The sequence below is a fragment of the Paenibacillus sp. FSL R10-2736 genome, assembly GCF_038000245.1.
Lineage (GTDB): Bacteria > Bacillota > Bacilli > Paenibacillales > Paenibacillaceae > Paenibacillus_AQ > Paenibacillus_AQ phytohabitans.
The window spans coordinates 1557130-2018502 of record NZ_JBBOBN010000001.1 but is presented as its reverse complement, the minus strand read 5'-3'; the positions used below and the strand labels follow the sequence as shown (position 1 = coordinate 2018502).

320 protein-coding genes, 1 tRNA gene and 6 pseudogenes (2 of these 327 cut by a window edge) are annotated in these 461373 nt (G+C 49.5%); 100 read left to right on the top strand and 227 right to left on the bottom strand.

The features are described from left to right. The 14 genes and pseudogenes from NSQ73_RS08365 to NSQ73_RS08300 form a co-directional block, all read right to left on the bottom strand. Positions 1-23: the 5' end (the start) of an S-layer homology domain-containing protein gene (locus tag NSQ73_RS08365; RefSeq protein WP_340986108.1), read on the bottom strand. 1282 nt of this gene lie to the left of the window's left edge; only the first 23 of its 1305 coding nucleotides appear in the window; its start codon is at positions 21-23; the stop codon falls past the left edge of the window. Between the two features lie 325 nt (positions 24-348). Then, complete coding sequence (locus tag NSQ73_RS08360; RefSeq protein ID WP_340986107.1) at positions 349-747, bottom strand: hypothetical protein; 399 nt, start codon at positions 745-747, stop codon at positions 349-351. Between the two features lie 88 nt (positions 748-835). Then, positions 836-904, bottom strand: a pseudogene (locus NSQ73_RS34935) (hypothetical protein); the annotation flags it as partial. Between the two features lie 34 nt (positions 905-938). Further along, positions 939-1304 (bottom strand): ribonuclease toxin immunity protein CdiI, encoded by a 366-nt coding sequence (gene cdiI, locus NSQ73_RS08355; protein WP_340986106.1) that lies wholly within the window; start codon positions 1302-1304, stop codon positions 939-941. Positions 1305-1542: 238 nt separating this feature from the next. Further along, a complete protein-coding gene (locus tag NSQ73_RS08345; protein ID WP_340986104.1) occupies positions 1543-1698 on the bottom strand; it encodes a hypothetical protein in 156 nt (51 codons plus the stop codon). Positions 1699-2624: 926 nt separating this feature from the next. Beyond that, complete coding sequence (locus NSQ73_RS08340) at positions 2625-3032, bottom strand: hypothetical protein (protein WP_340986103.1); 408 nt, start codon at positions 3030-3032, stop codon at positions 2625-2627. Positions 3033-3043: 11 nt separating this feature from the next. Then, positions 3044-4879, bottom strand: a complete 1836-nt coding sequence (locus NSQ73_RS08335; RefSeq protein ID WP_340986102.1) for a deaminase domain-containing protein — start codon at positions 4877-4879, stop codon at positions 3044-3046. A 130-nt stretch (positions 4880-5009) separates the two neighbouring features. Then, positions 5010-6587 carry a response regulator transcription factor gene (locus NSQ73_RS08330; protein ID WP_340986101.1) on the bottom strand — a complete coding sequence of 526 codons (1578 nt, stop codon included), beginning with the start codon at positions 6585-6587 and terminating at the stop codon, positions 5010-5012. Further along, positions 6584-8494 (bottom strand): cache domain-containing sensor histidine kinase, encoded by a 1911-nt coding sequence (locus NSQ73_RS08325; protein ID WP_340986100.1) that lies wholly within the window; start codon positions 8492-8494, stop codon positions 6584-6586. The genes NSQ73_RS08330 and NSQ73_RS08325 overlap by 4 nt, the downstream gene beginning before the upstream one ends. A 211-nt stretch (positions 8495-8705) precedes the next feature. Then, positions 8706-9284: a TetR family transcriptional regulator gene (locus tag NSQ73_RS08320; protein WP_171721135.1), complete on the bottom strand. Its 579-nt coding sequence runs from the start codon at positions 9282-9284 to the stop codon at positions 8706-8708. Continuing rightward, positions 9253-10680 (bottom strand): MFS transporter, encoded by a 1428-nt coding sequence (locus NSQ73_RS08315; RefSeq protein WP_340986099.1) that lies wholly within the window; start codon positions 10678-10680, stop codon positions 9253-9255. The genes NSQ73_RS08320 and NSQ73_RS08315 overlap by 32 nt, the downstream gene beginning before the upstream one ends. A gap of 171 nt (positions 10681-10851) precedes the next feature. After that, positions 10852-12084 carry an MFS transporter gene (locus NSQ73_RS08310; protein ID WP_340986098.1) on the bottom strand — a complete coding sequence of 411 codons (1233 nt, stop codon included), beginning with the start codon at positions 12082-12084 and terminating at the stop codon, positions 10852-10854. Positions 12085-12115: 31 nt separating this feature from the next. Then, positions 12116-12703 (bottom strand): TetR/AcrR family transcriptional regulator, encoded by a 588-nt coding sequence (locus tag NSQ73_RS08305; protein ID WP_340986097.1) that lies wholly within the window; start codon positions 12701-12703, stop codon positions 12116-12118. A gap of 528 nt (positions 12704-13231) precedes the next feature. Continuing rightward, the gene (locus NSQ73_RS08300) at positions 13232-15196 is read right to left on the bottom strand and encodes a glycoside hydrolase family 127 protein (RefSeq protein ID WP_340986096.1); all 1965 of its coding nucleotides are present in this window, start codon (positions 15194-15196) and stop codon (positions 13232-13234) included. Positions 15197-15366: 170 nt separating this feature from the next. Between NSQ73_RS08300 and NSQ73_RS08295 the strand changes: the two genes are divergently transcribed. Beyond that, positions 15367-16257 (top strand): AraC family transcriptional regulator, encoded by an 891-nt coding sequence (locus tag NSQ73_RS08295; protein ID WP_076244642.1) that lies wholly within the window; start codon positions 15367-15369, stop codon positions 16255-16257. Positions 16258-16384: 127 nt separating this feature from the next. Here the strand turns inward: NSQ73_RS08295 and NSQ73_RS08290 are convergent, their stop codons facing one another. Further along, positions 16385-19945, bottom strand: a complete 3561-nt coding sequence (locus NSQ73_RS08290; protein ID WP_340986094.1) for a DUF5695 domain-containing protein — start codon at positions 19943-19945, stop codon at positions 16385-16387. A 424-nt stretch (positions 19946-20369) separates the two neighbouring features. Here NSQ73_RS08290 and NSQ73_RS08285 point away from each other — a divergent pair, with 424 nt between their 5' ends. From NSQ73_RS08285 to NSQ73_RS08265, 5 genes are all read left to right on the top strand, one after another. After that, on the top strand, positions 20370-22160 hold the full coding sequence (locus NSQ73_RS08285) for a cache domain-containing sensor histidine kinase (protein ID WP_340986093.1): 1791 nt from the start codon (positions 20370-20372) through the stop codon (positions 22158-22160). After that, positions 22153-23754, top strand: coding sequence for a response regulator transcription factor (locus tag NSQ73_RS08280; protein ID WP_340986092.1), 1602 nt, complete (start codon positions 22153-22155; stop codon positions 23752-23754). The genes NSQ73_RS08285 and NSQ73_RS08280 overlap by 8 nt, the downstream gene beginning before the upstream one ends. An 87-nt stretch (positions 23755-23841) precedes the next feature. Continuing rightward, positions 23842-24798, top strand: a complete 957-nt coding sequence (locus NSQ73_RS08275) for an ABC transporter permease (RefSeq protein ID WP_039306445.1) — start codon at positions 23842-23844, stop codon at positions 24796-24798. A gap of 9 nt (positions 24799-24807) precedes the next feature. Next, positions 24808-25710 (top strand): carbohydrate ABC transporter permease, encoded by a 903-nt coding sequence (locus NSQ73_RS08270; protein ID WP_039306448.1) that lies wholly within the window; start codon positions 24808-24810, stop codon positions 25708-25710. A 76-nt stretch (positions 25711-25786) separates the two neighbouring features. Next, on the top strand, positions 25787-27538 hold the full coding sequence (locus tag NSQ73_RS08265; RefSeq protein WP_340986091.1) for an ABC transporter substrate-binding protein: 1752 nt from the start codon (positions 25787-25789) through the stop codon (positions 27536-27538). Between the two features lie 264 nt (positions 27539-27802). Here the strand turns inward: NSQ73_RS08265 and NSQ73_RS08260 are convergent, their stop codons facing one another. Then, positions 27803-29014: a helix-turn-helix domain-containing protein gene (locus NSQ73_RS08260; RefSeq protein ID WP_340986090.1), complete on the bottom strand. Its 1212-nt coding sequence runs from the start codon at positions 29012-29014 to the stop codon at positions 27803-27805. 175 nt (positions 29015-29189) lie between these two features. Between NSQ73_RS08260 and NSQ73_RS08255 the strand changes: the two genes are divergently transcribed. Both NSQ73_RS08255 and NSQ73_RS08250 read left to right on the top strand, forming a co-directional pair. Beyond that, positions 29190-30536, top strand: a complete 1347-nt coding sequence (locus NSQ73_RS08255) for an MFS transporter (RefSeq protein WP_340986089.1) — start codon at positions 29190-29192, stop codon at positions 30534-30536. Positions 30537-30807: 271 nt separating this feature from the next. Continuing rightward, entirely contained in the window at positions 30808-31230 is a 423-nt protein-coding gene (locus NSQ73_RS08250; protein ID WP_340986088.1) for a DUF4362 domain-containing protein, read from the top strand. An 83-nt stretch (positions 31231-31313) separates the two neighbouring features. Here NSQ73_RS08250 and NSQ73_RS08245 read toward each other — a convergent pair whose 3' ends face one another. Both NSQ73_RS08245 and NSQ73_RS08240 read right to left on the bottom strand, forming a co-directional pair. Then, complete coding sequence (locus tag NSQ73_RS08245) at positions 31314-31961, bottom strand: FusB/FusC family EF-G-binding protein (RefSeq protein ID WP_340986087.1); 648 nt, start codon at positions 31959-31961, stop codon at positions 31314-31316. Between the two features lie 254 nt (positions 31962-32215). Further along, on the bottom strand, positions 32216-33142 hold the full coding sequence (locus NSQ73_RS08240) for a helix-turn-helix transcriptional regulator (RefSeq protein ID WP_340986086.1): 927 nt from the start codon (positions 33140-33142) through the stop codon (positions 32216-32218). Positions 33143-33263: 121 nt separating this feature from the next. On the opposite strand from NSQ73_RS08240, the gene NSQ73_RS08235 reads away from it, so the two are divergent. Both NSQ73_RS08235 and NSQ73_RS08230 read left to right on the top strand, forming a co-directional pair. Beyond that, positions 33264-33683, top strand: coding sequence for a pyridoxamine 5'-phosphate oxidase family protein (locus tag NSQ73_RS08235; protein WP_340986084.1), 420 nt, complete (start codon positions 33264-33266; stop codon positions 33681-33683). A gap of 110 nt (positions 33684-33793) precedes the next feature. Continuing rightward, positions 33794-34573 (top strand): helix-turn-helix domain-containing protein, encoded by a 780-nt coding sequence (locus NSQ73_RS08230; protein ID WP_340986083.1) that lies wholly within the window; start codon positions 33794-33796, stop codon positions 34571-34573. A 27-nt stretch (positions 34574-34600) separates the two neighbouring features. Here NSQ73_RS08230 and NSQ73_RS08225 read toward each other — a convergent pair whose 3' ends face one another. From NSQ73_RS08225 to NSQ73_RS08205, 5 genes are all read right to left on the bottom strand, one after another. After that, the gene (locus NSQ73_RS08225; RefSeq protein ID WP_340986082.1) at positions 34601-35938 is read right to left on the bottom strand and encodes a glycoside hydrolase family 30 protein; all 1338 of its coding nucleotides are present in this window, start codon (positions 35936-35938) and stop codon (positions 34601-34603) included. Positions 35939-36008: 70 nt separating this feature from the next. Next, positions 36009-38018 carry a beta-galactosidase gene (locus tag NSQ73_RS08220; protein ID WP_340986081.1) on the bottom strand — a complete coding sequence of 670 codons (2010 nt, stop codon included), beginning with the start codon at positions 38016-38018 and terminating at the stop codon, positions 36009-36011. A 151-nt stretch (positions 38019-38169) separates the two neighbouring features. Beyond that, positions 38170-38994: a carbohydrate ABC transporter permease gene (locus tag NSQ73_RS08215; protein WP_171718102.1), complete on the bottom strand. Its 825-nt coding sequence runs from the start codon at positions 38992-38994 to the stop codon at positions 38170-38172. A gap of 12 nt (positions 38995-39006) precedes the next feature. Further along, on the bottom strand, positions 39007-39897 hold the full coding sequence (locus NSQ73_RS08210) for a carbohydrate ABC transporter permease (protein WP_340986080.1): 891 nt from the start codon (positions 39895-39897) through the stop codon (positions 39007-39009). Positions 39898-39975: 78 nt separating this feature from the next. Continuing rightward, positions 39976-41322, bottom strand: a complete 1347-nt coding sequence (locus NSQ73_RS08205) for an ABC transporter substrate-binding protein (protein ID WP_340986079.1) — start codon at positions 41320-41322, stop codon at positions 39976-39978. Positions 41323-41609: 287 nt separating this feature from the next. On the opposite strand from NSQ73_RS08205, the gene NSQ73_RS08200 reads away from it, so the two are divergent. Both NSQ73_RS08200 and NSQ73_RS08195 read left to right on the top strand, forming a co-directional pair. Next, on the top strand, positions 41610-43412 hold the full coding sequence (locus tag NSQ73_RS08200; protein ID WP_340986078.1) for a sensor histidine kinase: 1803 nt from the start codon (positions 41610-41612) through the stop codon (positions 43410-43412). 151 nt (positions 43413-43563) lie between these two features. Then, the gene (locus NSQ73_RS08195) at positions 43564-45153 is read left to right on the top strand and encodes a response regulator transcription factor (protein ID WP_340989234.1); all 1590 of its coding nucleotides are present in this window, start codon (positions 43564-43566) and stop codon (positions 45151-45153) included. Positions 45154-45429: 276 nt separating this feature from the next. On the opposite strand, the gene NSQ73_RS08190 is transcribed toward NSQ73_RS08195, so the two are convergent. Both NSQ73_RS08190 and NSQ73_RS08185 read right to left on the bottom strand, forming a co-directional pair. Next, a complete protein-coding gene (locus NSQ73_RS08190; protein ID WP_340986077.1) occupies positions 45430-48273 on the bottom strand; it encodes a glycosyl hydrolase 115 family protein in 2844 nt (947 codons plus the stop codon). 130 nt (positions 48274-48403) lie between these two features. Then, positions 48404-48919, bottom strand: coding sequence for a MarR family winged helix-turn-helix transcriptional regulator (locus NSQ73_RS08185; RefSeq protein ID WP_445669485.1), 516 nt, complete (start codon positions 48917-48919; stop codon positions 48404-48406). Between the two features lie 115 nt (positions 48920-49034). On the opposite strand from NSQ73_RS08185, the gene NSQ73_RS08180 reads away from it, so the two are divergent. Both NSQ73_RS08180 and NSQ73_RS08175 read left to right on the top strand, forming a co-directional pair. Beyond that, the gene (locus tag NSQ73_RS08180; RefSeq protein ID WP_340986076.1) at positions 49035-49916 is read left to right on the top strand and encodes an SDR family NAD(P)-dependent oxidoreductase; all 882 of its coding nucleotides are present in this window, start codon (positions 49035-49037) and stop codon (positions 49914-49916) included. 392 nt (positions 49917-50308) lie between these two features. Next, on the top strand, positions 50309-50731 hold the full coding sequence (locus tag NSQ73_RS08175) for a VOC family protein (protein WP_340986075.1): 423 nt from the start codon (positions 50309-50311) through the stop codon (positions 50729-50731). A 68-nt stretch (positions 50732-50799) separates the two neighbouring features. Here the strand turns inward: NSQ73_RS08175 and NSQ73_RS08170 are convergent, their stop codons facing one another. Together NSQ73_RS08170 and NSQ73_RS08165 are read right to left on the bottom strand one after the other, a co-directional pair. Further along, on the bottom strand, positions 50800-52698 hold the full coding sequence (locus NSQ73_RS08170) for a DUF2264 domain-containing protein (RefSeq protein WP_340986074.1): 1899 nt from the start codon (positions 52696-52698) through the stop codon (positions 50800-50802). 6 nt (positions 52699-52704) lie between these two features. Next, positions 52705-53841 carry a glycosyl hydrolase gene (locus tag NSQ73_RS08165; protein WP_340986073.1) on the bottom strand — a complete coding sequence of 379 codons (1137 nt, stop codon included), beginning with the start codon at positions 53839-53841 and terminating at the stop codon, positions 52705-52707. A gap of 469 nt (positions 53842-54310) precedes the next feature. Between NSQ73_RS08165 and NSQ73_RS08160 the strand changes: the two genes are divergently transcribed. After that, entirely contained in the window at positions 54311-55765 is a 1455-nt protein-coding gene (locus NSQ73_RS08160) for a transposase (protein ID WP_340986072.1), read from the top strand. 357 nt (positions 55766-56122) lie between these two features. On the opposite strand, the gene NSQ73_RS08155 is transcribed toward NSQ73_RS08160, so the two are convergent. Further along, positions 56123-57937, bottom strand: coding sequence for a heparinase II/III family protein (locus NSQ73_RS08155; protein ID WP_340986071.1), 1815 nt, complete (start codon positions 57935-57937; stop codon positions 56123-56125). An 86-nt stretch (positions 57938-58023) separates the two neighbouring features. Continuing rightward, the gene (locus NSQ73_RS08150) at positions 58024-59166 is read right to left on the bottom strand and encodes a DUF2264 domain-containing protein (protein WP_340986070.1); all 1143 of its coding nucleotides are present in this window, start codon (positions 59164-59166) and stop codon (positions 58024-58026) included. Positions 59167-59287: 121 nt separating this feature from the next. Here NSQ73_RS08150 and NSQ73_RS08145 point away from each other — a divergent pair, with 121 nt between their 5' ends. Beyond that, positions 59288-60124, top strand: a complete 837-nt coding sequence (locus NSQ73_RS08145; RefSeq protein WP_340986069.1) for a helix-turn-helix domain-containing protein — start codon at positions 59288-59290, stop codon at positions 60122-60124. Positions 60125-60652: 528 nt separating this feature from the next. Here NSQ73_RS08145 and NSQ73_RS08140 read toward each other — a convergent pair. The 4 genes from NSQ73_RS08140 to NSQ73_RS08125 all read right to left on the bottom strand — a co-directional run bounded on the left by NSQ73_RS08140 (position 60653) and on the right by NSQ73_RS08125 (position 70795). Next, the gene (locus tag NSQ73_RS08140) at positions 60653-67384 is read right to left on the bottom strand and encodes an immunoglobulin-like domain-containing protein (RefSeq protein WP_340986068.1); all 6732 of its coding nucleotides are present in this window, start codon (positions 67382-67384) and stop codon (positions 60653-60655) included. 152 nt (positions 67385-67536) lie between these two features. Next, the gene (locus NSQ73_RS08135; protein WP_081970085.1) at positions 67537-68376 is read right to left on the bottom strand and encodes a carbohydrate ABC transporter permease; all 840 of its coding nucleotides are present in this window, start codon (positions 68374-68376) and stop codon (positions 67537-67539) included. A 15-nt stretch (positions 68377-68391) separates the two neighbouring features. After that, positions 68392-69330 carry a carbohydrate ABC transporter permease gene (locus NSQ73_RS08130; RefSeq protein ID WP_340986067.1) on the bottom strand — a complete coding sequence of 313 codons (939 nt, stop codon included), beginning with the start codon at positions 69328-69330 and terminating at the stop codon, positions 68392-68394. Between the two features lie 121 nt (positions 69331-69451). After that, positions 69452-70795: an ABC transporter substrate-binding protein gene (locus NSQ73_RS08125; RefSeq protein ID WP_171717218.1), complete on the bottom strand. Its 1344-nt coding sequence runs from the start codon at positions 70793-70795 to the stop codon at positions 69452-69454. 274 nt (positions 70796-71069) lie between these two features. Here NSQ73_RS08125 and NSQ73_RS08120 point away from each other — a divergent pair, with 274 nt between their 5' ends. Together NSQ73_RS08120 and NSQ73_RS08115 are read left to right on the top strand one after the other, a co-directional pair. Further along, positions 71070-72848, top strand: coding sequence for a sensor histidine kinase (locus NSQ73_RS08120; RefSeq protein ID WP_340986066.1), 1779 nt, complete (start codon positions 71070-71072; stop codon positions 72846-72848). Positions 72849-73414: 566 nt separating this feature from the next. Continuing rightward, positions 73415-75046 carry a helix-turn-helix domain-containing protein gene (locus tag NSQ73_RS08115; protein WP_039310367.1) on the top strand — a complete coding sequence of 544 codons (1632 nt, stop codon included), beginning with the start codon at positions 73415-73417 and terminating at the stop codon, positions 75044-75046. A 106-nt stretch (positions 75047-75152) separates the two neighbouring features. Here NSQ73_RS08115 and NSQ73_RS08110 read toward each other — a convergent pair whose 3' ends face one another. The 5 genes from NSQ73_RS08110 to NSQ73_RS08090 form a co-directional block, all read right to left on the bottom strand. Further along, positions 75153-75998, bottom strand: coding sequence for a carbohydrate ABC transporter permease (locus NSQ73_RS08110; RefSeq protein WP_042138912.1), 846 nt, complete (start codon positions 75996-75998; stop codon positions 75153-75155). Positions 75999-76013: 15 nt separating this feature from the next. Next, on the bottom strand, positions 76014-76892 hold the full coding sequence (locus tag NSQ73_RS08105; protein WP_042138913.1) for a carbohydrate ABC transporter permease: 879 nt from the start codon (positions 76890-76892) through the stop codon (positions 76014-76016). Positions 76893-76964: 72 nt separating this feature from the next. Continuing rightward, positions 76965-78284, bottom strand: a complete 1320-nt coding sequence (locus NSQ73_RS08100) for an ABC transporter substrate-binding protein (RefSeq protein WP_340986065.1) — start codon at positions 78282-78284, stop codon at positions 76965-76967. Between the two features lie 673 nt (positions 78285-78957). Then, a complete protein-coding gene (locus NSQ73_RS08095; RefSeq protein ID WP_340986064.1) occupies positions 78958-80070 on the bottom strand; it encodes a response regulator in 1113 nt (370 codons plus the stop codon). Next, positions 80048-81880 carry a sensor histidine kinase gene (locus NSQ73_RS08090; RefSeq protein ID WP_340986063.1) on the bottom strand — a complete coding sequence of 611 codons (1833 nt, stop codon included), beginning with the start codon at positions 81878-81880 and terminating at the stop codon, positions 80048-80050. The genes NSQ73_RS08095 and NSQ73_RS08090 overlap by 23 nt, the downstream gene beginning before the upstream one ends. A gap of 192 nt (positions 81881-82072) precedes the next feature. Here NSQ73_RS08090 and NSQ73_RS08085 point away from each other — a divergent pair, with 192 nt between their 5' ends. After that, positions 82073-83059 (top strand): LacI family DNA-binding transcriptional regulator, encoded by a 987-nt coding sequence (locus NSQ73_RS08085; protein ID WP_171717220.1) that lies wholly within the window; start codon positions 82073-82075, stop codon positions 83057-83059. Positions 83060-83164: 105 nt separating this feature from the next. Then, complete coding sequence (locus NSQ73_RS08080; RefSeq protein WP_340986061.1) at positions 83165-85459, top strand: alpha-galactosidase; 2295 nt, start codon at positions 83165-83167, stop codon at positions 85457-85459. A 477-nt stretch (positions 85460-85936) separates the two neighbouring features. Here NSQ73_RS08080 and NSQ73_RS08075 read toward each other — a convergent pair whose 3' ends face one another. Then, positions 85937-87067 (bottom strand): IS4 family transposase, encoded by a 1131-nt coding sequence (locus NSQ73_RS08075; RefSeq protein WP_340986060.1) that lies wholly within the window; start codon positions 87065-87067, stop codon positions 85937-85939. A 361-nt stretch (positions 87068-87428) separates the two neighbouring features. Between NSQ73_RS08075 and NSQ73_RS08070 the strand changes: the two genes are divergently transcribed. Together NSQ73_RS08070 and NSQ73_RS08065 are read left to right on the top strand one after the other, a co-directional pair. Continuing rightward, entirely contained in the window at positions 87429-87992 is a 564-nt protein-coding gene (locus NSQ73_RS08070) for a TetR/AcrR family transcriptional regulator (protein ID WP_340986059.1), read from the top strand. Between the two features lie 35 nt (positions 87993-88027). Then, entirely contained in the window at positions 88028-90466 is a 2439-nt protein-coding gene (locus tag NSQ73_RS08065; protein ID WP_340986057.1) for an MMPL family transporter, read from the top strand. A gap of 242 nt (positions 90467-90708) precedes the next feature. On the opposite strand, the gene NSQ73_RS08060 is transcribed toward NSQ73_RS08065, so the two are convergent. From NSQ73_RS08060 to NSQ73_RS08050, 3 genes are all read right to left on the bottom strand, one after another. After that, positions 90709-90852, bottom strand: a complete 144-nt coding sequence (locus tag NSQ73_RS08060; protein ID WP_340986056.1) for a hypothetical protein — start codon at positions 90850-90852, stop codon at positions 90709-90711. Between the two features lie 373 nt (positions 90853-91225). Beyond that, the gene (gene cls, locus NSQ73_RS08055; RefSeq protein WP_340986055.1) at positions 91226-92680 is read right to left on the bottom strand and encodes a cardiolipin synthase; all 1455 of its coding nucleotides are present in this window, start codon (positions 92678-92680) and stop codon (positions 91226-91228) included. Further along, complete coding sequence (locus NSQ73_RS08050) at positions 92662-93261, bottom strand: TetR family transcriptional regulator (RefSeq protein ID WP_340986054.1); 600 nt, start codon at positions 93259-93261, stop codon at positions 92662-92664. The genes cls and NSQ73_RS08050 overlap by 19 nt, the downstream gene beginning before the upstream one ends. A gap of 151 nt (positions 93262-93412) precedes the next feature. Between NSQ73_RS08050 and NSQ73_RS08045 the strand changes: the two genes are divergently transcribed. Further along, positions 93413-93538, top strand: coding sequence for a hypothetical protein (locus tag NSQ73_RS08045; protein ID WP_340986053.1), 126 nt, complete (start codon positions 93413-93415; stop codon positions 93536-93538). A 4-nt stretch (positions 93539-93542) separates the two neighbouring features. On the opposite strand, the gene NSQ73_RS08040 is transcribed toward NSQ73_RS08045, so the two are convergent. From NSQ73_RS08040 to NSQ73_RS08020, 5 genes are all read right to left on the bottom strand, one after another. Then, on the bottom strand, positions 93543-93917 hold the full coding sequence (locus NSQ73_RS08040) for a hypothetical protein (protein WP_340986051.1): 375 nt from the start codon (positions 93915-93917) through the stop codon (positions 93543-93545). 73 nt (positions 93918-93990) lie between these two features. Continuing rightward, positions 93991-94917, bottom strand: coding sequence for a phosphotransferase family protein (locus NSQ73_RS08035; RefSeq protein WP_340986050.1), 927 nt, complete (start codon positions 94915-94917; stop codon positions 93991-93993). A gap of 39 nt (positions 94918-94956) precedes the next feature. Beyond that, positions 94957-95664, bottom strand: a complete 708-nt coding sequence (locus NSQ73_RS08030) for a CD3324 family protein (RefSeq protein WP_340986049.1) — start codon at positions 95662-95664, stop codon at positions 94957-94959. Between the two features lie 23 nt (positions 95665-95687). Next, positions 95688-96392: a hypothetical protein gene (locus NSQ73_RS08025; RefSeq protein WP_340986048.1), complete on the bottom strand. Its 705-nt coding sequence runs from the start codon at positions 96390-96392 to the stop codon at positions 95688-95690. Between the two features lie 193 nt (positions 96393-96585). Further along, the gene (locus NSQ73_RS08020; protein ID WP_042138929.1) at positions 96586-96957 is read right to left on the bottom strand and encodes a winged helix-turn-helix transcriptional regulator; all 372 of its coding nucleotides are present in this window, start codon (positions 96955-96957) and stop codon (positions 96586-96588) included. 201 nt (positions 96958-97158) lie between these two features. On the opposite strand from NSQ73_RS08020, the gene NSQ73_RS08015 reads away from it, so the two are divergent. Beyond that, entirely contained in the window at positions 97159-97740 is a 582-nt protein-coding gene (locus NSQ73_RS08015) for an NAD(P)H oxidoreductase (protein WP_340986047.1), read from the top strand. A gap of 430 nt (positions 97741-98170) precedes the next feature. On the opposite strand, the gene NSQ73_RS08010 is transcribed toward NSQ73_RS08015, so the two are convergent. The 14 genes from NSQ73_RS08010 to NSQ73_RS07945 form a co-directional block, all read right to left on the bottom strand. Then, positions 98171-99760, bottom strand: coding sequence for a beta-N-acetylhexosaminidase (locus tag NSQ73_RS08010; protein WP_340986046.1), 1590 nt, complete (start codon positions 99758-99760; stop codon positions 98171-98173). Between the two features lie 12 nt (positions 99761-99772). Next, positions 99773-102613 (bottom strand): alpha-mannosidase, encoded by a 2841-nt coding sequence (locus tag NSQ73_RS08005; RefSeq protein WP_340986045.1) that lies wholly within the window; start codon positions 102611-102613, stop codon positions 99773-99775. Between the two features lie 5 nt (positions 102614-102618). Further along, on the bottom strand, positions 102619-103617 hold the full coding sequence (locus tag NSQ73_RS08000) for a glycoside hydrolase family 130 protein (protein WP_340986044.1): 999 nt from the start codon (positions 103615-103617) through the stop codon (positions 102619-102621). Between the two features lie 82 nt (positions 103618-103699). After that, positions 103700-105019, bottom strand: coding sequence for a glycoside hydrolase family 125 protein (locus NSQ73_RS07995; protein ID WP_340986043.1), 1320 nt, complete (start codon positions 105017-105019; stop codon positions 103700-103702). A gap of 19 nt (positions 105020-105038) precedes the next feature. Further along, complete coding sequence (locus tag NSQ73_RS07990; protein ID WP_340989230.1) at positions 105039-108239, bottom strand: alpha-mannosidase; 3201 nt, start codon at positions 108237-108239, stop codon at positions 105039-105041. A 17-nt stretch (positions 108240-108256) separates the two neighbouring features. Then, the gene (locus tag NSQ73_RS07985) at positions 108257-110551 is read right to left on the bottom strand and encodes a glycoside hydrolase family 3 N-terminal domain-containing protein (protein ID WP_340989228.1); all 2295 of its coding nucleotides are present in this window, start codon (positions 110549-110551) and stop codon (positions 108257-108259) included. 33 nt (positions 110552-110584) lie between these two features. Further along, a complete protein-coding gene (locus NSQ73_RS07980; protein WP_171717238.1) occupies positions 110585-111508 on the bottom strand; it encodes a carbohydrate ABC transporter permease in 924 nt (307 codons plus the stop codon). A gap of 29 nt (positions 111509-111537) precedes the next feature. Then, positions 111538-112464: an ABC transporter permease gene (locus NSQ73_RS07975; RefSeq protein ID WP_042138936.1), complete on the bottom strand. Its 927-nt coding sequence runs from the start codon at positions 112462-112464 to the stop codon at positions 111538-111540. 90 nt (positions 112465-112554) lie between these two features. After that, positions 112555-114060 (bottom strand): ABC transporter substrate-binding protein, encoded by a 1506-nt coding sequence (locus NSQ73_RS07970; RefSeq protein ID WP_340986042.1) that lies wholly within the window; start codon positions 114058-114060, stop codon positions 112555-112557. A gap of 195 nt (positions 114061-114255) precedes the next feature. Continuing rightward, positions 114256-115773 (bottom strand): response regulator transcription factor, encoded by a 1518-nt coding sequence (locus NSQ73_RS07965; protein ID WP_340986041.1) that lies wholly within the window; start codon positions 115771-115773, stop codon positions 114256-114258. Next, positions 115766-117592: a cache domain-containing sensor histidine kinase gene (locus tag NSQ73_RS07960; protein WP_340986039.1), complete on the bottom strand. Its 1827-nt coding sequence runs from the start codon at positions 117590-117592 to the stop codon at positions 115766-115768. The genes NSQ73_RS07965 and NSQ73_RS07960 overlap by 8 nt, the downstream gene beginning before the upstream one ends. 202 nt (positions 117593-117794) lie before the next feature. After that, positions 117795-122831, bottom strand: a complete 5037-nt coding sequence (locus tag NSQ73_RS07955; RefSeq protein WP_340986038.1) for an endo-beta-N-acetylglucosaminidase — start codon at positions 122829-122831, stop codon at positions 117795-117797. Positions 122832-123586: 755 nt separating this feature from the next. Beyond that, positions 123587-124588 (bottom strand): glycoside hydrolase family 43 protein, encoded by a 1002-nt coding sequence (locus NSQ73_RS07950; protein WP_340986037.1) that lies wholly within the window; start codon positions 124586-124588, stop codon positions 123587-123589. Continuing rightward, positions 124585-126105: a glycoside hydrolase family 43 protein gene (locus NSQ73_RS07945; protein ID WP_340986036.1), complete on the bottom strand. Its 1521-nt coding sequence runs from the start codon at positions 126103-126105 to the stop codon at positions 124585-124587. Before NSQ73_RS07945 ends, NSQ73_RS07950 begins: the two co-directional genes overlap by 4 nt. A gap of 331 nt (positions 126106-126436) precedes the next feature. On the opposite strand from NSQ73_RS07945, the gene NSQ73_RS07940 reads away from it, so the two are divergent. The 4 genes from NSQ73_RS07940 to NSQ73_RS07925 all read left to right on the top strand — a co-directional run bounded on the left by NSQ73_RS07940 (position 126437) and on the right by NSQ73_RS07925 (position 130316). Further along, positions 126437-127375, top strand: a complete 939-nt coding sequence (locus NSQ73_RS07940) for an ATP-binding cassette domain-containing protein (RefSeq protein WP_340986035.1) — start codon at positions 126437-126439, stop codon at positions 127373-127375. Next, positions 127353-128108 (top strand): ABC transporter permease, encoded by a 756-nt coding sequence (locus NSQ73_RS07935; protein WP_340986034.1) that lies wholly within the window; start codon positions 127353-127355, stop codon positions 128106-128108. Before NSQ73_RS07940 ends, NSQ73_RS07935 begins: the two co-directional genes overlap by 23 nt. Before the next feature lie 441 nt (positions 128109-128549). Beyond that, positions 128550-129248, top strand: a complete 699-nt coding sequence (locus tag NSQ73_RS07930) for a response regulator transcription factor (protein ID WP_039302528.1) — start codon at positions 128550-128552, stop codon at positions 129246-129248. Continuing rightward, entirely contained in the window at positions 129249-130316 is a 1068-nt protein-coding gene (locus NSQ73_RS07925) for a sensor histidine kinase (protein ID WP_340986032.1), read from the top strand. A 2-nt stretch (positions 130317-130318) separates the two neighbouring features. Here the strand turns inward: NSQ73_RS07925 and treR are convergent, their stop codons facing one another. The 5 genes from treR to NSQ73_RS07900 form a co-directional block, all read right to left on the bottom strand. Continuing rightward, positions 130319-131038, bottom strand: coding sequence for a trehalose operon repressor (treR, locus tag NSQ73_RS07920; protein ID WP_340986031.1), 720 nt, complete (start codon positions 131036-131038; stop codon positions 130319-130321). Between the two features lie 72 nt (positions 131039-131110). After that, on the bottom strand, positions 131111-133105 hold the full coding sequence (gene treP, locus NSQ73_RS07915; protein ID WP_340986030.1) for a PTS system trehalose-specific EIIBC component: 1995 nt from the start codon (positions 133103-133105) through the stop codon (positions 131111-131113). A gap of 11 nt (positions 133106-133116) precedes the next feature. Continuing rightward, positions 133117-134829: an alpha,alpha-phosphotrehalase gene (treC, locus tag NSQ73_RS07910; RefSeq protein ID WP_445669484.1), complete on the bottom strand. Its 1713-nt coding sequence runs from the start codon at positions 134827-134829 to the stop codon at positions 133117-133119. A gap of 804 nt (positions 134830-135633) precedes the next feature. After that, positions 135634-136737 (bottom strand): Gfo/Idh/MocA family protein, encoded by a 1104-nt coding sequence (locus NSQ73_RS07905; RefSeq protein WP_340986028.1) that lies wholly within the window; start codon positions 136735-136737, stop codon positions 135634-135636. A 23-nt stretch (positions 136738-136760) separates the two neighbouring features. Further along, complete coding sequence (locus NSQ73_RS07900; protein WP_340986027.1) at positions 136761-137420, bottom strand: ThuA domain-containing protein; 660 nt, start codon at positions 137418-137420, stop codon at positions 136761-136763. Between the two features lie 174 nt (positions 137421-137594). On the opposite strand from NSQ73_RS07900, the gene NSQ73_RS07895 reads away from it, so the two are divergent. The 3 genes from NSQ73_RS07895 to NSQ73_RS07885 all read left to right on the top strand — a co-directional run bounded on the left by NSQ73_RS07895 (position 137595) and on the right by NSQ73_RS07885 (position 140877). After that, a complete protein-coding gene (locus NSQ73_RS07895) occupies positions 137595-138428 on the top strand; it encodes a helix-turn-helix transcriptional regulator (RefSeq protein ID WP_340986025.1) in 834 nt (277 codons plus the stop codon). A 128-nt stretch (positions 138429-138556) separates the two neighbouring features. Continuing rightward, positions 138557-139588: an ROK family protein gene (locus tag NSQ73_RS07890; protein WP_340986024.1), complete on the top strand. Its 1032-nt coding sequence runs from the start codon at positions 138557-138559 to the stop codon at positions 139586-139588. 89 nt (positions 139589-139677) lie between these two features. Further along, positions 139678-140877, top strand: coding sequence for an MFS transporter (locus tag NSQ73_RS07885; protein ID WP_340989227.1), 1200 nt, complete (start codon positions 139678-139680; stop codon positions 140875-140877). A 69-nt stretch (positions 140878-140946) separates the two neighbouring features. On the opposite strand, the gene NSQ73_RS07880 is transcribed toward NSQ73_RS07885, so the two are convergent. After that, entirely contained in the window at positions 140947-141630 is a 684-nt protein-coding gene (locus NSQ73_RS07880; RefSeq protein ID WP_340986023.1) for a GDSL-type esterase/lipase family protein, read from the bottom strand. Positions 141631-141895: 265 nt separating this feature from the next. Between NSQ73_RS07880 and NSQ73_RS07875 the strand changes: the two genes are divergently transcribed. Together NSQ73_RS07875 and NSQ73_RS07870 are read left to right on the top strand one after the other, a co-directional pair. After that, complete coding sequence (locus NSQ73_RS07875; RefSeq protein WP_197074405.1) at positions 141896-142537, top strand: pectate lyase; 642 nt, start codon at positions 141896-141898, stop codon at positions 142535-142537. A gap of 102 nt (positions 142538-142639) precedes the next feature. Beyond that, a complete protein-coding gene (locus NSQ73_RS07870) occupies positions 142640-143311 on the top strand; it encodes an SOS response-associated peptidase (protein WP_340986022.1) in 672 nt (223 codons plus the stop codon). 51 nt (positions 143312-143362) lie between these two features. Here NSQ73_RS07870 and NSQ73_RS07865 read toward each other — a convergent pair whose 3' ends face one another. Then, positions 143363-144403: a fibronectin type III domain-containing protein gene (locus tag NSQ73_RS07865; protein ID WP_340986021.1), complete on the bottom strand. Its 1041-nt coding sequence runs from the start codon at positions 144401-144403 to the stop codon at positions 143363-143365. Positions 144404-144754: 351 nt separating this feature from the next. Further along, on the bottom strand, positions 144755-145297 hold the full coding sequence (locus tag NSQ73_RS07860) for a hypothetical protein (RefSeq protein WP_340986019.1): 543 nt from the start codon (positions 145295-145297) through the stop codon (positions 144755-144757). Positions 145298-145495: 198 nt separating this feature from the next. Here NSQ73_RS07860 and NSQ73_RS07855 point away from each other — a divergent pair, with 198 nt between their 5' ends. Next, positions 145496-146155, top strand: a complete 660-nt coding sequence (locus tag NSQ73_RS07855) for a hypothetical protein (RefSeq protein WP_340986018.1) — start codon at positions 145496-145498, stop codon at positions 146153-146155. Positions 146156-146210: 55 nt separating this feature from the next. Here NSQ73_RS07855 and NSQ73_RS07850 read toward each other — a convergent pair whose 3' ends face one another. The 3 genes from NSQ73_RS07850 to NSQ73_RS07840 all read right to left on the bottom strand — a co-directional run bounded on the left by NSQ73_RS07850 (position 146211) and on the right by NSQ73_RS07840 (position 147604). Then, positions 146211-146987, bottom strand: a complete 777-nt coding sequence (locus NSQ73_RS07850) for an NAD-dependent epimerase/dehydratase family protein (RefSeq protein WP_340986017.1) — start codon at positions 146985-146987, stop codon at positions 146211-146213. 81 nt (positions 146988-147068) lie between these two features. Then, complete coding sequence (locus NSQ73_RS07845; protein WP_042138960.1) at positions 147069-147281, bottom strand: helix-turn-helix transcriptional regulator; 213 nt, start codon at positions 147279-147281, stop codon at positions 147069-147071. 8 nt (positions 147282-147289) lie between these two features. Further along, positions 147290-147604 (bottom strand): DUF6442 family protein, encoded by a 315-nt coding sequence (locus NSQ73_RS07840; RefSeq protein WP_340986016.1) that lies wholly within the window; start codon positions 147602-147604, stop codon positions 147290-147292. Between the two features lie 365 nt (positions 147605-147969). Here NSQ73_RS07840 and NSQ73_RS07835 point away from each other — a divergent pair, with 365 nt between their 5' ends. Continuing rightward, the gene (locus NSQ73_RS07835) at positions 147970-153540 is read left to right on the top strand and encodes a CBM35 domain-containing protein (RefSeq protein ID WP_340986015.1); all 5571 of its coding nucleotides are present in this window, start codon (positions 147970-147972) and stop codon (positions 153538-153540) included. 664 nt (positions 153541-154204) lie between these two features. On the opposite strand, the gene NSQ73_RS07830 is transcribed toward NSQ73_RS07835, so the two are convergent. Genes NSQ73_RS07830 through NSQ73_RS07805 form a run of 6 tightly spaced genes read right to left on the bottom strand, consistent with a single transcriptional unit; the run spans position 154205 to position 161588 of the window. Further along, positions 154205-155491: a DUF4432 family protein gene (locus NSQ73_RS07830; RefSeq protein ID WP_340986014.1), complete on the bottom strand. Its 1287-nt coding sequence runs from the start codon at positions 155489-155491 to the stop codon at positions 154205-154207. Then, positions 155484-156191, bottom strand: a complete 708-nt coding sequence (gene pgmB, locus NSQ73_RS07825; protein WP_340986012.1) for a beta-phosphoglucomutase — start codon at positions 156189-156191, stop codon at positions 155484-155486. The genes NSQ73_RS07830 and pgmB overlap by 8 nt, the downstream gene beginning before the upstream one ends. Further along, on the bottom strand, positions 156169-158427 hold the full coding sequence (locus tag NSQ73_RS07820) for a glycoside hydrolase family 65 protein (protein WP_340986011.1): 2259 nt from the start codon (positions 158425-158427) through the stop codon (positions 156169-156171). Before NSQ73_RS07820 ends, pgmB begins: the two co-directional genes overlap by 23 nt. Positions 158428-158479: 52 nt before the next feature. Then, positions 158480-159301: a carbohydrate ABC transporter permease gene (locus NSQ73_RS07815; RefSeq protein ID WP_218639451.1), complete on the bottom strand. Its 822-nt coding sequence runs from the start codon at positions 159299-159301 to the stop codon at positions 158480-158482. A gap of 23 nt (positions 159302-159324) precedes the next feature. Further along, positions 159325-160200, bottom strand: coding sequence for a carbohydrate ABC transporter permease (locus NSQ73_RS07810; protein WP_042138964.1), 876 nt, complete (start codon positions 160198-160200; stop codon positions 159325-159327). A 38-nt stretch (positions 160201-160238) separates the two neighbouring features. Beyond that, positions 160239-161588 (bottom strand): ABC transporter substrate-binding protein, encoded by a 1350-nt coding sequence (locus NSQ73_RS07805; protein ID WP_340986010.1) that lies wholly within the window; start codon positions 161586-161588, stop codon positions 160239-160241. A 315-nt stretch (positions 161589-161903) separates the two neighbouring features. Between NSQ73_RS07805 and NSQ73_RS07800 the strand changes: the two genes are divergently transcribed. Further along, positions 161904-163736, top strand: a complete 1833-nt coding sequence (locus tag NSQ73_RS07800) for a cache domain-containing sensor histidine kinase (RefSeq protein WP_340986009.1) — start codon at positions 161904-161906, stop codon at positions 163734-163736. After that, complete coding sequence (locus NSQ73_RS07795) at positions 163729-165351, top strand: response regulator (RefSeq protein WP_340986008.1); 1623 nt, start codon at positions 163729-163731, stop codon at positions 165349-165351. Before NSQ73_RS07800 ends, NSQ73_RS07795 begins: the two co-directional genes overlap by 8 nt. A gap of 26 nt (positions 165352-165377) precedes the next feature. Here the strand turns inward: NSQ73_RS07795 and NSQ73_RS07790 are convergent, their stop codons facing one another. Beyond that, entirely contained in the window at positions 165378-165866 is a 489-nt protein-coding gene (locus tag NSQ73_RS07790) for a hypothetical protein (protein ID WP_340986007.1), read from the bottom strand. A gap of 394 nt (positions 165867-166260) precedes the next feature. Here NSQ73_RS07790 and NSQ73_RS07785 point away from each other — a divergent pair, with 394 nt between their 5' ends. From NSQ73_RS07785 to NSQ73_RS07775, 3 genes are read left to right on the top strand one after another with little or no spacing between them, the layout of a single operon-like run. Then, positions 166261-166995, top strand: coding sequence for an amino acid ABC transporter substrate-binding protein (locus tag NSQ73_RS07785; protein WP_373604797.1), 735 nt, complete (start codon positions 166261-166263; stop codon positions 166993-166995). A 29-nt stretch (positions 166996-167024) separates the two neighbouring features. Beyond that, a complete protein-coding gene (locus NSQ73_RS07780; RefSeq protein ID WP_340986006.1) occupies positions 167025-167684 on the top strand; it encodes an amino acid ABC transporter permease in 660 nt (219 codons plus the stop codon). Between the two features lie 15 nt (positions 167685-167699). Further along, entirely contained in the window at positions 167700-168443 is a 744-nt protein-coding gene (locus NSQ73_RS07775; protein ID WP_340986005.1) for an amino acid ABC transporter ATP-binding protein, read from the top strand. A gap of 517 nt (positions 168444-168960) precedes the next feature. Here NSQ73_RS07775 and NSQ73_RS07770 read toward each other — a convergent pair. Then, a complete protein-coding gene (locus NSQ73_RS07770; protein WP_340986004.1) occupies positions 168961-172584 on the bottom strand; it encodes a glycosyl hydrolase 115 family protein in 3624 nt (1207 codons plus the stop codon). Positions 172585-172715: 131 nt separating this feature from the next. On the opposite strand from NSQ73_RS07770, the gene NSQ73_RS07765 reads away from it, so the two are divergent. Continuing rightward, positions 172716-173531 (top strand): helix-turn-helix transcriptional regulator, encoded by an 816-nt coding sequence (locus NSQ73_RS07765; protein WP_340986003.1) that lies wholly within the window; start codon positions 172716-172718, stop codon positions 173529-173531. A gap of 402 nt (positions 173532-173933) precedes the next feature. Here NSQ73_RS07765 and NSQ73_RS07760 read toward each other — a convergent pair whose 3' ends face one another. Next, entirely contained in the window at positions 173934-175040 is a 1107-nt protein-coding gene (locus tag NSQ73_RS07760; protein WP_171717283.1) for an AI-2E family transporter, read from the bottom strand. Positions 175041-175217: 177 nt separating this feature from the next. Here NSQ73_RS07760 and NSQ73_RS07755 point away from each other — a divergent pair, with 177 nt between their 5' ends. Together NSQ73_RS07755 and NSQ73_RS07750 are read left to right on the top strand one after the other, a co-directional pair. Beyond that, positions 175218-175889 (top strand): response regulator transcription factor, encoded by a 672-nt coding sequence (locus NSQ73_RS07755; RefSeq protein ID WP_042238251.1) that lies wholly within the window; start codon positions 175218-175220, stop codon positions 175887-175889. Beyond that, positions 175886-176956, top strand: a complete 1071-nt coding sequence (locus NSQ73_RS07750; protein ID WP_340986002.1) for a sensor histidine kinase — start codon at positions 175886-175888, stop codon at positions 176954-176956. Before NSQ73_RS07755 ends, NSQ73_RS07750 begins: the two co-directional genes overlap by 4 nt. A 75-nt stretch (positions 176957-177031) precedes the next feature. Here NSQ73_RS07750 and NSQ73_RS07745 read toward each other — a convergent pair whose 3' ends face one another. Next, complete coding sequence (locus NSQ73_RS07745; RefSeq protein WP_340989226.1) at positions 177032-178045, bottom strand: suppressor of fused domain protein; 1014 nt, start codon at positions 178043-178045, stop codon at positions 177032-177034. A 251-nt stretch (positions 178046-178296) separates the two neighbouring features. On the opposite strand from NSQ73_RS07745, the gene NSQ73_RS07740 reads away from it, so the two are divergent. From NSQ73_RS07740 to NSQ73_RS07725, 4 genes are all read left to right on the top strand, one after another. Continuing rightward, positions 178297-178854 carry an SMI1/KNR4 family protein gene (locus NSQ73_RS07740; protein WP_340986001.1) on the top strand — a complete coding sequence of 186 codons (558 nt, stop codon included), beginning with the start codon at positions 178297-178299 and terminating at the stop codon, positions 178852-178854. Positions 178855-179064: 210 nt separating this feature from the next. Beyond that, positions 179065-179586: a hypothetical protein gene (locus tag NSQ73_RS07735; RefSeq protein WP_340985999.1), complete on the top strand. Its 522-nt coding sequence runs from the start codon at positions 179065-179067 to the stop codon at positions 179584-179586. Positions 179587-179812: 226 nt separating this feature from the next. Next, a complete protein-coding gene (locus tag NSQ73_RS07730) occupies positions 179813-181570 on the top strand; it encodes an ABC transporter ATP-binding protein (protein WP_340985998.1) in 1758 nt (585 codons plus the stop codon). After that, positions 181570-183336, top strand: coding sequence for an ABC transporter ATP-binding protein (locus NSQ73_RS07725; protein WP_340985997.1), 1767 nt, complete (start codon positions 181570-181572; stop codon positions 183334-183336). The genes NSQ73_RS07730 and NSQ73_RS07725 overlap by 1 nt, the downstream gene beginning before the upstream one ends. A gap of 91 nt (positions 183337-183427) precedes the next feature. On the opposite strand, the gene NSQ73_RS07720 is transcribed toward NSQ73_RS07725, so the two are convergent. The 19 genes from NSQ73_RS07720 to NSQ73_RS07630 all read right to left on the bottom strand — a co-directional run bounded on the left by NSQ73_RS07720 (position 183428) and on the right by NSQ73_RS07630 (position 207684). After that, positions 183428-185017, bottom strand: coding sequence for a sensor domain-containing diguanylate cyclase (locus tag NSQ73_RS07720; RefSeq protein ID WP_340985996.1), 1590 nt, complete (start codon positions 185015-185017; stop codon positions 183428-183430). Positions 185018-185180: 163 nt separating this feature from the next. Continuing rightward, positions 185181-186143: an acetylxylan esterase gene (locus tag NSQ73_RS07715; protein WP_340985995.1), complete on the bottom strand. Its 963-nt coding sequence runs from the start codon at positions 186141-186143 to the stop codon at positions 185181-185183. A gap of 28 nt (positions 186144-186171) precedes the next feature. Next, positions 186172-187155 (bottom strand): glycoside hydrolase family 130 protein, encoded by a 984-nt coding sequence (locus NSQ73_RS07710; RefSeq protein WP_197074406.1) that lies wholly within the window; start codon positions 187153-187155, stop codon positions 186172-186174. Between the two features lie 64 nt (positions 187156-187219). Beyond that, positions 187220-188053 carry a carbohydrate ABC transporter permease gene (locus NSQ73_RS07705; protein WP_042138985.1) on the bottom strand — a complete coding sequence of 278 codons (834 nt, stop codon included), beginning with the start codon at positions 188051-188053 and terminating at the stop codon, positions 187220-187222. 3 nt (positions 188054-188056) lie between these two features. Beyond that, positions 188057-188938, bottom strand: coding sequence for a carbohydrate ABC transporter permease (locus NSQ73_RS07700; protein WP_042138986.1), 882 nt, complete (start codon positions 188936-188938; stop codon positions 188057-188059). A 130-nt stretch (positions 188939-189068) separates the two neighbouring features. After that, on the bottom strand, positions 189069-190439 hold the full coding sequence (locus NSQ73_RS07695; RefSeq protein ID WP_340985993.1) for an ABC transporter substrate-binding protein: 1371 nt from the start codon (positions 190437-190439) through the stop codon (positions 189069-189071). A gap of 318 nt (positions 190440-190757) precedes the next feature. Further along, entirely contained in the window at positions 190758-191525 is a 768-nt protein-coding gene (locus NSQ73_RS07690; RefSeq protein ID WP_340985992.1) for a response regulator transcription factor, read from the bottom strand. A gap of 117 nt (positions 191526-191642) precedes the next feature. After that, positions 191643-192938, bottom strand: a complete 1296-nt coding sequence (locus tag NSQ73_RS07685; RefSeq protein ID WP_340985991.1) for an ABC transporter substrate-binding protein — start codon at positions 192936-192938, stop codon at positions 191643-191645. Then, complete coding sequence (locus NSQ73_RS07680; RefSeq protein WP_340985990.1) at positions 192935-194836, bottom strand: cache domain-containing sensor histidine kinase; 1902 nt, start codon at positions 194834-194836, stop codon at positions 192935-192937. The genes NSQ73_RS07685 and NSQ73_RS07680 overlap by 4 nt, the downstream gene beginning before the upstream one ends. A 438-nt stretch (positions 194837-195274) precedes the next feature. Next, on the bottom strand, positions 195275-197383 hold the full coding sequence (locus tag NSQ73_RS07675; protein WP_445669662.1) for a cellulase family glycosylhydrolase: 2109 nt from the start codon (positions 197381-197383) through the stop codon (positions 195275-195277). 1131 nt (positions 197384-198514) lie between these two features. Continuing rightward, the gene (locus tag NSQ73_RS07670) at positions 198515-199078 is read right to left on the bottom strand and encodes a 5' nucleotidase, NT5C type (protein WP_340985988.1); all 564 of its coding nucleotides are present in this window, start codon (positions 199076-199078) and stop codon (positions 198515-198517) included. Positions 199079-199288: 210 nt separating this feature from the next. Continuing rightward, positions 199289-199435, bottom strand: coding sequence for a lmo0937 family membrane protein (locus NSQ73_RS07665; RefSeq protein WP_144026097.1), 147 nt, complete (start codon positions 199433-199435; stop codon positions 199289-199291). A gap of 240 nt (positions 199436-199675) precedes the next feature. Next, on the bottom strand, positions 199676-201259 hold the full coding sequence (locus NSQ73_RS07660) for a glycoside hydrolase family 43 protein (protein WP_340985986.1): 1584 nt from the start codon (positions 201257-201259) through the stop codon (positions 199676-199678). Positions 201260-201301: 42 nt separating this feature from the next. Then, complete coding sequence (locus tag NSQ73_RS07655) at positions 201302-202654, bottom strand: ABC transporter substrate-binding protein (protein ID WP_340985985.1); 1353 nt, start codon at positions 202652-202654, stop codon at positions 201302-201304. 96 nt (positions 202655-202750) lie between these two features. Further along, complete coding sequence (locus NSQ73_RS07650) at positions 202751-203590, bottom strand: carbohydrate ABC transporter permease (protein WP_042138993.1); 840 nt, start codon at positions 203588-203590, stop codon at positions 202751-202753. After that, complete coding sequence (locus NSQ73_RS07645; RefSeq protein WP_340985983.1) at positions 203583-204530, bottom strand: carbohydrate ABC transporter permease; 948 nt, start codon at positions 204528-204530, stop codon at positions 203583-203585. The genes NSQ73_RS07650 and NSQ73_RS07645 overlap by 8 nt, the downstream gene beginning before the upstream one ends. Positions 204531-204629: 99 nt before the next feature. After that, the gene (locus NSQ73_RS07640; protein ID WP_340985982.1) at positions 204630-205742 is read right to left on the bottom strand and encodes a helix-turn-helix domain-containing protein; all 1113 of its coding nucleotides are present in this window, start codon (positions 205740-205742) and stop codon (positions 204630-204632) included. Between the two features lie 15 nt (positions 205743-205757). Then, positions 205758-205895 carry a hypothetical protein gene (locus NSQ73_RS07635; protein ID WP_340985981.1) on the bottom strand — a complete coding sequence of 46 codons (138 nt, stop codon included), beginning with the start codon at positions 205893-205895 and terminating at the stop codon, positions 205758-205760. Next, a complete protein-coding gene (locus NSQ73_RS07630) occupies positions 205888-207684 on the bottom strand; it encodes a sensor histidine kinase (RefSeq protein WP_340985980.1) in 1797 nt (598 codons plus the stop codon). The genes NSQ73_RS07635 and NSQ73_RS07630 overlap by 8 nt, the downstream gene beginning before the upstream one ends. 321 nt (positions 207685-208005) lie before the next feature. Between NSQ73_RS07630 and NSQ73_RS07625 the strand changes: the two genes are divergently transcribed. The 4 genes from NSQ73_RS07625 (at position 208006) to NSQ73_RS07610 (ending at position 214178) form a co-directional block, all read left to right on the top strand. Next, a complete protein-coding gene (locus NSQ73_RS07625; protein ID WP_340985978.1) occupies positions 208006-210381 on the top strand; it encodes a helix-turn-helix domain-containing protein in 2376 nt (791 codons plus the stop codon). A gap of 246 nt (positions 210382-210627) precedes the next feature. Beyond that, complete coding sequence (locus tag NSQ73_RS07620) at positions 210628-212256, top strand: extracellular solute-binding protein (protein WP_340985977.1); 1629 nt, start codon at positions 210628-210630, stop codon at positions 212254-212256. 71 nt (positions 212257-212327) lie between these two features. Next, complete coding sequence (locus NSQ73_RS07615; RefSeq protein ID WP_445669483.1) at positions 212328-213284, top strand: ABC transporter permease; 957 nt, start codon at positions 212328-212330, stop codon at positions 213282-213284. Between the two features lie 12 nt (positions 213285-213296). Continuing rightward, complete coding sequence (locus NSQ73_RS07610) at positions 213297-214178, top strand: carbohydrate ABC transporter permease (protein WP_340985976.1); 882 nt, start codon at positions 213297-213299, stop codon at positions 214176-214178. 96 nt (positions 214179-214274) lie between these two features. On the opposite strand, the gene uidA is transcribed toward NSQ73_RS07610, so the two are convergent. The 4 genes from uidA to NSQ73_RS07590 are packed head-to-tail and all read right to left on the bottom strand — an operon-like array spanning position 214275 to position 219265. Then, a complete protein-coding gene (gene uidA, locus NSQ73_RS07605) occupies positions 214275-216074 on the bottom strand; it encodes a beta-glucuronidase (protein WP_340985974.1) in 1800 nt (599 codons plus the stop codon). A gap of 32 nt (positions 216075-216106) precedes the next feature. Beyond that, the gene (locus NSQ73_RS07600) at positions 216107-217450 is read right to left on the bottom strand and encodes an ABC transporter substrate-binding protein (RefSeq protein WP_340985973.1); all 1344 of its coding nucleotides are present in this window, start codon (positions 217448-217450) and stop codon (positions 216107-216109) included. Positions 217451-217478: 28 nt separating this feature from the next. Further along, positions 217479-218309 (bottom strand): carbohydrate ABC transporter permease, encoded by an 831-nt coding sequence (locus tag NSQ73_RS07595; protein WP_340985972.1) that lies wholly within the window; start codon positions 218307-218309, stop codon positions 217479-217481. 11 nt (positions 218310-218320) lie between these two features. Then, positions 218321-219265 carry a carbohydrate ABC transporter permease gene (locus tag NSQ73_RS07590; protein WP_340985971.1) on the bottom strand — a complete coding sequence of 315 codons (945 nt, stop codon included), beginning with the start codon at positions 219263-219265 and terminating at the stop codon, positions 218321-218323. Between the two features lie 192 nt (positions 219266-219457). Here NSQ73_RS07590 and NSQ73_RS07585 point away from each other — a divergent pair, with 192 nt between their 5' ends. The 4 genes from NSQ73_RS07585 (at position 219458) to NSQ73_RS07570 (ending at position 226760) form a co-directional block, all read left to right on the top strand. Next, on the top strand, positions 219458-221245 hold the full coding sequence (locus NSQ73_RS07585) for a sensor histidine kinase (RefSeq protein ID WP_340985970.1): 1788 nt from the start codon (positions 219458-219460) through the stop codon (positions 221243-221245). A gap of 1 nt (position 221246) precedes the next feature. After that, positions 221247-222854: a response regulator transcription factor gene (locus tag NSQ73_RS07580; protein ID WP_340985968.1), complete on the top strand. Its 1608-nt coding sequence runs from the start codon at positions 221247-221249 to the stop codon at positions 222852-222854. Positions 222855-223013: 159 nt separating this feature from the next. Next, positions 223014-224900, top strand: a complete 1887-nt coding sequence (locus NSQ73_RS07575; RefSeq protein ID WP_340985967.1) for a PAS domain S-box protein — start codon at positions 223014-223016, stop codon at positions 224898-224900. Positions 224901-225098: 198 nt separating this feature from the next. Further along, positions 225099-226760 (top strand): ribonuclease J, encoded by a 1662-nt coding sequence (locus NSQ73_RS07570; protein WP_340985966.1) that lies wholly within the window; start codon positions 225099-225101, stop codon positions 226758-226760. Positions 226761-226883: 123 nt separating this feature from the next. On the opposite strand, the gene NSQ73_RS07565 is transcribed toward NSQ73_RS07570, so the two are convergent. The 3 genes from NSQ73_RS07565 to NSQ73_RS07555 all read right to left on the bottom strand — a co-directional run bounded on the left by NSQ73_RS07565 (position 226884) and on the right by NSQ73_RS07555 (position 230130). After that, positions 226884-227786 carry a carbohydrate ABC transporter permease gene (locus tag NSQ73_RS07565; protein ID WP_336103371.1) on the bottom strand — a complete coding sequence of 301 codons (903 nt, stop codon included), beginning with the start codon at positions 227784-227786 and terminating at the stop codon, positions 226884-226886. Then, positions 227783-228664: a carbohydrate ABC transporter permease gene (locus tag NSQ73_RS07560; RefSeq protein ID WP_171717330.1), complete on the bottom strand. Its 882-nt coding sequence runs from the start codon at positions 228662-228664 to the stop codon at positions 227783-227785. Before NSQ73_RS07560 ends, NSQ73_RS07565 begins: the two co-directional genes overlap by 4 nt. Positions 228665-228747: 83 nt before the next feature. Further along, entirely contained in the window at positions 228748-230130 is a 1383-nt protein-coding gene (locus NSQ73_RS07555) for an ABC transporter substrate-binding protein (protein ID WP_340985965.1), read from the bottom strand. A 149-nt stretch (positions 230131-230279) separates the two neighbouring features. On the opposite strand from NSQ73_RS07555, the gene NSQ73_RS07550 reads away from it, so the two are divergent. From NSQ73_RS07550 to NSQ73_RS07540, 3 genes are read left to right on the top strand one after another with little or no spacing between them, the layout of a single operon-like run. Then, positions 230280-232073 carry a cache domain-containing sensor histidine kinase gene (locus NSQ73_RS07550; protein WP_340985964.1) on the top strand — a complete coding sequence of 598 codons (1794 nt, stop codon included), beginning with the start codon at positions 230280-230282 and terminating at the stop codon, positions 232071-232073. 20 nt (positions 232074-232093) lie between these two features. Next, positions 232094-233674, top strand: coding sequence for a response regulator (locus NSQ73_RS07545; protein WP_340985963.1), 1581 nt, complete (start codon positions 232094-232096; stop codon positions 233672-233674). Continuing rightward, complete coding sequence (locus tag NSQ73_RS07540) at positions 233655-234647, top strand: AraC family transcriptional regulator (RefSeq protein WP_340985961.1); 993 nt, start codon at positions 233655-233657, stop codon at positions 234645-234647. Before NSQ73_RS07545 ends, NSQ73_RS07540 begins: the two co-directional genes overlap by 20 nt. A 57-nt stretch (positions 234648-234704) precedes the next feature. Here the strand turns inward: NSQ73_RS07540 and NSQ73_RS07535 are convergent, their stop codons facing one another. The 3 genes and pseudogenes from NSQ73_RS07535 to NSQ73_RS07525 form a co-directional block, all read right to left on the bottom strand. Then, positions 234705-236282, bottom strand: coding sequence for an alpha-L-rhamnosidase-related protein (locus NSQ73_RS07535; protein ID WP_340985960.1), 1578 nt, complete (start codon positions 236280-236282; stop codon positions 234705-234707). Between the two features lie 197 nt (positions 236283-236479). After that, on the bottom strand, positions 236480-237436 hold the full coding sequence (locus NSQ73_RS07530; RefSeq protein WP_340989223.1) for a glycoside hydrolase family 43 protein: 957 nt from the start codon (positions 237434-237436) through the stop codon (positions 236480-236482). Between the two features lie 273 nt (positions 237437-237709). Next, positions 237710-238378, bottom strand: a pseudogene (locus tag NSQ73_RS07525) (glycoside hydrolase family 43 protein); the annotation flags it as partial. Between the two features lie 1045 nt (positions 238379-239423). Here NSQ73_RS07525 and NSQ73_RS07520 point away from each other — a divergent pair. Next, positions 239424-240467 carry a histidine kinase gene (locus tag NSQ73_RS07520; RefSeq protein WP_340985958.1) on the top strand — a complete coding sequence of 348 codons (1044 nt, stop codon included), beginning with the start codon at positions 239424-239426 and terminating at the stop codon, positions 240465-240467. Between the two features lie 161 nt (positions 240468-240628). On the opposite strand, the gene NSQ73_RS07515 is transcribed toward NSQ73_RS07520, so the two are convergent. From NSQ73_RS07515 to rfbH, 4 genes and pseudogenes are all read right to left on the bottom strand, one after another. Then, entirely contained in the window at positions 240629-241030 is a 402-nt protein-coding gene (locus NSQ73_RS07515; RefSeq protein WP_042139022.1) for a MerR family transcriptional regulator, read from the bottom strand. Between the two features lie 354 nt (positions 241031-241384). Beyond that, positions 241385-241501: pseudogene (locus tag NSQ73_RS34930) on the bottom strand (glycosyltransferase); the annotation flags it as partial. Further along, on the bottom strand, positions 241482-242294 hold the full coding sequence (locus NSQ73_RS07505; RefSeq protein ID WP_340985957.1) for a GDP-mannose 4,6-dehydratase: 813 nt from the start codon (positions 242292-242294) through the stop codon (positions 241482-241484). The gene NSQ73_RS07505 and the pseudogene NSQ73_RS34930, both read right to left, overlap by 20 nt. After that, positions 242291-243393, bottom strand: a pseudogene (gene rfbH, locus NSQ73_RS07500) (lipopolysaccharide biosynthesis protein RfbH). Before rfbH ends, NSQ73_RS07505 begins: the two are co-directional and overlap by 4 nt. A gap of 647 nt (positions 243394-244040) precedes the next feature. Here rfbH and NSQ73_RS07495 point away from each other — a divergent pair. Together NSQ73_RS07495 and NSQ73_RS07490 are read left to right on the top strand one after the other, a co-directional pair. Continuing rightward, entirely contained in the window at positions 244041-244208 is a 168-nt protein-coding gene (locus tag NSQ73_RS07495; protein WP_340985956.1) for a hypothetical protein, read from the top strand. A 415-nt stretch (positions 244209-244623) separates the two neighbouring features. Further along, on the top strand, positions 244624-244935 hold the full coding sequence (locus NSQ73_RS07490) for a hypothetical protein (RefSeq protein ID WP_340985955.1): 312 nt from the start codon (positions 244624-244626) through the stop codon (positions 244933-244935). Here NSQ73_RS07490 and NSQ73_RS07485 read toward each other — a convergent pair. Further along, positions 244917-245321 (bottom strand): ATP-binding protein, encoded by a 405-nt coding sequence (locus NSQ73_RS07485; protein ID WP_340985954.1) that lies wholly within the window; start codon positions 245319-245321, stop codon positions 244917-244919. The genes NSQ73_RS07490 and NSQ73_RS07485 overlap by 19 nt on opposite strands. A 31-nt stretch (positions 245322-245352) precedes the next feature. Continuing rightward, positions 245353-248052 carry a response regulator gene (locus NSQ73_RS07480; RefSeq protein WP_340985953.1) on the bottom strand — a complete coding sequence of 900 codons (2700 nt, stop codon included), beginning with the start codon at positions 248050-248052 and terminating at the stop codon, positions 245353-245355. Between the two features lie 191 nt (positions 248053-248243). Between NSQ73_RS07480 and NSQ73_RS07475 the strand changes: the two genes are divergently transcribed. Both NSQ73_RS07475 and NSQ73_RS07470 read left to right on the top strand, forming a co-directional pair. Beyond that, the gene (locus tag NSQ73_RS07475; protein ID WP_340985952.1) at positions 248244-249194 is read left to right on the top strand and encodes a hypothetical protein; all 951 of its coding nucleotides are present in this window, start codon (positions 248244-248246) and stop codon (positions 249192-249194) included. A gap of 273 nt (positions 249195-249467) precedes the next feature. Then, complete coding sequence (locus NSQ73_RS07470) at positions 249468-250250, top strand: class I SAM-dependent methyltransferase (protein ID WP_340985949.1); 783 nt, start codon at positions 249468-249470, stop codon at positions 250248-250250. 126 nt (positions 250251-250376) lie between these two features. On the opposite strand, the gene NSQ73_RS07465 is transcribed toward NSQ73_RS07470, so the two are convergent. After that, positions 250377-252440, bottom strand: a complete 2064-nt coding sequence (locus tag NSQ73_RS07465) for an S-layer homology domain-containing protein (RefSeq protein ID WP_340985948.1) — start codon at positions 252438-252440, stop codon at positions 250377-250379. Positions 252441-252612: 172 nt separating this feature from the next. After that, positions 252613-258621: an S-layer homology domain-containing protein gene (locus tag NSQ73_RS07460; protein ID WP_340985947.1), complete on the bottom strand. Its 6009-nt coding sequence runs from the start codon at positions 258619-258621 to the stop codon at positions 252613-252615. 290 nt (positions 258622-258911) lie between these two features. Here NSQ73_RS07460 and NSQ73_RS07455 point away from each other — a divergent pair, with 290 nt between their 5' ends. Further along, on the top strand, positions 258912-260993 hold the full coding sequence (locus NSQ73_RS07455) for an RICIN domain-containing protein (RefSeq protein WP_340985946.1): 2082 nt from the start codon (positions 258912-258914) through the stop codon (positions 260991-260993). A 417-nt stretch (positions 260994-261410) separates the two neighbouring features. Here the strand turns inward: NSQ73_RS07455 and NSQ73_RS07450 are convergent, their stop codons facing one another. From NSQ73_RS07450 to NSQ73_RS07420, 7 genes are all read right to left on the bottom strand, one after another. Beyond that, positions 261411-262847 (bottom strand): glycosyl hydrolase family 28 protein, encoded by a 1437-nt coding sequence (locus NSQ73_RS07450; protein ID WP_340985945.1) that lies wholly within the window; start codon positions 262845-262847, stop codon positions 261411-261413. Positions 262848-262943: 96 nt separating this feature from the next. Continuing rightward, the gene (locus NSQ73_RS07445) at positions 262944-264515 is read right to left on the bottom strand and encodes an extracellular solute-binding protein (RefSeq protein WP_340985944.1); all 1572 of its coding nucleotides are present in this window, start codon (positions 264513-264515) and stop codon (positions 262944-262946) included. A gap of 80 nt (positions 264516-264595) precedes the next feature. Continuing rightward, positions 264596-265468: a carbohydrate ABC transporter permease gene (locus NSQ73_RS07440; RefSeq protein ID WP_231575194.1), complete on the bottom strand. Its 873-nt coding sequence runs from the start codon at positions 265466-265468 to the stop codon at positions 264596-264598. A 21-nt stretch (positions 265469-265489) separates the two neighbouring features. After that, a complete protein-coding gene (locus NSQ73_RS07435; protein ID WP_340985943.1) occupies positions 265490-266455 on the bottom strand; it encodes an ABC transporter permease in 966 nt (321 codons plus the stop codon). Positions 266456-267078: 623 nt separating this feature from the next. Next, a complete protein-coding gene (locus NSQ73_RS07430; protein WP_340985942.1) occupies positions 267079-269295 on the bottom strand; it encodes a helix-turn-helix domain-containing protein in 2217 nt (738 codons plus the stop codon). Between the two features lie 188 nt (positions 269296-269483). Then, on the bottom strand, positions 269484-270848 hold the full coding sequence (locus NSQ73_RS07425) for a response regulator transcription factor (RefSeq protein WP_340985941.1): 1365 nt from the start codon (positions 270846-270848) through the stop codon (positions 269484-269486). 1 nt (position 270849) lies between these two features. Next, positions 270850-272550, bottom strand: coding sequence for a sensor histidine kinase (locus NSQ73_RS07420; RefSeq protein ID WP_340985940.1), 1701 nt, complete (start codon positions 272548-272550; stop codon positions 270850-270852). Positions 272551-272884: 334 nt separating this feature from the next. Here NSQ73_RS07420 and NSQ73_RS07415 point away from each other — a divergent pair, with 334 nt between their 5' ends. From NSQ73_RS07415 to NSQ73_RS07405, 3 genes are read left to right on the top strand one after another with little or no spacing between them, the layout of a single operon-like run. Continuing rightward, on the top strand, positions 272885-273736 hold the full coding sequence (locus NSQ73_RS07415; RefSeq protein ID WP_340985939.1) for an ABC transporter permease: 852 nt from the start codon (positions 272885-272887) through the stop codon (positions 273734-273736). Positions 273737-273750: 14 nt separating this feature from the next. Beyond that, positions 273751-274620 (top strand): carbohydrate ABC transporter permease, encoded by an 870-nt coding sequence (locus NSQ73_RS07410; RefSeq protein WP_340985938.1) that lies wholly within the window; start codon positions 273751-273753, stop codon positions 274618-274620. A 42-nt stretch (positions 274621-274662) separates the two neighbouring features. Then, entirely contained in the window at positions 274663-276348 is a 1686-nt protein-coding gene (locus tag NSQ73_RS07405; RefSeq protein ID WP_340985937.1) for a hypothetical protein, read from the top strand. Between the two features lie 83 nt (positions 276349-276431). On the opposite strand, the gene NSQ73_RS07400 is transcribed toward NSQ73_RS07405, so the two are convergent. The 14 genes from NSQ73_RS07400 to NSQ73_RS07335 form a co-directional block, all read right to left on the bottom strand. Continuing rightward, the gene (locus tag NSQ73_RS07400; RefSeq protein WP_340985936.1) at positions 276432-278417 is read right to left on the bottom strand and encodes a beta-galactosidase; all 1986 of its coding nucleotides are present in this window, start codon (positions 278415-278417) and stop codon (positions 276432-276434) included. 224 nt (positions 278418-278641) lie between these two features. Continuing rightward, on the bottom strand, positions 278642-280111 hold the full coding sequence (gtfA, locus tag NSQ73_RS07395; RefSeq protein ID WP_340985935.1) for a sucrose phosphorylase: 1470 nt from the start codon (positions 280109-280111) through the stop codon (positions 278642-278644). Positions 280112-280124: 13 nt separating this feature from the next. Beyond that, the gene (locus NSQ73_RS07390) at positions 280125-281081 is read right to left on the bottom strand and encodes a carbohydrate kinase family protein (RefSeq protein ID WP_340985933.1); all 957 of its coding nucleotides are present in this window, start codon (positions 281079-281081) and stop codon (positions 280125-280127) included. A gap of 32 nt (positions 281082-281113) precedes the next feature. Further along, positions 281114-281968: an AraC family transcriptional regulator gene (locus tag NSQ73_RS07385; RefSeq protein WP_340985932.1), complete on the bottom strand. Its 855-nt coding sequence runs from the start codon at positions 281966-281968 to the stop codon at positions 281114-281116. 152 nt (positions 281969-282120) lie between these two features. Next, entirely contained in the window at positions 282121-283248 is a 1128-nt protein-coding gene (locus tag NSQ73_RS07380) for a sialidase family protein (RefSeq protein ID WP_336103278.1), read from the bottom strand. Between the two features lie 72 nt (positions 283249-283320). Further along, on the bottom strand, positions 283321-284196 hold the full coding sequence (locus NSQ73_RS07375) for a carbohydrate ABC transporter permease (RefSeq protein WP_052421997.1): 876 nt from the start codon (positions 284194-284196) through the stop codon (positions 283321-283323). Positions 284197-284208: 12 nt separating this feature from the next. Beyond that, complete coding sequence (locus NSQ73_RS07370) at positions 284209-285168, bottom strand: ABC transporter permease (protein WP_197074269.1); 960 nt, start codon at positions 285166-285168, stop codon at positions 284209-284211. 86 nt (positions 285169-285254) lie between these two features. Next, a complete protein-coding gene (locus NSQ73_RS07365) occupies positions 285255-286826 on the bottom strand; it encodes an extracellular solute-binding protein (protein ID WP_340985931.1) in 1572 nt (523 codons plus the stop codon). 183 nt (positions 286827-287009) lie between these two features. Then, positions 287010-287930 (bottom strand): 4-hydroxy-tetrahydrodipicolinate synthase, encoded by a 921-nt coding sequence (gene dapA / locus NSQ73_RS07360; RefSeq protein WP_340985930.1) that lies wholly within the window; start codon positions 287928-287930, stop codon positions 287010-287012. Between the two features lie 52 nt (positions 287931-287982). Then, positions 287983-288987 carry a 4-hydroxythreonine-4-phosphate dehydrogenase PdxA gene (gene pdxA / locus NSQ73_RS07355; RefSeq protein WP_340989221.1) on the bottom strand — a complete coding sequence of 335 codons (1005 nt, stop codon included), beginning with the start codon at positions 288985-288987 and terminating at the stop codon, positions 287983-287985. Positions 288988-288991: 4 nt separating this feature from the next. Continuing rightward, positions 288992-290356 (bottom strand): four-carbon acid sugar kinase family protein, encoded by a 1365-nt coding sequence (locus tag NSQ73_RS07350; protein WP_340985929.1) that lies wholly within the window; start codon positions 290354-290356, stop codon positions 288992-288994. A 72-nt stretch (positions 290357-290428) separates the two neighbouring features. Continuing rightward, entirely contained in the window at positions 290429-292180 is a 1752-nt protein-coding gene (locus tag NSQ73_RS07345; protein ID WP_340985928.1) for a PrpR N-terminal domain-containing protein, read from the bottom strand. Between the two features lie 74 nt (positions 292181-292254). Continuing rightward, a complete protein-coding gene (locus tag NSQ73_RS07340) occupies positions 292255-293415 on the bottom strand; it encodes an iron-containing alcohol dehydrogenase (RefSeq protein ID WP_340985926.1) in 1161 nt (386 codons plus the stop codon). Between the two features lie 723 nt (positions 293416-294138). Continuing rightward, positions 294139-294804, bottom strand: coding sequence for a TetR/AcrR family transcriptional regulator (locus NSQ73_RS07335; RefSeq protein WP_042139044.1), 666 nt, complete (start codon positions 294802-294804; stop codon positions 294139-294141). Between the two features lie 158 nt (positions 294805-294962). Here NSQ73_RS07335 and NSQ73_RS07330 point away from each other — a divergent pair, with 158 nt between their 5' ends. Then, positions 294963-295916: an aldo/keto reductase gene (locus NSQ73_RS07330; RefSeq protein ID WP_340943584.1), complete on the top strand. Its 954-nt coding sequence runs from the start codon at positions 294963-294965 to the stop codon at positions 295914-295916. A 194-nt stretch (positions 295917-296110) separates the two neighbouring features. Here the strand turns inward: NSQ73_RS07330 and NSQ73_RS07325 are convergent, their stop codons facing one another. Next, a complete protein-coding gene (locus NSQ73_RS07325) occupies positions 296111-296797 on the bottom strand; it encodes a hypothetical protein (RefSeq protein WP_340985925.1) in 687 nt (228 codons plus the stop codon). A 195-nt stretch (positions 296798-296992) separates the two neighbouring features. Between NSQ73_RS07325 and NSQ73_RS07320 the strand changes: the two genes are divergently transcribed. The 5 genes from NSQ73_RS07320 to NSQ73_RS07300 all read left to right on the top strand — a co-directional run bounded on the left by NSQ73_RS07320 (position 296993) and on the right by NSQ73_RS07300 (position 305349). After that, positions 296993-297748: a LytR/AlgR family response regulator transcription factor gene (locus NSQ73_RS07320; RefSeq protein WP_340985924.1), complete on the top strand. Its 756-nt coding sequence runs from the start codon at positions 296993-296995 to the stop codon at positions 297746-297748. Next, positions 297735-299033, top strand: coding sequence for an ATP-binding protein (locus NSQ73_RS07315; protein WP_340985923.1), 1299 nt, complete (start codon positions 297735-297737; stop codon positions 299031-299033). Before NSQ73_RS07320 ends, NSQ73_RS07315 begins: the two co-directional genes overlap by 14 nt. A 123-nt stretch (positions 299034-299156) precedes the next feature. Continuing rightward, on the top strand, positions 299157-301196 hold the full coding sequence (locus NSQ73_RS07310) for a serine hydrolase domain-containing protein (RefSeq protein ID WP_340985922.1): 2040 nt from the start codon (positions 299157-299159) through the stop codon (positions 301194-301196). Between the two features lie 743 nt (positions 301197-301939). Then, positions 301940-303712: an exosporium protein gene (locus NSQ73_RS07305; protein WP_340985921.1), complete on the top strand. Its 1773-nt coding sequence runs from the start codon at positions 301940-301942 to the stop codon at positions 303710-303712. 68 nt (positions 303713-303780) lie between these two features. Further along, a complete protein-coding gene (locus NSQ73_RS07300; RefSeq protein WP_340985920.1) occupies positions 303781-305349 on the top strand; it encodes a hypothetical protein in 1569 nt (522 codons plus the stop codon). Between the two features lie 195 nt (positions 305350-305544). On the opposite strand, the gene NSQ73_RS07295 is transcribed toward NSQ73_RS07300, so the two are convergent. After that, positions 305545-306711 (bottom strand): hypothetical protein, encoded by a 1167-nt coding sequence (locus tag NSQ73_RS07295; protein ID WP_340985919.1) that lies wholly within the window; start codon positions 306709-306711, stop codon positions 305545-305547. A gap of 188 nt (positions 306712-306899) precedes the next feature. On the opposite strand from NSQ73_RS07295, the gene NSQ73_RS07290 reads away from it, so the two are divergent. Further along, positions 306900-307433, top strand: a complete 534-nt coding sequence (locus NSQ73_RS07290; protein ID WP_340985918.1) for a cupin domain-containing protein — start codon at positions 306900-306902, stop codon at positions 307431-307433. Between the two features lie 38 nt (positions 307434-307471). Here NSQ73_RS07290 and NSQ73_RS07285 read toward each other — a convergent pair whose 3' ends face one another. From NSQ73_RS07285 to NSQ73_RS07265, 5 genes are all read right to left on the bottom strand, one after another. Then, positions 307472-309085: a response regulator gene (locus tag NSQ73_RS07285; protein ID WP_340985917.1), complete on the bottom strand. Its 1614-nt coding sequence runs from the start codon at positions 309083-309085 to the stop codon at positions 307472-307474. Next, positions 309060-310823, bottom strand: coding sequence for a cache domain-containing sensor histidine kinase (locus tag NSQ73_RS07280; RefSeq protein WP_340985916.1), 1764 nt, complete (start codon positions 310821-310823; stop codon positions 309060-309062). Before NSQ73_RS07280 ends, NSQ73_RS07285 begins: the two co-directional genes overlap by 26 nt. A 132-nt stretch (positions 310824-310955) precedes the next feature. Further along, entirely contained in the window at positions 310956-312659 is a 1704-nt protein-coding gene (locus NSQ73_RS07275) for a hypothetical protein (protein WP_340985915.1), read from the bottom strand. A 40-nt stretch (positions 312660-312699) separates the two neighbouring features. Beyond that, complete coding sequence (locus NSQ73_RS07270; RefSeq protein WP_076243783.1) at positions 312700-313596, bottom strand: carbohydrate ABC transporter permease; 897 nt, start codon at positions 313594-313596, stop codon at positions 312700-312702. 2 nt (positions 313597-313598) lie between these two features. Beyond that, positions 313599-314492, bottom strand: a complete 894-nt coding sequence (locus NSQ73_RS07265; protein WP_340985913.1) for an ABC transporter permease — start codon at positions 314490-314492, stop codon at positions 313599-313601. Between the two features lie 383 nt (positions 314493-314875). Between NSQ73_RS07265 and NSQ73_RS07260 the strand changes: the two genes are divergently transcribed. Further along, positions 314876-316984, top strand: a complete 2109-nt coding sequence (locus tag NSQ73_RS07260) for an RICIN domain-containing protein (RefSeq protein ID WP_340985912.1) — start codon at positions 314876-314878, stop codon at positions 316982-316984. 171 nt (positions 316985-317155) lie between these two features. On the opposite strand, the gene NSQ73_RS07255 is transcribed toward NSQ73_RS07260, so the two are convergent. Next, positions 317156-317998: a helix-turn-helix transcriptional regulator gene (locus NSQ73_RS07255; RefSeq protein WP_340985910.1), complete on the bottom strand. Its 843-nt coding sequence runs from the start codon at positions 317996-317998 to the stop codon at positions 317156-317158. A 116-nt stretch (positions 317999-318114) separates the two neighbouring features. Between NSQ73_RS07255 and NSQ73_RS07250 the strand changes: the two genes are divergently transcribed. Continuing rightward, positions 318115-320100: a beta-galactosidase gene (locus tag NSQ73_RS07250; RefSeq protein WP_340985908.1), complete on the top strand. Its 1986-nt coding sequence runs from the start codon at positions 318115-318117 to the stop codon at positions 320098-320100. A 193-nt stretch (positions 320101-320293) separates the two neighbouring features. Here the strand turns inward: NSQ73_RS07250 and NSQ73_RS07245 are convergent, their stop codons facing one another. From NSQ73_RS07245 to NSQ73_RS07210, 8 genes are all read right to left on the bottom strand, one after another. Then, positions 320294-322402, bottom strand: coding sequence for a serine hydrolase (locus NSQ73_RS07245; protein WP_340985906.1), 2109 nt, complete (start codon positions 322400-322402; stop codon positions 320294-320296). A gap of 76 nt (positions 322403-322478) precedes the next feature. Further along, a complete protein-coding gene (gene aroA, locus NSQ73_RS07240; RefSeq protein WP_340985905.1) occupies positions 322479-323849 on the bottom strand; it encodes a 3-phosphoshikimate 1-carboxyvinyltransferase in 1371 nt (456 codons plus the stop codon). Then, a complete protein-coding gene (locus tag NSQ73_RS07235; RefSeq protein WP_340985904.1) occupies positions 323806-325044 on the bottom strand; it encodes a Coenzyme F420 hydrogenase/dehydrogenase, beta subunit C-terminal domain in 1239 nt (412 codons plus the stop codon). Before NSQ73_RS07235 ends, aroA begins: the two co-directional genes overlap by 44 nt. Positions 325045-325062: 18 nt before the next feature. Beyond that, a complete protein-coding gene (locus tag NSQ73_RS07230; protein ID WP_340985903.1) occupies positions 325063-326241 on the bottom strand; it encodes a glycosyltransferase family 4 protein in 1179 nt (392 codons plus the stop codon). 21 nt (positions 326242-326262) lie between these two features. Beyond that, positions 326263-326697: a hypothetical protein gene (locus NSQ73_RS07225; protein ID WP_340985902.1), complete on the bottom strand. Its 435-nt coding sequence runs from the start codon at positions 326695-326697 to the stop codon at positions 326263-326265. Next, positions 326690-328750 carry an alpha-amylase family glycosyl hydrolase gene (locus tag NSQ73_RS07220; protein WP_340985901.1) on the bottom strand — a complete coding sequence of 687 codons (2061 nt, stop codon included), beginning with the start codon at positions 328748-328750 and terminating at the stop codon, positions 326690-326692. The genes NSQ73_RS07225 and NSQ73_RS07220 overlap by 8 nt, the downstream gene beginning before the upstream one ends. A gap of 2 nt (positions 328751-328752) precedes the next feature. Continuing rightward, a complete protein-coding gene (locus NSQ73_RS07215) occupies positions 328753-329892 on the bottom strand; it encodes a DUF1611 domain-containing protein (RefSeq protein ID WP_340985900.1) in 1140 nt (379 codons plus the stop codon). A 20-nt stretch (positions 329893-329912) separates the two neighbouring features. Further along, positions 329913-331055, bottom strand: a complete 1143-nt coding sequence (locus NSQ73_RS07210) for a DUF1611 domain-containing protein (protein ID WP_340985899.1) — start codon at positions 331053-331055, stop codon at positions 329913-329915. Between the two features lie 198 nt (positions 331056-331253). Between NSQ73_RS07210 and NSQ73_RS07205 the strand changes: the two genes are divergently transcribed. Next, on the top strand, positions 331254-332165 hold the full coding sequence (locus NSQ73_RS07205) for a LacI family DNA-binding transcriptional regulator (RefSeq protein ID WP_340985898.1): 912 nt from the start codon (positions 331254-331256) through the stop codon (positions 332163-332165). 48 nt (positions 332166-332213) lie between these two features. Then, positions 332214-333479, top strand: a complete 1266-nt coding sequence (locus NSQ73_RS07200; protein ID WP_340985897.1) for an MFS transporter — start codon at positions 332214-332216, stop codon at positions 333477-333479. Here the strand turns inward: NSQ73_RS07200 and NSQ73_RS07195 are convergent. From NSQ73_RS07195 to NSQ73_RS07140, 12 genes are all read right to left on the bottom strand, one after another. After that, positions 333460-334812 (bottom strand): sigma-54 interaction domain-containing protein, encoded by a 1353-nt coding sequence (locus NSQ73_RS07195; RefSeq protein WP_340989220.1) that lies wholly within the window; start codon positions 334810-334812, stop codon positions 333460-333462. The two genes, NSQ73_RS07200 and NSQ73_RS07195, sit on opposite strands and share 20 nt — an antisense overlap. Before the next feature lie 157 nt (positions 334813-334969). After that, on the bottom strand, positions 334970-335929 hold the full coding sequence (locus NSQ73_RS07190) for a DUF561 domain-containing protein (protein ID WP_042139058.1): 960 nt from the start codon (positions 335927-335929) through the stop codon (positions 334970-334972). Positions 335930-335995: 66 nt separating this feature from the next. Continuing rightward, on the bottom strand, positions 335996-337234 hold the full coding sequence (locus NSQ73_RS07185) for an L-lactate MFS transporter (protein ID WP_340985895.1): 1239 nt from the start codon (positions 337232-337234) through the stop codon (positions 335996-335998). 40 nt (positions 337235-337274) lie between these two features. Further along, positions 337275-338861 carry an acyl CoA:acetate/3-ketoacid CoA transferase gene (locus NSQ73_RS07180; RefSeq protein WP_340985894.1) on the bottom strand — a complete coding sequence of 529 codons (1587 nt, stop codon included), beginning with the start codon at positions 338859-338861 and terminating at the stop codon, positions 337275-337277. A gap of 695 nt (positions 338862-339556) precedes the next feature. Next, positions 339557-341950 carry a beta-glucosidase gene (locus tag NSQ73_RS07175; protein ID WP_340985892.1) on the bottom strand — a complete coding sequence of 798 codons (2394 nt, stop codon included), beginning with the start codon at positions 341948-341950 and terminating at the stop codon, positions 339557-339559. Next, a complete protein-coding gene (gene glf / locus NSQ73_RS07170; RefSeq protein WP_340985891.1) occupies positions 341947-343053 on the bottom strand; it encodes a UDP-galactopyranose mutase in 1107 nt (368 codons plus the stop codon). The genes NSQ73_RS07175 and glf overlap by 4 nt, the downstream gene beginning before the upstream one ends. Positions 343054-343138: 85 nt before the next feature. Further along, on the bottom strand, positions 343139-344155 hold the full coding sequence (locus NSQ73_RS07165; protein WP_340985890.1) for a glycosyltransferase family 2 protein: 1017 nt from the start codon (positions 344153-344155) through the stop codon (positions 343139-343141). Positions 344156-344181: 26 nt separating this feature from the next. Next, complete coding sequence (locus NSQ73_RS07160) at positions 344182-344778, bottom strand: hypothetical protein (protein WP_042139063.1); 597 nt, start codon at positions 344776-344778, stop codon at positions 344182-344184. Then, positions 344765-347164, bottom strand: coding sequence for a glycoside hydrolase family 2 protein (locus tag NSQ73_RS07155; RefSeq protein ID WP_340985889.1), 2400 nt, complete (start codon positions 347162-347164; stop codon positions 344765-344767). The genes NSQ73_RS07160 and NSQ73_RS07155 overlap by 14 nt, the downstream gene beginning before the upstream one ends. Before the next feature lie 19 nt (positions 347165-347183). Next, positions 347184-347606: a hypothetical protein gene (locus NSQ73_RS07150; protein WP_076243821.1), complete on the bottom strand. Its 423-nt coding sequence runs from the start codon at positions 347604-347606 to the stop codon at positions 347184-347186. A 1-nt stretch (position 347607) separates the two neighbouring features. Then, on the bottom strand, positions 347608-350556 hold the full coding sequence (locus NSQ73_RS07145) for a glycoside hydrolase family 3 protein (RefSeq protein ID WP_340985888.1): 2949 nt from the start codon (positions 350554-350556) through the stop codon (positions 347608-347610). Positions 350557-350589: 33 nt separating this feature from the next. After that, on the bottom strand, positions 350590-351207 hold the full coding sequence (locus NSQ73_RS07140) for a hypothetical protein (protein WP_042139067.1): 618 nt from the start codon (positions 351205-351207) through the stop codon (positions 350590-350592). Positions 351208-351452: 245 nt separating this feature from the next. On the opposite strand from NSQ73_RS07140, the gene NSQ73_RS07135 reads away from it, so the two are divergent. Beyond that, positions 351453-352166, top strand: a complete 714-nt coding sequence (locus NSQ73_RS07135; RefSeq protein WP_076243823.1) for a LytR/AlgR family response regulator transcription factor — start codon at positions 351453-351455, stop codon at positions 352164-352166. Then, the gene (locus NSQ73_RS07130; protein ID WP_076243824.1) at positions 352163-353494 is read left to right on the top strand and encodes an ATP-binding protein; all 1332 of its coding nucleotides are present in this window, start codon (positions 352163-352165) and stop codon (positions 353492-353494) included. The genes NSQ73_RS07135 and NSQ73_RS07130 overlap by 4 nt, the downstream gene beginning before the upstream one ends. 297 nt (positions 353495-353791) lie before the next feature. Here NSQ73_RS07130 and NSQ73_RS07125 read toward each other — a convergent pair whose 3' ends face one another. From NSQ73_RS07125 to licT, 13 genes are all read right to left on the bottom strand, one after another. Further along, positions 353792-355135 carry a GH1 family beta-glucosidase gene (locus NSQ73_RS07125; protein ID WP_042141469.1) on the bottom strand — a complete coding sequence of 448 codons (1344 nt, stop codon included), beginning with the start codon at positions 355133-355135 and terminating at the stop codon, positions 353792-353794. Between the two features lie 5 nt (positions 355136-355140). Further along, on the bottom strand, positions 355141-356718 hold the full coding sequence (locus tag NSQ73_RS07120; RefSeq protein WP_042139071.1) for a glycoside hydrolase family 43 protein: 1578 nt from the start codon (positions 356716-356718) through the stop codon (positions 355141-355143). Between the two features lie 33 nt (positions 356719-356751). Beyond that, positions 356752-359415 (bottom strand): glycosylhydrolase-like jelly roll fold domain-containing protein, encoded by a 2664-nt coding sequence (locus tag NSQ73_RS07115; RefSeq protein WP_340985887.1) that lies wholly within the window; start codon positions 359413-359415, stop codon positions 356752-356754. Positions 359416-359527: 112 nt separating this feature from the next. Continuing rightward, positions 359528-361108, bottom strand: coding sequence for an ABC transporter substrate-binding protein (locus NSQ73_RS07110; RefSeq protein WP_042139074.1), 1581 nt, complete (start codon positions 361106-361108; stop codon positions 359528-359530). A gap of 61 nt (positions 361109-361169) precedes the next feature. Continuing rightward, positions 361170-362039 (bottom strand): carbohydrate ABC transporter permease, encoded by an 870-nt coding sequence (locus tag NSQ73_RS07105; RefSeq protein ID WP_042139075.1) that lies wholly within the window; start codon positions 362037-362039, stop codon positions 361170-361172. A 2-nt stretch (positions 362040-362041) separates the two neighbouring features. Then, the gene (locus tag NSQ73_RS07100) at positions 362042-362947 is read right to left on the bottom strand and encodes an ABC transporter permease (RefSeq protein ID WP_042139076.1); all 906 of its coding nucleotides are present in this window, start codon (positions 362945-362947) and stop codon (positions 362042-362044) included. A gap of 155 nt (positions 362948-363102) precedes the next feature. Then, positions 363103-364872, bottom strand: coding sequence for a family 43 glycosylhydrolase (locus NSQ73_RS07095; RefSeq protein ID WP_340985886.1), 1770 nt, complete (start codon positions 364870-364872; stop codon positions 363103-363105). 105 nt (positions 364873-364977) lie between these two features. Next, positions 364978-366570 carry an ABC transporter substrate-binding protein gene (locus NSQ73_RS07090; protein ID WP_042139078.1) on the bottom strand — a complete coding sequence of 531 codons (1593 nt, stop codon included), beginning with the start codon at positions 366568-366570 and terminating at the stop codon, positions 364978-364980. Between the two features lie 301 nt (positions 366571-366871). Further along, entirely contained in the window at positions 366872-368455 is a 1584-nt protein-coding gene (locus NSQ73_RS07085; protein ID WP_042139079.1) for a helix-turn-helix domain-containing protein, read from the bottom strand. Then, on the bottom strand, positions 368452-370302 hold the full coding sequence (locus tag NSQ73_RS07080) for a sensor histidine kinase (protein ID WP_340985885.1): 1851 nt from the start codon (positions 370300-370302) through the stop codon (positions 368452-368454). Before NSQ73_RS07080 ends, NSQ73_RS07085 begins: the two co-directional genes overlap by 4 nt. 215 nt (positions 370303-370517) lie before the next feature. Further along, positions 370518-371930, bottom strand: a complete 1413-nt coding sequence (gene ascB / locus NSQ73_RS07075) for a 6-phospho-beta-glucosidase (RefSeq protein WP_039298797.1) — start codon at positions 371928-371930, stop codon at positions 370518-370520. A gap of 28 nt (positions 371931-371958) precedes the next feature. Beyond that, positions 371959-373845 (bottom strand): beta-glucoside-specific PTS transporter subunit IIABC, encoded by a 1887-nt coding sequence (locus NSQ73_RS07070; RefSeq protein ID WP_039298794.1) that lies wholly within the window; start codon positions 373843-373845, stop codon positions 371959-371961. A gap of 151 nt (positions 373846-373996) precedes the next feature. Next, the gene (licT, locus tag NSQ73_RS07065; RefSeq protein ID WP_039298791.1) at positions 373997-374833 is read right to left on the bottom strand and encodes a BglG family transcription antiterminator LicT; all 837 of its coding nucleotides are present in this window, start codon (positions 374831-374833) and stop codon (positions 373997-373999) included. Between the two features lie 415 nt (positions 374834-375248). Here licT and NSQ73_RS07060 point away from each other — a divergent pair, with 415 nt between their 5' ends. Further along, the gene (locus NSQ73_RS07060; protein WP_340985884.1) at positions 375249-376898 is read left to right on the top strand and encodes an S-layer homology domain-containing protein; all 1650 of its coding nucleotides are present in this window, start codon (positions 375249-375251) and stop codon (positions 376896-376898) included. Positions 376899-377021: 123 nt separating this feature from the next. On the opposite strand, the gene NSQ73_RS07055 is transcribed toward NSQ73_RS07060, so the two are convergent. Both NSQ73_RS07055 and NSQ73_RS07050 read right to left on the bottom strand, forming a co-directional pair. Continuing rightward, positions 377022-377969, bottom strand: coding sequence for an oxidoreductase (locus NSQ73_RS07055; protein WP_042139085.1), 948 nt, complete (start codon positions 377967-377969; stop codon positions 377022-377024). A 60-nt stretch (positions 377970-378029) separates the two neighbouring features. Further along, entirely contained in the window at positions 378030-378491 is a 462-nt protein-coding gene (locus tag NSQ73_RS07050) for a MarR family winged helix-turn-helix transcriptional regulator (RefSeq protein ID WP_340985883.1), read from the bottom strand. A gap of 254 nt (positions 378492-378745) precedes the next feature. On the opposite strand from NSQ73_RS07050, the gene NSQ73_RS07045 reads away from it, so the two are divergent. Next, entirely contained in the window at positions 378746-379897 is a 1152-nt protein-coding gene (locus NSQ73_RS07045; RefSeq protein WP_340985882.1) for a YhgE/Pip domain-containing protein, read from the top strand. Positions 379898-379963: 66 nt separating this feature from the next. Then, positions 379964-380491 carry a PadR family transcriptional regulator gene (locus tag NSQ73_RS07040; protein WP_042139285.1) on the top strand — a complete coding sequence of 176 codons (528 nt, stop codon included), beginning with the start codon at positions 379964-379966 and terminating at the stop codon, positions 380489-380491. Between the two features lie 156 nt (positions 380492-380647). Here the strand turns inward: NSQ73_RS07040 and NSQ73_RS34925 are convergent, their stop codons facing one another. Further along, entirely contained in the window at positions 380648-380755 is a 108-nt protein-coding gene (locus NSQ73_RS34925) for a hypothetical protein (protein ID WP_445669661.1), read from the bottom strand. A 126-nt stretch (positions 380756-380881) separates the two neighbouring features. Next, positions 380882-381448, bottom strand: a complete 567-nt coding sequence (locus NSQ73_RS07035; RefSeq protein WP_052422001.1) for a TetR/AcrR family transcriptional regulator — start codon at positions 381446-381448, stop codon at positions 380882-380884. 114 nt (positions 381449-381562) lie between these two features. Here NSQ73_RS07035 and NSQ73_RS07030 point away from each other — a divergent pair, with 114 nt between their 5' ends. Then, positions 381563-382633: a sugar phosphate isomerase/epimerase family protein gene (locus NSQ73_RS07030; RefSeq protein ID WP_340985879.1), complete on the top strand. Its 1071-nt coding sequence runs from the start codon at positions 381563-381565 to the stop codon at positions 382631-382633. Here NSQ73_RS07030 and NSQ73_RS07025 read toward each other — a convergent pair. Further along, the gene (locus NSQ73_RS07025; RefSeq protein ID WP_445669660.1) at positions 382617-382721 is read right to left on the bottom strand and encodes a hypothetical protein; all 105 of its coding nucleotides are present in this window, start codon (positions 382719-382721) and stop codon (positions 382617-382619) included. The two genes, NSQ73_RS07030 and NSQ73_RS07025, sit on opposite strands and share 17 nt — an antisense overlap. A gap of 404 nt (positions 382722-383125) precedes the next feature. On the opposite strand from NSQ73_RS07025, the gene NSQ73_RS07020 reads away from it, so the two are divergent. Continuing rightward, positions 383126-384295: an MFS transporter gene (locus NSQ73_RS07020; protein ID WP_340985878.1), complete on the top strand. Its 1170-nt coding sequence runs from the start codon at positions 383126-383128 to the stop codon at positions 384293-384295. Positions 384296-384358: 63 nt separating this feature from the next. Here NSQ73_RS07020 and NSQ73_RS07015 read toward each other — a convergent pair whose 3' ends face one another. From NSQ73_RS07015 to NSQ73_RS06995, 5 genes are all read right to left on the bottom strand, one after another. Next, entirely contained in the window at positions 384359-384571 is a 213-nt protein-coding gene (locus NSQ73_RS07015) for a hypothetical protein (RefSeq protein ID WP_340985877.1), read from the bottom strand. Then, positions 384555-384959, bottom strand: coding sequence for an SDR family NAD(P)-dependent oxidoreductase (locus NSQ73_RS07010; RefSeq protein ID WP_340989218.1), 405 nt, complete (start codon positions 384957-384959; stop codon positions 384555-384557). The genes NSQ73_RS07015 and NSQ73_RS07010 overlap by 17 nt, the downstream gene beginning before the upstream one ends. Before the next feature lie 299 nt (positions 384960-385258). Beyond that, positions 385259-385639, bottom strand: coding sequence for a carbohydrate kinase family protein (locus NSQ73_RS07005; protein WP_340985876.1), 381 nt, complete (start codon positions 385637-385639; stop codon positions 385259-385261). 294 nt (positions 385640-385933) lie between these two features. Then, positions 385934-387307, bottom strand: coding sequence for an LLM class flavin-dependent oxidoreductase (locus NSQ73_RS07000; protein WP_340985875.1), 1374 nt, complete (start codon positions 387305-387307; stop codon positions 385934-385936). Positions 387308-387496: 189 nt separating this feature from the next. Then, the gene (locus NSQ73_RS06995) at positions 387497-388378 is read right to left on the bottom strand and encodes a LysR family transcriptional regulator (protein WP_039293497.1); all 882 of its coding nucleotides are present in this window, start codon (positions 388376-388378) and stop codon (positions 387497-387499) included. Positions 388379-388545: 167 nt separating this feature from the next. On the opposite strand from NSQ73_RS06995, the gene NSQ73_RS06990 reads away from it, so the two are divergent. From NSQ73_RS06990 to NSQ73_RS06955, 8 genes and pseudogenes are all read left to right on the top strand, one after another. Beyond that, positions 388546-389232, top strand: coding sequence for a carboxymuconolactone decarboxylase family protein (locus NSQ73_RS06990; RefSeq protein ID WP_340985873.1), 687 nt, complete (start codon positions 388546-388548; stop codon positions 389230-389232). A 35-nt stretch (positions 389233-389267) separates the two neighbouring features. Continuing rightward, entirely contained in the window at positions 389268-390458 is a 1191-nt protein-coding gene (locus NSQ73_RS06985; protein ID WP_340985871.1) for an amidohydrolase, read from the top strand. Positions 390459-390617: 159 nt separating this feature from the next. Then, entirely contained in the window at positions 390618-392222 is a 1605-nt protein-coding gene (locus tag NSQ73_RS06980; RefSeq protein WP_340985870.1) for an ABC transporter substrate-binding protein, read from the top strand. Between the two features lie 82 nt (positions 392223-392304). Then, complete coding sequence (locus tag NSQ73_RS06975) at positions 392305-393249, top strand: ABC transporter permease (protein WP_340985869.1); 945 nt, start codon at positions 392305-392307, stop codon at positions 393247-393249. Between the two features lie 25 nt (positions 393250-393274). Continuing rightward, positions 393275-394150 (top strand): annotated as a pseudogene (locus NSQ73_RS06970) (ABC transporter permease); the annotation flags it as partial. 42 nt (positions 394151-394192) lie between these two features. Continuing rightward, positions 394193-395230 (top strand): ABC transporter ATP-binding protein, encoded by a 1038-nt coding sequence (locus tag NSQ73_RS06965; protein ID WP_340989217.1) that lies wholly within the window; start codon positions 394193-394195, stop codon positions 395228-395230. Between the two features lie 3 nt (positions 395231-395233). Beyond that, positions 395234-396229, top strand: a complete 996-nt coding sequence (locus NSQ73_RS06960; RefSeq protein ID WP_340985868.1) for an ABC transporter ATP-binding protein — start codon at positions 395234-395236, stop codon at positions 396227-396229. 42 nt (positions 396230-396271) lie between these two features. Next, positions 396272-397648: an LLM class flavin-dependent oxidoreductase gene (locus NSQ73_RS06955; RefSeq protein ID WP_340985867.1), complete on the top strand. Its 1377-nt coding sequence runs from the start codon at positions 396272-396274 to the stop codon at positions 397646-397648. Between the two features lie 772 nt (positions 397649-398420). On the opposite strand, the gene NSQ73_RS06950 is transcribed toward NSQ73_RS06955, so the two are convergent. Continuing rightward, positions 398421-399206: a hypothetical protein gene (locus NSQ73_RS06950; protein WP_340985866.1), complete on the bottom strand. Its 786-nt coding sequence runs from the start codon at positions 399204-399206 to the stop codon at positions 398421-398423. A 408-nt stretch (positions 399207-399614) separates the two neighbouring features. Continuing rightward, a complete protein-coding gene (locus NSQ73_RS06945) occupies positions 399615-400226 on the bottom strand; it encodes a TetR/AcrR family transcriptional regulator (RefSeq protein ID WP_336101995.1) in 612 nt (203 codons plus the stop codon). Positions 400227-400367: 141 nt separating this feature from the next. On the opposite strand from NSQ73_RS06945, the gene NSQ73_RS06940 reads away from it, so the two are divergent. After that, positions 400368-401351, top strand: a complete 984-nt coding sequence (locus NSQ73_RS06940; protein WP_340985865.1) for an NADP-dependent oxidoreductase — start codon at positions 400368-400370, stop codon at positions 401349-401351. A 126-nt stretch (positions 401352-401477) separates the two neighbouring features. On the opposite strand, the gene NSQ73_RS06935 is transcribed toward NSQ73_RS06940, so the two are convergent. The 3 genes from NSQ73_RS06935 to NSQ73_RS06925 form a co-directional block, all read right to left on the bottom strand. Next, positions 401478-402206, bottom strand: a complete 729-nt coding sequence (locus tag NSQ73_RS06935; RefSeq protein WP_340985864.1) for an NADPH-dependent F420 reductase — start codon at positions 402204-402206, stop codon at positions 401478-401480. A gap of 225 nt (positions 402207-402431) precedes the next feature. Further along, positions 402432-403172, bottom strand: a complete 741-nt coding sequence (gene nfsA / locus NSQ73_RS06930; protein ID WP_340985862.1) for an oxygen-insensitive NADPH nitroreductase — start codon at positions 403170-403172, stop codon at positions 402432-402434. A gap of 646 nt (positions 403173-403818) precedes the next feature. After that, positions 403819-406029, bottom strand: a complete 2211-nt coding sequence (locus NSQ73_RS06925) for a GH32 C-terminal domain-containing protein (RefSeq protein WP_340985861.1) — start codon at positions 406027-406029, stop codon at positions 403819-403821. A gap of 182 nt (positions 406030-406211) precedes the next feature. Here NSQ73_RS06925 and NSQ73_RS06920 point away from each other — a divergent pair, with 182 nt between their 5' ends. Continuing rightward, entirely contained in the window at positions 406212-407030 is an 819-nt protein-coding gene (locus NSQ73_RS06920; protein ID WP_340989215.1) for a MerR family transcriptional regulator, read from the top strand. A gap of 89 nt (positions 407031-407119) precedes the next feature. Here NSQ73_RS06920 and NSQ73_RS06915 read toward each other — a convergent pair whose 3' ends face one another. The 16 genes and pseudogenes from NSQ73_RS06915 to NSQ73_RS06840 all read right to left on the bottom strand — a co-directional run bounded on the left by NSQ73_RS06915 (position 407120) and on the right by NSQ73_RS06840 (position 437512). Next, positions 407120-408541: a glycoside hydrolase family 32 protein gene (locus NSQ73_RS06915; RefSeq protein WP_340985860.1), complete on the bottom strand. Its 1422-nt coding sequence runs from the start codon at positions 408539-408541 to the stop codon at positions 407120-407122. Positions 408542-408561: 20 nt separating this feature from the next. Further along, entirely contained in the window at positions 408562-410214 is a 1653-nt protein-coding gene (locus tag NSQ73_RS06910; RefSeq protein ID WP_340985859.1) for a glycoside hydrolase family 172 protein, read from the bottom strand. A gap of 108 nt (positions 410215-410322) precedes the next feature. Then, the gene (locus NSQ73_RS06905) at positions 410323-416628 is read right to left on the bottom strand and encodes an S-layer homology domain-containing protein (protein ID WP_340985858.1); all 6306 of its coding nucleotides are present in this window, start codon (positions 416626-416628) and stop codon (positions 410323-410325) included. A gap of 197 nt (positions 416629-416825) precedes the next feature. Then, positions 416826-419102, bottom strand: a complete 2277-nt coding sequence (locus NSQ73_RS06900) for a GH32 C-terminal domain-containing protein (RefSeq protein WP_340985856.1) — start codon at positions 419100-419102, stop codon at positions 416826-416828. After that, a complete protein-coding gene (locus NSQ73_RS06895) occupies positions 419099-421576 on the bottom strand; it encodes a PfkB family carbohydrate kinase (RefSeq protein WP_340985854.1) in 2478 nt (825 codons plus the stop codon). Before NSQ73_RS06895 ends, NSQ73_RS06900 begins: the two co-directional genes overlap by 4 nt. A gap of 115 nt (positions 421577-421691) precedes the next feature. Beyond that, complete coding sequence (locus NSQ73_RS06890; RefSeq protein ID WP_340985853.1) at positions 421692-423350, bottom strand: ABC transporter substrate-binding protein; 1659 nt, start codon at positions 423348-423350, stop codon at positions 421692-421694. A 118-nt stretch (positions 423351-423468) separates the two neighbouring features. Beyond that, positions 423469-424353 (bottom strand): carbohydrate ABC transporter permease, encoded by an 885-nt coding sequence (locus NSQ73_RS06885; protein ID WP_340985852.1) that lies wholly within the window; start codon positions 424351-424353, stop codon positions 423469-423471. 36 nt (positions 424354-424389) lie between these two features. Beyond that, positions 424390-425286 carry an ABC transporter permease gene (locus NSQ73_RS06880; RefSeq protein WP_340985850.1) on the bottom strand — a complete coding sequence of 299 codons (897 nt, stop codon included), beginning with the start codon at positions 425284-425286 and terminating at the stop codon, positions 424390-424392. 339 nt (positions 425287-425625) lie between these two features. Then, positions 425626-426027 (bottom strand): hypothetical protein, encoded by a 402-nt coding sequence (locus NSQ73_RS06875; protein WP_340985849.1) that lies wholly within the window; start codon positions 426025-426027, stop codon positions 425626-425628. Positions 426028-426059: 32 nt separating this feature from the next. After that, complete coding sequence (locus NSQ73_RS06870) at positions 426060-430586, bottom strand: GH32 C-terminal domain-containing protein (protein ID WP_340989214.1); 4527 nt, start codon at positions 430584-430586, stop codon at positions 426060-426062. Between the two features lie 318 nt (positions 430587-430904). Continuing rightward, a complete protein-coding gene (locus NSQ73_RS06865) occupies positions 430905-431909 on the bottom strand; it encodes a LacI family DNA-binding transcriptional regulator (protein ID WP_340985848.1) in 1005 nt (334 codons plus the stop codon). A gap of 833 nt (positions 431910-432742) precedes the next feature. Beyond that, complete coding sequence (locus NSQ73_RS06860; RefSeq protein WP_340985847.1) at positions 432743-433390, bottom strand: zinc dependent phospholipase C family protein; 648 nt, start codon at positions 433388-433390, stop codon at positions 432743-432745. Positions 433391-433583: 193 nt separating this feature from the next. Continuing rightward, positions 433584-433760, bottom strand: coding sequence for a helix-turn-helix domain-containing protein (locus NSQ73_RS06855; protein ID WP_340985846.1), 177 nt, complete (start codon positions 433758-433760; stop codon positions 433584-433586). 162 nt (positions 433761-433922) lie between these two features. Beyond that, positions 433923-433994, bottom strand: a pseudogene (locus tag NSQ73_RS06850) (family 1 glycosylhydrolase); the annotation flags it as partial. 27 nt (positions 433995-434021) lie between these two features. After that, complete coding sequence (locus NSQ73_RS06845) at positions 434022-435860, bottom strand: beta-glucoside-specific PTS transporter subunit IIABC (protein ID WP_340985845.1); 1839 nt, start codon at positions 435858-435860, stop codon at positions 434022-434024. A 59-nt stretch (positions 435861-435919) separates the two neighbouring features. Further along, positions 435920-437512, bottom strand: coding sequence for a GH35 family beta-galactosidase (locus NSQ73_RS06840; RefSeq protein ID WP_340985843.1), 1593 nt, complete (start codon positions 437510-437512; stop codon positions 435920-435922). A 137-nt stretch (positions 437513-437649) separates the two neighbouring features. On the opposite strand from NSQ73_RS06840, the gene NSQ73_RS06835 reads away from it, so the two are divergent. Continuing rightward, positions 437650-438480 carry a helix-turn-helix transcriptional regulator gene (locus NSQ73_RS06835; protein WP_340985841.1) on the top strand — a complete coding sequence of 277 codons (831 nt, stop codon included), beginning with the start codon at positions 437650-437652 and terminating at the stop codon, positions 438478-438480. A 265-nt stretch (positions 438481-438745) separates the two neighbouring features. Here the strand turns inward: NSQ73_RS06835 and NSQ73_RS06830 are convergent, their stop codons facing one another. The 6 genes from NSQ73_RS06830 to NSQ73_RS06805 form a co-directional block, all read right to left on the bottom strand. Continuing rightward, positions 438746-439342 carry a class I SAM-dependent methyltransferase gene (locus NSQ73_RS06830; protein ID WP_340985839.1) on the bottom strand — a complete coding sequence of 199 codons (597 nt, stop codon included), beginning with the start codon at positions 439340-439342 and terminating at the stop codon, positions 438746-438748. Positions 439343-439963: 621 nt separating this feature from the next. Next, entirely contained in the window at positions 439964-440857 is an 894-nt protein-coding gene (locus NSQ73_RS06825) for an ROK family protein (RefSeq protein WP_340985837.1), read from the bottom strand. After that, entirely contained in the window at positions 440838-442388 is a 1551-nt protein-coding gene (locus tag NSQ73_RS06820; protein ID WP_340985835.1) for a glycoside hydrolase family 32 protein, read from the bottom strand. The genes NSQ73_RS06825 and NSQ73_RS06820 overlap by 20 nt, the downstream gene beginning before the upstream one ends. Before the next feature lie 111 nt (positions 442389-442499). Beyond that, complete coding sequence (locus NSQ73_RS06815; RefSeq protein WP_340985833.1) at positions 442500-444089, bottom strand: ABC transporter substrate-binding protein; 1590 nt, start codon at positions 444087-444089, stop codon at positions 442500-442502. A gap of 47 nt (positions 444090-444136) precedes the next feature. Further along, positions 444137-445021, bottom strand: a complete 885-nt coding sequence (locus NSQ73_RS06810; RefSeq protein WP_340985831.1) for a carbohydrate ABC transporter permease — start codon at positions 445019-445021, stop codon at positions 444137-444139. 14 nt (positions 445022-445035) lie between these two features. Then, a complete protein-coding gene (locus NSQ73_RS06805; protein WP_445669659.1) occupies positions 445036-446025 on the bottom strand; it encodes an ABC transporter permease in 990 nt (329 codons plus the stop codon). 436 nt (positions 446026-446461) lie between these two features. Here NSQ73_RS06805 and NSQ73_RS06800 point away from each other — a divergent pair, with 436 nt between their 5' ends. After that, on the top strand, positions 446462-447499 hold the full coding sequence (locus NSQ73_RS06800; protein ID WP_340985829.1) for a LacI family DNA-binding transcriptional regulator: 1038 nt from the start codon (positions 446462-446464) through the stop codon (positions 447497-447499). 575 nt (positions 447500-448074) lie between these two features. Here the strand turns inward: NSQ73_RS06800 and NSQ73_RS06795 are convergent. Both NSQ73_RS06795 and NSQ73_RS06790 read right to left on the bottom strand, forming a co-directional pair. Continuing rightward, positions 448075-451191 carry an ATP-binding protein gene (locus NSQ73_RS06795; protein ID WP_340985827.1) on the bottom strand — a complete coding sequence of 1039 codons (3117 nt, stop codon included), beginning with the start codon at positions 451189-451191 and terminating at the stop codon, positions 448075-448077. 196 nt (positions 451192-451387) lie between these two features. Further along, positions 451388-453730, bottom strand: a complete 2343-nt coding sequence (locus tag NSQ73_RS06790) for an S-layer homology domain-containing protein (RefSeq protein WP_340985826.1) — start codon at positions 453728-453730, stop codon at positions 451388-451390. Positions 453731-454938: 1208 nt separating this feature from the next. Between NSQ73_RS06790 and NSQ73_RS06785 the strand changes: the two genes are divergently transcribed. Next, positions 454939-456087 carry a response regulator gene (locus NSQ73_RS06785; RefSeq protein ID WP_076243849.1) on the top strand — a complete coding sequence of 383 codons (1149 nt, stop codon included), beginning with the start codon at positions 454939-454941 and terminating at the stop codon, positions 456085-456087. Between the two features lie 209 nt (positions 456088-456296). Here the strand turns inward: NSQ73_RS06785 and NSQ73_RS06780 are convergent, their stop codons facing one another. The 4 genes from NSQ73_RS06780 to NSQ73_RS06765 form a co-directional block, all read right to left on the bottom strand. After that, positions 456297-456449 carry a helix-turn-helix domain-containing protein gene (locus NSQ73_RS06780; protein ID WP_235441378.1) on the bottom strand — a complete coding sequence of 51 codons (153 nt, stop codon included), beginning with the start codon at positions 456447-456449 and terminating at the stop codon, positions 456297-456299. Between the two features lie 122 nt (positions 456450-456571). Next, a tRNA-Leu gene (locus NSQ73_RS06775) sits at positions 456572-456657 on the bottom strand. 150 nt (positions 456658-456807) lie between these two features. Then, on the bottom strand, positions 456808-457263 hold the full coding sequence (locus NSQ73_RS06770) for a WGxxGxxG family protein (protein WP_340985825.1): 456 nt from the start codon (positions 457261-457263) through the stop codon (positions 456808-456810). Positions 457264-457339: 76 nt separating this feature from the next. Beyond that, positions 457340-458026, bottom strand: coding sequence for a M15 family metallopeptidase (locus NSQ73_RS06765; protein ID WP_340985824.1), 687 nt, complete (start codon positions 458024-458026; stop codon positions 457340-457342). A 262-nt stretch (positions 458027-458288) separates the two neighbouring features. Between NSQ73_RS06765 and NSQ73_RS06760 the strand changes: the two genes are divergently transcribed. After that, on the top strand, positions 458289-458450 hold the full coding sequence (locus tag NSQ73_RS06760) for a hypothetical protein (protein ID WP_340985822.1): 162 nt from the start codon (positions 458289-458291) through the stop codon (positions 458448-458450). 36 nt (positions 458451-458486) lie between these two features. On the opposite strand, the gene NSQ73_RS06755 is transcribed toward NSQ73_RS06760, so the two are convergent. Continuing rightward, positions 458487-458822, bottom strand: a complete 336-nt coding sequence (locus NSQ73_RS06755) for a YolD-like family protein (protein ID WP_340943347.1) — start codon at positions 458820-458822, stop codon at positions 458487-458489. Between the two features lie 244 nt (positions 458823-459066). Further along, entirely contained in the window at positions 459067-459687 is a 621-nt protein-coding gene (locus NSQ73_RS06750) for a hypothetical protein (protein WP_144026073.1), read from the bottom strand. Between the two features lie 198 nt (positions 459688-459885). Here NSQ73_RS06750 and NSQ73_RS06745 point away from each other — a divergent pair, with 198 nt between their 5' ends. Then, a complete protein-coding gene (locus NSQ73_RS06745) occupies positions 459886-460383 on the top strand; it encodes a zinc ribbon domain-containing protein (RefSeq protein ID WP_336101021.1) in 498 nt (165 codons plus the stop codon). Positions 460384-460398: 15 nt separating this feature from the next. Here the strand turns inward: NSQ73_RS06745 and NSQ73_RS06740 are convergent, their stop codons facing one another. Continuing rightward, on the bottom strand, positions 460399-461373 hold the 3' portion of the coding sequence (locus tag NSQ73_RS06740; protein WP_340985821.1) for a glycosyl hydrolase. The gene runs 501 nt beyond the window's last position; 975 of the gene's 1476 nt are visible here — the last part of the coding sequence; the start codon falls outside the window, past its right edge; the stop codon is at positions 460399-460401.

Sequence of the window (461373 nt, the reverse complement as noted above, 5' to 3'; positions counted from 1 at the left end):
TAAAATAAAGGTCTTTTTTTCATAATATCCGCTCCTCATTTCTATCTTATTGATCATTCACGCTTCGTCCGCAAAGCAATATTTCATATGTAATTTATTACTTGATATATAAGTTGCCTTTTTATTATCGGCTTTATTTTCCATATCATTTAGAGTTATCCAAAGATGTAGGATTCCTCTTCTGTTCCCACACAAAAAACAGGTCGACCATGGTGTTATCTGACCATAGTGGACCTGTTCATTGTAATGGAATAGCGTTTTTAGGATTTGAAGTTAAACCATTTGATGTGTCTTTATACGGGTATTGTATGGACCAGTTGAGCCATTAAACAAAAATCATTAAAAACCTTACACAATGACGTTAAAGGGTGCATGACCTGTTTCAGCATTCCTTAATAATGTTGGTTTTCTAAAACGTAAACTAGTTTCCAATTTGAATATGGCGGCATCCCCTTCCATCTCCATAAAAGATATATTAATCCATATGGGGGCTTTCGGAAAAAGCCCTCCTAAAACCCCAACAACATCTTCTAATAATAGTTTTTTACCACCAATATTGTCTTTAGACAACACAAGACGTTTCATCATTTCGTCGCCACCATCTAACATTTTCCCATGCTCCTCCATAGGCTCTATAACAAATTTAACTATATTGCTTGAAATTTCTCTTAGTTCTTTTATCTTATCAACTGCTTTAGATAAATTTGTTAAAAAAATTTCTTCATTCATTTGAGTAACTTTTATCAAAATACCTACTCCTTTATTTCAATTTAGTTGATTGTATTTACTTTGATTTCCTAAATCTACCTGACCATTGTTCGTTAGTTCTTATTGATGTATAGTGTCCTGATTCATTTGTTATTTTACTAACATTTCCGTTAGCATCAACTTTTAGTTTTCCAGCAGTCATTTTATAGGTTAGAAATGTTCTCGCCAACTCATGCAATATTAAACTTTTGTTTGATTTCCATTAATCGAGCTTCAACCTCATCCTTAACAATTGGATTCCGTATTAAATAGTCCATACTTGCTTCATTTAGATACTGATAGAAAGTCGGGTAATCCAATACAATTGTCTGATCTACCTCTACCGCAAGGTAGTCAAAAAAATAACAAACTCCCTCATCTCCGAAATAACCTTCTTCCCACTCATCTAACTCACCAGCAAAAACACACCAAACACTCTCACTGCCACCAAACCCATTTCCATTGCAATAGTTTTTAAGTGCATCTAAAAAATATTTCCCCTCAAGGTGTCGATAATACATATCCAATAATTCTTTCTCTGTTAATTTGACACTCATCAAATCATCCTCCTAGAAATCATTCTGATATGGTCGGAAAGAAATTTGTCACTTTCCCATTTTCATCAAGGTATCCCGTGAATTTCAAACCATTCGATGCTGTTCCTCGAATATCCCTACTCACAATTTCTCCATTCGCCATCGCTTCTTTCCCCCATTGTATTATTTGATCATTTGAGATTGCAACTTGGATCATATACAGTTTTAGGATGTGAAATATTCTTATACTGATCAGGTATTACACCTTAGACGCAGATATTTCACCCGCACCGGGATAGGCTCCAGCGGCGCTCTTCTCCATCGCCATCCGCAGCAGCAGCAGATATTCTTCGTTATGTATTAGCGGTACACTCTCCGCCGTGATCGAGTAGCGATTACCTTGCCAAGTGTGCATATTCCGTCCTGTAAGCGATAAAGTGAACAATTCTGATATAGGTAACGGAATGTCAAACGCTACATCACATCGTATAAATAGGATTTCTCTGGCGTAATCCTATATTGGCTTTAGCCATGAATAGAAATGAACTAAATTATCGGGATGGCACTCGATTCTTAGCGTATTCTTTCTTGACTTTGGAACGAAGGTCAGTTGATAGGAAATGTGTAGGTAATGCCCATTATCTCTTACGTGTAAATGATACTTAAACCCCTTTTCTTTCAAACGTAGGTTAGCATTTAATTACTCACGAAGACGTAATTGAAAAGGATTAAAGAAATCCCAATATACCTCCGTGAACTCTACTACAATACGCTCAATTGAAACTTGTACCCCTTCCATGTTCAGCCCCCAACCGAAATTTTCCAACGAATTTCGGACTATATTAGAGGGCAAGGTGGCTAGCCTAAAACGTAACCTTACCTGTATATGTTGACTTGCACGTTACCAAATTGTTCTCGACAAAGTAATCATCGTTGCAATGGTTGGTTATGTTGCAGATAAATAATCTTCTTTTTACCGGCCTTACTATAGTTGTCGTGCTATGCATCTTGAAAGTTGTGATTCTGTCTACCTCTTCCTCATTATCGCTACAGGGTAATCTACAGTTACGAGTAAATTTGAATGAAACGCAAGAAAGCGAACATAACAAAAAACAGGTCAATCATGGTGGTATCTGACCATAATCGACCTGTTATATGTAACGCTTTAGCATTAATTAGATTATACTAATCAAGCATTACGTGCGCACAAAGGAAATCAAGAAATTCTTGTAGCGGCATTACATAAGTTAAGTGTGCTATTGGTTGAATAATGAGTTCATTCGGCACTGGGTAGCCCCCTCATTATTATGTTCGTAGCAACCTCCTATACAACAACTAAAATTAATCAACTTTCAAACCTAAGATGTATTCAACTCTTGATTTAGTAGAATCGCTTGTTTCCCTGATTGTGTATTCACTTTTATTATTAATTAATTGTTTACAGATTTGAATATCTTGTAACAGCTTATCAATGTCATTTTTATCTATATGCTCTTCAAATTTAGTGTTTTTCAAATAACTATCCAGTTTAGAATATATAAAATCAGCAATTTCTTTATATTTCAAACTCTCTATTGTAATAGAAACAAAATATAATGTTTTAGTAAACAAACTATCGTTTACTATTCTCCAATCCTCTTCCAAAGTTTTTGCTGAAACCTGCGCCACATTTAAACCTTCTTCTTCAATATATTCTTCAAAGTCTAAAACTATAGATGATTTTATTGATTCATAACTTGTCATGTTCATATCATCAGTCCTTATTTCATATTTTTAGAATAGACATTCAACTCAATATTTGGGAACTTACGTCTAAATTCCATAATTAAATTGGAACAACTTTGACATGCATCTAGTTCTGTAAACAAATCTATTCGCCCTTTAACATTTGGGTCTTTTATTTGAGAAGCAATATCCTCAAGAATCTTTGCCTCCGTGTCATTAAATCTTGGAAATTCATCATCAACATAGGTTTCCAATGACTTATCAACTTTGGATGAACTAAAATCTCCAACATTACTACCAACGCTATCAGAGGAATGAATCTGACTGTGTGCTTGAAATCCTTTTTGAATACCAGGAATGTTTACATCTGCCACTGCGACATTCCCACTACTTAACTTTCTTAGTTTTCTATCAAGTTTATCTCTCTGTGTTTTTGAGAGATTTTTGTATTCGTCGGAATTTCTTATTTTTTCTATTTCTCTGTTAATATCGCCTCTAACATTTTGAGTCTTCTCATATAAGCTATCAATTGTCCGATTAGGTAATTTATTTTCACCCGTTCCCTCAGATACCGGAACATTTAGCTTCTTCACCCTAGACGCAGATATTTCACCCGCACCGGGGTTCAGCGGAAGGCTTCTCTTTATCGTTACATTGCCGCGCATTCCTTCAATCCCTTGAAAACTGGCGACTACACTGCTAATGATTATACCATAGGCCTGCAGCTTCGATAATTTCGCACCGGTCCAGTAGTTGGTCCCGTCTTTCGCTGCCAGAATCTGCTCCTGCATGATATCAACGGGCACATTATCCAGATTAGATTTGATTTCTCCATTCCTGACGGCTTCCTGATACGCTATGGATGCTTGCGCCGCCTCCTGGTCTGTTATGCCATTTTTACTGAGTACCCATGTGTTTCCTATAAGTGTTTTGCTGTACTCCTCAAAGTTATATTTCTTCGCTTCCGTATTGCTATCCAGCGCCAACTTACGTTCAGCCGCCTCAATCTGCAGCCGCTTCACTTCCAACTGGCTTCGCGCATAGTTCCCAGCGGCACTCTTCTCCATCGCCATCCGCAGCAGCAGGAGATATTCTTCGTTATGTATGAGCGGTACACTCTCCGCCGTGATCGACGGATCATAATCGCAGGCTTTGACAGCCGGCTGCTTGAAATAGCTGCTTAGATCCTTCCCTGCTTCATATTGGACCTTGGCTACACCCAGCGAAGCCAGCTTCTGGCGTGCTTCCTCAGCCTGCGCGTGGACGGCCTCCATCTGCGTCTTGTTCCCGAACGCTTCATAGACCTTGAAGGCCATCTGCGCCTTCGCGATCCCATCCCGCGCCGCGAAGATATCCTTCAGCTTGCTTAGGGCCGCAATACCCTCTACGGTCAAAAGCCCGGACGTTTGGATGATATTTCGCAGCTTCTGCACTGCCGGATCGTTATTCAGCTCATCCTTTCCCAGCAGGACGGTAACAGACGTGATCAGATGCGATACACTCTTCTGCACAATGGCAGGAATGGAAACCCCACCAGCGGTATTTGACGTCCCAATGCTTCCGAATGCACCCGCGAGAAGACTAAACTGCTGCGTAAGCTTGTCGGCCTGCCGTTTATTCTCCTCTTGCAGTCCTGTGATCCCCTTCAGGGCTACCCGGATAATATCCTCCAATTTCTCTGCTTCTACGGTTAATTCATTGATCATGACCTGGGCCTTCACCAGGCGGTCTCCTAGGGGAATCCCGTCCCAGCCGCTGGACTGGCCCTTCAGCTGCAAATACAGCCGGTTGGTGTCCTGGCTTACCTGGCCTACTCTGGTCTGCAGGCGCTGGACTTCATCTCCGTTAAAGATAAGCTTCCTGGAAGACAATATCATCCCTGCTTCCTTATCAATATATATCCATTATTGTTATGCAGATCCCTTATTTATCGGATTAATCTTCCATAAATTTAAGAGATAACCATTGAGATGAAAGAGTAAGGGATGGTAAACACTTCGGCTATTGATCTATTGACGCAGACAGTACTTTTTGCTGATTACGGTATTCTACCGGACTTACACCTTCACTTTCTTTAAATACCCGGTTGAAGTTCTTCGTGTTCTCAAACCCCGAATTCTTGGCGATCTCGTAAATCATATCATCTGTTGTCTGGAGCAGCTGCTTCGCCTTACCGATCCGGTACTTCTTCAAGTAGGTCACAAAGTTCTCTCCCGTGTAATCCCGGAAGGCCTGGCTGAAATAAGAATAGTTATAGGACACTAGATTAGAAATAATGGTCATATTAATATTCTGCGCATAGTTCTCATGAATGTACTGGATCGCCTTCTTCATTTCTTTATTATCGATCTGCACGGATTTCAAGGTTTGGAGGTTGCCATCCAGCAGCAGGAATAAGCTCTCTACTTCACGGTAATAGTCTTGGAAACAGCTGAACTGATATAAATCGCTAACCTTGCTGTACTGTTGGAGTATTTCTGATGATTCTTCTTTACCATAAGATTGCTTGGTTTGATCAAATACAATTTCGTTCAAGGCTCTGCTGATTTCCTCAAGATACCCGATATTCTTCGGGCTAATATCCGCAGCGTCTAATATCTCATGCAGCAGGCCCAGCATCTCCTTCTCCCGCCCTGAACCCAGCATATTCGCAACCCTTTTGATTGTATCTGCCGGCACCTGATAGCCGTTATCCTTAAGGCAAACCTCTTCGAATGTTACGATACCGGGTGCGGGCAGCATGAAAGTATGCTTCAAAGAAACAGCCGCCTCCTCATAAGCAGAGTACAGCTTCTCCATCCCGTAATTCAGCCCGCTTACGGCGATGTTCAGGTGAGAATCTGCCTGCATCAGCAGTCCGGTTACTATCCGGGCAGCATGCATCCCTTCCGTCAGGATAACAGCCTGCGTATTCCGGCCAAAAAAACGTACAAAGCGAAAATGAAATGCAGGCTGAAGCTGTTCTATTAACGCATGGATCTGCGCCTTAAAGGTAACCGTCCCTAGTGCCTGCAAATCTCCCGCATATTTAATCATCACTGCATGAAAACCTTGATCCATCCAGTTCAGCTCCAGCTGGGTCAGCCGCTCTCTAACCTCTTCCGCCTCCGCTGATGGATAGCCCGCGTAGTAATTCAGCTGGCTCTCCATGTACTCCTCCCGCTGCTCAGAGGACGCGGACAGTGCATCTATCACTTCTTCTCTTCGTCCAAGCTCCTCTTCAGCGCGCTTAATTGCAGCAGCCAATTCCTCGCGGATCACCGGTTTGAGCAGATATTCCTTCACTTCATAGCGGATAGCCGCTTTGGCATAAGAGAAATCATCATAGCCGCTGACTATTACAATTACAGGCTTCAGATGGAAGTCTTGAATCGATTTTATTAATCCGATCCCATCCATCTCCGGCATACGAATATCTGTAATCAGAAGGTCTATATGCACAGCTTTCAGTATATCCAGCGCCTCAAAAGCATCGCAAGCCAAGTGAATGTCATATACATCTGCATATTCCCGCTCAATCATGGCCTGAAGCCCGCGGCGGATATTCTTTTCATCATCCACAATCAGGAGCTTTCTCATATAATCTGCGTTCCTCCTCTACCTGATGTTAATAAAGGCAGTTTAACTGTCACTTGGGTATAGCTCCCCCGCTTGCTCTCTATCTGGAGTCCATGTTCATTACCGTACACCATCTGAATCCGCTGATTCACATTTCTCAGCCCGATGCCGCTGCCCTTATTCAGCTCCGTTGTTTCCGCCGTCTCCCGGGGCAATGCATTAAATTCCTCTTCACTCATAATCAGCTTACGATTCAGCTCCTGCAGCTTATCCTCTGCAATTCCGATACCATTGTCAGTCACCTCAATATAGAAGAAACCCCCGTCTTCAAAAGCATGGATAGCCACAATCAGGCCGTCACTTTTCATCAGAGCGGAATAAACCCCGTGCTTCAAGGCATTCTCCACAATAGGCTGCAGCGACATCTTCAATATCTCGTGATCCCAAAATCTGTCCTCCACCTCAATCTCCAGTTTCAGCTTCTCATCATAACGGATGCTCATAATTGCTATGTAATGCTGAATATGCCCCATTTCATCTCTCAGCTGCACCCGGTCACCTGTCCATCGGAGATTGTAACGCATCATACTGCCCAGGGAAGTGAGCGCATCCGATACTACATACTGTCCCTCAACCTCTGCAAGCATCTTCAAATTCTCCAGGGTGTTGTATAAAAAATGGGCATCAATCTGATTGTGCAACGCCTGGAGCTCGGCTTCTTTCGTAGCTGCGCTGCGCTTCACCGCATCGGCGATCATTCCATTGATCGTATTCAGCATCTGCCGGAAATGGTGGGCCAGCTCTCCGATCTCATCGCCGCCTGTGACATCAATGTCTACGCCAAAGTCACCGCCGCGCACTTGTTTCATGGAGTCCCGCAGAATATTCAGTTTGTTCAGTATGATGGACTGCATGAAGAAGGTTGTAATTGCCAGAAGCATCAGCAGGAATAGAATAACCACAATAACGGTGTTTCGGGTGTGATCTATCTTGGAATATGTAGTGTGTAATGAAATCACATTGATAAGCTCTGCATTTATTTTATCGATAGGTTCAACAAGGTATAGGAAATCCTCCCCCTTGTGGGAGAGCAGCAATGATGACTTGCCTGCCTGCTTGTACTTAGCGACGGCCTGCTGAATATCTGCTTCATCCAATCCCGGTAGCGGGTCTGTGCTGTTGGCATGCAGGTTGCCCTGCTGATCAAGTATGTAGAACCGGGAGTCCCGGTCACTGCTGTTGTTATAAGCTTTTTTGAAGAAATTCCCGATGGGCATATCGACTTTGACGATTCCAAGATGCTGGAAGAGATTCTGGCTGTTCATTTGATTAACTCCCGCCATCAAGGAGACTATAGAGCTTGAGCTTGGGTTCACAGCATCGTTGCTGTCCTGTAATATTGCATCTTCAGGTTGAATCTCCCATAGAATTTTTCCATTTTGATTCAGCATTTTAGTATAAAATGGCTTGTCCTTAATCCTTTCTTCATGATAAATGATCGGCCAGAGCTCACTAATCCATGGATTGTTCACGAAAAAGTGAATATTGGCGATATCCGAATTATTGAACAACACGGTTTGTAAATAGGTGAAGGAGTATTCCTGAAACCGCTTGATATCGTTCAACCCGGGCTCCGATTCAACAGTTACATACTCCCTCAGCTGCCGATCCGAAACCAGTAATCCGATTGACTGCTCCATCACTCCAATCCTGCTCATAATTTCTTGTTTCTCATTATCGGTCTGGTAACGGTTCTCCTTGATGATGTCTTTGATCGTATTCTGATAGAACCCGGTAAACAAATAGTTCGAGATTACAATAACCGGAACCAAAATAATCACGATATAAGCCCCAATCAGCTTAATTTGAATGGATAGATCAGCAAGCCACCTCTTAAGCTGCTCTGCTGTGCTCCTAACCCTGGCCATCTCCCGCCCCTTTTCTTCCAACCGCTTCTGTTCTCTCAATTATATTTGATCATGTTTGAATTCATAAGGCAGCAAATTTCAGTCAGGGTTGCAGAATTTTAGTTATTTGTCTCAATCGCTGCTGATTGATTTGGATTCGAACTATATTCCATAGCAAAAAAGCCGGCTCCCGTTATAGGCAGCCAGCCTCTTTTATTGAATAGCCTTCTCTTTATGGGGTTAACCCCCTGGTGAAGGTCTGTACACTCTCCTTAATGAATGTCTCAATTGAGATTGTACCAATATCCAGGTTGTTGGCGAAAACCCCGTAATTCATCGAGATGAAGGAATAGGCCTGAATCTCCGGATTGACATCGGTCAGCTTCCCCTTGCCGGCCATCACCGTGAAATAATTCGTCAAAATACTTATAAATTGTCTGGGATGCTTCAATGTTCTTTCACTGAACCCCGGCAAATTATCCGCTTCCTTCACGCTGATCATGATCATCTTCCGGTTGCGGTTCATGATTTCATGGTAGGTCCGGCTGATCAGCAGCAAGTCTGCCTGCAAATCCCAGATTAGCTTTTCATCAAACAGCCTGGTCATTTCTTCAGCATAATGAAAGCGGTCAAAGGCAGCCTCGAGCAGATTCTGTTTACTTCCAAAGTGGCGGAACAATGTTTTCTCACTGAATCCGGCTGCGGCAGCTATTTCCTGGGTAGTTACCCCTTTATACCCCTTGCTTGCAATTAAATCGATTGCTGCGAGCAGCAATTTGTCACTGTTGCTTATACTGCTGTCTTCGCTCACTTAATCCACCTCCGCTTTGTATTTTAGCACTGCGCCCGAATTGAAGGAAGAAGAGCAAGACCATTACAGCAACCAATAACGCGAGCGCCAGGAAAATATTGCTGTATACGAAGGCAGTGCTATTGTGCGGGAACGGGTTCAGATGAATAGCAGTTGTGCCCATATCAAGGATCTTCCCGAAGACAGCGGCAGAGACCGCCCCGGCAATGAAATTAAACATGGACAAGAGGCCCATCCCAATTCCGATCTGCTCCTTCGGCAGCGTCCGTGAAACGGTGTTCGTCAAAGCAATCTGCATCAAAGATTGACCGAGCACACTGAAGATAAGAAAGACCGAGATAAAGACCGGTGACATCCCCACAACAGAAGACAAGCATAAGAAACCAAAGATAAGAATGCTGGCCGCTGTATATAGAAGAAAAGGATTGCCTTTCTCATCCGCCAGCTTGCCCCCTTTGCGTCCCATAAATGCAGTGACAAGAGCCGACGGCAGCATAATGATCCCCGTAACGGCTGGTGAGACCTGGTTTACCTGGGATAACATTTGAGGTGTAGTGAACGGAGTCCCGAAGCCTATAGCCGCCGTTACAAAGTATATTGCTAAACCGAAGGTAAACGGTCTGTTGCGGAACACAGCAGGTTTGACGAACGGATCAGCAGCATAGCGGATACGCACCATGAACAGGATCAGCATAACAACCCCTGTCACAGCATACCCCTTCCCTCCGTTAGTCAACGCAAGCAATAAGGCAGCAATCGTTCCTGCCAACAGAACTCCGCCGATGAAGTCGATTGTGCTGTCTTTCCCTTTCTCATCATCCAGATATTTGCGGTACAACGGCAGTGTAAACAGCGACAGTAGAGGAATCACAAACAGCACCTGCCAGTTCCAGGCAGTGGACACGAAGCCGGCAATAATCGGGCCTAGTGCAGCGCCAAGAGATGTCCCGATTACGTTGGTGCCTAACATCCGCCCGCGCTTTTCCGGTGCAAAATAACGGATGGGAATGATCATGGCCAGCGCAGGAATGACCGATGCTCCAACAGCCTGCAGAATACGGGCGGCGATCATCATCCAATACTCGGTAGCAAGTAGCCCCACTATGGAGCCGGCAGAAAGGAACAACAGCCCGAACGTCAGCAGATTCTTCAAGCTGTATTTGTCCGTCAGTTTGCCGAAGGTCACTGTGCCAATAGCGTATACGATTAAATAACCGGTCACGATCCAGCTCACTTGCGATGGGGATAGCTGAAACTGTCTGCTGATCACCGGAAGAACCACATTAAACATCGTTCCATTCATCACGGAGATGATCAGTGTAAAAACAAGAATACGCATTAATGGCATACCATGATTGGTCCGCATACTATCCTTTGATTGAACGTTATCGTCCATTACATTCATTCGCCTCGTTTCTATTCTTACTAATGACTGTCAGTACTTACTGACATTCAAATAGATCATAGCTTACTTTTTTATAAATTGTCAACGGATAGCGGCTAATTCAAGAATATCAACTTAAAAAGGCATACGATGGAATCATCGCATGCCTTCGCACAGTAACTGTTATTCTGCCGGGACAGCAGACACCTGTTCACTTGTGACAGGCCTTCTGGATGGCAGTTTTAATAGAAGAGAAACCAGGAATCCCAGGAAAATAATTGACCCCAACATCCCGAAGGAAAGCGGGTAGTTCTCCGTCTTTAATAATTTCAGGGCTAACAGGGGTCCTGTGCTGGCGCCTAAGAACAGAATAAAGGCGTTGAATGAAATTGCCGATCCGCGCGCACTCCCGCCCAGCTGGCTGACGATGGAAATGACCACGGGAGTTACCAGGGCAATCCCCGCCACAAAAATAACACTCATCAGGATAATAACCGGCAGGCCCGGGTTTAAGCCTAAGGCAAGCAGCCCTGCTGAAGCTAGAGCTAATCCGCCCCGCAGAACAGCAGCCATCCCCAGCCGCCCGGCAATTCTTCCCGAGAAGGGTGACAACAGCATTCCGGCGATGCCCGCTGCACGAATCGAAAGGATTGCCTGTGCGGAGAGTCCAAACTTGGCTGAGCTTAGGTAACTTCCTAATACGGTATACATCCCGACCAAGGATAACAACAGCACAAAAGTTATGGCAAAAGCCAGCAGCAGCTGTGTTTGTTTGAGCAGCCCGGCCATCTGCTTGAACTTTAGCAGCACATTTTCTTTCGGGCGGTGCAATTCATCCTTCGGGAGAAAACGAATGACAATGACTGCCGTAATCCCGTACACCCCTCCGAGAATGAAGAAAATTTCGTGCCAGCCCCAATATTCGTTAACCAGCCCGCTGAACACCTGGCCTACGATCCCTGCCATCAGCAGCCCGGAGCTTATGAAACCGAGAGCTGTAAGTCTTTTATGGGGAGGAAACATTTCCCCGGCATACACGAGTGAAATCGGCGCGAATGCAGCAGCAATAAGCCCCTGAACCCCTCTGAGGACAATAAGCCCGTAGAAGCTATCCACAAATCCGATCGCAACGGTGACTAAAGTTAACCCGATAATACTTGCCGCCAGGAATATTTTACGTCCGTATCTGTCAGAGAACGGCCCGTAGAGCAGACAGCCCAGCGCATAACAGAGTGAGAACGAGCTTCCGATCCAGGCGGCCTCACCCGGGCTGATCTGAAAGGCCTGCGTAAATACATCGGCCAAAGGAATTGTGATGTACATGCTGGTTAAGATGACTAATCCGCACCAGAATAAAATGACCGTCATTAAAGAGTAGCTTGAATTGCCGCTCTGCTTGCTTATCGTCTGATTCATGAAGTAGAGTTCCCCCGGTTTAATAATATTTTTAATTTGCCGCAGCAGCAGCGATTCCATTCATCACATGGATCAACAGATCGTTGATGTAATCCTCATCCGGGATTTTTTTATAGATCAGAATCTGAAAGTAAATAGGACCATAGAGCAGATCCAGGACGACATCCAGGTTAAGCGCCGACTTCACTTCACCTTTATCGATGGCTGCCTGAAGCGCTTGTTTGGCTGTATTTCGCTTGGTGATTAAGAATAGGGTGTAAAAATCTTTGGCAATCCCATCATTCTCCGTAACGATGGTTAAGGTGGACTTCCCGATCGGGCTGTTCAGAATACGCGCCAAAGCTTCAAGCTGCTGCCTGAAGTTATCCTGAACCGGTTTATCGGCGTCAAAATCAAACTCGGATTCCGCGGTCATAAGAAACGCATCCAGTACAAGACGCGCTTTATTGTTCCACCATCTGTAAATGGTTGATTTGCCTACTCCGGCCTGTGACGCCACTGCCTCAATAGTTAAAGAGGAATAATTGTTTGCAGCGAGCATCTCAATTGTCGCCTCCAGAATCCCCTGTTTGCTGCGGGCTTCTTTGTGCTTCACATTTATGTGTATGTCCTTGTTCAATGGTTCACCCCCCTGAATCGCTGTTATTGCCTATGAATAAACGATACGATACGTTTCGTTATATTATCTAATAAAAATTCATATTTGTAAATTTAAAATAATATTCATGAGGAGTAGATTAGCCTGCTGAGCGCAAACGAACGCGTCCTCCCGCAGAGCTATCCGGACTCAGATTACCTTATTTCGCGGAAAAACCTGTTTCACTGCCTGTCGCGGACTCAGGAGCCGTTATATTGCTCTCTCGGGCTTAAAATGAGGGAAGCCGGGTCCGATAAGTGCATCTGAGTCCGCATAGCCCGCTGAGAGGCTTGATCTGTTAAAATAACGGCTATCCAGTCCGCATAGATACTACCGCTGATGGACCGCCGGAGTGTGACGGGCGCCATACACAAAAAGAGATGCCCCGGCCAGCCATGCAACGGCTCGGAGGACACCTCTGATTACTCTGATTACTCTGGTTACTCTGGTTACTCTATTAAGCTACACCGGTTAAATTCTGTTCTACAGCAGCAGGAATATTATATCCACTTATCTGCCAGCTTCCTCCTCAATCCAGACGGACATTTCACCAGCTCCGCGGTTGGCCCAGGCAAAGTAAGGGATGAATTTCAGCTGCACTTCCCGGCCAGTCCAGGATGCTCCGCACCTGTACAATCCCTCCGCTGGCCACTCTCCTTCCGGCTGTGCCCTGATCCCCGGGAAGCTCAGCGTCTGAATGCCCTCCGGAAATCCCGGTTCTTCGGCAAGAGTATAGGCTTGCCCGGCAGGCAGGCGCAGCTGGTACAGCCGCTTTCCGTTATCTGCCTCCTCCAGACAATAGACGAACGGACCGCGCTGGAGTGCGACTTTGGAGAAAATCTGGCGGATATGCGGATGCCCCTTCATCCGGCGCACAGGCATCGCGAAGCACACCTCAAGGTCATCGCCAGGCGCCCAGCTGCGGGTGAGATGAATATACCCGTCAGCACTTCCGCCGCTGTATGTACGGGCCTGGCCTTGTATGGATACTATCGCCTCATTACTCCAATCCGGCATGCGCAGGGCGATGGTGAATTCACGCTCCTGCTCCGGATCGACCACAAAGCGGACCTTGCCATCCGTGACGTAACTGGAATGCTGTTCGAGCCTTAACGGCAGCCCGTTCACCACCGTTTCCAGCTGCCCGCCGATATAGAGCTCCACGTATAAGGTATCCCCTTGCGCAGAATACATGTAATCTCCCAGCGAAGCCAGCAGACGCGCGACATTGGGCGGGCAGCAGGCGCAGGTGAACCAGCCCTGGCGCTCTGCTTGTATATGCTTATAATTCTTGTTCTTGCCCAGGACCTCCGGGTACACCTCCAGCGGATTCACATAGAAGAACTTGGTCCCATCCAGCGACATGCCGCTGATTACGGTATTGTAGAGGGCTCTCTCCAGCACATCCGCATATTTGCGGTGATGATCCAGGGCCAGCATACGCCGGGCAAAAAAGATCAGCCCTACAGATGCACAGGTCTCGGCATAAGCCAGATCAGGCGGTAAATCATAATCGGCCGTAAAGGATTCCCCTTGTTCCATGGACCCGATGCCGCCCGTAATATACATCCTTCTATTCACAATGTTATCCCACAGCTTCCGGCAGGCGGCAAGCAGTCCCGCGTCCTTCGTCTCTAGGGCGATATCAGCCATCGCCGTACACATATAGACCAGGCGGACCGCATGTCCCTCTGCAGTGGCCTGCTCCCTGACCGGAACATGGGATTGGTTGTAGAGGGGATCATGCACCATGTCGAGTTCCGGGAAATGCAAGGTACGGCCGCGCCGCTCCCATTCCTCTTCGAAATAAGATGGCTGCTGCCCCCGCTGCTCCAGGAAATAACGCCCCAGCTCCAGATACTTCTTATCCCCTGTAGCATGGAATAATTTCACGAGTGCCAGCTCGATCTCCTGATGCCCGTCATACCCGTGCAGCTTGCCGGGTCCGGTTCCGAATACGGAAGCTATGTAATCGGCATAGCGGCTGACCGCATCCAGCAGCTTTCTTTTCCCCGTAGCCCGGTAGTAAGCTGTTGCCGCTTCAATCAGATGTCCGGCGCAATATAATTCATGGCATTCCGCCAGATTGCTCCATTCCTGCCCCGGTTCCTTCAGCAGAAAGTAGGTGTTCAGATAGCCATCAGCCCGCTGGGCGGCAATCAGGAGTTCAATCACCTCATCGGCAATGTCCTCAAGCGCGGAATCCCGCCGGGTCTCCAGCAGATAAGCAACCGCTTCGAGCCATTTGCCGACATCGCTGTCCTGAAAGACCATTCCGTTGAACCCGCCCTCCTCCCGTCCGGCAGCAATCTTGAAATTGCGGATCGCATGGCTGGGAACAGCCCCCTCAATACGGTCATTCAGCGCTTCCCACTGATAAGGAACCATAACTTCGCGGACCAGACGGATATATTCGGACCAGAACACATCTTGGATCTGAACCTTGCCGGATGCGGCTGTAGTGATTTCATTCATTATATGGAACGCCCCTCTCAGGATTCATCAATTATTGCCGAGCCCTTTCCTTTCATCTTTCCAACTTTAAAGAAAGCGCTTTATTAATAATAATACATGTTGTATCATGAGAAAAAACGAGGATTTCCAACCTTATTTTTCATCATTTCAACCTACTGGAGGCTTATCAAATGCTCTCACCGATACTCCATTTCATTTCCCCGCCGATTCCTTACTTCATAGATTGCGGACACGCCACTTATACGGCTGGTGATTATCACATCGACCGCAACTGCATCGGGGTATTCGATTTGATTGTTGTGCTGAAGGGAACCCTGCCGGTCGTTGAGGACGGGAAGGAGTGGCAGCTGAAGGAAGGCGAGATCCTCATTCTCCGTCCGGACGGGCATCATTACGGCAGCGCTCCCTGCACCGGGGATACGAAGATTATCTGGATACATTTCCAGACCTTTGGCAGCTGGAAGGAATGTGAGAGCATGGATGAATGTCTCGACAACCAGAGTGCCTTAATTGAGAGCCATAAGCAGAAGGCCTACCTCAATCATGCCGATGTCTGTTCCATTTACATCCCCAAGCATATGAAGATTACAGCCAAGGCAATGGAGGTGCTGAACCTGTTCTTCGAGCAGGAGCATGAGCCGCAGTCCCTGCGGAACTGGAAGCGCCAGGCTTCCTTTCAGTCCTTCCTCCAGCATCTGGACCGTGACCTCGCCTCCCCCTCTGATGCTACCGCCATCCAGCTTGCCGAACGCATTGAGCTCTATATCCGCCGCAACTATACCCAGGATATCAACAATCCGCTGCTGCAGAAGGAATTGAATTACCACTCCAACTATCTGGCCAAAAGCATGCTGAAAGCCTACGGCATGACGCCTATGGCTTATCTCCAGAACTACCGGGTCGAGCAATCGAAACGTCTGCTGCTGCAGACCTCCTGGTCTGTGACCCGGATTGCCGAGGAGGTCGGCTTCCATCATGTCTCCCATTTCTCTTCCTGCTTCTCCAAGAAGGAAGGCCTGTCACCGTCAGACTTCCGCAGCAGGTTTATCCGGAAACGCTGAGCGTGCACAGACGGCCCCATTCCAGGACAGCCGTTCAGTCCGCCTCATAAACACCAAAGAGGGAGTCCCCTATCTCAAGGGTTCTCCCTCTTTGCGATGTGCGTTTCTCCTGGAAGACTTCCGTAGATCAGCTTACAGGCACTTCAGGTGTTACCGGTGCTTCAGGTGTCACAGGAACCTCAGGTGCACCTGGATCAGGAGCACTGCTATCCGGCAGCGGAGTGACTTCGCCGTCCTGCTGCTGTCCATCCGCTTCGTCAAGCGGCGGCAGGGCAAGCCCGGAATCCGGCTGCAGCGCATCCAGTTCCTCCAGGGAAGCGGAAGCCGACAGCGCAGGCATCGTCCCTCCGAAGAGTGCGGTAATCTCGGAAGCACTGAGGGCACGGTTGAAGATGATGAAATCATCGACAGCGCCGTTCAGATTAGGATCACCGTATTGTGATCTGCCGATATAATTCTGCGTGGTATTGCCCAGGCTGGAAGGCTTCAGTGTCATGCTTGTATTGACGGCAACCTGTACGCCGTCCAGGTAGAGACGGCCTGTCGTGCCGGACAGGCTCACAACGACATGCTTCCATGCTCCGGTGGCCAGCGGTGCAGTTGCTGTAAGCTGCTGCTCGGTGCTGTTGCCGCCGGTGGTGATGGCAAAGCGCATCCCCCCGCCGCCAATCTGGGGCGCCAGGAACATATTAGCGGTTGTTCCTGTGCCGAAATCAAAGATTCGCGCCCAGTCACTATTAGCCGTAATCTTGACCCAGGCGGAGATCGTAAAGTCGTTCAGCTGGCTGACCACGCCTGCCGGCAGTGAGGCATAAGCGCTGGTTCCGCTTAGGTTCAGCGCATTGCCTGCACCTGTGCGGCCGGTAACCCAGGTGGAGGTTCCGGTCAGTGCCGCATGGTTCAAGCCGTAAGAGGAATCCGTAACCGTTGTTCCAGAGGACTGGTTCATGTTGTAGTTGACAACGATGGAGGAGACCGGGGTGGCAGTTCCCTGCTGGATCTTCACCTCATAGGAAGACCCCGTGCCGATATTCAGGCTGGCGGTTGCAGTCTGCCCGTTCACTGCCGTGAAGCTGCCGGATGCCACATTGTTCACCGTTACGTTATAAGTTCCGGGGGCAAATCCGTTAAAGGCCACCTTCGTAACATGTGCGGTCCCCGGTGTTGCATTGCTGAGCGTGAAGCTGGCACTGGTCTTCGCCTTAGCGACGGTTGCCAGAGTGTATTTGTCCCGCTCCAGGCTCATGCCCCATTTCTCAGTGATCAGATTCAGGCGCTGGTATACGCCGTCCTTAGGGGTGACGATGTAGTTCCCGCCGCTCTCCGTAACCTCGCAGCCGTAGCCGTACAGCCCGAAGATCGGGTCCACTGCCACATCGGAGCTAAGCAGCTTGATCGCGCCGAACAGGCCGAGATCCGCTTCGCCGGACATGCCGCGCCAGCCATTGAACAGCGGTCCGCCGTCAAGGCCCAGTGCGCCGTTGTTGCCCTTCATCGCCTGATACGTCCACGATACGGCCCCGATATCTGCCGGATCAGAGCTGATCTGTCCGGAGTTAATCGCGGTCAGATTCGCGAGCTTGGCGGCATAGGTTAAACGCTGCTCAACTTCCGGAGTGGCGGAATTATTGCGCACCCAGTCATCCATAGCCGTTCCGGCAAGCGCTGCGGTGTATTGGAACTGCCACCAGGGCTCCCCGTTGATCGTTACCGGATCGGAGTAGAAATACCATACCGGCATTTTTCCGCGGACGGCACGGGTTTTGGTGTTGATTTTACTCTTAATCGTATTGTTGTTGTTCATCTTCGCCAGCATATACACGGCTTCTTCGCCGGTATTGTCATAGTTGTATTCCGAGCCGTAAGGATAGGTTGTACTGGCAAAGTTGTTGTATTTGGTATTCATTTTCGCAATGATATCGTTGGCCTGTGCGGTATAGCCCTCAGTCTGCAGGGCTTTGATGATTTCCGGAGTAGTCACCTCTCCCATCAGGCCCGTATTCCAGTTGTAGGCTACAGGACCATCATAGAGCGCTTTCATAATGTTGTATGCCCGCAGCAGATAGGTACTGCTGGGCTGTGCATAGGTGATCAGGCCGGGGTACAGCTTGGAAATCTTGTACATGCTGAAATACGTATTGTAGATATGCGGGTAAGCGTACCCCCGGTAGGTCGGTGTGGTGTTCGGCGCGGCCATGAGGAAGTCAGGCACCAGGTAATCGGTATGATGGCCGGCCATCAGGTTCGTCCAGATTGTGGTCTCCAGATACTGGTCGAGTGCGGTGATCTCTGAGGTTACCGGCTTCTGGACATTCTTCTCGGCGAGGAATTGGGCATGTGTATAACCCCAGTCATCCCCCCAGCCCCAGTACCCGGCAAAATTATTGCGTTTCGTATTAGTCTGCATCATCCAGTCGTCGAACGCCTTGTCCCGGATATCTCCCGGCACGTTCCACTGCTGATTGTTCACCATGAAGGTGGCATGGCGCTGGAGCGCCGTATCTACCGGTTCAATGGCGTAGAACTGCAGGGTCGTCTTTTCTCCGCTGCCATAATTGACTGTGATATTGTTAGGGCCCAGATGATTCATCTGCAGGGAGTACAGCTTGTGATCCCCTGCCGTTGTTCCAAGGGAAGTCACCGTCGTTTCGGACGGATACTGCGCAGTTACGGAAGTGATAGTCTTGGACGTGCGGAGGTCGAATTTGGCCGTCTGGTTAGTTGGCACGACTAAGCTCGGTACTACCGTGGTATCAATCAGCCCTTCCGAGTACAGCCGGTCCTTGGTGGCCTGCTCACTGGCTGATTTGAAGAATTTGAAGGCATAGGTTTTGCTTGCTCCCGGGGCAAGTGTCAGGCTGCTGTTCGGCAGGTAGCCGCGCCCCGTACTCTTGATTACATTGGAGTGGATGTAGTAGACCGAGAGGCCTTCCACCCAGCCGCCCTGATCGCCCGCCCATTTGCTGCCCGCATGATCCTGGATGCGCCAGTTATCCATGTACTCGAAGCCTGCGCCGGTGGTGGCATCCGGCACCAGCAGTAGGGAAGGGCCGATGCCGCTTGGGCGCTGTGCAGTCACATAGGAGCTGTTATTACCGATGAAGGATTGGGTGACTACTCTGGATTCATAAATCTGCTCATTTCCTCCGCCGGTCCAGAATTCGTTGAAGGGCAGCGGCAGGCCGAAATCACCGATCTCCAGAGTCTGTGTGCTGGTGTTGGTCACTTGAATCTGCCAGAGCAAGTAATCGCTTACAAGAGAATAGCTTTCATTCACCCGGAAATTACGGATACCTTCGGCATTTGCGGAATTCTGGTAGATGATATTGACCGTACTGCCGGTCTGGCTCTGCGTGCGGCCGTCGGCTGATTTATTGGTTAAAGCTTTGGTCCAGGCGCCGTTGTTCAGCCGGTAAGTGAACATCAGCTCTCCGAGCCACTGGTGGTCTGCCGTATTCTGGTTGGGGGCATTGGTGGCATTCATGACATAGTTGGTGGGGAAGTTATCTCCGGTCAGCTTCAGGCTGGTGATATCGCCGTTGGTACCGGTACTGACCTGAAAATTGCTGTTCGACAGATCATAAGCAAAGGCGGGCTGGGCAAACCACAGTAAACTTAAGGCTGCTGTAGTGAATACGGCGCTTAGCAGCGTCCTTTTCACGAATGGGGATTTCATTCTTCCCGGCATTGCGGTTCCTCCTTGAAAAGCGGAATGTACAGTATGTCTCTTCCTCCACTTTACTGGAATTCCTATATGAATCTTCGAATCTGTGCGCTGCTCCCCCCTCCCGGCCAGGCCTTGCACCCGTTGTGGTATTTCAAAATTATAGTAATTCACCTACAATAATACATGCTATCCGGCGAAAAAAAATCGCGGATTACAACCTCATTTTTAACCATTACAACCTGCTTCACAGGGAATGAAGACCGTTAACGTGGTTACCGCTCCCACCCTCCGACTGAATCTGCAGTCAGGGAGAACCGCTGAATTCTCCAAATTCCATAAATGAAGACAATAAAAACCAAACAGATTACATATATTGGTTTACAGTTTGCAGATATACTCTAATGTAAGCGTTAACAATTATGGACTGACGGAGGGGATTGTATTCGTGTATACCCGTATCATCACCCTGATGAACAATCTGAAGCTCAGGACCAAGCTCTTTCTATCCTTTGGCTGTGTTGTCCTGATTCCGGTGCTGATTGTGGGGGTGTTCCTGACAAGTGAACTGCGGAATATGGCTCTGGATAACGCACTGGAGCAGATTACAGCCAATGTAGACCGGGTGAAAAAAAGAACCGGCGAGATGCTGAATGTCCCGCTTGATATCGCTTACCGGCTGTCCAATGACAGCCGGCTGGAGGAGGCCGCCAACCACCGTTATGAATCGGTCTACGACGTAGTACAGGCCTATTGGGACTATCCGGACTTCCGGGAATTCGTCCGGCTATACAAAGAAATCTCGAGCATCCGGCTGTACATTGACAACCCGACGGTGCTGGACAACTGGGAGTTCCTCCAGGCAGATGCTGCAGTAACGCAGGAATCCTGGTATCAGACCGCCCTTGCCCAGAAAGGGCTGGTCTGCTGGAATTATATCCGCGACAACCGTAACGGCAAGTATTATCTCAGCCTGATCCGCAAGATCGATTTCCTGAAGCAGCGGACGACCGGCGTGCTGATTGTGAATGTGAATACGGAGAGGCTCAACTCCATTCTGGATCAGGAGACCTTCGAGACAATTATCGTTGATGAGAACGACAACATTGTTGCCTCGAACCGTGCAGATACGCTGGGCAAGACGCTGGAGGACATCGACTTCAAACCGCTGTCTCCCCTTCCCGGACAAGGGCCGGCCGATGTAAGGATTGACGGCAAGCCCTCCAAAATGCTGATCGATGACTGGCATCCCGGGGGCAGCCTGAACAGCCTGCGGATTATCTCCATCTTCTCGGTAGAGAGCATCGTGGGTGAGCCCAACCGGATTATCTCACTGGCGTCTATGGTTATTATCTCGGCCCTGATTCTGGCAATTATCCTGATCTACTACTTCTCACGGCTGCTCACTGGACGCATGCTGCACTTAAGCAAGCATATCTCCAAGGTCGCGTCCGGGAATCTGGAGGCGAGGCTGGTGATAGACGGCAAGGATGAGATCGGCCAGCTGGCAAGGCAGTTCAATCATATGGTAAGGAATATTAACGATCTGATGAGCGAGGTGCAGGAATCGAACCGCCAGAAGAACGCCACCCTGCTGAAGCAGAATGAGATTAAATTCAAGATGATGGCCAGCCAGATCAACCCTCATTTCCTGTTCAACGCCCTGGAATCGATCCGGATGAAAGCCCATTCCCGGGGCCAGACCGACATCTCCCAAGTGGTAAGGCTGCTGGGTAAGATGATGCGCAAGAATCTGGAGGTCGGCAATGGGAGAATAGCGCTGCATAGTGAGCTGGAGACCGTAAGCTGCTATCTGATCATCCAGAAATTCCGCTATAATGACCGGCTCGCCTATGAGCTGTATGTAGATCCGGCAGCGAATGCCGTACAAATACCGCCGCTGATTATTCAACCGCTGGTAGAGAACTGTGTCATTCACGGACTGGAAAACCGGATGGACGGCGGAATGGTCAGAGTAGACATCAGGGTCGAGAATGCACTGCTCAAGGTTGAGGTATCTGATAACGGAATAGGGATCTCAGCTGCCCGGATCGCTGAAATCCGGCAAATGCTGGACAACAAGGATGATTATGAAACCAATAATATCGGAATGCGCAATATCCACCTGCGTCTTCAGCTGACCTATGGCCCGGAATGCGGCTTGAAGTTGGCCAGTCAGAGCGGATACGGCACGCAGATCAGCTTCGCCATCCCCCTAAGGAGTGATTCCTATGTATAGTGTATTAATTGTTGATGATGAATTGTCTATCCGTGAAGGACTTGTCACGCTGCTGGACTGGGAGAGCCTTGGCTACCGGGTGGTAGATACGGCGGCCAACGCGATTGAAGCGCGGCATAAGGTTGAGCTGTATTCCCCGGATCTGATGATTATCGATATCCGCATGCCCGGGAAGGACGGACTGGAGCTGATCCGGGAGCTGCGGGAGGATGAGGCGGATATGCATATGATCATCCTGAGCGGCTATGCCGACTTCAGCTATGCCAAGCGTGCGCTGTCTTACGGCATCGATAACTATCTGCTTAAGCCTGTCGATGAAGATGAACTGCAGCAGTATCTGTCCAGCCTGTCTGACGTGCTGAATGCACGGACTATAGACCGCAGGAATCATGCCGCCGTCAAGGTATGGAGCCGGGAGATGCTCGTCCAGTCCCTGCTGATGGAGAGCCGCCTGCACCCAGCAGCGCCTGCACTGATGGACCCGGCACTGGAATCCGGCCTGCTCTGGGATTCCTATCAGGTAGTCCTGATCCGGCTGCTGCTCCAGGATCATGCGGATAACGGCCCTTCCACCGCCGTCAAGGCCAGGCTGACGGCAAGCTTCGAGAACAACAGCTGGGGCATCGTCTTCTCGCTGGATTCTTATCTGGGCGTGCTGCTGCAGCCCTCTTACCAGAAGGAGCTGGTCCGCAAATTAATCGTGCAGAATATCCGCGAAGCATCCGCCGCCGAGGGACTGGAATGTATTATTACCGCCGGAGACATGGTGGACAGCCTGGAAGAGCTCTCCGTCTCCCATCAATCGGCGCTGGCCCGGATGAAGGATCATTTCTTCTATGATGAGCCGGGGATGATCGGTCCGGACTCGCTGAAGATGAAGACGGGACTTCCGGCTAAGCTCCCGGATGCGGAGAGCAGCCTCGCACCGGTGATGGACCGGCTGTATTTTGCCATGGATACCGGGAACCTCACCGTGATCCCTTCCCTGATCCAGGAAGCCGGGGATATCATGAGTGCCGCAGGCTTATCGGAGATGGCTGTGAAATCCTATTACGTCCGGACGGTTTCGGCACTTTTCAATAAGCTCTCTCTGGAATTCAAGGAGCTGGGCCAGGCGCAGAGCCGGGTGGACGGGCAAATCCAGCAAATCTACAGGCATACCTCACTTCCCCAATTACAGCGCTATATCACGGATCTGCTGGAGCAATATGCAGGCGGAATTATCCGCGATGAGATGGATGTATTAATGAAGCGGATGCTGGACCTCATTCACCGCCATTATGACGAGAATCTGAAGCTGGAAACCCTGGCTGATGTGTTCTCTTACAGCAGTGCGTACCTCGGCAAGCTGTTCAAGAGCAGTACGGGTAGCTCCTTCAACAGCTATCTGGACAATGTACGCATCGGGAGAGCCAAGGAACTGCTGGACCAGGGCTGCAAAATCCATCAGGCCGCAAGCGAAGTCGGGTTCAGCGATGTGGATTATTTCCGTGAGAAGTTCAAAAAAATCACAGGCCTCTCCCCCTCCGTCTACCGCCGGAAGGATTCACTGCAGGAGGATGATTTTTCAGAAAGCGCTTACGAAAAGAACTGATTTCCCCCTGTTTTCCCGCTTAAATCTTCGGGTGTTTCCCCGTTTCCCGGAAGATTATGATAAAGCCATATCGAAGGAGGGACATAAATGAAAGCGATTACCCCCGCAATGAAGCCGGAGCTCAAGAAACCCGCTTCACGCTTCTGGGCCAAATTCCGGCAGCAGAAATATCTCTATATGATGGCGGTTCCTTTTGTCCTGTGGGCCTTTGTCTTCAGCTATCTGCCGTTATGGGGATGGATGATGGCCTTCCAGAAGTACAAGCCGGGCAAATCTTTTTTCGAGCAGAAATGGGTCGGCCTGCAGTATTTCAGGGAGCTCTTCCAGGATGAGCAATTCTTCAATGCCCTGCGCAACACTCTGGCGATGAGCCTCATGGGGCTGCTGGCCGGATTCATCATTCCTATCCTGTTCGCCATTCTCCTGAATGAGGTCAGACTGCAGGTGCTGAAACGGTTCGTCCAGACGGTATCTTATCTGCCCCACTTTGTGTCCTGGGTGGTAGCCGCCGGGATCATTACCAAGATGCTCTCCACCGACAACGGCGCAGTCAATGACCTGCTGCTGAGTCTCCATATTATTAGTGAACCGGTCCAGTTCATGGCCAAAGGCAATCTGTTCTGGGGAATCGTGACCGCCTCTGATGTCTGGAAGGAAACGGGCTGGAACACAATCATCTATCTCGCCGCAATCTCGGGGATCGGCCCTGAGCTGTATGAAGCCGCCAGAGTGGACGGGGCAAGCCGGCTGCAGCAGGTACGGAACATTACCCTGCCGGGCATCCGGGCGACGATCGTCATCCTGCTGATCATTTCCATCGGCCATCTCATCAGCATCGGGTTCGAGAAGCAATTCCTGCTCGGCAACAATCTGGTACGCGACTATTCGCAGACACTGGATTTATATGCGCTGAACTACGGGCTCGGGATGGGACGGTTCTCCTTCGGGACGGCCATTAATATTTTCAACTCGGTGGTCAGTGTGATTCTGCTGTTTACGGCCAATGGTATCTTCAAAAAAATAACCAAGGAAAGCATCATTTAGGAGGCCCTTATGCTGATCAAAAAACTGGCCGCCGCGTCCTGGTCGGACCGCATCTTCGATTTGGTAGTCTATATTGCGATTACTGTGGTGACTGTGGCCACACTGTACCCTTTTCTCAATGTGCTGGCGATTTCTTTCAATGATTCCACGGATAGCATCAAGGGCGGGATTACGGTCTACCCCCGGATGTTCACCTTCAAGAACTATGAGACGATCTTCGCCTTCTCCGGTCTCATTACCGGATTCAAGATCTCTGTCCTGCGTACCCTTATCGGAACCCTGCTCGGATTGATCAGCGCCTCGATGCTGGCCTTCACCTTAAGCCGGGCGGACTTTCAGGGCCGCAGGTTCGTCTCCACCTTTCTGGCGCTGACGATGTATGTATCCGGTGGACTGATTCCCTTCTATATTCTGATCAAGAATCTGCATATGATGGGCACCTTCGGCGTGTATGTCCTGCCTGGCCTGGTCAGCGCATTTAACGTGTTCGTCATCCGCTCCTTCATCGACGGCCTGCCTTACGCCCTGCAGGAATCTGCCAAGCTGGACGGGGCCAATGACTTCACCATCTACTGGCGGGTGATTCTGCCGCTGACCAAACCTGCGCTGGCGACCATCGCCCTGTTCCTGGCTGTCGGCCAGTGGAATGCATGGATTGACACCTACCTGTATAACGGCTCGAATGACGCACTGACGACGCTGCAGTTTGAGCTGATGAAGGTCATTCAGAGCACCACCACCAATGCGGATAACTTCCGTGGCCGGAATATGACCGAAGTGATGGCGCAGATCTCCCCGGAATCGGTCAAAATGGCAATCACGATTGTTGTCACCGTACCTATTCTGATTGTTTATCCGTTCCTGCAGCGCTACTTCGTCAAAGGCATGACGCTGGGTTCGGTCAAAAGCTAGTCCGCTCACCGGTATCATCAGGCTGACGCCTGTGTATACAATATGTTCTCACCAGACAAAGGGAGGGTTTCTATTCATGACAAGAAAGACAGCGAAACCGTATGTGGCGCTAATGGTCTTGACCTTGCTGCTCAGTGTACTGGCCGGCTGCGGCGGGGGCAATAATAACAGCAAGAATACGGCTGCGAATACCGGTACTGAAGCTACCAATAGCACTAATGCGGCGGCCACAGCAGAAGCTACGGCAGCAGCCGAAGATTTAAGTCCATTGACACTTTCCTTCTTCGCGGAAGATCCCAATCCGAACTGGAATAATATGAAGGATGAAGTCAGTACCGTCCTTACGGAGAAAACAGGCGTCACTCTCGATGCCGAATTCGCCGTAGGCGATCCGCAGCAGAAGATCGCGCTGATTGCTGCCGGCGGGGAATATCCCGACATCATCTCCGCCAAAGCCGATATCGGCAAGCTGGTGGATGCCGGTGCTGTCATTGACCTGACCGAACTGATCGACAAATACGCGCCTAACATCAAGCGGGTGCTCGGAGACAATCTGGCCCGGGCCAAATACACGAACGAAGACCAGTCCATCTATGCCATCCCTACCTGGGCTGCTGTGAATGAGAAGAAATTCGTCGCCGGCGGGGGCTTCGAGCTGCAGCACAGGGTGCTGAAGGAAGCCGGATATCCGGAGATCAAGACGGTCCAGGATTATGAGAATGTAATCAAGGCCTACCTGGAGAAACACCCGACCGATGAGAACGGCAACAAGAATATCGGCGTATCGCTGAACGCAGATGACTGGCATATGTACATTTCCGTAACCAATCCTGCAGTGGCGACTACCGGCGGTTCCGATGACGGGGAATATTTCATCGATCAGGAGACGCATGAAGCAATCTACCACTTCCGCCGTCCCGAAGAGAAAGAATATTTCCGCTGGCTGAACCATATGAATGACATTGGCCTGCTGGATAAAGAAAGCTTCGTGCAGAAATACGACCAGTACAAAGCGAAGGTGGCCACTGGACGTGTGCTTGGCCTGATTGACCAGGATTGGGACTACAATGACGCGCAGCAGGCTCTGAAGACTGCCGGTAAATTCGATCAAACCTACGGCCATTATCCTGTGACCTTGACCAGTGAATACAAAGAAACCAGCTTCTGGCCTACCGGCTTCATGGGCGGCTACGGAATCTCCATCTCGACCACCAACCCTGATCCGGTCCGGACGATTAAGTTCCTGGATTACCTGGCTTCCGATGAAGGACAGATCCTGAACAACTGGGGCATTGAGGGCAAACATTATGTAGTAGAGAACGGCAAACGCGTCGTCCCTGCCGAAGTGCAGGACCGCATTAACAACGACAACACGGCCTTCACGAAAGAGACCGGCATCGGCTTTTACTGGAATATGATGGTTCACTATGGCGACGGGGCCAAAGATTCTACCGGCAACTATTACACCAAGAACTTCCCTGAGCAGCTGGTGCTCGGTTACAGTGATGTCGAGAAAGAAACGCTGGCGGCTTACAATGCCACTACCTGGAAGGATCTGTTCCCTAAAGAGGAGGAGTTCGCTGAGAAAGCGTACGGGGCAGCCTGGAACATTGCCCTCCCCGGTGAAGATGAAGTCTCCATTCTGGGCAATAAAATGAGAGATATTACGTGGAAGCGCATCCCGCAGGCTATTCTGGCCAAACCGGCTGAATTCGATAAAATCTGGGATGACTACATGGCCGACCTCGAGAAAGCCGGCGTTAAGAAAATGGAAGCAGGCTACACCAAATACGTGCAGGACCGCGTGGAGCTGTGGAGTGCCAAATAGGGTGTTCATTATTGCTTGACCTTAAGTTTGTTAGAAAAAGAAAGTGTCGCTGCTGCGGGGATTTTGGACTTCCGGCCGCTGTTGTTCCCAGATTTCTTGATTTAGACCGCTACTTGCGGTGGAAATCCGGTAACAAAGGCGGACGCTGACGCTCCTACAGTTCCAAAATCCCCTCCGCTACTCCTTCTTTTTGCTAAAGAATTAAAGTCCAACCAATAGTTCACAAGCAAAACCAACCGTGCGGGAAGCTGCACGGTTGGTTTTTTACTGGGCATTATACAGCTCGTGGTAGGTCTGTCTAATTAAGTCTGCATATTCGGAAGGCGGATAATCCTTCACCTGATCATAGGCAAGCTCCACCTCATGGCGGGCTTCCTCCATCAGGCCTTGCTTCGCGAATATCTTCGCTTTGTATGCATAGGCAGTGAGCAGGTCGACCCGGTCAAGCGGATGATAGACCTGGTCGTTCAAGACTACTTTGGACAAGTCCGCCAGTGCCTCTTCATCCCTCTCCAGATGGTAGAGCGCGGTCCCCGTCATCATATGGACAAAAGGCATGAACTGGCTGTCTTTCGCCGGATAATGGTCCGCGAGTATCAGTACCTCCCCGTAATTCCGCTTGGCAAGAGCCAGTCTGATTTCGCTCAGGTGTACCAGCTCCAGTGATTCCGCAGCTTCTGTGAACTGTGCGAACAGCTTTGCCTTGCTTAAATATGCCTCTGCCTGCTCAAGATCATTGTGAAGCAGGGCCAGATGGGAGAGTAGACGGTACAGATGATCAGACAATGAGTAGACTCCTTCTTCGTGCGACAGCTTAAGTGCCGCCAAGGCAGCTTCCCGGCTGCCGGAGTAATCTGCCAGTGCAGACAACGTAACACTTTCCGCATAATAAAGATCGATCTCAAATAAAAAATCGTTGCCCACCTTATTGCTCACATATTCCTTACGGACACGGCGAATCAGCTCCAGGCCATCCTGGTATCTGCTCTTGGCAAACATTAAAGCATATGCCAAATACTGAATCTTGGCACGCTCTACAAATAAACCGAAACGCTCATAGATTTCAACGGCCCGTTCAATACCTTCTTCTCCGCCCTCTGTTCCGGTGTGGTAACAGGAGCCCACATAAAACTCCATCAGCCGTGCGGCATCCACTGCCATCGGAAGCGTGTCCTTCATCAGCGGCTGGATTTCCGCGACAATCTCCTTATACTGCTTCGCCTTGTACTGCTGCTCGATCTTACGGACCAGCGGGCCCAGCTCCGCTTCGTGCTCGCCCTCCAGGAAATAACCCGCATCTGTGCCCAGCCGCCCGGCAAGGAATTGCAGCGTATTCATCGAAGGCAACGCCCGTCCGTTCTCGATTTGGCTGAGCATGCTTTTGGTCATATGTTCTCCGGCCAGGTCAGTCTGCGTAAGGCCCTTGGCTTTACGCATTTGTTTGACTTTGTCGCCGATGGTCAGTTTAGTCGTCATCTGCTGTGCCAACTTTCTTTGGTTGCTTTTCTTCCAGTATAGCCTAATATTCAAGCGAGAAAAAGCATCATCATGGCAAAAGTTAAATATAATTAAACTTTTTGTTGCAATAATCAGATCCAGCCTCTACAATAAGTTTAATATAATTTAACTTTTGGAAAAGGGAGTGCTTGTAATGTCTGAACCAACGCCGGTGTCAGCAGCATCCAACCGCAATATCATTCTTTTCTTCAGCGGAAAATTCGCTTCTGTTCTCGGCTCGAGTATGTACACCTTTGTTGTCGGCCTGTATATTCTGCAGCTCACCGGTTCAGGAAGCAGCTTTGCGGTTACATTGCTGTGCGGTATGCTGCCCAGTATTATTCTGTCGCCCTTCGCCGGCGTGGTGGCCGATATGGTGAACCGCCGCAAGCTGCTGATCGGCTCAGATGCTGCAAGTGTCTTGATTATGCTGCTTTCCTTTGCCGCCGTCTCCATGGAGGGTATATCCCTCCTACCGATTTATATCTCACTGATCCTTCTCTCAATCTGCGCTACCTTCTACAGTATCTCCGCCTCCTCTTCCATGATGATGCTGGTTGACCGTGATTCCATCCAGCGTACCGGGTCCCTGAATCAAATTGCCAGTTCTGTCGGCCACCTGCTGGCTCCCATTCTCGCTGGTATGCTCTACGCCTTCCTCCCGCTTGAAGAATTCATGCTGCTGAACGCGGCAGGGCTTACCATCTCTACCGTGATGGGCTGCATGCTGAAGTTTAAACCTGCTCCGGAAGCCTTATCTGAAGCTGGGCTTGCAGACGGGGCTGCCGAAACCGGAAATCCGCCCTTCCGCGAACGCCTGGGCAACGTTGCTGCCGAGGTCCGCACGAATCTTAAAGAAGGCTTCTCCTATGTAATCCGCCGTCCCGTTATCCGCTCCCTCCTAATTATCGTGTTCTGGATTAATTTCTTTGTAGTCGCGCTGAATGTCGTGCTGCCCTTTGTGGCCGTACAGACCCTGGGGCTGTCTTCGAAGCAATACGGTATACTTGAAGCCATGCTGGCAGCGGGCATGCTGCTGATGTCCCTGCTCCTCACCGTTCTCCGCCAGAGCAACAATCCGGTAAATACAATTATCGGAGGTCTAAGCGCACTGGGGCTGCTGTTCCTAGCGATGGCGATTCCGCTGCTGCTTCATTTCACCGTTGCCGTTACCTTCTTTTTCTTCCTGCCGCTATTGATTCTGGTCGGTGTCGTCATTATGATCATCAATATTCCGATTCAAGTGTACTTACAGCAGAGTATAGAAGAAGAGTATCGCGGGCGGGTATTCGGGCTGGTTGAAGGCATCGCCGGTTCCATCGCTCCGCTGGGCATGCTGCTCTACGGGGTGCTGCTTGACTGGATTCCGGGCTCCATTATTCTGCTGGCCTCCGGAGCGGCTATTCTGGCGGTAACTCTGATCGGGCGGAGAGGCTTAATCAGCAGTAATGCTGATGAGCAGCAAGGAATTCATGCAGAGGTGGAGCAGGCCGGGGCGTAACTCCTTGAGGAGACATAGCTATAAAAGATTGAAAATTTTAGAAATTAACAGGAAAAGTTACAGGTGCCTATCAAGGGAAATTTGAAATTGATGAAGCTAATGATTCATTGATTCCTGCTGCCGTAGATCAAGAGGAACTAAAAGAAGTCAGAGCACTAACAGATTTGAATTTGGAATAGGATAAATTAGTACAATTTTACGGTAGAACGTCAGAAACATTCTTTGACGTTCTATCGTCTTTTTGTTAAACGGTTTAATGGAGGGCTACAGAATGAAGATGTTAAGAGTATGTATATATATGTTGCTGATGTCGTTAATTATAGTAGCTTGCTCAAATTCAATGCATTATGAAGCGGCTGCAAAGAAAGGTTATGTTGTATATGTTCAAGGTGAGATTATTAACTATACGTATTTCGAACAATTCGTGGAAAATTACAACAATGCTCAGGATGCCACTGTTAAAATCGCAAAATATACAGATGAAGGAGATCCTATCTTCCACACGCTTGAATATAAACGGGATCAGAAAAAAATCAGTTATACCTATGACAACAGCGAGGATGAAAATGGAGATAAATTGCAGGCAAATACTCTGTGCAGCAGTATCACAAATGTCGATGGTGTCTATCACTTAGCCGATTGCGCTGACGATGAAACGGGTAAGTGGTTTAGTGCAAAGCAGCCATCTAAGTAAGCCATGCAAGTGCTGGAGGCATGGACTAAGACAAAGGGACTGACCCGTATTCCTATGGGCAGTCCCTTTGCAGCTATATCATGCTATTTCTGCACCGAGAGCACGAACCTCTCCAGCGAGCTTATATTGGTGATACTCTGATTACATCCATGATTATCTATGCAGACGTATTGCCCCACAGAAGCAATGTTATCGGCTGAAGCAAGCTCAGGCTTGGTCTTGACTGTAAGGAAGGCAAGCTCCTGCTGTCGGTTGCAGAACAGGCAATAGCCTTTCTTGTGGGTCGGTATTATTCTGCCCTCTACACCGATGCATTGTCCTTCGTACGGATAGACAATGAACAGTTTATTCGTGGCAATGTCTGCCCAGGCCAGATACGTTACATAACGGAAATCAAACGATGCAAGATCAGGTAGCTTCATCTTCTTATTCTTGGGAAACAGCTTCTGAATCTGCTTCAGTGTAATCGGCGGAAATGGCTCCAGATAAGGCTCGAAGCCGCTGATATACTGCTGGAAATCCTCGGCTTTCTCCAGGGTGGAGATAGGCTTCAGCATCTGCTCCTGCTCTGTGGTCAGCGAAGAAAATGCCTCCGTCACATTCACCTCAGCACTGTACCTTACGGTCTCCAGGACACGCCGGTCTGCTACAGACCGTAGTGTTTTGAGCACGAAATCCGATTGTTTCTTAATATAATTATATTGATGGTTTCTAATAAATGTTGTAGTCACAGCTCTTCAGCCCCTTATTATTATTGGTCAATCCAATAAGGTGCAGAGCCTGCTAATTAGAAACGATAAAATCAGTTTGGGCGATCAAGATCTTCCTGCCGCACCCCACGCAAAGTATCGCCCCAGATCAGGCTCTGCATGAGGACTTCCTAGCTAATGAGCAATTCGTTGCCATCAGTGTAACCCCCTATCAACTTACATGCGAAAAGTATATCAGGAAATTCCGGAGGGTACAATTGATAATCTCTTATCCATCATTCCCCTTCATACACCGCCAGCAGCCCCTTGATCCTCCGCACCAGCTCCGCCCGTACATGGGACGGCCCCAGACACTCGCACTTATCCCCCATCCGCAGCAGCATATTATACCCGAAATCATTCTCGGTAAATGGAAAGTACACGGTAAATTTATGGTTCCCGCAGGGCACTACATTCTCTTCACCGCATAGCTCAAGCATCAAATCACGTAATGAGGAGTCTATCTGCAGCGTAATGGTTATCACTTGCTGGCCCGGCGGATGCAGCGGCTTGGGATCAAACTCCCTTGGTGTAAAGGTCTCCTCCAGTACCTCCAGCGCAGTGATGCGGGATAACCTGAAGATACGAAAGTCCCGCCGGGAGATGCAATACCCCTGCAGATACCAGTTGGAGTCCTTCAGCACCAGCCTGTAGGGTTCAACTTGCCGTTTGCTCTGCGTCCCCTCCTGGTTACTGTAGCTGAACGATACCAGTCTGCACCTGTCCATAGCTGTCTTGATGTCGTTCAGATTCAGCTTCAGAATCTTATTGCCCAGCCAGGGCGCATGATCGATAACGATCTGACCCGATTTCAGCTCAATCTCCCGCACCTGTTCCTCCGGAATCAGCCCTTTCACCTTGGCCATCGCATTCAGGATTTCCTCACTCGACATCGTAGAATGGATACTCCCGAGACCCGTTAACAGGGCGGTAATATCCGAAACGGTAAATAATCTTTTCTCCACCTTATATTGCTCCATAATGCCTATGCCGCCGCGTACCCCGGGGTAGGTAACGATCGGAATTCCCGCCTGATTGATCGAATCAATATCCCTGAAGATGGTACGGGGCGTAACCTCGAACATCTCTGCTAACTTGGAGGCACTCACTTTATCGCGTTCCAGCAGAATCATGATTATGGAGATTAACCGGTCTATTTTCATTATGATCACCTTTTTTTAGTTTACCACAACAACCATGACAGACTGCTGTCATAATTCCGTATGCTACTATCAGCTTAGGCCGCTAACCCGCGGTTCAATACATTAACAGAGGAGAATGAACATGGAATATGTACAAGGCTTCAAAGAAATTATGGAGGTCAGCGCACACCTGGCCCTAGCCACCTCAATGGATAATAAACCGAACGTGAGAGTGATGAGCCACTTCTACGATCAGGAGAAGGGCATTGTGTATGTTTCCACTATTAAGCAGTCCCCCAAAACCGCAGAGTTTGCTTCCAACGATAAAGTCGCCTTCACAACCTTCCCCGAACCCGCAGGCAGGCTGGTGCGCGTGACGGATGCTATCGTTAAGAAAAGCGGGCATACCGTATACGATTTGAAAACCGGCTTCACGAAAAACAATCCGGCCTTTGAAAGCACGCTGGAAAAAATGGGTCCGATGTTTGACGTATACGAGTTTCATTTTAATGAAGCAATTGTCACACTCGGGCCGATGAGAATGGAGAAGATCACGCTCTAAATAGAGTGATCTTAAGCATCCGGCTTACATCACTCTTAAGTTCAGCTTATAAAGATGGTAAGATAGGTTGGTGTTTATCAGCGCTTCAGCTGCAAGGAGGGAGGATCGTCATGGACATCCACAAATACGAGCACCTTGTGCCGGATGTCTTTCTGTTTGTGGACCGCAGATCATTTGCCGACTGGGAGATTATCAGCAGCACCATAGATTTCCATGATCTGTCGTTCATTGTGGAAGGCAAAGCGGATTACTTCATTAACGGGGAGAAATTCACTGTAGAAGCCGGGGATATGCTCTATGTCCCTTCCGGCAGTGTCCGGGAGGCCCATACCTTTGCCGAGGCACCCATGCATTCCTTTGCGTTCAATTTCTTCTGGACGGGGGCGGATAATCATGTGCACCTGCCGTTTGAGGCCGTAACCAAGCACCGGATGACCAAGGAAATCCTCGATGATATCAGGGAGTTCTCGCATAACTGGATGGGCGGCCAGCCTTTTTATAGAATGAAGGCACGGGCCATCTTCCAGCTGATTGTCTACCGCCTGCTTAATATTGCCCATCATCAGGAGACGCCGCTGCTTGATCCAAGAATCCACAAAGTCATGGCTTATATCATGGATCACTATGCGGAGGAGGTTACGATTACAGCTCTGGCGGAGTGGATCGGACTGAATCCCGTCTACCTGGGTAAGCTGTTCAAACAGAATACCGGCTCCACCTGCAAAGAATTCCTGAACAGGGTCAGGGTCAATAATGCCGAGATGATTCTGTCTGCGGGCGGGTTCAATGTGTCTGAGGTGGCGGAGCACTGCGGGTATCATGATGTGGCGTACTTCAGCAATGTGTTCAAAAGCATGAAGGGGTATCCGCCGTCAGCTGCTTTGAAATGACGGCGGATGGAGTCATGTTAGTCTATTTTACAGAATAATGGTATTAAAAGATTCCGCATCCAGCATCAGCTTATAATGCGTCTCATCGTTAGCCAAAAGAATCGTTCTTGCTTCCTTGAACGGATTCGCGATCACCAGCACCCGTCTGCCTTCCGGCGTGCCGAATGCCAGTGCATTGCCTGTCCATCTGCCCTTCAGTCCGATTCTGCGGGAGCCGGGGCCAATGAAATGAGCGAAATGCTTCATGACGTAGAACTCGGGATTATGCACGGCCTTCGGTTCATCCGGATCTACAGTAATCATGGAGTTCTGCTCCCATCCCCAGGTACTGCGCCCTTTCGGCTGAAGCACCATGTTCCAGTAGATATAGGCGTTCACGCCATTGGTGAAGTAATGCTGATACAGGTTAAACACATATTTGGCATAAAACCAGGTGTTCTCCCCGTCCCCGCACTCATTCTCCGTCTGCATGTAGCGCAGTTCAGGATAAGCCTGCACGGTGCGCTGAATACCATATTTGCCCGCCCACTGGTAGCCAACGCCTTGCACATATTTGTGTGCTTCAGGATCGCTTAACACCGTGTGCGCATAGGCATCGAATCCGCTATCCTTCTGCTTCATCCACTCATCCCATGGCTCCGGCGCATTAATCGTACCCAGCCAAATCTCTGTATCCAGGCCATGCTGTTCAAAAGCCGGTCCCAGATAGTCACGGATGAATTCACGCAATTGCTCACCGGTCCATACGCACGAAGGGAATTTCTGATCCGCTACGACTTCATTCTGCACATGAACCTGATGGATGGTGATGCCTTCCCCGGCATACGCCTGTACAAACTTCACAAAGTATAAAGCATACGCCTCCAGAATCTCCTTCTCCCAGCGCAGCGTGCCGTAATTATAAGCCCGGGGGAACTTCATCCAGGTTGGCGGACTCCAGGGCGAGGCGAATAATTTCAGCTCCGGATTCAGCTTCAGCGCCTCCCGGATGTACGGAATCAGATACTTGCGGTCCCGTTCGATGGAGAAATGCTCCATGGCGTAATCGCCGTCGGTTTCATTCAGGCTGTACCATTCAAGCGCATAGTCACTCGCCCCGATCGGCAGCCGGCAAATGCTGAACTTATGATCCCCTTCCGGATGGAAAAGCGAGTGCAGTACCGCGCTTCTGTCTTCTGCAGCCAGCAGGTTCAGCGCCTCGAACCCAAGCTCGTTGAAGCATCCTCCGAACCCTTCAATGTTCTGATGGATTTCTCCGGTGAACGCCAGATCCGCCGCGCCTTCTGCTGCTGCACTTTCCACGCTTCGGGACACCCAAGGCTCACTCTCTGTACTCGATACCCAGACTATATCTTTAACATCCATATTGCTGCCTCCTCATCCTATCTCCCTATGGGGAGGATCGTTACTTACTCCTCATAGTTAAAGCAATTTATTAACCTTCACTAATAATAAATACGCCCCAAGCCTCCAGCTTCAGCTCCTCAGCATGCGCTACGGGATTCCCGGATAGAAGCTCTTCTCCTGCTCCATACGGATACTGGAATGAAACAGACTCCGCCGAATAATTGTAGTAGTAGCGGATGGTACTGCCATGCCGGTTCACACCGGATTTCACGATTAACGGGAAGGACAGCTGCTGATCTTCGCCCCACAATCCGGCAACCTGGAGCGTATCCCGCAGGATTACCGCCAGGGCGGCAGGCTCTGTCATACATCCTATATAGGTAGCGGTACCATCACCGAAAGAGTTTCTGGTGACCGCCGCATATTCGCCCCACTGGGGATGATCATAGCTGGCGAGTACTTCTGCCGAGTCTGGAACAAGCATTTCCATCCAGGTTCTGACGGTATGAACGCCTGCTTCCGTTCCCTCCGGGAACAGCTTGCCGGTAAGTCCGGCAGAGGCATTAGGCGTGGCAAAATGGCTGTAAGCCACTCCGCAGGCCTCATGAATTACGCCCGGCTGCGCCGTATGCCGCACCTTCACCTGCTCATCGGTGAATCCGCTTTTGAAGGAATAAACGGCATGACCGCCGCTGCGCACATACTCATTCAGCCGTTGCAGCGCCTCGTCAGATACGGCATACAGGGCCGGCACGACTATCAGCTCATAATCGTTCAAGCGGGTGCTGGATGGCTGGATGAAATCGCAGGCGATATTCATTCTATACAATTCGTCATACATCCAGCGGACCACATCGTTATAAATTATTCCGCCGGGCAGCTTGAACCACTCGATCGCCGACAGCGCTTCATTGCTGACTATAACAGCCACTTTGCTGGTCTTCTTGAGCCCAATCAGCTGATCACTCAGCCGTTTGAAGTCAGCACCGATCGTCCGGGCTTCCTTATACACAGGATTAGGCAGGAAGTCATGACTAAGCAGCCCTTTCCAGTAGGTCTCGAACGAATTATGAATCGAATGCCAATGCCAGTAGGCAACCATGGAGGCACCCGAGCCTATATGACTGAAGGCTTGCAAACGCAGCTGCCCTGGATAAGGCGTCCACTCAGGAAAAGCCTGCGCCTGTGTCTCCAGGACAAAGTAGTTGTCCTGCTTCAGCGAACGGGTCATATCTCCCCCGAACGAAATCTCCGTACCGGTAAGGTTGTCCTGCGACGGATGATAGATATCTACACCGGCAATGTCGAACGGAGCGGCTGCGGCAAAGTGATCCACTGATGGCTGCACTCCAAACGAATGCCCTCTCCATTCAAAATCAAAATTATGTGTCGTGAACTGCCCCGGCTGCTTATACTCCCCGACAATTCCAATCTGCCACGCCAGAAATTCATTCACCAGCCCGCGCTGGAACCTGGCAAATTCCGCACCCAGACTGCCGTTAATCGTGCCAACCATCGACGGGAAGTCCTCCCAGCTGTCGATCCGGTTGCTCCAGTAATCCAGGCCGAACTGATGGTTGATCGCTTCAAGCGTTCCATAGGTTTCTCTCATGTATTTGACGAATCTGAGCTGGACATTCGGTCCGGCGGTCTCATAATGCTTGGTTTCATTATCAATCTGATAACCGATAACTGCCGGATGCTTATGGACCACGGCCATCAGTTTACGGATGATCCGTTCTGCGTAGAACAGATACACGGGATGGGTAATGTCCATAATCTGCCGCGCACCGTACTTCCCTTCACCTTGTGCCGTGACGGCCAGCACATCCGGATGCTCTTTGACCATCCATGCAGGAATAGCGTAAGTCGGCGTGCCCACAATGACATGAATTCCGGCAGCATGCATCGCATCCAGCACTCTTGTCACCGGACTGAAATTAAATACGCCGTTCTGGGGTTCATGGGTACTCCAGGTGGACTCGGCAATACGCACAGTATTGATTCCCGCTTCCTGCATCATCCGAATGTCTTCATCCAGACGGTCATAAGGCATGTATTCGTCATAATAAGCAACACCGTATAGCAAGTGATCCATTGTTGTCCTCCTAAAAGTTTTGTGAGCATCTACTTCCCTGTGATTGCTTCGTACAAAACTCGCTTCGAAAGCATACGCTTAAGTTTTGATAGCATAACCTTCCTAATTTGCTTCGTACAAAACTCGCTTCGGAAGCATACGCAGGGTGATATTAACCTTTTACAGCACCGGCAGTAACGCCCTTCGTAATCTGCTCATTAAAGATCGCATAGATGACAATCGCAGGGATGGAGGTCAGCACCATGACGGCAAACTGTGAGCCATAATCAGAGGAATACTGGCCGGCGAAATTCATGACCGAGAAAGGCAGCGTTTTCAGTGCATCCTTGCTGAGGAAGGTCGAAGCCATAATGAACTCATTCCAGCAGTTCAGGAAAGTCGTTACGACTACTGTTACCAGAGCAGGTGCGGTAAGCGGTGCGATGATCTGGAACACAATCCGGTAAATATTCGCCCCGTCCACAATCGCCGACTCTTCCAGCGCTTTGGGGATACTCCGCAGGAAACCGGTCAGGATGAACGTCCCCATAGGCACGGACACCGCAGTGTAGGGTAGAATCAGCCCCAGATAGGAATCGGTCAAGCCCAGCGCTTTGAAGATCGCGAAGTTGGGCAGCAGGGTGGCATGGATCGGAATCATAATCCCGAGCAGGATGATGGTGAAGAATACCGAACGGAACTTCCAGTCCATCCGTGTAAACGCATACCCTAACGTCAAGGATAGCACAACCGTTAATAGGATTGTAACCGTAGTAATGAACGCACTATTAATGAAATAGCGCAGGAATTTGCCGTCTACCCAGGCATTGATATAATTCTGCCACTGTGGTGCGCTTGGCCATTTCAGGATACTTGAAGAGTAGAATTCATTGCTGCTGAGGAATGAGAAATCCACCAGCCAGATTAACGGGAACAGTTGAACCAGGGCGACAACAAGGAAGAACACCCATAGTATGGTTTTAGTGCTTTTGGTCATGGTGTTTCCTCCTTAGAATTCCGTAGCATCACTGCGGGTAAGTTTGTTGCTGAGGTAGGTGGCCAGCAGACAGACGACGATGAAAAGAATCGAAATGGCATTGGCATAGCCGTATTGGCTGGCCGAGAATGCCTTGTTATAGAGATACACAGCCAGGAATTGGGTGGAATCGCCGGGGCCGCCGTTGGTGGTCAGGAACACGGTTTCCATCTGCTTCAAGGCGGTAATCATAGCCAGTGTGATCTGCACCGTAATGACCGGTGACAGCAGCGGAACGGTGATCCGCAGGTGCAGCTTGAAGCCCGAAGCTCCATCAAGGGAGGCGGCTTCATACATTTCATCCGGAATTCCTTTGAGGCCGGCATAATAGAACAGCAGTCCCCAGCCGAATCCGGCCCAGATTAGAATGAACAGCATCGTAACAAGTGCCGTACTGCTGTCCCCCAGCCAGGCATGCTTCAGGAACCCAAGGCCCAGTGTATCCAGCAGTTTGTTGAACGCACCGAAGGTAGGGTCGAGCAGCGACAGCCACATTTTGGAGATAACCACTACAGAGATTACGCAGGGAATGAAAAAGATCGTTCTGAACCACTTCTCCGCTTTCCCGCCCAGGCGGTCCAGCATAATGGCAAAGAAGATGGCAATCGGATGTTGAATGAAGATGAAGCCCAGGCCCAGCAGGACGGCATTTCTCAGCGCCAGCCAGAAACGTGTATCGTGAAACAGCAGCTCCGTATAGTTAGCGAACCCTATGAATGCAGACGGTGTGCCTGGTGCCAGGGTATCCCGGAACGAATAGTATGTGCTGAGCACAATCGGGACCAGAAAGGTTAGGGAGAATAAGAGAATTCCCGGGAAGACGAACAGGAAGATGGCCATTTTATTGTTGAATACTTTTTGCATGGAAGTCTCACTCCATCCTTAAGATTGGAGAAGGGCAAGAATGGTTCCTGCCCTGTCCCCTTTCACTCTCTATATTTGTTATTGGGATTCCGCTGCTTTCTGCAGGTCTGCGAGCAGCTCTTCAGGTGTCGATCCGCCGGCGAAGAACTTGCCAAACGCATTCTGCCCATCATCCTTAAACTTCGGAGTTCCGTAATCAAGTCCCAGTGAACCTGCAGTTGTGGTTGCTCCGGTAAGAACATCTGTCAGCTGTTTCTGCAGCCCGCTCTCCGTGCCGGTCAGCTCATACTTCTGGGCAGGAACAGCCGCGCCGGTATCCCAGACGGTTTTGGCCCATTGATCTGCTCTCATCAGATAATCAAAGAATTTCTTGGCTTCTTCCGGATGCTTCGAGCTGCTGACCAGTGAATAGCCGCCGCCGTTCCAGGCCAGAAGGTCTGTATCCTTGCCTTTGCCGCCATCCACTACCGGGAATTTCAGCACAGCCACATTATTGCGGAAGTCTTCGGACAGACTTTCATTCGTAGCCATTCCCGCTTCCCAGGAGCCCATGTACCACATTGCCGCTTTTCCCTGAGTGAATAAATTCTGGGATGCGCCGTAGTCTGCGGTCATGAATGATTCCTGGAACAGCTTGGCATCTCTTGCCTCACCCAGCAGCTTGGCCGCAGTGATGAAGCTCTCATCGGTTGTGAAGTTCTTCTTCTGCTCCACCGCGTCCAGCATCAGGCTCTGATCTCCGCTCACTCTAATGACCAGGTCCTGGAAGAAGGCTGCAAAGCTCCACAGGTCTTTACCGTTCACCGACATCGGCTCAATGCCTTTGTCACGGAATTGTTTGGCTGCATCCAGCAGCTCCGCATAGGTTGTTGGTACATTTACGCCATTGTCTGCAAATATTTTTTGGTTGTAGTAGATGACCTCATAGTCGCTGTTCCGGGGCAATCCGTACAATTTGTCATTGAAGGTGAAAGACTTATATACGCCCGGGAGGAAATTGTAGGTCTCCCCTTCGTACCCGGCGGGGTCCAGCTCTTTCACATAACCAGCCTGAACCAGTGTATTAAGCTCCGCTCCCCCGTGCACCATAGTGATGTCCAGCGCTTCATTTGAGGCCATATAGGCCTTTAATTTGTTCTTAAAAGGCTCTTCGGCCAGCGTTTCGAGTTCGATTTTCACATTAGGATTCTCTTTGGTATAGTTGTCAATCACCATTTGCTCGGCCAGACCCTGGCCCGATTTACGGTCCGGAAGGTTGGAGAATACGCGCAGTGTGACTTGTTCAGCAGCGGGATCTGCGGAGTTGCCGTTTGTACTGCCTGCACTCTCCTTCTGATCGTTGCCTCCGCATGCACTGAGTACCGAGACAGCTGCCAGCGCTGTAATCAGCAGCAGATTCCGTGTAGCTTTTGTATTCATAACCATTTAATCTCCCCCTAGTTGTTGTTGATTGTGCTCGCCTTCTTTGTTGTGACCACATCGTAACAGAGAACCTAATCCGGGGTCAGTAGAGAAAAAGAGAGTAAAGTTTAAAATTGTCGACTCCTCTTCCGGCACCCTTGTTTAAATGCAGCAATACGCATAAGATAAGTGGAAACGGCTTCGCCGTCCTTTTTAAGGGCGGTACCGTTTCAGCGAGAAAGATAAGGAATATTTAATGCGCGAAGCATATAAATTCTTATCTTTTAAAAAACAAAAAGGTTAGTGATCATGTGCTGCGTTTCTATCTAAATATGAATCTGCGATATAAGATAACGATTCTTATCTTCCTTCTGATCACCGCAGTAACTTTTGCTATAGGCGGATATTCGTATACCATCTCAAAAAAACAGATCATTAACAAAGTAAGCAACTCTAATCAGAGCGTGCTTAAGCAGATTGACAGCAATCTCTCCCGGATGCAGAAGACGATTGCCGACTGGGTTACGGTATTCAGCCTGGCTTCCGTTGTACAGGAGACGTTAAGAAGCAACACCCCCGACTCTGTCGAGATCGAGGATCAGTTCTATAACGGACCAACCGCGTCCATGATGAACCAGATGCTGGTAACCGGTAATTTCGATTATCTGGCGCTGTACGGCAGCCTGTCCGCACCCATGTTTCAGGTCGCAACCGATGACAGCAGCGGGGCCTACAGCCTGGACAAGATCACTCCGCACAATATTTATAAGGAATCCGTTGCCCTGAACGGCGCCTCCTACTGGTTCCCGCTGACGGAAGAGAATAATGTCTTCATTCAGAGCAACCGCAATGACAAGCTCGGCATGACCCGGATTATCCGCGATATTGTAAACGGAAACAGAATCGGCTTTGTATTTGTCGGCATTAATCTGGAGACGATCCGCAGAACCTATCTGACGGATCTCTATGATCAGGACCACGGCATTCTTATTCTGAATGAGAGCGGTAAGCAGCTCCTGGCCGCAGGTAAAGAAACGTATGACAAGAAGGCAGTAGACTTCGTGATGAAGCAGGCCGAAGCCGGCATTCTGTCCGGTTATACCATCGTGAACCTGCAAGGCGGAGATACGCTGCTGAACTATAATATCAATGCCAATGGCTGGATTACACTGTACAGTGTGCCGCTGAGTTCGTTGACCGAGGAGCTTAACTCGATTAAGTCGGCTGTGCTGATCATGATTCTGGCCAGTTTGCTCCTTAGTATACCCCTGCTGATGTTTTTCTCCTCATTCCTGACTGCACCGATCAAGACCCTTCTGCTGTCGATGCGCCGCTTCCAGAACGGTCAGTTCGAAGAGAAGGTTAACATTAAATATTGGGATGAGATCGGCCAGTTAAGCCGGGGTTACAACAACATGGTCGCCAATATTAAGGCGCTGGTAGACGATGCTTATCTGCTCAAGCTTAAAGAGCAGGAAGCGGAGCTCAAGGCGCTGCAGTCCCAGATTAACCCCCATTTTCTGTACAACATGCTGGATACAATTTTCTGGGAAGCCGAAGCTGCGGGGCAGGACAAGATCAGTGAGATGGTGATCAACCTCTCCAGATTATTCAGATTAAGTCTTAACCAGGGCAAGAGCTTCACAAGCGTAGCCAAGGAAAAGGAGCTTATCGAGCTCTATCTGTCGCTGCAGAAAATGAGATTTAAAGACTCTCTGGATTTCGTAATTGATATCCCTGAAGAGCTGCACCCCTATGTCATTCTGAAGCTCAGCCTGCAGCCTTTCATTGAGAACGCGCTGATTCATGGGATTGAACGTAAACGCGGCGGCGGCTGTGTGAGTATCAGCGGACAACGGACCGGAGATCAACTGATGTTCGTGATTGAAGATAACGGGGGCGGCATGAGCAGCGAGACCCTGCAGAAGATTCTCACCCTGCCGGATGAATCGGATATTTATACGGCGCGGGATACCGGAGGCTATGCAGTGCAGAATGTACAAGCCAGACTTAAGCATTTCTATAAAGGGGATTTCACACTGCATTACACTAGCGTCCCGGGAGAGGGTACACGCGTGGAGATCATAATTCCGGCTATCTTGAATGATATTTAGGCTGAATATAAGTGGAAACAGCTACGCCGTCCCTTAAAGGCGTTTCAGCGAGAAATAGAAGGATAAGTTATCATGCGAAGCATATAAATTCTTATATTTTAAGAACATAACAAGAAGCGCAGAGGACCGGAGGGATTATCACTTGTTTAATATGATTATCGTGGACGATGAAGAACGGGCCCGTGTCGGGATCAGGACCTTAATCGACTGGCAGGCGCACGGAATTACTATTGTTGCCGAAGCCAGAGACGGCCAGGAAGCGCTGGATATTCTGAGTATCCACCCTGTCGACATCATGCTGACGGATATCCGGATGCCGCAAATGGACGGTCTGGAGTTAATCTCCATTGTCTCCGGGAAGTATCCCCATATCAAATCGGTGATTATGAGCGGGTATGATGATTTCGCCTATGCCCAGCAGGCCATTAGAGTCGGAGCCAGCAACTATCTGCTGAAACCAAGCCGGAGACAGGAGATTCTTAATACAATACTGGACATCACCGAGCAGATTCAATCGGAGAAGCTGGAGATCAAATCGCTGGAGCATCTGCGGCAGGGCTTCCGGGAGAGTCTCCCCCTGTTGAAGGAGAAGACCTTAAGCCAGCTGGTTCTCACCGAGAGTCCTGCATATCCGCAGCTGCTGGCCAACCTGAAGATGAACAATCTAATATTTCCTTATCTGCTGTATGGCGTGATTCTGCTGCGGATTGATAATTTCCGGCAGCTGCAGCAGAAATATCTGCATGAGGATACGGAGCTATTGAAATACGGACTGAAGAATATTTGCGAGGAATCCCTTCCGGAGACGATAATATGTATCGCCTTTGAACATCAGGATGATATTGTCCTGATCCTTAATACGGATGAGCTGCTGGATCATGAGGAATTAAGCGGATATATCCGGATCATTCAGGATAATATACTGAGTTATCTCCGGTTCACGGTATCTGCCGGAATCGGAAGTATAGATAAGAATCTTCAGCATTTACGGCGTTCTTTTCTGGAGGCATCCCAGGCGCTGAATACGAGAAACTACACAGGCACCGGCAAAATCGTGGAGTTCAGCGGGGAATTTGATGATGAAGCCTCCCAATCCTCCTACCCTTTGCATGAGGAGCAGGAGGTCCTTAAGGCTGTCCGGAACGGCTCCCCCGAAGAAATTACCGGGAAGCTTACCCTGTTCAACGTGGCCCTGCAGCCCGAAACGGTATCCAGGGACCAGGTGATCAAGTCGAGCTTCGCCCTGTTCTTCGCGCTGTATAAATTATGCATTGAGAATAACGTCAACGTGAACAAGGTGTTCGGACAAAATCTGACCGAGCTGATCCAGGTTCTGTCCCGCTCCAGTCTGGATCATATCTTTCAGTCTCTGCTTGAGACTGCCCTTCTGGTCAGTGAGCATTTGACCTCCAAGAAGAACAGCAACAAACTGCTGGAAGCAGCCAAGCTCTATATCGGGCAAAATTACATGAAGGATATCAACCGCGAGATTGTCGCCCGGGAAATCTATATTACACCCGGTTATTTAAGCCTGCTGTTCAAGCAGCAGCTCAAAATCAGCTTCACCGATTACCTGCATAAGGTCCGCATCGAGCATGCATGTCTGCTATTCAAAGATCCCGGAATGCGGATCGAGGACATCGCTCTGCAGTCCGGGTATAATGATACGAAATATTTCTATCAGGTGTTCAAAAAGTATAAGGGGATTACTCCGAATCAGTTCCGCAGTAATGCGGAGTAACGTGGAGGATGCGGAGGAACGGAGAGTGATGAAGAGTGATGAAGAGTGATGAAGAGTTATGGGGAGTTTCGGTGAGTGACGCGGAGTTATGGAGAGTTATGGGGAGTTACGGGGAGTTACGGGGAGTTACGGTGAGTAACGTGGAGTGACGGTGAGTAACGCGGAGTAATGGAGAGTAACGTGGAGTGACGGGGAGTAAGGGTAGTGCGCATAGTGTTACGGGTTTCCGCCGCCATCTGCTTGACGATGGCGGCGGTCCCGGCAACCCGCCGGAAGTCAGCTATGATAGCTCTCCACCGGCCCCAGATAGGAATACGGCAGCGGTCCGGCAGACAATACCAGCTTCTGCAGGACAAGTCCGGCATCCAGTCCGTAAAAGCGCAGCGTATGCTGTCCCTTGGCCAGTACATGACGAGTAACCTGCGTATGAATATTGTCCATCACCGCACGGCACCACGGCTCATTGTCATGGTTGCCGCCTTCATAACCCGGAGGCAGCGCATCTGCGGTGACCGGCGGTTCTCCGTCGAATCCGGCGGCATACTTCAGGCCGCGGACTGGAGACAACTGGTTAGTCGGCGCAATATAGGCGGTCAGGCTGTATTCCCCGTCCTGATGGACGAGCAGCCGGTACTCCAGATAAGGCGTTTCCTCCGGCTGATCAAAGGAGCTGCCGGCGGGGAACATTTTGACCGAAGACAAGGTCCGTCCGTAGTTGTTAATAGTCTTCCACTCGGCTCCGGATTTCGCCACGCGGTTTAGAGTATGCTCCGCTTCGATAGAAACGGTATTTTGCGTCTCGATGAAGGTCATCGGCGGCACATTAGTAATGTCAGTCCACTCCACTGCTACTTGAACGGTTACGATTGTACCGGCACCTGAAAGGGTAATATGGCCCGAAGCCGCCCCCTGCACCTTCTCCCAATCTACTGAAACCCGGATCGCCGCTCCAGTATCCACCCAGCCTTGGGTCCGGTCCAGCCTGATCCATTCCGCACTTCTGACTGCCTTATATTCGAACCCGGCTCCGCCGCTGCTGACCGTAATCTCATAAGTCTCCTGCTGAAGATTCGTAAACGGAGTGAGACCCGCTGTCCCTGCTGTGTAACCCTGCTCCGTTCCCTCTACACCAACAATCATGATGGCTTCCTTGGCAGGGGTCACTCTGCTGACCTCCGGATAACTCCAGCCGTCCGCGTTCCAGTTCACATAGCCGACATGCGGGGAGCTCATCATGCCCTGCCATTTGCCGTCCGAGATGCCGGTATTGTAGTGCTGCTCCAGCTGCTTATCCCGCTCAATAGACTCCAGTACCAGATCGGCATAGGTATTGGCAAGTACACTGCCGCGTCCGGCATGCAGCCTGTTCAGTCCGGCGTAGATCTGCATCTTGACCACGTTCGCCGAGGCCACTGCCGGATAATAGACCAGCTGGTAATAGGCATCCTTGAGCGCCGCTGGGAGCTCAGACTCATACCTGGCTGCCGCCTGCTCCAGGCTGAGCGCTTGTTCCAGCACTCTTTGCGCCTCTTGATGATGCAGCAGGCTGAAGGTGCCCGCTCTGATAATTTCCGGCTTGCGCCGCCCGTTCATCCGGGTGTAATCCGCTAACACCTGCGCAATTCCGTCAACCGTCCCAGGTGTAAGGTCTGATCCAAACTGTTGCTCCCCCCAACGCCGGGTGTACTCTTCTGTCTGGTTAATCGCTCCGGTTCCCCAGGCTTCAAAGTCATAGGCTAAATCCATGAAGTAGGATAGCGGCAGCTCCATCGGCTTCAGGTCGCCGGCATTTACCACCCAAATATCGCGGATGCCGTAATCGAACGCCATGGTCATCTGCTCCCAGACCTTCTCCAGCGGAGTCACATTCACCCACTCGTAGGAATGCGGGCCTCCGTGGTAGTCAAAATGGTAGTAAATTCCCCAGCCGGCCTCCCGCTGCTGCTCATGTTTTTCCGGGATTTTGCGGAGATTGCCGAAGTTGTCATCTGAGAGCAGAATCGTCACATCCTGCAGCACCTCCCAGTCCTTCAGTCCTTCTGCTTCCGCCGTACCGTACCAGTACTTCTCGACCTCCTTGTATACAGCCAGAACCTGAGGCATATGCTCCAGATTGTATTTCTTCAGCAGGGCCTTCTGGGTAAGGATAATCTGCTTCAGCAGCTCAATATTCTCCTGGTCTGAGCCTTCGAGGGCAGAGTCACTCTCTCCGCGCATGCCGAGTGTAACCAGATTATCATAGTGTCTGTTGCGCTTAATTCCGTCTTCCCAGAAGGCGGTAATCGCCTGCGGGTTGCGGGCGAAATCCCACAGATTGCTTGTCCCGTACTGCGCGTACACCTTCTGCCATTCGCTGCCGGCCCTGAACAACGGCTCATGATGCGACGTTCCCATAACAATGCCGTATTCATCGGCATGAACCGCATTGGCAATCGGACTGCTTGTACCATTCAGACTGAATTCTGCACTCCACATCGCCGGCCACAGAAAGTTCCCCTTCAGTCTCAGGATCAGCTCGAACACATTGTCGTAGAAATCCTCATTGAAATCGCCAAAAGCATGCGTGACCCAGGAGCCGAGCGACGGCCAGTCATCATTCAGGAAGAACCCCCTGTATTTAACGGAAGGCTCTCTGGAGCTGCGATTCAGTCTGCTTGCAGGAATGGACAGTGTGGTGTTCTGCTCCGGAACCACATCGGCAAAATACACCCACGGGCTGACCCCGATCAGCTCAGAAATGGAGTAGATGCCATAGATTGTCCCGCGTTTATCGCTGCCCGCAATGACAAGCGCCCGGTCCACGCCAGGCAGTGGAGCCTCAACCAGCTGCAGCCGGTAGCATTCCCGCTTGCCTTGAATCGACGTGACGTCGAGGATACCTTCTGCAATCAGCCTGTCGATCAGCTCATTTCCGCCTATGGGACCGGCGATGACGACGGTTCCTGAGAGCTGTTCTTTTCGTGTCAGAATCACAGGTGTTATCCCGCTCACCAGCTCGATATCCGCGCCGAAAGACTCCGCCACCCGGCGCAGTCCGTTATAATCAGTCCCCTTCGGGTCCAAGTAAATTTGAACCGCCCGGTCTGGCGCGGCAAGTATAAAGTCCTCATTCGATTTCATGAATAGCTTCCTCCCGGATTGTCCGATTTCGTATGCCTACGCACATTATATCGGGAAAACGGTTACAGGCTCCATGGTCTAACTAGCTAGTTTTTGTAATTAGTAAAGGAGGCGTCTAGCCGGCACCTGCCTATAGCCCGTTGAACTGCTTGAGCATATGAACGAACTGATGAAGCTCGTCATCATTCCATGCCGCAGTCCGCCCGAAGAACACGGAACCCTTCTCGTTCAGGGCAGCTATTGTCTGCTGCTGTCCACGCTCCGTAAGTGAGAGAAGGATAGCCCGGCCGTCATCAGGTGAGGATTCTCTGCTCACATAACCCAGAGACTCCAGCTGTTTGATCAGACGGCTGACCGCGCTGCGGTCCATAGCCGTTGCTTCCGCAATGGCGGCAGCACTTGCCGGCCCATAGGAATAGAGCCAGCGGACAATATGGAAGGCGGCCGGCTGCAACGAGGAATCGAACCGCGCGGCGGCTTTGACATTCAGCGCATGGGCTGCGCTGATCAGTGCGTTAAGCTGCTCTCCCAGCTCCAGCTCCAGCTGTTCTCTCGAGTCAAGCCTTGATTGATCAATGTTTATTGGGTCATTGTTTACTTGGTGATTATTGTTTACTTCGTTATCGTATATTGGGTTCTGCTTCATATTCATTCACCTGTCCTTAATTCAGAGATAACTGCCACCAATATGGTTGACATATATCCATCATATAATTATAGTGGACATATATCAATTATACATTACTTAAAGGAGAATAACCATGCCTAAACAACCAACCGTTGTCATCACCGGAGCCACTAGCGGACTGGGACAGCTTGTAGCCATCCATTTGGCGGAAAGAGGCTATGCGCTTGTCCTGACTGCCCGCAGTGAAGAACGTGCTGCGGCTACCAGAACCATCATCGAGGCCCGTCAGCCTGCTGCAAATATCCGTTTTGTCTATGGAGACCTGTCGCTGATGCAGGATGTGAACCGGGTTGGCGCTGAAATTGCTGCCGCCTGCCCTTCCATCGATGTGCTTTTGAACAATGCAGGAATCCACGCCTTCGAGCCCCGCACCACTGCCGAAGGTTTGCCGGAGATGATGGCTGTGAACTATCTGGCACCATGGCTGCTGACGCATAGACTGGAGACTTCACTGCGCAATGCAGGCCAGGCCAGAGTAGTCAACGTAGCCTCTGAGGCATCGCGCCGTCATGGTGTACTCCGCCTGCCCGGGGACCTAACGGATACTGCTGCTTTTACTGCCCGGGGCTCCTCTCCTGTCTACGGCAAAACCAAACTGCTAAACATCATGTTCACGGCAGAACTGGCCCGGCAATGGGCAGGCAGCGGAATAACCGTCAATGCCCTGAATCCGGGCTTCAATGTAACCGGACTGGGACGCGAGCTGCGGTTCGCTTCTGTGATCGAGCGGATCCTGAAGATTATCCGGCTCGGTGATCCGCGAAGAGGGGCAGAAATTATCACCCGGTTAATCGTGGACCCGTTTTATGGGACAGTAACCGGAGGTTATTTTAACGTGGGCACAGGAAAGTCCATTGTACCGGTATCTCCCGGAGGAGATGAAGCGATGCAGCGCAGGTTGTGGGCGGATACACGGGAGCTGCTGGGGGAGATACTGGGACAGTATCAGATCTAAAGAAGTGAGTTCATTCAACAATGCAGCATCGAATGTATTCAGTTCCAAATGGAAACTCAGCGATAGTTGTATAATGTACAATTAAAGACAGCGAAAAGGAACGCTTTCATCCTTTAACTGTAATCAGTACAACTAAATCTGCCCGAATCGGAGAAACCATCTACAAATAGCAATTTAATTGCACGAAATACAACTAAACGGATAATCGGTTGTAAATCATATGATTTAGTTGTACAAAGTGCACTTAAGCCTAACTCATATTCTTTAATCGGGTCACTGCAACCCCTCAGCACACGATTGGCCAAAGTGGTTTTCACCAGTTATTATCGGTACTATTGAATAATATAAGTTCACACAAGATGATCTATTACTTGAATTGGAGGGTCTAAGAAATGATTCAGTCTATTATACACATCGCTTTGGTTGTAAAAGATTACGATGAAGCGATAGAATTTTATACAAAAAAGCTGCACTTCACATTAGTTGAGGATACATTTCAGCCAGAGCAAGATAAACGGTGGGTAGTGGTTGCACCTCCCGGCTCTGCCGGTACGACAATTTTACTTGCCAGAGCTTCGAAATCTGAACAAGAGCAGTTTATTGGCAATCAGACAGGCGGGCGGGTATTTCTATTTCTGAACACTGACGACTTTTGGAGAGATTATAAGGAAATGGTCACTGAAGGCATCGAATTTGTTAGAGAACCTAAAGAACAACCCTACGGAATGGTTGCTGTGTTCAAGGACTTGTATGGAAACTTATGGGACTTGCTGCAGATGAACGAAGATCACCCGATTTCCAGAAGAGTTAGATGAGGTCATATGAGATGCATATAATCAAAAACGGCCGCACCCTCACAATCAAGTGAAGATGCAGCCTTTTTCTATTGTATCGGGATAAAAATTTCCGTTCCGCCCGTAGTTTGAACCGTGATGCCATCCTCAGCAAAAGAAACCTGCAGCAAGGCCTCGGGAGATTGCTCCAGAATATTACCGGCCCCGTTCACCTGCTGTGCTGAAGAATCAGCCGAAGGATCACCGTAGACGGCCGAAGCCAGCCAGTGAATTCCGGGCACAAGCGTAGCCGTCAATGTTGGCAGTACCGTCCGGGGACGCAGCAGGTTCGTGTTTGCATTGGGCCAGATGAGCTCCGCCTTCCCGTAACCCATCAGTCCCTTGATTCCGCTGGTTCCCCAAGCTGTAGATACTGCTGTGCATGAGTTGTCGGTCTGCTGCGCAAGCTCCGTTTCCTGGCCCAGGGCGAACCCGCCTTCAGCGGCGTCTAGTGCCCGGCCTGTCTCGATCCGGTGAACCCGGATATGCCACGGCAGTCCCGCTACAACCCATGTTCTGACCTCCACATTGGCCCAAGGCTTCCAGACAGACCGCAGAACATTGTCCGTAATCTCGGATTCCACATTCCGGCGCCGTACGCGGTACAGATTGTCCCCGCCTTCGCTGAGCGCAAGCATAGAATCGAACGCTCCCTGCGACAGTCCCCACTCGGAACGGGGCACGCTGAACCCGAAGCCTGTGGAATAGACGAATTTCTCGTATTTGGCCGAGGTATGGGTATGCTCATTCGTGTACAGGTGGCCGCTGTTGAACGCCGCCACATGACCGGAGGCCGGCTCGCGGACCAGGACAAGATGTGCAGGCTTCTGAACCATCACTGCCGGAATTTCCGGCAGCGGCAGCTCCTCTTCACTCCAGAACGGGTGCTCCGCACCAAGAGCGAGCGGCAAGAAAGTCTTCAGCGCCCAGTAGGGTGAGCCGGGTGCATTATAATTCTCCGCCATGACCAGATTCGGATACAAATATCCAATGGTCAATACGCCAGCCGCATCAAAGATCGGCTGGCTGAACCACCAGCGCAGATTGCGCAGAACGATGCCTTTCATCACACCGGCAGGGAGGCCTTCAACATCCGCATAAGCCAAGGCACTCCAGAATGCCGATTGGGCGAAGCGGTAAGCCAGGCTGCGCCCGTAAGGAAGCGCGGAGCCGTCCGGGGCGAACCAGCCCAGGAATTCAGCGGCGAACAGCCGGGCGCGTTCTTTGAACAACCGGGAACGCTCTGGGTCCTCCTGCTCCATCAGCTTGGCATACAGCAGCGAATAATAGTGAAGCGCAAAAGGCCCATAATAATCGCTGTGCCCGTCAACACCGTCACTGTACCAGCCCTCACCCAGGTAGAAAGCATCCATCCGCTGCAGATTGTTCTCCAGTTGCACTGCATCATACGGACGGCCGATGGTGCGGAACCCGGCATTCACCAGCACATTGAAGAATAGCCAGTTGCAGTCATAACAAGGATGGGAGTTGATCTGATTCAGCCAGTTGTACAGGCGATCCTGCTCCTGTGGAGCAAGCGGTGCCCAGATCTGCTCCGGAACCGCAGCAAGCGCGAAGCCGAAGGCCGCCATCTCGACCAGACGCTGGTCGTAATCCCGTACATCTCCCCAATATTCTTCGTGAGCAGGGTCGGTGCCATGCCGGATGCCCTCCAGCACGATGTCCCGGATTTCGCTGCTCCCGCCTCCGGCGAGCAAGGGGACCAGTCCCCATAATACCCGGGAAAAGCCCTCCATCCCGGCAGTTGCTGCCGGATAGCTCGCTCCGGTTCTGCCGATTTCAAGTCTTGCTCCGCCTTTGCTGTAGAGCGGACGCAACGGACCCGTAAGCTGTTCAAGAGCGGTCACCAAGTCCGCCCGCGTCTTCAGCGGATTATCTGCAATCCGCGAGGATAATATTTCTGATGCTGCTCTCCCGTTAGTCATCATATCCCCCTACTCCCAGTAGAACGGGCCGGCTTCTTTGATCCGCGCCAGCGCTTCAACATAGAAGAAATCACCGTAGATCAGAGGAACATCGATATTCCGGTTCTCCGGGTAGTTGCTTGTACCGTGAAGCAGCAGCCCTTCTTCCTCCGCATTATCCCAGGTCCCATAATTCCGGTAGAGGGATTCCGTAATTCTAAGCGCTCCGTTCCGGTAGACATGCGCCTCCGATTCATCCACCTGGCTCGCCAGCAGCAGCAAGCCGCTCGCCGCGCAGGAACCGGCGGAGCTGTCACGAATCTCTCCGATCTCACCGGGAGCACGGAAATCCCAATGCGGAACCTGATCCTCCGGCAGACGCGTCAGGAAGAAATGTGCAACCTGCTTGGATGCATCAAGGTAGCTCTGCTTGCCGGTATGATGATAGGCCAGCGACAACCCGTAAAGTGCCCAAGCCGCGCCGCGCGACCAGGCCGACTCCGTTGCGTAACCCTGTCCGCCGCGCTTCTCTACCACTTCGCCCGTTTCCGGGTTGAAATTGACAATGTGATAGACAGAGCCGTCCGGCCGGATGAAATGCTCCAGTACCGTATCCATATGGGCCTCGGCGATATGCCGGTAACGCGGGTCTCCGGTTACTTCAGAAGCCCAGAAGAGCAGGCTGGTATTCATGCTGCAGTCGATAATAGCGACCCCGCTGTTGTCCTCGCCTTCTCTCCATGGATTCCAGGCGCGGATATAGCGGCCTTTGAGGTTGAAGCGGGCGGCCAGATAGTTGGCAGCCTTAAGCGCCCGGACCCGTGATTCCTCTGCGCCCGTGAGCTTGAAATTGGCTACGCTGGTCAGCAGCCACATGAACCCTAAGTCATGGTCCAGCTTCACATACCCATCCAGCACCTCGTCCAGCCGCTGCTCGCAGCGTTCGGCAATCGCCTTCAGGCTCTCGTCCCCGCTCCCGGCATAGAGCTGCCAGAGCATGCCCGGCCAGAAGCCGGCTGTCCACCAGCTCGGTGTCTCCAGTACGTACTTGCCGCCTTGGCTGGCATGGGGGAATTCCGCGCCGATTCTCAAGCTGTTTGCTCGCGTTTTTTCCAGTGCCTTGCTCCAAGCCTCATCTACCCATGCCTGCTGTATTGTTCCACTCATCTGAATCCCGCCTTTGTTTGAATGATAAGTTCTGATCTATATAAGCTGAACGAAAGATTTCTACGTAAAATTAGCTTTAAATGCGGTAAGTGTGGGGATTCCGGGCGGCGTGCGCGGCAGCTTCCCGGCAGCGTGCGCAGCAGCTTTCCCGGCGGCGTGCGCGGCAGCTTTCCCGGCGGCGTGCCCGGCAGCTTTCCCGGCGGCGTGCGCGGCAGCTTTCCCGGGGATGCTATCGCCGCAGAAGTTCCGGGTTTCTCCGCTCTGTTGTTAAATCCTGCATAAAATACAACATTCCCCTCCATAAACCGGCTCAAATCCAAAATTGTTGTACAAAAGAGACAATTTCATAATTCCAAACCCTTGCTGGGAGCGGTTTTTTTGAGCATAGAAAAAGGAGTACCTCCCCAAATTCTCGAAGATATAGGTGACGAAACCAACACCCGAGAATGAAAAGAGGTAATCCCTATCTATGTCTATTCGACAAGAAGAGCTGTTTTCCTTTGAGGAATTGCTCCTGATGCACCCAGAAGATAAATATAGTCAAATCTTTGAACACTTAAATCTGGCACCGGTCTTGTTGGCACTGGGGAAAAAGAACCATCGCGGACGGCCGGAAAAACTAAACGTACCTGCCATGATCTACTCGCTGCTTATCGCAAAAATGGAGAACATTGAGTTTGTCTCTGCATTGACCCGCCGACTGACCCATAGCAACGAATTTCGAGTACAGTGCCGGTTTAGTGGCTCCGACAATATTCCAAGCCAAGCCTCGTATTCCCGTTTGATTCATGCGCTGGAGCAAACGGGGATGCTTGAAAAACTTCAGGATACCTTGGTGACGTCTGCCCTAGAAGAAGGCTTTGTGACCGGCACACATATTGCCGTGGATTCCTCCATGGTCGAGGCTTGGGATTGCCAATTTAGCGAATCGGCCTCCAAGCGCCGTGCGGCTCGCCGGGGGCAAAAGCCAAGCGAGGCTCCAGGAGCCGAGCAACTTCAGTTCGAACTTCCCGAGCCTGAGCCTAAGGCTGAGAACGAGCCGCCAAAGAAACCCGTGTACACGAAGCGTGGACGGCCGTCTAATGCTGAAAAGGAACGCCGACGTCAAGAACTGGAAGCCTATGAACAAAGTCTTGGACCGTTTCAGAAAACCATTGAAGCGATGTTGCCCTACACGTATGACGAACTGTTGGCTGCGTTGCCCCGGCATGCCGCGCGTTGTGACAAGAAAAATACGAAGGGCCGAATGACCAGTTACTACGGGTTCAAGGCGAATTTGCTCGTCGATACGGACTGCCAGTATATCCTGAGTGGCCTCTGGAGCTCAGCGAATCCGAATGACCAGCGCATGGCCGTCATCCTTCTCAAAGGCCTGCTCCTGAAGTTTCCTATGCTGAAGGTAAAGCATATTTTGGGCGACAAAGGATACGACTGCGCGGCCATCTACCAGCTGATTCATTCGTTAGGCGCCTATCCGGCGATTCCCATGATTCACCACAAAGATCCGCCCGAGGGAATGAACCTGGATTACACTCCGGTATGCTCACAAGGGCACGCCTACCGTTACGACAGTTTTGATGCCAAGTACGAAACGCTGAAGTATACCCGGCCGAGCGAGTGCAAAGGCTGTCCGCTTTCCGGTTCCGGCTGTCAAAAGGTATTTAAAATCCGCATACAAACGGATTTACGTAAGCATACCTATCCCGCAAGAGGGAGCGAAAGCTTTACAGAGCTTTACAAAAAGCGTACGGCAGTGGAGCGTGTTTTTGCCTATCTCAAAGAGTATTTTGGAATGAAACGCACACGTCACCGCGGCGTCCGGGCAAGTGTCGATTTCCAGCTCAGTACGCTAGCTTACAATCTGAGTAAATTTGCGTTAGACAAGTTGAACCAGCAGTTGAGAAACTCCCAGCAAGTGGCCTAATTTTTAAAAAACGACCTTGGATTTTGGCCAAGTCTTGCTATTCAGCCAACTGAATTATGAAATTGACTCCAAAAGGCAACATTTCTTCTCATCCAGGCCGTTTAATGAAGAAATTGTTGTATTTCATACAACAATCCTCCTACACATCCCGATATAGCAGCACCTAAGTTGTATTTCATACAACATTTCGCCGGATTCCGTCTGAACATCCGCGCTGGACCGGCCGTTTTGTTGGAATCGTCTACTATGCGGGTTATATGCCCTCTATATTTAGTTTAGATTAGAGCTTCCCCAAGCAGAGAAGCAGTAACTCCGGCGGATGAGATTACCTGGAATTCGGACCGCCTGATTCAATCTTCACAAAAATTGAAAAGTGAATGCTAATGTTCCCTCCGCCCCGGGCTGAAGAACATGGAAGTCCAGACTATGCCACAGTGTCTCCTGGCCATAATGATCCCGGTACACCTGCGCGGTAATCTCCGGCCGGACTGCTTCCGGATCATAAGTGACCTCTACACCGTGACCTGCCGCAGTGCCCGGCAGCAGTACGCTGCCTGGGTGAAGAAGCTTAGGCCTGCGCCAGGTTACGAACCGTTCCGTCCAGCTCGCCGGAGCTCCCTCATACCGGTAGGTGTCTGTCAATTCCAGACGTGGCAGCTCCTCTTTATGCCAGACCAGCGAACGCACCAAGGACTGCAAGCCTGACACCGGATAAGCCTGCGCCATCTCCAGCGTCAGCTCATCCTTCTCCGCCGCCGCAGATGCATATAACACTGCAGTGCTGAACTCCCGCCCTGCGCCCTGGTACTGGCCGTTGATGATCGGCACTGAATGTCCCTGTGATCCATTGCAGTCATAGCTGTAACGTCCGGCACCGAAATAATCAGCGGTATATTCTCCGCTGCCCAGATCGGAAGCGTAGATCTCTCCCCGGCCGCTTAGAATGAAGTGGCCCAGATCATTATGATTGTGCGGCTCATCATTGTGGCCGGCTTTGGCGGCGAACCCGAAGGAGCCTGCTGCCGGCACATGACGCGAGACAATCCAGGCGGCATCCGGAAGATAATAGCTGGCAGCCTCCCAGGCCCCGTTCTCCCGGCCCGCTCTGGTCCAGATCAGATTGCGCAGAGCCGGTGCGAAACGGCTGCAGTGATCTTCAGTGAACGGCGCGCGCAGAGCGGACGGCGGCCGCAGGACATCCGCATAGGCATCCGCCAGATAATGGGACAAGCCCATATGCACACGTACCTGAGGCACCGAATCCGAGAAATTGGCGACATGACTTTCGTCGATGAAGCATTGTTGCTGGAAACGGGCAATCTGCGATACCTTCTCTTGCTTGAACCAGTCCAATCGGCCTCCGGTTCTTGCCCGGAGCAGATCGCTATAATAAGTGAAATAGCCAAAGCCATAATTCCAGTAGCCCAGCCCCTCCAGACAAGCGCCGTCGTCCCCGAAGCCTTCCAGATAATAGCTCATGCTGCTCTCTGTCTTCAGCAGAATATCCGTAAGTATGGCCGGTTCCTTCACCAGCAGCAGCGCAGCTGCCCCGATCGAGCCCGCACAGACTGCCGCCCAGTTATGGCGTGATGTCTCCCAGAAATATGGCCCCTGCTCAAGAAAAGGCCGGAAGATTCTGCGCTCTACCTCATGCCGTATCCGGGACTGGAGCAGCAGCGGAAGCCGGTCCCCCAGCAGCAGTAACACTTCACTTAAGGTGAATCCCGTCTCGGAGGAGAACAGGTCAATATGCCGGCTGATCTCAGCAGCGTCATGGTCTGCGGGAAGATGGGCCGGAAGACACCAGGTGTACTCATCGCAGATGACCCAGAGGATATCCTCCAGCTTCTCCAGAGCCCCCGTATTATCCGGCTCCAGCAGGCTTAGGAATGCATAGGTATTCAGTCTTCTTCTCCGTTCGAAATAGACCCGTTCATATTCCAGTCTCGAGCCTGTACGCGCAAAAATAGAAAATAGCGTATACGTCAGCGCGGATATAGGCTGACCGTCCAGCCTCTGCGTTTCTGCGCGAATCTCGCTAATGTCTGCCTGTAATCCTCCGGATGATAACGCCCGGGTCCAAAACCCAGCCGAATCGCCCTGCGGATAATACAAGCTCCAATCAGCCGGCTTCATGTCCTGCACAATTCCGGCAAGCTCCTGCCTGTTCATGCCCTCTTCTTCCTCCTTATCGGTGCTCCACCCTGATTAGTGCCGCACCTCTTTCTCACTAAGCGGCTAAAGCGACTGAACACCCGCTATTCCAGCGCATGATCCCGCATGACATTCTCACCGTCTGCTATCCTCAGCGCAGTCCATTTCAGCTCTTCTCCCGACCAGAAAGGATCGGACGGAAGCAGCCCCAGCGGAAGGAATACGGCAGCGCATAAATAGAGGCTGCCCGTATTGATGTAGCTCTCCGCAAGCTCCGGCTGATAGCCGTAGATCCCCGGCCGCAGCCAGCCGCTCTCATCCAGCGTACCCGGAGCATTCATGATCCGCTCTATCACGGCAGTCAAAGCGCAGCGTACCTGTGCTGGAGGCAATGCCTCCTCCAGGAAATGCTGCAACGCCGCCTGCGACAGCAGCTGAAACGCACCGAAACGGTACACAATCGAGCGCCCGAGGAACGGATAGGTGCCGTCCGGTGCAATGCTGCGTTCAAGCACTGAGGCATATCTCTGTGCCCGTTCCATAATCACCGGCTTAAGTGCAGCATATTGCTCCGATTCCTGTTCAAAGATGGCCACGACATCAACCAGCATCGGCTGGATCACGAAGCTGTTGTAATAATCCCAGTGAAAATCCTTGCCATCCCCGTAGACACCATCGCCCTTATACCAGTCCATGAACATATGAACCGCATAACCGACACGCATCCGGTCATAGTCGGCATCGCCCAGTATATATAAAGCTGCTTCCACCATTGCACTGAACAGCAGCCAGTTGCTGCCGCTTGGAGCCGTCCGGCGCGTCTGCTTCAGCGCTGTAATTAAATGGCCTTTGACCCGCTCATCCAGCCGCCCTGTAATCGCTTTCGGTGCGCGCACCAGCGCGTGGGCCAGGAAGGCGGCATCGACCAGCGGCTGCCCTTCCGTCTTGAACTCCATATAGTCAGGCGACTGCGGATCGACAGCTGCACCGATAGCCTCCAGCATCAGCGCGGCATAACGGGCTCTAAGCTGTTCTTCTTCTCCTTCAAGTCCTTCAAGCTCCAGCCAGGGGGCCATCCCGCAGGCCAGTCTCGCAAAAGCTTCCAGATGTGCAAACCGGCTCCGGTCACTATGGAACTCCGTAGGCAGCTGCTCTTTCAGCTGCCGCTTCGCTAAAGCCTCCAGCACCGGTCCCCCGATCAGCAGCATCGTATCCAGCCAGTATTTTCGCTGTTCCTTACCCTTCATTAACAATTCCACCCTTTCAGGTATTCTTCTTCTCTAGTGTAGTGTGGTATTATTGCAATGTCTTTGCGAATAATGATGTTTTATTGCGTTTGTTGCGATCAATCTGAAAGGGGCAATGACTATGAAACATGCCCGTTATCATCAAACATTCAACGGCGATATTCTGGCCGGTATCGGCAATTCCCCAATCTCACCGACAAGGGATTTCCATATTCATGACCACTACGAAATCTTCCTGTTTCTCGGCGGGAGTGTGAACGGATTCGTCGACCAATACAGCTATCCGCTGGAGCGGGGCAATGTGCTCCTGTTCAACAATCACGAGATTCACAAAATCATCAATTTGTCCCCGGAGCCTTACGAACGGTTGACGATTCATTTCAAGGCGCCGCTTATCTTTCCTTTCTGCACAGCCACTACCAATCTGCTCGCCTGTTTCCAGAACCGTCAGCCCGGTGAGCATAATCTGGCCCGCATGGATGAACCGCTGCTTACCGAGTATATGACTCTAGCTTCACTTCTGATTGCAGCACTGGAGAGTGAGCAATACGGGAGCGAGGTGCTGGCTCTAACTTACCTGATTCAGATCCTGGTAATCGTCAATGAGCTGTACAGCCGGACCCGCTCCGCCGTGCCCAGCATTATTTCCTCGCATATTCAATCGGCCATGAGTTACATCGACAACCACCTGCATCTGAACCTCTCGCTCGAGCACATAGCCGGGGAGCTGAACGTCGATAAATATTATCTCAGCCACCTTTTCAAGCAGCAGACCGGAGGAACCATATACCGTTATGTCCTGCTCAAAAAAATCGCCTTATCCAAGCAGCTCTTGGCCGCCGGAAACTCCGTATCCGATACCTGCTACCTGTCCGGCTTCAATGACTACGCCAACTTCATCCGCACCTTTAAGAACATCACAGGCATCCCGCCCGGTAAATATGGTAAAAAAAGCTGAGGGCCCCCTTATGACGAGCACTCTATTGAACTAAGGGGACGTTGACTGGCGGAATTAGTGGGATTTATCCCTCTGGTTTCCCCGTTCTGCCCACTTCTGGTGGATTTAGTGGGACTTATCCCTCTGATTTCCTCGTTCTGCCCACTTCCGGTGGATTTAGAGGGATTTATCCCTCTAATATCCTCGTCCTGCCTACTTCCGGTGGATTTAGAGGGATTTATCCCTCTAATATCCTCGTCCTGCCTACTTCCGGTAGATTTAGTGGGATTTATCCCTCTAATATCCTCGTCCTGCCTACTTCCGGTGGATTTAGTGGGATTTATCCCTCTAATATCCTCGTTCTTCCCACTTCCGGTGGATTTAGAGGGATTTATCCCTTTCATTTCCTCATTTCCGGCCAACCAGGCCGAATCTGATGGATTTATCCCTCTAATCCTACGGGTGTCTAGAAATTGAGGGCAAATTTCACATTCTTATAAAAAACCTGACAGCCCGCTTCCCGCAGCTGCCAGGTTCTTTGAGTACCTCTTACAACTGTCCCAGCAGATTAGCGATGACTTGCGCACTCTCGGCGCGGGTCATGCTCTCCTGCGGAGCGAATTGCTGATTGCCGCGGCCCTTGATCAACCCCGCCTGTCCGGCGATGCCGGCTGCGTTCTTCGCCCAGTCATGAATCAGGAAGTAGTCACTGAACGCTCCTGCAGCTATATCCTGGCTTGCATTGCTTGCATTGCTTGCATTGCTTGCATTGCTTGCATTGCTTGCATTGCTTGCCTGGCTTCCCTGCAAATACTCATAAGCGCGGACGATCATGACCGCCATTTCCTCACGGGTAATGCGCTCATCCGGAGCGAAGGCATCCTTGCTGCGTCCAAGCACAATCCCCGCTTCATTTACAGCGGCAACAGCTCCGGCATACCAGGATTTGGAATTCACATCAGCAAATGCCGGTGTACTTCCCGCCTTAAGGCCAAGCGCCCGTGTAATCATAGCGGCGAATTGCGCCCTGGTTACTTCCCCTTGCGGATTGAATTCTGTAGCCGAAATGCCTTCGATTATATGCTTCGCAGCCATGGACTTAATGACACCGGCCGCCCAGCTGCTGCTGCTGACATCCGAGAAGCTCTTGTCATACTCCAGCACTGCATACTGGCTGAAATGCTGTACATCGGCAGTAAACTTACCGTCAGCCAGTGTTCCGCCCATGTATTCAAGGGCACCGCTGGCAGCAATATAGTAGACGCCGAGCAAGCTGCGGTTCGCATTAGGATCTACAGTGAATGTAAGGGTCAGCGGCTTGTCAAAAGCGGTTACCGGCACGGCCGTGCCGTCCGCAGCAACTACCTCCAGGCTGAAGCTGATTACATCACTTGCCGCCGATAGCTGAACGGAACCGTTGACAGCCGGATTGTTCATCAGCTGCTCCGCAGCAGCCTTCGCAGTCTTCACGGCTGAAAGCTTAATTCTCGCCCCCTCCGGTTCTCCTCCTACACCCGTAACCTTCTCCTGAATGCTCTTCAGCAGTTCCGGAGTCAGATCGACCGCAACCGTACTCCAGGCGAGACGCAGGGTATTCTCTCCTGTAATTCCTGATATTCCTGCCGGAAGCAGCACGGATTCTGTAGCATCCGTGAGCTGAACCGTTATTGTCCCGCCTGCCGGAGCCGCGAAATCACCAGGGGCAAGAACCTTCTCGGTCTGCGGCTGCGGCGCCGGTGACGGTGTAGCCGCTGGTGTTGGTGCTATAGACGACACTGGCGAATCCGTAGGGGCCGGTGTTGGAGTTGGAGCTGTTGTCGGCTCCGGTTCCGGCGTCGGTGTCAGTGTTGGTGTTGGTGTCACCGGCGGCTGTTCTGCTTCGCCTACAGTCACCGTTCGGGTCACCTCAGCAGCGGCGTTGCCTGCTGTATCTGTCACATTATAATGATACAAATAGGTGCCAGCAGCCGATGTATCGAGCGTCAATACTGACTCCCCATCCTTCGTAATCGCCGCCACGATGCGCTCCGTAATGTCGCCGTCGCGGTCATCTGCCGCAGTAGCTCCGGCATCGGTATAGCTTGCACCATTCTCCAGTTGAACGGATGCTTCCCCAAGCAGGGTTATCACCGGCTTCGTTACATCCGGATCAATGGCAACCACTACGGTTCTTGTTACTTCCTCCGCTGCATTCCCTGCGGTATCGCTGACATTATAATGGAAGGTATAAATATCCTCTACCGCCGTATCCAGCTCTGTCAGGCCATATACTTCACTGGTCACTGTTGTAACGATACGGCCAGTTATATCGCCGTCCTGATCATCAATAGCCGTTGCACCGGCATCCGTATATTCCGAGCCAACCGGCAGATTAACTGTCGCCTCGCCATTCAGGGTAATCACCGGCAGAACGGTATCCGGTACCGGCAGCGTAATTGCTCCGCTGGCTGAGCTATCCGCCTTCGCCTCTCCCTTGCTCAGCGTAACCGAGAAGGTGAAGCTGCCATCCGTATCCTCCGTTGCTTCCTGGAATGAAGACAGGATGATGTCACCCACGGTAACCCCGGTAGCACTGAAGCCGGGCAGTGCGTTTATGGATTGCTGCAGCCAGGTCCGGACAGCCTCCTCACTATTCGCTGTCTCCTTCTTCACATTGTAGGCCGCACCTTCAATTATGCTCTTCGCCTCAAGGACAGCCTGCTCATTGGCAACGCTGACCTTATCTCTGGCTACAGCTACATAGCTGATTACTGCAGCCTGACTGAACGTATTGTACACTGAATAGGTCACGGTACCGCTCACCGGCAGCGTGAAGTCATGATTGACCGCTGTACCCGCAGAACCTGCAACCAGGCCGGTACGAACCTTCTCAGATACGGCTTTCCCCTCAGCATCAGAATAGCTAAGTGTAACATCCATCGTACGGCTGCTGTTACTCCACCAGTCCAGATGATAGGACGTAATCGTATATTTCCCTGCATTCAGAGGCAGCTTGTAGACCAGAGGTGTATTCTTCGTATTGGAGCTGTATACTCCAGTCTGGGCTTTATCTGTAGCAACTACTGCTCCGCCAAGTCCCTTTGGACTGTAGTTAGACGTGATGTTGGTATGTCCCCAGACCGTATCCCCTGTCGACAACTGATCCGCCTTGTCATTCAGCAGGCTGTCGCCGACGAAATTCCTGATGGTTGTAAATGGCGGTGTTACCCCGTCAGCGGAGACACCAGGGTCGAGGAAATATACGAGGCCAGCAGGTACCACTTCCACATACGCTGTTGTCTTCAAATTTCCGAAGGTACCGGTTACAGCTACCCGCTCATATGGAGTGTCGAAGCTGACTGCGTCTACATTCCATTTCACAGCCACCTGCACCTTGGAGCCGTCAGCGCGTGATGCTTCCAGCATGGCCGGCAGATTCGGCTTCTTCCCGGCATAAGCAGCCGTATCCTGAGGAGCGGCAAGCTCCCTCACATCGCCTACAACCAGCCCGATATAGGCAGAGGTCAAGCGCGCTTCAAGCTGCACTGCTCCTTCCTGATCCAATCTGTACAGCACAGGATTATTCAGTGCTGCCTCAGCTGCACCTAGCGCACCTGAGAACAAATTCCAGTCACTCTCCGGGAATTCATCCTGCCGGGTGATTTCCTGCGCGTCCTTCACGGCCTGCTGAAGCGCAGCAGTGTTCACGTTACCTGCAGCTCCGCCGGCGATAACCCCCACAGAATCCACAGCTAATGTCCCGCTCAGCACCTTGATCTGGACCGTGTGCTCCCCGTATTCCAGCCCGCGGAGCATGAAGGTCTGGTACAGCTCCTTCGATGCTGCTGCAGCGCCCGAGAGCACTACAGTCCGGCCGTCCACGCTCGCTTCCAGCTTGGCTGAGCCGTCGTTCTGGCCCAGAATATCGAGACCGGTGCCGGTAAATGTGTATTTCAGTACCGCACCCGCAGCCTGACTGGTCGAAAGGGAACGCTGGTACACATACATCCCTTTGCCATTCTCATGGGCCCATGCACCCTCGTAAACCAGCTTGGATTGCGGAACCGCAGCCAGATCGTGCATCTCCAGATTATCCAGCAGCTCTGAATAATAAGGAGTATAGCCGTCTACCGTCTCCACCTTCAGATTGTCGAAGCGGACATGATAGAAGCCGCTGGCCAGCTGTACGCGTCCCGACAGCTTCGGATTCGGGTCGGTATAGGTTCTAAGCTCAACATTATCCAGATAGGCAGTGATTCTATCACCTGCAACCTGAAGAGCAATGTTATGCCATGCGTCATGTGCGGTATCGTAACCCTCAAGCTTCACACCGCCGGTGCCTGTAGCGGCATTGCCGCTGGCGACAACAGTACCGCTGGACAGCAGCTGCCAGCCGCCGTCGAACCAGAACTTCAGCGCATATGGCGTTCCGCTTAGCATCTGTGACCCGCCCTGATAGCGGGCTCCGACTGCCGCATAATTGTTGCCGCTGTAAGTGCTGTTCTGCTCAAAAGACACATCGGCACTGACCTTATAGTTGGTCCAGCGGTTATCCCCGATCGCTGTTACCGGATCTCCGCCGTTCCAGGCACCGCCAACTCCTGTTGTAATCTGATCCAGCTGCTGGCGCAGGACATAATTATCCGTATCGCCGATACGATACCCCTCGAAGGCACCGTTAAGGTCCTGGGTATAACGCGGAATGACGCTCTGCTCACCGCCGCGAGAGCTGACATAGCTCTGCTCGCCGGCAATCACTCCGTCTTTGCCGATGACGGGAACGGTTTTGCTGCCGTAATTGAAGTCATCCGCATACAGAATTCCGTCTTCCGTATTCTGTACGGAACCTGTTGCATCGGTATCAAGCACCGTACGTTCTCCCTCAACCGGAAGCGGTGCCGGTGACTCTGCTGTAGCGTGATTATCCAATGTGCTTACAGTTACAATCGAGAACGGCTTCACTCTCACCGTGTATACACCGCTGCCGTCTGCAGCCGCATCGCCTAGATATTTCATATAATTGCTGTTAAAAGCCTGACCCTCATCAGCTGCACGGGTCTCCCATACTTCCAGGGAGGGGTTTCCTGTATAGCCCATGTTCACCGCCTGAAGCTTGTAGATCTTCTCATACTCGCTGTCATTGATGATGACTGTCGAGAAATCCAGCTTGCCCGGAGCAGCAAGTGTCATGTAGCTCGGAGTCCCGTTCCGTCCGCTGACCGGGTTCGTGCCGGATGCTCCGGTGTAGCTGGCCTTGGGCACCGCTCTCCAGACTCCTGCTGTATTATCCCCATTCTCCCAGCCCGTCTTGGCAAAACCGTTGAAATGCTGGAGAATAACCAGCCCTGCGTCATAGTGTATGAAGCCCGACCACGGGTCCCGCGCGCTGACCAGCTCCTTGAAGGAATACTGTCCGCCTTCATAGAAAGAGCCGATCGCCGGCTGATAGATGAAGTGTGTCCGGCGGGAATTCACGAAGCCTTTAATGATGGTATTCCCCATCTCCAGCGGACCGCCGGTGCCTCCGATCCCCGTGCCGGCCGCTGACGGGTCCTTCATATTGTTGTTCGGGCGGAAGGCCGAGTTGCTGAAGGTCGCCTGCGCCTCACTGTTCCAGATTTCCTTGTCGAATTCTTCGGCCAGCCGTTTGAAGTTGCCTTTGCTGTCATCATCGGTGTTGTAATGATATCCGGCGGCCGTTACCGCCTCCCGCAGCGAAAGATCGCTGACCATAGCATCGCCGAAGGTGCCGATTCCGACCTCGTCGGAGATAATGAGCTTGATGTTGTGATACAGAGCCTCTTCCTCAGTGCTCTCGAAGCCTAGAGTATCCGCTTTAACCTTGGCGCTGTATTGCTTGATCCAGTTCAAATCTGATGCATGCTCATTGACATCGGGATTGACGTAATCGACCATATAACCGTATTCACGGTAAGCGGCCAGAATCGTGTTTTTGTACCAGGTATATATTTTGTCGTTGTTATTATTGGCCCAGGCCGGAGCATTCCAGCGCAGGAAGCTTACCTTAACCGCAGGATTGATGGCCTTGGCATCAGCCGCAAGCTGGAAGCCGGGATGCCGGGTTACATTGGCCTCTTCATTCTCCGTACGCATCGTCGAAGGGTCGGGACCTGTCGAGTTGTTGCGGTCATTCCCCATCTCAATCTTGACATGGTCGATCAGCGGACGGTCGCCGCCGAACAGGACCTGCAGCAGCTGCGCATAAGCCTCTGGCTGCTCAGACTTATAGTCCATCAGCAAGGCGCTGGTACTGTTGCCGCTCAGCACGCCGAAGCCTTTGAACGTCAGGCCGTTAACATTGTCTTCCTTAATATCGTTGCCGTCGAGCAGAACTTTGACCGTAGAGGCTGCGGTCTGCCGGGCATCATCAAGCTCTTGCTTGATCGCACCTTCGGCAACAGCGAACCAGCTCAGGATCGGCTTTTCACCGGATACAGAAGCATAGGTCAAGGTCATAGGACTGCTGACATCAATATCTCCGGGAATGGTGAATTCACCGGAAATAAACTTGGTCGTAGAGGTGTCAAATTGCTTGAACGTGATCGCCTTGCTGTCCCCGGCGGTATTCTTATACTCCAGGCGTGGCTCTATCCCGCGGTTGCGCGTGCCGGAGTACCATTCATAGAAACCGCTGCTGAGTGTATATACGCCTGCATTAAGCGCTTTCAATTTATAAACGATATTAGCGCCGGACGGATCTGCACGCAGCCCTACCTTCCATATGGACGGTTCCGTCGCCGGATCGGCAAGTCCCCCGTCTTTGGAGTTCTTTACCTTATTGCCGGTATCATCGAAGCCCCAATCCGTTGTTCCGCTGACATATTTCTGATCCGGTAACCCGTTAAGCAGGCTGCCGCCGGATAATATTTTGACCGCCTCGTACAGGGGAGAGGCTCCAGGAGGATTCCCCAAGGAATCGCCGCCTCTGCCGCTGTCCACGAAGTAGACGAGCGGACTGGCGGCCGGCGGAATCACTTCCACATTCGCCACCACCGGCCCGCCGTTCGCGGTTCCGTTCACGGTTACGGTGTCATACGGCACAGCAAAGGTATCTTCGCCAATGCTCCAGTTCACAGCCGCACTCTGGCCGCCAACATCGACGCTTGCCGGCAGAGTCGTACCTGCCGTTGTCTTTGCCCCCATATAGGCCGCTGCATAGACCGTATTTACAGTAGCAGCAGATGCGGCCGGCATACCTAGTGCCGGAAACATTCCGGCTACAAGTGCTCCTGACATCAATACTGAGAATAGCCTTTTCTTGACACGGGTTGTGCTGTTCATTCATTCATCCTCCTCTTGTTCAAATAAGTAAGCGTATCCATTGCGTTGTTAGAAGAATAATGTCTTGGACAGACCTTTGCCTTACCTCCATGATTGGTTATAAAAAACCCGGCAGCCACGAAAAGATGCAACTGCCAGGCGCGTTACTTGTTCTAGCCTTTAATCCCCGACGCTGCAACACCTTGCACGAAGTACTTCTGCAGGGCCAGGAATACAATCACTACCGGAATGATAGAAACTACACTTGCTGCCATGATCAGCCCGTACTCCGCAGAATATTGCGAGATGAACATCCGCAGACCGATCTGAATGGTCTTAAGCTTCGTATCTGTCAGATAAATCATTGGCCCCAGGAAGTCATTCCAGGTGGCAACGAAGGTGAAGATGGTGAGTGTGGACAACGCCGGCTTGGACAGCGGCAGCATGATTCTTGCCCAGATGCCGTATTCACTGAGTCCGTCGATCCGGGCGGCTTCACATAATTCATCAGGTACTCCCTGATAGAACTGGCGCATCATGAACACACCGAATGCCGAGAACGCCTGCAGCAGAATGATCGCCAGGTGGGTATTGTTCAGTCCCATGTAACGCATCAGGATGAACTGCGGTACCATGTAGGCCTGCCAAGGGATTGCAATCGTTGCGATATATCCCAGGAAGATAAAGTTCTTGCCCCGGAAATGCAGCTTCGAGAACGCATAGGCCGCGAAGCTTGAAGTCAGCAATTGCAGAATCGTTACGATAATCGATAATTTCGCAGTGTTAAAAATAAAGCGTCCGAGCGGAATCCGCGTCCAGATATCCGTGAAATTCTCCCAGCGCGGATTCGCCGGAATCCACTGCATCGGGAAGGAGAAGACATCCTTGTTAAGCTTGAGCGAGGAGGACAGCATCCATATATACGGAACCAGCATCGCCAGCACGGTCGCAAACAACAAAATATACACAAGAACCATAAGGCTGATTCTAAGTCCTTTACTTTTTCCAACCATATCTTTTGAATCCTCCTATTGTCCGTATTTCTTCTCGCCGCGGAACTGGACGATGGTGATGCCAAGTACCAGCAGAAAGAGTACAATCGCCATTGCGCTGGCATATCCGTAATCAAGTGAACGGAATGCCGTATTGTAGATTTGATAGACCATAACCCTCGTAGAGTCGTTGAGCTGGTTATCGGCGCCGGCAAATAGGTTGATAAAGATATCGTAGACCTTGAACGAGTTAATGACCAGAATCATCAGAACAAAGAAGGTTGTAGGTGCCAGCTGTGGCACGGTGACATTGCGGAATCTTCTCCACGGGCCTGCGCCGTCCAGCTCAGCAGCCTCGTACAGCTCAGGGTTAATTCCCTGGAGTCCTGCCAGATAGATGACCATGTAGTAACCCATATTTTTCCACACTGTGAAAAGAACTACGGTAAACATGGCCCACTGCTTATCTGCCGCCCAGCGGGGAAGATCCTCCAGCGGGATACCGGTAATGGTATGCAGAATGTTGTTGATCGGACCCATGGTAGGACTGAAAATGAAGTTCCATACCGCCGCAACGGCTACCAGGGAGGCCACATATGGGAAGAAGAACACGGTTCTCATGAAATTACGGCCCATAATCTTCTGGTTCAGCAGAATAGCCAGCGCCAGCGCCACAATCATGGTCAGCGGTACAACTCCGATGGTGTAGACAATGGTGTTCCACAAGGCTTTGTGGAAGGTTGAATCTTTGAGCAGCCGGGTGAAATTGTCCAGCCCGATGAACTTCATCGGATTGGCCCCGTCCCATTTCACAAACGCAAGGACAAAGGCAAATATCATGGGTACCAGTGTAAACAGGGCAAATCCGATAAAGTTCGGCGCAATAAAGCTGTAAGCGACCAGGTTATCCCGGAGGCCGCGTGACATACGTCTTTTTGGGCTCTTATTTGTATGCAATATGGTTTCGTTCTGCATTATTTCTCCTCCAAACCTTCTAAAGCTTTCCCAAATCTATTATGCGAAGCAGATAGATTCTTATATTTTATAAAAGGCGGGCCTTCGCCCGCCCTTATATCCACCGCCCTACTCAGAACGGTTAATTGTTCAAGAGCTCTCCTACACGTTTGTTCATATCCTTCAGGCCTTCATCAATCGTAGCGTTCTTCGTCATGATGTTATCGTGTGCTTCATTCAGGATAACCTCGATGTCTGCACTCTTTTCATGTATAGGCATTTCCAGATAAGTCTGAACAGTATTTAGTGCAGCCTTACTGTTCTCGTCTGCAGGGAAACCGTCGATGGAAGTAATGGAATTGATTACTTCATCGTTCTTGATGGCCGGGATGGTTCCGGTAGAAGCAATAACCTTCGCGCCTTCTTCACCGGTTACGAAGTTCATGAACTCCAGTGCGGCTTCTTTATGCTTGGATTTCTGGTTTACAGCCAGGGAAGTAATCGTACCGAGAGTTGTACCGGCTTCTACACCGTCAGGATGAGGGTATTTCACAATGCCCCATTCAGTCGATTGGGATTCGCCGCTCTTCACTTTCTCGATCTGGGTGGCAATGAACCAGCTGCCCATGTTCATCATGGCAACGGAGTTGTTGTAGAATACACCGGAATAATGCGTGCTGGAAGTCTTCAGTGTTGCGTAATCCATCACGATGCCGTCTTCCTGCTCTTTCAGAATCCGCTCATAGGTAGGCTTCAGGAAGTCATAGTTGCCGCCGACCACTGTGTTCTTGCCGTCAAGAATACCGAACAGTTGAACCGCGCTCCGCCAAGTGTGGTAGTGGGCACCGTATACTTTTTCGGAACCGCTGCCGGAGGTCATCTTGCGGGCCAGCTCATCATATTGGTCGAAGGTCATATCGTTGCTCGGGTATTCCACGCCTGCTTTGTCGAACAAAGCTTTGTTGTAATAGACCACCCAGAAGTCACTGCGGAAAGGAAGCGCATACACCTCGCCGCCCACTTCAATCTGCTCTACAGTACCGCCGTATACGGAAGGATCAATGGAATTTGTGCTCATATAGCTCTTAAGCGGCTCCAGATGATTCTGCTTCACCAGGTTCGAATAGCCGGGAATATCTTTAATGGTAAGAACGTCCAGGTCTGCACCGCCGGAGAGCTGTGTGCTGAGCATGGTCATATAGTCCGTGGAGCCAAGGTCTACATATTCAATCGTTACATTCGGATGTGCTGCTTTATAGGCATCAATCAGCGGTTTGTAGTAAGCGGTTGCTTCCCAGTCCCACAGTGCCCATTTCAGAGTCACAGGCTCCTGGCTCGGTTCAGCGGAAGCGTTTGCAGCGTTACCCGCCGCAGGTGCGGTTGTTGCAGCAGCTTCATTATTGGCGTTGTTCCCGGAACATCCGGCCAGCATGCTCACGGAGAGCGCTGTGGCAAGGGTCATGCCATAGAATCTTTTTAAGTTCATTTAAATATCCCCTTTTCCTTCTATTGTTCTAGCGGCGACCGGATCACCCGGCCTTAGTTCAAAGTGTAAGCCTTTTCAGGCGGGATTGGGATGCAATATCAAACACAGATCATTCACTTTTCTGTGCTCTTCTCCCCCTCGTCCGGGTTAAACCTGTAATATCCTATCCGAAACATGTAAAATTCTCAGCTTATACTCCTTGCCCTGTATTGAAACGCAGGAATATGATAAGGTAGATGAAAACGCTTAATATGCTTTCACAGTTTACAAGGGAGTGTTCACTACGGTAAGAAAATCTACTATTAAAAGCCGCATCATTCTGCTCATGGCCGTATTCGCCCTGCTGATTGCTACGCTGCTGTCTTTTTTCAGCTATGAATTGATTACTTATTATCAGCGCAAAACAACCATACAGGCGACCGAGTTCAACCTGCAGCTGGTATCCCATATTATTGAACAGGATCTGATTGACCTGACGGCCCTGGCCATGACCTGCAGTACGAACTCTTCTACTAATACCCTGCTTACGGAATATTTCGGATCACCGCAGGCAAGCCCTAAGCAAGCTGTTAATGTCTTCAACTCGATGCAGCAGGAATTCCTGAACAACCGCTCCAACAGCTACGCCCGCCGCCTGATTGTTACGGATAGCAACGGAAAGTTTCTGCAGGTGGATAAAACCGGCACCTCCGTTCCGCTTACGATACACAATATCGGGCAGATTACCGGCCTTAGCGAGGATGCCGAGGAGAAATGGGACCGGGTGATCAAGGACCCGCTTTCCACCTCGAATGGAATCCCCTTTGTGTTTCCGATTTACGGCAAAGGGGCAACCCGGGTTGGGACGGTATACCTGTTAGCGAATACCTCTGTCATTACCGACAAGCTGAGAGGGTACACCCTGCCGAAGAATTCCCGGCTGCTGCTGACACTCGGCAATCATCATTATCAGCTCATCGGTGACCAGGTCACCGCCATTACGGAACCGTATGAACCGGTGGCCTATACCAATGAAAAACCTGTCGGCCCGCATACCGAGCTGTCCATGGTCAAGCTGACAAACGATGAAGAAAGCCATATCGTGGTATCTTATCCAGTACGCAGCGGGGTCATACTATCGCAGACTCTTTCGAACGACCTGTTCGCACCTAAGGCAAATATCTGGATTCTGGTCATGCTTGGCGTCGTCCTGCTCGTTATTGTCTTAAGCGCTATCATTACACTGTATTTGACCCGTACGATCAGTCTTCCGGTGGAGAAGCTCAAGAAGCGCATCGATAAGATTGCCCAGGGCAATTTCCTGATAGACCGCAATATTGAGTGGAAAAGCGAGCTTGGCGACGTCGGACGCGGCATTAACCGCCTGTCTCAGGATATCGTGGCCCTCATGGACAGCCGGCTCGCAGACGAGAAGCAGAAGCAGGAGCTGGAATACCGGATGCTGCAGAGCCAGATCAATCCGCATTTCCTCTACAATACGCTGAATTCGATCAAATGGATGGCCACGATCCAGAATGCTACAGGCATTGCGGAGATGACGACTTCACTGTCCAGACTGCTCCGCAGTATCGCCAAGGACAACCGGCGGCTGATGCCGCTGAAGGATGAGCTAAGCCTGCTGGATGACTATTTCCTGATACAGAAATACCGCTATGGCAGCACGGTCACCATGGTCAAAGAAATTGAGAATGAAGAGCTGCTCACCGGCCTGATTCCGCGCTTCACGCTTCAGCCGCTGGTGGAGAACGCGATCTTCCATGGCATTGAGCCCAAGGGCCGGGGCGATATTGTCATCACGGTCTCCAAAAGCGGATTCGCCGATATCCTGGTCACGATCGAAGACAATGGTGTCGGCATGAAGGAAGAGCAAATCTCCACTATATTGTCCACTCCCGAGGACGAATCCAAGGGAATGCTGGAGAATGTCGGACTGCGCAGCGTAAATGAACGCCTGCAGCTGGCTTTTGGCGGGAATTACGGCTTGTCTATTGAGAGTGAACTTGGACAATATACCATCATGAAGCTGCTCCTGCCCTTCCTGCAGAGAGAGTAGCCAATTACAAACTGCGTTACCGTCCCTTTTAGGACTATACCTTATCCGCTCGACGTTGCCCAGTAACAGTAACTGTATATAAAAGTGCCGCTATGCTTAAGCAGAACCGCCCTGGCTGTGAAGCTGGGGAGCTGCTGTAGATTAGGGAGCTGGCGGCTGGAGCTGACTGCTGACTGCTGACTGAAGAGCTGGCTGCTGACTGAAGAGCTGACTGCTGACTGAAGAGCTGGCTGCTGACTGAAGAGCTGAAAACCAGCGCTTCCCTCAAGCAAGTGGAAAAATGCATCTTAATTGTTCGATTTCGCAGGATTAGGGGCAATTAAGTGGAAAAATGACATCTACTACTTGAGGTTTCAGCTACTTTGAATGAAATGAGATCATTTAAGTGCTTTTTATCCAACTGCTGTTATTGCAAGGCTCCCTCGCTCATCAGCAAGTGGAGAAAATCCAACTGTTATCATTCCATTCTGGTGTTTACATCAAGGAGTAACAGCTTTGACGTCCCAGTTATCATATGACATATATAAACTCTTATATTTAGCAAACTTAGCAAGGATGTGATGAACTTGATCAAATTATTAATCGCAGATGACGAAGCCCTGGTCTGTATCGGCCTGCAGTCCATGCTGAAATGGGACCAGTTCAATATTGAAATTGTCGGCATTGCCCACAACGGCGCACAGGAAGAAGAGATGATTGACACGCTCCGTCCGGACATCGTAATCAGCGATATCAAAATGCCGATTAAAAGCGGCCTCGAGGTAGCCGGCTCGGTACGCAAAAAGTACGGCCGGCTGCCGCTCTTCATTATGCTGACCAGCTATGAAGAATTCCAATACGCCCGCGGCGCGATTGAAGTGCAGGCCACGGATTATCTGGTCAAGCTGGAGCTGACCCCGGAGGCGCTGTCCGAATCCATCCGCAGAGCGATTGGCATACTTGAGACTTACCAGGCGATGGAGAGCTACCCGAAGCTGGTCCACCGCGGGAATATCCAGGCCCAGCGCGATAAATTCTTCATCCGCCTGTTCAACAACCTGTTCGAGAACAAGAACCAGTATCTTTTGCAGAAAGAGGATCTGGACCTGGATTTGCCAGGGGCTGCCTATCTCGTCTGCACCTGCCGCATTCTGGGTCCGGATACGGTTCCGCCGCGCGGGGATAAGCTGGTTGCCTTATGCTCCAGCACTGTACAGATGGCTAAGGATACGCTCTCTTCCGTCAGCCCGTGTTATGTAACCAGTCTGGATCTGCGCAATTTCGCCGTGGCGCTGCCGGTCCCGGGCACCGATCCGCGGCTCTGGATGCCTGACATCCAGAAGCTGCTTGGGGACATGGCCTCCGTGCTGCACAACTACTTCAATGTGACGATCATTGGAGCCATCGGGTTCGCCGTCGAAGATCCGTATCTGCTGCGGGAGAGCTACCTTGCCGCCCGGAAGGCGCTGCCGGCCGCGGTTAAAGAGCGCTCCTTCGTCTTCTTCACAGAGGGCGAGGCACTGGCGCAGGAGCATCTGCTGTTCGATTTCTCCGAATCACGTTCGGAGATCCGCCGGGCTTTTGAAGAGATGGATACCCGGGCCTTGTACACCATTATCTCCAGAATGATCGAAATCTTCGACGGCCGGTCCGACCTGCTGGTCCCCGCCACCGATGCCGCCTGCAATATCCTGTATATGGCCACTTCCCTGCTTGCGGACGGGGAGAACATTGTGGAGCAGATATTTGAGAATGAGCCGGAGGGCTACCGGGCCATTTATCAGATGCATACTATAGAAGAAATTGCCGGCTGGCTGATCCAGTTCCGGGACGGATGCTCGAACATTCTTTCCACCCGCAGACAGAGCTATAAGGAGCAGGTCGTGAAGAATGTCCAGGAATATATCAAAAGAAATCTCGGCAGCAAGCTGTCGCTCAATCAGGTGGCGGATGTGTTCAATTTCAGTCCCAACTATCTGAGCCATCTGTTCTCCAAGGTCGCCAAGGTGAACTATGTAGAGTATATCACAGAGATCAAAATCACCGCCGCCAAGGAAATGATGGTCCGCGGGGAAGGCCGGATCTACGAGATCTCGCAGAAGCTCGGCTACGAGAGCGCCTTTTACTTCAGCAAGGTATTCAAGAAGGTCACCGGGCTCTCCCCCCGGGATTACATGCAGCAGATCGAATCAGGTACGGAGGATGTGCGGAGTCATTGAGCTGAACGTGGTTGGGCGGATGACGGATGCCTATATATGCGAAGAGCCCCAAGCAGCCGTTACACGGCAGCCTGAGGCTCTTTTTCACATAATACAATTATCAATATCAACCCTTCACCGCAGACCCAACGGTCATGGCACGCTCCACCTGCTCACTCAGCAGCAGATAGACCAGCACCATCGGAATCGAGGCAATGGTCATTACCGCTCCCATCGCTCCCCAGTCGGTGCTGTATGAGCCCTGGAAGAAGAGCAGGCCGAGCGGCAGTGTCTTCATGTTCTCGTCCGAGATCAGAATGTACGCCAAAGTGAATTCATTCCAGTTGTTCAGGAACTGGAAGATGGCTATCGTAGCGATGGCTGGCAGAGCCAGCGGCAGGATAACCCCGCCGAACAGGCGGTAGATGCTCGCCCCATCAATACAGGCTGCCTCTTCAATTTCCCGGGGAATGCTGACCAGGAAACCATAGAATACCATCGTGGAGAATGGAAGGCCAATAGCAATGTACGGGATAATGAGCGCGCCGAAGGTGTTGGTCAGATGGAAGTCGCGGACCAGGATAGCCAGCGGAATCATAATGACCTGCAGCGGCATGAACATCCCGACAATCATATACGTCCGGACAGCCGAGCGGAATTTCCACTGCATCCGTGCCACGGCGAAGGCGAACATTAGCGCCAGTAAAAGAATGCACAGCGTAGAGATGGTAGAAACGACGAAGCTGTTCATGAAATACCGCGGAATATTGAACTGTGTCCAGGCATTCACGTAGTTCTCGAAACGGAAGTGTGTCGGGAAGCCGAACGGATTGGTCACGAAGATTTCGTCATTATTTTTCAGGGAATAGGAGATCATCCAGAACAGTGGATAAATGGATACGATAAAATACAGCCATAGCGGTATTTGCAGCAGGATTTGGCCGATGGACCGGAATGTAGTTTTTGAATTCATGTCGTTCTCCTTTCCTTACGCGTTCTGTCCACGGTCGAATACCTTGTTAATGACAAGCGTAGCCACAAGTGAGATCATCACAAGCAGAACGGATACTGCGCAGGCATATCCATAATTGCTCTCCATAAAAGCATAACGGTAAATCATGAAGGTCAGCGTATAATTGGTGGTCCCCGGACCCCCATTGGTCATAATTAGCATCTGCACGAATGCCCCGATCCCGGAGGTAATGGCGATGGTGAAGCAGAATTTGAAGGTCTCGCGCATCAGCGGCAGTGTTACATGCAGGTGGGCCCGCCATTTACCGCAGCCGTCAATCGTAGCAGCCTCGAAGTAATCCTCAGGCACAGCCTTAACTCCGGCATACAGCAGGGAGAACTGATAGCCCATGAACTGCCAGGCATTGACAAAAGCAATAGCAATAATAGACTGGGTCGGTGAGCTAAGCCAGTTCTGGCGGTAAGGGATATTCAGCAGCTCGAACAGCTTGTTCACCAGGCCGTTCGTCGGATCGTACATCGCAATCCACAGCTGGCACACTACAGTAACAGACAGCACTACTGGGATGAAATACGCCGTCTTCAGCAGCTTGCGGCCGCGGATCTGCGGATTGGCACAGACGAGCGCCAGGATTGTCCCCAGACCAATCTGGAATACGGCCAGCACAATGGCGAACAGCAGCCCGTTCTTCAGTGAAGTGGATAACAGCGGATCGCTGAACAGCTCGCGGTAATTAGCCAGACCCGTGAAGGCAGCCGTACTCAGCCCATCCCAGTCGTAGAAGCTCCGCAGGACCGTCTGCAGGACCGGATAGATAAGGATGACACTGTATAACAACAGGGCAGGGAGCAGAAACAGCGCCAGCGCCGGTTTGTTTCCCAAGTATTTATTCATGCGGTTCTTCTCCTCCTTGCATCATTACAGCCGGGCCCCGGGGCGAAGGCCACAGAGTCCGGCTGCTACCCTCTATTTATTTTCCTTATCCAGCGTACGGTTCAAATTCTCTACGAACTGATCTGTAGTGAATCCGTCTACCAGCATGTTCTGTGCGTTGTCATTAATCGCATTCTGAATTTGTGTATTGCTCAGCAGCTTCGCGTATTCCTTGGCATTAGGCAGCAGTTCATTGGCAACCCGTTGCATCATGACAGGCACGTCTGAAGCGATTGGCTTGTCGGTTTTTGGTGAAATAATCGGGCTGCCCAGCTGTGTGTATTTATATTCGGCTGATTTCGCTGCCAGGAATGCTGCTACCTTGACAGCCGTTTCTTTGTTGGCACTAGCCGGAGATACGGCATAGCCCTGCGGTGAGCCTGCACCATCAATATAATATTTGGACGCTTCATAGGTCGCTTCGTCCTTGGCCGGCCAGTACATCCAGTCCACCTGGTCGCCCAGCTTCTCCGCTGCGCTGTAGATTTCCCATTGGCCGTTCACGAACATCGCGGACTTGGCTTGATAGAACTGCGAGGAAGCCTGATCATAGTTCGTGTTCGTGGCGTTGGCGTCGAAGAGCTTGGCCTGCTGAAGCTGTTCAAGCTGCTCCGCTGCGGTGACGAACGGCTGCGACAGCTCTGTCATTCCCTGTTCACCCAGTGCACCGAAGCCCTGAGACTCTTCACGGGTCACGAGTCCGTTATAGAAGGCGGCGCTGATCCACTTTTCCTTGGCGAAAATCGACATGGGCACATACCCTGCTGCGTTCAATTTCGCGGCGGCAGCTGCCAGCTCATCAATCGTCTTGATCGGTGTGGCGATACCAACCTCATCGAAGATGGTTTTGTTATAATAGATCAGCTGGAACTCGATGCCGGTATCGGGATAGGCATAAACATGGCCGTCCGGTGCGACAAGGCGCGATTCTACACCCGGATTAAGATTTTTCTTGTACTCCGCAGTAGTCTCATAGTCATCCAGAAGCTCTACATTTTTCGATTTGGCAAAGGTCTGCAGGGTGGCCCAGTCTGTGAAGTAAATATCCGGCATGTTCCCTGTAGCAGCGTAAGTTTTAAGCTTCTGATAGCCATCCTGCACCGCAGGATCAAGCTCAATCTCAACCTCAGGCATTTCCTTCTTCAGCTCTTCCACCGCATAGTCGAAAGGGCCTTTGGTATCATCGTCAAAATGCTGGGCGTATACCTTAATTTTGACTGTACCTCCCTCTGCGGCTGTGTCCGCAGCAGGCGTGTTGTCCGAAGCTGTATTTCCGCCGCCGCAGGCAGACAGCAGTAAAGCCATGGAAAGCGTTATCATTAGTGTGCTTAAACGTTTGTGCTGGACTTTCATAATGTGAATCCCCCTCATGCGAGTATGTTGTCCTAAGACTCTGATCTGCTTGCTACTTTCACATTATAGCTTCCCGGCAACGCTTATCTTAAGGCATAAAACGGGCCTTACCCGTAAAAAACGGGACAAAAGCAGCAGAGGCTTGGCCCTCTTCTATAAGGACGGCGCTGTTTCTGCGAGCGGGTGCTTGGTCTGCGGGACTGGCGGGACTGGCGGGACTGGCGGGACTGGCGGGAACCTTGGCAGGACTTTGGCGGAGCCCTGGTGAAATTTTGTATAAGCTGGCTGCCAATGGAGCGGACTCAGATTCCGTTAATGGGCCAATCACACCCCATTTCGGGCTCATATGAACAAGATAACGGAATCTCAGTCCGCTTCACTCGGCTTACGACCTATCCCGAACGGCATGCGCATCTTATCCACATTAGAGTAAGATCACAACTCCCCTTCATGCGGAAACGGCTACACCATCCTCCAAGGGGCGGTATCCATTCAGCGTGAAACATATGAATACTGACACGCCAATTACAAAATAACCCCACAACAAATTAATTCTTATATTTGAGAAAAAGCGGTCCCCTGCCGGGAACCGCCTCTGCCGTCCAGCCGGGGCATCCGGCTTAAACGGATATGAAATTTCGGCTGCCATGGTTTCACAGCTTCCGGTGCACGATTACTTTTTGACCAGCTGCTCGTATTCCGTGGGTGTCACGCCGAAGCGCTTTTTGAAGCTTTTGCTGAAATAATTCGGATCTGCGTATCCGACACTCTCCGAAATATCCGCCAGCTTGCGGTTGCCTTCCAGCAGCAGTATCCGGGCTTTTTTCATCCGGATATGGGTAATATGGTCAACAATCGAATAGCCGGATTCCTTGCGGAAGACACGGCGCAGATAGCTGGAATCCACGTATACACCGCGCGCCACCTGTTCGGCTGACAGATTCTCATCCGCGTAATGCAGTTCAATATAGCTGATCGCTGCGGCAAACAGACTCGACGCCTTGGTCGGCTTCACATCCTCCGTCAGTTGAATCACTCGGCGGTACAGGCCAATCAGCCATACCTCGGCCTTATCCCAGGAGCCGCATTCCTTCAGCCTGTCATAAGGTGCCTTCTCCTCATCGTTGTTCCATACCCGGTGAAAAGGAAACCCCCGTTCACCCGCGAAGGTTAACACCAGGGACAGAAGCCCCATCATCATCGCATCGGGATATTCGTCTCCCCACTTGCTGCCGCGGAGCTGGCGGATGGCCTTGCGCACCTCCTCCAGGATATCCGCGTCTTTCATCCGCAGTCCCAGCACAATGGTATCACGGATGGAGCTGAGATCTGCCGCCTCTTGTCCCGTCTGGCCTGCCGCCATTCCGCCTCTTTCAGCCGCCTGCTGCTCAGCCTCCCGCTCACGGGACAGCCCGGGCAGCTTCGTCCGGACACGGGTCAGCATCTCCAGCATTTCCACTTCGTTGAACGGCTTCAGCAGATAATCCTGCACGCCCGTACGCACCGCCTTCTGCAAATATTCAAATTCGTTATGTCCTGAAACAAATACAATGACAATCCGCTCGAAGCGGTCCTTCAGCTTGCCCGCCAGCTCAATGCCGTCCATAAACGGCATATTAATATCGACCAGCGCCAGATGGGGCTGATGCTTCTCCGCTTCAAGCAGCGCTTCCTGGCCGTCCCTGGCTTCACAGCATACGCGGAACCCGTGCCGCTGCCAGTCCATCTTAAGCCGCAGATAATCGCGGAACAGCGGCTCATCATCAACAATCATCACCTTGTACATCCTGCTCATCCCTCTTTTCATTTGCAAGCATTGGCAGTGACAGCTCTACTACAGTACCTTCACCGGCAGTGCTTCGGACCGTTAAGCCATATTCCTCGCCGAAATACAGGCTTAGCCGCTGGCGGACACTATACGTGCCGATCGACCGGGCCTCGTCCTCCTGCGAACTTCCGGACATGATGGCTGCGGTTCGTTCCCCGTCCATGCCTACCCCGTTATCCGTTACTTGAACAATGACCTTGCCTGCTATAATGCCGGCCTGGATGCGGATGAAGCCCTTGCTCCCTTTTTTCTTCAAGCCATGATATATCGCATTCTCCACAAGCGGCTGCAGCGACAGCTTCGGAATTGGTGTACCGGACAGCTCAGGCGGAATATCGATCTCGTAGCGGAACACATCAGGGTAACGGATCTGCATAATCGCCAGATAATCATCCGTAATCCGCGCCTCCTTTTCCAGAATGATAAGCTCCCTGCCCTTGTTAAGCACCATCCGGTAGAAATCTGCCAGCGCCTTGGTCGTATCCCGTGCTTCCTCATTGCGGTCAAGCTCGTTCAGGACATAAATGGTATCCAGTGTGTTATACAGAAAATGCGGTTTGATCTGCGCGCTGATCAGGGCGAGCTCATACTCCCGCTTGCGGTTCTGTTCCTCAGTCACCTCGTCCAGAAGCTCTCCTACCCGGCCGACCATGAAATTGAACGCCTCGGCAATCGTACCGATCTCATCCTCCGTTCTCGCTGCCGCAACAGGCCGGAGATCACCGCTCACCACCTGGCGCATCGCCCGTGTCAGCCTCTCCAGGGGACTTGCCACCATCCGTGACAGAATGTTGGCCCCGAACAGGGAGAAGACCAGGCACAAGGCTCCGACCAGCGTTGTCAGTCTGACATTCTGCCGTACATCAGCTGTCAGCAGCTTCAGCGAGACGACATTGATCAGCTCCCAGTCCATCCGGCCGTAATGGCTGACCGTGACCAGATTGCCGTTGTCCTTGTACGAGAAGCTTGCCGCGTCCGGCAGACGGCCGTCCTCCCCGATTTCGGCTGCTATCCCCGGCTCCACCGGCTGCAGCAGACTGCTCTTGTCCGCCGCTGCCACAACCCGCTTTTGTCCATCTATGAAATAATAGGCCTTCGGTGCAGCCGGATCGCTGGACTGCAGGAATGCCGACAGCTGTTCCTCTTTTATCATCAGAAACAGGGTGCCCAAGGGCTCGCCGCTGTCAATATTGATGACCATCTTCCCCAGGGTGAGCACTGCTGCAGCCGGATCAGGCGTCAGATAGCTCCGCTTGTCCATATCGAACCAATGCGAGATACCGTAGCTGTCCGCTCCCTTAACCCGCTCCAGCATGCCGCTTGACGCGATGCCTCCCTCATCCCCTCCGGAAGTATAAGAAGGATATACCGTCCCGTCCGTGCCGACGAATACGGCTGCATCCACCTCCCGGAAGATTGACAGGTCTGTGGATAGACGGCTCTGCATCAGATTGGCAAAACGCACCCTCTCCAGCGGCAGGGCCTGATCGCCCGGATAAGACTCGTAGAGGCGGTTGATGTTGGTAACCATAATATTGGCCGCAGTCTCTGCGCTGCGGAGGATATAGTCCGTCCGGGAGAGAATCAGCTGGGATTCATCGGCCACATTGCGTGTAGTCCGGTCAATCAGGGAGCGGCTGAATAAATGGCTGGACAGTACGCCCAGAATAAGCAGAGACAGGATAAGCAGCGGCAGAAATATGGCAATTACCTTGCTTTTGAAGCGCAGCCGGCCAAACCATTTCCTGATGAATGCGGTATATTTCAAGCTTGTTCTCCTCCGCCCTCGAATGAATATTCAACATGGTAACATAATCACCACAGGTTTAGAAGCTGTAAGATTCAGCTAAATATCCGGGTTGTAAGCGCCTCTAAAAAGCCACTTGAAAGAAAAGGACGCAGGTGGTAGGATAAAAGCGAAGTTTTAGTAAATATATTAACTAAAAAGGCGTGAAGCAGCTTGGCAACGATTAAAGACATCGCCCGTGAGGCCGGCGTATCCGCCGCCACCGTATCGAGAGTGCTAAATAATGACCTGTCCCTGGCTGTCAGTGACGATACGCGGAGCCGGGTATTCGCGGTTGCAGAGCAGCTTGGCTACAAGCCCTCCCGGTTAAGGCAGCTGAAGCGGGAGACAGAGCTGAGCAGCAAGGCCATTACGCTTCTGCTCTGGTGCTCCGCGGAAGAAGAACGGGAAGATCCGTATTACGGCTCAATCCGCCGCGGGGTTGAGCTGCGCTGCGAGGAGCTCGGAATTGTGCTCGGCCAGACGCTGCGCGGACGTAACCCGCTGCCCCCGCTCCGGGCCGATGATGGACTTATCGTCGTAGGCGGCTTCGACCCCAAGGAATTCGAGAGGCTGCATGCCGACAAAAGCACGACCGTGCTGGTTGACCAGTACGAGGAACGCCTGGAGTACGACTCCGTACGTACGCATTTCCGTCAGGCTGTCGGTCAGGCGCTTACTCATCTGCTGGACCTTGGCCACCGGGATATTGCCTTCATCGGCGGCGGCGGTGAAGGCGAGCGCCGGGCGCATCACTTCAGCCGTATGATGCAGAGCCGGGGCTGTTACGATCCGGGACTGGTCCGCAAGGGCAGCTGGAGCAGTGCTGACGGTTACCGGATGATGGACGAGCTGCTGGCCGGTGGCAAGCGGCCGACAGCCTGCTTCGCAGCCAGTGATCCGCTGGCGGTCGGCGCCCTCCGCGCCCTGCACGACCACGGCGTGCAGGTGCCTGCAGAGATGGCCATTGTCGGCTTCGATGATATCGAGATGGCCGCCTACGTCCAGCCTCCACTGACAACAGTGCGCGCCTATCCCGAGCAGATGGGCAAAGCGGCTGTCCAGCTGCTCGCCGAGCGGTTCGAAGGACGCGAAGTGCCGTCGCATACGATTATCGGCACGAAGCTGATCGTCAGGGAGACCAGCGGTGGAAGCGCCTGACTAAATTGGCAGGCTGAATCTATGTAAACAGAAACTATATATTGCAGCTGCAATAACGGACCGGATCACCGGACCGCATTACATCCGACAAGGAGAGTTATGAATATGAACATTATCGCAGATGAAACGTTAGGCCTGTTCCACCTTCAGTCCAAAGATACCAGCTATATTATCCAATTGGTGGACGGCTATCCTGCCCATGTATACTGGGGTGCACGGCTCCGCCATGACAACAGCCTGACCGGGGCGCTTGAGCTGCGCGAGCGCGCATCCTTCTCCCCAACCCCGCTGCTGCAGAAGCCTACCCTCTCTCTGGATGCTCTGCCCCAGGAGTATCCGCAGTATGGAACAAGCGATTTCCGCCGGCCTGCCTATCAGGTTCAGCTGGCTGACGGCACGCGAATCTCTGAACTCCAATATGCCGGCTACACAATCACAGCGGGCAAGCCGGCCCTTGAAGGGCTGCCTTCGGTCTATGTAGAGGATGAAGCGGAAGCCCAGACACTGGAGCTTACACTGAAGGATGATTACGCGGGTCTGACCGTTAAGCTTATGTATACCGTCTTCGCGGGCCATAGTGCAGTTACCCGTTCTGTCCGCTTTGAGCATAACGGGGAGGCACCACTGCGGCTGGAACAGGCGCTTAGCGCATCCGTTGATTTCGCAGATTCCTCCTACGATACCCTGCACCTGAGCGGTGCATGGGCGAGAGAACGCCATGTTCAGCGCCGTCCGCTTACCCCGGGCGCAGCCTTGTCCCTGGAAAGCCGCCGCGGCTCAAGCAGCCACCAGACCAACCCGTTTCTTGCCCTGCTCCGACCCGGTGCAGATGAAGACCAGGGGGATGTATTCGGCTTCAATCTGGTCTACAGCGGCAGCTTCGCCGCAACTGCAGAGGTTGAACAGTTCGGACAGACCCGGGTAAGCATCGGGATTAACCCGTTCGACTTCTCCTGGCTGCTGGAACCGGGCCAATCGTTCCAGACCCCGGAGGCTGTGCTCGTCTATTCCAGCGAAGGACTCGGCGGTATGTCACGCACCTATCACCGGCTGTACCGGACCCGGCTGTGCCGCGGCGTTCACCGCGACCAGGCCCGTCCAATTCTCGTAAATAACTGGGAAGCGACCTATTTCGATTTCGACGCCGACAAAATCGCTGCGATCGCCAAGGAAGCAGGCCCGCTCGGGATTGAACTGTTCGTCCTTGACGACGGCTGGTTCGGCAAGCGCGACAAAGACAACAGCTCGCTGGGCGACTGGTTCGAAGACCGCCGCAAGCTGCCGGAAGGTCTGGCCGATCTCGCTGGCAGAGTCAACAAGGAAGGTCTGCAGTTTGGTCTCTGGGTTGAGCCGGAGATGGTATCCCCGGACAGCGATTTATACCGTAAGCATCCGGACTGGTGCCTGCACGCCGAAGGACGGCGCCGCACTGAAGCCCGCAACCAGCTCATTCTGGATCTCTCCCGCCCGGAAGTATGCGATTATCTGTACGAGACACTCAGCGCTGTCTTCTCCAGCGCACCCATAACCTATGTCAAATGGGATATGAACCGTAACATGACGGAGATTGCCTCTGCCAACGCCAGCCCTGAGCGGCAAAAAGAAACCGCCCACCGCTATATGCTCGGCCTGTATAACCTGCTGGAGCGCCTGACCTCGCGTTTCCCTGATATCCTGTTCGAGAGCTGCTCCGGCGGCGGCGGCCGGTTCGATCCGGGAATGCTGTTCTACATGCCGCAGACCTGGACCAGTGACGACACCGATGCGATTGAACGCCTGGCAATTCAATATGGTACTAGTATTGTCTATCCGGCCAGTAGCATGGGGGCTCACGTGTCGGCGGTACCGAACCATCAGGTTGACCGCATCACCTCCCTTGCCACCCGCGGGGATGTAGCGATGAGCGGCAACTTCGGCTACGAGATGGATCTTACCAAGTTCACGGAAGCCGAGAAGGATCTGGCTGCCCGGCAGATTGCCCAGTACAAGGAGATCCGCACGCTGGTGCAGCAAGGCGATATGTACCGTCTGCAGAGTCCGTTTGAAGGTAACGGCGACACAGCCTGGATGTTCGTCAGCGAAGATAAGACGGAAGCCTTTGTTGCCTACTTCCGGGTTCTGGCTAAGCCCAATGCACCGATCTCGCGTCTTACGCTCAAGGGGCTCGATCCTGAGCTGGATTATGTGATTGAGACTGGCGCAGCCAATGTTACCGCAAAAGGCCACGGCGGCGGGGAAGCCACTGTATCTGCTGATGGGCAGAGCTCCACTCCATTCCAGACGGCCTTTGACGGCACCCCTCTCGGCGGCGACCGCCTGATGCGTATCGGTCTGGTCGTTTCCGATCTGCGCGGCGATTACGCGAGTTGCACCTATCGCCTGAGAGCAGTACAGCGTTAATCCTTAACTATTGAGAAGGCTTCAGTCTCCCCGGGGACTGGAGCCTTTTGGTGTTATATGGATCGGCGAGGCTATATAGATAAAGAATGGCTATTACTTTAGTGAAAAGTTGGCTTCAGCTGAGTTTGCGATTGCGGTTGTGGTTGCTGCTTGCTGCTTGCTGCTGAGACTGTTGTTACTGCTGCGTTTGATGTTGCGGTTGTTGCTATTGCTGCTTGCTGTTGATGCTGCTGTTGATGTTGCTGCTGTTACGGTAAATTCCCGGTTTAAGCGGCTGCTTTTAAAAATCCTGCACCAAATACAACATTTCCCTCGATATCTCGGCCATAATCTGAAATTGTTGTACAAATTACAATATTTCTGATCTTCCAGGCGGCTAAGCCGGATAATTCCTGCATTTAGTACAACAATCTGCCTGAACAGCCGGATATATACGGATCAATGTTGTAATATGTACAGGCGTGTTGATTCCCCATATTATGGAATGAATATAATTCCCAAAATGCTCTTGTTCCTGAGTAGACTCAGTTGAACCTGCCACTCCAGCGGAAGACTAAATATACGCCAATGCTGCATAAATTCCCAAAGGGTCAGTTGAGCAAAGGCAGGCACGTTGGAGTGGATTTCATCATAAACGCGTCTCAGAAGCACATAGACAGCAAGGGCCACAAACAATTGGCTGTATACTGCATTTTCGGTGGTTCCAAATAGACATGGCACGTTCAGATGCTGTTTAATCCAGCGGAAAAAGACTTCAATTTCCCAGCGTGCCTTGTAGATTTCGGCGATTACATGAGCGGACTCTTTTCTCAAATCGGTCACGACCCGTACGACTTCCCCCCGGTCATTTTCAAATTCTACGACCCGGTGGCGCTGAGCGGATTGGCACTTCCCTTGACCGATATAACAAGTCATATCACGAACAATTTTCGTTTCTCCCTCTGCGGGTCGCTGGAGGTTTCTCGGCTTCACCAAATGGAGATTGTCTTTGAGTCGAATCACAAACGACTGGCCCTGGAGCACATATTGATCCAATCTGCTAATTTTTCCATACGCCCGATCCTGTACCAAAATGTAGTCCGTATCTGCCAAAACTTCTCCAAACGGAGCGTCATTGCGCTTCGCAATCGATTCCTCCACGTTCACGGGTAAACGCTGACCTTGCGAAAGAGCGACATGCAGCTTAATGCCCCCTCTAAATTTTTTGTACGAGGCCCAAGGCATTCGGGAATTCGCCGCCGTGACCGTCGTCGAGTCAATCAGCAGAAGATCTTTAGGAAGATTCAGATGCCGCCGGGTTTGTCGGTTACATTTCTTGACGAGCAGTTGAAAGATACGTTTGAAGATTTCGTAAGGGACTTCACCGGCCTTGCCGGAAAGGGTGGAGTAATGAATCTCAGGCAAGTCAAAGTTTGGGCCTAAGCGGGCACTTTGCCGGAAGCCGTCCCATTTGTGGTAGCAGGCTTGGACAAAGTAATCGAGTAGCAACCCGACGGTCATTTTGGTTCCACTATCTACGTAGTCCTTGGTTTGTCCAGTCACCATTTGGACTTCTTCCGGTGTTAATACTTGTTTGAAAACGGCTAAAAATGGGGTATATTTATTCATGAGGTCGCCTCATTTCGGTTTGGTTTGGTCGTACTTACCATTACCCGAAATGGCGGCCTTTTTCGTCCCTTTTTTTGGGAAATCAACACGCCTATAATATGTACAACATTTCTCATTCTCCACGCCAGCAAGGTTCCTCCGGCAACCAACCACCAGCTACGGAAACTGAATTATTCAGTTAAATTTTAAATATTCACGATTCAGACACTAATTGCACATTGTGCAATCTTGCTCTTTGAGCAATAATATAGACTGTAGATTACAATTCAGCATTCATCCTATACATAAGAAAGGAGGAAGCATACAACTTGAATCCCAAACTGACACTGCGGGACCAAAAAAAGAAGCCACCGCCTACGCTTTGGCCGTAGCTGCCTTCGAGCTTGCGCTGGAGCAAGGCATGGACGGCTTCATCGTCGATGACATTGTCCAGAAGGCCGGTTATTCGCGGCGGACCTTTGCCAACTATTTCTCATGCAAGGAGGAAGCGGTGGCGGCGTATTTCATCAGCAGCGCTGCAAATGAAGATAAGAATATGCTGCTTGCTGTTCTGCCTCAGGATGCTACACCGCTGGAAGCTTTGTATAACCTGCTCAAGCTGCAGTTCACATCAGAGTTTCTGCATAAATTGCGGCAGTTCGTATCGCTCGCGAATCAGTATCCGTCGCTGGAGCCATATATCCTCAGCGTATTCCGCCGCCTTCAGATTGCCGCCCAGGAAGTACTCGAACAGTTCTCCCATGGACGCTATGACGATGGATATACCCACCTTCTCGCCGGTGCCGTCTACGGGGCATTTATCCCTATACTGGACGGACGCCTCAACGTCATGCTGCCGGGCGAAACACAGGATGAACCCTCCAGTGCCATGCCGTTTGATCAATATTTGAATTCCATGTTTGCTTACTTACGCAACGGCTTCTAATAATAAATTCAGAGATAAAGAGGAGAAACCAATACATGTCAACATTTCTGTACCGCTTAGGGAAGTCGGCTTATTCCAAGCCCTGGTATTTCATCGCAGCGTGGATCATCGTGCTCGGTGTGATTGGGGCCCTGCTTGGTGTTAATGGCATCCAGTCCAGCTCCGAAATGAAAATTGAAGGCACCGAATCACAAAAAGTGCTGGATAAGCTGACCCAGGAGCTTCCTGCTGCTGCCGGCGGCCAGGCGAGTGTCGCCTTCACCGCACCAGACGGAGAACGTCTGGATACGCCGGAGCGTGTAGCACTGCTCCAAAAAGCTATCAATGACGTCTACAATATGGAATACGTCATCAATCCTATGGAACTGGCAGCACAGGCTGCCGCTGCTGCTCAAGCCGCTGGCGCCGATCCTTCCGCTGCCGCTGGCCAGGCCGCCGCTGCTGATCCTTCCGCTGCTGCCGGTCAAGCCGCCGCTGCCGATCCTTCTGCCGCTGCTGGCCAAGCCGCCGCCGCCGATCCTTCCGCTGCTGCCGCGGGCCAAGTTGCCGCCGCCGATCCTTCCGCTGCTGCAGCACAGTCAGCTCCTTACGGTCCGCTGATGGCTGACGGCGCTCCGGTTCCCGGCGTTATGCTGTCTGCCGACGGCAATATTGCCCTGTTCCAGTTCCAGTTCACGGTTCAGCAGACATCCCTTCCATCGGATGTACCTGATAATATCATCGATACCGTGACTGAAGTCGAGCAGGCAGGCTCCGGCATCACTGCGATTCCGAGTGATTCCCTGAAGAGCATCCCGGCCATCGGCTCAACCGAAGCAGTCGGTGTTGTCGTCGCTGCGGTCGTACTGTTCATGACGCTAGGCTCGGTCGTTGCTGCCGGTCTGCCGCTGATCACTGCACTCCTCGGCGTCGGAATCAGTGTCGGAGGTGCGTTTGCACTCGGCAGTCTGATCCAAATGAATGACATTACACCGGTTCTCGCCGTGATGATCGGTCTGGCTGTAGGTATCGACTACTCCTTGTTCATTGTTAACCGCCAGCGCCGTCTGATTCTCGATGAGAAGCTAAGTGCCGGCGAATCCGCCAGCCGGGCACTGGGCACCGCCGGCAGCGCCGTATTCTTCGCCGGTCTGACTGTTATCATCGCCCTGTGCGGCATGCTCGTTATCGGCATCGGCTTCCTGTCGACCATGGCACTTGTAGCTGCAGCCAGCGTTCTGATCAACGTCCTGCTGGCGCTGACCCTGCTGCCTGCCTTGCTCGGACTGGTCGGTGAGAAGATCGTCACCGCCAAAGCCCGGACGAAGAACACCGCTGCCGCTAAAAAAGCGCAGCACGGCTTCTCGCACCGCTGGGCAAATGCCACGGTGAAATATCGCTGGGTAATCATTATTCTTGTTGTACTCGTTCTTGGAACAGCAGCGATTCCGGTAACCAAAATGGAGCTGGGCATTCCTTCGGGCGCCTCGGCGAACCTGGATACTCCGGCCCGCCAGAGCTATGATGTGATCTCCAAGGGATTCGGCGAGGGCTTCAACGGTCCGCTGCTGCTGGTAGCGGAGCCGAAGAACCCGTCCGACAAAATTTCGATGGAGCTGCTGGGCAAGCTGACTCAAGAGCTGCAAATGCATGATAATGTTACACAGGTGTCTCCGATGGGCGTGAATGCCACCGGCGATATTGCCATCATCAGCCTGATCCCGAAAACGGGTCCGACAGATACAGCCACAAGAGATCTCGTGCAGGAACTGCGCGATCCGTCTTCCAGCCTAACCTCAGGGAATAATATTAATCTTGGCGTGACCGGCTTCACCGCCATCAATATTGATATGTCCTCCAAGCTGTCTGATGCCTTCCCTGTCTACATCGGCATCATTGTTATTCTCTCGCTGATCATCCTGCTGCTGGTCTTCCGGTCGATTATCGTACCAATCAAGGCAACCATCGGTTTTGTTCTCAGTATCCTTGCCACCTTCGGTGTGACCACCGCTGTCTATCAGTGGGGATGGCTGCATTCCCTGTTCGGCTTCGATACAGGAGGACCGCTGCTCAGCTTCATGCCGATTCTGGTCACCGGCATTCTGTACGGTCTGGCTATGGATTATCAGGTGTTCCTGGTCAGCTCCATGCGTGAAGCTTATGTCCACGGCCGCCGCGGCAATGACAGCGTCGTTCACGGCTATGATCTCGCCAGCCGCGTTGTGCTTGCTGCAGGCGTAATCATGGTTTCCGTCTTCTTCGGCTTCATCTTCGCCCCTGATGCGATGATTAAGCAGATTGGCTTCGCACTCGCCTTCGGCATCCTGATTGATGCCTTCATCATCCGCATGACACTCGTTCCGGCCGTCATGGCTGTCTTCGGCGACAAAGCCTGGTGGCTGCCGAAATGGCTGGACCGCCTGCTGCCGAATCTCGATGTGGAAGGCGATAAGCTAATCGCCAAGCTGAATGCCGAGAGCGGACAGAAGCACTAGAATAACCCCACAAAACGGAGCCTTAGCTTCGATAATTACTCAGTTAATTTGCGGGGACCCCAGCATATATTAATTCATCTAAAATAATGGACGGCATCTCCGCCGTCCGCCCCCAAACAAAAGAGGGCCTGCAGACATTGTCCGCAGGCCCTCTTTTCTATACAACAGCTCTTCTTAAGCTACACTGAAAACCACATGCTTCCCAGCTATCAGCGCCTTATCGTAAAAACCCAGATGAAGACCTACAATTCACCCTTTAATTCCTGTCTCAGCGTTTCCGTTCCGTAACCCGGCTCCAGCGTACCCATCAGCGCTGCTCCATCCATCGCCATCATGCTCTCCAAGGTATCCTCATCTATCATTACATATTGACCAAGCATCCCCATCTGCTTCTCCTCCTAAGTTTCCTGCACGGTATATCACTAATATCACTATTATCACTAGTACAACATCTGAACTAAAAGAAGTGAGTTCAGTAAACAATGCAGCAAATGATGGATTCAGTTCCAAGTGGAAATTCGGTAATAGCTGTATACTGTACAATTAAAAACAGCGAAAAGGCAGGCTTGAGTCTTATAACTGTAGTCTGTACAACTAAATTTGCCGGAAGGGGTGAGAATCAGGCCGCAATCGCAGTTTAATTGTACGAAATACAATAAAAATGAGAATCGGTTGAAAAACATAACTTTTAGTTGTACAAAGTGCAATTAAGCATACTGCGTATACTGTAACCGGGTCACTGCAAACCTCAGTCTTCTTCTATAGAATAGGCGACAGCAGCCGCGATATCCCTTCCTTCAGCTTAATCATAAGCGAACGCCCCTTGTACCGCTCGGGCGTAAGCTCAGAGCTTAACAGGCTGTCCTGCAGAAACAGGTCCTCAAGCTGTGCGGCGACCTGCCGGTCATATACAATAGCATTGACTTCGAAGTTCAAGCGGAAGCTGCGGGAGTCGATATTCATCGTCCCTACGGAGGCGACCTCCCCGTCTGCCACAATGGTCTTGGCGTGCAGGAAGCCGTTCTCATAGAGCAGGATTTTGGCTCCATAATTGAGTAAATCTCCGGCATACGCCCAGGTAGCCCAATACACGAACGGGTGGTCAGGTTTGTTCGGGATCATGATGCGCAGATCTACCCCTGAGAGCAGGGCGATTTTGCAGGCATCCATGAAGCTGGTGTCCGGAATGAAGTAGGGCGTCTGGATATATACACTTTTTCTGGCCGATAAAATAAGCTTGATGTACATATTCTTCAGATGCTCAGTCTCCGAATTGGGACCGCTGGTGATGATCTGAACCGGGCTTGTCCCCGTATGTCCCCCTGTGTAAAAGGAGAATTCCTCGTAATCCCCGCGCTTATGCTTCCCGGCCTGATGCCAGTCCAGAATAAATCTGCCTTGAATATGATTAACAGCATTCCCTGTGATCCTGAGGTGGGTGTCCCGCCAATAGCCGAATTTCTTATCCAGCCCGAGGTATTCATCTCCGACATTGAACCCGCCGATATAGGCGGTCATGCCATCAATTATGCACAGCTTGCGGTGATTCCGGTTGTTGATCCGGAAGTTCAGCGGTCTGAGCAGAGACGGGAAGAACACCTCCACCTCTCCTCCTGCTGCACGTAATTCTTTGAAGAACCCGGGGGCAATCCGTTTGGAGCCGACTTCATCATAGAGCAGCCGCACCTTCACGCCTTCCTCTGCTTTGCGGGTTAATGCATCCCTCAGCTTCCTCCCCAGGGCATCCGGCTGAATGATGTAATACTGAATATTGATTTCTGTCCGGGCAGAACGGATATCCTCGAATAATGCGTCAAATTTCTGATGCCCGTCACTGTAGATAACGATGTCATTATCACTGGATAAAAGACCATGCGACGATCTGATATTCATCGTGATGAGCTCTGTATATTTCTGCAGCCAGGGAGATATCTCCTGGACTTCATCCTGCAGCGAAGCCAGCTGCCGGTCTGTCTCGGCCTGGACAAATTCCTGCTCTTCAATAAACAAATGATAGAAATTCTTCTTCTTCAGATTCCGCCCGAAAAAGATATACAGAACGAACCCCAAGATAGGAATGAAGAACAGAACCATCAGCCAGGCCCAGGTATACCCCGCCTCTCTCCGCTCAATGAACAGGAACCCCAGCGCCAGCAGGATATTTATGAATGTGATGCTTGAAATAATAAGCGTCGTTATACTTGCGAATTCCATGCCCTGTCCCCCTCTCGTGCGGAAGCCTCAAGTCCTCCCGTGACTAATAATGCCACCTTACGGGCGACTTCCTCTTTGTCCATGCGGATCTCCCCGGCCACCCATTGAACAGCTCCTTCATGGATAGCCTGGGCAGCAAAAGAAGCCATTATTTTCCGCTCATCTTCCGTATAGAGCCTGTCCAGACCGTCCAGCAAATAAGCCTTGAGCGCAATTAGCATCTTATCTCTGAGCTGCGGTACGACGAATGCTACATAGCTGCTGCGGCAGCTCATCTCCGGCTGGTCATAGAAATCGCACACGGCCAGAACAAGCTTCCCGATGCTGTCCGGATCAACCTTCACTTGCCCTGCAGTGTATTGTCTGATGGCTGCCGACGCGGAGTCCCCCATCATGTAGTCCAGTAATTCGTATTTATCATTAAAATGTGCATAGAAGGTAGCCCGGTTCACTTTAGCCCGTTGGGTGATATCGGCAATCGTGATTTTCTCGAAATCCTTCACGGACACCAGCTCGATAAAAGCACCCGCCAACGACTCCTTCGTATGCGTCACCCGTACATTCATTACTTTATTCGCCATAGCATCCTCCCGCCCGACAATAGGTACGTCTTGTTGCTATAGCAACATCTGCACCTGTTTTGTTGATTGTTGCGCTGCCTGATCAGCGGTATATTCTGATTAAAGCAACACGCGTTAATTTAATATATCACAACGAGGGAGAGTTTAAACCATGAGAACTATTGTTATCGTCGGTGCAGGACCCGGATTAGGTCTGTCGTTAGCCAAAAAATTCGGAGAGAACGGATTCAGGATTGCCGTAACAGAAAAAGCGGTAAGACATCCCTTGACGGGGTAATGTCTTATCGCTTTTTTCTAATAATTATATTCAGACTAATAAGTACAATCATAGCTATATTTGCTATCAGCACGCCAGTATAAGCATCCGATAAACGGGTCCGGTGTACCCATAGCTTAACAATTTCACCCGACACCCCCATTTTCATCAAATAGGGTTCCAATCCCTTTGTTGTAAGCTTATCACCGTAGACCAGCGGTATATCAATAATATCGTTGGTTCCTATTTCGGGAGTGAATTCAGCCCATAATTGTTTGGCCCATCTGTCATATTTATAGCTGAATACTTCGTCTGATTCACGGTATTCCCACCTGTAATTCCCCGCAACAACTAATATCCCCAGTGTAAGGATGCTGATTAGCAGAATTTTAAATTTCAATAGGCAGCCTGCTTTCAGGACAATAAGTCTATCCGTTGAATAGGCTTATGTCCGTTATTATTCACTCACCCGCTCACTCCGGCAGCTGAAGCAGCTCATCACGCAGCTGACGATAAGCATCATCCCAGCCCATTTTGGCATAGAAGCGGAGCGCATCCAGCCCTTTGAAGTACCGTGCACCGGTCAGCCGTTCATGAAAGTCCGGGAGGATGATCCCCTCCCTGCTCTGGTAATCCTGATAAGCCTGAACCACATCAAGCTCTCCCAAGGTCCCATTCAGCGTAGCGAGATCGACCAGAAAATCCCCATAGGCAAAATTGCCGTCAATGATTCCGGTGATCTGCCGGCCATCCGACAGGATGTTCCAGGGCTGAAAATCCCCGTGGATAAAATAGCGGTGCGGCTCGTTGTATTTGGCATACGCCAGCAGGCGGTGGTAGCATTCTTCGAATACGTCTTTTTCCAGACATGTTGACTGAAATAAGCCGTGCCAGCCTTCCCAGAAGGTTCCGCTCTGATCCCCGGCGAAGAATGAAGTAATATATTCCCTCCATGACGGGTAAGCGCCGGCTCCGCTGGGCTGTATCCATCCGTAGCCGCTTGTATCTCCCAGCTCAGTGTAATTCATCCGGGTCAGTATTCCTGTAAGCTCAGGGAGCAGGATCTGCTTCTCATGATCAGAACAATCGGTCAGATTGCCGCCACGAATCCGTTCAGAGATGGAATAGCTCATTGTCCCCGATTTACCCTGCCCCAGACATTTGGCAAACGGGATGCCCTGGCTGGTCAGCAGATTCGCAACATAACCTTCTGTATCGTAGGCTCCGTCCATGTCACTCAACTTAATGATGCATCCCCGGCCTTCATATTCAAAGGAGAATACGCTGCTCAGGTTCCCCCCTTCTACGGGCATTACCCCGGCCGGACTTGAACCAAAATGCTGCTTCAATATATCTTCTACCCCGGCAATTTCTAATCTTGCTTTCTCGTATGCAGTCATTGCGGCATCCGTCCTCACATATCTTTTGTGAATTCAACCTCAACCTTCGACATCATTAACGTAATGGAGCACAGTTCCGTAGTATTTCATGAACCGCCGATAATCGTCACTGCCATTCATCCCGATGACCGCCGGATAAGCATTAACCTTGCGCTGCTTAAGTGCAGCCAGCATTTCTTGTTGGACAGGGCAATGAAATTTGCCTTCTGTATACTGAATCACCAGCGGAGGACAAGCGACTGTATCCTCATCTTGTACATGAGCCGGGTCATTATTGCTGCCCGTAAGCTCATCACGCCCTATAAGCCGCAGCGGAAATTTAACGACTCCGAAGTACAGCTTCTCTTGCTTCCCGGATTCTTCCTGCCCGGTTAAGGCCTTGCGGGTGAGCAGCAAATAACACTGAATCCATTCTTCGATCATTCCGGCATCCATGTACCGTACAGCCGACTCCACAGTCGGAGCATACGTTAAGTGCCGGTCGTTTTTCTTCGAGTAGATGATCTTCTTGACCGTATCCAGGGATAAATAATACTCGTCGGCAATTTCCGCAATCGTCACTCCATGCGCATACTTGTTGCGAATCATCAGATTACGCTTTTGCAACCGCTCTCTGTATCCGGTCGACTCGCCCCAGGTCTTCTTCTCATCCCCTGCCGGGAAATACAGCAGCCTTCCTGCCGCATATTTCTGGACTTCTTTTAATAGCTCCTCCGGGATCACATCGCCGGCATGCTCATATTTCATACCTTCATTCACCTTCTGCAGGGCTAAAGGGCATAGATGCGTTCCTTCAGCTCACTTATGGATTTGACTATGGACTTGCAGGAGCACTCATCATCGATAGAGGCATGCCAGCGCAAGGTATCGATTCCTCTGTAATACGCCATGCATAAGAACCGTTCCTTGAAATCAGGGATGATGATATTCCTTCTCTTGCAGTATTCAGTGAACAGCTCCGGGATGTTGAAGTAAGGCTCATTCAGATCCATATTAGCGATATCTACCAGACAATCGAAAATCCCGCACTTGCTCCAATCCGGGAAACCAAGCACTGCCCGGCCGTCTGTGATCATATTTTTGAAGTACGCATTATTATAAACCAGGTAGCGCTGGCCTTCGCAATAATGGATTCGGTCCTCCATTTCCTTATAGTACTTCTCGAAAAAGTCACGGTCCAGCACGGTAGTCTCGAACATCTCACGCCAATTGAACCAGTACCCCTCTCTCTTCTCCGAGAATGTCTCGGTCAGGAACTCCCGGCAGGTGGCAAATTCCGTCTCGCCCTCCTCATCCAGCCAGCCGTAGCCTGCTATGCCCGAAATATCAGATGAAGAAATCTCCAGCAATTGGTCAAAAAATAACTCATGGCATTCCGTGAACTCCGCCGCACTCAGCTGCTCGGCCACAAACCCCTTCGGAGTCATATTCACCTTGTCAGACAGCAGCGATTTAAGAAAATTATCTTTCCCCATGTTCATCTCACCTTTTCCCATACACTAGAATATACCAGCTGCGCATCTGATAATAGAATCATACACCCTGAAATTCCAGGGAGATAGGCAATGAATTCCTTAAGGTAACTTTGCATAGGCTGCCATACCGGTCACGAGCTAATAGAAAAACCGCCATCCCTTATCAGGTCTGACGGTCCTCCCCTCACACAGCTTAAAACTCTTCCAAGACCTTGGATTTATCACCATAAACCTTGTCCAGGTGATCCTCTCCCCAGTAACATAAAAGATCCAGCGCGGGCTTTAATCCCCAGCCGTAGGCCGTTAATTCATACTCCACTCTAGGCGGAATTTCTTTAAATATTTTCCGGGCAATAATCTCATCCTTTTCCAGGCCTCTTAGCTGGGTGGTCAGCATTTTTTGTGTAATGCCGGGGATTAGCCGCCGCAGCTCAGACGTCCGTTTGCAGCCTGTCATCAAATGATAGATGATTAGAGGCTTCCATTTCCCGCCCATGACTTCTAATGCCGCTTCTACGCCGACTTTATATTTCTTTGGCGTGCTATTATCACTCTGTTCTGTCATTGCTTATTCCTCCGTTAAAAGGCTGTGTATATGCCGGGAATATACTATTTATGCAGGGCACTTCAATGTTCCTATGGTACCTTTCTCATCCTATAGAACATGAAAGTACGTACTTCCAGACTCTTTTATTCCTGTTTATAATAGCATCAGCCACTGATCATGGCTACAAATTGGCGGTTCAGAAAGGTAGTGAAGATACAGATGAACGTATTAATCGTTGTTTCGCATCCAAGACAAGATTCCCTGACCTTTGCGGCTGCCCGCCGTTTTGCACAAGGTCTTACGGAGGCCGGACATAGCTATGAGATATTGGATTTGCACGGGATTGGCTTTGAGCCTCTTTTGCAAGGAGTAGATGAGCCTGACATGTCCCTTGAAGAGCAATCCTTCTCACCTGAGGTGGAACGGGAAATGAAGCGGTTGAAGGAGCATGATGCCCTGGCCTTTATTTTCCCCGTCTGGTGGTGGCATTTGCCGGCCATGCTGAAAGGTTATATTGACCGGGTATGGAACAACGGGTTTGCATACGGCAAGAACCAGCTCCATCATCAGCAGGTGTTGTGGCTGGGACTGGCGGGCGTTTCGCAGGAACAGATGCGCAAGCGCAACTATGATGAAACAATTGCCCACCTGCTCAATGTAGGAATCGCTGATTATTGCGGCATTTCCAAATCGAAAGTTGAGTTTCTATATGAGACAACATTAGTTTCTAATCCCCGGCATTATGAGCAGCTGCTTAACCAAGCCTATCAATTAGGCTTGAATTATGCGGAGGAACAATGACCCGGTTGGCGAACAGGGTGAGCCCATCGATATTCATTTTCGCAACCGAAACTTGGCGTACTCATTATGACTCCGACTCCACAGCTGGCTAGGTGGACTGAAAATCCGCTATTGGAGCAAATCAGGCGGATTCGGTAGCTAAACGGACTCAGAATCGCTTATATGGCAAAATAACCTCCCTTTCAGGCTCGAATGAACAAGATAAGCGATTCTCAGTCCGCTTCATCCTGATAAGAAGGTTTTTGAGCGATATAACGGATTCTCAGTCCGCTTCACTCGAGGGTTTGAGTCCTCGACGGAATTTCATAGTGCGGTTTCTCAACCAGTATCATTCCCCCAACAGTGTAGTTTCTCAACAATAAAAAAAGCTGCCCCAGCAAGCCTATTGAAGGCTTTTGGGACAGCATTGAATTTCTAACTATTAACCGTGTCAGATGAACTCCGCGTAACCGGCCAGCTTCTGCTTCCCCAGCCACGCTCTCTCCGCCATAGCGCTAAGCGGCCCACGGATTCCGACTGCCACTTCTGCTTCGGTCTGCGCTTCCGGCTTGTCGCTCCAGATGGAGAAGGAACAGCCGATTAACTCACGCGGATAAGAACCCGCGGGATATTCCTGCTTCGCTCCGCCGGACCGCTGCGGGAACAACCCCGGATGCCATGAATTGCAGATTTTCTCTCCTGTTGGATACGTATAGCCTGCATGCTCACCCAGTACGTAATAAAAGTAGGCATCATTGAAATTAATCACCTGATGTCCCTGCGCAATGATCTCTTCAACCGGGGCCATCATTTCATGCCATTTCGTCCAATACGTAATTTGGATGGAGGATTTAGGCGTTATTCTCTGGATCTGATCCCCACGGTACAGTCCATCGTTCCAGGCGCGGACGATCCACCCCTTGGACTCCAGATGTTCAGCCACACCGTTAAGGTAGTCAATATAAGTGTCCACACCCGTCCCGCCGCCGATGTTCAGAACATCCCGTGCATACTGCTCAAGCTGTGGATATTCCCCGAACTGCCCGAAGTTGATAAACTCATCGCCGCCGATATGAAAATGCGTGCTTCCAGCAAATAACTCCGCGTATTCGTCGATCAGCTCCAGCATGAATTGCCGCGCAGCGGCATTCGTAATATCCAGTGCGCCCGGGGCAACGGCTCCCGCTGAATTCTTAAGCAGCCAATCCGGATGTGTCCGCAGGGCTTGTCCCAGATGGCCCGGCGAATCCAGTGAAGGAATAACAGCAATATGATATCTTGCGGCCGTATGAATAATCGCCTTCATTTCCTGCTTGGTTAAATATTCGTCCGACATTACCTCAGGATGGCTCTCGCTCATCAGCCTGAAGCCTTCATTCTCGGAGAAATGCAGCTGCAGCGTATTCAGTCTAAGCCGGGACATCTCCCTAATCCTCTCCATGATCCATTCGGCGGTATAGAACTTCCGCCCGATGTCAATATGCAGCGCCCGCTCCGGCATCACAGGGTATTCGGTGATTCTACCGTACGGCATGAAGCTGTCAGTCACCAGCGTCTGTATCACCGTCCGCAATCCATACATCACTGCAGTTTCGCTTGGGGCCGTGATGTGGACATACTCGCCGATTTCAATGACATAACCTTCCCGGCTGTCCATACCACCGCCCGCTCCGCTGTCGTTCAATTCAATAACAATATCTCCAGAAGACGGTGTCTCACACTCTCCATAAAGTACAGACAGGAGATGGCCGGATGGAGCCAGACTGTCTGCGTATTCCGAGAGAATAATGAAAATTGTATCATTCAGAACCCTGTTTCCATCTGATCTAACATTGTCCACAATCCTAACCCGGGATTGTGCTGACAGTCTCCATTGCCCCTGAGAGGCCTTCATATACTCCTGCACACCCGGGAACGGACTGTGATCACTGGCTAGCTTATCCATCTGAGGGTCACCTCCTGCTTCTACTTCTACTTCTACTTCTACTTCTACTTCTACTTCTACTTCTACTTCTACTTCTACTTCTACTTCTACTTCCACTTCATCCTTGAGTCAGTCAAGCCGGATGCCAACGGTTAGTATTTCATGCCCGCCCAGCTGAAGCTGAAGCGCATTTGCTTCGCCTTGCTCCAGCTGCCCAGTCTCAGCCTCAATATCCGCAACCTTAGCTTCCAGCACATTCGATGTGTAGAAGCCCGTTGCCGGAATATCCGTCTCCAGCTTCAGTTCACAAGGTTGGCCCGTCATGTTGAACCAGCGGACCAGCAAGTCTCCGCTGTCTTCGTTCATCTTGAGGGATGAGAAAGCGGCAGCGGTGCCACTCCAGCGGACAGGCGAGTAGACAGCCGGAATGGTTCCTGTATGAACCTCCGCCTGGGCGCAGGTGCAGGGAATCTGGAACTGGTAGGCCGCAGCCGCTGCACCAGAAGCTACCGCGTCCCCGCTATGCGGAATAAGCAGCAGCTCCGCCGTATGTTCCCCCTGGCACTGGGCTTCCGGCGTAGGGAACCAGCCCCAGTCGCCCATCTCCCCGACACAGCGGAGCAGGGTAATGGCGATGGTGTTGCGGCCGTCACGAAGAATTTCATATTCATGGAGTCCGAGATTAGCAACCGTAAGTCCCGCATGCTCCTCCGCCACATCCACAAAGCTCTGCTGATGCTGCGCATTGCTCGGGTTCAGCCACTCCGGCGCCGGTTCATTCGGCCGCTCCGCCAGCTCAAACATCGAGTCCACACGGTGGGAAGCTGCGGCCAGATCTGCAGGAAACAGCATCCGCAGACGGTGATCCTTCGCCGTATTATGGATATAACTCTTGACTTCCAGGCCTTTGCCGCTGCGTTCCAGCCTTAACACTGTCCGCAGCTTAAGCAGCACTGTGTCCGCTGAGCGCTGCGCCTGCCGCTCCGGATAATAGACCAGCGCACGCTGCTCTTCTTCCAGCACGGCATCTGCCGAAGCCGGAATCTCCCACTCATGGGTGATCTCCACGGACGCCCGGTATGGCGCATCTTCTATGATGGTGATATCAGCCGTCAGCCCCCGGGTAGTCAGTGGTACTTCGCCCGCAGGCTGTCTGTACATATATTCATTGCCGATATCTCCGGTATTCTCATAGACACCGAGATCACGGTATACCTTGCCGCTTGGCTTATGCTCCAGCGTGAAGGAACCGTCCGCCATAATCTCTACCCGCAGCGTTTCGTTCTCCAGAAAACGCCCACCGTGGACAAGCGACGCCGAGGCTCCGGCATCTGCCGGAAGCTCCGCCCCGTTCGTTGCGGCGCCACCCGCTGCGGCGGACCCTGCTATGCCTTGGACGGATCGCCCGGCAGCGGTCCCTTCCAGCGGGCGGACCCAGGCATAAGCGCGCAGCCCCAGCGCTGGCACATCCGCCGCTTCGAAGGTCAGCTGCACCTTGCGGCAGCTGTACGGCTGCCGGAACCGGTCATCCGGCAGATCATAGCCGAATGACAGGCCCAGGTCCTGAATCGTACAAGGCACTTCGTTGCCTTGTTCATCCACCAGGACCCGTCCGCCCAGGTCAACCGCCTTCATCCGGCGGGCGGTCTCTTCAAGCGTGAAGCCTTCGCGCAGATACAGGCGTGCCGCATCCAGCTCCACGCTGACTGTACCCGTGCGGCTCCAGCCGCTTGTATTCGCGATAACCAGCGGTATCGCGCCTTCCCCGAAACGGGCGAAACCGGAGGTGTCCACCGCTCCGGTGATCGCCTGCATGCTGTCCGCCACGATGCCTTCGGCGGTGTGACGGCTCTTGTCGAACCGGGTTACCATCTCCCGGTGCACTTCATCCACACTGCAGCCGCAGATGGAATCATGCGGATGGTTCTGCAGCAGCGTCTTCCACGCGTAGGTCAACAAATGCTGCGGATACTCCCTGCCGTGCAGCCTGGCGATAACAGCCAGCGGCTCGGCGACCTTCTCCAGCAGCGCCTGGCCCCGCTGGTTCAGCTGCTTCAGGTACACCCGGGCGGACGCTGTATTAACCAGCGTCCCCCAGCCGTCTGTGCGCTGGCTTCGCAGCTCGCCCTTAACCGTGGAGAGGCTGCGGCCGGCAAGAGAGTGCTGCACAGCCTTAATATACTCGGCAAAGTTCGAATGAACGAAGGATATCTCCGGGTATAGCTGCTCCGCAGTCCGGATCGCTTCCGGCAGATCGGTCTGCAGCGGCTGATGATCGCAGCCGTTCATGAACAGCAGCTGATCCGTGGCCGCATACTGCCTCGCATCTGCCAGCTTGCGCTCCCAGAAGGTCTTCGCCTCATCTGCCCCGGCTGGGATCTCATTGCCGTTCGAATACCAGTTGGCGAACAGGATGCCCAGCACCTTGGAGCCGTCCGGACCTTCCCAGACCAGCTCCGAGAACGAGGATTCATAGCCGTCGCTAGAGACCGTATTGTTGAAGCCTGTCGGCTTCACCCCGCGCCCGAAGAAGGCATTGGTGATTCCGGCCTGTACCATGAGCTGCGGAATTTGTCCGGTCAGGCCGAAGGTGTCGGGGAAATAACCGATCTTCGATACCTCCCCGTAGACTCCCGCGTCCTGATGCCCGATCTGCAGATTGCGCACATTGGCTTCCGGACTGGTCAGGAAGGCATCCTGAAGGATATACCAAGGCCCGATATAGATCCGTCCTTCACGGATATGGCGTTCCAGCCGTTCCCGGTTCTCCGGGCGGACCTGCAAATAATCTTCGATAATTATCGTCTGTCCGTCGAAGAAGAAGCTCCGGAATCCCGGGTTCTGCTCCAGCGTATCCAACAGGCTGTCGACCAGCCGGATCAGCCGGAGATGATGGCGTTCATAAGGGAGATACCATTCCCGGTCCCAGTGCGTATGCGAGATAATATGCGCTGTCTGTTGTTTTGTCATAGCTGTTACCCCTCAATCTCCAGCGGATATTCCTCCATATAGCTAATCAGCTCATCCACAGTGGTGAAGGCCAGACCCGTAACCGTATCTGCACAACCGTAGTAGATGGCAATCCGTCCTGTAGCCGCATCCGTCAAAGCCGCGCAGGGGAAGGTCACATTCGGCACATCGCCCACACATTCGTACAAGGTTTCCGGGCCGAGAATATAGTTGCGTGAGCGGGCTTTCACCTTCCATGGCTGATCCAGATCGAGCAGCGCGCAGCCCATGCGGTAGACAAACCCGTTGCAGGTGTTGATTACGCCGTGGTAGATCAGCAGCCAGCCCTTATCGGTCTCAATCGGAATCGGACCCGGGCCAATCTTCTTGGACTGCCAGGCGGAGGCATCGCCGTTCACCGTGCCCATCACATAGCGGTGCTTGCCCCAGAAGGTAAGGTCAGGGCTTTCGCTGTAAAAGATATCGCCAAACGGAGTATGCCCGGTATCGCTTGGACGGCTGAGCATAGCATAATTGCCGCCGATCTTGCGCGGAAGCAGCACTCCGTTCCGGTTATACGGCAGGAAGGCATTCTCCAGCTGATGGAACGTCTTGAAATCAAACGTATACGCCAGTCCAATCGTCGGCCCGTGATAGCCGTTGCACCAGGAAATATAGTAACGGTCATCGATCTTGCATACCCGGGGATCGTAGCGGTATTCCCGCTTGATGATTTCCTCATCGCCCTGGAAGACGATAGGTTCATGATTAATCTTCCAGTTCACCCCGTCCTCGCTGAACCCGGCAAAGATATCCATGCTGACCGACCGCGAATCACAGCGGAACACACCTGCGAAGCCGCCCTCAAAGGGAATCACCGCCGAATTAAACACACTGTTCGAGTTCGGGATCGCATCCCGCTTAATGATCGGGTTGGCGGAATATCTCCATACAGGCGCATTGCTGTCCGCCGGTTTCTCCTGCCAAGGGATATTTGACAATGTTTCTCCAATAATTGTACTCATGCTCAGGTCTCCTTTGTATATGAAAAAGTGCTTTACACAATCATAATTAGCTTCCTGTATTCTGTATCCATGCAGGCCGGACCTAGAGAATCCCTTCCTGCAGGGCCCGCCAGACCAGCTGGGAGAACAGGCTATTCGACCAGGCGAACCACTTGCGGGTGAACACCGACGGATCATCGGCCAGGAAGCCTTCATGCATATAGCCGGTATCCGCATCCGTTGCTTCAAGCATGGCAATCACCGCCAGCTTCTCTTCCGAACTATCCGCCGTTATTCCCTGCATGGACAGCGCCATATGCCAGATATAACCCGGAGGGGTATGCGGACTGCCGATGCCCTTGGCGGCTTGGCCTTCGTAATAAAACGGATTCTCGCTGCTCAGCGCAAAACGTCTTGTATTCTGATAGATAGGATCGTCATTCTTCAAATACCCGAGGTACGGAATGGACATCAGGCCCGGTGTTCCGGCGTCATCCATCAGGCAGTAGTTCCCGTAGCCGTCTGTTTCGTACGCATAGATCGGCCCGAATTCAGGGTGGCGATAGATACCGTACAGCTTGATGCCATGATCCACCTCTTGCTCCAGCGCCTTCAGCTCAGCCAGGAAATCCAGGTCGCGGAACACCCACTCGGCGAAATCCTGCATCTGGCGCAGAGCCACTACGGCGAACATATTCCCCGGAATGTTGTAATGGAAATCGCAGGCATCGTCGCTGGAGCGGAAGCCGGACCAGATCATCCCTGTGTAGTTGACCGGCATGCCGAGCCCGCCGCCCCGGATCGAATCCTCCATAATCCCGTTATTCCGGGTGAAGCGGTACGGGGATTGTTCAGCGTGATGCTGCTCCCGCTTGAAGAGATCGGTAATGGTGCGCAGCATTTTTTTGAAATCAGCCGTGAAGATATCCGTTCGCTTCGTCTCCTCCCAATAGGCATGGGCCAGCCGGATCACGAAGCACAGCGAGTCAATCTCGAACTTGCGCTCCCACACCCAGGGCGACATCTCCGTCACATCCCCGGCATTCCAGTGCCAGTCGTTAGCCGTTTCGTTGAATGCGTTGGCGTAAGGATCAATCAGCACATACTGGGTGTGGCGCTTAATCAGCCCGCCGATCATACGCTGCAGATCAGGATCTTTGGCGGCAAAAGGCACATAATGAATCACCTGCTCGACCGAATCGCGCAGCCAGCAGGCCGGGATATCGCCCGTAATGACAAACGTGGTTCCGTCGTCAAGCAGCTTGGTGGTGGTCTCCAGCGTGTTCGGGAAACAGTTCCGGAACAGGCGCTGCAGCTTGGGCCGGTGGGCCAGCTTCTCGTCGGCTTCGGCAAGTACAGCCAGAATGGAGGACGGCATCGGCAGCTCCGGCATTTGAATCTGGGGAAGTCTGAATTGTTCCAAGGTGATAGTCTCCTTCGGCTTAATTTATGGAATGAACAATTTTGATAGTCTTGATCTCAAACGGATGGAACGTAAGCGTCAGCTCTCCCGCCTCTTCCGCCAGCAGCTCTGCCTCTTCTTCCAGTGCATTGGACAGGTATACCGCTGAATGCGGCAGCGGCCAGCCGAGCTTGACGGTCTCGCGTCCGCCAGCGGATTCATACAGCCGCAGAATACTGCCGCTTCCGTCTTCCGCCAATTTGACTGTATCCAGGATAACCTGCTTCCCGTCATAGGGGAGGAATGAGCCTGAAGGCGGCAGCTGTCCTGCACTTGAATTACAGGCAACCGCATAGGAAGTGTGATTCAGCTCAGCGGCTTTACGGAGGGTATGCGCCCCGCGCCAGTCTCCGGTATGCGGATACAGTGAATACGTGAATGCATGTGTGCCCAGATCCGCGGAATGATCCGGCCAGCGCGGCGCGCGCAGCAGCGACAGACGGATCGTGCTGCCCTGCGTGTCATAGCCGTATTTGCAGTCATTCAGCAGGCTGACACCATAGTCATGCTCAGACACATCGGCATAGCGGTGCCCGCAGACTTCATATTGCGCCTGCTCCCAGCTGGTGTTGCGGTGCGTTGACCGTTCCAGCGCGCCGAACGGGATCTCATAGGTCGCCTTGCTGGTTACTACATCTACCGGGAAGCCGACCTTCAGCAGCTTATGGGCTTCATTCCATTGGACCTTCGTCTTGAAGTCAATCCGCCGGTCACTGTGATACAGGATCAGCTCCTGCTCTATTTCGGATTGGCCGATGCTCCAGCGGAAGTACAGCACATCGCAGACAGGGCCTGAGGACAGCAGCTTCTGCTCCAGCAGAACAGCTTCTCCGGCAGGCTGCTCCTCATACCGGCTGTCTATATCCCAGGCATCCCATAGGATAGGGCGGTCATGGAAGAAATGCAGCCGATTCAGCCGCTCTCCGGCCTTGACAATCTCACGCCCGGCTTCCTTATCGTACAGGCTGATGATCTCGCCCTGTTCATTGAACCAGAGCCGGTAATATTCCGTCTCCCAGTCCTGGCCGAACGAAGCTGCAACCGAAGCTTCATTAGATGCTTCAATCGGTGTCGGCACATCTCCGCTATCTCTGCCAACCTCGCCGTTACCGTCAACTCCGCCATCTTCGCACAACGCTGGCTGTTCCTCATCTCTCAGCCACACGGTAACGTACCCGAATGCCGGAACCTCCGGCACCCGCACGCGGAGAGCAGCTGGCCCGTCTGCTGTAACCGGCTCCGCGGCCAGCCGCATTCCGTTCCGGTCATATACGGCGGCAGCAGTGTTATCCGCTCCGTCTCCGGCAGCCGGGAGCTCAACCACTATATCCCGGGCCCAGCCCAGACCGTTCAGGACGACATAAGGCTGGCCCTCTCCACGGGTATCGATATCCGATACGGCGGCCTCCATGACCGACTTTAGGCTGCTATCTCCAAGAGCGAAGATGCTCTGATACTCCTTGTCCGAGGTCTGATAGACCTCGGGAATCGACGAGCCGGGAATAATATCATGGAACTGGTTAAGCAGAATCAGCTTCCAGCCTTCATGCAGGTCCTGCCCGATCTCTTCCCGCTGCTGCAGCTGCAGCTGGTGTCCGGCCAGCGTCTGCCATAGTTCCGCTTCCCTGTACAGAATCTCGGCCTTGCGGTTATTGCGTTTGTTCCGGGCATGTGTGGTATAGGTTCCCCGGTGCAGCTCCAGATAGAGATCGCCCTGCCAGACCGGCAGCTCAGGCTTCGCCTGCTCAATGCCTGCGAAGAAATCTGCCGCCGTGCTGTAGCCGGAGGCTGGCTGGCCCACCATGAGCTCGGAGCGCGAGAGATATTCAAGCATCTCCCGGGTCACTCCGCCGCCCCCGTCCCCGTGTCCGTAGAGCAGCATTTGTTCGCTGTGCACGGCTTTTTCACGGTAGGACTGCCAGTGCTCATGAATATCCTTCGGCAGCGTACTCTCATTCACTCCGTGGTTCATATAAGACAGAAGTGCCGTTCCGTCGATGCCTACCCAGTGGAACAAATCATAAGGGAACAGATTCGTATCATTCCAGCCCAGCTTGGTCGTCATGAAATAACGGACCTTGCCGTGCTTCAGAATCTGAGGCAGGGAAGCGCAATACCCGAAGGTGTCCGGCAGCCATTCAATCTCGGATTGCCGCCCGAACTCCTCCTGATAGAACCGCTGCCCGTACAGCATCTGCCGCATCAGGGACTCGCCGCTTGGAATATTCAGATCCGGCTCCACCCACATGCCGCCCACCAGCTCCCAGCGTCCTTCCCGTATCCGCGCCTTCACCTTCTCATACAGCTCAGGGTCGTTATCCTTCAGATAAGCGAACAGCTGCGGCTGGCTCTGGGCATAACGGTAATCGGGATATTCCTCCATCAAGGCATGAACCGTCGAGAAGGTCCGGCTGGTCTTCCGCACCGTTTCCCTCGTGGGCCATAACCAGGCAATATCAATATGTGACTGCCCGACCATATGAATGAAGCCTTCGCTGTTGCCGCCGATTTCCCGGACTTTCCCGGTCAGCGCCTGCTCAATGTCTCTGATCCCGCCGCTGTCCCTTGCTGCTTCAGGCCCCATAAGGACAAAAGCATCCATCGCCTGATACAGCGCCTCCAGGATACGGACACGCCGGAAATCCTGCTCCGGCAGCAGCAGCGCCGAATCACGGATCACGGTAACGGTATACATCAGCGACTGCACCGGCAGGTTAACCCTGACGAGCGCAGCGGTTATAGACCGGACCGGCGGCTGAATCACCGCCTGCTTGTTCAGCGGATCATCCGGCTCGGGAATCGGATCGTAGAGCTCGATCTCAAGCTCCGGGTTTCTTCCGTCGGCAACAGGGTCAAGTGAAACGAAGGTATGATTGCGGTCCAGCCCCTGCCGGGAAGCTCCGCCTACACGCAGCAGCCCTTCTCCGCCGGAGTGGAAGATGATCCCTGTGTCCGCACCCGTCCAGTCCGCCGGAATATCAAGCGTCGTGCAGAACATATAAGTCGTTCCCTGTACGCTCGGGAACAATCCGAAGGCTTCGCTGCCCGAATACGGCTGTAATTCGTCATACTGCCCCGGCTGCCGGTAAGTTGTGGAGAAGACCTTCCAGTCTTCAATCGCCCGATATTCCAGCCATTGCGCTTGTGAACATTCACGGATAAACCTGTCTATTCGTTCCATATCTAATCGTTTCATCCCTAATCCTCCATGACGGCAAGCTCTATATCGAGCGTATCGTTGACGTTCCTTCCTACTCCGATCCGGAAGATCCCCGGTTCAACGACCCGCTTGTACTCCGCCCCGATATAGCTCAAGTGTTCAGCACTGAGCCTGAAAGTGACCGTCTGCTTCTCTCCCGGTTCCAGGTAAATCTTCCGGAAGCCCTTGAGTTCCTTGGCCGGTCTGGTCACCTTACTGACCCGGTCGGAAATATATAACTGAACGACCTCCGCGCCTCCGCGTAAGCCTGTATTCTCCACTTCCACCGTAACTTCAGCACTTCCGTCCGCCTGGATTTCAGCAGGCTCTACCTGCAGCCCGCTATAGCTGAATTCGGTATAGCTGAGCCCGAAGCCGAAGGGATAACGCGGCTGCGAATCCCCTTCAAGATAACGTACACCCCGTGAACGTTTGCCCAGATAATAGACGGGCAGTTGTCCTACGTCCACCGGGAGCGAGAGGGTCAGCCTGCCGGACGGATTCACATCACCGAACAGAATGTCCGCAATGGCATGGCCGCCCTCCTGTCCGGGATACCAGGCTTCCAGAATGGCATCCGCCTGCTCATCGATCCAGGGCTCGGCAATAGGACGGCCGTTGATATATACGACTACCACCGGCTTGCCGAGTGCCTTCAACTCCTTCAGCAGCTCCAGCTGAACGCCGGACAGATGAAGCGACATCCGGTCTATGCCTTCGCCGCAATCCATATCGCTAAGCCCATTCCCTGTTACCTTCGAGGCACCGGTCCGCAGATCAATGCTGCCCTCGCCAAAGTCTCTGGCGCTCGACCCGCCCAGTGCGAGTACGATCGTATCCGCCCAAGCCGCTGCCTGGAGCGCAGATTCGAACCCCTCGGTGGAACCGTCTTTGATCCGGCAGCCGGGCGCATAACGTACCCGCTCCGGCTCAGCGGAGAGCTTGGCCCGTATTCCGGCCAGCACCGTCGCCACCCGGTCACGCGGCTGCGGGGAGGTGTAATCCCCGAGCTGATTGTAGCCGGTATCCGCGTTGGGTCCGATGACAGCCACTTTTCCTGTGGCCGCAGACAAGGGGAGGATACCGTTATTCTTCAGCAGGACAATTCCTTCTGCCGCAATGCTCCGTGCCAGCTCCGCATGTTCCGGGCTGCCGATCACCTGCTCTGCCCGGTCCGGATCTGCAAACGGCTGTTCGAACAGGCCCAGCCGGAACTTCAGCTCCAGCACACGTGCAGCCGCTTGATCCACAAGCTTCTCATCCAGCCGCCCGGAACGGAGCGCCTCCAGCAGATAGCCTCCGAACATGACGCCGGACATCTCCATATCTATCCCGGCCCGGAGCGCCTGCACAGCCGCGTCTTCCCCTCCGTCCGCTGTATCATGGCCCGAGGCCAGCATGTCGATAGCGCCGCAATCGGTAATGACCATGCCCTTGAAGCCCCATTCGCCGCGCAGGATATCCTCCAGCAGCTCCTGATTGGTTGTGCAAGGCACTCCGTCAATCTCGTTATAGGCTGGCATGATGGATACTGCACCGGCTTCCACCGCTTTGCGGAACGGGTACATATCGACCTCCAGCAGCTCCCGCTTGCCGATATGCGCCGGACCGGCATTCCTGCCGCCTTCCGAGCTGCCGTAAGCGACAAAATGCTTCAGTGTCGCCCCCACACTGGACCCGTTGTCCAGCCGGTCGCCCTGCAGTCCTTCCACAGAGGCTACAGCGAATTCACCAATGAGATACGGATCTTCGCCGAAGCACTCTTCGGTCCGGCCCCAGCGAGGATCACGCACCACATCAAGCACAGGGGAATACGTCACAGCCCCGCCCTGCGCCCGGGTCTCCAGCGCTACCGCGCGGGACATCTCCCGGTATAGGTCCACATTCCACGTGCTGCCGATCAGCAGGGGGACCGGAAATACAGTCGCCCCGATCGCCATATGCCCATGCGAGCATTCTTCGCCGATCAGCAGGGGGATGCCCAGCCTGGAATGCTCCAGCACATAACGCTGGATGGTATTCACCGCTTCGGCTCCGGCCCGCGCCCCAAGTCCGCTCTCCAGGGTGACCCCTGTCCAGGGATCTGCCCGCAGTGTGCCATATAATGCGCCGATGCCGCCTTCGCGGATCTGGCGTTTGAAATCTTCTGTCAGTTCTATTGTTCCTTCTGTATGATCATAGGTCTGCCACCCGAATAGCTGAACGAGCTGGCCAACCTTCTCTTCCGGCGTCATCAGCCCCAGCAGATGTTCAGTCCGCTCCTTGACGGGCTTCGCAGAGTCTTTATATAACATTTTGGCTCCCACACCCTTTCTCCTGTTGTACTCCTATTCTTTAACGGCACCCACGGTAAGACCCTGGATGAAGTAACGCTGGAAGAACGGATACGCAAAAATAATCGGCCCGGTAGCCAGTACCACCATCGCCATACGCGAGGTATCCTGCGGCATGTTGCGGAGGGCTTCCAGACTTAATGAACTGTTCTGCGAATTCTGCATAATAAACTGCATACTGGTCTCAATCCGCATCAGCATCGACTGCAGCGGCACCAGATTCGGATTATCAATATAGAGCAGGGCATTGAACCAGTCATTCCAGTACCCCAGGGTGCTGAACAGCCCGATCGTAGCGAGGCCCGGCAAGGACAGCGGCAGCACGATTCCCAGGAAGGTGCGGAACTCTCCGGCACCGTCAATTTTGGCCGACTCAATCAGGGCATCCGGCACGCTGGTAATGTAGAAGGTCCGCAGGATCATAATGTAAAAAGCATTGACGGCCAGCGGCAGCACCAGCGCCCAAATGGTGTCCTTCAGACCCAGCATCTGTGTCACCACAATATAGGTAGGAACCAGCCCACCGTTAAACAGCATGGTGAAAAACGCAAAAAACGCGAAGAAATTGCGGTATTTGAAGCTTTTACGTGAAATGGCATAGGCATAAAGTGAAATAATGATCAGGCTGACAAGCGTGCCAATGACCGTTACGGCAATGGTTACCCCATAGGAACGGAGCAGCGTGTCCCCTGAGCCAAATACATATTTGTAGGCTTCCAGACTCCATTTGGCCGGGATTAATTGATAGCCGTCCCGCGCAAGCGCCCCTTCGTCAGTGAAGGAGATGAGGACTACGAACAGGAACGGGAAGATACACAGTAAGGCAAAGCCTCCGGCGATACAGTTGAAGATGATATTCCACACGGACGACAGCCGGTGGAAATCGCGCGATTTCACAGGATTAGCATTAGCAGACATTTGGATGACCTCACTTTCCTTCTTTTTCCCTAGAATAATGCACTGTCCTTATCGAATTTACGCACGATGTAATTGGAGGTAAGCACCAGAACGAACCCAACCACCGATTGATATAAGCCTGCAGCCGTACTCATTCCAATCTCGCCGGTAGTCTTGAGTCCACGGTACACATACGTATCGATTACGTTGGTCACACTGTAGAGCGTCCCCGAATCTCTCGGCACCTGATAGAACAGCCCGAAGTCGGCATAAAATATCTTCCCTATAGCAAGCAAGGTCATAATGGTGATGATCGGCTTCAGCATTGGCAGCGTAATACCGCGGATCTGCTGGAATTTGCTCGCCCCGTCGATCATAGCCGCTTCATAGAGGGACTTGTCTATACCCATAATTGCGGCGAGATAGACCACGCTGTTATAGCCGACGGCCTTCCATAGAAACACGAATATAATAATGAACGGCCAGTATTTCGATTCCGAGTACCAGGAAATATTGCTGCCGAACATTGCGTTGAGCAGCCCCCGCTCCGAGCTAAGGAAGCTGAACGCGAAGTATCCCACAACGACCCAGGACAGAAAGTATGGCAGGAACATGCCTGTTTGATAGAGCTTGGCAAGCTTCTTGTTGGCTATCTCGGACAGCACCACCGCCAGCAGCACTGACAGGATCAAGCCAAGGACAATGAAGGCTATGTTATATAAAAGAGTATTGCGTGTGATCAGATAGGCATCATTGGTGCTGAACAGAAACTTGAAATTATCCCAGCCGACCCATTTGCTGTTGATGATGCTGGCCCAGAAGCCATCCCGGCTGAAGCGGTACTCCTTAAATGCAATCACCGTACCCACCATCGGCAGGTAGGAGAAGAATAAAAACCACAGCGTGCCCGGGAGAACCATAAACAGCAGCACTTTATTTTTCAACACATCTTTGGCGGACTTCCCTATTTTCCCCATACTCTTAGTTCCTCCTATGCCGGAAAGTTCTTCCGTTGATACAAAAAGACCAGGCCAAGTCTAATCACCCGCCCGGTCTTGAATTGAATGCTACTTATTGTTCGCTGCTTTCCAGGCGTCGATCTGTGATTGGGCTTCTGCGATGATTTTATCCAAACCGGCGGCTTTTAATTTCTCATTGGCCTTGGTCAGGTACTCTTCCGAATCTACAGATCCGGTCATCAGCGGTGCCCAGAATTCTTCCTTCACGTTCTGAACGGCGGCGATTTCGTTCGTCACCTTGGAAGTATCGAAGTTGAAGCCGAGCAGCGGTGCATTGATACCGGCATCATTGAACTTCTTGAATTCTTCCCATTTGTTCTCAGGGTCGCCTTCATTCAGATAGTTGATCATAATGTTGCCCAGGGAGAACGTCGGCATATCGTAGTTCTTCGCATCCGGGAGATTCTTGATCATGTTGTCGCTGATTTTCTCGTAATGTACGCCCTCGATGCCTGAGTCAATCATGTTGCGCAATACAGGGTCTGTATTCAGCAGGTTCAGGAATTCCATGGCTTTCTCAGGATACTCAGAGTTGGCGGAGATGGCCTGCATGGAACCCATGACGGACCAGTTGTAGATATACGGCTGACTGGCTGGTGTCGACACAACCGGATACCCGTAGCTTACTGACCACAGATTGTCGGCCATCGGCTGGGTGGAGGCACGGTCGGTAAACCATTTGCCGGCTTTGTACAAGTCATCCACCGAAGATGTAGTGGCTACTTCAGGAGAGATGTAACCCGCCTGATAGAATTTGCGGACGGTCTTAAGCGCTTCCTTGATCTCAGGAGTCTCAAGGATGTTGATGACCTTGTAGTCCTGGGTGTCCATATATACAGCCATCGGCATCTTCTCGATCACATAGTCAAATGGCATAATCGGCATGAAGTCCTTGACCATAGCGTACGGGGTCACTCCAGGCTCGTTTTCCTTGATGGTTTTGAGCAGCGGCTCCAGATCGGCCATCGTTTTCACGCTGGTCAGATCCAGCTTGTATTTGTCCAGCAGCTCTTTGTTGAAGCGGAAGACTTCTTGAGCCGGAAGCTCTTTATTGGCAGGAATGGCATAGTTATGGCCGTCTACCTTGGAGCCTTCCAGGAACGCCGGATCAATAGTATCCACAATTCCCTTGCCCTGGTTCTTCAGCAGATCATCGAGCTGCAGGAACGCGCCCTTACGTGCATTCTGCACATAATCGAAGGCCCAGGAAGAGGTGAACAGGATATCCATAGGCTCGCCCGAAGCAGCCATGACCTGCATTTTTTGCGTATAGTCCCCGAAGTCGAGCATTTTGATATCGAGTGTTGCGTTAATTTTTTCAAGCGTGTATTTATTGACTTCTGTGAGCACCTTATCCATATCCTTCTGCGGTGGCCCGATAGTGTACCAGATCAGCTCTACAGGTTTCTCCGTAGACTCGGCAGCTTTGTTGCCTCCTGAAGCCGCTTCCCCGCCTGCATTGTTCTTACTGTTCCCCCCACATGCACTAAGCGCCAGTGAAACGGTTAAAAGCGTTGTCAACAACAAGGAGAAGTGTTTCTTTTTCTTACTCATTTGCCGTACCCCCTTTTAATTAGCCGTCCGGAAATTCAGGCCTGCCGGGCCTTCCCGGCTGCAGGTTTCCATGAGCTATACCTTTACTTTATAAGATGAAAGCATTTTCAAATAGAAGAGAAACTATATATATTCAGGTATGAAATAAAGAAATTAACCCCAAAACATAACATATATCTATCAATAAGGAGCTGCTTAGAGCAGCCCCTTGAATTCTGTCGGTGAGATGCCAACGTATTTCTTAAATTGTTTATAAAAATAGCCCATTTCCCAGTAGCCGACACTGCGTGCGATCTCATGTACCTTGTTGTTTGTCGAGCGGAGCTGCTCCTTTGCTTTCTCAATCCGGTAACGGTTCAAATATTCTGCAAAGGAATCACCGGTCATTTTGTGAAACAGCTGGCCCAGATACACGGGGTGAATATTGAACATGAAGCCCAGCTTCTTCAGTGACAGATCCTCACCGTAAGATTTCTCAATGTAATTCAGCACCTGGTTCACAACCGGACTCTTCAACTCACGGTCCAGCAGTTCGATGATGCTTCCGGCCGTCTGCATGACTGCGGCGGACAGACCCGGCAGCGAATTCGCCCTGTGGATCTCGTTCAGCCCCTGCGCAATAAGCTCCCGCTCCATTTCACTGCGGATCTCCTTAATCAGCATGCGGAAATACAGAATCCACTCCAGGGAAATCTCCCGGAGCAGCTCAGGGGTCAACCCTTCCATACACTTCGCAGAGAAATACAATTCGAGCCGCTCGGTCAGCGCCGGAAGATTCTTGGCCATAATTAATTTCGAATACTCGCTCCAGTCCTCCGGCAAAGCGGCTTCAATATCCTCCTTGCGCTCCTTCAGCTGTTCATAATAGATCAGGCTGCGCTCCGGGTAGATCTCCAGGAATTCCTGAGCCTGCTTCGCCTGCTCATAGCTGGCCGGAGCAGCCTGCACCCCGTCCATGACGGCTCCAACCGCAGCACGCAGCCGCTGGCCGGGGGAGCCCATGCCGGTAATTTCCTCCAGCATGGAAGCCATCTCTTCCTTCCCTTTGCGTTCGTCTGCGAAATTATGTATGAGCACCAGATCATTGTCCGAGTCCCAGAACATGAAGAACGAAGCGCGGGTACCGAGGAGAGCGGCGGCATTCTTCCGGAAGGCTTCCGTTTCCGGCTCTGCCTGGACCAGAGCAACCTCCACATACCGGCTGCTGATTGACAAGCCCAGGAGATTCAGCCGTTCGGACAGTTCGTCCGGATCAATCTGCTTCCGCAGCCAGCGGAGCAGCACATTGTCCTTCAGCACGGAGTTCGTATACTCCGACCACTCCGTATCCAGCCTGGAGACATTCAGCTTCTCGGCAATCGTCTCCAGCGTGCTCTGGAACTCCTCCAGGTTGATCGGCTTGAGCAGATAATTCTCAATCCCGAGAGCCAGGCCTTCTTTGACATACATGAATTCATCATATCCGCTCAGCACAACCACCTTCAGCTCCGGACGGAATTCCTGGACCGCACGGATCAGCTCCAGGCCGGTCATCACGGGCATGGAAATGTCGGTAATGAGAATATCGGCAGGCACCTCCCGCAGCTGCTCCAGCGCCTCCTGCCCGTTCTCGGCTTGTCCCACAATCGTAAGGCCCAACTGCTCCCAGTCCAATATATCCTGCAGGCCGCTAAGAATGAACGGCTCATCATCGACAATAAACACCTTATACATGATCTGTCTCCTCCTTGACGGGATATGGAAAAGTAATAGTGACCTCGGTTCCGGCTCCTGCTTCACTGGCCAGCTCAACCCCGTACGGCTTGCCGTACATCAGCCTTAACCGCTCATGAATGCTCCGCAGCCCGAACGACTCTGATCCGGACAATTCCCGGTTATCCTCCAGGCCCAGCCGGAGCTGGTTCAGCTTCTCCCCGGCAATCCCCAGGCCGTTGTCCGTGACTACAACCCGTATATTGTTGTGATCATCCGGATGGACCCTGATGCTAATCACGTTGCCGGTTTGTCCGGTGCGCATGCCGTGCAGAATATAATTTTCAATCACGGGCTGAAGGGACATTTTGAGTACAGGAATAGGCTCCAGCTCTTTACTGCATTCAATGGTATAGGAGAACCGGTCCTTGTAACGGATCCGGAACAGCTCCAGGTACATGCGGCAGGCTTCCAGCTCATCCTTGAACGTATACTTCACCTTCGGACGGACATACGATTTGAACAGCACAGACAGGCTGTAGATCATCTCGCCCACATCCTTCGCGCCGCTCGAAATAGCCCGCATCCGTATAACCTCCAGCGTATTATAGAGAAAATGCGGATTCACCCTTGCTTCCAGGGTAGCGATTTCCGTATGCTTCTGCTTGATTTCAGCTTTGTACACCTGATCAATGTACTGGTTCAGTTCATCCAGCATGCTGTTGAAGCTCTTGGCAATCTGGCCCAGTTCATCCTCACGGTTGTCTATAATCCGGGTGTTCAAATCCCCGTTTTTCACTTTGCGGGTGAAGCGGATAATGCGGTGCGTCCGTTTGGCAAAATTCGAAATAAACATCGCCGGCAGCAGCACGGCGAACAGAATACAGACGAGGGCAATCGTAACAATAGTATTGCGTGCGCTGCTGTAGGTTTCGGCAAGCTCCTTCTTGGAGATCAGGCTGACCACCGTATAGCCGGCCTGGCTCTGGGTCAGACTGGTGACCACCATTCCGCCCATGGAGATTTCCTCCCCGGAGTTCGCCCCTTGCAGCTGCAAATATTTGCGGCCGTACCCTTGACCCGAAGTGTCAAAGATGACTTCATTCTGGGCAGAGAGCACAAGAATCTCGCCTTTGAAATCCTGCTTATAATTATTCATCGCCTGCCAGATCGATTCGGAATCGAAGTAGACCAGCAGCTGGCCGATATTGAGCAGCGATGACTTATTGGTAATGGGAATCTTCACCGAGAACATAGGGGTTCTCTGCATGCCGATGCTCTTCAGCACCCAAATATTCGGCACGGACACCAGGCTCTCCTCATCCAGAACCATCGAATCCGGGACAAAGGAATGGGCCGCGTTGGTGGATACCCGTTCAAACTGCCTGCGGTTGTCATAATAGTACATCACCTGCTGATTGGCACTGTACAGCATCAGGCTGCGGATATCCGGATCATCGTCGATCTTGTTCTGGAAATACTGTACGGCGTTAGAGGTAGTCTGATCCCCGAGCAGATAGCGGTCCAGTCGGTGCTCGACATATTCGCCGAAGGGATGCTCCAGCAGAAATGTGGTGTTGCTCGCCAGACTCCCGTCCCGGTAGACATCACGCATCATATCCTGGACGGACTGGTATTTGTTCTCCACATAGTTGCTGATGCTCTCCATCGTCTTGCGCTGGATATCCATCTGCCGCTGCACCGCAGAATCCGAGATCAGCATCAGCACCAGATACGAGAAGGCAATAATCGTTGCAATGAAGATACAGGAGACAATAAGGGTGAAGCGCATAAACATATTATCTTTAAAATACTTGCGGTACAGGGAATTACTTCGCATAATCCACCTCCCTAAAGTTTGTTAGCCTACTCTTCCGTGAAACCACTTCGTACAAACTCACTTCGGAAGCATTGGCTTCAAGTTTGTCAGCTTACGCTTATCATTATGATACACAAGAAGCGCTCCCCCCTAAATACTGTTCAGGGGGTGAGCGCCTTGTTTATGGCTTGAGCCGGCGGTCTTTCCTTACCGCCCGCCTGGCTTAATTCAAATAATTCAGCAGCATCTGCGCAGCTTCTGCCCGGGTGGCGGGAGCTTTAGGCGCGAAGGTTCCGTCAGCCCGCCCTTTCACGAGGCCCAGCGCAGCGGCTTCAGCCACCTGATCCGCCGCCCAGCCGGAGATGTCTCCAGCATCCTTAATAGACAGGCTGCCCGTTGCGGCCGGGATTGAACCCTGCTGCAGCCGGTAAGCGCGCATCAGAATGACGGTCATCTCCTCCCGGCTGATTGCTGCAGCCGGCTGGAAGGACTCCGGCGTACGGCCGGTAATCAGACCGGCCTGAACCATGCCGTAGAGTGCCTGCTGATACCAGGCGCCTGCCGGAACATCAGTGAAGGAAGTGGTGCCGCTGCCGCTTAGCTGCAGCGTGCCGGCCATCAACTGCACGAATTCAGCCCGGGTAATATTCCGGCCCGGCTGATAAGCCAGCTCCGATATCCCCTTAATCAGATGCTTCGCAGACAGCTCACGCAAGGCTTCAAAGGCCCAGTGCGTGACCGGAACATCGTTGAACTGCTTCGTATACTCCAGCAGTGCGTACCTGCCGTCGCCGTCAAGTTCGGCTGTAAGACTGCCGGCTGCAGCAGATCCTCCCAGATAAGTGAGTGTACCGTCACTGCCTACACGGTACAGGCCAAGCAGCTTCGGATTAAGTCCTTCACCAGCCGGCCAGCTGATCTTTACAGGAGCAGCGTTGCTGCCAAGACGCTTAACCGTTCCATCTGCCAAAGACAGTCTCAGATCATAGTCCAGGAATTGTCCCTTAAGCGATACACCTGCTTCCGTCTTCAGCGAAGCTTGTGCAAGTGTCTTGAATTCTACTTGCAGCACGATCTTCGCACCGCTGCCCTCGGCAGCAGCAGGCACGGCTTCGGCCAGCTGCTTCAGCAGCTCCGGTGCCAGTACCAGCCCGATTCTGTCTCCTTGCACACGCAGGGAATTCGTTCCCAGCAGCTCACCGGCGTTAACCGGAAGCTCAATTGTGACCGCTTGCTGTACCTGCACGGTAACTACACCGTTCACGGCCGGACTGCCCAGCTGTGCGGCTGATATCACTGCGACCGAAGGCGCCGGTGTTGCAGCCGGTACAGGTGTTGCCGTTGGCAGAGCAGCCACCGGAGGATTGGTCGCCGTCAACGGAGGATTAGTCGGCGTCACCGGCTGACGGTTTACAGTCAGAGTAATAACCTCTGTATCCGCCGCGTCCACATAAGGGCGGCCGCCAACGATGCGGGTATTCTCTACACGCGCCTTATAAACGCCCGTATCAGAAAGTTGTGCCTTGGCAAGGGTCAGACTGCTGCCAAGAGCACCCTCTATAACCAGATCATCTTTGAACCAGCTGTAGCCCAGTTCACCATATACGGAATCGGCAACAACTGTAAAGGTCACATCGTTACCTTCCATTACCGATTGGCTTGTCGCCGTAAATGAAGCAATCGCCGGAGCTTCATGCTGCGGATAGACCTTCAGTGCCAGCGGTGAGCCAACGATACGCGCCGGGTCTGTGGCCTCTTTGCCGGTCAGCACAACACGATAATTCGTTCCATCCTCTTCGAATAATGGATTAATCCGGTATACCGCGCCGGTAACGTTCGGAACCTTCTGCCATTCCTCATCGGCAGCACGCTTCCTTTCCCACTCAATCGAGGCAATATCTCCTGATGTATCGACGGCAAGCGCGATCGGCTCCCCGGCAACCGTCTCAAGTACCGATGGCAAGTCCATCACAAAGGCCGGGGTCATCCATTGGATTTCTGCCGGAAAGACCTGCAGGTTATATTCCTTCTCTGCGGTTAAGCCGCCTTCGCCGGTCACAATGACCTTATAGCGGTAACCGCTCATATCTTCTGTCAGATCTGTAAGTGTCAGCGTATCGCCAGCGGCAATAACTTCACCGTATCCTTCTCCCTGATCGACATACCAGGCATAGACTAATGTGCCGGAACCTTTACCTACAGCGCGAAGCACCCCATCCTGTCCTGCCCGGAACGAGCCTTCACTGACCACCTGTACATCCGGCGGCAGCGCGGTCCATTTCGCCTGCAGCGTAAGCGGACCATTCACCGTGTCAGAGGCAAAGTGCCATCTCGCATTACCGTTATACCAGCCTTCCAGCACATAACCTTCTCTCGCTACATTCGGTGCAGTCACAAGCGCGCCGTTCATAACCTGAACAACCTTCGCTTTCGGCTGGCCGCCGTTACTGTTAAAGGTTACATTGTACCGCTTATCCAGCTGCAGCGGCTGGGATTTATTCCCGCTGTAATCCTCCATCACCACTGTTACTGCTTTGGTCGACGTAAAGCTAAGGCTCGCCTTCGTGGTGCGGCCGCGGATAATCATTGGCTTTTGCGCTGCTGCCCCTGATAAATAGGTTACCGCAAAAGACTTAGGAACTCCGTCTTCATAGACGTACATGTACCTCCAGTCCCGTGTGTTCGGCATTGGCAGGCTCAGTGTATTTCCATTCCAGGACCATGCTTCGGCATAAGGCTCCGACAGCTTGTCAATGAACGTACCATTATAGGTTACAATATCCGAGTTGCCTGCCTGGATGGTTACAGTGAACTCGTCCCCATTAATTGGCATATCGCTGAACAATGCCGAGGTTGTCCCTTGCGGCAGGATCAATTGTCTGGAGACAGGTTCTGCGGTTGTAATCCAGTTTACCGATTTCACCGTCACCTTAACGTTTCCGGCAGCGTCTGAACCGGACCACTTGACCAGGAGATCGCCGTTCTCGGTTGATTCGGCTTCAATACCCGATACCGCCGAGTCCAAATTAAAGGACACTGTAGCCGCTTCCCCTTCTACTCCGTCCGCTCCTACAGGAATGACTTTAATTATACCGGATTTGGCTGGCAGCTGTTTGATGTAGAACGTTTCGTCATATTTGCCGCCCATAAAGATGTCGTTCACATATACATTGTATTGCTTCACCTTGGAATAATCGTTGTTCAGATCCCACTTCAAAATCATTTCATTCGTATTCGGCAAGGCCTGCGAAACCACCAGACGGGTTGGCGCGGCCGGCTTCACGGCTGAACCGTCAGAGATGCGGATTTGGCCGATGTTTACCTGATAATCGGCGATTGTGCTTGCACCCGGTGTAAATACCAGGCCAAAGGCCGCGATTTCTTTACCTGCGTAAGCCCCCAGATCTACCTCTGCCGTTGCCCAGCCCATGGTTTGTTTGCCGCTGTTCTCCACAGGAACCTTGACTACCTTAGCCGGATTGTCCTTAAAGATCAGGCCTGCACTCAAGACAGAAGCATCGTCGGCTGAAGACTTGTTATAAGCAATCGACAGTTGGGACGTTGCCTGTACAGACAGGTCGCTCTTGTACAAGCGGAGGAAATTCTCCTTGTCCAGCGCCCCGTTCACAACCAGTGAACTGCCTCCGTTGAAGCCGCCGATCTGCTTATAGCTCATGCGTGAATTGTCTGTCATTGTATATTCCGGACCGTAGTCGTAATCAACCGTCAAGCGGTTGCCCAGGGTATCCTGCCACCATTGCCACGTTACAGGAATATCCTGAAGGCTCATGTTGGACCATTCTTCCTTATTCGACTTTTCCCCGTTAACATAATAGGAAATACCATGCCCGGTATTGAAATTCGTATAGAAGTTGGAATTCTGAACCACTGAGCGTTCCGCAATGACCGAAGAAATTCCCGGCCAGTAGCGGTTATCCGCATAGACATCCGCCACCGTATTCGCGGGCGAAACGGTTGTATTGCCGGGGTTCACATTCGGACCTGACCACCAGAGCTGCTCCCGCAGATTGGTCATCCACTGGTAATCATTGTCGGTGCGTTTGGAGACAGGCCACGCTTGTCCCATATCCTCGTCAAGACCGGCATGGACGAAATCAGCTCCGAGCGTAGCGATGCTTAAACGCGGAGCTCCGCCTGCTGTCAACTTGTCTTTCAGAGCAGTTCCCTGTACGCTCTTGAAACGGTCACGGCCTGCTTCAAGTCCGGCAAAGCCAATATCAAACAGATTGTAATTTGTCCCTTCATCCTCATTCATTCCAGCCAAATAGCCTATAGCTGTATTAATATGGGTGCTATTCACTCCGTAATCGAAGAAAAAGGAGTTTGAAACCGGCTCTTTTGCCGTTTTATCATACAGCATCGAAATATTGTTATTACTAAAGGTTCTTGTAAAGGTATTGGAACCGTTGTTCGTAGTTAATGAATCGTACCATTGGACATATAACCCGCCTTGTTGCAGCACCTTCATGAAAGCAATGTAATCGGGAATATCGGCTGTAGCAACATTCGGGCTCACCTCTTCCTGATTAAGGAAATAGCCGTCGAAGCCGAAGTAATTTGCCATTTCAATCATTTTCCTGGCAACCGGGAAGTCACCGTTCTCATCCTTCACAATCATTTGTTTGTAGGTTTGCTGTCCGCGGTCATTGTTGGAGAAAAACACACCGGCCAGCGACATGACCCCATTCTTATGTGCGGCATCCGTATAGGTTGGATTCGGAATATTCAGCATGCCGAACTCAAACCACTTCTGCTGCCAGTCGGACTGGGCCAGATCATCGTAATATTCCGGCGGCGTATATGCCGTTGCAGTACCATGCCAATACGAATAATAATCAACATACTGCCAGAAATTGAAGTGATATTGGGCAAACTTGTTGGTATAAGGAGCATTTTCAATGAAGGCATTTCCATAATCGCCTGCGACATTCATCATCTTGACATCCGGACTCAGCTTAGGATTGGCCTGTGTAGCCGTGAAAGATGAAATCCGCTTCTGTAAAGGCACGCGGGAACGAAGCAGTTCCGCATCCGGATCGGTCTCAGGACTCCAACCCGCGATTTGATTGCTGGTGTAGCCATGTATACTCGGCTGGTTAGCTCCATGCGCGCTGTCCCCTTTGAACGGCCAGGTATCTCCGGCCAGAGCGGTCTGCGGCAGCAAGCCTGCAAGTAGCGCCGCACTTATTACGGTTGAAGTCAGTCTGCGAAGTTTGCGTGTTTGGGTATGAGATATCATTGTCCACTCTCCTCATGTAATGGGGATGATCTTCGATACTGCTAGTTCAAACGGTGTATTATTGGAAACGCATTCATAAAAATTCCTGCTGTACCCCCCTTTTATTCTTTGTCCAAATTTAATATATAGCAGGAGCTGCCGGTCCAAGTAGAAGCGAAATTAAAGATACTCTGGTCAAATTAAAGGAAAGTCTGCAACAGCCCATAACCAAATAGAGCACATCTCCAATAGTCCTGAGACATGCTCTGTTTAAATTGACGGTACATCTTACTTTTTTACTGTCCAGATTCCCTTCGGGCAGAAGCAGGAGCATCTTACTTTATTTAATCCTGCACCAAATACAACATTTCCCTCTCTATCCCGGCTCAAATCCGAAATTGTTGTACAAAAGGCATCATTTCGCTGCCTCCAGACGGTTTAGCAGGATAATTGCTGTATTTCGTACAACAATCCTGCCAAACACGCGGATATTCAGCTATCAAAGTTGTACTACGTACAACATTAACGCGAATACGATGTGAACTTAAGAACCTCAGCGCTGCCGGCACGAATCCGGAATGGGAAAGCGGGAAATTCTCCCTGTCTCTTACGCGTGAATCGGCAGCTTGTCCGGGCTTATTCTAACGTGCTAACGTGCGGTTCACATTGCCGGATTATTCAGTCTACATACAGCAAAAAAGCAGCCTCCGCGGGGAAGCTGCCGTTTGTTCTGCTGTCATACAGGCTGCAGTACTGCAAGCTGCTGAGCCTGCGGATTACTCCGCTGATTCAGCAGAAGCCGGGTATGGATCAATCTTCTGAATTGTTCCGTCTTCATTATACTTAAGCTCGGTATATTTCACGCTGCGCTTATGGTTCACGCCGCCTGATAATGAGCTGTCGTGATAGAACAGATACCACTTGTCCTCGAATTGAACGATGGAGTGATGGGTGGTCCAGCCAATGACCGGAGAGAGAATCTCGCCCTTGAAGGTAAAGGGACCCTGCGGATTCCGGCTGACGGCGTACACCAGCGTGTGCTGTGTTCCTGTCGAGTAAGAGAGATAATAATACCCGTTGTACTTGTGGACCCAGGGTCCTTCGAAGTATCTCCGCTGCTCATCACCGGCAAGAATCGGGTTGCCCTCTTCATCTACAATCGAGATCTCAGCAGGCTGCTCCTGAAAAGACAGCATATCTTCGCTCAGCAGAGCCACTCGCGGCCCAATCGCCGGCGCATCCAGAGCAGGCCCTTCCGCATCCGCCACGAATGTGCCAGTCTGCCATTTCTCCAGCTGCCCTCCCCAAAGACCGCCGAAATAGATATAAGCCTGGTTATCGTCATCCACCAATACAGCCGGATCGATACTATAGCTGCCAGCGATGTAATCGGGCTGCGGGTCAAACGGGCCTGCCGGTGAAGCAGAGGTTGCCACACCAATCCGGAATATTCCGTCGTGGTCACGGGCCGGGAAGAACAGGTAATAGGTATTATTCTTATAGGCTGCGTCCGGAGCCCAGAGCTGCTTGGAGGCCCAGGGGATCTGATCCAGATGGAGCGCCTGGCCATGATCCACTACCGGTGATTCAAAGTTATCCAGTGACAGAATATGATAGTCTTCCATTGCATACTGGTCCCCGTTATCATTATCCGGTCCATCGTGATCCAGGTCATGGGAAGGATAAATGTAGATTTTCCCTTCATAGACATGGGCGGACGGGTCCGCAGTATAGATGTGGGTAACGAGCGGTTCATTAGGTTTCGGCAAATGTGTCATAAGACATCTCCTTTTGTATTTGTGTAATAGAATTCTGCAAAATAACCCGGAGCCGCAGCATCCGCACCCTCTCCCGAGGCGTGAAGTCCCAGGCAGACACCGGTGAATCCGCCGTTCACCTCAGGTGACAGGACAGATACATGTACCTTCTGCTCTGCGTCATGCCAGGAGATGCCATCCTCAGAATACGAGCAGGTATAGACCTCTCCGTCCGAACGGAGGCGGAGCCGTACCTCTCCGGAGCTCCCCGCCGGGTAATGATATATCTGCTTCTCATCCCCGTCCTTGACGGTAAGCTCCATAACCCGTCTGCCACTCCGGCTGGCGAGTCCCCAGAAGATGTATCCCCGGTTGTTCAGGCGGGCGGCCAGTCCGGCATACTCCCCATCCTTCGCGGGATCAAAATCCAGACTTACGCCTATCTCCATCCGGTGATGCTTCTGGCGGATACAGGCCAACACTGCCGGCGCCTCATCATCCAGCGTGTAGGCATTCCCCCGGACGGCAAGCTTGCCATCGCGCTCTGTCCAGGAATACCGTTCCTGCTCGTAGCAGCGCAGAAAAGCCCATTCCGGGCCGAAGCCTCCGCTCAGCTCCATACGCTGAGTAACGTCATCCGGACTGGAATCTTCAGCGGAGACAACGGTACCTTCATTGTTGTCAATCAACGGCCAGCCTTCTTCCGTCCAGGTCACCGGAGCCAGGAAGGTCTCTCTGCCCAGCGGAGAGTATTTGCCGTCCACCGGACGCATGCCCAGAAAGACGGCCCACCACTTCCCGGACGTATCCTCTACCAGATCCGCATGGCCCAGGCATTGAACCGGATGCTCCTTCAGCCCGCGGTGGGTCAGTATAGGTTCAGGCTTATTCTCAAACGGACCGTAAGGGTTGCTGCTGCGGGCAATGATCTCCCGGTGATCCCGGGCGGTGCCGCCCGATGCCGTCATCAGGTAGTAGACGCCTTTGATTTTATACAGATGCGGCCCTTCTACCCATGGACCCTCATCCCCCCGCCAGATCTCCACAGGCTCAGACAGCACTTCACCGGACTCCGGATGAATCTCGTACTGGATAATATGGGATTCATAGCCGGCTCCATTCTGCACAGTCACGTAAGCGCGCCCATCCTCATCGAAGAACAGGGACGGATCGATCCCCCCATAAGGCAGCAGGACCGGCTCTGACCAGGGACCTTCCGGCTTGTCCGCTGTCACGAAGAAATTACCGATTCCCCTCACATCCGTAGTAATCATATAAAAGCGGCCCGCATGATGGCGTATCGTAGCGGCATATATACCGTCAGAACTGCCGCTTGTCCGCAGGTCCACCTGGGACTTCCGGGTCAATACATGTCCTATCGGCGTCCAGTGAATCAGATCCTTGCTATGGAATATAGGGACGCCGGGAAAATACTCAAAAGAGCTGTTAATCAAATAGTAGTCATCATTTACACGGACTACACTTGGATCTGGATAGTAGCCGGAGATCACGGGGTTCCTGACATTTATTGAGTGCATAATAGCCTCCCTGAAATTGTGCGCAAGCGTTTACAATCCTCAGTACCATTCTACAAGCCGATATTATTTTTTCCCATACGCAGAATAAAGGACTTACCCCGAAAATTATGAGAATTGCCATCCTACTGAAATTGTAATTTAAACAAGGAGCCGCTGCTCGCCATTTTACTTGAAGGATTGGTCATTTTTTGCGGAATGTTTATCAAATGTTAATGAAATCTTTATGGCCCGTTCAGATTAGATGGGGTGAACGTTTATAACGGGCCGCTAGAATGAGAGAAAGCCGGCAGACACTTTAAGTACATAGAAATCTAATGAGGTGGGAGAACGCATGAGCGAATATGTGCTACAGGCACACCAATTATCCAAGCATTACAAGCATCACCCAGCACTGGACCGTGTCGACCTGTCGATACGCCGGGGCAGCATCTATGGGTTCATAGGCCAGAACGGCGCCGGGAAATCAACCCTTATGCGGATAGCGGCAGGACTTTCCAGGCCAACCTCAGGCCAAATCGAATTATTCGGATATAAGGAAGGCGCACAGCTTGTGCAGGCGAGAAAAAGGATTGGCACGACTATTGAGACACCCGCCCTTTTCCCTCATCTATCAGCCGCAGAGAACCTGGAGGTATTCCGGCTGCAAAAGGGAATCCGCGACAAGGAGCAGATCCGCCAAACCTTAGCACTGGTAGGACTTGAGCAGGCCGGCAGCAAAATCGCTGCCAACTTCTCATTGGGTATGAAGCAGCGGCTGGGTCTGGCGGTTTCACTGCTCGGCAACCCTGAGCTGCTTATTCTTGACGAACCTACCAACGGACTTGATCCTGTGGGGGTTGTTGAATTAAGAGAATTATTGCTTCATTTAAATAAGGACAAGGGCATCAGCATTCTGATATCCAGCCATATTCTGAGTGAGCTGCACTTGCTGGCAACGGATTACGGGATTATTCATAACGGGCGAATGCTGGAGCAATTGTCTGTAAGCGAGCTTCAGGCCAAGTGCAGGCAATACCTGCACATCAAGGTAGATTCACCAGAGAAGGCCATAGGAATTATACAAGAAGAATGGCAGACAACGGAATATGAACTAGATGCTGATGGTATCATCCGCTTGTATGAACCGTTCGGCCCTCCCGGCGCGCTCTCGGCTAAGCTGTTTGCAGCAGGTCTGGAAGTCCAGCAGTTCATGCCGAAGGGCGAAAAGCTGGAACGGTATTATACCAAGCTGATTGGAGGGGCGGCAAATGGCAAATCTGTTACGGTCTGAGCTGTACAAATTATACAAAGAGCCCTCGTTCCGGATTCTCTGTTTCACTTTTATCTTCGTGGCGGTCATCTTATCCGGAGTTATCCATTTTATGGGCTCAGGTCAGAAGGTTTTCAGCGGGATATCAGGGCTCGGCCAAGGTGTTCAAGTGAATACGATTGTGCTTAAAGTCTCTTTAGCCGTAGTAGGAGGCTTCTTTCTCTCAGGTGAGCATGGCCTTGGGATTATGAAAATCTCGGTTGCTTCGGGGTACAGCCGCAGACAGATTTATACTGCCAAGTTGACGGCCTATTCTATCGGAATCATCATTTTGTCTTTAATCGTCCCTGTCATATGTGTGATAGCCGGCAGTTTGCTGAATGGCTTCGGAAGCCTCCCGGAAATTCCTGCCACCCTATATTTATTTCGTACACTTGCCTTCACGATACTATATGCAGCAGCCTTTGCCTCCATGGTTGCCGTGTTCGCTGTCACAACAACAATAAGCGGCATAACGATTGGCGCGGTGCTGCTGGTAATGCTTTTCTTCGACACTCTCTCAGAGTGGCTGAGCGGCAAATGGGCCGTGTACAGAGAATTTTATGAGCATTCCGTATTTAAGCTTGTGATGGATATCACCATCCCACAGCCGACAACGTATCAGCTTACTCTCTTAATTTCGATTCCCATTGCAACCATTCTCGTATTTGCCTGGGTGGGGATCATGAGCTTCCGGAACATGGAAATTAAATAATCAATAAATTAAATCCAAGGAGACCTGACTATGAAAAAACGTATTCTCTATCTAGTGATCATTGTTGCTGGCGCAGTATTAATCTTATTATCCATGATCGGTTTTGAAACGTCCTGATTTACGGAAATATCCAAATCATATATGATGGTCACTATATAAGATGCACTAAAGATATAAACAAAAAGCGAAAGAAGCGGAGGGGAAATTTGGAACTGTAGGAGCGGTAGCGACCGCCTGAAAGCTTTCCGAAGGAAAGCTCACTCCGGAAGCATAAGCAGTCAACGGATTTCAACCGCGAACAGCGGATTAGATCAAGAAATCTGGTGACAACAGCGGCCGGAAGTCCAAATGTTCACCGCAGTGACGACTAAGCTTCAAGTTCAAACCATAAGTACGTCTTATATAGAACTATATCCTACAAAAAACGGGTGTGTCCTTACTATGGCAAGTGAACGGATTATGATTGTAGAAGATGAGCTGGAGATCGCCGAGCTGATCAAGGATTATTTGGAGATAGAGCGGTATGAGGTGATCATCTGTCCTGACGGTGAAGAAGCGCTCCGGGCTTTCGGACAGTTTCATCCGCAGCTGGTAGTCCTTGATATTATGCTGCCGCTGCTTGATGGAATGGAGGTATGCCGCAGGATACGTACGGAGTCCGATGTTCCCATCATTATGCTCAGCGCAAAAAAACGGGATTCCGACAAAATCCTGGGGCTAGGTCTGGGAGCAGATGATTATGTGGTGAAGCCCTTTAGTCCAGGTGAGATTGTGGCCAGGGTTAAGGCTCAGCTGAGGCGTTTCAACGGGTTAACCTTACCTTCAAAGCAACAAAGTACAGTCGTATATCCCGGCCTGGAGCTTGATCTCAAAGCCTATGAGGTCCGGGTACGCAAGGAGACCGTTCATTTCTCAGCGCGGGAATTCGAGGTACTCCGCTTCCTCGCGATCCATCCCAATCAGGTGTTTACCCGTGAACAGATCTTCGGGAGTGCCTGGGGAATACACGAATACGGGGATCTGAATACGGTAACAGTGCATGTCAAAAAGATACGGGAAAAAATCGAATTAGATCCGGCCAATCCCCGGTACATTCTTACCGTTCGGGGTATAGGCTATAAATTTTACGGGGGGAACTAAATGAAGAAGCCGGGTCTCCGCTTTCAAATGGTTACTTCGATGGTTATCATTATCCTGCTTCCGCTGCTTCTCGTTTGCTCTGTAGCAGTCGGCTCCGGGAGCAATACCAGCTCATCCGCAGATAAATTTTATAATGAAATGATTCCTGTGGTCCTATTGGTGCTCCCGCTGATCTGCTGTACAATTTGGATGACCCGAACGATAACCCGCAAAATTCTACTGCCTCTCCGGGAGCTTACGCTCGCGGCTGAACAGATTGTGCAGGGCAACATGGATTGCCCGATCACATACCGGGCCAATGACGAAATGGGCAGGTTCAGCGCCGTGTTCGAGCTGATGAGAACCCGTCTGCTGGAATCCAAGGTGAACCAGGATGCTTATGAACAAGCACGCAATGAACTTATAGCGAGCATCTCTCATGATCTCCGGACCCCTCTTTCCTCCATCAGGGGATATGTGGAGGGTCTGCAGGATGGCGTCGCACAGGATAAGGTCAAATTCGAACGTTATTTATCAATCATCCGGGACAAGACAGACAAGCTAAACGATCTGATTGAGGATCTGTTCCGCTTCTCGGAGCTGGAGTCGGGACAGCTGCAAATGAACTACGAAGAGATCGAATGCGATCTTCTGCTGGAGTCCATCGTGCGGCCGCTGGAATATGAATTTACTGAGGCCAGGGCCCGATTAACTGTGGTCCGTCCCTTTCCGGCTGGAAGGGTGCGGGCAGACGCGGTCCGCCTCACGCAGGTATTTAACAACTTAGTCGGCAATGCCACCAAATACGCAGGTGAAGAGGCACATATAACTATAGCCGCTTCCCATACCGGGAAGCGGCTGAAGGTTAGTGTGAGTGATAACGGTACAGAAATCGCACCCGAGCACTTGCCCCACCTTTTTGAGCGGTTCTACCGCGGAGATAAATCACGCTCCAGCCAATGGGGGGGAGCCGGCCTGGGGCTTGCCATCTGCAAATACATTATTGAAGCACATGGCGGTGACATCGGAGTTCACACCTTGCCGGGTGCCGGCAATGTATTTTTCTTTTCGTTGCCGCTTACTTCATAATATTACCGCCGCACCCGTCTGGCAAAATCCACGAACTGAAACTTATCCAGCCGGTGTCTGGATTCGGTATATTGGAACAGCACCGTATTCTCCAGATACACATAGTTCCGCACTACGACAATATGCGTGTATTTCTTCAGATCAAGCAGGCGGTGATCCTCCTCCGTTGCAGGCTCAACGGATATCAGCTTCTTCGCATAACTGATTTTCAGCCCCAGCTCCACTTCCAGATATTCATAGATAGAGCCTGCCGCGATCTCTGCGCTTAAGAACGGCACAATATCCGCCCGGAAATAATCCTTGTCCAGAATGATCCGTTCTTCTTCAATCTCTCTGGCGCGGATCACCTTCCATACCGGGGTATCCTCCGGAACCTGCAGCTGTCTGGCCAGCGCAGAGCCGGCCGGCTCCATCACCGTTTCCTCAACCAGTGTCCGTGAGGGAGCACCGAGAGTACCTGCCATTTCCTTGAACGAGATCAGGCCGGTAACGGGAAAATCCATCCGGGTCATATCCAGCACAAACGAGCCTCTGCCTTTGATTTTGTGAATATAGCCCTCGCGGAACAGCAGATTCAGCGCTTTGCGGACCGTCTCCCGTGAAGTGTGGTATGCTTCGGCCAGCTCACTTTCAGAAGGCAGCTTGGTCCCCGGCAGCAACTGGCCGGAATGGATCCGGTTACTGTATTCATTATAGATTTGCAAATATATATTTTCTCTCATTATAGATCACCGCCCTATATTGTATCATGCCGTGGCTCTGGACGCATGGATTCAATTCGGGGGCGGGCCGGATCAACCCTTAAGATGAATAGTCAAAATACTGGTCTGCTTTGCCGCCGCTGGTCCCGTCTTCTCCTCAATCTTCTCCACCATCTCCTGCCCCGCAGGAATGATGATTGGGGTAATCACCGGGTAACCGGCTGCACGGATAGCATCCATATCGAATTCCAGCAGAAGCTCGCCGGCCTTCACCTTATCGCCAATATTCTTAAGCTGGGTGAACCCGCTGCCCTTGAGCGACACCGTATTAATCCCTACGTGAATAAGTACCTGCACGCCGCTGGCATGCTCCAGAATAAGCGCATGTTTGCTCTTGATCACATGGGCGACTGTCGCATCAAACGGTGCATATACTTTCCCTTCGGAGGGTTCAATCGCAATCCCCTGACCCATCTGCCCCTCGGCAAAAGCAGGATCGGGTACCTGCGCAAGCGGTACTGCCGTGCCGCTGAGCGGTGCAGCCAGCTCCAGAATGTTCACCGGCTCCTGTGAGCCTTGAACGGACTGGCGGCTGCTGAGTTCATCTTGTACGGCCGGAGGGCTGACCGTTGTTGTTCCGGCTGCTGTTGCGCCTGCGGCTGCAGCTGAACTCTTCTCGGCACGGCTGACGACAGCACGGCCATACAGCACAGTAGCCGCAAACGGCACGATCAGCACAATTGCCATACCTATGAAGAATACGCCCCACTGGTTCGGGAAGATGGACAAGAAGCCGGGAACCCCGCCAACGCCAATGGAAGAGGCGCGGACCTGGTTAATCGTGAGCAGAACCCCGCCCAGTGCAGAGCCGATCATTCCGAAGATGAACGGATAGCGGTAGCGGATATTGACCCCGAAGATCGCCGGTTCCGTGACTCCGAGGAAGGCAGAGATCGAAGACGTTACCGCAAGTCCCTTCGTCTTCTGTTCTTTGATGACGAACATCATCGCCAGTGCCGCTGCCCCCTGTGCAATGTTGGAGAGAGCGAGCATCGGCCAGAGGAACGTGCCGCCTTCACTTCCGATAAGCTGAACGTCAACTGCCAGGAAGGTATGATGCATCCCTGTGATGACCAGCAGCGCATAGAATCCGCCATAGATTAAGCCGCCTAGAATCGCAAAATGATCGAACACATAGACCAGTCCGGAAGTGATCGCATTGGCGATACCGAAGGTAACCGGTCCAATGATTGTGAACGCCAGGAAACCTGTAATCAGCAGAGTCACTGGCGCAACAACCAGCAGTTTAATTGAGTCATGTACTCTTTTGTTCAGGAACTTCTCAATGCTGGCCAAGATATAGGCCGAGACCAGCACCGGCAATACCTGTCCCTGATAACCGATTTTCTCCAGATGCCAGCCGAACAAATTCCAGGTTGGAACCGTTCCTTCCGTAGAAGCACTGGCATAACCGTAGGCACTTAATAAATCCGGATGAACGAGAATAAGTCCGAGCACAATCCCGAGCAGCGGACTGCCGCCGAACCGGGTCACTGCCGCCCAGCCGATCAGGGCCGGTAAGAACGTGAAGGCTGTGCTGGCAATCGTATTGATAATCGCCGCTATATCTTTCCACTGCGGATAGACATCGACCAGCGACTGGCTGAAGAAGATACCCGGTCCAGTCAGTATATTATTGATCCCGAGCAGCAAACCTGCAGTTACGATGGCCGGAAGGATCGGAATAAAAATATCGGCCAGCGTCTTGATCGCCCGCTGCAGAGGATTCTGTTTACGGGCCGCTGCCGATTTCACCTCATCCTTGGAAGAACGGGCACCGCCGGTCAGCTGAATCATTTCGTCATACACTTTATCAACGGTTCCCGGACCAATTACGATCTGGAACTGGCCTTGGCTGGAAAATTGTCCTTTGACAAGGTCATTGGCGTCCAGCGCTGCTGAATCCACCTTGCTCTCGTCATAGAGCGAGAATCTTAGCCTGGTTACGCAATGTGTCGCGACCTCAATATTCTCTTTGCCCCCAACCGCCCGTACAATATCCTCTACATTCTTGCGGTCAATAGCCATATCATCACTCCTTAAGTATTAGATGTTGTTAACCACATATAGGAAGCATAAGGACTCAGCTGAAGCTCTTGGGTTAATGCAGGTGCATCGTCTGTATTACCGGTTAGAAGCTTGTCCGTACCCGCTTGGCTTAAGTCTGCCCAATGCTTGTCCGCGAACCGGAAGCTAATCTCCTTACTGCTGAAGTTCGAGACCACAACAAGTGTCTCCCCTATCCCTGTCCGGGCATAAGCGAACACCTCGGGATGACCTTCATCCAATCTGCGGAATACACCGTCGATAAATACAGCATGCTCTTTGCGCAGAGCAATCAGCTTGCGGTAATGATGGAGGATCGAATCCGGCCGCTCCAGCTCCTTCTGCACATTAATGTCCGGGTACCGCTCGTCGACCTTAAGCCAGGGCGTACCGCTGGTGAATCCGGCATTCGGACTGTCATTCCACTGCATTGGCGTACGGGAATTGTCGCGCGAACGTTCCTGCAGTATGCTGAGGGCCGCTTCCGGGCTCTTGCCCTGTTCCTGCAGAATGCGGTACATGTTCAGGGACTCAATATCGCGGAATTCTTCGATGCCCTTCCACTTCGGATTCGGCATGCCGATTTCCTCGCCCTGATAGACATATGGCGTTCCTTGAAGACCATGCAGCGTTGTAGCCAGAAGTTTCGCGCTTTCTTCGCGGTAGACATCATCATCGGTGAATCTAGAGAGCGCCCGCGGCTGATCATGATTGTTGAAGAATAAAGCGTTCCAGCCTCCGCCCTGCTGCATTCCGGTCTGCCACTCACTGAACAGCCGTTTCAATGCCTCGAAATCATAGGGCATCAGCTCCCACTTCCGTCCGCCCGGATAATCCACCTTCAGATGGTGGAAATTGAAGGTCATGGAGAACTCCCGCTCTTCAGGGTTCGAGTAGCGGATACAATGCGCAAGGGTAGTGGAGGACATCTCCCCGACCGTCACCATCTCAAACGGGCCGAATACCTCTTCATACATGTCTTTGATGTATTCATGAACCCGTGGTCCGTCTGTATAGAACTTCCGTCCATCCCCCGGCGGTACACTCCCGTCATCATTAGGGAACTGCTGGTCTTTGGAAATCAAATTAATGACATCCATCCGGAACCCGTCCACACCCTTGCGTGCCCAGAACAGCATCATATCGCTGACCGCTCTGCGGACCTCCGCATTCTCCCAATTCAGATCGGCCTGAGTCTTGTCGAACAAGGTAAGATAATGTTGTCCTGAAGCTTCATCGAACTGCCAGGCAGGCCCACCGAACTTCGATTGCCAGTTATTCGGCAGGCCGCCGTCTGGTGCCGGGTCCTTCCAGATATAATAATTACGATACGGGTTGTCCTTGCCTGAAATCGACTGTTTGAACCATTCATGCTCCGTCGAGGTATGATTGACCACAATATCAGTCATCAGCTTCATGCCGCGCCGATGCAGCTCCTCTATCAGCTCATCGAAATCCTCCATCGTGCCAAAATCAGGGTTAATATTCTGATAATCCGCAACATCGTAACCGTTATCATATTGGGGCGAGACATAGACCGGCTGCAGCCAGACGATATCAATCCCAAGCTCCTGCAAATAATCCAATTTCTCAGTAAGGCCTCTTATATCTCCTGTTCCATTGCCTGTCGTGTCCTTGAAGCTCTTCGGGTACACCTGATACACTGTGGACCGGCGCCACCATTCTGAATACCGGGACTGGGTCAAATTAAGCACCTCCAAAAGAATTGCTGTATTTCAATCATTAAACTTGTATATACAAGATCAAACACTTCACACAGTTTAAACCTGTATATACAGGTTGTCAATAGTGCCTGTCCGCTGCGGTGTGCGGTGTGCGTAAGACAGATGTTTGCGTAGTATAGATAAATGAATAGTATCTTTAACACTAATTGGCCGCGTCACTCCAGAGAGTCTCTCGTTATGCATAAGTAACAGTAATATTGGGTTAAAGCAAGGGTGCGTGAGCAATCTGCAGCGGGAAATTGTACATGTATCGCAGTTGTGGCTCATTTTTGATAAGTTTGTCTCTAGTCCAATATTAATTAAGTGGAAAATGTACATCTAAATTCCAATAATCAAACAGACTATAAACAATAAGTGGATAAAGAGCATCTAATTACTCCATTTCTCTAGTGAAAGGCATATTCGGCAGAATTAATTGTACTTTTTCCACTTATTATCCTATTTTTAGTATTGGATGAGATATTAAACGTCGTTTTTCCACTTATTTCGATTGGTCAGCATCGGGAGCTCGCGCGATAAGGTACAGAGCAGGTTAGTCAGACGGCTGGCGCGACAAGGTACGGAGCAGATTAGTCGGACGGCTGGCGAGATAAGGTACAGAGCAGGTTAGTCAAACTACTGGCGCGACAAGGTACGGGGCGGGTTAGTCAGTCTGCTAGTGCGACAAGGTACGAACCAGGGTAGCTGAGCCACGCACGAAAACGGCGATCCATCCCCATAACCCGGGGACAGATCGCCGTTTTTTGACTATGCAAGCTACATTAACTACTCCAAGTAACCCTTAACCAACCCCAGCGGAAGCAGCTTCGGCTGCTCGCAGCGGGTCGCCAGCTCCGCATAGCGCTTAGTGTCCGAGCTGGTGTGGAACGCGTGCATGATCTCGAGCACATGATTCGCCAGCTCACCGTTCGCGCGCGGGGTGTCTCCTGTCCCGATGCAGCGCGCCATATCTGCTACGCCAATGCCGCGGCTGTTCCCGGCATAATTGTAGATCAGCGGAATCTCCTGGAATTCCGTGCTGTGCGCCGGGCGCAGCAGGACCGGACCGCCGAAGGTATTCGGGTCGGGTACGATCAGTGTGCCGAGCGAGCCGTAGATTTCGATCCGCGGCAGCGTGCTGTGCCAGACATCGAAGCTCGTAATCATCGTAGCCACGGCACCGCTCGCGAACTCGATGGTTCCGGCCACATGTGTAGGGACTTCGACGTCAACCACCTTGCCGAACTTCTTCTCACTGGTGATCGTCCGCGTGGCGAATGAGGTTTTGGTGATCCCGCATACCGTCTTCGCCGGGCCGAGCAAGGATACCAGCGCCGTAAGATAATAAGGCCCCATATCAAACATCGGGCCGCCGCCTGCCTGATAGTAGAACTCAGGGTCTGGATGCCAGCTCTCGTGACCATGGCAGAGCATGAAGGCGGTTGCGGCAACCGGCTCTCCGATATAGCCGTCCGCAATCAGCTTGGCGCAGGTTTGCAGGCCGCCTCCGAGGAAGGTGTCCGGCGCGCAGCCGACGAACAGATTCTTTTCTTTTGCCAGCTTAACAAGCTCGGTTCCATTCTCTAGCGTCAGTGACAGCGGCTTCTCCACGTACACATGCTTACCGGCCAGCAGAGCCTGCTTACAGACATCGAAGTGGAAATTAGGTGTCGTCAGATTCACGACAATCTCTATCTCTTCCGAAGCCAGCAATTCCTCTGTCGTCCATACATGAGGAACTCCATATTTCTCCGCTGCCTGCGCGGCCCGCTCAGGGTCCAGATCGGCACAGGCGTAGACCTCCGTGTTCACAAAGGTTCCGGTCAAATTCTCAAAATAAATGCCGCTGATATTCCCGCAGCCGACGATGCCTACCTTCACTTTACGCACAATGAGTCCCACCTTGTCTCGGTTTATTTTGCTGCCCAGATGAAGCCTTTACGCATCAGTTCCTTGGCTTCCGGAATATCGAAGACATCCGCATGATGTCCAAGCGAATTATAGAATACCTTGCCCTGGCCCCAGCGTTTCGTATAAACAACCGGCATGGTGATCACACCGTTCGCTGAATGGTCGCCTTCGCTCAGCACAAAAGTCGTAGTAGCCAGTACATCTACCGCCGGATCTACATGCAGATAATACTGCTCGGACTTCACCTTGAAATCCGGGATGCCTTCCACAATCGGGCTGGAGCCGGATCTTACGATGTTCACTTCATAGTCCACCCCGTCGTTGAAGGGATGCGCCACCCACTGTGACCCGGTCAAAAATTGCCATTCTGTATTGTTACGGAAGGAGTCGCACATCCCGCCGTGACAACCGGCAATGCCTACCCCGGAAGCCACAGCCGCAAGCACTGCTGCCACCTGCTCACCCGCAATTTCACCCATTGTCCATACAGGCACAATCAGGCTCAATTCCTTAAGCGCCTCAGCGCTGTTGAAGCTGTCCAGCGTATCCGACACCTCTACCTCGAACCCTTCAGCCTCCAGAATGCCGGCAAAAATCGCCGCAACCTCATTCGGTTCATGACCATCCCATCCGCCTTTTACAATCAATGCCTTCTTCGCCATATCAAGTTCTCCTTTTTATCCTGAAATCAAATTTGGTTTTGGATTGAATAGCACGTCTATACCCTGAAGAAATTGTAATCCAAACCGGTGGGGGATGCTCGCCATTTTGCTTGTATGGATGGTCATTTTTTGCTATGTTTAGATTTAAATAGCGAGATCAGAACAGGAGATATCATGAGAGCTTTTCACGAGAACAGAACGTATGGAACAGCTTTTCCCTTCACTGCATTTGTGAGTCACAATATAGATTTCCTGGCCCATTGGCATAACGATCTGGAGATCATCTATGTACTGGAAGGCTCGATCCGGATGGGGATCAACTCTGAAACACGGGTGCTTCAGGCAGGCGATCTGGCCGTATGCAGCAGCGGAGATATTCACTATTATGACAGCAAGGACAACACATCGAAGCTTATTCTTGTCATCTTTAACCCGGCGCTGATCGGCTTCCCTGCAGGCTGGCCCCTGAATCTGCGGCTCACCTCTCCTTTCCGGGAGAACCGGCCGTCCACACCGGAGGATGAGCTCATTAACCGGCGTCTGTCCGCGATTATGCAAGAGCTGCTGCAGGAGCATCTTCTGAAGCCTCCGCATCACGAGCAGCTGATGACCGGCCTTTTACACGAGCTGTGCGCATTGATTCTGCGGCATATGCCGCTGGGATTAGTCAATCCTCATAAGGATAAACGGCGCATTACGAATATGAAGATCATGCAGGAGGTTCTGGAATACCTTGACGTCAATTACATGCAACCCATCACCCTTGCCGACGCCGCACGTCACGCCAACATGAGCCTGTTCTATTTCTCCCGCTTCTTCAAAAGCATCTCGGGCATGAGTTACATTTCGTACCTCAATAGTATCCGGGTCAATCAGGCCGAACGGCTGCTGCTGAATACAGACACAAGCATACTCGATATCGCGCTGGAATGCGGTTTCTCCAACATCCGCACCTTCAACCGTGTATTTAAACAGGTCAAGCAGCGGACACCAAGCGAGCTTCGTTGATCATGTGTTAATGCTGCGGTGCGGTTCTGCTAATCATCTCTTGCTTATTTGCCGGGAAGTCACTACAATACACTTATTACAACTCTTTTAATAATAGGATTATAATCATCCGGGAGGAAGGTTGCGCTATGGTAAATCCGTCTCATAACACACAGCTGGTGAAGAAAATAAATGTGGAACTGGTGAAAAATATACTCCGCACATCCGGCACAGGCACCAAAGCATCCATCGCCGGACAGACCCGGCTGAGTGTAGCCACCTGCGGCACCATTCTCAATGAACTGGTTCAGACCGGGGAGATTCTGGAGCTTGGGTGGGAGGAATCCAGCGGAGGCAGACCGGCGCGGAAATATCAGTTCAACGCCAATTATTCCCTCATGATCTGTATGATCGTGCGTTCGGAGGGCGGGATTCAATCCATTAGCTATGCGCTGGCGAATCTGAATGGTGAGATTATGGAGCAAACGGACAAGGTGCATGAGCAAATTACCGTAGACACCTTAACGGACTGGCTGGATCAGATTATTGAGGTTCACCCGAATGTTCAGGCGGTCGGCATCGGCATTCCCGGTGTAGTCCAGCAGGACCGGATTGGGATCTGTGATGTTCCGGCGCTCGCAGATCAGCCCCTTGGCCTTCTGCTGAAGGAGCGCTATGAAGAGGTTGAGATTATTATCGAGAACGATATGAATCTGACGGTTTACGGCTTGTATCAGCGGCTGTTTCCGGATGCGGAGAGCCATTTTGCCGTGCTGACCTTCCCCAAGAACCATTTCCCGGGGGCCGGCTTTATGGTGAATGGACGATTGCTTAACGGGAACAGTTTTTTCAGCGGAGAAGTGTCTTACCTGCCTTATGGCATTCCGAGGGAGCAGCAGCTGCAGCTCCTGCAGAAGGGCGGAGATTCCGTCAAGCTGGCTATACATGCACTGGTATCCATTATCAGCATTATTAACCCTGCTACGATCCTTGTCACCGGTGACAATATATCGCCTGAGATGCTGGAGGATCTGCGCAGCGGGTGCCGGGAGATTATTCCGCCCGAGCATATGCCTGAGCTGATCATCCAGAATGACACCCGCCGGGAATACATGGCAGGACTGATTACAACAACCATGGAAAGCCTGACCTACCGGTTCCAGCTGGTGGAACGGAAGTAAGCCAAACATTATTTTATCATCATTCAGGAGGCATCACTTTGAAGGCTCAAGCACGCAATTCTGCAGGCAAACGCAACACGATCTATATCATGCAGCTCGTAACCATCTTTCTGGGCTTTGTCGTCTTCGGGATCTCGGAAAATATTAAAGGACCCGCAATCCCGCGGATCCAGCTCGCTTTCAATCTGGATGAAGGACAGCTGGGTACGCTGCTCTCGCTGAATGCGCTGGGCTACCTCATCGCCTGTTCGTTCACTGCTATTCTCGTCCGCAAATGGGGCATCAAGGCGGTCAGCATTATTTCATTCGGTTCAATGGTTCTCTCCGGAGTACTGATTTTCCTGTCGCATACCTACCCTCTATTCGCTTCCTCCTACTTCCTGATGTACATCGGCAACGGGATGCTGGAGATTGGCCTGGCGATTCTGGGAGCACGTATTTTTGTAAAAAACACGGGGATGATGATGAATTTATCCCACTTCTTCTATGGACTGAGTTCGACTGTAGCGCCGCTGCTGGCCACCGGGGTTATGTCGCTGAGTGTGTTTGGACATATGCTGGACTGGCGGGGGATGTATCTGGTGATGCTGTCGCTCTGCCTGCTGCCGATTGTGTCGGCGCTGCGCAGTACGTTTCCCGGGGATGATCTGCCGCATGAGGACCGCACTTCCTTCAAGACCTTGATGCGCGATCCTGCGCTCTGGATGATGGTAATGATCCTGTCCTTCGGGGTTGTCTCCGAGCTCGCCGTTGGCGGCTGGCTGGTTAATTTTCTGGAAAAAGCTTACGCCTGGGATACCGTCAAGGCCTCCGGCATGCTGTCCGCCTTCTTCCTCCTGTTCTCGCTGGGAAGACTCGTTATCGGACCGCTGACAGACAAGATCGGCTTCGTGCTCTCGCTGATTATTTTCTCAATGCTCTCGGCAGGTTGTACCTTTGCAGCGCTGGCCGGCGGGGAAAGCCTGGCTTTTCTGTTCGCCTTGTCCGGCGCAGGGATCGCGATCATCTACCCTACCGTCATGGCCTTTATTGCCCGTCGCTATCCTAACGGGAGTGATACTGCGATTACTTTTGTAGTCACGCTGATGGGTCTCGGCAGTGTTATCGGGAACTATATTATCGGCTGGGTGATTGAACTCGTTAAGACGGTCTATGGCCGTTCAAGCGAGCTTGGTCTGCTGCGCGGCCTGCAGGCGGGCTATGGCTTCATCGGGTTATGCGCTGCGGTCTGCTCCGTGTCGGGAATTGTGCTGTATGTGTATTTGAAGCGGAGAGGGGAACTGATCTAAGGGCAGTGGTATAACTGAACAGCGGCTCTCCTGCTCCAGAGGACCGCTGCTTTGCATTCTATCCTACGCTTATAGATATTCTTTTAGATTATTAAGGACCACTGCATACCCGTTCGCATACATATGAATCCCGTCCATCGTGTACTCTTCGTTCAGATTCCCTTCCTCATCCGTCAACCCTTCATTCACATTAATGAACGCATATCCATGCTGCGCTGCTAGCTTCTCCACTTCGGCATTGGCTTCGCGTAACGCGGCATTTGTTCTGGTGCTGAACATTCCCGCCTTCATCTCTTGATCCACTCCGCTGAAATCGGCCTTAGCATTCACCGGATAGTACGCCATGACATACACATTGCATTCCGGCAGCCTTGCTCCGATCTGCGTCAGAATCTCATTATAATTCGCAAGCAGATTCCCGACATGATATTCGCCGTCTGCTGAGCTGATGTCATTGGTGCCAATATTAATGAACAGCTTAGAAGGCTCCAACTCAACAATACATTCCTCCAGGGAATTTAACAGCTCACTGGTTACATAGCCTGCAATTCCGCGGTTGTAAATAATCGTCTGCTTCTCCAGCGTCTGCTGTAATTCATTAACCGGAAAATACTCCATCAGTGAGGAGCCGGCCATTACGGTCTGTCCTTTCTTGGCATATGTATTCAGAATCTTATACTTTCTTACTTTCTCTTCTTTCTCTCTTGTCATATTATTGTTCATAATCTCGTGGATAAGTTCTTCCTGCCTCAATGTAATCTCCTCCATTCTACTATTGTTATACACTATAACTGAGCTTGGAGCTCCCTCCAAATTGTGTCGGAAATATGGTAATTGATCTCAGTAGAACTAATTTGTTCTATGCACACGTGTTCCGAATATCCTATATATCGGGTGCGGGCAGAGGTGCACATCTGGTCAGGACACCTGCAAGATACCGGTTCGCCGGATCTATACTCTACAGTTGAAGGGCGGAATATTATTGAAAAAGGTTGTGGGCTTACTCCTGTCGGTTGTCATGTTGTCTTCGTTCTATGTTGCCAGTCCGGCCAAGGTATCCGCTGCAACGCCAATTGTTGTCAGTACAACGATTGTTGTTCCAGCAGGAGAGACCTTTAACGGCAATGGCCAGACTTATGTCGCCAATGCGAGTACACTTGGAGATGGCAGCCAGGCAGAGAACCAGAAGCCAATCTTCCGGCTGGAGAAGAATGCTACACTCAAAAATGTAATTATCGGTGCTCCCGGCGCAGACGGGGTGCACTGTTACGGAAACGCTACAATCTCTAATGTGACCTGGCAGGATGTGGGCGAGGATGCATTGACGCTGAAAGCCTCCGGTACAGTCAATATTACTGGCGGAGGTGCATATAAAGCCTACGATAAAGTGTTCCAGGCAAACGCTGCCGGCACAATCAACATTAAGAACTTCAGAGCCGACGACATCGGCAAGCTGGCCCGCCAGAACGGCGGAACCTCCTACGCCGTGAACTTCACACTGGACAGCTCTGACATCTCGAATGCCAAAGATTCCATCTTCCGTACAGACAGCAGCAGCAGCGCCGCAAAAATCACCAACACCCGCTATCACAATGTACCCACCCTGTTTAAGGGCTTTGCCTCAGGTAAAACCAGCCAGTCGGGCAACACGCAATATTAAGGTGAAGTAAGCTGGCATAACTGCAACCGGATAATCAATCCAACACTTACCTCCTCTATCCATAGAAGCCAAGCGCTATAATTGGATGAGGAGGTTGATTATATGTGTGGACGCTTTACCATTACGGTCACCCTGGAAGAACTAATTACGCACTACTTAATCGATGACAGCAAATTAGCTACACTGAAACCCAATTATAATGTAGCTCCCATGCATAATGTTCCGGCGGTAATCGCCAGTGACGAGGGGAAACGCCTTGGGGAACTGCGTTGGGGATTGGTGCCGTTCTGGGCCAAAGACGATAAGATCGGCAGTAAGATGATCAATGCCCGCGCGGAGACAGTCGCCGAAAAACCTGCCTTTAAACGGCTGCTTAAAACCAAGCGCTGTATCATTCCGGCTGATGGGTTTTATGAGTGGAAAAAAGACGGGACCAGCAAGCAGCCATATCGGATCCTCATGAGTGATGGCAGCCTCTTCTCCTTCGCCGGATTGTATGACACCTGGGAAGATCCGGAGGGAAAGAAACTGAGCACCTGCACCATCATCACCACTACTCCGAACAGTTTGATGGAGGATATTCATGACCGCATGCCGGTAATATTGAGACCTGAAGATGAGGCCGATTGGCTGGGGAGAGACAATGACGATCTCGAGTCCTTATTAAAACTGCTGAAGCCTTACGATGCAGCGAAAATGCGGGCTTATAAAGTCCCTTCGGCTGTGGGGAATGTACGGAATAATTCTAAGGAATTGCTTGAGGATATAGGATGAAAAACAAACCCGTCAGGAATAAGCCCGGCGGGTTTGTTTTGTCATACTGTTTTATTCTTCTGCTGCGTATTCATCTACGTTGAAGGTTAGGATCTTATCAAATACTACATACTCTGTGCGTTTAATAAACGGCCCTTTATTCCAAGCTTTGATGAAAGCATATTTGGCCGTGCCCACACCTGCATCTTTTTGGTCATACCAGTCTATAAAGGCATTCACTTCGGTCATGGACAGATCGTATTCTTTTTCGGTTCTGTTGTTAAGATAAATGGTAAGTATAGCACGATCACCCGCTGGCTCAGGCTGTACTAACCCTTGTGGAGTGGCAGTCGCTTCATTGGAAGTCCCAGTATCATTTGTTCCCAAAAATGCATGCACAATGAAATAATAAGGCGTACCATTTTGCAAGTTTTCAACAGTATATCCCTGATACACGTCTTTGGAGACAGTCACAGAATCAGTGTAAATTCCTGGTTGGGTACCATATTTAATCACATAACCCGTTGCTTCCGGAACTGGATTCCATTTTAATGTTACGTTTGTGTTCCCCGGTGCTGCAGTAAGTTCGCTTGCCTTATACCAGTCTACAAGGTATCCTGTGCTATCGATATCGAAGGCATCGAGAGATGTAACCTTTTCCTCAGTACAAGTAATTACTACTTCATGTATTCCGAGTTCCAGACCGGTCTTTTCATATACAAGATGTTGAAAGCTTTCATTAGCATAATTAATATGAAAATTCTGTTTCAATCCATCAACTTGAATTTCAGCTTTAGATGTATGTGTTGCACTAGTTGACGAATCAGACATGATTCGAATTTTTGTTCCATAAAACCGGAACATTACTTTTGAGCCAATTGTTGCAGTGGATTTTATCGATCCTCCATAATAACCTGAAAGGGTTGGTGTAACCCAATTACCGGTATAATATACCTTGTTGACGTTATCGTTAATTCTAGTCCAACCAGCCTCTGGTGCTGTGAGTTTATTACCTACAGTAGCCGCATATGTACTTGATTGAAATGAGAAGAATAACACACACGCAAATATAGCCATAATTACTTTCGTTGACCCGCTTTTCCAAAGCTCCACAAAATCCATCTCCTTTAATATGTATGCATCAAGCCTACACTATATAAAGGCGAACAAACAGTCTGTTTCTCGACAGGAATTTACAATACACTTAAGGGTTATTGAGGAAATATGTGGATGTAATTTATGAAAAAAAGCCCTCCGGCCCGCTTAGGTCGATGGGCTACTTTATGTATGCTCTAAATTCAAATTGCCGAACAAAACGGGCAGCGGCTATTATAAATGCGACGTGTATCCCCTTACTACTCCGCCATAATCCATGAGTTGGCGAATAGAGTCCGGATCTTCTCGGTACCATACAACAGGTGAATCCCCCACTGAATGCCAGCAGGGGAACGCACCATCATCAATTCATCTATACGTCATGGCCATTTGCTTATCTGTTAACAGAATACTACGTACATATCCGTTACCATCAAACATAACTGAAATGAGATGAATTTTTGTGTTATCTTCAATATTTTTAGCCCACTCAGATTCTTTTACAAACTGTTTGCTGTCTGAATCGTAAGCATAATCCAAATTTTTCTCAAGATCCGCCAGATATTGATCCCCATAGATTTTTTTAACATCCTCTTTGGACATTCCGATTATCAAACCGCCGACCGTCTCATACATATCCTCCGATTCTTCAGTCAAATTAATACCCGCCACTTTATCCTCACGGTACATAATCCTTACTCCGGAGCTGTAAGCGAATGAATTGCCGATTTTTATATCTTCGCCTTCACCAAGCACTTTTTCCGCATCCACACGATTCATTCCATATTGAACAACCGCTTTATCATCATCCACCTTTTTTATGGCTAAGTCTTTCGTGGTGAGTCCTCCATTTGAAGATCCACAAGCAGTCAAACAGAACAGAAATAATAATGCCAGTATACTCTTTCTCATGTCCAGCCCCCTAGATGATTTGCCTAAAGTTTACCATAGGGAGAAATACGAAAAAAGTCCCGCAGGCCCGATGAACGGATACCGCAGGTCCGTGGTGCTGAAGCTAAATGTCATATCAAATGGGTGCCCCCTTCGCCCAGAGCTTTAACAATTTATTAACATCCGGATTGTAGAATGCTATAGACCGTATGAAGCGGGATGAAAGGAGGGATTCACATCAGGGAGCTACTCGACCGTTACCGGGAGGATTATCAGGAGCGCACCGCCATGGTCAACGCCGTATCGCTGGCTGTTAATGCGGTGATCGGTGCAGGCAAGCTGATTCTTGGCGTGTACCTCCTTTCCGGCTGGTTGATCACCAACGCCATTTATTATTTGATTCTCAGTGCGGCAAGAGGTCAGGCGCTCCACAAGTTCGCAGCCGTCAAACAAATCGAACAACCCGGCGAGAGGCTCCAGCTGGAGCACATCATTTACAGGCGCAGCGGCCTGTTCCTATGCCTGCTCGGCATCAGTTATCTGCTCGTTTCCCTGCGGATGTATGTCCTCGGGGATGCCCTTATTTTCAGCGGAAACCTTGTGTATCTCGTCGCTGCCGTTTCATTCACCAAGCTTGGGATAGCAGTTTACGGTATGACGGCCAACCGGAATTTGAAGGGTCCCATTGTATCCACACTCAAAATATTCAGCTTCACCGACGCCTTAGTCTCCATCGTAGTCACTCAATACACCCTGCTGACTATGCAGCACTCCCCCGGAGCCCTGGACAGCAGTGCTTTGCTCGGAATGGGTTTCAGCCTTTTCTTTGTATGTATAGGTATGTATATGGCTTGCACAAAAAAAGCACGCGAAAGATAATCTTCGCATGCCTTCTTTATATACAGGTAACAGAAATCGCGGATTGCGCTGCTTCTTACTCCTGCTGCCCGCCCTGATATTCGGTTTCATCCTTGCGTATTTCCCGGCCCTCCGCCTTCGCCTGTTCGAGCAGCTCCGCCGCATCATCCTGGGGCTTGTATCCGATCAGCTCCTCCAGATAACCAATGGTATAATAGTTGTCACTATTCGCCGAGGTCCCGTACAGATTCAAATATTGCAGTTCCTCATCCGCCTGAATACAGCAGTTGACCAGCTGCAGCAAATCACGCTCCGAGATCCAGATATGCCCTGCCCGCTCCGAATGGGGACGGTCATCCCCGGGGAAGTTGCCAATCCGGATATTCAGTGAAGAAATCTTGCCCTGATCCGAGTACAGACGGCCGAGCAGCTCGATATAACATTTGCTTAATCCATAGAAGCTGTCCGGCCGGTAAGGGTCTGACGGTCCCGTTGTCTCATCCGACTTATAATAACCGGTCGCATGATTGGAGCTGGCGAATATAATGCGCCGCACCCCATTCTGCACCGCCGCCTCAAACAGCTTATACGCACCCGCTACATTCCCCTGAAGCACCTTACCGAGGAAATCGTCTTCATCCTTAATCCAGGCAAAGTGGAGCACCGTCTCGACATCCTTAGTAAGCTCCGCCAGCCGTGCTTCATCATTAATGTCCAGTTGGGCGATCCCCTGCTCTTCGTCTGCCTGTATATCTGCGCCGGTTACTTCATATCTGCTGTCTTCTTTCAGCCCTTTGAAGAGTGCGTTGCCGATCCTTCCAGCCGCTCCGGTCAGTAAAAGTTTGCGTTTCATTCATCCCATGCCCCTTTCCAGCCTGCTAGTCCTAAGCATTATTAACCGCTGGAGGGGAAAAGATTACAAACGGCTTGTATTTTACAGATCAAAATAAAACAATTCTTCAAATTTCATATCCAAAGCAATACATAAAACAAGCGCCAGCTTAGCAGTAGGATTGAACTGTCCGGTTTCAATCGAACTTATCGTATTCCTTGAAACACCCACCATTTCTGCCAGCTCAGCTTGGGATATTTTTTGCTCTGCCCTGGCCTCCCGCAGCCTGTTTCTCAAAATCAGCTTATCATTCATGTTGACTCCTATCCTGCAATTAAAAAGTACTTTACGAAAAAATAGATGCTTAATACAGGTCCTGCGATAGCTTTAATTAAATCTAATTTCTTTTTAGTTATACTATAGATTCCGACACTTTCACAGCCTAAATACCCCATAAATACCGCAACTAATGCAGTATTCGTCTCTTGATGATTATCGTAAAAATTATAAACAGCCAGGATGCTAAAAATAATCAGCATACCCAGGACTCCAAATTTCCTGCCTCTATTATGAACAAATTCTCTTCCTTCGTCGTTCTTCTCTTGTCTGCTTTTTTCTAATATCAGTTCCTTTTCCATTAGAAATCCTCCTCTGATTATGACAAGTAAACTTGGCATCTTCATTATAATACGCCAAGTTTACTTGTCAATAATCAATCCGAAATTTTACAATAAAGACCAGTCAAAATAACATAAGAAAGCTAAAAATATAGCAAGAACACCGGGCTGCTCTCCCCGCCCCCTCTCCGGCTCGGCCAATCGCTCAAAATATCGCAAAACATGATGCGGAAAAACAGTTCCGCTCTTATTTTATAATGGAAGCGTAGCGCTGCAATTAATGGTAAGCGGTTTCAAAAAAAGCAGGGTCATATCTTTGCGGAGGAGGGCAAGTGAACATAACTTTTGTCAAAATGATCAGAAATTGCTTAGAAAAGGAGATTCATATGAGGAAAAAAAGCTCAAAGCTGCTCCCCCTGGTGTTGATACTTTCTTTACTGCTGTCAGGCATCTCTTACGCGGATGTAACTTCTAATTACGTTAACCCGCTTATGGGCGGTGCTGATCCTACCGTGGCCAGGGCAGCTGATGGTTATTACTATTCTGCATCTTCAGGCGATAATAACATCACCTTGAAGAGGCATGAAACCATTCTCGGCGTATCTACGGCCAAAAGCAAAGTGGTCTGGAAGAAGCCCGATAACTTCGGCTATGTGTGGGGTCCATATGTCTACCGGCTGGACGGCAAGTGGTATCTGTATTTCTCTTCCGGCCCGGAGGACAGCTTCGGATATGGGCATCCAAGCTCCTACGTTCTGGAGAACGCATCACCCGATCCTTTTGAAGGAACCTGGGAGCTGAAGGGCGAATCCGCCAATGAAGACAGCGACGGGCAGGTTACGGTCAAGCAGGGACTGCTGAACACGGAAGGCTACGGTTTGGCCTGCGGCGTGGTTACGATTAAAGGGGAACCCTACTTCACCTATACCAAATACTATTATTTCGAGGACCCTCAGAACCCGGAGAATACGAAATTCGATGAGAGTCCGACGATTGTCAAAATGAAGAACCCGTGGACCCTGGAGGGGCCGGAAGGCACGGTGGCCAAACCGGAATATGATTGGGAAAAGAAAAACGATAATATCAACGAAGGCGCTGCGGTAGTCGAGAGAAACGGTAAAATCTATTTTGCCTACTCTGCCAGCAGCTTTATGAATGATAACTATGCGGTAGGCGTATCCGTTGCGGATGCATCCTCAGACGTGATGAATGCGGATTCATGGGTCAAATATCCTGAGCCTGTGATGAAAAGATCGGATGAGAACAGCTCGTATGGCCCCGGCTCTCCCCTGTTCCTGAAGTCCGAAGACGACAGCGAGGATTGGATTCTGTATCACGGCATACCGACCCACGGGCAAGGCGGCGGGAACAGAGGCATAAGAGCGCAGCGGATTCACTGGGATGATAATGATTTCATCAATCTTGGCATTCCTTCCAACCCCGGCACAGTCCTGAACAGACCTTCCGGAGAAGAGAGAAGCGAAATCTATGAAGCCGAGGAGGCAAAGCTGTCGGGAGTAGCGAGAATCCCCGGAGGAACCGCTTATGCTTCGGGCGGCGTATACCAAAAATACAATAACAGCAGCACTAATGACTATATAGAGTTTACAGTAAACACTACGGCTGGCGGGACCTACTCGCTGGATTTCAGATACAACAATAACACGGCGAATCCGGTTACTATGAAATTAGGCGTTAATGGGGGAGCAACCCGCGATCTTTCCTTCCCTTCGAATGCCGGATTTGAGGCGAATTTCGATCTGAAATCTGTTTATAACCTTCCGCTTAACGCCGGAAGCAACACAATCCGCCTGTCCGGCAAGAGTGCTTTGGCTCTGGATGCGATGATTATCAAGCGCAGCACCTTGTATGAAGCAGAAAATGCCATGCTGTCCGGCAATGCAAAGGCCGACGCAGATCATCCGGGTTACAGCGGAACGGGATTTGCCGGAGGACTCTGGACTTCTAACTCTGCCGTTTCATTCAAGGTAAATGCCGCTGCTGCCGGCAGCTATTCGGTTAAGCTGGGCTACAGCCTGGGATTCAACGATGACCGGACGCTGACTATGTATGTGAACGGACAAAAGCTTAAGCAGGTCGATTTCTTCAGCCTAAAAAGCTGGGACAGCTGGGCCGACCGCTATGATAATGTTTTCCTTCAAGAAGGGGAAAATACGATCACTTATAAATATGACGAAGGCGATACCGGCAACGTCAATCTGGACTTTATAACCGTAACAGAAGCAACTACCTGGCATTATGGAGCAGAAGATGCCAAGCTGACTGGCGGTAACGATGCTGCAGTTGTTTACGCCAAAGACGGCAATCTGGGAACAGGTTATGTTACCGGGCTGTCCAAAGCGGGTTCGTCCGTAGAGTTCGCGGTAAATGTTGAGAATGCAGCCACTTATGATGTGAAGCTGAGATATGCCAAAGAAGCTGCAGGCACAACCTATGGCCTGTATTTGAACGGCACGAAGATTAAGAATATTACCCTCCCTTCTACCGGCGGGCTTACCGTCTGGAAGGAGCAGCTTGACACGTTAAGCTTGAAGGCGGGTAAAAACACAATTACTTATAAAAATGAAACAGGAAACTCCGGCATTCTAAATATGGACAGTATTCATCTTAACAAGCGTACTCCGTGGAGGTATCAGGCCGAAGATGCCACCCGGCAAGGAAGCCTCAAGGTTGTCAGGGATCATTTATGGTATGAGGGCAACGGGTTCGTAGGCGGATTCGAGCAGACCGGGGACACGCTGAAGTTTGAAGTAAACGTCCCTAATACGGCTGACTATACGTCGACCTTGCGGTATTCCGGGGTACAAAGCTCGAATATTACCATGTCGATGATGGTTAACGGACAGAGAATCAAGCAAGTGTCTTTAACTCCGACGGCGAATTGGGATATCTGGGCTAACAGTACGGAGTCCTTGAACCTCAAAGCCGGTAAGAATACGATTGAATTCATCCGCGAACAAGGAGATACCGGCAGATTCAATGTCGACAGTCTCACGATTGATAAGACGAGCGGCGGATTCATGAGCTCGATTGCGGGAAAGATCATTCCGGAGAAAATGGTCAAAATCCAGCCCAAGCACAGCGGAAAAGCATTGGATGTGGACAGAGTCTCCAGTGATCCGCTGGCGGTGATTAACCAGTGGTCTAACGGTGACGGTAATAATCAGCTGTGGAGATTCCTGGATCTCGGTACAGGCTATTATCAGATCCAATCGGTCCAAAGCGGCCATGTGCTCGATATTCTTCCCGGTTCAGCGATCCAGCAGCTGTGTCAGAATATCAAAGCTGCTGGAACGATACCGGATACGCAGCAGTGGAAGCTGGAGAAAGACGGAGATTACTACAAGATCATTAACAAAAGCAATAATAAAGTAATCACTGTTGAAGGAGCGTCCAAGAGTGACGGTGCAGCAGTGAGAGTAGCGGATGACCAGGCGAAGGATAACCAGCGGATGAAAATTGAAGTCCGTAACCTCAGCAATAGTGAAATCAGTGCTCTGACCGAGCTGAACGGGCGCTATGATATTACTTTTGACGCGAATGGCGGAAGTCCGGGACAGACAGTCGTTCAGGCTGCATACGGCGAGCAGTTAACGGCTCCGGCCGTAATGAATAAAGGTTATGTGCTGGAGGGCTGGTATAACGAATCCGAGAAATGGGATTTTGCTAATCAGACCGTTCCGGGTGTAATGACGTTGACTGCGAAATGGAACCAAAAGGCGCCGGAGGTGCAGATTGTCAGTGAAGGCTTGATGCGGGCGGGTTCAGCTGGAGTACTCCGCGCCGCCGGTTTAGGAGAAGGAACATTGTCCTTCACCTGGTACCTCGACAAGGGCGATGGCTATGGTTATGGCGAGCCGGTCGGTTCGGGCGACAGCCTGACGCTGGCGGCGTTGACGGAAGCGATGAGCGGCTACCGGTATAAGGCGGTTGTGGCAGACGATAGCGGCTTAACTGGCGAGCAAGAATACATTCTGCAAGTGCTCCCGGCTGCGGTAGATTGGATTCCCCCTGCCTTTGCGGTAGATTTGCCTTCTGCGAGGGACGCCGTTGAGGGCGAACCCTTGACGCTGCTCGTTGATGCAACTGGTGACGTGGAGTCTATCGGTTGGGAAGTAAAACGTCCGGATAGCGGGGATTGGCTGCCGCTAACGAGTGTTACCGGTGCAGTATACCGTTTCACGCCGGGAATTGAAGATGACGGAACGCAGTACCGTGTGGTGCTGACCGGCAAAGCCGAGGTGAATCCGGAACGTATCACCGGAACAGAGCTGGTGCTCAAGGTCTATCCGGCACATGAAGTACCGGTGATCCAGTCGTTCACGGCAAGTGTAAATCCGGTAAAGGAAGGGGAATCAGTTACCTTTAACGTTGTAGCCAATTCTGTGTATGGAGAGCTGAGCTACCGCTGGCTGAAGAACGATCTTGTGCTGGACGGTGCGGCCGGGAGCAGTCTGACACTGGATAAGGCTGCTATATCTGATGCAGGGGCATACAAGGTTGAGGTTATGAACACCCGTATGATCGGGGAGTATGCTTATATGGATGCGGTCGATACAGAGACGATTGAGCTGACTGTCAGCCGTCAGCAGGTAACACCAACAGATCCTCCGGCGACACCAACGGACCCGCCGGTGACAGCAACCAGTCCGCCGTCATCTACGGCGAAGCCTGCGGCAACACCACAGGCTACCGCAACGCCGGGTCCTTCGGCTGCAGTCATTACTGCCACTCAGCTGAGCAGCCCTGCGGTGAACGGTGTGCTTACAGTGCAGGTAGGTCAAGCGGCTGCGGTTGAGCTTCCGGTGAATGCCGGGACGCTGCTGGGAACCCATTCCCTGCGTGTACAGGGAGACGGAATAGAGCTGGTACTGGCGCCGGAGCTGCTGAAGCAGCTGGCCGAAGCCCTGCCTGCTGGCGGGAGCAGCGGTGCCAAGATTGTGCTGAAGGCGCAGCCTAAGACACTGGAAGCTGCGAAGCTGAAGACAGAAGCTGGCGTAGCGCTGGCAGGCAAGCTGATGGATTACGACCTGAGTCTGGTAAAGGCAGACGGAACAGCGCTCCATCTGGAGGATTATCCGGTTCCGGTAAGCGTCAGCTGGCCAGCGGATGGACTTGATTCGAGGCTGCTTGGCCTGTACCGTGTGGGCAGTGACGATACACTCACTTATCTGGGCGGAGCAGCTGAAGCGGGCAGATTAAAGGGACTTCTCGAGGGCAGCGGCACGTACGCGCTGCTGGAGTATTCCAAGCAATTCAGCGATGTTCCAGTCACGCACTGGGCGTTCGAAGCCTTGCGTGAGCTGTCTGCGAAACATCTGATCCGGGGAGTCACGGAGCAGGCTTATCAGCCGGTCCGGAACATTACCCGGGCTGAATTCGTGCAGCTGATGGCCTGTGCGCTGCAGCTGGGCGGCAATGGCGGCAACGGCAGCGATAACGGTGCCGGCAGTGGCACCAGAGGGAACGACAGCGGGAACGGCGACAGCGGCACCAGCGGGAACGACAGCGGGAACGGCGACAGCGGCACCAGCGGGAACGACAGCGGGAACGGCGACAGCAGTGGCAGCGGGAACACCGCATTCGCCGATGTTCCGCAAGATGCCTGGTACAGGGATGCTCTTTCCGGCATGGTGCAGGTAGGGCTGATTACCGGACGGAGTCCGGTGTCCTTCCAGCCGAATGCAGAGATCAGCCGCGAAGAGATGACTGTCATTCTGATGCGGGCTTATAAGCTCCAGCATGGTGCAATCCCGGCCGCTGTAGACATCACTTCTATGAAGGATGCTGCGGACATCTCCGGCTGGGCAGCGGATCAGGTAGCCGCAGCCGCTTCGCTTGGCTTCGTGGACGGACGGGCGGACGGAACCTTTGCTCCGAAGGCTGCCGCCACCCGTGCAGAAGCTGCGCAGATCCTGCTGAATTATTTGAAATAAGTCTAGCACGGAAACAGAGTGTAGCTGTTCTGTTCTGCAAGGCATAAATAAGGCGCCCCCCTGGATACAGTTCCTGGGGGAGCGCCTCTTATATATCCTATGACTATAAACTTCTACTTCTACTTCTACTACTTCCGGAGCAGATTCGTACGAAATCGCTTCCCGGAATCAGATGCAACCGAACAATGGCTTAAGACCACCTGGCGAGGATACAAATGTTGTACTTTCTGCAACTTGCCTGCCAGGATACGGGGCTGTTAGGGAGGATTGTTGTACGAAATGCAAGAATTTCCCCGGTAGGCCGCTCGAGGAAGGAGAAATGTTGTATTTCATACAACAATCTTTAATTACCGCCGATTTAAGGAGACAAATGTTGTATTTCGTGCAAGATTTCAGGTTGTATACGCACGCTGGAGGGATGCCCGCAATAAAGTTTGCTGTCTACCGAAAACCAGGAACATACTGAAAGTTAAATAACCAGCCGCCGATAGCTTTCCGGTGGCTGGTTATTTGTAATCCCTTTTAAACCTATTGTAGAAGGAACTTAGATTCTAACCTGCGGTGCTGGCCGAATCCTTGATCTACACAGGAAGTGTCAATCAGTTGGCCATCGTTCTTAAGTTTACCTTATATAGCTGGAGTCCATGCTCCGGGTATAAATCAGTTATTTTGCTGCGCTACAGATCATGTGAGCAAGGGTTGTGATTTCCTGCGGATCACGCGAAGCCCCGATGATGATCCAGCCTGTGCTCTGGCCGCGGGGGCCGATATAGACTACTTCACCGTCTATGGTTTTTTGCTCCAGCGAATTGGGTCTGGTCTTGCATGGCTCCAGCGCATACATGCAGTCACTGATCGCCCGTTTGGCGATTAGTGACCGGGGATAACATTGCAGGGAACGAATGACATAGGCAGCCGTATCCTGCCCGGCGTTCACCAGCATCTCGGCCGTGAGCTGCTCCCCGCCCCCGTCTGCGCAATAGTCCCGGACCTGCGGCAGATCCGCAAGCCCCTCTACCGGCTCAGGAACGTATTGATAACAGCGGATCGGGTCCAGCCTGGTTTCGGAATCGTAGATGGTTAACGGGTCCACCTCAGGCGGGGCAGAGTCGCGGAGCAGCATTTTTGCGGTGGAGACCGGCAGGATATAACTCCCCCCACCCGTCATATACGCTCCCGCCAGCTGAATATGGTACCCGTCATCCACTGGCTGCGCAACCTCCGTTAAATTCCGTACCGTGTCTTCCCGGAACAGGTTGGCTGCCCCGTAGCGGGTTATGATCCGGACTGTTTTGGCATACACAGGCAAGGGCCCGTATCCCCTCACCGGAACATTACCCTCCAGGCAGATCTGCTGCTCATCCCAGGTCAGCCGCACCGATTCCGGCAGCGCCGGGGAATAGGACCCCGTCCCGTGGACGGTTCTTACCTCATCCGGGGTACCGAAGATTTCCGGCCCAATGGCAGCCACCGCTGCATAGAAGCCTGAATCCCAGCCCGAATGCTCATTGTCGGATAGATCTACATGATCCGGATGGAGCAGGTACCGCTCTTCACGCTCCCAACTGATTTTCTCCGCATCCAGACAGATTTCCCCAATGTCCATCCCCCGTTCCAGAATCACGGTAAAGACAAGCCGGCCATTGGATATAGTCAACAGGTGTATGTGCGAGCCGAAGGAGTCTGTAACAAGCGTCAGGGTGACAAGGCCTCCTCCAGGCAGCACCTGGGGAGTACCCGGCTGCAGCTGCTCCAGCGTCAATTCGCTTATTCGCTGACTGCTATTTTGCTCGTTGCTGTTCGTCTCATCACTTATTCGTTCATTGCTTATTAGCTCATCGCTTATTCGTTCATCACTTACTCGCCCTTTGCTTACTAGCTCATCGCTTACTCGCCCAATGCATACTCGCCCATTGCATATGCACTCATCACTTTTCCACTCATTACTCATTCAAACAATCCCCCCTTCCGGAGGGACCGTTTAAACCAATGTGGCTAAGCAGAAATACGGGTTCGAGCTGTTCGAAGCTGGCGATAGTAAGGTGGGCGCGGGCAAGCAGTGCCCCGTCTCCGATACCAACCACGCGCATGCCCGCCCGGATCGCCCCTTCTACACCGGCGGCCGCATCCTCAAAGACAAAACAAGCGGCCGGGGCTACTCCAAGCAGCCTGGCTGCTTGCAGGAACACCTCCGGGTCCGGCTTCGCCCTGCCGATGGTGTTCCCGTCCGCCACTGCGTCAAACAACGGCCTGATGTTCACCTTCTCCAGAATCAGCGGAGCATTTTTGCTGGCTGAGGCAATCGCTGTTCTGACTCCGCGTGAGCGTAACAGCCCAAGAAAGCTGCTTACACCGGGTAATACATCACCCGGAGTAAGCGTCTCCAGCAGCTCCTTGTACCACTCATTTTTGCGGGAGGCCAGCTCCTCCTTACGTTCCGCTGTCAGATCTGTGATTCCGCCGGAGCGCAGCAGAAGTTCAAGCGATTCCATACGGCTAACGCCCTTCAGCTGCTCATTAGTGCTCTCGCTGAAATCGAAGCCGAGCTCACCGGCAAGTCGCTTCCAGGCGTGATAGTGAAATTTCGCGGTATCGACAATGACACCGTCCAGGTCAAAGATAGCTGCCTCAAAGGGTTGTGCCCGCAACATAGCCCCTCCCTTCCAGCTTGTACACTTCATGAGCATCCGGATGAATCGTGATCCGGTAGCGCTCCCCCTGCCAGGCAAGCTGGAAGCTCAGCTCCGTCCAGCCCTCAGGCAGCCGCGGCTCAAGCTTAATGTCCTTGCTCCACATCGCACTCTTCAGACCGGCTAACCCGTAGACGATCAGCTGCCACAAGCCGCCGCAATTGGCGATATGAATCCCCTCGGCAGCACCCTTCTTCTCTAGCGAAAGGTCGATAGCCATCACCCGCTGCAGGAAATTCGCCGCCGCTTCCGGCTGATTCAGCCAGGAGGCCACAATGCCGTGAACCGCCACGGACAAAGAGGAATCATGGGTAGTGATCGGCTCATAATAATCATAGGAGGCCTTCAGCTGCTCCTTGGAGAATTCCTGCGGGAACAGCAGCATCAGTTCCAGAACATCCGCCTGCTTAAGCGCCTTGGAGCGGTAATTGCGCTCCTGGGAGATGAAATGGCCGAAGGGTCTGGACCTGTCAGTCCAGATCCCGGCAAAATCCACATCTGCATAAGAAGCAAAATCGTCAGACTGCGGAACAATTCCCGTTCCGCTGTCATAGGGCAGCCGCAGCTTCTCCGCCGTATGCCGGAACAGCTCTTGTTCCTCCGGGCGAATACCCAGCCGCTCTACAGCAGCTGCATAGCTGTCCGGTTTGCTGCCTTGCAGGCTGTCCAGGCAGGCAATCGTCTGCTCCAGACTGAATTTGACCATGCGGTTGGTGAAGGCATTGTTACGGGTAAAGGGCAGATATTCGTCCGGTCCCATCACGCCGAGCAGCTCGCCCACTCCTTCCCGGTTCCAGTCTACCCGGTCACACCAGTACCGTGCCGTCTCCACCAGAATATCAATGCCGTAGTGCTCCAGGAAATCTTGATCGCCTGTTGCCCGCACATAATGGTAGAGGGCATACACAATATCCGCTGTTATATGAATTTCATGATCGGCGTATTGCCAGTTGGCGCATTGCTCTTCCCCGCTTAACGAGGACTCCCAGGCATACCTTGCTCCCCTGTAACCATAATTCTGCGCATTGCGTCTGGCTCCGTCCAGCGTATTGTAGCGGAACAGAAGCAGATTGCGGGCCGCCTGCGGGTTGGTGTGCAGGTAGAAGGGCAGCAGGTTGATCTCTGTGTCCCAGAAATACCGGCCGAAATAGGCCTCACCGGCATACCCCTTGGCACAAATCGCCACCCGGGCATCCTCCGGTGCGTTGGCACGAAGCAGATGATAGAGTGAAGCGCGGACATTTAATTGCGCCAGATCATCTCCCTTGATGATGATATCGGCCCCCTGCCATTTGCTCTTCCAGCAAGCAGCATGCCGTTCATATAGCTGGTCCCAGCCTATCTTACGTGCATGGCTAAGCTGCGCAAGCGCTCTGCTGCCGGCTTCGCCCTCCTCCATATCCCGGTCCGTGGTCACCGCCGTCAGCTTACTGATAGTCAGCCGGTCCCCGGTCTGCATGGCGAATTCACCCCGGAGAGCAGCCGTCACCAGGCTATTCTCCTCCTGCCAGATCACCGCTTCAGAGGCTTCAAGCACAGAGTGCATGAAGATCCGGTTCCCCTGCTCCGTCAGCGTTTCAAGTGACAGGCTGCCCCCAACTTCCGCCGTGGGAACTACACTATCAAAATGATTCATCCCATTGGTGCGTACATCTCCCCGGAGAGAAGCAGCAGCCTCCAGCCTGCCTTCGCCTGCCAGCACCTCAACCTGTATTCGCTGGATACACAGATGGGTATCCGCCATACTGATGTAGCGCTCGAAGGTGCACTGTAGCTGCATGCCCTCTGCTGTCTCCCAGATTAATGTACGATGAAGGCTTCCATCGCGCAGATCCAGCCAGCGTCTGTAGCCGCTGATCCGGGAGCGGTCCATATCCAGGCTCTCCCCCGCAGAGCACAATTCAAGCCCCAGCATATAAGGAAGATTAACAATCTCCTCCTTCAGCAGCGGATGCCGGGCGACAATGCCCGGGATGAATGTCCCCTGCTTGGACTTCGGATGCCGTGGCTTCTCCAGCGTGACGTTATCCGGAAAGCGCAGATACTCCTCATCCTGAGGGGCATCGCTGCACCCCTCTTCAAAGCTTCCACGGGCATGCATATAGCCGTTCCCCTGGGTAAACAGCCCCTCATAATGCTTATGCAGTCCGGCATCATACCCGTTTTCTTTCAGACACCACAGGTTATCCTCATTCATCTGCAACCCCTCAATTCTCCGGTATCTTTCCTTGGCATTCCCGTCCGCTCCGTCATCCCTTGACCGCTCCCGCAGCAAGTCCGGATACTACCTGCTCCTGCAGCAGGATATAGACTACAATACTCGGAATGATGACGACCATCGTAGCCGCAAACATGACGCCGTAATCACTGGCAAACTGGCTTTTGAAATAATAGAGCGCCAGCGGCAGGGTCCGGCTCTGATTGCCTGTCGTCAGAATGATCGCGAATTGAAATTCATTCCAGCAGAGCAGGAACTGCATGACTCCCGCCGTGCCGAAGCCCGGCTTCGAGATCGGCAGTATAATCCGGAAGAAGGTCTGAATGAAGCTGGCACCATCCAGGTAAGCCGATTCCTCCATCTCCTTGGGGATCGTCAGGAAGTAGCTGGATAGAATGTAGAGCGAGACCGGCAATCCAAAGCCGGTATACACAATAATAAGTCCGATCAGCTTGTCGTACAGCCCGAGTGCGTTAACTGTTAAGTACAGCGGCTGCAGCATCGCAGCGCCGGGAATCAGCAGCGAGAGGGAGAAGGCTCCCATCAGCAGCTTTTTACCGCGGAATTGAAAGCGCGCCAGGACATAAGCTGCCATTCCGAGCAGAAGCAGATTGAGCAGTGTTCCAAAAATCCCTACAATTACACTGTTGATGTAGAACCGGGAAATCGGCGCGATCTGGAAGGCCTTCGTGTAATTGGAGAAGCGGAAGCTGCTTGGCCAGCCGAGGGAATTGCTCAGAATCTCGGCATTCGTCTTAAACGATGCCAGCAGCACCCACAGGAACGGACCCAGCGACAACAGGACAATCAGGATTACAAATCCATACTTAAGTACACCCAAACTTTTTTTCAACACTCTCACCCCATCCGCTCCATTCAGTTTTGGGAGCTGCCTATTCTGAACAGATTTCGGCATAGCAGGACAAAGATCAAGCCAAAGCCGATTAGGAAAACGCCCACTGAGTTGGAATAACCGAAGTTATTGTCCATGAGAGCGGTTTTGTAAATGTAAATGGGCAAATTCATCGTTTGATTACCGGGTCCGCCGCCTGTCGTCATTAGAATAATATCCATCTTCTGCAGCATGCTTGTTCCCGACAGAATCACGCAGGTCCCGATAATGTTACGCAGCATAGGAATGATGATGTACAGGTTGATCTTGAAATTGCTGGCCCCGTCGATACGTGCCGATTCGAACAGACTTTCCGGAATGGCCGCAATCTCGGCCAGAATGAGAATCGTGACGACTGCCGCATAAGGCAGCCAGGTCATCGTAACGGATAGAAAAGCCGTGGCATAATCCATGAACCAGTTCTGGGAGTAATCCGCATTGCCGAATAAACGGACGATACTGTTCACCGCACCGAATTCAGGATTGAGCATACACAGGAACAGCATACCTACGGCTGCACCCGAGATAATATTCGGAAACATGTACACCGTGCGGGCAAACTTCCAGTAGAATTCCTTCATACTGAGAATAACCGCGAACAGGGTGCCGATGGCAACGTGGACCGTAGATTGCAGCACGACCCAGATCCCCGTATTCAGTGCGCTTTGGCGAAAATCGGCATCGTCCGTAAACAGCCTGATATAGTTTGCGAGACCGATGAACACCGGGCTGCGTCCTGCCGACCATTCCGTAAAGGATGTGCCGAACAGAATGACAAGTGAGACGGCATAGACAATAATAAACAATGCTACAGTCGGTAGCAGGAAAAGCGTGATATACCCTCTATTTTTCCTAACCATCCATATGGTCCTCCCCAATCCTCAGCTTACGTTGCTCTTTATTTATTCTTAGCGGCAATTTCCGTCAGTTCCTTGGCAATCTCTTCAGCCGTTGCCCGGCCCGCTGCCAGCTTCGGATACAGGTTCTTCCAGGCATCTGTTACGTTCGGATAGACGATGGAATCCAGGGTCCGGTAATGCAGCTGTGTCTTTTGAGCGACTGTGATCGATTCGACCATGATAGGATACTTCTCTTTAAGTGCATCTGATGGCTGAACTTCACTCGATACCGGCATAACATTGCCGTATTCAAGAGCGAGGGTCTGTCCTTCAAGCCCTGTTTTGAATTTGATGAATTTCTCCGCAGCATCGCGGGTTTCCGGCGTTTTGGCTCCGATCATATAGCCAACCTCATAAGTGGAAATCAGGCTGTTATTCGGATACGCGGCCACACCCACTTTTGCATCGAAACCTTCACTGGATTTGGTCGGATCGCTGAAGTCTCCAATCATCCAGGGACCGTTGGCAATCATCGCTGCCTTGCCCTGGCTGAACGCATTCGCTGCATTGGCATATCCCGCTCCAAGCGCATCCTTCGTCGTGTACTTCTCCAGCAGCTCCTTCATCATATTAAGCGCCTGAATCATTTCGGGCGTATTGAAGTCGGTAGGGTGCAGGGTGTTCATGAACGTCTTGCCGTTCTCCCCGTTCGTACCGATCATCGCGGCAAGAATCAGGTTGGATGTCCAGGCATTCTCCCCGGTCATCAGGGCGAGCGGAACAAAGCCTGCAGCCTTCAGCTTCTCGTTGTTACTCATGAATTCATCCCAAGTCTCCGCCGGCTTAATGCCTGCCTTGTCAAACATTTCTTTATTGTAAAAGTAGCCGATATTCTGCTTCTGATCGCTGATCGACCAGATCTTCCCGTCCCGGGTATTGGAAGCAAGTGCATCTTCTCCGATAGCTGCCTTCCATTCCGCATCCTTGTCTAAATAATCATTGAAAGGGGTTGCAAGATTCCCTTTGATCAGGACATCATTAATTCCGTCCTTGCCCATTACGACATCCGGCACATCCCCGGAGGCTGCCAGAATCTTAATCTTATCCACGTATGCCGCATCACTTGGAATCTCTTCAACCACAACCTCTACTTCATTGCCATATTTGGCATTGAACTGCTTGATCTGCTCTTCCTCCATCTTGGCTGATGCATGCGTGCCGACCCGGAAGGTAAGATAAGAAATTTTGACCGGCGCTTTAGCCGCAGACGCTGCTGCATTTCCTGAGCCTGCCGTTGCGGCCGCTCCATTATTCTCTGCTGAATTCCCTGATCCGCATGCCGTAATGGACATGGTCAGCATCAGCATGCCTGCTAAGGTACAGCCCGCTTTGTACAAAGACTTTTGCACAATAAATCCCCCTTTAGAATGATGGCTTGTGGCAGGGCATCACCCTGCAGCCGATTACAGTTGTTTACAGCTCTCATTGTAGACCAAAGAAAAAAAGGAAAGAATTCGTTTTTCCGCATGATCTTTTATAATATCTTGAGCAAATCTGATTTGGCAGCGGGTCGGGTGTAAGGGTTTTCAGATTTCTTTAACTCTGTATCGTTTTCTTTACCATCTGGCCGGAAACGGCCCGATTTCACCCGGCTCTGCTATTCGCTGCCAAGAAATGAATATATAATGGCTGTACTACAGACTCATCAGCAAGGAGCAACCAACATGTCCAATCAGCATATCCTGAAACGGATCAGCCTTCGTCCCCTACTCGGACGTTTCTCCCTAATTCCGGTACGCAATAAAATGGTCATTATTATCTTCCTTCTAATTCTGCTTCCGATGACGTTCGCCGGCTGCTACTTCTATTGGAGCATCTCCCAGATTCTAACGAGGAATGCTAATGATAATCTGTCCCTGCTGATCCGCCAGACCAACGACAATATCGAGAAGTCCTTTCAAATTATCGATAATACCTCCCTGCATTTCCTCTCTACTAAAATGTTAAGAAATTGGTTAATCGACGATATGTCGCTGAGCGATGACTTCTACAAGAAATTCGTCAATAAAAGTGAAATGGAAGAGGATTTGAAGTACAGCCTTATGTTCAACAATGCTTGGAATATCAGCTTGCTGTCAACGGCCTATGTATTTTTTGATAACGACAACTATGTATCCGTTCTGAAGTCCCCGCCTAACATTGAGCAGATTAACCGGAACAATCTCGCAGTCTATCAGTCGGTTAACGGCAGAATGGTCCGCGGCAAAGAAATCCTGACGCCAAGTCCCGGCGATCCCACGCTCTATTTCACCCGGGTGATGTCCAATATTAATCTTCCCGAGCAGCGCCTGGTGCTGATCTTCGGCACGAATGAAGCTGATTTAGCAGAGGAATATGCCGGACTGCTCGAATACCCGGGTGCCATAGCCTACATTATTGATAACCAGGGAGTCATCTATTCTAGTGCGGGTAAGCAGGAATTAGGTTCAACTGTTCCTCCCGATGTGCTTGCGCTCAGAGATCATACGGAAGTAAGTGAGGTCAAGCTTAATCAGGAGACTTATCTGGCCGCTTCCCGCAGCATCGGTACTACCGGTCTTACCTTCATTGCCGGCATTCCGAGGAAGCAGGTACTCGCCAAATTATCGGGAAGCATGCACAATTATATCTGGTTTATCGCACTGATTGCGTTCGTCTCGCTTGCAGCAGGTGTCCTGCTGTCGCTTCGCTTCACCCGGATTATCCGCGATCTGCTGCGGAGTATCCGTAAGGTCAAGAAAGGGGATTACAACACCAGAATGCCCGCTTTCAAGGATGCAGAGCTCAACCAGCTCAGCTCTACCTTCAACAACATGACTGACGAAATCAATTATCTGATCAAGGAAGTGTATGAGAAGCATCTGCTGGTCAAAGAGTCAGAGTTCAAATTTCTGCAGGCTCAGATGAATCCGCATTTTCTGTTCAATACGCTAATTACCATCGGTTATAAGGCAAAGCTGTCCAAAGATGAGACCGTTTACAAAATGGTCACGTCCCTCACTGAGCTGCTGCAGGCAAGCATCTATTCCAACAGCCTGGCCAAAATCCCGATCCGGCAGGAGCTGGATTTCATTAGATTCTATCTGTATCTGCAGAAGGAAAGGTTCGAGGACAAAATGGAGTACACGATCCAGATCGAGGATGAGGCCATACTGGATCTGCTGCTGCCCAAGCTCAGTGTCGAACCGCTGGTCGAGAATGCTGTGGTGCACGGGGTGGAGCGGAAGCTCGGCAAAGGAAACATCAACATCCGCATTTACCGCGATAATGATTCGGTCTATTTCGAGATTACGGATAACGGCAGCGGGTTTGAGCATGTGCCCAAGAATTGGAGTCATTTCGAGAGCGACACGATGCGCAAGCAGGGCCACAACAATATCGGCCTGATCAACACGCATAAACGGGTTAAGCTGCTCTACGGCGAGCCTTATGGCATTGAGGTCGAGAGCGAGCCTGGGGCAGGCGCGAGAGTCACTCTACATATACCGGCAGATCAGGGGGAACTAACACATGTATAAGGTTATGATTGTAGACGATGAGCCTGTGATCAAAAAAGGGCTGCAGTGCTTCATCGATTGGAGTATTCTTGAGTGCGAGGTTGTTTGTGAGGCGTCGAACGGGCTGGAGGCCGTCGAACTGCTGGGCTATTACGATGTCGATATCGTTGTCACGGATATCCGCATGCCGGGAATGGATGGGCTTGCGCTCTCAGACTATGTGCACCAGCACTTTCCGCAGACGAAGGTTATTATACTTACGGCCTTCGCGGACTTCTCCTATGCCCAAACGGCCATTCAATATGAAGTCGTCGATTTTGTAGTCAAGACCAATCCCACAGAGCAGATTCCCCGGGCGATTGAGAAAGCCACACTGCTGCTGGAAAAAGAACGGGAGCAGAAGCAGAAGGTCCGGCAGCTGGAGAGCAAAATCAACGATAATCTGTCCGAAATCAGCGAAAAATTCCTCCGGGAAGCCGTCTATGGCCTGATTAGCGATGAAGCCGGTCTGTTCAGCCGCTCAAGCGAGCTGGGGCTGCAGCTGGAGGACTATTTCGCCATCTATATGGAGGTAAAAGATATACCCGGACCCCATGGCTCTGCCGGGAGCCCGGCGAATGACCATTACCGCTTCCTGGCCTCCATCCGCCAATTCCTTGCCCTGGCCTTCGGGGAGCATCCCTCTTATATTATGGCCATGGAGAAAAACACCCTGCTGGCGCTTGTCTCCATGACCGGCGGCAATACCGCGGTCTCCACCCAGGCCCTGCTCACGATCAGCAATGAAATCCTCGCCATGGCGGAGAACTTCAGGCAATATCATGTCAATATCGGCATCAGCCTGCGGCACCGGGATATATCGACGCTGTCAACGGCTTATCTTGAAGCGAGAGAGGCGCTGCAGGGCAGCTTTTATAATGATAATTATGTGGCTGTATATATCCCTCATGCGAACCAGGCCCTCACGCCTGCAGCCCCTCCCCACCATGCCGCCGAGCAGATTGCCGGACATCTGCAGCAGGGAGACAGCGAGTCGGCCATCCGGCAGCTGGACCAGCTGCTGGAGAACTACAGAAGCATTAAAGAGCCCATTGAGAATGTGAAGGTAGCCTGTCTGCTGATCAGCTCCTATTGCTTCCGCTTGCTGAGCACAAGCCAGCCCTTCGCACCGGAGATGGAGGAGAGCCAATCCGCCGTGTATAAGCAGATTCAGGAGAGCAAAAGCATCCAGCTGCTGGCAGATATCCTGGGACGCCTGATTCTAAGCTGCTCAAGGGCCGTGGCGCGGAGTGACAGACAGCCTAATTACATCGTTATTGAATGCCAGAAATATATAAGAGAGCACTACAATCAGAACCTGAGCCTGCAGATTATTGCCGACCATATCCATATCAACAGCAGCTACCTCAGCCGCCTGTACAAAAAAGTCACCGGTGAGTCCATCATCGACGTGATCAACAAATACCGGATTGACATGGCCAAGAAGCTGCTCCGGAACCCGGCAAGTAAAGTATTCGAAGTCGCTGAAGCCGTCGGCATTGAGACACCCGCCTATTTCACTCATGTGTTCTCCAAATACACAGGGATGAGCCCTAAGGAATATAAGCTGAATTATTCACAGACCGAACTGGGATAACCGGAAGAAGTACACCAGACTGTTGATCATATCGTCCATTCCGGAGCCTTGAAGGCCGAACATAATCCTTCGCTCCGGTAGTACGCAATGGCTCCGTTCAATTCTTCCAGATCGCATTCGATCTCTGCCTTGGTCATTTCCCGCACGATTTCTTGTGCCTTCTCCACGGCATTTGCCTTGATGTAACAGTGCAGGCACTCCAGGTACAGCCGGGGCTCTTTCTGTGAAGCCTGCTGCAGATAAGCCCCCCACTCATACCAGCCGTCATCATTAAGATCCGCAAAATTCTCAATAGGAGCATAGGAGGTGAAAGAGGGATAGGTATCCGCCAGCTTGAAGCCTACCCGTTCAGCTACCGCCCGCTTTTTCCGCAGCTCCGGCAAATCTATCTTCTCCAGCACATACCCCTCAGGCAGCGATAGTTCGAATGGCATGAACGTCTCACGGATTACAATGTACCGGTGTCTTGTATACTCCCGTATGTATTTGTTGGGATGAACCTCTGGTATCTTCAATCTCCACTCTTCATTGTCCGGTGTGACCTGATCCCAGAACCCCAGTGATTCTGTGAGCGCCTGGTTAAAAGCATTGTTGCCCGTTATTCAATTCTATCACCTTAGACATTCCTCCTTATTTCAGGCCGCCTGTGTACCTGTTACAGGAATCTTATCCGATTACGAATTGAGATAAAATGGAAAAAATAAATAAAATAAGAGTCTGCGGAGCGGCATGCTTTGATTTATTTTCGACACAATTGTGTTCCCCTACTCTATCGACATTAACTCACATCATATGTTATTATGATAAACTGATAACGTATTAACGAACTAAAGCGCAGGCTGCTGCGTGTAATCTACTAGGGGGAATAGAGAGATGAAGAGACAAGGGATATTGGGTTTATTGGTAATTATGGCGATTGCTATAATAGCAGGCTGCTCCAGTTCTGGAGGCAATGACGGTAAGCTGGTGATCGGTATAGATGATAAGTTTGCCCCGATGGGCTTCCGGGATGATAACAATGAAATTGTCGGGTTCGATATTGACTATGCGAAAGCGGCTGCTGAGAAAATGGGCAAAGAAGTTACCTTCCTCCCGATTGACTGGTCTGCCAAGGAATCGGAGCTGAATAGCGGACGCATTGATATGATCTGGAACGGCTACACCATTACGGACGAGCGTAAGGAAAAAGTGTTATTCACCAAGCCTTATCTGGAGAACAGCCAGGTTGTAGTCGTGCTTGCGGATTCAGCGCTGTCTACGCTTAAGGATCTGGCCGGCAAAGAGGTCGGACTGCAAAGCCTCTCCTCTGCTGCCGATGCCCTGGATGCTAATCCGATTAAGGCAGAGCTTAAAGGTGTCTCCGAATTCACCGATAATGTGCTTGCCCTGACAGACCTGAAGTCGGGACGTCTGGATGGAGTAGTCATTGATGAAGTGGTGGCCAGATACTACATAGCCAAGGAGCCGGAGACTTACAAGCTGATGGATGAATCGCTGGCCCCAGAGCAATATGGTATAGGGATTAAGAAGGGCAATGAAGATCTGCTGACGGAGCTGCAGAAGGCATTGGACGCGCTGAGCAGTGACGGAACGGCGGCCGAGATCTCCACCAAATGGTTCGGAGAGAACAAAGTACTTAACTAGATGGTTTCCTTTAGGAGTCGGGTGAAGAGATGAATATGGACTATATTATTAAAATTTCCGGACCGATGCTGGAAGGGGCACGGACAACGGTATTGCTGTTCCTGATCGTGATCGTATTATCCATTCCGCTCGGGATGTTGGTTACCCTGATGGCCAAAAGCTCCGTCAAGCCGCTGGCCTGGATCGCACATACGTATATTTACGTAATGCGCGGCACTCCGCTGCTCTTGCAGCTCTTGTTCTTCTGCTTCGGCTTGCCGCAGATTCCCGTGATTGGGCAATATCTGGTCATGGACCGTTTCGTCGCGGCCAGCCTTGGATTCATTCTGAATTATGGCGCTTATTTCGCTGAGATCTTCCGCGGAGGAATGCTCTCCATCGATAAAGGCCAGCATGAGGCAGCCAAGGTACTCGGGCTTAGCAAATGGCAGACTCTACGCAAGGTAATTCTCGCCCAGATGTTCCGGGTGGCGCTGCCTGCGGTAGCCAATGAGTCCATAACCCTGGTCAAGGATACTGCCTTGCTGTACGCCGTAGCCGTACCGGAGCTGCTCAATTTCGCCAAAACGGCGGTAAACCGTGATTTCACGGTCACCCCTTTTGTCGTAGCGGGCGTAATTTATTTGCTGATGACACTGGTGCTTACGCTGTTCTTCAAGACACTGGAGAAACGTTTCAAATTTGAGTAGAAGGGCTGTTTGGCTATGAGTAGTATGATTGAAGTATCGCAATTGCAGAAATCCTTCGGCAGCCTCGATGTGCTGAAACAGATTACCTTTGACGTTAACCCCGGAGAAGTCGTTGCGGTGATTGGACCTTCCGGTTCCGGCAAAAGCACCATGCTGCGCAGTCTTGTGCATCTGGAAGAGGTTACCGGCGGAAGTATCCTGATCTGCGGCCGGGCGCTCGTGGACAAAGGCAAATATGCCAGCGGTGCGGAGATTAGGGAAATCACCTCAACCATGGGCATGGTGTTCCAGCACTTTAATCTGTTTCCGCATCTCACCGTAAGGGGTAACCTGGAGCTTGCCCCGAGAACGCTGAAGCGGGAAAGTGTTCAGGATATTACGGCCAAAAGCGAGGCGCTGCTCTCCAAAGTAGGTCTTGCCGATAAAGCAGACGTGTATCCCTCCATGCTGTCCGGCGGGCAGAAGCAACGGGTCGCAATCGCCAGAGCGATGATGCTGAATCCGGACATTCTCCTGTTCGACGAGCCGACCTCGGCGCTCGATCCCGAGCTCACCGGCGAGGTGCTGCGGGTCATCCGCCAGCTTGCCGAGGAGCACATGACGATGATTATTGTCACGCATGAGATGAATTTTGCCCGCGATGTGGCCGACCGCGTCTTCTTCATGGATAACGGCGAAATCGCCGAATCCGGCACACCGGAGGAGATCTTCGGCAACCCGCAGCTGGAGCGGACCCGGACATTTCTGAACCGGGAGTAACGGGAGTAAACAGATCGGATTCTAATAAGGGACTGTCCCATTAGCCATACAATGGCCACTTGGGACTGTCCCTTTTCTCTTTTCGTTACCCCTCGCAGTGGCACATTGTATTCGGTTTTTCGCATACATTTGGTTCGTTACCCTCCGCAGCGGCATAATGTATTCGGTTTTTCGCATACATTTGGTTCGCTTGTCCTCGCAGTGGCATAATGTATTCGGTTTTTCGCATACATTCGGCTCGTTCCCCCTCGCATATTGCCCACTTCCGGCGGATTCAGGGGCACTTATGCTCCTCATTCCAGCAGTTTACCCACCGGCCGATTCAGAGGGAGCCCTCTATATCCTTAACCAAAAAACAGCAGCCCGGGAATTCCAATTCCCGGCTGCCGCTTTTATTCCCTTGATTCCCTTGATTCCTGATTCCTTGATTCCTTGATTCCTTGATTCCCTTGATTGTCTTGATTCCCTCGAGTTCCCTGAGTTCCTCGATTCCCCCGAGTTCCTCAATTCCCCGCAGCTATCTTCGCTCCGAGTCCTTCCACTCCGCATCAACTGGCGGCAGCTCATCACCGGTGGTCAAGTAGATCCGGTCGATCCGCAGCTGAAACTTTCTGGCCAGGACGGACAGCACATGCTCACCGGCGGTGAGCGCCAGGTCAGAGATCGCACACCAATAGTACACATACGCAGTGTTGTACGTATGCAGCGTACCTCCGCCGAACTGCTCGGATAGCGGCTGCACCTCGCCATCCAGCGCCAGGTAGCAGGAGTCCGACTTGTCATTATAATGCCGGAGCAGCATCCAGACCTGGTAAGTTCCCGGTGTACTGATATTCAGACGGTAGTTCATAGCCGGAGCCTGCTCCGGGTGATCCCAGCGGATTCCCGGCGGAGCTACGTGCATCGCCAGCCCGGTCCGTCCGTTCGTTTCCGCCTGCAGATGGCTCCAGCTCAGGCCACTTCCGTCCGCAGCCGTTGTAAGATAAGCATTCGCTGAATTCTCCAGGGCATACTCCGCTTCAATCGCCAGAACCCCGTCCTGTTCAACGAAGACACCCGAACCAAATTCCTGAAGCCAATCCTTACTCCCGTCATTTCCGCTGATATTAGCATAACGCGGCTCACCTAGCTCAGTCTGCGGGGAATTCACAAGCTTATTAAAAATCTGAGTGTTCATCGTCTGGAAGAACTCCCGGTCCGCATACAAGAGATTGGGAGGCGGAACCTCATCTATACTGGTTAAGTATAACCCGCTACGCAACCGTTCCAGTTCATCCCACTGTACATCTGGACCCTCCATTCCATACGCGGCAACCGGTGTTTCCCCATGTCTGCTGAAGACAGGACCCAGATTGCTTCCGCTTTGCGCGTTGGTATACAGCACAAGTTTGCTAAGGGTCACATAGCGGTCGACCATATATATTTTTAGGGTATGGGCTCCGGAAGAGACGAACGGAAGCTCCACAGTGATTTTCTCGCCATTATCGAACACAGCTTCCTTCCAGTTGCCGAGCCATTCGTCACGGGTCTCACTTTCTACAATAAAAGGCTCTTCTTCATCCATGCCGACGCCGAAGCGGATCTGCCCCGTTGAATCCAGCGTAAGAAACCTGTGGATTTCCAGCTTGAACTTTCCGCTATGCTGTAAATACAGATCATAATCCAGATGAGGATTCTCCTTCAGCACATCCCCGGCCGGAGTGAGCTCCGAGTGCCAGGCCATCACCGCGTCCCCTTCATGTCTTCCGAGGCCCGGCACGGTTATCCAGCCAGCCTTCGCCGCTTCTCCTTCCACACCATCATGAAAAATATTCCGGTCGTATCCCGCTGCCGGGATGGATACATAGCCGTCCGCTTCAATATAAGCGGCAACCCCTTCGGGTAGCTCTACGGCTTCCTCAACTTGAACCTTAACCGGAATCACACTGCCGTCCCTGTGATCAAGAACATTAATAATTCCCTGCTTACCCGCATGCTCCGCCGGATTCAATACCGATACGAGAATTCTCTTCTCGGTGTGGATCGTCCCTTCACTCTCAGAGAGGGTAATCCAGTCCGCTCCTTCCGCTACCTCAATAAAGTACGGCAGGCTGCCAGCTCCCTGGTTCCCAATCTCAATCCACTTCTGCGTCATCCCATAAACTGAGAATGAGAGTACCTCATCATCATTCCACAGATTCACTTTTACACCGCTTCCGGAAATGCTCAGGGCAGGCTTTCTTGCCGGAAACATCGCTGTCGGCGGCGGCGGGAAGCTCTCAGGCGTGAGGATGCCCTCCCATTTTCCTTCGCTCATCTTATAATTGTAGAAATGCAGCATGGTCCGCTTGTAATCCAGCATTTTACCGGATAGCTCCGTGTACTGGTCTGCTGCCTGCATATTCCCCCGCGCGTAGGAAAGGTTACTCCGGTCAGCATAATAGAACTCATGGTTGGTATAGTAGGATGCGTGAATCTTCATCAGGAACAATTGGAAGAATGCAGAACGCTCCTCCGGCGGCAGGCTGTCCAGAATGGCATTTCCCCGTCTATATATATCCTCAAGCTTCATCAGCCTGCGTCCGGCTTCATCCCCCAGCACCGTTTGCGTGAAAACATCCGAATTCATATGTTCAATCTTCCGCACATTGGTTACCTGGGCAAAAACTTCATATAACTCAGCCGCTTCAGCACCGTGATTGCCGGAGAAATTCGTATTGATCCAGTGCTCGGTGAACTGCCGGGTGTTCTTGGTGATTCCCGTTTCTCTACCTGCTTCCCAGCCGTAGCGGATGAAGAATTCCATATCCTGCTCCAGCGGCTTGAGTCCGCCTATATTCTGCACCCATATATTACGGATTCCCGATTCATAGGACTTCCGCAGTTCATTGCCGGTGTGGGCCAGGGGGATCGAATTGATAAACAGATAACTCATGGCCGTTCCCCCGTGCGCCCAGTAGGATGAATGGTAGTACAGCCCGTGCCCGCCGCTGCGCCCCCGTTCCGCCTCATTCGGATAACGGCGCACATGCCCGAAATTGTCATTGGCCCAGATCAGCGTGACATCCTCCGGCACTTCAAGACCGAGATTGTACAGATCCAGCACCTCTTTATAGGGGACAAAAGTCTGCAGCACATCGGCTCCCTTGGCTTCCCCGAGTACTTTTGTAAGAATCTTCCGCTGATCCTTAATAATTTCACCGAGCAGGCGGACCTTAGCCGTAGTCTTCTCCTCCGCGCTTAAGGAATCATCTTCATCGATCGACTTCGTATGAAATCCGGAATCATGAATGCCGCGCATGCCCATCGTAAAGCTGACTTCGTAATCCTTATTCTGTTCCACACTTTCCTGCCAGTACTCCAGTAGAATCTCGCGGTTTCTGCCTTCAATAGAGTAGTCGTAGACAGCATCCGTATACCCTTTGCTCATGATCCACGGTGTCCATTCGTTCTGGTTGCTGCGCAGCAGCATATCACAGTGGGAAGTCCCGACAACAACCCCCATCTCTTCAGCAAGAGCGCCATTCCGCAGGTTGCCATTGAAGAAATTCACATGCATCGCCGGCCAGATATAATTCCCTTTCAGGCGGAGCAGCAGCTCAAAAATTTTCTCATATGCCTCAGGGCCAATCGTATCGTCAGCGGTATGCAGCTTCGCCCAATCGTTCAGCTCCTCTTCATCATTCAGGAAGATCCCTCTGTATTTCACAGACGGCCAATCCGCCTTGGAGTAATCCGCAGGGAGACTGAAGGTGTCTTTAACTTTAACCGGAACATCCGCCCAGTAATACCACGGAGAAACGCCGAGCTGCTCACATAAATCGTATATTCCATAAATAGTCCCGCGTCTGTCTGTACCGATAATGTACAATACACCGTCTACAAGCTCCTGTAGAAAACCCTCCCAGCGGTAAGCGCCTTCAGCTCTAAGCTTGTCAAGCGATAACCGCTTCCCTGAAATGTTCTCAGCCACCGCCTCGTTATCTGCCGTCCCGATTACAATACTGCATTGACCGATTTCTTGGGAAAGGACCGCCTTGCAGCCGCATACCGCCGCAATATCACGGATAAGATTGTTAACCGCTATATGTACCGCGCTATTCTCTGTTTCGGACATGTAGATTTGGATTGTGGTGTTTCTCTTAACTAATTCGTACGACAAATTGTTTGCCTCCTATATCAACTCTATTTATTGACTCGAATATACAGCAAATCACAGCAATAATCTTTTAGTATATTGTTCATTTCGCGATTTGTTGTATTATATTGCTATAGATAAGGGAGGCGTCATTTATGAAAGCTGATTTATATCAAGCCCATCCGTTATTCTCCATGGAATACGAGAAACATGACTCCAACTACGAGATGCCGGCATTCCACTATCACAACTCGTATGAGCTATATTTTCTCGAAGACGGCTATCATCATTTCGTGGTCAATGACGCCTTGTACGACATCACGATGCATGACGTGGCCTTATTCAAGCCCAATTCCTTTCACAAAAGCCGGGGTAATCACTCCTGTGCCAGGACCTGCCTGTATTTCACCGACCGTTTTCTGCGGCTGCACTTCACGGACCGTTCGATTCAGTCGCTGCTGAGCTGCTTCGACAAAGAAATCATCTCCACTAGCAAAGAAACCTTTCCGAGAATTAAGAAGCTGCTGCTGCTGCTCGACAAGGAGAACATTGATGATCCCTCTAACCGGATTTTCATCTATTTAGCGGATATCCTGAATATCCTGAATGAGAATGTAAGATCACCCAGAGTGGAGCATGTGCCTGCGGCCTACGCAAACTTCGCCCCGATCCTGCTATACATCAGTCAGAACTATAACCGGATCAGCAAAATCGAAGAAATCGCCGAAGCATTCTTCATGTCCAAATATTATTTATGCCATGTCTTTAAAGAAGCGACCGGTCTCACCCTGATCCAATACCTGAACAATATCAAGATCCAGCATGCCTGCAATCTGCTTGTGAATTCCAATCTGTCCATTCTGGAGATCGGGAATGCCTGTGGCTTCAATTCCTCTATGTATTTCTGTAAAATCTTCAAGCAGGCACTATCGGTAACGCCCAGCGAGTTCAGAAAACAGGCCGCGCAGTAAGTGTTATGAATTTCCGGCGCTATTAGTGGGATTTATCCCTCTATCTCTCACCATCAGAGCCATCCCCGGCGCTATTAGTGGGATTTATCCCTCTATTTTCACCATTCGGGCCATTTCTGGCGCTATTAGTGGGATTTATCCCTCTATTTTCACCATCAGAGCCATTTCTGGCGCCGTTAAAGGGATTTATCCCTCTATTTTCACCATCAGAGCCATTTCTGGCGCCGTTAAAGGGATTTATCCCTCTATTTTCACCATTCGGGCCATCCTCGGCCCTGGTAGTGGGATTAATCCCACTATCTCTCACCATCAGTGCCAATCCCGGCTCAGTTACTAAGCATCATCAAATCCAAAAAAACCGGAAAGCCTAAAAACGGCCTCCCGGTCCTTCCTCTATACCATTTAATCCCCCGCTTCCGCAGGGACTTCCGGTTCCTTTTCCCAGCGCTGCCGGACAAACAGCTCATAGAGCTTGACTGTGATAATCTTCAGCATCATGTAGACGGGAATAATCAGCAGGATGCCGATAATACCGCCGAAATCACCGCCCGCCAGGACCAGAATAATCGTGGTCAGCGGATGGATATCCATGCTTTTTCCGAAGATATAAGGCGCCACCAGGTTATCCTGAATCTGCTGCGCGACCAGCACAACCACGATCGACCAGATGGCTGTGGACGGCGACTCGATCAGACCGAAGATGAAGATCGGCACGGTGGACAGAATTGCCCCGATAAACGGGATGAAGTTCATCAGCACAGCCACCAGTGTCAGCAGCAGCGCATACGGCAGCCCAATCAGCAGAAAACCAAAATACATCAGAACCCCCAGCGCCAGGTTAACCAGCACCCTCCCGACGATGAAGCTGCTCATCACCCCGTCGATTTCAGCAACAACGGACGCACCTTCCTCATGATAACGTTTTGGAAAGAAGCTAACGAGCTTGTCGCCGAACTTCCCGCCTTCCTTGAGCATGTAGAACAGCAGGATCGGAAAGGTAAAGAGTACAATGGCGAAATTGGAGACGAAGGAGAATAGCCCCGACACATAGACCGTCAATAACGAAAAGCCTTTATTCAAATAATCCATCAGCTGGCTGGCCGGATTCATATCCGCAGGAATCAGCTTCGACAACAAATCGCTGTCCTCCAGCTTCGTCAGCTGCTCTCCCACGGCATTGAATACGCCAGGCATATTATTAGCCAGATTCACCAGCTGATTCTGCAGCGACGGCCAGACGCCTACCGTGAATCCCAGCAGCAGCACCGCAATAACCAGATAGACCAGCAAGATAGCGACTGTCCGGTTCAACCTGCGGGAGGCCAGGTAATCAATCAAGGGACGCAGCAGATAATAGAAGAAGACGGCCAGCATTAACGGCACAATGACAACACTGAACAGCGAGATAATAGGTGTGAAAATAAAGTCCACCAGTGAGCTTACATAGATAATTCCCAGCACCAGCAGTACTGCAATACAAATGCGGATAAACAAATTCAGTTTGGCCATGAGTGACTCCCGTTTTCATATTTGAACCGGCGGTTCTTTTCCCTATAATATAGTGCGTCATTCTTAATTCAGACTAAATCGAGTCTAAAGAAAAGCTAAAGATTTTGTCTTTAGCCTTTTTTTACATTAGAATGATGGGGAAACGCGGTCAAATCCGACAACCTATGGAGTGAAACCATGATAAAGATCCTTGTTGTAGAAGACGATAAGCATGTACGCAAGCTGATGAACGCTGTGCTGAAACGGGAAGGTTATGACGTGGTAACGGCTGAGAATGGAAGAGAAGCACTGGAGGTTCTTGAAGTCCAGCATATCGATCTGATTATTCTGGATATTATGATGCCGGAGATGGACGGGTACGAATTTGCCGAAGAGCTCAAGGAGGCGGACAATCGAATTCCCATCCTAATGGCCACAGCCAAACAGCTACCTGAGGATAAGAAAAAAGGCTTCCGGCTCGGAACCGATGATTATATGACCAAGCCTGTAGATACAGAAGAAATGCTGCTGAGAATCCAGGCCCTTCTCCGCCGCTCGCAGATTGCGAGTGCCCGTAAGCTGGTGATCGGCAGGGTTCATCTGGACTATGACACATTAACCGTGACCCGGGACGAGGACAAGCAGACGCTTCCGCAGAAGGAATTCTATCTGCTCTATAAGCTTTTATCCTATCCGGAGCGCATCTTCACCCGCATCCAGCTGATGGACGAGATTTGGGGGATGGACAGCGAAAGCACGGACACTACGGTGAATGTGCATATCAACCGCCTGCGCAAACGTTTTGAAGCCTATCCGGAGTTCGAGCTGGTCTCTGTCCGCGGGCTCGGATATAAGGCGGTGAGAACATGAACATGATCAAGAGGCTGACGGGTAAAATCGGCCTGTCGCTCTACTTCTCGCTTGCTGTATTTATCATCTTCCTCATTACCGTTCTGATTACCGGCATACTGGTTTATCTGTTGATGGTCTTTGGTGTGCTCAATGAACGCATCATTCAGGATTTCAAAGTCCTTACCTTTATCACATTAATTGCCTGCATCATGATCGGCACCGTCACCTCGGGTCTGGCCAGCCGGAGGATGCTGAAATCCATCCGTACCTTCATCGATGCCACCAACCAGCTGGCAGGAGGAGATTTCACCACCCGGCTGCGGCTCAATAATCCGCCAGAATTCAAGATTCTCTCCGCTAATTTCAACCGGATGGCGGATGAGCTGGGCGGCATTGAGATTCTGCGCACGGATTTCATCAACAATTTCTCGCATGAGTTCCGCACCCCGATTGTGTCGATCAAAGGGTTCGCCGAAATTCTCAAGGATGATGAGCTGAGCAAGGAAGAACGGAATGAATATCTGGATATTGTCATTGAGGAATCCACCCGTCTGGCCGCCCTCGCCTCCAACGTCCTGAGCCTGTCCAAAGTGGAGGCACAGACGATATTAACGGGCCGCGAGCCCTTCAACGTTGGCGAACAGATCCGCCAATGTGTCTTACTTCTGCATCCCAAAATGGAGAAAAAGCATATATCCATCACAGCCAACGTACAGGACTATGAGGTGCCGGGAAATAAAGAGATGCTGAATCAGGTCTGGCTGAATCTGCTCGACAATGCCATTAAATTCACTCCGGAGCATGGCGAAATCGAAGTTTCGATGAGGCAGGCCGAAGACAAGATCGAAATCACCTTCCGGGATAACGGTGCCGGGATCAGTGCGGCTGCACTTCCCAGGGTGTTCGACAAGTTCTATCAGCAGGATACTTCCCACTCCCCTGCGGGTAATGGGCTGGGGCTTACCATTGTCCGTAAAATCACTGAGCTGCACGGCGGAACCGTCACCTGTGATAGTGTTCCGCTGCAAGGAACCACCTTTACCCTGCTGCTCCCTGCCTCAAAGAAGCTGCCGTCCACCAAATAAAATATCCCCACAAAGTGGGGCCTTATCTTCGATGATTACTTAACAAAGGGCGGTCCACCTGACCGCCCCCACCTATTAGCCGATGGTATCTACTACCTTGCCCTCCTGGTCTTTGATATAAGTCTTTTTCACCCGTATCATCAGTTCTTTGGCCGTGGACAGCTTGAACTCGCTTTCCTTAGGCTTAAGCTTCGATTCCAGCTCCAGGACAGCAGCTTCACTTAGGCTGATGCGGATGTTCCCGCCGTCTTCCTTGCAGCCAGTCTCTTGTGCCGGTTCCAGCACAACCTGCAGCTTAGGGCTGGTGAGCGTCAGCTTCCTGCCCTTCAGCAGACGGCCGCGCAGCAGCCTGGCTACCGTTGCTGCCTGCTGTGCCCCCATGGCCAGGACGGCTGGCGCTTTACTGAGCAGACGATTTCTGCCAGGCTCGAAGTCCAATTGATCCACATACAGGATGCCTGTCTGGGACCCGTCACGTTCAATCCCCTGCCGCACTGCATCCTCTATTACCGGAAGCCGCAGCAGTGAATCCCGTCCAAGATCGGTGATAAATGCTGGTAGTACTTCTTGGCTGGCCTGCAGGAATGCGTTGGTATTCCAAGACATCATGGCTTCCAGTTCATCGGCGGTAATCCCCACCATTTGCAGAAACTCTACCCGTCCATTCGGGGTATCGATAGCCGGAAGCTCCGGATCACCGGTAAAAGCCAGAGCGGTCAGCCGGGTATCCGCACCTAGACAGATGGGGCCGTTGGCATCCAGATAATGTCCGGAAGCAAAAACATTGCCGCTGCTGAACACATATCTGGCCATGTTCTGCAGCAGATTCATCGCCCAGGCCGGAGGCTCCTCTTCTCCGGCAGTACGTGCCAGCCGGAAGGTCAGCTCAAATCCGTAGCCGCTGTATTCCGGGTCCTCTGATTCCTTGTCATATAGCTCAGAGAATCCGAAGGTTACAAAGTGCCAATGGGGATAAGGCAGCTCCGCCTTATAGGCACTAATTCCGTTCAGCGGGTCCTTTCCCCCCAGCATGTAAGGCAACAAGGCGGCATAATGCTTCGGCTCCTGTTGTCCATACAAACCCGACATCTGTTCCTCAATGGCATCCCAGCCGGTTGCTTCCACTTCTTCCTCGCTCACTTTGGTTCCCTCCGGATTCGAATTTATGTATTTTTGGCCCATTCAAGCCCTTAATCTCCCGTTCATTACCCGGAATTTCTCTATCATAACCAGCTATAACCAGTGCAATGTTCAACTGCCTCCAAGTAATTGCCCTGATTAACCTGCCGCTCTTGTTCATGTTACACTAAATCTACAAGACTTAAGGGGGCTACCAGCAGATGAATGTAGAATCGTTGTTTGAGATTTGTTACCAGAAGCATCCGGGGGCTTCGGAGCCTGAGCTGACACGCTTCACAGAGGAATGGCACAAGCCTTTGACGCAAGAGGAAATCGCGGAGATTACCGGACGGCAGCGGAATCCTTTTCCGGTTACCGATCCGCTTCATGCCGTATACCGGCCGTTCGATCCGGCACTCTGGACCCTTCCGGACATGCCGTTGCCTGCTGACTACCTGCATTTCCTGCGTTACTCCAACGGCGGAGAATTCGGCAACGGTGAACGGTATGTCCAGCTGTTCGGTACGGACCAGTTACGCTCTATGATGCTTGCCTACGAATTCCCCGAATACATGCCGGGCGGGGTTCCCTTCGCCATGGACGGCAGCGGCCATCACTACATCTGGGATATGCGCACGGCCCGGGAAGATGGTGCCTATCCCATCCTCATTGCCCATTCCGGTAATCTGGGTTATGAGGATGCGGCATGGATTGCCGGCAGCTTCGAAGAGCTATGCCGGGGAACCGTCTCGGCGGAAGATGTACTTTATAATTCTTGAAGCAGTGAGGTATTTAGGCGGAGCTGACCAGCTTCGTCTTTTTTAGTATTTACTCAGCATCTGCCACTGCACTACTTTCCTCAAATATAAAATCTATATTTTTCTATATAAACCCTTTAATTCCCACATTCAAAAAACTAATTATGAATTATACAATCTAACCAGAAGACTATCGGCCGGTAGATTTCCCAAGCACAGGAGAATCCATTTATGAAAAAAACAGTCTTCATCATGATGGGAATTATTCTGCTGTTGTTCACAGCCTGTAATAAAAAAGATTCAAACAGGATTCAAGATGATGAACGAGCTGCCGCAGAATATGTGAATTCACTGGGATACAAGATCATTGTCAACGAGGGGGAGACCTCAAGGTATACTCTCAGCCGGGAAATGTTTAGTGACCTTTCGTATATGAAGCTTTGGGCCGTTCAACAGACAGAGCCAGAATCCTATCTGGGGAAAGAAACCGTCACCTATGACTTTATTGTAAGCGGCCATCCTCTTGAGAAGAAATTCGCTTCTATCTACAAGCAAAATAATTATGACACCTCAGTAATGGTCATGTTTGCAGATGGTAAGGTTATCGGAGGCGGTTCAACACCTAAGAGCAAAAACAAACTTATTGTTATGACGGGCGGATACTATGCACTGAATGGTGACAGTCTGGAAGAGGTTACAAACATGAGTTATTCGGAATGGCTTGAAGAATGGAAACAGAAGTACGCAAATTAAGCAATATCATACTGATTATCCTTCAATAAACAGAGGCTATCCCAAGCTGAACGGCCACCTCATGGCGGCTCCTGGGATGGCCTCTTTTGTCATATCCGGTCTTCTTGGCCGCTCCCAGGACGGCCTCTTTTTCATAGTATTTTCAGCTTGTTTCAGCAAAAGTTAATTTTCAGTTTATCATTCTCCGGTACGATCATAGCAACAAACACGCAAAGGAGTCATTCTTATGTTGAAATTACTGAAGAATCTGGAGCCCAAAGAATGGTTCTTATTCGGCATCAGCCTCATGTTCATTATCGCGCAGGTCTGGCTGGATCTCGAGCTGCCCGGCTACATGAGTGACATCACCCGGCTGATCCAGACCCCGGGAAGCGAAATGAGTGAGATCATTACGGCCGGAGCCTGGATGCTGCTCTGTGCGCTTGGCAGTCTGGCGACCTCGATTGTCGTGGCAGGGATTGCCGCCAGAATCGCGGCCGACCTGTCAGCCAGATTACGCGCCAATTTATTCGATAAGGTGCAGTCCTTCTCGATGGAGGAGATCAGCAACTTCTCGACCGCCAGCCTGATTACCCGCTCCACGAATGATATCACCCAGGTCCAGATGCTGATTGTTATCGGCTTGCAGCTGCTGGTCAAGGCGCCAATCCTTGCCGTATGGGCTATCCTTAAGATTACGGGTAAAAGCTGGCAGTGGACGCTGGCGACAGGCGCCTCTGTTGGGCTGCTGGTGCTGATTGTCGCCGTCTGCATCACTCTCGTTCTTCCTAAATTCAAGAAACTGCAGCAGTTAACCGACAATCTGAACCGTGTCTCCAGAGAGAATCTGAACGGTCTGCGGGTCATCCGGGCTTACAATGCCGAGAAATACCAGGAAGAGAAATTCGCCTCCGCCAACAACGAGCTAACCAGCACCAATTTGTTTGCCAACAATGTAATGACAACGCTGATGCCGAGTATTTCCCTGATTATGAGCGGACTCAGCCTCTCCATCTATTGGATTGGTGCTGTAATTATTCAAGCAGCCGACGGCACCGCCAAGATGGGCTTGTTCTCGGATATGATTGTCTTCTCATCGTACGCGATGCAGGTCGTTATGGCTTTTATGATGCTGATCATGATCTTCATTCTGCTGCCCCGCGCCCAGGTATCGGCCAAACGAATTAATGAAGTGCTGGAAACCGTGCCTAGCCTGAAGAACGGATCAGTCACTCATTTCCCTGTGAAGCGTGAGGATGAGCTTGAATTCAGAGGGGTTAGCTTCAAATATCCGGACGCAGAGGATTATGTGCTGGAGAACATCAGCTTTACGGCGAAGCAGGGGGAGACGGTTGCTTTTATCGGCTCAACAGGCTGCGGCAAGAGTACGCTCGTTAACCTCATTCCCCGTTTCTATGATGCTACCGAAGGCGAAGTGCTCGTGAACGGCATCAATGTCAAAGAATACGACCAGCAGGTGCTGCGTAATAAAATGGGCTATGTCTCCCAGAAGGCGGTACTGTTCGGCGGAACAGTGGCTTCGAATATTGCTTTTGGCGAGAATGGTGCCGGTGAGGTGCTCAGCTCCGATATTGTAGATGCGGTGTACACGTCCCAGTCCTCTGAATTTGTGGAAAAGCTGGAGGGTAACTACGAAGCCCACATCGCCCAAGGCGGCTCCAATCTGTCCGGCGGACAGAAGCAGCGGCTCTCGATTGCCAGAGCGATTGCCCGGCGTCCTGAAATCTTGATCTTCGATGATTCGTTCTCGGCGCTTGACTATAAGACGGACCGCAAGCTGCGCAGCGAGCTGAAGAAGGATGCTCATGCGTCCACGATGCTGATCGTCGCCCAGCGCATTGGTACGATTAAAGACGCCGACAAAATCATCGTGCTGGAAGCCGGGCAAATTGCCGGTATGGGCACGCATGACGAATTAATGCAGACCTGCGCCGTCTATCAGGAAATTGCTTACTCACAGCTGACCAAGGAGGAGCTCGCCTAATGAAGATGAAAACCAAAGCTAAAGGACAGAATACCTGGAGCAAGCTGCTCCGTTACTGCCGTAAATACGTTCCGGTGATCGTCATTGCGCTGATCTGCGCGGCGGCCGGAACCGTGCTCACCCTGCTCGGTCCGGATATGCTCTCCGAGATTACGGACAAAATCACTGCCGGTCTCGCAGGCGGGATCGATATGGACGGCATTGCTGCCATCGGCATCACCCTCGTCGTGATCTACGCCATCAGCGCGGTGCTCTCACTCTCGCAGGGCCTGATCATGTCGAATATTACCCAGAAGGTCTCCAAGAAATTAAGAACCGATCTGGCTCATAAGATGAACCGGCTCCCAATCTCCTACTACAATAAGTCGGCCACAGGGGATATCCTCTCCCGGGTAACGAATGATGTGGATACCATCGGCCAGGCGATGAACCAGAGCATAGGTACAGTCGTAACCGCCGTAGCCATGTTCATCGGTTCGATCATCATGATGCTCCGGACCAATGTAATTATGACCCTTACCGCTATCGTAGCGACAATCATCGGCTTCGGCCTGATGGCGGTTATTATGAAGAAATCGCAGAAGTATTTTGCCAGCCAGCAGGAATTCTTGGGCAAAATCAACGGTCATGTTGAGGAAGTCTATACCGGACATAATGTTGTAAAAGCCTACAACGGTGAAGCGCAGATGCGCACCACCTTCCAGGAACTGAATCAGGGGCTGAAGAACAGCGCCTTCAAAGCGCAATTCCTCTCCGGACTGATGCCGCCGCTGATGGGCTTTATCGGTAATCTTGGTTTCGTAGCCGTTTGTGTCGTTGGCGCTGTACTGGCCTTGGATGGAACTATCTCCTTCGGGGTTATCGTTGCCTTCATTATGTATGTTCGTTACTTCACCCAGCCGTTATCCCAGATCGCCCAGGCTGCGCAGAACCTGCAATCGGCATCGGCCGCAGGCGGACGCGTGTTTGAATTCCTCGAAGAAGCAGAAATGGAAGACGAGACCCGCAAAGAGAACACACTGGCAACAGCGGCAGGCAAAGTAAGCTTTGACCAGGTGAAATTCGCTTACGATAATTCCGGGAACCTGGTGATCAAGAACTTCTCGGCCGATGTGAAGCCGGGGCAAAAGGTGGCCATCGTCGGCCCGACCGGAGCAGGCAAAACTACGCTCGTCAATCTGCTCATCCGCTTCAACGAGCTGACCGGCGGAGAAATCTACATCGATGACACACCGATCAGCAGTCTGACGAGGGAGAACATCCACGATTTGTTCTGCATGGTGCTGCAGGATACCTGGCTGTTTGAAGGCACAATCAGGGAGAACCTGATCTACAATCAGCAGAATATCACGGACGAGAAGCTTGTAGAAGCCTGCAAGGCCGTTGGCCTGCACCGCTTCATTCAGAGCCTTAGCGACGGATATGATACCGTCCTGAACGATAAGGTCAACCTGTCCGCCGGACAAAAGCAGCAGCTGACCATTGCCCGCGCGATGCTGAAGGATGCACCGATGCTCATTCTTGACGAAGCTACAAGCTCCGTGGATACCCGGACTGAGCTGCTGATTCAGCAGGCGATGGATCAGCTGATGGAGGGCAGAACCTCCTTCGTCATCGCCCACCGGCTGTCCACGATCAAGAACGCCGATGTGATTCTGGTCCTGAAGGACGGCGATATCCTGGAAAGCGGCAGCCATACAGAATTGCTGGCGAAGAACGGATTCTATGCCGAGCTGTATAACAGCCAGTTTGAGCAGGCTTCCTAAGCGGAGCTTGCCCTGCAATGTGGAGCTTCCTTCACATTGAAACCGCAAAAACAACGGCAGGCTCGTAACTGAGCCTGCCGTTGTTTCGTGTTCATTCAGCGAGAACCGTTCGGTTCCTCCCCCCGCTCTTCGCCAGATACAGCGCCTGATCCGCCTTCTCCAGCAAGCCCTCCTGTTCAGGGGAATGTGATGGATAATGCGCGACGCCCTGAGAAACCGTAACCTGCACAGGAACCGGAGCCTCGCTTTGTTCTACTGCCCGGCGAATTCGTTCAGCTGCGTTAAAGGCTTCTTCAGGCGTGGTGCGGGCCAGGAGAATAACGAATTCTTCACCGCCATAGCGGTAACAGATATCGTCCGGGCGGAGAGAGGCTGCCACCACCCTGGCAATATGCATTAACACTTCATCACCACTGTTATGGCCATAAGTGTCGTTAACGAGCTTGAACTTATCTACATCCAGCATGACAAGTGAAAAGGGTAAATCGGCGGTTATCCATTGATTTATCGTTTGTTCAAGGGATCTCCGGTTCATCAGGCCTGTCAGAGCATCCGTCGCAGCTTCCTGGGTCAGTTGATCGGTCTGCTCCTGAATATTGGCCAAGGCAAGCAATACACCATTGGTCAGCAAATAAGCTTCCCGGCTCCAATACTGCTTCGCTTCCCGTAATTCTATCTTTTCCTTCCCCATCTTGCTCACCACATTGGCCAGGTAGACAAAGGGGCTCGCAAACTTGCGCGCCAGGAGAATAACGCCCAGCAGCATGATGATAAACGGGAATAAGGAATACCCGATCAGGATACGAATGTGGCCGATCAGTTCCTTATGGATTTGACCAATCGGTGAGACAACCACTATTCCCCATCCATTGGACGGAACGCTCGAGTAGCCGGCAAGCAGCTCGGTGCCCCGGGTATTCCGCACCTGTTGCTCCCCGCTCTCCTTATTCATCAATCTTTGGACAACTGCATTGCTGCTGACACTCTCCCCGATAAGCTGCTTGTCCGGGTGATACACCAGATGCCCGTCCGAATCCACAATATAATAATAAGCGCCGGAATCCTCCTCCTGGCCGTTGTCAAAAATTTCAGACAGGACATTATTCTCCTGCAGATAGATCGTGCCGCTTAACATTCCGAGATATGTACCGGTGTTACCAACGATCGGTTGGCTCAAAAACACGATCAGCCGCTTAGTATTCGCTGTCAGATACGGGGAGGATATATACGGTTTTTGGACCGCCAAAGCTTCCAGACTATTGCTGGAGGTGATGTGCTTACCTGCTGTTCCCAAGCTGACAGGTGATACATTGCGGATTAATCCGCTTGCTTCGACCACTGTCATAGAATTGAAGAAATTGCTGCTGCTGCGCATCAGATCTAAATATTCATTCACTTTCTCCGGTGCCATGGTCTCGATACCGGACAATATACCGGCATTGTATTTCAAGCTGCCCTGCATAGATAGAAATAAGGAATCCATCGTCCTCGACATACGGTCAGCATTAATATAATTCAGATGGAGCGTCGTCTCCGTCAATGATCGTTTCTTGGACTCATACGAACCCACCAGAAGAATACCCGAAGTTAGCAGAATTACCAGCGTCACGAGCCCCGTTAACAGCGTTGTGAGACTCAGCTTATTACTTATGAGAAGCGCATTATTTAACCTATTAAGCAACCTGCAATCCTCCTTGGTGTCTGAAAACATAGTTACTTAATATTACAATGAATTATAGTATTGTTCGACAATGGATTATTTGCAGGAGAATTAATGATTAGTTTCAGAAAAAAAGACAACAAAAAACAGCCCGTTCACAATGGTGAACGGGCTGTTGTTCATCTCACAACACCATAAATGCCTGCAGTGTCCGGTCGGCAAGATACGGAAGGTACTCATGGCCGTATTCGTGATATACCAGGAGTTCCTTGTCAGACGTGATTTTATTATATGCAGCAAATTGGGTCGAAGGAGGACAGATGGTATCTGTCAGCCCGGTTACCCACAGCACCTTAGCCTGCACCCGGTCTGCCAGATTCTGAATATCGATATAACCCAGGCGGCCAAAAATTTCATCCTCGCGCAGATGATGCGGGTCGAAGAAGCGGAAATAATAGTTCAGCTCCTCATAGGCAGAGGTTGTAATATTCGTCTCCCAGGCCCGCTTATAATCGGAGAGGAACGGATATACAGGTACGGCCACCTTAATGCGCGGCTCCAGCGAGGCACAGGCAACAGTAAGCCCGCCGCCCTGCGATAACCCAAAGGCGCCGACCCGCTCCGGGTCAACCTCCGGCATGGCCATCAGGATACGCGCGGTCTGGGCGGTATCGAGAAATACATTGCGGTAGTACAGATGATCCGGGTCCGGATCATCGATCCCGCGGATGATATGCCCCCGGACCGTTGTGCCCTGAACGCTCAGGTTATCCTCGGACAACCCGCCCTGGCCGCGGCAATCCATGGCGAGTACGCTGATTCCGTGGGCGGCATACCCCACCTTCTCCAGCCAATCGCCGCTGTCACAGGCGTAGCCGTGGAACATGACCACTCCCGGACCGCCTTTCCCGCCGGATAGGGTCTTCGGCCTTACATATTTGCAGTGTATTCTGGCTCCGCCGACACCGGTGAAATACAGATGGAAGCAATCCGCCAACGGGCTCGTAAATCCCGCCGGCACCAGCTCATAATCCAGCGGCTGCGCCTCCAGCTCGCGCAGCGCACGATCCCAGTAGTCCTCAAAGTCCACGGGCCTCGGGCTGCTGCCTTCGTATGCCTGCAGTTGCGGCAGTGATCTTTCGTTCATGCTGACTCTCCTTAGGGTTGATGATGTCCTAGATCTTGCCCAGGCCGGCATCATCGCCCACTTCCTCATGGGTGTCGATGACGTAGTTCACAATATCCTGCACAGTGGTGTAAGCCACGCCTACATAGGTATCGGCAGCGCCGTAGTAGATGGCGATGCGGCCGGTTTCAGCGTCGGTCAGCGCTGCGCAAGGGAACAGCACATTGTTGACGAAACCTCTCTCCTCATACCATTCTTCCGGGGTAAGTACGAAGTTTCTGGAGCGGTATTTGACTCTCGACGGCTCGTCCTTATCCAGAATCACCGCACCCATGCTGTACACGAGGCCGTTGCAGGTTCCTGTAACCCCGTGATAGAACATCAGCCAGCCTTCGCTCGTTTCGATGGGGGCTGGACCGCCGCCGATCTTGGTGCTCTGCCACCAGCCTTGTCCGCCCTTGGTCATGACATGACGGTGTTTGCCCCAGTATACGAAGTCCGGGCTTTCGCTCAGGAAGACATCGCCGAACGGCGTGTGTCCGCTGTCGCTCGGCCGGGACAGCATCACGAAGTTGCCATTCAGCTTCTTGGGGAACAGCACGCCGTTGCGGTTGAACGGCAGGAACGGATTCTCCAGGCTGATGAACGTTTTGAAATCCTGTGTCTTGGCTACCCCGATGGCAGCACCATAGAAATCTGTACACCAGATGATGTAATAGGTGTCTTCCACCTTCACCAGACGCGGGTCATAGGCATAACGGGGTGCATACGGCTGGCCCGCTTCGTCTATAAACTGAATCGGCCCGTCATCGATTGTCCAGTCCAGACCGTCCGCACTATGGCCCATCCGCAGGTGAGGGCGGGTAGTGTTGTCCTCTACACGGAACACACCGAGAAAGCTGCCCTCATAGGCAATAACGGCACTGTTGAAGATCCGGGCAACGCCTTTGGCCGGATTGCGTTTGATGACCGGGTTGTCACTGTGTCTCCATACCGGATGGTCATTGCCTGCGGGTCTGTCCTGCCAAGGCATGTTCGGGATATTCTGGCCAGTAGTCAGCTTAACTTCTTTCAATGTAGGATTCCTCCAAATGTTTTTATTTTACTGAACCTTGTGCAAAGCCGTTGTAAATGTACTTTTGCAAGGAGACGAAGGCAACCAGCGTCGGAATGATCGCAATCATAATTGCCGCACAGATGACTTCCCACTGCGAGCCGTAAGGCCCTTTAAATTTGAACAGCGCGGTAGAGACGACCTGCAGGCTGCTTTTTGGCATGTACAGGAAAGGCGTATAAAAGTCATTGTAGATGTTAACGCCCTTCACGATAATGACCGTAACAATGGCAGGGCTAAGCAGCGGCAGAATAATTCTCCAGTAAATCGTCCAGTACGATGCCCCGTCCAGCATGGCCGATTCATCCAGCGACTCGGAGATCGAGTCCAGGAACTGCATGAAGATATAAACGGCGATAATGTCTGTTCCAAGATACATCAGAATGGGCGCCCAGCGCGTATTGAACAAATCCAGCGAGTTGATGATCTGGAAGGTAGCAACCTGTGTGGTTACCGCCGGAATCAGGGTTGCCAGCAGAAAAGCGCCCATCAGCAGGCTGCTGCCTCTGAATTTGAAGCGGGCGAGAATATAAGCCATCATCGATCCGGTCAGGGTAGCGCCGGCAATGGAGATCAGTACGATGATGATGGTGTTCATGAAGCCCAGCAGCATTTTGCCGTCGACAAAAGCTTTGGTATAGTTGGTGAAATTCAGCCAGTTCTCCGGCATGGTAAGCGGTCCGGTACTGGCATACTCAGCATTGGTTTTGAGCGAGGCGAAGAAGACGACAATGATCGGAATTAGGGCGGCAAGCGCGCCTAAGACTAAGGTGAGGTACTTGAAGAAAGAAGCTGCGCTGTATTTGAATGGTTGCATCTCTTACTTCTCCTCCTTAATCAGCACACGCTGCAGAATGGTCACGACAATAACAATACCCAGAAGCACTACAGCCATTGCCGAAGCAAGACCCAGCTTGCTGTATTTAAAGGCCACATCGACGGTCTGAATGACAAAGGTACCGCTGCCGTTAGAGCCGCCGGTCATGACATACGGAATTTCGAAGACACCGATCGCTCCGCTCACCGCGAGGATCAGATTGAGCTGCAGAATACGCTTGATGCTCGGGATGATAATATGTCTGAACTGGTGCCAGCGGTTCGCACCATCAATTTCCGAAGCTTCATAAATATCGCTGCCGATCGAGGAAATCGCTCCGAGGAAGATGATGAAGTTCATCCCCATGTATCTCCAGACGGAAGCAAAGGCGAGGGAAATATTGATCAGATGCGGATTCAGCAGCCACTTCTGCTGCCATGCGCCGAGTCCAACCAGGTCCAGCAGTGTATTAAGGGTTCCCTCCGGCTTGAAGAAGAACAGGAATATGAACCCGATGGCTACCCCGTTGAGCAGTGTCGGGAAGAACAGAATGCCTTTGAACCAGTTCTTCAGACGGACATTGAAGCTCAGGATGGTCGCGAAATACAGTGCCAGTCCCATTTGCACAAAGGTGGCGAAGAAATAATACAGACTGACCTTAAACACGGCGAAATACTCCGGTTTGGTGAAGATCGTCTTATAGTTGTCGAAACCGACATAATCCATTTTCTTGCTGAAGCCGTCCCAGCTTGTGAAGCTGTACTGGAACATTTTGAATACAGGTAAATATGAGAACGTCAACAGCAGCAGTACCGGAACTAACGAGAACAGCAGGATGATCAATATCCGCTGATTTTTATAGCTTAAGTTGGACAATCTCTCCATACCTCCTAAGAACACTAGCTTTATTACTCCATATCCATACCCTGCCTGTACCCGCAAAAGCGAAGGGGAAAATGCGCTGACGCATCTCCCCGTTCTCTTGAATCTGTCTTCACTCTGCGAGGTTTAAAGCTTATTGTGCGGTTGTAATCTTAGCTCTTGCCGCTTTCCATTTGTCGTTCAGGTCCTTCATGATATCGTCATAGGAATCCTTGCGGTTGCCGATGGCGGCTTCAATGATTACTTTCTTGAAGTCAGGCTGCCAGAGGCCGATCTCTGCCTCTTTATCGATTGCATCCACCCAGCCCTCTTCACCGGCTTTGGCGGGTGCAAGGGTGTCGAAGGTTACGTCCGTGCCTTCAAATTGCTTGAGAATTTCCGGAAGCTCAGCGCCCTTAACCGGGCTCATGCCTCCGCCTTCAGTGGTCGGATAGCCGGATTCATTAATGAACCAGTCTACCCAGGCTCTTGCCGCTTCCTTGTTCTGGCTGTGGATGCTTACACCCAGGTTATAATCGTCGGACAGCGGAACCAGAATTTTGTCTGCGTTGGTAGGGAAAGGCATGAAGCCGACATCATCCGGATGGGTAGCCAAGCCTTTGATCTGGCCGATGGCCCAGGAGCCGAGCATCATCGTCCCGATTTTACCGTTCGCCAGATCAGCCTTGGAGGATTCCCAGTCCGTAGTCGTAGGATCTTCTTCAATCAGTCCGTTCTTCGCGGCATCGTACATTACTTTGTACAGGTCGTAGTGGGGTTGTCCCGGTACGAAGTTATCATCCGAGGCAACCTGAGCGATATTTACATAATCGCGGTCTCCGGCAACCGTAGCCAGATCGGATTCCCATTGGGTGAGCGTCCAGCCTGCTGCATAGTTCGTGTACAGCGGAACTGCATCCGTCTTGTCTTTGATGCTCTGCAGAGCAGTCTGGAACTGTTCAAAGGTTCTTGGAACCTCTGTGATACCCGCATCTTTGAATACCTGCTTGTTGTAGATCACACCGGAGAAGTTAACGGTGACCGGAATCCCGTAGGAAATGCCGTCAACCGTGCGTTCTTCCAGGCCCGTATACTGCTGCTCCAGATCGGACATTTTACCCAGCGGCTCAAAAAATTCCGGCAGGTCCTTGATCGCCACGCTGGTTGGCAGCAGCAGCACATCACCGTAATCGCTCGTGCTCATCCGGATTTTGATCGGGTCCTCATAGTTCGACAGCGCTTCAAAATTTACTTTGACATCCGGATATTTCTCGTTGAACTTGGCTGCGTAATCCTTGAATACGGTATCAACGATATCCGTTCTTTGGGTGATTACCGTGATTTTGCCTTTAATATCCTTGGCTGCATCTCCCTCAGGAGCAGCAGTAGCCTCCGTGCCTGTCCCCGTATTGCCTGCGTTAGTTGCTGCTGCATTATCCGCATTGTTATTGCTCGAACAGCCTGCGAATAAACCCGCCATCAGCGTCAATGCTGCTAAACTTGTAACTGCCTTTGTCTTCTTCATTGCTGGTTAGACCCCTCTCTCCGATTCACAGATCATAATAACAATAAACTAACAAACTTTCCCGGGATAAAGCTTAATTCACTATACATGAGCTTAATTAATGCCTATCCTTGTGAAAAAAGAGTGTTGGTATCGCTTACAGACTAATTATAGATCGTATCTAACCCTAAAACGATGGTTTGAATTGTTTTTTCTGGTCTTCAATTTGTTATTTTTGTTTTTATTATTTTATTATTTAATACAAATAAACGTCAAAAAAGAGGGCTTTCGCCCTCCGCCATTCATTTCATCCTGTTCACATGCATTTATCCGTGCTTCTTATTCTTTGGGAATTCTGCAGCCGCTCTTATAATCCTTGGGAGTCATGCCGCATATTTTTTTGAACAGCTTGTTGAAATATACGGGATCATTATAGCCGACCCGTTCGGCAATCTCGTAATTCTTGAGTTCAGGCTGCCCGGTCAGGAGCTCCTTGGCCTTCGCAATCCGTATACCAATCAGATAGTCGGTAATCGTCTGTCCGGTCTTGTATTTGAACAGGCGGCTGATATAGCTGGCATTCATTCCGACCGTCTCCGCCAGGCGCTCCAGCTCGAAGTTATGGCTGTATTCCTTCTCCAGGATCACTTTGGTCTGTTCGACCACGTGATGTTCCCTGCCTCCCGGAGCCTGCAATACCGGCTGTTCCGTTCCGGAAGACTTCAGCTGCCTGTTCTCCTCTACCCGCTTCAGCAGTTCGTATAATTGGGCTTTCTCGATTGGCTTCAGCAGATAATCCATCACGCCGAACCGAATCGCCCGCCGGGCATATTCGAAATCGTTGAACCCGCTCAGTACCGCAATGGGCAGATTCTTCATATGGCCTCTGGCTTCTTCAATCAGCTTAAAGCCGTCCATTCTAGGCATCTTGATATCCGTAATCAGCAGATCAAGATCCCCTGATGACATCGCTGAAAGGTGATTCCACGCCTCCAGACCGTTACCATACGAGCCGATAACCTCCACTTCCACATCCATTCTGGAAGTAATCTTCTCAAGCCCGCGGCGAATCACTTCCTCATCATCCGCAATCATGATTCTGATCACTTGGCAAACCGCCTCCAGCCTTATTATCGCTTGCATAATGATTGCGTTACCATTTCAATTATAGGCTTCATCCTTGCAATATAAAATGTGCTGTATTGCTTTTTTATAGTCTTCCCTTTACTTTGTGTCCGTTAAAGTGCGTGCTTCCTCCCACTTCTCATTCAGCCCGTCAAAGGCCTTCTGTAAATCCGGCGCGGCAATCAGCTCCTGGATATAGTCTCCGGAGGCAAAGGACAGCTTCGAGCGGTTGGCCATATCAATAAAGGTGTCTGTCTGTACGGTCGCCTCTACCAGCTCAGGCTGATAGGAGAGAAATTCACGGTATTGTTCCATGGAAGGCTCTGCGTTACCGTCCAGCGGAAGAAATCCTTCTGCGGTATAAGAGGTTTCATGGACCAGGAAGTCCACCCAGGCCATCGACAGCTCCTTGTTTCTGCTGAATTTGCTGACGCCGATGAACCAGTCGGGATTCAGAGGTGCATAATGCTTCAGCCCGTTATCATAGGGAAACGGGAAAAAACCGATATCCTCCGGAGCCGCTCCGGCATCGAGGATCTGGCGGATCGTCCAGTTGCCGCTCAGGAACATCCCGGCCTCTCCTTTAGCCAGCTTGGTTTTGGAAATCTCCCAATTATTCGAGAACAGCTCATCCTCTGCATAACCGCGGGCTATGATGGTACGGGTAATTCCGAGTAAGCGGCCCCATTCATTATCAAGCTGCCAGGGAGCATTCTCATGAACCATATCGTTCAGGTAATCGGGATTCCCGGTCATGTAATTAACCATATTATTGCCCCATTCCCGCAGAGGCCAGACTGCACCGTAATTCATATAGATCGGCGTAATGTCCGCTTGCTTCAGCTTGGCGCAGATGGCGTAGAATTCATCCAGCGTCTGCGGAATTTCCGTGATGCCCGCCTGCTTGAACGCCTTTTTGTTGTAGACAATCCCGCTTGTCGTTGTCCCGGTAGACAGGCCGTATCTTCTGCCGTCATAGGCAGCAAAGGTAGTGAACCTCTCCCCCGCAGACATCTCTGCACTAAGCGGCTCAAAAAAATAATCCAGCTCCTTCGCCGGCAGATTGACCGGCAGCAGCAGCACATCACCGGCATCCTTGGTGGAGAGACGCACCATAATATCGGTCGCATAGTTGGATAAGCCTTCGAATTCTACGCTTGCTTCCGGATACTTCTTCATAAACTGGTCGGCATACCCCTGCATTGTACCGTTCTCAATAAGATCAATCCGGTTCGTCAGCATGAGAATGGTACCGGACAGGCTCTGCTGTTCATGGTCTGCTGCAGGCGTTGCCGGAACGGCCGGCTGGCTGCCGGAGTTGTCACAGCCCGCAGACAGCAGAAGCAGCACTAATAACATTGCACGCAGAGGCCGGTGTGCGTTCGTCTTTTTCAATCCGGTTGACTCCCTTCTGTCTCTGATTCACTGGCCGAGCGGTACGGGGGAAGCGGCAGCGAGAGGATAACATCCGTCCCCTCGCCTAGCTTACTGAACACCTCAATGCCATAAGCCGCCCCGTAGTTCAGCTGTAACCGCTGATGCACATTTTTCATGCCGATCCCGCCATTGATGCTTTTCTTCGGAGGCGATTCCCGTTTCAGATCATCGTTCAACTTGTCCAGGGTCGCCTGCTCCATCCCGCAGCCGTCGTCGCGGATATGGAAGAGCAGCTTCTGGCTGGTGATCTCGCAGCTGATGCTGAGATGCATATGCTCTTTACTGTCATCAAGCCCATGGTACGCGGCATTCTCAATAATCGGCTGGAACACCAGCTTGATGATCGAATAATGATCCAGCTCCTCAGGTACATCGATCTGCAGCACGAACCGTCCCGGATAACGGCAGCCCAGAAGCTCAACATAGTTGCGGACATATAACAGCTCCTGCTTCATCGTTGTCCGGCCTGACAATTCACTGGTGCTATACCGCAGCAGCTTGCCCAGAATTGAGATCATATCGGCAGCTTCTACGTCATCGTTAATCTCCGCCGTCATCCGGATGGACTCCAGTGTGTTATAGATGAAATGCGGGTTAATCTGGCTCTGCAGCGCATGCAGCTCCGCTTCCTTCTTCTGCTCCTCGATCCGGTATATATCCTGAATCAGCTGCCTGATGCGGGCCAGCATCCTGTTAAACTGATGGCCGAGCAGGCCAATCTCATCCCGGCGTTTCACGCGGAAGTTAACATCCAGATCACCGCCCTGCACCCTTTTCATCAGCTGAATCATTTGCGTCAGCGGTTTGGTCAGCGCGAAGGACAGCACAATGGAAATGAACAAGGCCAGCACAATAATAATCAGTGTCGCCGCCAGGGTCGCGTTGCGGGTCAGCTTCACATCACGGGTTAATTCATCGACCGGAATGGAGATAATCACCTTCCAGCTCGTCTTGGAGGAGCTGGAGTAAATATTCAGCCGCTCCTTGCCCGAGACTGTATCATAGAAGCTTCCGGCCGCGCCCTGAGCGCCGCGGAATAGCGGAGTCTGCGAGATATCCTTCGTCAGCAGCTTCTGGTCACTGTCATAAATGACCTTGCCCTTCTCGTCCACGATCAGCGATTTACCGCGGGTTACCCGGTCAAGCTCCGCTACCTGGGTCTCCATATTGCTGATATTAGCCTCCACCGCAATCAGGCCGACCGGATTCCAGAGACTGTCGACAATTTTGCGGACAACGGTATAAGCATAACGGGTGCTCTGCAGATTGGTAGTGTAGGCCTGTGTACCGAATAGCAGCGCTTCACCGCTGGAATCCTTGGCCTGCTCGGTCCAGAAGGCGTAGCTCTGATCCAGATCAAGCCGCACGCCGCCATCCTTGGCAGAGTAATAACCGTTACCGTAGGCGTCAAAAATATAGACGGAGTTCGTCCCCCGCTTGATATTGTTAATGAAGGAGATGTTGCCCTCTATTCCCCTCTGGATAGACAGCAGCAGATCGAAATCACCCGGCGCTACCCCGGCGTTTCCATGGTCCCCCTGGGTCATTTTCTTCTGTTCATAATACCGGTTGGACGCGATCAGATTCTGCTTGATATCGTTTACATAAGCCGGCATTGAGGAGATCCTTTTCATATCTTCTATGTAGTCATCGATCCCGTCCATCATTTGATCAATCAGCTTCTCTGAATAAGCGACGGTATTCGCTTGAATCGACTCGGAATAGCTCTTAAAGCTGATGATGCTGATAATAGAAAGAGGCAGTGTGATAATAACCAGAAAGACGAGCAGCAGCTTACGCTCCATGCCCATGTCCCTGATAAAAGACCACCTGCTGTGTTTGTGTTGATCCATCATTCGGTCTTCCCCTTCATCAGCTTTACCTAACTTTTTACAATAAATCATAACATTTAACTAACAAAATCATTATACTTGTTAGCTTTAGCATACACAAGGAAAACTGCCTGCTGCTTCTATTAACTAGTAATGCCGCGGAAACATTAATAAATACCCTTTCACTTCTTACCGGGAAGTGAAAGGGCAGCAAAGTTAAAGCTCACGTGATTATGATTGCGGTTCTATTCCCTGTAAATAATTATTAAAACAAACTAAATAATTGTCATGAAAGCGATTTATTATTATTTTATCAGCAGATTCTTTAATGAACAGGGGCTGTGTTTACATTTATATAACTGTATTTGTATTCCATTAAAAAAAGCTGTAAAAAACAAAGACTGCAACCCGATAACGGGTATACAGTCTTTGAGTGGTGAAAGATACATGAATGGCAGTTGCTTAATTGTTTGCTGCTGCATCAAAAACCGCAGCCCGCTTCGAGGTTGCTCTGATTCCGTCCGGCCCGTTGATGAGCGCATTTCCTTGTTCGGTGTAGCTGGTTCCTGCCCAGTCATTGGACATATCCAGATACTCCAGACCGGGGCCATTTCCTTTCCACGACCATCCGAGATACCCGACGCCTTTTTGCCGGGAATAGCTCATAATAGCCGCTTCATCGACATCACCATTCGTATGTCTGATTCCGAACTCACCGATAACCAGCGCCAAATTCTTGTTCAGCACATTATCAATATTAGTCTTAACCATTGCCGCGTTCCCGCCTGCGTATTCATACATATGAATCGAGAACATCGTATTTTTCAGGGGATCCGCATTAAATACCTGTGTTCCATAATCAACTATGGATTGCGGATATTGCCCCCAGCCTGCTCCGTCAACCATAAGGGTGTTCTGGATACCGGCATTTCTAAGCTTCGGTATTACAGCTGTATATCCTTTAGCCCAGTTAGCCCCATCCCATGTGCCGTACCACTCATTGGCGATGTTGAGGATAACCGTCTTTTCTTTACCGATAAGCGCACTCTTCATTTCAATCCAATAATTCGCAATATTATTCAGAACAGTCTCGCTGTCCGAGCCGGTTCCATCATGGACTTCAAGGACGGCTACCAGTTTATTCTGTTCACACAAGGTAATCAGACTCTGGATAGCTGCCAGATTGTCTTTCGACCACTGCTGCCCATCGGAGAGAACAATTCTTACCGTATTTGCTCCTGTCCGCGCTATTGCAGGGATGGCAACGGCGTCCTGATCTTTGTACCAGGTGTAAGCATGGTTAATTCCCCTCATCACAAACGGCGTTCCGTTAGATTCATACAAGGTCGTTCCCTGTATATAAAATCCCTTGTTAGCGGAAGTTGAAGCAGTGGTTACGCTCAAAACTGCGCTTGCCGGTGATACATTCCTTGCTGCGTCCTTCGCCTTGACTGTGAAATTGTATGCTGTATTGGCAGTCAAGCCGGTTACCGTATAGCTTGTGGTTGTACTCGTTCCGGCCAGAGCCGTTCCATTATAAATGTCGTACCCTGCTACTCCCGCGTTGTCTGTAGATGCTGTCCAGGTAAGGCTTACGCTGGTTTCCGTTTTTGAGGAGCTCTTGAGATTTGTTGGTGCAGTTGGCGGAGTGGAGTCCGGGGTAGTTACGATCTGTGTAAATCTCCATCTCTGTTGTGCGTTCCCGTTATCTGTCCATTGCTGTACATTAGCTCCATCTGCAGATGAGCCTCCTTCTACATCCAGGGCTTTACCGCTGGTTTTGGATATTAACTTGTAATATCCGTTGCCTGCAGCAACAATGCTCCACTTCTGACTGGCTGCATTGTTGTCCGTCCACTGGCGGACATTGGCTCCGTCTGTATTTGCAGGGCCTGCAGCATCCAGTGCCTTACCGCTGGATTCGGCGATCAATTTATAAGCCCCATTACCCGCATCAATCACTTTCCACCTTTGCTGGGAGGTGCCATTATCTGTCCACTGCTGCACATTGGCTCCGTCTGCGGCTACACCTCCTGCCACATCAAGGGCTTTGCCGCTATGACGGGCGGTAAGCTTATACACCGCTCCGGAAGTAATGCCGTTATCCACGGGTCCGCTATCCGAATACACTTCGAAATCCCAGAGGGAATACCCGTACTGGGTTGCCCGCTGCGTTCCATACATTCTCACATATCTGGCACTTCTGGGTTCAAATGAAATTTGATCAATCCCGCCGTCTCCTGTTGTTGTCGAGTATACTGTACTCCAGCTGCTGTTATCTGTTGAAACCTGAATTTGATACGCTTTTGCGTAGGCAGCTTCCCAGTTTAGCCTAACTCCATTTACATTGTTTGCGCTTCCAAGATCAACGCTGATCCACTGCGGATCTGCATAATCAGAGGACCACCGGGTGGAAGAATTTCCGTCAACGGCCATATCCGGTGTTTTTGTTGAATCCTCGCTTGAGCTTGCAGCTGCGGTTGTGTTCCCTGCAAGGTTGGCCGCTGCACTAGTCTCCAAGGGCGGTACCACCCCAATAAGCAGTCCGAACACCATAATTAATGACAACATTTTCTTCAAGCAACATCCCTCCCGTAATGGATAATCCCTGCATTAATTCCACTTTCGTTTGAATGGATTTAGACCCAGCCCCGTCCTCCTTTCTCCTAATGGATTCAGTAGCCCTCTAACGACTACAGAATATTGTTTTGTTAGCATAACTGTCAATGGTTTCAATAACATAATTATAACTTTTGGTTCTTTCCGCCTATTTTTATTGTTATCAAGATGGACATTCGCTTAATAGCAAATTATATACACAAACCCAATTTCTTCTTATGAAAAAGCTAAAAAATAATACATCTCCTCCTTATTATTTCGATTAACGGAAAATGAAGGACAACTTCTCCTCTGTTCGCCGCTTATCCCGATACATGAAATTCAGCCCATTCCTTATGGTCGCTGTCATTGACGGGAAAGCAAATCCTTTCTATACACAAGAGCTGTAGTTTAAGACACTCATTTTGCAACATTTATATAAATATTAGATTCTTGTTAGTATGACTGGATTACATTTTTTCAGCATCCGGGACTTTGTACTCACCTTAGAAGGGTGGAATACGGAATTGCGTGCAGCGTATACCATGCGCTCAAGATTAGCCTATTAGAGAAAAATCACCCTAACAGGTGAGTAACGTTTGCGGTCAGCACTTCCCGCAGGCTTCCTGCGGGTGCTTGGCCAAGACACCTCCAACCCCGGCGCTGGCTCCGGCTCTAGCTCTAGCTTTGGCTCTGCAAATATTAGTTGGAAAAACGTATCTTAATTCAGAGGTTTTGGATGTTTTAAGGTAATTAGTTGTATAAACGTCATTTAATTTCACGCTTTCACCCTACTGGGAGTGATTCCCGGCATATTAAGTGCTGTTTATCCAACTGTTGCCCGGCAAGGGTGCCTCCGTTCATAAGCAAGTGGAGAAAATCCAACTAAATAAATTGTACTTGCAATCATTCTGGTATAGCATTGCCGTGACTCCCAAGCATGTCTGGCCATCCGGCCGCTGCCCTCTTACAGTTCCAAAAATCCCTCTCCACATTTCCGTAAACTCTACAATTTCCTTAACAATAAAAAGAGGCTATCCCAGGCAGCCATTTCATGGCTTTCTGGGACAGCCCTTTATAGGAGATGCAGTCTCCGGACTACGGCTACCGCCGTGTCTGCAGAATTTCATCCACCCGCTCCTTCGCCCCCTGCCAGGAGGTCATCAGCGGAAAGGCATATTCCTCCCGGGCCCGCAGGTTCCAGGGATGCGGGATACAGAGCACCTTCTTCCCTGCCTGTACAGCGGGCAGCAAATTATGCGGACCGTCATCAATCAGCAGATCGAAGCCGATCAGATGCTTGCGCTTGCAGGTGAAGAAGTTCTCAGCCGGGATATACGGCATGTGCTTTTGCAGCCAGTTCCATTTCTCAAGCACTGTTTTGGGAACAGCGGCTGTAACAATAATGACATCATACGCGTTGTGAAGCTTCTCCATCTCTTCGGTCACATATTCATCGAACAGCTCCAGCTCCTCGTACAGACCGGGTCTGCCGAAGAAAAGGTCCATCGTGCTGTCCGGATGGCGAAGGTGGTCTGTGTTCCAGTCCATCATATCCTCGTAGCGGAGCGGATGCGTAGGAAACTCAATGTTGTTGTGGTATATCGCACGTTTGACGAGATGGCAGATGGTATCATCCATATCAACGGCGATGATCGGTTTATTCATTGATTCTCCTCCAGGGTTGCATAGTGATTACATTATAGGCATCCGGAGGGAACGTGTCCAGACTTGCCGGAAGCAGGTCTATTCCTTAAGGTCTCCTCTGCGGGAGAATTCAAGGATTACACACGAAAGCACGCGGCCCTATGAGGGTACCGCGTGCTTTCGTGTGAACTGTTTAATTAAGTATTTGAACCAGCTCTTGTTTATGTCCTGTTAACTCCGGGATCGTCCCCGGAACAGGTTAATCACAAACAGTACCGCAGCGACAAATAGCAGAAGGTGAATCAGATTGCCCATAACATCAAAGATAAAGCCGAACAGCCATACTACGACAACGAGTCCGATTAATCCCCACAGCATAAGCTTACCGCCTTTCTCCTCGAGGGGTGTTTCTCTCTTTTTACCCTTCTGGAAGGAGGTTCAAACGGCCGCTTAGCAGACCTGAGGCCGTGATCCTGTGCCCAACCGGCAGATGCCGCTCCGGCTGGTGCAATTCTCATGGCCCCGTAGCTTGCTTGAATAGCGGGCATGCTGTTATACTGTTTTAAATAATACAACTGTATTAAAAAGGAAATTTCTGAGTGTACTCGAAGAGAAGTCTTAACGCACCTCGAACCGCCCGAACTCAGCGTAGCCGTTCTCCGCCGCAGCGTTAACCGGACCGCAAGCTAGCGCGAACAGGCCGAACTTGGCACCTACCCAGGCTCCTTCTCCTTCCCTCAACCGGAAAGGAGCTCCCATCTCCGTGTAAGCTTCTCCGTCAAGACTGTACGCCAGGCGGCATTCCGCTTCTTCCGAGACCATAAGCTGAAGATATACAGCGTCCGAGTCCAGCTTCACAAAATCATCCGTAAACGCACACTCCTGCTCTGCTTCTTCCTCCGGGCTTGCTGCCAGGCTCTCGAACCGGCCCAGGCATAGGCCGCCGTCCTCACCGGAGAACAGGCTTAAATGTACCGCTTTATGCCCAAGCACTACCAGGCCTGCGCGTTCAGACAATGCTCCGAAATACGGTTTGATCTGTACCTGCGCCGTGAATGCAGGCGCAGCGAACTTCTGCATCAGGAGCTGCGGCGCATCGTATAACCGCTGCGCTCCGAGCGGCGCGCAGCGGAGCCGGAGCCCCGGACCCGGGTGGCCGGAGGCAAGCCAGACGTCCTGCGGATTGGCCTGCCACTGCCACTGCAGCCCCGGACGCCCGTCCGCGAAATCATCAGAGGTCCGGGGAGCCGCCGGCAGCGCTGTCCCGGTGCCGGAAGACCCCGGCTTGCACCATTCGGATACCGGCACTCCGGTCAAACTTCCCGCAGACTGCTTCCCCATTACCGGCCAGCCGTCAATCCATTCTACAGGCTGCAGATGGACAATCCGCCCGTAAGCCCCCTTGTCCTGGAAATGCAGGAACCAGCTTTCTCCTTCCGGCGTCTCTACCCAGCCGCCCTGATGAGGGCCATTCACCAGCGTATCGCCCTGCTCCAGCACAATCTGGTCTTCGTAAGGGCCATAGATCGACCTGGACCGGAAGGCAGCCTGCCAGCCGGTAGACACGCCGCCCGCAGGGGCAAGAATGTAATACCATCCGTCCCTCTTGTACATTTTGGGACCTTCCAGTGTCGGATGATCGACCGTTCCGTCAATAATCAGCCGGCCTTCATCCAGCAGCTCCCTGCCGTCCGGGCTCATCGCGCACACATGCAGAATATGCTTGATGCCGCTGCGGCTCTTCGCGAAGGCGTGGACCAGGTAAGCCTGTCCGTCCTCGTCCCAGAAGGGGCAAGGATCAATCCAGCCTTTGGCTGCTTTGACCAGATGGGGTACAGTCCACTTCCCGAGCGGGTCCCCGGCCTGCGTCATGAAGATCCCTTCATCCGGCGTACCGAAGAAGATCCAGAACTTCCCGTCATGATGGCGCAGGCTGGGTGCCCATACGCCTTTGCCGTGCTGAACCTGGTCATACCCCGGCAGGTCCAGCCTGTCCAGCGCGTGATTGACAATCGTCCAGTTCACCAGGTCACGGGAATGCAGAATCGGCAGGCCCGGCATGTGGTTGAAGCTCGACGCGGTCATATAATAATCATCCCCGGCCCGGATCACATCCGGGTCGGAATAATCTGCATACAGCACCGGATTGCGGTACCGGCCGTTGCCAAGGTCGGATACCCAGGGCGTATTAATTGTCTCCATTGAATAACTCCTTCAGCGCCGGACGCCTACCGCCCGGGCAGTTTATTGTGCCGCCTTCTCCTGTTCCAGCAGCGATGCCCATTGATCCAGCATTTCCTGCGCGGACAGCTGCTTGGCCATTACCTTCTGGATCAGCGGTTCCACCGATTTCTGCACATTGGAATATCCCGCGAGATAGTATGGCACATCGGAGAACTTCGTCTCCTGGCTGTTCAGCAGATCGGAGGCCGATTTCATGTAAGGCACGCTCTGCACCCATTCATCGCCGGCAGCTTCTGTATTGGCCGGTATTTCGCCATAGAGCTTGCCGTATTTGCTGTTGATATCATGCGACAGGTAGAAGGTCATGAATTTCCAGACCGCATCCTTGTTCTTCGCCGATTTGCTCATCGTCAGCCCCAGCGGCATAAGGCCAGGGTGTTCGCGGTAGCCCTTCACGCTCTTCGGAAAAGGTACAGCTTCGAACTTCGTATAGTCACCGCCGAATGCTTTCTCATGGGAGCTGGCCGAGCCTAAGTTATGCACAACGATTCCGGCTTTGCCAGACTGGAAGGTTGCAGCCAGTTCACTCCAGCCTTTATTGAGGTCATCCTCAGGTGTATAGACATTGTAAGAGCCCAGGTATTTCTCTACAAATTCAACATTAAGCGGGTCATTAATTGTTGCTTTGCCGTCTGCCGTGAAATAATCGGTAATGCCGGAGTACGCATACATCAGCATTTCGAGCGTATTGGCACTGCCTGCGCCGCCGCGGATACTGAGCCCGTAACGGTCTTTCGATTTATCCGTCAGCTTGGCGGCAGCATCGAAGAATTGGTCCCAGGTATCGGGCAAGGTCAGTCCGGCTTCCTTGAACCAGTCCGGACGAACCCACAGATTCCAGGTCTGCGAGCTGTATGGCAGCGCATACAATTTACCTTCTGCCGTATCCAGCTTGCGGTTACTTGCAATCAGTTCCGGGTTGAGCAGGTCCTTGTCCGCCCACTGCTCATAATAGGTGTCCAGCGGCTCCAGCACCCCCCGGGCCAGCAGATCGGATTTGAAGTCATTCATCACATCCGGCGCCTGATCGGCAGAGATGGCCACGTTAACCTTTTGCTCATAAGCCGCGAGGTCTCCCGGTACGCCCAGATAATCCACGTCGATATCCGGATTCTCCTGCTCGAACTGCTTCACGATCTCTTCGAAGAAGGCATTGCGTTCTGTGGTTACAGCTGCAGCCCAGAAGCTGATTTTGGCTTTCTCTCCGCTTGCTGCTTTACCTGCCCCGTTATCCGCCGCTGCCGCGCTGTCCCCCCCGTTATTCCCGCCATTATTTCCGCCGCAGCCGGCCAGCAGCAGCAGCAATGCTGCCGATACTAGCGCCGTGCGTTTCGCTTTGTGTTTCCCCATCATTCTGTGATCCTCCCTAATTGAATTTCTTATATATATCTCAAAGGACGGAATGCGGCGTGTTCTGCCTGGCCGTGTCCGTCCTTGCGATACCGGACACTAGCCTTTGACTGCGCCGCCCAGTCCTTCGACCAGATAACGCTGGATGAACATGAAGAGCAGCACGGGCGGAATCAGCCCGATAATACTGCCGGCCGCAAGCGATGCGTACTGGACGCTGAATTCGCCAACCATGAATTTGAGGCCGATCGGGATGGTGAAGCGGTCCGGCGTCGTAATGAACGAGAAGGCAACCAGGAATTCATTCCATACCCCGATGAAGGCGAATGCGCTTGTTGCTACTATTCCCGGCAGCACGATCGGCATAATTATCGCGAAGATAATCCGGAATCGTCCGGCTCCGTCGACCATCGCCGCTTCATCGATTTCCTTCGGTGTCGAGGAGATGAAGCCGCGCATCAGAATCGTGTTGAATGGAACCTGAAGCACGATATAGAACAAGATGAGCGCGTACGGCGTGTTGATCATCCCGAGATTCTTGAAGATCAGGAAGAGCGGAATGACAAACAGAATGACCGGCATCATCTGGGTCGCCAGCAGAACCAGCATGAAGGCCCCTTTGCCCTTGAACTTGAAGCGGCTCATGGCGTAGCCGTTCAATACGGACAACACCGTAATTGCCACTACAGACAATACAGACACGAACACACTGTTCATGAAATATTGCGAGAAATTGTTGTCATTCCACACATGTACGAAGTTCTCGAAGGTCGCCGGACTTGGAATGTACCGGACCGTGCCGCTAAGTACATCCCCCTCCCGCTTCAGCGAGGTGGAGATGGCCCACAGGAACGGAACCAGCACGAACACCAGTGTCAAAGCCAGCGGTATGTAGAACAGCAGCTTCGAACCCAGCTTGCGGTGCCATTTGCTATTCATCCTGCATCCCTCCTGACCGGTTCAGTCTGAGGTACAGGACAACGAAGATCATCAGGAACGCGAAGGTGACCACACCAATGGCGGAACCATAGCCATAGTTTCCTTCGAGGATGGAAGTCTTCATCATATAAATCGGCAGCGTGGTGGTCATATCCATCGGTCCGCCGTTCGTCATCGTAAAGATCATATCAATGGAGTTGAACTCCCAGATGGCACGCAGCAGCGTTGCGAACACAATACTTTCCTTCAGGAAAGGCAGTGTGATGAACAAGAGCTTCTTCACGCTCCCCGCACCGTCCACCTCACAGGATTCATAGACCTCGTGCGGAATGGTCTGCAGCGCCGCCAGCAGCGTGATGGCGAAGAACGGAATGCCGCGCCACAGCTCGGCGACAATCACAGAACCAAAGACGGTATGAATATTGGCCAGCCAGGCGACCGGCTCGGAGATCACGCCCAGCTTCATCAGGATATCGTTAATGATTCCTATATGCTGGTTGAACATCAGCGACCATAGCATGGTGGTCAGTACACCGGACACCGCCCAGGGAACAAGCACCAGGGAACGGACCAGACCGCGCAGCCTGAACGCCTGGTTCAGCAGCAGCGCAACCACGAGTCCGAACACGAGCTGCAGCACTACTTCTATCAGCACCCATTTCACCGTGATCCACAGTGAAGAGTAGAACATATCGTCCTGCGTGAATATATTCTTGAAGTTCTCGAGTCCGATGTAACCCGCTTTCTGCAGCCGGGTGAAATCATAGCTCTGCACACTGAGGTCGAACACCCTGAAGATCGGGAAGACCAGAAGTCCAGCGATCAGCAGGACTGTCGGTGCGATCAGCAGGTAAGGGAACCAGCGGTCGCCCATTTTTTTGCGGGAAGATTTAGATTTGACGGACATTGTCTTGCCGCCGGTTGATTGGGATAATTCCATAACAGCACCTCCACGCTTATCTTAAACCAGCGCGTGAACATGCTGAATACACTATCTTTCGAAGATTGTTTGTTTTCATTAACTCATTTGTTTGCTCTATTAATGCTGCTGGTCCCTGCGGTACTCCGAAGGCGATTTGCCGTAATGCTTCTTGAACAGCACGCTGAAGTACTGGGGATTGCGATAGCCCACCTGCTCCGACACTTCATAGGATTTCGCATCTGTGGTAGACAGCAGCTCCGCTGCCTTGTCTATGCGCAGCTGAATGAGATACTCGCTTAAGTTCATGCCTTTATATTTCTTGAAGAGCGTGCTGGCGTACGCGGATGAAATATGGACATGGTCCGCGATGGCGGTCAGGTTCAGCTCCTCCTCATGAAAATGCATCCGCATATACTGCTCCATCTCCTTCAGCAGCGTATGATGCGAGTTCTGCGAATGGCGGATCTCACCGCTGACGAATACACCGGCCCCGCCGATGATCGGCTTCAGCTGGGCAGCGTTCAGAGCCTCGCTGTAGGAGATTGCGATGCGCTCAATCCCTTCCCTGCAGCTGCCCAGACCAATACTGACCTGAAGCTTCAGACAGTTCTCCAGCGTCCGGCGGATCTCCTCCAGATGTTCAGTCAGGTGTTCCGCAGTGCCTTCATTGTCTGCCGGAGCAGGCAGGTTAAAGAGCAGGTTGACCCGGTTGTTATAGACTGCCGAATACCGGTAAGGAAATGGCTCAGACACAAGCTCCGAGCAGATATTATGGATGGAGAAGAGCAGCAGCTCCGCATTATCCCCTTCTCCGGAGCGGGCGAAGCGGCGGTTGTCCTCCGGCTGAATCACCGCTACCCGGAAGCAGGCCTCCGGCGCAGCTATGCCGAGATTGTCCAGTTCCTGCCGCGCCCACTCCGGGTTGGCGCAGCCCTCGAACAGCTCTGCGAAGAACTTGTTCTGGATCAGCGCCTGGCTCTTCCGGGCTGTCTCGGCTCCCCTCTTCTCGGCCAGCAGCGTGCTGGCGGCAGAAGCAACCGCATTTAGAATCACTTCATTATCCTCATATTTCAGAATGTAATCGGCCGCCTGCAGCCGCAGCGCCTGCTTGGCATACGAGAAGTCATCGTAGCCGGTCAGGAAGACGACCTTGGTTCCCGGATAGTCTGTGTTAATTCGTTCAGCCAGCTGCAGCCCGTCCAGAAAAGGCATCTGGATATCAGTCAGCACCAGATCCGGCCGCAGCTACTCCATCCGCTTCAGCGCTTCTTCCCCGTCAGCGGCTGTGCCGGCTACCTCAATGCCGGCCTGCTCCCAGCGGATATTGCGCCGCAGGCCTTCCCGGATCCACATATCATCATCCACAATAAGCAGTTTAATCATGGGAATCTCCTTTCTTCTGCACCCGGGGCAGCTGTACCGTGACCCGGGTAAACTTCATCTCTTCGCTGTCCAGGACAAGGCCGTAGACCGGCCCGTATTGCAGCACCAGCCGGCGGTGGGCGTTCCACAGTCCGAAGCTCAGCGCATTGTCGCCTGTGCTGTCCGCCTGCAGTGAACTGCGCAGCTGCGCAAGCCGCTCAGGGCTGATGCCTTGTCCGTTATCATAAATCTCCAGCACTGCGGCAGCTTCATCTGCATAACCCGTTATCGTCACCATTCCTTTGCCGCGCTTGTTCTTGATGCCGTGATAGACGGCATTCTCCACGATAGGCTGCAGCGTCAGCTTCGGGATGCGCAGCGGCAGCAGCTCTTCATCCACTTGGATGGTATAATCGAAATCCTGGTTATACCGGATGTTCAGAATCAGCAGGTAGCTGCGCACATGCTCAATCTCTTCCGCGACAGTAATCAGCTCGGCGCCTTTGCTGATGCCGATGCGGAAATACCGGGTCAGCGCTCCCACCATCACAGAGGCCCGCTCCCGCTCCTCCAGATCAATCAGATGCTTGATTGAACCGAGCGTATTGTACAGGAAATGCGGCTGAATCTGCGCCTGCAGCGCCCGCATTTCGGCCTTACGCTTCTGCTCCTGCTCCTCGCGCACCTCATTCAGCAGCTGCTCCACCGAATCGGAGAGCCGGGTCAGTCCGGTGGCCAGGACGCCGATTTCATTGCGCTGGTCAATCTGGAAGCTGACACTGAAATCCCCGCGCTCGAACCGCTTCACCTGCTTGGACAGGTAACGGATCGGATTGCTCAGATTGCGCGCTGCCAGCGTCGCGGCTGCCAGGGCCAGCACGAGGATAACCAGCGTGACCGCCAGAACGATCCATTGGATGCGCGACGCGCCTGCGAGGATATCCTTCTCCGGCACAATAGCGGCCAGCACCCAGCCGTTCAGCGGCAGTGTCTGATAGGCAATATCCAGCTTCTGGCCTGCTGTACTGTCCACAGCAAGGCTGCCGTTACCGCCTGCCAGCTGCCGCAATTCTGTAATAGTATCCGGCTTCACCCCATAATCCTTCTTCAGGGATTTGGAGAACAGCTCCCCGTCCGGGCTGATCAGTGCCAGCGCGCCGTTCGGGCTGATCTGTACATTCTGCATAATCTCCAGGAAGTAGCTTTCACGCAGATTGATCAGCACAATTCCGCTGGAGGAGGAAGTCGGCGTACCGATCATTTTGAAGCTGCTGAGCACCCGCCTGTCCTCCACCGTATCGAAAATGGCATCCTTGTGGCTGTTCAGCCAGTAGTAGCCTTTATCTGAATGGTTGTACCGTTCCTGCCACGCCGGAAGATCGATCGAGACACTCCGGGGCACGTATTCCTGCTGGAGGTTGAAAGACCGGCCGTTGTTGAAGGCAACATAGATGGAATCGACCATGGCATTATAGGAGTGGTATACGCTTTCAAGACGGTTATGAAGTTCAATAATGTCGTTGAATTTCTGGGGAGTGTCACCCTGATCGTTCACGGATAGCAGATTGCGCAGCGAGGTGGTATCCTCCAGATTAACCAGCTGTTCGAAGATCGTCAGAAATTTATCGTCCAGGAACAAGGCGGTCTGAAAGGTTGTATCGGCCAGCGAATACAGCGAGTTCTTGCGGAGCTGATCACTGGCGGACCAGTAGGAGAACGAGCCTGTTGCAATAACCGACAGAATCATGACCGGCAGGAAGGTAATCAGCAATTTGGTCTGTATGGGCTTATCGAGAAAATAACGTTTCATGGACTCTTCCTCTCCCCTGTCTCGCAGCACAGCGGATGTTTTTGCCTGCTGACGCAGATGTAAGGGCTTTAATAAAGACTGAGTCTAGCACAGAACCGGGCAATTGGAAACATAACTTATCACCTGATTACACGGGGAAGCAGGAACGCGCAAGCTCTTACACCAGCAGGAAGCGAAGCGTCAGCGGCACTATTCGGAGTGTTTAAAAGCCGAACAAACTGGAGCTTACCGTTATTTCCCTGTAATGGCAATTGTGCTAACCCTGGGATGCATGTACAATATACGAAGCTATCGATTTGCAGCCCGGACAGGAGAATGCGGATGAAGAAAAAAAGAAGCAAATGGCTGGGCAGCCAGAGTGTATTGCTGACCTGGACCTTATCTTATATGGCCGTTCTGCTGCTTCCGGTCATTCTGAGTTCCATCGTTTACTTTCAGTCCAGCAAGATGCTCGCTGATGAGATTCATCTGGCGAACAACTCCTTGCTTAAGCAGCTGCGGGAGAATATGGATAAACAGCTGGAAGCGGTCAACCGGCTCAACTTCGAGCTGAATTGGAACACCAAGTTCAGGGAACTGGTCGATCAGCACAAGTACTCCATTTTCCCGGAAGATTATATGTATGATCTGTACGACGCGACCAAGGATATGTCCTTATATCAATCGGCTTATGCCGAAACCGGCCTGTTCTATATCTATCTGGCCTCACGGGATACGATTCTGCTCCCCGGCGTTTACCGGAATACGAGATTCGCCTATGCCGAGCATAACGCCTCCGGCAACTTAAGCTATGAAGCATGGTTAGATATCCTCCGCCAGAACAAATTCAAGGGCTATGTACCGATGAACCGTACAACCGAGAACGGCACTTCCGTGAAAGCGCTCGCATGTGTCAGCACCTATGACTACGAGGACGGCAAGCCGTCCGGAGCCAATGTGATCATGATCGACAACGACCAAATATTATCCTCCCTCATGAATATTGAAGCGTTCAGCAAAGGGCATGTGCTCATCACAGACTCCGACAACCAGGTGCTGGTATCCAGCTCCAATACAGATCTTCCGGCACAATTGCCCTTCGGCAAGCTGACCGGTGACAGCGGAATGTTCCTCTGGAAATTCGGCGGGGAGCGGTATGAAGTCTTCTCGATCCAGTCTAATGAATCCAATCTCCGCTATATTTCCATGATTCCTAGTGAAGTCTATTGGCAAAAGGCGGAGCTGGTCCGCAGGCTGACGCTGCTGAGTATCATGGCCAGCCTGCTGGGAGGCGGGTTCTTGACTTATATTTTCCTGAGGAAAAACTATAATCCGATCCAGCGGATTGTACGTGCCTTCAGCAGCAAGACAGCCATCCGGGAGAAAGGCTCCAATGAATTCCTGTTTATCCAGCAGGCTGTGGACAGTACGCTGAGTGAACTGGACCATATGCTGCTGGAGAGGAAGCGGCAGAATTATTCGCTGCGTTCCAATTACATCCTGCGGCTGCTCAAGGGCAGGCTGGACGATGAGCTTCCTTTGGCCGAAGCCTTAAGCGCCTTCGATATTCAGCTCCTCTCCGGGGATTGTGCGATTCTTCTATTCTACCTGGAGGATCTCGATGTCTTCCTGGAGCGTGTCCAGGGCAAAACCGCCGCCCAGAAGCTGCAACTGCTGCATTTCATTGTGAATAATGTAATTGAAGAGCTGGTCAACGTTAAGCACAGGGGCTATATGGCCGAAACGGATGATGCCATGCCTTGTCTGGTCAGCCTGTCTCCTGTCTCACCGGATGAGCACAATAGCGATCTGCTGCAGGTGGCCCGTTCCGCTCAAGAGTTTCTTGCACAGACGTATAATATCTACCTTACGGTGTCGGTCAGCCGGGTTCATCACGGTATTGATCAGATTCATCAGGCTTATCAGGAGGCATTGGATGCCATGGAATATAAGCTGGTGATGGGCAAACAGGAGATTCTGTCCTATGAAGAGATTGAGCGGAACAACATCCGTCCCGATACGGATTCCGGTTACTTCTATCCCCTTCAGCTGGAGCAGCAGTTAATCAATTATGTCAAAGTGGGCGATTTCCAGTCTGCCGTAACCGCCTTGGACGATATCCTGCAGATGAACCTGTCGAAGCACCCGGTGAAGGTACCTTTAGCCCGCTGCCTTATGCTCGACCTGGTGGGAACTTTGATCAAGAGCATCGGTGAACTCGGACCCGCGCAGGATAATATCCTGCTGCAGAATCCGAAGCGCATTGACAGGCTCTCTTCTGCAGAGACGTTAGCTGAAATGCAGGAGCAGCTGAAGTCCATGCTTAAGGAAGCCTGTGAATATGCCGGGGCCAGACGGCTGCAGAATGTTCAGGAGAACCGTCACCGCGCCTTGAATGATTTAATCAGCGGGGTATCTGCATTTATAGACGAACATTTCACGGATCCGTGCTTGAACGTCTCCCTGCTGGGGCAGCATTTTGATATGAAGCCTACTTACCTGTCGAAGCTGTTCAAGGAGCAATCGGGGGAAGGGCTTCTGGATACGATCAACAAGCGGCGGATTGACTGGTCGAAGCACTTGATTCAGCAGCAGCGGCTTACTGTCAACGAAGCGGCCGAGAAGTCAGGCTTCAATGATGTTGGGACCTTTATCCGCACCTTCAAGAAGATCGAGGGAATTACACCCGGCAAATACAAAGAAACCATCGAAGATTAACAATGCCCTGCCCGTCACCCCACCGTGGCGGCCGGGCATTTTTGTTGCGCAGCAAGGGCTTAAGCCGCTCCCGCAGAGCAATCGCCTATCGTTTTGTGCATTTTGCCGATACCCGCAGCGGCTTTTTCAACCGCATTGGATGTACTGCACATATACACCAAACCGGGGCGGACCGTATAGTTAGGGCATGAACCCTGCAGCACAGCAGGTTCTTACTAATGGAATCATTTGAGGAGGTTAACAGGAATGAGGAGAACAAGCAGAAAAATAATGTTTTCGCTCATGGCATCTCTGCTGGCAGGCAGCACGCTGGCAGGATGCTCGGAGAACAAGGCAGGAAACAATTCCCCATCCGGCTCAGACACAGCATCAGAATCAGCAGCGGTATACCCGATGCAAACGGACACTGCACTCACTTATTGGGGAGCATTACCTAATAATCTGACGGGAGTAAAATCAGCGCATGCGGAGGTTCCCTTTTACCAGGAATGGCAGAAACGCACTGGGGTTACAGTAGATTTCACCGCCCCTCCGGCTAACCAGATCGACGAATCCTTCAACGTGATGCTCGCCTCCGGTGAATTGCCTGATATGCTGGAGTACAACTTCTTCAACTTCCCGGGCGGTCCGGAAAAAGCAATCAAGGACGGCTACATCATGGAGCTGAATGACCTGATCGACAAATATGCCCCGAACTACAAGAAATATCTCCAGGAGCATCCCGAGGTTGAGAAAATGGTCAAGACAGACAAAGGAAGCTATTACTCGTTTCCTTTCATCCGCGGGGATGAATCGCTGCTTACCTTCCAGGGGCCGGTGATCCGCAAGGATTGGCTGGATGAGCTGGGTCTGCCCGTGCCTGAAACCATTGATGAATGGACCACAACTTTGAAAGCGTTTAAAGAGAAAAAAGGGGCCGCGGCACCGATCTCCTTCGTCGCCAAACCGCGTGTATTCAATGAACTGGGCAACGGCGCATTCATCGGGGCATTTGGCGTTACCCGCGACTTCTATCTGGAGGACGGGAAGGTTAAATTCGGTCCGGCAGAACCTGGTTATAAAGACTTCCTGAGCTTATTCCGGGGATGGTATGCGGACGGACTGCTGGATAAAGATGTGGCCACCGTCGATTCCAAGGTGATGGATGCCAATATTACTTCGGGCCAGACCGGGGCAACCTGGGCCAATGCTGGCGGCGGTATCGGGAAATGGCAGCCGATCCTTAAGGGAGCCGATCCGCAGGCTTCCATTGTCGCGGCCCCTTACCCGGTGCTGGAGAAGGGCACTACACCAAAGTTCGGCCAACGGGATTATGCCTTCTCCACCGGTGGGATGGTAGCGATCTCGGCGACGTCCAAGAATGCGGAGCTGGCGGTCAAGCTGCTTGATTATGGCTACAGCGAAGAAGGCAATAAGCTGTTTAACTTCGGAACAGAGGGTGTCAGCTACACGATGGAAGACGGTTATCCGAAATTCACGGATCTGCTGATGAGCAATCCCGACAAGCTGGCCCCTGCACAAGCCATGTCTCTATATATCCGGGGCAATACGATGGGTCCCTTTGTCTCCGATAAACGGGTCTCGGAACAATACCTGAACCTGCCGGAGCAGCAGGCCGCGATACCTATCTGGCAGAAGACGGACATGGCCAAATACCAGATTCCGCTGGTAACTCCAACTCCGGAGGAAAGCGCTGAATATGCCAACATCATGGCGGATGTGAACACGCTGGTCGATGAAATGACACTGAAGATTATCCTTGGAACGGAGCCACTTGAGGCCTATGACAAGTATCTGGAGAAGCTGAATTCCGTCAAGCTCCCGCGTGCCATTGAGATTAAACAGGCCGCACTGGAGCGGTACTTGAAGCGCTAAACTATAGTCAAGCCGGGAGCAGATCGTTGATCGGCTGAAGAGCTGCTCCCGTAAGGAGGAATAGAGAAACCATGTCCAAATTAGCTCCTATGACCGGTGTTCAAACTTCTGTTAACAACAGCTTTAAGCAGCGTTTCCTCCGGGATTTCAAGCTGAACAGACTGCTGTATATCATGATGATTCCGGTCATCCTCTACTATGTCGTATTCCATTATGCACCGATGTATGGCGCGATTATTGCCTTCAAGGATTTCTCGCCGATGAAAGGGATTCTAGGCAGTGACTGGGTAGGACTCCAGCACTTCAGGGATTTCTTCTCCAGCTATTATTTCTGGCGGATTCTGAGTAATACCGTGATTATCAGCGTGTATTCGATTCTGTTCATGTTTCCGGCCCCGATCCTTCTGGCTCTGCTGATCAATGAAGTGAGAAATCAGAGCTTCAAACGGATAGTCCAGACCTTCTCGTATATGCCCTACTTCATTTCACTCGTCGTCATTTGCGGGATGATTACCGATTTCACCAACAGCAACGGGGTTATTAATACACTATTCTCCTGGCTCGGGTATGACGGAACCGCTATGCTGCAGAAGCCCGGCCTGTTCCGCCCGGTCTATATCCTGTCCGAAATCTGGCAAAAGATCGGCTGGGAATCGATTATTTACATTGCCGCCTTGGCCGGTATTGACCAGGAGCAGTATGAAGCCGCCCGGATTGACGGTGCCAGCCGTCTGAAGCAGATGCTGCACATTACCCTGCCGGGAATTCTGCCTACGATCACCATCATGTTCATCCTGCGGATGGGCAATATGCTGAATGTCGGCTTCGAGAAAATCATTCTGCTCTACAATCCTGTAACCTATGAAACAGCTGACGTCATTTCTTCCTTTGTGTACAGAAAAGGCTTGCTGGAATTCGGCTGGAGCTATAGTTCAGCAGTCGGCTTGTTTAACTCGGTTGTGAATCTCATTCTATTGATCTCGGCCAATTACATCAGCCGCAGAGTTAATAAAACCAGCCTTTGGTAGGAGGAAACCGTTATGCATGCCGAAACCGGCCTGAGAAATAAAATCTTTGATTACTCCATTAACACCGTGCTGATTCTACTTGTTATCGTAACGTTATATCCGCTTCTATATGTACTGTTCGCCTCCTTCAGCGATTCCGCGCAGCTGGTTGCGAACAAGGGATTCCTGTGGAAGCCGCTGGGCTTCAGTCTCGAAGCTTACAAGAGCGTGTTTAGCAATCCCGGCATTATCAAGGGTTACGGCAATACACTGTTCATTCTGGTCTTCGGTGTCACCCTTAACATGCTGCTGACCGCAATAGCAGCCTATGTGCTGTCCAGAAGAAATGTTATGTGGAACAGCGCCTTCACCCTGCTGATCGTGTTCACAATGTTCTTCCACGGCGGCCTGATTCCGATGTACCTAATCGTCAAGGGTGTCGGATTGATTGATTCCATCTGGGCAACCATCATACCGTTCGCTGTCAGCACCTTTAACCTGATTATCATGCGCACCGCATTCTCGGCGATTCCCGAGAGCCTGGAGGAATCGGCCAAGATCGACGGCGCTAACCATTTGACGATCCTGTTCCGGATCGTATTGCCTTTGTCCAAGCCGGTTATAGCCGTAATGGTGCTCTATTATGCCGTCGAGAAATGGAATGCGTGGTTCTATGCATCCATCTTTCTGAGGGACAGAGACCTGTTCCCGCTGCAGCTGATACTCCGGGAGATCCTGATCGCCAATTCGACAGACAGCATGTCGGCAGGAGCAAGCTCGGCGGATCAGTTCATGATCGGAGAAACGATTAAATACGCCACCATTATTGTAGCAACGGTGCCCATCCTGTGTGTGTATCCCTTCGTCCAGAAGTATTTCGAGAAGGGTGTAATGATTGGTGCGGTGAAGGGGTAGTCTCAGAATATGCGCAAAAAGCCCGCCACAATGAACACTGCATAAATCGCAGGTGTACATTGTGGCGGGCCTAATGCTGTGTGTATCAAGCTTCCATTATTTCGGCTTATACCCGAAATCCGGGATAGCCGTCCATCTCTTGCGCAGCTCATGCGCTGCCGCTTTGGGCTTGCGTTCCCGGGTGAAGATCCCCTTCTTGTTGCCTTGGACCCGGATAATACCCTGGCCCGTGGCAAAGTCTGCGAAATTCCAGACCTGTTCGCCGACGAAATCTTCAAATTCGTCGAAGATCCCGTGATTGGCCCTGTAGAACTCCACCTGATATTCTTCCGTGAACATGATCGGCTCCACATCATGCAGTCCGGCTACGGTATCTGTTCCGTATTCAGTCATCATCATCGGTTTACCCGGACAACGTTTGGTCCAGGCCTCCAGTTCAAGCCGCAGCTTGCCTTTGGCCGATTCGAGATCGCCTCCGTCCACATACCAGCCATAGTAACGGTTGAAGGCGAGCACATCAATCAGCTCGGAGATCTTATCGTTTAAGGGCGAAGCCTCAATATGTGTCACCAGGGTAACCGGGCGGTGCTGCGGATCTTCATCCCGCATCTGCTCGATCAGCGGCTTGAAGTACTCGTATGCTCCCTCTTCATAGGATGCCGGTTCATTAGCCACATTCCACATCACTACACAGGCATGGTTCTTATCCCGGTTAATCAGCTCCCGGATGACCTGCTGGTGATGCTCAAAGGTTTGGACTTCCTTCCATGTCTCTTTCTTCGTTCCCCCGGATAACATCACCAGGAAATTAAGATCCAGACCTACCGCCGGCGTCTCATCAATGACGACGAAGCCTTCACGGTCGGCCAGCCGCATCACTTCTTCGGCATAAGGATAATGCGCGGTACGGAAGGAGTTGGCTCCCGTCCATTTCATCAGGTTGAAATCCATGATATTCGCTGCTTCATCTAAGCCCCGGCCATGAAACGGGGTATCCTCATGTCTGCCGTAGCCCTTGAAGTAAAAGGGCTGGTTGTTGATCAGGAACTGCCCCTCCCGCACTTCGACTGTCCGCACGCCAAACGGCAGCCCGTAGACATCCAGCACCCGCTCCGCTTCCAGCAGTTCAATCTTCAGGGTATACAGGTAGGCATTCAACGGCTGCCATAGGGTAACGCCGGGAATATCCAGCCGGCCGGAGCTTCCGGTCCCCGAGGAGACTGCGTTCCCCTCTTCATCCAGAACAGTGACCCGGATATCTGCTTCTCCGCTGACATCCACGCTGTAACGGACAATCCCGTTACCGCCGTGATAATCGGTTACGACAGTAATATCCTGCACGAAGGTTTGAGGCGTAGAGTAGATTTTCACCGGCCGCTGCAGTCCTGCAAAGTTGAAGAAATCGAAGTTCGGCTGATTCTTCAGCCTGGTCTTCCCGCCGGGTTCTTCAGTCTCTGTGTATAGACCTACAGGCAATGTCGTGTAATCCACAACATTATTGACGGCAACCGTCAGCCGGTTCGATCCAGTCCGGATATACTCATTAATCACGGCCTCGAAGGGCAGAAATCCGCCGGAATGCTCCATCACAAAGCTTCCATTGATGAATACCTTGGCCTTATGTGTAGCCGAGCCGAAGCGGAGAACAAGACGTTCATTCATGATGGTCCGCGGAAGAATCAGCTCCCGCTCATACCACACCCAGCCGACATGATTGCGGATCTGCGGATTCACGCCAAGATCATTATAGGCAGAGGGAACCGCCATAGGAATCGTATCTGTCAGCTTGGATGCATACCAGTTCTCTTCGAATCCCAAGCCGTGATCCAGCTTGAAATTCCATACCCCGGCCAGATCATACAGACCGCGGGTTTCCGTCATTATTGGATAAAGCACGTGCAGCCCTCCTATCTAATCTCTGTTTTCATTCAGGATTTGGAATCGATGATCTTCTGGATCTTGGTTTGGGCATTCTGGATCGTCGCATCAATGCTTTGACCCGAGAGCATCATTTTATCAAACTCCTCCAGGAGCACTTTCTCAAGCTCTGCATGATAAGGTACCGCTGTGGCTGTCGTAGTAGCTTTGGTATTCTCCAGAACATAGAGCAGGGATTCTTTATCGATCATGTCCGGATTTTTGCTGCCCGCGATGATCCGGTCGACTACATCATTCAGATCGGCTTTTTTCCAGGACGGGATATTCTTCCCTTGCAGAACAATGCCTTCGGTGGAGAACCAGCGGATGAAGGTGTACGCTTCGTCTTTATGCTTGGATTTGCTATAAAGGCTCAGTACGTCACCGCTGACATTCGCAGAGATCGGATCTTCAGCATTCAGCTTGGGAAGCGGAGCAAATACGGTCTTGAAGCTGGCAGGAATCGTGTCTGTCCCTCCGGTTTCCGGAATAAGGAATGAGCCCGTTACCAGCATGCTTGTATCCTGATTGAAATATTGCGGTCTGTAATTCAGCTTCTGGCTGACCACCTCCGAATACGGTGTAGCGGAGCCTTCCGCCTCTCCCTGAAGACGCAGCTCCAGCGACTTACGCATGTAAGGATTATCAATATTGGCGGTCTTTCCGTCATCTGTAGTCAGATTCGAATTAAGCGATTGGCCGAAGTTCTGCACCAGGTATCCATATTGAATCCAGCTGTGAAAATAGGTGCCATACCGGGTTTTATCGCCAGTTGTTTTCGTCATAGCCTTCGCATATTCCATATACTGATCCCAAGTCCAGTCCTTGGGCAGCTCAAGTCCCGCTTCCTTCAGATGGTTCTCATTGATAATAACCAGACCCTGGGAGGACTTGCCGGGCAGTCCATAGACCTTGCCGTCAATTGAGGTATCGGCCGTATATTCATCGGCGAAATTAATTCCGTCTTTAGCCAAATAATCATCCAGCGGTTCGATCATGCCAAGCCCCGCCCGTTGGGACAGATACGTCATATTGCTGAACATGATAATATCCAGATCATCGCCGCCAGCAACGGCCAGATCAAGCTTCTTGTAGAATTCATTGGAGTTGTTATCTTCAGCCGAGGCAAACTCCACTTTGATATTGGGATGCGTCTTTTCGAACTCTGCAATCACTACATCCCAGTTATCCATTTTTTTGGCATACCAGTTGCTCAGCTTAATCGTTACAGGTTCATTCGTTCCTTCTCCGGTACCCGGGGCAGCCCCTTCTTCCGAATTGGCACCGCCGCACCCCGAAATCAGCAAGGATAACAGCGGTACCAGGATGAATAATTTCTTGTTGGCTTTGAACATTGTATAGACCCCCTATAGTGTAATTAGTCTAGCCTTTGACACTTCCCATAGCAACTCCCTCAATCACCTGCTTCTGCCCAATCATGAAGATGATTAATAGAGGTAGAATGGCTGAAACCGCACCTGCCATCATCAAGGAGTAGAACTCGCCGCTGAAATCAGCGAATTTCCGGATACCCAGCTGTAAGGTAAATAAAGAATCAGAACGAAGAAAGATCAGCGGATTCTGATAATCATTCCAGGTCCAGATGAAGCGGAGAATCATATAGGTTGCCAGGGCCGGCTGCACAAGCGGCAGGGCGATCCTGCTAAAGATCGTCCAGTGGCCTGCAGCATCAATCCGGGCGGATTCAATAATCTCATCATGAATGCCGAGGAAAAACTGTCTCAGCAAAAAGGTTCCCAACACACCTGAAGCGGCAAGCAGCACAAGTCCGATATGACTGTCAAACAGTCCAAGCCAGCGGTACATAATAAATTGCGGAACGAGAATGGCTTGGGTTGGAATCATAAAGGTGGCTAAGACAAGCAGGAATAGCATATCCCGTCCTTTAAAAATAACCTTCGAAAATCCATAGGCTGCCATGGCGGAAATAATCAAGGACAGCGCTGTCGACATCAACGTTACCTTCGTACTATTCCAGTAATACAGGGAGAACGGCACGGCTCCAGCCCATACCTGCCTGTAGTTCTCCACCATATTCCATTTCGTTGGAATCCACTGAATCGGATACTTCATGACATCAAGCTCCGGCTTAAAGGATGCGGAGAGCATCCATAAGAAAGGCATAATAAACAGTATCCCTGCAACTCCCATACACAATGTCACAATAACGCGGCTAAGCTTGATCGATCGCATGTTTAAACCTCCTAGTAGTTGACCCATTTCTTTTGTCCGACCCATTGAATCAGGGTCACTAGCAGGATGAGCATCAGCAGAATAATCCCCATCGCGGATGCGTACCCCGACTCCAGGTTAATGAATGCAACCTCGTACAGATAAAATACAATTACCGAGGTCGACCCTGCCGGCCCGCCACCTGTCAACACCATAATCAGATCAAACACCTTGAAGGATCCGACAATCCCTGTAATTAACAGGAAGAAGGAGGTAGGAGATAGTAAAGGTAATGTAATTCTGAAGAATTGCCTCAGCGGTGAAGCTCCGTCCACATCAGCAGCTTCATACAAATCCCGTGAAATATTCTGCAGCCCGGCCAGATAAATCACCATGTTAAAGCCTAGCGAAGTCCACACCATAATAATCATGACCGAGATCAGCGCAAACTTGGGGTCTGCTAACCACAGGGGAGGATTGTCCACACCTATGGATCTAAGAAATCCATTGATCGGGCCATTGTTCGGATGGTACAGCACTCTCCATAATAGGGCTATGGCAACAAAGCTCGAAATGAAGGGCATGAAATAAATAACTTTGAAGAATGTTTTGAAATACGTTGCTTTGTTAATTAGTGCTGCCAGCACCAAAGCCAGAAACATTGCTACCGGGACCACGGCAATCATAATAAGGTTGTTAATCAGCGAACGGTGAAAGGATTCATCCTGCACCAGCCTGGTGTAGTTGTCCAGCCCGACAAAATGAAACCCCTCCAGCCCGGACACAAAATTCCAATCCGAGAAGCTAATCACACCGGATAAGAGAATCGGAATGATCACCAGGGTTGTGGTCAGAATGAGCATGGGTGAAATGAATAAATACCCGGCAATATTGTCATACAAAGCCTGCTTGCGCATTCTGCCTGCCCCCGGCTTCCCGAACCGCTTCATCGTCCCCTCTTTAGGTATAACCTCCACGTTTTCCACCTCGTTTTATTTTTGTATCTTCATTATAAAATCGCCCGTTTTATTGCACATGCAACGAATTTATCTATAGCGAAAAGTTTGTATAGCATTATTTTTTCTGAAATGAAAAAATTATTGGATGAGGTTAACGGCATAATAAAGTACCATGATCTAGTGAAGTTCTGTTACTGGAGGGGGAAATGAATGAAGAAGAACAATAGGCTAAGTCAATTATCCTTCCGGCAAAAGCTTATCCTGACCTCTATCGCCTGCCTGGTTATACCAGCGATCGGGATGCTGTATATAACGATGGTGTATTCGAAGCTTATTATCCGGGAGCATTCTCTGGAAAAAGCTACGCAATCCTTAACGATTGTGCAGTCACAGATCGATGTGATCTTCGAAGAGATGGTATCGGTCTCGAATTTCGTCCACTTTGATCCGGAGATTAAGACCCTGCTGGAGGATGCCAAGACCAATCCGGTTGCCGCAAGAACCTTGACGAGCCGGCTGGAGCAGGTGGCCGGCGATACCCTCGACTTACGCATCACGCTTCTGGACAAGGAAGGACATGCCTATTCCGATTATTCCTTTTACGACTATGATCCGCGTCAATTTATTGAACAGGGCTGGTTCCCAACTCTGGAGAAGCTCACACCGTATGACACTTTATTCATGGGGGCAGAAGCCAATTATCTGACCTCCCTTGAGCCTGAGAAGCCGTTTGTATTCATGACAGCCCGGGCATTAAGAGAGGGGATTGCCGCTCCGCCCTATGCATACCTTATTGTCAGCCGCAGTGAAGCCTCCATTCGTGAGCGGTTTGCTTCATTAGAGGAAGATGTTTATCTGCTGAATGATAAGGAGACGATTCTGTCCAACCGGAACCAGGCCCTGATAGGGTCTGATTTCAATACCCTGTTGCCAATCGATGAGCTAGCGTTCCCGGATATCGTAGAATTTAAGAACGAGAATCAGCTCCTCCTCTCGCTGCCGCTCAAATATGCCAAATGGCGGTTAGTCAGTGTAGCCCCCTATGAACAGCTGACGGAAAGATTGAACGGGATCAACCGGACCGGCTTGTTCATTCAAGCTATTTTTGCGGTCAGCTTTCTGTTCGCACTAACTTATCTGCTGCGGAAATTCACGAAGCCTGTGCTTGTCCTGGGGAAGGTTGCCCGCAGAGTGGAATCCGGGGATATGATGGTCCGCTCCAACATCCGGGGAACCGACGAAATCGGCAGCCTGGGCCTCTCCTTTGATAAAATGCTGGACCGTGTCCAGCTCATGCTGCAGCAGGTGGAAGCCGAGCAGGAATTGAAACGCCAGGCGGAAATTGCGATGCTGCAGGCTCAGATTAATCCTCATTTCCTGTTCAACGTGCTAAGTTCCATCCGGCTAAAGCTGCTGATGAAACAGGATGAGGAGAATGCATTTATCGTCGGCTCCTTATCCTCTATGCTGCGGGCCAGCTTTTCAAGTCAGGATGAATGGGTCTCGGTGGCTTATGAGCTTGAATCCGCCAAGCAATATATGGAGCTCATGCGGTTTACGATGAGATATCCCACCAGCTCTGAAGTCCATGTGAATAAAGATTTGCTGCTGGAGACCGTTCCGCGGTTTATTCTGCAGCCGATTATTGAGAATGCTTATAAGCACGGATTCGTACAAGGCGGGGGCAGGATTATAATTTCCATCACAAAAATCAAATCCATGCTTAACATAAGCGTCGAGGATAACGGAACGGGAATGGATGAACCTACACTGACTGCGTTATTGCAGCATATTAAACAGCAGGAAGTGGAGACAGATCCGGTGAATGTTGCCGGGTCCCCTGAACCTCCGCCCTCTCGCGGGATCGGACTCATTAATGTCTATCAGCGGTTAAAGCTCATCTACGGGGACGGCTTCGACATGAATATTGAGAGCATTCACGGACACCGTACAATCGTACAATTAGCACTGCCTGTGAAGCGGATAGGAGTGGACTAACGTGGTATATAAAGTAGTATTAGCCGATGATCACTATCCTGTACTGGAATATCTGAGCGCCAGTATTCCCTGGGATACCTTAGGACTGGAGTTGTCGGCCTCATGCTCTGACGGCAAACAGGCCTGGGAAGCCTGCCAGCTGCATCAGCCTGATATTCTGCTCACAGATATCGGCATGCCGGCGATGGACGGGCTGGAATTAATCCGGAAGGTCCGGGAGGTGAATCCCCAGCTCCAGGCGATTATCCTGTCCTGCCACGGGGAATTTGAATATGCCCAACAGGCGGTGAAAATGAATGTTGCCGAATATATATTGAAAGAAAGCCTGCAAATTGATCAGGTCATTTCAGTATTGACTGAGGCGGTTTCCCGGCTGGAGATTAAAATGATCTCCCAGAATAATTACCTCCAGATGCAGAAGCTGGTCACACAGAACCACTCTGCAATCCGGACGAGATTTATCCGGATGTTCCTGGAGCAGCCTGTCTGGGATGAGGCTGAATGGTTCGGACAAGCCGCCGCTATGGACATCCGCCTGCAAGAGGGACTGCCCTACCTGCCGGTCCTGGCTATCCCGGAACGCTCCCATGAGCTGGAACGGCGTTTCGGAGGCATTGTGAACATGCAGTTCGTGATAGATAATGTGCTCCAGGAATTTCTTGAGATCGATGGCATTATACAGTTCGCCTTAACCGAACGGCAGTTCATCCTCTTCATCCCCTTTCCGCGTATTCTGATCCGGAATCTTCATGAGGAATTCAGGGATAAATTCCGGCATGTCCAGAAGATGTCGAGGCTGCATCTCCGAATGGGGATTTCATTCTTTTACGGCGAGGCAACGTCAAGTCTGATCGACATCAAGAAGCAGATTCAGGCCTTACTGGATTCACAGGCCCTGCGCTTTTATACGGCTGAGGGAGCCATAATGAAGCTTGAACCTATTCAGACAACTAATGAGGACCTGTTTGTTCATTACGCTGAAATTCTTCAGCAGTTAAGAGACTGTATTCAGAATGAGGATGGTGCGCGGGTTACTGCAGCAGTTACAGAGATCAAGAAGCATATCGGGGACAAGAAATACCCGGTCGAAAGCGTAAAAAGCTGGCTGCTCAAAATGGTAATGGAGCTGGAATTAAAATATACCGTCATGCAAAATTTCGTAAACAATTTCAACAGTGAAATGCATCAGCGCTCCATCCGGGAGCTTGAAACCCTGGATCAGCTAATGGAGTGGCTGGAACAGTTCCTGAAAGACAAGATCTTGATGCTGAGGTCCATGTGGAAGCAAAATGTCCGGAAGGAAGTGGCCGAGGCCAAACGTTATGTCATGAATCATATTGGGGAGAAGGTAGGCATGGATGAGATGGCCCGGCGGCTTGGCCTGAACCCTACCCATTTCAGCCGGTTATTCAAAATCGAGACGGGTCTTACCTATATAGAGTTCGTGACCAAACTAAAAATGGAACGTGCGCAGGAGCTGTTGAATCAGACGAACATCACCATAGTAGATATAGCAGAGCAGTTAGGCTATGACAATGTCAGCTATTTCATTAAGCTCTTCCGTAACTTCTCCGGTATGACTCCGGTAGAATACCGGAAATTGATCTAAGCCCCTCTTTTTGGCAAAGCCAACAATTCTGATTCAATAAGAAACCAAAGGGGTAAATTCATTCCGAAGTTATATTCATTAAATTTTAAGTATCGAAAAGACCTTCAAAGCGGAAGGTCTATTTTTCACGACAATAAAAACTTACTTAAGGAGGACGCCATGCATCGAGTAAACCTGAATCAGGAACGTTTCAACCAGCAGGTCATAGATAATGCCTCCTTTGGAATCGCACTTGTTGGATCAGAAGGTGTGATATTGACTGTTAACCCCGCCATGGAACGGATCTTTGGCTATTCCAAGGCTGAGCTTGACGGAATGAAGCTGCAAGAGCTTTTCAATCCCGATGATGAATTCGGAAATATACATGATCTTAGGGAGCTCATGGGTGACCGGACGGATATACAGCTTGAAACGCGGTTTCTTTCAAAAAAAGGGGATCAGATGTGGGGAATGCTCACTCTCAAGTTTTTCAGCGGAGAGGATCATCCATCGTATTACATTTGTCAAATCGTTGACATCACTAAGCAAAAGGAATCCGAGCAGCGCCTTCAGGAGTCCGTAGAGCGGTACACATCGCTAAAAAAATACAACCATGACTCCGTCATTTCCTTTGGCTTGGACGGCCGGATTATTAACGCCAACAGTATGGCTGAAAAAATAACCGGCTACTCCATCGAGTCTGACCTGATCGGGATGGAACTGGCCCTTCTGATTGGACAGGAGTGTGTCCAGAACATTCTGGACAGATCTCTATATGATGAATCGGTTGATCAGCATATCAACACGCTTTACACCAAAAATGGAGAAGTCATAGAAGTGCTTACCAGTATTGCACCGATTTACGTGAATAATCAAAATATCGGATTCTACCTTATATGCAAAGACATTTCCGAGCAGAGACAGCTGATGCTTGCCAAGGAAGCCGCCGAATCCACAAACAGGGCGAAAAGCGAGTTCCTGGCTATGATGAGCCATGAAATCCGCACTCCGATGAACGGGGTTGTGGGCATGACAGATATCCTGCTCGACACCACGGAGCTTACCGGAGAGCAGCAGAGCTATGTGGAAATTATCCGTAAAAGCGGAGAAACCCTGCTCAATATTATCAATGACATCCTTGATTTGTCCAAAATCGAGGCAGGCCGGACTGAACTGCAGGAGCATACATTTGATCTGCGCAAATGCATCAAGGACAGCTTTGCTGTCATTTCCATAAGTGCTGCCCAAAAGAACCTGGAACTCTCCAGCACCATAAATCATGATGTTCCCGACCATATATACGGCGACAGCGAACGGTTAAAGCAGGTACTTCTGAACCTGCTCGGCAATGCTGTGAAATTCACGCAGAGCGGCAGTATATCGGTAAAAGTGAAGCTTGTCCGGGAAGCTCCGTTCATGTTGGCTTTCACGGTGACAGATACGGGCATTGGAATTAATCCCTCCCGGCTTAACGAGATCTTTGAGCCCTTCGCGCAGATTGACAGTTTTATGTCCCGCCAGCATGAAGGCACCGGTCTTGGCCTTGCTATCAGCCGCAGAATTATCGGTATGATGGGCGGCGAGATCTATGCAGAGAGTGACGGCAAAAGAGGCTCCTCCTTCACCTTCACGATCAAGCCCAAGAAAGCTGAAGACATTTACAGCCAAGAGACTCCCTTGAACAAACTCCCTGCCACACGCGAGGTGAGCATCCTCCTTGCCGAAGACAATTATATTAACCAGCTGGTGATGACCAAGACACTTGAAAAAATAGGTCACAGGATTACTACCGTAACAAACGGGATAGATGCAGTTGAAGCAGCACGCAAAGAGCCGTTTGATCTCATATTAATGGATCTGCATATGCCGATTATGAACGGCTTCGAGGCGGTGAAGAGGATCAGAGAGGAGCTTAAGGAGAAGAGTCCGCCTATCATCGCGGTTACAGCCAATGCGCTGAAGGGGGACCGGGAAAAGTGCCTGGCTGCAGGGATGGACGAATATGTTAGTAAGCCTGTAAAGCGTGAAGTCATTCTGAAGCTTATAAACCAGTTTGTGCAAAAATAGGATATGGATGCGCAGACCTTCACAGAATATACCGGAGGTCTGCTAATGTGTCAAATATCATCGAAGGCAAAGGCAATTATACTGGGAAAACCGCCAACAGGCCTTATTTCCATCTTGCTAGTATGATAAGAAATCAGGATAATATCCTGCACACCCAAACATAATAAAGATGATTTATATATGGAAGGGGTGCTCACAATGTCAAAAGAACGGCTACGGATTGCTGCATTAGGCGGTGTTCACGAGATAGGAAAAAATATGTATTTCCTGCAATATGGGGATGATATCGTGGCTATTGATTGCGGATCCAAATTTCCTGACGAGAGCCTGCTTGGGATCGACTTAATTATTCCGGATGTAGCTTTTTTATTAGAAAATATCGATAAGGTACGGGCACTGGTTGTAACTCACGGACATGAGGACCACATCGGAGGCATCCCTTACCTGCTGAAACAATTAAACATTCCTCTCTACGCCTCCCGCCTGACCCTGGGATTAATCGAGAATAAACTCAAAGAACACGGGCTTCTCCGTCAAACCAGCCTGAACTGCATCAATTCAGACTCGATCCTCACGTTCGGCCAAATCACCACTAGCTTCTTTAATACCAATCACAGTATTCCAGACTGCCTGGGTGTTGTCTTTGATACTCCCGAAGGAACGGTGGTCCACACAGGGGACTTCAAGTTCGATATGACCCCGGTCAACAAGCAATACCCTGATATACATAAAATGGCGGACATCGGTAAAAAAGGTGTCCGGTTTCTGCTCTCGGAGAGCACGAATGCTGAACGCCCCGGATTTACTCCATCCGAACAGCTGGTGGGCGCCCATTTGGAAGAGGCCTTCAAGAAAGCAGAGCGCAGAATCTTTGTCTCCACCTTCGCCTCCAATGTACACAGGCTGCAGCAAATCGTTGATGCCGCTATCCTCACGGGGCGGAAGCTTGCCTTGCTTGGACGGAGTATGGTGAACGTTGTTGCTGTGTCGAGGGAGCTGGGTTACTTGACCATTCCTGAGGGAATGCTGGTCGAACCTGCGGAGGCTGCCAAGCTGCCGCCGCATGAAATAGCTGTCCTGTGTACGGGAAGTCAAGGCGAGCCTATGGCGGCATTATCCCGCTTGGCGAATTCAAGCAACCGGCAGATGGAAATCGGTGCCGGAGATACCGTACTCCTTGCAGCCAATCCGATTCCGGGCAATGAACGCAATGTATCCAGGATTGTAGACAATCTCTATCTCCTCGGCGCACGGGTGATTTATGGATCGCGCAGCGAGCTTCACGTGTCCGGCCACGGCAGCCAGGAGGAATTAAAGCTGATGCTGACCTTAATGAAGCCGGAGTACTTCATTCCGATTCATGGGGAATACCGGATGCTGCATCACCACCGCTTATTGGCCGAAGCTGTCGGGGTACAGGGGGATCATATCTTCCTGCTCAAAAATGGCGAGCTGGTGGAGTCTGCACAAGGGGTTGTCCGCCAATCAGGTAGGGTGACTGCCGGGCAGATTTTTGTGGATGGCCTTGGAATTGGCGACATTGGCAATGTAGTCTTGCGGGACCGGCGCCAATTGTCTGCTGACGGGGTACTGATCACGGTTATTACCCTTAGTCAATCGGATGGACGGCTGTTGAACGAGCCGGATACGATTTCCCGTGGATTCATTTATGTCCGCAATTCAGACAATCTGATGGATGAGATCAATCAGTTGGTCAAGGCAACTCTCCAGAAGATGAGCGAGGCTGACTTAGGTCAGTGGAATATTATTAAGCAGACCCTAAAGGTTACATTAAGCAAATTTCTTTATGAGAAAACGAAACGCCGTCCCATGATCCTTCCGATTATTATTGAAGTATAAAATAACGGCCTGCTTTTGGTGTTCTACCAAAGACAGGCCGTTACCCCTCCTTCAAAGAGTCCTGGAATTCACCTGGATTCGTTTTTGATCTGGTACATGCCCTTTCGGGCAGACGCCTTCATTTCATCCCTTAACCGAACCCACCGTAAGTCCGCCTACGAAATACTTCTGCAGAAAAGAGAAGGCAATCAGGAGCGGAAGTGCGCACAGCATACAAGCTGCAAACAGCACGTTCCACTGGGTCGGATTCTGCTGATCGCCCATGAAGCCGAGCATAGCCAGCGGCAGCGGAGATTGCGACGACTTGGAGATAAACGTCATATTGAAGAAATAATCATTCCAGATCCAGATGCCCTGCGTGATGATCACGGACACCGTAACCGGAATCAGCAGCGGGAATACGACCGTCCAGAACCGGCGGAAGAGTCCCGCACCGTCAATATGGGCTGCTTCCTCTACTTCTTCCGGAACACCGCTGCGGATAAAGCCGGTATACAGGAAGGTGGAGAACGGCAGGCTGCAGGTTACAAACATTAGAATCGGCGTGTACTGCGTGCTGGGAATCCCCAGGCTGTTGATCATTTGCACAATGGGGATCAGCACCATCTGCCCCGGGACAACCAGACCGGCCAGGAAGAAGAGGTACAGGAACTGGCTCCATCTGCTTCTGATCCGCGCCATCGGATAGGATGCCATGGCTGCGAAGACCACTACCAGCAGTACGGAAATGGCCGTCAGCACCACACTGTTCAGGAGAGCAGTCCCAAAATGCATCCGCTCAAAAGCTGTCCGGTAACTGGCAAAGGAAAGCTCATTGAACAAATTCAGCGGATTCGTATTGTTATCCGGAGACCGCAGTGAGGTGGATAACACAATCACCAGCGGAATCAGATTGAGCACCATAATCACGATGACCAGCAGCTGAAGAAGTGTCTTTTTGAGCAAAGCTCCGGGATTGAACGGTTTACGCGTCTTTAAGGCAGGCTCAGGCTGCAGCATTTTACCTGCTGTGGTTCCGCTGTTCATGCTGACACCTCTTTTCTATTCATCAGCAGTACCGAGACGGCAGTAACAGCGATAATCAGGATAAACGAAATAATCCCCAGCGCCGAAGCCTTGCCGAACATCTGCTCCGTGAAGGCCATTTTATAAATTGAATAAATCAGGGTGTTAGTCGAAGTTCCGGGACCGCCATTGGTCATAATGAACGGGAAGTCGAAGGCCTTCAACCCGTTGATCAGACTCAGCGTCGTGTTAATCGTAATCGAGGTGGCAAGCAGCGGAAGCTTCACATAACGCAGCAGCTTCCAGCCGCCGCAGCCGTCAATCCGGCCAGCCTCCAGCAGATCATTCGGAACCGTTTGCAGCCCTGCGAGGAAGATAATCATCGTTGTGCCGACATTCTTCCAGATTTCCACGAAAATGATCGAGTATAGCGCAGATGAATAGCTGCCCAGGAAGTTTAAGTTGTCATTCGGAATGCCCAGCTTATCCAGGAATGTGGCAATCATCCCGCTGTCCGGCATATAGACATAGCTCCAGATGAAGCCGACCACAATTGCACTGAACAACGTTGGAATGTACGAGATCGAGCGGTAGAAGCCCTTCCCCCGGATCTTCATGTTCAGCAGCAGCGCCAGCGCAAGTCCAATCAGGTTGCCCGCTACTACACTGACTACGGTATAAACCAGTGTGTTGCTGATCGAATTACCGAGCGTCCCTCCGTTAAACAAAGCCCTGTAATTATCGAAGCCGATATAATTGAAGGTCTGAGCAAACCCGTTATAGTCCGTCACACTATATTGAAACAGCTTGGTAATCGGAAAGATCCAAAAGGTCAAATAAAAGAGCAGCGCCGGGACTGCGAAAAAATACATCGTTTTTTTCATTACAGTAGATTTCATCTCTGTCTTATCCTCCTGTCCACAATTGTTCCGCCCTCCGGCTGCCAGTTGACGGAGCTGGCGGAACAATGATCAGTTATACCTTATTTGTTCTTCCACAATTCCTTGAACTTCGCATCCATTGCCTCTGTAACCTGCTCCGGAGTGGTCTTGCGTCCGCCGATAATTTCAGCAAATTTAGCTTCCATTTCTTCAGCTACACCTGTCGGCCACATCTGATTGGGGAAGTATACGGACTTTCCGTTATTCAGGTAGGAATCGTTGACTTCCTTGAAGAGTTCATGGTTCAGGGCTACACCTTTATATACACTGATCGAGCTGTTCGCTCCGGTCCAGGCCTTGAACAGGTCAGACTGGCCGTCAAACAGATAATTCATCACTTCTTTGGCGACATCCAGATTCTCCGACTTGGCATTCAATGCGAACCCGGCCGCGGTTGCAGCGGACACGTAAGTCGGCTGTCCTGCTTCATTCGCCGGCAGGGAGAAGAATCCGCGGGTAAAGTCAGCTGCACCTTTGGCCGTTAATGTAGCATAATCCCAGGTTCCGTCAAAAATCATCGCCGATTTGCCGTCAATAAACAGCTGAGCCGCTTGGGCACTTCCAAGTCCGAGTGAATTTTTGACCACATAGCCTTTGTCGTACAATTCCTTCATCTTGGAGATTGTAGCTGCCCATTTCGGATCTGACAGTGATTTCTCACCCGCCTGAAGCTTGGTGTCAAAATCCATTTCATCCGGGTAAACGACATTCGCGGCAATCTGATACATTCCGAACTGCAGGAACCACGGATCTTTATCCGCCAGTGAGATTGGAGTAATACCCGCGTCCTTCAGCTTCTGGCAGGCTTCAAGGAATGAAGGCCAGTCTTGCGGCATTTCCATAATGCCCGCCTGCTTGAACAAGTCCTGATTATAGTAGACCCCCAGGTAATCCAGGCCGCCTGCGATTCCGTAAGGCTTGCCCTCGTAAGACATATCCTCCTTCGCGCCCTGGCTGATGTTATCCCAGAAGGCCAGATCGGACAGGTCGGCCGCATAACCAGCTTTGGCCATATCCAGCACTCCAAGGGATGCATTTCTCGGGAAAACCCAGTAAATATCCGGCCCTTGGCCTGAAGCAAGCTTGGTACGGATAGAAGTGAAATACTGCTCATCCGGAAGCTTCGAGGTTTCCAGCGTCACGTTAGGGAATTTCTCCTTGACGAGCTTAGGCATGATATCGAGTGCAAAATCCTGTCCGTCCGGGGCTTTCGTGCCGGATACCATCATTGTGAGCGTCACCTTCTTGGCGCTGCTGGCGGTATCTGTGGCCGCTGCGGCCGTTGCCTCAGCCTCCGGTGTGGTTGAAGCGTTCCCATTATTGGCCGGCTGATTCCCGTTGTTTCCTGATCCGCAGCCGGCAAGCAGTGTAAGCATTAACGCCAGCAGCAGCGTGCCCGTCCGTTTCTTTGATCGCGTTTTCATTAAATAACCTCCCTATTCTTCTATACCTTCGATTTCCCGGCCGCCCTTCTTCCGGTGGCTGTATTGATATCTTAATCGTGAAAGCGGTATAATTACTTTTGCATTTAAGGTGCACTATTTTACGGTCTTCTACATCGGAGGAAACAAGTATGAAATTTGTCAGTATCAAAACAAAGCTTTTTCTGGCGCTGGTTCTTGTCTCCGTCATTCCGATTGTCATTGTCACGTATAGCTCCTATCAGAGCTATACCGATCTGGTCAACCAGCAGACCTCACTTGTTGCCTCCAACACCGTTCATAATACGGTTCAGGGCATTGAGGACATATTCGGAAATATTGAACGCATCTCGCTGACCATTCAGCAGCAGTCTTCGAGTGCAACCGCATACAGTACAGTAAGTGATGAACTGAAGAAGCTGGCACTTACCAGCGACTCCTACGACATTTTCATTATACAGAACAAGCTGAAGCTGATCTTCGAGAATTTGCTGCTCAGCTATGATTATGTTAACGGAATTTATCTTTTTGCCCCTGACGGCAAAAACATCAGCTACGGCAGCACCGCCGAGCTTCAGGTCGGCTATGTCCCGTTCCAGGATGACTGGTATCAGCAGACCATAGCCAGCAAAGGCCAGCTCTATATCGGAGAACCCGGTGTAAAGCCCTATATTATTAATTCTGAACCTTCACTGGTCTTCTCCCGGGCGCTTTACGATATGAAGACCCAAGAGTTCCTCGGCGTATTCATGCTGGACTGCAGCCTGGACATTTTCAAGGGCCTGAATCAGGATGCCGTACCCAACATGAGCTACTTTGTCCTGGCGAATGACGACGGCAACATTATCTATGACAGTACCGGCAAGAACACCGACACCCGGCTGCCTAGCGCCTTAATCCGCAGAACGGAGGCCATGGCGGGCGATGAGCTGGAATTTTACGACGGAGACATGTTAACTGTGATTCAAAAGCTTCCGGTCTATCACTGGAGTGTCATCGCCAATATCTCGCTAAGCGGGCTGTATGAGAAATACGGGATATCCCGGAAGCTGATCGTTTACATTTCTTTGACCTGCGCCGTTATTTTCATTCTGCTCTCTGTCCTGCTGTCCAACTGGATTACCAAACCGATTACCCGCCTGGCCCGGATCATGCGCAAAAACAAATCACAGAAGTTCATCACTACCGAAATCGAGCCTCAGCGGGTGGACGAAATCGGCTTCCTGTATACGGAATACAACAAGATGATGAAGGACATCGATACCTTTGTCAGGGAAAGCTACCAGAATAAAATCCTGACCATGGACTCGCAGATGAAAGCGCTTGAAGCCCAGATTAATTCACATTTCCTGTACAATACACTTGAATCTATCAACAGTATCGCCGAGATTGAGGAGGTAGACAGCATTGCCGTGATGACCAAATCCCTGGGGGATATGTTCCGTTACAGCATCAAGACCGACAGTGAGCTGGTGCTTGCCCGGGAAGAGCTGCAGCATGTCGATAACTATATGACCATCCAGCAGATCCGCTATGGCAGCAAAATCCGTTATGTCAAAGAAATGGAGCCGGCTGTGCTGGAGGCCAGAATTCTCAAGCTGATTCTTCAGCCTTTGGTGGAAAATGCCGTCTACCACGGATTGGAGAACAAGAAGGGCAGCGGATTGCTTCTGCTCAGAGGCTACCTGGAGCCGGAGAGCGGGCGGATCATCTTTGAAATCCGCGATGACGGGATCGGTATTCCCGCCGAACGGCTGAATGAGATTCAGGAGCTGCTGGAGCTGCAGCCTGAGTTCATGGGACTGGGGCATCGCAGCAGACAGAGCATCGGCATTAAGAATGTGCACTCCCGCATTGCGCTCTATTACGGCTCTGACTTCGGACTGGCGATTACCAGCGAACCTGCGGCGGGTACGGCCATAACCTTGACTCTCCCCTCCAAATAACACTGAAAGTAGGCTGGACCATGTACAAATTCATCATTGTCGACGACGAGCCTTTGATCCGCCAGGGCCTGCTGAAGAAGATCCGCAGCGTAACTGCTGAGCTCAGCTTCTGCGGTGAAGCAGACAACGGCGGGGATGCCCTTGAGCTCGTCCGCACACAGGACCCGCATCTGATCTTCACCGACATGCGGATGCCGGTAATGGACGGCAAATCCCTGCTCCGGCAACTGCAAAGCCAATATCCCGACAAAAAGATTATCGTAATCAGCGGGTACTCTGATTTCGAATATATGCAGGAGGCCATTTCGGCGCGCGTAGTCCATTATCTGCTGAAGCCGTTCAGTAAAGAAGAAATCCTTGATGCCATCTCCAAAGCGGTAACCGCAATCGAAAGTGAGCAGTCCTCCAAGGCGGAGACGCTGAGCATCACCAGAGAAGCTGAGCAGCTCAGTCTGCTTGGAGATATGCATGCCCTGCTGCAATATATTTCCGGGTTCTATCCCGTGGAGCACCCGCCCGTGTTCCGCTCTGCCCCCATGCGGAATCTCATGTCTGCCGGCAGAATGGTCCTGTTAACTCTCTATACACCGGAAGAATTAGCTGCCCAGGAGCCTGCTTTGGAGGGGACCCGCCTGTTTCTTCTGCACCCGCAGAGCAGGAAGGTGGCCTTCTCTCTCCAGCTCTATGACAGTTCACTTCCAGAGACCGAGATCCTGGAACTGGCCGCCTCCGAAGCCCGGAAGCTGATTGCCGGGACAGGACCCCAGGCCTGCATTGGCATCAGCAGTGTAATAAGCACTGTGTCCGGGCTGCAGCAGGCACGCGAGGAATCTATGTCTGCCCTGAACTGCCGGGCCATCGCAGACCAGGGCCAGTATTTCCTCTACCATCCCGGCAGCTACCAGACCACGCCCGTGATGTGGGAAGGCAGCCGGGACCTGATCTTTTTCATTGAATCGGGCAACACCGGAAAGGTCACTGAAGGGGTGCACGAATATTTTGACTATTACCGCGGTCAGCCTGCGGCGACCATTCATCAGCTCAAAGAGAATTGCCGGCATATCATCGCTGAGGTCAAAACGCTGATCGCTGCTTACTTCCCGGCCCAGAACGGACAGCATCCGTCTTCGAGCCTGGAAGCCGTGCTTAGCATCTCGTTCGATGCTGAGGAGATCCGGCTGTACTTCCTTACGGTGCTCACCTCCACTGCGGACTTGCTCAAGGAGCAATCGGTGTACTCTTCGCCAAATGTCATCGACAATGTGAAGGTATATATCTGCAAAAACATAGCTTCACCCGTCACACTTGAGCATCTGTCAGGTCTGTTCTACATCAGCCCGAGCTATCTGAGTTTTCTGTTCAAAGAAAAGACCGGTGAGAATCTGATTGATTATGTCAACAAAGAGCGTATTGAACGCGCCAAGCTGCTGCTGCGCACAAGTGAGGATAAGATTTATAAGATCGCCAAAGCTTTAGGAATCGACAACGCCAAATACTTTTTCCGGCTGTTCAAGAAAATGACGGGACACACACCGGAAGAATACCGGAAGCTGTGTGTAGCCGGAAAGGAGACCGGACCGGATGGATCACCGGGAGCTTGACCAGGAGCTGCGACGCCATAATACCATAGAAGCCAAGCAGCGGCTCACCCGCCGCAACATCGAAGAGTTCGGCGGCCAAGAAATGACCCTGCCGCCCGGAGAACGGGTTCCGCGTCTGCCGGAACACCTCTTCTTCCGCCAGGGTGATTATCATATCAGCAAGCACCACAGATTTGCGGCGATGCCGGAGCATACCCATTCTTTTATCGAGCTTAATTACATGTACTCCGGCCGCTGCCGTCAGAGGATCGGCGGCTCTGACATTGAGCTGACTCAAGGCCAGATCTGCCTGCTCGATACGGATATGCCCCATTCGATATCCATTCTGGATGAGGATGACATTCTGATTAATATTCTGATGCGCAAGGAAACGCTGAGCGCGGCATTTCTGACACGCCTCGGCATTGACGGGAGATTAACTGATTTCCTGGTCAATGCCCAGTCTCCTTCCACCGCACATGACCGTTATCTCCTCTTCCGCTCAGAGCACTGTCTGAACCTTCACCATATTCTCGCCAGTCTTATGTGCGAGTATTTCGATCCCCGTGAGTTCTCGGCGGATATGATCAGCGGCTATATGGTCATCGTATTCACGGAGCTTATGCGGGTACTGAACCAAGATCCTGCCTTAAGCGGGCTTCCGTTGACCAAACGGGCCGATCTGCTGGAGATTCTGCAGTATCTCGAGCGGCACTTCCGTCATTGTTCCCTGAAGGATCTGGCTGCGCACTTTAATTTCAATCCGAATTATCTGGGCAATCTGCTGAAGAAAAGCACCGGCAAAACCTTCGGGGAGCTGGTTCAGGAGCACCGTATGGCTTATGCCGCTCTCCTGCTCACCAGCAGCGGCCGCTCTATCGGAGAGATTGCCGGCGAATGCGGCTATGAAAGCCTGAGCTTTTTCCACAAAAAATTCATTGAGCGCTACGGGTTAACTCCGCTGCTCTACCGCAAGCATAACCAAACAACCTGAGACGCCGCTTGCTGCGGATGCTCAGGTTGTTCGCGCTGCTGCCTTATCCAGTTGCTTCTAAAGCTGATATTTACGGATCAGATAAGCCGGAGTACAGCTCCAGGCATGGCAATAGCTGTTAATCAGATGACTGCCGTAAGGTGAAAAGCTCTTGTCGTTTGGATCATACAGCTCCCAGAACGTATCCGCTCCGTCCTTAATCATCTGCCCCCAGTACTTCTTGATCTCCCTGATGGCTGTCTCCCTCTCGCCTACCTGAATCAGCGCCTCAATGAAGTGATGAACCATATAAGGTGTGGACATCGGAATCGCAGACTTGTCCTCCAGCAGCCTCAGCATGAGCGCCTTCGCCTGCTCCGGTTCCGGAACTTCAGCCAGCACCATCCAGATCTGTGATGCATAGGAGACCTGTCTGTCCCTGCCGCTGATGAAGCAGCCGGATTGGGCGTCCCATAGATGCTCCGCCGCCGCTTGTGTAAGCTCTCCGATTGTCCGCTCCAGCGTAGCCTTACGCTCATCTCCGAGCAAAGCTGCCAGATGCAGCGCGCGCTTCAAATTATAGATTAAGATAGCTTGGGAAGGGGCCTGCTTGTTCAGCTTAGGATGCCAGTCAATAAAGGACCACCAGCTCTCGTCATCAGCAACAATTCCGCGTTCGTCGAGCCGCTCCAGCCCCAGCTCGATCTGCCGGTAAGCAGACGGCCACAGCTCCTCCAGCGTATTCCGGTCACCCGTAGCCAGGAAATAATCGTGAAGCACAGAGACAAAAAAGAGTGAATAATCATAGAGATACGTATCGTCCGCAATGACCTGCGGCTTCATGAACAAATTGGCTGTGATCCTTCCCCGTTCATCCGGATAAGCCGCGAACAGGTACAGACAGCGTTTCACAAGACCGTTGCCTGAGAATGTCTCATAATTGGCGAGCGCCTGCAGCCGCAGGTCACCAAGCCATAGTCTGCGGTCCCGCTTGGGCCCGTCCTCGAACACCTCCTGCATACACTCCTCCAGCGTCTTTACGCTGACTTCATCGATCACCTGCAGCTCCGCGTCCGCAGAGGTGAGCGTGGCGGATAACGCAGAGCGGTCGGCCGAGGTTACAGCTGTACAGCTGATGTCGGCAAAGGATACCTTGTACTTGGGCGAGGTATCCAGAACCTTTAGCTTGAGATACCGGAAGCTGTATCTTCGTTCCAGCTTCAGGGCAGCGGGGAGTACATCCAGATGAATCCGCTCCTCCTGCAGCCAGGAGCTGCTAAGCCATCCGTTGTATTCTGAGAAGGGTTCCGCCATCTCCACCGGCATTTCACCAAGTGTAATCTGCAGATGCAGCGGGGCATCCGGCGGGCTGCCAACGGGAACGATCCGGATGGCCAGAGCTCCGACCAGATGTTCGCCGAAATCCACAATCACCTCTTCACCTTTGCCGAATGACATGCCGGGCAGGTCTTGTGCGTGTTGCACCGCTTCTGCCTGCCAGCCATGGATCAGCTGTTCATTCCTTATCATCCGGACGACCTGCTTCGGCGTACATTCCCGCTGAATAAGCCGGGGCTCCAGCTGCGCGGCAACTGCGGCAAACGCCTCATTTTTACGAATGGATACGGCTTCCTGACGCTGCATAGCTTGTGTCATATTTGTAGTTCCTCCCTAGGGTGAGCTTGTTTCCTCCTCTAGTAAAACGTATTCCAGCCCGTTTGAACATGCAGTGAATACAGCAGATCTTGCTCTTATTACAGTTTGCTTCTCTATTTGGGAACACTATCTGGTACTATCGCTCAGCAGGAAGGGGCACCAGGCTGCTTGCGCATGCCGGGTACCCCTTCCTCATTCTATAAAGTTAGTTCATGGCCATCCGGCACTGGCAATCCGAATACCGGCAGCCCGTCTTCTCCCCATGCCACAGGCTGGACACGGGTATGACGGTTAGGGTCATTCAAGGGATCTCCCTCTATTTCCTTATAATTTCTGGCGTGATAGACGAGCAGGTCCTGCGTTCCATCTGCCGTTACCGTAAAGCTGTTATGTCCCGGACCGTACTGGCCGTTCTCTTCGCTGGTCGTAAAGACCGGGACCGGGGATTTCGTCCATGAGCCGGAATCCAGCAAATTGCTGTCATCCGGCGCGGTAAGCAGGCCCATGCAGTAATGGTGATCGGTCGCGCTGGCCGAATAGGTCAGGTGAACTCTTCCGTTCTTTTTTATAACAGCAGGCCCTTCATTTACACGGTATCCAATCGTCTCCCACTCATATTCCGGCCGGGTCAGCAGGATCTGCTCACCTTCCAGCGTCCATGGATTAGCCATCTTGGAGATAAACAGGCTGGAGTTCCCCTGAACCGAAGGGTCCTCCTGCGCCCATACCAGATACTGCGATCCCGCATGCGCAAAGGTAGTGGCATCCAGCGAGAACGTATCCCATGCGGTATAGATTCTCCCCTTCTCCTCCCAGCTTCCTTCCAGCGGATTGTCAGAAGCATTCTCCAGTACATACAGACGCTGTGCAAAAGGTGCATCATCACTGCCTGCGGAGAAATAGATGTACCACTTCCCGCTGATGTAATGAATTTCCGGCGCCCATACATAACCGCTCATAATACCGGTGGTATACTTCGTCCAGATGACGACAGGCTCGCTGGCTGTAAGTCCGCCGATCGTCCGGGCTCTCCGCAGCTCAATCCGGTCATATTCGGGAACCGAAGCGGTGAAGTAATAATAGCCGTCACTATGCCGGTAAATGCAGGGGTCTGCCCGCTGTAGGACAACCGGGTTGGTGATCATTTCATTCATTATGTAGCTATGTCCGTCCCCGAAGGCCGCCAGCAGCAGGCTGCGTTCTCCGGCAGTAACCGGAAGGACTCCGCCGTGGCGTTTGGTGTTTACACCAAGGTCGAACTCCCTGTCTGCAAGCACGCGGAAATCGCCGCTGCTAAGGTCAGACGTTAACAAGGGAAGATATCCCTTTCCTTCCGCATAACGGTCCACAATCAGGCACCATTCCCCGCGGCCGTTCAGCTTATAAATCTCCGGGCCTTCCACGCCCATAATGGCCTCCAGAACCGGCGCATCCACAAAGCTGAAGGCGTCTTTATCCAGCGACGCACCTTGCTCCACCCGGATATTCTTAGTTGTCTCATCCTTCGAGAAACGGTAGTACCTCCCGCCAGCAGCGATAATTGTCGTATCAATGATATGATTGTCGCGCTCAATGTACTTCTCTGCTGCCGTAAATTCCCGGAAATTCTTCGTGCGCGCGCTGTATATTTTATGCTTCCGTTCACTCTCATGCGGCTCCTGAGTAGCCGAAGCCCAGAATACCAGGAATTCATCCGCAGCCTCATCGTAAATCGCCTCAGGAGCCCATACACATCCGGCGCCCTCCACACCGACCGTGACTGCCCACGGCTGTGACCAGTTCACCAGATCTGCAGATTCCCAGACGATAATATCGCGGCTGCCGGCCTCCACGGCTGCACCCCAGCCCTTGCCGCTGGCAATGCGCAGATCGGTGGCAATCAGATAGAATTTGCTTTCCTTCGGCGAACGGATGATAAAGGGATCTCTGGCTCCCTTTTCCCCGAGCTCCGAGCGCAGAACAGGCAGACCCGCGTTCAGATCCTTAAAGTGCAGGCCGTCCTCACTGTAGGAGAAATAGACCTGTTCGCCATCCGGCTGCTCCCCGATGAAATGAACTAAGAGATAACCGGTGTATGCGGGTATAGATTGAGACAAGCTAAGCCCTCCTTAGGGAATTATTATACCGAACAAATCTTCCAGTCCGGCTTCGTGTTATTTAGTTAACACAAACATTAATCTATTTACTATTATATTAATATTATAGTTAGGGAACATAGATAGAGTCAATGCTGTTTCTGCTGAAATTCACCTGAGAAAAAAAGCCGCTGAACGGATTCAGCGGCTTCATTACCTTTTACATGGCTGCAATGTCTGCCGCCTAATGATAGCTGGGCAATAAAAATCAACCTGCTGGATCTCTCACGTTTACGGGATCACCGCTTTGATCTTCACCCGGGGCCAGTCGGGCTCCATCCTTGTTCAAGTAAGGTACACTGCGCCTATCCACTCAAAATTACAGCTTCGTTTCACCAGCCGGTTGCGCCTGAGACTGGTTACAGCCTTGCCTTCGCCATCAAAGCCCACAAAATTTGTTCATTTATTGTTCAGTTAAGACGTTTACACTATGCTCGAGGGAGGCATCTAACCTTGGGAAAAAAGCGAGCAGAAGAAAAACGGAAATGTGAGTGAGGTAGCTGCACTAACAACCATTACGCCAAAGGAATGTGCAAGCAACATTATTGGAAGGACTCTCGGTTTTTTATTACAACTATCTCCATTTATAGCATATATATGTTTATTTTCCCGGTTAAGGATGTATTGAATCACGCCTATTGGATGGCCGGCGGATTATATAATCTCCCGGCTGTCTGGTTTTATTTTATACGGGAAAATGGTTTACGAGCGAAAAAAACCTCCCGTTTTACCCGATTGATCTCCTTTCAGCCATGTAGAGCTCCGGAAAGTTATCACAGATGTTATCAACATGCTCACTTACTCAATGGAAGGCAAACCTCTGCAGTTAAGAATAACTATCTCTTCAAAACTCTCACACGTATATGCAGATGAAAAAAGATTATCCCAATTTCTATTTAATTTGCTGCATAACGCAATTAAGTATTCGGAGCAAGGAGAGATTATTATTGAAGCCTCTAGGGTTAAACAACGCCGCAACATTAGCCAAGATAAAGGATCTGCTGAAGTGGTCCGTGCAGGATCGTCCGGGCCTCTCTATGAGATGGCAAGACCCAATATTCTAATTGTGGACGAGGATCCGGTGAACCTGAAAGTGTTGGCTAATACTCTCTATGAAGAAAATTACAGATTAACTGCGGTCTCCAGTGCCGATGAAGCCCTTGAACTGATCCGCTCTGCTTCCTGGGATTTGTTAATTGCCGATGTGAAAATGCCGCAAATGTCAGGACATGAGCTTACCAAGCAGGTCAGACAACATTTTGATATTACGGAGCTGCCGATACTCTTGTTAATTACCCATTCGATTTCAGAAGAGTCATATACAGAATTCTTACATGGAGCCAATGACTATGTAACCAAACCTGTTGAAAGATTAGAGCTGAAGTACAGAGTGCAGGCATTAATTTCGTTGAAACAATCGATTGACCAAAGTCTGCGGATGGAAACAGCCTACTTGCAGGCCCAGATCAAACCGCATTTCTTATTCAACACCATCAACTCCATTATGGCCCTGAGTGAATTTGATATGGAACAGATGCGTAATGTAGCGGGTGCATTTGCAGATTACTTGCGGTATAGCGTTGATTTCATTAATACGAATCAGCTGGTGGATCTGGAGAATGAAATTTCCCTGGTGAAATCCTATATATTCATTGAGCAAGTTCGTTTTGGAGACAGGTTAACTGTGGTGTGGGAGATCCAGCCCGCTCTCCGTTTCAAGCTTCCTCCGCTGTCCATCCAGCCGCTCGTTGAGAATGCAGTAAGACATGGATTGCTGAGCCGGGCGAAGGGCGGCGAACTGGTGGTGCGCATATATCAGGCGGAAGCTGGCGCCTGTGTAGAGATTATAGATAATGGCAAAGGGATTCCGGCTGCCGAGATTGAGAACCTCCTAAGCCTTACCCGGCATAACACCGGGGGAATCGGCTTAAGGAATACCAACCGCCGCTTGGTTCAGCGGTATGGCCAGGGTCTTCTTATCCAGAGTGAACCGGGCAGGGGCACGACAGTATCGTTCATGATTCCTCTTGATAATCATCCGGTATCTTAGTTCCAAACGGATTTCACCACCTCATAAATCACGTCTAATGTCCGTGCATCTGGGCATTACTCCCGATACCTCGGTTACGCGGGGGCAGTGGCTGAGTCTAAGCAAAATGGACAAGCTCAAACCATGAAGCTGCCGCTCATAGAATTCGGGCCGGAATGTATTTATTGCACCTTCAAGTGGTTAAGATGATCCGCAATCCGGTTAAGCTCATCGGCAAGCGCCGCCAGGGAAGCAACAAGCAGCTGCTGTCTGTCCGGCTTCTTCGGCTCGGCGCTGATTTTCTCCATTGGCGGAGGAGGTTGCAACTCCTTCTTGTCCTCTTTGCCATACATCGGAAAGCCGTCTTCAATCAGCAGACGAACAATGGTACTAAGATGGTAACGCTCTGCACGCAGTTCACTGATCCGCTTCAGTAGTTTCAAAGTTTCATAAGGGTAAAGCACCTGGTCTCCCTGACGGGTCGCGGCTACAAAATAAGAGAAATACTCTAGCCATCTCTTCACTGTGGTCGGAGGTAATTTCGATATCGTGATCAATTCCAGCTGCGTGTAATGGCGAACCATAACATCTCTCCTCTTTCTAGTGGACTTATATATTTTGATGGTATTCACGTTCCACGAAATAAATGTATAAAATCACCTATTTGCTGGCCAACTGCCTGCGAGGGCAGTTGGCCGTAGATCCATCCGGCTATTGTCCTCGATCCTGCCTTGACCGGTCTCCAGAAACTTGCCGTAATATTTGAGCGCTTCTTCATGAAGTGCGTGATACATATATTGCTCTCCAGCGTTGGCCCCCCTCCGCCAAATACTCATGTACCGGGCCGATCCACTGGATATTGCAGTCCCGCCGGACCCGCCGGTTTCGCTGGAGGCTTGAGGTTACCCTTCCCTCACTGTTCAGTTCCTTGAACAACCGATCCATTCAAAGTCATAAATGACTGCACCATACTCTGCTGCAATTTCCTTCGTGCGGTCTGTCGAGCCAGTATCGACAATGACGATTTCATCCGCGTTATCCCGCACCGATTCCAGCCCAGCAGACGACGGGCTTTGGTGCTGTCGAGCTGCAGTTCTCCGGCCTCGTGCGGTAAGCCTGTGTTACGAGCTCGGAGCATGCCTTGCTGGCCAAGTAGGGATCATACCCGCCCAGCCGGTCCGTTTCGCGGTATCCCCATATCCATTCGAGATTGTCGTAGCATTTATCCGTAGTGATGTTGACGACAGCTTTGATCCGGCTGCCGGAATCCACGCTGCTGCAGACCGCCTCGAGCAGATTTACCGTCCCCATCACATTGACTTCGAAAGTGTCTGCGGGAATTTGATAGGAGGTCCGGACCAGGGGCTGGGCAGCCAGATGGAACACAATCTCAGGTGCTGCTTCCCGCAGCGCTGCATCCAGGCGGTGCCGGTTCCGCACATCCCCCCATGTAGCAATGCCATCCCCATAGGTCAGCATGAACGGCTTGTTCCCGGTATATTTCTGGACTTGCCGGATACGCCCCCCGGTCATCGCCTCCTTGCCTGTCTCCGCAAGTGTCACCTTCCAATTGCGCGTCTGGCGGTTATGGCGGGTAATCTGGTTGCCGTTTCCGTAATCAAACGAAATATCGGAGTTCTGCAAATAGAAGTCCGCAAAATATTTCTTGATGTCATGCCCTTTGTACCCCAGACAAATGACGAAATCATCAAACCCGTAGCTGGCATAATGCTCCATAATATGCACAAGAATGGGCCGGTCGCCGATCTCGATCATCGGCTTGGGCTTCAACTCGGTCTCCTCGCTGATCCGGGTACCATAACCGCCCGCCAGAATAACGACCTTCATTCCTTGCTCTCCTCCTTTCCCTTGAGCAGGCCAAGTATCACCTGCGCGGTGTAGCTAAGCATCTCAGTGTTTAAACCGGGAAATACCCCTAACCAGAAGGTATCGTTCATAATCCTGTCCGTGTTGGTCAGGGGAGCGGCGATACGGTGAACCACACCCGCATAAGCCGGCTGCTTCAGCAGGTTACCGGCAAACAGCAGACGTGTGCCAATCCGCGCTTCCTCCAGGCTCCGCACCAGCTCATTGCGCGAAATAGGCGCTCCTTCCCTCACAGTGACCGGGAAGCCGAACCAGCTTGGCTCGCTCCCGGGCGTCGCTACCGGCAGAATCAGCCATTCTTCTGCAGGCTTCAGAGCAGCCTTCAGGAACTCAAAGTTATGCTTGCGGGCTGCGGTGAACCCCTCCAGCTTCTTAAGCTGAGCTACCCCGATGGCCGCCTGCATGTCAGTCGCCTTCAGGTTGTAGCCGATATGACTGTAGGTATATTTATGGTCGTAGCCCGGAGGAAGCTCGCCTTTGGTCCAGTCATAGCGTTTACCGCAAGTATTGTCGGTTCCTGGCGTGCACCAGCAATCCCTGCCCCAATCGCGCAGCGATTCAACAATTTTTTTGAGCCGGGCGTTCGATGTCAGTACCGCGCCGCCTTCACCCATCGTCAGATGATGCGCCGGGAAAAAACTGACCGTTGCCAAATCGCCGAAGGAGCCGGCGGGCTCCCCTCATATAGCGACCCTACAGAGTCGCAGGTATCCTCGATCAGCCACAGGCCGTGGCGGTCAGCAAAGGATTGGATGAAGCCCAGGTCAAACGGATTGCCCAGGGTATGCGCGACAATAATCGCTTTGGTTCTGGGACTCAGCGCGGCGTCCAGCTGTGTTACATCGATGTTATAGGTAGGGATGTCTACATCGACAAATACGGGAACCAGACCGTGCTGGATTAACGGATTCACGGTAGTCGGAAACCCCGCGGCGACCGTAATCACTTCATCACCAGGCAGCAGCCGGCGCTTCCCGAGCAGCGGCGAAGTAAGCGCGGCGACCGCCAGCAGATTGGCACTGGAGCCGGAGTTAACGAGCAGCGCATACTTCCTCCCCATAAGCCCGGCGAAGCGTTCCTCAAACTCCGAGGTGTATCGTCCCGCGGTCAAATGAAAATCAAGAGAAGCATCGATCAGGCTGACCAGCTCCTCCTCATCGAACACCTTGCCGCTGACGGGAACATAATCGCGCCCCGGCACGAACGGTCGTTCCGGCCACCGGCTGCGGTAATAATCGGCGGATAGCTTAATGATTTGTTCACGGAATATAGAAGCCTGGCTGGTCAAACAAATCCCTCCTTCGTGTTCGGCCCTCTCCGTTTAATGGATTTGGTGGACTTGGTAAAGGATATATATGCGGCAGGAAACACGAATAGGAATGGAATTTAGCTAATCAAATATAATTCTGGTGGCATAAATTACATTATATGTTTATTTCGCCTTTAGAGATGAATATGATTGACATAATAATCCATTTCATTTTGACGCGCTCTATCTGTCAGAGGTTTCCTTCGGCCACGGATTATAAAGATAAAGTCGCGCAGCTAACCCCATCGTGAACGATGGGGTTAGCTGCGCCATAGATCTCTATAGACTTGCTTCGTTTCAGGCAGAGTGAAGCCTTCTTAGGAAGCACTGTAGACATGAATGTTGTACGTTTTGCAACTTTGATTCATAGATAGCCAGGTATTCTGGTGGATTGTTGTATGAAATACAAGAATAATCCTGCTAAGTCGCTTGAAAAAGGTGCAATCATGCCTTTTGTACAACAATTTTGGATTTGGGCCGATAGGATGAAGGAAATGTTGTATTATGTACAGGATTTCATAAAAATTTCTAATGCTTTGCCCCGGAAAGCGGCAGTTAGCATTTAACCGATGTACTGAAGTCCTTACCAAACGATTCATCAGTTGCGCCAAACATTTTTTGAACGGACATCCAGCTTGTACATCCCAAAACCGACATGAGTTTAGAATGGCATCATTAATATCGAAGCTGCCGAGAAACGAAAGTGCCTGTATGGTTTCCAGCTCCTACTAAGTCCATGAGTGTTTTGACATGGTTACTCCTTTGCCGGCTGCGTTTGTACTGCATAAAGGAACTTGCTCCCCAAACCCATTTTTATTACATTTCACACCTTTGGGAAATAAGCTGGTCAAATAACTTTTTCTTGTCTTTGGACCCTTTTATGGTAATCCATACTTGTATAGAATATTATGGTAAAAGAAAAAGCACCCCACTGGGGCGCTTTAACATGCACATAGTAATAACAAATTAAAGGAGAATGTAATGGCCAAAAAAACAAAGCTCACATTAATTATACTTATCTTCTTCATAGTGATTATCGTTTTAAATAGTATGAAAAGCAGCACTACTGCAATTGTACATATTGCGGAAATCGGCAAACATAATATTACTGTAACCATGGAGTGGGGAGAAAAAACAGATATAAAAGCGCCTTCTAAATTTGATACTAGTGAATTTAATACAACCTCTCACTATTTAGTTGTATACTACTCAAATATTTTTCAAAAAAACATTTTAAATGAAATTGAGGAAACCAAAAAACGAATTAGGGATTCTCAAATGATTCCAGCCTGAACTTTATCCGAACCTGCCACAAAGCAAGGAATCGCGAATGCAAACGTACTGCCCTGTTCGCTGGTATCCTTAAGCCATACTTTGCCGTTCATTAGCTCAGCCAGCTGCTTACAGATGGAGAGCCCCAGTCCGGCTCCGCTATAGCTTCCCGGTGAACGTCTTTCATGAATTTGCGAGAAGGAGCGGAACAGGTTGGCTTTCTGTTCTACAGGCAGTCCAATGCCGGTATCCCTAACTTCAACGGAGAAGGTGATCCGGTCTTCCGCAACGGCCTCAGTTTGCACAATTAGGCATACCTCACCCTGCTCAGTAAATTTAAGCGCATTGCCCACCAGATTGGCAATGCAGAACGTATTCGCCGGGATTAGCTTGCTCGCAGTATCCATGACCTTCGCAGCCTACTGAATAGCTTCACTCTTATATAATCATTTTCATCAGGGTCAGTAACTGCTCCATATTAACGGGCTTGCTTAAATATTCAGTCGCCCCTGCCTCCAGAATTCTGGTTCTGTCTTCCTGCATCGCCTTTGCAGTCAATGCGATGACCGGCGTCTCCTGTCTCAACGGCATTTGTCTAATCCATTTGATCGTATCATAGCCATTCATCACAGGCATGATGATATCCATCAGAATCATATCAACAGCTGCTCCGGTCTGCAGGTACTCCACGGCCTCTTGGCCGTTAGTGGCCTTGGTTACGTTCAAACCATTTTTCTCCAGAATTTTCGTTAGCGCAAATAAATTCCTTTCATCATCATCTACGATCAGAACTTCTTTATCGGCCAACAGGGAGTAGTCGTTATAATATCCGGTCCCGGCTGCGGCAACCAGTTCATCCGGGGTTTCCGCCGGCTTTTCCGGCAGCGGATGCTGTTCTTCATAGACAGTAGCATGCCTGGCAGGCGGCAGATAGACGTTAAAGGTGCTGCCTGCCCCCTTTTCGCTAACCAGACTGATCTTGCCTCCAAGTAATGACACCAGTTGTTTGGTAATTGACAGCCCCAGTCCGGTGCCTCCATATTCACGCTCCGTATGCCCATCCGCCTGCTGAAAAGCATCAAAGATCAAGGCTTGTTTATTCTCAGAGATACCTATGCCTGTATCTGTAACACTAAACCGGATATAATGGCTGTCTTGTGCATCTTCGAATGGCTCAAGCTCATCTATGGAAGCTATACCAATTCTGAACGTAACCGAACCTTGCATTGTAAACTTAAACGCATTGGATAACAAGTTGCTCAGAATTTGCCGTAATCGCTGAGCATCGGTATAGATGATTTCCGGCACCCCTTCCTCCAGGTGCACATGGAAAGGAAGCTCTTTTTTCCGCGATAGCTGCCCGAAGCTTTGAAGTACCATTTCAGGAATTTCAGTGATATTAACCGCTTCAATCTCGATATTCATCTTCCCGGCTTCCACTTTGGACAGGTCAAGAATATCATCAATCAGAGCCAGCAAATCCTGTCCTGCAGAATGAATGGCATGCGAGAATTCAACCTCCTCGTCTCCAAGGCGCTCTGACTGGTTCTCCATTAGAAATTCAGACAGCAGCAAGATCCCGTTCAGTGGAGTTCTAAGCTCATGTGACATATTTGCCAAAAACTCAGATTTATATTGTGTGCTTTGCTGCAGAATCTTAGCATACTGGGTGAGCTCTTCCTGGGCTTGCTCCGCTTCCAGCGTTTTTTGCTCAGCCAGGACCTGCTTCTCTTCCAGCTTCTTGTTGGTGGCGTGCAGAATTTCTGTCTGGATATGAAGTTCTTCAGACTGTGTCTGAAGCTCTTCTGTATATACTTGGAGCTCCTCGTTCAAGCTTTGTGATTCTTTCAGCAATCCGTCGATCTTCATACTGCTCAGAGCACCATTGAGAGCTGCACCGAAATGCCCGGAGGTCGACTCCAGAAAGAGAATATGCAGACTGGATAAAGGCTTGAAAGATGCTATCTCCACAACGGCAAGCACTTCTCCCAGGAAGCTGACAGGGATTAGAACCAGTGACTGCGGCGAAGCAGCACCAAGTCCTGAGCGGATATGGATGTAGGGCTCCGGCAAGTGATCTACATGAATCAGCCTGCCCTCTTTCGCACATTGCCCTACCAGTCCTTCTCCGAAATTGACTTGCTCGTGATCGCTACCCACAGCAGTACCCGCAAATACCGATACTCTTGTTAAAAAATCCTGGCCGTTGTCCTGCGTGCGGACATACAGGGTTGCATAGGGGTAATCCATAATTTTGGCAAGCTTACTTAGATAAACATCTCCCAGTAATGCGGTCTGCGTAATGCCCTGATATTCTGACAGCATCTCCTTCTCCTGCTGCTGCAGCCTCAGCCGTTCTTGCTGATTATCCAGCAACAGATTAACGGCTTGTCCCAGGTCACTGATTTCATCATTGCTGGTAATTGAAATCCGTGTGCTCAAATTCTCAACTTTCACCAGATCTGTAAGTGTGCCTGTGATTTGGGAAGCCGTACGCGAGATGGAACGGGCGATGACCACAGATGCAGAAACTGCTGCTGCTGCGATCAGGAACCAGACGATATACAGCAATTCCAACAGCACTGTATTCCGGTCTGCCTGGTTTGTTATTAACCGATTGGTATTCTCATTCCTGTTGTCACGGAACGCACTGATCTGATTACGGATATGATCCATTTGATCGATGCTGGAATTTGTCTTGAAGAATTGCCCGACTTGACCGTCCTCTCCCGCTTTCTTTAATTGAATGACATGCTGGGCGGATAGCTCAATCCACTGCTCTATATTGTTCTTGATGCTCTGAAGCCGGCTTTGCTGTACAGAATCCATAGCATTTAATATAGATAATTCATCAAAATTAGTTTCCCACGCAGCCAGCCCCTGGCGGAAGGGCTCCAAAAATTTATCATCACCTGTAATGACATATCCACGCTGGTCTGTTTCCATATCCAGTATATTTTTCTCGATTTGATTAGTCAGGCTGGTAATTTGCCGATCCTGATGTGTAATGAAATTGGTTTCTTGCTGCAGGGAATTTATTCTCCAGTGGATGACGATTACAAATGCCAGCAGGCAGACAATAATCAAAATCGTTAAAGAAAGAATTTTCTGTTTAATCGTAAAACGAAATTTCTTCACGAATGTCCTCCATCCTCAATTGACCCAAGTATAAGTCGGTTAGCCTGTTAAGTTTACACTTTTGTCAGAAGTTAATATAGTTCTTTTCTCTCATGGTTTTGCATCACTTATCAATTCCATTCCCCGGAATGGCATGATACATTATACGAATAGGAAGAACAATATGAAATTCACTTGTAATGGAGAATAGAATGAGAAATTTCACGAATGATACCGCCCGTAAAATTTTAGCCAATGAAATTAGCGTAGAAACATTATTACAACAGTATCCGGAGTATCAGGCGGAGGTCCTGCAAGAACTAAGTATACTGAAAAGCACCAGAAATTCTAATCTGATTCCTGCCATTCTTGATAAATATACGGCAAGTGCAAAGATGGCCAATCATAAAATTTCCAAAAGCGGCTTCAATGAAAAAACGCTAAATGCCTTTCTGCCTAATGTGATTAAGGCCCGGTTTGCCATTCATCTGCTGGAGCAGTTAAATATAACAGCTTCTTCAAAAACTCCTGCCGGAAATGTAAAGTTCAACCTCTGGGACGGCATGATCTTACAAAAGCTTTTATTCAAAAAGGGGCTTGAACGAAAGCCTGTTTCTCTGGGCCTGTTCAGGCTGTGTTGGCGGATTCTCCTGAATAAAAAGATACTAATGCCCCTCGTCAATAAAAAAGGCATCTATTGTTTCTACTCAAAACCTTTAATTAGCGAACTCTCAAGCTTGATAGGCGATAAAAAATGTCTTGAAATAGCTGCAGGCGACGGTACGTTAACCAAGTTTTTGAACGAAAAAAACATCAACTGCACAGCAACAGACGACTATAGCTGGAAGCACTATATCGATTACCCCGGCTTCGTGGAACAGGCAGATGCCAAAGCTGCCCTTCATCAATACAGCCCGGAAGTAGTACTCTGCTCTTGGCCGGTACCTAAAAACCCGTATGAAAAACATGTATTTAAAACCGGCTCGGTTGACTTATATATCGTTCTTGGCACAAAGGATCCTGCGGTGACTGGAGATTTCGACGCTTATTACAGCGCTGATAAGTTCACAATGGAGCTCAGCGAGCGATTGTCCTCCCTCCTGTTACCCCCTTCGTCTGAAAATGCTGTTTATATTTTCAGACGAAAACCTGTTTCTTCCTAATCCCATTCCAGGGAACAATGCCGCTATCCGCACCCTCACTTGCCTGTTTCCCCGGACTTGATATCAACAGCACCTTTAGCAGCTGCCTTGATGTCAGGTCCCTCCTTTCACCTCCACAACTTAGGTCCGGAATGTCCAGAATGTCCGGCAAATCCGATATTCTTCTGTTATCCATCATATTTATGAGCGCTTGCCATATAAATTAATCAAACAGTTACACGGGTGTTCCAAAAGGGAGTATTGCCCGCCTCACCCGCTCAGGAAAAAAATGAAGTGTTGGAAATCCTCGACACCGAACAAAATGATGTTCTTTTTACGGGGGAACGTGTCGTCATTAACGATGTGGTCAAAAAGAATTACGGAGATGTGCTGGAAGAGCATCTGAACAGATACAGATTAGCCCAAAAATACGTCAAGGATAAACGGGTGCTGGACGCCGCCTGCGGAGCGGGGTATGGCTCCAAAATGCTGCAGGCGGCCGGGGCCAGCCATGTACTTGGCGTAGATATCGATGAAGCCAGCTTGTCAAATGCGCGCAAAACTTATGGTCATGATCAGATTGATTATGCCTACGGCAATGTAAACAAGCTTGAACTGGAGGACAAAAGCTTTGATGTCGTTGTTTCCTTTGAGACCATTGAGCATATAGATGACGGCAGTGTATGGATTAAAGAATCCTCCAGGCTTTTAAAAGATGACGGGATCTTTATTGTCTCCACACCTAACCGCAGCATTGCGAACCCTTCCGCTTATTTTGTGGAGCAGCCAAGAAATCATTACCACAAATATGAATATACGATTGTCGAGCTTGTGGGAGAACTCCTGAAGGAATATGATATCCTGGAGCTATACGGGCAAACCTTCACTACGGACTATGTTGCCTTCCAAACCCAGATTATCAGAAAAGCTAGAAATTTGGGCGCAGCAAGTACGCCTTATACCAATCCTGTCATTAGCGGCTACGAGCTAGTGGCTCTGGGAGAAGTAAAAGATATGAATCCTTTGTACGTGGTGGCCGTGTGCCGAAAAAAATGCGTTGCCCCCATGGACAAATAACATGGTAGGAACAACAACAGGACCGGCCCCAGCGGCCGGTCCTGTTATTGTTCTGTATCTTGTTTCACAACTAATCACGCTTGCCGGGAACGGATTCGTGAACGGGGCAGCCTTGATGTCTGGTCCTTACAGTCCAGACATGTTCCCTCCCGGAATGAGCTTCTGCAGCCTAACCAGAATGGCCGCTGCCTGCTCACGCACCAGAACCTGCTTCGGCTCGAAGCGGCCGCCGCTGCCGGTCATAACTCCGTATTCATTGACGGCTTGAATTGCCTGGCGGCTGGCCGGAGTCAGGCCTGCAACATCAGCTAAGCCCATACGTTCAGGACTACCGTACGTGGTCAGCTGTGCAGCTTGGACAACCATGACCGCCGCTTCTTCCCGCGTAATGCCGCGGTCCGGCTCAAACTTGCCCGAAGAGGAGCTAAGGATGCCGAGCTCCACAGCCTTGGCAACCGTACCGCTATACCATTTGCCTGCCGGTACATCGGTGAATTCGGAGACCGTCTTCCCGTCAGGGAACTCATGCAGCAGCCGCAGCAGCAGGGTCAGAAATTCGGCCCGGGTCAGCTTTTGCTTCGGTGCAAGCACATTCCCGCTGGCACTCACGCCCTGAATATACCCACTGCTCAGCGCCATAGCAATATCCCCCCTTGCCCAGGCGGCAATTTTACCGGCATCGGTAAATCTGGCCAGCTCAGGGGAAGCAATATGCAGCGCAAACGTACGCTTGGCTAACGCCGGAGTGCCATCTTTCCGGTATTTGGTAATCTGCACAGGATAGACACCTGGCTTCATTCCGGTAAAGGACACCTTTCCGGCGCTGTCGGCGACTACGCTGGTCCCTTGAAGAGTTACCGTCACCCCAAAGGCCGGAAGTCCGCCTAGCTGGCTGCTCGATCTGGTGATCCGCAGCGAAAACGGTGTATTGGCAGTAGCAGAACTTCCGCTCTGCTGGCCATACTGGTCCTTCCATTCCACCGTTATCCGGTCTAGCAGCTCCGTGTCATCGGCATAGTACACCAGCAATTGGTCGCCGTCTCCAACGGTAAGCCTGGATGAAATGTTCTCAGGAAAAAGCCAGGCGCTTCCCCCGCTGTAAACGGCAATTTTCCATTCTCCGCGTCCGTTGTACCGTCCGTTCTGAATTCCTTCAATAGCTGTGAAGGCCGGCTTGGCGGCATCTGCATTCAGCTTATAAGCAAGACCCTTCGACTGTAAAAAAGCGGCGGCCGTCTTCACCGCATCACCGCCCGTTATCCGTCCGCCGGCAAGCGTACCGCCGGGGCCTTCAATCTGGATCACTGCCCGCTCAGGTCCGGTATGATGCAGTCCGCTGTACAGAAGTCCTGCCTGTTCCGCCAAAAGCTTGTATGAGGTCAGGGCAAGATAGCTGTTCACCGTGGCTGAAAGGTCACTTGAGCCGCCCGCCATTTGCGCAAAGCCGCCGCCTGGGAGCTGCGCAGACAGCAAATGGTCCAGCAGCGATGACCCGCCTTCTTGCGCAAAGTCTGCCGCATCCATTCCCAGGGAGGATAGAGCAATAATCACTTGCGCCGTGGTCTCAGTCTTGCCGTCCAACCCGCCGTCCGGCTGCTGCTTGTCCCTCAGCCACTGCACAGCCTTCTCTACAGGCTGCTCCGTTAGTTCCGTTCCCGCTACCGAAGCCAGCGCCGTGAGCACCCGGGCTGTTGACACCGGATCTCCATTACTCCGGCCGGCCATGGACCAGCTGCCGTCCGCCAGCTGCATGCCGAGCAGCTGATAGAGGAGCATATCGGGATAACGGTTCGTCCGCTCATAAGTATTGAAGGTGGAGTTATTCGTAGTAATATAAGCGGCAGCTACGACGGCTGCCCCTTCTGAATCAAGACCGGTATGGTTCATGAGCAGCGGATACAAATCAATGCCGGCGGTGTTGTTGATATTCCCGCCCGCAGCACTATAAGCCAGCGCAGTCTGAATCAGATCGGACGCCTTGGCGAACTTGCCCCGCTGCTCCAGAATCCGGTCTGCGGTCCTCTCCAAATATCCCTTGGGCAGACTGCGCCCGTTCTTGAAGAAACCTACGGCTGCTTCGTCTGGAAACGGCTGTTCAGCCAGCAGAACACGCTCTGCCTTGTCAAGCAGCTGCTGCATTTCCGCTGTGAAATGCACCGTCGCCTTGGGTCCTGCAGACGGTTCCGCCATTATTACCCTTCCATCCATCAATAGCAGCAATATACATAATGCAATAAGTGCAGTCTTCCTGATCAACCATTTCATTGGTGCTGCTCTCATAGCTATTCCCCTCCAGTGCGTTTTGCTAGTCCTATAAGGTTAGACGCAGATGAATGGGAATTTGTTCCTCATCTGGAGCAGCCTAAATCAATCCCAGCACTCTTGCCACAAGCACCGCAGCTTCCGCCCGCGTGGCCTGTGACTTGGGAGCAAAATCACCTGAGCTCCGGCCTTCGATGAAGCCCGCTTCAGAGATGAGATTCACCGCCTCTACGGCAAACGCGGAGATTAGCGGTGTGTCGCTGAAGTTGACGGCTTCATGATGCTTCGGCAGTTCTTCTCCCGCCGCTTTCAAAACGCGGACGGTGATGACCGCCATTTCTTCCCGGGTAATATTGCGGTCTGCACCGAAGGTACCGTCCCCGTATCCCGTAACAATTCCCAAGACCTCCGCTGATGCAACCGCATCCGTATACCACTGGCCTGATCTCACATCCTGGAAGGAGGAGCTTTGACCTGCCTGCACTAATTCAAAGGCTTCCATCATCATCTTCAGGAACTCGGCGCGGGATAACACTCGCCCCGGAGCATAACTATCATTCCCGGTCCCCTGCACAATTTCGCGGGCCGACAAGGCAGTAACGCCATCCTTCGCCCATGAATAAGCCTCCATGTCTTTATAAGAGGATGGAACCGAGAGTACCGCATACTTGCTGAAGTGCCTGGCGCCGAAGATAAGTCTTCCGGCTGTTCTGTCATATGTGGAATTCCGGATCACCTCGAGGCTACCCTCAATACTCAGAGAGGCTGCGACCAATCCATATACGGATTCATCCGCTTGCGGCGAATAGGGGATCATTACCTTCACCACGCTGCCGTTGGCGAAGACGTTCACGCTCTGTCCGTTAACGGAGAGTCCCAATTCATAGACAGGCTTGTTCTTGAGCAGGCCGGACAGTGATGCCTGCCATCCGGACCGGTCCGCCTGTCCGACCGACACGGTCAGCTTATCTGTTTCCATCAGGTTACCGGCCGCATCCAGAGGAATTAACAATGATGCGAATCCGGACTCAACCGACAGAAACCTGATTCCTTCCCGCTGTGACTTGAGCCAGGCACTGGCCGGAAGCTCCAGCGTAATGGAGGACAGCTCTCCGCTTGGCTGCACTTGAATATGCAGGGTGTCCTCCTTATTCTGGATCGCCTGCTTGAGGGCTTCCTCCAGGCTTGCTTCACTCAGTGTGATTAGCGCTGCTTCCTGATGTATGGCAGGAACAACCTGGATACGGCTTCCATGTACGCTTATTACTGTCTGGACTGGGGCCGGAATGGCGGTCCCTCCTGTATTCCCGCCGTCAACCGGTGAAGCCGGTGGCGGCGGTGACGGCGTTGGCGGTGTTTGCTCCTCCTCCTTCAGGGTCTTCACCGTGTAGTCGGCACTTGACGCCTTGTTACCCGAATCATCGAAGGCGGTCACCCGGAACGTATAGGACATATCCGGCAATAACCGGGTGAAGCCATACTCATAGGTATCCCCTGTTACCGTACCATGTACTTCTCCGTTCAGCAGGACCTCATATCCGGCCAACCGCACATTATCAGCCGGGGCATTCCAGCCCAGCTTCAGGGAATTCGCAGTAATGGAGTAAGCCGTTAATCCGGTCGGTGCTGCCGGAAGTACCGGCGGCGTTGGCGAATCTTCATCCATTACAGCCACATTGGCGACTGCCGTCACATTCGTGCCGTAGACCGCGCCGGTTACCGTGAAGCTTCCCACGGAGCTATATTGAACCGGGTCGATATCCTGCCATAGTACAGACAGGGATCTGACCGTCTTATCGCTATACACTGCCTCTACTACTGACGGCAGCTCCGGAGCTGTTCCTACTGCTGTTGTTACTTCCACCTTATTCAGACTGACAATGACCGGTTGGACCACCAATTGCTCCATAGCTGTAAGCAAGCCGGTGGCTGCCGCGTCGATAGCGGATTGGGCCGCATCCGCAGCCAGGTCCAGCGCGGCAGCTTTTGCCGTATCCAGAGTTACAAGACTCTCTTCCGTATAGAGGTCACGCTGCACACCTTCGGCCTGCTCTCTCAGATACTCCAGCAGTGTCCGGTCAGCTGTCTTCTGATAGAATTCCAGCTCCGCCACGTTGGCGTTCCCGCTTGGGGAATAATAACGCAGATAGCGGTAAGCTGTATCTTCACTTATGGCAGCCGTATGCCATTCAGCGGTGGTGATACCGCTTATGGTGTATAGATCCGTGTAGTGCTCTCCATCTGCAGAGCCCTGAAGAATCGCTCCATTGACCCTTCCGAGATGGGCCTGAGTGCTTCTCGGATAGAATTTGAAGCTGGACAACGCCTTGTCATTGCCCGATCCCAGATCGGCAACAATCCAGCCCGGATTGGCTTTGGTATCGGTATACGTAGCCTTGTCGCCGTCGAAGGCCTTCCAGCCGTTGGCAGCTTCGGATAATTTCCCGTCCCACGAGATATGGGACGCCTTCACCATCGGTTCGGTAACTGCTATTCTCTCCGCTGGCAGCTCCGTGACCGTAACCAGCAGCCGCTCCGCCTGGAACAGCTCATTAAGCAAGGCCAGCATATCTGCGCCTTGATCTCCGGCAGCTTGCACAATCCGGTCCGCCTCTTGCTTGTACTGATAGTAGCTTAGCCGGGTGTATCCTTCAGGCCCTTTCACCTTCGACTCAAGGACTGCGGCTGGAATACTATATTCGCCGTATATTTCTACTTCAGCTACATTGCCGCTCCATGAAGCTGGGTTCACTATTCTTAAATACCGGTAAGGCTTGCTGTCCTTCATTTGTTCTTCATTAATATAGGTCCACGATTGGTCAGCCGCCCCAGACACAGCCGGGGTGAGATTACTCCAATTCAGCTCATCATTGGAGCCTTGAATGATCAGGCCGTTCATCCGGCTAGCATAACCTGTTCTCGGCAGCAGAATGACGCCGCTGAGCCTGATTGACGCATCTGGCCCGAAGTCCAGCGTATAATAAGCCCCGTTGCCGCTGGCCAAGTCTCCATAGGTTGCAGTGTTGCCGTCAAACAGCAGATAGCCGACCTTGTCTGCGGGCAGACCATTACTGCCGTATTGGGCACTTGAAGCCGTCACACGGGCCAGCTTCGTGACATCCACATATTTGGACTTGTTTACATAGTAGAGCACTGAATGATCTGTAGTGAACAGGGCAGGCGCGGCCGGCAATCCGCCTGCGGTTGTATAGTTAATAGAGAATTTGATCTTGCCCGCCGGCATAGCACTGTCCATAATTACAGAAGCCGTCCAATTGATCCGGTCTGTGGTGTGAACGGAGGCTTGCCGGCCCTGTAGGGTAACCTCTACACCCTCAATAGGTTCAGCAGATTGGAAGGACAGGTCCACCCTGCTGCCGGTTTCTACCCTGTTCTGAGTACTCTGCGGGGAGCTGAGCGTTACAGACTTCAGCTTGTTATGGGTCTCATGCCGCAGGCCATAGATGCGAAGCTCGGACAATTCGAACATCGTGCTTGACGGCTCGATCATCTGAAGCTTCAGGAAACGGAACTGGCCTTCCTGCTGCGCTTCACCGACCTCCAGAGTCTGCATTGCATCCGATACCGTAGTTACTCCCGGAGTGAGCCGGGTCCAGGACTCCTTGTCATTCGAGCCATATACTGCAGCCCCGCCAATCCGCTCAGGGAATCCGGTTCTGACCTGAAGCGCGAAGGCCGTGGCGGATACCTTGAAGTTCACCCCGAAATCCAGAATATAGCTGAGACTGTCGGCCAGATAATAACCGGCAAAGCTGTCCGGCGCGTTATCGATCAGATTACCAATCTCTGTACCGAAAGTGGAAGAAGCTACCGTATCGAAATAACGCATGCTTCCGTCTTTCATCAGGGGTGTCAATTCCTTCAGACCTTGGGCGGCGAGATTCAGCCCGGCCAGCTTCCGGTACATCTCTTCATCGGATGCGCTTGGCAGCGCATTCGTCACATCGTCAATCATGGCCATATATTCCGCCAGTGTCGTGGAGATGTAGCTGGTTTCCGGATTGTACCTGCCGGCAGCAGCCGTTGCCGCCTCCTGCCGGTTCCTGCCTACTGTAACGGTTACAGCTTTGGCTGTTACGGCAGCTCCATCGTCCGCGCTTAAGATCAGGGAATATACCCCCGGCTGCTCCGGCATCCAGGAGAACTCACCCGTGCTCTCATTGAATACAGCCCCTTCAGGTTTAGGGTCCAGCTGATAGGTCACAGTATCGCCTGCGGCTGCATCTTTGGCAGACAGATCAACCTGGAGTGCAGCTTCAGAGCCCGTATAGGCATATGCATTCACATCTGCCGGTCCGGAAGTGAAGACCGGCGGGGTCAATCCGGCTGCCGGCGCCAGCAGCAGATGATCGATGTCGACCAGTGTTCCGGGACCCGTAACCTTGAAATAGATCAAATCGCCCAATCCATGATATTGATCCATGGTCAGCGTTATATATTTCCACTGGCCCTTCGTATCCGGCAGTACGAGCTCTGATTCCGTCCATCCGTTAACTTCCAGCCTCGCTGTTCCATTGGTCCGGATGCGGAGAGCAACTGTCTTCAGGCTTGTGCTTGAAGCGACCACAGAAACCCGGCTGCCTGCTTCTGTAGCCTTAACCTGCACGTAGGAAATGTCTCCTTCTTGCCGGGTCACCGCATTGGAATCCAAGCTGGTAGCCCGCTGCTCGATTTCTGTCCAATCTGCGCTGGGCGAGACTTCGGGCAAGGTGGATGCCCCTTCGGAAGCCGCTTCCTTCGGGATGAACAGCCAGTAGTCCGCCCCGCCATCGGGTGATTCCCAGTAATACGGCGTCCGCTTATTGAACATTTCGGCATAGTATGGAGCTTCCTTCTCTATATCCAGCCCCATGCTGTATTTATAGTAATAATACTGGCCGTATACATTGCCGCCGATCCGCCCCCGGTATGCACCGGACAGCACTTTATAAATCACCGGATTTCCTTCCGCGTCGTAGCGGGCCACAACGGGAGTCCAGGGTGTGTCATAACCCAGCATATATTGGGCGAAGTAATCCGCCGCCTTCAGAATCCGGTTGCCCAGGAAGGCGTAAGCGGTTACAGCATTATCCGCAGTGGACAGCGTTCCATCCGCCGGATCAACCTTCGTGCCCTGGGCATCCAGTAACCGTCCCAGAATCTCCACATTGGTAAGATCTCCAGCGCCGTGAGCCTGGTCCCGGCCCATCTCCACATGCTGAACTCTCGGCGTCTCCAGCTGTTCACCGGTTACGGCGTCTTCCGTCACCAGCCGGAACAGCTGCCGGATCGCACCGTTCTGGCCCTGATCCACGGCAGTCTTATTAACCGTAAACCATTCAACGCCTTCCTTGTACTGGTCCATATTGTCTGTGAAGATATAACCGGACATCGCCCCGAGCAGCGGATACAAATGCTGGTTCATGAAATAGTTATTGCCGTGCAGAAAGGTCTCCGTCATCGGCACAATCAGATTGGACGTGAATTTGGCGGTATCCGCTTCCGTCCAGCTAAGCGCCCCGTTCCGGGCAACGGTGTACCGGAGAATCTCCGCCGCGGTCACCATCCGGTTCAGCGGAATGCCCATATGGATATGAGAGTCCGTAAAATACGTATACTGGGCCGGGTCCATCTGCTCCCAGATGCGGATAATAGCCATCGCATTGGCCCGGTAAACTTCATCTCCGGTAATGTAATACATGAGAGCTTGCGTATACGCACTTAACCCGTCTGTAACGAATGCTCCCTTGCTGTTCACGGCGACGCTTTTCGGCTTGGACGGATCTGCCGCGCTGGCCAGGTTTGATGTAACGGTTCTGGAAGCATACGACGACTTCGTCATGGCCGCGTAATACGAAGCCCAGGGCTCCTTCCCCGCGATCACCTGCTCGCGCATATTTTCCAGAACAGACTTGGTCACTCCCACCCCGGGATGGGTAAACCCGCCTCTGACCGTCTCATGAATAATAACCATATCCGTGGGTTCAGGAATACTGGCCTCCGCCTTAGCCATAGGCAGGGCAATATCTCCAATCAGGGTTACAGCTAACAGGATGCTTGAGATCATAATGACAAGCGCTTTCGATAACAGGGATTTCCGGATGCTCATATCCAACCTCCTTGTGAATGAATAACTTTGTGTTATACAATCCGTTTCCTCGCGGAAACACGGCTCATCATAGCAAATTCTCAACTTGCTATCTATTGTAAATTCTTTTGTTTTCTTATGTTTTCATTCAAACTTTAACGAAAGCTCCAATCCCCCCGCAGGAAAGATCCGGATTATAAAAAGCATTAAGAAATGCACTCTTTCTAATATAATTGGAATTTATTCCCGGACGGGATTGGGCTATAGTACGGGATGGAAGCGATTCCATAATAAGAAGGAGAGCTGATAATATGAAAAAGTTTGTGATGATCCTGTTTATCCTCACCCTTGCAGCAGGTTTAACCGGACTCGTACCGGACCAGCAAGCGGAGGCGGCTCCGGCAGGCGGCTTTGCACATCCGGGCCTGCTCCATTCGCAGGCGGATTTCGACCGCATGAGACAGATGGTGAATGCCGGAACCCAGCCGGTTCTGGATGGGTGGAACCAGCTCGTGAACAGCCCGCTGTCGCAAGCCGGCTGGACCCCGCAGGCAACCGCCACGATTATCCGCGGCGGCACGGGAGATAATGTGGCTCTGCTCTATAGGGATACAGCCCGCGCTTACCAGAATGCCCTGCGCTGGAAGATCAGCGGAAGCACGGCCAACGGAGACACCGCGCGCGATATTCTGAATGCCTGGTCGTCCACCCTTACGGCCGTCTCAGGCAATGCGGACCGTTATCTGGCTTCCGGCCTGTATGGCTATGAACTGGCCAATGCAGCCGAACTCATGCGGGATTATCCCGGCTTTAATCTAACGCAGATGCAGGATATGCTGATCAATGTCTTCTATAAACCGCTGAATGAACGGTTCCTGATCGGCAATGAATACGGCCAGGACCACAATGACGCCTACATCCAGAATTACTGGGCCAACTGGGATCTGGCTAATATGGCTTCGGCTGTGGCTATCGGGATCTTTTGCGACCGTGCGGATATCTACAATATTGGAGTTGAATATTACAAGCATGGGGCCGGCAATGGCTCGATTTACAACGCGATTCCTCACCTTCATCCGAACGGGCTGGCCCAGTGGCAGGAATCCGGGCGCGACCAGGCGCACACCCAGCTCGGCGTCGGTCTGATGGCTGTGATTAACGAAATGGCCTGGCATCAGGGCGACGACCTGTACGGCTGGGCGAACAACCGCTTCCTGCGGGCCGCCGAATATGTAGCCAAATACAATAACGGGGCAGATGTGCCGTTTGCCGCCTACGAGTGGGGTACCGGCACGAACGGTGCCGTCCAGTCCCAGACCGTTGTCTCCAATGCCAGCCGCAATGAGGTCCGCCCCATCTGGGAAATGATCTATAACCATTATGCCAACCGGAAGGGACTGTCGGTCCCCAATATTGCTGCCCGCGCCGCGCTGACAAGACCGGAAGGTGGCGCGAATACGCAGTATCCCTCCACCTTTGACCAGCTTGGATTCGGCACGCTGCTCTATACCCGCCCGGCTGGCTCCGGAGAATCAGCCTCTCTTCCAGGAGGCAATATTCCGGATGGCGCGTACCGCTTCTCCGTCCGTTTGGACGGCAAGGCTATGGAAGCCGCCGGTACGGCGAACAACTCCCCGGTACGGAAATCAACCTATACTGGAGCAGTCAGCCAGCAATGGACCGTAACCCATCTTGGCGGCGGCCAGTACAGCATTAAGAATGTGCAGAGCGGGCTATTCCTGGAGGTCGCAAGCGGCTCTCTGGACCATGGAGCCAAATTCCAAGTCTACTCCGGCAACGGCGGAGACCATCAGAAGTTCGCTTTCATCCCTACGGGCAGCGGATACTACCGGATTACCCCTGTGCATTCGAATAAGCCGGCCGATGTGGTTAACGCCTCGACTAGTGAAGCTGCCCTGATTGATCAATGGAGGTACACGCTCGGCAGCCACCAGCAATGGAGACTCGAACCGGTCTCCGTGAATGTCCGCCTGCAGTCTTATAACTATCCGGACCGCTTCCTCCGGCACAGCAGCTACCGCGCCCGGATAGATGCCGGCGTCTCCCCTGCCCAGGATTCACAATTCAAGATGGTTACCGGCCTGGCCGGTGTTGGCGGTGTATCGTTCGAGTCCGTCAACTACCCGGGACGGTTCCTGCGGGTTCGGACGAATGGCGAAGTATGGCTGGACCAGAATGACAGCACAGCAGCCTTTAACAACGAGGCGACCTTCCGCCGTGTAGCCGGTTTAGCCGACCCGCAGAAATCCTCTTATCAGATGTGGACAGACCAGACCAAATATTTGCGTCACAGCAATTATCTGTTATTTGCTCAGGCCGAGTCCGGTTCTGCATTTAACGCAGATGCTACCTTTACCGAGGTCACTCCTTAAGCCTGTTTGCTGCAAATGTATTCTTTCCCTAGACAGAAGGGGTTGTCCCAAAATCCAGGAAACGGCTGCTTGGAACAGCCCTTGTTTTTTGAGAAGGATGTACGTTGGCACTTGGATGGACGCTGCGTGAACGGACCGTTGTTCCAATCGCTGTGCTCTCCAGATTTTTTTCATTCCCCTTAGCGGTGAAAATCCGGAGACCAAGGCGACCGCTGCCGCTTTTACGCGGGTCAGTCCGTTCTCTCCGCTGTTTAAGCGGGGAATGCATCTACAATCTTTAAAAATAAAACAAGGCATTGCCCAAAACATAGAGCAGCACTCCTCCCATAACAGGAGAAGCGCTGCTCTGTTGACTTGTATGCATTAAAAGAAGGTACCTGCCTCAGCTTGTAGACAATCCACTTTTAGGACGCTCCCTTACAACACCTTTATCCCCTGAGCATGCTTCCCGATGATGACATACGGCTCCTCCAATTGAAATGCGCTGCCGTTCACCGTTACATTCTCGAAAGTAACGTCCCGGACAACCCGTGCATCGTCGTACCCCTCAATATGCGAAGGATTCATGCAGGTACCGTTAAAGTGAATGTTCCTGAACGTGATCTGCTCGATCCGCTTGCCCGGAGCCGGGTTATATTTCTCATTCTGCAATACCCGCAGATTGAACAATTCACCAAGCTCAAACGATTCAATCCGGATATCCTCATAAGATACATTGCGGACTGTATTGTTGTCGCCTGCGTTAATCGCCAGGCAGCCCCAGTAATCGGGCTGGGGCTCATGATGCTCCAGGATATCAAGCTCCGTGAACCGGATATTCTCAATCACATCTCCGTCTCCGTCATAATCACCGTGTGTGCCGATATTGACCGGGTGGGCGACATCCGCCCACAGGATGGAGCCGCTGACCGTGACATCCCGAGTATCGCCCCGGAATTCACCGCGCGAAGCATACACCGCAATACAGTCATCAGATGTGCGGAGGAAACCTCCTTCAATGGTGACCTGTTTGCAGGCCATCATATCAATGCCGTCACACCAGCCGCGCGTACTGAACGATTTCAGGTTGCGGATCAGGATATGCTCCGACTGGCCGAGAAGTACGGTGTAGTGCGGGGGATCAATTACGGTTATCCCTTCGATGTGGATATGACTTGAATACTTGATTTCGAAGCCCCGGTAAAAGGTGTTCTTCTCGTAATCTGACATGTACAGGGTGCCCCTGCCTTTAACCGTGACGTCATGCACCCCGTTGCACACAAACCCTCCATAAACGACAGCCCCTCCCGGTATATACACCGTGCAGCAGGATGGGAGGTGCAGCAGCGGTTCATTCAGCCGGTGAATGCCGGGTCTGAAGATAACGATTCGCTGGAATCCCACATCCGTAGTATGCTCCAGCTGTTGCTGAAGCTCCTCTGTGTTATGGACTCCCGGCTCCAGAATCAGAAGCTCACCGCCTTCCATGTCCGGCAGCTGCTCTTCCGGCGGATTCGCAAAAATATGAAGATTATGAAACCGTTCGCCATTGACTTCAACCGACAGCAGCTTAGGCCCGTCAATGGTGAACGACAGGCTGCGGCCGCTTATTTCCCCTACTAAACCGGCTGATAGCGGCCGGATCACAGCCTCGCGGACCGTCTCAGGATGATACTCGACTTCAATGTCAACCGTTCCGGAGCAATCGAACATGACCATTGATGCGTTCCGTACATTGTGCATATCCACTTTGACGTTGTAGCTGAAGAGCGGCCTCCACTCCTCACCCGGCGTCCGGACGCGGACAGAGAAATCCGGGTTGTGCACGGCACCCTCCGGTGCCGGATAGACATGAATCCAATTGTCAGATAGCAATATTCCCACTCCTGTCAGTAAATGATGAAACCGGCCATGCTCAGACATGTCTCCATGTCTGCACAGCCGGTTTACGATTTCGTGCATGTAATAGTGTTACTTGCTGCGCTCTTCGTAAATCTTCTGGGCTTCATCCAGCTCCGCTTGTCCGCCTGACTTCAGCCACTGGGCCTTGAAATCATCAAATGCCTTATCCGTGTCTGCTTCCCCGGTGATAGCTTTAATATAGAATTGGGTCTGAAGCGTAGTCAGAATCGTCTCATATTGCGCCTTTGTTGTCATGACGGTCGATTGCATCAGGTCTGTCAACACAGTGAGTCCGTCAATTTTGGTGTACTTGTCACGGAAGGCAATTTTGTCAGCAGAGAAATGATATTTGGTCATCGCTTCTACCTTGCCGCCAAGCGGATTATAGAAGCCTACACCTAATGCGGCCAAGGTCTCCGCAGGATTCTCAATAGCAACGGCCAAATCGCCCTCCAGATTATACGTTACCCCTTCCTTGCCGAAAGTGGTGGTCAGATAGCCTTCTGCATCCGTTGCGGCATATTCCAGAATCTCCAGAATCCTCTGTCTTTTCTTTTCATCCTTCTCAAGCTGAACGCCGAAGAAGATCGGAGGCTGCAAGGCGCCATTGGAGAACGCATACTTCTTGCCGTCAGGCCCGGTAAGCGGAGTCCCCGGCACCAGCTCAATTCCTTTATCCGCCGCTACCTGCCCGAAATATCCATCCTTGTACAGATGATGCCACATCCCGGTATCGAACATTCCTGTACGCAGGCTGATGAACTTGTTCTGAATGGAGCCGTTGTCGTCCGTAACGAATTCCGGATCAATAATTCCCGCCTCGAACCATTTGTTCAGAAGTGCCAATCCTTGTCTGGCTCCCTCCGTAATCGCACCGTATTCCACTTTACCGTCCGAACCCAGCTTGAACTGGAACGGGTTCACACCGTAAGCGGCAAAGATGGGATTAAACATCTGCATTTGCGCATCTTTACCGCGTCCGGACATCCCGAAGGTATCCTTCTTGCCGTTGCCGTCCGGATCGCCATTCGTGAACTTGGTCAATACATCCTCCAGCTCCGTCAAATCTTTGGGAGCCTCGCTATAACCAATCGCTTTCAGCCATTGTCCGTTATACCCCGGCATGAAGCCTGTGCTGCCGTTGGACCATACCTTTGGAACTCCCCAGTTCTTGCCGTTATAGCTCCCGGCATCCCATGCCTTGGGATCAACACTCTCCACGTCTGCCACATATTTGGGCATATAAGTCTTAATATCCTCCACCGGAATGCTGGCGATTACGCCCTGATCCGCCCATTGCACCATGTCCCCGACACTTCCATCGACAGCCAGAACATCCGGTATGTTGCCGGAGGCAAGCATGACCCCAAGCTGTTCTTTCCAGGTTGCCGTTTCAAATTTCACATTTTTAATCTTGACGTTGAATTTCTGCTCAATGAATTTCTGCACATAATTATTGTCGGCTTCCGGTGCGTTCCAGTTGTTCGCCCAAGTGATTTCAATTGGCGCTTCCGTTCCCGGATCTGCTGGAGTATTGGATGAAGAAGTACTATTATTTCCGTTATTGCTGCACCCGCTGGCAAGCAACGAGGTGGACAGCAGCAATGCTGCCATACCGGTCAACCATGGTTTTGTTTTCATTTTTCTAATATCCTCCCTTTTGTTCTCTGATGCTTGTTATTTAAACAATCCTGCCTCTACAGCAGATTGAGTAAATCCTGTTAACCTTTGAGCGAGCCTACCATTGTACCCTTGACAAAATATTTCTGCAGGAACGGATAGACAATGATAATTGGCAGAGCCGTGAACATCAGGGTGGCCGCCTTAATCGGCTCCTGATATCCCAAAGCCGTGTTTGTTGTATTGGAGGCGTACATGGAAAGGTCCTCGCCTGTGATCACAACTCTCCGCAAAAAGGTGGTTAGAACCTGCTTGTCAGGGTCCTGGATATAGAGCACCGCGTCAAACCAGGCGTTCCAGTGTCCAACTGCCGACCATAGAGACAGCGTAGCCAGAACCGGCAGGGACAGCGGTAATACAATCTGGAAAAGAATCCGCAAGTCGTTCGCTCCGTCAATTTTGGCCGAATCCTCAAGCTCATCCGGAATCGCCTGGAAGAAATTTCGCAGAATGAGCATGGAGAAGGTGCTGACCAGCCCCGGTAAAATGTATACCGCCCGGGTATCGAGCAGCCCGAGATTTTTGATCAGAAAGTAGGTTGGAATCAGCCCGCCGCCGAAGAACATTGTAAATACGATCAGCAGCGTAAACACATTGCGGTGGGGCAGATATCTTCTCGACAGAGGATAGGCGCCCATGGACATGAAGAGAACCGAGCATACCGTACCTACTACGGTTCTGAAGACGGTATTGCCGAAGCCGATCCAGATATCATGTTTCCCGAGAACCCGCTCCCATGCATACAACGATACCTGCTTCGGATAGAGATGGATGCCCAGTCTTAACGACTCTGCAGGACTGCTGAACGAGATCGACAGCATATGAACAAATGGATATAACATGATTATGCAGAGAATAACCATGAACGAAATTAGAAAGATTTGAAACAACGTACTTCCTTTGCCTTGTCTCACTGCCTGGTGCTCCTTTCAAAATTAGAATAATCCGTCCTGCCCCAGCTTCTTCGAGATATAATTGGTGAACAGCACCAGCATAAAAGCGATCACATTCTTAAATAGCCCTACCGCAGTCGTCAGACTGAATTGAAAATTCTGCAGACCTACCCGGTAGACATACGTGTCCAGAATATCAGCTACTTCATAGGTTGCCGGCGAATACAGGTTCAGAATCTGGTCGAAGCCTGCATCGAGTATTCCGCCCATCCGCAGGATAAGCATCAGCACAATAACGGGCAGGATGGACGGCAGCGTGATTTTGAGGGTTTGCTTCCACCTGCTCGCCCCGTCCATGACAGCAGCCTCATATAAATCGGGGGAAACCCCTGTCAGTGCGGCCAGATAGATGATCGTTCCCCAACCTACTTCCTTCCAAATCGCCGAGGTCACCAGTGTAAATCTGAAATAATGAGGATCGCCCAGGAAATAAACCGGCTCAAGTCCGACCATTGTAATCAGATAATTCACCACTCCCGTGGACGGAGAGAGCAAGGTGATCAGAATCCCGCCCAGAATGACCCAGGAGAAGAAATGGGGCAGATAGGTAAGGGATTGGGCGACCTTCTTAAATTTGGATGACCGGATTTCATTAATCATCAGCGCAAGAATGATCGGGGCGGGGAAGCCGAATACAATATGATAGATACTGATGACAACCGTATTCCCCAGAATTTTGAAGAAATCAGGCGATTGCAGGAACAGAAATTTGAAATGCTTAAGTCCGACCCAAGGGCTCCCCCAGATCCCATCCATAATCCGAAAATCCTTGAATGCCAGCTGAATTCCATACAAAGGCGAGTATGCGAATACGGCGTACCAGATCAGTACGGGTGTAAGTAATAGAAAGAGATACCTGCATTTTTTATATTCTTTCCATACTGCTGCGATCTTTGAGGTTTTCCTCCCGGCCTGGGTTTTACCATCCGAAGTGACTAGCGAGGTCATTACAGTTGCTCCTTTCCAAAATAGGCAAGCTCGGTATATTCATCATGTGCCGCTCACAAATGTAAGTTTAGATTTATGGAAGCGCTTTTTCTAGTTCAACTTCATTCAATTCCTTATACTTTCTTTCGTTTTTCCGCCTGCAGAAGTTCAATTATTTAAGCGGTTATCCACTTTCGGCCGAAATATGAACACATCAGCGACTCTTTCTTATGAATAGTAGCCGCTACTCAAAATGCTGAAGCGCTACCTCCCCTTATGAAATTAAGTGGTAAAACGTATCTTATTTTTGCTATTTTAGTATCGTTGAGATTATTAATTGGATAAACGTATCTTAATTTCGTATATTTCTCTTACTCTTGTCTATTGCCCCGATATTAAGTGCTCTTTTTCCACTTGCTGTTTGACATTGCTTCCTTCGCCCTTTAGCAAGTGTAGAATATCCATCTATATTTCAGCTGCCGCGGTATCTCGACTCCCGTAGGTGTCGTTCCACGCCGCATAAGCCGCTTCTTCACCGTTATCCTCACCTTTTCAAACTGCATCATTTCCTATACAAACAAAAAACCTTCATTGGCGTGAAGGTTCGGGATAATTAATATTTAAGGCTGGCGTTGCTAGGACATTCAATTCTCCAAAGTGATCCAATCCTCGTGGTCCTTATGCGATTTCCGGTATTGGACTGGGGTGACGCCGTACCGGGCTTTGAATTTACTGTGAAAATATTGCGGATTACGGTAGCCGACCTGCTCGGCAATTACCGCGATAGACAGCCGCGAATCGGCAATCAACAGCTCGGCGGCCTTCTCCAGTCTCAGCTTCGTTACATACTCGGTGAACGGGGTTTTGGTGACTTCACTGAATAGGGTGGAGATATAAGCCGGTGCCAGCGAGACTTCCCTCGACAGAATCTGCAGCGATAAGTCCTCATGCAGGTGACTGGATATGAAGGCTTGTAAAGTACGGATAACCTCTGCGTGGGCATGATTGCCTTCAGCATTCATCAGTTCTGTAATTTCTGTACACAGCTTCCTGATGCTTGTCATCGTTTCGTACAGGGTATCCTTCTTCAGTTCCTCAAACAGATTGGAATACGGAAGCAGATGCTGCAGCTTCAGCTCGATCACACACTGGTAGAGCTGGGCAATCAGCTGAAGCACAGCCAGCTCTGCGGCATCAATCTGGACCTCCTCTTTATGCAGCGACGAGACAAAGGTATCGAGGAAATCATTCACTCCCTTAAGGTCCCCTGCCTTCAGTGCATTGCTGTAATGCTCAAAATTGAAGAACATAGGCTCCGCATTCAGGGACTGCGTCTTGTGAAATGAAATAACCGTGTGCCTGCCGTAGATAAAATGATACCGGCTGGCCTGCTGCGCCGTCTGGTAGGAATCCGGGATGTCCTCAGCAGAGTGCACCTTCCGGCCGATGGCCGCCTGAAAGGTGAAGCCCTCGCCGGATATCCGCTGCAGCCCCTGCAGATCATTGATAAGGAAGGACGGGTCAAATCCATGCTCCTGCTCCAGGTAGTAAAGAATGACCGCCTCTCTTGCATTGAGCGAGATGAATTCTCCCGGAAGCGTGCTATAGAGCTCATACCTGGCTTTCAACCCCTCCGGCTCCCCTGCGGTAAGCTGAAGGTATGCTGCGCAATAAGCGGTATCGGGCAGTACTCTTTCCTGAGGCTCCTCGCTCTGGCTGACCCCCAGCAGCAGGTTGATAAGCTCACTTTTCCTCGCCTGGGATTCCAGATCCACGATCTTGTCTTTCATTAATGAAAAGGTATCCCCGATAATCATATACTCATTCCCGCGGGAGAGATGAGAATGGGCCGGCTGGAAGCTGCCGATCTTGGCCATCAGCTGTTTGATGGGAATATAGAGCTGTTTGGAGAACAGGAAAGAGATAAGAAGTCCGAACAGAATAATAATGGCAGAAGCGGTATACAGCCCTGTTTTTAGATGCTCGGTGAAGAGTTCTACGGTGTTGGTCGGCCGGTACATCGCATAGGTCCATTGATGAGCCGAATGAACGGATGGAAGCTGTGACAAGACTCCAGGAACTCCGCCCTCCTTAATCCTTCTTTCCTGGGCAGATCCCGAACCAAGCGCTTCCTGCAAAAGCTCATCGATTCTGCTGTTCTCCCCGCCGGCTGAGAATAGCACATGATCCGTTCCATCCAACACAAGAAGCTTATCTTCCGGGGAACTGAGCATCGGCGCCACAACGGTCTGCAGATAATTCACGCCTACATCAATGATGAAATACCCTGCAGCCTTCACGCTCGGCAATTGATAAGGAAGCTTAATCACATAGCTGATAACCTGCTCACCGTTTGCGTTAGTCCGGACCGTCCACTTCTTCAGCGGCATATGGGCCAGTTTCCAGTAGAATCCCGATTCCAGCGAATTGGCCGTTTTCATATAAAATTTGTCCGCATCCACCACATAATCATTCCCTGGGAAATATACCGCCACATTGGTGACACCCGTATTCTCCACTTTGAAGAACTCCAGATCATTATTGAAGGAAGCCGCCCGGCTCAGATTCCCCTTCCAGCCCCCATACAGCAGCTGGCTCAGATTGGCGTTGCTTTGGATAAAATTGATGGACAAGGCCTTGTTTTGCAGGTTATCCTCATATTTTTTGAGCAGTGTCTGTTCAATAAACGTCTGAACGGCATTCAGCCGGGTGACACTGTCCTTGGCGATTTCCTGATCCATCATACGGTTGGCCTGGGTATACCAGTAGCCGCCCATCGTGCTGATTAGAACAACAGAAAGAATGGTATAGGATAAAACCAGGTGATTGAATATGGTTTTTTTATAACCGTATTTGTTCATGCTCCTCCCCCTTTTCTCTGTATACCCGCTTACTTTTTGGCACCCGCTAAATAAAACGCTTTCATTAATAACCTTCAATAACCTCCAAGGAAGCAAGCTTCCTGCACTCTCTTCATGATACCAGCTTTTTAAATTTCTTTACTATTATAAAATCTTTCGATTTATTCATTTTATTTGCGAAAACGGGTTTATTTCAGTTTGATCTGCTGCTTACGATATTGCTGGGGAGTCACGCCATACCGCTCCTTAAAAAGCTTAATAAAATATTGCGACTTCTTATAACCCACCATATGAGAAATATCCATCACATGTAGCTTGGAGTCGGTTAATAGCGTGGCAGCGCGTTCAAGCCGTTTGACCGATATATAGCTGGACAGGTTCTCTCCAGTCTCCTGCTTGTAGAACTTGGATAGATATACAGGATGAAGATGGACAATTCTCCCTAAATCTTCAAGACTGAGTGCTTCAGCGAGATTGCCGGCGATATACTTCCGGATGTTATCGATGATGTCATCATTGGAAAAATCCGCATCCCTGCCCAAGCGTGAGACGGCCAGCATTACATCTTCATACACTTCCTCCGGCTGCTTTAGCCGAACAATAATCCAATCTAGAATCTCCTTGGCATGCAGTTTGTCATTGGTAAGATACAGGAAATAAATCGCCTCCAGCAGATACATGATTCTCTCTTTCCTGTGCATGAACTTAGGAAACTGCTTCTGAATTCTTTGCCTGGAGCACTCCCATTTCCGTGACTCCAGCTTGGAGAATGCATCTATGCTCCGCAGCATATTGAAGTCGCCCGGAACTACCTCTTCCTGATAGAAGAATTGATAGAAAGAAGATCGGACCGAATCCTTGAGATTCAACTGAAATGGTGCCGACAAGGTGATGGAGGGAAGAGCAGCTTTTAATTTCCGGGTTTCCGGTTCAGGAATCATCCCTACCAAACAAGAAGATGTCGTCCAAATGAATGCATCAGGACCATCCACGGCCTTCTGGAGCTTGGTCTCCACTTCAGTATCCGCGGCAGACAGCTGGAAGAACCGCATAGACTTTTGTTCACAACCGCTGCTTAAGGGTTTACATTCCTGAATCAGAGAGCCATTCTCAGTAATAACCGACAGCAGATAGCCCAGACTGTCATAAGGCTCCATGATCGTATCACTTGCAGGTTTGCTCGCTGTGACCTCTTTCGTGACATTTCGTATGACCTTTTCCATATCCTCTTTATCCACAGGCTTTAACAAATAATCGAATGCTCCCAGACGGATTGCCTTTTGTGCATATTCAAATTCTGAATAACCTGACAGAAATATCACCTTGGTCTTCAATCTCAACGTACTGACATACTCAAGCAGATCAATCCCCGAAACTTCAGGCATACGGATATCAGTGATCAGAATATCAGCGGGAGATTCTTCCAGCATTCGCTTGGCTTCAATGGAATTTGTCGTGGTGTCCACCTGGTTCACACCGAATTCTCTCCAATTCAGCAAATGCTTCAAATACTCCACGATGTAATGCCCATCATCCACGATCAATACTTTCACACTAATCCCCTTCTTCCAGTTGAAAATCGATGTGCAGGCTGACCGAGAGTCCTCCCCATTCATTCGTATAAAAAAACAACCCGCTGTTATTGCCATAGGAATTTTTGAGCCGCCTATTAATGTTCCATAGTCCGATACCTGTTGTTCCCATCGGGGCCTCTTCCTGTGCTATATGCTCCCGGAGCTGCTGCAGCCCGTCTGCCGGAAGCCCCTTCCCATCGTCGGAAACGGTGATTTTAACACCCTGGCCCATTTCCTCGGCTGCGATGAATACACGGTGTGCCCCCTGCTGCTCTTCAATGCCGTGCTGAATCGCATTCTCGACGATGGGCTGAATCATCAGGGGCATAATCCGCCTTAGCCCGATGTCATACGGCAATTCAATCCGGTAATTAATTTGCTTGCACAGTGCCATGATCGCCAAATAATGATCTGACAGCGCCAGTTCGGAAGCTACAGATACATGCCTGGAGTCAAGCTTTGTCAGATAACGGTAATATTCGGCTAAATGCTTGCTCATCTGTATGACTGCATCCGGTGATGCCTTGGCCATCGACATAATAAAGAAAAGGCTGTTGTACAAAAAATGCGGATTGATCTGCGCCTGAAGCTGCTTCAGCTCTGCATTCTGGCGTAGCTCCGTCTCCGATGCAAGCGAATCAAACAGCGCCTGGATTTGCGACACCATGTGGTTGAAGCTTTTGAACAGGCTGTCAAATTCATTGCCCGGATTTTCTTTGATCCGCGTACCGTAGTCGCCATGCTCTACCTGATAGAAGCGCTTGTGCAGCAAATATACATTGCGGTAAAAGTTACGGTAGAACATCGCGATTACGAACAGACCAATGATCAGAATAATTAAAATGCTGATAAAGAATACCTGATGATTCCGGTTAAGTGGATTCAGAACATCGTTCATACGTGTGTATGTAATTAAATAGGAATCTATCGGTTCAGTATATTTGGACAGAATGACGTAGTTTCCATCAGCCGCTTTATAATTGTATTCCATCACTTGGCCCGGATTGGCTGCAATCATCCCTTTAGCCGCTTCAACAATGTCGGAGTTCATGCTCCGGGTTCCAACCAGCAGGCTTTTGTTCAGCAGAAAGAAGGCATCCGCATTCTCACTGTTCAGAGCTTTATCAAGCAGACCCATCAGATAATCCGTTTTGATCTTGACCCCTACAACATATTGAATATCCATGAGACTGCTGGGTTGTTGGATATAGGGATAGACAGAAAAAAAGTACAAGCTTCCATTAATCGTCTCCCATCCCCTGCGCTGCACCTCTTTGAAGGGCTCAGCGCTTTGACCGCTCATCGTAGAGATGAAGGTTCCGTCCGATCTCCAATAGATACCCACCATTTCCACCGACTGGCTGGACACCAGCGTATTATTGATCATAGACCATATATCATTCTTCTTCATTTGGGAATCATACGTGCTTAGAACCTGTTTTTGCTTCTCGTAATAACGGACCGAGCTGTCTGTCGTATACTGGATTGCATATGTCCTGGCCTCAGAAAGCACACCTTCCAGCATACTATCCGTATAGATGACCTGATTCTTGGAAGATTGGATCAGGCTCTGCTTAAGTGTCTTGGCACTATGCGTTTCCATGACATAGAACAAAACCAGAGTAAGCGTAAGAAAGAATACGAAGAAATATATAAAGCGCTTCATATTTATTTTTTTCAAAACAGAGACCTCCTTTCAACACCACGGCTGACCGTCTCCCTATAATAGCGCAACCTTCCTTAAAGCAAAAGAGAAGCGCTTGCCTGTAGAAGGCCTTTTGTTCATCTTGTTAAGATCGTGGTTATAATATTTATTTTATGGCATTTCGTGATGTAAGCGCTTTTGTTAGTCTTAAGTAGCAGCACAGACAAAATGATTGTGAAAGGGGGTAACGCCTATCTCACAGGTACTGGATACAAAGGTAAACCGGGTTAAAGCGGAGAAATTTCAAAAGACCGGAAAAAATCCGTGGAAGAAAGAAATCAAACAGCACTGGCCTTTGTATATACTGTGTATGTCGGCTTTGATGTTTGTCTTAATTTTCGCTTATGCTCCCATGGTCGGTCTAGTCATGGCCTTTCAAAACTACAAGCCATGGCTTGGGATCACAGGCTCAGAGTGGATTGGTCTGGATAACTTCGTGAGAATTTTTCAATATGAAGAATCAACACAGGCCATTATCAACACGCTGATTATTGCTGTCTTCAAGATTGTGGTCGGTATTATTGTTCCGATTATTATGGCAATACTTCTTAGTGAAATCCGCAGTGTCGGACTCAAGAAGAGCATTCAGACGCTGGTTTACCTGCCTCACTTCCTATCCTGGGTCACGGTAGCAGGAATTATGATTGATATTCTGGGTCTTGACGGCGGTGTTAACCATTTCCTCTCCAGCGTCTTTGGAACAGAGCCGATTTTTTTCTTAGGTGATCCCGCCTACTTCCGTCCGACGGTCATCATCAGTGATCTTTGGAAGAACTTCGGATTTAGTATGATCGTCTATCTGGCAACGATTACAGGTATCGATCCCTCTTACTACGAAGCAGCCGAGATTGACGGGGCAACCCGCAGGCAGCAAATCCGCCATGTAACCCTGCCCAGTATGCTGCCGATGATTATAGTGATCTCGACGTTGAGTTTAGGAAGCATTCTTGATGCAGGCTTTGATCAGATTTTCAATCTCTATAATCCGTTGGTATACAGCACCGGCGACATTATAGATACCTATGTATACCGCTCCTCTCTGCTCAACGGACAATACGGCTACGGTACTGCGGTTGGATTGTTTAAATCCGGAATTAGCTTTATTCTGATTGTCATCTCCTACCGGATCGCTTATAAGCTGGCGAATTACAAAATCTTCTAGAAAGGAGACCGGATATGTATCACAAGACTAAGGGATATAAAGTATTTTCTGTGTTCAATCATTTTCTGCTCATTCTGGTTGCCCTAACCTGCCTGCTGCCCCTGCTGCATTTGCTTGCCCAATCCTTCAGCAGCAAGGCTGCGGTCAACGGTAATCTGGTCTCCTTTTGGCCCGTACATTTCACAACCGAAGCTTATGAAAAAACGTTCAGAAATTCAAACTTCACCGGATCCATGCTGATCTCCTTAGTACGCACCGTCCTCGGGACGCTTATCAGCATGTTCGTAATCACCACTGCCGGATATGCATTGTCCAAAGAATTCCGCGGGCGCAATGCCTTAATGTGGATCTTCGTGTTCACTATGCTGTTCTCGGGCGGACTGATTCCCTCCTATATTCTGGTGACCAGTCTTGGCATGAAAGACACAATTTGGGCACTGGTACTGCCTGGAGCTTTCGGCGCTTATAATCTGATCCTGATTATGAATTTCTTCAAGACCATTCCGAAGGCACTGGAAGAAGCGGCTTTTATCGACGGAGCTTCCTTCTTCGGCATTTTCGTAAAGATTTACCTTCCCCTATCTCTTCCGGGCTTGGCTACAGTCGGCCTGTTCATTATGGTCGGGCACTGGAATTCCTGGTTTGACGGAATTCTGTATATGTCTAATACAGCCAACTACCCTCTCGCCTCTTTTCTGCAAACCGTTGTAGTCCAAAGCTCAGCACAGAGCATGGCACTGAGCCAATCCGAGGCGGCTGCCATGTCGGAGCAGAGTATCAAGGCTGCACAAATCTTTGTGAGTACGCTGCCGATTATTCTCGTTTATCCGTTTCTGCAACGATTTTTTGTTAAGGGAATCGTTCTCGGTGCTGTAAAGGAATGAACTGGAGCCAACGCTAAAACCCATCATAAAGGAGACCTATCTATGAAGCCGAAACAAACCTTTGCGGTAGCCGCATCCTCATTGCTGATGGCCGGCATGCTTGCCGGCTGTGTATCGAAGAACAGCGGGAGCACCGCCGCATCAGACGCAACGCTGAAAGACGGGAAATATGACCCGGTAATCACCATTACCTCGGCTAAGCAGCAGGATGAGAACGCAGGCAAATATATTAACGGCGATAGCCTGAACGACAACGTGATGACCCGCTGGGGTGTAGATAACCTGGGTATCAAAATTGAAACAACGCTGCTCGGCGGTGACGCTGCCAACTATAACACCAAGCTCCGTCTTGCCCTCACCGGATCCGAGAAGCTGCCGGATATTATTCCGGTATACGACACATCACTCGCGAATGACCTCATCCAGTCCGGGCAAGTGAAGGAGATTACAGAGGATATCAAGAATTATATGCCGGACCGGCTGAAGGAGGTTTATAAGAAGTATCCGACAACCTTCAATCCGGTTATCCAGGACGGCAAAGTATACGGCATGGCTATCTCCCCCACCTTGACCGAAGGTCAAGTGATGTTGATCCGGCAGGATTGGCTGGATAAATTAAATTTGAAAGCGCCCACAACAATCGATGAATTTGAAAAGGTTATTGCTGCCTTCACGAACGACGATCCTGATGAAAACGGCAAAAAGGATACCTATGGATTTGATTTCTCTGGCAAAGAAAGCTATAACACCGGTTGGGTCAGTGATCCGGTAATGATCTTCAGTGCTTATACCGGGAAACACCTTCCCGGCCAGTGGTACAACGACAATGGTAAGCTCACCTACGGATCGGTAGCAGACGGCAATAAGGAAGCTCTCGCCAAACTTCGTGACTGGTATTCCAAAGGCTATCTGAACAAGGAGCTGGCCACACAAGGAGCCTGGGATGCACTCGCTGATTTCACGGAAGGCAAAGCTGGCATCATTATCGGACGTCCCTGGCTGTATGGCAGCGTGAAGGATGTCGAGAAGAATATCAGCGGGGCCAAGATCTCCGCATATCCGACGATTAAAGGCGTAAAAGAAGACAAAACCTATCAGGCGGGCCAGCTTAACGACGGTGTCTTCATGTTCAATAAGAATTTCACTAATATGGAAGCTTTCTTCCTGTACTATGACAAATTATATGATGCGGCATTCGGAACGGGTGATTTCAAATACGGTTATGCAGAGGGCTATGACTACGATATCGTGAATGGTGAGATCGTCTTTGATCCCACAAAGTTTAATACACCGCTTGAAGTCATTCAGGCTGCTGGCAAGATGACCTTCACCAAAAATACGCCAAGCATAGACGAAGCAGGCAAACCCTATTATGATTTGGCTAACGGTGCCACTCCAGACAATGGCGTCCTGATGCGGGCAGCGGCTCCGGGGGACCAAACGACAAAAGACGGATTTGTGATCTCATATGAGAATAAAGACGTATTGCTTCCCAACGCCTTCAATGGCGTGCCTACCAAAACAATGCAGTCTTCCTGGGAGCAGCTTCTCACCATGGAGCGCGAGACTTTCACCAAGATCATCTACAGCAAGGAACCGCTTGAGTCCTATGATGAGTTCGTCAAGCAGTGGCATGAAAAAGGCGGAACGCAGATTACAGAGGAAGTGAACGACTGGTTAAAGAAAGCGAATGAAGTCGATGTCATGTCTGCAATGGAACTGAAATAACCGGCAATTCAGCTTAATCGAAACAGCCGTCACCCGCGCATTATTCAGCGTGGTGACGGCTGTTTCGTTTGCTCATAATTCATTTAAAAGCCTGTCTTTGGTATTTCTTCAGGCGCCTGGACAGTTGATTGTACTTGGCCTGTGCGGATTGCATACATGTTCCGGTGTGCAGTCACCATCTGCTCCACAAAAGCCTGATATGGCTGCTGGCAGACATCTATGACTCCAATCTGATAATTCTCCCCGTCAAACCGCCCTAACACGGTCTGATCATTAAGCTGAAAATAATGAACACCGATCAGGCCGGGTATTGCCGCAGCTTGTTCAACATAGTAGCGGTACGCGAGTCCCCGCTCCCGCTGGGTAGCGACAGCCCGGATACCATAAGCCGGCAAGCCGGAATCTGCAGCTCCAAAGTGATATTCCCCGATCATTACCGGCCGCTTCAGCTTCCTGCTGATCTGCTCAATAAGCTCCTGATCCGGCTGAAGCTGATAGCAATTGATGCTGAATACATCGAACGCTTCACAGCCTTCCAGGAGGTCTTCGTTAGAGATCCAGGCATAGCGCATACCCAGATTTAAGTGATGAGGATCCGCTTCCTTGCAAGCCTTCGCAGGAATTTCCACATAACGCCTGATCATCATCCGGTTAAATAACGTGAAATCCTTTTTCTGTTCTTCATTACCATCCGGGTGTGTATTATTATTGTCCAATAGATCCCGGAAAGCATCGTACGAGGATTCCCAGGCTGCATTCCAGCAGTCCACGGAGCCGTATTTCTCTTCAAGCCAGGCAATCAGACGGTATTTGGATGCGGATGAAACCGGGCTCCGCAGCATCTCCGCCGTTAAATTCAGTCCATCAACGAAAGCCCACTGCGGTTCGTTCCGCATGAAATACCCTACCATTCTCTTGTCTTCCTTAAGAACAGCCAGCTGCCGGGCGAAAGCTAACGCCTTCTCCTCGTATTCGGAGCTGAATACATCGGGGAAATCACGGTAAATCGATATTCCCGTCGATGGAAAGCTGTGCATCGGATACACATAAGGCAGCTTGGAGCTGCCGATGAAGTCGGGGGACGACCAGTTGCCGATGGTGTTGATGCCCCATTCCTTCAATCTCCACTCCGTCAATTCTCTCCAGCACTCCCGCCACTGCTCCCCGAACGCCTGAATCATATTGGCGATAAAAGGATCGTAGCCCTCTTCGCTCCATGCATCTCTGAACAGCCCCTCCCGGTCAGGAAGCTCCGGCAGCAAATGCTCCATCCCCGTTACCCGTATCCCTGATGAAGGCCCGATGCAGTCTATGCCTGCACTGAATAAAGCATAGCCTTCGGGGTCGGCAAACCACCACCGGGTTCCGTCGAATTCTGTCCTGAAAAATCCGGTAGCGGCAAATTGCAAACCCTTCCAACCTCCATACGAACCTGTCGGCCATCTGGAAGCATCCTCTGCCTGCCGCGCTTTATCCAGCTCCTCATTCAATACGTATACCATATCTCCGGAAGACAGGGTTTTCCCCTGCCATTCCTTCCAAGAGAGCTGCCCCAGCTCATCGATATAGGAGACCGGTGCATAATCGAATTCCGGCTCTGTCCGGGTTAAGCGCAGGCCTGACATTTCGAAGTGCCTTGCTGTGACCGAAGGAATCGTACTGACCGATAGTCCGGTAATCCGGCTCCGGTCCACGAACGAATCTCCCCGGAGCACCGATTGCAGGACACCGGGATAACGGTCCAGGAACAGCTTCTCGCCATTTAATGCCGTGAACGGTAAACACAGCCGCGTTCTTACACGGGGAAGCAGCCCATAATGAACCGAGATTGACCTTCCGGCCTGATCCTGAAATGTGAAAATAATAACCAGCACATCATGACATTCATGGTAAAAATCAGCGGTTAAATATTCATATTCCTTCCAAATACCTGCTTCAACAATTGACAAATCCAGCTCAGCGCTGCCCCCCGTTAAAGCGGTTTCAATCCGGAAATGCTGCTCATCGAGCATTATAACTCTGACTCCTTCGGATAAAGAATGGAACTTGGCTGCCAAAGGTAAGGTCATCCTGTTTGTTTCGCTCCTCTCCCGTGAAAATTCAAGCCAGCGTAACATTTACAGCATTTACGCATGGCCTGATCCAATTCACAGTCATTATATCGGAGGCGGTTATACAAGTCGATGCCACAATCTCAACCAATGCCCGACAAATCCGGCGTAAAATAGCCATATATTTATCCGATCGCCAGAAATGGATGTCCGGCAAATTTACCATTTGATCATTCTATACCTCAAACCTCAAACTGAACACTCGGCCCTTCCGGTCCCACATAATCGATGACCGTCCGGTTGATGGCCAGATCAATATGCAGCGTGCAGCGCAGAGCTCCCTTGGTCCACTGCAGCCGGACCTCATGACTTGCCGATTCCAGCACGCGGAATTCACCGTTAAACGCGCCATATTCGTTGCGGAACCGGATCAACGCAAGGAGCCGCTGGACTACGCCCCTGCCAAGCGCCTGCTTAATCTCGTCTATACTGAAGTTATGACGGTTAATCTCCCGCCCTTCTCCTGTGCGGCGAACCGCTTCGTCATCGTTCTCTCCGGCCAGAAGTCCGGCGTAATACACCTGCGGGATGCCGGGAGCGAAGAACTGGATGGCACGTGCTGCCAGATAAGCGTCATCATCACTGTTCAGCACGGAGTAGTAGGAGCAGCGGATCTGGTGTACATCGAATCCGTCCTCGGCCTTATGACCCTCAGAGACAATCAGGCTCAGATTGGCGCCGCGTTCAAGGCAAGCATCGACCAGCTTACGTGCTTCCTTCGTGTCGATCAATCCGTCGAGATCGGGCTTGACGGGGATACCGTCATGACAGTCCAGCATCGTGAACTGCTTCGCAGGGCGCGTAGTCAGGTATTCCTTCAGCGCTTCCGCATTTTTGTTGACAAGGGTATCAAGGATGCGGTAAGGCAGAATGAAATCATAGATCCAGAATCCGCGCTCCGCCAGTTTATATTGAATGCTGTAGTGGGAATGAACCTCCGGCAGCAGCTCGATATCAAGCGAATCGGCCAGCTCCCTGATCCAGTCCAGGAACCCGTAGATCTCAGGCTCAACGAAGAAGCAGCTTGTACCCAGCTTCTTGATGATGTAACCTACAGCATCCAGCCGCACAATCTTTACGCCGTTGTTACGGAAATTCCCGAAGATATCCGTCAGCAGCTGCTTTACCTTATCCGAATGTATATCGAGGTCAATTTGTTCCGAGGGATCGGTTTTGCCGAAGGTCGTCCATACCTTCTCCTCTTCACCCGTCTCTCCGATCGTGAAGGTGGAATAAGGCAAGGGGCGGCGGAGAAACATTTTGCCGATATCGGCCTGCACAGGCTGTCCGTCAGCCCAGACCTTGTCGAGTGTCAGGAACAAATCCGCGTATGGTGAGCGTCTTCCCTGTCTCAGGAAATCCTGGAAATACTCAGACTGCCGGGAAATATGATTAACCATCACATCCAGCAGCACATCATGCTTCGCCCCAATCCTCTTAATATCTTCCCAGGAGCCAAAGGCAGGCTCGATCTCAAAATAAGTTAGCGGAGCAAAGCCCCGGTCTCCAGAGGAGGGAAACGGGGGAAGGATATGAATGCCACCCTTGAAAATATCTGAAAAATGCTCATCCAGCACATGGTTTAGGGTCTGCAGGTTCCCGCCCAGCGAGTCGGGATACGTAATCAGCTGCACTTGATTGTGAATTGCCATAACTCTCGCCCTCCTAGATTTGGTACTTCGTCTTGAATGCCTCAAGTTCCGGCAGCTCTACGACTGCCCCTGTATATTGCAGCTTGTACGCGCTGACTGCAAGCCCGAACTCCAGCGCTTTGCGGACCGGATAGCCCTTGATGAGCGCCGTGTACAAGCCGGACCAGAAGGCATCCCCTGCCCCCGTCGTATCTGTCACCTGCGTAGCCAGCGTACCCATCTTCACCGTTTCCTGCCCGTTTGAGGCGATCACGCCGTCTTTGCCCAAAGTCAGAATGACCAGCTTCACTCCCAGGTCCAGGAATTTCTGCAGCTGATTCTCCGGGGTGTCTTTCCCGAACAGCCGCTCGGCATCGTCTTCCGACGGCTTGGCGATATCCACTTGCGGGAGAATCGTTTTTATATACTTAACCCCGTCCTCCCCTTTCTCCCATAGTGCCGGATGGTAATTAGGATCGAAGCAGACCAGAACCCCGTTCCGGCGCGCATCCCGGATCACTTGCTCTACCGCTGATCTCACCGGCTGTCTGGACAGGGGCCAGCAGGAAAAATGGACAATCTTCGTCCGCAGCAGGGCTGAGCGCAGCTCCTCGGTGTAGGTGAGCCGGTAATCGGCTCCCCGGTAGAAGATCGGGACCGGCGTGGACTTGCTCTTGGTTACGACCACCAGGCTGGTTGCTTCGTTTACATGCTGTACGCAGCTTGTATCCATCCCGGCTCTCTGCAAATGCTCCACCAGAAACAGCCCAAGCCCATCCGTCCCCACCGCAGACGCCACAAGCGGGCGGATGCCCAGCCGCTTGGTATTCATGGCGATATTGGCTGGCGAGCCTCCGAAATATCTGTGGTACATGCTGTACTCATAGGAGTCACTGTACCCCTCCGATATCATGTCAATCAGCAATTCACCGACCGTTAGAAGATCCAGGTCCTTCTCATTAAACTTCAGGCTATGCTCAAAATCAAACATGGGTATTCCCCCATTCATCAATAAATATGGCTTTAGTTCAACAACCCCTGGTTGTGTTTCTTATAGGACATGGGAGAGACTCCCGTTACATTTTTAAACATCTTGGAGAAGTAGAGAGAATCCGTGATCCCGACGGAAGCTGATACTTCCTGAATGTTAAGGTCAGTCTTCTGCAGCAGCATTTTGGCATTCTGGATGCGGATTTTGCTGATATATTCCGGGATAGACATTCCAGTGATCCGCTTAAAGTAACGGGAGAGGTAGGAACGGCTATAGTTGACGTGCTTGCACAGCATATCCACATCAATATGCATGTAGTAGTTCTGCTCGATGAACAGAACGGCCTGCTGTACCACGCTTTCAGAGCCGGTCCGTAGGCCCGCCTCACCGTAATGCTTTGCCCCCTGCTCAACCAGGTGGAAAATATGCAGCAGATAGCTAATGCACAACAGCTGCCCGTTCCCCGCTTCCGGAAGCTCCTGGATCAGCAGCAGCATTTTATTAATAATGGTATGTGTTGCAATTCCCGCCAGGCAGCAGTGATTAATATCAAGCCCCATCAGATTCAGATAATAGGGAATATGCTGGCCGCCAAAGGAGACCCACATAATCTCCCACGGGTCCTCGGGGTCGGCATAGTAGAAATGCTTTTCCCTGGGAATCAGGATAAACATGTCTCCCTGGTTCTGCATTTTGTTGACATGATCGCCTTGGGTTAAATAGCCCTTGCCGCTGAGGACAAACACCATTTTATAAGTCTCCAGGACGCGAGGGCCTACGACATGGTCTTTGCCGCATTTCCGGTGGCCGGCCCAGGTTATATAGGCAGACTGCTCCATTTGCGTTTTGGCCGGTGTGTAAAAATGCTGTACAATATGCTCTTCCATTTCTGCTTCACCTCAATGAAGTTGCCGTAATTTAGGTCTCTCACTGTACCGCACCGCTTTTTCTTTGTCAACCGGCCCAACTGGAAACAGCACTGCCGTCCTTTCATATTTAAAAGAGCCCCGTAAAGGGGCTCAGCCCGGCAGCATTCCGGTTACTCGGCACCGGTAACCCACTGCTCCGTGAAGGAGATAAATTTCATCGTGCGGCGGTTGCCGAAGGAATATGCTGCATGCAGACTTCCATCCGCCGCCTGCATGATGCATGGATATTCATAGCGGCGGTTGCGGATTAAATTTTTGTGGCCGCTGAAGCCCTCACCTGTCTCCACATGACGGCGGTACGGCCACGTTCTGCCCTCATCCTCTGAAATGGCTACAGTAACAGGACAGCGTTCAAACGGCCAGACGGTAATATCCGGCTTATCATTGAAGCGCAGGTCATTGTAAATGATGGCGAGCTTGCCGCTCGCAAGCTTGATGGCGGAAATGCTGGAGTTGTTGTTCGGCAGCTCAGTGCGTACCGGTTCCGTCCAGGTCTCCCCGTTGTCATCCGATTTGGCAAAGTAAATATAGTCTGCCGCGCGGCTGCGGAAGAGCCCGATCAGCTTCCCTGGCGCCATCTCGATCACGTTGCAGTGCACACGGCCGCGGCTGCCGGGAACCTCGACGCTGCGCCAGGTCGCGCCTTCATCGTCGGAGATGTTCATGACCGTAATATCGCTGCCGTTGCGGGTATCATCATTGAAGCAGATCCAGTTCTCGAAGATCCATCTTCCGCTGGAGAGAATCTGAATTTTCTGGCGGCAGAATGAGCCTTCACGCGGGAACATAACCTCCGCCTCCCCCCAGGTATACCCGTTGTCCCTGGAAACCTTGCGGTAAATCTTGGAGGTGTACTGCAGATTGAACTCCGGCGGCTCATCGGCGGTACGGGCCCGCTGGGCCGTGTACATCACCCACAGCTCGCCGTTCGGATGAAGAAACAGGGACGGATTCTGCTCGCTGAAGCCGTTATCGTCTGAAATTCTCACAGCAGGTGTCCAGGCATCCGCCCCGGCGTTCAGACGGGACATCACGATGCTGACATCCGGGTTGCCTTCATCTGAACCGGCAAACCAGACGCAGAGCAGATCGCCGCCGGGCAGCTCCTGCAGGTCACAGGCATGGCTTGTTTCGAAATCACAGGGCAATAGGGATTCCGCCAGTCCGAGGCGGCGGTTGAAATACAGCTTTCCGTCTTCAGTAAGGTCATTTAATTCAATCATTGGATTATTTAACATAATGCACTCCTTTGGTTAAAATATATGAATTTATAGGTTTCACACGATGACTTATCCTTCTATATTAGTGGCTTACTTCACAGAGCCAAGCAGAATCCCTTTCTTGAAGTACTTCTGCACAAACGGATAGATCAGCACAATCGGCACCATCGCTACGAAGATGGCCGCTGCCTTCAGGTTGCCGGGGTTCAGCATAATGCCGTCCTGGATAATCGTGCGGAAGGCCGTATTGGAATCGCCCGAGCTGATGACAAGTCTTTTCAGCATAACCTGAATCGTCTGCAGGTTCGGATTTTGCAGGTAAATAAGCGGCATCAGATACTGGTTCCAGATAAATACGGCATAGAAGACGCCGATTGTGGCCAGAATCGGTTTGGAAATGGGAAGAAAGACGCGGCTCATAACCTGAAAATCGTTGGCGCCGTCGATTTTGGCTGCTTCCTCCAGCTCTGTTGGCAGACCATCCAGGAAGGTCTTGGTAATAATCAGAAATTGTACATTGATCGCATTGGGAATAATCATTACCAGCCAATTGTCCACAAAACCAAGCTTATTCAAGACAATGTAGGCCGGAATAATTCCCGCTTCAAATACCCAGGTGAACACGAACAGGCTCATGATCAGAAAGCGGCCCTTAATTTGCTTGCGGGACAACACATAGGCCGTCATATACGTCAGCATAAGCGCAACAACTGTACCAATCGCCGTATAGATGCCCGAATTCAGCAGCCCGCGGAAAATGCCAAGACTGGAATTCGTCAAAATATATTGATAAGCTTCAAAGTTAGGATTCTTCGGAAAGAACACGACGTCTCCTGAGGCGATGCTTCTTCCGTCACTGATAGAGAGAAAGAATATATACAGGAAAGGATACGTGCAGACAAGAGCGATCAACAGCAGAAAAATATTATTGCAGATGTCGAACAGACTGATCTTTGTTCTCATCATCCTTCTCCTTTCTCAGAATAGCCGTGTATCGGAATATTTAGTGGACAGCTTGTTGGTTCCGACAACCAGAACGTAAGCAACAAGCGATTTCAGCAGATTGACTGCCGTGCCGTAGCTGTATTCCGGGAATCCTGTGCTGGCAAAGGCCAGGCGGTATACATAAGTCTGAATAACATCAGCCGTCTCATAGACGCTTTGATTGTACATAAGTAAAATCCGGTCCAGATCGACCGTGAAAATGTTGCCGACGCTGATAATCAGCATAATGGCAAGCGTTGGCTTCAAGGAAGGTAGCGTGATGTGAAACATTTGCTGAAAGCGGCTGGCACCATCCAGTGAAGCGGATTCATAGACGGATGGATCAATAGCTGCCATTGCTGCAATATACACGATTGCCGAATAGCCGAAGGTCTGCCATACCTGGAGCAGTACATAATTGCTGCGGAACCATCCCGGTTCAGCCATGAAGTAGATGGTGTCCAGGCCAAAACGGGCCAGAATGTCGTTAACCAGGCCGGTCGAAGGCGAGAGCAGCGTGTACAGAATGCTGACCATAACGGCCGAAGAGATGAAATAAGGCAAGAAGCTCAGGGATTGCACGCTTCCTTTAATCCAGCGGACCCGCACCTCGTTCAGCAGCAAGGCGAACAGAATCGGAATGGGAAACGTGAATAGCAGGGAATAGAAAGCGAGAATGAGCGTATTTTTGACTAGGGTCCATATATACGGGTCTTCAAAGATTCGCTGAAAATGCTCCAGACCGACAAACGGACTGCCCAGCACCCCTCGAAAAGCGCTGAAATCCTGAAAAGCGATAATCATCCCGCCCAGCGGAGCCAGTTTGAACAATACCAGGCTGATCAAACCGGGCAAAAGCATGAGCAGCAGGAGCTTGTTCGTATTCATATAGGCGAGAAAACGGCGCATCCCTGTTTTTCGGGGAAGAGGCGTCATTCTGTCACTTGTTATCACTTTCTCCACCACCCATTTGATCTGAATTTGTACCCTGTATTTAGGTGCCGCGCCTTCCGGGGGGAAGGCGCGGCCGGTGCTGTTGTTTACTTGTACATGGCGTCGTAAGCTTCTTGCTGGATGGCAACAATCTTCTTATACCCTGCTGTTTCCATTTCACCGAGGAAGGCGTCCCATTCACTCATTGGGCGTTTGCCGTTGACGAATTCCGTCACCCCTGCGGTAACCGCCTCATTGACCTTGGCGGAAAGATCAGCCAGTTGTTTAGCCTGATCAGCAGAGTATGTCACCTGTACACCGGTTTTCAGACTTTCGTCTGTGAACAGCTCCAATGCAGCATTGCGTACAAGCTCGGTATTCCAGGAGTAGAACGCGTCGTTGTCAATCGGCTTGACGAAGGTGAGACGGTCGTTAAGGAAAGACCAGCGCGGTTCTCCGGCGGGCGTTGCTTCCTGCTCCGTGAAGTCCACCGTGTACTGCTTATTTCCGCCCTCATCTTTATAGCTTTCCCCTTCAACGCCCCATGAAACCAGCGTCTGGCCTTCATCGGAATAGAGATAGTCCAGGAATTTGATAATCGTCTCTGCTTTGTCTTTACTGTCTGCGTTGATAACCATTGCTCTTAAGGTATTGTATTGGGTTTCCGTTGTCTGCACGGAAGGATTTCCGTTCAGGTCCTTCAGATAAGGCAGGATGGCAATCTTATAGTCCGGATCGTTGTCCGGTCCTCCATTATCCATGAACCAGGATGGACGGGTCAGGTAGTCATAGCTGATGGAGCCTTGTCCTGTGAGCATTTTGGATTCCCAGCTTTCCTCCGTACCGGAGCCTGCCACCCATTCAGGGTCGATCAAGCCTTCGCTGTAAAGTGTTTTATACCACTCCACCATTTTCTTATATCCGTCGGAATACAGGTCAGTGCCTGTTTTGCCGTTGCCATACACCCCTCGGGATATGCCGTCATCGTAATTTGCGGCTGCATTGAACGCGCTCTGGAAGCGGATATAGCCTTCACGTCCGACCATCGGATAGTAATTCTTATCCTCCTTGCCGTAATACGCTTTCAATTTGCGCATCGCATCGGTCAGCTGGTCAATCGTCTGCGGTGCCTCGGTAATGCCGGCCTTCTCGAAATGATCGGCGCGGTAGAAGATGAAGTCTGCAAAACGCGGAGCTTCGGCAACCAGTCCGAATATTTGTCCGTCCTTATCAGTAATCAACGTTTTGTAACTGGGGTTCTTCTCGATATAGCTCTTGATATTAGGCCCGAATTCTTCAATATAAGGAGCCAGGTCGACAAACGCGCCTTGGGCGCCGTATACGGTAGCCTGTGAAACGGAAACAATACCTGAATCAGGGAAGGTACGGCTAATAATTTTCTGGTCCACGGAAGCGTAGTACTCATCATCGTTAGAGCCGCCGGGAACAAATTCAACGGTCGTGCCTGTTGCCGTTTCCACATGCGGATACCACTTGTCTTCCTTCAGCCAGTTGATAAATTTATCATGCATCAAATAAGAAAAGCTGCTGCTTCCTTCCGCCCCGCTGTTGCCGTTGTTAGAGGTATTCGTTTTTGTATTTTGTGAGCAGCCGGCCAGCACAGACCCTGAAGCAAGCAGAGCGGCAAAGACTAAATAAAACGCTTTCTTTTTTCTCATTATTAGTTCCCCCTCGAAGTGTAATTTGAAATACTAAGAGTGTCTTCAGAAGTAGTATCTCATGACCCAAGTATAAAATTAATGCAAAAATAGCTATACCTCATGGAAAATTGCGCACAAAACCTTTTTTGTGCTACTGATTTTTAATAGGAGTTGCAATTTGCAATACAATAGGCCGAAAAATTACAACAATAACCCTCTCGCTGTATAATCAGCCACCATACGGCGCACTTCCTCCAAGGCCTGGGGGGTGAGCGGAGCTACCGGCCGCCGGGCCGGACCAGCCGGCAAGCCGATTTCATCAAGCACAGCTTTCAGCACGGAAGGCAGGGTACCCAGCGCAAAGGCTGCCCGCAAACCGCGGAGGACACGCTGCGCCTGCTCTGCCTGCTCATATTCACCGCGGCGCCAATGCTCATAAATGGCCACCACTGTTGCCGGGAAAATATTGGCCGTTGCTGCAATAGCCCCTGTGCCGCCCGCCATCAGCGTGGACAAAATCAGCGAATCCGTTCCGGCAAGGACGGAGAAGGATTCAGGTGTGCGGTCGATCAGCTGCAGAATGTTATCGAAGCTGCCGCTGCTGTCCTTGATGCCAACCACATTCGGCAATTCCGCAAGCTTGGCCACAGTCTGCACACTGAGGGTATTGCCTGTACGGACCGGAATCGTATACAGCACAAGGGGCAGCGATGTATCCCCTGCTACGGCTTCAAAATGGTATTGCAGCTCAGCCTGCGTATAGGTAAGAAAATAAGGGGTAATCACGGAAAGTGCGTCCGCTCCCGCCTGCTCCAGTCTTTGCGCCAGACGGCTGGTCTCGCGTGTTCCGGAACAGCCTGCACCTGCATATACGTGCACACGGCCGCGGGCCTCATCAATGACGATTTGCGCTACCTCCAGCTTTTCTTCAAAAGAAAGATTAAAGAATTCGCCGTTGGTCCCCAGGCAAAACAGCCCGTGCACTCCGGCATCAATATAACGGTTCACCATCTTCCGCAGTGCCTTCTCGTCAATCTCCTCCCGCTGATCCAGCGGAGTGACCATCGCAGGTATAATTCCCTTCACTTCCAGCATGGTTCCCAGTCCCTTCCTGTTATTCATTCAGATTCATTCAGATCTATTTCAAGCGCAAACCTTCCCGGTATGTTGATGCTTAAACCGTCTGCTTCGGGGCCAGTTCAACAGCCGAGCGGATCGCCTCCAGCATGCTTTTCTCATCCGCAATGCCTTTTCCCGCAATATCAAAAGCCGTGCCGTGATCAACGGAGGTACGGATAATGCCGCCCTTCAGACCAACGGTAATATTAACGCCGTCCTCTATGCCCAGCACCTTAATGGGCGCATGTCCCTGATCATGGTAGCAGGCGACAACAATATCAAAGTCTCCCCGCATAGCCCTGTAAAAAAGGGTGTCCGCCGGAGCAGGACCATATACATCCATTCCTTCCATCCGCGCTTTCTCTACGGCCGGAAGCAGCTTCTCCTCCTCCTCTCCGTTTCCGAACAAGCCGTTCTCCCCTGCATGGGGATTGATGCCGCACAGGGCAATCCGCGGGTTATTATTCCCAGCTGCCCGTAGCACCTGATCCGCGAGCTTCAGCACCTTATACGTCCGTTCCGGCGTAATCATCTCCACTGCCTTGATCAGCCCGACATGGGTTGTCAGGTGAATGACCTTGAGGCGGCCGGTGGACAGCATCATCGAGAAATCCTCCGTCTCTGTCAGCTTGGCCAGAATTTCGGTATGTCCGGGATAGAGATGCCCTCCCTTATGCAGCGCCTCCTTATTCAGCGGGGCGGTACAGATGGCCTGGACTTCACCGGACTTCGCCAGCTCAACAGCCTTGGCAATATAATGGAAGGCGGCATTTCCCGCCGCTGCGGACAATTGCCCGAAAGGAACGGCATCCGGCAGAAGCTTCAGATTGATGCAATCAATAATCCCATGCTGGAAAAGCGCCTCTGCGGCTCCTTCTATCGGGCGAATCTTCATTGCATCCCGGCTGGAGACGGCAGCCGCCCTCTCCAGTGTTTCGGTGTCACCGACAACGAGCGGGCGGCACACCTCATAAATATCTGGATGCGATAACGCCTTCACAATAATCTCAGGACCAATACCGGCCGCGTCCCCCATAGTAATGGCAATAATCGGCTTCATCATGTCACACCTCTCTCTGCAGAGCCTTCACTGAGCGTACCAGTACCTGATCGCTTCCGAAAGCCCCCGCCTTCGTAATAATATATCTGCCCGATTCACCCGGCGTCCGCCCAAGCGGGACTCCGTTCTCCACCTCATTAATGAGCTTGATCTCCACGTCGCTTAAATGGTGGCAGACCTGCTTCGCGGTATCGCCTCCGGTCAGTACCATATGGCGGATACCGCACTCGGCGATAATCTCAGCAGCCACCCGGCCAAGCGCCGCGCTGATGCGCTCGCCCACTTCCGTAGCACTCAGGCCACCGGTGCGCCCAAGCTCATTGACACGGTCGACCTCTTCCGGATTGCCCGGCGTATAGAGCGCCACATGCCTTCCCTCCCGGGAGATGATACCGGTTGCAAGCTCACGGACCCGGTTCAATTCCACAGCGCATGTTCCCGGGAAGAGCAGCTTATCCGATTCAACCACGAGAGCAGAGACACCGTCTTCTTTGACCAGCTCGGTCAGCTGGCGGCGCGACCACGGATTGACGCTGCCCACCACAATAAGCACACATTTCGGATCTGAATACAAGGTATTTTCCCAGTGTGTTGCCTGTCTTTTGTCCGGCCTCTCCAGTATAGCACCAGCTCCCGCTTGCTTCGGGGCTTCCCTGATGCTGCAGAGAATCTGCGTTGTCAAGGCGCCGGCCAAACCCGCTGAACCGGCCCATACCACTTTCGGACATCCCGGTCCTCCGGGGAACAAGGAAGCGATCAAGGCCAGATCCTCTTCCTGCTCCGCATCGAACACAAGGTAAGGAATGCCTGACTGGAGGCAGCCGGCAATCCGCTTATCCAGCGCAGCCCGCCCGCCTCTCAGCAGTTCCAGCGGAATAAGGGCGGCCGGATAACGGCTTTGCCGCTCAAGAATGGCAGAGAAAGCAGATTCCGTGGCCGGATGCTTGGGATCATGGGCCATCTCCGTCTCGTGCAGCGGCATCCCGTTCACATACACAACTCCTTCTGTCAGCGTGCGTCCCACCTTCGGGAAAGCCGGGGCAATAACAATGAAATCAGGCTGCAGCGTCTCATAAACCGCGTCCAGCTCACTGCCGATATTTCCGCGCAGCGTAGAATCAAACTTCTTATAGATGACAGGAGAGGTAGCTTCTCCGCCGCGCCCCAGAAACAGACATACATCCTTGACTCTCTGATAAGCCTCCTGCGGAGGAAGAGAGCGGCTGTCGGTATCAAACACAACCGCCTCCTGTTTCCCGCCGCCCGTCTTAAGCTCCAGGAGTACAGAAGTGGACAGGCCCTGACGGGCCATTTGCACCCCTGTATCATTCGCCCCGGTCAAGTCATCCGCGATGACGGCGATGTTCATTTCCTAACCCCCTCCATACAACAGCAATTACACATATACAGCAGAACGCTGCTCCAGGGAGCAGCCGCCCTGTCAATCCTCTTTTAATTTGCGCCACAGCGTTGAGCGGTTGATGCCAAGCCGCTTGGCGGCCAGCGACTGGTTCATATTCTCCTGCTCCAGAACCGTCTGGATGATATCCCGTTCAATGTCCTCCAGCGGCTGATACAGGTTCAGTTCTTCCCTGCCGGGCACCGGGGTAAGTCCGCTGCGTGCCTTCCGGCTTCCTTCCTCCAGCAGCACCAGCGCCTCTGGTTCAATGAACGGCCCCGCTGATGCCGCTACAAAGAGATCCATCACCGTGCGCAATTCGGTAAAATTACCCTGCCACGGATGCGCGAGAAGCGCCTCCATGACCTCGCTCCGGATACCGGCAATCTGCTTGCCCTGACGTTCATTCGTCCAGATCAGGCAGGCGCGGATGCTGCGTTCCAGCCACGGCGTATCCCGCAGGGCCGGAAGCGGGATTCTCCGGTCCTGTAAGCTGCGCAGCAGCTTGCCGGCCAGCCGGTCCTCAGCAGCGAGCACCTCCGGATCCCTGTCGAACAGAAATACCGTCTTCATCTTGCGCTTGATAATGAACTCAGCCAGCTCTCTCTGCTGCTTGGCAGAGAGCAATTCCGCTCCTTCTATGGCAGTAACGCGCCCGCCGCCGTACAGCATCAGCTCCATCATGGCCTTCAGCACCTCTTCCGATGATCTGCGGATATTGAGGTACAGAATGCCGTCCCTTGATTCGGAGAGGGCGGCGTTGATAACGTACCGCTTGCGCCCGCTGCCCTTTTCGCCATATACAACTGCTGGATAAGCCTGAAAGTCCGTCTCCAGCCCGCCGTCTTCCCGGTGGGAGAAAAAAGGGGCTGCCGTCAGAAGGTAACTGGCCGCAAGACCGCTGCGTTCCGGTTCTTCCTCCGATGAATGCAGCATATACAGCAGGCGTTCATCCGCGGCAGGCAGCATTTGCGCCTGCAGGTACAAGCCCTGCTCCGGTTCATAAACGGATGTCACCGTGTCAAAGTCTGCCCCCCGGCCGGCGTCCCTGAGCATTTCCCGCAGACCGGGATACATGGTATACAGCGTATCTGCTGTTTCAGGAAGCCGCAGAAGCTGCTTGAACGAAGGATTGGCAAACTCCAGCTTGCCGCCTTGATCCACCGCCGCATACCCGTCCTCCAGCTTACCGAGCATGGCTTCATACATTTCATTCTTGACCTTCAGCTTCCGGGCTGATTTATAGAGCTGTCCGGCCCGCGAGAACGCTTCCATTAATGACTCCCTGCCGGAGGTAATTAATACGCCCTGCAGACCGCTTTCGGCCGCGATCTTGACCGTAATGCTGTCGCCAATGATAACCTGGATGCCTCTCGCTTTGGCGTCTGCCAGAGCAGCACTGACTTCCTGCTCCTGATGGATAACCGTGTATGAAATATCGACCTCCATCAAGCTGGACACGGACATAAAGCCTTCGATGATATTGGGAAATCCGATCATTTCACATTTGGCATTGTATCCCTGTACCAGCGTCAGGATCCGTAATATGTCGAATCCGGAAACGGGAATTTCCACAACGGGCAGATAGGAATGCTTTTGCAGCAGCTTTGCCGTCCCGCCTCTGCTGATAATGATATCGTAGCCTTCCGAGTGAATGCGGCCGATCAGCGGCAGCACCCTCGACAGATCTCCATGCTCCACTACAATCTCAAACTCCTGCAGCTCATTCTGTAAGCTTAACGTTAATTCAGATAACCCCGGGTAAGGAGCAATGACAATTACTTTAATTTTCATGCAGCTATTCATCCTTGTTTTTTTAATGCCATTATAACCCAGCCGCCATTCATTAAGCAGCATCAAACCATTTCTTAGTGAAACAGCTTGCCGTATACCGCACCGATGTCATCCAGCGTCATCACCTTCGGGTTGTTAGCCATCAGCCGGGTAACCTGCGAGGCCGCGAGTGAAAGCCCGGGAATATCGCCGCGCGCAGCTCCGAAGAGTGTCAAATCCTGAGGAATGCTCATCTCCTGCGTCCACAGCCGGATTTGCCCGATCACCTGCTCCGCATCCCGCTGTTTTCCCTCTCCGGTCTGAAGCCCCATCGCTCCGGCTACAAGAGCCAGCCGTTCCACAATCGCATCGAAATTAAATTCCATTACATGCGGCAAAAGCATGGAATTGGCTACTCCGTGAGGCACATGAAATTTCCCGCCAATCGGATAAGCCAAGGCATGTACAGCTGCCGTTCCGGCGCAGGTCAATGCCATTCCGCCGTACATGGAACCGATCAGCATATCCTCCCGCGCTTTTCTGTCGTCTCCGTGGTGATAGGCCTGCAGGATACTGGCAGAAATGCTGCGGATGGATTCAAGTGCGAACATGTCGCTGAACCGGTTGGCCTTGTTGGAAATAAATGATTCAAGCGCATGAGTATAGGCATCCATTCCTGTCGCGGCTGTAATATCACGAGGTAAACCAAGCGTCAACAGCGGGTCCAGAATGACTAATGCCGGGAGCAGATACCGGCTGACAACACCGATCTTCAGCTCCTCCTCCGGTAAAGTCACAATAGCGTTGGGTGTCACTTCCGAGCCTGTGCCCGAGGTGGTGGGAATCAGGACCGTCGGAATGCCCGGATTCGGGATCAGATCCGTCCCCAGCATGTCACGGACAGAGAGGCTGTTGGTTTTCATGACAGACAGAAGTTTGACAACATCCAGCACACTGCCTCCGCCGATACCTATAATCGCATCGCAGGGAACTTCGGCTATTGCGCCGGAGAGCGCTTCCAATTGGGCGATGGTCGGTTCTGGCTGAACATCGGTATTCCAGTGCACGGCGATTCCGCCGCTCTTCAGGCGGTTTGTAACTTCATCCAGCGTGCCGCTGCTTTGAAGAAAGGGCTGGGATACAAGCAGTACCGATTTCAGAGATCCCAGTCTTTGCAGATGCTCCACAATCCGCTCCAAGGAGCCGCAGCCCGCGATAATGCTGCGGGCCGTTTGAAAGAAATACTGTTCCATCATATCTTCTCCTCTGGAAATCTTGATACATCGTATTCGAATTCAGTATAGCATATCGTTGCAATATTTCAACATTTAATTGTTTATGTAAAGGATAAATTTAATATCGTTGCTTTTTGCAACATTTTATTATGAAAATCAAATGATTTATTTGATCTGTGAATTCTATAGGCTATAGATGTCAAAGGAAAATAGAGTTCTAGACTGAAAAATAAAGTATTAAGTATGTCACGTTTTTTATTTCGAACATTAAGTCAAGACTGCACTCTGGGAAATGGTTATTTGGGCATTTTCATCATAATGTGGAATATAACGAAAGAGATGAAGCCTGATGACAAAGACAAAGCTTACAGAAATACTTAATAAACGAAATATTAAGTGTACTGAAGTTGATAAATGGGCAAGTACCTTCGAGGCGTCTGGGAGGAGGAATTTGTTGAAGCAATAAGCATCGATGGCTGGCTTTACGAAGTATTTGGATTTAGTGTGTGATCCATTGAACAAGAAAACCCGCGGAGTAAACCCGCGGGGATCACACAAGCAATTTTTTTGAGAAGAGGACTGAATTTGCAAGAATTAAACACTCATGATAGTCAAATCAAAGAAATCAAGATTATAGAAAAAAGGGATCATATACCTTATTGGAATCTGCTCATCCAATGGCTTGGGCTTATCGTCACAATCTTATGTGGGCCTCTTATCATTGTGGTATCGCGTTAGTAAATGTTAAAAAAGGTTTTTGGTCACTTTTTGAGTTAAATGTTCTATTTTCGGCATCAACACTTCATCATCAATTGCTGTCAGCTTTTCGGGCTTAAACAACTGAATCCTCTTTAATTGAAAATAATCATATAAAACTTGTTGAACCGTGAATTGATTGGTCATCAGATATTTAACATCGAACATCCCTCTTAGAATTTCATCCTGCTTTATTAATAGCCTGCCGTTAAGTTGATTGAAAACCCCTTTTTGTTTACCTTCCTCAAAGAAAGCCAGTATCTTCTCTTCTCGCTCCCTCATAGCTTCATTAAAGCGATCAAATAAATCAGGGTAACTGGTTTCGAGGTCCTGAAGGATAATATCCGAGAAATAAACGACTAGAGATATGGTTTGTTCAAATATTTGCAAAAAGCGAGTGCCGAAACTTTGAACCGAATCCAAAGGATTGTGGGTCAATTCCTTCATGTATTCAATAAAACCATCTACGATGAACTCGACAATTTCTTCCTTGGTTGAGAAATACTTATATAAAGTTACTCGGCTTATCTCCATTACTCTAGAAATTTCGTCCATCCGAACGGACTGAAGGCCATTTTTTCGTAAATAAGGAAGCAGCTTATTCATAAGCTTAACTCGTGTTTCGTTTTTTTTATCTGATATCTGGCTATTCACATAAAGCCCCCCTTACCTTTATTATAACCGGAATTCCGCTTTCGTCACAAACATTATTTTCAAATTATACAAAAATGATTAAAAGTGTTTACTTTGTAAATTTCTTTATGCTAAGATGTAACTCGAAGCTAAAACATATAAAAAGCGAGGTAACTAATATGAAAACGCAAAAGCTCGGTCACAGCGATATTGCCGTTTCTTCTATTGGATTGGGTATGATGGGCATGTCCCCCGGCATGTATGGCACCATTGATGATGAGGAGTCCATTAAAACCATTCATCGGGCGCTTGATCTCGGGGTAACTTTGCTTGATACTGCTGATACATATGGCAACGGCCATAATGAGGAGCTATTAGGAAAAGCGTTGAAGGGACGAAGAGAACAGGCAATTGTCGCTACCAAGTTCTCGTATGGTCCAAATTGGGAATTCATCGGAGGACACCCGGACTATGTAAAGAAAGCTATTGACGAAAGCCTTCGACGTCTTGGTCTCGATTATATCGACCTGTATTATCAACATGCGGTAGATCCTAATGTTCCAATTGAGGAGACAGTTGGTGCTATGGCTGAATTAGTTAAAGCAGGTAAAGTACGTTATCTTGGTCTTTCTAATGGCCTAAATGGATCAGTTATTAGTGCATCTACACTTCGTAAAGCGCATGAAGTACACCCTATTTCCGCAGTCCAATCGGAATACTCCATTTGGAGCCGGGAAATTGAAGAAGAAGCTCTACCTACCGTAAAAGAATTAGGAATCACCCTTGTAGCTTACAGTCCTCTAAGCAGAGGCTTTATTACGGGGGAACGTCATATGAATGAGAACTTCCAAGCTGATGATATGCGCAATCTTTTTACACGTTACAAAGGTGAGAACTTCCAAAAGAATATTAAAATCGTTGATAAACTAGCGGAAATCGCCAAAGAAAAGAACTGTACGGTACCTCAACTAGCAATTGCATGGACAGTAGAAAGAGGCACATTGCCAATTCCTGGTACGAAACGCCGTAAATATTTGGAGGATAATATCAAGGCACTTGATATTCATCTTACGTCTGATGATTTTGCCCGTATTGATGCTGTTAGTCCAAATGCGTTTGGTGGTCGTTATTAATGTAAGCTCAAACAGCCCTCATCTTGGTGTCAAGGTGTGGGCTGTTTGACGCTTACCGCGTTTACCTCAAGGAGACTACGAGACTTCTCTCAGTTATCTGCACCTTCTATTCCATCCATCCTGACCTAGGACTTTGCCTGCAAGCCCTTCGGATTCTTCCTCATGGAAGACACCCTGCCTATCCGAGCAACCTTTTAATTTCTTTCAAGTGTCGCCAGGGAAACCATTACCCAGGGAGAAAACTTATTGGACAATGCGCCTTTAGGATTGTGTATCCGGAAAAGAAAGGCTTCCCCCGCCTGATTCTTCCATACCATATAATCTACTACTCCTTTATCGCCAGTAGCCTGCAAATACAATTCTGCAAACCCGAGCGGATGTTCAACCAATTCCCCGCTATAATCTTTGGCACTGCCTGTAGCGGAAAGCTCAGTTTCACCTTGTTGCTTCAGCGCAGTGAGATCGTATTCAGAAGCCAAACTTTCAATTTCCGCATAGTAGGCCGGGTCCTCGGTAAGTGATAAACGGTTAGTCTGTGCATTCAATGTGAAATCCCCAGTGATATATAGGGAGTATCCATCACCTTGCTCGAGTGTAGCCGTTTGCCCGCTAACCCCTCCCTCCTGTTCACCGAATTCCCGGGTCTCTGGCCGTTCAGAGGTCTGAGGATCAGTAGGGTCAGGAGCGGCGGACGCTGGTGCCTCCGTGGCGGAGGGAGTGGCCGAAGGTACTGGAGTGGCTGTAGCTTCAATAACTGGCGTAGTCGCTATACTTGTTGCTGTTGGCTCTGTCTCATTTGCAACTTCATTGTTGCTGCATGCGCCTAAAATTGAGGCGGATAGAATAATAGTGGCAGCTGCCGTAATTAATTGTTTGTTCATTGTATACCTCCTCTATCTGGATAATAGTTATTACCCAAAACCTGCAATCCCTTCCCCCAGAGCCCCCAATCCGAATGTATTCCAGGGATTCCAATTTGCATTTGATCCAAGAAGTTGTTTGTCATTATTAATAATGCTATATACTGTTATGAATACATTTATAGGATATTGCGCGGAACGAAAGGGGTGGCATTCATGTATAGAGTAGCGATATGCGATGATGAGGAGAAGCAGCGGGAGCTTGTTAAAAGAACTCTGATAGGCTTATCCATCAAGACAAATATAGAATTCGAGATGGAGTTATTCCACTCGGGAGAGCAGCTGGCCGCTCATTATGAGCGTGGCGAAGTGCCCTTCCATATTCTAATTCTTGACGTGGAGATGGGCGGAATGAATGGGATTCAGACGGCACGGAGAATCCGCGAGCTGAAGCACTTTGATGAACAGATTATTTTTCTTACCAGCTACCCTCAATATATGGTGGAGAGCTTCGATGTCATCACATTCCAGTATTTAATCAAACCGGTAGCGCCTCTCCTCCTGGAAGAGAAGATCACCAAGCTATGCCAATATTTTCAGGCCCAAGATAAGAAATTCATGGTCATTAAATCCGGTTATGATGAAGTTGTATTAAGATATGATGATATTATTGCGATTGAGGTTGCCAAAAGCCTAACGATAAAAAGCAAGCTGCATGTGATCACCAAAGCCCAAATCTATGAGAGCAAGGGCATTATTGCAGATTATGCCGCAGCTCTAAAAGACAGTAACTTCCTGCACATCCACCGTTCGATTATTATCAACCTGCTGCATGTGAAGAAGTTCGCCAGCGGCTCCGTTCTCATGTCGAATGGGATGGAGCTTCCTATAGGCCGGTCCAAGATCAAAGAGGTTAAAGATTACTACACCAAATATATGATCATGAAGGGTAATTCGTATGATTCTATATAACCTGCCGATCGTCCTCTGTGTGCTGCTGGTGATGTGCTTTCAAACCAACTTTTTCTTCAATTCCGTCTTTGACAAGTCTGCCAGGAAGACTAACCGTATCGTTTACTTCATCATTTACGGATTGCTTTGTTTCATGTATCTAGTCATACCGATGAATTCCTATATAGCCTCTTGTGTCGCATTGCTGATGATCTTTGGTTTGGCTCAATCCTATGATGTGGAGATCAAGACCAAGGTCATTTTTTCTATCCTGTATGCGGTTTTGATGACGATGGTCAGTTTTATCTCGCTTTATATTTTCTCAAGTCTAGATTCCATAGATTTCACTACCCTGGATTCGGGTAACGGGCAGGACCGGCTGACCTTTACGAAGGCATTAATCCTTAGCTGTGTGATTATGTTTGCTGTTATTCAGGTGATCAGATTCATTTCCAAACGCAGAAGCTTCTCTTTGCCTTACCGTTACTATATTTTCTTCTTGATCGTCCCCCTGATCAGTATCTATCAGATCAATGTACTTACTGTCACCAGTGAGAAAAACATCTATTATTTCATGGCGATTATCGGATTCCTGTTCCTGAATGTGATGGTCGTCTATATTTTCGATACGATTATTGATAAATTTCAATTCATGCATGAGAATGCACAATTGCAGCACCAGATGAATTATCAGGATGCGAATTATGAGAAAACGGTGCACAGCTTCAAATCCATTAAGCGGATTATTCACGACACCCACCAGCAGTTTCTCTACATTGAAGAGTGTATTAAACGTAATGATTCAGCGGCGGCACTGGAGCATATCAGGGTTACCTTAAATAAAGTCGAGGATTCCTATCAGCGGGTGAACACCGGACATCTCGTTATAGATGCTCTGGTCACGAATACCCTTAATATTGGACAGGCCAACGGAATTAGAATAGATACCAGGCTTCAGCTCTATTCGCTGGAAGTAAATATTGACCGTTATGACCTTTGTGTCGTTCTTGGCAATATGCTGGATAATGCGATAGAAGCCTCTAAGAAGGTTAAGGTGGCAGAGGACCGGTACATGCTCATCCAGATTCATTCGAATGAATCTGCGCTGTTCATCCACATCCTTAATCATATGGACAAAGTGACCGCCCCCCTGCACAGCCAGAAGCCGGACCCGGAGTATCATGGCATCGGCTTAACCAATATAGCCAGAATATGCGATAAGTACGGCGGCAACATGACCATCGAGTCCGGACACAAAGTCTTTAACAATATGGCCGTTCTCCCCTTTCATACGGACAATCCTTAGACAAAACCATTGTTTAGGGATTGTTTTTTTCGTTTCAGGGTACTTCAGACCTTCTCCCTCCTTCTTGCTTGTATGATGAATCCAGGATTACATTTCGAGCAGCAACAGAAGGAGGAAATAAGGATGAAGAAGTTGATTGCAGCAGTATTGGCTTCGGTGTTAGTGATCCCCATGGCTCAGACCTCGGCACAGGAGAAGGGGACAACCGTGGAAGAAAAGGCCCGCGCGCTGGCTTCAGAGATCATCTCCAATTATGGGGTAAGCGGACTACAGTATGCCATCAGGGATAAAGGCTCTATCACCCTGTCCGGGGGTGCCGGTGTGTACGATAAAGCCACTCAGGCACCGGTAACGAAAGATACGATGTTTGGGATTGGCTCGGTCAGTAAAATGCATGTCTCTGCCGCGGCGATGATCCTGGCGGATTCCAAGGCCATTGATATCGACAAACCCCTCACCACGTATTTACCGCAGTTTAAGATGGCCGATGCCAGATATAAGGACATTACACCGCGGATGCTAATGAATCATTCGTCAGGTCTTTACGGCAGCCACTATGGCAACAGCATGCTGCTGGATGACAACGACACACAGAATCATGATGAATTACTGTCAAGGCTGGAGTCCGAACATCTGAAATCCAATCCCGGAGAATATTCCGTGTATTGCAACGATGGCTTTCAGCTGCTCGAGCTCATGATTGAGCAGGTGAGCGGTTTAAGCTATTCCGAATTCCTGGACCGGTACCTGAGCAGTCCGCTGCAGTTAAGCTCCACCAAAACGCCGCTCGATACGTTTGACAGACAGCAGCTGGCCAAAACCTATTTCCCGGGGCTGGAGCAGGCTCTGCCCGTTGAGAACGCCAACGTTATTGGTGCCGGTGGAGTCTATTCCACGGCAGAAGAACTGACCGAGTTTGCTGAAGTGCTGATCGGAAATCGTACGGATATTTTATCCGAAGCCTCCGTCAAGGCTATGCAGAAGCCTGAATATAAGAATGGAATCTGGGTACCGGATGAACGAAACACCTTCAGCTATGGTCTGGGCTGGGATGCTGTGAGCCTGGCCCCGTTCAGCGATTACGGAATCACTGCTCTAACCAAAGGCGGGGATACAATTATGTATCATGCTGCGCTAACTGCAATACCCGAATCCGATATTTCGATTGCTGTCCTCTCCTCCGGCGGGAGCTCGATCTTCAATACGATTTTCGCCTCGAATATCCTGCTGGAGTACTTGAAGGATACCGGGAAGATTGACAAGCTCCTGCCGGACTCAACCTTCGAACCCCCGGTAAAGGCGGCCATGCCTGCTGAGTTGAAATCCTATTCGGGATTATACGGCACAGTAGGCGCTACAACAGCCATAACGGTTAAGGACGGGGAGCTTGACCTGCCTGCCCTGGAAGGCGGACTGATCCCTGCACAGAAATATATCTATACAGGCAACGGGCAATTCAAGAGCAGCGATGGCCGTTCCGCCGTAAGCTTCGATCTGCAGAAGAACGGCATAACCTACCTAAAGCTTAATGCCGAGTTGGATTTCCCCGGAGCCGGCCAGATGGTGATGGTAACCTACGAATATCAGAAGCTGGAGTCCAATCCTCTAACCGCCGTGACGAAACAGGCCTGGGAAAAGAGAAACGGGAAAAATTACTATGCTTTGGATGAGAAGATCAATTCATTATTTTATCTGTCCCCTGCGATCCTAATGAAGAATATCGCTGTGGATGAGGGATATGCCTCAGGCACCCGGATTGTGGATGAGCATAAGGCCGTCAATGCGGCTGAAATACCGGTCATGAACGGAAGAGATGCATTTGACTTGAATTTCTATACGAAGAACGAAGCGGAGTATTTAACCATCGATGGCAATGCTTATATCAGCGAAGATGCGGTTCAACCTATCTATGGAGGCCGGTCATCAATCAGTACGGTACCCGCTAATGGTCAAGGGATATGGTTCAAGATCGGTGAGAAATCAGCCGGGAAAACAATGACTGTGACTGCTCCGGCAAGCGGCGGCTTCGCTGTCTATGCTGCCGACGGGATGATCGTTAACTTCTCTGTGGTGACCAAGGAGCCTTCAGCAGTCTTGCCGCAAGGCGGTATGGTTGTGTTTGGCGGTCAAGCCGGAGATGTATTTAAGATTAGTATACAATGACAGAAAATGGATGGCCGGCTATGATGCCCAATGAAGTCGTTGTAGATTTAACAATTATAGGGCGTGCGATATTAAGAGCCAGTTACCGGAATTCCGGTAACTGGCTCTTAATACCGTTGGGCCGCCATCCTGGTCACACGCTAAAGGTTACAGATACAGTGAGCGAGAAAGATAAGGATCATTCTGGGTGAAGCATATAAATTACTATCTTTAAACAAAATCAATCTAAAGGGTGAATAGATTTCTAGCCAGCGGTTTATTATCCGCTGGCTCTTCTTCTCTCCCCAAGGTTTCATTACAAACCGGACATAAAAAATCCGGGGATTGTCCGGATTCCCGCTGCAATCGAATGAGCCAACAAAACCAGCAAAATCAGCTCAGGGCCTCTGCGGATCGCACTATCCAGATCAAATCCCTGTATTACAGCATCTTTCTGCAAGATTAAAAAATTGTACCAAACTTGGTGTCCACACCTTGAGAATAAATTTGAATACTCTATGTAGAACATGAACTCTACATACCTTTGAGAAGGAGGGACCAAGTAAATGGCTATTCTATCAACTGGACCGATAGAAAATAATTTGGTCAGTGGTGTAAGGCCAACACAGCAGCTGACCATTAAAGCTGATAATGCTGACTCTGTTAATGTTGCAAGTATTTTGATTCAGGGTTTCTACCTAAGCGGAATGAGAGCTTTATATGTACTTGAATTAATTAGTGTAAATCCAAATGAAGCAATAACAATGGATTATTTTGCAGACTTAGATGCTTTTGAGTTTGTCTTCACAACGACCGGTTTAGCAGAACAACAAATTGAAATTTCAGTTTGGGGAAAAAATGCCGCGGGACAACTTGTAACTCCTCATCGAATCGTATCTTCTGAATTGTTAGGAGCAAGCACAGGAGTCACCGGCCTCACCGGAGCGACAGGTGAAACTGGGGCCACTGGAGCCACCGGAGCTACCGGAGCGACGGGTGAAACTGGGGCCACGGGAGCCACTGGAGCCACCGGGGCGACAGGTGAAACTGGGGCAACGGGAGCCACCGGAGCTACCGGAGCGACGGGTGAAACTGGAGTCACCGGAGCGACGGGTGAAACTGGGGCCACTGGAGCCACCGGAGCTACCGGAGCGACGGGTGAAACTGGGGCCACGGGAGCCACTGGAGCCACCGGGGCGACAGGTGAAACTGGGGCCACTGGAGCCACTGGAGCCACCGGGGCGACAGGAGTCACCGGAGTCACCGGAGCGACAGGCGAAACTGGAGCAACGGGAGCCACCGGTATCACCGGAGCGACAGGTGAAACTGGGGCAACGGGAGCCACCGGAGCTACCGGAGCGACGGGTGAAACTGGAGCCACCGGGGCGACAGGAGTCACCGGAGTCACCGGAGCGACGGGTGAAACTGGGGCCACTGGGGCCACCGGGGCGACGGGTGAAACTGGAGCCACCGGGGCGACAGGAGTCACCGGAGTCACTGGGGCCACCGGGGCGACGGGTGAAACTGGGGCCACCGGAGCCACGGGAGCCACCGGGGCGACAGGAGTCACTGGGGCGACAGGAGTCACCGGAGTCACCGGAGCGACGGGTGAAACTGGGGCGACAGGAGTCACCGGAGTCACCGGAGCGACGGGTGAAACTGGAGCCACCGGAGCTACCGGAACGACGGGTGAAACTGGGGCCACTGGGGCGACAGGTGCGACAGGAGTCACCGGAGTCACCGGAGTCACCGGAGTCACCGGAGCGACGGGTGAAACTGGGGCCACCGGAGCTACCGGAACGACGGGTGAAACTGGGGCCACTGGAGCCACCGGGGCGACAGGAGTCACCGGAGTCACCGGAGCGACAGGTGAAACTGGGGCCACGGGAGCTACCGGAACAACGGGTGAAACTGGGGCCACTGGGGCGACAGGTGCGACAGGAGTCACCGGGGCGACAGGAGTCACCGGAGTCACCGGAGTCACCGGAGCGACGGGTGAAACTGGGGCCACTGGGGCGACAGGTGCGACAGGAGTCACCGGAGTCACCGGGGTAACAGGTGCGACGGGTACGACAGGAGTCACCGGGGCAAATGGAGTTACCGGCGTCACCGGAGCGACGGGGGCAACCGGAACAGGTGGCACATTACAAAACGGACTATTTACTGTTAATGTAGCATCTGTAGTAAATGGGACAGCCATTTCGTATACGACCTCATTTATTAATGGCACTAATATTTTGCACCCGTCCAATACGACCTTTGTACTGGCCATAGGACACATTTATTTAGTTTCTTTTACTTTCAGAGCAACTAGTTCAGTAAATGGAAATGTTACTGTTACACCAAGATTAAATCTAGTATTTCAAAGTCGTTTCTCAGGCAGATCAGTTACTGGAACTGTAGATGCTAATGTGAGCGTATCCGGTACGTTCTTAGTAGACACTACCTCAACTGCTATTACATTAGATTTTCTTTATAATGGATCAGCAACAGCTACGTTTACGGATGGTTCTGTTTCAATTATTCAGGTTCAGTAAAATATTAAAATGGATTGGAATTTTGATTTACTGTATCTAAAAATTTGAGGCAAAGGAGAATTGAAGATATGGCTATCCTATCAACCGGACCGATAGAAAATAATCAGGTCAGTGGTGAAAGCCCAACACAACAATTGACCGTTAAAATCGAAAATCGAGATTCAGTCAATAATGCGAGCATCATGATCCAGGGATACTACCTAAACGGGACCAGAACGTTATATATACTCGAAACAATTATTATAAGCCCAAATGAGGTAGTAACGAAGAATTATTATGCGAACTTTAGTGCCTTTGAGTTTATCTTTACAACCAGCGGTGTAGCAGAAGATCAAATTGAAATGTCCGTTTGGGGAAAAAATGCTTCAGGGCAACTTGTAACACCTCACCGTATCGTATCTTCAGAATTGCTAGAAGCAACAAGTACTATCGATCCTAATACAACCATAGTGGGAGTAGGACCAAATGTTAGCTCTCAATTTAGCGAATTAAGAACAAGTGAAAAAACACCGATTATTGAACTGACCTCGGTATATGGATTATCTAATCTAAGAGACGTTGTTGCCACACTGGGCAGTGCTACAGTTGGAAATACCAACACGGAGTTTCAATTAACTACGACAGCATCGGGCGGAGATATCGCCATCCTCCAAAGTTCGGAGAGGGGAAGATATGAATCAGGTCTAGCTGCCGAAGCAGGTATAGGCATCCGTTTACCGGTTGCGCCAACAGGAAGCCAAGTGGTGAGATGGGGTGCTTTTGACGATCAAAATGGCTTATTCTTTGGTCAGAGTGTAGCGAATGGAATATTTGTAGCAATTCGAAGAGCAAGTGTTGACACTGTAATTCCTCAAACATCCTGGAACGTAGATAAATTAGATGGAACGGGGCCAAGCGGGATAACGCTTAATTTATCGGAAGGTAACATTTTTCAAATGGTATTTACTTGGTATGGGTACGGAGTCATTGAATTTAGAGTAGTGCTTCCCAATGCTACGACTTTAGCACAAGAAGTGATTACAGTTCACCGGTTCTCACCTAGCGGGCAGACAAGTCTTGCTGATCCGAATCTTCCCCTGCGTGCAGAAATATTTAATAATGGCACAGCAGCTGGACTCAATTTATTTGTTGGAGGAAGACAATATAGCATTTTAGGCAAATATAATCCGGTCTTCAGGGTTACTTCCGAAAGAAGAACAGTAACTGCATCAGGAACCCTTACACCTGTTTTGTCCTTTCAAAGAAAGGAGATTTTCCCGCCAGGTTCAAGTAGAGCAAATTCAGTCAGTGTAAAACTCGAAGCGATTGATCTTATAACTTCTGAAGATATTTACTATCAACTCATACTTGGTGGAACGATTGATGGAGCTTTTACAAACTTCCCAACTGTGACTACTAATATCCCCTCTTCAGAGACAGCTCTTCTAGTTAATAATACTCTAACGACAATATCAGGCGGTCAGGTCCTATTACAAGGGTTAGCAGCTGGAGCTGGAGGTATGGCTCGAATTTCAGCCTCTGCTTCATTATTGGATTTCCAACTACCGGATAATGAATTTGTCTCACTGGCTGTAGCAAATTTAAGCGGCGCTACTAATTCTGTTACTGCAACCTTCAGTCTTACAGAAGAATGGTGAAAATAAATTCAAAAAAAGGGGAGATTATGTCATATATTCTCCCCAACAATATAATTCTTCAATGGAGACGCACTTCTGGATAATCACCTATTGATGCTTCTATAAAATTATCAATGCGTAAGATAACTTGTTATGCTAATTGTGTGATAACAAGATATGCAGAAATTCGCTCCGGTTGCCCCCTTAGAACCAATGTTATGGATTCATAAATACAACATCGTATTCGGGAAAAGCCTCCGTCCATTTGGCAATCGTCTTCGGCAGCTCAGTTGTATTCGGCACGTTGGTGTAGAACCGCACAATGGCAATATCGAATTCCTCCAGGCTGTTCTCCTCATCCGTGTCGAGTACCGCTGCCCAATAGTGGCCCTGTTTGTCATACATAATAATCGCTTCTGTCAGTGTAAACAGTCCGCGCACGCCGCCTGAAATTACGCTTGCACCCAGACCATCCAGATCCTTCGGCTTATCCAGCAGCTGCATGCTGTACAGGAACAGATCATAATCATCGCCTACCACTGTGCGGAAGGCCTTGTCTTGCGCCGCTGTCTTGAATACACCTGTATCCTTCAGCGTGTAGACGCCCTCTTTGTACGGACCTCGGGCATATTCGCCGGTGTAGGTTACATTCGCTCCCGCAGAGTATACTGGCGAAGGGCTGGTTACATACAGCTGGCCGTTCAGCAGGTAGAAAAAGACTACCGAACCGTCCTCTTCCTTATATACAGCCATCCGTTTGCGGACCACGGCCGACTCTTCATACAGCTGGCCGGAATGGCCGCCATCGAACGCATCGATGGAAAAGGTCAGCTTATCGCTCTTGACGTTGCTGAATTCTACATATCCCCCATAGAAAGGCGATTTGCTTGCCATATACCATTCGCCGTTCCACTCGGCAGCTGCCGGAACCTTAACACTCTTGGCGGCTGTTGCCGTCAATGCCTCTACCGGCAGCTGGCGGGTACCGTCCGGATTGCTCCATACCCCGGCAAAGCCGGTGCCGGCAATCCACCAGCCCTCGAAGCGGCCCGTTTCTTTGCCTTTGGCATCGTATTCATACATATTGACTATTTTGCCGCTGACATCACCTGTGAGCTTGATCGTCTTTTTGTATTTATCGTAATAATAACTGCCGGTCAGCTTCCCGCTACTCTCAATCTTGACCGACATATGAATCGGCAGATTCCCGTTAATTGCGCCGGTCAGCGGCACCAGTCCGTTCGTAGCCGGACTCTGGGTTGCCGCTGCCACTTGAACCGGAGCAGCCTTGTCTTGTACCGGAGCTGCAGCCGCCGCCGGGATAATGAAGAGTGCAGGCAGCAGCAGCGCGGCAGCCAGCAGTGTACCTATTTTACGTATCATAATGGACCTCCCTCTCATGCCATCTACAACAGATATATTACACTGTATGCCATGAATTACCCTATTGTTGTCAGATAGACCCTCAGATTATCAAGACTCTGGAGAAAATTAACGGCAAGCGGGTACTCTATGATGTGCAATCTAAATGGTTTGGGTAATGACAACTAAAGAAAAGGAGTTGATTAGGGATGCCAGAATCTCATCATGACAAACCGAAGCAGGAGGTCTCTATAGAAACCTTCGCCTTCATGGCCGACAAGCTGCTGCCGAATAACCCGGAGCTTCCGGCAGTTCTATTTAAAGGTGCATTTAAGAAGAATCCGGAAAGCGCAGAGCAGATCTTCAATGACAACGGCTGGCGGAACAGCTGGGTGAACGGGATATTCAGCTATCACCATTACCACAGCAATGCGCATGAGGTGCTCGGCGTGATGTCCGGCAGCGCCAGCCTGCAGCTGGGCGGCGATGCCGGCCGCAGGGTTGAGGTGTCGGCCGGAGACGTACTGGTGCTGCCTGCCGGTACAGCGCATAAGCGGCTCACGTCCTCGCAGGACTTCCGCATCGCTGGCGCTTATCCCGGCGGAGCAGATTACAACACCCGCCGGGCCACGCCGGACGACTTCGAAGCAGCGCTGCCAGAGATTAGCAAGGTGCCGCTGCCGGATAGCGATCCTGTTTATGGTGATGGGGGACTGTTGTTGAGGGTGTGGAAGGGCATTTGAAACATGCTTTAAGTACAAATGACTCGTAAACTATGCACCTAATCCTCATAATAATAATCCCGATATTCCTGAGGAGTGACGTCGTTAGCTTTCTTAAATATATATGTGAAGTACGCAGCAGTCTGATACCCTACCTGTTCCGCTACCTCATAAACCTTTATATTAGGGTCCTTCAGCAGTTCCTTCGCTCTTTCCAAACGCTTCTCTAATATAAAATCGGATATCGTTCTTCCCATTTCCTTCTTGAACAAAACGCTTAAATAGCTTGCGTTCAATTGAAAGTGTTCGGCCAATTGTTTGACGGTCAGTTGTGTCTGAAGGCCTTTTTCCAAATAAGCTTCAACGTTACGAATAAGATGATGCTGCTGCGTAGCCTGTTCCTTGCGCTCAAGTTGTGCGAACCTCGTCATGTACTCCAAGACAACCTCACGAACTTCCAACGTACGGACGCATTCAAGCAAGTCATGCCAGACCATCATATAGTGAGTGTTGTCATTGTCGTTCAAACGATTAAACCTTCGCACCAATTCGCTGATCAAACCCATGGCAAAGGCCTTTACATAGGTAATAGAAATGTCATCTTGCATCAACAGCATATCAAAAGCATGATTAAATTGCGCAACAGCCCGCTCCTCTTCGCCTGCTTCTAGAAGCCTGACGATTTCCGGAATTTCCTCATCCCGTAACTGAAATTCGCGGTATTCGGTCGCTTGGATTTGATCGAAATAATGAATTTGTTCACTTCCGGTAGACTTCAATTGAGTGAGCATATGTTTCAATTCCTTATAAAGTCTTGGAACCTCCCCTATACCGATGACTTCTCTACTCACACCTATCGTGATCGTAGCATCGTGTTGCTCACGGATGACTTCCTGCACGAAAGCGAACTGCTTTTCCAACTGGGCCCGTTCACCTGGAGAGGCGTTCAATTGCAAGACAGCCACTTCGTCGGTAGCTGTTCTTCCGATATAAATTTGACCATACCCCGAGATTCCCACTCGAACGGTACGAACTAACGAGTCACTTAGAAGAATTCGCTGCTCGGCATCCTGCATGGGCAATCCGTGTAAATTGTCGTAAGTAAACAGGAACAATCGATTCTCCCGGTCTCCGGGAGGCAAATCAAGAAGATGCCTCCATGAGTTGGCTTGCTCCGCGTTTTGAATTCTTCCTTCTAGCAGTTCATTAACGAATCGATCATGGAGAACGTCAATGCTTCCAATGACTCTCTCCTTCAATGCTGTAGTTTCATTTTCGATCATCCGTTTCTTTTCGATAACTGTTCGGAACGAAATCAACTTTGCTACCAGTTCCTCGATCTTGATCGGTTTCAGCACATATCCCTTTGCGCCTAGATTAATCGCTTCTTGGACGAATTCGAACTCATTGTACCCGCTGATTATCAATGTCTGCATAGATGATAATCTCGGATAATTTGCCGTGATCGTAGCAAGCAGTTCGATCCCTGTCATTCCAGGCATTGATACATCCGTAATCAGAACGTCTACAGGGGTTTCAGCCAAGGTCACCAAGGCCGCTTCAGCCGATTCTGCAGTTAGCGGCCGCTCATAACCGATATCGTTCCAATCAATATACTTTGTCAATCCTTCGATATGCAGCGGTTCGTCATCCACGATTAACGCTTGAATCATAACCCTCACCTCTCATAATTTGGGGCTTATTCGTGCAGACGGGAATGCGAATGGAGATGCATGTCCACTCGTTTTCGATGCTGTCTATAGCAAAATGTCCTTGCAAACCGAAATACAAACGCAGCCGCTCTCTTATATTGTTAAGCCCAAACCCGTTTCGGGTGCCTTCATATTTCTCCATGCGAACCAGTTCCAATACCTCTGGACGTAAGCCTTTGCCATTATCAAATATTTCAAAGTGGACTTCTCCATCCAATCGAATAATGGATATACGGATCTGCGCACGGATGACCTGCGTAATTCCGCTATGTAAATAGCAATTTTCCACTATCGGCTGAAGCAAAAGTTTGATCGTATACAAGTCCAAAACCTCAGGATCTATGTCCCAATCCACCGAAACCCGGTCCGGGTAACGCAATTGTTGAATTTCAAGATAGGCTTTTACATGCTCTAGCTCGTCGCGAATTGCGGTCACATTTTCCCGATTATTCAGAGCAATTCGATAGAAGCTCGTTAACGCATCAATGATTCTAATCTGCTTTTCATCATGCAGATCCAGCGCGCGCCAGCGTAGCAGCCCTAAGGAGTTATAGATGAAATGCGGATTGATTTGGGCCTGTAATGCTTTAAACGATTGTTCTTTCTCCTTTATTCCGACTTGCGCATTCTCTTCGACAAGCTTGCCTAAGCGGCCTGTCATATGATTGAACAGCAATTCTAGTTCACCAAGCTCGTCTTGCACCCTGTTTTTTACGCTTACCTCGAAATCACCACGGGAAATGTCATTCATTCGTTTCCCCAGTTTGTGAATCCGCCACACGAAGTTGTTTAAAAAGGCATACAGCAAGAAAATGGATAACATCAAGAAGAAAACGATGCCTGCTCCAACAGAGATGAAAATGAGCCGAGATTGTTCTTCCATTCGGTCCAAATGTACCAGCGCGGCAACGGTCCAACCAGAATCCAGTTTACTGGTGACAAACAGCTTGCCGTTCATTACGGCATTCATTTCAAATGAATCATTCCAGTACGGCTGTATCGAAGATTCGCTCAACCGGATTCCGATTTGTTCTTGACTCGAGGAAGCGATGATGTTTCCTCTTTCATCCACGATATACAAATCGCCGGCTCCATCGAATGGACGATGGAGGAATTCCGCAAAGACCTCGTTATAATCCAGTCGCATATAAATAATTCCGTAATACCCGCCGTTATGGTTTGAAATCTTATGAGAGACCACCAACTCGCGTTCGTTATCAACGCCATTGGACCATTTAAGCGCTCCCGGAGTCTCAATTGTTCGCTCAAACCATGCTTCCTCTCTTTCACCGGATATCATCCGGTTCTCCGGTCTCCAAAGGAACCCCCCATCCTGAACGAGCGTACTGTTCGAATGGTAAATACGAAACGACTTAATTCCCGGTAAATACTGATCTGTATATTGAAAAGACCGGTCCACATACAGCACGGTGTCCAGTTGCTCGTAAATATCTTTGTATTCACGGGAAAGTCTGGAGATCAGTTCTCCATCGGTGGCGGCACGGGTAACGATTAAATCGTAACTTTGCTTTTTGAATGCGATGCTTTGGGCATTTTGGCGAACGGCTTCCTGTATCGTAATCAAATAATTCTCACGAACCAGGTGAAGAACAACGTAACCCGCCCCCACTGCAAGCAACGCAGTCGGAATAAATACGATGAACGCGTATAAAATGATGACCTTTTTTCTAATATTCATCGATTGGGTTATTCTGATAACGAAATTTTCAACTCGACGCGGTAGACTCAACAGGACCCCCCATTTCCGACTCCCCGGGCCTTAGCAACAAGAAGGGGAGCACCCCTTGTTCAAGAATGCTCCTTCATTATACTAAAACTCTCCATTCACTTGAACTTCAGCCTGATAGGTTTCATGCCATTCGGCTTTCATTTCGTTCCACTGCCCTCGCTTTTCAAGCGCCCCTCGGAACTCATTCCAAACCTTCTCGAAAGCTCCATCGTCCTGTGCCATCAATAACTTTGCCCGGTACTCTTTACGGAGGTTCTCAACGGTCGGTGCACTTTTCTCCCAAACTCCGCCTGTCTTCATCTTCACCATATCATAAGAATGCACGGAGCGCACCGCACCCATTTTGCCGACAGCTTCCGTAAACTCAGTTGTCTTCTTATAACCCGCATGCGGATGATTGCCGACATTCCACCACGGGTACCATTCATTACTAAAGGAAGACGTCATGTACAATTCAGGCGTAACTTTGGATTTTAGAGCCACATCCCCCGAGTTACGAGCCTTGTCATATTCCGGATCGGTGAAATTCCATTTGCCGAGTGGTTGGTCAACCCAGTCCCAATACAGTCCGGCTGGTCCTTCATTAACAACATGCTGCTGCTCGGGATTCGGTTGCAAGGTGTAATCGAAGAATTTTAAGACGGCATCCAGATTCTTAGTATCTTTATTGACAAAGACATCATAACCTGGATAAGGATTCACGACTTGATTGATGCCGACCTGATCCACATCTGGAACCTTAGGGATCGGAATAACCTGATAATACCACCCGGGAGCCGTAGGTCCATCTAGAGCCTCCCAAGCTGAAGACGGAATATTAAAGAACGATCCGACATTCATTGCTACGCGTCCGGATTGGTTTCTTTCCTGGTATTGTTCTTTCTTGCTTGTGACGACTTCGGGATCGATTAACTTTTCCCGGTACATCTTATTCATCCATTGATATGCTTTCTTATAATTTGGGTTGTCATAGGCGAATATAAATTCATCGCCCTTTTTCTCAATACCTGCTCCGCCTGTAGACACGCCAAAGGCATTAAGTACGGCATTCTCGTCGCTATAACCTAAATTATCATTCTGATCCATCAGGAACGAAAGCGGGAGTAAGGGTTTGCCAGAATCATCCTTGATCTTGGCTGATTCGCGAAGAAACTCCTCCACACCTTCGATTGTGCTTAAATCGTCCAGGGTCATTCCTGCCTTTTCAACAACATCCGTCCGAACCACCCATGAGTTTGAAGACCAGCCTGGCCATGGATTATCGGGATTTTGGTCGAACCAGGTAGGAATGGACCAAATATGACCATCCTTATCTTTCAACCGGTCAATGTACACCTTGGGAATGGAAGCCAATCCCGGATATTTGTCAGGCATATCGAAATATTGTTCAAGAGGCATAACCATTCCGGACCGGGTCATTGCGGTTAACACCGTATCATTGTGACTGAACATGGCTGCGTCTTTAAACCCGCCCGCATTCAGTTTCAAATTGAGCGCAGTCATCGCATCCCCTTGAGTTGCTTCCAACTTCACCGCGACCCCTGGTTCTTTATCCCTCCAATATTGTTGCACCAGACTGTCGTTATTGATCGTTGCCGCCCAACCTAACCAAAGATCGAACGCGGACGATCCACTATCAGATGTTGACGTCCCGGAATTAGCTGTGCTTTCAGGACTTCCAGAGCTGTTTTTCTCCTTTCCCGTGCTTGAACAGCCGACGAGAGTGACGAGCAGTACTGCCATCACTAAAGCAATTGAACGTCGGTTCCTTTTGTTAATAACCATGAGATGACCCTCCCTATAATTATCAAATATTGTAATTCATTTATCCTTTGACAGAACCAATGAGTACGCCCTTAACGAAATACTTCTGCAGAAAAGGATAGACACATAGAATCGGAAGTGCACTGACCATAACGACAGTCATCTTGATGGACATAAGCGTCGTGCTCTGCGTCATGGAGTTTCTTGCTATTGCTTCCTGATTGATGTTCGAGCCAAAGATGGCAGACAAATCAGAAGCGGATAGTAACTGCTGCAAGAAGGTCTGCACCGGGATGAGCGATTGGTCGGTTACGTAAAAAGCGCCAGAGAACCAATCATTCCAGTGACCTACAGCCGTAAACAAACCAAGGGCAGCAAGCATCGGCTTTGAGAGAGGAATGATGATTTGCAATAGGGTCCGTAGCGGACCGGCTCCGTCCAGCTCTGCCGATTCAATGAGTGCTTCGGGTATACCCTGTATAAATTTGAGCATAACGAACATATTCCAGACCGAGAACATACCCGGTAAAATATAGACCCAAAATGTGTTCACCAGCCCCAAATTGTTCAATTGGATATAGAAGGGGACCAGCCCCCCGCTAAACAACATCGTAATTAAAATGTAAGTCATAATGATACGCCTCATCGGAAGTCCCTTATAGGACAAACCGAAGGCAACTAACAACGTTACAATGAGACCGGTTATCGTACCAATGACTGTTCGAGCGATGGTAATCAAATACGAATGGCGGATGACCTCGTTGCCAAGTACGATTTCGTAATTAATTAGTGTAAAAGAGCGCGGGAATAAATATACGCCCCCTTTGGCCGCATCCGATCCTTCGTTAAGCGATATAGCCATCATGTATAGAAACGGATAAATAACGGAGACACATAACAAGACAAGCATAACAACGATGATGATTTGGCCGATTTTTTCGGACTTGGATAATCTCATCTTCACCACAACCCTTCGCCGTTAATTTTTCGCGAAAATTGATTCGATGAGATAACCAGTAACAAACTAATCACCGAAGATAGCAGGCCGACGGCAGTCGCCATTCCAAAGTACCCTTGTTGCAGGCCGCTTCGCAATACATAAGTATCCAACACATCCGCGACTCCCATATTTGCGGAATTCATCAATGGATAAATCTGATCCATGCCAATTGTGATTAATCCGGGTATGCTCAAAATCAAAATAATTGTTATGGTCGGAATCATGCCCGGCAGCGTGATGTGCCGAATTTGCGCCAGTCTGCCTGCCCCCTCTACCTTCGCCGCTTCGTAGAGCTGAGGATCGATCGTGGTAATCGCGGCTAAAAAGAGAATTGTGTTCCACCCCGTCTCTTTCCATAGACCGCTTACGATAACCATAGGTCTAAACCAATCATCCGACCCAAGGAAGAAGATCGGCTCTCCTCCGGTCCACGTAATGAATTGGTTGATGAGTCCATCATCCAGCGATAAGAACGAATGAAGAATGTAAGCGACTACAATCCAAGAGAAGAAATGGGGTAAATAACTGACGGATTGCACAAATCGTTTGAACCTAGAACTTCTAATTTCATTAATGAGAAGAGCGAGTATGATCGGAGCCGGAAAACCAAATATAAATTTCAGAACAGAAATAAAGAGTGTATTTTCTACAATGGTTAAAAACTGCGGATCCTGCAAGAACTCAAAATTACTAAATCCAACCCATGGGCTATTCCATATTGAGCCGCCGATCCGGAAGTCACGAAAAGCAACCTGGATACCAGCCATAGGAATGTAATTAAAAACAAATAATAACACTACGCCCGGCAAAATCATGAGATACTGCCAACGATACTTATGAAATTTTGAGTACATAACCATCCTCCTCGTAAAGTTATTATAGAACGGCTTGTAAGCAAAGACGAGATAACAACGATTGGATTTCTATCACTTTAATTGGATGTATATTATTTACATATTTACATTTATAGGGTTTATTGCATTTTTCTTATATCAATATATATCTAAACCTTTTTAAATTATTTTATGTTCGACGACAAAATAAGCCTTACTTAGACACCGCGTTCGGACTAATATTAGCTTAAGAAACAAAGGAGAATTTCCATACTGTAAAGTATTTATCAGGGTGAGGAGGGATACGTGAGAGCTAGTAAAGTACAGAGTAAATAAAAAACTTCATCTGCCCAGCAGAATGTAAGCGGTTAATTAAATGGCAACCAAAAGGAGATTTGATCAATATGCAGCTGATCCACAAAATGAGGAGCCATAAAATCATTATTCTGACTATTGTATTCGCTTTATTGGCAGTGATCGTAGGTAGCGGCAGTATTTTCGGGGCAGCAAGTTCATCCACTACCTCTAACACCACAAGAGTATCTGTGCATGACCCTTCGATTTCCTATGATGCTTCTACGAATAAGTATTATATATTTGGCTCACACCTGGCGCAGGCCTCAAGCACAGATCTGAGGAACTGGTCCTACATGGGGACACAGGGCTACACGAACACCAGCCTGTATGCCCCTTCAACTTTTGAAGGCTATTATTATATCAAGAACAAGAACAGCGGATTATATCTGGATGTAGTCAACGGCTCGGCGACTGACGGCACCAATATTCAGCAATGGTCGTATAATGGCTCGGATGCGCAAAAGTTCAGAATTATGTATTACGGAAGCGGGGATTATTACATCCTTACAGGCAATACCGCTTATGCAAGCGGTATTGACGTCTTCGAAGGATCTTCCGCCGACGGTGCCAACATTGATCAATGGACGTACTGGGGCGGCACTATGCAGCTATTTAGAATCCAGCAAAATGCCGACGGAACGGTCGCGTTCTTAACCAAGGCATCCAACTATACTGCCGCAATGGATGTGGCGGACGGCAGCACAGCGAATGGCGCGAACATCCAGCAATGGAATTACTGGGGCGGCGATATGCAGAAATGGGAGCTGGTCAAGGCAGGGGGAACCGGCAACTCCGCCAGAAGCGCCGGAGCAGCATTAAATTCTGCGCTCGCGGTGCCTTTTGCCTGGGCCGGGTATAATGATCAGGACAGTTCAGGCGGACAATCCGTATGGGCGCCGGGACCGGTATATAATTCTTCATACGTGTGGGCAGACGGATCGACGGGAGCTTATATGCTCTACTATTGCACCTCCTCGACTTATATCCGTTCAGCTATCGCCTACAGTGTATCCAAGTCGGTCTCCGGACCTTATGAATATGTCGATACCATTATCTATTCCGGCTTCACTAGCGGCAGCAATCCGATTACAACGACCTCGTCGTTAGGGACCAAAACGGTGGATATATGGTACAAGAACACCAATATCCCCGAGCTGATCGACAACGGCACCCTATCAGGAACCAGAAGCGGCTGGTTTAACAACAGTGGCGGATTCAACAACAGCAATTTCCCGAATGCGATAGATCCGGCGCTGGTGTATGACAACAGCGGCAAGCTGTGGATGAGTTACGGCTCCTGGTCTGGAGGGATTTATATTCTGCAGATTAACCCAGCCACCGGCAAGCCGTACTACCCAGGCTCCGACAATGGCAATGTCGACCGTTATTTTGGCAAGCGGATTGCCGGAGGGTACGGTAAGACGGGCGAAGCTCCTTACATCGTGTATGATTCCTCATCAGGCTATTACTACCTTTACGTCACTTATGGCGGTTTGGCCAATGCGGGAGGGTATCATATCCGTCTGTACCGCTCGACCACCATCGACGGAACCTACACCGATGCCGCCGGCAATTCGGCTGTCTATTCCTCCGCTTCCGTAGACCAGTCGGGTTACGGCATCAAGCTATTTGGGAATTATAACTTATCGGGAGCTAGTCAGGGGTATAAATCGGGTGGCCACAATTCTGCACTGATCGATACGGACGGCAGGAGATATCTGGTGTACCACACCCGGTTCAATAACGGCACCGAGGCGCACGAGGTTCGCGTGCATCAGCAATTTATGAATCAGGACAAGTGGCCGGTAACTGCGGTGTATGAATTTCTGGGCAGCAGTATCGCCTCCACCGGGTATAGTTCCAGTGAAATGGCTGGGACCTATCAATTCATCAACATGGGATTGGATGCTTCTACGGCTAATGTTGGCATGCTGACCACCCAGAGTGTGACCCTGAGCAGCAATGGAACCATTTCCGGTTCTGTGACAGGTACATGGTCCAATACGTCAGGAACCTACTACTGTACGATGGTCATTGACGGTATAACTTATAAAGGAGTGTTCTTTAAGCAGCGCAATGAACTGTCCAGCCACAATGAAGTGATGACCTTCTCCTTGATCGGTACCAACAACAAGTCGATTTGGGGTTCGAAGTAAAATGTAACCGGAAGTTTGAAGGAACACAGAAAGCAGGGCCTGAAATCTCATGATTTCAAGCCCTGCTTGTTAATTAGCTGTCCCCTTTTGATTTTGCCACCTGTCTTTAACGCGAGGAGTAAACCCCCTTCATGAATTTCTATAGTATGTTAGATGAAGATCGTATATATGTTACGACTTCTGATAACTGCGGCGGAAGGCGCCGGGTGTGAGCCGTTCCAGCTTCTTGAAGATTGCGCCATAATAGCTGGCAGATTCAAAGCCGACTTGATGAGCAATATGCTGCATCCCGCACTGCACATTGTCGAGCAGCAGTTCCTTGCTCTTATTGATCCTTACCTGATTGACATAGCTGATTGGACGAATGCCTGTCGTCTTCTTGAACATATGGCAGAAATGTTCCGGTGTGACGCCCATCAGTCCGGCAAGCGTCTGCAAAGTAATCTCTTCGGCATAATACTGGTCAATATAATCCAGGACCGGCTTTAACCGTTCATACTGCCGCCCGACGGTATCGCTGCCCTCGACAGTGACACGCTGAATAATCTCCGTCAATAAGGTATAGAGGATGGCAGAGCAGGCGTAATTGTTTAACGTTTGTGCTTGCGGCGTAAGTGCCGCTTGCAGCAGCTCCCTTATTCGGGATAGAAGGTATTCGGGCGATGCGAGCGTAAATACGCTTGTGTCTACAATGCCGACGGTTTCAAACAACCCCGCTGATCCACTGCCGTCGAAGATGATCCAGTCAACTTTCCAGCTCCCCGATAAAGCATAGTATTCGTGCTGCTGGCCGGGGAACAGCAGCATGCCCATGCCTTGCTTGACGACATGCTCCGTTCCACTCAGCTTGAGTTTGCCCTCGCCACTGCGGCATTGAATCCACTGATAATCCTGAATGCCCGTGTCTCGGCGTATATGCTCCTGTTCATGATGCAGACCAATACCAAGCAAATAAAAAGGGAGCAGCTTGTCCCGGGCGGATAGAACGGGAAAAACGCGATTGGGATGAGGCATGCGACCCACTCTCCTGCTATCTTAATATTGTTATATCGTATTAATTATTTAAGATATTCACTCCAATTAATATAGCATATAATCGCAATATATTGATGAACAAAGGAGATTACAGGATGACGATTAAGATTGGAATTGATTATTATCCAGAGCAATGGACTCCCGAGCTATGGGAGAAGGATGCAGCGCTTATGCAAGAGACGGGTGTTGCTGTTGTGCGAATGGCGGAATTCGCCTGGAGCCGCATGGAACCGACGGAGGGTGATTACCGGTTTGAATGGTTGGATGCAGCTATAGATGTATTCGCCGCGCGCGGCATGGAGATCGTATTATGCACCCCTACCAATACCCCGCCGAACTGGATGACAACCCGTTATCCGGATGTGCTGCCAATGGATGAGCAACGTCAAATCATCCGGCCGGGTGTACGTGGACATCGTTGCAACAACAGCTATTCCTTGAGAATGCTGGGCTCCAAATTTGTGGAAGCGATGTCACAGCGCTACGCGAAGCATCCCGCGGTCATTGGCTGGCAAATCGATAACGAGATGCACTACCAGGAATGCCATTGCGATACGTGCAATCGTGCATTTGTCGCTTGGCTGCAGGGGCGTTATTCGAGTCTGGAAGAGTTGAACCGGGAGTGGGGCACAGTCGTCTGGAGCGGGGAGTACAGCAGCTGGGCCGAGGTAACGACGCCGCTCGGCGGCAGCAAGCCGATGAATCCTTCCTATCTTCTCGAGTACAAGCGGTTCTGCTCGGACAGCGTAGGCTATCTGCTGGGATGGCAGCTTGAAATTCTGCGCAGCAACTGTCCAGGACAATTCGTGACGCATAACATGTGGCAATACCCGAATAGTCTGGACTATTATGACCTTTACAAAGAGCTGGACTTCGCTTCTGTTGATTATTATCCGAATGAGCTGTACCACGATTATGGCGACCGGTTTCCGAGGAACGGAGCGCTGTCACTGGACTTGGTTCGCGGCATCAAGCGCCGCAATTTCTGGGTCATGGAGCAGCTGAGCGGAGCGCAGGGCGCCTGGATGCCAATTCAGCGCACCCCTTATCCCGGACTGATCCGAGCCCGATCCTGGCAGACAATCGCCCGCGGTGCCGACATGGTCGTTCATTTCCGCTGGCGGAGTGCTGCCTTCGGAGCCGAACAGTTCTGGCATGGGCTTATCGACCATAGCAATGTTCCTGGACGGAGGTTCAGGGAGTTCGCAGAGCTTACTCGCGAGGTGAACCGGCTGGGAGAACTGCTGGCCGGCTCAACAATCGTTACCCAGGTTGCGATTCTGCATTCGCATGATCAGCATACGGCGCTTTCCCTCCAGCCGCAAGCGGAGGGGGGAATGCATTATATGGACAACTTGTCCTCTATGCACAATGCATTTTTGAAAATGGGCGTCGGTACGGACGTTATCAACTGGACCGAGGCGCTCGATGGCTACAAGCTGGTCATTGTCCCTTCCCTCTTTCTGTTAAATGAAGAAACCGTGCAGCGGCTGGAGCGATTCGCAGCCGGGGGCGGCACGGTGGTCCTCACCAATCGGACAGGTGTGAAGAACATGAGGAATGTATGTGAGATGCTGCCTCTCCCGGGGCTGCTGGCGGAAGCAGCGGGGGTTGTCGTTAGTGAGTATGATGCGATTGGCAACAGCGAGCATCGGATTCGGAACGCGGAGGGCCAGACATTCGCTGCGAAGCAATGGTGCGATCTGCTGGAACTGCGAGGAGCAGAACCGATTGCCTGGTATGACAACGACTTTTACGAGGGGGTGCCGGCGGTTACTGTCAATAAGCTTGGTGAAGGTGAAGTGTATTATGTCGGCACTTGGCCGGAGCCATCGTATTTCTATCAGCTGTTCGAAGGCATACTGAAGGAAAAGGACCTGGCGCCCAAGCTCCAGCTGCCGGAAGGTGTCGAGCTGTCGATTCGATCGAAGGGTAAGGAAAGCTTCCTGTTCCTGATCAATTTGACGAATGAGCAACGAGAGGTTACGCTTGACGTTCCCTATCGCAGCTTGTTGACGAGCAAAAGATCGGAGCAGAAGGTGATGCTGCCGGCTATGGGAGTAGATATTCTAACTTTATAGGAACAGCAGCATACTTCATTGCAAAGAGCTGTCTCACAAGGCGGAATACCTTGAGGGACAGCTCTTTATTTGTGTTCAACAGAAGTGTCGATGGACGTATGTTAAAATGAGCCAATTTTGTATTTTAGAATCTCATCAAGCCTTCCAACGGCCATTACTGGAATATCCAGAGTGATTCATACTTAGATTCTTTTCATTCGGCGGATTTCTCCGCCAGTCCGGCCACGATCTGATCTATCGGATTCGTGAACAGGGCATACAGAATGGCAGCATTCTCCTGTTTACTCAGGGCTTCTCTGGACTTGAAGTCAACAGCGCCCTTGGCATCAGCCTTGATGGCCGGTCCGTATAAGCCCAGAGCCACGACCATCTTCACTGCCGGAACTGCCCATTTATCCGTATTACCGGCCAGCTTCACATCCTGGAACAGCTTATCCGGGTATTGTGCACTGAGCAGTCTCCATACCATGACCGCCGCCTCCTGTCGGGAGATGATCCGGTCAGGCTGGAATTCACCGCCTGCTGTTCCCTCAACCATTCCAAGTTCTACAGCCATTTGTATATAACCGGCATCCGGATGGCCCTGCAGATCAGGGAACGCCAGCTTCGTGGTCTTGCTCTCTTTGACACTGCTGCTCTCCAGCATCAGCCGCACATACTCGGCACGCGTAATTCCCGCCTCAGGCTCGAAGCGGAGCGCCGCATCATTCGGCAGATAGCCCAGCGACTGCAGCATCATAACCGGAACCGCATAAGGATGGCTCGCAGAGACATCGGCATAACCGGCGCCATCCGGCCCTTTCTGCGCATAGCTGTAAGGATTGAGATAAGGCTCTTTCAGATAAGCTCCTTGTCCGCCCGGCGTCAATTCAAAACCGGTAAATTTCTTGGTAAGCTCATCAATGAACAGATTATCGTCTACCTGGCGCAGCTGGCGGGTGCCCAGCAAGGCATCGCTAATGGTAAGCGCACCCTCATGCGCAGCAACTGTGGAGACCAGGCTCTTGAGACGGAGATCCGCATAGTATCCGGTGAACGCATCCAGAGCTTCTGCACTCAACGGCTGGAAGGTGTCCAGCTTCGCCGGTGCGGCGTATTGCGGGAAGAACGCCTGGATGAACGCCGGATAGAACATTTCCCGCAGTGCACTCTGCTGATTATAGGCAATGAACACCCCGGTGTTCTGCTCAGGGATCAGGAACATATAAGTGCTGAAGCCGATTAAATCGCCTGCTTTGGTGATAATCTTGGAGCTGCTGCCGGCACCGGGAAGCTGAATCGGCGCTTCGAAGCCGTAGGTGGTATTCGGCAGCAACGGGTGGATGGAGGAACGGTATTCCTCCATGGCATCTATAGTACTTGCAGCCAGAATGCGGCTATTCCCGGAAGTGCCTCCATTCAGAAAAGCAGTCATGAACTTGCCGATATCATCTGCAGTAGACAGCATACCTCCATGCGGCATAACAGTAGGAGTTACTGTATACAGATCAAGCGCCTTGCCGGTGGCATCATAGGCGGTAGCCAGCTCTTCTTTCAGCTTGCCTTCCAGCAGGTAGCCGCTTGAATCCATATTCAGCGGGGAGAACACATACTTCTCCATATAATCCTCATAAGGCATGCCGCTGGCCTTCTCTACCACCAGACCCAGCAGCAGTGAGGCGAAGTTGTCATACATATAGGAAGTCCCCGGCTCACGGACAACCGGCGGCATATTCCGCAGCACATAATCCTCAATTGATACCTTGGTTTCGAAATCATCGTTGATATCTTCCGGCTGCGGGTCCTGAATCCGGAAGCCGGTGGTGTGGGTCAGCAGATCCTCCACCGTTACCGGAACGCCGAAGGGATTGTCGAAGACAATCGGTCCGGTATAGACTTGAAAATCCGCTTTCAAATCAATTTTGCCTTGCTCTACCAGCTGCATGGCGGCAGCGGCAGTGAAGGTTTTGGATACCGAGGCCATGCGGAAGACCGTTTCATCCGGGTCTACCGCTGTTTTGGCAGCCTTGTCCGCGTAGCCGAAGCCCTCTTCAATCACCGTCTTGCCGTCCTTAACTACAATGACAACCGCACCGGCAAGCTGCGCTTTCACCTCATCCGCACTGAAGAATTGCTTGAGGAATGCTGCCGCATTCTCCGTCGTTAACGGTTTGGCCTGTCCGGTTACAGACGCCGGAGGTGCAGATGCCGCAGGAGCGGCAGATGCTTGTACCGCCGGGGCAGCAAGCGTCAGAACCAGGGCAGCAGCAAGCACTGTCCTCGTCCAAAAGGCAGAACGGTTACGCAATAATGACAACTTCATTCACTTCACTCCATTCCATGAAATAGTAGATATAGTTGTTTCTACGGCATTTCATGGAAATGGGTTCAGATAAATATCAATCTGGACGCAAAATATCAATATGCGCAAACTGTGAGAGATCCTCTACGAAGCCTGGATACGAAATATTGATACAGCCGCAGTTACGGATGATCGACGGCTCCTCCAGGCTGCTGGCCAATACAGCGGCGGTCATGGCGATCCGGTGATCGCCACAGCTGTCTACAATGGCAGGCGATAGACGCTGGCCGCCATGAATGACCATTTCATCCTCACTGCAGGTAGTTTCCACGCCAAAGGCTCTTAGCACCCCTGCAGTGGTCTGAATCCGGTTCGTATCCTTGTCTCTCAATTCCCGGCAGTTCCTGATCACAGAATCCCCTTCTGCGAATACCGATACCGCAGCGAGCAGAGGAACCTCGTCTATCAAGCTCTGTATTCGCCCGTTGCCTTCAGCACAGACAGGCGACAACCAGGTTCCCGGGGTGCAATAGATATCTGCGATTGGCTCCCCGGATATCAGCTCCTCTTCCGCTTGCAGCGTCAAAGGAAGCCCCATCTCTGTGAGCAGACGGATGAATCCGCTCCGGGTTGGATTAACACCTACCCGCTTAATCAACAAGCTGCCCTTGCGCCCCATTCCCCGGATAGCATATGCAGCCAGCAGAAAAGCCGCTGAGGACAGATCCCCCGGAACCATTACATCCCTGGCGGAAAAGGCACTTCCTCCCTTCAGGAAAGTAACATCATGATCAGAACGAATATCTATGCCGAAATACTGCATCAGGCGTTCGGTGTGATCCCGGCTTTGACAGTTTTGCCGATAACATGTGATTCCGTCCGCATATAATCCCGCGAACAGCAGGGCGGACTTTTCCTGTGCACTGAATACGGTGGCTTCCATTTCTATGGGGGACAATGGTGATGCCCCCTGAATCCGCAGAGGCAGACAGCCTTTCACCCCAAGATATTCAATCACAGCCCCCATGTCTGTAAGCGGCTGAACAACCCAGTCCATCGGTCTTGCCGAGAGCAGTGGGTTCCCTCCGAGTTCCGCAGCAAAGGACTGTCCTGCCAGGACAGACAGCATCAACCGGGCTGAGGTGGCCGTATTCCCGACCTCAAGTCTGCCCGCCGGTGCCTGTAAGCCCCGCAGCCCTCTTCCATTCACAGACAGGTCATCCCCATTCCATGCAAACGTTACACCTAATTGGCGGAGAATCGCGATACAGCTCTCAGTGTCACGGGAACGCAGCACATTGTACACCTTGCCTTGGCCTTCGGCGATAGCGTTCAGAACAATGGCCCGCTGGGAAATTGATTTGTCTCCGGGAACCGAATCGAATTTGAAGGAACACAACTCCCGCTTCGCCTTAATCCGCAAATCACATGTGGCCGGTAGCCCGGCCCTGCTTCGTACCAATTCCAATTCTGATCACCTCGTCATCGGAGAGTATTTGCGAGTAATCCATATCTCTTCCGGGAGCCAGCGGAATCCTCCGGTCGCCCATTGCTGCATAGCTGCGGTACCGCTGCCGTTTCCGCTCCAGTCCGAGGTTATTCTCAAAGGTGTAATCGAACAGCTTAACCGCGTTCCGGCGCACCGCAAGCTCAAGCAGGTCAGCTCCTGTCTTCGTTCGCACCATTACCGTGGATGAGGCTTTGGCAGATATCCCTTCCCTGCTGGAATCAAAAATATTGGGATCTCCATCCGAAATCGAAATATCAGCAAGGCCTGACCACCAATCCGGACAAGCAAGACAGCGAAAGGTTTTAAACTTTTTGAATTCCTCCACCAGCCGGTAAAAGGGCAGATAATGCTCCTGCCCCTGCCGGGTCCTGACCATGAACTGCCCCGGATATTCCCCTTCCCGGTACTTCATCAAAACTACGTCAGCCAAGTCGATCCCCAAGATTTCCGTAATCAGATGCTCGGTACCGCCCAATGAAGTGTTGGACGCGCATCCCAGCTCAATCGTGAACGCCACTTTGTCTGCCAGTACAGTGGACGGCGAGTGTTCCGGCAGATTTAGCAGCTTGTTGATGCCTTGAATCTGGCAAGGTACGCCTATGATGCCGATCTTGTCATATCTGCGATCCTGCAGCAGATCCAGATTGGGAGTAATACAGTAGCTGGTCTGGGCACACTCAATAATCCGGTCCACTGAATCGGCAAGGTAGGCCTTCGGCACCCAGGGACGCTCCTTATCTCTTCCCACAACAATCACCGCGTCAGCAAGCTTCTCCTCCAGCGCGGTAACCGCCAGGATCGTCCCCGCCCCGCCGGCTGCCGCCCGGCCGAGAATCTCCGGGTCTGCCGCCGACAATTGACAGGTAGACAAGTAGATGCCGGTCCAGCGTTCAAGCTCTGAACGGTTACGGCCGAAGATGCGCCGCTCAGATTCCATAACGCCTGTATCATAGCCCGGGCACACCTCCGAGCAGAGATTGCAGCTTCCGCAGGTGTCGGCCGCCTGGCTCTCCAGACCCTGAAAGACCGGGAGCGAGATGGAATCTCCGTTCATCGCAAGCAGACCTTGGGGACACACTGCAGCGCACAATCCGCAAGAGGCGCATAGCGATAGATCTAGAATCTCTTCCTTGAGTGTTATAAAAGATGTCATACCGGCATCTTCCCTTCCTCATAATCTCACGCCGCTCAGCGCGGAATAGACTTCCCTGGTTCTGTCAGCAATGGGGTTCCAGTCATACCGCAGCAGCACCTCCCGCCGCGCTGCTTCTGCAAGCAGGCTCCCCTCATCCGGCTCACGGAGCAACTGTCGAATCCGGCCCGCAAGCATGTCAGAATCTCCGGATATGCTGGTGAGTCCAGTCCGCCCATGCTCGACAATCTCGGCCAGTCCCCCTTCTTCAGACACAATTACCGGTGTACCGCTCCCCATCGCTTCCAGCGCCACAATGCCGAAGGGCTCATATAAGCTGGGAAATACACAGACATCGGCAATCTGGAACAGATAGCTTTTCTCCAGGCTGTCCACGAAGCCGGTGAAGTGTATGCTTGTACCCAGCTCAGCCGCACTGGCTTCAAGCTCGGCGAACATCGGTCCCCGGCCTGCGATAATACAGGTGCATTGCGGGAATTCCCGCACTACCTTATGCATGCTTTGCAGCAGCACCTGTACCCCTTTTTCCTTCACTAGTCTTCCAATGAACAAGATAATCTCTCCGCCATTGCGCGCATACTGCTCTCTTCTGAAAGGATGTGCGGGAATCAGCTCCAGTGAACGGAGATCAATGCCGTTCGGAATAATCTCCGTCCTTGACTCCTCAAGACCATGCACAGTACAGACCTCCCGCTGCATATGCAGGCTGCATACAATAACCTTGTCCGATGTAGAGACCAGTTCATTCTCAATGGCATGAATCGTATGCTGCTGAGGCGTGAATACTCCCTGGTTCCTACCGAACTCTGTAGCATGGATTGTTGTAACAAGCGGTAACGACAACCGTTGACGGAGAAGAAGGGCTGCGTAGCCCACCAGCCAATCATGCGCGTGAATAAGATCGAGGCTTACGTTCCCGATTAGCCGGGATACAACGTAATCTACAATCGCCAGATTGAACTGAAGCACCCAATCCTCGAAATCGGTCAAGTTCTCATAAGAATTCACACGGTGCACGTATACGCCGTTCTCCACTTCCAGAACGGGCCGCCCGGGAGCGCTATTGGTGATTACATGAACCTCGGTCTGCCCGCTTGCCAAATGCCTGGACAATTCATAGACATGCGGGGCCATCCCTCCGATCACCACAGGCGGATACTCCCAGGACAGGATTAAGACAGATGCGCTGGACTTCATAGGTTGTCCCCTCCTAATCTCTCAATGTGCAGAAAGTGAATATCCTGTGAAGAATTCCCACCATGTATTTTGCTCCAGCAGCGGAGGTGAAGAATGGTCTCTTTGGAAGGAAAGCCAGTCGGAATATTCGAGGCTGCCGTCATTACAAACAAATAACACATTAGATCTTAAAATTGGTACAAACGTTTGCACTTTTTTAATAATCCCTAAATCTGCATAATAGTAACGTTCTTGCGGCCTCGGAATCCGCATCTCCAGCGTTTGCCCGAGCGGCTTGTACACAGGGAAAAGGAACTGGGCAAATTTGTTGTCGGAAGAGAGGGTGGTTAGCCGGACAGCCTGCTGCAGCTCAAGCCAGCCACCTTTGAAATGCCAGGCAATCAGCCGCCTTGTCTCTTCGTCCAGCACCGTTCGAAAGATCAGACGCGTCCCGTCAAACTGCAATCTCTCATCCATACGCAGCATCTCCTTCGGACAGCTGATTAGACTCCTGGTGACATCCCTGCCACTCCACGATCATTTCCGATACACCCTCCGCAGGCGTATGGATGTAATGAACCTCCCCTTGCTCCATGCGCACAATACCAGAGTCACCCCTTAGCAGAAAATTGAACCCGATCCGGCAGTCTGCGGGCAGACTGATATCGCAATACCAGGTTGGATACCGGTAGACGATATGATTGTAAAACGGCCCTGCGGCCCTCTCTGCATTCCATTCTCCAAGCTCATACACGTTCCCCGTCACATAGACCCTAGTATCATATTCGGTATACAGATTCTTGACTACCAGCCTTACCGTGACCAGCGTTCCTGTCCACACCGTCAGTTCTTCCGCCAGCTGGAACTCGCTCTCCCCGCCTGTCAGACCTTGTACAGAATGTGTTCCCGCCGGGACCGCCGGAATCCTGGCTACGATCTTCTCCGATTGCCATGAGATTACATCAGCCTCATAACCGCCAACCATCAGACGGCCGTTGTTACCTAAATGTCTGCCCCGGATAATAAGCTCACTTCCCGGCGCCGCTGCTTTGGGATAGAAGTGTAAGGCGGCTAGCTCCTCCAGATCTGACTCATGAACATAGATATAAGCAGACTGAGGTGCCAGTATCACATTTTGTATGTCCCCTTCGGCTCCGGCAACTGCCTGACGGTCTGGATAAATGTCCTTAAGCAGGCTGGAGTAAGCGCCTTGCGGCAGGGAAGTAACCAGCGGAGGCAGTGTATGTCCGCTTTCACCCTGATTAATTAGAATAAGTGCAACATCCTTCTTGCAGCTGCGCTCGAATACGAGCACCCCCGAATTCACATACAGCAGCTTCGTATTACCGTAACCAATCGCAAGATTACATGCTCTTAAACGATTAAGCTGAGCCACTAACCGGTAGGCCGTTGTCTCCCTGCTGAAGGAGCTCATCATGGCACGATTGCCGGGATCATCCCCGCCGCTCATGTACTGCTCGGTTCCATAGTACACCACAGGCAGGCCTGCGGAAGTCAACAGCAGCACAAGCGCCAAATCCGTAAGCCAAGGGTCAGAATCCCGGGTGAACCGGCTCATATCATGATTATCCAGAAAAATAAGCTGGTCATACAAATGCTTATAGCTGCCGGAGGATTCACATAGCATTTCGGCAAAAGCACCGAAGCCCTGCGGCCCATGAAAGGCCTCGCGGATCGCATGGGTGAACATAAAATGCAGCAGACTCATTCCGGTCCCATTGGCAAAAGCAGCATTGTCCTGTGTGCGGCCATGTGCTTCAAGAAACCACTCCCCGAACACATAAGCCGGTTTCCTGGCATGGATGAAGCCGCTCAAGGCGGTTAACCAGCCTGGGGGAATATGTTTGGCCGCATCGATCCTCACACCGTCCACCCCCAGATCTAGCCAGAAGGCAATCCCTTCCCGCAAAAGCTCATCCACTTCCGGGTTCATCTGATCCAATCCGGCCAGGTCATACAAATTCCGGTACTGCGAATCTTCGGCATCCCGAAAAGCAGTGCCGCCATTATGCAGAAATACACGCTCCAGGTCTCCCGAATAAGTAGCTACCAGCTGGCCCGCTCGGTATATTGCGCCATTCTCCATATAATCCGGCCGCAGCTCCAGTGCCGGGGACGTATGATTCGGCGTAAAATCAATGATTACCTTAAGTCCGTGCTCATGCGCTGTGCTCAGCAGAGCTCTGAATGTATCCATAGAACCGAAATAAGGATTGGGCCTCAGGAAGTCTCTGGGCCAATAGCCATGATAGGAAGCCGTGCCTTCTTCATCGTCCGTGCACACATGAATGTTCTCTGCCGGCTGGGAAATCAGGATCGCGCTGACCCCCATACCGGTAAGATATCCGTCCTGAATCCTGGCAATAATTCCTGTCCAGTCGCCGCCGAGATATTTTCGCAGATTGCCTGTGCCAGAGCTGAAGAGCTCCGCTCGCGGCCGGCTGGCAGGGTTGCCTTCGCAGAACCGGTCAGTGACAATCTGATAGATGCATTCGCCCGGATTCAGCATGTTTACTTACCAGAAGCGGCCGGAATAGCATTCGCTTCCTCCAAGAGAAGATTCACCGCTGCTTCTGCCTGTTCGGTAAAGAGGACCTGAATATGAAATTTCTGTTCCAGTTCAAGCTTGCGGGCCAATCGTTGTTCAAGGGGATAGATCTCATAATGCCCATAAGAGGTTTCAAGCTTATCCGGCAGCAGCAGGGCAAGCGGCCGCCTGGAGTAGATTCTTAAGATTTCAATCGCATCAAGTATAGCGCTGTCATCATCATAACCGGCAATCAGCAGAACATATTCCGGATCAAATGTCCGCAGCATCGCGTATCGCAGAGAATTGAAAGCAATATTCATTGTGGGAAGAATGGAGCTTTGCCCCGCCATAACGATCCAATCGCTGCCGCTCTGCTGGGCTTGATGAACAACAGTATCGATATAATACGGGTACTGCTCCAACGGACGGTGCGCCAGGAATTTGAAGATATCCCCTTCAGGCTGCCCGAACAGGAATCCGGTTGGCTCTGTGATAAAGGCTGTAGCCGGAATGCCCAGCGCTCCGAACTGCCGATAGAGATTCATCTGCATGGTAAACTTGCCAATGCACCCCCGCGTAGCAAAAACACCAACTCTCTTAATCGTTCTGGGGCGGGCAAACATCAAGGCTTCCTTCTCGAACTGTCCCAGATAGCACTCAATATCTGTTCCGCCCGTGCTGTAACGCTCATCCATCTCCTGAAAAAGCTGCTCCTGAGGACTGTGAACCACATCGATTTTTAATTGCTGCTCTGCCATCCAGTTCAGGGTATCCCTGTCATAAATTTCATGAACACTGACTACCCTTAAGCCCCGGCCAGAAGCATACAAGACCAATTTCCGCCATAATTCCGCCAGATCATGCTCAGCGAATACACCTTTGTTCCCCCCAAAAGTCGTGCCGGGATCATTGAGAATCAGAGTGTCCGCATCCTTCAGACCAGCTTCCATAGACGAATGAATAAGAATTCCCGAATGCTTCCCGTCCACCTGCTCTCCGGCATCTTGTCCGTCTTCCTGCACGAAGTCGATTACCGACACAATCTCCACGCTCAACAGGTCACGAAAGCGAAGCAGACCCTGCGTGATTTTATTGAAGGGATACAGGACAACCCTTTCCATATTCACCGCCTCCGCCCGGATCATAATTTGACAGTCTTCTTATAGCCAGCCAGCTTGGCAGCCAATCTGCCAATGTCCAGCACCGATTCAACATTCTCGGCTGCAAACCGGCTGCGGATCTCTTCCTTGCGCTGTTCTATTTCTTCCGGGGTCTTCGAGATGTATTCTCCGAAATCAACTTCGTATTTATCCGGAATCAGAATGGCAAACGGCCGGCTGCCATTGCCGTAAACGCGAAGAATATCGAGGCTGTCTCTAATCTGCTCATCATCATCGTAGCCTGCGATCAGGATCGTCAAATCGGGCTGTAAAGCGCGCAAATAGGAGACCTTGGTCGCTGCAATCACGAAATTCTCATTCGGAAGCAAGGAGCCTTGACCTGACAGCAGGACATAATCACAGCCTTCGCTCTCTGCTTCCCGGACAGCCGCGTGAATGTAGTACGGATATTGGCTCAGCGGCTTATTGGCAATAAATTTCATTATATCGCCGCCCGGTTGATTGAAGAGTGCGGCTGTAGGCTCGGTTATAATCGCCTGAACCTTCTCTCCTGCCTGCTTAAGCGCCCGGAATAATGACATTTGGGCAGTGAATTTCCCGAGGCATCCTCTTGTTGCGAATATCCCTACCTTGCATATATTGCGGTTATAAGCGGTTATTTGTGCGTCCATATCAAAATAAGATAAGTAAGTGGCTATTTCATCTCCAGGGGAAGGAAAAACATATTCTGTATGAAGCCGGCGCTGCAGACTTGCGGGGATTTGCGGTAGAATTTCAATCGTGATTCCATTCTCGAGCAGCCATTCCAGGGTCGGACGGTCAATAATTTCGTGCACACTGATGATCCGCAGCTTGTGCTCATGGGCAGAGACAACCAGCATTCTCCACAGCTGGCTGAGCTTATGCTCGCCGTACACACCCTCGTTATTTCCGAAGGAGGTTCCTGGATCATTCAGAATAAGAGTATCCGCTAAGCCAAATACCTCTTCAAAATTGTCCGTGACCGGAATGCCCGCCGCACGCCCTTCCACCAGCTCTGCTGCATCTTTGCCCTTATGCAGGACAAAATCAACAACCGCCCTTACTGTAAAATCCGTTAGATCCCTGAACCTGATGATCCCTTGCGTAATCTTATTGAAGGGATACAACACTACATTGTCCATGCATAACCGCCTCCCATAATAGAGTAAAGAATAGACAACAACCGGTAGACTTAACCGATTAAGCTGATACTACAATATTTTACATATTATATCAACAACAAGAAATAAAAGGTTTATTATGACACATCACATCCAGGATTGACGACTGATCCAGCTAATGTTAATCTTTAGGAAATCAACAGACAGGAGATTGGTGCGTTGAAAAAAACGACTATGAAGGACATCGCCATCCGTGCTAACGTATCCGTTGCCACCGTAAGCTATGTGCTGAATCGTGTGGATAATCAGACCATTCCTGAGAAGACGCGCCGCCAGATTATGGAACTGGCTAAAGAGCTCCGCTATATTCCAAACTTAGCAGCCCGCTCACTGGCAAACCAAAAAACCGGTCTGATAGGTGTATTGGTCCACAAATCCAAGTCATTGCCCTACTGGAAGCTGCATGCCCAGCTCGCCTTCATTCATGCTTTGGAGCAGCGGCTTACAGCGGCCGGTTATCATACGCTCCTCTATTCTCTGGATACCGACACCCCTTCGCTGGATATTATCGTTGAACGCAAGCTGGAAGCCGTGTTTCTCATTGATGCACAAGACCATTCCTTCTACTCGATCTCCAGACACTTTGTCGAGGGCATCCCCCTGATTCTGATCGACAGCATGATAGAGGATAAGCTGTTCAAGCAGGTGGTGTTTAATTACCGCTCAGCGCTTGAAAAAGCACTTCCCGAAGATCTGTCGCAGGTCTGCTTGATTATGGAGGGCTTCAATAATTCGCTTCTCACCCGCTATATCCGCAGCAGTGTTCCTCTGGCTGATGATGCTGTCTTTGAGATCCGTGAACTTCAGGATTTGCTTCCGGCAATGGATCAACACCGCTTCAAGCAGGCAATTGTGATCAATGAATTCATTGGCAGCTACGTGGAGAAGTCTGGAAAGTTCGAGCATCTTACGGTAATCTGCACATGTAATTCCCCGGAAATGCTGGGTGAGCATGTGAAGAAGATTCTTTTTCATGGAGACAAAGCGGAGGTTGCTTATGAACTCATGCAAGAGCTGTTGCACCATTCGGACTACTCCGAGCAGGTGAATAACTGTTATTATGTCGACTAATTTTTTTTGAGGGTTAACTTAAGCGTTTAAGTTGAAAGGAGAGTAACTATGCCAGAACCCGTTATAGCCAGCCAGGCTGCCCCTGTGGTTCACTCCTATCCAAAACTATGGGCCAACAAAAAATTCATGCTGCTGCTCTGCTCCTTTTCCATTTCCCTGTTCGGCAACACCTTTCACAATATCGCTCTCAGTCTCTGGGTGCTTCAGACCACCGGCAGTGCCAAACTGGTGGCTGTACTGACGATCATTAATCTGTTGCTCAGCTCGCTGCTCGGATCCATTGGAGGAACGTTTGCGGATCGAACCAACCGCAGAACCATCATGCTGGTCACGGATCTGATTAGCTGCATACTGGTAGTATCACTCGCCCTGGTCATCTCTCTCCCTTCCGCTTCCTTCATTATCGTGGCCCTGCTTACTGCGTTGACCACTGCATCTGCCCTTTTCCAGTCCCCCGCCTACCAGGCCTCCATTATCACCGTGGTCGGCAAAGAGCATGTCCAGCAAGCCGTAGGCATGCTTAACCTGTCAGAGAATATTTGCCGGACAGTCGGCTTTTCCATGGGCGGAATCTTTGTAGCGGGCTTTGGTGCGGCGGATGCCATTTTATTCGATGGAGTCACGTTTGTAGTCTCCTTCCTGCTGGTTCTTGCGGTCCGTTCCCTTCCCGTGCCGACACGCGTGAATGCTGAGCCCGGGCAGAAGAGGAATTTTATTCAGGACCTTGGGGACGGCATACGGTATATCTGGAAATTCCCTTTTGCCAAGGCCGTCATCATTATGCTTCCGACGCTCACTCTATTCTTCATGCCCTCGCTGATGCTGACCCAGGTTATGGCCGTCAACGTCTGGAAGGCAAGCCCGTTCCAGTTCGGACTCATGGAAGCTTGTATCCCGCTCGGCTATATGATCGGCTCAGGCCTGATTATGATCCTGGGCTCCAGAATCAGACGGAGAGGATTATTTATTATGAGCGGTCTCTTCTGTCTGGGCCCGATGTACATCCTGTTATCCTTCATCACTTCTGCAGCCACAGCCATTCCTGTCGTTCTGCTGATTGGATTCATGTTCTCGTTCTGCACGCTGCTGATCAATATCATCCTCAGGCTGGAAATATCGGAAGAGATTCAGGGCCGGGTCTTCGGAGTACTTGGGTCGATTATGAGTGTCGCTCCGTCGATCGGTCTAACGCTTGTCTCCTACCTCTCGGATTATTTCAGTCCGGGTCCGGTCATGGGTTCCATTGGTCTGCTGCTGTTCCTGTTCGCCTTATATGCTTCCACCAGGCTCAAGATCATTCGGGGTTATAACTAAAATCCCGCAGTACTTCTTCCATTTTCTTCAGCTTTCTGTAAATAACCGACCGGTCCACACTTAATTTTTTGGCCGCTTCTGTACCGTTTCCATAACAATCCTTCAGCACTTTTACAATATAACGGCCCTCTGCTACTGCAGTGAAGTCTTTCAGCGCAGACAGGTGATGTTTGTTCTTGGCTATGAAGTGGTCAATTGCAAACCAGTCTGCCACCTGATCCTCTTCCTCCTGGCTAACTCCCATGTATTCGGTAACCACAAGCCGTTCGATATAATTCCTAAGCTCTCTTGCATTCCCGTGCCAGGGCTGACTCAGCATCTTCTCAAACTCTTCCGCACTTAAGACATATTTCTTCCCGTACATGTGATTGAAGCTGGCGATATAACTGGAGATTAGTCCTACAAGGTCCAGCTTGCGGTTACGGAGCGGAGGAATATGAATCGGGATCACATTAATCCGGTAATACAGATCTTCGCGGAATAGCCCTTTCTTCACCATACTCCACAAATCCCGGTTCGTAGCTGAGATCACACGGCAATGGACCGGTATATTCACGATGCCGCCGACGCGTCTTACTTCATTATTCTCCAGAACCCGCAATAGCTTGGCTTGCATCTCAAGCGGCAAATCCGCTATTTCATCCAGAAAAAGAACCCCGCCACTCGCAATTTCAATCATGCCCGCCTTCACTTCCGTCTGTCCTTCCATGACTCCTTTTTCGTATCCAAACAATTCATATTCGAATAGAGCCGGAGCTATCGCTGCGCAATTAATCGCAATGAAGGGCCCCTTCCACTTTTCACTTCTCAGATGAATATATTTCGCTATAACCTCTTTACCGGTCCCGGACTCACCATAGATTAACACTTTACTGTCGTAGGACGCGATCTGGTTGCAGACTTTAATAATCTGTTTCATGGCCAGGCTTTCAGCTACAATCCCTTTGCCTTCTCCCGCTGCTGCTTCTCCCAATTGCTTGTTGATCTGCTGGGTTACAGGTACATTTGCTTCATAATAGGCGTGCTCCTGCTTGAATTCATTAGAAGTGGTGACTACCAGCTGCACCTCCCCATCCTTATCCAGAATAGGAATCGCTGTTGAGAAGATATGAAATCCTCTGGAGGTGATGACATTCTTCGAAACCTTTTGTTTACTTTGAATGGCCTCCATCGTAATCGAATGAGGATAATAGCCGGCCTTCACCAAGTCCTGGACATTCGCCTTCAGCAGTTCCTCCAATTGAACTCCGATGGTTAAAGCGGTAAATTCATTGGAAATTAATATATTTCCGTGTGGATCGGTCACAAATAAAGTGGACGGCAGCTCTTCCATAATTTCGTCTATCGTACGTTTACCTGATTTTTTATTTCTTTTAGTCAAATTTATCATTCCTATACTATTATAGTAACGCTTACATCCTTATTTAGAAAAAAAGCCAAACGATATCATTACGTAAATGATACCACTTGGCTTATGATATGACACTTTATTATGCGCCTACAACTGATAATGGTCCCAGCTGTAAATGCCCCAGCTTCCCGAGGGTTTCCTGCGCCTCTTCGAACATGGTGGTAATCATCTCTTCAACCGTAGTAATCTTATTCACCATCCCGCAAATCTGTCCAGCCATTACGGAGCCCGTATCTGTATCTCCTTCAAATACGGCACGGCGCAAAGATCCCAGGCTTAATTTCTCCAGCTCTTCGCGCGAAGCCTTCTCATTCTCTAGTCTCAGGAATTCAGCAATCATACTATTCTTTATGCTTCTTACCGGACCGCCCAGGCTGCGGCCAGTCACTGTTGTGCTCGTATCATCTGCAGCAATGACGGCTTGTTTGAAGTTCTCGTGGGTAGGGCATTCCACGGTAGCCAGGAACCGGGTTCCCACCTGAACGCCTTGTGCTCCGAGTGCAAATGCCGCTGCGATGCCACGACCATCCGCAATCCCTCCGGCTCCGATTACCGGAATCGACACTGCACTGGCGACTTGAGGCAGAAGGGCCATCGTCGTGGTTTCACCCACATGTCCGCCTGCTTCGGTTCCCTCGGCAACAATTGCATCCACACCTAAGGCTTCCATTTTCTTGGCGATTTTGACCGAAGGAACTACCGGAATGACGATAATGCCATGTTCTTTGAGCGTCTTCATGTATGGAGCAGGTGTGCCTGCACCTGTGGTCACAATCTTCACGCCTTCTTCGATAATGACCTCAATAAGCTCAGGGATATTGTTCATCATCAGCATCAAATTTACTGCGAAGGGTTTATCGGTGCTTGCCTTCACCTTACGAATCTCGTCACGAAGACGATCCGCAGTAAATCCGCCTGAACCGATAATGCCCAGACCTCCCGCATTGGACACAGCACCTACCAGAGGAGAAACCGCGATTTGAGCCATCCCCCCCTGAAAAATCGGATATTTAATCCCTAATAATTGTGTAATCGACATTGTGTTAACCTCCATTTATAGTGTTCGTTAATGTAACTCAGTTATTCATTAATGTAACTCAGTTTCTTAAGCGGCTTGGGTAACTTCAGGCTGTGGCGGCTGTTGTTTATCCATTGCTTTGTACACAAAGGTTAGAGCAAAGCCAACCAAAGAGATCACCAGCGCGATGTAAAAAGCATTCGTGAACATTCCGTCATTGGCCGCTGCCACCTTACCGGCAATTCTCGGTCCGAAGAAGGCCGCTCCTGAATAACCGATAAAGGTTACACCATAGTTCACACCGTAATATTTCATCCCGAATTTCTCGCCGACAATCGAAGGGAAGATGCCCATGGTTCCGCCGAAGCACAAGCCAATGCCTGCAATGGCTACCGCAAATCCGGCGATGGATGTCGATAATGCTATAGTCAGCATCATGGCCGCAATGACCAGGTAGATCATGAGCAGAGATTTTACCCGGCCGATTTTGTCGGATACAGCGCCCCAGAATACACGGCCGATGCAGTTACTGAGTGAGTACAGGCTTACATATAGTGCTGCGGCTGCTGCGGAGAGGCCAAACATCTTCTGTCCAATGACAGATGCGTTGGCGGTTACCATCATTCCTGACAAGGCACCGATTAGGAACAGGCAGGCGATGACATAGAATAGAGGCTTCTTGATCATTTCGTGCCATTGTACATTAACGCCACCCTTGGCAGCTCCGGCAGCCGGAGGCGCCCAGCCCTCAGGAGCATAACCGGCCGGAGCAGGTTTAACGAGCAGACCCAGACTCAGAATAATTACCAGGAAGACGGCACCGAGCATGATCAAGGCCGGCTGGACACCCTGACCGCTGATTAACGCGTTGGCTATAGGTGCGATAACGATGGTTCCGCCGCCGTAGCCCGCTGTAACAATTCCTGCAGCCAAGCCTCTTTTATCCGGAAAGAGCTTTACACTGTTGCCAATGGTAGAGGAATATACAATCCCCTGGCCGATCCCGGTAATAACACCATAAGTGATATACAGCATCCAGGGTGCGGTTGCGAGTCCCGACAGAATGAAGCCAATCCCGAACATGGCTCCGCCGATAAAGATAGCCTTCCTCGCTCCCCCTTTATCGACCAGCTTCCCTCCCAGGATCATTGGAATTGGAGAGATCGCTGCATTGATCGTAAAAGCCATCATAATATCAGGCATCGAAACATCAAACACTTTGGTTAATGGAAGGGCGAAAATACTGAATGCGTATATTGCACCTACACAGATATTAATGATGGCCGATGCGATCAGTATCCTCCAGCGGTTTAACTGAATATTCATGAGATCATCCCTTTTTATAGTGTATTGAAGCAGTGATAGATTAATAAACTTCCAATAAGACCCGGTTTTTCTCGATAATGATAGATTTCAGCTTCCCCCAGTGTTCGTGGAACATAGCTTGATCCATTTGCTTGAGTGCGGGTGAGATCACCGGTTCAAACTCCATCTGATCCAGAATATGCGTCTGCAGGTCAACACCCGGTGCGATTTCAGTTAAGGTTACTTTTCCATCCAGTAGCTCAAATACCGCGCGCTCCGTAACATATACAACCGGTTGCTCTACCTTTGCCGCATAGGAGCCGCTGAACGTGATCTGCTGCACCTTCTTAATGAACTTTTTCACTTTTCCCTCTTGAAGGATGTGCAATTTCCCGTCTTCAACCTTGATCTCCAGACCGCCGGCGGTAAATGTACCTGCGAATACCAGCTTTTTGGCTGCCTGAGAGATATTAATGAAACCGCCGCATCCGGCTACCCGGGTACCAAATTTGCTGACATTTACGTTCCCGGACTCATCCATTTGAGCGAGGCCAAGGACAGATAAATCGATACCGCCTCCATCATAGAAATCGAACTGTGCGTCATGATCTACAATGGCCTCAGAGTTATAAGCATGGCCGAAGTCCTTCAGACCTGCGGGAACACCCCCGATAGAACCGGCCTCCGTGGTTAGAATCAGCTGGTCACTTACTCCCTCCTCTTCTGCTATGTTGGCAACATTAACCGGAATTCCAACCCCAAGATTCAGGATCGCATTCGGCTGAAGCTCTATTGCCGTCCGGCGGGAGATGATTTTGCGCTCATCCAGCGGCAGCGATTCAATAGATTCGGTAGGCACCTTAACATGACCGGAGAATGCCGGATTATATTGGGTGTTCTCTGTCTGGTAATGATTCTCCGGCTTGGACACGACAATATAATCTACTAGAATCCCTGGAACTTTAACATCCTTAGGGTTAAGGGTGCCGCGCTTGGCAACCGTCTCTACCTGGGCGATCACGATGCCTCCCGAGTTGCGGACCGCCTGGGCAATAGGCAGAACCTCCATATGCAGGCCTTCCTTTTCCAGCGTCAGGTTGCCATTCTCATCAGCCACGGTTCCGCGGATCAAGCCGACATGAATGGGAAAGGATTTATAGAATAACCACTCCTCGCCCTCTAGCTCGATAACCTTTACAATGTCTTCCTTCGTGGACGGGGACATTTTGCCGCCTTCGACCCGGGGATCAACGAACGTCTCCATGCCTACTTTGGTAATCACACCCGGACGCTTGGCGGCAATTTCCCGGTAGAGCTGAGTAATTACACCCTGGGGCAAATTGTACGCTTCACATTTGTCTTCTTCGATCAGCTTCGCCATCCCGGGGGAAGCAATGGCAATTCCGCCAATCCAGCGTTTAATCAATCCTTCATGGCCTAAGTGGCTCATCCCTTTGTCGCGGCGGTTGCCGACTGCACTGGCGTGCATGACCGTCAGATTTCTCGGCAGCCCCGTTTGCATGAAGCGGTCCTCAATGGCTATCCCCATCTCTTCTGCCCAGCAGGATAATCCAAATCCGCTGGCTGCCACTGTATCTCCGTCTTTGATGAGTTCCGCTGCTTTGGCGGCTGAAATTACTTTGGTCATTTCATCTGCTCCCTTGTATGTGAATAATTTCACTTCGCTGATTAAAAAAATAAAACGCTTGATTGATACGCTTTGAAAGTATTGTGAAATATTTCTCAATGTCATCGTATTACAGAAAAAAGGACCGGTCAACCGGCCCAAAATGGCTTTAATTCAAGGTTTTTTTCTGTTGTTTTTTTGCGACTGGCACTGTTGAACGCACCCTTTTCAAGCACGTTTTGTCTGCAATGCCTGATAAGCAGGCCTGAACAAACAGCTGAAATACACGGCTGAATATCCCCCACCCGGCTTAGAGGTATGAGTCGCAAAATAACCACACTATTTCTTCCCTCTTACTCTGGCCGTTAGTGACAACAACGCGTAGGCGGCCTTTCCTATCCGGCGGATAATACAAATGCATGCAGAATCGAAATTAAGATATTCCGTACCTATCCAGAAAAAATAAAATATTTTTCGCATATTGCGTAAATTGCATTTTTGCAACAGCGGATTGTTGCGGAAGTATTCAAAAAATAATTCAAATCCTTTTTATGTGGACGTAACCTTCCTTTTCACTGGTGCACCAGACCGTAGTCAAAGAAAGGGCATTACCATGCGCATGTCCTAAAAATGAACGCCCGCTGATAATGCCCCCTAATATAAAAATCTGAAAACTTAATTTTTGTTGAATGATTTTGTTCATCCTAATGCATGGATCAAATCCACTTTGTATATTTTAATACATGACTTAATCCTCTAAAAAAACGACCATTTACCATCATCAAAATCCCATCCAGCATCTTCATATTCACAATTCCGCCTGTCATTCTCGCAATACCTCTGAAGGGCATATGATAAATAGACATCATGATGATATTAGCTGTGCTTCTCTTTTCGATCTTTATTAAAAACCAATGAACAAAAACTATTAAATGGTAAACAAACCTCGCACTTCTTCCCTTTGCATACTGGCACTGGGCAATCGTATCGTTGTACCCCAGAGGCTGTGACCGGTCCCATTTAGAGACAGGTATTTTATATCCAAGCAGATATTCAAATTCAGTCGAGCTGACATTGTTGGCTTTTCCCGAATAATAGGTAGGAAGCATATCCTTATCATAAGGAGGCGGTGCACCCGTCCCTTCTACAAACAGGGTGTCTGCCAATCGGATGTCTGCACTTGAAGCACCGATACTGATCTCATAGTCCGCTGCTTCGATTTCCCATTTATTTGTCTTCACGTTGAAATAGCGGAATGTTTTATCATCAAAAGGCAGCGTTACTTTCCGGGTCTCTCCCGCAGCCAGACGCACTTTGGCAAATCCTTTTAATTCTTTAACCGCTCTAAATATTTCCTGCGATTTACAGCCTACATATAGCTGAACAATCTCCATTCCGGGAACATCTCCGGTATTCGTTAATTCAAATGTTACCCCTTTACTGGAAACCTCAAGGTTGGAGTACTCATATTGGGTATAGCTTAGACCGTAACCGAACGGGAAAAGCACGTTCTTAATTGCTGTATCATAATAGCGGTAGCCCATATAAATGCTCTCTCTGTATTCTACGGTGGCTTCCTTACCCGGGAAGTGGTGATAGGAAGGCGTATCTTCATAACACAGGGGATAGGTTTCTGCCAGTTTCCCTGAAGGATTCACTTCTCCCGTTAAAACCCTCCCAATAGCCCCCGCTCCTGCTTGCCCCGATAGATAACCGTGGATTAATCCTTTAATCTTATGAATCCACGGCATCTCTACCACAGAGCCGCAAGCGAGCACTGCTACAATGTTGGGGTTAACTTTATATAATGCGTGTAATAGGTTAATCTGATTCCGGGGGATCTCCATGCTTCGTCTATCTAATCCTTCAGTTTCAGAAGCTTCGTCCAGACCCATATATAGAAGAACAACATCAGCTTTTTGGGCAAGAGCACAAGCCTTATTCAGTTTTTTCATATTATTCTTGCCTTGACGTTCAAAACCGGGCTCATATCCAATACTGATCAAATTTGATTGTTCTAGATCATCTAACAGATTACCGGTAATTGTTGGATTTACAATAGAAGATCCAGCCCCCTGGTATCTTGGATTTTCCGCAAAATTACCGATTACGGCTAACTTCATACCTTTTCTAAGGGGTAATATATTCCCTTCATTTTTAAGAAGCACCACAGACTCTTCAGCAGCTCTCTTTGCCAGCTTATGATGCTTTTCCACATCAAATTTCCCAGGTCTGCTGGAAGCTATTCTTGTTGTAAAAATAAGCTCAAGTAGTCTGTTCACACATTCATCTAATCCTTCTTCCACGATTTCTCCGCTCTGGATGGCCCGGATGATTTCAGCATTCGTCTCGCCTGCGGTTGTCGGCATCTCGAGTTCATTGCCAGCTAACAATCCTGCTAAGCGGTCATTACTGCCGCCCCAATCAGTGACAACAACCCCTTGATAACCCCATTCATCACGCAAAATATCCCTCATTAAATGGATGTTCTCATTCGTGTAACTTCCATTAAGAAGGTTATAGGAAGACATAAGCGTCTTCGGCTTGCCTTCCTGAACAGCGATTTCAAATGCAGTCAGATAGATTTCCCTAAGCGCTCTTTCATCTACACATGCATCTATTGACATCCGTCTCTCTTCTTGATTATTTACTGCGAAGTGCTTTACACATGCTGATATTCCCTGTGATTGAATGCCCCGGATGTAACCAGCAGCCATTTTACCGGCAAGATGCGGATCTTCACTGAAATACTCGAAGTTCCTTCCGCAGAGAGGGTTTCTCTTCATATTAATACCAGGCCCGAGAAGAACATTGACTTGCTGCGAAGCAGCTTCCTCTCCAAGATACTCTCCAATCCTCTCACCAAGCTCCACATTCCAGCTGTTAGCTACAGTCGCAGCGGTTGGGTAACAAGTTGCTTGAATGCTGGCATTTAGTCCAAGATGGTCTGCTGCTGCTGCCTGCCTTCTAACACCATGTGGCCCATCCGCCAGATACAGGCTGTGGATTCCCAGACGGTCGATGTTTTGAGTCGTCCAGAAATCCTTACCTGACATTAACAATGCTTTCTCTTCTACACTCATTTGGTTAATTAAAGTTTCATACTTCATCTGAATTCTTCTTTGACTAAGCTTAATGCTGCTGCAATGACTTGATGCATATCGAAATATTTATACATACCCAGTCGTCCCCCGAGCACAATATTGGGCAGATCCTCCGCTAGCTCACGGTACTTTCTATATTTCTCATTATTACCGTCATCATTTAAAGGGTAATACGGCTCGTCACCCTTTTTCCATGTTTGCGGGTATTCTCGAGTAACGATGGTCTTTGGCTGTTCGCCAAATTCAAAATGTTTATGCTCAATAATCCGCGTATATGGGGTTTCTGCATCCGTATAATTGACCACTGCATTTCCTTGATAGTTTTGCCGGTCCAAAGTAACGGATTCAAATCTTAAACTCCGGTATTCTAATTCACCGTACCTGTAATCAAACAATTGATCGATCATTCCTGTATAAACAATCTTGGGGTATTCTTCTAAGTAAGCCGCTTTATTTGCAAATAAGTCTTGATTCAACTCTAGGTCAATCAATTCACCAGACAGCATTTTTTCAATGATTTGCGTATAGCCGCCGATAGGAATTCCCTGATACCGGTCATTGAAATAATTATTATCATAGGTGAAACGGACAGGGATCCGTTTGATAATGAAGGCAGGCAGCTCTGCTGCTTTACGCCCCCATTGTTTTTCGGTATAACCCTTTACCAGTTTCTCATAGATATCGAGTCCAACTAATGAAATAGCTTGTTCTTCCAGGTTATTCGGATCCCCAATTCCAGCGGCTGATCTTTGTTCAGCGATCCTTGACTGTGCTTCGTCAGGCGTAATCGTCCCCCATAATTGATTAAAAGTATTCATATTAAAAGGCAAGCTATATATTTCACCTTTATAGTTGGCAATGGGACTGTTGGTATAGCGGTTAAATTCGGCAAACTGATTAATGTAGTCCCAAATCCCTTTGTTATTCGTATGGAAAATATGCGCCCCATATTGATGTACCTGGATACCTTCAATATTTTTGGTGTATACATTACCGCCCAGATGATCCCGCTTATCGATTACCTTTATCCGTCTTCCCCGCTTGGCTGCTTCATAGGCAAAGATACTGCCGAATAGTCCGGAGCCCACAACCAGATAGTCGTATTTCATATAGTCTCACCCTGCCTTTTATCAAAATTTGCGGCGTAAAAAAATAAACCTGCAGATGAAGGGTCCATCCACAGGTTTGCAGCTTTCAATTGAATCCCACAATCTTCTGTGAGACTTTATAGGCAGATACCGTTATACTACGGCCCAAATACCCCGGAATATTCATCATTCTTCCCATGACTCCGTATCTGATCGTATTGTATAACTCAATATCTTTTTCATTCATATACTTCCACAGCTCTTTTTTCTTCAACAGATTTTCTTTCTTACGTGAACGGATTAACAGGATTGTAGAAATAATTGTGATAATCTCAAGGTAATTGAGCATATATTGGCGAAGCTTAGGACTTTTAATCTGTTCAATGTTCATTCCATCGATCATGAGCTTATTCACTTTAAGCTGCTGGTCTATTCTTTCAATCATCACTTTCTCATTAACCGACTGATCTTCTCGTCCAATGAAATACCGGTAGAAATCGACGTTCACATAATAAATCCGCTTCACTTTTTCAAGCGGTTTAAACACAAACAGATTGTCCACGTAGAAGGTATGCTCGGGAAGTGTGAAGCGGCATTCTTTTAACAAATTCGTGCGATAGATAATGGAATGCATTAAAATATACTGGCCTTTACGGAAGGATTTAATTTCATCCCAGGTGAACACCCGTCCCTCAGGAAGGTTCCGGTCATACTTCATTACCTTCCGGTGCCGTTTACCTGTTTTCTCATATACGAAATTGCTGACAACCATATCGACGGCCTTGCCCTCAGCGACCAGCGCTTTTAGCTTCATCCGGATTTGTTGATATGCCTCCCGGTCCACCCAGTCATCACTGTCCACCACTTTAACAAACAAGCCGGCAGCAACCTTAATCCCCGTATTCACCGCACCGCCATGGCCTTTGTTTTCTTGATGCACCACTTTGACCATCGATGGATACATGCTCTCGTAGCTGTCTGCAATCATTCTAGTGCCGTCGTTGGAGCCATCATTAACAATAATGATTTCAATTTCTTCGTCATTAACTAGCAGGCTGCTAATACAGCGGTCCATATAATCCTGTGAGTTATAGCAGGGTACAATGAATGACAATAATTTCATTATTACTAACCTCTTTTTATTCTTTTTTAGGCCACCTTTTGCTGTTTATCTTCTTTGAAAATGATCTTCAGGATCGGGAAATACACCCAGAACGAGATGGCAGCATTAATAATCATCGTAATCAAATCTGCAGCCGTTTCACCGGTTCCTCCAAACCTATCAATAAAGAACTGGTAGATCGGGTCCTTGTACCACCCCTGAAGGGCACCCGCGCAAATGGTTATCAGGATATAGGCGATAAGATACCAGACAGCCGCTTTGTAAATATTGCTTTTGGATCGAAAGGTAATATTCCGTTGAGCAAAGAAGTTAATCACCTGGGCGATCCCCAGCGTCAGTTGAACAGCAAGGAAGTAGGATAGTCCACCGCCTCCACCAGAGGCGATTGACCCTGAAGGATAGTTGAAAATATAGTAGGGAGATCCATCAGTATTATGTCCAACCGGTAAAATCTGAAAATCATGAGCTTCCAAAGCAGATCCGCTAAAAACTGCCTTCAAAACCGGCATAAGGATCATCTGAAACACCGTAATGCCATTGCTTAATAACAAAAACATAATAAATTGCGCGATTTGGGGATGTTTAAGACTGTAGTTACTCCAGAACGCTTTAATACCGCTCACTAATACCACTTCCTTCTATTTTCACACTAAAGCGCAACTGGACTGGTTCTGTCTGATTGGAAGTAATCGTCAATGTCCCTTCTCCAGCTATCCCTGTTGTTTTAACATAGGTGCCGCACATGCCCCCTTCGGCAGTGACACAATCTGGACCTACGATTTCTATTGCACCTACTGCTTTTAAGAAGACCGGCAGATGTGAGTACGTGGCATTGTTGTTATTCGCATCTACAACCCGAATACGGATAGATGACACATCAAAGGTATCGGCTTCAATTAACTCCGTTCCACTAACGGTCGTTTCTAAATGAATACTCGCATTAGAGGCTTTCACTACCTCTGCAACCACCTGGCCATTCTTAATCGCTTCAAAGCGGTATACAGGTGCGGACACGCCCCAATTTTCAATGTATTTGAAGAACAGTTTGTAAAAGGTTACGGGTGAAACCAAATGACGAAGCATTACCCACAACGCTTTAAAAATGTACCTTGGAGGTAAGGCAGTACCAAACCGCTGAATAGCCAAGAGACATTCTTTAATCGCTTCGGCTTTTTGGTGTGAATACTTTTCTCCTTCTTCAATCACGTTGCCCACGGTGTCGTAGAATTCGATTGGCGGATGCGGTAAATAGCGGTATTTTTTGTTGACCGGCTTAAATTCCCGGATCATCCGTTCATTCTTGTATAGACGAACCGAATCGGCATTAGTGAAAATATAATTTTCACCGATAGCACCTCCCGGGTAATCGCCGATATGCATATCTGAACCGACTTCCAGAACCGGGGTTTCCTCTGAGAAGCTGGCATAGACTTTCGTAGCCAGTTTATGATTGCGGTACATGTCCATGATGCCGTGATAGCATATCCGGTCACCTGATCCGAAATCACCATGAGTTTGATAATCGAACATACACCACCCGAAGGCTCCTGCAATATCTTCTCTTTTATATACCTCATTTAGCACATTGGCATGGCGCATAGCGTGGGACAGCCGGTGGGTCGGCGTATCTGTTGCCTTGGTCGGAAACATATGGCCATTGAACTCGGCAATCAGGTAGCCTTTATTCTTATTAGGCGATATCAGCCACCTTGGCAGTAATCCGCCATTCTTCCCTGTATGAGAAAAATCGTTGAAGGCATAAACATCTTCTAATAAACTGCTTCTCCATAGAAAGCGGACTCCGCTTGTCTGTCTGCTATGATCCAGACGGCGGGCAATTTCATTGGTCTTGGAGTACAAGACATCATCATCTTGCGATTCGTTCACACGGACTCCCCAGAGAATAATCGAGGGATGGTTACGATACTGCAGGATCATTTCTTCAACATTATCACAGACGATCCGCTTCCACTCTTCATCGTTCTTGATATGCTGCCAGCCCGGTGTTTCTGTGAACACAAGCAATCCCAGGCGGTCACACGCATTCAGAAAATGCTTGGACTGGGGATAATGGGAGGTGCGGACCGCATTCACATGAAGCTCTTCTTTCAATATTCTTACATCTTCCACCTGCATGGATGCCGGCATAGCATAGCCTACATGAGGATAGCTCTGATGGCGGTTTAATCCGCGAATCTTATATTTTTTTCCGTTTAAATAGAACCCGTCACTTCGAAAATCTGCCTGCCGGAAACCAAAAGATACATGGTAATCATCGATAATTTCCCCATTCCTATTTCTTAACGAGGCTATTAGTGTGTATAAATATGGTGTTTCCGGGCTCCACTCGTGGGGGCTTGTAACAGCGATGCTGCATGTACTGACTACTGCCCCTGATACCTTGAGGCTCTGTTGGCCGACTGTCTTTTGCTGTTGATCAAGTATGCTCAATTCCAGTGTGCGGGCTATATCCGGCTGACTGATGGTCACATCAATAACTGCCTGATTCATATCCGGTGTCCGTACAAACACATCTTCAATGTAACTTTGATCCGCAAGCAGTAGCCACGCTTCACGATAGAGTCCGCCATAGGTCATGTAATCAATAACATGGCCGAATGGCGGTACATTGGCATCTTCCCGTGTATTTAGACGAACGACAATTCTGTTCTCTTGCCCGTATACCAGCTTATCTGTTACTTCTACCCGAAATGCAGTATAGCCACCGTTATGAGTCATTAACTGCTCGCCATTGACAAACACCTCTGCCACATGAGCAGCACCATCGAACTGCAGGAACAGACGCCGACCCTTTAAGGACTCAGGAACCTCAAGATTACGTCTATAACCGCATATCATCTGACAGGAGCTTTCCTCCATATAGTGCACAGGTACTTCTTTACAAGTGTGGGGCAGCCTTACGGCTGTCCCCTCTCCTGTAAAGTTAAAGAATTCATCAGTTATATTCTCTATAAAACCCCATCCGTCACAGATACTAATCTTTTTCATTTCCGATTCTCCATCTTGTTCATTTTGAAGTATTTACGATGTAGATTAAGCCTTCTGACCTTGATTGTTTCATGAAGCAGGAAACCAGGGAGGCAACCGTTCCGATCGCAAAGGCAATCCCGAAAATAATAACAGCCTGCGGGTTTCCTCCGATGAAATTAACCCCGTTGATAACATCAGACAGCGTTGGAAATCCTAAATACAGATGCATAGAGAGCGCTACGCCAAAACAGATCGATGGTAGAAGCGGCGCGAAACTATAGGTTTTAACCAAAACCAGCAGTTCTCCCAAGACACCTGCTATGATTAGACCAAAGGTTACAAAGGAAAAGGTCCGATCGCCATAATCAAAAATGATAAATGCAATATTTGCTGCAAGCATCAGGCAGGCAGCCAGAAAGCCAATCCAGAAACCTGACGTCCGATCTTTAAATAAGACCATTCTATTTTCCCACCTTTACCTTTACATTTCTTCTGAGACTGGATCTGATGAACAGCAATACACTGATCAGCAGTAATGCACCAAGTGTATAATTAATCACTTTCAGCAAGGTTTGCCACCATGGTGTAAACCCTTCAACTTCAGTGTCATCCGTTAATCCATTAAGCAGATTCGATTTGGCCAGTGAATAATAGAAATGTTTATTGGCCCGTCTCAACTCCTGCAGAACATAACCGTCCTTCTTACTTGCTAGGTACTTATGAACTTCGCTCGCACGGTTAGTGTCTGCATTGAACGTGTCTGTTCCCGCCACGAGCGATTCAATCGTTGGAATATTCGGATTGCCTTTGACAGAGTCCGTAATGGTTACGCCTTTGAAGCCCCATTCATTTCTGAGGACTTGTTTCAACGTTGCCGAATCTGCATAGGCCAGCCGGGCACCAATCCGGGAGAATGACATCATCGTGCCAAGCGAACCTCCTTGGGTAAAGGCGCCTTCAAAAGCTTTCAGCGGACCTTGGCGATACGCCTGTTCCGTCATAAATGTAGACAGCTCTTGTCTGTTCGTTTCCTGATCGTTGGCTACGAAATGTTTAATGGCAGCTGTTAACCCCTTGGCTTGCATCGCTTCAGTTTGATTAGCTCCCAAAAGATAAGCAAGAATACTATCCTCAGAGTAGTATTCAAAGTTACGTCCGCTAAACGGTGTCCGGTGTAAATTCCCGCCTGGTGACCATAGCTGTGAAGTGCCGCTGAATAGGCAATCCTCTGCAATAAATTTGCCTCGTTCTGCTAATAATTCTTTATTCCAGGTTGCAGCTGCCACGACTTGAACAACATGGAAGGTTGCCGGCTGATTGCCGCCATACAAATAATTAGATTGTGAGCCCGATGGGCCATCCGTATTTTTGTTGACCGGTTTATTAATCGACTTAACTGCTGGTTGGCCAAAATTCTCGCCAATTGTGGCACTTAACTCGCTTAGCGTTAACTGATCAAGGAATTTATTCCATGTTGTATCATCTTCAAATGGAACATCCTTCATATCCAGCAGCTTGAGCGTAACCTCTGCACCTTGAGTAATGCTGTCGTATGCAGGTGCATCAGCTGGTTTTACATATTTTTCGTTGTACATTACATCTTTCAGTTGATCTGTTGCCGTAATATTATTATAGGGCTCAGGATAAGTGTTCCAATCGTTGCGCGTTAAATACGTTACCGTATCCCCGGCAAAATGGTTAATATCAACCTCTGTGAATTGGTTGGACACGATTTCGTCCGTATACGCTGACTTGGCATAGGTTACATTGTCCAATGATTCCAGAGGAACAGCGACTGCCTTGTCCGGCTCTCCAGCTACAGCAGTACCGTCTGCGGCAATTAGCTTTCCTTGTACATTGGCGCTTTCCTTATTAGCCAGTATGTTATTCAGAGCATCATGACTGTCATTTCCAATGGCGAAATAATAGTCGCCCGGATCAAAAACATAAGTACCTTTCTTGCTTGGATCAGCACCATTGTCAGCATTAGCGTCATAAGTAGCAAATAAATATTCATCTACAGTGACTGTTACTTCTTCCGATTCGCCTGCGGCTAACTCACTTGTTTTTCCGAAGCCGATCAGCTGGATCGCTGATTTCTCAGCCTGACCTTCTTCGTAGGGGAGCTGAGCATATACCTGCACTACGGACTTCGACTTTCCGGTATAAGCTGATTCTTGCGGATATCCTTGATTGGTAACTTTCACGGTCGCCGTCACCGTTTTTGCTTGTCTATCCCATTTCAGAGATGTTAACTCTTGGGAGAACTCGGCATAAGAGCTGCCATATCCAAAGGTATACACCATTTCATCTGCATAGCTCCAGCTGTCTTTATTAACAAATGCCCCCGCTTTGCTGTCTGCATTATGGAGTCCTAGAACAGCATCCTGATACCTTGTTTCGTAGTATTTATATCCTTGGTAGATACCTTCCGCTTCAACAATATAATGACCGTCATCATTACCGTATTGGAAGTCGCCGGCGTTTCTGACCGCCGGGGCAGACAGTGAATCTGCGGCGAAGGTATCTACCAGCCGGCCTGAGGGATCTGCAGCACCTGACAGTACATTGGCGACACCGGTGAAGCCTATTAATCCGGGATTGCCAATCCAGAGTGCGGCGTCTACTCCATATTCCTCTTCTTCAATCCAGCCAAGTTCCATGGCAAACGCACTATTGATCAGCACAATCGTTTTGGCGAATTTGCCGCTGTCCTTAATCATCTTCAATAAATCTTTTTCGGTGTCATGAAGCGCCAAGTGAGAGATTCCATCCCTGTCCGATGTCGCCAAGTCTTTGCCCTCTCCGCCATCACGCGACAACATGACTATAGCCGCATCGTTGAAATCATTCTGGTATGTGGCCTGCAGCTCACTGGTGTAGAAGCTTGGATCAACCTCACCAATGAACCAGTCAGGAGCTGCTTTTACTCTGGACACCTCACTCTTTGCATAAGCATCGAATAACGGGTCATTAATCTTAAAACCCGCTGCCTCAAGTGCGCCATGCAAACTGACTTTACGTGTCTCATCCATACCCGGTCCGCCAGCATTCCCGCTGTACACAGGATCGGCTGTCGAACGGCCAAATAAGGTAACACTACGTTCTTCTGTGCTTAATGGCAGAGCCGCCTGCTCATTTTTTAATAAAACTGTACCCTCTTCCATAGTCTGTATGTCATGTTTATCAGAATCCACTAACATTGCCTGCAAACCTGCATCCGATAGCTCGTAATCGCTCTTATAATGCATCGAGCTGGCATCCGCTTCAAGTACAGGTGCTGTGACATTAAGAAAGACATTAACTTGACCGCTCCAGCTGATTAGCAGTTGGGTCATGAGAATACTAAAGGTTAAGAGGACTGCAGTAACTGCAGTAAACCCGCGCCATACATTCGATTTGCTTTTCAATGTGTTACCTCCCCCGCACAAGCGCTAGTTATCTTAATTCGCTGTTTCACCACTGGTTAATACGGTATAGTCGAAGCTCGCTTTGGCACCATCAACAATAATTGAAGCTTCAGGGAAAGCCACGGTTTCCAGATACTCTTCAGCAGTCAACGCAGGTCCTTCACCGCCAACAGCTGTACCCATTTCATCAGTCCAAGCTTTAGTATTTACATAACCAATCGGATTTGCGCCTGCTGAGTAGGAACTGTTCGCGATGACTGCTGTAGGTTTGGATAATTCCAGCGTGATTAGTCCTCCTTCATCGGTTGAAGTTAAGGTTCCATAGTATTTAGTGATGTTCGCCCCTCTGGGTACTACATCGTATTTACCATCATCAGCGAATTCCAAGGCTCCGGAGTAGAACGTTTCAGTGCTCGTTAAGCAATACGTATTATCTGCAAAGGTCTCAATATTTTGCACACCGAAAGTTGCCTGCTTGAAGGTATGCTCCGGGTAAGCACTCATAAATTCAACATTAGTTCCAGAAGCATAATACCCTGTCAGTTCACTGGATCCGGAAGACTTCTCACCATTTCCGCATGCTGTGATTCCTATCAACAATGCCATCGCACAAATTGCAGTAAAAGCCTTTTTCACCGTTTTGTTTTTCACGAAAATTACCCCTTTAAATAAATTTTGTATACGCTTTCTAAAGCGCATGATTATTGTATAAGATCACGTTTGTCTTGTGTGGCTTTTAGCATAGGCTCATATAATTCAAGCAAATTCAGTAAGGTGGATTTTAGTTTATGCGGTATTTTTTTAGTCTGCGAGATACCAGAGTTATCTTATTGACAAAAGAGAAAACGCTTCCTATAGTAAAAAAGACCCTAGATCAACAACTGGAGAGATGAAAGATGATAATCACAATCGCCATTGTGGAAGATGATATTAATCAAGCCCGTTTGTTAGAAAGTCATCTGACAATCTTTGGCATTGAAAAAGGAGTTTCTTTCAACATCATGCATTTCCAGCATGCTGTTGCACTGCTGGAAAATTACACTGCCAATTTTGATATTATATTTATGGATATTCAGTTACCTTATATGAACGGAATGGATGCTGCCCGAAGCCTCAGAGCCCTTGATAAGGAGGTTATCCTAATTTTCATTACTAATCTCACCCAATATGCGATTCATGGCTATGAAGTGGAAGCGCTTGATTATATCGTAAAGCCCGTTGAATATTATGATTTCGCATTGAAAATGTCCCGTGCCATCCGCAGAATTGATGAGAAGCCTGGACATGATATGTTAATAGCAACAGACAAGGGCATACGAAAAATATCGCCCAAAAGCATCCGGTATATTGAGACAGAAGGACACCACGTCATTTACCACACCGCAGAAGGTGACTTACGGCAGTATGCCACAATCTCATCGATTGAGGAGAAACTGCAGGAATATGATTTTTACAGATGTAACAATTGTTATTTAGTTAATCTGGCCTATGTACAAAGAATTCAGGGTTATACTGTTGTGCTGGATGGTGTAGATTTGCGTATCAGTCAGCCGAGGAAAAAAGCGTTTGTGGAAAAACTAATGTTGTATGTAAGCAAGAAAAACTCATGAGTGAACTCATCAATAATTTTTTAGGTGTCTACTCTAAACAGTTTATTATTCGTTCAGCTACTCTGATTGAGTTTGTATTTTGTGTGTTTCTACTAACACTGCCTTTTCAAAAGAAAAACGACTTTGGTATTAGATTAAGTATCATCACTCCATTCACCTTGCCGCTTATTTTTTTGATGTCGGTAATTAATTCGCACTATCCCCAACTGTTTTCCAGTATGACGAATATTTTCATGTATTTATTTGTTTTGACCGCTCTATACCTTCTTTACCGGGAAACCTTTACTGAGCTGTTGCTGTGTCTTTGCGGCGCAGTAGCGATCCAGGTGATTGTTGGGCGTTTATACGAAATTTTGATTATCATATTAGACAAAAACCCCTATGAAACTCTTTCGTTTTTTCAAGAAATGGTTCCATTGCGTGATTGGGCATTATACTATTTGATTCATTTTATTTTTTGTTCCTTACTTGCTCTTCTTTTCCGCCGAAAGAGGGTGTATGACCATGACAGGGCTAACAAGCGGTTAATCATTTCTTTTTCGTTAATCTTTATTCTTGTTACAATGATACTTACCTCGGTCAGCCGTACCTTTGAGGGCGAGAACAATGTCCTGGATTTTATCATCCGGACTTTTGCAATTCTGTATGCTTTGCTTACTCTATTACTGCGTACAAGAATACTGGAGACTAGCAAGCTTAAGCAGGATTTATTAATCATGGATGAATTGCTGTATGCGGAGAAAAAGCAGTTTGACAACATGCGCAGTGAAATTGACATTATTAACATGAAAACTCATGACCTGCGTCAGCAGCTGGCAAATATCAGCTACAAGCTGACTAATAAAGAAATTGAATCTTTGAAGGCCGCTATTGAGGTTTACGATACAACCCACAAAACTGGGAGCGATATTCTGGATGTGATTCTCTACAAGAAGCAGCTTTATTGTGAAAAAAATGGGATTAAGATGAGTTGTATGGCAGATGGCCGCTGCTTAACTTTTATCTCCTCTACTCATTTATATTCTCTGCTAAGCAATGCCATAGAAAATGCTTTGGAAGCCGTGCAAGCCGTCAATAATGACAAGAAACGGACAATTTCTATATCAATAGGTAAAGTAAACGGTTTGACCGGAATTCACGTCACCAACTATTTCAATGATGATCTTACAATTAGTGACCATTTGCCGCAAACCAGCAAGAAAGATAAGGACCGCCACGGGTTTGGGATCAAAAGCATGCGCCATATTGCTGAACAATATAACGGAACACTATCATTTCAGACAGAGGATGATATTTTTTATCTTCATATTTATTTTCCGAATTCCTGAACCAATCTTTCTTGAGAGCCTTGTCTGTCATGCTGGACGCGGCGTAACTATGTTTTCTGTTTTCGCAAGCTCCATCTTCACGACTAATGCGATGCTCAAACAGATCAGCTTCACGCAAGCCTTTGGTATTCTGATCGATGTCTTCTTCATCCGGATAACGCTCGTTCCGACCTTCCAAAACATTAAAAAACAGGGTGTGCTGATAAAATTATCTGCACGCCCTGTTTTTATATAGTCCTCAACCCGAAATTCTTAATTTTCATCAACCTTATCCATAATCAATGCTAACTTAAGCTATCAAATGGTCATCCATCTATTTGCTATAACCTTTTTATACCAGAAAAAGCTGTCTTTGGGCGTTCTTTTCAATGTGTTGAAATCCACATGAATCAGGCCGAAACGCCTGCTGTAGCCATCAGCCCACTCAAAATTATCAAGTAAAGACCAAGCGAAATAACCCTTCACAGAAACCCCCGCCTCAATCGCCCGGTTTAACTGAGTTAAATGTTTGCTTAGATATGCAATACGCTTGGTGTCCTGAACCTTTCCCTGGACAGGATTGCCATCATAACATGCTCCGTTCTCGGTGATATAGATTGGAATCGGCCCATAGCGATCTGTAATGTGGACGAGTACCTTGTACAGTCCTTCAGGGTAAATCGGCCAGTTAAAGTCGGTTCTTTCATAGCCTTCATCAATATCCTCAAGATCAAATAATCCATTATCCTTCTGATATCGTCCTAATGAGCCCGTATAATAGTTGATTCCAAGAAAATCGATGGGTTGATTAATATCTTCCATATCCCCATGCTGAATTTCAACCTTCGCTCCCGCGGCCTCAAAAGCTGCGGCCATGAACTCAGGATACTCTCCCTTGAAAAGCGGGTCCATAAACCATTCTACCATCCAGCCTATTCTACGGCGGCATGCATCGACATCCTCCTGCTTAGGACTAAATGGTGTGCGCCAGCTTACATTCGGTGCATAGCCGATTTGCCCGGGAACTCCCAGCTTCCGGAACAGCTTGACGGTCCTGCCGTGGGCGATCATCAGATGATGGGCAACATCAAGCGCACTTTGCAGATTCTTCTCTCCGGGAGCCAAATCTCCTATGTAGTGGGCTTTGAAAGAGACACACCATGGCTCATTGAAGGTAGTCCAGTATTTAATTTTCCCTTGGAATGACTGGAACATTATCTCGGAGTACTGGGTAAAGGCCTCGATAGTCTCACGATTCTTCCAGCCTCCTATATCCTGTAGTGTCTGCGGAAGATCCCAGTGATATAAGGTACAGAAAGGTTCAATTCCATTCTCAAGTAGCTTGTCCACCAGACGGTGATAGTAGGCAAGTCCTTCCTTGTTAAGCTCTCCCGTACCATTGGGGAAAACTCTGGACCAGGATATTGAGAACCGATAGGTACGAAGCCCGAGCTCCTTCATATAAGCAATATCCTCTTCATAACGGTGATAGCTGTCACAAGCGATATCCCCGTTGTCACCATTACGGATATTCCCGGGAGCATGCGCGTAAGTATCCCAAATTGACTGGCCACGTCCCCCCTCATTCCACGCTCCTTCTATCTGATAAGCTGCCGTGGCTGCTCCCCAATAAAAATCTTCTGGAAACTGTATTATAGACAATCCGATCACTCACTTTCCTTATAAATAAAGTAATCAAAATCAGCATGCTGCCTGTTGCCTCCCAAATCCTGCACACACATTCCTACGAATGTACCGGTAAAACGCAATGGCTCCGAAGCTTCGTCCGAAAGATGCAGAATATTGATCTCCCCGCCAATAGAACACCAACTCCCAGCTTCAATTGCATAGTAGAACTGCAGACTATCCCGATTGACAACAGCCTTTAATCGGACCGGACTGGAATTCGGCAACTGCAGATCAGCCACTAGCAGCTCATCGTATACTCCATGTTTCGATTGGATAATCCCAATCACTCTGCCTTGCTGCTCAAGATGAGTAATCCTTAAGTACACATAATCTTCTGTGTTATAATAAAGGATCAGGCCGCCCATTTGCTGAAAGCTCTCAGGATCAAATTCGATTACCGTCTCCGCTACCATACAAAATGACTGCTGCCGGCGGGCAACCAAACTCTGCCTGTGGCAGGAGCTTAATGATTCCATTCCCTTTAGCCGCAGAAAGCCTTGCCGCTCACTAAGCGAGATCCAACCCTGGTCCGGAGGTATCCGCAGGGTGTTCCACTGGTTACCCAGCATGGGTGCGTCAAAATCATCCCGCTCCAGCTCCGGTTCAAACGGATGAAGCGGCAAGACTGGTGCCTGTACCGTAGCAGAAGGAGAATTTCCTCCCCCTTCCAGACGAAGCCAGCCTTTGTCGTCCCAGTAACATTTCTGTAGAGCTGTTTCCCTGCCCAACGTACAATGATGGCCGTCCGCCGGCCTTGCACATAAGTGGGCCATATACCATTCACCATTTTGAGTTTCAACCAGGGAAGCATGCCCTGCTTTTTGCAGTTCCAGCCCTGCATTACCGCTGCTAGTCAGCATCGGATTGAGCGGATCAACCTCGTACGGTCCGAGAAGCGAAGTGGATCGCGCAACAGTAACGGCATGCTGATAACGGGTTCCGCCTTCCGCCATAACCAGATAGTAATAGCTGTCCCGCTTATATACATGCGGACCTTCCGTAAATCCTATATCTGTTCCAACAAAGATTGTAGTAGCCGAACCAACCAGTCTTTCTTCGGCCTGCGAATATTCCTGAATGACAATGCCGCCGAACTTGTTCTTCCCCTTGCGGAAATCCCACAACATATTGAGCAACCATTTCCGGCCGTCGTCATCATGAAATAAAGACGGGTCGAATCCACTACTGTTCAAATATACCGGTTCCGACCATGGACCTTCTATATCTGCTGCTGTCACCAGATAGTTATGGGTGTCCTTAAAGGCACCTTTATGAGATTTAACATCTGTATAAATTAAATAGAAAAGACCGTTATCATACGTCAGGCAAGGTGCCCAGACACCATCGGAATCCCCGTTCCCCTGCATGTTCAGTTGTGATATCCGGTCCAATGGCCGATTCAGTAATCTCCAATGAGTCAGATCCTTGGAATGATGAATCTGAACTCCCGGGAACCACTCAAAAGTAGAGGTGGCAATATAATAATTGTCTCCTACGCGTACAATAGACGGATCAGGATTGAATCCCCGCAGTATGGGATTAGTAATGGTGTTCATCTAAATACCTCCTCATCAGGTCTAGTTAGTAGCTCAGCTGCCAGTCACCGGTGTAATTGTCACAGGACCAATAAGGCCGCTAGGCTCTTGCTGGGAGAAGGAAGACAAGAAGTCCCGCTGGTCTTTAACAAGCGTATTTGTAACCTCAATCACTAGGCTGTTGGTCCCTTGGCGAATCTGACCAGCTATCTCCAACCGATACGGTGGGCAAAGGTTCATACCTACATGCTCACCATTAATCCATACTTCTGCCGTTTCATAGACTTCTCCTAGTGCAAGCAATGCGCTGTTACAAGAATTGTTCCACTCAAATTCCGTCTCGTAACGGAACGTGCCAGAAAAGCTGGGCAGGTCTCCACGACCGCTCATATTCTTCAATACTGTTAATGTCTCCCACTCCTTGAACTGCGGGTAATGATCTGCATCGGCAATGGAGACTGTCCACTCTTCTTTTAATTCAAAGGTTGAGCCTGTTGCCCTCTGCAGCGGAGCGGCAGGGTAATCTTTTAGGGAAGGGCCATGCAGCAGGACAATCGATTCATACGGATGCAAAACAAGCTCTACAGTTCTTGCACCTGACAGCCCAACTACCTCTAACCTTCTTATCTGATTAAGAAAAGCATTATAAGCATAAACATCTCCTCGAACCGGTAGAACAATCTTCGTGGATATCACCTGATTCGGGCTTTCGTTAAAAAACATAAAAACATCTAAATCATCATGAGTATAATGATAATTCCGGAGATAGGGCTCGTATTGCTGAGCTCTGACCTCATAATAACCGTCTGCAATAAGCCCTTGCGCAAGCTTGCCTAATTCGCAAGTCTTAACATTCGGATGAGCCGATAGTGATGACAGTTCACCGGATACATCTATACCCTCACTCGAGCGTTCCGGGAATCCGTCAACAAAACAGACGGGTAAGCCTTGTTCGGCAAACTGGAGCAGACGCTCTAACATCGCTGCCGGGAGTGCTTCCGCATAAGGTATAATAAGGCAGCTATAATCCTCGCGGTTCACCACTAATTTATGGTCCTTCACACTAGCTGCCTCCAGAAGAACATCAACAGGAATCACTTCACAATCGATTTGATGCTGCATCAAAGCCTTAACCGGCTTATGAAAGTACATCGCGTTCCCTGACCATTCAGCTTCAGCATGATAGACGACGGCCGCAGACGCTACATGTGTCCCCCCTGAAATCAGGTGGCTAATCCGGTTAATGTAACGGTTAAGATAGCCATAATAGCGGTACTGTGGATTCTGTCCGCCTGCATACATATGCGGCGGGCAATCCGGCTCCGGAAAAGCTTTTTGGGTAAACGCATGCGGAACAAAATGGTTTACGCCGCGGACGAGCATGTGATCTGTCAGCCATTTCATCAGCTTTAAGCCTTCTGTCCAGCCATATGCCCCATATACTTCACACATTGTCCGGCCTTGTTTCTTAGGATCAATATGCCCGAGCGACACACCAAGCTTAGCGAGGCCATAGTGGAAGAATTCACTATCCGTCTCTCCCCCCATTGGCTGGCGGAAAGACAATTGATCAAAGCCGGGAACAATTTGCCACAGCACCACATCAAGGCCAGACATATCTTGTCCCCAGAGTGAACGGAAGAAGTGTCCGGTGCCCGGTCCAAGTCTTGCATGCACATTGTTGTCTTCAAGAACATGCCCAATGTATTCTACCCCGCGGCCTCTACACCAATCTCCGATTTGATTGCAGAAATTCTCTGCATAAAGCTTGCTGACAATGTTCATATACGTGTAGCGGACAATATGTGATTGTCCCCCCGTATCATGCCAGAGAAGATGCAGTTGCCTGCGGTAATCCTCACCGAGCGCCTGCTCAAGCAAGGCTGGCATTTCACTGCTCCAGGGAAGCGACACCCCTTGTTTTCCTGGTTTCGAATTAAAGTCGAAGGTAGTCTTATCGTTATAAAATCCGGGTTCGTCTGAAAAGAATCCGGCAAAGGTTTTGCCAAAATCTGCTTTATAGCGTTCATAGACAGGCTCATAGACCGTATCCAGCAGAATGCGGACTGAATCCCGGACAAGCGGGTTCAAATAATCTTCCTGCTGCTTGCTGCCGCCATCCTTATTTTCTGAAATAATAAAGATCCGCCAATAACCCTCAGGGATGTCCCAGTAAAGGGTTCCATCATGCTCGAATTCAGTAATGTCTACGCAGTCCCCAAGTAATGTTCCATTAGATGGGTCACGACGGACCGCAACTACTGAGATCAGCTTATTTGTGCCACTGGCGTTGCTGCGCAGGGAGAATGTCGGCCGGAGTCCGGTCATCAGCAAGGTATCGAGCAGCAGCGAAGCACCCTTTGCAGGACCAAGGGTATCAATATAGTGTTCACCCAAAAATTTACGCTGAAGCTCTTCCGGAGCTTCCTTCACCTTGCCTGCCGCATGTCCAGTAGGAAAATGATCGTCATCCAGCAACCATACCTTCATGCCTCGCATTCGGGACTCATCCATGATAATATCCATGTCCTGCCACCACTTTGGTCCGAGAAAATCAGGATGAGGCCGCGCCTCAACACAGATTGCCCCGATCCCCGATTCATGGACACGGGCAATCTCTTCCCGGATTACCACTTCCTCTTCACCATGCTGCCAGAGAAAAGGAAGAATGTAATTATCCTCATGGCCTTGCAGCACTTCCGTTAAACGCTTGCTCATGTTTACCTCCTGCATAATCTAGTTTTGTCTTATGTGCTCCTTGCAGCAAAGTCCGGATTAGAATTTCCGCCCGGCCTGTAAATGGCCGAGCGGAAATTTATCGCATTTGAGTTTACTGCTGTACTTTGGCGTACCATTCTCTGGCGCGCTTTGTAACCTCTTCGCCGCCAGATTTGTTCCAGTTCTCTATAAACTCGTCAAATTTGCTTATCGGATACTGTCCAATTATAATTTTGGCTGCATATTCAGTGTAAAGCGTGCGATTATTAATGTCCGGGAAGCCATCGTATACACTGACTGGCATACCATCACCGGCAATGACTTTGGCATATCTCTGAGCTTCCTGCATATTCCGGGTGACCTGATCAATGGCCCACTTAGAATCTTCTGATACCGTGCTATTGAAGAGGTCTATTGTAAGATCCAGTGTCGATATGCTTGTAGCCGGATTCAGAATCTGATTCTGCTGTGTGCTCTTGTCATCTGGAAGCTTAATGGCTTTGCCGTCTTTCATTGTATAGTGCATTCCTTCTACACCAAGGAACAGGTCTTTCCAGTTTTTCTTGTCGTACATATTGTTAAGCAGTTTTAGCGTGGCCATAAGCTTTTCCTCATCCTTGTTATTCTTAACGACCCACAGAGGAGAGGCAAACTTCTTCATCGTATAAAAGCCTTTATAGCCTTCCACCTCAGGTACAGGAAGTACAGAGAACTCTGCCTGCACACCAGTGTTCTTATACAGGTTCTCGAACACCAAATTCCCCTGCTCAACCCAGTGGAAATAAACCCCTACCTTATCCGATTGGATTTTACCTTCCCACTTGTCTTTACTATTTAGAAGCGACTCCTTATCAATCAAGCCTTCCTTATATAGCTTGGCTATGAATTCTAATGCGGCTCTCATGTTTGGTGTAACCGCAGAATATGTCAGCTCACCATTGTAAATATCCCAGTCCGGATAACCCTCGAACATTGCCACGCCATACATAGCAAACAATTGATCCATCCAGCGCACCTGCTCCCGGCCACCGGTTGGAATTTCATCCCTTTGGCCGTTGCCGTTAGGGTCATTATCCCGGAAAGCCTCCAGCACCTTTACATATTCATCCTGAGTCTTTGGCATCTCCAGCCCCAAATTATCGAGCCAATCCTGTCGGATCAGAGCAGCGTATCTGCCGTACTCAACCACATTGGGAATATAATAGATCCCCCCTTGGCCAGTAGGGTCATTTGCCTTTACTACTTTCCAAATATCCTCCGGAATAGCCTCCCACACGTTCGGAGCATATCTAGGCAGCAATTCAGTCAGATTGGCAATCGCTCCGTTCTTAGCGAGACTGTCCTCGAGTCCTTGTTGAGGTACGAACAAATCAGGCATTTCATTAGCAGCGATCTTAAGGTTCAGCTGATTGAGGTAATTGGTCCCTCCATTCCATTCTACATACGGATTAAGAACGCCTACACCCAGCTTTTCCTTATAAAGTTCGTACAGTTTACTGCCTTTGGTAACCGGTTGATAGCCGATGTTGGTACCCCATACTTCAATATCAACAATGTCATCTCCGTTGGAATCCTGGTTCTGGTTAGGAACGTTGGAACCAGCAGAATTGTTAGCATTTCCACTACAAGCGGTTATAGAAGTAAAGGCAAAAACACTTGCTATTAGTAATAAACCAACCCTTTTGAGACTCATATTTCTCCCCCTCAAAAGCTCTTTGTTTCGGATTGCATCCTGATTAGTTTGTGTAAAAGAATCATCCTTTAACAGAACCGATCATGGCTCCCTTAACAAAATACTTCTGCAGGAAAGGATATACTGCAATAATCGGAGCAATTGCAAAGATAACAGTCGCTGCTCTTAAGGTTCGCGTATTATAGTTAAGGTCCATTGTCGATGCGGCACCCGACATGATGACACTATCGTCGGTAATAAATTGGCGGATTTTGATTTGCAGAGGAAACCAGTTCGTATCCTGCAGGAATAATAACGGATGCTGGAACTGATTCCATAGTACCACCCCATAAAACAAAGCAAGGGTAGCCAGTACAGCCTTTGATAGCGGAAGTACGAATTGGAACAACATCCGGAAATATCCACAGCCTTCCAGAAAGGCCGCTTCCTCCAATTCCTTGGAAAATTGCTTAAAAAAGGTTCTCATGATAATCAGATTAAATGGATTCAGAATATGCGGTATAATCAGAACCAGTGGATTATCATAAAGACCGATACCACGCACCGTCAAAAAATAGGGTATTATGGGGGCCTTGAAAATCATTGCGATTACAACAGCCATCATGATGACAGAGCCCCAGCGAAATTCCGGCTTCGACAATGGGTAAGCGAACAGAGCCGTCATTAGAAGTGCCAGCACGGTCCCAATTAAAGTAGTACTTAGCGTCAAAAAGAACGATCTCCATAAATCAGGACGGTCAATAATGTACTTCCATGAGTCAAAAGTAAATTCCTTCGGCCACAATGTGACCAGATTCATGTCTACAGCACTTTTAGAGCTTAAAGAAGTAGCGATTACGGACACAAGCGGTACGAGCGCTATGATAGAGAACAGAATGAGCAGACCTGTAATGATTCCTACGAATGTTTTTTCTCCCTTTGATGCAAGCATATCTACCAGAGCCCCCCATCTGAAATCTTGTTAGACAACTTATTGAAGGTGTAAACCATAATAAATCCAATTACCGATTGAAACAACCCAACTGCAGTTGCGAAACTATACTGTCCCTGCTGAACACCCGTCCGGAACACATAAGTATCCAAAATATCGCCCACATTGTATGTCATCGGAGTCAGTAAATTAAATACCTGATCGAAGCCGAGATCCAAGAAGTTTCCGATATCGAGCAAGAACAGCACAAGCACAGTAGGAAGCAAAATCGGGAATGTAATATGTCGGATCTGTCTGAATCTGGACGCACCATCGATCATTGCTGATTCATAGAGTTGAGGGTCAATTGCACTGATAGCGGCCATGTAGACCACCGTTCCCCAACCCGCATCCTTCCATATGGAGGCCAGCACGTAAATAGGTCTGAAGTATGCACTTTCCTGCATGGCTAGAACAGGCTCAGCACCGAACCATCCAAGAATAATGTTGAACATTCCGCTTAACGAAAAGAAATCGAACAGAATACCGCCCACGATTACCCAAGACAAGAAGTGCGGAATATACAGTGCAGTCTGGACTCCCTTCTTCAATGCGGACTTTCGAATCTCGTTGATCATCATTGCCAATAAAACAGGCACTGGGAAAACGATTACAAGCTTGAAAAATCCCAGCATCAGTGTGTTGCTAAAAACATTGGCGAAATCAGGATGGTGAAGCAGAGTTTTAAAATGTTTGAGACCTACCCAAGGACTATCGATAAATCCCTGGAAAACAGAATAATCTTTGAATGCGATTACAGCACCGGCCAGCGGAATGAATTTGAACACGATAAGAAATATAATCCCTGGAACTGCCATCACATAGAGCGGCCAATATACCTTCATTTGATGAGATGCAATAGATTTCAAAGTTTCCCCCCCAATATTTCGTTGTTGAATTCGTTTACAATATAACTATATATTTTGTAGTTCCATCGCTCAATCGGGCGTTTTTAAGTTCCTACCCGGTCATTTTTAGGATCATAGGACAAAAATACATTCCTATGCCTACTGGTTTTTCTATGCTAGACCGCTTTGTATACTTCTCCTTCGGTAATCCCTTTCTCATTAAATGTATCGACTCTAACATATACCGGTTGACCTTCAATTAGCGCTTTAATCGTTACTTGATTACAGTCGAACAACATATGGCTGTGATATAACTTGTCCGGTGCAAATCCCCAGAGCACATTGTTTCCCACAGTCTCATCCCTATTCCACTTTACTGAAAGGTCCAGCTTGCCCAGCAAATGCGTTTTGATTCCACTTGCCTGCTTCGGCAATACTCCTTTACCAATTCCGAATACTCTGAGTCCGGAAATACAGGCTGGCTGGTTGAACGGCAGTTCCATGACTGTACATTTGATGAATCTGGCTGTTGTCCCTTCCTCCTGCACGATGAGATCATGTGGCAAATCCGTATTTACTGTCGTTTTATCCTTAATTACAAAATATTCACAACCATCCACAGAGCCTTCCAGGAGCCATCTGGTGACATGTTGACGCTCATCTATTAGTCGGTCTCCCTGCAACAATGTTCCAGAAGGAAGGTCTGCATGCATTTGATCATCTGCAAAATTAATTTGCACGGCATACACGCTACATTCATATCCTAGGTCGACTTCAAGCCATTCTCCCGGAGTATTAGAGTGTGCCTTCCACCACGTCTGCACATTTTCGTTCGTCGCCTTAGAAGCTTCTTTTCCTTTCTCCGATGAAGAAGCTCTAGCAGGTTTCCCATAAGAGAGTAACATCCATTGCGGATTGCTCCATGGATTCATCAGAGACTGCACGATGGAGTACGGCCAGTCTCCGTACCGCTGATTGCAGAATAATTCGCCGTCCTGATCAAAACCGGCCGGCCACAGCCCTAACCGTCTTTCGAATATATGGCTCATACTGATTCTCATAGATGAAGCGTGCCAAAGATTCCCGTGATTATCGTTCATTGTTGATCCGTGTCCGGCTCCCGGTATAAACCCGCCCGGCTTGTAAGAGAATGGATTATTGTTCGCCAGTGTGAACGGGCCTAGTGGGTTATCGGATATGTAGACTCCGTCTGAATAAATATTATGCTCCGTTCCCGGGCTGGCATATTGAAGATAGTATTTACCGTTATGTCTCTCCATCCAAGCTCCCTCAATGTACGGATCGTTTCCGACAGAGCCTTTGAATTTTTTTATAATTTCTTCCGAAGCCCCTGGATTGATGCTGGTGAACTTTTGAACGATAGCATCAATCTGTTCTGGTGATCGGAGATTATGATCTTCACCTTTTCTTTCATATCCAATCCTATCGCTGTTGCCATATATAAGTGCTATTGGTTGTTCTATAGGTATCATAGTCTCAGGGTTTAGTTCTACACCATAAATAGGCGTCTGGTTAGAACAGCCCCAGTAAAAATATACTCTACCGTCAACATCCAAGAATAAATTGGGGTCCCAGAAGGGGAACATTCCTTGGATTTCTTCAAAACTGCTGTTGATTGGATCTTTGGTCCTGTAGAAGGAGCAGCTTCTTGATTTATTCGATGCGGAAAAGTAGAGGTACTCCCCGATTACCCGCACATCGGGAGCGTAGTCATAAACCGGCACCCCCTTAAGCGGATGGAGAGTCCAGTCAGTCAGATTGCTGCTTGTAAGAAATCCCGCTGTCATCGACGGAAACAGATAGTATTGTCCATGAAATATCACCAGTGTCGGGTCTGCTGCTTCCCTGAAGGCAACCAAAGTTCCTGCTGTATCAACAAACTGATATTTGTATTCAATATTCAACGGATTACAAATATAAGTCATTTATCTTCACTTCCCTATACTCTGGTATTGGTACCTAAATTCACAAGGTTCATTATAAATCCGCCCGACTAAAATTAAGCCGAGCGGATTCATACGTAAATCCGTTTATTTTTTTACTTTTGCATACCATTCTCTGGCACGCTTAGTAACCTCTTCTCCGCCGGATTTGTTCCATTTCTCTACAAACTCATCAAATTTGCTAATTGGATATTGGCCAAGAATAATTTTGGAAGCATACTCTACATACAGCGTACGGTTGTTTATATCTGGATAGTCGTCATATACACTGGCTGGCATGCCGTCTCCAGCAATGACTTTGGCATATTTTTGGGCCTCTAACATATTTTTGTTAACCTGATCAATTGCCCACATTCTATCTTCTGAAGCTGTACTCTTGTTGAGATCCATCATGAAATCAAGTGTGGATATTTTTGCGTATGGGTCAAGAATCAAATTCTCCTGTGTGCTCTTATCATCCGGGAGTTTGGTTGCTTGACCATCTTTCATCGTATAGTGCATTCCTTCTACACCCAAATACAAATCTTTCCATACCTTTTCATCATACATATTGTTTAGAAGCTTCAGGGTAGCCATCAGCTTTTTCTCATCCTTGTTGTTTTTAACGACCCAGGCTGGAGGAGTGAATCTTTTCCAAGTGTAGAAACCTTCATACCCCTCTACTTTAGGTACAGGCAATACAGTGAATTCAGCCTTTACACCTGTATTCTTATACAAATTTTCCAAAGGTAAATAGCCAGATTCCACCCAGTGGAAGTAATTTCCCACCTTATTGGAATGGATCTTACCGTCCCACTTGTCCTTACTGTTCAGTAGCGACTCTTTGTCTATTAATCCTTCCTGGTAAAGCTTCGAAATGAATTCCAAAGCCGCCTTCATATTTGGACTCACCGCAGAGTAAGTTAGCTCACCGTCATAAATGTCCCAGTCCGGATAACCTTCGAACATTGCTACACCATACATCGCGAACAATTGGTCCATCCATCTTACCTGCTCCCGGCCTCCTGTCGGGATTTCGTCCTTCTGTCCATTACCGTTTGGATCTTTGTCCCGGAATGCCTCCAGCACCTTTACATAATCCTCTTGAGTAGTAGGCATTTGCAGATCCAGCTTGTCGAGCCAATCCTGACGAATCATGCTGGCATATCTTCCGTAGTCTACCACCCCAGGGATATAATATATTTTCCCTTGACCGTTAGGATCGTTCGCCTTAACTATATCCCACATATCTTGCGGTATGGCATTCCACACATTCGGTGCATATTTCGGCAGCAACTCTGTCAAATCGGCAATCGCTCCGTTTTTGGCCAAGCTATCTTCCAAACCTTGCTGTGGAAGGAATAGGTCTGGCATTTCATTAGCAGCAATCTTCATATTCAGCTGATTAAGATAGTTTGTTCCACCATTCCATTCTACATATGGATGAATGACACCTACGCCTAGCTTTTCTTTGTAGAATTCGTACAACTTGCTTCCTTTAGTGATCGGTTTATAACCGATATTGGTACCCCAGACTTCAACGTCGACAATTTCATCTCCTGAAGCGGTCTGATTTTGGCCTTGATTAGGATTAGCAGTTGCGGTTCCCTCGGAATTATTTTTGTTACCACCGCAACCGGTTACAGCAGTAATCGCGAGAGCGCTTGCCGCCAACAATAAACCAATCTTTTTAACTTTCATGTTTTTCCCCCTTAATAACTTTATTGAATCCGCTTACAGTTAAACTATATAACCAGCCAAAGCTACGCTCAATTGGGCATTTTTAAGTTTAAACAAGTCATTTTTAATATCCTGCTTTCTGGCTGAGATATAGATGAGTGCAACCTGAATTCTTTATTCAATCTGGAGTAGACATAAAAAAACGCGCGGTACCGCCGAAACACAGAACTGGATTTCTCAGTTCTTGTTCAATCGCGTACCGCACTAGTTGCTTGCGCATTTCAATGTTTGGTTTGAACTTAGAGCTAAAGGAAGTGATGACTTATCTATTCAGTGTGTTTTTCCTGAAATCTCTGGGTTTGCTGCCTGTTAGCTTTTCGAACATCCTTGAAAAATGCTGTGTATCCGAGTATCCAACCATCTGGCAGATTTCATATACTTTCAAATCTGTATTCTCCAACAACTCTTTTGCTTTATCTATCCGCAGCTGTGTCAAAAAATTCAAATAGTTGTCTCCTGTCTTTCGTTTGAACAACTGACTTAAATAATAGGGGCTGATGAAAAAACGAGCAGCCAAATCTGCCAGGCTGATCTGTTCATTGTAATGTTTGGATACATAAACTTTTATTTCCGAAATGATATCTTTTTTCTGGGATAGATTATGCTCCAACTTAAAATGGATAATTCCCTGGATGACTTGGATCATCCATTCCTCCAAATATTCAAGTGTCTTAAACCGTGAAATGCCTTCCAACGATAATATATGTCGGCCGACCCGTTCATTCTGCTGGAGCTGTTGAAAGGATAATTTTCGGATACTTGACAGAAGTATGTTCAAGCACCACAACTGGAGATCTGCGGGATTCATCCACGGCTCGTCGACCATTCCCCGGAAAATCTCATGGATAATTGCTACACACTCCGCTTCATTCATGTTATCCAGAGCTTCTTCCAGTCTGGATATTGTCTCTTCAGAAACCGCATGGCTATGACCCGTTATTTTAATAATTTCAGTATAGGAGATTACAGCGTCTCCTCCCTTAATGACTTTGTAGCTTAGGGCATTTCGCGCTTCTTCAAAAGACCGGCAGATTCCTGTTGCCCCCTTATTCGTTGTGCTAATACCAACGCTGATAGACAACTGTAGTTCACGTAACACTACCTGTTTCAGGCTTTGAACCGCATGAACCAGTCTACCGTAAGGAATATTACTGTTATGGGCGATGACGATAGCGATTTGCGACCCGAAGTAGCGAAACCGGTACACTTTTTGAAAGTGTGTTAAAGCCAGATCTATCTGATGAAAGAGCGGTTGAAAACCAAGTTCTTTGAGCGCATCGATGCTACCGCCGATTTCAAGCATGAGCGAATTGAACCAGAGACCTGTTGTAGGAATTTGGGCGCTCCTCAACAGATCTTCCATCAGTTCTGTATTGTCAGTTCCAAGATCGATAATGTCTCGCAAAGTCTCTTCTTGAATGCGGCTATTAATTTCTTGTTTGAGTTCGTTCACACTCTGCAGTCTGATCCTGTCTGCACGGATCGTCTCCATGACCTGATTTACACTGTCACGTAATTCTTCCTCCTCAACTGGCTTGTTAATGTAGAACTGCACTCCCAACTTCATCCCTCTTCTGGCATACTCAAAGTCCGCATACCCGCTTAGTAGGATGAATTTGGTCGGAACATTCTCTTCTTCAAGCATCTTGATCATTTCGAGACCATCAGCCTTGGGCATCCGAATATCCGTTATTACAATATCAGGTCGCAGCCTTTGTATTGTTTCGAAACCCTCTAGCCCGTTAAATGCTGTACCGATAATCTTACAGTCCGGAAGATATCGGCCTATGATCTTTATAAGACCCTCTACAATGCCTCTCTCATCATCTACTATAACAATTCTCATATCCTATCCCTCCCGTTTCTCGGAATCAATATTTCAATTGTGGTTCCGTCCTTCACTCCGGCAACAATCGTCAGATAATACCGGTCACCATAATGTAGTTTTATGCGTTCCGCGATATTTTGCAGTCCCAGCCCTTTTTCCGCGGGTTTATTCATATCTTCCAGTTTGTATTTGTGCGATTCCGCCCCGTCCAATAGAGCTTGAAGCTCGGATTGCTTATCAAGGCTCATTCCAGCCCCATTATCCGTAATCCGGAATAACATCTCTCCCCGTTCCGTCCAATGCCCCTCAATCACAATATTCATTCTTTGACTATAGTTTTCAAATCCATGATTGATACTATTTTCAACTATTGGCTGAAATACCAGGGGGATGATACTACATTCAAGCATCTCATCGGGTATTTTAAATTCAATCTTGAATGAATTATCGAACCGAATGTTCTGAAGCTGTAAATAATTCGCGGTATATTCCAGCTCATGTTTAACTGAATGGCGTTTTCCTTCCTTGGCTAATGCCAGACGGAACATGCGCGCCAGAATTTTAATCATGTCCGCAGTCTCGTCATCATCCTTTACCAGTGCCTTCATCCGAATTGATTCCAAGGTATTGTAGAGCATATGGGGATTAATTTGGTTCTGGAGGGCAATAAATTTAGCTTGCCGTTGTTTGATCTCCCCGATGTAAACATCTTCAATTAAAGTACGGATGGTCGTAATCATTTTGTTGTAGCTGTGCACTAAACTTCCAATTTCATCGTGAGCCTGCTCTTTCTCAATAGGGAGATATTGCCCTAATTCCGCCTGCTTCATACTTCTCCGGAGCGCCTTAATAGGCCTTGTAATCGTATAGCTTAAACCAAGTGAAAAGAGGGTTATGATCAGACAGCTCATTAGAATTACGATAACCGTCATGACTTTAATTTGATTAATTTTCTGTAGCAACCTTGAGCGAGGAATTTCAGTTTTGATCGATAACTCACCTTGTAAAGTGCTTCCTAATAACGTAATGTAATCTTTGCTTTCGTTATCCTTGATATAATCGCTTCCTGATTCGAGCACTTGTTTCCAGGACAAACGCCCGCTGGCAGCATCGGAATGGTATACAATTTGTTGTTGGAGATTACTTATAACTACGCTTATACCATACTTGTCACGTGCAAGGATGAATTCATGATCGAGCTGCAGCAATGTAAACGGATCCATGTCAATCAGCAGCATCCCTGCATATGCTCCTTCTGAGCTAAACAGCACCCTTCCTACTGTCACAACTGCCCCATCCCCTTTATCCTCGTAGTAGGAACGATCATGTAATCCAGTAATAAAGAAGGTTTCATTGGAATCACGAAGCTTTTTGTACCACTCCTGAGATAACAATAAGTTCTCGTTCACTTTATTCGTTGAAGTACTATACTGATAGACGCCATCATCTCTAGCAATCAGCATAATGGTTCCCATCTCTGATTTGAGCAAGGCAACCCGCATCAGCAACCGCTGTACAGCAAGCCTTTGATTAACGACCTCACTCAAGGGCAAACTGCTTGATTCACCGAGCTTGTAAATCAACTCATTATCTACCAATACTGACTTTGTGACCTCATCATACTCTTTAATAAATTCATTCAACGTAGTTCTTATTTGTGACGTATACAGCGAAGCAAATTCTTGGGAAGAATCTTCTAAACCCTTTGCTGCTTGCCGAAATATGAACGCGCTTACAAACAAGAGAGGAATTACACATACCAACACATATCCAAGCATTAATTTATTTTGAAATTTTATATTTCTTATTCGCAAAAAAAATTTTCGATAAAAACGACTCCAATTCATACCCAATCCTTCCTTCATTCAAAAGTTTCTCTAATCATACAAGAAAATATACTATAAGGATTTTGTAAATCAAGAGGCGTTTTTAATTTTTTTCGAGGTCATTTAAATGATTGTTCTTCATACAATGAATAGCTCTTGCCTAAAACCGAGCCTGTTGCGGGTATCATTATATATATTTCTTCTCGACAGAAAAGCCATCCTTAATGAAAGGACGGCTTTTATCTGTAAAATATTTAGTCTAAGTCAGACCCGTTAGAAGCAATTACCTTCTTGTACCAGGCAAAGCTTTTCTTCTTTATTCTTCTAAGGGTTCCTTTACCATCATTGTCTTTATCTACATAAATGTAACCATACCTCTTTTTCATTTCTCCGGTAGATGCACTGATCAAGTCAATCGGTCCCCAGCTGGTGTATCCGATTAAATCGACACCATCCTGAATAGCCTTCGAGACCTCCAAGAGATGCTCCCGCAAATAATTGATCCGATAATCATCATTAATCGTATCGTCAGCTTCTAGATTGTCTGCTGCACCCAGACCATTCTCTACAATAAATAACGGCTTCTGATAACGGTCATATAATAGATTAAGAGCAATTCTTAGACCCAGCGGATCAATCTGCCACCCCCATTGCGATGAAGGCAAATATGGATTTTTGACACCACCGAACAAATTACCCGCTGTAGTCTCTTTCCCCTCCGGATCTGCACTCACAGCACGGCTCATATAGTAACTGAAGCCAATAAAATCAACAGGGTAGCTTTTCAGAATAAGATCATCCCCGGGTTCTTTTTCAAGTACCACTTCATTCTCCTTGAAAAATTGCGCTGCATAGGATGGATAACCTCCTCTGGCCTGTACATCGCCAAACATCAGGATTTCCCTTTCACCTTGCAGGGCGGCAAAGACATCCTCCGGTGCACTCGTCAACGGATATGCGGGAATATAAGCCAACATACAGCCGATTTGGGCATCAGGTATAATTTCATGACAAGCCTTTACGGCGAGTGCACTTGCTATGAACTGATGGTGTGCCGCCTGATATTGAACCTGTTTCTTATTCTCTCCTTCCCGGAGGATAATTCCACCACCTGTGAACGGATAATGGGCCAGAATATTAATTTCATTAAAAGTCATCCAATACTTGACTTTCCCTTTTAATCTCTCAAATAGAACCTTGGCATACCGTTCATAGCATTCAATGGTCTTACGGCTTCTCCAACCTCCATACTTCTTGGCCAATCCTAAAGGCATTTCATAATGAGAGATCGTAATGACAGGTTCTATATTGTATTTGAGCAACTCATCTATCAAGCCTTCATAGAAGCGGATGCCCTCTTCATTAGGAATCTCTTCATCTCCCTCTGGAAAAATACGTGTCCATGCAACTGAAGTCCGAAAACAGCGAAAGCCCATTTCTGCGAACATTGCGATGTCTTCTTTATACCGGTGGTAAAAATCGATAGCTTCATGAGAAGGATATTCACCTTCAGGAATCTCCATGATCGGCCCTGTAATGCCACGTGGCATTACATCTGCTGTGGACAAACCTTTTCCATCCTCTAAAAAAGCGCCCTCTACCTGGTTGGCCGCTACTGCGCCGCCCCATAAGAAATTTTCTGGAAAACTGTTTGTGTTGGATTTCAAAGTGAGTCTCCTTTCTAGCCAGTTCTGCTTAGACCACAAGAGTCAGCAACTTATCTTGGGCTGTAACCGATGAGCTTGTTGTTTCAATTACATCCAAGTATTCAGCAGTATTTGAGATAATGATTGGAGTGATCGGATTGTAACCAGCTTCCCTGATCTTTTCAAGCTCAAATTCAATCAGTAGATCCCCTTTTCGCACCTGATCCCCTGCTTTAACCCGAGGGGTGAAATATTGCCCTTTTAATTGAACGGTGTTGATTCCAATATGAATCAATATTTCTGCTCCATTCTCGGACCGTAGAATTACAGCATGGCCTGATTTGAGAATGGTACCAACGGTTCCATTCACTGGAGATACGGCTTGGCCAACACTCGGAACAATAGCTATTCCTTTTCCCATAGCACCTTCTGCAAAAGCAGGATCGGGAACTTCAGTCAAGGATTTCACTTCCCCTGTTAACGGGCTGAGAAGCACCTCTTTCTTCAAGACAGATGAATGATTAGAAGAATTGGCACTTGCCTCCGGTTGAATAGCCTTCACTTCTACAGCAGGAGTTGCTTCAGTCACTGCAACAGTTTTTTTATCTTGGTACCCGAAAAGAAGCGTTAGAATCAAACCAATTCCCATAGCGGCGACAATCCCGATTAAATAGTAACCCACCGGTTCAAATGCACCGATCGAGAAAATATTCTGGAAGACAAATGCTGTAGCATACGTATTGAAACCGCCATTAATTGCCCCGCCGACAGCTCCGGCAATAATAACATAGGGGATTGTGCGCTTGTAACGCAGCAATATACCATAAACAGTGGGCTCAGAGACCCCGGCTAACAACAGACTTAATGTAGAGGAACCAGCCAGTGATTTCAAAGTCTTTTCTTTGGATTTAAGGAAGACAGCCAGTGCCACCCCTGCCATTGCAAAGTTAGATGCTGCCCACATCGCAAGGATTGGATCGGTTCCATTCGTAAGATTTGCCAGCACGATCGGAATAATTCCCCAATGGAGCCCAAACACAACTAGGAAGAAGATTAACCCGCCAATTACAGCACCTGTTAACAGCCCGCTAACTCCCATGAGGTAATTGATAGCATCTGCGATCGCGTTTCCGAGATATACTCCAAACGGACCGAAGACTATCGCAGCAAGCGGCACAAGAATGACTAAAGACAACAACGGAACCATGAACGTCTGGAGCTCTTTATGAATGATTTTCTTTAAGTATTTCTCCACATAAGAGAAAATCCAAATGGATACGAATACCGGAAAGACCGTTGATGAATAATCCATTAAGACTACAGGAATGCCAAGAAAAGAAGAGGTGTCTCCATTCGCCAATAATCCCGTAAAGTTCGGTTCCATTAAAGCTGCACCAATAACTCCACCTACATATGGATTTGCCCCGAATTTGAACGATGCAGAAATGCCCAAGAATATAGGCAAGAAATAGAAAACGGCATTTGCTGCTGCTGCCAGAATGAGGTAGGTTCCACTATCCGCAGATAGCCATTCAAAGTTTGTGAATAAGGTTAAAAAAGCTTTAAGTATCCCCGCTCCAGCCATTGCAGGCAATAGGGGAGAAAGACTTCCAGAAATTACTGCGAAAATTCTGGACATGATCTTCTCCTTGGGTTGATCTGCATCTGCGGAAGCAGAATTTCCTGCCCCTAATTTGCTGATTTTCATAATTTCTTGATACACGTGAGCAACGTCATTTCCAATTACCACTTGGAATTGACCGCCACTTTCTACGACACTCAAAACCCCAGCTAAGCTTTTCAGCTTCTCCTTATCCGGTAGCTGATTGTCTTTGAGATTAAATCTTAACCGTGTTGCACAATGGACAAGATTGTTAACATTCTCTTCTCCGCCGATATTTTGCACGATATCTTTGGCTAATCTTTCGTATTTCATTTGTGCTCGCTCCTTTTGATCTCATTCTGGCTGGTTTTATGAAATAAAAAAGCCTGAATAGGTGATAAAGCACACTGAAAAACAGTACACTTATCACGTATCCAGGCTTTGCCCAACTAATGGTAACAACCCTGTTCTTTATTGTAATAGGTTAATCTCTGCTGGTCACACGCCTAATATGAAGCATAAAATAGACCATTTCACCTTCGGTTGTTTCAACTTGAAACTCTTCCCGTAAATAGAATCTTACCTTCTCACTACAGGCAAAAGCTTCAGGATATTTGGTAACGACTTGTTGGTAAAGTTCATCATCCTCAGAAGGAATCGATTCATGACGCATGGTGCGATAAGAAAAATATTTCAAGTGGGTCACAAAGCGGCTGTAATTTAACGAATTCTCATCCAGCTCTATCCCATAGTGAAGTGTTACTATATTAAGAATTCCTTGAACCATCTGGGTAACTAACAAGGTCTGTTCCATTTCCTGACCATCTTGCTGCCCATTCACGAAATGCATTGCGATAAATCCAGCTTCATCTACAGGCAGTTTAATTCCAGTTTCCTTTTCAATTAAATGTAATGCATGCGTTGCAGCATGAAATTCTTTCGGATAAAATTTCTGTATCTCCCATAGCAGTGCATTTTTAAGGCTCAACCCCTGTATGGTGCGCGTAATTGCGTAGCTAATATGATCTGTCAGAGCCAGGTAGATATTATTACTAAAGGTCGTGCTTAAATCCTTTGCTGCATAACGAATAATTTGATCTGTCAATTCCAGATGCTTTGGAGGAATCTCACTCAGTAATGTAGATAGCCGTTCAGATAACTCTTTGGTCTCCATCACGAAAGTCTTCTCTATTTTTAACGGATCTATATCTTCACCTGGAGTTTTCTGATAGGCTAGTCCCTTTCCAATAACAATGATCTCAGATCGATTTGGTCCTTCAACCAATGCAACATTATTATTAAATACTTTTTTTATCCTCATGAGTTCGCCCACTTTATATTTTTTTACGGACAAAAAAAGCCTAAACGAATCCATAACTAAAATTAAACTAGCATGAATTGGTTTAGGCTTTGCCTGCAATGCAGTTACAACCCTAATATAAATTGTATTTTTATTATATAAGAGGTGGAGAACGTTTTCAAGTGAAAGATAATGTAAAAATATGTTTTTTTATTTTGAAAATATTAAAAAAATAACTTGTTGACTTTTTAAAAGTTCATATATATGATTTCGTATGTAGATACGATGTGGATTGTAACCGCTTAATCGGGCAAAACCTAAATCGAATCAGACATGGATTTTTCCTATGTCGGTTCGAGTTAGGTTTTTTTCATTTTAAGCGACTTGATCCGACTCGTGTACAAATAACACAACTTTATAACTGGAGGTAGGTAGGATGCAATTGAGAAAAGGTACTGGTCTGATGTTATCGTTTGTTTTGGCGGTTGGCACCATACTGACCGGTGGACTGTCTGTGAAAGCCGAAGCGGCTTCACCTGTGCAAATTACGGCAAATACTTATATTGGCGATACGGGTAGGATGGTTGAATCATTTGATTTGCAGGTGAGCAGCGCAGGCTCATATGCCGATTTGAGAGCATCTGACTTTGTAATTACCGGCAACTTCGATGGTTATCCTGTTAACGAGAATAACGAGACTGTGCAAAACGATTATGCGGATGACGGGGTTGAACTGAGTTGGGCGGATAATATTTTATCACTTAAAGTAAAGCCATTTAAATATTCCGGGGGTCCGGTGTCAGTGTTTGCCGTGACGAATGGACGTTACCCCGAGTTGTCGTTTAATAAGGAATCCGTGACGGTAGTGAAGACACGGACATTCGATGATTTTGTCGCTGGGGAGTTTACAGGAACTAATGGAGAGAAGTTGAACTACAGACTTAAACTGACCGAATCTACAGCCCCACAACCCCTGATCGTATGGCTGCACGGCGGCGGAGAGGTCGGAACAGACAACCTCAAGCAACTCACCGAGAACAAAGGCGCCGTTGCCTGGACAGATTCTGGTTACGATACATCCGTTCTGGCCGTACAATTCCCAGAAAACTATGGGTGGAAAATCTATAACAATCCCGAAGAACTTTCGTTGATGCGTGATTACTTTGAGGTACAGGCGGAGTTAATCAAGGAGCTTATCGTTTCTGGCAAGGTAGACCCGAACCGCATTTATGTCGTAGGGGTGTCCAGCGGCGGCGGCGGTGCGCTTCGTTTCCTGACGCAGTATCCGGAGCTGTTCGCCGGCTCCATTATCGTTGCGGCGAAAGACGCCGTAGCTGATTACACCGGATCCGTAGATAAGTTTAAATCGGAACTGAAGGACCTGACGGATGTACCGGTATGGCTCGTACATGCACAAAATGACCCGATCACAGATAGCCGGACGAGTACGCTGACTTACGAGGCATTGACCGGTTTAGGCAACAACCAGGCCAAGCTAACTATTTATGATGATGCGTTTCTAGCCTCTCAACAGCTTTACGGAGATTTCAGACACTGTTCGTGGATACCCGTATTTAATGATAAGAATATGTTGGCATGGTTATTTGAGCAGAAAAAGCCAGCTGCGACATCGGTCTCTTTACTGCAGGATGCTCAAGTGACACGCGCGGAGTTGGCTGCGCTATTGGCTGACCAGCTAAAGCTAAGCGAGGTAATCGGTACAGATATTTACACGGATACCGTAAATTCGCCTGAGGATCTGGCTATTCGCCAAAATAAGACGGCCGGTATTATGAAAGGAACCGGTGCAGGCCTGTTTAACCCGGATTTGGCCGTAACGCGGGCGCAGCTTGCGATGATCGCTGATAATGTTATGCGGACTACGGGCCAAAAACAAGCTTCTTCTGTAGCAAACCCGGTAGCCTTCAAAGACGTGCCAAACGGGCATTGGGCTTCCGAAGCTATTGGGCGCTCCGTTGCGGCGGGGATTCTGAACGGTGATTCCGCCACCCAATTCGCACCGAATCGGCCCGTGACCGGGGCGGAAGCAACCAAATTTGTGGAACTGCTGACTGGTAGGATGTAACAAACCAAATACAGTCTGGATGAGCAGCGCTATTACAGAAATGATAAAGCGGCCTCCTCGGCCGCTTTTTCTGCATAATACTGCGCCGCATCCTTGGCAGAATAGTAACCGGCATGATTTTATTTAGGATATCCCCGATAATATCTTCTCGAAATCCACATTCGTCAACTGTTTGGAGATTTCCCATAATCGTATGGCAGTATTTACATCTTTTGCAGTAGCCGGTATTTTGGCAGGTGCTGGGAATCCCCTTGTTTCTTTAACTCCATCCGGTCCATAATACTGTCCGCTGACGGCCTCCGGGGAGGTTGCTGCAAAAAGCGTTGGCAAAGCCCCTTGTTCAGCCGACTGTAACATTATTGGTCCAAACAGACGAAGCGCAAGCGGCATCTTGCTTTTTTCTCTTGTTCCATTGTCAACCAAATCTGATCGAGATAAGCCCGGATGAACGGCAATGCTCATAACTCCCCACCGTTCAGCCATACTACGACGATGAAGCTCAAGTGAAAAAATCAAGTTAGCCAGTTTTGATTGACCATATACTGGCATGGGCTTATAAAGGAGTTCTGACTGCAGATCATCAAAATTAATTACAGCACTATTGGCGGCAAGGGCACAGACATTGACAACCCGAGGGTTGTGTCCTTTTCGTAAAAGCGGCATAAGATGAGCTGTCAACGCAAAATGTCCAAGGTAATTTGTGCCAAACTGCAATTCAAAGCCATCCTTTGTAACTTGTCGTTCCTGATTCATTATCACTCCGGCATTATTAATAAGGACATCCAGCCTTGGATACTTATCGCGTATCCGTTTTACGGAAGCTTCTATGGAGGCAAGATCGCCAAGATCAAGCTGTTCAAAATGTATATTTGCCGAAACAACATTTGACTGAATTTCTTTGATTGCCGCCTCCCCCTTACTTCTGTTTCGTCCTGCCAGAATAACTTCCGCACCTGCACGGACCAGAATTAAAGCGGTTATATAACCTAGCCCCCCTGTACCTGTGACAAGAATCAAGCGGCCTTTCTGGGAGGGAATATCGGAAATCGTCCAACGCTCTTTATTCTTCATGCATTCATAACCTCTTCCCTTCTTTTGCTTATTTGAATATCTTCTCTCATTCATCCTGTCTTATTCGTTATTAAGTTTGTTTGTATACTCTATCATACGGCTAACAATCGTTATCATTTGTTTAACATCGTCTTCTCCGAGATGAGTTATGATTTTATCAAGCCTATCGTTAAACTCGTTATCCTTGTTCTTTAGAATCTCACGTCCTTTGGGGGTAAGTGTAACTACAAGGTTTCTACGATTATTCTTGTCTAAGTCTCTGTTTATATATCCTTTCTTCTCAAGTGTACCCAGCATTTGGGAAACTGCCGCTTTGGAGATTGACAGGTATCCCCGAACGTCGGGCAAACCGATGTTGTCTTCGGAATCAGTGGAATTGTCGGCGATTCCTTTCATTAGAACAAGTTCTGTCATGTTAATGTCACTCTTGTTCCCTCCCGTTTCCATTCCGAGTCCCGCTCCATGTAGCCTCTTTAATTGAAATATCGAATGCACAAATTGAGTTTTTAAGTTTTGATCCATTTTTTATTCCTTTCTTTTAACTGTCAGTTCAAGTCACTTTAAGTTAATAAGTTAACTGTTTAGTTCTTTACAGTATAGTACTTAACTCTTCTGTTTTCAATATAGGATTTTCAATTCTGCCTGCTTCCCTACACAATATGACAACCTCTTCAATATTAATATAATCCACTATTTCTCGAAACTATTGACAGCATCCATGAAAAGATATACTTTGAATAGAGTATTCTAAATAAAGTATATGGATGGTGTGAGCGATGAAATCATTTTTCAAAAACAAGGCAATTCTGAGTGGTGTTTTTATGATGATTTTTTACCAAATCATTATGATCGGAGTCTTCACTTCCGGTTATAGTGCGGTTCCGAAGAACATCGGCAATCTCTCGGTGGCAATTGTAAATGAAGATAAGCAGTACGGGATGGAATTTGCGAAGCAGCTTGAGCAGGAGCTGCCGTTTCAGGTGCAGACGGATACCGATCTAAAGACGGCTCAGCAAAAGCTTGAAGACCGGGACATTCATCTGATCATGCACATCCCTCAGGATTTTACACAGAAGCTCTCTGCTCCGGACCAGCAAGTTCAACTGGATTATTATATCAACCAATCCAATCCAGCTACCACCAACAGCACAGTACAAAATGTAGTAACGCAGATCACAGAAAAAATCAGTACCCAGCTGCAGACAAGCGGCATTGAAGGTGTACTGCAAAATATGAAGATGTCGGAGGTGCAGGCCAAGGAGATGGCCGCAGGCATTGTTAACAAAGTCCAGGCCAATGTAATAGATTCCAATCCTCAGCCAGCCGGGATGCATAATCAAATGGCTCCAATGTTTCTGACGATGTCCTCTTATGTCGGGGCTATGATATACTCCATGATGGCAATCGGTGCGTTGAACCAATTAAAGGGTAAGCTTGGAAAATGGAAAGCCTTCCTTTCGCTGCAAGGTACCAATGCTATCATTTCTCTGATCGTCCCCTTGATCGGGCTTAGCATTTATTTCGTCATACACGGATATGGAGCTGGTACGTTTGTTCATTTGTGGCTGTTGCACGCCTTCGAATTATTCGCAGCCATTCAGTTCACCAGCATTTTCTGCCTCCTCTTTGGACAGGCAGGCATGATGCTAAATCTACCGTTCTTGCTGATTCAGACCATCGCCAATGGATCGGTGGTGCCACAGGTTATGATGCCAGGATTTTATAAAGCCATTAGCCATATTTCCGTAATGTTTTATACCGTTCAGTTGGACTACAATTTGCTATTCGGCGGAGGGCGTTCTGCTGTACTGCTGTTAGGTCTTAGCCTTATCATGGTTTCAGCGCTTGCTTTGAATACTGTAATCCACCATTTCAAGCCGTACACTAAATTAAGCCCCGGTGATGCACCTCAGCCGCTCTTCATGTAAAATAGAAAGAGCCGAATGCCCTTTACGGCAGACGGCTCTTTTCATATATATTCTAGGAGGAGTCTTATGTCGCTTCAAATATTTATCCTTGGTATCCTGAGCGAGGGGGAGCATCATCCTTACGATCTGAAGAAGCAAGTTCTAAAGCCTCTCGATAATTCATTTCCGATCAACGATGGAACCCTTTATTATAATTTTGAGGTTCTTTTAAAAAAAGGACTTATTCAAAAAATCAAGGTTGAGCAGACCGACAACCGTCCCGAGAAAACGACCTATGGAATTACAGAAAAGGGCCGTGAAACACTGGTGGAAGAAATCTATTCCGCATTTCAAAACTTAACAAATTTCACTTCCCTGTACTCCTCCCTCTTTTTTCTGGATAAGGTTGACAGCAGGAAGCTTGCTTATTTGATCGAAGATGCCATTGAACGACTGAATAGAAGAAAGCTTTTGATTGAAAATGGCGATTCTGAATTATCAAACATTCCCGATTCTAAAAAATTCTCCGTCCGGCTGATTTCAGAACATGCCCATCAATCAGTCCAAAATGATATTGCTTTGCTGCACAAGCTGCTCCTAGAAGTGAAAGGATGAGCATACAGCAGAAAGCAACTCCAAACTTAGTTCAGTGAGACAAAAAATGCGCGTTACGCCCTTAAACACAAAACTAAATACTTTAGTTCTTGTCCAATTGCGTACCGCGCAAAATTGATGTCAATTCTGCTGAACCCGCAGGCATTTATTTTCAAATCAAACACTTAGTTTGTTTTTCCTGAATTCTCTGGGTTTGCAGCCCACGAGCTTTTCGAACATCCTTGAAAAATGCTCTATATCTGAATATCCAACCATCTGGAAGATTTTTGTATATATTCAAACACCACAACTGGAGATCTGTGGGATTCATTCATGGCATGTCAACTATCCCTTGGAATATCTCGTAGATTGTCTCTTCAGAATCAGCATGGCTCTGATTATTGCAGGCGGTTATCCGTTACCAATCGTTCTTCCAGCCATTTTCAGAATTAATTTCACTTCTTCTTCCGGTGACTCTAAACAATCTGTGAGAATCCATTCTTTAAGAAGTCTTACTGTTCCATACTGGACATACGAGGCAATTGCCTTCTTTTCCTTCAAATCCAATTTTTCCGGTAAATGTTTAATGACCATTTGATCAAACTGCGGCAGTGAGATAGTGATGCGGGAGATTAGATCATAATTCTCCATATCTATTACAAGTTTTATAAATTCAAGATTGTCTTTTATGTATTGTAGTATTCCAGTCAGACATTCATCGATATTTATACCTGCTGCAAGATCTTTGATAACAGTAAATGAAGTATTTTGTATGTATGTCTCAGCGATTTCATTTAACACATCATATTGACTTCCATAGTGATTATAAAATGTAGTGCGATTAATTCCTGCAACCTGGCATAGTTCCCGTATGGATATTTTATTAATATTACGCGTCTTTAACATTTTTAATAAAGCTTCGCCAACCAAGCGTTTCGTTAGCATCACCCTCTGGTTGACATTATTTTTTTCTGACATAAGGCCTCCATTGTATTCGACATTTCCGAAGAATCTGTCGGTTGTAAAATAGACAGATGTTGATATTATTGTAAAGTACTCATGAAATAAGTCAATGAAACGGAGATGTACAAATTGAAAAAAAACAGAAAAAAGGTACTAAAAGTAATCATTGCGTGTATTAGTCTCATAATAATTCTTGTTGCCGGGTATGAAATCAAAGAAAAAATCCGCATTAATAAAATTGTCAAATCACACAAAACGGAGCAAAGCAATATTGTAAAAAGTAAGGGCCGGAATAATTCACAGCATATAACAACTGCAGTTCAACAGATTATGATAGGAACAATGAGTAATAATTATGATAATGCTTTACAAACATTACTTAATATTAAAAATGCAGGTTATGATTCTATCGAATTAAATGATTTTATGATTCACAAGTCTTCCATTCTTGTAAAACTAATGACAAAGTTCTCAGGAATGCCTATTGGCAATGGCGGCAAGCTTGATTGGCCTAAGCTGATTAAGGAAAGCGGACTGAAGGTCGTAAGCCTACATAGTAATCTGGGGAGCATTGAGAAGGATGCAAAAGCGATAGCCGTTGAAGCGAAAAAATTCGGTACAGATACAGTAGTTATTACCGGTATGTACAAATTTGATTATAGTAGTTTAGATGACGTGGAAGAACTTGTTCAAAGTCTGAACCAGGCAGGAAAAGCCCTTTCTGAAGAAGGGATACATCTTTTATATCATAATCATAATGTTGAACTGCAAAAGGTAACCCCCGATAAAACAGCTTACGACATTATTATTGAAAAAACAGATCCTGCATATGTTAATTTCGAGTTTGATAGTTACTGGATGGCCGATGGCGGGGCTAATGTTCCGGCTTTGATGGAAAAACTGGGCAGCCGAATGAAATTATGGCATATCAATGACCGCGGACATACCAAATCAGGTCCCTATATGACACCCATTCTGAAAGAAAATGCTACTGAATTAGGATATGGAAATATGGATCTGGATACTCTCTCAGCAATTGCTATAAAAAACGGAGTAGAAGGTGTTATATTAGAAACTCATAAAAATTGGGTGGATAACGACCCAATCAAGAGTATCCAGGTTAGTGCAGGATACATGCAAGAAAAGTTTGGTGGCCAAGAGAACGAAGTACAGAAAGATAATGCTACCGAACCATTTTAAATTGTAATAGAGCCATTGTGGGATCACCTATCTGAAAGAACTGCTGAAACACAGTGTTGATCACCGCTGCCAGCATCATAGGCACGATGAGCAGCCCGCCACCACGTTGTTGTTCACTTTCTTAATCACCTTCATACATACTCACCCCCCTGCAAAATAAAAATGACCGAAAACGATTACAGGTTGAGTAATCGAAATCGGTCATGCCTGGTTCGCCCAGTAACAGTCCGTGTAAGGAATATAACCTTATTGTAGTCGGCCGCGCCAGAATGTCAATCATCCATTTTCATGAAATTGCTTTCTCCACGAACCCCTCTGTCTTCAGACTCGTTTGTTCTTGCTATTCAAAGCTCGCTGCTCCTAGATAAAGGCTCTTACCCTTACGAGGACATCAAAATAGTGTTATTTATTAATTTATTATTGCTATTTAAGATAGATTTATATTGTTATAATGCTATTGCAAAGTGTATACAAATTGAGGAGAGATTAGAGATGGTTACGTTATTGCTGATTATTATTTACCTGGCATTCATAGGTCTCGGATTGCCTGACGCCTTGCTTGGAAGTGCATGGTCTATTATGAAACTTGATATTGGTGCCACAACAGAAATGGCAGGTTATATATCGTTAACGGTTTCATTCTGTACGGTTGTATCCAGTTTATTTGCAAGCAGATTGTTGCATAGGCTTGGCACTGGAAAGGTAACATTGTTCAGCATTCTATTAACAACGATTTCCTTATTCGGATTTTACTTCTCAAACGAGTTCTTATTCTTTATACTTCTGGCGATTCCTTTGGGATTAGGTGCTGGTTCTGTAGATGCAGCATTAAGTAACTATGTAGCGCTACATTTTAAGGCCAGGCATATGAGCTGGTTGCATTGTTTCTGGGGGATTGGAGCAATGACGGGACCTATTGTAATGTCATTTTCACTGGATAATGGAAATAACTGGCGCATGGGATACCTTGCTATAGGGATAGTACTTACTATCATAGTACTAATATTATTGGGATCGATGTCTTTATGGAAGGTTTTTGAGAACGGTAAGATAGAAGAAGGAGACGAGAAGACACTCATCAGTAACAGAGAAGCCTTACGAATCAGGGGTGTGCGAATGTCCATGGTCTCCATGCTTTGTTACAATGGTTCGGAAACAGCCGCTGGTCTATGGATGGCATCCTTTTTTATTGAAAGCAAAGGAATTACTCCTGGCACAGCAGCGGCCTTTTCTTCCCTGTTTTATATTGGAATCATTATAGGACGGATTTTTTCCGGATTTCTCTCGACTAAGTTATCCAGTAAAAGGCTGATACGATACGGTGGGTTAATTGGCTGTGTCGGACTTCTAATTCTTATTTTACCGGTTCCACATTGGGTTGCTGCAGGAGCATTGCTCATTGTGGGACTAGGTGGAGCGCCAATCTATCCGAGTATTGTTCATGCCACACCGGAACGGTTTGGGGAAAAAGCTTCTTCGAGTGTAATTGGACTTGAAATGGCAAGTGCTTATACAGGTTCTACATTGATACCTTTATTAATGGGGTTTATTGCAAGCCAATTTGGTATGTTTATGGTACCCATTATCTTGCTTCTACTTTTTAGCATCATGTTTGTATCTTCAGAAATGGTTAATAGGGTTTACAAACATAAGCTTATATAAAGTATTGCACTAAAGTAGCAATCTCTTTTCCATTTCACTGTAAATGGGAACGCTGAGCTTCTCCTAGATCAAATCCTTCATTTTATCAGCAATAAGATCTGACGCTCTTCTAGGACTCAAACGATAGAGTTTATCCATTATTTTGGAATCCTTGCCCGCCAAAACTCGAATCTGGTCATTTTCAATTCCTTTCACAATAATTTTGGCAACTTCTTTAGGCGTTAACAATCGGGAAAATTGTTCCTTACTTATCTCCTTATTATCTGCAACATCCAATCCGGAATTTATCATAATTGTTTGTGCTTACTCCTCCAGGAAAAACAAGGGTTACTTTCACATTTGTATCTTTAAGTTCAGCCCGAAGACCCTCTGTCAAAAGTTTCACAGCAGCCTTGGATGCGCCATAAATGGTTTGACCGGGGACCGGAAGAAATCCTCCCATACTGGATACATTGGCAATATGCGCAACTGGTCTTTTCAACAGATAAGGAAGAAATGATTTTACCATATAAAGTGTCCCATAAAAATTGATATCCATAACTAACTTGATTTTATCGTATTCCAATTCATTGACTTTCAAAAACGGATGAATAATACCTGCATTATTTATGATTCCATCCACTTTTCCATGCTGATCAATCACTTGCTCCGGGAGCGCCCCGATAAACGGAAAAATAGTATATGAATCCTCAAATCATCCGTTTTTTAATCCTCTTTACGAGAACCAAAAACAAAAATTATTTGCGCAATTGAATTTCTATGCGAGTAAGCCATATGAATTTCCATTAATTAAGAAGTCGGCATTCTTGAAAAATTCATCCTTATTAGTATTTTTAACAATCAAACATTTGAAGCTGCCTCATTAATCGGCCCCTCTGTTTCCTATCCTATATCAGAGGATAGAGTGAAAGGAATAATCCATGATTCACGCGGATTTTTTTATCGTTATAAAATCCTACAATATTACAAGTCGATCCCTATTGTTCTGCACGAAAAACTGTTAAGCATAACGGGCGTCTCCTTACTCTTCGTGATCACTACCATGCTGGTAGATTCGTCCACCCGCTGGACCCCGCTTGTATTCATTCCTGCACTTTGCAATTCATTTACCAGAAACGTCCCGAGACTGTCTCTCCCCACGGCCGAAGCAACCTGCGACCGGATGCCCAGCTTCTTGACATTAATGGCAATATTGGAAGGCGACCCGCCAAAATATCTGGTATATCCGCCACCTTCTGAAGCCCCGCCGTAATCGTTGGAGATCATATCAACTAGCAGTTCGCCCACCGTTATCAGATCGTTCGCTCTATCTTCCAATGGTATGGCCTGACTGAGATTAAACACCCGTTCTCCCCCTAAAACTCCAGTATCCTTTCGTCATAATTCCATTCTATTGTTTCTGCCTAAGCAATACTTCAAAAAAAACGTGCTCTTTTTTCAATTCACAGGCACAACACGGAACGTAACAACACACATCTGGGTACGCTTAATCTTAAAAAGCCCAAACCTATAAGGTCTGGGCCTGATATTCAAATCAAGTAACATTTATATCTGTATATAGAAATTCACGCAGAGCCGTTTGCCGTATTAAAATAACCGGACGGCCTCTCCTTCATGGCTCTTGTTCAATGCTAAGCTCTATTCCTCCAGCCTACGGAAGGCTGCTCCCGGATGTGTATCCGCCAGGCGCGTGGCTCCCTTTCCAAACAGCCGCTCGCGGAGTGTCGTTTCCTCATACCGCTCCCGGAATATCCCCCGCTGCTGCAGCACAGGCACAACCTGCTCGATGAAGTCGCGGTATCCTCCGGGCAGGACGTAACGTTCTAAGTTGAAGCCGTCCACTCCCGTCTCCTCCACCCAATACTGCATTTGGTCCGCGATCTCTTCTGCTGTGCCCGCGACAGTAATTCCCCGGAATTCCTTGGCCGAAAAGTTGTCGATGACGTCCTGCACCGTAGGAATGAAGCCGCTGTGCTTCGTGTATCTTTCCGTATGGGTACGGCCTTGCTCTGTCTGCAAATTGGTGAACGGCGCATCAGGGTCAAGGGCTGTAAGGTCGATGCCCGTCGAGGTCTCATAGGTGAGCAGTGCCGCTTCCTTGCTGGCATAACTCCGGTAGGATTCCAGCTTCCGCTGCGCTTCCTCCTTCGTCCGTCCGACGACGGCGGACAAGCCGGTGAAGATCTTGATCTGCTCCGGACCTCTCCCATAGGCTGCCGCCCGCCGGCGGATATCCTGCACTTGTGCGCGCAGTGCCTCGACGGTAGGGGCTTTGAGGAAGACGCCTTCCGCATGTTTGGCTGCGAAATCGCGTCCACGGTCCGAGCTGCCCGCCTGGAAGAGAACCGGTGTCCGCTGAACCGACGGTTCGCTTGAGTGGGCTGCGGTCATCTGGAAGTAACGCCCTTCATGCTTGACGATATGCACCTTGGAAGAATCGGCATAGCGGCGGCTGAGCTTGTCACCGGTGACAGCATCCTCTTCCCAGCTGCCCTCCAGCAGCTTGTAGCTGACTTCCATGAACTCCTCCGCCTGCTCATAGCGCTCATCATGCGGCAGAATACCGCTTCGGCCGAAGGCCTCCGCCCCGCTGATCCCTCCCGTGGCAACCACGTTCCAGCCGATCCGGCCATTGGTGAGATGATCCAGTGTCGAGAACCGGCGGGCGTTCGGGAAAGGCAGCTCATAGACGGGAGATGCCGTAGTCACGAAGGCCAGATGTTTAGTCGCCGCTGCCAGCGCGGGGATCAGGAGCATCGGGTCGTTGGCTGGCGCATACACCGCCTCCCGGTAGGTGAGCTCCCTCTTATGATTGGGATAGCCGTACGAATCGGCAAAGAACATGAAGTCGAACAACCCCCGCTCCAGCAGCTGGGCCAGCTCAATCCAGAAATTCAGCTCCTTATACCGGTAGGACTGATTATCCGGATGTGCCCACAAGCCCTGAGTCATCTGATTCAGCGTGTTGATATCGAAGATGCCTAAATGGATTTTTTTCACCTGAGAACTCATTCCTTCCTGCTCTATGATCCGTTTGTTAATAGAATATGAATATCTATAAGTACAGAGGATATCCGATGCCAAGGCGATTGTACAATAGAAAGAAGTGAATCCGGCAATTAGAAATAGTAAAGTCCGCCCCTTTTCGCAGAAAAGCCCCGGGCGAATGCAATGATTGCACCCGCCCGGGGCAAAGCTGTTTCAGGCATACATCCGTTTGATCTCCTCCACCAGCCCTTGGCTGATCCGGCTCATGGAAGCCTGATTACGGCGGGTCAGAATTCCAAGAGACGGCCCCTCCATCAGATCGGCTACATCCTTCACCACTGTACCCGGGATGGGCGGCATTACCGCCACTTCCGGCGCAAGCGCAATACCCAGCTTCGATTGGACGAAGTATTTGATCACGGTAATGCCCGCTACTTCTATACTGCTCTGGCGCAGCTTGCCTATATGCTTGGTAATCATCTCTTCAATCCGGATGCGGAAGGCGCAGGAGCCGGGGGTGAACAGGAATTTCTCATCCTTCAGGTCTTTAAGATGAAGGTCCTCCCGCCCGGCCAGCGGATGATCATCAGGTACGATCAGCTTGAAGGTCTCCTTGAGCAGCGGGTAGAACTCCAGCTCCAGGTGCGGATCGGGCTGGTTGCACAAGACCAGGTCAAGCCTGTCCTCCAGCAGCATGCCGGCAAGCTCTTTCGTTGTACCGATCGTCACCTTGGTCTGCACCTTCGTCTTCTGCCGGGTGAAGGATGCCAGGATGTCAGGCAGGCGTTTGCTGGCCGACGGCTCAGAAGCGCCGACACGGATAAGGCCGGTCTCCCCCTGAATGAAATCTACCAGCGCGACGTTCAGATCATCGTATTCCTGCAGCAGCGACCCTGCTCTCTCATGGAACAGGCGGCCCGCCGTCGTCAGTGTAATGGTCTTGCCCCGCTCAAACAGCTTGACACCAAGCTCTTCCTCCAGTTTTTTGATCTGAATCGTAATGGTGGGCTGTGAGTACTGCAGCGCCTCCGCCGCCCGTTGAAAATTGCCAAGCTTCACGATGGTTTGAAAGGTTTTGATAAGTCGAATTTCCAAGCGCGTCACACCTCCCAATCACAACGATTTACTATTTATAAACCGAAGCTTTATATATTTCAATTATACAACTCGTTTCTTTTCCCCTATTATAGCAGACAAGCCGTTAAATAATCCAAGCGGATTACAATGAATTAAAAAATATCATAAAAAGTGAGGCCTCTATTATGAATAACCCAAGCAGCTCAGTTCCGGAAAGCAACAATAGCCTGTACACCCGCCACACCCCAAGTTTCTCCGCCAAGCTGTTCGCATACTCTCCCGAAGGCTTCAAGGCATTTGGTGAATTCAACAAGCAGGCTCTGGCAGCCGGAGTGCTGAGTGTGAAGACTAAGGAGCTGATTGCAGTTGCCGTATCACATATCACCGGATGCCCTTACTGCATCGAAGCCCACATCGGCAAGTCCAAGTCCGAGCAAACCACCTTCGAGGAAATCTTCGAATCGGTGACTGTTGCCGCTGCCGTCAAAGCCCACTCCGCCTTCTTCAACGCTTCGAACGCGCTGAAGGCGTTCCAAGGCAGCACGGATGCCGATCTCTTCCCGCTCTCCAATATTGAACTGGCTGACAAGCTTGAGGACGTGAACGGGGACCTTTACAACGGGTTCCACGAATTCCTGCAGATTTCACTGCGCGGCGGAAGTATCCCGGAGAAAGAGAAGCTGCTGATTGCGGTCGGAGCCGCGCTCGTCGAGGGCAGCGCGTATTCCATCGAAATCTTCACCCGCCGCGCCAAGGAGGCGGGCATTACCCTGGAAGAGCTGGCCGAGACAACCCTTGTGGCCACGGTGCTCAAAGCCGGTTCCGCAATGGCCCACCGCGTAAACGCACTGCAGGCCTATGAGAGAGAATAGGCAGTATACGCATCAGACAGAGAGGGGTGGTTCCTATGACAGGGCAAACGAATAACCGGGAAGAATGGCCGGAGGGTCTGGCGGAGCAGCTCGTTGCGTGGCGGCGGCATCTCCACCGCCATCCCGAGCTCTCCTTCCAGGAGGAGAACACCGCCCGCTTCGTTACTGACACACTGACAGGCTTCGGCGGCCTTGAGCTCAGCCACCCGACGCCGACCAGCGTCGTCGCACGGCTGACCGGCGCCAAGCCGGGCAAGATTCTTGCTCTGCGTGCAGATATGGATGCCCTGCCGATTCTGGAGGAGAACGAATTCGAGTTCGCTTCGGGCAAACCGGGCGTCATGCACGCATGTGGCCATGATGGCCATACAGCCATGCTGCTGGCTGCGGCCCGGCTGCTTACAGAGCGGCGGGACAAGCTGCACGGCGAAATCCGCTTCATCTTCCAGCATGCCGAGGAGCTGCCGCCGGGCGGTGCCATTGAGCTGGTCGGGGCGGGGGTGATGGACGGCGTGGATTGGGTCTTCGGCGAACACCTGGCCTCCCAGCTGCCGGTCGGGCAGATTGGCATAGCCTACGGCGATATGGCCGCTTCACCGGACAATTTCACCATTGTCATCAAAGGCTACGGCGGCCATGCCGGCTTCCCCCACCGGGCTGTCGACACCATCGCGGTCGGCGCCCAGATCGTGGCGAACGTACAGCATATTGTCTCCCGCTACACGAATCCCCTGGACCGGTTAGTTGTCTCTGTGACTCAGTTCACTGCCGGGGCATCTCACAATGTCATACCGGACACGGCCATTCTCAAAGGCACGGTCCGCAGCTTTGGAGAGCAGGTCCGCCGGGATGCGCGTGAACAATTACTGCGCATTGTGCAGGGCATTACGGCGGCGCATGGCGCTGAGTTCGAATTCGATTACGTCCTCGGCTATGAGCCTGTCGTTAATGATGAAGCGCTCACCCGGATCCTTGAAGAAGCTGCGGGTGAGCTGGTCGGGCAGAATGCCGTCATCCATACACCTCCAGGCATGAGCGGTGAGGATTTCTCCGCCTATCAGCAGAAGGTACCCGGCACGTTCGTCAACATCGGCGCCGGCAATCCGGATAAAGGCATTGTATTCCCCCATCACCACCCGAAATTCACTTTCGATGAAACCGCACTGGAAACCGGTGTCCGGTTGTTCGTACGGGCGGCGGACAAGCTGCTGGACTGGGATTCCTAGCCGTAATCCCCTCAGACTTTAGTTTTATTGATCGCATCCATTAAAAGGATTCAATATACATCTTTAATAAAATCATATATATTTAATTTTAATATATTAAATCCGATTATACTAATTGGATTAATAAAGTTTAGATAAAAGACTAAGGGGAGAAACCAGATGAATAAGCTATACCGCCATTCCATTCTAGTACTGCTGCTTGTCTCGCTGCTCGCCGTATATGGCTGCTCTTCGGGCAACGGCAATAACAATGCAGCTTCAGGCGCGGATGCCAACGCTCCCGGAACGGCTGAGCCGGCCCCGGAGAACCTGGCGTCAGAGCTGCGCTTCCCGCTCGCCCAGCAGGTGCCGACGCTGGACCCGCACTTGTCGCTTAATACCAATGTGTATGTAACGCTGAATATTTTTGAAGGGCTGTTTGCCTTCGATGCCAACTTCAATCCGGTTCCGATGCTGGCCGAATCCTACGACCTGAGCGAGGACGGCAAGACGTATACCTTCCATCTGCGCCAGGGTGTCAAGTTCCACAACGGCAAAGAGCTGAAGGCAGAGGATGTCACCGCTTCCCTCAACCGCTGGAAGTCACTGACCGGCCGTGCGCAAGCTTCGCTGGGAGAATCAGAGTTTACGATACAAGATGATTACACCGTCGGGCTTGCACTGAGCGAGCCCCGCAACGACATTATCTCTCAATTAAGCCATGTGCTTAACAATGCCGCAATCTTGCCTAAGGAAGTCGTAGAGGCAGCCGGTCCGGACGGCGTGAAGGAATACATTGGTACCGGTCCGTTCAAGCTCGTCGAATGGAAGCAGGACCAGTACGTACATGTTGCGAAGTTCGATGACTATCAATCCGTCGACACCCCTTCTTCCGGGCTCTCCGGCAAGAAAGAAGCCTATCTCCAGGATATCTATTTCGATATCGTCACAGACAGCGCGACACGCTTCTCTTCGTTCCTCGCAGGCACTTACGATTACGTTGATGTTACACTGGACAATCTGCCGCAGGTTGAAGGCCTTGCAGGTGTGACGGTGAACAAGAACCTCGGATCGGATATCAACCTTGTGTTCAATAAGAAGTCTCCGCTGTTCTCGAACGTCAAATACCGCGAAGCGGTAGCCGCCGTGCTGGACGCCGACGAGATTCTGCTTGGAACAGTGAATTCTCCGGACTTGTACCGCCTTAACCCTAGCTACATGTATCCGGAGAATACGACCTGGTACAGCGAAGCCGGCAAGGAGAACTATAATCAGAAGAATCCGGATAAGGCGAAGCAGCTGCTTCAAGAAGCCGGCTACAGCGGCCAGGAAGTAACCCTGCTTACGACCAAAGAGCTCGGCGGCTCCTTCTATAACGCAACAATCGTCCTCCAGAAGGAACTGGAAGCCATCGGTGTGAAGACCAAGCTGGATATCAACGACTTCGCAACCCTGCTGAAAAAACGCGCTGACCCGAACGCCTGGGATATCTATGTTGGACTGTTCACCATGCCGTCCACCCCGTCCCAGCTGCTCTACCTGAATCCGACCTACGGCTTCGCTGAAGATGCTAAGCTCGCTGAGCTGACCAAGCAGCTGACCGCAGCCTCCACACCGGAGGAGATCAAGACAGCCAACGATGCGCTGCAGCAATACGAGTGGGAATATCTCGCCGCCGTCAAGATCGGTGACACCTACTCCCAGAGCGCAACACGTGACAAGCTGACAGGATTGACCACGCTGGCAGGTTATCCAAACCTGGCCAATACGAAACTGTCCCAATAAAGCAAACAGGAGCCGCATGAATCCCCCAGGGATTGCATGCGGCCCTTGTCCTTCATTACCCGCCTGGAAGGAGGCGCCATTCTTGGCATTTTACATCACAAGACGGCTGCTGGCCATGATTCCTGTACTCTTCGTCCTGTCCGTGATCGTCTTCCTCATCATCTATCTGATTCCCGGTGATCCGGCTGCCGTCATGCTTGGCGATGGCGCCAGTCCGGAAACGATTGAGGCGCTGCGGGAGCAAATGGGTCTGAACCTGCCTCTTCTCCCGCAATATCTGCGGTGGATCGGACATACGCTGCAAGGCGAGCTTGGCGACTCCTTCTTCATGAGGCAGCCGGTCCGCACAGCACTGGCCGAGCATCTGGGCCCGACCTTCTCGCTTGCATTGCTGGCAGAGCTTGTCGCCATCGTCATCGCGGTTCCCCTCGGTGTTCGTGCGGCCTCCAGAAGAGGAGAGCTTACGGACAAGGCGTTGACAGGATTTTCGCTGTTTGGGATCACGGTTCCCGGGTTCGTACTCAGCATGTTCACGGTGCTGCTTTTTTCCGTACAGCTTAAGTGGCTTCCCGTGTCCGGCTACAAGCCGCTCTCTGACGGCCTGATAACACACCTGAAGTATCTGATCCTGCCGGCCCTCTCGCTCGGCATTGTCCAAGCCGCCTTGCTGGCAAGAGTTACCCGCTCCTCGATGCTTGAAGTGCTGAACGAAGGCTTCGTCAAAACGGCGCTTGCCAAAGGCGTCAGCGAGCAGGGCATCGTATACCGTCACGTCCTGCGCAACGCGCTGCTGCCGATATTGACGGTGATTGGCGGATCATTTGGCGCTCTGCTTGCCGGTGCAGCCGTCATTGAATCCATTTTTAATATCCCCGGTATGGGACAATTGCTTGTCAACTCGGTACAGCGAAGGGATTACGCGGTTATCCAAGGGGTTATCCTGTTCGTCGCCTTCGCTTATGTAATGGTCAATCTCGTCGTGGATCTGCTCTGCACGATCGTCGATCCGAGGGTCAGACTCAAATAACGGAGGGAAAGGAGAACTATTGCTAATGCCCCTATTGGAGATAAAGGCGGATGAATTGGCTGCCCGCAGGCTCCGCCTGAAGCGGGAGAACCGCAAACTGTTCGTGCGGAGATTCTTGGTCAACAAAGCCGCGGTTACCGGCAGTGTGCTCATTGCACTGGTCGCTGCCGTTTCGCTGTTCGCGCCCTGGATCGCAAGCCGCGATCCCTACGCCATCGACGTCGTCAACCGTCTTAAGGCTCCAAGCGCCGTATATCCGTTCGGTACGGACAATTTTGGCCGCGACCTGCTGACGCGGGTCGTATACGGAACGCGGATGTCGGCCGAAGTCGGCTTCGCGGTCGCGCTTGGTTCGTCGGCAATCGGTCTCGTCATCGGCCTGTACGCCGGCTATTTCAAATGGCTGGATCAGATTCTGATGCGCGTGATGGATGGTCTATTCGCTTTTCCGGCCGTGCTGCTGGCGATAGCAATGATGGCCGCGCTAGGGCCGAGCGTCGGCAATCTGATCCTCTGCCTGATCATCGTCTTCGTCCCTTCCATTGCCCGCATCGTCCGTTCCTCGGTGCTGACTGCCAAGGAGACGACCTATATTGAAGCCATGCATACCTTGGGCGCGTCACACAACCGGATTATCTGGAAGCATATCCTGCCCGGCTCACTGTCCACGCTTATTGTTCAAGGCTCCTTCATCTTTGCCGAGGCAATTATCGTGGAGGCGGCGCTCAGCTTCCTTGGTGCAGGCATTCCCGCTCCTACGCCAAGTCTCGGGAACCTGCTGTCGGACGGCAAGCTGTATATTTACAACTCGTCATGGATGACCCTCTTTCCCGGCCTTGCGCTTGTCCTCGTCGTGCTCGCGATGAACCTGTTCGGCGACGGCCTCCGGGATCTGCTCGATCCCCATGCCCGTCGTTCGTTGACCAAACGCTTGGTTCAACCGCTGAAACAGCGTCCCGTTCCGTTTCAAGCGGGTTCCGCTGCGGCGGATAAGCCGCTTCTGCAGATTAGGGAGCTTAAGACTCAGCTCCATACGGAACGCGGCCGGGTACCCGCAGTGGACGGGGTATCGTTCGAGGTGGGCAAAGGAGAGGTCGTAGGAATCGTTGGGGAATCCGGGTGCGGCAAAAGCGCCACTGCCCAGTCCGTACTGCGGCTATTCGACGAGAAAAGGCTCGCAGAATACGAAGGGGAGATTCGCTACAACGGCATTGATCTGCTTAAGCTCACCCCTAAACAGATGCGCAGTGTCCGCGGCAATGAAATTTCTATGATCTTTCAGGACCCGCTCAGCTCTCTGAATCCGGTTCACACCATTGGAGAGCAGATCGTCGAGACGCTGCGGCTGCACCGGCCCATTGGCAAAAAAGAAGCCTGGACGAAGGCCATCGGGCTGCTGCGGCTAACCGGTATTCCTGCTCCCGAACGGAGAGCACGCGAATATCCCCATCAGCTCTCAGGCGGCATGCGCCAACGCGTCATGATTGCCATCGCTCTTGCCTGCGAGCCGCAGCTGCTCATTGCCGATGAGCCGACGACTGCACTGGACGTAACCATTCAAGCGCAGATTCTGGAGCTGATCTTAGACCTTAACCGCAGGATGGGCATGAGCGTCATGCTCATCACCCATGACCTCGGCGTCGTGGCCGAAGCATGCAGCCGGGTCGTCGTCATGTACCTTGGCCAGGTGGTCGAGAGCGGCGACGTCCGTACCCTGTTCGAGAAGCCTCTTCATCCTTACACGATCGGGCTGATGCAATCGGTTCCCCGTCTGGACGGAGACCGCTCACAAGAGCTGGCTGCCGTGCCGGGAAGTGTCCCCTCCCTTGATCAGATTCCGCAAGGCTGCCGGTTCGCGCCGCGCTGCTCCTATGCGGACGACAAGTGCCGGACCGTTATGCCTGAGCTTGCCGCGCTGCCGGGCGGCGATACCCTGGTCAGATGCTGGCATGCCGGTAAGCTGAGTGGAATGGAGGTCTGACAGATGATAACGACAACGATACAACACAGGGAATTAGCGGTCGAGCCTCTTCTGCGGGTCAACGGCCTGAAGAAATATTATTCCGCCGCCAATCAGGCAGGCTTCCGCCAGTCCGTCGTCAAGGCTGTCGACGGTGTCTCCTTTGACCTCCGGGAAGGAGAGACGTACGGACTGGTCGGGGAATCCGGCTGCGGCAAGAGCACGCTGGGCAAGTCGCTGCTCCGATTGACAGAGCCTACAGACGGAGAAGCGTTCTATCAGGGGGTCGACCTGTTCAAGCAGCCGCGCAAAGCGTTTCAGACCTACCGCCGTGAGCTGCAGATGGTGTTCCAGGACCCCTTCTCCTCTCTGAATCCCCGCCAGATTATCGGCCAGGCGCTGGAGGAGGCACTGGCCATTCACCGCATCGGTACGCCAAAGGAACGGACCCTGCATGCGATGGAGATGCTCCACACGGTTGGCTTGCAGATGGAGCACTATTACCGGCTGCCCCACGAGCTGTCCGGCGGACAACGGCAGCGGATTGGACTTGCCCGCGCGCTTATCCTTAATCCGCGGATCGTCATCTGTGACGAGCCCGTATCCGCACTCGATGTCATTATCCAATCTCAGATCATTAACCTGATGCGCCGGCTGCAGGCCGAGCTGAAGCTCACTTATCTGTTCATCGCCCACGACATTGCTGTCGTCCGGCACATCTCCGACCGCATCGGGATTATGTATCTTGGCAAGCTGGTTGAGGAGGCGGATACGGACAGCCTGTTCGCGAACCCGCTCCATCCTTACACACAAGTCCTGCTCTCGGCTGTTCCCGTACCGGACCCGGCAGCACGGCGCCAGCGCATCATTCTGGAGGGCGACCTTCCTTCACCGCTGGACCCGCCCTCCGGCTGCGCCTTCCATACCCGCTGTCCGTACGCCATGGACCGGTGCCGCACCGAGACACCGGTCCAGAGGGAAGCGGCCGAGGGCCATTTGGCCGCATGCCATTTAATTTAGAGCCATCCTCCAACCCCATCACCAAGAAAGGCAGGAATTAACATGAAAAAGATCCATCTCGGCGTATTCGAGGTCAACAGTGTCAACCATCTTACCCAGGGGATCTGGGCACATCCTGACCAACAGCGCGTCCATTACAGCAAGATCGAGTACTGGAAGAACATCGCCCAGCTGCTTGAGAGAGGAAAGTTCGACTTCATGTTCTTCGCCGATACGTACGGCTACCCGAAGCAGCGGACGGAGATGGCCTTCCGGGAGGCAACCGGCTTGCCCGGAAATGACCCGATGATGCTTATTCCCGCGCTCGCCATGGTTACCAAGAATCTGGCATTCACGATGACGACCTCGACCAGCTACGAAGCCCCCTACTCGAATGCGCGGCGCTTCTCCTCGCTTGACCATGTTACAAACGGCCGGATTGGCTGGAATGTCGTGACCACAAGCAACAAGTCTGCTGCTGACCTGTTCGGACGCGAGGATCTGTTCCTGCCCCATGACGAGCGTTATGATATGGCGGATGAATATATGAGCCTCAGCTACAAGCTGTTCGAGGGCAGCTGGGAGGATGATGCCGTGCTGGTCGACCGCGAGAACCGCGTATTCACTGACCCGGCCAAAGTGCACAAAATCGTTCATGAAGGCAAATACTTCAAGCTTACCGGCTATCACGGGACCGAGCCTTCCCCGCAGCGGACACCGGTTATCTTTCAGGCGGGCAGCTCGAACCGGGGCCGCGCTTTCGCTGCCAAGCATGCCGAGGGCATCTTCCTGAAAGCGCCGACCATTGAAGTGCTGCGGGATCAGATCAGCGACATCCGCCGCAGAGCTGCCGAATATGGCCGCGACCCTTCGGCCGTTAAAGTATTCACGGGTCTGTCGGTCGTTGTCGGGCGGACCAGGGAGGAAGCCGAGCGCAAGCATGCGGAGTACCTCTCCTATCAGAGTACAGAAGCGACGCTGTCCAGCTATGCCAATGTCACAGGCATCGACCTGACCCAGCTCGATCCCGATTCCTATTTCGAGAATATCCACACCGAGATGGGTCAGACCCATACCGACCGGTTCACCAAGCACAGCAAGACGAAAAAGACTGTCCGTGAGGTAGCGGAGGACTTCCTGCAGAAAGGCTTCCGCGGCTTGACGGTGATTGGCACGCCCGAAGAAGTAGCCGACAAAATGCAATACTGGATCGAAGAGACAGACCTCGACGGCTTCAATCTGGAGCCTTACATTCTGCCTGCTTCCTATGAGGACTTCATCGAGCTGGTCGTCCCGGTATTGCAGCGCCGGGGTATTTTTAAAGAGGAATATGAGGAAGGCACCTTCAGGGAGCGTCTATTCGGAAAAGGTGCCTCCCGCCTGCCCGATCACCATCCGGGCGCTGAGTTCCGTGACCCCTCGCGGCTAACGCAGGAATAAGCTATAAGATTATTGAGGTAGAAGATGACCCGGATCTGTAAGTGCTGAGGCGACGCTCTCTGTCTCGGTGCAGGAGCGGGCTTACGCAATCATAAATCGAGCCGGAGAGGCCTACGCCCCTCCGGCTCGATTTTTCTATCTCTATGAACAGAGAACTTGTTCCCTCTGATTGTCTTACACGGAAGACCTGAGTTCTGACCGCTCATGGTCTTTTTTGATAATTCAGAAACGTCCGATTCCGTGGCATACGCCTCATTTAAAAAACGTTTCATTATCCACGTCGAGCTATCTACCATTTACCTGAAGATATGTAATAACTAAAAAAACGGCTTTATATAGAAAAATATAAAATAAGTAACAGGACTGCAGAGGAAATATAAATTAAGATTTTCCTTTGGGTTGGCTTAAAGTATATATCAATTGAAGCCAACACTAACGCCGCTATAAAGCTAAGAATGAATAGTAGCTTGTTAGGAAAGATAATTGTTAAAAAGTTTAAAATATTTACAATCCCTATTAAAATTTTGAGTAAGTTCATAAAACAACCCCCTCCATTTCTAGCCAGTATTTGAAAAGTTATGTTTAGTCATCCTATTTCTATATAGACATATTACACTATTCCAATGAAATTAGTTTAAATAATATGTATTTTTCAAAAAATTACTTATATCATTAGTTCAAAAGTAAATTTCTAGAAAAAAGGTCATCCAAATTATATTGGGTGACCTAAATAATGTGACTAAATAATTGAAGATGAATAATAATTAGAACTTCATTCTGGCCCCCATCCCGGAGTGTATGTCTCAACAGAAGTTGTGCCTAATAAATTTGTTCTGGCCTTGTCACTATAAACGTAAGTATTATCCAATTCCGCTCTTGGTAGTGATGTACCAACAATATATTTAAAGTAGACATATACAGTATAGTAGACTGTCGTTACATTATTTAAATATATTAAATTTGCGAGAGCTGCCAGGAAACTTGCGGTTGCGCCAGGAATATACGCTCCAAGTGCAGCTATAATAGCTGCAATAGTAAGAGAGTAAATTTGACTGGAATATTGGTCTGTTCTGCTCCATTGCCATCCAGTTAACGGAGATGGATTGGCATTAACTGTTAGTAACGAATCGTTTTTATTGCTGCTAACAACATTTATACTTGAAAGGTCTAGTTGAAAGGATTCATTTATAATTTGTTCATCAGAGGTTGTTGTAGTAATTTCTACTGTTCCATCGGTTTTGATATTCGTAATTTTATTTTCATCCAGTTGGTAATCGCCCTGATTGTCTTTTTTATAAATTTGACTGTGTACCTCTTTTAAATCAGTACTGATCTGTTCAATAATTTTAAAGGACTCACCATTCTCATCGAAAGTATATTCATAATTATCAAAGTTATCATTAATAATCTGAAGATTGGAGCGAGAAGGGGCGACGTTTTCAGCATCTTGTATAGAGGAACTCGCATATGTAGTTCCTGTTCCTGCACTTAAACTCACAAATAATAGACTTGTAGACAAAACTACTGCTGTAAATGCTTTGAAAGATTTAAACACCATCTAATATTCCTCCTTTTATTTTCATTTCCGTGATAAAACTTCGAAAAATTCAATTAAACAGCTATGTAAACTCGGATTTAAAATAGTAAATGCCCATATCCAACCTCCTCAATAACCAAATTATGGTTTAATAAATCTCACTATATCACTAAAATTCAATTATGTAATAATAATTACAAAAAAAAGACATTTTCCTCCACTAAATTAGTATATAATACCCATGAGTTTAATTGGTTTAAGAGAATACAAGATCGATCCTCTTCATACGGCTATTGATTAAACGACAGGGGGCACGCATACGTTGATCACTTTAGTGCCGTCTGCTCCCCGTGAAACGTTTGGTCTAATGATGTAGTAATTGTGCCAATGAATACCTTTGTTTGAGGCTTCCTTTTGCAAGCTCTGGCTTCAACGATGGACAGGCTGTGGCTGCGGCACCATCTGATTGCGTTCCATCAGCGCCCACACTTGTTCTGCCAGCTCTGCTGCGGAATACGGGGTAGCCCGGGTAACCAGCTGTTCAATCATACCGGTCATCGCCACCGCCAGAAATTGCACCAGTATTCCCTTATTCATCTTCCGGTTAATCCCGCTCATATCCATCTGTTTGTCGAACCCCCGCAGCAGTACGGCCTGCAGACGGTTTCTGAACGCAGGAACCCCTTTGTTGGCGAGTGCCGCGGCATAGAAGGAAGCATGCTGATCCAGGTACTGGAACGTGTAGAGCAGAGCTGCCTCTGTAGGAAAAAGCGCCTGCTCGCCGCATGGCAGGCAGCTGTCAATCAACTGGACAAAATGGGTTCTGATGCACTGATCCAGCAGATCGTATTTGTCGGTATAATGCAAATAAACGGTGCCCCGGCTTACATCGGCCCGCTCAGCAATTTCGTTTATCGTGATTTGTTCAAAGTTCTTCTCTGCAATCAGCAGGATAAAGGCCTCGATAATAGCTTCCCGCGATTTACGTATCCGTCTGTCCATAAGCAGCTCCTTCTTGGCCCCGTTCTCTTGATTGAACATTTCTCCCGATTCTGTACAGTACTGAACGGATTCAGGAATTTTAGCAATTGATGCAGCCACACAGCATTGGTACGATCATTATATTGAACGTCTATTCGTAAATCAACAGATGTTCAAACATAGAGATCGGAGGCTTCTGTCATGAATGCTATTGTTATCCAAAATTACGGAAATCCCGGAGTGTTCACCCAAATGGCTCTCACTTCCCCCGCCATTACCGATACCCAGGTGCTTATCGAGGTGTATGCCACAACTGCAAGCTCCGCAGACCAGCTGGTCCGCTCAGGCGCATTCAAGCAGGTGATGCAGGTCCGGTTCCCGCATGTGCTGGGCGTTGAAGTAGCCGGAATAGTGAGGGAAACAGGAAGGAATGTGTCACAGCTTAAGATTGGCGACCGCGTCATGGGACTATCCAGAATGGGCGGCGGCTACGCAGACTTCGTAGCTCTGGAAGAGAACTCAGCCGTTGTCCTTCCGCCCGGGCTTCCCTTCCAGGAAGCTGCCGCCCTGCCGGCTTCTGCTCTGTCGGCCTGGCAATCCTTATTCCAGTATGGCAAGCTGGAATCCGGCCAGCGGATTCTGATTCATGCAGGCGCAGGCGGCGTAGGCCATCTGGCCGTTCAAATGGCCAAACAACATGGCGCCTACGTTATTGCCACAGCGAGAGCGTATAATCACGAATTCGTGCGGCACCTTGGGGCAGATGAAGTCATTGACTACACGACGGCTGATTTTGCAGAAGCAGCCGGTACAGTAGATATCGTGCTGGATATGGTGAGAGACGCAGCTATAGATGCAGATACAGGAATAGGAGCAACCGAACAGAAGAACATCCGGATTCTGCGGGACAACGGCAGGCTAATTTCTCTCGTAGACCCGTCGATCGCCGCTCACCCTAAGATTCGCGGCATCGAAGCCCAGTTTGCCTATATAGAGCCTAGCCGCAATGATCTTGCTGCCATCATCCACCAGGTCCGCGAGAATAAACTTAAAGTCCATGTGGATGAAATTTTCCCGTTTACTGTACAGGGAATATCCGAAGCACATGATCATTATGAAACCGGGAAGTTCCGGGGGAAGTTAGTGATCGTCAACAACGAATCTTTACAAAAAGATACGCCATAAACAAAAGAACATGTTAGCCAAAGCACTTAAAAACAAACAAGGGTCCCAGCTCAAAATGAGCTGACACCCTTGTTATACTAATGCCGGGGACGGAGGGCAAATGGAGCTGCTATTGGAATACTTAATTTAACTATATATTTCTCTGTTTAAATTAACAATATCTTCATGTGAATATCTTCCTGCAGCTGTTGACAGGTTCTCTATCACTTTGTCCCTTAGGAATGGAGCTTTTTGTTTATTTGCTTTTTTTAATGCAGAGGATAATTCCTCTTTGGTTAGTTCTGTGCAGTATGCAGGAGTTCCTGGCTGCTGTCTCCATGATTCATTTAGAGAACCACTATCTACCGGATCAAAGCCAAGTTCATTTACTATACTCATAACTTTTTGCTTTTGCTGCAGATCATTACCGGCAACCGCTGTGGCAATACGTCCACTACTGCCCTCTGGAGTTCCGCCATATTCTAAAGTATAGGCTAATAAATTGTTGAAGGCTTTAATAATGGGTCTGCCTAATTGATTTGAAACCCAGACACTTTCAACCATCCCGATCTCAATTTCTTCAATTATACCGCTTATTTGAGGATAATAATTTGAAGTGTCAACCACAACAACTCCCTCTCCAGCTTTATCTACAACTTTACGAATGCCAGGCAGTGCGTGGAAAGGGATGGATATGATCAGAACATCAATATTAATAATTACCTCTTCTACACTCACCGATGTTCCTGTTAGTTTTTTACCTTCCAAATGTTCAATCCCGCGAGCATCTGCAATCTTCACATCATGCCCATTCTCAACTAATTTCCTAGAGATGTTTGACCCGATTGGCCCTGCACCTATAATTCCAAACTTCATTTTGATTCCTCCCAAGTTTCTGTTCATGATTGTCTTTAGCCTGCTAAGTAAATTTGCGAGTTTGCATTTGTGTAATCCCGGCGCATCCGGGAAGAAATCAGATCCAACGACTGACGGGTATCGCAATCAACCTTATCACTCATAGCTTGCCCTCAACTTGTATAGTATTTAGCGGACTAACTATAACATGGTGAAATTGAGGTGTCCACATTACTTGATGGCCTTTTACTTGTTGGCATATCCCTGCTTGTTCAAGTATTCCAGCATATCAGGCAGAATACTTCTTTCGAGATGATCCTGTATGTGCTCACTCCATCCTTTTACTTTTTTCACGGTAAACGGAGCTTTAACAGGACGGCCTTCATAATATTTCAACATGGTTTCATCGTAAACTGCTAATTGCTCTCTATCGGGTGGCTGATACTGGTTTTCAAATAAAACCATGGATTGAGGCAAACGAGGCTTCAGTGCAGGCTTATCTCCAGCCGGGACACCTATACATAGTCCCACCAATGGAATCACATACTTAGGTAGGTTCAATAGTTCCGTTAACTCTTTGATATTAGCTTTCACCCCGCCAATAAATACGCCGCCAAGTCCCATGGATTCTGCTGCGGTTAAGGCATTTTGCGCCATCAGCCCGGCGTCCAGTGAACCGATCAGAAGAAATTCAGTATACTCAATATCAACATCCGGGGCAATTTGATGATTCCGGTTGAAGTCAGAGCAGAAAATCCAAAACTCAGCCGCTTCTTCAATATAAGGCTGATTGACACAGAGCTGCATCACTTTTTTACGCAGAGCCGGATCGGTAATTCTAATGATGGAAACAGCCTGCAGAAGGCTGAAAGATGAAGTCTGACTCGCCGCCTTAAAGATTGCATCCCGTTGTTCGTCTGTCAGGGGTTGACGGGTATAAGAACGAACGGAGGTATGATTGTGTAGCAGTTCAAGCGTAGTATTCATTCAATGGGTCTCCTTTAGGGATGAGGTTGCAATAATCATTAGCTTGCTAATTATATAACAATGCTTGTATCTAGTTATTAGCCTTGAAACCATCATAAGCTCAAGTGATCCATTTGCAAAGAAGGCAATATAAATGAACATAGTACATCTATTTGTACCTTTAGAGTAGGAACGATATCATGAGGGTATGCAATGGAGGATAAAAGCTGCCCTTCTGTCTCATAGTCGAACGCAAGCGCCGGCTCCATATTCTGACCTAAGGGGTAAAGGGCGCCAGGGCGCCCTATGTAACCAAATTGACTTTGTATAATATTCCGCTTTTCTACTTCTTAATCAAGTTAGTTTCTCTAACAATTCATCTACTATTTGAGTCTCAATCTTTAAAAGATCCTCTAGTTTTTGTTGTATAGTGTCAAGTAAATTCAAATTTTTTGATAGATTATATTTGATCACCAAATTCCGTAATATTAAAAATTCACCTGGTTTCGAATACATTAGGCACCTGCAATGAAGATACACCATTTTTATAGCAATACAGAGAATGGACAATATAGTTGACATTAAAAATACTATAGTCACTTTCCTTTTTTTATAAAGAAATATCAAAAGCCGCTGACTGCGCTTGAATGTTCACTTCTCTTTCGGGTCAATTGTCGTATGCAGAGTTCATATCCCATATCTCAAGCGACTTGACTACTGTCGACGCATCACCTAGAAGTTTTAGACCCTGTGCATCATGTCGGAACGGGAATATGCGTGTTGTCAGACTTTTCGTTCCATTAATGTAAGACTCGATCATGGATTTATCCAAATATATATGCAGTTTAAGATTACCGTCCGCCAAATCTACCTGACCGCCTTCAATACCTTTCTCCACGTCCGGTTCCACGCTCGACTTGTTTCGATCCGCCATGAAGCTTGTACTTTCCTTGTCATAGAACAGCAATGTCTCCTCCATCTCGTCAGGTGACATGCGTACCTTGATCCCGCAACGTTCGGCCTCGCCGGGTTCAAGCTCAAGCTTGATCTCCAGCATATCGCCTTCAATTTCGCTCAGCCGTTCATTCGCCATATCGAGCGAGAAATCTGACAATTCGATCAGTTTAGCACCTCGTAAAGTCTCAAGCTCCACAATGGGCTTGACCCCTGGCCGACCGTCCGGCCGCATACTGATTTCCACCGGAAGGCCTGCATTGCCGAACCAACCGAGATCATTACTGATCCTTGGGCTCATTGCAAAAATGACGCTGAACAGAATGATTCTTCCGCTTGGATCCACAAAGCCGCTCGGCCCGATCCAGTGCTCTCCAACATCGAACACCTGGGGCTCCTCATCGTCAGGAGTAAAGATCAGGCGATCCCGGTCCCATGTGCCAAGCCAATAAAAAATATATTTACAGTAGTGAGGACTTGCGTGCAGGAACCACGGATTAACGATGAAGATGTGCTTTTGTTCACCTTCATCGGTCTTATAAAAAGGGAACAGGAGTGGAAGTTCCCAGGCATCTCCTGTTTTTGGATATTTTTCTGAATCACCAACATAAAGCGGATTACGATAGACCCAGTCGATCATATTCTCCGACGTATACAACAATGCCGTGCCGCCTTTTCCTGGTATGCCGGAAGTCACAATCATATACCATGTCCCCTCTTCCTTCCAAACAAAAGGGTCACGGAAATTCCCGGGAAGACCGACTCCTTCAGGCAGAACTGCAACATACTCCGGGTGCTTGATCCATTCGACCAGATCATTGTCCCCATCCTTTCCGAACGTGCTCCTGGCCATGGCTATAGATTGGTCCGGATCCTTTCGTTTATCGCCGGCAGCGTAGAAGATAACCGGAACGCCATCATCATCGACTGCCGTTCCTCCTGACCAACATCCATCAGGGTCGATATTGCCTTTTTCCGGAGACAAGGCAAACGGCACATCACGCCAGCGGAGCATATCCGGGCTAACCGAATGTCCCCAATGGATCTGGTTCCAGTAGGGGCCCTGAGGGTTATGCTGGTAAAAAATATGATACTGTCCATTGAAGTACATCGGGCCATGCGGCTCATTCATCCAATGCTCTGGCGGAATAAAGTGAAATTGCGGCCTATGTCTGTCTCCATCATATCTGCTTCTGCGCTGAACCGTATCCGGCTGATCGTTGGGTAGTTGCCCAAAGCTGGCTTCGATCTCTTCCACTGATAAAGGCGCATCGTACAATTGGAGCTCATCGATAATGCCATTAAACATATTAGTTGTAAAAACACCATGCAATATACTCGGTTTATTATTTTTGCCGATGAGTAGTTCCACAGGCGGAAGCTTGATCTCCATGTTCTTCGGAATATTTTGCAAAGCAACCTGTTTTCCGTTCAAATAGAGTGCTAATTTGCCATCAGCCCCATTAAATACGGCAGTGACATGTGACCATGTATCTCTTGGAATTGGATCTGACACTGACCAGACCTCATACCACATATCGCCAGTCCCAATCTGGAAGGACCATGAACTATGACGAAACAGCCCCAGCACAAATCCACTCTTCGTCTCCCTGTCATGTTGGTTAACAATTGCGGATAGTCTTCCTCCGTCCCCATGCTCATACGAACGAGGTGCAATCCAGCACTCAATCGTTATTGATTTGAATGCACGGGTATCGGCCGGTGCGGAAATCCAAGTCGAATATCCATCGAACAGAAGGGCATTTCCTTTTAACCCCTTTACCCAGAGTGGGTCACTAGAAGGTTTATACTTCGCTTCATTAAATATGTAGTGAATATTGTCCTCCCTTCCAGTACAGTGCTCTCTTATCCGATTCCCCTTTCCTTCATCAAAGCTCCAGTGCGCGATTAGATTTTGTTTCATATTAAATTAAACCCTCCTATTCAATATTCATCATTTCAAGGCAGACAACCGTTCGACCAAACCACTTTTGCCTTGATCATTTATAGAATAATCCTTATAGTAACTATAAGGTCAATAGACCTTTAACCATCTTTCGATATAATTTGGATCTTCCAGAATAGGGGGCATAATACTTGAAAAAAATGTTCAAGATAGGAGAACTTGCAAAAATTAAGAGAATTGATGCACAAACCCTCAGGTATTATGACCATATCGGCATATTGTCTCCTGATCTCATCAATGAACAGAATGGCTATCGTTATTATTCTGAAGAGCAATTTCTTGAAGTTGACCATATTAAGTTTCTCAAATTGATTGGATTATCGCTGGATGAGGCTAAGCAATTCAGGGAAATAACAAGACTGAATGAAGCCATGCGAGAACTTAGAATTCAGCAAAATCATTTTGAGGAAAGAATCGCCAAGATGCAAACCGTATCGAAGCGATTTGCAAATATTTTAGATACGATCGAGGAAAAAAGCGGCTATTTCGAAAAGCATAAGAATGAAATTGAGATTAAAGAATGCAGCTCTATCCGAGGGGTTATCGGAGACTGCCAAACCGTCAGTGACTGGTTTGATTTCGAGGCCAAATTACAAGAAGTAATAGCCAGTTTCCCCAATTACTCGGAGATCGGTCATAACCACGGACTAACCTTTATTTATAATGAAAAATACTTGTATACAGCTAATGATCAGTACATTGATAAGGTTATCTTGCCTCTTGAAAAGGATTTTCGAGGTGATGCTAATGTTGAAGAATATCCCCTCGGCAACTGCATTGTCGCCTACCACAAAGGTGAAAACGACAAACTCATTCATGTCTTCACAAATATCAGAGAGTATATTGCTGTTCATAAGCTGACTATAAGAGGGGATATTGTCATGACTGCAATCATTAGTAGCTTTATTGTGAATAATGAAAGTGAACACTTGGTCGAAATACGAATTCCATTAAGCTGAGGATAAAGAGGGAGACTGCGCATTAGCGAAAAAACAGGAGGCTGCCCGTTATCAGATGCGGGCAGCCTATGGCTTGTTTATGAAACCTCCTAGAGAGTTTCTATTTTGACCTTTTTAAACTCCGCTGCACCCTGGCTAACGAATGCGGCAAGCTTTCCTTGCTGAATGTCGTACATTCTGGCACTCATCGCCACTTCCCCGCCGACATAAATTTCGCAAATCGTGCCGTCAATAAACACCTTCAGCTCAAATTCCTGTTCCGGCAGCAGCTTCAGCGGACGTTCCAGCTCCACATCATAAGGGAAGGTTTTACCTCCCTCTTCAGATTGCATAATTGGCCCACGGAAGGTAATTCGGCTGCGCTGGGGCTCCAGCGTGATATAGTAGGCAAAATCAAGACTTTCTCCGGCCCGAAGCATGAACCCCAGCCCCTGGGTCGCCCCCGAGAAACGAACGGCTGTAGAAATCTTGCACTGATCGGGCAGCTCCTCCTGTGTGATACAACCTGCAAAAGCATAAGGAGATTCACAGAGCAGCACATCGTCCGTGATCGACCAGTCTCCGGCGACTCCATGGAAGTCCACAGGCACCTGCTTGGCAAAAGCAGAATCAACGCTTTCAGGGACATTCACGCCTAGTGTTCCGTCTTGGCGTTGTACAATTTCATGCACAATCATATTGCCGCCCCAATCCCAGGTGTCATAGTCTTTGCCTGTAGCTTTGGGCGGGTTCCAGCCGAACAGATCGTCATCCTTCGTCGGATTCCAGCCGAACAGATAACGTTTCTGCCCATCGGATACCGACTTGGCGGCATAATAAGCCCGTCCATCAAAGGCTTCTTCCTGCGGTGTAATCCACGGTCCGTTCAAGGAACGGCTCATCCGGTAAAAGGTGCCGAAACGCCCTGTATATGAAGAGTAGATCAGGTACCACCAGTCTCCCATCCGGAACAAGTCCGGGCACTCATGTGCGCCTACATGCAGGTTCGGTGCATATAGCGGTTCCCGGTACTCCCAATGCTTGAGATCCTTGGACGACAGCAGACCGGTGCAGCCTTTCCGGCTAGTCGGTCCTTTCGCCAGGGCAGCGATCAGCATCCAGTATTGGCCTTCTTCTTCATTCCAGAATACAAAGGGATCACGCCAGTCCGCCAGCTCATAAATTTCGCCGTCCGGACCAAAAGTATCTTCGGGAATCGGCTCCCATGTTTTCATATCCTTGCTGATCGCATGGCAGGCGAACTGCTTCCCTTCTGGAAAGATACAGTAAAACATATGATAGACATCATCCACTTTGAGAATATGGCCGGTCCCGCCTTCAATTTTGCAAGCTCCATCTTCCCTATAGTTCACGAAATCTTTCGTGCCAAGCAAATGCCAGCCATGATCGAGACCTTCCCGGTAGTTGTCTCTCCACCCGTGCAGATAAAATAGCTTAAACTCTCCGTCTTCATAATAGGGGATGACATCCCCTACCCAAGCGTTATCCGGACGATAAAAAAATTCTTTCATTAGTAATTCCTCCCGTTATTCTAAGTGGCTAAGCGTTCATTTAATGAAACCGGCATATAAGCATCGCTTGTGCCCCGATCCTGATACCAGTACACGGTGGCGGCATACAAACACTGGTTATTAAGGCCCCACTGATTCCCTTTATATTTCTCAATATAGCCTTCAAAGGAGTTCATGAAGGGAACATTGTCGCAAATTTGAAACCGGTTAACGGAGGTGTGTCCATTCGCATCCAGTTCAACAAAGGGCTGACTGGCAAAGGCGCTATCGAACATGGGAAAGGGTGGCTCTGCTGCCCAGGCATAACCAATATAGTCCTCGCTACCCGTTCCAAAAGTGGAAGGAAAGGTTTCGCCATCCACAAAAAACTTCTCGTCTCCTTCGCCCCACCACCAGTCAATAGTTTTCTGATCTCCTATCCCATACCACCATGTCTCCGCTTCCTCTTCCGGTTGCTCCCAGGTGTTGTATACGTGAAGATGAACACCGCAGAATCTCCCTCGGCTTTGGGTAAGCAATAGTGGCCAATCCGGCCAACGATCGCCTCCTTCCGCAAAGCGTTCAGTATCAAGATTCAGAAACTCATCCCGGTGCCATTTGGCATGAAACCGCAAGAGATTATCCGCAGTGGATTTCATTAAAGATGTATATTGGAATTCAGCCGTTATCTCGTATGGTTCCGTTCCGTCATTTTCAATTTCAATCCTTGCGGATTCTGAGAACGGCATGTACCAATAACTGTACATTTCATGTTCATTCATTCCAAGAGGCAAAGAACGGTATGGCTTAATCCCCGGCGCACTGCCGAAAAAATCACCTAAAGGCGCCCATACAGAAGGATGTTCTTCATTATCCCATTTCATTGAAATAGCTAATTGTCTGGCCAAGCTTTGCTGCTGTTCCTCGCTCTTCCTTCCAATATCTGTTCTAATACGGATCATAGAAAGAGCTCCGGCCCCTTGTTTGTCAAACAGTACGGCTTTGCCGCCTGCCGGAACATTTACGGTTACTGTAACACTCTCGTTAGAGGCTCCTTCTGCATTTTTAAAATATTGGGTTCCCCTTTGCTGTAAAATCCGGTCTGCTTCAGCAAGTGCAATTGCCGACTCCTTGTCGACCCTACCTTCAAAAGAAGGCACTTGGACATTGGAAGGGAATGTGGTATAGGTGATGTGATAATAAGCACCCCAGCCTTTGTCCAGAAGCACCTTGCAGTGCTCTTGAAAGGGGATGGGGATAAAACAGTTTCTTCCGCGTGATAGTGTAGGCGCCAGATTAGGAAAGTTGGATGGGGCATCCTCCTGATTAAATCTGTCAAAATAATCCTGGAAGGGCTGATCAATCACAGGGATGTCCGAATGATCGATGTAGATCCGTATGTGCCCCTCCTTGGGAAGCGCTGACCAGAATCTCCAGATCACACCAGGACCATCCAATTCCATGGCGACAATGCTCTCATCTTCCTTACGGATGAAACCTCCCCCGTCATCGTTAGCTCCCCAATCCTCGTATAGACCCGTCTCGGCATTATAAACAGATCTGCGGTCAAAGCTGGAGAAACAGCCGGACTTCTCGCCTGCCTGCGGCGGAATCGCTAGTGCTTCAAGATCATATAGTCTACTCACAAGGTCTCTATACGTATAACGCTTCTGTTCTCGTTCCATTTCAGCCATGCTGTGTAAACTCCTTCTTAAGTATGATGATACTCGGTAAAAATTAGAGAAAGCCGGAGTCATGGCGAAGGCGGACATCACCTTGCCTCCCCGGCTTTCCCTTAGCCATTATTTATTGACTTTATCCAGCAACAGCGAGATGATTTGCGCGCTTTCCGCACGATTTACCGTTTCATGTGGCATGAATAACTGGTTGCCGCGCCCGGTAACTAATCCGAGCTCCTGTAAGGCAGCCACTGCATCTACAGCCCATGCACTAATCGTACCAGCATCTTTGAATTTACTCCTTTGACCGAAGACAGGATTCTGTCCTGTATGGAACAGATACGCCTTGTTGATCATGGATGCCATTTCTTCACGGCTTATCGTTTCCTCAGGTGCAAAGGTATCTGTGCTTCTTCCCGTTACAATCCCCGCTTCGTATGCTGCGGCAATAGAAGAAGCATACCAATGCTCAGGTTCTACATCCTTGAATGCGGTTAAGCTCGTCCCTGTTATTCCAAGTGCCCGGGTGATCAGGGAAGCGAACTCCGCTCTGCTTACCTTTTGCTTCGGAGCGAATTCCGTCTCACTCACACCCATGATAATTTGCTTTGCAGCCATTCTTTTGATTACGTCATAGGCCCAATAAGAGGCATTCACATCTTCAAAAGATTTATCATAAGTTAGGACGGCAAACTTGCTGAAATGACTCACCTTTGCCGTCCATTTACCGTCCGCATAGGTTCCACCCATATATTCCAGTCTGCCGTCATCTGGGATGTAATAAATGCCTGTTATATCTTGGCGGGAATCCCCCTGTGCGACCAATCTGATTGTGATGGGTTTGGAGAACTTCTCAAGCGTCAGCTTCGTTCCGTCGGGCTTTACAATAGACAATTTGAATTCGTAGATCTCTCCAGCCACTGAAATGGCTGCCTGATTTCTTTGTCCAATTTGCCCAACCAGCTCTTTGCTCTGCTCTGAAGTTAAAGGTTCCATTTCAAAAGAGATCTTCGCCTGCCCAAGCTCACTGCCCGTAACCATTGCCTGTAAATCCTTCAATACTTCTGCGGGAACTTCAATCTCCACATCTGCATGCTTGATCTTCAGCGCATTCTTACCGTCATTGGCTGCCAGAGTCGCAGGGAATAGTACCTGTCGCTCGCCTTTTCCCAACTCGAATAACAGGCTATTCTGACTCTCCGGCTTGCTTGCCGGAACCACCGGTTTACCCGGAGGACTGCTTGGAACGGCTGTGTCAGTCGGGTTGGCTGGTTCACTTGGACCGGTTGGGTCAGGTGGACCGGCAGGGTCAGTTGGGTCGGTCGGGTTATTCGGATTCACCCCATTCTGCACCTTAACCGGTACATTGAAATCATCAACATTAATATGTCCGAACCCGCCTGTAGATTGGTCGACTACCTTAATGTAGAGCTCCTCGCCGATATACTGCGAAGCATCCCAGATCTTCCGCTGATACTCCTCATAATTCGTGGCAGTCTCTTTAAACAGCTCTTTGCCGTCCGATGCCCGGACTAGCGCAACATACAGCTTATCGATATCACGCCCGCCGCTAACCAGGAAATTGAGCTTGCCGTTCCCGCCAAGGACGAAATTCTGTGATTTCAGCGTTCCCGTTAAGCTGTCACCTCCGGCTTCTTCGTTAAAGCCCCACAAATGATAACCGCCCGGAATTTTATGCGACGGATTGAAGTAGATCGTGTCCCAGAAGAACTTGGTATCGGTCACATGGACATCCTGGAAGGCGTCTCCTTCAGTAATCCAGCCTGTTAGGTCTCCTGTAGCAAAATCATGGTTTGGCAGCTCCGTAATATCGGTATACACCGAATTGTCCCAGTTGTCAGGCACATCGACCGGAGCAGCCGGTTCACCCGTCAAAGCATTCATATTCCATACTTCCATGGACTTGACCGTAATATCGTTATCAGCCCAAACCTGCAGGCCCAAGGAATCGTATCGGCCTACATAGACTCTGGTTGTCAGCTTTTTCTTATCATTGGCAAAGGCTTCAACAACCGAACGGTCAAGGAAAATATGCAGCTTCAGATTCTCTCCGTCCAGATCCACGGCTCCGCCTTGAATCCCGTCTACGCGTACATCCGGATCAATGCTGCTCTTGGTCCGGTCCACATTGAAGGTCCCGTTCGTCTTGTCATAGTAAATCAGTGTTTCCTCCTGGCCGTTATCGGAGCGACGCACTTTGAGACCGAATTTCTGTGCTTCACCCGGATCAATTTCCATCACAATCTCCAGCATGTCACCTTTGACATTATGGATTAATTGATTGGCGGCAGCCAAATTTTCGTCCGTGAAATCAACTACCTTATCTCCCCGGAGACTCTGCAATTCTTCAATGGGCTCAATGCGAAGTTCATCGTGTTCATCCAGGCTCAGGGAAACTGGCAGTGCCAGATTATGAGCCCATCCAGCCTGATATTCAGCCTGCGGAGTTCTTACGTTTTGCACCATGGAGTATACGACCGTTCTTCCGTCAGGTGTAACCATTCCGCTCTCGGCGGTTAAATATCCATCTCCCACATCCATTTTGGTGGGTGCGTCCTGATCAGGTATAAACTTGAAGTTATCTCTATCCCAGGTTCCAATCCAGTAAAAGACTTCAACATCTCTTAGCACATCATCAGCTGGAGGAACCTGCTCCGGCTTCTCATGGGGATTAACCATGAAAATGTATTTTTGTTGTCCTGTACTATCCTCACCCAGCGGCAATAATACCGGCAGTTCCCATACCGTACCGAGCTCCGGATAAAGATTTCTGTCACTAACGTATAAAGGCCCCTTATACTCCCAGTTGTACATATCGTCAGACACATACACCAGAGCTGTACCGCTGCTGAAGTCTTGAAGGCCGGATGTCACCAGCTGATACCACTTATCTGTCTCTTGGTCATACCATACAAAAGGGTCACGGAACTCATTATGGATGCCGTTTCCGTTCTGCTCCGTCACCGGCTCAGGATATTTCACCCATTGCTCCAAACTCGGGTCCGACAGATCTGCCGGAGTCGCCAGGCCTGTTCTTTGATTGGGTGACAAAGCGTCATTGCCGGCAGTATAGAAGAGCACCGGATTGCCGTCACGGTCATAAGCTGCGCTGCCAGACCATGCACCATCCGGGTCAAGAGTACCCGCTTCCGGCGCAAGTGCAGGCCTCACATTCTTCCAATGCACCATATCGTCACTCACCCAATGTCCCCAGTGGATTTGATGCCAGAATGGACCTTGCGGGTTATGCTGATAAAATAAATGATACTGGCCGTTATAATAAATCGGTGCATGCGCTTCATTCATCCAGTTTTGCGGAGGCATCGCATGGTACTGCGGACGGTGCTGATCACCGTCAAATACACTTGGGTCCTCATCAATATCGCCATTTGGAATCTCAGGAACCGAGCCGCCGTGAAGCGACTTTACAGTCTCGTATTCAGCAAGGATCTCCTGACCCGTAAGCGCTTTGTTCTGCAGTTTCACTTCATCGATAAGTCCGCTGAACATATTGTAGGAGAACAATCCTGCAAACTCTGCAGATCTATTGTTTTTTCCGATAATCAGCTTTTCCGTAGAAGGTGTAACCGGAACGTTGACAGGAGTTGCCTGAGAAGCTACTTCCTGACCATTTAGATATAATTTAATGATTCCGTCCTTTTTGTCGAACGTAGCTGCAACGTAATTCCATTTGTATTTTTCGAGCGGATGGTCCTTGACCCATACCTGTATCCACTGTCCGCCGATCCCGACCTGCATCGACCATGTACCGTGGCGGTACATCCCCAAAGCGAATCCTTCCGTCTTATCCTGATCGGACTGGTTCACGATAGCAGACAGCTTGTTTCCGTCTCCCCACTCGTAGCTGCGCGGGGCAACCCAGGCTTCAAGCGTTAACGCGTCACTTACAGGAACGGCATCCTTTGCGTCAACCTCAATATCATTTGAGTATCCATCGAAGAGCAAAGCCCCGCCTTTTACTCCGCGCGGAGTCCATCTTGGATCTTTGGAGTCCATGTATCTGGCGTCATTAAATACATAGTTTACATCATGCTCAAGATTGCTTACTTCCTCAAGCGCCTTTTTTCCTGCGCCTTCATCAAGGCTCATGTAGAAAATGGTTCCTGTATTATTCGCTTGAAAAGCGTCAACGGAAATACGGGCTTGATTGGATTGATCGATAACCTTGATATAAAGCCTCTTATTGTAGTGCTTCTGCATTTTCCAGGATATCTTCTCATTCGCACTGACGTTCCCGGTCTTCTCAAGCAGCGTGTTAGTGCCGGCATCATATAATGCCACGTAGGCTTCCTGCGGATTAACGATGTCTAAAACAGTGAAGTTAATCGTCCCGGTCCCGCGAAGCGTAAAGATATTGGAGGTAATCGAGCCCTGTCCTTCCAAGGAGGATTTGGCATAATAGTTACCTTCTTTACCGGCCTGAGCATCATTGTTCACTTGAAAAGCGTTATCCTGGGCGGTCCAGCTCTCTAAGTTTCCGGTTTCAAAGCCGGGATTCTGGATTTCAGTCGGCATAATGTTATCCGCCATGACTCCTTCTTCCGGTACGAGTTCATTGAAGGTGTGGAAGGCGTCCGCAAAGATTACTCCCCAATCCGCGTACCCATTATCGACGATCTCCACATATAGCTTCTTGCCGATATACTTAGATAGATCAGCCTTATAATGCTCCATATTTGCGAGCCGCAGGCCCTGTGCCGGATCCGGGAACCCGGACTCGTTAAATTCGGTGTTGCCGTACCTGGCAATCATGTCCCCTGTATCGGCATTGACGACGTTCACATACACTTGATCCGTATGCTTGCCTCCGCCCAGTCTGAAGGTAATCCAGCCAGTTCCGCCCAGCTCGAAGGTGCTGGAACGAAGCTTACCTGTCGCAGTCTCGTTATACTTCAATCCGTTTAAATGATAAGTGCCTTCCTGGTTATACGGGATTTGTTCAACCCAAAAGGTGGTTTCGTCCGACACGCTGTTCGGACCAAACGCTTCTCCTTCTTCAACCGTCCAGCCTGTTAAGTTCCCGGTTTCAAAGCTGGGATTCTCAATTTGATAGCGTTTGAAATCCGGCTTGATATCCGTGGCGGCAATTCCTTCAGCCGGCTCGGCTTCATGGTACATGAAGAAAGCGTCCGCAAAGATCACGCCCCAATCCGTGGTTGCGTTGTCGACGATCTCCACATACAGCTTTTTGCCCAAATATTCGGAAAGATCCGCCTTATATTGCTCCATATTGGCAAGCCGTAAGCCCTGTGCGGGATTTGGGAAACCCACGTCAGCGAAGGCGCTATTACCATACCGGGCAATGACTTGTCCCGATTCAGCCTCCACGACATTTATATAGGCCTTGTTTGGATTTTTGGCACCACCAAGCTTGAAGCTGATCCAGCCGCTGCCGCTCAGCTCGAAGGTACTGGAACGAAGCACACCGGTCGCAGCCTCGTCATGCTTCCAGCCGTTCAGATGAAAGGCCCCTTCCTGGTTGTACGGAATTTGTTCCGCCCACCAGGTGGCTTCGTCCGATACACTGTCCTGACCGAACGCTTGTCCTCTGACAACCGTCCAGCCTGACATATCCCCGCTTTCAAAGCCTGGATTTTCGACTTCATAGGGACTGGTTAATTCAATATCCGGCTTAATATCCGTGGCAACAATGCCTTCCGCAGGCTCGGATTCATGGTACACGAAGAACGCATCCGCAAATACCACTCCCCAGTCCGCCGTTGCATTATCGACGATCTCCACGTACAGCTTCGTGCCTAGATATTCGGAAAGATCTGCCTTATATTGCTCCATATTGGCAAGCCGCAGGCCCTGTGCGGGATTCGGGAAACCAACGTCCGCGAAAGCGCTATTACCATACCGGGCAATCACTTGACCTGTCTGGGCTTCCGCGATATTTACATATGCTGTGTTTGGATTTTTCGCGCCACCTAGCTTGAAGCTGACCCAGCCGCTGCCTCCCAGCTCGAAAGTGCTGGAACGAAGCACGCCGGTAGCAGCCTCGTCATGCTTCCAGCCGTTTAGATGATAAGCACCTTCCTGATTGTATGGGATTTGTTCCGCCCACCAAGTGGTTTCGTCCGATACACTGTCCGGACCGAACGCTTCACCATTGACCACAGTCCAGCCCATCATATCCCCGGTTTCAAATCCCGGATTCTGGATTTGATAGACTGTATCCGTAACTGACAACCCCTCGTCAGCCTTAGGATTAGGATAGACCGCATCCGTAACCGACAATCCTGCGTCAGCCTTAAGGGTGAACGCCTCCCGGGTACCCACTCCAGCTTCGGCTGCAGCCGAGATTCCGGGAGCTACAAGCTGAAGAACCATCACCCCTGCAACCATTCTGGAGATCCATGCTTTGTTTCTTTTGGCTTCTCTCATCAACGAGCCTCCTTCATCATTTCTTATTCATGAAATCATTCATACGTAATTTTGAAATGACTCTCCGTATACAAGGATGCATAGTCATGAAGTAAGAGAGGCGTGAATGAAGCGTTTCCATCCCGAGGAGTGCTAAGTGGCTTAAGTGTTAGTTACATTACCCCTATGGTATAGTAAGGAGCGCCTAGGCGCTCACGTTACCATATGGATTGCATATCCCATATTTCCATAGACTTCACCAATGGCTTACCGTCCCCCCAGAGCTCAAGCCCTAATGCATCCTTACGGCTTGGATATACCCGGGTCGTCAGGCTTTTCAAACCGTTGGCATAGGCTTCGACCATGGAGCGGTCCAAATAAATATGCAGCTTTAGATTCTCTCCTAACAATTCCAGCTTGCCCCCTTGAATCCCCCTACACTTTTCACCCGGATGCAGTGTTGTTTTCGTGCGGTCGACCAGGAGCTTAGCTTCATTGAAATCGTAATACAGCAGCGTTTCTTCTTCTCCATCCGGTGTACACCGGACCTTGATTCCGAGTTGTCCGGCATTGCCCGGCTCCAGCTCCACTTGAATTTCAAGCATGTCGCCTTGTACATCCCCCAGCAGGACATTAGCTTCAGCCAATGACTTGTCCCAGATCGATAACCGTTTCTCGCCCCGCAGCGATTGCAGCTCCTGAATCGGCTCGATGCCCAGCCGTCCATCCTCCCGCAAATACACGCTTAACGGCAGACCGCCGTTATGAGCCCAACCCGATTGGTATTCAAGCTCCGATGTACGGTCGCCCTGTGCAATTGTAAAGACAATATTCCGGCCGGTCTTCGGATCCACCATGCCGCTCGGACCGGTGAAATGAAAATCACCGACATCTATCAATTGCGGTTCTTCCTGATCAGGGATAAATGAAAGATTGTCCTGATCGAGCTGCCCGATCCAATAGAAGACCTCAACATCGGCACCTTTTCCCACAGGACTAACCAGCAATAGATGCTTGTTGTCCCCCTGCTTGTCAGGGCCTAAGGGAAGTAGTACAGGAAGCTCCCAGATGGGCCCAAGATAAGGAAACTTCTGAATATCCGCTTCAAAAAAAGGCCCTTTATACGTCCAATTCAGCATATCCTCTGAGGCAAATGCCAGCGCTGCCCCGCCTTCACCTTCAATTCCCGACCCGACCAGGGCATACCAGCCCTTTTCATCCTTCCATACGAACGGATCACGGAAATCTCCGAATGCGCCCATTCCCTGCTTCTGAACGATAAGCGGCTCCGGATGTTTAATCCACGTTATCAGCTCCGGGTCTCCATCCTGCGGGTAAGTGCTACGGGCAAGCGCCACACTCTGATTCGGCGAAGCACTGTCATTACCTGCTGTAAAGAACAAGGCAGGAAGTCCGTCCGCATCATAGGCCGCGCTTCCCGACCAGATTCCGTCCGGGGCAAGCTGATCCTTCTCTGGTGACAGGGCCACAGGAAGATCACGCCAATGTACCAGATCTTCACTCACCCAATGTCCCCAATGGATATGGTGAAAGTACGGTCCTTGCGGGTTGTGCTGATAGAACAAATGATACTGCCCTTCAAAATATATTGGCGCATGAGGCTCGTTCATCCAATGTGCCGGCGGGCTGACATGATATTGCGGTCTGTGCCGGTCCGTCAGCAAAGGTGTACGATCCAGCTTGATGTCGTCATAGTTCAACTGCGGCCGGACGCCTCCATGTGCGGAATCCAAAACTTCCTGATAAGAAGCGGCAGCCTCCTCATTGCTCAAGGCCCGGTTATAAATCTTCAACTCATCCATGATCCCGCCGAACATATGAAGGTTGAACACTTCGATAAGCTTACTGCTGTGATTGTTCTTGCCAATAAGCAGATCCGTGTCCGCTGCGGCTATACGGGAACCGCGGGGCACAGCAGACGAAGCGATTACTCTACCGTTGAGAAACAGCTTAATTTCCCCATCGTCGCCATTGAATACAGCATTTAGATAAGACCACTCATTCTTCGGCAATTCACACCCGTCTGGAGACCAGATCTCTGCCCATTCTCCTCCCTCAAGTCCGATTTGGAAGGACCAGGAGCCGTGACGGAACATGCCAAGCAGGAAGCCCTGTTTATTATCCATATTGTGCTGGTTCACGATAGCTGCGAGCTTGCTTTCATATCCCCATTCATACGTGCGCGGGGCAACCCAAACTCCAATGCTGAGAGCCGATAGAAATTCCGGCTCTCCGTTATGCTCTTCCCCGTGGACAGGATGGGCGATATATGTTGAGTAACCATCGAAGAAAAGTCCATTTCCCAACACTCCCTGTCTCCACGGCGGAGTACAAGATTCGGTGAACTCCGCTTGGTTAAAGATGTACTGTACATCATCCTCGGTTCCGGATACACTCTCCAGAGCAGCTGCTCCGGTTCCTTCATCAAAGGCCCAATACATCAGTAAACCTTGATTATCAATTATTCCGCTCATACACTAACACTCCCTAATATCTGCTCTGTGCTGCCTTCGGGCTTATGAATAGAACTAAGGTTATGGATATGAAGTGAATTTAGCCCGGCGCTCCCCGACTCTGTAGCTATCAACACTTTGTTAATTGGATCAATAGGGAAAAATTGGTCAGACAGCGCAACTATCCCATCATTTGCAAACACTTCGACCACACTACGATCCACCCAGATACGCAACTTGATGTTTCCATTTTCCGGCACCAATCTAGCGCCGTGCTTGCATGCAAATGACGGATTGAAATCAGTGAGACCTGACTTCGAACGGTCGATAAACAACCACTTCCGCTCAGGATCATAACCAATAATCGTTTCACACTGTCCGGAGGATTTTAATTTGATATGAATCTCGTTTCCGGTGTGGGTATCAAGCTCCACCTCAATCTCGAGTAGATCTCCGTCAGTCTCGTGAATTAACGGGTTCTCACTTGTTACTGCTACATCACTCCATGAGTGCGTCTCTTTCCGCAGCTTTTCTATCTCCTGAACAGGCATTTGCGATAGAATTACGTCCCCATTCCGGTTGGTCAGTGATAGTGAGCGAGGGAGGGTCATGGCGCCTCTCCAGGAAGCGGTTGGTACCTGATTGGCATATTTCCAGTTGTTCATCCATCCGATAATTACGCGTCGTCCGTCTTCCTCCGGAATATCTGACCAGGATACTGCGGCATAATTATCTCTTCCCTCATCCAACCAAAGCACGGTATCTGGAGTATTGTCATTTATAAATTCCATGCCATCGAAGCTTCCAATGAAATATTGGGTTTTGGAGCCTTCCGGATAATCCGGATTGTCTCCGATACTCACTAACAGCACCCATCTTTTTGAAGCAGACCCGTCGATGGATAACTCAAATAAATCAGGACATTCCCACACCCCGTAGTGTGCACCGTCTGTCTTACCGAATTCGCTGGCAAGATCCCAATCCTTCAAGTTAGCGGAACGATAAAAGCGGATATGATCTCCACACGCAAGAACCATAATCCAGACGCCAGCTTCATCCATCCAGAAGACCTTGGGATCACGAAAATCGGTAATTTCGGTATCACTCAGAATCGGATTTCCGGAATAGAGTGTCCAGCTTCTGCCTTTATCCTTACTGTACGCCAGGCTTTGGCGCTGTCGCGGTCTGTCTGAATCCGGGTATATATCCGCATGGGTGAATACAGCCACCAGGCCAGACCCGCCATCAAAGAATCCGCTGGTATCGTTCCAATCCATAACTGCGCTTCCAGAGAAAATGGCCCCGTTGTGATCCGGAGACATGGCTACAGGAAGTGTTTCCCATTTCACCAAATCCTTGCTTACCGCATGTCCCCAGTGCATAGGACCCCATACGGTGCTTCCGGGATGATACTGATACATCAAATGGTACTCTCCTTCAAAAAAGACCATACCATTCGGATCATTTAGCCACATAGCCGGCGCAGAATAATGGAATTGGGGCCGGTATGTTTCTTTGGACAAATCAGTACCGACCGATTGAGCTAATTCTGCAGCCTGCCGATAGGTGGGAATTGCCGGAATGGCTCCCTTTTGTGTTGTAACCAAAGCCCCCACTGCATTAGCGAAGCTTATAATCGGGACCCAATCCTGATCCCTGATCTGCTCAATACTGCACCCTCTCTCGAGCAACTGATAGAGGAACCCGCCAAGAAAAGCATCTCCTGCTCCGGTAGTGTCAACCGTATGAACTTTGAAGCCCGGCACATCCGCCCATTTAGATCCGGAGCCGAACCGGACGAAGCACCCTTTTTCAGCCTTAGTCACAAGGATCACTTTCACCTTGAATTGCGACTGAATCTGACGGGTACCCTCTTGCAGATCGGTAAGACCCGTAATAAACTCAAGTTCTTCCTCGGAAATTTTAACAATATCTGCTAGAGCAAGCCCTTCTTTGATTCTGGACTTCGCTTCCTCCAAATCCTGCCAAAGCGCAGGTCTCAGATTGGGGTCGAAGGATATCAGAGCTCCATTCTCTTTTGCATATATGCATGTTGTTAACGTTGCATTTGCAGAAGGTTCATGGGTCATTGATACAGATCCGAAATGAAAGATTCTTGAACCCTTAATATGTTCCAGTTCAATATCATCATTTCCAAGAAGCATATCAGCACCCGGGTTACGGATAAAACTGAATGTACGGTCGCCATCTTCTTTCAGATGAACAAAAGCAAGCGTTGTACTGGCATTCTTCTCCTTCACTAAACCCTTGGTATCTACACCATTCCCCTGCAAGACTTGAGTAAGATACTCTCCAAACTGATCTTCACCCACTTTACCGATAAATGCTGTGGATTTCCCAAGCTTTGATAGAACAACAACCACATTGGCAGGCGCTCCGCCGGGATTGCATTCAAATAACTGCTCCCCCTTCTCAGACAAGCCTGCCGGAGTAAAATCAATCAGTACTTCACCTATTGCTGTAATATCAACCATATGGTCTCCACTCCTAATCCATTATTTATATCTACGACTCTAATCCGAAAACATATGTAGCAAGCCTGAGTGAAGGCATCTCTTCAGGCTTGCTACACGCCTTACCTATCCAATTTTATTTTTGGGCTGCGAGGTAACGGTCATATCCATCTTGGTATATCTTTATCAAATCGTCCAAGCCCATATCTTTAAGCGCAGCCAGATAGTCACTCCACTCGGAGTCAGAAACCCCTTTTAACATGAATTTCGCACGCATGGAATTTGTATAGGTTTGGATCTCAGGTTTCAGTTTTTCGATAGTTTTTAATTCTTCTTCTGTAAAGAAGATGTTCGGATATTTCTCCTTCTGCATTTGCGGCACAAAAATATTTTTGATATCATCCAATCTTTGCTGCGCCCGTGCTTCCGGAGGTGCAATTTTTTCGAAGTCTTCACCAGTGAATACACCGCCGCCACCTAGTGATACGGTTTGACGGAACTCACCCGGATTACTGATATCCGACTTTTGCACCAATTTGCCATCGGCAGATTTCTCAAACCATTCTCCGATCGGGCCCCAACGGACTTCCGCAGTAGTTTCCGGTTTGTATATCAAATCCAACCATGCAGCAACTAAAGCAGGATTTTTTGCTTCTTTTGTAATAACCGAACCGCCTCTCGAAAGAGCAGAACCACTGTTCCATTTGACAACCATATCTTTAAAAGGAGGGACGATCGGGTAATGCTGATCACGTTCAGGACCCACTACGTCTGTATGATCCCACCAGAGAAAGGAACCAAGAGTTTCCGGTTCAGTCTTTCCTTTCGCATAATATTGCGTGTATTCTTGAGTGAAGGATTCTTGATCAACAAGGCCCTCTGCTACCCATTTCGCGATCTCGTTTACAGCATCTTTATATCCATCTTGGATAGCTGCGTAGGAAACCTTGCCATTGTCTACATTTAGATGTTCAGCATAGGCATTGTTACCAGGTTGATAAGTTTTGTCTGGTACACCGAAGGCGCCGAACAGATAACCGATATCACCCGTCCAAAATGCATTGACGAAGGACAAGGGGACTTCATCTGCTTTTCCGTTGCCATTCGGATCTTTGGTTTTAAAGGCAAGCAATACATCATGATATTCTTGAAGAGTGGTTGGCATTGCCAGCCCCAGCTTTTTCAGCCAATCTTCATTGATATAGAGGAAATCCGGGTTAGAACCAATATCTTCTTGACCGGTGCCAAGCTCCTCACCCGCAGGAAGGGAATAAATATTGCCGTCCGGGGCTGTAACAATGGCTTTGATATCCGGTCTCTTGTCAAACAATGCTTTCAAGTTAGGCATGTGTTTGTCAATTAGATCATTTAGAGGTATAATTGTGCCGTCCGCACCGTATTTCATCAGCTCTGTATCTGTAAAACTGGCTCCGAAGAACATTTCAGGCAAGTCGCCACTTGCTATGAGCAAATTCTTCTTCTCGTTGTAATCTGTCTCGACAATGGTATTCCAATCGATATGAACATTTGACGCTTCTTCAAGTTTTTTAGCCATGGTCATTTCGTTATAATCGCTTGGCGCGAGCGGAGCTCTACGGGCAACCACCTTTAAGGTGGTTTTTTCTTTCAGTGGAAACTGAATGGATGCACTGTCGTCCACTTGATTTCCACTATTCTCTGTATTCGTGCCTGCCTTACCATCGTTGCTGTTGCTGCTGTTGTTGCTGTTACAGGCCGTAGCAAACACGGAAACGGCCATCATTACTGCCAATAGACCCACAGCTTTTCTGTTCATTCTTCTTAACCTCCCTATTGAATCTGCTCATTTCATTCTTCTTGAATCTGGGATTAGCCAGTCCCATTCTAACCGAGCTTCGCAACACCTCCTTAACGACTATTTGACAGGCCACTTCTCACCCCTTCACAGAACCTACCATTACTCCTTTGACAAAATATCTTTGCAGGAACGGGTATAAGGCTAACAGCGGAACAGCAGAAACGATAATTACCCCGAACTTGATTAATTCTGTCACACGCTGTTTGGCCAGCATGTTATCAATATCCATAAGCATATTCCCGGACGGCTGGCTCTGGATCAGGATGTTGCGCAGGACCAATTGCAACGGAAACTTATCACCATCACTCAGATAAATTAGAGCATCGAAGAATCCATTCCATTGGCGCACGACTGCGAAGAGGACAAGAACTGCAATAATCGGTTTAGATAAAGGAAGGACAATACTCCATAGATACCTGAGATTCTTGGCTCCATCAATGGCAGCTGCCTCTCTTAATTCATCAGGCAGTTCCTCGAAAAAGGTTTTTGCTATGATAATCAGGAAAGCGTCCATTGCACCCGGGAGAATGACCGCCCACATCGAGTTCATTAAATGCAGATCCTTTACAACCAGATAGGTCGGAATAATACCGCCGTTAAAGAACATCGTGATGATAAAAAAGGTCATTACAGCATTTCTTCCATAAAAATCTTTCCTCGAAAGTGGATAAGCCGCCATAATGACAAGCGCTGTGCTGACAAGTCCGTTCAGCGCCGCGTAGAGAATGGAATTCTTATAGCCGTTCCATATTGCACTATCGCTGAATATTCTTTTATATCCGTCAAAGGTTATATTCTGCGGCAGAAGCCACACCTCACCGGAATAAATCTTATTCGGGTCACTGATGGAAGCGATCACAATAAAATATAAGGGATACAGAATCATTAAAGTGAAGCAGCCTAGAAACAAATAATTGATAATATCAAATGTCAGATCCGATTTCGTTTTTCTCTTTAGCATGATTTCTCTCCTCCTTCTAACAGGTGTTCTTCGCCCCTAAAATAAGCCTTTGCCGCTTATTTTCTTGGTTGTTTTATTTACAATAACCAGTAGTATCAGGTTTATCACTGAGTTAAACAGCCCGATCGCTGCCGAAAAGCTGTATTCCGCCCGCTGAATCCCCACTTTGTATACGTAAGTTGGAATAATCTCTGATGTAGCGACATTCAAATCGGTCTGCATAAGAAACGCCTTCTCAAATCCAACGTTCATTAGATTCCCAACTGCCATAATGAACAAAACAATAATGGTAGGGGCAATACCCGGTAAATCAATATGCCGAATCCGGTGCCACTTGGATGCACCATCCATAACCGCTGCTTCATGCAGATGAGGATCTATCCCTGCCAGGGCTGCCAAATAGATAACGGATGCAAACCCTGTTTCCTGCCATACGGATGAGAATATGTACAGAGGCCTGAACCACTTCTCCTCTCCCATAAACATAATCGGCTCCCCGCCGAAGGCGGTTACAATATGATTAACCAAGCCGCTGGTTGGGGACAGAAAGATAAACAACATACCTACCAATACGACAGTTGAAATGAAATATGGTGCATAAATCGTAGTTTGAATGAATTTTTTCATCTTCTGCTGTCTCAATTGGTTCAGCATAATTGCTACTATAATGGGAAAGGGAAAAGCTATAGCCAAATTGAGCACACTTAGTAAGAGAGTATTTCCTACGATTTGTTTAAAATTATACGATTCAAAAAAGCGTTGAAAATGTTCAAACCCTACCCACTCACTGCCCCAAACCCCTTTGGAAGCTACAAAGTCTTTAAAGGCGATTTGTACCCCATACATAGGCCAATATTTAAAAATTGTAAAATAGGCTATTGGGATTAAAATCAGTAAATACAATTCATAATTCTTTTTCATTTTCCCAAGCATATATTTTCCTCCATTCCCAAGGTAAACGATTACGTAATAGACAAGAGCTATTTCTATAATTTTGTAAGCTCCCCCGCTCCAAATGGTAAAGTGGATATGTGCCTATTATATAAAAAAATAAGGATTTATTTTTTTATATAAATACACTTATCAAAACCAAATTTAACAAAAGGTAATCGTTTGCGTAATCGTTTTTATAAATTGATTTTATTTGTTTTTGATAGCGTTGTCAATAAAATTTCCTTCCCCTTGAATTTCTTTTTTCAATTGCTCAAAATTCGGTTCATACATTGGAAGACGGACAGAGAATGCACCCTGTCCGTTTTATTCAGAATACCTCTAGTAGCTTATCGTTGCATAGAAATTAACCCATGTGCTGCTTGTCGTTGTTATTTTAAGGCGGTGAAGTACCCCGTTATCTGTAGAATAAAAAGTGTTACTCCCATTGGAGGAGATGTAAACATCCCCCCGATCCTCGAACAGACCGGTAGATGGATTATATTTTTGAATGGTCACTTTCAGATTACTGCCACTTGAAAGTCCAGACAATGAATTTACATTGAGTATGGCTTTAAAATCTGGCCGGTCAGGTGTAAAGGTCTGACTATACCGTGTTTCCATTGGAAACACATTGCTGACAGAAAGATTTTCAGTTGCAGCACTGACCATATTAGGAATCAGGAACAGACAAAACACCAAACATAGCATCGTGATTTTTCTGGTTTTATTTATAATCCTCATAATCATATCCTCCTGTTAACCTTTTTTTAATTCTAATTCACAAGTACCGGCACGTTCACATCATCCACATTAATATGGCCGAAACCTCCAGTAGCATTGTCGACAATTTTAATATAGCAATCAGTCCCTACAAAAGAAGCAGCCTCCCAAGTAATGCGGTTATAGGCCTCATCGCTATTGCCTGTCGCTTTTAGCAGCTCAGTGCCATCCGATGCCCGGACCAAAGCAATGTATAAATTATTGATATCGTTCCCTCCGCCGATCAGAAAATCAATCGTTCCATTACCGCCAAGGGTAAATGACGCAGATTTCAGCACTCCTACCTGAGAATCACCCCCATCCTTAAATCCCCAGAGATGATACGCACCGCTTTGATTAAAGGGCCCTCCCCATCCCCAGTTCGTATCCGCTGCAACATCGGCATCACTGAACGCATTACCACTTACAATTGTCCAGCCGTTAAGGTTACCGCTCTCAAAGTCATGGTTAGTCAAACTGCCAGTCGCCTGTGCAGCTTGGGTGGTTGCTGTGACACTGTTGCTTGCTGCCGAGATATTTCCCGCAGCATCCTTTGCTTTGACCGTATAGACATAGGGTGTATTGGTTGTCAGTCCGCTATCTGTATAAGTTGCTGTTGTACTAGTAGCTACCTGTACTCCATTCCGGTAAACCAAGTATCCAGTTACTCCTATATTATCTGTTGAAATCGTCCAACCCAGGGATACAGAATCCTTAGTTGTGCCGGTTGCTGCCAGATTCTTCGGAGCTGACGGAGCTTCGGTGTCAGCAGCTCCACTGCTGACCGGAACGTTCACATCGTCCACATTGATATGGCCGAAACCTCCAGTAGCACTGTCGACAATCTTGATATAGCATTCTTTTCCAATATAAGCAGCGGCATTCCAAGTAACACGACTATAAGCCTCATTGCTGTTGCCTGTCGCTTTTATCAATTCAGTGCCGTCCGATGCCCGAACCAAAGCGACATATAAATTATTGATATCATTCCCTCCGCCGATCAGAAAATCGATAGAACCGCTGCCACCGAGGGTAAATGTAGCAGACTTCAGTACACCTACCTGAGAATCTCCCCCATCCTTGAACCCCCAAAGATGGTACTTGCCACTTTGATTAAACGGTCCTCCCCATCCCCAGCTCGTATCCTCCGCAACATCCGCATCACTGAACGCATTTCCACTTACAATTGTCCAGCCGTTAAGGTTACCGCTCTCAAAGTCATGGTTTGTCAAACTGCCAGTTACCGCCGCAGCCTGGGTGGTTGCTGTTACGCTGTTGCTTGCTGCGGAGAGATTTCCCGCCTCATCCTTTGCTTTGACCGTATAGAGATAGGCCGTAGCTGCTACCAGCCCGCTATCTGTAAAAGCGGCTGTCGTACTCGTCCCTGCCTGAACTCCATTCCGATAAATTACGTAGCCGGTTACTCCTGCGTTATCTGTTGATGCCGTCCAGCTAAGGGATATGGAATTCGATGTGGTCCCGGTCGCTGTAAGGTTCTTAGGTGCTGTCGGTGCTTCTGCATCAACAGTTCCACCTTGAACCGGGACATTAAAATCATCAATATTAATATGGCCCCACTCATCCGTTCGTTCATCGACTATTTTGATATACATGGATGTACCTATATATTGGGTAGCATCCCAGTATCTCTTGGTGTACCCTTCCGTAATGCCCTTGGTGCTCGGCCAGTTCCAATAGCTTCCCGGTCCGCTTGACCTGAAGAGCTCTTTCCCGTCTGAAGCACGTACAAAGGACACATATAATTTATCAATATCAGACCCTCCGCCGATCAGGAAGCTAACCTGGCCGTTGCCTCCGAGTGTAAACTCCTTAGACTTTAATACTCCTGTGGCAGCATTCCCACCGCTTAATTGCCCGGATAGGTGGTAATTACCTTCATGATTATACGGTTGGTTGTTTCCGAATATCGCTGCATTTGTAACCCCCGCATTAGTAAAGACTGTACCGCTTTCTATGATCCAACCCTCTAAGTTACCGTTTTCAAAGCCGCTGTTTGAAATTTTCCCAGCAGGCGCCGCAATAATAGTAACTAAGCGTGAAGCTGTTTTTGCACCGTCTCTTGTTTGGACCATAATGGTTGCAGTCCCGACGGATTTACCAGTAACCACTCCGTTAACAACCGACGCGACTGAGGTGTTGCTGGAAGTCCATATTACATCTTTGTTCGTAGCGTTTGCCGGTGCAATTGTAGCATTAAGCGTTTTTTTGCCGCCTACGGCTACCTCCAGATTTGCAGGACTCAAGCTCACACCACTGACTGCCACTGGGTTATATGCAGAATTCATTGCCCAAACCTTAAGTGACTTAACAACGATTGAGCTGGTGTTTGCATCTCCCCACAATTGAAGACCTTTGGCATCCGCTCTGGTAGAATAAGTACGCGTAGTAATAGATTTAAGTCCATTCAAGTAAGATTCAACCATGGATTTATCCAAATATACGTGTAGTTTGACATTCTCACTGCCGATATCTATAGTGCCTTTTTGGATACCCTTATTTTGACCGGCAATCGTCTTTGTTCGGTCGACACCATATTCCTTAGTACTGTTTTTGTAATAAATTAATGTCTCTTCTTCGTTGTTAGGAGATTTTCGAACTTTGATTCCTACACTGTCAGCAGAACCGCGGCTCAATTCCATTTCAATCTCCACCGTATCGCTTTGAATGGAAGAAAGGGCAGCATTGGCTGAAGCAAAACTCGTATCTGTTGTAATATTTACAAGTTGCTGGCCTCTTAAGGACTGCAGCTCGGAGATTGGATTAATCCCCAATTTGCCATCCGGGCGAAGCGAAAGTTCTACCGGCAGACCGGCATTATGTGCCCAACCTGCATCGGACTCTTCCTGAGAGTTCCTTTCCCCTTGAGCAATGGTGAACATAATATTACGTCCTGACTGCGGATCTTTAAAACCGCTTGGACCTGTAAAATGAAAGTCTCCAAAATCCATCAATTGAGGCTTGGGATCATCAGGAGTGAACTTCGCCGTAGAAGCATTCCAAGTACCAATCCAATAATACACCTCCACATTCGCTCCGCTTCCGACCGGGCTAATAGCCAATAAATGCTTGCCGTTTCCCAGAGACATCATAACTGGCAGTTCCCATACGCCGCCTAATTCCGGATAAGTTGATGGATTGGTTTGGTAGATGGGTCCGCGATAGGTCCAATTCATCAGATTAGGATCCGTTGTGGAGTAGACAGCTGCAGATCCACCCTGGCCCTCATAACCCGTTCCTACCAGCATAAACCAGGTTGAACCCTCTTTGAACACATACGGGTCTCTGAATTCACCGAATTTCCCGTATTGCTGGGCAACAGCCAACTTTGGCTCTTTTACCCATTTCTTCAAATCGTTATCGCCATCCGTCTGAACTGTACTACGGGCAACTCCTACGTTCTGGTTGCTGTTAAGGTACGCTCTTGAATCATTGCCGGCAGTGAAGAAAAGAGTAGGATTTCCTGAATCATCAATGACTGCACTTCCAGTCCAATCCCCATCGGGATCTACCTGGAACAATTCTGGTGATAAGGCAGGCTGCACGTCTCTCCAATGCACCATGTCTTCGCTGACCCAGTGCCCCCACTGCATATTATGCCAATAAGGCCCATGCTGGTTATTCTGATAGAACAAATGGTATTGCCCATTATAATACAACGGTGCATGGGGTTCATTCATCCAGTGCCCCGGAGCAATAGCATGATAAATAGGGCGGTAGCGGTCACCATCGTAGACATTTCTGTCAAAACTAAGGTTTGGCGTCGGCAGGTTTCCTCCAAGGGCTGACATGTAGCTCTGATAGGAATTTTCCGCTTCAGCATTTGTATACGCTCCGTTGTATATTTTCACATCATCGATAAGTCCGTTAAACATATTTAAAGGAAATACGCCAAGTTGGGTGCTTTGGTTGTTTTTTCCGATTAATAGCTGATTCCCTGACGATGTGATTGTGGAATTTGCAGGAATACTGCTCCTACCCACTTGACGACCGTTGAGGAAAAGCTTCATTGTGCCGGATGCTCCGTCTACAGTGGCAATCAGATGAGACCATTCATTTCTCGGTATCGGCTCATAGGACCAAACCTCATACCATTGCCCACCCGAGCCGATTTGAAACGACCAGGTTCCATGCCGGAACATTCCAAGGACAAAACCTTGTTTACCAGGTTTATCGTGCTGATTGACGATTGCTGAGAGGGTGCCGTTGTCGCCCCATTCATAGGCTCTGGGAGCAACCCAGGCTTCAATCGTCATACTCTGAGAAGGAGTGGTGATCGGTGAGTGTGTCACCCAATTCGAGTACCCGTCAAATAGCAGGGACTTGCCTGAAATCCCGTCACTGCGCCATATTGGATCACTCGAGGGCTTGTAAATTGCATTATTGAAAACATAATGAATTGAATCACTCGAATTGCTAATATTATCCTTTGTCGTCTTTCCGCTTCCCTCATTAAAGTTCCATTCTGCAATTTTAGTAGCTGCGGCTTCAACTCTAGGCGTATAGATTCCATAAGGTATCATTAACAAAACAATGAGCATGCTTGTCAATACTCGAACCAATTTTACTTTTCTTTTCACAAAACACCCTCCCACTTTTCACATAAATCTCCTTCATCCTTGGCAAATAATCTTTTATTATCTTCCTTTAGCAATGAAACCTAATTCAAATAATTATCAATAAGTAATTATCAATAAGCCTCACCGCCTCTCAGATTGATCTGCAGCCTTTATAAAAACGCTTACAAGAAGGTTAAAAGCCATTTCAATGATTTGTAGCGTTTGTACTGCTAAAATCATTGAAACGTTTGCGTAATCGTTTGCGTAATGAATAAAAAAAAGTCAGAGCGATTGTCTGACTATGAAATTGGCTTGTAAGCTATGTTCTTCTTTTCCGGAAGTCCCATCTTCAATTCTCTTCAATATCACTTCAGCAGTTTTTACACCTAGCTGGAATGACGGCTGTTGAATAACGGTTAACGGTGGATGAGTGACCCGTGTCCACTGAACATCATCGAATCCAACTACCGCTAACTGGTCCGGTATACGAATCGAATGGTCTTGCAGATACGTCATTGCACCCATTGCCATCACATTATCCGTCACAAAAATAGCTGTTGGGTTCATTTCAAGCAAGTTCCCCATCTTATTGTATCCGTTCTCAAAGCTCACATCTCCAAAACAAATCAACGAATCATCCAATTCAATACCTGCGTTCGTCAATGTTTCAGAATAACCTTCATACCGTTCAATCGTTGTCGTTACTGAAAGGGGGCCGGATAAAAAGGCAATTCTTTGGTGGCCTTTGTCTAGAATCATTTGTATTGCTTCCTTAGTCGCAGTTTTGTTGTCAATGAGAACGGAATCCCGTTCACAACGAATAGGGACCCTATCAATATAAACCACAGGATAATCTCCGAACAGTCGTTCGTAATCACAATCCCTGCTGGCCGGAGCCACAATCAGTCCGTCAATCATTTGGGAATCAAACATACTGATTTCTTTGTTTTCCACTTCAACATTGTCACTGGAATCACTCAAGATAAGATGATAGCCTCTTTGTTTCAATACGCTTTGAACTCCGGCTGCGACCGACATAAAATAAAAGTTGGAAGTTTCAGAAGCAAGCAGCGGTGCAAGAAACGCAATAATATACGACCTGCGGCTGCGTAGTGAACGCGCTACTGAATTGATTCGGAAGTTCAACTCATTCATTGCAAAATGCACCTTCTGTTTCGTCTCATTGGACACAAACCGCGTCCCGTTGATGACATGTGAAACAGTAGCAGTAGATACATTTGCCCTTAAAGCCACATCTTTAATACTGACATTCTTTTTTTCAGTCATCTACACTACACCTGTCTCGTTTCGCATTAAGCATATCCGATACCTCAATTGTTATACCACTATGTTCATTGAAGTAAACGATTACTTACTATATAATATATTTTCACTAGAAGCTTTTGTCAAATATTATTGTCAATGGGATTGTATCCTTACTAAGAGTCAGTTTGGGATCGTTATGAAATTGTCCGTATTCTTCAGAATTAATGTCTGAACTGCTACCTGAAAGCCGGGTGTAACCATGCCGATGAAAAATTGGGCCAAGAACGTAATCCACATAAACGTTGATAGTCCTGATATCGCCATACACAGCGCATTCACTGCTAAACCCACAGCAAGCAGAGAGCGGGCCTGCATGACTTTGCTCAGCAGTACCGTTAGGGCTCCGCCGAGAATCATCCCCCACACCGTTCAAAGAGAGCATCCACCGCAAATATTCCTTCGGCAAACCGAGTCATTCCGTAATGAGAAAGATTCCTAAGGGCTGGATAAACCCGATGCCAAGCCCCGTACAACAAAAGTTTGCGTAATCGTTTACTTTTCTATTATAATCATAAATCGCTTCAGACCTTTCTTGAACGTTTTATCTATCTACAGGGATTTAAAGATGCGCTTTAGAGGTACACAAGAAGGGCTCATTCAACTGAATGCGCCCTTTCAATGTTAATATGGACGCCGAGTCCCTCTTTGTTCTTTCTTTTTATAGATTTCCTTTGGAGATATCTATTAGGTTCACCGTCGTTAAATGTTTTAGCATTCGCAAGTTACTTTTATGCTTCATCACCTTCTCCAACAAAAAGCGTATTTATTATCTTAATTTCATGACTTGTAGAGGTTCACAGCATCCCTATGAAATTAGTATGAGCTTGGATCTTGTTTACTGTCTCCAGCACAAAATCATCTACTTCGGCTTCCTTAATGTATGTAGGTTCATAATCAATGGGGACTTCATTATTGCAGTAGAACTGAACAATATTCTGGATTTGCTTAAAGGTTTGTCCCTCCGGAAAAAACGGCAAGTACTCCGGATATTGCTGGATATATTGAAAATCAGTCCAAAAAACATGCCCGCTGTTTAGCTTCAAATATTTAAAATCCAGCCAGTACCAGTCTCGCTTAACAAGTTGATTGTATTCGGGAGTGCCTATGACCGCTTGATGCACCTGCTCCTCCTGTTTTGTCCTGGTTAACTTGACCCATTCCACATCGGTAATAAGGTGACAATAATACCCCAGATAATAGGAACCTTCATTCGAAGCAATATCAAGATTGTTCAATTCATGCTGCTCAAAAAAATGCTCAGGCTGAATTCCCTGGCCGTCCTTAAAGTGTGTAATCCGTTTGGGCGGAGCAATCTTGCCTTCCTCATCGGCTAACCCGCAATCCGGGCCAATATTACCAACCACAAAGTCAGCCTTGGATACCGGCAGCCCTCTCTTTATTAATTCTTCAGCAATTCTAAAATGAGTAACCCATGTGGCCATTATTTACTCCTCCTGAAGTAGATTTGCATTCGCACAATACAAACTTATATCTTATATCTTTTCCATAATTTTCATTGTAACACAGCTTTTGAAGTTACCAAAAATGAATAATGACGCAAGAAAAAACCTTGATATCTCAAGGTTTTCATTGGATCCAGGATGGGAGGAGTATCGTATGGTCCTTAAGTGTTGTTCATTTCGATTTAGCAAACTCTTCCTCCACAAGCTCCACTAACTCCGAAGCCTTCATGTTCAAAGCCTCAGCAAGAGATAGCAAAGAATTCAAAGTAGGCTGGTGAACACCACGTTCCAGCATGGATATGTAAGTACGATCAAGGTTACTTTGGAAGGCTAATTTCTTCCCTGACAAAACTCCATAACTAACGGAGTGAATCTCGTGTACTTAACAATGTTCCAAAACAATTTCTATTTGAGTCGAATCCAAGAAAAGCAAAAAAACCTTGATTTCTCAAGGTTTCCATTGTACTGCCGAGGACGGGGGTCAAACCCGTCTATACGTTCAGAGATTTGGATACGCTCCTTCCAACTGATTGGCGGCAACCGCACCTCCCCACAAGAATCCTTCTGGAAATTGAAGACTCATATATCAAACCTCCCTGTTATAAATGTTCTAGCGGCGAACGAAAAGCACTGGTGTTCCTTTGTCAATATGGCCCTCTTCCTTTAAGACTTTTATTTCGCTAAAGTCACCAGAATTCGTAACTACAATCGGGGTGATAACCGAATACCCAGCCTCTTCAATGGCGTTAATATCAAATTCTAACAATAAGTCACCTGAAGCCACTTTCGCCTGTTCTTGCACAGCGGCTTTAAAATGCAGTCCCTTCAACTTGACCGTATTCAAACCTACATGAATTAGCAACTCAGCTCCGGACTCTGTTGTAATCAAAACGGCGTGCAGTGTAGGAAACAATCGGCTGACAACACCTGTTACCGGTGAATACAGTTTCCCCTCAGTTGGTTGAATAGCAATTCCCTTACCCATTGCTTCCGATGCAAAAGCCTCATCAGGTACTTTAGATAAAGATAAGATGTTCCCATTGAGTGGGCTAAGCATCGGTTCTGCTATTTTCACTTCAGAAAGGACTTCTTGGTTATCCTGAAGCTTTTCGCTTTTCTCATATCCGAAAACCAATACTAGCGCTGCTGCCAATATAATTGTAATAAGGAACGAGATGACGATTGGAATGATTGGAGAAAATGCAGATAAAGCGAAAATGTTGGTCAGCACGAAACCATGCATACGAGCGCCAAAGAATCCATTGATCGCACCCCCTACAGCGCCAGCGATAATGATATATGGTACGGTTCGCTTGTACCGGAGCATTATCCCGTACACAATTGGTTCCGTTACACCAGCTAAAATGCCCGAAAGTGCAGCGGGTCCTGCAGTTTGTTTCAGATCGCGGTTTTTCGTTTTCAAATAAACTCCAATGGCAAGACCGATTTGTGCCATATTCGCTGCAGCTGACATCGCCAACATGTTATCGTAACCGTTTGCAGCAATGTTTGCAATAACAATTGGGAATAGCCCCCAATGTAAACCCAAGACAACCATAAATGTAAAGCCTGCACCAATGACTGCACCACTTAGCAGTCCACTTGTATTCATCAAAAAGGTGATAACAGAAGCAATACCATCACCTACGTATACACCAAACGGCCCAAAAACAAGTGCAGTGACTGGTACTAAGATACCGATAGACAACATTGGGACTAAAAACAAACTTAGATTTTTATGAATAACCTTCTTCAGCCAACGTTCAAGATAAGCGAAAACAAAAATCGAGATAAAGACCGGAAAAACCTGTGAAGAATATGTCACTAGAATGACAGGAATTCCGAAGAAGTCGCTCCGGTCACCAGCTTGGCTTAGTGCCGTAAAATTCGGTTCCATTAAAGCTGCACCGATGGCCGCAGCCACATAAGGATTGGCTTTCAGTTTAATCGCAAGGGTTACAGCTACAAGTATAGGCAAGAAGTAAAAGACAGCGTTTCCTGCAGCGCTTAAAATTGCATAGGCGCCATCTTGTTCCGTTAACCATCCTAGCTTGGTCAAAATGATAATAAGCGCTTTTAGCATACCGGATCCAACGATCACCGGCAGCAGCGGAGTAAAGGTTCCTGAAATCAAATTAAATAAACCATCCAAGGATCTCGTTTTCGTTTTCGTATTCTCAGTAGATTCTTGACCGCTCCGTCCGATTGACGTATTTTCCATAATCTCCTTATAGACCTCTTCGACATGGCTGCCAACCACGACCTGGAACTCACCTCCGCTTTCGACAACGCTCATAATTCCTTGCAACTTTTTAATTTCTTCTTTTTTCGTGTTTTTTTCATCTTTCAAGCGAAAACGAAGACGAGTTGCACAGTGGGTAAGGTCAATTACATTATTTTCACCACCAACTTTTTCAACAATGTGACTGGCTAACGCTTTTTTGTCCATTTTAACCTCTCCTTAAACGATCTTATAAAACGCGCCCGGGAGGGCGCGGCGTAAATTTCTCAATGACAATACAAAGATACTTTTAACACTTGTGGCTCGCTGCCTAAAGATACGCGATATTCATCACCATTAAGTCTTCTTCCAGGTACCCAGTTTCCGTCTTCATACCAGCCCTCATCGATAGAGATAAATTCTGCACTCTTTCCCGGCTCCATGGATGTAAATTCCACGGAAAATCCATGCCCCGCAATGATGTAATCATGATCAGAAACCGCGATAATTAAACCGCCAGCTGGTGCAGATTCACTGTTCAAACGGTTCTTAAACCGCAGTTGAAAACGGTATCCACCAAGGCGAATCGCTGACGGATAGGCTGTATCCTGCAGGATACCCCGCATTTGCCGGGTTCCGTAATACTGTGTAATCACCGGCGTCATGTGATGCAGCAATTCATAACTCTTAGACAATAACGGCCCCACTCCAGTGCTCTCCATGACCATAAAATGATTCGGGGGTAAAAATCCCGCGCTCCATGGATCAACTCCGTTATCCATCGTTTCAATACCAAAAGGTGTATATCCCAACGCCTGATGCTCCCCAATAGCATAAAAAACGTTCGCTGCTGTTACACTATCCCGGCGTGTCTCAGGTATAAATAATGGATTGTCAGGGCGGTCATAGATTTCACAGACTTGTGCAAACTCGTTAAGATAAATGTCCGGAGCGATGATATCGATATGCGGGCCACCGGCTTTCCAAATATCGATTACATTCTGGTTTGGCCCCCCGGTAGGGTATTGCCCCGGGTCCTGCTCTTCGTATTGCTTCAGCCAAACATTGACGAACATTGGAAGATGATATTCTGCCTTTCCTGCCGCAGCAACCTGATCAATAAAACGGGACATATGCCAAGCTGTGAAGATTTCCTCAGCAGCAGATCCAAAAAGCTGTGTCCACCCAAGCAGATCAGTTCCCTCACTGTCCCAATGCTTTTTAAGGAAAGCATTTAAATGCTCGGCGTGATCCTTAAGATACTGAATCAGCTCAGCAGGCACGTTTTCTTCAAACAATTTGTCTGCCTGAGGCGAACAATCACGTGCTGTACCGAGAAATCCAACTTCATTTTCTACTTGGATCATAATTACCGTTTGTTCCGTACTGTCAATTTGACGAATGAACTGCATTAATTCGGCAAAAGCTTTACTATCGGCTTGGAGTGCCTCTTCAGAATGACAAGATACAATCGGCAATTTTTTCCCATTCGCCGACTGAACCCTTGGAAAGCGGAGTGTGTCGCGCTTGACCCAAGCTGGCACATACGTCGAATGAGAGTTCTTCCACATTCCGAACCAAATGAAAACAAGCTTCAGATTATGTTTCCTGGCGCCTTCAATTAAACCTTGAACCAGTGTGAAATCAAATGTTCCTTCTACCGGCTCGATGAGCTCCCAACTAACCGGTATCACAGCAGTGTTACAATTAAAATAAACTAGGCGCTCCCAGACATTTTTGTTCATATATTCGAGACTGGACGAGCTTGAATTGTGAACTTCTCCAGCCAGGGATATAAAGGGTCTTTCGTTAACGATCAGTCTGTAAGCGTCGCCAAACTTATCCAGATGAGGCATTCCATTGTTGTTTATATGCGTCATACAATCCTCCTGTTTTTATTAAATAAAAATTATTTGCTAAATACACTTCATACACTCATTCTATTCACTCTTTAAATAATTGTAAATAATACATCTTTGCTTTATAATATATAAAAAAATTGCGAAAGAGGCCGCTTATGAAAAGAAATGTTTTTATTCCACCACCTACGTTCAAACATCATTTGATGTATCCGGTAGTCATTGGGCATTATTACGAATTCCCCACCCATCGCGAGAACCGGGAAAGTGGTTTTTTGGCTCAGTATAACCTTCATCTCGTGCTTAGGGGGAAGGGATTTGTTATTCATGAAGGAGAGCGACTTGAATTAACTGGAGGGTGTGGGTTTTTGTATCCTCCGCGAGCGGAGCAACAATACGGAACTGATGAAGACGATCCTTGGGAAATTTGTTTTGTGCATTTCAATGCTGTGGATCCGCTACTATCCATGTGGAAACTCGATAGCACAACAATCTTTAGATTCGCAGGCATTCAACAAGTACAACGGATATTCTCATCAATGTTTGAATTAATGGACACGTTCAGAACAGGTAATGAACCACACCTGTCGGCACTGGTCTACGAGCTGTTGTTATTTCTGTTAAAAAATTCGGAGTCGCTAAAACAGAACAATACCCTTGATCAAAAAGAAGTTATTCACGGAATAGCAGATAAAATTCATGACAAGCCTGGTTTCCATTGGACTTCGGAACATATGGCGGAACTGTCTGGATACAGTCTGTATTATTTCATACGGCTTTTTCAGAAAATTATGGGGATGAAACCGAACGAGTATATTAAAATGAGCAGGATATCAGCCGCAAAGAACCTTTTGGTTGCCACTGACTTACCTATCTATGAAATAGCGGAGAATGTTGGATTTTCAAGCACTAGTTATTTTATTAAGGTCTTTAGAGAAGCTATCGAAACCTCCCCGCAAGTTTACCGGAATATATACAAGCAATTTTAGAGTTATTTCTAAGTGTTTGCCTGCTTTTTATATGAAGACAGACGAAAGTAAGCGAAATGATGACGCTCCTACAAAGAAAAAGCGCCGAATAGGCGCTTGAGGAATGTTTTTATAAAGAATGAAATGGTTGGCGTTGTTCTTCATCCTAGTGCTTTTGTTTCCGTAAAATTATGTCACGGCATCGTTGGTGCTTCGCTGCCGTCACTTACAAAAACCAGATAGAATATAATTAATAACGAAGCAGAAAACGGTCTTTCTCCATATATCATTTTCTGATTTTGCTGATGAAAAACGGATATTCAGGAAAGGCTTCGTATAAATCGTTTTGCATAATTTGATATTTAGTATGACTTATATATTCTTCCAACATTTCAAAGGGCGTATATTTTAAACCTGCCATAAACATCAAATGTCCTCCAGGCTTAATTAAACAAAAGCATGAATCCAAGCTTTTCTCGAAGTCCCCGGTTTCATTAATTGCGGACCCAATTAGAGTTACAATATCAAAGGCCTCTTGAGGCAAATCGGAATCGAAAATGCTTTTGCATAAAACCTTCGATGGATTCGGATGCTGTTCCCTCTGCTGTCTATACTCGAATATCCCACAAATACTTTCGTCAATATCAATGCTGGTTAAACTGCCTCTTCCCTTAAGCCAAAATCCAAGGTAGTCGTCCCAACCTCCAGTTCCAATCCCAATATTACATACCTGGATTTCATCAAAAACATCAAATTTCTTTTTTACATAATCCCTTGACGCCAATAGGGTGTGAATGCATGTTGGAGAGGAGTTCCATTCTCCGGCATCCGGACCATTGAGTTCCAAATAATACTGAAGTAATTTATCATCATCCATTTCCATTGATAAATGCTCCCATCCTTTAATATATTTGGCTTCTTCATTTCCGTCCGCATCCAGAGCAGCCGTTCATTGATCTCATCGATCTTCTTTTCATTGTATTTGAATTCTATATCGTTTATTGGATATTCTGTCGTATAGCCCTTCATGTATTCTTTGAAACGCATATCTATTACCTGTAAATAAAATTCGCCGGCGAAAAGTCTCCATGGACTTGCCCCGTAGGTAAATGATTATAAATATCCCTTAATTCCGTGCTCCGTATTTCTTCTATTGCCTGACCCGATTCTTTCGTATCCTTGAATGAATGATATAGCCACGATGCATTTTGCCTTTCATTTGTCCGATCCGATAAAATGCAGACAAAGGCTGCTCTTCCAGCCTTATCTCCTTTCCAAATTGATATTTGCTGGCAATGTATTCTCCATTGACAGAAGTTATGTATTGTCCATCAATCTGATTCTTAACTCCGTAACAAAGAATTTTTAATCGAAACAACGTGCGCACTACTATCTGTGCACACGTTGTATGAAATGACCTTTGATAATGGATTTCTAATTATTGCTTGGTTTGATCGAATGTACTGACTTTGGGATTGAGCCTTTAAATACTCTAAACTCCCGCTTATTTTTGTACCGTTGCGTGTGATCCTAACGCTCTTATCCCAAGTGCTAATGCCCCGCACAAGCCGGCATTATCGCCGAGCATAGGTGCAACAATATAATGTTCGATATCCGATACAATAGGCTTGGCACTCACGTATCCATTGAGAATGCGGCCTACTTGCTCCCGGATCATCGGGAATAACTGGACTTGCTTCATCACGCCCCCGCCGAGAATGACTTTCTTAGGGGATAATGTCAGGATGACATTCGATATGGCCTGCGCGATGTAGAACGCCTCCATCTCCCATGCCGGGTGGTCTTCCGGCAGTGTATCGCCCTTAGCCTTCCACCTTGCTTCCAGCGCCGGGCCTGCGGCCATTCCTTCCAGACAATCGCCATGATAGGGACAATTGCCACCAAAATCATCGTTCGGATGCCGCCTTGTGAGGATATGTCCACCCTCTGGATGAACAAGTCCATGTACCAGGTTACCTTCGGTATAAACGCCGACTCCTACGCCAGTCCCGATCGTATAGTAGACACAACTATTCAATCCTTGTGCCGCACCCCATGTGGCTTCGCCCAACGCGGCAGCATTGACGTCCGTATCCCAACCGACCGGAACATCGAAGACAGATTTTAGCGTTCCCACGAAATTATATCCGGACCAGCCAGGTTTTGGCGTTGTCGTCACATAACCGTAAGTCGGACTGGAGTGTTCGAGGTCGATCGGACCAAACGATCCGATCCCTATGGTATCGACTCTCTTATCCCGGAAGTAGGCGATGACATTCTCCATCGTCTCTTCGGGTTTACGGGTCGGAAAATGAACCCTATCCTCAATCTCCCCTAATTCATTCCCGACACCACATACAAACTTTGTTCCACCTGCTTCAATTGCCCCGATACGCATGAGCTACCTCCTTGACCTCATCTCTCCATATGCTTCCCAGCTCATTGATTTGGAGCGACACCAGCTTTACGTTTCCGCCAACCGCGTAGAGCTCAAGTCCGTTGCTTTCGGAAGCGGGGAAAATCATGTCCGAAATGACCGCTGTACCATCACCACCGAACACTTCAATCGATGACCAATCCATGAAGATCGACATGCGTACACGGTTGTCAACAGGCAGCAGCGGTGCCTGGTGCTTAGCTGCGAAGTCCGGATGGAAATTCGTAGTGCCTGAATTCGTGCGATCGACAAACAACTCCATGTTTAGGGTATCGTACCCGACCACCGTTTCTTCATCTGCAGACTTTCTAACCTTCATTCCGAACTCCGTTGCGGTTCCAATTTCGAATTCCGCGATCAATTCCGCTTTATCAATAGTGATGTCAGCCAGCGGATTCTTATCCGGAACCAAGGTTACATTCTCCAGAGCCATAAGCGGTGAACCTATCCTTCTCAATTCTTCTACCGGTTCTTGCACCAGACAAAGGCCTTCCCGATAGGTTCTCAACTTCAACTCCCGTGGAATGGATGCATTTCCCCGCCACTTGTCAGTCGGAAGCGTCCCGGCATACCGCCAGTTGTTCATCCAACCGATCCAGAGTTTACGTCCGTCTCCTTCCGGTATATCGCTCCAGGTGACGGCTGCATAGAAATCAGACCCGAAATCAATCCATTTCACATCATGAATCGAAAGAATAGGCTCGTCCGGTGTAAATGTCTTACCATTGAAGCTGCCGACGAAGTACATCATACCGGAGCCTCCTGCCGGTGGTTCAGGCTCATTCGGGTTCACTCCATTACAATCGCCCACACTTAGAATGAGCACCCACTTCTTCTGATTGGGATCACCATCGACATGAATCGGGAATAGATCCGGACATTCATAAACGCCACGATGTGTTCCGATGACGTCAGCGCCAAATGCACTAGCAAATGTCCATTCCTTCAAATTTGGAGAGGTGTAGAATTCCACACGGTCTTGAACAGCCAGAGTCATAATCCAATTGGATGTATCCTCATGCCAGAATACCTTCGGATCGCGGAAATCAAGCGTCGTCTCCGGAAACAAGACCGGGTTCCCTTCATATTTCGTCCAAGTCCGTCCCTTGTCTCTGCTGTAGGCGATGCTTTGAACCTGCGGCTTACCTGACTGCACCTTGTTGTCGTTATTCGTATAGATCGCCACAAGCCCTGACCCGTCCTCATCAAAAAAACCACTTGTGTTATGTGTATCGACTACCGCGCTTCCAGAGAAAATCGCACCGTCCTCACCTGGCGGCAAGGATGCTTCAAGCTCCTCCCAATGGACCAGATCGGTGCTTACCGCGTGCCCCCAATGCATTCTACCGAAATCAGGTTGGCTTGCAAACGGAGTGTGCTGATAAAATAGATGGTACTCATTCTCGTAATATACCATTCCGTTCGGATCGTTCATCCAGTTCTTTTGTGGCGAATAATGATACTGCGGACGGAACTTCTCTGTATAATTCATGTTTCTCCCACTCCTCCAGAATAAAAATAATGATAATAATAATAATAGTCGGAGCATGGCCTACTACAGTATGAACTCATGCTCCGACGGTATGCATTATAATGTAACTGGCTATTTCCCCGCTCTGTCGTAACCTGTTTGTTTGATTTTCAGCCAATCCTGCATGCCAAGACGATCAAGCTCTTTGATGAATGCGTCCCACTCTTTGTCCACGTTTGCGCCTTGCATCCATTCTGTACGCTTCTTCAGAATATATGGCCACAGGTCGGCTTCGGTTTGGGTCAGGCGCTCTGATTCCTCTTTGGAGAAAAACACTCTCGGATACATATGCTCAGCTTTCATATCCGGCACATAGATCTTCTTCAAAATATCAATGCGATAGGCCGCATCGTCCGGCATCGTCGTTACCTTACCGTAATAGGAATCGAGAATAGCTAACGGTCCGCCAGCGCTCGTTTTGACGCGCAGCTCGTTCGGTGAAGCACCGTTCAGCGGCAAGTGCTTCAGCATTTTAGTAGCTTCGTCCATTTCAAAAATATTCTGCTGCGTTTCGTCGCCATAAGTTCCCCAATTGTTCTGTACAGACTGGGACGGATCATACATTGCGTCTATCCATTTAATCGTCGCTTCGATGTTCTTGTTATCGGCTGTGATCACCATTCTGCCGCGGTCAAATCCCATACCGTTCGCACGGGCTACATTCTTCCAGCCGTTCGGCCCTTCCAGTGCCGGCATCGGTTCAAACGGACTGTCCATGCCGCTCACATTCGCCTTGTCCCAAGTGAAGTACAAACCGTAGCGATCATCTTTTGCTTTGGCTATAAATTTGTTCCAGTCTTGGGTTATGAATTCCGGATCGATCAGACCCGCTGCGTACAGTTCCTGAAAGTACTTCATGCCTTCCTTATAGCCCGGCGCCAATACAGCATTGTTCACCTTGCCGTCATTGTCGACCAGCGTTAGATCCCCGTTAAAGCCAGATCCAAAGGAACCGAGAAGGAAGCTTAAATCCTCGTTGCCCCCGTCATCATTAATAAAAGAAATCGGAATCTCGTCGGCTTTGCCATTTCCATTCGGATCCTTCGTTTTGAACGCGATCAACACTTGTTTCAGTTCTTCCGTCGTCTTTGGCATTTGCAGGCCAAGCTTATCCAGCCATGCCTTGTTAATCCACGGAATATTGTTGACAGAGTGAATGCTCTCCTTGCCTTCACCAAGCTCCTCAATCCAAGGGAATGCGAGGATGTGCCCGTCCGGTGAAGTCATCATACCTTTGTATTGGGGTGCTTGCTCCAGCACCTTACTGAGGTTCGGCATTTTCTCAGGCGTAATGTATTCCTCGACAGGAATGATTGTGCCATCATCGGACAACTTCAACAAATCGAAATCACTCAGGCCGGCGTTGAAAAGCGCATCCGGAAGCTCACCTGTGGCCAAAGCCAGATTCCGCTTCTCGACGTAAACATCTTCCGAATAGACTTTCCAGTCAATATGAATGCCGGTCTTTTCTTCCAGGCGTTTGAAGATCAGCTTATCATTCGGGTCTTGAGGAGCAAGCGGTGAGTTCGGCGTCATGAAGGTTAGGGATTGATCACCGGAATTATCCTTTTCTTTGTCGCTTCCTTTATCGCTGCTGCATCCCGTAATTGCCATGGCAGCCGCCAGGGAAATAATGGATACTGTTTTCTTAATATGTTTCATACTAATTCTCCCCTTTTAATGTCTTCATTTAAATAACTGTAGGCTCTCTACTTGAGGGAACCGACCATGACACCTTTTTCGAAGTATTTCTGGAAGAAAGGATACATTACAAGAAGCGGAAGACTGGAGACTACGATCGCTGCATATTTCATCAATTCAGACAATCGCGCTAACTCAGCCTGTTCCTTAATAGAAGAGACAATATTCGGATCAACCTTGTTCAGAATCAGAATACGCCGAAGTACGAGCTGCAGCGGATATTTATCTTGATTCTCCAAGTAGATCAGGGATTGAAAGAAATCATTCCAGTGACCAACGAAGGCATATAACGCAAGGACAAACACGATAGGCTTGGAAAGCGGTATGATAATGCTAAAGAAGATTGTGAAATCCGAAGCACCGTCAATCTTAGCCGCTTCGTTCATTTCCTTTGGCAAGCCCCGGAAGAACGTCCGGGCCAGAATAATGTTCCAGACGCTCACTGCACCCGGGATCACGAGCGCCCAGATGGTATCAAGCATGCCTAGACTCTTCACCACGAGATAAGTCGGGATCAGACCACCGCCAAAGAACATGGTGATAATGAAAAGCGTCATAATAACTTTTCTTCCGACGAAGTCGTCGAGCGACAATGGATATCCTGCAAAGACGCAGACAGAAACCGTTATCACTGTGAAAACGAAGGAATACAGCAATGCGTTCAGAAATCCACCAATGATTTTGTCATCCGATAAAATCATTCTATATCCCTCAAGGCTATAATCTGAGAAGTCGAAGGATAACCCCTTATTCAGAAGTGCCGTCGGTTCCATGAACGAAGCCACGACCATATAAATCAGCGGACCAATAATCGCTACAACGAGGAGAACTAGCAGGGTGAAGATAACACCGAGCACGATCCGGTCCATCTTGGTTGGTTTAATACTGTCCATGATGATCTCCTTTCCTATACAATTCCATCGCCATCGTTAACCCGTTTCACGATAAAATTCACCGTAAACAGCATAATGAGGTTAATGACAGTGTTAAACAATTCCACGGCAGCGGAGAACGAATAGTTCGCCTGCTGGAAGCCGATCCGATAGACATAAGTACTGATGACATCCGATTTCTCCATGTTCATTTCGTTCCACATCAGAATGGCTTTGTCACCGCCGCCGGCCATAATGCCACCTGCCGCGAGAATGATCATAATCGCAATAACCGGCCTGATGGTGGGTATATCGATATGCCGTATACGCTGAAGCAGGCTTGCACCGTCAAGTGTCGCCGCATTGTGCAGCTCCGGATCAACATTGGCCAATGCAGCCACATATATAATGGACGACCATCCAGCCCCCTGCCAGATTCCGGAGAGGATATACATCGGACGGAAATATTCCGGTTCTGACATAAACGAGAGCGGCATCCCGCCAAAGGCCACAACTAATTTATTGACCGGGCCTGTTGGAGAGAATAAGACAAAGAGCATACCCACGACAACAACAACAGAAATGAAATTCGGCGCATATAGGAACAATTGAATGTTCTTTTTCATCGCGGCCTTGCGCACCTGATTCAACATTAATGCCAGAATAATCGGCACCGGGAATCCCAGCAAAAGACCGTAAATGTTCAACTGAAGGGTATTGGATAACAATTGCTCAAAATTGGGTGCATTAAAGAATCGTTCGAAGTGATGAAACCCAACCCAGTCACTCCCCAAAATACCTTTGCGAAAGCTGTAGTCTTTAAAAGCGATCAGAACACCATACATAGGGAGATATTTAAAAATAATAGTCAATACGACTGCCGGAAGGACAAAAAGGTAAAGCCAATAGTTGTTCTTGATATACCTGAGTTTCTCCATAAGTCCTATGCGATTCCGGGCTTCCGGTCTTTTATTTTGTGTAATTCCAGAAGTTTGTTGCAAGGTCTCCTCCCCCTCAATACTCATTTGCAAAACATAATTGTGATTTTGGATACTTTTCGCGCGAAAGTAAGTGCTTCCATAAGTCACTGTCAACGGCTTAGCAAATTTAATTTACAACATCACGATTACTTCGTCAAGACTTTTTATGACTATAAAAGTAAACATATGCACACAATAAAAACACCATTTCATTTTAATAACGTAAAATTCATTGGTTTTTCTGCTTTAAATAACGAAATATTAGTTTTTTATTATGAAAAATCCATAACTAAGTGAATGCACACCGTACATTTTACTTGTGCATTTGTTTACTATTGCACAAAATGTAAACCTTATTAATCTTTCTTTTTACTTTTTATCCAATTGTTCATTTGTAACAATTAAGTTGACAATTACATTAATTTATACTACGATTATTTTGGTCGAGAACGCATTACTTCTGCTAAAGGAGCCATTATCTTTGAACAAAGAAAAAGTAACCATTCAAGATATAGCCGATTCGCTTGGACTTTCTAGGAATACCGTATCCAAAGCATTAAATAATAATCCCTCTATACCGGATGAGACACGCAACAAAGTGGTTAGGAAAGCTATTGATATGAATTACAAGCAGTTCGCCTTGTTCGAACAAGAAGGCACTCCTGCCAAAAAAACCGGCAATATCGCCCTGCTTACTGCAAATATGCCGAACAATTCACATTTTGGCACATCATTGCTAAGCGGCCTCGAACAAAAAATCAGCTCCGAAGGCTTCAATTTGTCGATACATATCGTTCGGGAGAATGAACTCGATTCGTCGGCTCTTCCTGTCAATTTCGACAAAAGTAAAGTAGATGGCATTGTCTGTATCGAATTGTTCGACAAGAGCTACTCGGAGTTTATTACATCATTCGGGATCCCGACATTATTCATTGACGCTTCAGCAGAACTGACGTTTTCTGAGATGAAGGCAGATATACTGCTGATGGAGAACATTCACAGTACTTTCAGTCTAACGAAGAAGCTCATTGATGAAGGAATTACGGAGATCGGGTTTATCGGCGATTCCCGCCATTGCATGAGCTTCAACGAGCGTTGGGACGGGTTCACCAAGGCCATGTATACCGCCCGGATTGATCTTGATGAATCCTTCTGCATTCTCGAAGACGACCGGCATATCGCTGACTATAAGTGGCTTAAGCAGCGACTAGCAAGCATGACTAATCTTCCACCCGCGTTCGTATGCGCCAATGACTACATCGCGATTAATGCCATTCGTATCTTAAAGGACCTGAATATTCAAATTCCTGGTGAGGTCAGGGTCTGCGGATTCGATAATTCCCCGGAGTCGCGAATCGTCGAACCCCACTTGACCACCGTTCATATCCACCGATCCGAAATGGGCTTTCTTGCGGCCGAGATGCTTCTTTCCAAAATCGAAAATCCCGGCAGACCTCCACTGGTTACGCATGTTAAGACGATGCCGGTTTTCCGTCAATCGACGGGTCATGTGGAGTAGACAGTATGGTGATGTGAGACAACTCAGCTGATGCTGACATCGGAACCCCTGCGCTGATGGCTGATCATCCACTGAAAAACCAGCTTTTCGTGGTAAAAACAAGTACATGTATCAAAAAGAGGACGGCTTATTCTGAATTCACAGAATAAGCCGTCCTCTTTATCTTGGGATTTATAGATATCACAGTGCATACTGATTTATCAGTAGAGTGTCGAGAAATTGCCTATGAAGATCCTGATGATTCGGATGGTGACAAAGGTGAGCATGGACTAATGGCTTTACTTGTATTATCCCATGAGCCTTTTGAATATAAAGGAATAAAGATTTCGCCATGCGCAAGCATCCTAGCTACAAGAATGGCTTGGACCCTCTCTTGGTTGGACTTGCACTAACTAGATAATGCGAGCCTCTGGGCACGCCTCCAAAATAAAGAGCTGTCCCAAGCAGCCATTTCATGGCTTTTGGGACAGCCCCTTTTTTATAGGAACTAAGCATTGAAGCTTGTATCTACTCCAGCTGAATTTCATTGTTATTTACCAAAGCTGCTTTTTTTGCCGATGCGCATCGGTGAGCCGCTAATTCAGGCGGTTCACCGCATGATTCGGCACGGCAAAGGCGACTATCGTCCCTTGACCCGGATCACTCTGAATGTGTAACCCCTTCCCATATAATTGTTTCAACCGTTGATTAATATTGAATAAACCCACTCCCTGCCTTTGGTTCGAACGTTTGTCGAATAGTTGTTGCAGCGTTTTTGTATCCATTCCCACGCCGTTATCGGCAACGGTTACTTCTGTACGATCCTCATATTCAGTGATGTGAATATGAATCATTCCGCCCGACGAACGACTCATGATGCCGTGCCGCACTGCGTTTTCAACAAGCGGTTGAATGGAAAGTGGGGGAAGCCTTAGTTCCATGTTCGCTTCGACTTCCCAAACCGTATTCAGCCTGCCTTCGAAACGTTCATTCTCGATATATAAGTAAGAACGTACGAGTGCAAGCTCCTGTCCAAGCGGAACAAGCAGCTCGGAATTTTGAAAGTTGAAACTGGCCCGTAGATAATTGCCGAACTCGTCGAGCAGCAGGCGCATCCTGTTCAGATTGACGTCGCTAAGCGCAGCTATTGCATTGAGGGCGTTGAATAAAAAGTGCGGTTGTATTTGCGCCTGCAGCCATGCCGCTTCCATACGCAGGCGTTCGCGCACGGAACGGTTCAAATCCGTTAATGCCCGTACCCGAACCTTTAACTCCATTGCATCCGCAGGCTTCACAATGTAATCGTTAGCCCCTGCCAAAAAACCGGCGGCGATATCCTCAGGCTTGTTGCGAGCGGTCAGAAGCAGAATGGGCAGTTCCGAGCTCGAATAGCGCTCTCGAATCGCTCTCGTTAACTCGTACCCTGACATGTGAGGCATCATGACGTCAGTAATAACAAGATCCCATACTCTCGTGCTCAGATGAGACAAGGCATCATTTCCGCTCGTAACCGAAATGATGTCGAAAGATTCCCCAGCCAGAATGTTCTCCAGTATTTTCAAGTTGAGCGGATCATCGTCCACAGCCAATACCGAAGGACGCACCGATCTCTCCACAACGGCAGAATCGTCATCCATACCGTAACGGATGTTCATGTCGGCAGCGGCGGCGGTTTCCGCATAGACAGGCGGCAGGCCGGCTGCAAAATCCGCTTCCCGTTGAACGGGCGAATCGGACAGCGCCAAAGCAAAGGTGAATACCGAACCTTGGGCAGAGGCAGATGTCACTTCCAACGTTTCGCCGTGCAGCTCTACTAACTGCTTGCAAATGCCGAGGCCCAGTCCGATGCCACCCCCGGGCGACGCCGTAATGCCAGAGTCACCTTGCTCGTAAGGGTTGAAGATTCTTTGCAGCATTTCCTCGTCCATGCCGACACCCGTATCCGCAACGCTAATGTACGCCTTCCCGTCTTGTGCGACCACCCGGATGGCGACAGTTCCCTCGTTGGTAAATTTGATTGCATTGTGAACGAGATTAAACAAAATTTGAATGAGCCGCTTTTCGTCTGCCATCACAGGAGGAAACTCGTTCGGAATCTCATTAACCAGCCGAATCGGTTTACTAACAGTCATGAAGCGAAGCATGTCGAATACGCCGGAAGCGACCGCCTGCACCTGAACGGTCTGCACATGCAGGCGGATGTTCCCCTCCTTGAGACGAGTCAAATCAAGCAGGTCATTTAACATAAACGACATGCGCCGGCCGACTGTTATCACCAGCTCCAAATTTTGGACACTCTCACCGCTCAACGAATGTTTTTCGCTGTCAAGGACGGTTTGCGCCATATGCAGCATTCCGTGCAGGGGATTTCGCAATTCATGGGATGTGTTCGCCAGAAAATCGTCCTTCTGCTTGTCTGCCACTCTTAACTGCTCATTTAGTTTGGCGTTTTCTTGGGAATTACGGAAGTACTGCTTAAACCAGTAAGCGGAAAAACTGATGATGGCCACCAGCACGTCAAACGGGAAATAAATGTTTATTACTTCCAAGTGAGCATTAATTAGTCCCCATGCGGAGCTGGATAATATACTCATGGTGGCAAGCAGCAGGAAGGGGGCACCTGGCTGATTTCTGGCTATAAGTTTGCCAATCAGATAGATAACCCAGGCCATTGGAAACCAATAAAGCAGCCTGAATAATTTAAATTCGATTAAATAGTAAATGAGCGGAGGCGGCATGACCAACACAAATCCTGAATACAAAGCCAGAACAATGGCGTACGTACGGAACAAAACCGTGTTTGTACGGAGCTTGACAAATATTCTGGTAATCAGCAGGAAAAAAAAGGGGACCAACGTGTACGAGAGCATCTTAATTTTCAGTGCCCATGCATAGTTGATGAAAGGCATACCTACCAGCAGCAGGCTGTCGTTATCAGACACAATTGTAAGCCCGGCGGTCAAAAGCAGCATGAAAAAGGCAAGCAACCCTTTTTGCCAACTGAACAGGTATAGCATCACGGCGTACAAGCCAAGAAACATCAGTAACACGAAGGTCACAATCTGAAAGCCAATGGAGATCCATCGTTCAGTATTGATGGCCGTATCCGCCCCGAATCGGATGGCTCTGACAATGCCGCCATTAAACGGATTATCAAAATTGGCCACGCGTACAAGCAGCTCGATCTCATTCACCCCGTTTGCCTTATAAAGCGGGGTATAAGAAATCCGGCGGGGCTTATATGTATTCGCTTGCTCAGCCGGTTGGCCGACTCCTGCTATCTGACCATTGAATTCAACAACGGAAGAGGCTTGAATTTCCTGAATCCAGAATTTGAAGGACTGTTGCGGCAAAGGGTCAATCAGAATGCGCAGCCGGTACGTACCGTAACCGAACGACGACTTTGAGCCTGCCGGTAAAGCACTTCGCCAATCTCCCGGAACCATGATATTACGCTTGTCCAGAGATATCCAATCCTTGTTTTCATGCGTGACGAATGCTTCCGGATAAAAATCCCACTCGCCATTCAGTGTAATGGAACGGGAGCTCGCGAAGTCCCAGCCGCGCAGATCGAGCACGCCTTGAACCGCACGAGGATGTTCAGGCGTAAGAAAAAACCCGGACCAAATCCACCGGACACCGAGAAGTATCGAGAGAAACAGGATGAACATCACAGCATACTTCAGGGCGGTTTTGTTTTTTATCCAAATCATACAGGGCTCACTCCCAACGTTTCGCCGTTCAGTTCTGCCAAATGCTTGAACATGCTAAGCACACATCCGGCAGCTTTCATAATTCGACAAGAACAGCGGGAATCCCTTGTTTCATAAATCGGGGGATTGGCACATTAGCCTGAGTTGTGAGACACAAAAAAAGAGGAGGCTGTCAGCCCCCTCTTAATCCTTAATACTAGTCGATCAACTTCGTAGCTTTCAGCAATCTTTCAACCATAGCCGTTGTTTCCGCCCGCGTCATGGCCGCCTTCGGGTTCAACTGCTGTCCGCCGGTCCCTTGCAGGATACCAGCCTTAATCAGTTGGGCTGCGGACTCCCGGGCATACCCGGAGATTTGGTCCATATCGCTGTAAGGAGCCAGAATCTGATTGATTTGTAGTGCGCTCAGCGCCTCTTGCGGCTGAACGATATGCAGGGAGCGGGCGATCATAGCGATGCCTTGCTCTCTTGTAATCTGTTCGCTGCCGTGGAACCCACCGTCTGCAAAGCCTTTGATAATGCCGAACTGGCTGGCAATTGTTACGGCATCGTGGTACCAAATCAACGGTGTTATGTCATTATACGGCGTACCCACTACACCTTGGCGCATTAAGCCCAGTCCACTTGCCACAATCGTGGCAAATTCCGAACGGTCAATACTGCGATTCGGGGAGAAGGTATTGTTGCCTGTACCTTCAAGCTGCAGTCTGGCTGCAATATTGTTGATGCTCGCTTGTGCCCAGTGGCTCTTCACGTCATCGAAATTTTGCGGATTCCAGATGACCGAGTAGCTGCCCTGGCTGCGCAGGTCGTTGATCATTGCAAAGTAACGGTTGTTGATTTTCGTTACGACTGTCGGCACATGGAACACGGTACCGTCCGGATTAACAATGACGCCAGTCGTAATTTTGTTCGGATCAATGCCTTCAGGCAATGCGATATAGCGGGGCGCGTAGCCCGTCAGTTGATCTGGCTTGACGGTTTGACCTTGGTAAGTGAAATTAAGCGACAGATCGACCGGATCAACGAGCAGATCGTAGCCGCCTTTGGTTGCCTGAGCTTTCGCTGCGGCTTTCAATGCGTCAGACGATTTCTTGATATCAATATCGACTGCAATTTCGCCAAGCGGCGCACCGTTCCATTGTTTAATGATTGAACCCAGATCCATTTGTTTACTTGGAATCGGATAAATAGCAAGCTGGTTCTCGATATTCAGCGTGGAGCCGGTATCGGACAACTGCTTCAGGGTTGCTGCGGTCAAACCTGCAACCTTGACCTCACCGTCGCCAGGCACAAGCACATTCAATTGCTGTCCGTTGCCTGTAGAGAGAATAGCTGATAGTTTATCTTGATCAATCACAACGGTCGTTACGTTGTTTGCCGTTGTGCCAGTTGCGAAGCCACTGTCCTCATTGTTTACGGTTGTTTTCACGCCCGGTGCCGGAGCAGGCGTAGCTGAAGGTGCAGGCGTAGCTGAAGGTGCAGGACCTCCGTTCGTGCCGGAGCCACCACTAGGGGCGCGCGTCACCGTTATGATATACGTCTGCGTGGTGCCGTCCTGCGCCGCTACGACCACCTTGATCGTGTTGATGCCAACGCTGAGCGGCAATGAATCGGAAGCGACGCCACTTGTCAAGTTAATCGGACCTTGTACCAATATGCCTTCGCTATTGTACACGCTCGCTGTCACCGTAGAATAAACAGCATCATATACCGTTGCCGTCACTGTCGTGTCGCTCACGCTGTTCGGCACACTTGTCGTATAGTTTGTGGTGTCTGCCGCAAATGCCGGGCTCAACGTGCTGCTAGACAGCTTCAAATCTTCCAAGCCCGCGTTGTTAGCTACTGTACGAATCACTGTTCCTGTGCTGATAGCAGACGCCAACTGCGTCGCTGTCGCTTTCACACGGGTTACAATTGTATAGTCCGTTCCTGGCATGAGCCCGGTGAACGTCGAACTATCTTGCCACGTCACTCCGCCGTCGATGCTGTATTCCTGACCAGTGACGGCTTGCATTGTAATGCTCGTTACTGTTTTGCTAACTTCTACCGGTGCTGCCGGAGCCTCGTCGCCGTCCGCTGCCGCTACCGCCCCCGTTGCCGCGCTCGTCACGCTTCCAGTCGCATGCGTATCGTCAGCGGTTACCATCACGGTGATCCCTGCGCCGAAGTCTTCAGCGGTTAACGTGTAGCTTGAACCCGTCGCATTCGTGATAGCGACTCCGTTCCGGTACCATTGGTAAGTCGGCACATTGGCTGACGTGTCAGGCGAATAAGTGATTCCCGATAAGTCCGCAGTCAACGTTTCACCAACTTTGGCGACACCGCTGATTCCCACGCTGCCTCCCAGCTCCGAAATCCCAATATTTTTTGTGGCAGTGATATTGTTGCTAATGACACCGGAATTATATTCGACAATAACTCCCGGATCAAAATATCCGCTGCTGCTGCCGTGTGTATTATTTACAGCTAAGTAACCTATTTTATTACTGGTCGTGTCTAGCAGAAGTGTAAGATGGTCATACGCTCCATTAGCCACAAACTCTTTCGATGTATCAAGACCTGTTGACTGGCTGTTAGATACATATCTTGTAGCGCTATAACTAGAAGTGTTCCAATTAGGTGCTGTAGTTTTAGTAGCGCCTATAAAGGTTAGAAAGTTCCAATTCCCTCCAAAGAGAGTTTTAAATTCTTTAAACATACTAGCAATCGCAAAAACATCTTGAGGATTATTTGCGTTTGGTTCTACAAGATGTCCGTTATTATTTGTTGCAATCGTCACAGCATCTTTAAAAGTCAGGGTAGCAGCCTGTCTCTGCACATATACAAAATGGCGGCCATTATAGGTACGCACAGATGTCTTCCCATCGGTCAATGGTGCCCCTGGCGCTACATTTACTGTTACGCTCTGGGTTTGCCCCACAGCTTTTGTAAATGTCAAGTTTTGAATAACAGTCCGAATATCTTCATACGTATTCCCATTTGAAAAATTGAACACTCTATTTACAGATGTAGATTTGTCAGTCACAATGCCGCTGATTTTTATGCCATTAATCAACTCGGTGATACCACTTGGAATAGCTCCGACAGTAATAGAGCCATTATTTACTGCCACAGTAAAGTATCCGCCTGCTCCATTCAGGGCACCTGTGCTTCCAAAAGTAGCATTGGACAGCTGATAGGTGGTTTCGGTTACACTAACAGGAGTACCAAGATCAATTGTAGATGTTGCAGCGGCTTTTACTTCTAATGGATGAAAAGGCATCATCGTCAATACCATAGCAATTGTAATTAGAACCGATAACATTCTTCGATTTTTTAATTTCATATTTTGTGTATACCTGCTAACGAAAGCCTATAGAAAATCTATAATTGCAGATTTCTTTCAGTTAAGCAGGGTTCTCCTTTCTTCTTGACAAAGTTTGTCTATCCCTTCTAACTCGGGCGCTTCTGCACACGCTGGAGTACAACAACCGTTCTTTTTTCTATTCCGCTTATACTCCCCCCTGCCCAAAGAGGCTTCAAGCCCCTTGATCCTATATCTTGATATAATCTACTTTCTTTCGACAGGTGTGATCATAACAAAAGGATCTTTACAGAATCTCTACAACTGCTTTGCATGCTGTTTTCGCTCAACGGCTGCTCGGACAGTTCTAATCATCCATTGTCAAAATTCCGATAATATTGGTGCAACAGGTCGAATCTTGCCAAAAAAACAATGCATACATGTTATGGAGTGTGAAATACATGAAGATCATGCTGGTGGATGACGAAGCGCTGGTGTTAAACCAGATTCGGCGGATGCTATCGGGATATCCCGGTATTTCGGTAGTCGGCTCGTTCGGGAATGCGCGCGAGGCTATTATGCGAATGCCGGAACTTCAGCCGGATGTCGTATTTTTCGATATTCACTTGCCGGAAATATCGGGAATCAAAGCGGTAGAGCTGGCTCACGAGGCTTGTCCGGAAGCTGATATTGTATTTATAACGGCATATAGCGAGTATGCTGTCCAAGCTTTTACGCTGAATGCGGTCGATTATTTGCTTAAACCGTTGCATCAAGCACGTTTGGATCAAACGATACAGCGGCTGATGCAAAAAAGAATGCATAAGGAAGATGTGCGCTCAACAGCGCCTTCCCGCATTCTGTGTTTTCGGTCTCTCCGTTTTCAGAGCAGCGGCGGGTCTCCGGAAATACCGAAATGGCGCACGGCAAAAACGCAGGCTCTGTTTGCTTACCTGCTGCACCAACGCGGCAATATCGTCCTCAAGGAGACACTTTTGGAACTGCTGTGGCCGGAGCTTGATGTGAAGCAGGCGGCGAATCAATTGTACACATCGATTTATCACATTAGAAAGTGCTTGAAGCAAATGGGCATCGATGCTCCCATTCAAAATACTACGATTCAAGAAGGCTACATACTCGACACAAGCCGCATTCGGATTGACGTGGATGAATGGGAAAACGGCCTGCGGCAGTTGAGCGGCGTAAATTTGACCGATAGTCATTCCGAGCTGCGGCGGTTGATTTCGCTTTATGAAGGGGACTATTTACCGGAAATTGGTTATGGGTGGGTGGAGGACGAACGTGAAAGACTACGGAAGCTATGGTATCAGAATGCCCGTTCATTAGCCCGATTCTATGAGAAAGCCATAATGCAGGAGGAAGCGCTGGCGATGTATGAGCGGATTCAGGAGGTCGAACCGTATAACGAAGAAGATGGACTTGCGCTGATAAAGCTGTATACGGCAAGCGGAAGGCACCAAGAAGCGGAGAGGCACTACCATAAGCTGGATCATCTGTTTTCAAACGAACTGCGGATCGGCTTGACCGATAAGCTGGTAGACTGGTTCGGACAAGCGAGAAAGAAATTACCCACCGCATACAGGAATTGAGGCAACCATTAAACCGCCCATCAATTGCGGGCTTCATCCAATCCGTTAAAGACTGCGGCTGCAACAAAATCCCCTCCTAAGGTAAATTGTTGTTGATGTCACCTTGGGGAGGGGGATGCGGATTGACAATGACCAATGGAATACCGTGCTGGAATTGTTCTTTGGCGAAACGTTACCCAGTATATAGAAGGTGCTTTTTCATTTAAACCTCAAATTAATTCATTACAGGACAATTTACATTGAAAAGTATCACAAAGCTTAAATAACGTCTCCAGCTTAATTGTCTCTAATTGGGTTCCTCTGTACAGCTTATTGATGGAATTTCGGCTTAGTCCTGATTTCTCCATTAATTCGCCCTCCAGCTATTATGTACAAATTTCATCACATGGTTAATTCGATCTTTTATTTACAATATCCTTTTTCTAACCGGGGTACAAAAAAAGGGCTCATTCAACTGAATGTGCCCTTTCATTGTTACTATGGATGCCGAGGACGGGGGTCGAACCCGTACGGTACTCACGTACCGCAGGATTTTAAGTCCTGTGCGTCTGCCTGTTCCGCCACCCCGGCATGTTGTGTGCGTGGTTAACGCGACAAGAAATATAATATCACGTATTATGGGGATACGCAATAAATAATTGCCATTAAATTTTCCTGTATACAGACAAACAGCCCGATCAGCCGAAACTGATGCGGGCCCTTTGCAGTTACTAACCCCGTCTAGTGGCGTTCGCGCTCGCCGCTTCTGCTGCGCATACCGACCAGCCCCAGAAGTCCGAGCAGGCCGAGCCAGCCCCAGTTAGAGCCGTTATCGTTATCGCCTGTGGTGCTCTGTGCCCGGTAGATGCCGGTTGGTGTAGTGTTGTTCAGCGGGGAGACGGGGCTGTTGTCTCCGGTACGGATTTTATCCCTCATGATCGTCTCGTTCTTGTGCATGGTGCCTGTCGTCTGATTCATCATGGTATTGCCCCGGCCGTTCATCATTTGTGTGCTCCGGCCATCCATGTCCCCCATGTTGCCCATAGTGCCCATTCGGGTATCCGATGTTGTGCTGTGGGTAACGGGTGCTGTTCCGCCCATTCCTGTCGTGCCAGCCGCAGCAGATGTGTAACCGGCTCCGAGCAGACTCATGGATAATACTGTGCCGCATGCAAGGCTTGTAATCAGCTTGTTCAAGATGGTATGCCTCCTCTGTGGTTGTGGTTTATCGCTAATAATTTCCCCACACGGCACATCATCTATGCAACGCAGATTATTCCTTTATGATGTTCACGGTCTTGCTGAGCGCATCATAGGTCACTTTGGCTCCAAGCGCTTCGGCAATGGCACGTACCGGAGCATATGTGGTGACGCTGTCCAGCACGCCGGTCGTGAGCTTCTGTCCGTTCAATGTGATATTTACTTTAACCTCGGTATTCACCTCTGGGTCACCTCCGTTAATCCGGCTTAATGCGTCCTTCACCTGCTGAACGGTGGGGTGCTTACCCGCCCGAAGCTCAGCAGTGGTTAGTCCGAAGGTCATCTGCAGATGAGAGTAGTCCTTGAAGGAACTCCAGTCCCCGCCCCACTCGAAACCAAGCTTCTTCGCCTCCTGTGCAACCTCCTGCCAGTCCGCTACCTTATCCCCGTCTCCGTCACGTTTCATATCCCAGGATACGCTTTTGCCATCCGGCAGCAGCAGTGCGAAATCAATTGCCAGCCCGTAATTGTGATAGCTGTTCCCGCCCTTGGCATTGGTTACAATAGCGCCTTTCTTCGTTCTTCCCTGCGCGTATAGCGCATTCTGCTCGGCAATGGTACGCATTCCCTGGGTAATGAGGATCGGAATCCCTCTGGCATAACTCCGCCGGATGAGCTCTGTAGCACCCGCCAGCAGCACCGGATGCAGATTGCCCAGCCACCCTGCCGATTTACTCTTCACTTGATCCAAAGTCAGCATATACTCACCCCCTGGTATAGTAAATGCCCGCTTGTACAATGTTGCATGTACACTTTCACCCCTGCATCCGCCCAAGTTTGCCAGGCTCCCAGAAGCATACGAAATAAGCCCCCAGGCATTCCTGAGGGTTTTAATGAGGCTTGAATGAGGCTTGATCCAGCTTAGCGTAAACAGGAGCCAACAAGGATGAATTGCTGCCCCACAGGCCACACTAACATGGAGTACCGTTAATCCTTAACCCCGCATGGAAAGGTGGACAACCATGGATATTCACAGTGACAGCTATAAGGTAGCCGCACTTAGCGATCAGGAGGATGTTGTTGAGGTGATCCGCGAGGCCGAGTCGGCCATCGCCCGTATGACCGGGAATCCCGGAGTCACGCTGATTGCTTATGAAAAGACAGAAGCCGCCCGGAGAAATTAACCGCTCCGTCCGCTCCGGCCAGCTTCGCCTGCACCCTCAGACGATATAGGCGTCCACAATATCATCCACGTTCAGCCACTTCCATTCCTCCGCCCACTGCAGCTTGATTTCGCGCGAGTGGGTGTGAATGGAGGTTACAAATCCGCTAAGCAGCTTGTGCTCAAGAGGGTCAAACAACACTACCGTTACCCGTACATGACTCCGCAGCGACAAAGCCAGCGTATGCTCAATCTCCTCCAGCTTGTGCTCATCCGGAACCGGCCTGACGCTCTGCCACGTCTCCCGTTCACCTCTACTGATTACGCGCATCTGCTCCGGCAGTACTGTCCGGTTGCTGTCCCACAGGTTATTGCCCTCCAGCTTTTTGCCCATTGCCGCTCCCCCAATCTATGGTCTGTATACAATACCGCAATACGTCGTCCGCTCATCTACCGAACGTATGTTTGTATTATATCCGTGATCCGGCTTTTTAAGCAAGCAGAAATATATGTAAGCACCAAGACCTGGAAGGAACCATACCGGGCTCCGCCGGCACAACAAAATAACCCCACAGCAGTGGGGCTAGCTTGAATTCATTCTGGTAATTACTCAGGCACTAAACGGGGATGAATACTTTTTAATTGGCCGTGTTTCCTGCCGTGCTCTCTGTCGTTGCAGCTCCCGTATCCGTCTTCGCAGCCGCGTCCGCTTCTGACGGGTCCACAATTAGACCTTCTGTGCTCTCTTCCGGGTCAATCAGCCCGGCGGCCGCTCTGGCTTCATTCAGCTTGGAGATGCCGTACAGCATCGCTACATCCGCCTGCTGGTTCATTGCATTGAATTCCTCGGCAGTTACATCGGGAGAAACCGCGCTTTTGGAGGCCTGCTCTTTAATGGAATAGGCACTTTTAAAAGCAATAATTGAATCTCTGAGCAGCGTCTGGATCGTGTCCGGCAGGCTCTTGGAAATCTTCACATCACTCACCTGATCGGCAATATCGGAGGCTGTATCCTGGAACTCGTCCACGGCCTTCTGCAGCTCCTTCTCGGTTGCCTCTCCTGTTGAATAAGAAGTTAAGGTGGTGTTGAAATTTTCCAGCGAAGATTTACCCATTTCATCGAATTTTGACATTTCATTGTAGAAGCTCTGAACTGTATCCTGCACTACTTCCTGCGAAGCAGGTTCTGCGCTGTCATTGCTGCAGGCACTTAGGACTACAACCATCATAAGTAATCCTGCAAATAAAAATCGTCTCATATTTATATCCCTCCACTTAACAGAATAATATCGAATTTTGTTAAGTGCAAATGAAATTAATGTAAAATCGGCCGGGATGAAACATTTTCCTGAGATAAAGCGTATTCACAGAAAGAAACACAAGAAGAACCCGGTAGTGACTGGGAATTCTTGTTATACTATAATCAAATTATCCGTTATACGAGAGGAAGATATGTTATGCCTTATTGCACAGCCTGTGGTGCGGAATATAAGCAAGGTGCCAAATTCTGCGGAGAATGCGGAGCAGGTACAGAGGATAATAACGCTCCGGCAGCAGCACGCCGTCCGGCGGCAGGCCGGGTCTCCGGAACAAGCACAGAAACCGAGCTGTGGCAGGGTAAGCCTGCGGGCATATCCGACCGGCTCAAGGGGCTTATTGGACTCAATACCACCAGATACACGATTACAACCCAGCGGATTATGGTGAAGAGCGGACTGATCGGCAAGGATGTCGAAGAAATCGAGCTGCTGCGGGTCAATGATTTTTCCGTCACGCAGTCGATTCCTGATCGTATTCTAGGCATTGGAACGCTTACTATCCTCTCGGATGACGCCTCGTCGCCGCAGCTTCCTTTCCGCAAAATCCGCAAGGTTCAGACCGTAAAAGACGTGCTGCGACAAGCCGTCCGCAACGAAAAAGTCGCCAACAACATCAGCTACCGCGAACAAATCTGACCTAAGACCTTACTGTTAAGGAAGATACAAAGCCCCTGCCGGAATTACGCCTTTGACCTGGCTGGGGCTCTCCCACATCAGCACGGCCCGCGCATCCCCCTGGTTCTCGTAATACTCCACCTTCAGCTCATGCAGCTTACCCGCAATCAGCTTCACACTGCCTTGCCGTTCCTGCCCGCTCTGCTTCATCCAGCTGTCAATAATCAGCTTGCCGTCGATCCACACCCGGATGCCATCATCCGAAGAAGTATATATGGTGTAAGTCTCACTGTACACCGCACTTAGCCTGCCGCTCCATCTTACCGAGAACAAATCTGCACCAATAGCCGGATCAGGGGCTGCCTGTCTCCAGATGAAGTTGATGTTGGCATCTGTCCGGGTGAGGGCGGGCGTACCGCTGAGCGTAATGTTATTGTAGTACTGGCCATACAAGCCCGGCTTAGGAATGCCGCCCGGTGATGGATCCATTGCTGCCGCCTTTGCTGCATATTCGTCTCTCGTGAACACGAAATTATCCTTCATAAAAGCTTTGATCACCGCATCACTGTTCTTCTCATACAGCAGCTTGCCCCAGGTCATCTGGTAGCTCCATTTGTTCTGGGAACCAGCCAGCAGGGCTGCCGGAGGAAGCTCCCCATTCTCGCCAATGGCGATCAGCTTGCCGCGTCCCAGATCCCAGAGGCTGTCATGATGGCTCCCCTTGAAGTCCGCGTCATAGATATCCAGGGCCAGCACATCTACTCTTCCGCTGCCCGGGTAATATTTCGCAGGTTCGTCACACCACTGGTTTTTCGCATTCGGACTCCACACCCACAGCAGATTATGCAGCTTGTGATATACGGTATACCGCTCGAACATAATCTCCCAGAGGGTGCTGAAGGAAGACTTCTGCCCCCACCAGAACCAACCGCCGTTCATCTCATGGTAAGGTCTCCAGAGCACAGGTACACCGGCATCCTTCAGCTTTTTGAGATACACGGCTACTTTGTC

Bases quoted from the DNA above. Each gene is read 5' to 3' on its own strand.
- cdiI (WP_340986106.1), bottom strand. From the start codon at position 1,304: ATGAGTGTCAAATTAACAGAGAAAGAATTATTGGATATGTATTATCGA.
- NSQ73_RS08345 (WP_340986104.1), bottom strand. From the start codon at position 1,698: ATGCACACTTGGCAAGGTAATCGCTACTCGATCACGGCGGAGAGTGTA.
- NSQ73_RS08340 (WP_340986103.1), bottom strand. From the start codon at position 3,032: ATGAACATGACAAGTTATGAATCAATAAAATCATCTATAGTTTTAGAC.
- NSQ73_RS08330 (WP_340986101.1), bottom strand. From the start codon at position 6,587: ATGAGAAAGCTCCTGATTGTGGATGATGAAAAGAATATCCGCCGCGGG.
- NSQ73_RS08325 (WP_340986100.1), bottom strand. From the start codon at position 8,494: ATGGCCAGGGTTAGGAGCACAGCAGAGCAGCTTAAGAGGTGGCTTGCT.
- NSQ73_RS08315 (WP_340986099.1), bottom strand. From the start codon at position 10,680: ATGGACGATAACGTTCAATCAAAGGATAGTATGCGGACCAATCATGGT.
- NSQ73_RS08310 (WP_340986098.1), bottom strand. From the start codon at position 12,084: ATGAATCAGACGATAAGCAAGCAGAGCGGCAATTCAAGCTACTCTTTA.
- NSQ73_RS08300 (WP_340986096.1), bottom strand. From the start codon at position 15,196: ATGAATGAAATCACTACAGCCGCATCCGGCAAGGTTCAGATCCAAGAT.
- NSQ73_RS08295 (WP_076244642.1), top strand. From the start codon at position 15,367: ATGCTCTCACCGATACTCCATTTCATTTCCCCGCCGATTCCTTACTTC.
- NSQ73_RS08290 (WP_340986094.1), bottom strand. From the start codon at position 19,945: ATGCCGGGAAGAATGAAATCCCCATTCGTGAAAAGGACGCTGCTAAGC.
- NSQ73_RS08280 (WP_340986092.1), top strand. From the start codon at position 22,153: ATGTATAGTGTATTAATTGTTGATGATGAATTGTCTATCCGTGAAGGA.
- NSQ73_RS08275 (WP_039306445.1), top strand. From the start codon at position 23,842: ATGAAAGCGATTACCCCCGCAATGAAGCCGGAGCTCAAGAAACCCGCT.
- NSQ73_RS08270 (WP_039306448.1), top strand. From the start codon at position 24,808: ATGCTGATCAAAAAACTGGCCGCCGCGTCCTGGTCGGACCGCATCTTC.
- NSQ73_RS08265 (WP_340986091.1), top strand. From the start codon at position 25,787: ATGACAAGAAAGACAGCGAAACCGTATGTGGCGCTAATGGTCTTGACC.
- NSQ73_RS08260 (WP_340986090.1), bottom strand. From the start codon at position 29,014: ATGACGACTAAACTGACCATCGGCGACAAAGTCAAACAAATGCGTAAA.
- NSQ73_RS08255 (WP_340986089.1), top strand. From the start codon at position 29,190: ATGTCTGAACCAACGCCGGTGTCAGCAGCATCCAACCGCAATATCATT.
- NSQ73_RS08250 (WP_340986088.1), top strand. From the start codon at position 30,808: ATGAAGATGTTAAGAGTATGTATATATATGTTGCTGATGTCGTTAATT.
- NSQ73_RS08240 (WP_340986086.1), bottom strand. From the start codon at position 33,142: ATGAAAATAGACCGGTTAATCTCCATAATCATGATTCTGCTGGAACGC.
- NSQ73_RS08235 (WP_340986084.1), top strand. From the start codon at position 33,264: ATGGAATATGTACAAGGCTTCAAAGAAATTATGGAGGTCAGCGCACAC.
- NSQ73_RS08230 (WP_340986083.1), top strand. From the start codon at position 33,794: ATGGACATCCACAAATACGAGCACCTTGTGCCGGATGTCTTTCTGTTT.
- NSQ73_RS08225 (WP_340986082.1), bottom strand. From the start codon at position 35,938: ATGGATGTTAAAGATATAGTCTGGGTATCGAGTACAGAGAGTGAGCCT.
- NSQ73_RS08220 (WP_340986081.1), bottom strand. From the start codon at position 38,018: ATGGATCACTTGCTATACGGTGTTGCTTATTATGACGAATACATGCCT.
- NSQ73_RS08215 (WP_171718102.1), bottom strand. From the start codon at position 38,994: ATGACCAAAAGCACTAAAACCATACTATGGGTGTTCTTCCTTGTTGTC.
- NSQ73_RS08210 (WP_340986080.1), bottom strand. From the start codon at position 39,897: ATGCAAAAAGTATTCAACAATAAAATGGCCATCTTCCTGTTCGTCTTC.
- NSQ73_RS08205 (WP_340986079.1), bottom strand. From the start codon at position 41,322: ATGGTTATGAATACAAAAGCTACACGGAATCTGCTGCTGATTACAGCG.
- NSQ73_RS08195 (WP_340989234.1), top strand. From the start codon at position 43,564: ATGATTATCGTGGACGATGAAGAACGGGCCCGTGTCGGGATCAGGACC.
- NSQ73_RS08190 (WP_340986077.1), bottom strand. From the start codon at position 48,273: ATGAAATCGAATGAGGACTTTATACTTGCCGCGCCAGACCGGGCGGTT.
- NSQ73_RS08185 (WP_445669485.1), bottom strand. From the start codon at position 48,919: ATGAAGCAGAACCCAATATACGATAACGAAGTAAACAATAATCACCAA.
- NSQ73_RS08180 (WP_340986076.1), top strand. From the start codon at position 49,035: ATGCCTAAACAACCAACCGTTGTCATCACCGGAGCCACTAGCGGACTG.
- NSQ73_RS08175 (WP_340986075.1), top strand. From the start codon at position 50,309: ATGATTCAGTCTATTATACACATCGCTTTGGTTGTAAAAGATTACGAT.
- NSQ73_RS08170 (WP_340986074.1), bottom strand. From the start codon at position 52,698: ATGATGACTAACGGGAGAGCAGCATCAGAAATATTATCCTCGCGGATT.
- NSQ73_RS08165 (WP_340986073.1), bottom strand. From the start codon at position 53,841: ATGAGTGGAACAATACAGCAGGCATGGGTAGATGAGGCTTGGAGCAAG.
- NSQ73_RS08160 (WP_340986072.1), top strand. From the start codon at position 54,311: ATGTCTATTCGACAAGAAGAGCTGTTTTCCTTTGAGGAATTGCTCCTG.
- NSQ73_RS08155 (WP_340986071.1), bottom strand. From the start codon at position 57,937: ATGAACAGGCAGGAGCTTGCCGGAATTGTGCAGGACATGAAGCCGGCT.
- NSQ73_RS08150 (WP_340986070.1), bottom strand. From the start codon at position 59,166: ATGAAGGGTAAGGAACAGCGAAAATACTGGCTGGATACGATGCTGCTG.
- NSQ73_RS08145 (WP_340986069.1), top strand. From the start codon at position 59,288: ATGAAACATGCCCGTTATCATCAAACATTCAACGGCGATATTCTGGCC.
- NSQ73_RS08140 (WP_340986068.1), bottom strand. From the start codon at position 67,384: ATGAACAGCACAACCCGTGTCAAGAAAAGGCTATTCTCAGTATTGATG.
- NSQ73_RS08135 (WP_081970085.1), bottom strand. From the start codon at position 68,376: ATGGTTGGAAAAAGTAAAGGACTTAGAATCAGCCTTATGGTTCTTGTG.
- NSQ73_RS08130 (WP_340986067.1), bottom strand. From the start codon at position 69,330: ATGCAGAACGAAACCATATTGCATACAAATAAGAGCCCAAAAAGACGT.
- NSQ73_RS08125 (WP_171717218.1), bottom strand. From the start codon at position 70,795: ATGAACTTAAAAAGATTCTATGGCATGACCCTTGCCACAGCGCTCTCC.
- NSQ73_RS08110 (WP_042138912.1), bottom strand. From the start codon at position 75,998: ATGAATTCAAAAACTACATTCCGGTCCATCGGCCAAATCCTGCTGCAA.
- NSQ73_RS08105 (WP_042138913.1), bottom strand. From the start codon at position 76,892: ATGAATAAATACTTGGGAAACAAACCGGCGCTGGCGCTGTTTCTGCTC.
- NSQ73_RS08100 (WP_340986065.1), bottom strand. From the start codon at position 78,284: ATGAAAGTCCAGCACAAACGTTTAAGCACACTAATGATAACGCTTTCC.
- NSQ73_RS08095 (WP_340986064.1), bottom strand. From the start codon at position 80,070: ATGTACAAGGTGATGATTGTTGATGATGAGCCGCTGTTCCGCGATTAT.
- NSQ73_RS08080 (WP_340986061.1), top strand. From the start codon at position 83,165: ATGAACATTATCGCAGATGAAACGTTAGGCCTGTTCCACCTTCAGTCC.
- NSQ73_RS08075 (WP_340986060.1), bottom strand. From the start codon at position 87,067: ATGAATAAATATACCCCATTTTTAGCCGTTTTCAAACAAGTATTAACA.
- NSQ73_RS08065 (WP_340986057.1), top strand. From the start codon at position 88,028: ATGTCAACATTTCTGTACCGCTTAGGGAAGTCGGCTTATTCCAAGCCC.
- NSQ73_RS08060 (WP_340986056.1), bottom strand. From the start codon at position 90,852: ATGGGGATGCTTGGTCAATATGTAATGATAGATGAGGATACCTTGGAG.
- cls (WP_340986055.1), bottom strand. From the start codon at position 92,680: ATGGAATTCGCAAGTATAACGACGCTTATTATTTCAAGCATCACATTC.
- NSQ73_RS08050 (WP_340986054.1), bottom strand. From the start codon at position 93,261: ATGGCGAATAAAGTAATGAATGTACGGGTGACGCATACGAAGGAGTCG.
- NSQ73_RS08045 (WP_340986053.1), top strand. From the start codon at position 93,413: ATGAGAACTATTGTTATCGTCGGTGCAGGACCCGGATTAGGTCTGTCG.
- NSQ73_RS08035 (WP_340986050.1), bottom strand. From the start codon at position 94,917: ATGACTGCATACGAGAAAGCAAGATTAGAAATTGCCGGGGTAGAAGAT.
- NSQ73_RS08030 (WP_340986049.1), bottom strand. From the start codon at position 95,664: ATGAAATATGAGCATGCCGGCGATGTGATCCCGGAGGAGCTATTAAAA.
- NSQ73_RS08025 (WP_340986048.1), bottom strand. From the start codon at position 96,392: ATGGGGAAAGATAATTTTCTTAAATCGCTGCTGTCTGACAAGGTGAAT.
- NSQ73_RS08020 (WP_042138929.1), bottom strand. From the start codon at position 96,957: ATGACAGAACAGAGTGATAATAGCACGCCAAAGAAATATAAAGTCGGC.
- NSQ73_RS08015 (WP_340986047.1), top strand. From the start codon at position 97,159: ATGAACGTATTAATCGTTGTTTCGCATCCAAGACAAGATTCCCTGACC.
- NSQ73_RS08005 (WP_340986045.1), bottom strand. From the start codon at position 102,613: ATGACAAAACAACAGACAGCGCATATTATCTCGCATACGCACTGGGAC.
- NSQ73_RS08000 (WP_340986044.1), bottom strand. From the start codon at position 103,617: ATGAGTACAATTATTGGAGAAACATTGTCAAATATCCCTTGGCAGGAG.
- NSQ73_RS07990 (WP_340989230.1), bottom strand. From the start codon at position 108,239: ATGGAACGAATAGACAGGTTTATCCGTGAATGTTCACAAGCGCAATGG.
- NSQ73_RS07985 (WP_340989228.1), bottom strand. From the start codon at position 110,551: ATGTTATATAAAGACTCTGCGAAGCCCGTCAAGGAGCGGACTGAACAT.
- NSQ73_RS07980 (WP_171717238.1), bottom strand. From the start codon at position 111,508: ATGTCTGCTAATGCTAATCCTGTGAAATCGCGCGATTTCCACCGGCTG.
- NSQ73_RS07975 (WP_042138936.1), bottom strand. From the start codon at position 112,464: ATGGGGAAAATAGGGAAGTCCGCCAAAGATGTGTTGAAAAATAAAGTG.
- NSQ73_RS07970 (WP_340986042.1), bottom strand. From the start codon at position 114,060: ATGAGTAAGAAAAAGAAACACTTCTCCTTGTTGTTGACAACGCTTTTA.
- NSQ73_RS07965 (WP_340986041.1), bottom strand. From the start codon at position 115,773: ATGTATAAGGTGTTTATTGTCGATGATGAGCCGTTCATTCTTAGCGGC.
- NSQ73_RS07960 (WP_340986039.1), bottom strand. From the start codon at position 117,592: ATGCGAAGTAATTCCCTGTACCGCAAGTATTTTAAAGATAATATGTTT.
- NSQ73_RS07955 (WP_340986038.1), bottom strand. From the start codon at position 122,831: ATGATATCTCATACCCAAACACGCAAACTTCGCAGACTGACTTCAACC.
- NSQ73_RS07950 (WP_340986037.1), bottom strand. From the start codon at position 124,588: ATGACACATTTGCCGAAACCTAATGAACCGCTCGTTACCCACATCTAT.
- NSQ73_RS07945 (WP_340986036.1), bottom strand. From the start codon at position 126,105: ATGCACTCAATAAATGTCAGGAACCCCGTGATCTCCGGCTACTATCCA.
- NSQ73_RS07940 (WP_340986035.1), top strand. From the start codon at position 126,437: ATGAGCGAATATGTGCTACAGGCACACCAATTATCCAAGCATTACAAG.
- NSQ73_RS07935 (WP_340986034.1), top strand. From the start codon at position 127,353: ATGGCAAATCTGTTACGGTCTGAGCTGTACAAATTATACAAAGAGCCC.
- NSQ73_RS07930 (WP_039302528.1), top strand. From the start codon at position 128,550: ATGGCAAGTGAACGGATTATGATTGTAGAAGATGAGCTGGAGATCGCC.
- NSQ73_RS07925 (WP_340986032.1), top strand. From the start codon at position 129,249: ATGAAGAAGCCGGGTCTCCGCTTTCAAATGGTTACTTCGATGGTTATC.
- treR (WP_340986031.1), bottom strand. From the start codon at position 131,038: ATGAGAGAAAATATATATTTGCAAATCTATAATGAATACAGTAACCGG.
- treP (WP_340986030.1), bottom strand. From the start codon at position 133,105: ATGGCTATTGACCGCAAGAATGTAGAGGATATTGTACGGGCGGTTGGG.
- NSQ73_RS07900 (WP_340986027.1), bottom strand. From the start codon at position 137,420: ATGGCGAAGAAGGCATTGATTGTAAAAGGCGGATGGGATGGTCATGAA.
- NSQ73_RS07895 (WP_340986025.1), top strand. From the start codon at position 137,595: ATGAGAGCTTTTCACGAGAACAGAACGTATGGAACAGCTTTTCCCTTC.
- NSQ73_RS07890 (WP_340986024.1), top strand. From the start codon at position 138,557: ATGGTAAATCCGTCTCATAACACACAGCTGGTGAAGAAAATAAATGTG.
- NSQ73_RS07885 (WP_340989227.1), top strand. From the start codon at position 139,678: ATGCAGCTCGTAACCATCTTTCTGGGCTTTGTCGTCTTCGGGATCTCG.
- NSQ73_RS07875 (WP_197074405.1), top strand. From the start codon at position 141,896: ATGTTGTCTTCGTTCTATGTTGCCAGTCCGGCCAAGGTATCCGCTGCA.
- NSQ73_RS07870 (WP_340986022.1), top strand. From the start codon at position 142,640: ATGTGTGGACGCTTTACCATTACGGTCACCCTGGAAGAACTAATTACG.
- NSQ73_RS07860 (WP_340986019.1), bottom strand. From the start codon at position 145,297: ATGAGAAAGAGTATACTGGCATTATTATTTCTGTTCTGTTTGACTGCT.
- NSQ73_RS07855 (WP_340986018.1), top strand. From the start codon at position 145,496: ATGAAAGGAGGGATTCACATCAGGGAGCTACTCGACCGTTACCGGGAG.
- NSQ73_RS07850 (WP_340986017.1), bottom strand. From the start codon at position 146,987: ATGAAACGCAAACTTTTACTGACCGGAGCGGCTGGAAGGATCGGCAAC.
- NSQ73_RS07845 (WP_042138960.1), bottom strand. From the start codon at position 147,281: ATGAATGATAAGCTGATTTTGAGAAACAGGCTGCGGGAGGCCAGGGCA.
- NSQ73_RS07840 (WP_340986016.1), bottom strand. From the start codon at position 147,604: ATGGAAAAGGAACTGATATTAGAAAAAAGCAGACAAGAGAAGAACGAC.
- NSQ73_RS07835 (WP_340986015.1), top strand. From the start codon at position 147,970: ATGAGGAAAAAAAGCTCAAAGCTGCTCCCCCTGGTGTTGATACTTTCT.
- NSQ73_RS07830 (WP_340986014.1), bottom strand. From the start codon at position 155,491: ATGAGTAATGAGTGGAAAAGTGATGAGTGCATATGCAATGGGCGAGTA.
- pgmB (WP_340986012.1), bottom strand. From the start codon at position 156,191: ATGTTGCGGGCACAACCCTTTGAGGCAGCTATCTTTGACCTGGACGGT.
- NSQ73_RS07820 (WP_340986011.1), bottom strand. From the start codon at position 158,427: ATGAATGAGGATAACCTGTGGTGTCTGAAAGAAAACGGGTATGATGCC.
- NSQ73_RS07810 (WP_042138964.1), bottom strand. From the start codon at position 160,200: ATGGTTAGGAAAAATAGAGGGTATATCACGCTTTTCCTGCTACCGACT.
- NSQ73_RS07800 (WP_340986009.1), top strand. From the start codon at position 161,904: ATGTCCAATCAGCATATCCTGAAACGGATCAGCCTTCGTCCCCTACTC.
- NSQ73_RS07795 (WP_340986008.1), top strand. From the start codon at position 163,729: ATGTATAAGGTTATGATTGTAGACGATGAGCCTGTGATCAAAAAAGGG.
- NSQ73_RS07785 (WP_373604797.1), top strand. From the start codon at position 166,261: ATGGCGATTGCTATAATAGCAGGCTGCTCCAGTTCTGGAGGCAATGAC.
- NSQ73_RS07780 (WP_340986006.1), top strand. From the start codon at position 167,025: ATGAATATGGACTATATTATTAAAATTTCCGGACCGATGCTGGAAGGG.
- NSQ73_RS07775 (WP_340986005.1), top strand. From the start codon at position 167,700: ATGAGTAGTATGATTGAAGTATCGCAATTGCAGAAATCCTTCGGCAGC.
- NSQ73_RS07765 (WP_340986003.1), top strand. From the start codon at position 172,716: ATGAAAGCTGATTTATATCAAGCCCATCCGTTATTCTCCATGGAATAC.
- NSQ73_RS07760 (WP_171717283.1), bottom strand. From the start codon at position 175,040: ATGGCCAAACTGAATTTGTTTATCCGCATTTGTATTGCAGTACTGCTG.
- NSQ73_RS07755 (WP_042238251.1), top strand. From the start codon at position 175,218: ATGATAAAGATCCTTGTTGTAGAAGACGATAAGCATGTACGCAAGCTG.
- NSQ73_RS07750 (WP_340986002.1), top strand. From the start codon at position 175,886: ATGAACATGATCAAGAGGCTGACGGGTAAAATCGGCCTGTCGCTCTAC.
- NSQ73_RS07745 (WP_340989226.1), bottom strand. From the start codon at position 178,045: ATGTCGGGTTTGTATGGACAACAGGAGCCGAAGCATTATGCCGCCTTG.
- NSQ73_RS07740 (WP_340986001.1), top strand. From the start codon at position 178,297: ATGAATGTAGAATCGTTGTTTGAGATTTGTTACCAGAAGCATCCGGGG.
- NSQ73_RS07735 (WP_340985999.1), top strand. From the start codon at position 179,065: ATGAAAAAAACAGTCTTCATCATGATGGGAATTATTCTGCTGTTGTTC.
- NSQ73_RS07730 (WP_340985998.1), top strand. From the start codon at position 179,813: ATGTTGAAATTACTGAAGAATCTGGAGCCCAAAGAATGGTTCTTATTC.
- NSQ73_RS07725 (WP_340985997.1), top strand. From the start codon at position 181,570: ATGAAGATGAAAACCAAAGCTAAAGGACAGAATACCTGGAGCAAGCTG.
- NSQ73_RS07715 (WP_340985995.1), bottom strand. From the start codon at position 186,143: ATGAACGAAAGATCACTGCCGCAACTGCAGGCATACGAAGGCAGCAGC.
- NSQ73_RS07710 (WP_197074406.1), bottom strand. From the start codon at position 187,155: ATGCCTTGGCAGGACAGACCCGCAGGCAATGACCATCCGGTATGGAGA.
- NSQ73_RS07705 (WP_042138985.1), bottom strand. From the start codon at position 188,053: ATGCAACCATTCAAATACAGCGCAGCTTCTTTCTTCAAGTACCTCACC.
- NSQ73_RS07700 (WP_042138986.1), bottom strand. From the start codon at position 188,938: ATGGAGAGATTGTCCAACTTAAGCTATAAAAATCAGCGGATATTGATC.
- NSQ73_RS07695 (WP_340985993.1), bottom strand. From the start codon at position 190,439: ATGAAGAAGACAAAGGCAGTTACAAGTTTAGCAGCATTGACGCTGATG.
- NSQ73_RS07680 (WP_340985990.1), bottom strand. From the start codon at position 194,836: ATGATGGATCAACACAAACACAGCAGGTGGTCTTTTATCAGGGACATG.
- NSQ73_RS07675 (WP_445669662.1), bottom strand. From the start codon at position 197,383: ATGTTGTCATTAATTATGGTGTTCGGACTGCTTATTGGGGTGGTACCG.
- NSQ73_RS07670 (WP_340985988.1), bottom strand. From the start codon at position 199,078: ATGAATAAACCGATCATCGCCGTTGATATGGATGATACCATCTGCCAT.
- NSQ73_RS07665 (WP_144026097.1), bottom strand. From the start codon at position 199,435: ATGCTGTGGGGATTAATCGGACTCGTTGTCGTAGTATGGCTGTTCGGC.
- NSQ73_RS07660 (WP_340985986.1), bottom strand. From the start codon at position 201,259: ATGGAGACAATTAATACGCCCTGGGTATCCGACCTTGGCAACGGCCGG.
- NSQ73_RS07655 (WP_340985985.1), bottom strand. From the start codon at position 202,654: ATGATGGGGAAACACAAAGCGAAACGCACGGCGCTAGTATCGGCAGCA.
- NSQ73_RS07650 (WP_042138993.1), bottom strand. From the start codon at position 203,590: ATGAATAGCAAATGGCACCGCAAGCTGGGTTCGAAGCTGCTGTTCTAC.
- NSQ73_RS07645 (WP_340985983.1), bottom strand. From the start codon at position 204,530: ATGGAATTATCCCAATCAACCGGCGGCAAGACAATGTCCGTCAAATCT.
- NSQ73_RS07635 (WP_340985981.1), bottom strand. From the start codon at position 205,895: ATGATTAAACTGCTTATTGTGGATGATGATATGTGGATCCGGGAAGGC.
- NSQ73_RS07630 (WP_340985980.1), bottom strand. From the start codon at position 207,684: ATGAAACGTTATTTTCTCGATAAGCCCATACAGACCAAATTGCTGATT.
- NSQ73_RS07625 (WP_340985978.1), top strand. From the start codon at position 208,006: ATGAAGAAAAAAAGAAGCAAATGGCTGGGCAGCCAGAGTGTATTGCTG.
- NSQ73_RS07620 (WP_340985977.1), top strand. From the start codon at position 210,628: ATGAGGAGAACAAGCAGAAAAATAATGTTTTCGCTCATGGCATCTCTG.
- NSQ73_RS07615 (WP_445669483.1), top strand. From the start codon at position 212,328: ATGTCCAAATTAGCTCCTATGACCGGTGTTCAAACTTCTGTTAACAAC.
- NSQ73_RS07610 (WP_340985976.1), top strand. From the start codon at position 213,297: ATGCATGCCGAAACCGGCCTGAGAAATAAAATCTTTGATTACTCCATT.
- NSQ73_RS07600 (WP_340985973.1), bottom strand. From the start codon at position 217,450: ATGTTCAAAGCCAACAAGAAATTATTCATCCTGGTACCGCTGTTATCC.
- NSQ73_RS07595 (WP_340985972.1), bottom strand. From the start codon at position 218,309: ATGCGATCGATCAAGCTTAGCCGCGTTATTGTGACATTGTGTATGGGA.
- NSQ73_RS07585 (WP_340985970.1), top strand. From the start codon at position 219,458: ATGAAGAAGAACAATAGGCTAAGTCAATTATCCTTCCGGCAAAAGCTT.
- NSQ73_RS07575 (WP_340985967.1), top strand. From the start codon at position 223,014: ATGCATCGAGTAAACCTGAATCAGGAACGTTTCAACCAGCAGGTCATA.
- NSQ73_RS07570 (WP_340985966.1), top strand. From the start codon at position 225,099: ATGTCAAAAGAACGGCTACGGATTGCTGCATTAGGCGGTGTTCACGAG.
- NSQ73_RS07565 (WP_336103371.1), bottom strand. From the start codon at position 227,786: ATGAACAGCGGAACCACAGCAGGTAAAATGCTGCAGCCTGAGCCTGCC.
- NSQ73_RS07560 (WP_171717330.1), bottom strand. From the start codon at position 228,664: ATGAAATCTACTGTAATGAAAAAAACGATGTATTTTTTCGCAGTCCCG.
- NSQ73_RS07555 (WP_340985965.1), bottom strand. From the start codon at position 230,130: ATGAAAACGCGATCAAAGAAACGGACGGGCACGCTGCTGCTGGCGTTA.
- NSQ73_RS07550 (WP_340985964.1), top strand. From the start codon at position 230,280: ATGAAATTTGTCAGTATCAAAACAAAGCTTTTTCTGGCGCTGGTTCTT.
- NSQ73_RS07545 (WP_340985963.1), top strand. From the start codon at position 232,094: ATGTACAAATTCATCATTGTCGACGACGAGCCTTTGATCCGCCAGGGC.
- NSQ73_RS07540 (WP_340985961.1), top strand. From the start codon at position 233,655: ATGGATCACCGGGAGCTTGACCAGGAGCTGCGACGCCATAATACCATA.
- NSQ73_RS07535 (WP_340985960.1), bottom strand. From the start codon at position 236,282: ATGACACAAGCTATGCAGCGTCAGGAAGCCGTATCCATTCGTAAAAAT.
- NSQ73_RS07530 (WP_340989223.1), bottom strand. From the start codon at position 237,436: ATGAATGAAATGATCACCAACCCGGTTGTCCTACAGCGGGCAGACCCC.
- NSQ73_RS07515 (WP_042139022.1), bottom strand. From the start codon at position 241,030: ATGGTTCGCCATTACACGCAGCTGGAATTGATCACGATATCGAAATTA.
- NSQ73_RS07505 (WP_340985957.1), bottom strand. From the start codon at position 242,294: ATGAAGGTCGTTATTCTGGCGGGCGGTTATGGTACCCGGATCAGCGAG.
- NSQ73_RS07495 (WP_340985956.1), top strand. From the start codon at position 244,041: ATGAAATACAAGAATAATCCTGCTAAGTCGCTTGAAAAAGGTGCAATC.
- NSQ73_RS07490 (WP_340985955.1), top strand. From the start codon at position 244,624: ATGGCCAAAAAAACAAAGCTCACATTAATTATACTTATCTTCTTCATA.
- NSQ73_RS07485 (WP_340985954.1), bottom strand. From the start codon at position 245,321: ATGGATACTGCGAGCAAGCTAATCCCGGCGAATACGTTCTGCATTGCC.
- NSQ73_RS07475 (WP_340985952.1), top strand. From the start codon at position 248,244: ATGAGAAATTTCACGAATGATACCGCCCGTAAAATTTTAGCCAATGAA.
- NSQ73_RS07465 (WP_340985948.1), bottom strand. From the start codon at position 252,440: ATGGCGGAACCGTCTGCAGGACCCAAGGCGACGGTGCATTTCACAGCG.
- NSQ73_RS07460 (WP_340985947.1), bottom strand. From the start codon at position 258,621: ATGAGCATCCGGAAATCCCTGTTATCGAAAGCGCTTGTCATTATGATC.
- NSQ73_RS07455 (WP_340985946.1), top strand. From the start codon at position 258,912: ATGAAAAAGTTTGTGATGATCCTGTTTATCCTCACCCTTGCAGCAGGT.
- NSQ73_RS07445 (WP_340985944.1), bottom strand. From the start codon at position 264,515: ATGAAAACAAAACCATGGTTGACCGGTATGGCAGCATTGCTGCTGTCC.
- NSQ73_RS07435 (WP_340985943.1), bottom strand. From the start codon at position 266,455: ATGACCTCGCTAGTCACTTCGGATGGTAAAACCCAGGCCGGGAGGAAA.
- NSQ73_RS07430 (WP_340985942.1), bottom strand. From the start codon at position 269,295: ATGAACAAATACGGTTATAAAAAAACCATATTCAATCACCTGGTTTTA.
- NSQ73_RS07415 (WP_340985939.1), top strand. From the start codon at position 272,885: ATGTCGGCTTTGATGTTTGTCTTAATTTTCGCTTATGCTCCCATGGTC.
- NSQ73_RS07410 (WP_340985938.1), top strand. From the start codon at position 273,751: ATGTATCACAAGACTAAGGGATATAAAGTATTTTCTGTGTTCAATCAT.
- NSQ73_RS07405 (WP_340985937.1), top strand. From the start codon at position 274,663: ATGAAGCCGAAACAAACCTTTGCGGTAGCCGCATCCTCATTGCTGATG.
- NSQ73_RS07400 (WP_340985936.1), bottom strand. From the start codon at position 278,417: ATGACCTTACCTTTGGCAGCCAAGTTCCATTCTTTATCCGAAGGAGTC.
- gtfA (WP_340985935.1), bottom strand. From the start codon at position 280,111: ATGGCAATTCACAATCAAGTGCAGCTGATTACGTATCCCGACTCGCTG.
- NSQ73_RS07390 (WP_340985933.1), bottom strand. From the start codon at position 281,081: ATGTTTGATTTTGAGCATAGCCTGAAGTTTAATGAGAAGGACCTGGAT.
- NSQ73_RS07385 (WP_340985932.1), bottom strand. From the start codon at position 281,968: ATGGAAGAGCATATTGTACAGCATTTTTACACACCGGCCAAAACGCAA.
- NSQ73_RS07380 (WP_336103278.1), bottom strand. From the start codon at position 283,248: ATGTTAAATAATCCAATGATTGAATTAAATGACCTTACTGAAGACGGA.
- NSQ73_RS07375 (WP_052421997.1), bottom strand. From the start codon at position 284,196: ATGATGAGAACAAAGATCAGTCTGTTCGACATCTGCAATAATATTTTT.
- NSQ73_RS07365 (WP_340985931.1), bottom strand. From the start codon at position 286,826: ATGAGAAAAAAGAAAGCGTTTTATTTAGTCTTTGCCGCTCTGCTTGCT.
- dapA (WP_340985930.1), bottom strand. From the start codon at position 287,930: ATGAATAACAGGAAGGGACTGGGAACCATGCTGGAAGTGAAGGGAATT.
- pdxA (WP_340989221.1), bottom strand. From the start codon at position 288,987: ATGAAGCCGATTATTGCCATTACTATGGGGGACGCGGCCGGTATTGGT.
- NSQ73_RS07350 (WP_340985929.1), bottom strand. From the start codon at position 290,356: ATGAACATCGCCGTCATCGCGGATGACTTGACCGGGGCGAATGATACA.
- NSQ73_RS07345 (WP_340985928.1), bottom strand. From the start codon at position 292,180: ATGAAAATTAAAGTAATTGTCATTGCTCCTTACCCGGGGTTATCTGAA.
- NSQ73_RS07340 (WP_340985926.1), bottom strand. From the start codon at position 293,415: ATGATGGAACAGTATTTCTTTCAAACGGCCCGCAGCATTATCGCGGGC.
- NSQ73_RS07330 (WP_340943584.1), top strand. From the start codon at position 294,963: ATGAAAACGCAAAAGCTCGGTCACAGCGATATTGCCGTTTCTTCTATT.
- NSQ73_RS07325 (WP_340985925.1), bottom strand. From the start codon at position 296,797: ATGAACAAACAATTAATTACGGCAGCTGCCACTATTATTCTATCCGCC.
- NSQ73_RS07320 (WP_340985924.1), top strand. From the start codon at position 296,993: ATGTATAGAGTAGCGATATGCGATGATGAGGAGAAGCAGCGGGAGCTT.
- NSQ73_RS07315 (WP_340985923.1), top strand. From the start codon at position 297,735: ATGATTCTATATAACCTGCCGATCGTCCTCTGTGTGCTGCTGGTGATG.
- NSQ73_RS07310 (WP_340985922.1), top strand. From the start codon at position 299,157: ATGAAGAAGTTGATTGCAGCAGTATTGGCTTCGGTGTTAGTGATCCCC.
- NSQ73_RS07305 (WP_340985921.1), top strand. From the start codon at position 301,940: ATGGATTATTTTGCAGACTTAGATGCTTTTGAGTTTGTCTTCACAACG.
- NSQ73_RS07300 (WP_340985920.1), top strand. From the start codon at position 303,781: ATGGCTATCCTATCAACCGGACCGATAGAAAATAATCAGGTCAGTGGT.
- NSQ73_RS07295 (WP_340985919.1), bottom strand. From the start codon at position 306,711: ATGATACGTAAAATAGGTACACTGCTGGCTGCCGCGCTGCTGCTGCCT.
- NSQ73_RS07290 (WP_340985918.1), top strand. From the start codon at position 306,900: ATGCCAGAATCTCATCATGACAAACCGAAGCAGGAGGTCTCTATAGAA.
- NSQ73_RS07285 (WP_340985917.1), bottom strand. From the start codon at position 309,085: ATGATTCAAGCGTTAATCGTGGATGACGAACCGCTGCATATCGAAGGA.
- NSQ73_RS07280 (WP_340985916.1), bottom strand. From the start codon at position 310,823: ATGAATATTAGAAAAAAGGTCATCATTTTATACGCGTTCATCGTATTT.
- NSQ73_RS07275 (WP_340985915.1), bottom strand. From the start codon at position 312,659: ATGGTTATTAACAAAAGGAACCGACGTTCAATTGCTTTAGTGATGGCA.
- NSQ73_RS07270 (WP_076243783.1), bottom strand. From the start codon at position 313,596: ATGAGATTATCCAAGTCCGAAAAAATCGGCCAAATCATCATCGTTGTT.
- NSQ73_RS07265 (WP_340985913.1), bottom strand. From the start codon at position 314,492: ATGTACTCAAAATTTCATAAGTATCGTTGGCAGTATCTCATGATTTTG.
- NSQ73_RS07260 (WP_340985912.1), top strand. From the start codon at position 314,876: ATGCAGCTGATCCACAAAATGAGGAGCCATAAAATCATTATTCTGACT.
- NSQ73_RS07255 (WP_340985910.1), bottom strand. From the start codon at position 317,998: ATGCCTCATCCCAATCGCGTTTTTCCCGTTCTATCCGCCCGGGACAAG.
- NSQ73_RS07250 (WP_340985908.1), top strand. From the start codon at position 318,115: ATGACGATTAAGATTGGAATTGATTATTATCCAGAGCAATGGACTCCC.
- NSQ73_RS07245 (WP_340985906.1), bottom strand. From the start codon at position 322,402: ATGAAGTTGTCATTATTGCGTAACCGTTCTGCCTTTTGGACGAGGACA.
- NSQ73_RS07235 (WP_340985904.1), bottom strand. From the start codon at position 325,044: ATGACATCTTTTATAACACTCAAGGAAGAGATTCTAGATCTATCGCTA.
- NSQ73_RS07230 (WP_340985903.1), bottom strand. From the start codon at position 326,241: ATGAAGTCCAGCGCATCTGTCTTAATCCTGTCCTGGGAGTATCCGCCT.
- NSQ73_RS07225 (WP_340985902.1), bottom strand. From the start codon at position 326,697: ATGGATGAGAGATTGCAGTTTGACGGGACGCGTCTGATCTTTCGAACG.
- NSQ73_RS07220 (WP_340985901.1), bottom strand. From the start codon at position 328,750: ATGCTGAATCCGGGCGAATGCATCTATCAGATTGTCACTGACCGGTTC.
- NSQ73_RS07215 (WP_340985900.1), bottom strand. From the start codon at position 329,892: ATGGAAAGGGTTGTCCTGTATCCCTTCAATAAAATCACGCAGGGTCTG.
- NSQ73_RS07210 (WP_340985899.1), bottom strand. From the start codon at position 331,055: ATGGACAATGTAGTGTTGTATCCCTTCAATAAGATTACGCAAGGGATC.
- NSQ73_RS07200 (WP_340985897.1), top strand. From the start codon at position 332,214: ATGCCAGAACCCGTTATAGCCAGCCAGGCTGCCCCTGTGGTTCACTCC.
- NSQ73_RS07195 (WP_340989220.1), bottom strand. From the start codon at position 334,812: ATGGAAGAGCTGCCGTCCACTTTATTTGTGACCGATCCACACGGAAAT.
- NSQ73_RS07190 (WP_042139058.1), bottom strand. From the start codon at position 335,929: ATGTCGATTACACAATTATTAGGGATTAAATATCCGATTTTTCAGGGG.
- NSQ73_RS07185 (WP_340985895.1), bottom strand. From the start codon at position 337,234: ATGAATATTCAGTTAAACCGCTGGAGGATACTGATCGCATCGGCCATC.
- NSQ73_RS07180 (WP_340985894.1), bottom strand. From the start codon at position 338,861: ATGACCAAAGTAATTTCAGCCGCCAAAGCAGCGGAACTCATCAAAGAC.
- NSQ73_RS07175 (WP_340985892.1), bottom strand. From the start codon at position 341,950: ATGAAGTATGAAACTTTAATTAACCAAATGAGTGTAGAAGAGAAAGCA.
- glf (WP_340985891.1), bottom strand. From the start codon at position 343,053: ATGAAATACGACTATCTGGTTGTGGGCTCCGGACTATTCGGCAGTATC.
- NSQ73_RS07165 (WP_340985890.1), bottom strand. From the start codon at position 344,155: ATGAAATTATTGTCATTCATTGTACCCTGCTATAACTCACAGGATTAT.
- NSQ73_RS07155 (WP_340985889.1), bottom strand. From the start codon at position 347,164: ATGAAAAAGATTAGTATCTGTGACGGATGGGGTTTTATAGAGAATATA.
- NSQ73_RS07150 (WP_076243821.1), bottom strand. From the start codon at position 347,606: ATGGTCTTATTTAAAGATCGGACGTCAGGTTTCTGGATTGGCTTTCTG.
- NSQ73_RS07135 (WP_076243823.1), top strand. From the start codon at position 351,453: ATGATAATCACAATCGCCATTGTGGAAGATGATATTAATCAAGCCCGT.
- NSQ73_RS07130 (WP_076243824.1), top strand. From the start codon at position 352,163: ATGAGTGAACTCATCAATAATTTTTTAGGTGTCTACTCTAAACAGTTT.
- NSQ73_RS07120 (WP_042139071.1), bottom strand. From the start codon at position 356,718: ATGAACACCATTACTAATCCCATACTGCGGGGATTCAATCCTGATCCG.
- NSQ73_RS07115 (WP_340985887.1), bottom strand. From the start codon at position 359,415: ATGAGCAAGCGTTTAACGGAAGTGCTGCAAGGCCATGAGGATAATTAC.
- NSQ73_RS07110 (WP_042139074.1), bottom strand. From the start codon at position 361,108: ATGAGTCTCAAAAGGGTTGGTTTATTACTAATAGCAAGTGTTTTTGCC.
- NSQ73_RS07105 (WP_042139075.1), bottom strand. From the start codon at position 362,039: ATGCTTGCATCAAAGGGAGAAAAAACATTCGTAGGAATCATTACAGGT.
- NSQ73_RS07095 (WP_340985886.1), bottom strand. From the start codon at position 364,872: ATGACTTATATTTGTAATCCGTTGAATATTGAATACAAATATCAGTTT.
- NSQ73_RS07090 (WP_042139078.1), bottom strand. From the start codon at position 366,570: ATGAAAGTTAAAAAGATTGGTTTATTGTTGGCGGCAAGCGCTCTCGCG.
- NSQ73_RS07085 (WP_042139079.1), bottom strand. From the start codon at position 368,455: ATGAGAATTGTTATAGTAGATGATGAGAGAGGCATTGTAGAGGGTCTT.
- NSQ73_RS07080 (WP_340985885.1), bottom strand. From the start codon at position 370,302: ATGAAGGAAGGATTGGGTATGAATTGGAGTCGTTTTTATCGAAAATTT.
- NSQ73_RS07070 (WP_039298794.1), bottom strand. From the start codon at position 373,845: ATGAAATACGAAAGATTAGCCAAAGATATCGTGCAAAATATCGGCGGA.
- licT (WP_039298791.1), bottom strand. From the start codon at position 374,833: ATGAGGATAAAAAAAGTATTTAATAATAATGTTGCATTGGTTGAAGGA.
- NSQ73_RS07060 (WP_340985884.1), top strand. From the start codon at position 375,249: ATGCAATTGAGAAAAGGTACTGGTCTGATGTTATCGTTTGTTTTGGCG.
- NSQ73_RS07055 (WP_042139085.1), bottom strand. From the start codon at position 377,969: ATGAAGAATAAAGAGCGTTGGACGATTTCCGATATTCCCTCCCAGAAA.
- NSQ73_RS07050 (WP_340985883.1), bottom strand. From the start codon at position 378,491: ATGGATCAAAACTTAAAAACTCAATTTGTGCATTCGATATTTCAATTA.
- NSQ73_RS07045 (WP_340985882.1), top strand. From the start codon at position 378,746: ATGAAATCATTTTTCAAAAACAAGGCAATTCTGAGTGGTGTTTTTATG.
- NSQ73_RS07040 (WP_042139285.1), top strand. From the start codon at position 379,964: ATGTCGCTTCAAATATTTATCCTTGGTATCCTGAGCGAGGGGGAGCAT.
- NSQ73_RS07035 (WP_052422001.1), bottom strand. From the start codon at position 381,448: ATGTCAGAAAAAAATAATGTCAACCAGAGGGTGATGCTAACGAAACGC.
- NSQ73_RS07020 (WP_340985878.1), top strand. From the start codon at position 383,126: ATGGTTACGTTATTGCTGATTATTATTTACCTGGCATTCATAGGTCTC.
- NSQ73_RS07000 (WP_340985875.1), bottom strand. From the start codon at position 387,307: ATGAGTTCTCAGGTGAAAAAAATCCATTTAGGCATCTTCGATATCAAC.
- NSQ73_RS06990 (WP_340985873.1), top strand. From the start codon at position 388,546: ATGAATAACCCAAGCAGCTCAGTTCCGGAAAGCAACAATAGCCTGTAC.
- NSQ73_RS06985 (WP_340985871.1), top strand. From the start codon at position 389,268: ATGACAGGGCAAACGAATAACCGGGAAGAATGGCCGGAGGGTCTGGCG.
- NSQ73_RS06980 (WP_340985870.1), top strand. From the start codon at position 390,618: ATGAATAAGCTATACCGCCATTCCATTCTAGTACTGCTGCTTGTCTCG.
- NSQ73_RS06960 (WP_340985868.1), top strand. From the start codon at position 395,234: ATGATAACGACAACGATACAACACAGGGAATTAGCGGTCGAGCCTCTT.
- NSQ73_RS06955 (WP_340985867.1), top strand. From the start codon at position 396,272: ATGAAAAAGATCCATCTCGGCGTATTCGAGGTCAACAGTGTCAACCAT.
- NSQ73_RS06950 (WP_340985866.1), bottom strand. From the start codon at position 399,206: ATGGTGTTTAAATCTTTCAAAGCATTTACAGCAGTAGTTTTGTCTACA.
- NSQ73_RS06945 (WP_336101995.1), bottom strand. From the start codon at position 400,226: ATGTTCAATCAAGAGAACGGGGCCAAGAAGGAGCTGCTTATGGACAGA.
- NSQ73_RS06940 (WP_340985865.1), top strand. From the start codon at position 400,368: ATGAATGCTATTGTTATCCAAAATTACGGAAATCCCGGAGTGTTCACC.
- NSQ73_RS06935 (WP_340985864.1), bottom strand. From the start codon at position 402,206: ATGAAGTTTGGAATTATAGGTGCAGGGCCAATCGGGTCAAACATCTCT.
- nfsA (WP_340985862.1), bottom strand. From the start codon at position 403,172: ATGAATACTACGCTTGAACTGCTACACAATCATACCTCCGTTCGTTCT.
- NSQ73_RS06925 (WP_340985861.1), bottom strand. From the start codon at position 406,029: ATGAAACAAAATCTAATCGCGCACTGGAGCTTTGATGAAGGAAAGGGG.
- NSQ73_RS06920 (WP_340989215.1), top strand. From the start codon at position 406,212: ATGTTCAAGATAGGAGAACTTGCAAAAATTAAGAGAATTGATGCACAA.
- NSQ73_RS06915 (WP_340985860.1), bottom strand. From the start codon at position 408,541: ATGAAAGAATTTTTTTATCGTCCGGATAACGCTTGGGTAGGGGATGTC.
- NSQ73_RS06910 (WP_340985859.1), bottom strand. From the start codon at position 410,214: ATGGCTGAAATGGAACGAGAACAGAAGCGTTATACGTATAGAGACCTT.
- NSQ73_RS06905 (WP_340985858.1), bottom strand. From the start codon at position 416,628: ATGAGAGAAGCCAAAAGAAACAAAGCATGGATCTCCAGAATGGTTGCA.
- NSQ73_RS06900 (WP_340985856.1), bottom strand. From the start codon at position 419,102: ATGAGCGGAATAATTGATAATCAAGGTTTACTGATGTATTGGGCCTTT.
- NSQ73_RS06895 (WP_340985854.1), bottom strand. From the start codon at position 421,576: ATGGTTGATATTACAGCAATAGGTGAAGTACTGATTGATTTTACTCCG.
- NSQ73_RS06890 (WP_340985853.1), bottom strand. From the start codon at position 423,350: ATGAACAGAAAAGCTGTGGGTCTATTGGCAGTAATGATGGCCGTTTCC.
- NSQ73_RS06885 (WP_340985852.1), bottom strand. From the start codon at position 424,353: ATGCTAAAGAGAAAAACGAAATCGGATCTGACATTTGATATTATCAAT.
- NSQ73_RS06880 (WP_340985850.1), bottom strand. From the start codon at position 425,286: ATGCTTGGGAAAATGAAAAAGAATTATGAATTGTATTTACTGATTTTA.
- NSQ73_RS06875 (WP_340985849.1), bottom strand. From the start codon at position 426,027: ATGAGGATTATAAATAAAACCAGAAAAATCACGATGCTATGTTTGGTG.
- NSQ73_RS06870 (WP_340989214.1), bottom strand. From the start codon at position 430,586: ATGATACCTTATGGAATCTATACGCCTAGAGTTGAAGCCGCAGCTACT.
- NSQ73_RS06865 (WP_340985848.1), bottom strand. From the start codon at position 431,909: ATGACTGAAAAAAAGAATGTCAGTATTAAAGATGTGGCTTTAAGGGCA.
- NSQ73_RS06860 (WP_340985847.1), bottom strand. From the start codon at position 433,390: ATGGCCACATGGGTTACTCATTTTAGAATTGCTGAAGAATTAATAAAG.
- NSQ73_RS06845 (WP_340985845.1), bottom strand. From the start codon at position 435,860: ATGGACAAAAAAGCGTTAGCCAGTCACATTGTTGAAAAAGTTGGTGGT.
- NSQ73_RS06840 (WP_340985843.1), bottom strand. From the start codon at position 437,512: ATGACGCATATAAACAACAATGGAATGCCTCATCTGGATAAGTTTGGC.
- NSQ73_RS06835 (WP_340985841.1), top strand. From the start codon at position 437,650: ATGAAAAGAAATGTTTTTATTCCACCACCTACGTTCAAACATCATTTG.
- NSQ73_RS06830 (WP_340985839.1), bottom strand. From the start codon at position 439,342: ATGGAAATGGATGATGATAAATTACTTCAGTATTATTTGGAACTCAAT.
- NSQ73_RS06825 (WP_340985837.1), bottom strand. From the start codon at position 440,857: ATGCGTATCGGGGCAATTGAAGCAGGTGGAACAAAGTTTGTATGTGGT.
- NSQ73_RS06820 (WP_340985835.1), bottom strand. From the start codon at position 442,388: ATGAATTATACAGAGAAGTTCCGTCCGCAGTATCATTATTCGCCACAA.
- NSQ73_RS06815 (WP_340985833.1), bottom strand. From the start codon at position 444,089: ATGAAACATATTAAGAAAACAGTATCCATTATTTCCCTGGCGGCTGCC.
- NSQ73_RS06810 (WP_340985831.1), bottom strand. From the start codon at position 445,021: ATGGACAGTATTAAACCAACCAAGATGGACCGGATCGTGCTCGGTGTT.
- NSQ73_RS06805 (WP_445669659.1), bottom strand. From the start codon at position 446,025: ATGAGTATTGAGGGGGAGGAGACCTTGCAACAAACTTCTGGAATTACA.
- NSQ73_RS06795 (WP_340985827.1), bottom strand. From the start codon at position 451,191: ATGATTTGGATAAAAAACAAAACCGCCCTGAAGTATGCTGTGATGTTC.
- NSQ73_RS06785 (WP_076243849.1), top strand. From the start codon at position 454,939: ATGAAGATCATGCTGGTGGATGACGAAGCGCTGGTGTTAAACCAGATT.
- NSQ73_RS06765 (WP_340985824.1), bottom strand. From the start codon at position 458,026: ATGCTGACTTTGGATCAAGTGAAGAGTAAATCGGCAGGGTGGCTGGGC.
- NSQ73_RS06760 (WP_340985822.1), top strand. From the start codon at position 458,289: ATGGATATTCACAGTGACAGCTATAAGGTAGCCGCACTTAGCGATCAG.
- NSQ73_RS06755 (WP_340943347.1), bottom strand. From the start codon at position 458,822: ATGGGCAAAAAGCTGGAGGGCAATAACCTGTGGGACAGCAACCGGACA.
- NSQ73_RS06750 (WP_144026073.1), bottom strand. From the start codon at position 459,687: ATGAGACGATTTTTATTTGCAGGATTACTTATGATGGTTGTAGTCCTA.
- NSQ73_RS06745 (WP_336101021.1), top strand. From the start codon at position 459,886: ATGCCTTATTGCACAGCCTGTGGTGCGGAATATAAGCAAGGTGCCAAA.